The following is a 452,609-nucleotide window of genomic DNA, read 5'->3' as shown; positions in this document are numbered from 1 at the left end:
CGGCGGGCAGTTCGCGGACAATCTGTTCGGTATTGGGGCCGTGGCGGATGTTGAGCCGGGCAAAAAGCTCAAGCGGGTGTTCCAGTTGCACGATTGTATCCATGCGGATCACATGGCGGCGTTTCAGCCCGGTAACAGCATCATCGGGCAGATTGATCACCAGCGATAGGAATGACCCGTCGAATTTGAACACGTCGAGTTGCAGCCCATAGGGTGCGAGGTCAGCTTCGCGCCGGTTGCGCAATTGGCGCAGGGTCAGTTCCGACTGGTCGCAGTCGTGGAAAAGGGTCACTTCTCCGCCCAGCATCGACTTGGTTTCGACCGCCGAGATGCCCGGCGTGGGCAATGGCCCGCGCCAAAGTTCGGGCCGCCATGCCCAATCGGCGTTATGGGGTTTGGGAAAGCCAGTGGCGCCGATCACGGGCAGCGCCAATCGCCCGTCGGCGCGATGAATCAGCCGGTCCAGATGCGCGCGCAGTAGGCGCGCGCGGTTGCGTTGGCGGCGCAGTGTGGCAAGGTCAGCCGTCGCCGCTTTGCGCGCAACCTGTGCCCAACGGTGCAGCGCGCGGGCATAGAGCCTGCCTTCCAGATAGCCGCTGCGGAAGTTGATCATAGACCTGCGCCTCTCGTTTTCCCGCAGTCTATGCAAGGCAAAGGTTTCGTTCAAATAAATAGCCCGGCGATTGTTTCCGGGGGCGGGCAGTGTTGCCAAATTGGAAACAACAGGGCGGTCAGGAACCGGCGCTAAGGCCGTCGCTTTTGGCGCGGCTTTGCTGGATCAAATCAGCCACCAATTCGCGCCCCTCTTCCGAAACTGCGCGGCTTTTCGGCGCGCCGTAAAGGGTGACGCTGGCGATGTGGCCGCCGATCCGCGCTGTGCCGCGCCAGTGGCGGCCTGACATGCCTTCGGCGGGCACCGGCCCTTGCGCGACGAAAATCGTTGCCCCATCGGGGCTGCTAGTCTCTTGGACCTGCGTCAAACCAGCGGCTTTGGCCACTTGCTGCGGCGTCGGCAGGGGCGCGCCGGGTTCGGCTTTGAGCAACGCGAGGGTCAGTATGCCCAAAGGCGCGGCGGTCACGACATCGGGCAATCCAAGCGCGTCGCAGCGGGCCATCAGGGCGAAACGGCTTTTCAGGCTTTTGGGATCGATGCAATAACCTTGCGGGGGAACCACCTGCACCGCCCCATCGGCAAGGATGGCTTGGCGCAAAGGTTTCTCTTCCGCCACGGGGCTGCCGCCACGGGAAAAACCCTGACCGCCCTCACAGGCGGACAGGGTCAGCAACGCAAGCGCCGCAAAGGGGCTTTTAGAGGTCCATGTAATCATGGGTCTCGGCCTGAGCGCCCGGATGTGTCACGGCACCAAGGTAGGTAGGGCCGACAAGTTTGGCGTATTTCCACAGCGCGCCGCTTTGGTAGTTTGTGGCACGCGGGCCAGCCCAGCCCTTGCGGCGCTCGGCAAGCTCATCATCGCTCAGGTCGACGCTGATGGAACCTTTGATCGCATCAAGGGTGATCATGTCGCCGTTTTTCAGCAGCGCAATCGGTCCGCCATGCGCCGCTTCGGGGCCAACGTGACCCACACAGAAGCCACGTGTCGCACCCGAGAAGCGGCCATCGGTGATCAGCGCCACCTTCTTGCCCATGCCTTGACCCGAAAGCGCGGCGGTGGTGGCCAGCATCTCGCGCATGCCGGGGCCGCCTGCGGGGCCTTCGTTGCGGATGACGAAAACGTCGCCTTCGGAATAGGCGCGGTTTTGCACGGCTTCGAAAGCGTCTTGCTCACATTCGAACACCAGTGCCGGGCCGGTGAAGACGATGTCTTCGTCAGACATGCCCGCGATTTTCACGATGGCACCTTCGGGGGCGAGGTTGCCTTTGAGGCCCACGACACCGCCGGTCTTGCTGATCGGATTGGCGACCGAGTGGATCACCTTGCCGTCTGCTTCGCGGGTAACCTGATCGAGCACTTCGCCCATGGAGTAGCCGGTGGCAGTCATGCAGTCTTCGTGAATGAGGCCCGCTTTGCGCAACTCATTCATCACCACCGGCACGCCGCCCGCATCGTAAAGATCTTTGGCCACATAAGCGCCGCCCGGTTTCATATCGACGAAATAGGGTGTGTCGCGGAAGATTTCGCAAACGTCTTCGAGGTAGAACTCGATCCCGGCTTCATGCGCCATGGCGGGCAGGTGCAGGCCCGCGTTGGTCGAGCCGCCGGTGCAGGCCACGATGCGCGCTGCGTTTTCAAAGGCTTCGCGGGTGCAGATGTCGCGGGCGCGGATGTTCTTTTCGATCAGGTTCATCACCGCCGCGCCAGAGGCCTCGGCATAGGCGTCGCGGCTCTCATAGGGCGCGGGCATGCCGGACGAGTTGGGCAGCGCGAGGCCGATCGCCTCGGAGACGCAGGCCATTGTATTGGCGGTGAACTGGCCGCCACAAGCGCCCGCCGATGGGCAAGCCACGCGCTCAAGCACGTCGAGGGCTGCTTGCGACATGGTGCCGTTCTGGAACCGGCCCACCGCTTCGAACATGTCCTGCACGGTCAGATCGCGGCTGGCGAAATCCTCGGGCACATCGGCCCCGGCAGGTGCTTTGCCCGGCAGGATTGACCCGCCATAGAGGAAGACCGACGGCACGTTCAACCGCAGCATCGCCATCATCATCCCCGGCAGAGATTTGTCGCAGCCCGCGAGGCCCACGATGGCGTCATAGCAGTGGCCGCGCATGGTCAGCTCAACCGTGTCGGCAATCGCTTCGCGCGACGCGAGCGAGGAGCGCATGCCCTCGTGGCCCATCGCGATACCATCGGTGACGGTGATCGTGGTAAACTCGCGCGGCGTGCCCTGTTCGGAATGCACACCGATCTTCACGGCCTGCGCCTGACGGCTCAGCGCGATGTTGCAGGGCGCTGCTTCGTTCCAGCAGGTGGCGACGCCCACCAGCGGCTGGTGAATCTCTTGCTCGGTCATGCCCATGGCATAGTAGTAAGACCGATGCGGCGCGCGGGCCGGGCCTTCGGTCACGTGGCGGCTGGGCAGCCGGGATTTGTCGAAGCGTGGGGTGGTGGACATCGGTGGGCTCCTTGAAACGTCTTGAACGGAATAGAGGGGCAGGGGCGGTGCTGCAAGGCTTTGGCGCGTATGAGGCGGGGGAACTGTTGTATCGCAGCGTGTTAGGGCATAGGTTCTGACCTTCTGGCGCGGTCGTTTAGACCCGCACGCAAGCGTGAAAGCCCGGCATATGATGTGCAAGAACCATCCCCGATCCGACCTGCGCCGCTCATGAAGTGGCGGCCCGATTACAGCGCCCATGCGGCCTTTGTCGCGCCTGCGCGCCCGTCCTCGGCGCTTTGGCGGTTTTTCTTGGGGTTGTTCGTGGCGGTGGTGGCCTATGTCGCGCTGAACGAGTTTTACTTTCAGACGGTCTATGCCTTCGCGGGGCCGGGAGCCACGTCGCTGCATGGCAACCTGCTCAAAGGCGCCACGCCGCAGGCCATGTATCTGTTGCTGTTCAGCTTTGGGACCATGGCGATGGCCGTTGGTGTGACCGTGCGGGTGGTGCATCGGCGCAATGCGAGCCGCCTATTGGGCGTGCCGGGGCGGCTTTGGCCAAGTTTTCGCGCGGTGTCTATCGCCATGCTGGCCCTTGGGGCGGTGCTTCTGATCCTGCCGCCATGGGACATGGGCGGTGAACTGACGCCAAACCTTCCCCTGAACCGCTGGCTGCTGCTCTTGCCGCTGTCGTTGCTGGCCGTGCTGGTGCAAGTCAGCGCCGAAGAGATCGTTTTTCGCGGCTATGTGCAGCAACAACTGGCGGCGCGGTTTAAGTCTCCGCTCATTTGGATGGTGCTGCCCTCGGCGCTCTTCGCGCTTGGTCACTACCTGCCTGCCGAGGCGGGGGAGAATGCGCTGATGGTTGCGCTTTGGGCGGGGGTGTTTGGCATATTGATGGCGGACCTCACAGCGCGGTCCGGCTCGCTTGGCCCTGCCATCGCGGTGCATCTTTGGAACAATGTCTCGGCCATTCTCATTGTCTCTCTGCCGGATGACCTTTCGGGGCTGGCGCTTTATCTTACGCCCTTCTCGATGGATGACGCGGCAGCGTTGCGCACATGGTTGCCGGTGGATTTCGCGCTTATGCTGGTCTCGTGGTTGGCGGCGCGGCTGGCGATACGCCGCTGATTGCAATTTCCCCATGCGGGGATTATCTGGAACGGAACCACAGCAGAGGCCTGCCAATGAACTGGATCACAAACTACGTCCGTCCGCGTATCAACTCGATTTTCTCGCGCCGCGAGACACCGGACAACCTGTGGACCAAGTGCAATGAATGCGGCACCATGCTGTTTCACCGCGAACTGTCGGACAATCTGAATGTCTGCACCAACTGCGGCCACCACATGCACATCAGCCCGCGTGAGCGGTTCAAGGCGCTGTTTGACGGCGGTATCTTTACCGAGGTGAAGGTGCCTGCACCGACGCCCGATCCGCTGCATTTCAAAGACCAGAAGCGCTATCCCGACCGGATGAAAGCCGCGCAAAAGCAGACGGGCGAGCATGAAGCCATGCTGGTCGTCACAGGCGAGATGGGCCGCACGCCGATCGTTGCCTGTGCGCAGGATTTCTCCTTCATGGGCGGTTCCATGGGCATGTATGTCGGCAATGCGATCATCGCCGCTGCAGAAGAAGCCGTGAAGCTGAAACGTCCGCTGGTGCTTTTCTCCGCCGCCGGTGGCGCGCGAATGCAGGAGGGTATCCTCAGCCTGATGCAAATGCCGCGCACGACCGTGGCCGTGCAGATGCTGAAAGAGGCCGGGCTGCCCTATATCGTCGTACTGACCCACCCAACGACGGGCGGCGTCACCGCGTCCTATGCGATGCTGGGCGACGTGCATATCGCTGAGCCGAATGCGCTGATTTGTTTTGCCGGCCCGCGTGTCATCGAGCAAACGATCCGCGAAAAGCTGCCCGAGGGCTTCCAGCGTGCTGAATATCTGCTTGATCACGGCATGCTCGACCGCGTGACCAAGCGGACCGAGATGCGTGATGAGTTGATCACCATTACGCGGATGTTGCTGGGGCTGACCCCTGCTGTGCGTGGCGATCTGCCCGCGCCCGCAGAAGTGGAAGTGGCCGAGGCGGCTGCTGCCGTTCAGGCGGCCGCGGACCTTCCCGCCGACACGCCTAAAAAGAAATGAGCACGCCTTCATCGGACGTCATCCTTGAACGGATGATGGCGCTGCATCCAAAGATCATCGATCTGACGCTGGACCGGATGTGGCGGCTGCTAGAGGCGTTGGGCAATCCCCAAAACGACCTGCCGCCGGTGATCCATATTGCGGGCACCAATGGCAAGGGGTCGACCCAAGCGATGATCCGCGCGGGGCTAGAGGCAGCGGGCAAAACGGTCCACGCCTATACCTCGCCGCATTTGGCGCGCTTTCATGAGCGTATCCGAGTGGCCGGAGAGCTGATTTCCGAACCCGATCTGGCCGCCGTGCTGGACGAGTGCCACGCCGCCAACGGTGGCGAAGAGATCACCTATTTCGAGATCACCACCTGCGCCGCGATCCTCGCCTTTTCGCGCAGCAAAGCAGATTTCACGCTGCTGGAAGTGGGGCTCGGCGGGCGCTTGGATGCAACCAATGTGATTGATCCGGTGCTGACAGTCATCACCCCGGTTTCAGTCGATCACCAGCAGTATTTGGGCGAAACACTGGCGGAGATTGCGGGCGAGAAGGCCGGCATTATCAAACGCCTTGTGCCCTGTGTGGTTGGCCCACAAGAAGAGGCCGCGCTTGAGGTTATCGAAGACCGCGCCGCCAAACTCGGCGCGCCGCTTTTGGCCTATGGGCAGCAATGGCACGTCGGGCCAGAGGCCGGGCGGATGGTTTATCAAGATGAGACCGGTCTGCTCGATCTGCCGCGCCCCAACCTGCTGGGCGATCACCAAATCATGAACGCAGGCGCAGCACTGGCGGCGCTGCGGCAGCTTGGTATTGCGGCTGACGCTTGCGAGGCTGCCGTGACGCAGGCGCAATGGCCTGCGCGGATGCAGCGGCTGTCGGCTGGGCCGCTGGCACGCAAAGCGCCCGAGGGAGAGCTTTGGCTGGATGGCGGACACAATCCCGCAGCAGGGCAGGCCTTGGCTGCGGCGCTGGCTGCAATGCCCAAGCGCCCGACGCATCTGATCTGTGGGATGTTGAACACCAAAGACATCGCCGGATACCTGCGCCCCTTGGCCGCCGAGGCCGCAAGCCTCACCGCTGTTTCCATTCCCGGAGAGGCGGCAACTTTGCCCGCCCAAGCGACGGCGAAAGCGGCGCGAGAGGTGGGGTTTGAGGCCGCCGAAGCCGAGAGTGTTACTGCCGCTTTGGAGGCAATTATCGCCCGCGAACCCCATGCGCGTGTGTTGATCTGTGGCTCACTCTACCTTGCCGGTAGCGTGTTGCGGGAAAGCGTCTAATTAACCATATTTGGGTGCCCCGCTGCTGTGCGGTGCAGATGTGGTGTACCTTGGTCTGAGGAAGTCTTTCCTTTCGAATTTGACCGAGGTGTCCCATGCGCAATTTTATCCAACCGGCGCGTCACGATCAGGACGGTGCACGGAAATATCAATTTATCTTCATGGCCATAGGTGTCGCGATTATCGCTGGCGGCCTGTGGTGGCTTTATGAGGTCGAGCGGCCTTATCACCCTATTTTGCAGGGCAATGACTTGCATATGCAGTCGATCAGCGATTCTTGATCTGGTGATGGCGGGCGGTTAACGCCCCCAATCGTCACTTTGCATTTCGCGCAGTCGTGAGGCGGTACGCTCAAATTCAAAGGTGCCTTCGCCTTCGAGGTAAAGCATTTCAGGCGCGGCAGCCGCGGAACAGATCAGCCGGACCTTCGCCTCATAAAGCGCATCAATCAGGGTGACGAAGCGTTTTGCCTCGTTAAAGTTTGATCGGCCAAGGCTGGGAATGTTGTCCAGCAGCAGCACCCGCACGTTTTGCGCCAGCGCAAGGTAATCCGCAGCGCCCAAGGGTCTGCCGCAAAGCGCATGGAACCCCGCACGGGCCATGCCATTGTGAAACGCAGGAACCACCACTTCGCGGCCCTTTACATGCAGCGTCAGCGGCTCGCCTTCGGTGCCTGCCAGATCGTCCCAAACCGCATCCATCGCAGCGCGGCTTTCGGCGTTCACCGGGGTGAAATAAACCTGCGAGCCCGCAAGTCGGTCTTGGCGGTAGTCAGTCGGGCTGACCAATTCATGCACCACCATCCGCTCTTTGATCTGCTCAATGAAGGGTACAAAGACTTCGCGGTTGATGCCGTTTTTATACAAGTCATCAGGCAGGCGGTTCGATGTGGTCACGACCACGACGCCCGCAGCGAAGAGCGCCTCAAACAGGCGGCCCACGATCATCGCGTCCGTAATGTCGGTGATCTGCATTTCGTCGAAGGCCAGCAGGCGTACGTCGTCGGCCACATCGCGGGCCACCGGGGCAATGGCATCGTCCACGCCGGTCTTGCGGACTTCGTGCATGGCGTTGTGGATTTCCTGCATGAAAGCGTGGAAATGCACCCGCCGCGCCGGGATATCAGGCAGATGCGCCACGAACATATCCATCAGCATCGATTTGCCGCGCCCAACGCCACCCCAGAGGTACAGCCCCTTGGGCGGCTCGGGCGCTTTTCGAAATAGGCCCTTCTTGACGGGTTTGGCGAGCGCATCGCGGATGCGGTCAAACTCCTCCATCACCGCCTCTTGGGCCGGATCGGATTGCAGTTTGCCCTCGGCAACAAGCTGGGCGTAGGTGTCACGCATAGTATTCATGGCGGGACAGATAGCGCGCTGCCGCGGAATAGAAAAGCGGCCCTCGTGTGGGGGCCGCTTGTTCAGTGTGTTTTGTTTTGCCGCTTACCAGACGGTCGGACCTTTCTCGGCAAACTCATGCACCAAAAAGTCGATAAAGGCGCGGACCTTGGGCTGGGTGAAGCGCCCCGGCGGGTAGACGGCATAGATGCCTTGAGTTTCCAGCGGCAGTTCGGGGATCGCGTCTTCGACCAAGCCCTTTTCCATCGCATCGGCATAGAGAAAGCTGGGAAGGTAAGCGATGCCCAGCCCCGAGATGGCGGCATTGAGCAGGCTTTGCCCGTCATTCACCGACAGCCAACCGGCCGTGCGCACCTGACGCTTCTCACCCGAGGGGGCAGTCAGTTTCCAGACATTACCCGACGATTGGTTCGAGTAATGCAGCAGCTTGTGATTGTTCAGATCATCGATCTTTTCCGGCCGTCCGTATTGTTCGAAATACTTGGGGCTGGCGATCATCCGCTTGGTGGTCTCGGTCAACTTGCGGGCGCGCAGGGTGCTGTCTTCCAACTCTCCGATGCGCACGGCCATGTCGAAACCTTCTGAGATCAGTTCAACATAGCGGTTGTTAAGAACCATGTTCACCGTGATGTCGGGGAAGTCCGAAAGGAACTCTGACAGCGCAGGGGACAGATGATTAACACCAAAATCCGTCGCCACCGAGATGCGCAACAGGCCCGAGGGCGCCGATTGCATCGACGTTACCAGTGCATCGGCTTCGCCTGCATCATTCAAGACCCGGCGGGCACGGTCGTAGTAGGCAAGGCCAATTTCCGTCGGCGATACGCGCCGGGTGGTGCGGTTCAGCAGACGCGCGCCGAGGCGGGCTTCGAGTGACGACACATGTTTCGAGACAGCGGATTTCGAGATCCCCATCTTCTTGGCGGCATCGGTAAAACCGCCCTGATCTACTACTGTGGCAAACGCTTCCATTTCCGTAAGGCGGTCCATTGCCTGTCCCTTCGCATTAATCTTGTTGGGATCAGATATGGGCGGCAATTCGGGCAGGAACGGGGCAGAGGCAAGACAGTCTCATGGTCTTTGCAGGGATCGTTCATGGCATGGAAACGGCGGAACAGTCTGTTTCCGAGGGGACTATAGCCAGCGGAGCCACTTTAAGATCGCCAGCATGATCGCGGCAAGCCCCACCATAGCGAGACAAAGGATGGCAAAGGCGCGCGGATCATCCACGCCCGGCATCCCCCCAACGTTCACACCAAAAAGCCCGGTGAGAAACCCCAAGGGCAGAAAGACCGCCGCCGCGATGGACAGGACATAACCGTGCCGCGCTTGGCGTTGGGCGACCTGATTATCGTGTTCGTCCTGTACGGTGACGATGCGTTCTTGCAGCGCGTCAAGCTCCTCCACCACGATGGCGGTGCGGTTGGCCAACTCTCGCAGCTTCATCGAATCAACCTCTGGCACCAACGGCAAATCCAGTTCCGCCAGCCGCTCAAGCGCGCTGCGCTGCGGCGCGAGGTAGCGTTCTAGTTTGATCGTGCTGCGGCGGGTGACGGGCAGGTCCTTGGGCGGTAGGGTGCTGAGGTCTTCGAGGTCGGTCTCATAGAATGCGGTACGGTCGGCAAGCCGGGCGACCTCGGTCTGGACCCGCGCGGTCAGTCTTGAGACCAGCGCCTCAAGAAAGGCCGAGGGCTGGCGCGGGGCATTGTTCTCGGTGGCCAGTGTGCGCAGCTCATCAATGGCAAAGACCCGGCGCATCCGTACGGTGATGACCACAGCATCCGTCACCCACATGCGGATCGAGACCATCTGATCGGCTTGCTGTCCTTCGTTCAGGTTGATGCCGCGCAGGTTCAGGATCAGCCCGTCTTCGTACTCATCGCAGCGCGGGCGGGTCTCAGGTTGCAGCAACGCGCCCGCGGGGATCGCGGGCAGATGTGTGGCAAGCCACGGCTCCAGCGCCGGGTCGGACAGGTCATAATGCCACCAACGGTAGCGCCCCGGCCCGGTCAGGCCGTCGTCTTCGGGCACCTGCGCGGTGCCGTCGTTATATATGTCGAAGACGCAGATGGGCATAGTCACCTATGGGCAGGTCAAAGCAGTCCGGCGATTTAGCGGATTGCGCGAGCCGGGTGCAAGGGCGCGCGCAACAGGGGGTCAAAGCGCGGCAGCCAATCGCGTGCCTTGGTTGATCGCGCGTTTCGCGTCCAACTCTGCCGCCACATCCGCGCCGCCGATGACGTGGCAGGTGACACCGCGCGCTTCCAGCGTGTCGGCAAGACTGCGGTCAGAGAGTTGCCCGGCGCAGAGCACGATGGTGTCTGCTTCGATCAGCGTGGGCTTCTCTCGTGCCTCGCCAAAAGAGATGTGCAGCCCGGAATCGTCGATCTTTTCGTAATTCACCCCGGCGATCATCTGCACATTGCGCATGGTAAGCGAAGCACGGTGGATCCAGCCTGTCGTTTTGCCCAAGCCTTTGCCGGGTTTGCTGGTCTTGCGCTGCAGCATGGTGATCTGGCGCGCAGGGGCGGGCGGTTGCGGGCCTTCGGGCGCAAGGCCGCTGCGGTGTTCGCCGGGATCGGTCACACCCCATTCGCGCATCCACTCGGGCAGGTTCAGCGTGCTGCTTTCGCCGTCGTGGACAAGGTGTTCGGAGACGTCAAAGCCGATCCCACCCGCGCCGATCACAGCGACACGATGGCCGACCTTGGCGGTGCCGTTCAGCACGTCAATGTAGCTGACGACATTGCTGCCGTCTTGACCGGGAATTTGCGGGTCACGCGGCACAACGCCCGTGGCGATGATAACCTCATCAAAGCCGCTCAGCGCGTCGGCGGTGGCTTCGGTTTCCAGCTGCACGGTCACGCCCTGTGTCGCCAGCATGGTGCGATACCAATCGACCAAGCCCCAGAATTCTTCTTTGCCCGCGACTTGTTTGGCGAGGTTAAGCTGTCCGCCGATCTCGGAGGCGCGGTCCATCAGGGTGACCTTGTGGCCGCGCTCTGCGGCTGTGATTGCAGCGGACAGGCCCGCTGGTCCCGCGCCGACGACTGCGACGGTTTTCGCCGCCGCCACCGGTTCGATCCGCAGTTCCGTTTCATAGCAGGCGCGGGGGTTCACGAGGCAGGTAGAGATTTTGCCGCCAAAGGTGTGATCCAGACAGGCTTGGTTGCAAGCGATGCAGGGCGCGATCTGGTCGGCCTTGCCCGCCTTGGCTTTGGCGAGGAAGTCGGCGTCTGCCAACATCGGGCGGGCGAGGGACACCATATCGGCGCAGCCTGTCGCCAGCACCTCTTCGGCCACCTCAGGCGTGTTGATGCGGTTCGAGGTGATCAGCGGGATGCCGACCTTACCCATCAGCTTTTTCGTGACCCAAGCAAAGGCCGCGCGGGGGACGGAGGTGGCAATCGTCGGGATGCGCGCCTCGTGCCAGCCGATGCCGGTGTTGATGATCGTGGCCCCGGCTTTTTCGATTTCCTGTGCCAGTTGAACGACCTCCTCAAAGGTCGAGCCGTTTGGGATCAGGTCAATCATCGACAGACGGTAGATCAGGATGAAATCTTCGCCCACGGTCTCGCGCACGCGGCGCACCACTTCGATCGGCAGGCGCATGCGGTTTTCATATGATCCGCCCCAGCGGTCGGTGCGCTTGTTGGTCTGGGTGACGAGGAACTGGTTCAGGAAATACCCCTCTGACCCCATGATCTCGACTCCGTCATAGCCTGCCTCACGGGCGCGCAAGGCGCAGGCGGCGATGTCGGCGATCTGTTTCTCGATGCCTTCTTCGTCCAGTTCCTTGGGTGCGAACATCGAAATCGGGGATTTTATCGCGCTTGGGGCCACGCAATCAGGTGAGAAGGCATAGCGGCCCGCGTGCAGGATTTGCATCGCAATCTTGCCACCCGCCTCATGCACGCGCTGCGTGATGATGCTGTGGTTGTCCACGTCCTTTTGGCTGACCATCATTGCCGCGCCATGGGCGACGGAGCCTTCGGGGTTCGGCCCAATGCCGCCCGTCACCATCAGCCCCACATCGCCCCGTGCGCGGGTGGCGTAGAACTCTGCCACGCGGTTCCAGTCCTGTGTCTCTTCCAGCCCGGTGTGCATCGACCCCATCAGCAGCCGGTTTTTCAGGGTGGTGAAACCAAGGTCGAGCGGGGCAAGCAGGTGGGGATAATCGGACATGGCTTTACCTTTCTGGGTGGGCTGGGTCACTGTGACACCATCGGAAATGGTTCAGCAAGTCACGAGAAACGCCGCGTCAAGTGGGATGCTCACGGTGGGGCAAGGAAAAGGTGTCAGATGGAGCCGGCAAAGGTAGAGCTGCGCAGGGCGGTGGCGGCGGATCATGACGCATTGGGGCAGGTGATGTTCGATGCAATCCACCACGGCCCAAGCGTTTATAGCACGGCGGAACGGGCCGGATGGCTTCCTGCGCCCCCGCAGGGGCCGCTGTGGTCGGCCAAGTTAACCGAACAGCAGGTCATAGTGGCCGAACGGGCGGGGCGGGTCCTCGGCTTCATCGCGTATGCGGGAGGCTATATCGACTTGGCCTTTATCGCCGCCTCTGCGCAGGGTCAGGGTGTTTTTCGCGCGCTTTATGGGCAGGTTGAACGGACCTCTTACGAAACAGGCGAGCCCCGCCTCTACACCCACGCTAGCCTCATGGCGCGCCCTGTCTTTGAGGCGATGGGCTTTCGTGTTATCGCGGCAGAGCGCGTCGCGCGGTCGGGTGAATATCTGGACCGCTTTGAAATGGAGAAGATACTATCATGACCCCCGAAGAGATTGCCAAACTGCCCTACCGCCCTTGCGTCGGCGTCATGTTGGTGAACGCCGATGGCAAAGTCTTTGTCGGCCAGCGGCGCGACCGGAATCAGGATGCGTGGCAGATGCCCCAAGGCGGGGTGGATAAGGGAGAGGCTGCACGTGATGCGGCCCTGCGCGAGTTGGAGGAAGAGACCGGCATCCCCCGCGATCTGGTAGAGGTCGAGGCCGAGACCTCAAGCTGGCTGCCCTACGACCTGCCGCATGAACTGGTGCCCAACATCTGGAAGGGGCGGTATCGGGGGCAGGAACAGAAATGGTTCCTCATGCGTTTTCTTGGGCAGGACGCTCAGGTGAATATCGCCACCGCTGAGCCTGAGTTCTCGGAATGGTGCTGGATGCCCGCAGATCAACTGGTCGCGAACATCGTACCGTTCAAACGCGCGGTCTATGCGGCGGTTCTTAAAGAGTTTGAGGAGAAGTTATGATACGGACCATTGCCTGCGCTCTCGCCACCATGGCCCCGCTGCCCGCACTTGCGCTTAGTTGTCTGCCTCACTCGGTTGAGGCGACCTATCAGCGGGCGGCCAAGGCCGAAGAGAGCTACGTCGTGGTGCAGGGGCGTCTGACCTTTGATGCCAGCGTCTTGCCAAAAGGCGGCACCGTCGCGATCAACCCGCCCGAAGAGACGCCGATCTCGGCCAAAATCAGCGGCAAGGCGCTTTCCGAGGGGGGCTTTGACGTGCCCTTTGAACAGCCACTGATGCTGAACGTCCTGTGCTACGGCCCGTGGTGCGGCTCTGCCGAAGAGGGCGACGTTCTGGCCTTTCTCGAACGCGGTGCCGATGGCGCCTATATGCTTGAGAGCAACCCTTGCGGCGGCGACCTCTTTGGATCGCCCAAGCCCGCGATGGTCGACAAGGTGATCGCGTGTTTCCAAGGGGCGGACTGCACGCCGGTTCGCTGATCCGGCGGTAGCGGTTTAGCCCTCAATCAAAGGAACCTGCGGCGCGGCATTGCGCGGCAACAGGCCGGTCAGGCGGGGATCATCGTCAACCTCGACCTGACGGCGAAAGGGGGTGAACCCCGAGCGCACGTAGAAGCCGAGCGCCTGCGGGCTGTCATTGGTGCAGGTGTGCAGATGCAGCCGGGTAATCGGCTTTTCCCATGCCAGCGTAATCGCTTGGTTCATCAGATACCGGCCCGACCCACTGCCGATCAGCGCAGAGGTCAGCCCGAAATAGGCCAATTCGCAGCTGCCGTCTTTTGGGAAATTTAGCTCCAGCAAAGCCTCGTCTTTGCCATCGCGCATCAGCGTGTAGAAGTCCCGCGCAGGGTCTTGCAAGAGCGCGGTGAGGGCCGCGTCATCTAGCTTTAGTCGCCCGTACCACAGCCAATCTGTTCCCACCCGGCGAAAGATATCGCGGAACCAGTCGGGCGACGGGGTGACCTGCCGAAAGGTAACACCTTCGGGCAAGGGCACTTCGCTAAGGGCGGGTTTGGCGTGCATCTCAAGATGCGTCACCACCACGGCCAGTTTGCCGGGGGCGACATCGTGAAAGCCGCTTTCGATCATCAGACCAAGCCTTCGGCTTTGAACAGGGCCATGATGTCGGTCTGGGGGCGGGGGCCGATATGCCGGATGACTTCGCCCGCGCAGATGTTGCCCATGCGCCCACAGGTTTCCAGATCGCGGCCCGTGGCTAGGCCATAGAGGAACCCTGCCGCAAACTGATCGCCTGCGCCGGTGGCATCGACTGGCACGACTTTCTCAACCGGCACATCGACACGCTCTTCGCCGCGGATCAGCGTAACCCCGTCGCCAGAACGGGTGCAGACCACCAGCGGACAAATATCGGCGGTCTTGGCCAATGCCACTTCGGTATCGTCTGTTTCCCACAGGGCGCGGATTTCGGCTTCATTGCCGATGACATAGCCCAGATCATTTTCGATCAAATCAAGAAAGTCGTCCCGGTGGCGTTCGACGCAGAAGGGATCGGAAATAGCGATGCCCGCCATGCCGCCGCCAGCAGAGGCTGCGCGCGCGGCTTCGCGGAAGGCGGTTTTGCCGGCATCATGGTCAAAGAGATATCCTTCGAGGAACATCAGCTTGGCCTTTGAGGTCACCGATTGCGGCACATCGTCTGAGGTGAGCCCGGTGGAGATCCCAAGATAGGTATTCAGCGAGCGCTCCCCATCCGGCGTGACAAAGATCATGCAGCGCGAGGTTGGGTTTTCACCCTCTGCCACTGGGGCATTCACGAAATCGATGCCGATGTCGGTCATCGCCTTGGCATAGAACTGGCCCAACTCATCATCACGCACCCGGCCAATGAATGCAGTCTTCAGCCCCAGCGCGCCCGCGCCTGCAACAGTATTAGCGACCGATCCGCCGGGGGTCTGCAAACGGTCCTGCATCGCGGCATAAAGGTCTTCGGCGCGGTCACGTTCAATCAACTGCATGATGCCTTTTTCGATGCCGTTGCCGGTAAGGAATGCGTCATCAGCATGGGAGATCACGTCGACGACGGCGTTGCCGATGCCAACCACTTCGTATTGGGTCATTCTGTCTTGTCCTCGTATTGGCACAGGTCTCGGATGATACAGGTGCGGCACAGCGGTTTGCGTGCCTTGCAATGATAGCGGCCATGCAGGATCAGCCAGTGGTGGGCATGGCGCTGAAAATCAGCGGGGATGTTGTCCTCAACGGCGCGTTCCACCGCATCCACCGTCTTGCCCGGTGCGATGCCGGTGCGGTTGCCGACGCGAAAGATATGGGTGTCGACGGCCTGCGCGGGCTGTTCCCACCACATGTTGAGTACGACATTCGCCGTCTTGCGGCCCACCCCCGGCAGCGATTGCAACGCCGCGCGGGAATTGGGTACTTCGCCGTCATACTCATCGACGAGGATCTGGCTCAGCTTGATGACGTTCTTTGCCTTCTGGCGATAAAGGCCGATGGTCTTGATGTGGTCAATTACCCCGTCGACCCCCAGATCGAGCATCTTCTGCGGGGTGTCGGCGATTTGGAACAACTCGCGTGTAGCCTTGTTCACGCCTGCGTCGGTCGATTGCGCGCTCAGCGCCACGGCGACGACCAGTGTATAGACGTTTACATGCTCCAGCTCGCCCTTGGGCTCAGGCTCGGCCTGCTGGAAGCGTGCGAAAATCTCGCGGATGGTATGGTAATCTAGTTGGCGGGCCATGGGCGTGGGTATGCGATGAATGACGCGGCAGGGCAAGCAGGGGCGGGGCTTGCTTTACGTTGGCGCAAGAAACGGGTCGCGCGGGGGCAGGGGTGCGCGTATCTTCAAGCCATGACACAGATCACAGACATATCCCCCGCACCCGAAGATCAGGGCTACCACTATCAAGTGATGCGCCGCGCCATCGCCCTGATTGATGAGGCCGAAGACCCAAAGCAACTGGATTGGATCGCGGGCGAGATGGGCATGTCTGCGGCGCATTTCCAACGGCTGTTTTCGCGCTGGGTGGGCGTCTCGCCCAAGCGCTACCAGCAGTATTTGATGCTGGATCAAGCCAAGCTGATGCTGCGCGATCATTTCACGACGCTGGCGGCGGCGCATGAGTTGGGTCTGTCAGGCAGCGGACGTTTGCATGACCTCTTCCTGCGCTGGGAGGCGATGAGCCCCGGTGAGTTTGCCCGCAAAGGCGCAGGGCTCACGATCTATTGGGGGTGGTTCGACAGCCCCTTTGGCCCGACGCTGGTGATGGGCACCGACAAAGGCATCTGTGGATTGGCGTTGTCATCCGAAGTAGGAGAGGACGCGGCGATGGCTGATCTTTGCAGCCGCTGGCCCTTGGCCGATTTTGTCGAGGCGCCTGTGCGCCTGCGCCCTTGGGTCGACACTGCTTTTGGGATGCAAAAAGACGCAGATGCCAGAGCGCCGCTTTACCTTATTGGCGCTCCGTTTCAGATCAAGGTCTGGGAGGCGCTGCTGAGCATCCCCTCGGGGCAGGTAACCACCTATTCCGAAATCGCCGAGACGGTCGGCAGCCCGCGTGCGGTCCGCGCCGTGGGCACCGCCGTTGGGCGCAACCCGGTGAGTTGGCTCATCCCTTGTCACCGCGCGTTACGCAAGAGCGGCGGCTTGGGCGGCTACCATTGGGGGCTGCCGGTAAAGCGCGCCATGTTGGCGTTCGAAGCCGCGCGGGCAGAGGCGTAGATCAGCTAATCTGGGCGGGTTTCTGCCGAACAGCCGTTATATGTAATGTTCGCGGGAACCTTGAGCGACTATATAGCGTTCACGTTCAGATGCCCCGCCCGAACGGGGCCCGCAAACATGAAGGCAGTAGACATGATTTCTTCGAAGATGACTTTGGCCGCCGCTCTGGCCGGCGCGATGACACTGGGTGCGTGTACGCAGCCACTGCAGCCCGGCAATGGTGACCCCAACCAGCGGACTAAGAACGGCGCTTTGATCGGTGCGGGCGTCGGGGCCCTTGCTGGTGCGCTGTCAAAAGGCGATGGCAACCGTACCGAAGCGGCCGTGAAGGGCGCATTGGTCGGTGGCGCGATTGGTGCGGGCGTTGGTTACTCGCTCGACAAACAAGAGGCCGAGCTGCGCGCCGCGATGGACAGCCGTGTGGTGATCACCAACACCGGCGACCGTCTGATCGTGACCCTGCCGCAGGACATCCTGTTCGCGACAGACAGCACGAGCGTTGCCCCTGGTCTGCGTGACGATCTGGCCGCATTGGCGCAGAACGTGAACATCTACCAGAACTCCACTCTGCAGGTTGTTGGCCACACCGACAGCGATGGCGAAGCCGCTTACAACCAGCAGCTTTCCGAGCGTCGGGCGCAGGCCGTGGGTAATATCCTGCTGTCTAACGGCGTGCCGCAGCAGCGTTTGCAGACATTCGGTCGCGGCGAGAGCCAGCCGGTTGCGAGCAACCTGAGTGCTGCAGGTAAGTCTCAGAACCGTCGGGTCGAGATCGTGATCCTCCCCAACGCGCGCTAAGCTACGGCGCTTTGGAAATGACAGTGAACCCCGGCCAGTGGCCGGGGTTTTTCGTCGCCTCAAAGGTTATCGCTGACCCGGAACCCATTGGGGATCGTGTCGCGCCCTTCGAGAAGCAGATCGGCCATCACCTGCGCCACTTTGGGCGCCATGCCGAAACCGATCTTAAAGCCACCATTGGCGATATAATGCCCCGGATTGCCCGGCCATGCGCCCAGCATCGGAGCGCGGCTGCGGCTGCGGGGGCGCAGCCCGGCCCAGCGTTCGATCACCGGCGCGTCCTGCAAGGCAGGCACAGCCGCACGGGCCTTGGCGATCACCGCATCTAGCTGCGCATCGGTGCTGTCTGGACTGTCATAGTCTCGCTCGGTTGTGCCGCCTACGGCGACCGTGCCGTCAAGATGCGGGATGACATGGACCCCATCGGCAAAGAGTTGCGCCGCGCCGCCTTGGTCTAGTTGCAACAGCGCGGCTTGCCCCTTGATGCCTGCGCCGACCAGACGTGGGTGACCTGTGTTGAGCGCCTCCAGCCCAGCCACGCCCGTGGCCCAAAGGACTTTGCCTTGATCCGGGGCTTCGCTGATAATCTCGACGCCCTTTGCCGCCAATGCGGCGAGCAGTGCGTTGCAGCCGTGGCGCGGGTGGACGAGTGCACTCAGCGTGTCGCGGATCAGCCAGCCGGTGGGGCTTGCGGGGGCCCAATCGCTATCCTCGGCGCGGATAACCTCCCACCGCGCGCGGCCTTGCCAAAGCGCCGCCGCCGTGGCTTCCCGCTGTCGGGCGAGGGCCAGCGCCGCTTCATCCGCGACAGGCTGCAGACGCCCGCTGCGGATATACCCCGGCGCACCGCCACCTGTGGCCGCAACCTCGTCCCAAAACGCTTCAGCGCTGAGCAGGCTTTCGAGCTGAAACGCTTTCTTGGCGTTCCAATTCTCTGGCACATGCGGGGCAAGTGCGCCGACGATCCCGCCCGACGCGCCTGCTGCTGGCCCGGCAGGGTCTACCACTCGCACCGATGCACCGCGCAATACGCAGGCCCAAGCCACTGAAAGGCCGAAAATCCCGGCTCCTCTTACGGTTACATCCACCATTGCCATTCCCCGCCAGCTTGCGCAGTGTCTGCGCGACTTCACTCCCCCTCTAGCAGGACGTACCGTGCCAGACCAGAATGCCCAGATCAGCTGGCGAGAGGGCCACGTGCCGGTCTCGACCCAGTTTGATGACCCCTACTTCAGCCTCGAAGATGGCGCGGCGGAGACCGCCTATGTCTTTCTGGCGGGCAATGATCTGCCCGAGCGTTATCGCCCCGGTTTTCATATTGCAGAGCTGGGCTTCGGCACCGGGCTGAACCTGCTGTTGGCATGGGATGCTTGGATGCAGGCGGGCCATGAGGGGCCCCTGCATTTCACCAGTTTCGAAGCCTACCCGATGCGCCCCGAAGATATGGCACAGGCCCATGCGGCCTTCCCCGCGCTCGACGGGCGGCGCGATGGGCTGACAGCGGCGTGGAATGGGACGGGCGGCGTGTTTGAACTGCCGGGTTTGCGGGCAGAGATCATCATCGGCGATGCGCGAGAGACCCTTCCCACATGGCAGGGGCGGGCCGATGCGTGGTTTCTTGACGGATTTTCCCCGGCCAAGAACCCCGAACTGTGGGGCGATGATCTGATGGCCGAGGTTGCCCGCCACACCGCGCCCGGTGGCACCGCCGCGACCTATACCGCCGCTGGCTTCGTCCGCCGCGCGCTCAGCGCTGGCGGTTTCGAGGTCACCCGCATCCCCGGTTATGGCCGCAAGCGCCACATGACCCGGGCGCAAATGCCGCTATGAGCCAGTCCAACAACATCCCGCTCGGCATTATGCTGATGGTCGCCACGACGATGGTCTTTGCCGTCCAAGATGGGCTGTCACGTCATTTGGCTGAAAATTACAACGTGCTGATGGTGGTGATGATCCGCTATTGGTTCTTCGCCGCTTTCGTTATCGCGCTGGCGCTGCGCAAAGCGGGCGGCATCCGAAAAGCCGCCGCCACCACCCAGCCTGCGGTGCAAATCCTGCGCGGCGTGCTGTTGTCGGCGCAAATTTGCACAATGGTGCTTGGCTTCACGATCCTTGGGCTGGTCGAAAGCCATGCCGTCTTTACCTGCTATCCGCTGCTGGTGGCAGCGCTGTCGGGGCCGATCTTGGGCGAAAAGGTCGGCTGGCGGCGTTGGGCGGCGATTGGTGTGGGCTTCATCGGTGTGCTTGTGATCCTGCAACCGGGGCTTCGGGTTGTGGACCCTGCCGCCGCGATCCCGCTGGCAGGGGCGGGAATGTTTGCCGTCTACGGGTTGCTGACACGCTACGTCGCGCGGCGCGATAACACGGCGACGAGTTTCTTTTGGACCGGGGTGACCGGCGCGGTGGTGATGACTGCCGTGGGCGTCTGGTTCTGGGAGCCGATGACGCCGGGCAACTGGCTGCTGATGGGCACGCTGTGCATCACCGGGGTCACGGGCCATTGGCTGCTGATCCGGTGTTATGAGGTTGCCGAGGCGAGCGCTGTGCAACCCTTCGCCTATACCCAGCTGATCTTCACTGTGATCATCGGCCTGTCGGCCTTTAACGAGGTGCTGCGCCCAAGCGTTGTGCTGGGCGCAGGCATGATTGTGGCTGCGGGGCTTTTTACCCTATGGCGCGAACGCCTTCAGCGTCGACCCGGTTAATTCCTCGCTAAAGGGGATCGGCAACGGGTCTTTTCCCAGGCGCGCGCGATAGACGGGCAGGCTTTCGGTTACGCGCATCACGTAGTTCTGGGTTTCGCGGAACGGGATCATTTCTATCCAATCGACGATGTCGATCTCGCCTTTGCGCGGGTCGCCATAGGTCGCCATCCAGCGGCGCGGACGGCTTGGCCCGGCGTTATAGGCGGCTGACATCATCGCGACATTGCCATCAAACTGCCCCGCCATTTGCGACAGGTAAGTGGCCCCCAGACGTGCGTTGTAGACGGGATCGGCGGTCAGCCGATCTGTCGTATGCTGGCTTGAGATGCCCAGATCGCGCGCCACGTCTTTGGCCGTGGCAGGCATGATCTGCATCAACCCCCGCGCGCCAACGCCGCTTTGCACGTCCGGATCAAACTCGCTTTCGCGGCGGGCGATCGCGAGGGTCATCTCGGTCGCCATCGGCAGGTCTCTCTCGGCAAGGGCGTGCAGCGGGTAATAGGGCGCAGGCACTTCCAGCCCGCGCTGCGCCGCGCGTTTGCCGATCATCACGGCGAGATGCGGCCGGCCCACGTCGATGGCGGCTTGGCCCAACAGGGCGACGTCATCGGGCACGAGTTGTTCGGTCAAATGGGTCCAGAAACGCTCAGCCGTGGATAGCTCGCCAGAGGCCTGCAACAGCAGCCCCGCTTCGAACAAGGGCGCGCGCGCCAGCGGCGAGGTTCGCCAGTCTTGGGCGGGCGGGGTGCCCTTCAGCTTTTCGTCGAACGGTATGCCGCCGCGTTCAGCAGCCAGCAGGCCGTAAAAAGAGGTCTGGAATTTCGCCCCCATGGCATAGGCTTTGGCCGCCCCTTCGGCATCACCCATCGCCTCAAGCGCGCGGCCCTGCCAATATCCGGCGCGGCCTTGGCTGATGGGGGATTCCACAGCGCCGTCGTGCTTTTGGAAATGGCCCAGAGCGGTTACCGGGTCCTTCAAGAACCGCAGGGCGAGATAGCCCGAAAGCCATTCGAGGTCGGCAAAGTCCGACCCACTGGTCAGGAAATGTTGTGATGCGATTTTATAGGCGGTCTGCGGCTCGCCGTTGCGCATTTCATCGCGCGCCATGGCGCGGCGGCGGTTGGACCACGCTTGGGGCTGACCCAAAGCCGCAGCAGAGGTGGAACGCTGCAGCAGCAGGTCTTTGGCCTCGTCACGGAAGCCTTTGCGGATGCGCCACTCAAAGCGGTCATGCGCCAGCCCCGGCGCATCTGCCTTAGCCGCGGGCAGGGCGTCGATCTTAGTGTTCACATCACTTTCAAGCTTTTGCAGGGCGATGCGGGTCTCGGCCAGTGCCTTGTCGGCGCTTGAGACCAAATCGAACATCTGCCGCGCTTCGGAATGCTCGCGCTGCCAAAGCATCTCTTCGAGCCGCGCCGCATGATGCGGGGCCAGAAGGCTGCCATGGGCGTCTATAAACAGCGCCTGACTGGTGGCGTTCATTGGCATCGTGCGCCAAGCCAGAACGAGGTTCGCCTCGGCTTCACCGCGCTGGCCGCTGTCGATCAGGGCCTTGGCATGGGCGAGCACCCCACGCGGGGTCTGTGGTGCCATGGCCGAAAAGAACGCCAGTATGTCGCTGGCGGGCTGCTCGATCACGGCCTCTTCGGTTTGTTTGCGCAGGTACTCTTCGCCCGGCCAATCAGGCCTGCGGGCGAGAAAATCGCGCGCTTCGGCATAGGTGCCCCGCCCGGCGCGCAGCCGGTGCCATTCAATCACATCGGCGGCAACCTGCCCATCGCGGGCAGCAAGTATCGCGGCAGAGTCCCAATTGCCTGTCCGCATGGCGTCCATCGCCCACCCTAAGGGGCGCGGGCGCTGCGCTTCGGCAGGCACGGTCAGGACAAAAACACTTATGAGAATCGCCATCAGGCGCGTCATCGCTTGCATTTCCTACGTCTCCGGGGCTAGAGCCTTGCAACATATGGCTACGGCAACGTTTATCAAACCTTTGCGTTAGCGAAAGCCCTCATCCAGTCCGGTTTATCCCGGCCAGCACAACAAGGAGCGTGCACATGTTCAAAGGCTCTCTGCCTGCCCTCGTCACGCCGTTTCGCAACGGCGCGCTGGATCTGGATACGCTGAAAAAACTTATCGAATGGCACATCGGCGAAGGGTCGAGCGGGCTTGTCCCTGTCGGCACCACCGGCGAATCCCCGACGTTGAGCCATGCCGAGCATGAAACCGTCGTTGATGAAGTCGTCAAAGCTGTCGCGGGCCGCATTCCGGTTATTGCCGGGGCCGGGTCCAACAACACGGTCGAGAGCATCCGCCTTGCCCGCCACGCCGAGAAAGTCGGCGCAGACGCGCTGCTGTTGGTCACGCCCTACTACAACAAGCCGACCCAACGCGGGTTGATCGCCCATTTCACCGCCGTGCATGATTGCTGCGACCTGCCGATCATCATTTACAACATCCCCGGCCGTTCGGTCGTGGATATGACGCCCGAAACAATGGGCGAATTGGCTCAACTGCCGCGCATAGTCGGCGTGAAAGACGCGACTGGTGATCTCGCTCGGGTCAGCGACCAGCGCATCACCTGTGGCAAAGATTTCATCCAACTTTCCGGCGAAGACGCGACCGCGCATGGGTTCAACGCCCAAGGCGGTGTTGGCTGTATCTCGGTCACTGCCAATGTCGCACCGCGTCTTTCCGCGCAGATGCAGGCGGCCTGCCTAGAGGGCGATTACGCCAAGGCGTTGGAGCTTCAGGACCGTTTGATGCCGCTGCACAAAGCGATCTTTACCGAGCCGGGGCTGGTGGGCGTGAAATACGCCATGTCGCGGTTGGACCTCTGCTCGGACGAGGTGCGCTTGCCGCTGACAGAGTTGACGGACCCGACCAAAGAACTGGTCGATGCGGGTCTGCGCCACGCGGGTTTGATGAATTAAAACTGCTTTTTAAGCTGTGAATTGGAATGCAAGAGGGGGTGGAGACACCCCCTCTTTTGCATTCAGCGTTTGCCGTAGTAAATCCCGACCACATGCTCCGCCTGCGCGAAGAACAGCCAGCGCGAGGTCAGCACCCCCGCTGCATGGCTGAGCACCGCGAGGGCAGCGGCGAGGTGGTGGAACACGGGCGAGAGCAAGAGCAGCAGTGGCAGCAGCACCATCAGCGTGATCGCGATCACCCGCAGCTTCAGCGCGTGTTTGCGCCCGATCTGATAAACGAACTCTCGCAGCAGATAGTTGCTGCCAGTATGCGGCGGCTCAAAGGCGCGGACGCTGCCGATATTGCCGAGCCGCGTCGCCGTCGCGATATCGGTGCCCGAGGCCGCCAGCGCCTGATCCCCGCGCCACCATGTGACGATCTGCACCACGCCCGCCAGCGTGAGAAGCAGCATCGCCGCGGTCACTTGCCCGGCCAGCACCGCGCCCCCCGCAATGCTAAGTGACAAGAAGTTTAGCGGCGTCATGACACTATGCCAGTGGGGCACAGTCTTCATCTGCGTATAGATCATCGCCGTGGTCAGCACCGTCAGCAATGACAGCGCCGCGCCGATCAGCCCCAGCGGCCAAAGCCGCGTGTCGTAAAACACCAGCCCCGCGCCATAGGCCGCCATGGTCAGCAGGGCCGCGACCGAGGCCCAAGCCTCACGGCTGAGCCAACTGCTGCGCCACTGGGTAAACGCCTTGAGCGCGCGTTCCGGATGGCCCAAGTGGAATGTCGATGCGATCAGCCCGCCCACGGCCAAAAGGTAAGCCAGCGCGAGGAAAACGAAGGCCACCCAGCCGGTCACGGTAGGTAGGCCGATGCCGAGCCATGCAAGCAGGCCAAAGCCGAGCCCCGACAGGCTGCTGAACAGGATAACAGAAGGTGCCGGATGCATCAGAGCTTCTCCAGAGTGCGGTCAAGCCAGCCGAGGAAGCCCTTGGGGCCGCTGTCGATGGGGGCAAGGAAGGGCGCCAATATGTCAATCTTGCCGCTGTCCTCTGCGCTTTGCAATTGATCGCGCGGGCGGGGCGGCAGATATTTATTGACCGGCTTAGTGCCTTGCTCGGGCATGAGGTCCACACCGCCGCGCTCGGCCACCAATTGGCTTACCGCGCTTTCCGGATCGCCAAGATCGCCAAAGTGTCGCGCGCCAGCGGGGCAGGTGCGCACGCAGGCAGGTTGGCGGTCTTCTTCGGGCAGGTTCTCGTTATAGATACGGTCGACGCAGAGGGTGCATTTCTTCATCACACCTGCGGCCACGTCCATCTCACGCGCGCCGTAGGGGCAGGCCCAGGCGCAGAGACCACAACCGATACAGTCGCTTTCATTGACCAGAACGATCCCGTCTTCGACGCGCTTGTAGCTCGCTCCCGTGGGGCAGACGGTGACGCAGGGCGCGTCATCGCAGTGTAGGCAGGATTTCGGGAAATGCACGAGCTGCGCGGCACCCGCTTCGGGCTGAACCTCATAGCTGTGCACGCGGTTAAGAAAGGTGCCCGACGGGTCCGCGCCATAGGCGTCTTGGTCTGACAGTGGCGCGCCGTAGTTCTCGGTGTTCCAGCCTTTGCAGGAGATCACGCAGGCATGACAACCGACACAGGTATCAAGGTCGATCACAAGGCCGAGTTTGCGGTCGGTCTGTTGTGGGAGCGTGGTCATGGCTGGATGTCCTGAGGGGTCTTAAGCGGTGCGGAGCAGAGGGAGGCGGTCATTTGCCCACCTTCCACGCAATGTCCTGCGGCGCGGGCGGGACGGGAGAGCGCTGCGCCGGGATTTCTGGCTGCGACTCTGCTGGGGCGTCGGACTTCTCAATGTGCACCTTGAGGTCGAACCACGCGGCCTGACCGGTAATCGGGTCGGAATTGGCCCACCGCAACCCATCGCCCTTGGGTGGCAACAACTCGTGGATCAGGTGGTTCAGCAAGAAGCCTTTGGTCGCCTCGGGCGCGTCCTTGTCCAGCGCCCATGCGCCTTTGCGTTTGCCGATGGCGTTCCATGTCCAGACCGTTTTGGGGTTCAGGGCCGCCATCTCCATCACCGGCACCGTGATCCCGCCGTGCGGAGAGGTCACGCGCGCCCAGTCGCCGTCTTGCAGCCCCTTGGCGCGCATGATCGCGGTGGGCAGGTAGAGCGGATTGTGCCCGTGCAACTGGCGCAGCCATGCGTTTTGGCCGCCCCACGAATGGTACATCGCCATTGGGCGTTGGGTCAGCGCGTGGACGCCATAGCCCTCAGCGCCTTGCGGATCACTTTCATACCAGATCGGCAGGGGCGACATGGTCTGCTTGATCCGTTCACGCAGGTGGTCGGGGGGCTGGCGTTTGCCATGACCTTCGGCGGCCAATTGAAAACGCCGCAGCGGCTCGACGTAGAGCGAAAAGAGGTAGGGCTGCGGCGCGTCATAGATGCCCATGCCCACGGCCCAATCCTGATAGGCAGCGTTCCACGGCTTGTAGTAGTTCGCCCCCTCCGGGATATGATTGACGAAGAAGCCGCCGTTCTCAATGTAGCGGTCAATCTGCTCGGGGTTTGGCTCCCCCCGTCCGACATCCTTGCCGTCCTTGCCCCGGAACCCGGCCAACGGGCCGATGCCCGGACGGCGTTCGTGACGGGTTATGTAGTCGGCGTAGTCTTTGTATTTCTGGCTGCCATCGTCGTTCACGAAACCCGGCAGGCCGAGCTTCGCCCCGAGATCGCAGAGCGCTGACTGAAAGCCGCGCACGTCGCGGTTCGGCTCTACCACGGGCCAACGGATCGCATCGGCGGCGGCGTCGGCCTCGCTGATCGGGCGGTCGAGCAGTGAGATACAGTCGTGCCGTTCAAGGTACGTCGTGTCGGGCAGGATCAGGTCCGCATAGGCCACCATCTCCGAGGAATAGGCATCGGAGTAGATGATCCGAGGGATGACGTATTCGCCATTCTCGTCGGTGTCAGTCAGCATCTCCATCACCCCGCCGGGGTTCATCGACGAGTTCCACGACATATTCGCCATATACATGAACAGCGTGTCGATCTTGTAGGGATCGCCTGCATGGGCGTTTGAGATCACCATATGCATCAGCCCGTGGGCCGACATCGGGTTTTCCCATGTGAACGCCTTGTCGATCCGCGCCGGGCTGCCGTCGGCCTTTAGCGCTAGGTCATCCGGGCCATGCACGAAGCCCAGGTGCGGCCCATCCAGCGGCGCATCGGGGGTGGCTTTGCAATGTGGTTTGGGGTGCGCCGTGGCAGGCTTGGGGTAGGGCGGTTTGAAGCGGAAACCGCCTGGCACTTCGACGGTGCCGAGGATGATCTGCAGCACATGCAGCGCACGGCAGGTTTGAAACCCATTGGCATGGGCCGAGATGCCGCGCATGGCGTGGAAAGAGACCGGGCGGCCTGTCATCGTCTTGTGATGCTCGCCGCGGAAGTCGGTCCATTCGTGCTCAAGCTCAAAGGCTTCGTCAAAGGCGACGCGGGCCAGTTCGGCGGCAATGGCGCGGATGCGCGGCGCGGGGATGCCACAGCGCTCGGCTACGGCTTCGGGGGTGTAGTCCTCACCAAGGTATTGCTCGGCCATCTGGTGAAAGATCGGGCGGTGCGTAATGCCTGCTGTGCGGTAGGTGGCGGCAAGGTCAGGGCGCACGCCGGGCTGATCGAAGGGGGTCAGCTTGCCGGTCTTGCGGTCGACCACTAGCGCCTTGCCGTCCTCATCGCGCAGTTGCAGGCCATACTCCGGCGATTTCGGATCGCTGTTCAGCAGCACTGGGGCGTCGGTGTAACGGGCGAGGTAATCCACATCGATGCGCCCAGCCTTCATCAGACAGTGGATCAGCGACAGGATAAACAGCCCATCGGTGCCGGGCGTGATGCCGACCCATTCATCGGCGATGGCATTGTATCCGGTGCGGATCGGGTTCACCCCGATGACCCGCGCGCCGCGCTTCTTCAGCTTGCCCAGACCCATCTTGATCGGGTTGCTGTCATGGTCCTCGGCCACGCCGAACAGCATGAACAGCTTGGTGTGATCCCAATCGGGCTGGCCGAATTCCCAAAACGCACCGCCCATCGTGTAAATGCCAGCGGTGGCCATGTTGACCGAGCAGAAACCGCCGTGGGCCGCGTAGTTCGGCGTGCCGAAAGCCTGCGCCCAAAGCGAGGTGAAGCTCTGCGACTGATCGCGCCCGGTGAAGAACGCAAGCTTTTCGGGCGCTTCGCGGCGCAGCGGCTCCAGCCAGTCGGTGGCGATCTGCAGCGCCTCTTTCCAGCTGATGCTCTCAAACTCGCCGGAACCGCGCGGGCCCACACGTTTCATCGGGTTGCGCAGCCGCGCGGGAGAGTTGTGTTGCATGATCCCCGCAGAGCCTTTGGCGCAGAGCACGCCTTGGTTCACCGGGTGGTCGCGGTTGCCTTCGATATAGGCGACCTTCCCCTTTTTCATATGCACGTTGATGCCGCAGCGGCAGGCGCACATGTAGCAGGTGGTCTTGCGAACCTCGTCCGAGACCTTGGGCGACAGATCAAGCGGCGGCTGGGAATGCGTCATGGGTGGGCTGGGTCTTTCAGCAAGGCGAGCGCTTGGCGCGCGATATGTTTCTCTTCGGCGGCGGGGATGATCCAATTGGGAATATTTCCCGCCCAGCTAAGGTTTGCAAGAACCTTTTCCCTCACCTCGGAATCGTTTTCGCCGATACCTCCGGTGAAGGCGATGCCGTCGATCCCGTTCATGGCAGCGATCATCGACCCCGCCTGCCGAGTGATCCAGTAGCAGAAATGCTCACGGGCGAAGCGGGCGGCGGTTGTATCGGTCTCAGCCAGTTGCCGCATATCGGCGGTGACATTAGAGAGGCCCAGCAATCCGCTTTCGTGATGCAGCAGTGTTTGGGCCTCCTCCAGCCCGACATCGCGCACCAGATGCAGCACCGCGCCCGCGTCAATCTCACCCGCTCGGGTGCCCATGGTCAGCCCGCCGAGCGGCGAAAAACCCATGGTTGTGGCAACCGATTGCCTCTCAAGGATCGCGCAGAGCGATGCGCCATTGCCCAAATGCAGCGCCAGCAGGCGGCGGGGGAGGTCTGCGCCCGTGGTCTGAGGGAAATTCTGTACGAGGCTTTCATAGCTGATGCCGTGAAACCCATAGCGGCGCAGGGCGGCGGTCTCTGCCCGGTCGGGCAGAGCATAGCGGCGGGCGACATCGGGGTTGCTGCGGTGAAAGCCGGTATCAAAGGCGGCGACCTGCGGCAGGTCGGGCAGGAGCGCTGCCAGCGCGTCGATGGCGCCGAGGTGGTGCGGATTGTGCAGTGGGGCCAGCGGTTGAGCCTCGGCGATGGCGCTTCGGACGGCAGGCGTGATTGTCGTTGTCTCGGCCAGATTAGGGCCGCCATGCACGACACGGTGGGCGGCGGCCGTCAGGTCAGCGCCAGAAATCCCTTTTTGGCGCAGCCCGTCCAGAATGGCGCGGAAGGCGGTCTGGTGGTCAGGCAGATCAAGGCGCACCGGCGGAGCGTCTCCCAGAAGCAGCGCGCCGGTCTGGCCGATGCCCTGCGCCTCAATCCGCAGACGCTCGTTCAACCCACCGTCAAAGACCGCCGTCTTAATTGACGACGATCCCGCGTTGACGACGAGCACCAGCGCCATGGCTCAGACCCGTTGCGGGCGCATGTCATCCCGGCTGATCCCGGCGACAGAGACAGGCTTCTTCATCGCATCGCGGCGGAAGGGCTCGCCCAACTCTTGGTTCAGCAGCACTTCGATGAAGGTCGTCTTGCCCTCTTCCATCTGCGCCTTGACCGCGCGGTCCAAAGCGTCGGTCAGTTCGTCCATCGATGACACCTGCACGCCCTCGACGCCGCAGGCTTTGGCCACGCCAGCATAGCTCACGTCCTGCGCGAGTTCGGTGCCGACGAAGTTGTCATCGAACCACAGCGTCGTGTTCCGCTTTTCCGCGCCCCATTGGTAGTTGCGGAAGATCACCATGGTCACAGCGGGCCAGTCGTCGCGGCTGACGCTGACCATCTCGTTCATCGAAATGCCAAACGCACCGTCCCCGGCAAAGCCCACCACTGGCACGTCAGGGCAGGCGATCTTGGCCCCGCAGATCGCCGGAAAACCATAGCCGCAGGGGCCAAAGAGGCCCGGCGCGAGGTATTTGCGGCCCGCTTCAAATGTCGGATAGGCGTTGCCGATGGCGCAGTTGTTGCCGATGTCAGAGCTGATGATCGCCTCTTTCGGCAGCGCCTTCTGGATCGCGCGCCATGCCATGCGGGGGGACATCTTTTCCGGCTCGCGGTCGCGGGCGCGTTCGTTCCATGTGGTGCCGGGGTCGTCTTCCTCGTGATCCATCGAGGTGAGTTCCTGCGCCCACGCGGATTTGGTTTGCGCAATCAGGTTGCGCCTTTCTTCGCGGCCCGCGTCGCCGGCGCTGTCGCTCAGCCCGTCAAGGATCGTGCGGGCCACCTTGCCCGCGTCGCCGACAATGCCAACGCTGACCTTCTTGGTCAGGCCGATGCGGTCAGGGTTGATGTCGACCTGAATGATCTTGGCGTCCTTGGGCCAATAGTCGATGCCATAGCCCGGCAGGGTCGAGAAGGGGTTCAGCCGCGTGCCAAGCGCCAGCACGACATCGGCCTTGGCGATCAGTTCCATCGCCGCTTTGGAGCCATTGTAGCCCAGCGGCCCGACCGACAGCGGGTGCGAGCCGGGGAAGGCGTCATTGTGCTGGTAGCCGCAGCAGACAGGCGCATCGAGCCGTTCGGCCAGCTTGCGCGCGTCGTCAATTGCCCCGCCGATCACCACGCCCGCGCCGTTCAGGATCACCGGGAATTTGGCGTTCGAAAGGAGCTCTGCCGCTTCGGCAATGGCCGTCTCGCCGCCTGAGGGGCGTTCAAACTCGACTATGGCGGGCAAGTCGATGTCGATCACTTGGGTCCAGAAATCACGCGGGATGTTGATCTGCGCCGGGGCGGAGTGGCGTTTCGCCTGCAAGATCACCCGGTTCAGCGTCTCGGCGATGCGGGTGGGGTCACGCACTTCTTCTTGATAGGCGACCATATCGCGGAAGAGCGCCATCTGCTCGACCTCTTGAAAGCCGCCCTGACCAATGGTTTTGTTCGCCGCCTGCGGGGTGACCAACAGCAGCGGCGTGTGGTTCCAATAGGCGGTTTTGACCGGCGTCACGAAGTTGGTAATGCCCGGCCCGTTTTGTGCCACCATCATCGACATCCGCCCCGAGGCGCGGGTGAAGCCGTCGGCCATCATGCCAGAATTACACTCATGCGCACCGTCGTAGAAGGTGATCCCGGCGGCGGGGAACAGGTCAGAGATCGGCATCATGGCAGAGCCGATAATGCCAAAGGCCGTGTCGATCCCATGCATCTGAAGGGTTTTGACGAAGGCTTCTTCGGTGGTCATTTTCATGGGGCGATCCTTTGGGCGTGGGGGCAAGGCTGCGAGCAAATTACGGGCAGGCGCGGGCGGGGGTTAGGGCCAGAAGTGGCCCAGCCCTAGGGCCAGATCAGCGCAGGCGGTCAATCTCTTGGGCAATCAGACCAACCCCTTCCCCGATGCGCGCGGCGGGGATGGAGGAATAGGCCAGCCGGTAGTAATTCGTCGCCTTCTCTTCGCCCGCGAAAAAGGCGTGGCCCGGCTCAATCAGCACATCACGCGCGCGCAGGTTTTCGGCCAGTTGCGCCGTGTCCACACTCTCTGGTGCGCGCATCCAGAAGGACGATCCGCCATAAGCCCCACGGCCCGACACCCGCAAACCATGCGTCTCAAGCGCCTCTTCCATCACGCGGCGGCGTTCGTGTAGCGCCAGCCCCATGCGGCGAATGAGGGCGTCATAATGGCCGAGCGACAGGAAATAGGCCGCGGTACGCTGGATATGCCCCGGCGGGTGGCGCAGCACGGATGCGCGCAGCGCGCGGGCTTCGCGGATGAACGGCTCAGAGCCTACCAGATAGCCCAGCCGCAGCCCCGGGAAGAGCGATTTGGAAAAGCTGCCGACATAGATCACCCTTCCCTCATCATCGAGCGATTTGAGCGCGGGAGAGGCGGGTTTGAGGAAGGACATCTCAAACTCATAGTCGTCTTCGACGATCAGCGCCTCTAGCTCGCGGGCGCGGGACAAAAGCGCGCGGCGGCGGTCCATCGGCATGGTCGCATTCGTCGGGCATTGGTGGCTGGGCGTGGTAAAAATCACATCGGTATCGGGGGGGATCGCCTCGGGCGGGAGGCCATCTTGATCCACGCGCACCGGCGTGATGTGGCAACGCGATTGGCTGAGGATGCCGCTCAACGCCGGATAGCAAGGGTCTTCCAACACGGCGCGGCGGCGTTGGGTCAGCAGCACTTGGGCGGTTAGCCATAGGGCGTTCTGCGCGCCGAGGGTGATCAAGATTTGCTCGGGCCGGGCCGAGACACCGCGCCGGGGCAGGATGTGGCGGGCAATAAATTCGATCAGTTGCGGGTCGTCCTGATCGTAGTAGTCGGTCGTCATCGAGGTGAAGTCGCGCTGGCCCAAGGCTTGCAACGCACAAAGCCGCCAGTTCGCGTGGTCAAAAAGCGTCGGGTCGGCTTGGCCGTAGATGAAAGGGTATCGGTAGCTGGCCCAATCCTGCGGTTTGGCGGCCAGCCCATTGGCGCTGAACCGTTGACCGATGGCGCGGGTCCAGTCGATGGCGTCATCCGCCTCGGCGCGGGGGGCAAAGGCCGGGGGCGCGGGGGCGTTGTCTGAGACGAAATAGCCCGACCGCCCGGCTGAGGTGAGGTAGTCGTTGGCCAACAGTTCAGTATAGGCGATGGTCACCGTGATCCGGCTGACGCCGAGGTGAGCGGCGAGTTTGCGGGTCGAGGGCAGTTTCTCGCCCCGTTGAAACCGACCGGAAAGGATGCCCTGAGCGATCATCTGTTGGATCTGCTGCTGCAGGGTGCCTTGCGCATCGGGGCGCAGGAAAAAGGTTTCGACGGGCAGGGCCATGGGGGCGACGTTAGGCTGGCGCTAGGGGGAGTTCAATCTGGCATTATATTGCGGTGAATTAAATCGGCGCACGGCGCGCACTTCCGTTCGTCCGGCACCTCGCCTAGAAGTATCGCATGAGCATTTCCGCCCCCCTTTTGATCGCCGTGGACGGCGGTGGCACCGGTTGCCGCGCCGCCATTGGCACGCAGCGTGATGGCATTCTTGGCCGTGCATCCGGGGGGCGTGCGAATATCGGTAATGACCCTGACCATACCTTAGTGAATGTACGCGGCGCGGTTGAGGAGGCTGCAGCGGAGGCGGGGTTGCCCCTCTCGGCGCTTGAGAATGCCACTGCATTTGTCGGCCTTGCAGGGATGAATGTGGCGCGGGACGAGGCGCGTCTGCGCGCGGCACTGCCCTACGCCCGGATCATTGCTGATGATGACCGCCCGGCCTGCGTCGTTGGCGCGCTTGGCGAAGGCGTGGCGGGCTGGGTGCTGGCCATCGGCACGGGCACGATTGTGGCGGCAACGGATGGCGCAGGCTTTCGCTATGTCGGGAGTTGGGGGTTCCATCTGGCCGACCAGGGGTCGGGCGCATGGCTGGGGCGGGGGGCGCTAGACCGTGCGCTGCAATGCTATGACGGGTTGTTGCCGCATAGCGATCTGACCCGCGCTTTGATGGCGGATTTTGGCGATAATCCTGATGCCTTCGTGGCCTTCAGCCTGACGGCGCACCCCGGAGATTACGCGGCATTCGCGCCAAAAGTCATCGCGGCGGCAGAGGCCGGGGACCGCCATGCTGAGGCGTTAATGCACGAAGGCGCGGCCTATTACACCCGCGCGCTGAAAGCGCTGGAGTTCAAGCCCGGTGATCCGCTCTGTTTGCTGGGCGGGATCGGCCCGCATTACGCGCGGTTCCTGCCGAGAGATCATTTGACGGGTCAGATCGCAGCGCGGGGTTCGGCGCTCGATGGGGCGTTTCAACTGGTCTGCAAGGCCGCAGCGGGGGAGACTTTGCCATGCGCGAGTTCGTGAAGGTTTTTACCGGGGTCGACATCCACGACGGGAAGTACCTGCACCCCGGCAAGGTGCTGGCGCTGATGCAAGATGGTAGCCGCCGTATCCTCACCCCCGAGGAGGTGCCGGAAGGCACGGCGACGGAGCGGTTGGCAGCAGGCGTGCTTTGCCCCGGTTTTGTCGATCTTCAGGTCAATGGCGGCGGTGGGGTGATGTTCAACGACAGCCCCGATGTGGCCACCCTGCGCCGCATCGCTGAGGCGCATCGCCGTACAGGGGTGGCTGGCTTCCTGCCTACCTTGATCACCGACACGCCTGACAAAACCGAAGCGGCCATCGAGGCAGCCGTAGCGGCCATTGTCGAAGCGGTCCCGGGTATCATCGGGCTCCATCTGGAAGGCCCGCATCTGTCGATCGCGCGCAAGGGCGCGCATGACGGGGCGTTGATCCGCCCGATGACCAACGCTGACCTAGCCCTGATCCTGCGCGCGGCGGCGCGCTTGCCGAACCTCATGGTCACGGTCGCGCCCGAAAACACCAGCAACGCGCAGATCCGCGCGATGTCTAAGGCGGGGGTGATCGTCTCGCTCGGCCATAGTGACGCGGATTATGAGACCTGTATGGCTGCCTTCGATGCGGGTGCCTGCTGCGTCACGCATTTATTCAACGCGATGAGCCAGATGGGCAACCGCGCGCCGGGCTTGGTCGGGGCTGCGTTGGCCTGTGAGGGGGTCCACGCGGGGCTGATTGCCGACGGCATCCATGTGCATCCCGCCAGCATCCGCAATGCGCTGGCAGCCAAGGCGGAGGGGATTTTCCTCGTCAGCGACGCCATGGCGACGGCGGGATCGGATATCACAAGCTTTACGTTGAACGGGCGCGAGGTTTACCGGGCCAACGGGCAACTGACCTTGGCGGACGGCACTTTGGCAGGGGCGGATTTGGAGATGGGCCGCGCGGTCTATACGCTGACCCACGCGGTGGGGGAGCCGTTGGAGATGGCACTGGCGCGGGCGATCTCGGGGCCGCTGGCGCTGTTGCGCGATCACATGGGGTTGGGCCGGATCGAAAGCGCGGACCAGCCCTTGGTGCTTTTCGATCCCGAAAGCGGCGCGGTGCGTGTGCTCGGCTAGCCTGCGAAAAGCCGCCAGAAGAACACCGCGCTCATGCCAAAGCCGATGGCGGCGATCAGCCATCGCACCGCTTGTTTCGGCAGCGCCCGGGCCAGCGGTGCACCAGCATAGCCGCCCGCCGTGGCGGCCAGCATCATCAGCAGTGCTTGCTGCCATGCGACCAGCCCGGCCAGTGCAAAGACGGCAACGGAGATCGACGAGAGCACAAAGCTCAGCCCGTTTTTCAACCCGTTCATTCCGTGCAGATCGGTCATCCCCCAAAGCGCGAAGAGGGCCAGCAGCACGATGCCCAAACCGCCGTTGAAGTAGCCGCCATAGACGCTGACCGCAAAAAGCCCGAGCGCGCCTTGGGGCGTTACAGCGCGGGCATGGGCGGCGGCGAAAGCGCGGATGCGGTCGCCCAAAAGGAAGGCCAGCGTCGCGGCGAGCAAGAGGAAGGGCACGACAATGGAGAAGGCCTCGTTAGAGGAGACCAGCAGCAGGCCAGAGCCGACAGCCCCGCCCGAAAGTGTAATGAGGCTAAGCCGCAAAAGCCGCTTGCGGTCAAATCCGCCCAGCTCATTGCGAAAGCCGAATGCCCCGGCAAGGTAGCCCGGAAACACCGCCACGGCGCTTGTTGCATTGGCCGCCACGGGGGGCATTCCGGTGAAGACCAGTGCCGGAAAAGTTAGAAACGTGCCGCCCCCGGCGATGGTGTTTAGCACCCCCGCACCGAAGGCTGCGATCACTAGGATCGCGATATCAAATAACGTCATTTGCCCTCCCCAAGCGCTCAGGCGCTTTGATCCCTGTTAGGATCAAAACAAGGGGCTGCCAAGCGTTGCGTGGGCGGGCTGGAAATGAAAAAGGGCTCCGACCAACGGTCGAAGCCCCTTCATCGCGAAAACGCGCGATGTCAGACGTTTACGGGCACGCTGCGGTGTAGCGCTGGCCGTTGGAGTTCTGGTAAACGCATTTGCCGGACTGGGTCTGGCCGATGTAGTTACCAGCCGCTGCACCAGCGAGACCGCCAATGATTGCGCCTTGAACTTTGTCGTCGCCACCTGAAACGGCAGCACCTGTGGCCGCGCCAAGAGCAGCACCCGTCAGGGCACCTTGGCTGGGCGTGGTGCCGTTACAAGCGGCAAGTGTGGCGACCAGCGGAATGGCGATAAGGAATTTCTTCATGTCTTTCTCCCAAGTTACTCATTTGCCAACGCGGGGAGGTTGGAAGAGGTTCCCGCGAAAGCGATGGATATTAAGAAAAATTTTCGACGCAGCGATGCGCGGCAATTTTCCATCTGATGTCATGTTCGGGCAAGACAAAGGGGTAAATAGACGAAGGCAGCATCGGGTCAACCAATGCTGCCTAAGATCGCACTGCTTCTGCGGTTTTACGCCGAGGTAAAGACCCGATCCAATGCGCCGTCTACCGCCGTGATGATCTCATCAATGTCGTCGCGCGAGGCGATCAGCGCAGGTGAGAAACACAGCGTGTTGTTTTTACCCGGCAGCGAGCGGTTGGTCGCTCCGATGATAACGCCTTGGGCCATGCAGTCACCCACCACGGCTTGAATGCGCTTTTCCTCAACTGGGGCACGGCTGTCGCGGTCGGTGACCAGCTCCGCCCCCAGAAACAGCCCCTTGCCGCGCACATCGCCGATCACTGCGTGTTTGTCGGCCAGCGCGTGCAACTGCTCCAGCATGTAATTGCCCATATTGGTTGTGTTCTCCAACAGGTTCTCACGCTCGATGATGTTCATGTTCTCGATGCCCGCGGTCGGCCCGGCGGTGCAGCCGCCAAAGGTCGAGATGTCGCGGAAGTAGTTCAGCGGATCGCTGGCGTCGTCTTTGAACATGTCAAAGACCGCATCAGTGGTGACCAGACAGGCGATCGCGGCATAGCCCGAGGCGACGCCCTTGGCCATTGTCACCATATCGGGCTGAATGCCGTAGTGCTGATAGCCAAACCATGTGCCGGTCCGGCCCACGCCGCAAACGACCTCATCAATGTGCAGCAGGATGTCATACTTGCGGCAAATCTCTTGCACCCGCTCCCAATAGCCATCGGGAGGGCAGATCACGCCGCCGCCTGCTGTCACCGGCTCGAGGCAGAGCGCGCCGACAGTTTCCGGCCCTTCGGCCAAGATCACCTTTTCGATCTGGTCAGCGGCCCATGGGCCGTAGTTCTCTTGCGGCGCGCCGTCCTGCTCAAAGCTGCGGTATTCAAGGCAGTGTGGCACCCTCACGAACCCCGGCGCGAAGGGGCCGTATTGCGCGTTGCGCTCATCCTGACCGCCCGCCGAGAGGCAGCCGATGGTGGTGCCGTGGTAATCGCGGTCGCGGTAGAGAATCTTGTGCTTTTTGCCGCCGTAACGCTTGTGCGCAATCTGACGGACCATTTTAAAGGCTTTCTCATTCGCCTCGGAGCCGGAGTTGCAGTAGTAAACGCGGTCGAGGCCGGGCATCTTGTCGAGCAGCTTTTCGGCAAAATGCGAACCGGGGATCGACCCTGCGGAGCCTGCGAAATAGTTCAGCTTGATCAACTGGTCGCGCACGGCATTGGCGATGCTTTCGCGGCCATAGCCCACGTTGACTGTCCAGACACCGCCAGAGACGGCATCGAGGTGTTCTTTGCCCTTTTGATCCCAAACGCGCATGCCTTTGCCTTCGACAATAATGCGCGGATCGGTGGTTTCATAGGGTTTGTGCTGGCTCAAGTGATGCCAGATGTGCGCGCGGTCGGCTTCGACAACGCGGGAGATGTCGTTCTCGTTGAAATTGCCGTCCATGGGGCAAACCTTTCTGTGCGGGTGGGCGAACCCACGAATGAAGCCCGCGCTGAGGCGGGGAATGTGCGTATCACATCACCGCGAAAGACGCGCCGCAAGTAGTGCCAGATGGGTTTGTTCCTTAAGGCCAGCTAGAGGTGCCGATTTCTTTCAAAGAAATCTGGCCGGACTTTTTAAAAAGTCCGGGGCCTTATGCAAAAACGCCGGGGTGGTGCCCCGGCGTTTGATCTTACTTCGATTTTGGGCCGCCCTTGCCACCCTGCTTGCCGATCTTATTCGGCGGGGTGAAGCGTTTGGACGGATCAGACGCGCGTTTGTACGACTTCTCGCCGCCGGGCGTGGTGGCCGATGACGTTGGCTTACCCTTGCCTTTGCCCTTGAAACCTTCGCCTGCGGGCTTTTCCTTTTTCCACACAGCTTTCGCCTTGGGCTTGGCGGTGGTCTCGCCGCCAGACTTGGGCTTGGGCGCGGCGCCTGGCTTCATCGGGCTACGCTCGGTCTTGTGCGACTTTGGCGGGCGTTCGCCTTTAGGGGCGCGGGGTTTGTCAAACTTTGGCTTGTCGAACTTGGGCTTGTCGAAAGACGCCGCACCGGGGCCATCCGCCGCTTTGGCGCGTGGCTTGCGCGGGGCGGGGGCGGCATCAGGATCGTAGTTATCGCGCGGGGGGCGCGGACCACGGTCCGGACGGTCGCCTTTGTAGCCGCCGCCGGGCTTGGGGCCACGGTTGCCGGCAGGTTTCGGGCCACGGGCCAGATCAGGGGCTTTGTCGAGTTGCGTCAGCACCGCGCCTTCTTCCAGCTTCATGTCACCGCCAAGGGCGCTCAGCAGACCGGGGACAGAAGTTTCCAGGACTTCGACAAAGCTATGGCTGCCCTGCACGCGGATCGCGCCGATGTCGTCTTTGGTCAGGTCGCCGCGACGGCACAGCATCGGCAGCAGCGTGCGCGGCTCGGCCCCATCGTTGCGGCCGGTTGAGATCGAGAACCAGACCGATTTGCCAAAGGCCGGGCGCGGCTTGTCGTCGCCGGGCGCGCCGGGTTCTGCCAGTTCTTCCGGCGCGGATTGGCGCGCGCGGTAGAGGTTGACGAAGGCGGTGGCCAGTTGCTCAGCCGAGAACTGCTCAACCAGATTGGCGACAAAACCTTCGGCGTCTTCCGGGATCGGGTCGGACCATGCAGAATCGGCCAGCAAACGGGCCTCATCTGCGGCGTTAACCTCAGCAGCAGACGGCGGTGCCGCCCATTCCACTTTCAGCTTCGCGCCGCCAATCAGGCGGTTCGCTTTGCTGCGCAGTTTGGCAGGCACGATCAGTGCCGAAACACCTTTGCGCCCGGCGCGGCCAGTACGGCCCGAGCGGTGCAGCAGCGTGTCGGAGTTGCTGGGCAAGTCGGCGTGAATCACCAACTCAAGGTTCGGCAGGTCAATGCCGCGTGCAGCGACATCCGTTGCAATACAAACGCGCGCACGCCCGTCGCGCAGGGCTTGCAGCGCGTTGGTCCGCTCGGATTGCGTCAGCTCACCCGACAGCGCCACGACCGAGAAGCCCCGGTTCGTGAAGCGCGAGGTCAGACGCGCCACGGCGGCGCGGGTGTTGCAGAACACGATGGCGTTCTTGGCTTCATAGAAGCGCAACACGTTGATGATCGCGTTTTCAGTGTCACGCGGATGCACGTTCAGCGCGCGGTATTCGATATCGCTGTGCTGCTTGGCTTCGCCCACGGTGGTGATGCGTTGCGCATCACGCTGGTAGGATTTCGCCAGTTTGGCAATGGCGGCGGGCACGGTGGCCGAGAACAGCAGCGTGCGGCGGTCTTCGGGGGATTCGGACAGGATGAACTCAAGGTCTTCGCGAAAACCAAGGTCGAGCATCTCATCCGCTTCATCCAGCACCACGGCGCGGATCGCGTCGAGGTTGATGTTGTTGCGTTTGATGTGGTCACACAGACGGCCCGGCGTGGCGACAACGATATGCGCGCCCCGATCAAGCGCGCGGCGCTCGGTGCGGGTGTCCATGCCGCCGACGCAGGTGGTGACGATGGCACCGGCCTTGCCATAGAGCCATGTGAGCTCGCGGCTGACCTGCATGGCCAATTCACGGGTGGGGGCGATGATCAACGCCAGTGGCGCGCCCGCTTGGCCGAAATGGGTGTCGTCACCCAAAAGTGTCGGCGCGATGGCGAGGCCAAAGCCCACCGTCTTGCCCGACCCGGTTTGGGCCGAAACCAGAAGGTCGGCGTCATTCAGCGCGGGGTCTGTGACGGCTTCTTGTACGGCGGTAAGTGTTTCATAACCCTGTTGGGCAAGGGCGTCGGCAATAGTCTGGATCACGAAGGCTGTCCTGTCTTGAACGTTTGTGCGGGGGGCGGGCACGTGGGGTGCTACCAGCCACGGCAAAGGAATCCGACCGTCGGTAGAGGGTCAGGGATGGAATGTACATGGGGGTTTTCGGGTAGAATGTCACCCTTTTTAAAGGTTTGGGGCGTTTTCGGGTGCGAATGGGCGGGGAAATGCCGCTCGAACCCGTCCACGGCCCCCTCACAACTTGGTCATGGCGATGGCGCGCCCGCACGGGTTCGGTTAGCAATATCCAACGTTTAATATGAGAGAGCGAGGCAATCTGGTGCAAGGCGATCTGCCTCTAACGCGGGATTTGGTGCTGGTGGGGGGCGGTCATGCCCATGCGCTGGTGCTGCGCAAATGGGGGATGGACCCGCTGCCCGGCGCGCGGCTGACGGTTATCAATCCCGGCCCGACCGCGCCCTATACGGGCATGTTGCCCGGCCACATCGCCGGGCATTACGCCCGCGATGAGCTTGAGATCGACTTGATGCGTCTGTGCCGCCACGCTGGGGCACGGCTGATCCTTGGGGCGGCGACCGGGATCGACCGGGCCGCGCAGGAGATCACTGTGCCGGGGCATGGACCTGTGGCCTACGATGTGGCCTCAATCGACGTGGGCATCACGGCCAAGATGGACCTGCCGGGATTTGCCGAACACGCCGTGCCGGCAAAGCCGCTTGATGTTTATGCAGCGCGGTGGCGGGCGTTTTTGGCAGCGGTGAAAGCGAGTGATCTGCCGCCCGAAGTCGCCGTGATTGGCGGCGGTGTGGCGGGTTGCGAGTTGGCGATGGCGATGGCGTTTGCCCTGCGTCAGGCCGGGGCGCAGCCTGCTGTGACAGTGGTGGAACACGGGCCGCAGCTTTCCGGTATGGCGCCCCGAACCGAGACGATGGTGCGGCGGCGCATGGCCGATTTAGGGGTGAACCTTGCGCTCGGGGCGGAGGTGACGCAGGTCACGGGCACAGAGGTAATCGTGAAGGGGCGCGCCCCGATCCCGGCAGCACTTTGCGTCGGCGCGGCAGGGGCGGTGCCGCATGGCTGGCTCGCGCAGACTGACCTGCCGCTGCACAATGGGTTCATCCGAGTGGGCGCTGATTTGGGCGTGGTGGATGACGCGGCGCTCTTTGCCGTGGGTGACTGCGCGCATTTAGAGGCCACGCCGCGCCCCAAGGCCGGGGTCTTTGCCGTGCGGGCGGCGCCGGTTCTGCATGACAATTTGCGGGCCGCATTGAGCGCCGCTGAGCGGGGTGCGTTTAAACCGCAGAAACATTACCTAAAGCTTATCTCATTGGGCGGAAAGTCGGCGGTGGCCGAGCGGAACGGGCTCGCCCTTGGCGGTGCGTTGCTGTGGCAATGGAAGGACCGAATCGATCGGAAATTCATGGATCAGCTGGACGATCTGCCCGCAATGAAACGCGAAGCGCCGATTGGTCCGACGGCTTCGGGCGTGCAAGACGCGCTGGCCGGCAAGCCGCTTTGTGGTGGCTGCGGGGCCAAGGTGGGCGGCGCGATACTCGGCGATCTGTTGGTCAAGGCTCAACACCCGGTCACGGGAGATGTCGTCACCGGTGCGGGGGATGACGCGGCGATCCTGCAGCGACCCGGCGGCGGCTTTCAGGTGATCAGCACGGATCACCTGCGCGGTTTCATCGAAGACCCGGCGCTGATGACGCGGATCGCGGCGGTGCATGCATTGGGCGATGTCTGGGCGATGGGGGCCAAGCCGCAGGTGGCGCTGAGCACGGTCATCATGCCGCGCATGTCGCCTGAATTGCAGGCTCGGACGTTGCGAGAAATTGCGGCTGCTGCGCAAGATGTGATGGGGGCCGCAGGCGCGCAGATTGTCGGCGGCCACACCACCATGGGCGCGGAACTGACCATCGGGTTCACGGTCACCGGCACGCGGGAGGACATGCCGATTGGCGTGGGCGGTGCGCAGCCGGGGGATGTTCTGATGCTCACCCGGCCCATCGGCGCGGGCGTGATTCTAGCGGGGCATATGGCGGGCAGCGCACCGGGGCGGGTCGTGGCCGACGCGTTGCGCTTCATGGCGACGCCGCAGGCGCGGGAGGCGGAGATTTTGGCAAACGCTCATGCGATGACGGATGTGACAGGCTTTGGTTTGGCCGGGCATGTGCAGGCGATTTGCCGGGCGTCCGGGCTGGCGGCAGAGCTTCGGGGGGATGCCGTACCGATTTACCCCGGCGCGCAGGCGCTCTCGGATCAAGGGGTGGCGTCATCGCTTCTGGCAGTCAATCAGGCCGATGCACCGATCCGAACGGCGGGGTCGATAAATCCGCTTTTCCACGACCCGCAAACCGCCGGAGGGCTATTGGCCGCTTTGCCAGAAGCGGCAGCGAAGGTCGCGCAGGCGCGGTTGGCAGCGGCAGGGCTAAAGGGTCATATCATCGGACGGCTTGAGGCGGGCGCGCCCTCTATTCGCCTGCGCTGAAACGGCTGTGCAGCGCGGTGGCGGTCTCGGCCAATGTGGTTTCATCAAGGTCGTTCAGCGAAAGCCGCTTAACGGGCGCGGGGTTGCGGCTGGCTGTCTTTGCATAGCGCGGATCGTAGTGCTGGCCGATTAACCCTTCGGCAAGCGTGGCCCAATCGCCAACCCGGGCTTGGGTCTGCCATGCGGAGATTGTTTCACCGCTGTGATAGGGGCGCAGCTTGTCGATGCGGTCTTTGAGCAGGCTAGGGTCGGCGGTCAGATCGTCATAGGCGTGGCACAGGAAATGCGCCCGCGCGGCGAGCGGTGCGTCGATCTCAACCCGTGGTGCGGCGATCATCGCGGCCCAGAGCGCGGGGGGCAGGGTGATGTCCCCGATCTTGCTGCTTTCGGCCTCAACCCATGTGATCTGCGCTGGATCGAGCGGGGCGAGGGCTTGGGCCAGACGGCTTTCAAACATCTTCTGGTGCGGCTGGCCGCCGTCCACAGCGCCAAACAGCGAGCCGCGATGCTGCGCCAGCCCTTCAAGGTCAAGCACCTGCGCGCCCGTTTCGGCCAGATGATGCAGCAGTCGGGTTTTGGCGGTGCCAGTGCCGCCTTCGATCAGCATCAACCGATGCAGCAGGGGCGTGTCGTAAAGCGCCGCGACCACCAACCGGCGATAGCTGCGATAGCCGCCACGCAGGAGTTGCACACGCCAGCCGACCTGATCGAGGATCGTCGAGAACGCGCCCGAACGCTGCCCGCCGCGCCAGCAATAGACCAGGGGCTGCCAACTGCCGTCTTTACCCGCAAGGGCCGTTTGCAAGTGTCGCGCCGTGTTTTGCGCCACCAACGCGCCGCCGATCTTGCGGGCATCGAAGGGGCTGACTTGTTTGTAGATCGTGCCGACCTCGGCCCGCTCCGCGTCCGAGAGCACGGGCAGATTGATCGCGCCGGGCAGGTGATCTTCGGCAAACTCCGACGGGGCGCGCACGTCAATGATTGTGTCGACGTTAAGCTGGGCCAGATCGGACAAGGCGGTGAGGGTGCAGGGGGTCATGCGATGCTTTCGGCTCGGATGGGCCTGTCTAGCACGTCTGGGGGCGGGGGACAGTGCCCGCGCGCCCCACAACACCCCGCGCCGGGAAGGCACGGGGTGAAAGTGGCTTAGGCCTTGGCGGCGATCACAAGTACTTCGACCAGATATTCTGGCGTTGCGAGTTTGGATTCGCCGCAGGCGCGCGCGGGGGCGTGGCCCTCAGCCACCCAAGCATCCCAAACGGCATTCATCGCGGCGAAATCGGCCATATCCGCCATCCAGATGGTTGATTGCAGGATGCGGGTCTTGTCGCTGCCAACCTCGGCCAACAGGGCATCGACCTTATCAAGGCAATCTTGGGTCTGGGTGGCCACATCTGCGCCCGCCGTGCCGACTTGGCCAGCAAGGTAAATCACATCGCCATGCTCAACGATCTGGCTCATGCGGGTGTTAGTATGGTGGCGTTTGATCTCGGTCATTCTGTCTCTCCTATGACGTTGCACAGGTTGTGGCAGCTTTGCGAAAGGGAGGCCAGATCAAAGCCTGCGGGTCAGGGCTTCTCGACATTGCCGCCCTCAATTTGGCCGCCCGCCTTTTCCCATCCGCCGAAACCGTCCTTCAGGTGCGCCGCGTCAAAGCCCATGTCTTGCAGCGTCGCGACAGAGATGGCTGAGCGCCAGCCGGAGGCGCAGTGGAAGACGAACTTCTTGTCTTGGGCAAAGACCTCTTTGAAATAGGGGCTGTCGGGGTCGACCCAAAACTCCAACATGCCACGCGGGCAGTGGAACGCACCGGGGATGAACCCGGTACGCTCGCGTTCGCGGGGATCACGCAGGTCGACGAATTGCACGTTTTCGTCGTCCAGCATGGCGATGGCCTCGGCGCTGTCGATTTCTTCGATCCGGGCACGGGCCTCGGACACCATTTCGGCGGCGGTTTTCTTTAAGGCCATCAGGGGCTCTCCTTACAGTTGGTTCAGCAAGCTGGGCGTGGGCCAGCCATCGACGGGCATGCCAAGGCGTTCCTGTTCAGCCCGCACAGCGGCGCGGGTGCCGGAGCCGAGGATGCCGTCCACATCGCCCACATCATAGCCCATAGACTGGAGTTTGCGCTGAAGCGTCTTCATCGCCTCCCCGCTAAGCCCCGGTTGCGGATTGCCCGCGTCATAGACCTGCGCGCCTTCCAGCCGCGTGGCGAAATAGGCGGCGGTCATGACGTAGGTAAAGCTTTGGTTCCATTCGAAATAGACCCGAAAATTCGGATAGGCGATGAAAGCAGGCCCGCCGCGCCCTTGTGGCAGAAGGACCGACGCGGTCAGCCCTTCGGCCAGCGGTCCGCCCCGCGGGGACACGCCCATGGCCTGCCATTCGCTGACGGATTTGGAGGTTTCCAGCCCGGTTTGCGACCAGTCAAATTCCTGCGGCAGGGTCACTTCGGCCAGCCAAGGCTCTCCTGCGCGCCAGCCGAGGCTTTGAAGCATTTTGGCACCTGACAGCAGAGCGTCGGGGGCAGAGGTTTTCAAGGAGACTTCGCCATCGCCATCGCCATCCACACCGTTTTCGATGATGTCGCGGGGCAGCATTTGCACCATGCCGATCTCACCCGCCCAAGCGCCGGTGGTGGTGGCCGGGTCAAACTCGCCGCGCTCGAAAAGCTCCAAAGCCGCGAAAAGCTGTGGGCGGAACAGTTCGGGGCGGCGGCAGTCATGGGCCAGCGTGGCCAGCGCATTGGCGGTGTTGAAATCCCCTTGGATCGCGCCGTAGTCCGTCTCGAACGCCCAAAAGGCCAAGAGCACGCCACGGCTGACACCGTATTCGGATTCAACCCGGTCAAAGATCGCGTCGTATTTGTCGGCCATGGCGCGGCCCCGGTTGATCCGGTCGTTGGAGATCAAGTGGCGCGAAAACTCGATGAAGGGCTTTTGAAACACCCCTTGCGCCTGATCTGCGCGCAGCACGGCGGGGTCTTGGCGCAGACCTGCAAAAAACCCATCGGCGGTTGCAGGGTCGGCGCCCTTGGCCACGGCTTCGGCCTTGGCATCGGCGATGAATCCAGAGAAATCACCGCCGCAGGCCGATTGCGCATAGGCGGTGGCGGGGAGGGTGAACGCCGCAAGGGCGGCGGCTAGAAAGGTGGGGCGCATAAAAATCCTCATAGTCACAGACAGGCCAGAACTAGGGCGATTGCCCACATCACCAACCATGCCTGCCAGAGGCGGGTGATGGCCGCATCGATTGCCTGAGGTCCGATGACGCGCGCCCCCGCGCCGTGAACCCAAGCGAACTGCTGCAATTGCCCATCATAGGCGCGCGGGCCTGCAAGTGCCACACCCGTGGCCCGCGCCATGGCGGCTTCTGGCCAACCGGCATTGGGCGAGCGGTGCAGCGCCGCATCAGCGCGAATGTCGCGCCAGTGGTGCAAGACCCCGCCGGGCAGGGCGATAAGCAGCGCGGTCAGCCGAGCAGGGACGAGGTTCAACAGGTCATCCATCCGCGCCGCAGCCCAGCCAAAATCGGCATAGCGCGGGGTGCGGTAGCCGATCATACTGTCGGCGGTGTTGACGATTTTATAGACCAGCAGCCCCGGCAGACCGGCCAGCAGGAACCAGAAGGCAGGGGCGATGATCCCGTCGCTGAGATTTTCCGCGCCGCTTTCGATGGCAGAGCGTGCCACGGCGTCTTCGGTCATCTCGGCAGTGTCGCGGCTGACGATCATCGCCACAGCGCGGCGGCCAGCGGGCAATGACTGGCGCAGCCCATCAGCCACAGCGCGGAGGTGTTCGACGAGGGAGCGTTGCGCAAGTAGGATCGCTCCGACGATGATCTCAATGATTGGGCCGAAGAGGCTCAGTAGCCAACCTAATGCTGCGGCTCCGATCATCAGCGATAGCAGCAGCGCCACGCCCTTAGCGCGTCGCGCTTGGCCGTGGTTCAACCGCCGATCCCCCCAGCCAATCAAGCGCCCCATCAGCACCGCCGGGTGCGGCAAGCGCCGCCAGAGCCATTCCGGCTCTCCCAAAGCTGCGTCCAGCAGCATGGCCAGCGTAAGGATCGCCGCCGTGCTCATGCCAGCGCCTGCTCCAGCCGCGCCCAACCGTCGGGGACGGGCAGGCCGAGGCGCAGCCAGCGCGGATTGTAGGGGAAAACACGGGTCCAGATGTGCTGCTCGGCGAGGCGGACCTGCCAGGCTTGCGCATCGTCGACTTCATAGAGGCGGAAGAGCGGGGTTCCGCCGACAATCTCCGCGCCTGCGCCCGTTACCAGAGTATCGAGGCGGTCTGCCTCTGCGGCGAGCCGGGTTCGCGTGGCGTCGGCCCAATCTGTATCGCGCAACGCCGCTGCGCCGATATGCAGCGCCGGGCCGCTTACCGGCCAGGGGCCAAGCATCCGCCGAAGCTCAGCCACCAAGGCCGGATCGCCGATGACGAAGCCCAGCCGTAGTCCGGCGAGCCCCCAGAACTTGCCGAAACTTTTGAGGATCAACGTGCCGGGTGTCGTGGCCTGCGCGATGAGGGTGGCTTCGGGGATGATATCGCAAAAGCTTTCGTCGATGATGCTGAGGGGGGCGGTGGTCTGTGTCGCGTGCCAAAGCCGCCCGTCGGGGTTGTTGGGGTGCACATGGACGGCGGCATCTGTGTTACCTTCCTCAACGACTTCCCAACCGCTATCGGCGAAACTGGCGGCATGTTCATTATAGGTTGGTCCGGGGATGCGCACAGTGCCACGCGGGGCAAGCGCCGGGATGCGGGCAATTGCCGATGACGCACCCGGCACGGCGATGAGTGCTGTCCCGGCGGGCACCTGCCAGAACGCGCGGGCGGCGTCCTCAAGCGCGGTTTGCGCCGCAGCGTCGGGGAGCGCGTTCCACGCATCCGCTGGCAGGGCAGGGATCGGGTAGGGCTGCGGATTGATCCCGGTCGACAGGTCAATCCAATCCGCCCGCTGCCCGCCGAAACGCGCTGCTGCCGCATCGACACCGCCGCCGTGGTCGCGCTGGTCTGGCTGTTGCATGATGATCCCCCTGCCGTTGCTGCGGTGAAAGCGCAAAAGGGCTGCGCGATCAAGCGCCTTCCGCAAGGCAGGGGGTGTCGGTTAACCGCGCCCGTGCGGCGCGCTGAACTCGAGCACCGGATTGATCGGAATGATCCGGTTCGGGTTAATGGTATCGTGACTGTAATGGTAGTGCCGCACGATGTGGTCAAAGTTCACCGTCTCGGCCACGCCCGACACCTGATAAAGCTCGCGCGTATAGGCCCAGAGGTTTGGGTAATCCACGATCCGCTTGCGGTTACATTTGAAATGCAGGTGATAAACCTTGTCGAAGCGCACCAGCGTGGTGAAAAGCCGCCAATCGGCCTCTGTCATCTTATCGCCCGCGAGATAGCGGTTCTGCGATAGGATGTCTTCGATCCAATCCAGCGTGTCGAAGAGCGGATGCACGGCGGCGTCATAGGCCTCTTGCGTGGTGGCGAAACCGGCCTTGTAGACGCCATTGTTCAACGTGTCATAGACGCGGGCGTTCACCTCTTCGATGCGGTCGTGCAGCTCTGTGGGGTAGTAGTCATTGCTGTTACCGGTGATCTCATCAAAGGCGCTGTTGAACATGCGGATGATCTCGGCGGACTCATTGCTGACGATGGTTTCGCGCTCTTTGTCCCAAAGGATCGGCACGGTAACGCGGCCCGTGAACTTGGGATCGGCGCGAGTATAGATGTCGCGCGCATAGGGCAGGCCAAAGAGGGTGTCGCCGGTGGCGCCGGGGAAGTCTGCGTCAAAGGTCCAGCCCTCGCCCAACATCTCGGGATGCACGACCGAAACCCCAATATGATCTTCCAAGCCTTTCAACTGCCGAAAGATCAGCGCGCGGTGCGCCCATGGGCAGGCATAGCTGACATAGAGGTGATAGCGCCCCGATTCTGCTTTGAAACCGCCTTCGCCGCTGGGTCCGGCGCTGCCATCGGCGGTCACCCAGTTGCGAAACTTCGCTTCGCTGCGTTCAAATTTGCCACCTGAGGATTTGGTGTCATACCATTTGTCTTGCCATTTTCCGTCAACCAAAAGGCCCATCTTGTTCTCCTTTGCACGTTTGAGGGCATATCTAGAGCCGCGTGCCCGGGCTGCACATCTTCATGCGCGCGCAGCTGACCTGCGCTGGCGCAGGCTGCCGAAACGTCATCAAATCTTAACTTGAATTTCCTACGTTTTAGCCCAGCTTAGAAGGCATTAGCGGGGGGACGATCATGGAAGAATTTCTGACCAAAGAAATACAAGCGGGTCTTGATGCTGCGCGCATGGAAGGCCTGCGCAAAGGGTCACGCCTGCGGCTTGAGGTGGGCGGTAACGTCTACCGCGTGCTGCGTATGTGGAAGACCGGATTTTCCGTTGATGCCGAAGACGCGCCCAAGCTGCGCGGGCTGGTTGACCTGTATGATGGCAGCCTGCACCTGTTCCAATGTCTGATCGTGGCGAGCGAGGAAGACGCAGGCGAAATGCAGTATGAATTCAAGCGCGCGACTGCCGTGGCAGACCGCCCGGCGCTTGATTTCGAACGCCCCGCCGATGCGCCACTGGGCCTGATCGAAGACAGCCGGGCCTGAAGGATCAGCACGGCGGGTCACTCCCGCCGGGCCATTTTTCGATTACTGTAGATCGCTGAAAGCTTTGGCGAGCCTTTCGCAGGCCTCCTCGACCCGCGCGCGCGGCATGGCGAGGTTGAAGCGCATGAAGCTTTCGCCGCCGGTGCCGAATGTCGCGCCATGGTTCGCGGCGATGCGGGCGGATTTTTCCACCCGCTCGGTAAACTCCGTCCGATCCATGCCAGTGCCAGAAAAATCCACCCAAGCGAGATAGGTCGCCTCCAATGGCATAGAGCGCAGTCCCGGAATTGCGTTTACTGCTTCGTCAAAGTGCCTCCGGTTGCCGTCAAGATAATCCATCAGTTCGTCCACCCATGCCGCGCCGTCCGGTGAATAAGCGGCGGTGGCCATAAGCAGACCAAACGAATTGGGCGAGCTGCCCATTGCGGCCATGCGGGCGGCGAACTGCTGTCGCATCTTGGGGTCTGCAATAATCACATTTCCGACGTGGCTGCCGGCCATATTGAAGGTCTTGGTCGTGGCGGTCATCATCACCAGACGGTCTTCGATCCCGTCGATATGCGCCATGGGGATGTGCTTTTGGCCGGGCATCACCAGATCGTGGTGAATTTCATCCGAGACCAACACCAGATCATGCCGCTTGGCGAAGTCGGCGACACCTTGCAATTCTTCGCGGGACCAGACCCGGCCACCGGGGTTATGCGGAGAGCAGAGGATCAGCATCTTCTCATCCCCGGTCATCAGGGCGTCATAGGCGTCGAAATCCATCTCATAGCGGCCCGAGGTATTGGTCAGGGGGCATTCCACCACGCGGCGTTCGGCGGCTTTAATCACGCGGGCAAAGGCGTGATAGACCGGGGTGAAAAGCACAACGCCATCGCCGGGCTGGGTAAAGGCATCGACGCACATCGCAGTGCCGTTCACCAGTCCATGCGTGGTAAAGATTGCATCGGCATCGACCTTCCAACCGTGGCGGTTCTCCATCCACCACTGAATTGCCGCAAGGTATTCGCTGTCATCGCCGAAATACCCGTGTACGCCGTGGTTAATCTGAGCCTGCAGCGCATCCTGTACCACCTGCGGCGGGCGGAAATCCATGTCAGCCACCCACATCGCGATGCCGCTCTCGGCGGGCACGCCATAGACCGCTTCCATCTTATCCCATTTCGCGCAATGCGTCCCGCGCCGCTCGATGATCTCGTCAAAATTCACGTTGGTCACTTCGATCTCGTCAAAACTCATGCTGATCACTCCTGATGTTGAAGCCAAGCTAACCGCTGCCGCCGGGGCTGCAAGCCCCCGGTTGCGCGATGCCCGGGCATGGCCTAAATGAGCGGGATGAAACGCCCGATCCTTTTGCACCCCGACCCACGGCTCAAGAAAGCCGCAGCCCCTGTCGCCGATCTCAGCGACGAGTTGCGCGTGCTGGGCGATGATATGTTGGCCACCATGTATGACGCGCCGGGCATTGGCCTTGCTGCACCGCAGGTCGGCGTGTTGAGCCGGGTGATCGTGCTCGATTGCGTCAAGGAAGAGGGCGAAGCACCGCGCCCGCTGTTGATGTTCAACCCGGAGATCGTGGCCTCCTCGGATGACCTGAACACCTATGAGGAAGGCTGCCTGAGCATCCCTGAGCAATTCGCCGATGTGACCCGCCCGGCTGAGGTTGAGGTCCGCTGGCTGGACCGTGACGGCAAAGAACAGCGCGAAGGCTTTGACGGGCTCTGGGCGACCTGCGTACAGCATGAAATCGACCACCTCGATGGGAAGCTGTTCATCGACTACCTCAAGCCGCTGAAGCGCCAGATGATCACCCGCAAGATGGTCAAGCTTAAGCGTGAGCTGGCGCGCGGATGAGCATGCGAGAGGTTCTCCGCTGGCCCGACCCGCGTCTGGCCGAGATCTGTGCCCCGATCGAAGAGATCACGCCAGAGATCGAGCAGCTTGCTGCCGATATGTTGGAGACGATGTATGCCGCCCCCGGGCGCGGCTTGGCCGGGCCGCAAGTCGGCGCGATGCTGCGCCTGTTTGTAATGGATGCGGGCTGGAAAGAGAATAAATCGGACCCGCTGGTCTGCATTAACCCGATGTTTCAAGAGATCGGCGAAGAGCGTGTGACCAATACCGAAGGCTGCCTGAGCATACCCGGCATCAGCACCGACATCTCGCGCCCGTCGCAGGTGCAGATGGTTTGGACCGGGCTGAATGGGGGCCGCTATGTGCAGAGTTTTGAGGGCGCTGCCGCGTTGATCGCGCAGCATGAGATGGATCACCTTGATGGTGTGGTGACATTCGATCACCTCGATGCGGAAACCCGCGCCGCCAAAATTGCGGAGTTTAAAGCCCAATGACCCTACGCCGCTACGTCCTATGGCCCGACAAACGCCTGCGCAGCCCCGCTGAACCCATTGAGGCAGTGACGGATGAAATCCGCACCCTTTGGGACGATATGATTGAGACGATGGACGCCATGCCCGGCGTCGGCCTTGCCGCGCCGCAGATCGGGGTGATGTTGCAGGTCGCCGTCGTCGATGCCTCCGAGGCGCGCAACAAGCGTATCCGCTTGGCGAACCCGGTGATTATCGACGCCTCTGCCGTGCTGCACCCCTATGAGGAGGCCAGCCCGAACCTGCCCGGTTTCAGCGCCGTGATCCGCCGCCCGCGCGGCGTGAAGGTGCGCTTTCTAGATGAGACAGGTGCGGAGGTCGAACGCGATTTCGTTGGGCTGGAGGCCGTGAGCGTGCAGCACCAGATCGACCATCTGGCGGGCAAGATGTATTTTGACAATCTCAGCAAAACCAAGCGCGACATGCTGTTGCGCAAGGCGCGCAAACTGGGCGGCTGACGGCCCCGAGGCTGCCCGTCCTTCAGGAGTGAACAGATGCGACTGATCTTCATGGGCACGCCCGAGTTTTCGGTGCCGGTACTCGACGCGCTGGTGCAAGCGGGGCATGACATCTGCGCCGTCTATTGCCAGCCGCCACGCCCTGCGGGCCGGGGCAAGAAACCCCGCCCAAGCCCGGTGCAGCAGCGCGCTGAAGAGATTGGCCTTTTGGTGCGGCATCCGGCATCGCTCAAACATCCCGAGCCGCAAGAAGAATTCTCTGAACTCGACGCTGACGCGGCGGTGGTCGTGGCCTATGGTTTGATCCTCCCGCAGGTCATTCTGGACGCGCCGAAACAGGGCTGCCTGAACATCCACGCGAGCTTGCTGCCGCGCTGGCGTGGGGCAGCACCTATCCACCGTGCGATCATGGCGGGGGATGAAAAGACCGGCGTTTGCATCATGCAGATGGAAGCGGGGCTCGATACCGGGCCGGTGCTGCTCTGCGAAGAGACGGACATCGGCGCGGCAGAAACCACAGCGCAATTGCACGACCGGTTGAGCGCCATGGGCGCGGTGGCGATCAACAAAGCGCTGTCGCAATTGTTGACGCTGACCCCGCAGCCCCAACCCGAAGAAGGCGTCACCTATGCCGCCAAGATCGACAAGGCCGAGGCCCGCATTGACTGGGCGCGCCCGGCGGTTGAGGTAGATCGCCTGATCCGCGGGCTGTCGCCCTTTCCCGGCGCGTGGTTTGAGGTTGATGGTCAGCGGGTGAAGGTACTGGGATCGGTGCTTGACGAAGGCACAGGTGCGGCGGGTGAGGTGCTGTCAGACGACCTGCGCGTGGCTTGCGGAGACGGAGCAGTACGGCTGACGCGGTTGCAGCGTGCAGGCAAGGGCGTGCAGGATGTCGATGTGTTTCAACGCGGCGCGCAGATTGCGACGGGAACGAACCTTAGCGCTGTCTAAGCGCCTAGCTTTTTGGTGGGGTGCTTTTGTAGACCGGCAAGTGCCAGCCGAAATACAGCGACCCCGCCCGCAGCACCCATGTGGTGACCGCGCAGGCCAGCAGCGGATAGAGCGTGCCTTGGGTATAGGGCGCCAGCAGCACTGCCACGGCGGCACCTGATAGGGCGGCGGTGGCGTAAAGCTCGCCTTGGGTCAGCACAAGTGGCAGTTGCCCCACCACCACATCGCGCATCAGCCCGCCCATGCAGCCGGTGATCATACCCATGACAATGATAATGGCGGCTGACTGTTCTTGAGACATCGCCACCCCGACCCCCGCCGCGACGGCAACAGCCAGCGCCAGACTGTCGAGCCAGATCAACGTGCGAAAACGGCTTTCCAGAAAGTGCGCGGTGAAGAAGACCACCAGCGCCGCCACGATGGCCACGCCCAGCATGCTGGGCTTTTCGATCCAGAAGATTGGATTGCGGTCGAGCAGAAGGTCACGGATCGTGCCCCCGCCGACCGCCGTCAGGCAAGCGATGAAGGCAAAGCCGACGATATCAAGCTGCGCGCGGCTGGCAACCAGCGCGCCGGTGATGGCAAAGACCAGCACGGCGGCGTAGTCGAGCAGGGCCAGCAAGCTCACTTCTTGCCGCCCGGTTTGAAGGGGGCCATGCCAGCGCGGGCCAGCTCGTCAGCGCGTTCGTTTTCGGGGTGGCCGGCGTGGCCCTTGACCCATTTCCACGTCACATTGTGCCGCGCGTTCGCCGCATCAAGCCGTTGCCAAAGTTCGGCGTTTTTGACGGGTTTCTTGGCGGCATTTTTCCAGCCATTTTTCTTCCAGCCAAAGATCCAACCGGTGATGCCATTTTTGACGTAGTTGCTGTCCGTGACGATGGTGATCTCGGTCGTACGGCTAAGCGATTCCAAAGCCGAAATCGCGGCCATCAGTTCCATGCGGTTGTTGGTGGTCTGGCCTTCGCCGCCCTTCAGCTCGCGTTCTTTCACGATCTTGTCGCCGTCCATTGCGCGCATGAGCACGCCCCAGCCGCCGGGGCCGGGATTGCCTGAGCAGGCTCCGTCTGTGTAGGCATAGAGGTCTGGCATGGTCGTCTCCGGCAGTTTCCAACGCGGTTTATGCGCGCGGCGCGTGGCGGTCAATCAGGCGGGTTGGCGGAGGACGCGGGGAACCTTGAATTCGACGTTTTCCTGCGCGGTTTCGACCAGTTCGGTGGTCACGTCATAGCGCGCTTTGAAGGCGTCGATCACTTCGTTGATCAGCACCTCAGGGGCCGAGGCGCCTGCGGTGATGCCGATGCTGCCGATCCCATCCAGCGCGCGCCAGTCGATATCATCGGCCCGTTGCACCAGTTGCGCATAGGCGCAACCCGCGCGGGCACCGACTTCGACCAGACGTTTGGAGTTCGACGAATTGGGCGCGCCGACCACCAGCATCGCGTCGCATTTGGGGGCCATCGCTTTGACGGCTTCCTGACGGTTGGTCGTGGCGTAGCAGATGTCTTCCTTGTGCGGGCCGATAATGGCAGGGAAGCGCGCCTGAAGTGCGGCGACGATATCCGCGGTGTCATCGACGCTGAGCGTGGTCTGGGTGACATAAGCCAGACGGCCCTCATCGCGCACGGCGACTTGGGCCACATCGGCGGGGGTTTCAACGAGCAGCACGTCGCCATCGGGCAGTTGGCCCATGGTGCCCACCGTTTCGGGGTGGCCCGCGTGGCCGATCATGATGATTTGCAGCCCGGCGTCGGCATGGCGCTGTGCTTCGATGTGGACCTTGCTGACCAGCGGGCAGGTGGCATCGACGTAGATCATATTGCGCGCCTGCGCGGCCGAGGGCACGGATTTGGGCACACCATGGGCCGAGAAGATCACCGGGCGGTCATCGGGGCACTCCGACAGTTCCTCGACAAAGACCGCGCCCTTGTCGCGCAGCCCGTCGACGACGAATTTATTGTGCACGATCTCATGACGCACATAGACCGGCGCGCCCCATTTTTCGAGCGCCATCTCGACGATCTTGATCGCCCGATCCACGCCTGCACAGAATCCGCGCGGCGCGGCAAGGTAGAGGGTGAGAGGCAATTTGGTCATGCGAGGTCTCCGGACGGTTGGCGCAGAGGTAAGGGCTTGGGCGCGCTTCGTCCAGCCCGTCAGTCTTTGTTGGGCACGGGCTTGCCCGCGGTGCCGTGCACAAGCGCCGCGGCCTGTGCTCGGTTGCGGATGCCCAGCTTGCGGTAGCCGGACTTCGCGTAATCCGAAACAGTGTGGATCGACAGGTCGCAGCGATGCGCGGTTTGCTGGCGACTATAGCCATGAGCGAGAAGGTTCACCACCTCGGCTTCGCGCGGGCTGAGTTTTGCAAAGGTTTCCGGCGCCTCGGGCAGGGGCAAGGGGGTCGTACCGGTCAGGTCTTCGATGCGGCGGTGCATCAGCAGGCAGAACAGGCGGAGGTCTTCGGCGATGTCATTAAAGGTCCGCTTGAATTCGTCGGCCTCCATCCCATTGCCGATGATAAAGCCGCCAAACCGTTCAGATCCTTTTAGCCGCATCGGCACGGCGAAAGCGGCATAGAGACCTTCGCGTCCTGCGCGCGCGATCAGCGAATGCTCTGAAGGGGTGACATCGGGGTAAAGGTGCACGAAGGCCTGACCGATCGTCAGCACCTCGTAGCTGTTGCACGAATGGTGCAGAAAGGGGTCATCCTCGGGGGGGAGGTCATCGTAAAGGTCGGGAATGGTAGATAGAAACTGGGCGTCTTTGAAATCTGCACCAACGCTAATGTGAATGGCGTGGGTGAAACCGATCTGCCGAAGCGCCTCTACGATCCCATCCCAAAGCGCGCCCACTTCTTGCAGCTTTTCCAGCCGTACCGCGACATCGAAGAGCATCTTCCCTCACTTTACCCCCCTTTTTCGGGGGGTCGTCTACTCCTACGAGAACAGGTAGTATGGGATCAAGGGGAACGCATGGGTTCATGTGCTGTATTGTATCTTCCCTGGGGTATTTTAGAAATTTCACAGACCAGTGACGCCATAGTTACTGGTCTGTTATTCGTTTGCCTGCTGTCCCGATAAAAGACAAAGTTAACCCACTGCTGCACGGGGCAGCATGGTTTCGAGCGGGAATAAAGCGGTTTGCGCTTAGTCTTGCGGGGCGGAGATAGGGTCGCGCGGCGGGCGGCCAATGACATCACGCAAATCATCAAGCTCAATAAAGTTATCGGCTTGGCGGCGCAGGTCATCAGAGATCATCGGCGGCTGGCTGCGAATCGTCGACACAACGGAAACGCGCACGCCTTGGCGCTGCAGGCTTTCCACCAGCGGACGGAAATCACCATCGCCTGAGAAGATCACAATATGATCGACGCGGGGCGCCAGTTCCATCGCATCAACGGCCAGTTCGATGTCCATGTCGCCTTTGACTTTACGGCGGCCCATGCTGTCGGTGTATTCCTTGGCCGGTTTGGTGACCATGGAAAAACCGTTGTAGTTTAGCCAGTCAACAAGCGGGCGGATCGGTGAATACTCATCATTTTCCAGCAGCGCGGTGTAGTAGAAGGCGCGCAGCAGCTTGCCGCGGCGCATGAACTCTTGCCGCAGCAGTTTGTAGTCGATGTCGAAGCCTAGCGCCTTTGCCGCGGCGTATAGGTTGGAGCCATCTATAAATAGCGCCAACCGCTCATCTTTGTAGAACATTAATCTATCCTTTCGGCAGGCTTCGCCGTATTCCCGGTTTAATTTGTATTCGCCGCGGATTAAAAAATTCGTGACGTCAGGCGATGCCCCCACATCAGGGTGCATAACTAAGGTTTTTTAGCGATGCCGCAAGACCCCGAAGGGATGGAATTAAGCAGTAGAAAGCCTATACGAAAGTATAGCCTTCTGATTGCGCTCGGCGGTAATCTTGCATCTTCTGTGGGTAAACCGCAGGAAACTCTGAAATCGGCTTTAAAGCTATTGCAAACGTCTGGCGCGGTGATTCGCGCCACCAGCCCATTCTATCACACTCCGGCATTTCCCGCAGGCGCAGGGCCAGATTATGTGAACGCCGCTGTGCGTGTCGAAGCGCCGTGGGACCCGCAGAAAGCCTTGGGGGTGTTGCACCGCATCGAAGCGCAGATGGGCCGAGAGCGCGTGCAGCGATGGGGGCAGCGCACGCTGGATTTGGACCTGCTGGCCTGTGACGATATTGTGTTGCCAGACCGTAATACCCACAAGATGTGGCGCGACTTGCCGCTTGAGGCGCAGATTGGCCGCACGCCTGAGCAGTTGATTCTGCCGCATCCGCGGCTGCAAGACCGCGCGTTTGTCTTGGTGCCGCTGGCCGATGTCGCACCCGATTGGGTGCATCCGCTGCTTGGAAAGCCGGTGCGCGCCTTGCTTGAGGCCCTGCCGGAGCGGGACCGCGCCAGCGTGCGGCGTCTGTAATAACGGCTTGTAAATCTGCCTGAAGAGGCCTAAATAGCGCACTTCTGGCAGCAAATGAGATATTGGAGGCTTCATGGCCCGCGTCACCGTCGAAGATTGTGTTGATAAGGTTCCGAACCGTTTCGAGCTTGTTATGCTGGCCGCGCACCGCGCCCGTGAGATTGCTGCCGGATCGCCGCTGACTGTCGACCGCGACAACGACAAGAACCCGGTCGTGTCCCTGCGTGAGATTGCTGACGAAACGCAGTCTGCCGATGATCTGCGTGAGCGTCTGATCGAAAGCAATCAGAACCAGATCGAAGTCGACGAGCCCGAAGAAGACGCCATGGCGCTTTTGATGGGTGCCGAGCAGGACAAGCCCGAAGAAGACAGCATGTCCGAAGAAATGTTGCTGCGCCAGTTGATGGCCGCACAGGGGCAGGGGTAACCCCCGCGCCCCGGCCGGGGCTATGAGGCAGATGGCATGAACAGCGCCGACATTACTGCCGACGACCTGATCGCTCTTGTTCAAGGCTATAATCCCCGTACCAACGAGCCACTGATCCGCGCCGCCTTTGACTATGGCGCGCAGATGCATGAGGGCCAGTTTCGCCATTCCGGCGAGGCTTATTTTACCCATCCCGTCGCTGTCGCTGCGATCCTTACGGAACAGCAGCTTGATGATGCGACGATCATCACCGCCCTTCTGCATGACACGATCGAAGACACCAAAGCGTCTTACGCCGAGGTGCAAAGCCTCTTTGGTGGTGAAGTCGCGGAATTGGTCGATGGTGTCACCAAGCTGACCAACCTGCAGCTGAACTCGACCGAGACCAAGCAGGCCGAGAACTTTCGCAAGCTGTTCATGGCGATGTCCAAAGACCTGCGGGTCATCCTCGTCAAACTGGCCGACCGTCTGCACAACATGCGGACGATCAAATCCATGCGCCCTGACAAGCAGGTCAAAAAGGCGCGGGAGACGATGGACATCTATGCGCCGCTTGCGGGCCGTATGGGCATGCAGTGGATGCGCGAAGAGTTGGAAGACCTCGCGTTTCGCGTGCTCAACCCCGATGCGCGTGCGTCGATCATCCGGCGTTTCATTACGCTGCAACGCGACACCGGCGATGTGATCCAGCGGATCACTGGCGACATGCGCGTGGAGTTGGAAAAAGCGGATATTGAGGCCGAAGTCTTTGGCCGGGCCAAGAAGCCCTATTCGATCTGGCGCAAGATGGAGGAGAAGGAGCAGAGCTTCTCTCGCCTGTCTGACATCTACGGCTTTCGTGTGATCACTGCCTCCGAAGAGGATTGCTACCGCACCCTTGGCGCGATCCACCGGCGTTGGCGCGCGGTGCCGGGACGGTTCAAGGACTACATCAGCCAGCCCAAGACCAACGGTTACCGCTCAATCCATACCACCGTCTCGGGGCGTGATGGAAAGCGGGTCGAGGTGCAGATCCGCACGCGGCAGATGCATGACGTGGCCGAGACAGGCGTTGCTGCGCATTGGTCCTACCGGGACGGTGTGCGCAGCCGGAACCCCTTTGCCGTTGATCCCGCCAAATGGATCAGCCAACTGACCGAACAGTTCGACGCCGAGACCGACCACGAGGATTTCCTCGAGGCGGTGAAGCTTGAGATGTACGCTGACCAAGTCTTCTGCTTCACGCCCAAGGGCGATGTGGTGAAACTGCCGCGCGGCGCGACGCCGATTGATTTCGCCTATGCGATCCACACGCGGATCGGCAATGCCTGCGTGGGGGCCAAGATCGACGGGATGCGTGTGCCGCTGTGGACGCGGATCAAAAACGGTCAGTCGATTGAGATCACCACTGCCCAAGGTCAGACCCCGCAGGTCACATGGCTTGATATTGCAACCACCGGCAAGGCCAAGTCGGCGATCCGTCGGTCGCTGCGCGAGGTGGACCGCGAGCGGTTTATCAAGCTGGGCCGCGAATTGGCACGCTCGGCCTTTGCCCAGGTCGGCAAGAAGGTGACCGAGAAGGTACTGCATACCGTTGCCAAAAACCTGCGGCTGAACGGTTCAGATGAGGTGCTCGCTCGCCTTGGCAGTTCCGAGCTTACAGGGCGGGAGGTTGTACAATCTGTCTATCCTGACCTCGCCCCGCAAAAGGGCGAGCAGATCGATGTGCGCCGCGCCGTGGTCGGTCTGGAGCCGGGGCAGAGCTTTGACCGAGCACCCTGTTGCACGCCGCTGCCCGGCGAACGGATCGTCGGCATCACCTTTCGCGGCAAGGGCGTGACCGTCCACGCGATCGACTGTGATCGCCTGTCGGAATACGAAGACCAGCCCGAGCGTTGGCTTGATCTGCGCTGGCATGACGGCAGCCATCCAGCGGTCTATACCTGCGCGCTCGACATCACCATCGGCAACGGCGCGGGCGTGTTGGGGCGGGTCTGCACCTTGATCGGCGAAGCCTCGGCCAATATCTCAGATTTGGAATTTGTGGAGCGTAAGCCTGACTTTTACCGGCTGGTGGTCTATGTGGATCTTAGAGATGTAACACACCTGCATTCGCTGATGTCCACGCTTGAAGCCGAGAGTGAGGTCGCCGATGTCAGCAGGCACCGCAATATGAGCACGGGAAAGACTGTCGAAAAGACTGGCTGACCCGCGCCGAAGAAACGCCGATACTGGACCTGAGACTTGATTTTCAAACGCCGCGATCCGAAACCGACCCTGCGCGCGCTGGCCGAGTTTCTGTGGCCGCGCGGTGGATGGACGCGTGCGTTTCACTATGTCAAACACCGGATGCGCCGGTTGCCTGACAGCCCGGAACGCATTGCGCGGGGCATCTGGGCCGGGGTCTTTACCACCTTCACCCCGTTCTACGGGCTGCATTTTATCGTGGCGGCGCTGATCGGGCGGGTGATGCGCGCGAATATTCTCGCAGCACTTATGGCGACCTTCTTTGGCAATCCGCTGACCTATGTCCCCATCGGCATCGCGGCCCTGCAAACGGGGCATTGGATCCTCGGCGCGCCCGTGGCGGCGAGAGAGCATCGCTCTTTCGGTGGTAAGTTTCTGGATGCGGGGCACGACCTACAAGAAAACTTTTTTGCGATCTTTACCGATGCGACGATGGACTGGTCCGGCCTTGCGGTCTTTTTCCATCAGGTTTTCTACCCCTATTTGATCGGGGGCATCCTGCCGGGGATGATCTGTGCCACGATCGCCTATTACATCTCGGTTCCGGTTCTGCGTGCTTATCAAAAGCGGCGGCGGGGCATGATCAAGGCCAAGTTCGAGGCGCTGAAACATAAGGCCGCGCAAAAGGCCGAGGCCAAGCGCCACGCGGACTGAACCTCTGCCTGTATCAAATTTCTGGAAAAAGCGCTTCCCCCTATGGGGTTGCCGAAAATTCCAACCTATGGTCGCGGTAATGATGCGAGAGGAATCAACATGGCTGACCAACCAAAGCTGAGATTGGGCGTGAACATCGACCATGTGGCGACCGTGCGCAACGCACGGGGCGGGGCCTACCCTGACCCGCTGCGCGCTGCCAAAATCGCAGAGAAGGCCGGAGCCGATGGCATCACCGCGCATCTGCGCGAAGATCGGCGGCATATCTCAGACGCCGATATCGAAGGGTTGATGGAGGTCCTCTCCGTCCCGCTCAATTTTGAGATGGCCGCCACCGACGAGATGCAAAAGATCGCCCTGCGTCACAAGCCGCACGCGGTGTGCATCGTCCCCGAAAAACGCGAAGAACGCACCACCGAAGGCGGTTTGGAAGTCGCGCGTGAAGAAAACAAGCTCGCCCATTTCATCGCCCCGCTGCGCGAAGCGGGCAGCCGCGTGTCGATCTTCATCGCGGCTGAACCTGCCCAGATCGAGGCCGCCAACCGCATCGGAGCTGAGGTGATTGAGCTGCACACCGGTGCCTATTGCGATGCTTTCGCCGAAGGCCGCTGGGATGAGGCGGATGTTGAACTCAAGAAGCTGCGTGAGATGTCGACGTTTGCCGCGTCCCTTGGTCTTGAGGTTCATGCAGGCCACGGACTGACCTACGACACAGTGACCCCAGTCGCCGCTTTCCCTGAGGTGCGCGAGCTTAACATCGGACATTTTTTGATTGGGGAGGCGATTTTTCTTGGGTTAGAGCCTGCGATAACCGAGATGCGCCGCCTGATGGACGCCGCCCGCGAGGGTTAGTTCGCGGGCCGGGTGGCAAAAAATCTCTCACGTATTGCCTCGGAATGGACCTAAACCGCCTTTGCCGCGTTGGGCTGCCAGACTGGTTAACAAACCTTGGAGGCACCAATGAGCGACCATACTGATACACTGCAGAAACTGCACACCCGCCTGATCGACAGCCGCGATGGCTATCGTGAATCCCGCAAGCAAGTCTCGAACGAAGTGGCTTTTGTCGGCTTCTTCGATCAGCGCATCGCCGAGCGCGAGAAGTTCCACACCGAGCTGCACCGCCAGTTGGGCGCAGACGGTATCGACGTTTCCGAAGAGGGTTCTGTCGCCGCGTCGGCCCACCGGGGCTGGCTCAAGCTGCGCGATGCGGTCACAGGCGATGCGGAAGCGGTCTATGACGAGATCATCAACGGCGAATCCGCATTGGTCGAGAACTACGACGACGCGATCAAAGCGACTGCTGGCCGTCCGGGCTATGAGTTCCTGACCGAGCAGCGCGCGTCCGTGCAGCGCGCCATTGACGAGGCGAAAGCCGAGAAGGCCCGTCACGCCGTCGCCTAAACTGAACACCACTTAGACCCGGTTAACGCCGTCCCGCCCCCGCGGGGCGGCGTTTTCACGTGGCATTGCTGCTTTTCCTCAGCATCACCGCATGATTTATTGTCCGCAAAGGGCAAACCGCCCCCGTCACGCGACAAGAATGGCTTTCAATGATCCTTGGCATCGGCACTGATCTGGCGAATATAGACCGTATCCAAGGCACGCTCGACCGCTTTGGCGACCGTTTCCGCAATCGGGTCTTCACGGATATAGAGCAGCGCAAGGCCGAGCGTCGCCGTGATGTGGCGGGCACCTATGCCAAACGCTGGGCCGCAAAAGAGGCGTGCTCTAAGGCGCTTGGTACCGGGTTGCGTATGGGGATCGCTTGGCGCGACATGGCGGTCAGTAACCTCAAGACGGGCCAACCCGTAATGGAAGTGACAGGCTGGGCCGCTGACCGTCTTGCCGCGATGACCCCGCCGGGGCATGAGGCAATCATTCACGTGACCCTGACCGACGACCATCCATGGGCGCAGGCATTTGTGGTGATCGAGGCGCGCCCGCTTGGCGATTGAGCCTGCAAAGGCTGGGTCGCCGCGCCGTTTCGCGTCATATCCACGCGGGGCAGGCCGTTCGGCGCCCGCTTCACTTGACTTGGCCCGCAGCGGGGATCATGTAACCCCAAACCGATATGTCAGGAGCGCCGCATGGCCGCCAAAGAAAAAACCGGCAATGCCTTTGTCGAAACTATCAAGACAATCTTCTGGGCGCTGCTGATCGCCGGTGTCTTTCGGACCCTGTTCTTCCAGCCCTTCTGGATCCCCTCCGGCTCCATGAAAGAGACGCTGCTGATCGGCGATTTCCTTTTCGTGAACAAGATGGCCTACGGCTATTCCTACGCCTCCTGCCCCAGCGTGATGCTGCCCGGTCTTGGGGTCGAGATCGACGCCAAAGATGTCTGCGGCGTGTTCGACGGCGACAACGAGCGTCTCTTTGGATCAGAGCCAGAGCGCGGCGATGTCGTGGTCTTCCGCCACCCCGTGTCGGGCCGTGACTACATCAAGCGTCTGATCGGCATGCCGGGTGATAAAGTGCAGATCCAAAACGGGATCATCAGCCTGAACGGCACCCCGGTCAAAGTTGAAGACGCGGGTACATTCGAAGAAGCGATGGCCCCGCAAGGCCCGCAACAACTCCGCCCGCGTTGCGAAAATGGCCCCGTGGGTCAAGGCGGCACCTGCGTGAAAAGCCGCCAGATCGAGACCCTGCCCAATGGCGTGTCGCACCCTATCTTGAACATTACCAATCAGCAGTCGGACAACACCGGCGTCTATACCGTGCCTGAAGGGCATTACTTCTTCATGGGCGACAACCGCGACAACTCTGCTGACAGCCGGTTGGCACAGCGTGCAGGTGGTGTGGGTTTCGTCCCGTTCGAGAACCTGATTGGCCGTGCAGACCGCATTGTGTTCAGCTCTGCCGGGCGTTCAATGCTGTTCTTCTGGACATGGCGCAGCGATCGTTTCTTTGAAGCTGTCAGATGAAACTTAGCGGTGACCTAAAAGCCTTTGAGGCGCGGATCGGCCATAGTTTCGCCAAGCCGGAACTGCTGGTCCGTGCCGTGACACATGCCTCCATGTCCTCGGCCAACCGCGATGACAATCAGCGGTTGGAGTTTCTGGGCGACCGGGTGTTGGGGCTTGTGATGGCCGAGGCGCTGCTGGCGCTTGATCCCGGTGCCACCGAAGGCCAGTTGGCCCCGCGTTTCAACGCGCTGGTGCGCAAGGAAACCTGCGCTGACGTGGCGCGTGAGATTGATCTGGGCAAGGTGCTGAAGCTGGGGCGGTCAGAGATGATCTCGGGCGGGCGGCGCAAACAGGCACTTTTAGGCGATGCCATTGAGGCAGTGATCGCCGCTGTCTATCTCGATAGCGGTTTTGAGGCTGCAAAGGGGTTGGTTTTGCGGCTATGGGGTGACCGGCTCAAAACCGTTAAGGAAGACGCGCGTGACGCCAAAACCGCGTTGCAGGAATGGGCGCAGGCGCGCGGGCTAATGCCGCCGCGTTACGTGCAGACCGACCGAAGCGGCCCCGATCACGCACCTGTCTTTACGATTACCGCGCGGCTGGACAACGGGGCCGAAGCCGCCGCCACCGCCCCCTCAAAACGCGCCGCCGAACAGGCCGCCGCCACCACGCTGCTGCGGCAATTGGAGAAAAATACATGACCACCCGCGCCGGATTCGTCGCCCTGATCGGAGAGCCCAACGCGGGCAAATCCACGCTTTTGAACCGTATGGTGGGGGCCAAAGTCTCAATCGTGACACATAAGGTGCAAACCACCCGCGCCCGCATCCGTGGTGTCGCGATGGAGGGGCAGACGCAGCTTGTTTTCGTCGACACGCCCGGTCTGTTCCAGCCGCGCCGCCGTTTGGACCGTGCCATGGTCGCCGCTGCTTGGGGTGGGGCTGCGGATGCCGATGTGGTGGTGCTGCTGATCGAAGCGCACCGTGGCATGACCGAGGGCGTCGAGCGTATCCTTGAGGAACTGGGGAACATCGCCAAAGGCCGCCGGGTTGCGCTGGCGATCAACAAAATTGACCGCGTCGAGGCGCCGGTGCTGCTGGGCCTGACCGAGAAGATGAACGCGCGGTTTGATTTTATCGAAACCTTCATGATCTCCGCCGAGCGCGGGCATGGCATCGACACGCTGCGCCATTGGCTTGCGGGAGAGGTGCCGGAAGGCCCGTGGCTCTACCCCGAAGACCAGATCGCCGACCTGCCGATGCGCAATATCGCGGCAGAGATCACCCGCGAGAAGCTGACCCTGCGTCTGCATCAGGAACTGCCCTATCAGCTGACGGTCGAGACCGAGAACTGGGAAGAGCGTCCCGATGGCTCTGCCCGGATTGACCAGTTGGTCTATGTGATCCGCGATGGTCACAAGGGCATCGTGCTGGGCAACAAGGGCGAGACGATCAAGGCTGTGGGCAAAGCTGCCCGCGAGGAGTTGGAAGAGTTCCTTGGCCGCAAGGTGCATCTGTTCTTGCAGGTCAAAGTCCGCGCCAATTGGCTGGAAGAGGCCGAGCGCTATTCCGAGATGGGCTTGGATTTCAAAGATGGCAACGACTGAGCGTAAAGGCCCGCCATGCCGCGTTTGACCGCACGTTTCTGGGTCGATGCCTATCTCACTCGGCTGCGGTTGCAGGATATTCCCGCCTTCGTTGTGGCGCATGGGGATGACACCGGCGGCGCGGTGCTGGTCAAGCTGGCGACGCTGGATGGCCGCGCGATGCTGTTCCAACGCTCCTTTGATCTGATGACCGGGGATCGAAAGTGGGTCGAACTGGCGTCTGGCGACGAGGCGGAGGTCGATGCTACCGTCACTCGTCAGCGCGGCTTTGATCCCGACCTTTGGGTGATCGAAGTCGAAGACAGGCAAGGCCGCCACCTTTTGGACGAACCGGGGCTAAGCTGATGGAATGGCGCGATCAAGGCATATTGCTGAGCGCGCGTCGACATGGCGAAACCTCGGCCATCATTGAGGTTTTCACCCCCGAACAAGGCCGCCATGCCGGGATCGTGCGCGGCGGCACCAGCCGCAAGATTGCCCCCAGTCTTCAACCCGGTGCCCAGCTTGATCTGGCGTGGCGCGCGCGGCTGGAGGATCATATCGGCGCCTTCACCGTAGAGCCGTTGCGCAGCCGTGCAGCCGTGGCAATGCAAGACCGCTTGGCGTTGGCGGGGCTGAACGCGGTGACCGCGCTACTGTCCTTCTGCCTGCCCGAGCGCGAACCGCATCCCGCGCTCTACCGACGCACCGAGACGCTCTTGGATATGCTGGGACAGGGGGATGTCTGGCCGCTGGCCTACCTAAAATGGGAACTGCGGCTGCTGGAAGAAATGGGCTATGCGCTTGATCTGGAAAGTTGCGCGGTGACCGGGGTGAGTGAAGACCTGATCTACGTCTCGCCCAAATCGGGCCGCGCGGTCTCGGCCAAAGGCGCGGGGGAGTGGGCGGAACGGCTTTTGCCCCTGCCTGCGGTTCTGCGTGGCGGCGCGGGCAGTGACGCGGAGATTGCCCAAGGCTTGGTGACCACGGGCCATTTCTTGACCGCGCATCTGGCGCGTGATCTGGGAGGCAAACCGCTGCCCGAGTCGCGGGCGCGGTTTATCGACGCCTTTAGTCGGCGGCTTTGAACACCAGCCGCTCGCCGCTGTCATCCGACAGGATCAGCGTGTCGCCCAGCACGTCCGAGATCGTCGCATCCCCCAAGGCTTTCAGAAACGCCGCCTCTGCCGCGAGGTCTGGGCAGGCGCGGCGCGTGGCGGCGATATGGCCCGCGTCGAACCACGGGTAGGGCACCGTCATCGCGGCGCTATAGGCGTTGCAGGGGGCTTCTCCGGCGATCTTGCCGGTCTCGGGAAAGGTCAGTGTGGCGCGGACGTTGAAGGGGGTGCCGTCCAACTCTACCAAGGTCCACGTCTTGTCGCCCGCCCCGTAGGCGCGGACGGTTTCATCCCCTTGGCATTGCGGCAGGGCACTGAGGGCGGCGAGGATTGCAAAGCTGCGCATGGGCTGTCCTTTGGGTTGAAACGCCGCCTATGTCCTCGACATCGGCAGCGCTTGCAACCCCGGCGCGTTAGCCCAGCAGCCGCCGCGCGATAACCTGCGCTTGGATTTCCGCCGCACCCTCAAAGATGTTGAGAATCCGCGCGTCACAAAGCACTCGGCTGATCTTGTATTCCAGTGCGAACCCGTTGCCGCCGTGGATCTGCAAGCCGTTGTCCGCTGCCGCCCAAGCGACCCGCGCGCCGAGCAGTTTGGCCATGCCTGCCTCGACATCGCAGCGACGGCCAGCGTCCTTTTCGAAAGCGCTGTAATAGGTCAACTGCCGCGCGATCATCAGTTCTACCGCCATCATCGCCAGCTTGCCCGACACGCGGGGGAAGTCGATCAGCGATTTGCCGAATTGCTTGCGGTCTTGGGCGTATTGCATCGAGATATCGAGCGCCGATTGCGCTACACCAATGGCACGCGCAGCGGTTTGGATGCGAGCCGATTCAAAGGTTTCCATCAGTTGTTTGAATCCGCGCCCCTCTTCGCCGCCCAGAAGGTTCTCGCCCTTAACCTCAAAGCCATCGAACGCCAGTTCGTATTCCTTCATCCCGCGGTAGCCGAGCACCTCAATCTCCCCGCCAGTCATGCCGGGGGTGGGGAAGGGGTTGGCATCATCGCCGGGTGTCTTTTCGGCCAAAAACATCGACAGGCCGCGGTGGTCTGTGGTCTCGGAATCGGTGCGCGCCAGCAGGGTCATCACATGGGTGCGGGCGGCATGGGTGATCCATGTTTTGTTGCCGGTCACCTTATAGTCGTCGCCGTCCTTCACCGCGCGGGTGCGCAGGCTGCCAAGGTCGGACCCGGTGTTCGGTTCGGTAAAGACCGCCGTGGGCAGGGTTTCGGCGCTGGCGATCCGGGGCAGCCATTTCTCTTTCTGCGCGTCGGTGCCGCCGCAGAGGATCAGTTCCGCCGCGATTTCCGAGCGGGTGCCAAGCGAGCCAACACCGATATAGCCACGCGAAAGTTCCTCGCTGACCACGCACATCGACGCCTTGGTCAGGCCCAGCCCGCCGAATTCTTCGGGAATGGTAAGACCAAAGACACCCATTTCGGCGAGTTCTTCGATCACTTCAATAGGGATCAACTCATCCTTAAGGTGCCAGTCATGGGCGTAGGGTTCGACCTTTTCGACCGCGTAGCGGCGGAACTGGTCGCGGATCATCTCAAGCTCTTCGTCGAGGCCGCTAGCGCCAAAGGTTACATCGGCGCTGCGCTCCTGCATGAGTTCAACCAAGCGGCTGCGCGCGGCCTGCGTGTTGCCGCTGCGGGTCAGGGTTGTGATCGCTGGATCATTAAGCACGGTTTCATCTTCGGCGCTCAATCCCAAATCTTGCAGGCGCAGCATCTCGCCCTGGTTCATCTGGATCCCGCCCCGGATCTGGCAGAGGTATTCACCAAAGGCGATTTGATGCAGCAGCTCTTCGACCTCGCCAAAACGGCCGTCGCTTTGCAGGCGTTCGGCCCAAAGCTGCATCTGCCGCAGCGCCTGCACATAGGTGGCAAGCCACGCGAGCCCATGGGCTGCTGTTTGATTGGCCTCGATCAGCTTGGCCGAAACGCGGTCACCCTCGCTGACCTGCGTGCGGACGGCGGCGGTAGCCTGCTCTAGCAACCGGTCGAGCGGCGCCAGTGCTGCGCCGGTCAGCCCGGTCAGATTATCGAGAATTACGCTATGCATCGTCATATCCTGACCGTCATGTGCCATGGGCTGTCCTTTCGTGCTTGGAGAAGACATAGACCCTTCGCAGCTGCAGCACAACAAAGATACGTTTTTCTGCAGCATTTTGTTCTAATGTTGCGCGGCCATTTTCGGCGTGCGGTTGCCAAGCAGGCTGCTATGTAGCGGTATGAACAGTCTTTTCCCCTTTCTTACGCCGTTAGAATTTTATGCTGCACTTGCGATCGGCCTCTGCGGTGGCTTTGTCAAAGGGGTCGTCGGGTTCGCGCTGCCTCTGGTGCTGATTTCCGGTCTCACGACCTTCATGGCGCCGGAGTTGGCACTGGCCGGGCTGATTCTGCCGACGGTTCTGGCAAATGCCTTTCAAGCGCTCCGGCAGGGACCGCAAGCGGCGCTGCGGTCGATCCGTCTGTTCTGGGTATTTCTGATTTGTGGCGGCGTGATGTTGGTGTTGTCAGCGCAACTGGTACGGTTGGTGCCAGCGACCGTCATGTTGTTGATGATTGGGATCCCGGTGGTGCTGTTCGCGCTGCTGCAACTGTCGAAGTATAAATTTCGCCTCGCCCAGCAGTCGCTGAAGGTTGAGGCGCTGGTGGGTGGATTTGCCGGGGCTATCGGCGGCATTTCCGGCATCTGGGGGCCGCCTACAGTGGCCTACCTGACCGCCCTCGGGACCGAGAAACACGACCAGATGCGGATCCAAGGCGTTATCTACGGGCTGGGTGCGGTCGCGCTCTTGGCCGCGCATATCGGGTCGGGTGTGTTGAATGCCGAAACTTGGCCGTTTTCGGCGCTGTTGATCCTGCCAGTGCTCGTGGGTGTCTGGCTGGGCAGCAAGGTGATGGACCGAGTGGACCCCGTGCTGTTTCGCAAGATGACGCTGCTGGTGCTGATGGTGGCGGGGCTGAACCTGATCCGACGGGCGGTGTTCTGAGCGTGTCTGCTAGTGAGCGTGCGGCGCGCGGGGGCATCGCCTGCTCGCTCGGACGGGTTGGTGATCTAGTCAGGGTTGGTGTGCTCTAGGCGATGCACATCATGAGCGCGGCATAGTGGCAAGAGGCAGTGTCGGATAGCCGACGCGCAGGCAGGTAGTGGCCCTGAGGTTCCGATCGCAAAGCATTGTTTGCAGTTGCGAGATAACGTCGTATCGTTTGTATGGATTGTTGCGCTGCGCTCTCATCGCTTCTTCGAAGCGACTGCCGCGCGACGCCTTTTGCTTTGCAAAAGGCTTGGTGGAGCCTAGCGGGATCGAACCGCTGACCTCCTGCATGCCATGCAGGCGCTCTCCCAGCTGAGCTAAGGCCCCATCGTGGATCGTGTGATCCGGGTCGTTATGCGCCGCTAACTAGGCGCTGCCGAAGGCGGGATCAAGCAGAAAATTGACCCCGCCGTCGATTAATTAATCGTCGTCGTCTGACGCGACATCGGCGATATCGTCGAGGGGAACCGTATCCTCGTCATCATCGTCGTCGTCCAGCAGATCATCATCCAGATCCACATCAACTGTATCGTCGTCATCAACGAGGGAATCGTCGTCTGCCTTATCGCCTTTCTTGGCTTTGGCTGTGACCGCATCCTCGGCATCCGCCGCGATCATGCGCGACTTGGAATTGTCGACCGCGACCTCTTCGCCCGTGTAGGGGCTGATGATCGGATTCTTGTTGAGGTCATAGAAGCGCTTGCCCGTCGTGGGGCACAGGCGCTTGGTTCCCCATTCTTCATTGGGCATGAAACACCCCTTTATAATATTGCTGTTGCGTGTAGATGATTCCGGCCAAGTGCCATATGAGGGGGGCACTGTCAAAGGCTTTGGCCACTATCTAGGGACGTTGCTCCGGTAATGAAAGACCCTGTGCTGCCCGGCAACCCGCCGATTCCGTTGATCTTGCGCCGTTCGGCCCGTGCCCGGCGCATCTCTTTACGCATTTCGCAATTGGATGGACGGGTGACGCTGACCATGCCCAAACGCTTGGCCGAGCGTGAGGCGCTGGCCTTTGCCGAGGCCAAGCAAGACTGGATTCGCCAACACCTTGCCGCGCGGGGCGAAGACGTGATTGTCGCACCGGGGGCTGAGCTGCCTGTGGGCGGTAAGGTTCTTAAGGTGCGCGGCGGGCAGGGGCGCGGCGTGCGGATCGGTCCCGAAGAGATTCTCGTGCCCGGTCCGGACGACAGCATTGGCAAACGTCTTGCGGCGCATCTGCGCGAAGTGGCGCGGGATCGGTTGGCTGGCGCCTGTGACGACTATGCCGCCCTGCTGGGAAGGTCCTACAGCCGCATCACCCTGCGCGACACGCGGTCACGCTGGGGATCATGCACCAGTGACGGCGGGCTGATGTTTTCTTGGCGGCTGATTATGACGCCGCCTGAGGTGCTGGACTACGTTGCCGCCCACGAGGTCGCGCATTTGGCGCAGATGAACCACTCGCCGGCGTTCTGGGCCGAGGTCACGCGGATTTACGGGGACTATCAGGCCCCCCGGCAATGGCTGCGCGACAATGGCGGCGCGCTGCACCGCTATCGGTTCTAGGGCAGGGTCGCAAAGCGTGCTTTCAGCAGCGCTTCGGCATATTCATCCTCGGCTGTGCTGTCATGCACCACGCCGCCACCGACATTCAGCCGCAGCCGCCCATCGGCATGACAGGTCGCTGTGCGGATCGCTACGTTGAACTGCATCGCCCCTGAGGGCGCGACCCAGCCAACAGCGCCGCAATAGGCATCGCGTGGGGCGGGTTCTAACGCGCGCAAGATCTGCATGGCGCGAATTTTGGGCGCACCGGTGATGGAGCCGCAGGGGAAGAGGGCGTTGAAGATGTCCGTCAGGCGCGTCTCTGGCAAAACCTGTGCCGTAATGCGCGAGGTCATCTGATGCAGGGTCTCATAGGTCTCGATCTCGAACAGCTTCGGCACCTCGACGCTGCCCACTTCCGCAATCCGGCTGATGTCGTTGCGCAGCAGATCGACGATCATCAGGTTCTCGGCCATGTTCTTTTCCGAAGCGGCGAGGTCGGCGCGCAGCTTGGCGTCCTCAAAAGCGTCCCGCCCCCGCCGTGCGGTGCCCTTCATCGGACGCGCGGTCAGGTGGCCATCAGCAGTCAGCGCAAAGAATAACTCGGGCGAGCGTGACAGCAACACCGGCCCCCCAAGATCAACAAAGGCACCATGCTCAACCTGCTGGCGCTGGCGCAGCCGGGCATAAAGGGCGGTGGGCGTGCCGGTAAAACGCCCCTCCATCCCAAAGGTCAGATTGGCCTGATAGATATCCCCGGCAGTGATGAAATCCTGCACCTGCGCAAAAGCGGCCTCGTATTGGGCAAAGTCCCAATCCGGGGTCAGGGCAGACAGGCCGGCCGCGCCCACTTCATCCTGAAACACGTCATCCTGAAAGGTGTGCGGCTTCGGCCCATCAAACACCCCGAAGCGCAACAAGGGCATCCCGCGCTCCGCAGGCATCAAATCACGCAGTTTGACCGACCCGAGATAGCCCAACTCATAGCTTGCATAGCCCGCCAGCCACGCGCCCTCTGCCAGCGCCGTTTCGAGCGCGGCAAAGGCCGCTGGCACCTCTGCAGGGGTCTCGGCACTGATGATCCGCTGTGGCGCGCGAAAACCCGTGCCACCCCCCAGCGGGCCAGTGTCAAAGAGGACGCCAGGACCAGCCATGCCCGGCCCTAAAAGTCCGCAGGCACGCGCATGTCGCGTAGGGGCCGCACGATATCGATGGATTCTTGATAGATCGGATGGGCCTTATAGGCGGCCAAGGCCTCGGCATCGGGGAATTCGGCATAGACCACCACATCCACATCACCCGACAGCGCATCGACTCGGGTATTTTCGCAGATCTCGAAAGTCGTCGAATGGGGGATATCGGCCAGTTTCCAAAGCCCAGCCACGATCGTTGGAATGTCTTTGGGGTCTTTGGCTGAGAAAAAGACAACATGACGGATGAAGTTTCGTTTGGTCAAGGCGCGTCTCCTTTGGCGATTTGTTCTCCGATAAATTGCCACAGGGTCCGGGACAACGGGTGATCGTGTACTGGGCAGCAAAATGCCGCGCTTGACGGGTGGTGATTTTGTGATCACAAGCGCATCATGAACCTAAGCCCCCGCCCTGTCGAGGCCACCCCGCTGGCCCATGATCGTGTCTACCGCCGCCTGCGCGCCCAGATCATGCATGGCGATCTACCGCCCGGTCATGCACTGACCCTGCGCGGCATCGGTAAGGAGTATGAGGTCTCGATGACGCCCGCCCGCGAAGCGGTGCGTCGGTTGGCGGCAGAAGGCGCGCTGACGATGTCGGCCTCGGGGCGCATCTCGACGCCCGAACTCAGCAACGAGCGGATCGAGGAATTGGCAGCACTCAGGGCGCTGCTAGAGGTCGAACTGGCCTCGCGTGCCCTGCCGCGCGCCCATATGGCGCTGATCGAGCGGATGCAGACGATCAATACCAATATCGCCGAGGCCGTGGCCCACCGCGATGCGGTCAGCTACATCCGCACCAATCTGGAATTTCACCGCACGTTGTACCTGCGCGCCCAAGCGCCTGCCATGCTCGCCATGGCCGAAACCGTATGGCTGCAAATGGGCCCCACCATGCGCGCGCTCTATGGTCGCTTGCGGCGGACCGAGCCGCCGCATTTCCATCGGTTGATCATCGCCGCCCTGCGCGCCGGTGATGAGCCGGGGCTGCGATTGGCGGTGCGCTCAGATGTAACCCAAGGGCTGCGGATGCTGGCCAGCTGACAGCCAGCCCATGCTCAACTCGCCGCGCCCTTTTTCGGCGGCACGACAGGCTCGACCATCCAATGCGTACCGGTCGATAGAATGCAACTTATGCCATCGGGCCGGCTTATCAGCACGGTAAAGCTACCACTTTCCTGAGAGGCAAAGACCTCGAGCAACGCGTTCGGATTCTGAAGCCCCCGCGCCGAGAGGGTCTCGCCATAGTCGGCTTCCAATTTCGTGACGAGCCCCGCGCGCGGGGCGCAGGCCAGAGCCTGAGCCCAGGCCGGTGGCCCGGTGCAGGCCATGCCAAAGAGCAGGGCGGCGCTGAGAATACGTTTATACATGACAGACTCCCTTCTGATGTGACCAACAAGGGCATCTGGCGGCACAGGGGTGTCGCAGACGCCCTGTACTATAAATATCGGGTGCATTGGGGCCGCATGCAAATCACACCGGCTCACATATGCGGCGCTTGACAGCTGCGCGGCAGGGGGGCACCTAGGTTTCATGGAAAAGACCTGCCTCACAACAGTCTATTATCCCCGCTCCTAACCGGCGCGGCACCTATACCCATATCCACAAGCCGCCACAGCGCGGCTTTGCTTGTCTCCCTGTGGCAATCACAGAAAGAGACGACATGCCCCCAATTCGCCCCGTTCAAAAATCCGACCTGCCAATGGTGCTCGATCTGGCCCATGCGCTGGCCGCCTACCACGGTGACACCGCCACACTCACGCTGGCCGCGCTGGAACGTGACTGCCTTGACCCCACACCCTGGCTGACCCTCTTAGTAGCCGAAGGCGCGACCGGGCTGCGTGGCTATGCCGCGCTCTGCCCTCAAATGCAGTTGCAATTCGGCGCAAGGGGGATGGACCTGCACCATCTCTTTGTCTGCGACACTGCGCGTGGGCGCGGCATCGGCAAAGCACTGGTGGAGGCCGCGCTAGAGCACGCGAAAGCGCGGGGCTGCAGCTATATGACAGTCGCCACAGATACAAAGAACCGGCGCGCGCAGGGGTTCTACCGCGCCGCCGGTTTCGATCAAATCACGCCTGATCCGCGTTTTCGGCGGCGGCTGGCCTAGGCCGCCAGCCCTTTGCGCCCCATCTCAAGGAACTTGGTCCGGCGGTCTTTGATCAAGGTCTTGCCGTCTTTGCCGTCTAGTTCCTTGAGCATGGCTTCGATCGACTTGCCCACTGCCTTGATCGACTCTTCGGCATGACGATGCGCACCGCCCATGGGCTCTGGAATGATCCGGTCAATCACACCCAATGTCTTAAGCTCATCCGCCGTCAAACGCATCTGTTCAGCGGCCTCGCGCATCTTCTCGCTGTCTTTCCACAGGATCGACGCACAGCCCTCAGGCGTGATGACCGAATAAACCGAATGCTCCAACATCGCGACGCGGTTCGCCGTGGCAAAAGCCACCGCCCCGCCAGAGCCGCCTTCGCCGACGATCACGCTGATCAACGGCACACCGATTTGCAAGCATTTCTCGGTCGAGCGGGCAATCGCCTCAGACTGACCGCGTTCTTCTGCACCTTTGCCAGGATAAGCGCCCGGCGTGTCGACAATGGTGACAACGGGTAGGTTAAACTTATCCGCCAATTCCATCAAACGCACCGCTTTGCGATAACCCTCAGGCCGGGCCATGCCAAAGTTGCGTTCGATCCGGCTTTTGGTGTCATTGCCCTTCTCATGGCCGATGACCATGACCGGCGTGTCGTTGAACCGCGCAAGCCCGCCCATGACAGCGTGGTCATCAGCAAAGTTGCGGTCCCCGGCCAACGGCGTGAACTCGGTAAACAGCGCTTCGATGTAATCTCTGCAATGAGGCCGCTCAGGGTGACGCGCCACTTGGCATTTGCGCCAAGGCGTCAGCGACCCATAAAGGTCTTCGAGCATCCCCGCGGCTTTTTTGTCCAGCGCGCGGGCCTCGTCGGTGATGTCCATCTCTTCGTTGGACCGGGCCAGCGCCCGCAACTCTTCCGCCTTGCCTTCAATCTCGGCCAGCGGTTTTTCGAAATCCAGATATTGGGTCATTGCATGCTCCGGCTTGTTGCCCTGTTATATGGAGCGCAACGCGCCGGTTTGCAACGCGGGTTTGAAAGGCAGGCAGGCCCACGCCCTTACCTCTTCATCCTTTCTCAAATACCCGCGGGGGTCCGGGGGCAGCGCCCCCGGCGGTCTTCGACAAGCGCTTAGCTCCCGGCGATCATCTCCGACTGCCGCACCACAACCTCAGCCTGCTTGATGCTGGCGATATCCACCAAGCGCCCCTTATAGACAGTGGCCCCTTCGCCCTTCGCCTTGGCTTCTTCCATCGCAGCCAGAATCTCGCGCGCTTCGGCCACGGCTTCTTCCGAGGGTGTGAACACCTCGTTGCTCAATGCGATCTGCTTGGGATGAATCGCCCATTTTCCCACCATGCCCAGTGTCGCCGAACGCCGCGCTTGGGCGCGGAAACCTTCATCATCCGAGAAGTCGCCAAATGGGCCGTCGACGGGCAGCACGCCATGGGTGCGGCAAGCGGCAACAATAGCGGCCTGCGCCCAGTGCCACGGGTCAGACCAATGTTTTTGATCGCCGCGCTGCATATAGTAATTTTCTTGCGTGCCGCCGATGCCGGTGGTCTGCATGCCCATCGACGCCGCGAAATCGGCGGCCCCCAGCGACATCGCCTGCAAACGCGGCGAGGACGCGGCGATCTCTTCCACATGAGCAATGCCGGCGGCGGATTCGATGATCACCTCAAAGCTAATCTTCTTCTCGCGGCCCATGGCGGTTTCCACCGCAGTCGCGAGCGCGTCAACAGCATAGACATCCGCCGCGCAGCCAACTTTGGGGATCATGATCTGATCGAGGCGCGGCCCCGCCTGTTCCAGCAGATCAACCACATCACGATACCAATAGGGGGTATCCAGCCCATTGATCCGCACCGATAGCGTCTTGTTGCCCCAATCGATCTCCGAGATCGCCTTGATGATATTTTCCCGGGCGCTGTCTTTGTCCGACGGCGCGACGCTGTCCTCAAGGTCAAGGTTGATAACATCCGCATCTGAGGCTGCCATTTTCTCAAAGATCGCCGGGCGGGAACCGGGGCCAAACAATTGGCAGCGGTTCGGACGGGCAGGGGCGGCAGGCTGAATGCGAAAGCTCATGGGGCACCTATGGGTAATAATGTTTCATTAGGGTTCGCCATTCTGGTATGAAATTGCGCCGCCAATCGCAAGGGGATTTCGCACTTGCAGCATTTCGGCCGATTTGCAGCCGGTAAAGCGTGACGCACGATTTTTGCGCGGTGAACGGTAATTTGCCGGAATTGCAGCGCAAAATTGCGCTATCACGTCGACAACGCCACGCACTTGCGTATTCTCGCGCGCAATATGCGGACAAATCAATGCCGGAGGCTTGCCATGATCAAAACCCCTTATATGCTGTTTTTAGGCGACGCGCCTGATGCCCTGTCCGCCAAGGTTGCCCAAGGCATTAAAGATTGGCGCCCCGACAATGCCGTGGGTCAGTTCCGTATGGACGGCTGCAAAGCTGATCTCGGACTGCAAGACATGACCTTGGCCGAGGCGCGTGAGGCCGGGGCAGAGACTTTGGTCATTGGTGTCGCGAACCGGGGCGGCAAAATCAGCGCGGCATGGAAAGAGGTGCTGATCGAGGCGTTGAACATGGGTTTCGACATTGCGTCCGGCCTGCACAACCTTTTGCGCAACGAAGCTGATCTGGTCTCAGCTGCCGTAGCCAATGGCACCACCCTGCATGATGTGCGCGTGCCCAGCGTCGAGTATCCGATCGCAGACGGCAAAAAACGCAGCGGCAAGCGGGTCTTGGCCGTGGGCACCGATTGCTCGGTCGGCAAGATGTACACGGCCTTGGCATTGGATGAGGCGATGCGCGAAAAGGGCATGAAGAGCACTTTCCGCGCCACGGGCCAGACCGGCATTCTAATCACCGGCGAAGGCGTGCCGTTGGATGCGGTGATTGCCGATTTCATGGCCGGGTCGGTGGAATATCTCACGCCCGACAACGATGATGACCATTGGGACATCATCGAAGGGCAGGGCAGCCTGTTCCATGTTTCTTATTCTGGGGTGACCATGGCCCTGATCCACGGCGGCCAACCCGATGCGCTGATCCTCTGCCATGAGCCGACACGGACCCATATGCGCGGCCTGCCGGAATACAGCCTGCCGAGCATGGAAGCCGTGCGTGATGTGGCCCTGACGCTGGCGCAGGTGGCTAACCCCGCCTGCAAAGTCGTTGGCATCTCGGTCAACACTTACCACATGTCCGAAGCCGAGGCGGATGCCTATCTGGCAGAGGTCGAAGAGCGTCTGGGCCTGCCCGCCGTTGATCCGTTCCGCCAAGGGGCGGCACGGTTGGCGGATGCGCTGGCGGCGCTGTGACCATGCAGATCGACGTTATCGCAGATACATTCAAACTGGCGCAGGTCTTTACCATCAGTCGTGGCTCGCGGACCGAGGCTAAAGTGCTGACCGTCCGCATCACCGATGGCGGCGTGACCGGCTGGGGCGAATGCGTGCCCTACGCCCGCTATGACGAAACCCTCGAATCGGTCACTGCAGAGATTAATGGCCTGCCCGGCGATATCACGCGGCAAGCGCTCTATGATCTGCTGCCGGCGGGTGCTGCCCGTAATGCAGTGGACTGCGCGCTGTGGGATCTGGAGGCCAAACGTGCGGGCAAACGCGTGTGGGAGCTGGCCGGGTTGACCGCGCCGGGGCCGGAGGTCACGGCCTATACCCTGTCACTGGACGCGCCCGAGGCAATGCGCGCGCAGGCGGCGAAGCACAGCCACCGGCCCCTGCTCAAGATCAAACTCGGCACGCCCGATGACATGCCGCGCCTTGAAGCCGTACGCGCGGGTGCGCCGGAGGCCACGATCATCATCGACGCCAATGAGGGCTGGTCGGCCGAGGTCTACGCCGATCTTGCGCCGCATCTGGTGCGTCTTGGTGTGGCGCTGGTTGAACAACCTCTGCCCGCAGGTGAAGACGACGCGCTGTTGGGCATGGACCGGCCCGTGCCCGTCTGCGCCGACGAAAGCTGTCATGACCGCGCCAGCCTGCCGGGCCTCAAGGGCAAATACGATGTGGTGAACATCAAGCTCGACAAGACCGGCGGGTTGACCGAAGCGCTGGCGCTGCGTGATGCAGCACTTGCCGAAGGGTTCGACGTGATGGTCGGCTGTATGGTCGGATCGTCGCTGGCCATGGCCCCCGCGACGCTGGTGGCCCAAGGCGCAAAGGTGGTTGATCTTGACGGCCCGCTGCTTCTGGCCGAAGACCGCGAGAATGCATTGAAATTTGACGGCGCGGGCGTGCATCCCCCCGTGGCCGCGCTCTGGGGGTGACCATGAGAACTGTCTATGTAAACGGCGAATACCTACCCGAGGATCAGGCCAAGATCTCGATCTTTGACCGGGGGTTTCTGATGGCCGATGGGGTCTATGAGGTGACGAGCGTGCTGGATGGCAAGCTGATCGCTTTCGACGGCCATGCCGAACGCCTGACCCGTTCGATGAACGAGCTCGACATGCGCGCGCCTGCCACCACCGAAGAGCTGTTGGAAATCCACCGCGAATTGGTGCGCCTGAACGACATCAAAGACGGGCTGATCTATCTTCAGGTTACGCGCGGGTCGGATGGCGACCGCGATTTTGCCTTCCCTGATCCCGAAACCACCGCGCCTTCGCTGGTGCTGTTCACCCAGTCGAAGCCAGGGCTGGCCGACAATCCGGCCGCGCGTGACGGCATCCGCGTGATCAGCATTGAGGACATCCGCTGGGGCCGCCGTGACATTAAAACGGTGCAACTGCTTTACCCGTCGATGGGCAAGATGATGGCCAAGAAGGCCGGTGTTGAAGATGCTTGGATGGTTGAGGATGGTTTCGTCACCGAGGGCACATCGAACAACGCCTATATCGTGAAAGACGGCAAGATCGTCACGCGCGAAACCTCCAGCGATATCCTGCACGGCATCACCCGCAAGGCGGTGCTGGAACTGGCCCGTGAGGCGCAGATGCAGGTGGAAGAGCGTAACTTTACCATCGAAGAGGCGCAGCAGGCGGATGAGGCGTTTGTGACCTCGGCCAGCGCCTTCGTGACGCCTGTGGTTGAGATTGACGGCGCCAAGGTTGGCAGCGGCACGCCAGGTAAGCTTGCCCCGCGTCTGCGCGAAATCTATCTCGAAGAGATGCGCAAAACCGCGATCTGACGCTCAGAACCGCGATAAAACAAGCCCCGCCGCCACCAGCGCGGCGGCGGCGATGCGGGTGGGGGTGATGGCCTGCACCGTTAGGCCTAAAAGCCCCGTCGCATCAATGACCAGTGCTGCGCTGAGTTGGCCGAGGATCAGCGCCGAGATCACCGTAAGCGCCCCCAGCGTCGGGATCGCCCAGAGCACCGACCAGACGTAGAATGCCCCGAGCACCCCACCCAACAGCAAGACCGGCGGCGCGGAAAACGCACGTGGCAACGCACCCAGCTCGCCGCGTATCAGCAGCACCGCCAAGAGTATCGCAAAGCCCACGCCAAAAGATACCGCCGCCGCAGCCACACCGCTGCCGATGTTGCGGCCCAAGGCGGCGTTGATCGGCGTCTGCAAAGCCACGGCGGCCCCTGCGACGGCCACGATGATAAGGGCAAGGATTGGGGTGTTCATGATGTCTCCGCTTTGGTTTCATCCAGCATGTAAGTTGGCCCGCCGGACGCAAGGGCTTTCGCCGGGCGGGGGATCGTGGCTAGGGTGGCGCGGGCAGGAGGCAGTGATGCGCAACGAGATTGACCGGGCAGAGATGGAAGCCGCCGTGGGCCGTGAGCTGGGTGTTTCGCCGTGGTTTATGATGGATCAGGCGCGGATCGACGCTTTTGCCGATGTGACCGAGGATCATCAGTTCATCCATGTCGATCTCGTCCGCGCCGCAGAAACCGATTTCGGCGGCACCGTGGCGCATGGGATGCTGACCCTGTCGATGATGTCGGGCATGGCCTATGGCGCGCTGCCGGTGATGGCGGGGGCGAAGGCGTCGATCAACTATGGGTTCGACAGCGTGCGGTTCATAGCGCCTGTGCATTCAGGCAAGCGTATCCGCGGGCGGTTCACATTGGCCGAGGCACAGACGCGAGGGCGCGGCGATCTGATGGCCCGTTTCGCGGCCACGGTTGAGGTCGAGGGCGCGGAGCGGCCCGCACTGAAGGCGGATTGGCTCGTGCTCTACCTGTTTTAGCGGCCCCCTGTTTGCGGTTAGGCGGCGAATTCCACGAGGCTGATGTTCGGAATGTCCGCCTCGCTTAGCCCTTCCAATATGCCGAGGGTCACGCCCGTTCTTTGCACCAAAACGGCTGCGCGGTCTGGGTCGTGGATCAGCTCCACCGGATCGGTTGAATATGTATCGATGGAGAGTAGATCGTCATCGGTATTGAAATCAGTGATTATGATCGCTGGTTCTTCGGCATAGTCCGAATGATTGAGGCTAAAAAGGTCTTCGCCGTCGCCGCCCGTGCCTATGTCGCCATCATCGAGCAGCAGATGATCGTTGCCCGCGCCGCCATCGACCGTATCAGGGGAACTGGTGCCGTCCAGCGCGCGGATCACATCGTCACCCGCTTCGCCATAAAGCGCGTCATAGCCTCGGCCTTCGAGGATGACATCATCGCCCGTCCCACCGTAGACCGTATCATTGCCCCAATTCACTAAACCATAGGCCGCGCCGCTGTCGTCGCCCTCACCCATGTAGATCAGATCATCGCCATACCCCCCGGTGAGCGTGTCGTTGCCCGCGCCGCCGATCAGCGTGTCATCGTCGTTCTCGCCGCTTATATGGTCATCGCCCGCGCCGCCATTGATGTTATCATCGCCATTGCCGCCAATGCCGCGATCTGCGCCGTCGCCCAAAGTGATCGTGTCATCGCCGAAGTCACCCCAAACGCGGTCGTCGCCACCACGGGCGTCGATAACATCATTGCCGTCGTGGCCCGCGATATCATCAACGTTGTCACTTCCGGTAATCGTATCGTCGCCCTCACGCCCTGCTATAAATCCGCCATCATCCCGCGCGACGATGATGTCATCGCCATCGGAGCCACGAAAGGATTCGACGTCATCGGGCACAAACAAAGTATCCGGCGGCTCGGGCGGGTCTTCGGGGCGATCCTCTTCTGAATCGTCGTCGATGATATTGAAGATAAGGCCGAGGCCCAACAATGCAGGTAAAGCGAAAAGGGCAAGCATAGGGCAATCTCCTGAGAAGAACGCCTTGAATGCTTGCCTGGATATAGGTTTCAATCAAGTCGCATGTAAGCTTTTTTGTTTCTTCTATGGGGTCAATGCTGATCTATGATCGGGTATTGTTTCGATTTGATGGTCCAATTTAGCCCTTCCCGACATTCTCCTCGAAGGCGGTCTTGAACGCCTCTTTCTGGCTGTCCTTCGCTTCGGTCTGATAGTTGGCTTTCCAATCATCCATCGTCATCCCGTAGAACAGCTCGCGCGCCTCTTCCTTGCCCATGTCGATGCCACGCTCGTTTGCGGCTTCTTGGTACCAGCGCGACAGGCAGTTGCGGCAAAACCCGGCGAGGTTCATCATGTCGATGTTCTGTACATCGGTCCGGTCTTCCATCAGGTGCTTTTGCAAGCGGCGAAAAGCGGCGGCTTGCAGTTCGATTTCTTGTTGGCTGGGCATGGCAGCTTCCTTTTCATATGGCTGGACGGCAGAGCGATAGGCCGTCATTCTGATGAAACCTTTGACAGGCACACATAGGGGCGGTAGGCCATCAACAAGTCGATGTTACCGTTAACATTCCCCATGGGGCGACACAGGACACGAAGGAACAGATATGAGACGTTTGCGCAATGTAAAGATCGTGGCCACGCTTGGGCCGGCCTCTGAGACACGCGAGATGATCGGCGCATTGCACAAAGCGGGTGCAGATGTCTTTCGGCTGAACATGAGCCACGGCAGCCATGACGAGATCCGCGAGAAACACCGAATCATCCGCGAAATTGAAAAAGAGACCGGCGGCGCAATTGGCATTTTGGCTGACCTTCAGGGGCCAAAGCTGCGTGTGGGCGTGTTCCAAGGAGACGGCCCAACGTTGGAAGTGGGTGCCGCCTTCCGGCTGGACCTTGATGAGACGCCGGGCGATGTGAATCGTGTTTGCCTGCCGCATCCTGAAATTTTCGCGGCGTTAGAGCCGGGCGCGAGCCTGCTGGTCAATGACGGTAAAATCCGTCTGAAGGTGCGCGACTGTGGCCCTGATTTCGCCGATTGCGAGGTGGTGACAGGTGGTGTGATCTCGAACCGCAAAGGTGTGAACGTGCCCGACGTGCTGCTGCCCTTGGCGGCCCTGTCGGAGAAAGACCGGGCAGATCTGGAATTTGTCTGCGAATTGGGTGTCGACTGGCTCGCCCTCAGCTTTGTGCAGCGGCCTGAAGATGTGACCGAAGCGCGTGATCTGGTTAAAGGCCGGGCCGCAATCCTGTCGAAGATCGAAAAGCCATCGGCGGTAGAGCGTTTTGAAGCCATCCTTGAGGTCAGCGATGGCATTATGGTGGCGCGCGGCGATCTGGGCGTGGAACTGCCGGTGCAGAACGTGCCGCCGATCCAAAAGCGTCTGGTGCGCAAATGCCGCGCGGCGGCCAAGCCGGTGATCGTGGCCACGCAGATGCTGGAATCGATGATCGAAAGCCCGATGCCGACCCGCGCCGAAGTGTCGGACGTGGCCACTGCGATCTATGAAGGCGCGGATGCTGTGATGCTGAGCGCCGAGTCCGCCGCTGGGGACTACCCATTGGAAGCCGTGGCAACGATGGACAATGTCGCCCAAGAGGTTGAGGCCGATCCGACTTATACGCAGATCATCGAATCCTCGCGTACCGCCGTTCGGACCACCGTGGCCGATGGGATCGTTGCCGCCGCGCGTGAGATTGCGGAGACGACGGACATCAAGGCGATTTGCTGTTTCACCCAATCGGGGACCACAGCGCTGCTGACCGCACGCGAGCGGCCCCGTGTACCAATCATCGCGCTGTCGCCTTTGGTGAACACTGCCCGTCGTCTGGCGCTAAGCTGGGGGACGAATTGCATCATCACCGATGGGCATGATCGGTTTAAACTGGCTGTCATCAGCGCGGCGCGCGCTGCCTTGTCAGAGGGGTACGCCGGGCCGGAGGATCATATCGTGGTGACCGCAGGCGTGCCCTTCAACGTGCCGGGCAGCACCAACATCCTGCGGGTGGCCCCTTGCGACGAACGTTTGATTTACGCCTCTGATCCAGAGTAGCCTTTCCCCAGTAAGGGGAGGGCGTGCGTGAACTCTGATTTGACTATGGTCGTGGGCATCGTTCTGGCGGTGTTGTCGATCCCCTCAATACTCTCTGCGGTGACCGATCGTCGGTCGCCGCGCGTCTCGGCGATCACGGTCCTGATTGCCGGCGGCTTGATTGTTTACGCATTGCAGAAAAATCCGGGGCGCTATTCCTTTGAGAACCTGCCGGATGTCTTTGTCTCGGTTGTGGCAGACCTGCTGCCCTAGGGCTGTTTGCCGCGCCGCTCAAAACCTCTTGCATCCTTAGCCAAGCGCGCCTATACGGCGCATCTTAGCCTGCACGACCGGCCGAAAGTGGCATGCCGAGTCGTGTTTATACCGAACTCAAAAGACGGAGACGGAAATGCCCAAGATGAAGACGAAATCGAGCGCCAAAAAGCGCTTTAAGGTCTCGGCGACTGGTAAGGTCATCGGCAGCCAAGCTGGCAAACAGCACGGCATGATCAAACGGACCAACAAGTTCATCCGTAACGCACGCGGCACGACAACACTGTCCGAGCCCGATGCAAAGATCATCAAGGGCTTCATGCCCTACGCCCGCTGATATAGGAGTACCGAGATGTCCCGAGTAAAAGGTGGTACAGTCACCCACGCGCGTCACAAAAAGATCATCAAAGCCGCAAAAGGCTATTATGGTCGGCGCAAAAACGTCTTCAAGGTCGCCACGCAGGCGGTCGACAAGGCCAACCAATATGCAACGCGTGACCGTAAGAATCGCAAGCGCAACTTCCGCGCTCTGTGGATCCAGCGGATCAACGCCGCCGTGCGCAGCCACGACGAGGCGCTGACATACAGCCGCTTCATCAATGGTCTGTCGCTGGCCGGTATCGAAGTGGACCGTAAGGTTCTGGCCGATCTGGCCGTGCATGAGCCCGAAGCCTTTGGCGCGATCGTCAAGCAGGCACAGGACGCACTGGCAGCCTAAGCTGACTTTGCATTGAATTTTAGAAAGCCCCGCCCCACGGCGGGGCTTTTTGCATGTCTGGCCGGGTGCTGCGCAGAAGGTCGGACTTAATCTTGCCTCAATAAATCCTTGCCGTGGCCATGCCCTTTCCTCAGCCGTAAGACAATGTGCCTCAACGACTGGGCACTGTGCAAAGAATCTGCACAGGTGGCGTGGTAATTCATGTTGCTGGTTGGCAGGTTATTTATAAAAAGGTGGGGACGTTTATGCCCGCAATAGTGATTAATAGGTTAGATGAGGATCCGCATGAGACGGTCCACGGCATCCGCGACGATACCAGTTCGCGCGGCGTCGATCTGGAAGGCGCGCGGATCACGCTGACCTATGCGGATGGAACCACCGAAACGCTTACGTGGCACGCGACGGACGCGTATACAAACGGCGCGGCGGTCGGTGAGCATTCAAAAATGTCCTTCGGCTTTGATTGGCACCATCTGGAAACCACCAAGCCGCTGGCAACCATGGAGATTGACCTCCAGCCCGCGAGCTCTGTTTTTGATACAACCTATGCGCTGGATGACGATCCAAACGGCGGCTCAACCCCCGGTTCGCTTGATGGGTTTCCTTTCCGGCTGGGTGAGGGGTCTCAGGATTTAGCCGGTGACCTTGAGGTGACCTATTCCGGTATCGTCAATCTGGCGGGAAGCCCCCCTGCGGGCGATCTCTTTACCACGATGACCGTTGATTTCTCAGACCTGCCCAAAGGTGGGTTGCTGGGAGATCTGACATGGAACTCTGATATTGATACGATGAGCAAGGATGGCGACCTTGTTTCGACGGGCGTAGCTTGTTTCACACGGGGCACGTTGATCACCACCGACAGGGGCGATCTGCCAGTTGAGGCATTGTCACCCGGCATGCGCGTCTTAACCCAAGGCGGCTATCAAGAGCTGGTCACCGCGCTGCGGCGTTGTGTGGACGCGCCCGAGCTTGCCAGAAACCCCAAGCTTTACCCCATCCGTATCACTGCAGGCGCATTGGGCGCGGGGCTGCCCAAGCGCGACCTTATTGTGTCCCGCCAGCACCGCATGGTGGCGCGGTCCGGCATCGTCAAACGCATGTGCGGTGCGATGACGGTACTGGTCGCCGCCATCCGGCTTACCGAGCTGCCGGGGATCACTGTCGAGGATAAGGTCGAACGGGTCGAGTACTTTCATCTGATCTTTAAAGAGCATCAAATCATCTATGCAGAAGGCGCACCGACCGAGAGTTTCCTGCTTAACGCTGACACTGCAAAGACAATTGGTCATGCGCAGCGTGAAGAGTTCGCCCGACTATTTCCTGATCAGGTTGTCAGCAGCGATTTCGGCCCGTCTGCCCAGCCAATCCCTTCAGGAAACATGCAAAAGCGGCTGGTCGAAAGACACAAGAAGAACGGGCGCGAATTGCTATCGGTCTAGCGTGTCGGGGTCATAGGGGTTTCGGCTGACAGATGTCAGGCTGATGCCCTCAAGCGACGCTTGGTGCGAGATCGCCTTTTCTGTTCGGCCCAGCTGTACGCCGATCACGCTGGCCGAAGTGCCCTCAGCTGCGAGAATGCGCAGCTGGTCCAAGTCGTCCGCGCTCCAAGGTGCGCCGGTGGTGCGGTCATAGTTTGCCATGTCGGGGGCTCCTTCCAGAAAGAAAACACGGCACGGCCTTTGACGGTTCCCACAAAGAAAAAGGGGGCACAATGTTGCGCCCCCCCCCCCCTCATGCGTCGCTTACCAAACCGTTACTTCAACAGTGCCAGCATTTCTTTCGCCGCTTCTTCGGAAGAGGCGGGGTTCTGGCCGGTCACCAACTTGCCGTCGACCAGCACATATGATGCCCAATCGTCGCCTTTGCTGTACTCGCCACCGTTCTTCTTCAGCATGTCTTCGACCAAGAAAGGCACCACATCGGTAAGGCCAACGCCCTCTTCTTCGGTGTTGGTAAAGCCGGTGACGCGCTTGCCGGAAACCAGCGGCTTACCTTCATGTTCGGTGTCTCTGAACACGGCAGGCGCGTGGCAGACGGCACCAACAGGGCGGTCGGAAGCCCAGAAGGTTTCAATCAAGCGCTTGCTGTCGGCGTCATTGGCCAGATCCCACAGCGGGCCGTGGCCGCCGGGGTAGAAGATCGCGTCGAAACCGTCCGCATCCACATCGCCCAGCACTTTGGTCGAGCCGAGGGCTTTCTGAGCGGCTTCGTCGTCTTTGAAACGGCGGGTCGCATCGGTCTGCGCGTCGTCGCTGTCGCTGTTGGGGTCGAGCGGCGGCTGGCCGCCTTTGGGCGAGGCGAGGGTCACGTCGGCGCCAGCGTCTTTAAAGACGTAGTAGGGCGCGGCGAATTCTTCGAGCCAGAAGCCGGTTTTATTGCCGGTGTCGCCAAGCTCATCATGCGATGTCAGAACCATCAGGATTTTCATAGTCTCTCCTTTCGGGGGAGTTTGAGCGCGCCGCTGCCAAGAGGGCGCGCCGAGGGGATGCGGCCTAACGCTTGGCAGAGGTGGTGGTTCCCCCATGCCGTCACAACCCCTACGGCTTGCATTCGCAGGGCGGGAGGGCTAGCAGGACGGGGTATTATTCCAAGGGCCTGTCATGGACGATCTGAAGCAAAAGTACCTGAGCCAAATCGCCGATGCCGGTGACGAATCCGCATTGGAAGACATCCGGCTGGCTGCCGTGGGCAAGAAAGGCGAAGTGGCGCTGAAGATGCGCGAGCTTGGCAAGATGACCCCCGAAGAACGGCAGGTCGCTGGCCCCGCGCTGAACGCGCTGAAGGACGAAATCAACTCGGCGCTGTCCGCCAAGAAGGCAGCACTTGGCGATGCCGCGCTAGATGAGCGCCTGCGCAGCGAATGGCTCGACGTGACCCTGCCGACGCGGCACCAGCGTCAGGGCAGCATCCACCCGGTCAGCCAAGTCACCGAAGAGCTAACCGCGATCTTCGCCGAGATGGGTTTCTCGGTCGCCGAAGGCCCGCGCATTGACACCGATTGGTACAACTTCGACGCGCTGAACATCCCTGGCCACCACCCCGCGCGGGCCGAGATGGACACGTTCTATATGGCCCGTGCTGAGGGCGACGAGCGTGCCCCGCATGTGCTGCGCACCCACACCTCCCCGGTGCAGATCCGCACGATGGAGGCCGAAGGCGCGCCCCTGCGCATCATCTGCCCCGGCGGTGTCTACCGTGCCGATTACGACCAGACCCACACGCCGATGTTCCATCAGGTCGAAGGTCTGGCGATCGACAAGGACATCTCTATGGCGAACCTCAAGTGGACGCTTGAGGAATTCTTTGCCGCCTTCTTTGAGATTGACGGCATCAAAACCCGCTTCCGCGCCTCGCACTTCCCCTTCACCGAACCTTCGGCTGAAGTCGATATCCAGTGCTCTTGGGTCGACGGCCAGCTGCGCATTGGCGAAGGCGACGGCTGGATGGAAGTGCTGGGCTCCGGCATGGTGCACCCCAAGGTGCTGGCCGCGGGCGGGATCGACCCGAACGAATGGCAGGGCTTTGCCTTTGGCATGGGGATCGACCGGATCGCGATGCTGAAATACGGGATTCCGGATCTGCGGGCGTTCTTTGATTCAGACCTGCGCTGGCTGCGGCATTATGGGTTCGCGAGTTTGGATCAGCCGAATTTGCATGGTGGGTTGAGTAGGTGACGTGTGAATGACTGCCTTGGATAATATCAGGGAAGACTTTTTCTGGTTTCCAAGCGCAGTCGTTTGGATTGGTGAATTAGTAGCTAATCTTAGTCCTCTTATTGGATTGATGGGAGCGATTTACCTTTACTACAAGAAAGAAGAGGCATCTCGGTATGCTGAAAATAGACGAGAACGTATTACTCTTTATAGAGGCTTCATGGCGCAGGTTGAGAAATCTACTGCCGTCTTCCAACGCGATAAGACCGAAAACTGGCATCTTCATGAAGAAATCCGCAAGCTTTGGGCTTTGCAGTCCGAAATCGCACTAGTCGGTTCAGATGCAGCTATTGAAGCGAGTGCACATGTTGTGACTGCAATTAACGACCTGTTTCTATCAGAAGATGGGTGCGTAATTTCGCGTGATGGCGAGACCAGAACGACTTGGGGAAATGTGGTGTTTGCCGGGAAAGACGCTACACAAAAGTTAAGGGAAGACCTAGATAAATGAAATTCACTCTCTCCTGGCTCAAGGACCATCTCGACACCACGGCGTCGATTGATGAGATCACCTATGCCCTGACCGACCTCGGCCTCGAAGTCGAAGGCGTCGAGAACCCGGCAGCGAAGTTGGCCGACTTTACCCTCGGCTATGTGCAATCGGCCGAGAAACACCCCGATGCCGACCGGCTGAACGTCTGTCAGGTGGAAACCGACGAAGGCGTCATGCAGATCATCTGCGGCGCGCCGAATGCGCGGGCGGGCATCACCGTCGTTGTGGCCAAGCCGGGCGTCTATGTGCCGGGGATCGACACGACCATCGGCGTCGGCAAAATTCGCGGCGTTGAGAGCTTCGGCATGATGGCCTCTGAGCGCGAGATGGAGTTGAGCGAAGAGCACGACGGCATCATCGAGCTGCCCTCTGGTAAGCCCGGCGACCGTTTCATTGATTGGCTGGCCGAGAATGACTCGGCCAAGGTCGACCCGGTGATCGAGATCGCCATTACACCCAACCGCCCCGACGCGCTCGGCGTGCGCGGCATTGCGCGTGACCTCGCGGCGCGGGGCTTGGGCAAGTTGAAGCCGCGCGATTGCGATGCGGTTGAAGGTAGCTTTGCTGCGCCCATCAGCGTCAGCATTGACGACGACACGCTGGACGGCTGCCCGGTGTTCTATGGTCGCGTGATCAAGGGCGTGAAGAACGGCCCCAGCCCGGCGTGGCTGCAAGATTGCCTGCGCGCCATTGGGCTGCGTCCGATCTCTTTCCTCGTGGATGTGACCAACTTCTTCACCTTCGACCGCAACCGCCCGCTGCATGTTTTTGACGCCGATAAGGTCAAAGGCAACCTGCGCGTTCACCGCGCCAAGGGCGGCGAAGAGATCGTGGCGTTGGACGACAAGACCTACACCCTGCAAGCGGGGCAGATGGTTATCTCCGACGATAGCGGTGTGGAAAGCATCGCCGGCATCATGGGCGGTGAAGCGACAGGCGTGACCGAAGACACCGTGAACGTCTTTGTCGAGAGCGCCTATTGGGATCCGGTGCAGATCGCCTATGCGGGCCGCGCGCTCAAGATCAACTCCGACGCGCGCTACCGTTTCGAGCGGGGCGTGGACCCGGCATGGACGCCTTATGGCATCGAACATGCCACGCGGATGATCCTCGATCACGCGGGCGGCGAAGCGTCTGAGGTTGTGGTTGCGGGGCAGGTGCCGGACACCCGCCGCGCTTACAAGCTGGACGCGGCCAAAGTGCAGTCGCTGGTCGGTATGACGATCCCCGAGAGCGACCAGCGCCAGACGTTGACCGCGTTAGGCTTCCAGCTCGACGGTGACATGGCGCAGGTGCCAAGCTGGCGGCCCGATGTGCAGGGTGAGGCCGATCTGGTGGAAGAGGTCGCGCGGATTGCCTCGCTGACCAAGTTGGAGGGTAAACCCCTGCCGCGCCTCACGTCCGGCGTGCCGCGCCCCGTGCTCTCGCCGATGCAGCGCCGCGTGGTGACCGCACGGCGCACGGCGGCGGCGCTCGGGTACAATGAATGCGTGACCTACAGCTTCATCGATCAGGCCTCTGCCGCGCTCTTTGGTGGTGGCACGGATGAGACGCGCCTCGAAAACCCGATCTCCTCAGATATGAGCCACATGCGCCCCGATCTGCTGCCCGGCCTGTTGCAGGCTGCCGCCCGCAATCAGGCGCGTGGCTTTGCTGACATGGCGCTGTTTGAGGTTGGTCCGGCCTTCTCTGGCGGTGAGCCGGGCGAGGAGCAGATGATGGTCAGCGGCCTGTTGGTGGGCCGCACTGGCCCGCGTGACCTGCATGGCGCAGCGCGCGCGGTTGATGTGTTTGATGCTAAGGCCGATGCCGAGGCCGTGCTGGCCGCCATCGGTGCGCCCGCCAAGGTGCAAATCCTGCGGGGTGCTTCGGAGTGGTGGCATCCGGGCCGTCACGGCAAAATCTGCCTTGGCCCGAAAAAGGTGCTGGGCGTCTTTGGCGAAGTGCACCCCCGCGTTCTGGCTGCGATGGACGTCAAAGGCCCGGCAATGGCCTTCACCATCTGGCCTGCCGAAGTGCCGTTGCCGCGTAAATCCGGTGCCACGCGCCCAGCGTTGCAGATCAGCGATCTTCAGGCGGTCGAGCGTGACTTTGCCTTTGTCGTCGATGCCGATGTTGAGGCGCTGGCATTGGTGAATGCCGCCAAGGGTGCCGACAAGAACCTGATCGAAGACGTGCGCGTTTTTGACGAGTTCATTGGCGGCAGCCTTGGCGAAGGCAAGAAATCCCTCGCCATCACCGTGCGTTTGCAGCCGAGTGACAAGACGCTGAAAGATGCCGACATCGAAGCGGTTGGTGCCAAGGTTGTTGAAAAGGTGACCAAAGCCACGGGCGGCGTGCTGCGCGGCTGAACGAAAGGACGAGCGATGAAAGTCTATCTCTCCGGTGAAATCCACACCGACTGGCGCGAACAGATCATCACAGGGGCCGAAGGGCTCGACGTGACATTCTCAGCGCCGGTCACTGACCACGCCGCGAGCGATGATTGCGGCGTGGCGATCCTTGGGCCTGAGGCCGACAATTTCTGGCACGACCGCAAAGGCGCGCAGATCAACGCGATCCGAACCCGCAAGGCGATTGCTGACGCGGATGTGGTCGTGGTGCGCTTTGGCGAGCAGTATAAACAGTGGAACGCAGCCTTTGACGCGGGCTATGCCGCGGCTCTGGGCAAGTCGCTGATCATTCTGCACGGGGCGGATCACGCGCATGCGTTGAAAGAGGTCGATGCGGCCGCGTTGGCCGTGGCTTCGGACCCCGCTCAGGTGGTCGAGATTCTGCGCTATGTGCTGACCGGTGCGCTGCCAGAGTGACGCCGCAGCAGGGCTAGTCGCGGCAAAGTTTAACATTTATCAATGCTTAGTAGGCGAATCGATTCGGCAGCGTAGTGGACGCCGCTGCTTTTCGGGCTAAACCTTCACTAGCTGGAGGTTCATCAGCCTTGATCTGCCCCCGAATGGCAGGCCATATCCGACCCCACTGCTGCGCCAAAGCTGTGCAGCGGGTCAATTTTGGAAGGAGAAGGTCCATTTTAGCTGACACGCCCGCTGAACAGGACCAGCGTCTTGAAACGCTGCACTCCTATGATGTCCTTGATACCGAAGCCGAAGCTGATTTTGACGATATTGTAGAGCTTGCGTCCAAGATTTGCGAGACGCCTGTCTCTCTGATCAGCCTGGTCGATGAAAAGCGCCAGTGGTTCAAAGCGCGCGTCGGGTTTGAGCCCCAAGAGACAGCGCTGGATCAATCGGTCTGCTCTCACGCCATTCTTGACGGCGACTTCACCGAGATTTCGGACATGAGTGCTGATCCGCGTACCGCCGACAACCCGCTGCACATCGGTGACCCGCGGGTAAAATTCTATGCCGGGGCGAACCTTGTCGCGCCGAATGGTCAGGCCATTGGCACGCTTTGTGTGCTGGATATCAAGCCGCGGACCTTGACCGAATTTCAACGCCAAGCGCTGCAAACACTGTCGCGTCATGTGATGATGCAGCTGGAACTGCGCAAGAAAATTCGCATCGAAGCCGCCCTGCGTGCCGAGATGGACCACCGCGTTAAGAACTCGTTCCAGACCATTGCGTCGCTGTTGCGGATGGCGACGCGCAAGGTGCATGACCCTGACGCAAAGGATGTGCTTGCCCTTGTGGAACGGCGGTTTGGGGCTGTCGCCTCGTTGCATAGCGAATTGATGGGCCAGGGGGGGCAAAGCAAGGTGCAGACCGCCTCTTACCTTGAGCAGTTGAACAAGCTTCTCGCCGCAAGTGCGCCGGATCATGTCACCATCTCTTGTGCGGCCGAGCCGGGAGAGTTGCAAGCAACGCAAGCGTCGGCGCTTGGGATGATCGTTAGCGAATTCGTGGCTAATTCGATCAAGCACGCCTTTCCCGGGGACCAAGCTGGCGAGGTCAGCATTTCATTGCGCAGACAGAACAATGCGGGCGGCTGGCTGTTGGAGTGCCGGGACAACGGCTGTGGTCACGACGGAACCGTTTCGGGTGCGGACAGCAGCGGGTTGGGACGGATGTTGATGGCCACGGCAGCCGAGCAGCTTCACGGGCGACTTACGACTGATTTCAACCCAGACGGTGCGCTGATGCGGGTTTGTTTTCACGCCTAATGGTGTTCAGAGCAGCAATTCAGGCGACAACCATCAAAACGTTATTGACCGCCCTCTCTGTCAATCCTCACAATCGAACGATGGCGGCGGGACGGTCGGCAGGACATAGATAGGGACAGAACTATGATTCAAGAATTTAAGGATTTCATCGCCAAAGGCAATGTCATGGACATGGCGGTTGGTATCATCATTGGCGCGGCCTTTACGGCGATCGTGTCGTCGATGGTGGCTGATTTGATCAACCCGATCATCGGGCTTTTCACAGGCGGTGTTGATTTTACCAATAACTATGCTGTGCTGTCGGGGGATGTGCCCGCTAACGCATCGCTTGAACAGGCGCGGGAGGCAGGGGCGTCCATCTTTGCTTATGGGTCGTTCTTGATGGCGGTGATCAACTTTTTCATCATCGCTTTTGTCGTCTTCATCCTTGTCAAAATGGTGAACCGGGTGAAGGCCGCAGCCGAAAAACCAGACGACGTTGCGCCCGAGGTTAAAACCGGGCCGTCACAGGTGGATGTGTTGCTGGAAATTCGCGACGCGCTTAAAAACCGCTAAAGCCAGCGTGTTTACGAAAAGGCCCGCCAGATTGGCGGGCCTTTGTGGTTTCAAAGGGGTGTCAGCCCGCGATGGCTTGATCCGCAGTGATGCTGTCGATGCCAAGCGCTTCGCCCACGGCAGCGTAGGTCAGCTTGCCCGCATGGACGTTAAGCCCGGCCTTGAGGTGCGGATCATCCGCGCAGGCTTGTTTCCACCCCTTGTCGGCCAGCGCCAGCATGAAAGGCATGGTCGCATTGCCAAGCGCGATGGTCGAGGTGCGCGCCACGGCGCCCGGCATGTTGGCCACGCAATAGTGCATGATGCCGTCGACGTCATAGACCGGGTCTTGGTGTGTGGTCGCCTTGGAGGTTTCAAAGCAACCGCCTTGGTCGATGGCCACGTCCACCAGCGCCGCGCCGGGTTTGAGTTCGGACAGTTGCGCGCGGCTGATGAGTTTGGGGGCCGCCGCGCCGGGGATTAGCACTGCGCCGATGATCATATCTGCTTGGCGTGCCAGTTCGATGGTGTTGCCTGCGCTGGCATAGGTAGTCTTGAAAGTGCCGCCGTAGATATCATCGAGATAGCGCATCCGGGGGAGTGAACGGTCAAGAACGGTCACATCCGCGCCCATACCAGCGGCGATCCGTGCCGCATGGGTGCCAACAACGCCGCCGCCGATAACCATAACTTTGGCCGGGCCAACACCGGGCACGCCGCCCATCAGCACACCGCGTCCGCCGTTGGCCTTTTGCAGCGTCCAAGCGCCGACCTGCGGGGCCAAACGGCCTGCGACTTCGGACATCGGCGCCAGCAGGGGCAGCCCGCCGTTGCGGTCGGTCACGGTTTCATAAGCAATCGCGGTGCAGCCCGAGGCCAGCAGGTCGTGGGTCTGATCAGGGTCGGGTGCAAGGTGCAGGTAGGTGAAGAGCAACTGGCCTTCGCGCAGCATCTTGCGCTCGCTGGCCTGTGGTTCCTTCACTTTGACAATCATATCGGCGCTGGCAAAGATTTCCTCGGCCGTGTCGATGATGGTTGCGCCTGCGGCAGTGTAATCCGCGTCTTCGAATCCCGCGCCGACACCGGCCCCGGCCTGCACGATCACCTCATGCCCGTGGGCAATGGCTTCTTGTGCGGCATTGGGCGTCAGGCCGACGCGGAATTCCTGTGGCTTAATTTCTTTCGGGCATCCGATTTTCATGGGGGTCACTCCTCCTCCGTAGTGGGACAGGATTATCACAACTGCCGTGCATATCGCTGCGAATTTGGGGTCGCCATGGGGCGTATTATTCGAATATAATCGCGCCTGACTGCCACTTTACGCGAAAGTATTGCGCAAATGTCCTTAGATGAGATTGATCGACGTGTTCTGCGCGCTTTGCAGCGGAATGGGCGAATGTCCAATGCTGAACTGTCGGAGGTGGTGCATTTGTCGCCCTCGGCCTGCCACCGCCGTGTGCAGCGGTTGGAAAAGGAAGGATATATCCGCGATTACGTGGCGCTGCTGGACCCGCGCAAGCTGAATATGCCGACGACTGTGTTTGTTGAGATCACCCTGCAGGCGCAGGCCGAAGAGGTTTTGGAAGCTTTTGAGAAATCCGTGTCGCGTATTCCCGATGTGCTGGAATGTCACCTGATGGCAGGAACGGCGGATTATCTGCTGAAGATTGTGGCGGAGAACACTGAGGATTTCGCGCGGATCCACCGTCAGCATTTGGCGCGGCTGCCGGGTGTAGCGCAGATGCAGTCGAGTTTCGCATTGCGGACGGTGTGTAAGACCACGGCGCTGCCGGTGTAGTTGGATTGCACACGATCTGCGCCGCGCCGGAACCGATGCCGAAGGTCGCCGGGCAGCGCCAGACCGGCTCAAGGGCCGGCGCTCTAGCTAGGGTACTCAGGGTAATGACTGCTGCCATAAGCTGCCCAATCGCTAAAGTTCCGAGCACCAGCCTCCGGTTTTGCGCCGCCCGGCTCCAACCGCTCTCCCCTACAAAACAAAACCCCCGCTGCCATCAAGCACCGGGGGTCTCATATATCTGTCGCGTGTCGCGGGAGTGATTTACATCATACCTTCGCGTTGCGCTTTTTTCCGTGCCAGCTTACGGGCACGACGGATCGCTTCAGCTTTCTCGCGCGCTTTTTTCTCGGACGGTTTCTCGAAATGTTGCTTGAGCTTCATTTCACGGAAAACGCCTTCGCGCTGTAGCTTTTTCTTCAGAGCCCGAAGGGCCTGATCGACGTTGTTGTCGCGAACACTAACCTGCATGTGGTTGTCACCACCTTTCTAGGATAAAGTTGCAAGGAATTGCAGGAATTGGGCCTATAACAGCCTATATCAACTTTGTCCACCCCATCACGCCCCGATAGGAGCCCGCCATGACCCCGCCCAAGGCCGACCCAAAGGACCAATTGCTTGATGCCGCATTGATGCATGTGCCGTTCGACGGCTGGTCCCCCGCGACCTTCAATGCTGCGATCAAGGACAGTGGTCTGGACCCGGCGCTGGCCCGTGCGGTCTGCCCGCGTGGTTCGGTCGATCTGGCCGTGGCGTATCACCGACGCGGCGATGCAAAGATGCTGGAAGGGCTGGCCGAGGCTGATCTGGCAAACCTGCGCTTCCGAGATCGCATCGCCAAGGCCGTGCGCCTGCGGCTCGAAGCGGGCGACCGTGAGGCGATCCGCCGGGGCAGTACGCTTTTCGCCCTGCCGCATCACGCCCCCGAAGGGGCGGGCCTGCTGTGGGAGACCTGCGATAAAATCTGGACCGCGCTTGGCGATACCTCGGACGATGTGAATTGGTACAGCAAACGGGCCACGCTGTCGGGCGTCTATTCTGCCACGCTGCTCTATTGGCTGGGTGATACCAGTGAGGGGCATCAGGCGACGTGGTCTTTCCTTGATCGGCGGATCGATGATGTGATGCAGATCGAAAAGCTCAAGGCGCAGGTGCGCGAAAGCCCGACGCTGAGCCGTTTGATGGCCGGGCCGAATTGGCTGCTGAGCCATATCAAAGCGCCGCGCGGGCAGCGTGACCCAAATCTTCCGGGGCGTTGGACGCCGCCGCGCTGAGGCGCAGCGCGGAGCGACAGCGGGCTTCCCCGCCCGTGCACCAGATGGTAGGGCAGGGCATCAGGTTTTACACAGGCACCCGATGATCAATCCGACCCATCCGCTCATCGATATCGACAGGATCAGCTACACCCCCGGCGGCACGCCGGTGTTGCGCGACGTGAGCCTTAAGTCTGATGCCGCGCGGATTGGAGTTGTGGGGCGCAACGGCTCTGGCAAGACCTCTTTCGCGCGGGTGCTGTCGGGGTTGGTGGCGGCAGACACGGGGCAGGTGCGGATCAACGGGGTCGACGTGGCTCATGACCGCCGCCGCGCGATCGGCGCTGTGGGGATCCTGTTTCAGAACCCCGACCATCAAATCATCTTTCCCACCGTGGAAGAGGAAATCGCTTTTGGCCTCCTGCAGATGGGCCAGTCCAAAGCAGAGGCCGCACGCGGCGTGGCCGCGATTCTTGATCAGTTCAACAAGCGACACTGGGCGCAGGCGTCGATCCACCAACTCTCCCAAGGGCAGCGGCAGTTGGTTTGTCTGATGGCGGTTCTGGCGATGCAGCCTCGGGTGCTGGTGCTTGATGAACCCTTTGCCGGGCTCGACATTCCGACGCGGCTGCATCTTGAGCGTGTGTTGGCCGGGCTCGACCTAACGCTGGTGCATATCACCCACGATCCCGCTGCTGTGGCAGGATACGATCATATCCTCTGGCTAGAGGGCGGCGAAGTTGCCCAGCAGGGCAGCGCGCGCCCGGTGCTGCGTAATTTCGAGACGCGGATGAAGGAACTGGGGGCGAGCGATGATCTCTCTGACCTCGCCGGTTGAGACCCGCGCCCATGGCTGGCCCGCAGGGGTCAAGCTGGGGGCGCTTTGTCTTGCGACGCTGCTGCTTTTCAGGGTGGAAGAGCCGATCTGGCAGGCCGCCTTCTGTGCCGGGATGCTGCTGCTCTATGCCCTGCCGGGGCGGGCATTCATGCGGGTCGGTCTGGGGCGGCTGCGGATGCTTTGGCCCTTTGTTGCGATGATTTTGTTGTGGCATATCTTGACCCGTGATGCGCTGGCGGGCCTCGTTATCGTCTTGCGCATGATCACCGCCGTGGGGCTGGCCAACCTTGTGACCATGACCACGAAACTCAGCGATATGATGGCGGTTGTGCGCTGGCTCGCCACGCCGTTGCGCCGCTTTGGGGTCCGGACCCGTAGCTTGGAGCTGGCGGTGGCGCTCGTGGTACGTTTCACGCCGGTGCTAACTGCCAAAGGACAGATGCTGTCGTTGGCGTGGCGGGCGCGGTCACGCAAGCGGGCAGGATGGCGGATTGTGATGCCCTTCACTGTGTTGGCCATTGATGACGCTGAACATGTGGCCGAGGCGCTGCGCGCGCGGGGCGGGCTGTGATTGCTTGACCGGGGCAAAGGGCTGGCCTAGGCATTGAAAACTTCAATCCAAGGACCCTCCCAATGGAACGTAATCTGACAATGATCGCCCTTTTCGCCGCGCTGATTGCGGCACTGGGCCTGATCCCGAAATTCACGCTTGGCTTTGGTGTGCCGATTACGGCGCAGTCGCTGGGCGTCATGCTCTGCGGGACCGTGCTGGGCGCATGGCGCGGTGGTCTCGCGGCGTTGCTGTTTGTGGCGCTGGTGGCGCTTGGCCTGCCGCTTCTGGCTGGCGGCCGTGGCGGTCTGGGCGTTTTTGCCTCGCCAACCGTTGGCTTCCTCGTTGGTTTCCCGATCGGTGCCTTCGTGACCGGCTTTATCATGGACCAGTGGCGCAGTGCGCCGGTCGGTCTCGCTGCTGGGGTTTCCGCCGTCTTGGGCGGCATCCTTGTGGTCTATGCCTTCGGCATCTTCGGCATGATGATGACCCTGAACAAGACGCTGATCGAGGCGACCTTGCTGGTTCAAGCCTTCATCCCCGGTGACCTGATCAAAGCCGTGCTGGCGGGTTTCATCACCTCCGGTCTGGCCAAGGCGCGCCCCGCAAGCGTGCTGTCGCGCAGTTAAACGATTGGCCCGCTCTCCCAGGGGGGCGGGCCGCTACAGCCGCATTAGCGCGGCAGAGCCGATCCCCCCGGCCGCGGCAATCGCTGCCAATCCGGTGCCTGATCCCCGCGCCACCAATTCATGCCAGAGCCGCACTGCATTGATCGCGCCCGACGCGCCAATCGGATGCCCCCGTGCCAAAGCGCCTCCCCCAATGTTGACGATCTCAGGTGCGATCCTTGCGCCGGTAACACAGGCGATGGCCTGCACGGCATAGGCCTCCATGATCTCGGCGACGTTAAGGTCGGCGGCCGCCAAACCAGTTTGGCGAAACACCTCCTCAATCGCGACCAATGGGGCTAAACCGGGGTCTTCCGGCCTGCTGCCTTTTGTTGCTGCTGCGATTAACTCAACTTTGGGGCCCGTGAGGCCTGCCGCTATACGCTCTGACACGACGATGCAAAAGGCCGCGGCATCGGCAGCAACGGCGGCATTGGCAGCGGTGATGTCGCCGGTAAGCACCTTGGCACGACGGCAGAGCGCGGGGGTGAGGCGGCGGGTGAATGTATCACTCTCGGTACCCGCCAGCGGCACCAGTTCCGTCTCTGCGGGCCGATGCGCGCGGGCTTTTGCATGGCTCTCTACCGCCCAATCATCCTGTGCTTGCCGGGTGATGCCTTGTGATAGGCCGAGTGCGGCGGCGGCCTGCGCCATTTCGGGGTCGCGTTCTGGCCAAGGAGTGAAGGGCGCTTGGGTGTAAGCTGCAGGCGGGCGGCCATCAGGGAAGGTGCGATAGCGCAGCGGCTGGCGGGAATAGCTCTCAGCCCCGCCAGCCACGACCACTTCCGCGGCGCCGCTCAGGATCATTTGCCGCGCCAGCGCCAGTGCATCCAAACCGCCCGCGCACTGCCGATCAATGCTGAGGCCCGCCACATGCTCAGGCAATCCCGCTGCCAGCGCGATGCTGCGCGCCGGGTTGCCGCCGGGGCCGAGGGCCGTGCTGCAAATCACCTCTTCCACTAGGCTCGGTTCAAGTCCTGCGCGGGTCAAAGCGGCGATCAGAACCGGCGCGGCGAGGTCGGGCAACGACAGATGCGCCAGCGCCCCGCCACGTGGTGCGACCGGGCTGCGACAGGCAGAGACAACATAGGCGCGGGTCAAAGTTGGCCCTCCAGCCAATGGGAAAGGGCGGTTAGATCAATCTTACCCGAAGCAAGCAGCGGCAGTTCAGGGTTAAAATATACGCGCCGGGGGGCGGCCAAAGGGCCGAGTTCCGCGCGACAGGCCGCGATAATCCCCTCAGCTTGGGCACGGTTTTCCACCCCTTCAACCACCGCCACCAGAAGCTGCCCGCGCAGCGCGTCGTCGCGCGGCAGGACCGCACAAGGAAGGCTTGAGTGCGCGGCGATCACTGCCTCAACCGCTTCGGGGAACACCAATTGGTCGGCGATTTGCACCATGCGCTGCCGCCGTCCTTTGATCCACAGATGCCCGTCCTTATCCAATTCGCCCATTTCGCCTACGGTCACAAAGCCATCTTGCCAGCGCGTATCGGTACTGTCGCCTGAGGCGTATCCATCGAAGAGATAGGGGCTAGAAACCCAGATTTCGCCGACATCTGCTGTCGGTTGGCCCGCCGCGTTCAACAGGCGCAGATCGACACCGGGGTAGGGGCGTCCGACTGAACCTTCGGGAGTGCTGGCATCGGCCAGCGTAATAAAGCTTGTCTCTGCCGCGCCATAGAACACCTGCACGGCGGCGTTGGGGCAGAGCCGTTCAACCGCCGCGCGCGTGGCGGCGTCGAGCGCACCACCGCCGCAAAGCACCAGCCGTAGCGTTGGCAAGGGCGTGGCAGCGCCACGTGCCAGCAGGCGCAATTGGGTCGGCGTGGCGTAGAGGATCGTTGCGCCGACCTTGGCAATCTGTGCCGCCTGCCTGCGGGGGGAAAGATCGGCTAAGACATGCGCGTCGAGACCGAGGTGCAGCGCCTCCAGAACGGCATAAAGCGACAGCGAATGGCTGAGCAGACCCAAAACCGCGACCGCGTCAGAGCTGCGCAGAGCAAAACGATCAGCATTCACACCGAAGCTGGCAATCCAAGAAGCTTGGCTGCGGCGCACGGCCTTAGGCAGGCCAGACGCGCCGCCTGTCAAGGTCAGGAACGCACCCGGCGGGCAGGTGATTTCGTCTGCCCGCCTGGGCCGGTCGCTCAGGCAGAAAGGCGCTTGATCCGTGATCGCGGCAGCGAGTCCGGTAAGGGCGTCATTGGCCGGTGCTGCAGGCAGGACGCGAAAGTCATCACAGTCCCCGGCAGGCGCACGGGGCAGCTCTTGCGATCCCGCGAAAAGCCGCGCCTCGTCGTGCCATCTGAACCGATCCTGCGCGATCATCTGCCTCTCTCCCTTCCGCCGGGTTTCAAATTCCGGGTGCACGCCCCGAGGCCGCCCGCTAGGCTGCGGCAAAACCAGACCCGAGGATACTTCAGACATGACACAGACCATGCGTGCAATCGAAATCACCGAACCCGGCGGTCCGGACGTTCTGCAGGGCACCACCCGCCCCCGGCCCCAACCGAAACACGGGCAGGTCATCATTAAGGTCGCCTTTGCCGGGGTGAACCGCCCTGATGCGCTGCAACGCGCGGGCAAATATGCGCCCCCTGCAACCGCCAGCGATCTACCGGGGCTAGAGGCGTCGGGCGAGGTGGTTGAGGTCGGCCCCGGCGTGACGACACTGGCACCGGGCGATCTGGTCTGCGCGCTGCTGCCCGGCGGCGGCTATGCCGAATATGTCGCCACGCCCGCAGCGCATTGCTTGCCGATCCCCGACGGGATGGGGCTGAAAGAAGCCGCCTGCTTGCCTGAGACATTCTTCACCGTCTGGTCCAACCTCTTCATGCGGGGCGGGCTGAAAGCCGGGGAGAAGGTGCTGATCCATGGCGGCTCTTCCGGCATCGGCACGACCGCGATCCAACTGGCCCGCATCTTGGGCGCACGGGTTTTCGTGACCGCTGGAACCGACAGCAAATGCGCGGCCTGTATGAAGCTGGGCGCCGAGGTGGCGATCAACTACCGGGATACGGATTTTGTCGATGTGCTGCAGGCCGAAGGCGGCGCGGATGTGATCCTTGATATGGTTGGCGGCAGCTACATCAACCGCAACCTTAAAGCCTTGGCTGAAGACGGTAGGCTCGTACAAATCGCCTTCCTGCAAGGGGCCAAGGAGGAGGTGAACTTTGTCACGTTGATGACGCGTCGCCTCACCATGACTGGCTCGACCCTGCGGCCCCAAAGCGATCTGGCCAAGGCGCGTATCGCCGAGGAATTGATGCAGAATGTCTGGCCCCTGTTGGAGGCAGGCCGCGTGTCCCCGGTGATGGACAGCACCTATGATCTGTCAGAGGCGAATGACGCGCACCGCCGGATGGAGGCCAGTGGCCATATTGGCAAGATCGTCTTGACGGTGGGCGGAGATCTCACGTCTGACGAAGTTCAGTAAAATTTGAGACAGTAACGAATTGTTAAGACATAATTCGTTAACTTTAATCACGGAATGGGACGCCATCACCCGTGTTGGAGAGAGAGCCGAAAGGCAATTGATAGCGGGGGAGGAAATTGCGCCTCTCCCGCTTTCACATGAATAACGGCTTCATGCTCTATCGCACCGGTGTGAACACAGCGTTATCAAGGCTGCAATCGCGCCGTACATCTGGGCCGCAGGGGATGAACTCGAGATTGCGTGACAGGCAGATGCGCGCCTCTTGGATATGATTTTGCTTGCAGGTGATGGTGATCCCTTGGGCGGTCAAATCAGGGTTCGCCTTTAAAAACGCTTCTTCGACGACAGCAGCCGGCAGGGCGACAGTGCGGTCAAGTTTGCGAAAGACTTCGGGGCGGGTGATGCGGCCATAAGCTTCGCGGGACAGGGCGAAATAATCTGCGGGGGCGAGCCCGCTGCACGATCCGTGTTTCTTCCATTGATGCCAGGCCAGCCCGCCGGTGCCCATGATATCGGCCATGTCCCCGGTTTGCGTGCGGTTGGGCGGGCGCTGCCCGCTTTGGCAGTAGGAAGGGTAGCCGCGGGTGTACTGCGGCCAAAGCCCATGCAGGGTCCAACCGTGATCTTTATCTGCGTCGCACTGCGGGGAGCGGCGCGCATCGCCGGTCAATTCGCACCAATTGGGCGACCACGACAGCGCCATGACGTAGTAATCGAATTCGCCCGCACGTTCCCCCTCGGCCATAGCAGAGAGGGGCGAGAGCAGGGTGAGGATCAGCAGACAGGCGCGCAGTGGCCGCATTGGGTCTTTCCTTATGACGTTTGAGCCAGTATACAGCCCACAACTTCCCCGACAATGAAGACCGTTCTGCCAGACAGGACAGCCTTTCAGGCGACGGGAAAATTGCGTTTTTAGGAGAGTGACATGGCAAAACCGATTATGGCCAAAGCCACCGCCGTCTGGCTCGTGGACAACACCACCATCAGCTTTAAGCAGATCGCCGATTTTGTCGGGATGCATGAGCTGGAAGTGCAGGGCATCGCCGATGGCGACGTGGCGCAGGGCGTGAAGGGTTTTGATCCGATTGCCAACAACCAGCTGACCCAAGAAGAGATCGACGCGGCGCAGGACAATTCGCTGCACAAGCTGAAGCTCAAGTTCAACGCTGCTGCTGAAGGCGAAGAGAAACGCCGTGGCCCGCGTTACACGCCGCTCAGCAAACGTCAGGACCGTCCGGCGTCGATCCTGTGGCTGGTCAAGTTCCACCCCGAACTTAGCGATGGTCAGGTCAGCAAGCTGGTGGGCACCACCAAGCCGACAATCCAAGCGATTCGTGAGCGCACGCACTGGAACATCTCCAACATCCAGCCGATCGACCCGGTTGCCCTTGGCCTGTGCAAACAGTCCGAGCTTGACGCCGCCGTGCAAAAAGCTGCTGCCAAGAAAGCCGCTGCTGGCGAGGTGATGAACGACGACGAGCGCCGCAAGCTGGTGTCGACTGAGCAGAGCCTTGGCATGGACAACGAGCCCAAGATCCCCACAGCCATCGAAGGCCTGGAAACATTCACTCTCTCCGGCAGCAGCACGGATGACGAGGAAGATGAAGACCATTCGAAAGGCGATTACTCCGACGCCGACAGCTTCTTCTCGCTGCCCGACAGCACCGAAGAAGACGACGACGCAGAGGATAAAGCCAAGGGTTAAGCCCCCTCAGGGCGGTGTGGCGGAAGGAACTTTCGCCACGAGGATGTGTTAAAGTGACAGGGCGTCGGTTTCTCCGGTGCCCTGTTTTGCATTTAAAATTGGGCGCAACGCGCCCGGGGGATGGATTTGGAAACGGCGTTGAATTGGGTGATCTGGGGCTTGGCGGGACTGCTTGTATTGTGCAGCCTTCTGCCGCTGAGCAAACTGCCTTTCGGGGCGATCCGGGGGCTGGCCTTTCCGCGTGAGCAATTCCTCGGGCTGGCGCTGCTGCTGGCCGCCGTCTTTGGGCTGGTGCAGGGGCCGACCACGACCTCGGGCATGATTGGCATTGCGCTGATGCTGGGCGTCGCAGCGGTTCAGGCGCTTTATATCACCAAGTTCACGCCGATTTGGCGCAAGCAATCGCTGTCCGCCTCGCCGGAGCTGCGCAGAGAGACAGACCGACATTTCAGTCTGGTGGCCGCGAACGTCAAAAAATCCAACCGCGATTATGGCAAGCTTATCGCCCTTGTTGAGGCGCGTGTGCCGGATATCTTTATGGCCATTGAGGTGGATCAAGATTGGATTGATGCCTTGGGCGACGGTCTGGGCAAGAACTATGATCAGCGCATCGATGTGCCGCTTCAGAACGGCTATGGGCTGTGCGTGATGTCCAAACTGCCACTTTCGGAGGTTGAGGTGCGTGAGTTGGTCACCCGCGAGGTGCCCTCCATCCGCGTGCGCGTGCATTTGCCTGTGGGCGAAGACTTCCGCCTCTATGTGGTGCACCCCGAGCCGCCAGTGATCGAGCACGACACCAAAGGCCGCGACAGCGAAATTGCGATGGTCGGTATCGAAGCCGAGAAAGACGCGCTGCCTGCCGTTGTGACCGGTGATCTGAATGATGTGGCGTGGTCAACGACGACGCGGCGCTTCCAGCGTCTTTCGGGCCTGCTGGACCCACGCGTGGGGCGCGGCATGTACAATACGTTCAGCGCGACAATGCCGTGGATGCGCTGGCCGCTCGATCACCTGTTCCACGACCCGCAGTTCCGCCTGCTAGAAATGGACCGGCTGGATAAGATTGGGTCGGATCACTTCCCAATGTGGTTTGTTCTGGCCTTGGCCGAAACCGAAGCGGCTGAAAGCGACCCAGAAGAATCCGGCCCGGAAGAGGAGCAAGAGACCAAAGATATGATCAAAGAAGAACGCAAAAGAGACCGCGACCCCATCGGTAGTGACTGGGAAGACGAGGAAAACTAACAATTTGCATTGCGGGTAATTTTACCCCTTGTACGAATCCTAAAACGGCGTACATGGCGCAATATAGACGCCAACGCACGCGCCTCTGGCCGGTCAGTTCCTACTCTGACTGACCCGCGTTTATGTAGCGACGGTAACGTCTCTTGAAACGACACGCGGGGAACCAGCCCCACCTGCTCTTTGGAGATGACCATGAACGCTACAGTACCCGGTGCCCTGCGCGCCGCATCCAATTCATTTGCCGATCCGGCCGCTGCCTATATTGCCGCCAACAGCTTTGACAAGCCGACGCTTGTCATCAGCCGTGAGCGTGTGGCCGCGCAATATGATGCGCTGCATAGCGGTCTTGGCGACGCGCATATCCATTACGCGGTGAAAGCGAACCCAGCGGCGGAAATCATTCGTCTGTTGGTTAAAAAAGGCTCCGGCTTTGACGCGGCATCGCGTGCCGAGATTGAGCTTTGCCTCAGCCAAGGTGCGAAGCCCGAGAACATCTCTTTCGGCAACACCATCAAACGCGCCTCAGACATCGCCTTTGCCCATTCCGCCGGCGTGACCCTGTTCGCTGCTGACAGCGAAGCCGAGCTCGACAAGATCGCCGCCCATGCGCCGGGCGCGCGGGTCTACCTGCGCCTGATCGTCGAAAACTCCATGGCAGACTGGCCGCTCAGCCGCAAATTCGGCTGTGCCGGTTCGGCCCTGCCTGCGCTGCTCAACCATGCAGTTGCTGTGGGCCTTGTGCCCTTCGGCCTGTCGTTCCACGTCGGCTCGCAGACCCGCAAGGCAGAGTTCTGGAACCCAGTGCTGGATCAAGTGGCCCCGCTGTGGCACGCCGCCCGCGCCGATGGGCATGACCTGCAACTGCTGAACCTCGGCGGTGGTTTCCCGGCCTTCTACGGCGAAAGCATCGAAGCGCCGCGGGCCTATGCTGCTGCCGTGATCTCGGCTGTCAAAGCCCGCTTTGGCGACGTGCCGCAACTGATGGCAGAGCCGGGCCGTGGTCTGGTGGCTGAGGCCGGTCATATCGCTGCTGAAGTCATCTTGGTGAGCCGTAAATCTGCGGATGATCTACACCGCTGGGTCTATCTGGATATCGGCCGTTTCTCGGGTTTGGCGGAAACTGAAGGCGAAGCGATTCGTTATCAGATCGTCACCCCGCATGACGGCGAAGAGACCGGACCCTGCGTTTTGGCTGGCCCCTCCTGCGATTCGGCTGACATTCTTTACGAAAAACGACCCGTTCACCTGCCTTTGGCCCTGCGCGATGGCGATAAAGTGATGATTCGCGCTTGCGGAGCCTACACAAGTTCCTACAGTTCGGTTGGGTTCAACGGATTTCCGCCGCTTGATGTGATCGTGCTTTAACAGCACGGTCTGCGTCGCCACGGAATAGGGTCGTCTGCTTTGGGAGGAGCGGGCGGCCCGCTTTGATTCTGGGCTTTAATTCCGGGAGTGCACTTAAAGCGACTTACGCGCCTGCATCGCGGCGGTGATCGTTCCATCGTCGAGGTAATCAAGCTCCCCGCCAATCGGCACACCTTGGGCGAGGGAGGTGAGCCGCACACGGCCCTCTAGTTGATCGGCGATGTAATGCGCGGTGGTTTGGCCGTCGATCGTGGCGTTGAGCGCGAGGATCACTTCCGTCACCTCTTCGGTATCAATCCGGTCCACCAGCCGCGGGATGCGCAATTCTTGGGGGCCGATAGCGTCCAGCGCCGAAAGCGTGCCGCCCAGCACATGATAGCGCCCTTTGAACACGCCAGAGCGCTCCATCGCCCAAAGGTCGGCCACGTCTTCGACCACGCAAAGCTCCCCGTTTGCGCGTTTCTCGGACGTGCAAATATCACAGACATCGGTCGTGCCCACATTACCGCAGTTCAGGCATTCCCGTGCCGTGACGGCGACGGTCTGCATCAGGTCTGAAAGCGGGGTCAGCAGTAGCGCGCGTTTGCGGATCAGGTGCAGCACCGCGCGCCGGGCCGAGCGGGGGCCAAGGCCGGGCAGTTTCGCCATCAGCTCAATCAGGGCGTCAATGTCGCGGGTAGAGCTCAAGGATGGCACCTGTGAAAACTTAAGGGGTGAGGGGCGGAAACAACTCCGCCCCGTCAGATTAGAAGGGCAGTTTCATGCCCGCAGGAAGGCCCATGCCTTCGGTCAGCTTGCTCATCTCAGCCTGCGCACGCTCGGAAGCTTTGCTTTGGGCGTCTTTGATGGCGGCGAGAATCAGATCTTCGACGACCTCTTTCTCGTCTTTGTTAAAGATCGACGGGTCGATATCGAGGCCCTTCAACTCACCTTTGGCAGAACAGGTCGCTTTGACGAGGCCCGCACCGGATTCACCTTCAACGGTGATATTGTGCATCTCCTCTTGCAGTTCGGCCATTTTGCCCTGCATTTCCTGAGCTTTTTTCATCATCCCGGCCATATCGCCGAGGCCGCCTAATCCCTTGAGCATCTGGGTCTCCTTGTTGCGTTGTCGTTTATATGTGGCGTCAGGTGGGCTGTATCAACCGTCCTCGAACGGATCCCATTCGTCTTCGACCTCTGGCAGCGCTTCTGCCGTGGCGGCGGCGGCGATGTCTTCGGGGGTGCGGATCGCGGTGATCCGTGCCTTGGGGAACTGTGCCAGCACCGCCTGCATCATCGGGTGCTCTTGGGCTTGCTTCTTCAGCGCCAGTTCCCATGCATCGCGAATCTGCGCAATGGTTTCGGCGCCGCCTTCATTGACCAGCGACACCGCCCAGCGATTGCCGGTCCAAAGTTGCAGTTTTTGTCCCAGCCGCTGCGCAAGATCGCGGGGCGCGTCGTCGGTGGGGACGAATTCGATCCGGCCAGGTTGGTAGGCCGCAAGCTGCACGCAGGTTTCGACCTCAACCAGCAATTTCACATCGCGGTTCACGCGGATCAGTTCGATCACATGTTCGAATGTCGGGAAGCGGGCGAGGGCGGCATCAAGATCCTGTGCCAGCGCCGTGGTCTGCCCCTGCGGGCCGGGATTGGATGCCATGCGCTGTTGTGCGTGCTGCACAGCCTGCGCGCCAGTGCTGCCTTGGGCCGCACCCCCGCCGCCACCGCCACCGATTGGCGCAGGGGGCGGGTTGCTGTTTTGCAGCTTGCGGACCAGTTCCTCGGGCGAGGGCAGATCGGCCACATGGGTCAGGCGGATCACGGCCATTTCGGCGGCCATCATCGCATTGGGGGCAGCGGCCACCTCGTCCAGCGCCTTGAGCAACATCTGCCACAGCCGCGTGAGCACGCGCATCGGCAGGGTCTCGGCCATTTGCTGGCCACGGGTGCGTTCTTCGGGAGCGATTGTGGGGTCTTCGGCAGCGTCGGGCGTGATTTTGACGACCGACACCCAATGGGTGATCTCGGCTAGATCGCGCAGCACTGCCATTGGGTCTGCCCCATCGGCATATTGGCCGCTGAGTTCCGTCAGCGCCGCTGCCGCATCGCCGCGCAACACCATATCGAAAAGATCGAGCACCCGGCCACGGTCCGCCAGACCCAGCATCGCGCGCACCTGTTCGGCCCCCGTCTCGCCCGCGCCGTGGCTGATCGCCTGATCCAGCAGCGAGGTCGCGTCACGGGCGGACCCTTCGGCGGCGCGGGTAATCAGCGCCAGCGCGTCATCGGTGATCTCGGCTGTTTCCGCCGTTGCGATCTTGCGCAGCAGGGCGATCATTACTTCGGGTTCAATGCGGCGCAGGTCAAATCGCTGGCAGCGCGACAGAACCGTCACCGGAACCTTGCGGATCTCGGTGGTGGCAAAGATGAATTTGACGTGTTCGGGTGGCTCTTCCAACGTCTTCAGCAGCGCGTTAAACGCGCCAGTCGAGAGCATGTGCACTTCGTCGATGATGTAGACTTTGTAGCGGGCCGAGGCCGCGCGGTAGTGTACCGAATCGATGATCTCACGGATGTTAGCGACGCCGGTGTTCGAGGCCGCGTCCATCTCCATCACGTCGACGTGGCGGCCTTCCATGATCGCCGTGCAGTGTTCGCACACGCCGCAGGGATCGGTTGTCGGCCCGCCGTTGCCGTCCGGACCGATGCAGTTCATCCCCTTGGCGATAATCCGCGCCGTGGTCGTCTTGCCGGTGCCGCGGATGCCAGTCATTACAAAGGCCTGCGCGATCCGGTCGGCAGCAAACGCGTTCTTAAGCGTGCGCACCATGGCGTCTTGGCCAACAAGATCGGCAAAGGTTTCGGGCCGGTATTTGCGGGCCAGAACGCGGTAGGCGGATGTATCTGTCATGGTGCCCCAGATCGGATTCGGTCAAGGCCGTAAACTAGGCGCTCCGCGCCGTGGCGTCTACCGTGCTTGCGGGTTGCTCAGAGCATCCAAAGGATCGCCCCGACGCCCGCTGAGGCAAGCGCAAGGATCGCGGCCAATATTTTCATGCGACTGTTGGGCTGTGCATTCGCGTGATGGTCGCTGAGGCGTTTTTGGGTTTTAGCGGCCGATGCCTGCGCCGCCCAATAGACATAAAGCGCGGCAAGGATGAAAACCGAAGCGACCGCCTTGGCGACCCAAGTCGGCTGAAACTCTCCGAAAACAGCACGCAGACCAATCGCCACAGCAACACAGGCCATGCCGGTCCGCATCCAGCCCGCGAAGGTGCGTTCATTCGCGAGAATCGTGCGGTCTTCGGCCCAGTCGGTCCGGTTCTCGGCAAGTTCGTTTTTATCACTCATTGAACTAATCTGCTCCTTGCGCGTTCATGTGGCAATAATCTTTGACATAGCGGGGGACGGTAAATGCGTTTGCGGGGAATTGGGCGGAGCAAGAATGTCATTCGCCGCAGCGGCGGTGCCGGCAAAGCGGGCGGTCTTGGTTTGGTCGGCGTATTGGCGGTCATGGCCATCGGCTATTTCACTGGGATCGACGTGACCCCGCTATTGACAGGTCAAGGGGGCGGTCAGGTGCAACAGTCCCGGCCGCTGACCGACAGCGAAGACCCGCAAGTCGACTTCGCGGCCCGCGTCTTGACCACGACCGAGCAGGTATGGAGCCGCGTTTTCCAAGAGCAATTGGGCGAAACCTATACGCCGCCTCAACTCGTGGTTTTTGAGAATGTCACCCAAAGCGCGTGTGGCGGTGCCTCGGGCGCGACGGGGCCGTTCTACTGCCCTGCGGACAATATGGCCTATCTCGACACCGCGTTTTTCCGCACATTAGATCAAAGACTTGGCGCCGACGGGGATTTTGCTGCCGCATATGTGATCGCCCACGAAGTTGCCCACCACATTCAAAATGAGATCGGTGTTTTGCCACAGGTGGCGCGGATGCGTCAGCAATCCTCTGAGGTGGAGGCAAATGCGCTGACCGTGCGGTTGGAGTTGATGGCCGACTGCTTCTCGGGGATTTGGGCGTCGAATGTTCAAGGGCTGATGGAGAAGGGCGACCTTGAAGAGGCGCTGAACGCCGCGCGGATGATCGGGGATGACCATTTGCAGCGTCAGGCTGGTCAAGTGCCGCAGCCGCATACCTTCACCCATGGCACGTCAGAGCAGCGCGCGCGTTGGTTTGAGCGTGGGTATGAAAGCGGTCAGGTGGCGCAGTGTGATACGTTTGAGGCGGATCAGTTGTGAGGCAGGGGCAGCGCCGCAAGGGGCGAATATAGCAGTTTCCCGGGTGCTAGGTAGGCACATCGAGAGCTGACGAGGCAATCTTTCGAAGCGTTGCAAACTTCTCGGCTGGCAGGATGGCTAGTGCCCCTGGCGCCCACGAGAAGAGCGTTCAACAGGGTGTTATCCCTTAAGCGCGTTCATCGAAGGGAAGGGAGCTTACCCCTCTCATCGTTTCTGCGAAACGACTGCCGGGGTCGTCCTTTCGCTGCGCGTTAGGACGTTGGTGAGAGGCTGATAACGACCCAAGCGGGGCTCGTTACGGCTGCTTCCTTCCGGATCTGACCGGGTTGGCGAGGCGCCTGCCCGCACCAACCTCTCAATGCCCATATAGGGGGGAGCGGATCGAAGTGCAAGCCTCACAGGTGAAGCCGAATCTTGGCAAAGCCTGACGCAGTCATTCCGCAGGGCGCAGGTGACAGATGCGCGATGTCCTCAAGATAGGGAAGTGCGTCGGGAGTGGTTTGAAGGATCGCCGATGCACCCGAGGCGTTAAAGCGCCATGGCAGGGCGTCTGACCAAAGGTGCTCGCACGGGTCAGTGATGGCCGCGATTAACGCTTCTGCAAGGGGTAGGGGGCTACGCAGCGCGACGGCAGTCTTGGGGGCGCAATCAAATCCTCCGCCACCAGCGGCACGAAACTGATTTGTTGCTAATAAAAAGACCTGCTTAGGTTGCACTGGCGCCTCTTGCCACGTCAGGGCGGTGATGCGGTTTCCCCTTGGGCGGCGCGGGTCGATATTGTAGGTCACGCCGTGAATCGTATCAAAGTGAAACGGCGGGCGGGACGGATCAACAAGCGGTCCGATAGCGGCTCCAAGTGGCGCAAAAACCTCTGCCGCTGTCTCTAACCAACGCCGAAGGTCGGCGCCCGAGACGCGCAACGCCCAAACCTCGTTGCGATAGGGGATGAGCCCGGCAATATGGCGGCGTTGCACAGGGCCGGGCGGGATATGCAAAAAATGTCCCGGACCACCGAGCCCGCCTGCCGTATGAGCCGCTGTTGCTGACAGGATGGGGAGTTTGCTTTCGGGCGTTCCGCGCACACCCTCGCGTATCACTGTGGCCTGCGCGTGGGCGCTAAGTGCGTCGATGGCGGTGGGGGTGGCCAGCGAAAAGAAGTTATGCAGTGCCGTTTTTGTATGGCCGACGACCTCTTCCAGATGGCTGCGCACTTTCATGTGGCTTTCCCGCGCAGCACTAAGCACCACGGGATCGGCCAGCGTGTGCGCAGTGTTGCGGCGCAGACGGCTTTCGTGACGCGCTACCGTCCAGTGCCCGCGCGGGTCACGTTCAAGAGCGAGATCTAGAACCGCCAGATCAGAGCCGCCAAAGCCCGGCATGGCGGCGGGCCTTTGGGAAAGCGTTCCGGCTTGTGTGTCCACGCCACTGCGCGCGGGGTGATCCAGTCCGGGGAAACGACGGTGCGTGTGGCCTGTGATGACAGCGTCGATTCCGTCAACTTCAGCCATGGCACAGACATCATCTTCGGTTAGCGTCTCACCTTCATGTGCAATGCCCATATGGGCCAGCAGTACAACCAGATCAGCCCCCCCCCCGCGCGCAGCAGTGGCGCAGCAGATCGGAGACTTTCCAGCGGGCAGGTGACCCTGGCCCCATCTTCCAACACGTCGCGGTTCCAGATCGCCGTCTTGCTGGGCAGCACTGAAAGCAGGCCAATCTGGAGCGGTGGCATTGGTTGACCGTTCACCGCAGGTAAGGGGCAGGAGACGATGCTCCATCGACGCAAGGGGCCGGGTTCGGTCAGATGCAGGTTGGTTGAGATCAGCGGCATGTCGAGCGCGCCTGCAACGGCGCGCAGATACGGCAGCCCATGATCAAGGTCGTGATTGCCCAATCCAAGGGCGTCATAGCCCAAGTAATTTAAACAGGCGACAAGGGGATGCGCGGGGGTGACCGGCATCTGTGCCAATTGATTGCCCATCGCGCTGCCCTGCAACAGGTCGCCATTGTCAAGCAGGACACAAGCCGCGTTCTTGGCGGTGGCCTCTTGTCGGGCGGTGCGGATCAGCGTGGCGATCCCGGCCAGTCCGTGATGCCCGACAGAACGGTCTCTGACATAATCATGTCCAACGATCTGCATGTGCAAATCGGTGGTGGCTAGAATGCGCAGACGTGCCTCGGCCGGGGCGGCCGCTTTAGCGGGAGGCGCATCGGCGGATACATATGTGCGGAGTTCATTCGCCACTAAGGTAAGTGCCCACAATAATTTACAACTTAAAGATGTTTTACTATGGGCAGATTTCAACCCATGTGGCAAGTGCGCTTGGGATTGCCAATATCGCGTACGCCATGGCATGGCTTGGCCCAAAGCGGTAAACCCGCGTCAGGAGAGCGCCATGCGTCATGCGGAAACGGTAACTTTTGGGGGCTCGGCGCTTGATCGTGCGGGGGAGTTGCGCGGCAACGCTGCTGCGTTAGAGCAGCTTCGGGCCGACCCCAAAGCGCGGGCTATCGTTTTTTGGCGCGGGAAACCCTTGATTGCACCAGATCGCCCTGCCGCTTTGGTGCGGCTGGCGCTGGATCACCCGGCGTTGAAAGATGCCGAGGGTGCTGCGATTTTGCTGGGACGCGAAGACGGTGCGGCGCGGTTTGCGGTTGATATCTCCAGCTGGCAGCCTGCTGATCTGGATCAGTCGCAATTGGGTGCGTTCCTTGATCCCAGTGAGCAACGTCATCCGCTGTTGGGCGATGACATGGTATTTGCTGAATTGCGGCGGGTTATGACATGGCTTGATCCGCGCGATGCTGAACTGGCCGCCAGCGGCAAGGCGATCCTTGGCTGGCATGAAACGCACCGCCATTGCGCCCGCTGCGGCAGTGCCACCGACCTGGCGCAGGGCGGGTGGCAGCGCGTCTGCCCCGATTGCGGTGGGGCGCATTTTCCGCGTACCGATCCGGTTGTTATCATGCTGATCACCCATGGCAATTCCGTGCTCATGGGCCGCTCTCCCGGCTGGCCGGAGGGGATGTATTCGCTGCTCGCGGGCTTTGTTGAGCCGGGCGAAACGGTCGAGGCCGCCGTGCGCCGTGAGGTGTTTGAGGAGGCGGGCGTGCAGGTTGGCGCGGTAAGCTACCTCTCTAGCCAGCCGTGGCCCTTTCCGGCGTCACTGATGCTGGGCTGCGCGGGCGAAGCGCTGAGCCGTGAACTGACCATCGACCCGGTTGAGATCGAAGATGCGCTGTGGGTGACCCGCGAAGAGATGATGGATGTTTTCGCCGGAAGCCATCCACGCCTGCTGCCCGCCCGGCGCGGGGCCATCGCACATTTCTTGCTGGAAAACTGGCTTGCGGATACACTGCGCTGACAGGCCCCGCCGTAACAGCGGCTATGGTGAATAATACGAGCAGAAGAATTGGAACGGACGGAATGAAATTCTCGACCAAAGAAGACGTCGAAGCGCCGATTGAGGCGGTCTTTGACATGTTATGCGATTTTGAGAGCTTTGAGCGGTCCGCGATGCGGCGCGGGGCCGAGGTGCAGCGCGTTGATACCATGTCCAAGCCCGGCGTGGGCATGACATGGAACGCGGTTTTCCCCCTGCGTGGCAAACGGCGGGAGTTGACGATTGAAATGGTCACATTTGACCGCCCCAATGAAATGGTGATCGACAGCATGTCGCAGGGACTGGCCGGGCAGATGTCTTTTGAATTGATGCCCTTGTCGCGTAACACCACGCGGGTGCTGGTCGCGCTTGAGATCAAACCATTGAACCTGTCTGCCCGTCTTTGGGTGCAATCGCTCAAGCTGGCCAAGGCGACCCTGAGCAAAAAGTACAAAGAGCGTGTGGCCGAGTATGCCCGCAGCATGGAAGAGCGTCACGCCCGCTGCGTTAAAGTCTAGGCGCAGCTAGATTGCGGCTTACATCCCGGTCGGTTCACCCCGTCCGGGATGTGCAGGATAAGCCCCCAAAATCTCAAGCATATTGGTGAAGTAGCCCAATTCCTCCAGCGCGCGTTTGACGGCCGGGTCTTCGGGATGCCCCTCAATATCTGCATAGAACTGCGTCGCGGTGAAAGACCCGCCAACCATGTAGCTTTCCAGCTTGGTCATGTTCACCCCGTTGGTCGCGAAGCCGCCCATTGCTTTGTACAGGGCAGCGGGGATGTTGCGCACCTCAAAGACAAACGTCGTCAGCATCCGCTCTGCCCGGCGGCTCAGGTCGATCTTGGGCGCCATGAGTAAAAAGCGGGTGGTGTTGTGGTCCATATCCTCAATATCGCGCGCCAGCACGTTCAAGCCGTTGATCTCTGCCGCGACCTCGCCTGCCAACACCCCATCGGTGCTGCCCTCGGTGGCCGCCAGTTCGGCAGCGGCCCCGGCGGAATCAGCCGCAGGCTCAGAGGTAATTCCGTGCTTTTGCAGAAAGCTGCGGGCCTGTGGCAGCAACACAAGATGCGCGCGGACATGTTTGATGTCGTCCATCGTCACACCGGGGCGGGCCATCAGCGCGATGCGCACCCGTACAAACGCTTCGCCGATGATATGCAGCCCGCTTTCGGGCAGCAGGCGGTGAATATCGGCGACACGGCCATAGGTCGTGTTCTCAACCGGCAACATGGCCAGCTCGGCGCGGCCTTCGTTTACGGCGCGGATCACTCCTTCAAACGACTGGCAGGGCACCGGTTCCATATCGGGGCAAGCCTGAATGCAGGCCTCGTGGCTATAGGCGCCAAGGGCCCCCTGAAAGGCGATGCGCGGCGTGGTCTGGGCGGTCATGGATCGTATCCTGCTGCAAAAGGCGCGGGGAAGGGCAATTGGTCGCGGTAACTACACCTTGCCTGCGCCAAGGGAAAGCAATAGATACGCCTGCAACGACGCCAAAAACCATGGCCCGGCCATGGTGCCAATACCAAGTGATGGACCCTGACGCATGTTCGATACAATGACCCTGACCAAAATCGCAGCCGGCGTATTCGGCGCCTGGTTGGTACTTCTGCTGGGCAAATGGGCGGGTGAAGAGATTTACCACGCCGATGCACATGGGGAAGCGTCCTATGTCATCGAAGTGGCCGATGCCGGTGGTGACGAAGGGGGCGAAGAAATCGACTTTGCCGCCGTGATGGCCGAAGCAGATGCCGACAGCGGCTCCAAAGTGTTCCGCAAATGCGCCGCTTGCCACAAAGTCGATGGCTCAAACGCCGTCGGCCCGCATCTGGACGGCGTTGTTGGCCGTGACATCGCAGCGGTCGGTGATTTCGGCTACTCCGGTGCGCTGTCTTCGGTCGACGGCAGCTGGACCCCGGAAGAGCTGAGCGCTTTCCTCACCAGCCCCAAAGGCTACGCGCCCGGCACAACAATGGGTTTCGCGGGTTTGCGTAAGGTCGAAGACCGGGCGGACGTGATCGCCTATTTGCAAAGCGTTTCTAACTGATACGACGCAGCTTTGCGTGTGTGATGGCCGCCCTACGGGGCGGCTTTTGCGTTTGGGGGCTTTGGAGGTGCGGAGCCGCGCCGTGACCATCGCGCTGCTGGTATTTTCCTCTCCGGGCGATGGCGCGGTTTGCTGCCGTTCAAGGACAACCTAACATATTCGCAACTTGTATCTTGGCGCGTCACAGCGTTAGCCTACATGACGCTACGATCCGGACTATGCCACGCCAAGGAGTGCCCTATGCCCCGTGCCCAGACCCGCGCCGCGACCCGTCCATCGGTCTTTGCCCCCCTCCCGCTATGGCTAACGACGATGACGCTCTCGGTGCTTGTGCTGCTGGCCGGTGCCGCGACGGCACAGGAGCAGAAGATCATCAAAAGCCACGGGTATTCCTTTTATGGTGACCTGACCTATCCGGCGGATTTTGAGCATTTTGATTATGTGAACCCCGACGCCCCCAAGGGCGGGGAGATTTCGCTGCCCTTCGTCGGCACACTCGATTCGATGAATCCCTATTCCGGCAAGGGCAGGGCGCATCTGTTTTCGATTTTTGGGTTCGAAAGCCTGTTAGGTGAGGCGCCCAGCGGTGAGCCACTGCCTGCGGATGTCTATGGCGAGAGCTACTGTTTGCTGTGCGAAAGCCTTGAGTACCCTGAAGATAAATCCTGGGTGATCTTTAACATGCGTCCCGAAGCGCAGTTTTCTGATGGCACACCGGTCACCGCCCATGACATCGTATTTTCGCACAACCTGCTGCTGGACGAAGGGTTGAAATCCTACGCCGACGCCGTGCGCAAGCGCATCCCAAAGGTTGAGGCGCTGGACGACCACAGGGTAAAATTCACCTTCGCCGACGATATATCGCGCCGCAGCCTGATTGAGACCGTTGGCGGGGTGCCCGCTTGGCCGAAAAAATGGTTCGAAGAGACCGGCAATGGCCTCAAAGACAGCTGGATGGACCCGCCCCCCGGATCGGGCGCCTATATGGTGGAAAGCGTCGATCTGACCAAACGCATCGTGCTGAAGCGTAATCCTGACTATTGGGGGAAAGATCTGCCGATCAACCGGGGCCGGATGAATTTTGACCGCATCCGGCTTGAGATTATTAGCGATGACACCTCCGCTTTCGAGGCATTCAAAGCGGGTGAATACACGTTCCGTGCTGAGGGCGATTCCAAGAAATGGGCCACCGGCTATGACTTCTCCAAAGTGACCGACGGCGATATCGTGAAGGCAGAATTGCCTGACGGGTCGCCCCCGACGCCTTCGGGGATCATCTTCAACCTTGGCCGCGAGGCGCTGCAAGATCGCGCCGTGCGCGAGGCCGTTGCGCTGATGTTTAACTTTGAGTGGACGAACGAGTCGCTGCAATATGGGCTGTTCAATCACCGCGCCTCCTTTACCCAAGACACGCCGCTGATGGCGCAAGGTGCACCCGAAGGGGCGGAGCTGGCGCTGCTGAAAAGTCTCGGTGATCTGGTCCCTGAAGGGATGCTGAGCGAGCCTGCTGTGGTGCCGCATACCTCTGACGCCAGTCGCTTGCTTGATCGTAGAAATGCGCGGCAGGCATCCAAGCTGCTCGAAGAGGCCGGCTGGACCGTGCAGAACGGCATGCGGGTCAATGATGCGGGCGAACCGCTGCGGCTGAACTTCTTGATGAACTCCTCCGGCTCGCCGACGATCTCTGCTGTTATTGAGAATTTCGTAGGTAACTTGCAGTCCATCGGCATCGACGCCCGGCTGGAGAAAGTCGACAGTTCGCAATACACCGCCCGTGAACGCGACCGCGATTACGACATGATCTATGATGCCTATGCGGCGTTCCTCGGCACCGGCACCGGATTGGCGCAGCGCTATGGGTCCGAGGCGGCTGAGTTCTCGCTCTTCAACCCAGCCGGTCTGGCCAGCCCTCTGGTGGATGCGATCATCGACGCGTCACTCGATGCTGATACGGCAGAGGAAGAAGACGCGGCCCTCATGGCGCTCGACCGGGCGCTGCGGCATGAGTTCTTCATGATCCCAACATGGTATAACGACAGCTATTGGGTCGCCTATTACGACCAATACAACCACCCCGAAACGATCCCGCCCTATGCTTTGGGCTACCTTGATTTCTGGTGGTACGACAAAGAGGGCGCAGAGCAATTGCGTGCCTCAGGCGCCTTGCGGTAAAGCGACCTCATGGGTGCTTATATTCTCAGACGGCTGTTACTGGTGATTCCGACGTTGCTTGGGATCATGTTGGTTAACTTTGCCTTGGTGCAATTCGTCCCCGGTGGCCCGGTAGAGCAGGCCATCGCCCGTATTCAGGGCGGCGGGGATGTTTTTGGCGGCTTTGCCGGGGGCAATAATGACGCTGGCGTCGATACCATGGCGCGCGGGTCTGACAGCACCTATGTCGGTGCGCGCGGACTGCCGCCTGAATTGATCGAAGAGTTGGAGAAGGAATTTGGTTTCGACAAACCACCAGTCGAGCGCTTCTTTCACATGCTCTGGAACTATATGCGGCTGGATTTCGGAGAGAGTTACTTCCGCTCCATCGGCGTCATTGATCTGATCAAAGAAAAACTGCCTGTGTCGATTACGCTGGGGCTGTGGTCCACGCTCATCGCCCACCTCATCTCGATCCCGCTTGGCATTCGCAAGGCGGTGCGCGACGGCAGCCGGTTTGACACGTGGACATCGGGCGCGATCATCGCAGCCTATGCGATCCCGGGTTTTCTGTTCGCGATCCTGCTGTTGGTGCTTTTTGCTGGTGGGTCTTATTGGCAAGTCTTCCCGCTACGCGGTCTCACGTCGGATAATTTCGACAGCCTCAGCCCCTTGGGTAAGGTCGCCGATTACTTCTGGCACATCACGCTGCCGGTGCTGGCCTCGACCATCTCGGCCTTTGCCACGCTGACGCTGCTTACCAAAAACAGCTTTCTCGATGAAATAAAGAAACAGTATGTCATCACGGCCCGCGCCAAGGGACTGTCGGAGAGCAAAGTGCTTTACGGCCATGTCTTCCGCAACGCGATGCTGATTGTGATCGCCAGCTTTCCAGCGGTGTTCATCTCGGTTTTCTTTGGCGGGTCGATCATCATCGAAACGATCTTCAGCCTTGATGGGCTGGGCCGCTTGGGCTTTGAGGCCGCGGTGGCGCGGGATTATCCGATTGTCTTCGGCACGCTGTTCATCTTTGGCCTCATCGGCCTTGTCGTCGGCATCCTGTCGGACATGATGTATGTGCTCGTCGATCCGCGCATCGACTTTGAAAAGAGGGAAGGCTGATGGCGCTGTCCCCCCTGAACCAGCGCCGCTGGCGCAATTTCACCGCGAACCGCCGCGCCTATTGGTCGCTGTGGATATTCGCCATTCTGTTCGGCATTTCGCTGTTCGCCGAGTTCGTGGCGAACGACAAGCCGATCTTGGTCAGCTATCGCGGCGAATACTACACGCCGATCTTCAACTTCTACCCTGAGACGGCCTTTGGCGGTGACTTCCAGACCGAGGCCGCCTACCGCGATCCAGAGGTGCGCTGCCTCATCGCCACTGGTGGGCTGGATGCCTGTTTTGATGATCCTGAGGGTTACATCCTCGACGCCGAAGATGGTGAGGTTGAGGGCGAAGCGATCGACAAAGGCTGGGCGATCTGGCCGGTCATCCCCTATTCTTTCAACACCGCCGTGGACCGCCCCGGGGCCGCGCCGCTGCCGCCCAATGGGCAGAACTGGCTCGGCACCGATGGCACCAAACGCGACGTGATGGCGCGGGTCATCCATGGCTTCCGGCTGTCGGTCTTGTTCACGCTGATTGTCACCGGCGCGGCGTCGATCATCGGCATCCTCGCAGGCGCGGTGCAGGGGTTCTTTGGCGGCTGGCTCGATCTGATCTTTCAGCGGATCATCGAGATATGGTCCTCCACCCCGTCGCTCTACGTGATCATAATCATGTTCGCCATTCTGGGCCGAAGTTTCTGGCTCTTGGTGATCCTTCTCGTGCTGTTCTCATGGACCGCACTGGTGGGCGTTGTGCGCGCGGAGTTCCTGCGTGCGCGTAACCTTGAATACGTCCGCGCAGCGCGCGCACTTGGGGTGGGCAACGGCACGATCATGATGCGCCACATGCTGCCCAACGCAATGGTGGCCACGCTGACCATGCTGCCGTTTATCATCACCGGCACGATCTCCACACTGGCAACGCTGGATTTCCTCGGCTTCGGCCTGCCATCCTCGGCCCCCTCGCTGGGCGAGTTGACGCTGCAAGCCAAACAGAACCTGCAAGCGCCTTGGCTGGCCTTCTCGGCCTTCTTTACCTTTGCCATCATGCTGTCGCTGCTGGTCTTCATCTTTGAAGGCATCCGTGACGCATTCGACCCCAGAAAGACCTTTTCGTGACTGCGCTTTTGGACGTCAAAGACCTGCAAGTTTCCTTTCGGCAGGACGGGCAACTGATCCCCGCCGTGCGCGGTGTCAGCTTTGCCGTGAACCGCGGGGAGACAGTGGCGCTGGTGGGGGAAAGCGGCTCGGGCAAGTCTGTCTCAGCGCTCTCGACGGTCTCGCTCTTGGGCGACAGTGCACAGGTTAGTGGGTCGGTCACCTATGATGGGCAAGAGATGATCGGCGCGGATGCCAAGCTGCTGCATAAGGTGCGCGGCAATGACATCTCGTTCATTTTCCAAGAGCCGATGACATCGCTCAACCCGCTACACACGATCGAAAAGCAGTTGGCGGAATCGCTGGCGCTGCACCAAGGTCTGCAAGGGGCAGAGGCCCGTGCGCGGGTGTTGAGCCTGCTTGAGCAGGTTGGCATCAACGATGCGGAAAGCCGTATGGGGGCCTACCCGCACCAGTTGTCCGGTGGGCAGCGGCAGCGTGTCATGATCGCCATGGCGCTGGCCAACAAGCCCGACATCTTGATCGCGGACGAGCCGACGACGGCGCTTGACGTCACCATTCAGGCGCAAATTCTTGATTTGCTGAAAGACCTCAAGGACGAGATGGGGATGGGGCTGCTGTTCATCACACACGACCTTGGCATCGTGCGGCGCATCGCCGATCGGGTATTTGTGATGCAAAAGGGCGTGGTGGTCGAAGAGGGGCCGACGGCCGAAATTTTCGACAACCCCCAGCACCCCTATACCCGCAAGCTGTTGAGCGCTGAACCTACCGGCTCGCCAGAGCCTGTTGCCGATGATGCACCCGAGGTGTTGCGCACCGAGAACCTCAAGATGTGGTTTCCAATCCAGAAGGGGCTGTTGCGCCGCACCGTGGGCCATGTGCAGGCGGTCAATGACACCAGCCTGTCGGTTCGCGCCGGGGAGACTTTGGGCATCGTAGGCGAAAGTGGGTCTGGCAAGACCACGCTGGCGCTGGCGATCATGCGGCTCATCGGCTCGGAAGGGGAGGTGACCTTTCGCGGTGAGGATGTGCGCAAATGGTCCACTCGACAGCTGCGCCGCCTGCGCGCGGACATGCAGATCGTGTTTCAAGATCCCTTCGGCTCGCTCAGCCCGCGTATGACCTGCTTTCAGATCATCGCAGAAGGGCTCGCGATCCATAAGGTCGACAAGGGCCGCGATCGGCGTGAGGTGGTGGCGGAAGTGATGACCGAGGTCGGGCTAGACCCCGTCACCATGGACCGTTACCCGCATGAATTCTCGGGCGGCCAACGCCAGCGCATCGCCATTGCCCGCGCCATGGTGCTGCGGCCCAAACTGCTGGTACTGGACGAGCCGACCTCAGCGCTTGATATGACCGTGCAGGTGCAGATCGTCGATCTGCTGCGGCGTTTGCAGGTGAAGTACGGGCTGGCATATTTGTTCATCAGCCACGACCTCAAGGTCGTGCGTGCCATGTCGCACAAAGTGATGGTGATGAAGCGCGGGGATGTTGTGGAATATGGCGATGTCGATGCGCTTTATGACAATCCGCAGACCGAATACACGCGGACCCTGTTGCAAGCCGCAGGATAGACAGGCGTCGCTGATGGTCGCGAGGTGGCGGGGGCGCTGCCCCCATCGCGCCGGGGGCGCGATTCCCCCGCGGGTATTTTTAAAGGATGAAGATGGGTTGGGCGGCGCTTGGGGTCGGCGGTGTGGTTTGTAGGCCTCAGCCTTCGCTTGGGCCGATCATGAAGCAGCTGACATTGCGTGCAGCCAGTCGGCGGCATGCCAGATCAGCGCTTTCGCGCGACATGCCAAGGAAGTTTGCGTCATAGCCCTGTGGGCGCTGCACCACTTTGCGCAGGGTGCCGTCCAGCGTAGACATCTCGGCCAGGGCGGTTTTCAGCAGCACTTTCTCGGCTGCATAGCGGCTGGGGAAGCGGCCCACGTTCACCCCCCAATGGCGGCTGCCAGAGGTTGAGACACGGGTCACGATTTCCTGTTCAACTGCTTGTTGCACGGCCAATGTCACGTCCTTGGGGCGTGGTTCGGGGCGGGCAGACGCTTGGGCTGATGCAATAACGATTTCCGCGTCTTTGCTTTGCGGCGCAGCTGCAGGCGCGGCTGGTGGTGGTGGGGCGGTTTGGACCGCTTCGCGCAGCGCCGCCGTGATGTCGCTGCTTGAAACGACGCTGGTTGCTTCAGGCGCTGTGGCGGTTGCGACGACGACGACGTCGCTGCGGGGGCGGAGCTGGGGGCGTTTGGAGGTCGTGACGGCCCCCACAAGGCGGATCGTCTTGCCCGCGGCACCGGGGGCGGCGGGTGCGTCTTCAACATCAGCATAGACCGGCGGGACGGGCTTGCTCAGCGGGGCAGAGGAGGGCGCGCGGCGGAAGCCTAGGTCCATCAGCTCGGCCACTTTGGCATTGCGCGATGCGGTGGAATTACCGCCAAACACGGTGACGATGATCCGTTCATTGCCACGCTCTGCCGAGGCGGTCAGGTTGAAGCCCGCAGCACGGGTGTAGCCTGTTTTGATCCCGTCGGCCCCTTTGTACGACCCCAGAAACCGGCGGTTTGTGTGGGACACTTTGCGCACACCCGCATCGGCGGTGATGCGCGAGAAGAGGTTGTAGTACTGCGGGTAATCATAAAGCAGATGACGGCCCATGGCTGTCATATCGCGCGCGGTAGAAAGGTGGCCGTTCTCGGTAAGCCCGTGCATGTTCTTGAAGGTGGTCCGCGTCATGCCGAGCTGTTTGGCGGTGCGGTTCATCCGGCGGGCAAAAGCGGCCTCAGAGCCTTCGATGGCTTCGCCAATTGCAGTGGCGGCATCGTTGGCGGATTTTACGGCGGCGGCGCGGATCAGGTAGCGCAGGGCGATTTTCTGGCCCGGGCGCATCCCCAGTTTGCTGGGCGGTTCAGATGCAGCGTTCTGGGAGATGGTGACTTGAGTGTCGAGGGAAAGCTCCCCCCGCTCTACCGCCTGAAAAGCGATGTAAAGCGTCATCATCTTGGTCAGGGAGGCGGGGTGCAGGCGGGTGTCGGCATTCTCTGCATGGATTTCTTTGCCGGTGCGGGCATCGATAACATATGCGGCGTAAGGCGCAGCCATGGCGCTGAGCGGTAAAATGACCAAAACCCAGAACGCTGCGAATAGAAATAGCCCGTAACGGGCCGGCTGAATGCGCCGAGCCTTCATGTTAGCCTGCCTTTTTTACTGCCTCGAGTCGCCGATTTTCGACTGACCATTTTTTGATTGGTTTAAAGGTAGCACAGGAGGGTGCGTCGCGGAAGCCGTCGAATCTTAAGGACAGGTGAAAAAAAGACGGTTCTCTCCTCCAATATGTAGAGGATTGTTCACGATCACCCACTATAAGCGGGAATAAGGCGGGAATAAGGCCTGATTTGGGCGGTAACTGGGCGAATGCGGGGTGGACGTGTAATCGCCACCCAAGCGCTGACGACTCACCCCGAGGTGATCTGTTTCAACGCCTCTGGTAGCCCCGATAAATCGCTAATTTCAGCGTAACGGGGCGAATTGGTTGGCGGTTCGGCATGTTCCATTGCCCAGGTCAGATCATGCGGTACGTAAACGCCCCAGCCCCCTGCTTCGATCATCGGGCGCACGTCTGAGGCCAGAGAGTTGCCGACCATCAGCCCCTGCGCGGCCCCTTCGCCATGGTGCTCAAAAATGCGGCGATAGGCGGCTTCAGTCTTGTGAGAGACGATCTCGACCGCGTCGAACATCTCTCGCAGGCCTGATTGTGCCAGTTTGCGCTCTTGATCCAGCAGGTCGCCCTTTGTCACCACGATCAGCCGATATTGGCCCTGCAGGGCTTCCAACACGTCTTCTACATGGGGCAGCAGTTCGATCGGATGGGCCAGCATCTCGCGCCCGGCGGCGAGCAGATCGTTGATCACCTCAGCAGGAACCTTGCCGTCTGTCACCTCGATCGCGGTTTCGATCATCGACAGGGTGAAGCCTTTGATGCCGTAGCCGTAATGCGGCAAATTGCGCCGCTCGGCCTCCAGCAGACGGGCCATCAGGTGGTCGCGTTCACTATGTTCTGCCAGAAGGGCTGCAAAACGGTCATGGGAGAGTGCAAAGTAGCGCTCATTATGCCACAATGTGTCATCCGCATCGAAACCGATGGTGGTGAGTGCCCCGCTCATATGTGCTGCCTCTTTCCTAAATTGGTTCAGGGGTTATATAGACGGCTGCACGACGAACAAGCTTTACCCCCAGCCGCAGGAGCAGCAATGCACCGTGACGACGTGAAAGCAGATTGGACGATCCAGGTAGCAGACCGGCCCGCGCCGGGCTGGTTAATGATGGCCAACGGCCCGAAAGACAGCGACGACACCGAGCTGTTGACCAAGACGCGTCCCAAGACCAAACGCCCACCTCTCTATAAGGTGATGCTGCTGAATGATGATTTCACCCCGATGGAATTTGTTGTTCTGGTGCTGGAGCGGTTCTTTGGCCTGAACCACGCGCAGGCGTTTGAGATCATGCTGACCGTGCATAAAAAAGGGCTGGCCGTGGTTGGCGTCTTCAGTCACGAGATCGCGGAGACGAAAGTGGCGCAGGTGATGGATTTCGCCCGGCGTCACCAGCATCCGCTGCAATGCACTATGGAAAAAGAAGAATAACACGTGATTGATCCGCGACTGGAACTGGCCCTGAACGGCGGTGGGCTGGAACTGCCCGAAACAGGCACGATTGCCGTATTTCAGCCCCCCGTTGATGCTGACTTGGCCGATTTGCCAGTGGACCGCTGCAAGATTATCCACGATTTCAAGCCTGCCTATGACGCTTGGACCTCCCGCGGTTACGACGCCGCGCATTCGGTCGAGGGGCGCTATGCCGCCGCGATTGTCTGCCTGCCGCGCGCCAAACACGAGGCCCGCGCGCTGATCGCCCAAGCCTGCGCGGTGAGCGACGGGCCGGTGGTGGTTGATGGGCAAAAGACCGATGGCGCGGATTCGATCCTGCGTGAGATGCGCGCGCGGGTGACGGTTCAGGGGCCGATCTCAAAAGCGCATGGCAAGCTGTACTGGATCGACGCCAGCGGCAGCGATTTTTTCACCGATTGGGAAGCGGGCCCGGCCCAGACCGAAGCAGGCTTTTGGACCGCGCCGGGAGTCTTTTCGGCGGATGGGGTTGATCTGGCCTCGGCGCTCTTGGTGGATGTTCTGCCCGATAACCTTGGGGCCGAAGTGGCTGACTTGGGCGCGGGCTGGGGCTTTCTGTCGGCGCATATCTTGACGCGGCCCAAGGTGAAGACGGTGCATCTGGTCGAGGCGGGGCATCTGGCGCTGGAATGCGCACGCCATAATGTGACCGACGACCGCGCCGTGTTTCATTGGGAGGACGCCACCGAATGGCAGCCGCCGCACCGGATGGACACCGTCGTGATGAACCCGCCTTTCCACACCGGTCGCGCCGCCGAGCCGCAGATCGGTCAGGCCTTTGTCGCGGCTGCCGCTCGTATGCTGTCGGGACAGGGTGATCTGTGGATGGTTGCCAATCGGCATCTGCCCTATGAGGCGGAACTGAAAAAACGCTTTGCGCAGGTGGCGGAACTGGGGGGGGACGCGCGGTTCAAACTGTTCCACGCCACGCGCCCGCTGACCCGTCGCCGCTAAGCCTTTAGGGGGTATCCCGATGTCTTTCTCGATTTCCGGCAAAACAGCCATCATCACAGGCGCGGCGGACGGCATCGGCCTTGCCATTGCCCGGCATCTGGCCGACCGGGGCGCCAATGTGATGTGCGCCGACTCCAATGAGAAAAAGCTGATGGAGGAGTTGGGCGACACCCCGGACGAGGGCAACATCCGCGTTTTCGCTGGCGACCTGCGCCAGCGGCTGACCATTGCCAATCTCGTTTCAGCCACCATCGACGCATACGATCAGGTCGACATCCTCGTGAACGCCTCGCGGCAGGTGATGCCGACTGATCCATTGGATGTTGACGACACCTCAGTCGAGACGCTGTTGCAGCAGAACCTGATGACGGCGCTGCAACTGTCGCAGCAAGTCGCGCGGCGCATGATGAAACAGGCCGAAGGCCAGACCGAGGGGCAGGTGGGGTCGATCATCAACCTCAGCTCTATCGCGGCACAGCGGCACCAGCCGGATATGATGGGCTATGCCATCGCCTCGGCGGGTGTGCAGCAGATGACCCGCTCCTTGGCGCTGGTACTGGCGCAGCATCGGATACGGGTGAACGCGATTTCCTTCGGATCGGTGATGAGCGCGTCGCTGCGCGCAGCCGTGGCCGACAACCGCGATTGGCGCGAGGACATACGCGCACATACGCCACTGGGCCGCATTGCGGGGCCGAATGAGCTTTGTGAGGCGGTGCAGTTCCTCGCCGCCGAAAGCTCGGGCTTTATGACGGGCGAGATTATGACCATCGACGGCGGGCGTACGCTGTTAGATGTGGTCTCGGCGCCCGCGCACTGAGGGGAGCCTTCTTAAGCGGCACGCGGTGTTGCGGCATTTTTATAAGGCAAAATCACGATGATCCGGTTTTCGCCCTTGACCCCAATGCGAAGCTGTCTTATCCGACGCGCCACGGCGTTATAGCTCAGTTGGTTAGAGCGAACGACTCATAATCGTTAGGTCCCTGGTTCAAATCCAGGTAACGCCACCATCCTCTCCCTTTGTTTCATATGAACATTCGACTTTTGGTGTGCTGTTTGCCCTCGGGTTGCACGCCGTGCTGGAAGGGATAGAAGATAGCCAACGTCCCGCGCGGCACTGCGTAGGCCTGAGCAGATGAAGGCAGCCTTATGACCACGGAAAACTTCGTTCACGAGATCAACGTCACCTGGGGCGATTGTGACCCGGCGCAGATCGCCTATACCGCGCGGCTACCCTATTTCGCGCTCGATGCGATCAACGCGTGGTGGGAGGCGCATTTCGACGGCGACGGGTGGTTCCAGCTTCAGATCGACCGCAACATCGGCACGCCTTTCGTGAACCTGTCAATGGATTTCCGCAGCCCAGTTACCCCGCGCCACAAGCTAATGTGCGAGACCTACCCGACCCGACTGGGCAACAAGTCTATCACTTTCGGCATGAAGGCCCGCCAGAATGGGGTGCTGTGTTTCGAAGGGTCGTTCACCTGTGTCTTCACCATCGCGGATGTGTTCGAAAGCCAATCTGCGCCGGAAGAGTTGGCCCGTGTGATTGAGCCTTTGGTGCGCGCCGACCTCGCCTAAAACAAGCGCCTCGGGCGCAGTTGAAGTTCCCCCAAATGCAGCGTCTTATCGCGCTGTAAAATGAGGGAGATTCAGATGGCGATCAGGACTGCGGTAATCGGATTGGGGATCATGGGCCGGCGCATGGCCGAGAACATGGCGCTGCACCCTGAATTCACGGTCGCCACCATGTGGGATCCGAACCCTAACGCCTGCGAGGCTGCATGTGCCGTCGCGCCCGGTGCGGCATCGACGGCCACGGCCTCCGAGGCGATGGCCGATGTCGATCTTGTCTATCTCGCCTGCCCCCCGGTGCCACGCAAAGCCTATGCACTCGAAGCTGCCGCTGCAGGCAAGGCGATATTCCTTGAAAAACCTCTCGGCGTGGATATCGCCGAAAGCCGCGCGCTGGTGGCCGAGTTGGAAGCAGCAGGCGTGCCTGTGGCGGTCAACTTTACCCAAGCGGCAGGGGCGGCGCTAACAGACCTCTCGCGTGCGATCGACGAAGGCGCGCTTGGCGACCTCTGCGGCATCGATATCATTGTGACTTACCCGGCGTGGCCCCGCGCGTGGCAGCGCGATGCGGACTGGCTGCGCTTTGCCGAAGAGGGGGGGATGACCCGCGAGGTGATCTCGCATTTCCTGTTCCTCAGTGAACGTGTGCTGGGGCCGCTGACGCTGCAATGGGCTCATGCCGAATACCCAGATGACGAACTTTGCGAAACCCATGTGGCCGCGCGGTTGGTCAATGCCAAGGGGCTGCCGGTTTCGATCCTCGGCTCTGTCGGCGGTGCGCAGCCAGATCGGCAGGAAGTGACCGTGAAAGGGGCGACAGCCAGCCGCCGCATCTCTGAGTTTGCGATGGATACGGTCTCAACCGGTGAAGAGTTCGCCCCCACCAATTCCGCCCCCACCGATACCCGCGCGAGCAGCCTTAAGGCACAGCTTGATGACATGGCGTTGCTGATGGCGGGCAAGCCAAACCGTCTTGCCACGCCACAAGAGGCGCTGCGGGTTCAGGTGTTGATCGAAGGTATTCTAGCGAACGAAGGAGCGAATTCATGACCGCGACACTCAACGCAGCACCCGAGACTTGCCATTGGGGATATTTTGAAGCCAAGCGCCCCGCCGCGTTGACGATCAAAAGCGGGCAGGAAGTGATCATCAACACCGTCTCTGGCGCACCGAACTGCCTGCCGCCGGAAGGCTTCCATGTGCCGCCCGAACTTTACGACATTCACAACGCTGGCCCGCCGCCGCTGCCCGGTCACATCCTGACCGGCCCGGTGGCCGTCGAAGGCGCGATGCCCGGTGATGTGCTCAAAGTTGATATCCTTGATGTCGCGCTGCGGCAGGACTGGGGATATAACTTCATTCGCCCGCTTGCAGGCACGTTGCCGCAGGATTTCACTGAGAGCTATCACACCAATATCCCATTGGACGCAGAGCGGGGCATAGCACGGCTGCCTTGGGGGTTGGAACTGCCCTTGGCCCCGTTCTTTGGCGTCATGGCCGTGGCCCCGCCGCCCGAATGGGGCCGGATCGCCACCATTGAGCCGCGCAAGCATGGTGGTAACCTTGATAACAAAGAACTGGTCGCGGGCAGCACGCTGTACCTGCCGGTGTTCAACGAAGGGGCGCTGTTCTCTTGTGGGGACGGGCATGGCGCGCAGGGCGATGGTGAGGTCTGTGTCACCGCGATTGAGACCGCGCTGCAAGGCCGTTTTCGCCTGACGGTGCTGAAGGACCGCACGCTCTCCTATCCTCAGGCAGAGACGCCGACGCATGTCATCACCATGGGCATGGCCCCTGACCTTGACCGCTGCGCCGAGAAGGCATTGCGCCAGATGATCACGCTGGTGTCAGATCGCGCGGGGATCAGCCGGGAGGACGCCTATGTGCTGTGCTCTCTGGCCGGGGATCTGCGCATCACCCAGACGGTCAACCGCGAAAAGGGCGTGCATATGATGATGGCGAAAGACCTGATCGGCGGCTGAGGCTACGCTTCACAAAGAAAAAGGGCCGCATCGCTGCGGCCCTTTGTATTTCTATTTAGCGGATGATCACTCTTCTGCCCAAGCCATCCGCGCCGGGTGATATTCAAACCCGATGTGGTGACCTGCGCCAACCAGCCCTTCGCGGGTGTGGTTGTAAAGCGAGCGCCAGTAGGGCTGGATTGTAACGCCATCGTCTTGCAGCATCTTCTCACCCCGCGCCATGATCTCACGCCGTGCGTCGACATCAGCGGTGGCCAGCGCCTCAGAAAGCAGCGCGTCGAACTCTGGGTTGGCATAGCCAAACTCGTTCCATGCCTCACCCGAACGGTAGGCCAGCGCCCAGATTTGAACGCCCAAAGGCCGCGCGTTCCAGTTGGTGGAGGAGAAGGGGTATTTCACCCAATCGTTCCAGAAGGTCGAACCGGGCAGGATGGTCCGCTTTACCTTGATGCCCGCGTCGCGCAGCTGGGCCGCGACGGCATCGGTCGTGTCTTTGCGCCATGCATCATCGATCGAAAAGAGCTCATGCTCATAATCGGCCATGCCGGCTTCTTCCATCAGCGCGCGGGCGGCTTCGGGGTCGGTCTTGGGTGGCTCAATTTCCGCGTATTCGGGGTGCATTGGGCCAACATGGTGGTTTTCGGCCACGATCCCACGCCCGGCATAGCCCAGTTCCAGCAGAACGGCGTTATCGACCGCGAGTTGCAGCGCGTTGCGCACGCGCTTGTCTTCATAGGGCTTCTTGCCGTCCACTTCGGCCAATTGGTTGGGGCGGATCACGATCGTCGCCGCAGAAGCGATCTCGTTCTCGTTCCAGCCGTCGAGCGTGCTCATCACGTCGATATATTCGCCTTCCATGGAATAGAACGCGTCAACCTCTTCGGCTTCGGCTGCGGCAATCCATGCGGATGGATCGGTGCCGTAGTCGATATATTCCAGACGGTCGATGTAAGGCCCACCGAAGACTTCTGTGCCCCACCAAGTGTGATCGGGGTTCTTCACTAGCACGCTTTTCACGCCCACTTCGAGCGACTCGGGCAGGTAGGGGCCGGTGCCCTTGGGGTTTTCCAACATGGTGTCGGGGTCAAAACCCTCGGGCGTGATCGCGGCGGGATAGTCTGCCATGCCGGGGATCAGCGTGATGTCGGATTTGGGCAGCTTCAGCTTAACCGTGTGGTCATCGACCACCTCGATTGCGCCTTCGATGGCTTTGCCGGTCTCTTCGTCGACCAGCGTGGCGAAACGGCCCGCCATGGAGTTGCCTTCGAGCGACTTGTCGCACCAGCCTTCGATGTTGCGCGCCACGTCTTGAGCGGTGAAATCGCTGCCGTCGTTCCACTTTACGCCCTTGCGGACGTTCAACGTGTATTCGGTGGCGTCATCATTGATTTCCCAGCTTTCCAGCAGGCCGGGGGTGAAGGTGCCGTCATTTTCCCAAATCGCGAGATATTCCAGCCAGCCGCGGCTGAAGTTCGCGATCTGCGACCAGTCGTAGGTTCGCGGGTCTTTCAGAGCACGCACCTCCATCTGCATCCGCACAGTGCCGCCTTCCTTGAGGTTGGCATGGGCCGCAGCGCGCGCAGGCGCAGCCATGCCAAGCATCGCGTAGGCCGTGGCAGACGTGGCCCCGAAGGCGCTGGCAATCGCCAGAAATTCGCGCCTATTGACGGGATCTTTCTTGGCGTTCTCGGCTGAATTTAGCACGGATTGCGGCAGCGGTTTTCCGGTGCGTGTCAAAAATTTCATGATTTTCCTCTCTGTTGGCGCGGTGGCCGGGGGCGCCGCAAATCCCGAGTTTTGGTCGGGCCAGGTGATGCAGTTGACCTGCGTTTCTTGCGCCTCTTGAGATGGGCGCGGGGTGTTAGTCTGCCGATCAGACGTGTTGCGTCAAGTCTGTCGCCGGAAGTTGAACAGAAAGCTAGCGCAGGATGTCGGCCCGACAAGCGGGATTTTTATGGAAAATATTGAGCAGACGAGTGGCTCACGCCAAGCTGCGCGCTGCTTTGAAAAGCGCCTCAAGCCGTGCGGGATCGCCGACCTCATTTGCCAGCATCAGAACCAATCGTGCATTCAGGGAATGGCTTTCGGCTTCGCTCAGCCCTTCGTGCGCGGCCATTAAGGCTGCATAAACGCAATCGCCCTCGGGCCCGAGATTGTCATCAAGGATCATGCGGCGGCTCCTTTTGCGCGGTCAAAGGCACGGGCGATTGCGGCGCTGTCGGGCTGGTTAAAGACGGCACAGACATGGCCATCGGGGCGCAGCAGATAGAGAAACCCGCTGCCATAGCGTCGCTGCGCGTGGCCTTGGTGATCGTTAAAGCAGCGATAGCGGTCATGCGATTGGCCGACGCCGATGCGGTCAAGGCCGGGAACTTCGGGGGCCGCAATCTCTCCGACTGCCAGCAGGGTGAACTGTCCCTGCACTTCGCGCAGCAGCCAGCTTTCGCCCCGCGCCCCAATCAGCGGCGCGTCGATCAGGGCGCTGCCGGGGCGTAGCGGCGCGTCGCCAGCGGTTTGCAGCGGGCTGTGCGCCAGAGAGCAGGGTTGCGACAGGCGGCCTGAATTGATCAGCTTGCGCGCAAAGGGATGTTCTGAGGCAAGGGTCAGCACCTGATCGCGAAACAGCGCTTCGATGGGTGATTTTGGCGTCATGAAGTTCGTCGCACGGGCCGAGTTGCGCATGTTCTCATCCGCGCCATGGCCGCGCTCGATGTCATAGGTCTCAATCAGGCTGGGTCGCGCATCGCCATGAACCACGGCGGCAAGCTTCCACCCGAGGTTATCGACATCCTGCACCCCGCCATTGCCGCCGCGGGCGCCAAAGGGGCTGACCACATGCGCGCTGTCGCCAACAAAGACCACGCGGTCATGCACGAACTTCACCAACCGTGCGCAGCGGAATTTGTAGACGCTCATCCAGTCCAGCCGGAAAGGCGCATCGCCCAGCATCTGCTTAAGGCGCGGCACGACCTTCTCTTCGGTCGCCTCAGCCTTTGGATCGGTCTCTGGCCCCAGTTGCAGATCAATGCGGTAGATATTGTCAGGTTGTTTGTGCAGCAGGGCGGATTGGCCGTTGTGAAAAGGTGGGGCGAACCAAAACCAGCGCTCGGGCGTGTCATGATCGCCGAAGGGAGAGGTTTCCATCTCCACATCGGCGATCAGGAAGTGTTCGTCGAAGGTTTGCCCCTCAAAGGGCAGGTTCATGCGTTTGCGGGTGGCGGAGCCTGCGCCATCGCAGGCGATGTACCAGTCGGTTTCCAGCGTATATGGCCCGTCCGGCGTTTCAACCGTCAGTTCGACGTGATCGGTGTGGCCCTTGTGATCGGTGACCTTGTTGAGAAACCGCAGGTCGATCAGATCGGGGAAATCCTGCGCGCGTTCCACAAGATACTCTTCGACATAGTATTGCTGGAGGTTCACAAAGGCCGGGTATTTATGCCCCGGCTCTGGCAGAAGGTCGAAGTTGTACACCTCTCGGTCGCCGTGAAACTGGCGGCCCACTTTCCACGTCACGCCTTTTTCCAGCATCCGCTCACCAATGCCCAGACGGTCGAAAATCTCCAACGTCCGTTTCGCCCAACAGATCGCCCGAGAGCCGAGGGAGACGACGTTGTTGTCGTCGAGCACCACAGATTTCACGCCGCGCAGGGCCAGGTCCACCGCCATCGACAGGCCGATGGGGCCAGCGCCGACAATCACCACCGGATGCCGCGGCTCGGGCGCGGTCAGGCCGGGCGGGGGGCTGTAGGGGAAAGGGGTGTAGGCATAGGCCATGGCAGCTCCTTTGCTGTTAGGTCACGAGCGTCCGGGCGGCAATCACCGCCAGCAGGATCAGTGAAGCCCAGACCAACCTCCACCGTGCTCGGTGATGGTCAGACGAGCGCAGCCAATGCAGCCAAGACCGCCCTTCATCGCGCAGCACGACGGCGGCCTTGGTACCTGCGAGTTTTAGATGTAACCAGCGCGTACTCATTCCGACAGCGCCTCCCACATCTCCTTGTCGCGGGCGGCGGTCCAGATGCGCGGGGTGTCGATGTCGAGCGCTTCGTCATAGGCGCGGGCGACGTTGAAGGGCAGGCAGTGCTCATAGATCGCATAGTCGCCGAACTTGGGGTCACATTCGGCGCGCACAGCGTCCCATGCCTCTTTCAACGTGCCGCCGCGCAGAGCCACGCGTGCTGCCGGGCGGTACGTGGAGCGGACGAAGTCTGCGGTGCTGTCAATCGCGGCGTTGACCATATCGCGGCCAATCAGCGCGTCGCCTCGGCCCGGTGCAATTGCGTCTAGGTCAAAGGCGCGGATGCGTTCCAGCGTGCCGGGCCAGTCGTGGAAATGCCCATCGCCGCAATAGCAGGCAGAGTGGTATTCGACGATGTCGCCGGTGAACATGACGTTTTGATCGGGCACATAGATCACCGCATCACCCGCCGTATGGGCGCGGCCAAGCTGCATGATGTCGACCCGGCGTTTGCCGAGATAGACGCTCATCCGCCCGTTAAAGGTGGTGGTGGGATATGTCAGGCCGGGGATGCTTTCATGGCCTTCAAACAGACGCGGGAAACGCTCGAACTCGCTGTCCCAATCTTCTTGGCCGCGCTCAGCAACCATGGCGCGGGCCTTCTCGGACATGATGATTTGCTGCGCGCCAAAGGCCGATGCCCCCAACACGCGCACCGCGTGGTAGTGGGTCAGCACCACATGGCTGATCGGCTTGTCGGTAACCGAGCGGACGCATTCGATGACCTTGTTCGCCAGACGCGGGGTCGCCTGCGCCTCGATGATCATTACGCTGTCGTCGCCGATGATGACGCCAGAGTTCGGATCGCCCTCGGCGGTGAAGGCATAGAGACCTTCTCCGACCTCGGTGAAAGAGATTTCCTTTTCGGTCATGTCCCCTTGGGATGCGAATTGCTTGGCCATGTGATGTCCTTCTGTCTTGGTTTGCCTGGCGGTCAGGGCGCGTTCATGTGTTCAGGAAAAGTCGATTGCCGGGCGGATTTTGCCGGTGCAGCTGCCGAAACCGACGCGATAGCCGTTGCCTTGCGCGTGACCGGTGAGGGTCAGCGTGTCGCCGTCTTCGACAAAGCTGCGGCTGCTGCCGTCCTTCAGGGTGATAGGCTCTTTGCCACCCCACGACAGTTCCAGCAGCGATCCGCGTTGCGATTTCTCAGGGCCGGAGATCGTGCCGGAGCCTAGCAAATCGCCCGCGTTCATCGCACAGCCCGAAGAGGCATGATGCGTCAGTTGCTGGGCGGCGGAGTAGTACATCTCGCGGTAGTTGGTGCGGGCGATTTCCTCGGCCTCGCCGCCGTCGGGCTGGATCAGCACCGACAGGTCGATGTCATAGAGGCCCGGCTTCTCTTCGCGCAGGTAGGGCAGCAGGTCCTTCTCGCGCTCTGGCGTGGAGGTGCGGAACGGCTCAAGCGCGTCACGGCTCACGATCCATGGGGAGATCGACGTGGCGAAGGCTTTGGCCTGAAACGGGCCGAGCGGTTGGTATTCCCATGCTTGAATGTCCCGCGCCGACCAGTCGTTCAGCAGCACATAACCAAAGATCATCTCGTCCGCTTCTTCGATGCTGATCGGCTGGCCCATCTCGGTCGAGGTGCCGACGATCGCGCCCATTTCCAGTTCAATATCGAGCTTCTGGCAGGGGCCAAAATGCGGGGTATCGGCGTCGGGCGCTTTTAGCTGGCCATTGGGCCGCGTGATCGCAGTGCCCGAGACGACGACGGTCGAGGCGCGGCCATTGTACCCAATCGGAATGTGCAGCCAATTCGGCGGCAGGGCATTCTCGGCCCCGCGAAACATCGTGCCGACATTGGTCGCGTGGTGCTTGCCCGCGTAGAAATCGGTGTATTCCGAGACCATCATGGGCATGTGCAGACGGGCATCGGCCATCGGCACCAGATGCGGCGCGACGGTGGCCTGATCAGCGGCATCGGCGCTGAGCAGTTCAATCAGCCGCGCACGTAAAGATGCCCATGCCGCTGGGCCAAGGTCCATCACGTCGTTCCAATAGGGCACGTCAAACACCGGCTCTTCGGCGAGGGTGATAAGGCCCTCTTCCTCCAAAGCGGCCATGTCGAGGATCTGATCCCCAATCGCCACACCGCAGCGCGCCTCCAGCCGATTTGTCGTAAAAACGCCGTAAGGCAGGTTGTTGAGAGGGAAATCGGTATCAGCGCTGTTAGCGCTTTCCACCCAAGAGGTCATCAGGGTCATGTCGGTCCTTTCAAGGGGCAGGCGGGCTTACTTCTTGCCCGGTGTGCCATCGAATTTCTTTTCCAAGCTTTCCCAGCAGTCGATGTAGTTATCCTGCAAAGGCGCTTCTTTGGCAGCAAATTCGGTCAGATGCTGCGGAAAGCGGGTCTCGAACATGAACGACATCGTATTGTCGAGCTTATGCGGTGCAAGCTCAGCGTTAGACGCGCCCTCAAAGGCATTTCGGTCAGGCCCATGCGGCAGCATCATGTTGTGCAAACTCATCCCGCCAGGAACAAAACCCTTGGGCTTGGCGTCATACTGGCCGTGAATATTGCCCATCAGCTCAGACATGATGTTTTTATGATACCACGGCGGGCGGAAGGTATCCTCGGCCACCATCCAGCGGTCGCGGAACAGTACGAAGTCGATGTTGGCAGTGCCTTCGACGCCCGAAGGGGCAGTTAGGACGGTAAAGATCGATGGGTCGGGATGGTCAAAGAGCACCGCGCCGACGGGGCAATAGGTGTTCAGGTCGTATTTCACCGGGGCGTAATTGCCATGCCATGCCACCACGTCGAGCGGCGAATGCCCAATCTTGGTTTCATGGAACTGGCCACACCATTTGATCGTCACCGTCGAGGGCGCTTCGCGGTCCTCAAAGGCCGCCACGGGAGTTTTGAAGTCGCGCCGATTGGCCATGCAGTTTGCGCCAATCGGGCCACGCGAGGGCAGGTGGAACTTCTGGCCGTAATTCTCACACACAAACCCCCGCGCCGGACCGTCGAGCACTTCGACACGGTAGACCAACCCGCGCGGAATGATGGCAATCTCTTGCGGGGCGATGTCCATCACGCCGAGCTCGGTGCAAAACCGCAGGGTGCCTTCCTGCGGAACGATCAATAGCTCGCTGTCGGCGGAGTAAAAATAGCTATCAACCATGCTGTCGGTGACCAGATAGACGTGACTTGCCATGCCAACTTGGGTGTTCACATCGCCCGCCGTCGTCATGGTGCGCATGCCGGTCAGCCAGGTCAGCGGCACATCGGAATGGGGCACGGGATCCCAGCGGTATTGGCCAAGGCTGGTCACATCCTGCGGCACATGCGGGGCGGATTTCCAATAGGGCAGGTCGATCCGCTCATACCGCGACGAATGTTTGACCGACGGGCGGATGCGGTAGCACCATGTCCGCTCGTTCTGATGGGACGGCGCGGTAAAGGCGGTGCCGGAAAGCTGTTCGCCGTAGAGGCCGTAGTTGCATTTCTGCGGGGAGTTCATGCCTTGCGGCAACGCGCCGGGCAGGGCCTCTGTCTCAAAATCATTGCCGAAACCGGGCATGTAGCCCGGATGCGTGCCCGAGGTGGTGGCCGCGGTTGTCATCGTCGATGGCTTTGAATGGTCGGTCATCTGTGCCCCCTTGCAGAATCTGTTGCAACTGTAATAGTTGTATTTGTAACTAACAAGCGGCCTGATATGGAAACTGACGAATTTCAATTGCAGCAATTCCTGCCCTATCTTCTGAACCAAGCGGCAGAGGCGTCCTCGCTGGAGTTTCAGCAGATCTATAAGGATCGCTACGGCATGCTGCGCACAGAGTGGCGGGTGTTGTTTCATCTTGGCCTCTATGGCCGCCTCACGGCGAGCGACATCGGCCAGCGCGCGCGGATGCATAAAACCAAGATCAGCCGCGCCGTGCACCGTTTGACTGAGCGCCGCTTTGTTGACCGCACCCGCAACGAGGATGACCGCCGGGTTGAGTATCTGTCTCTGACCCGGCAAGGCCAAACGGCCTATGACGATCTGCGCGCCGTCGCACGGCGCTATGATGCGGCATTGATGGATGCACTTGATCCCGCCGAGGCCGAGGTTCTGCGGCGGGCGCTGCGCAAGCTGTCAGAAGCAGGCCCGGGGGGCTTTACTAAAGCGGCGGGAAGCGCCACCGATGGCGCATGACTGATCAAACCAAAGGCCTCTTGCTCACCTTTCTCGGGGTGATGTGCATCGTTCCCGAAGCGCTTTTCGTGCGGGTTATCGACGCGCCGATGCTGACGCTGGCGTTTTGGAAGGTGACATTGGTGGGGGTGGCGATTGGCACAGGCGTGCTTGTGGCGCAGGGCACCGCACCGTTTCGCGCTCTGCACCGGGCCGGATGGGCCAGCGCGATCTATGTCGGTGGCGTTGCCTGTGCCGGGGTGGGTTTTGTGCTGGCGGTGCGGCTGACGTCGGTGGCGAATGTCGTATTCATCCTCGCCTCGCTCCCAGTCTTTGCCGCGATCTATAGCCGGGTCTTTCTGGGTGAGCCGATCAGCCGCCGCATGTTCCTGACCATTGCCGCAGTGCTGGCGGGGCTGGCAGTAATTGCATTCGGGTCAGGCGAGACCGAGAATGCCTCGCGCGCGGGCGATCTCTTGGCGCTGGCAATCTCAGCCATTTTCGCAGGCGCACTGACAGCGGCGCGGCACGCGCGGGCGGTGTCCATGGTGCCGGCGGTTGCGCTGGCTTATCTGCTGGCGGGGCTGGTGCTGCTTCCCGTGGCGCAACCCTTGCAGATGCCCGGCTCAGAGTTGCCACAAATGCTGCTCTATGCCGTCTTTATGGCGGCCAGCGCAGGGCTGATCGCCCTTGGGCCGCGCTATATTTCAAGCGCCGAAGTGGGCCTGCTGGTGCTTTTGGAATCCGTGCTTGCACCGCTGCTTGTCTGGGCCGTGCTGGGCGAAGACCCGGGCATCTATGCGCTGATCGGCGGGGCGATTGTGCTGGGGGCGCTGTTCTTATCGAACCTCTTCGCCCTCGCTCGCCGCCGCCGCGTGGTGGCGCCGCTGCCCCACCACTAACTTTAAAAGTCGGCAGTCACGCCCGGCAGTTCCAGCGCCTTAATCAGATCGCGAAGCTCTTGCCGCGCGGCGATGTTTGAGATGTTCAATTGCTTCACCCCGATATCCTTGAGGTCAAGCAGCGTCAGACCGCGCGGGAACAGCTCGCGAAAGATCACCCGCTCATTAAATCCCGGTGCGGTGCGAAAGCCGATCCGCTTGCTAAGGTTGCCAATCGCGCGTTCCATCTTTTCCTTATTGACCATCCGCTGCGCACCCAAACGGTTGCGCACCACGACCCAGTCAATCGCCGAAAGCCCGGCCTGCGCCCGCAATTGCCGGGCGTTCCAGACCATTTCGGAATAGACGGACGGCCCGGTGATCTTTTCACCGTTGGCGTCGATATGGGCCAAAAGGTCAAAATCGATGAAACTGTCGTTCAACGGCGTGATCAGCGTATCCGCCAGCGAATGGGCAACTTGGCTCAACCGGGTGTGCGAGCCGGGGCAGTCGATCAAAATGAAATCATTGTCGGGCTCCAGCTCGGCCACGGCGGCACTGAGACGGTGATCATACATGTTCTCACCGGGGCGCAGGGTGCTGGCCTCGACGTCTGGTAGCTCACACAAAGTGGGGCTCGCCAGTGTCAGGCCAGCCTCGCGTATGAAATCGCGGCGGTTCTCAATATAGCGGCCAAAAGTCCGTTGCCGCAGGTCAAGGTCCAAGCCGCTGACCTTATGCCCTAGACGCGCCAAAGCCGTTGCCACATGCATGGAAACGGTCGATTTTCCCGCGCCGCCCTTTTCGTTACCGACGACGATGATATGCGCCATTCTGCTGTCCCTTCGCGCCCGCCGTTTCAGCAGGATATTGTTGAGCCACACTATATGTAGGGTTCTCAGCTTTGGAAAGTGGCGAGGGAGCTTGTAAAGCCAGACCGTGGCAGCTCTGCCGCTTTTTGGACATCAGAGAGATTTGCCCTATTTTCACTGTCAGAGGCGTAGTGTACCACCGCGTTTTGCTGCCCCAGAGGGGGTCAGAGTAACCGTTGAAGCAAGGCCCCCCTATGGCAGATCCTACCCCCGGCACATCACGCAATTTCAAGCCAAGGACCGCGCGCGGCGTGCTGCCGTCGCTGGGGGCGGTGATTGCTGAGTTCGCACTTGTGTGCCTGCTGGTGGCGCTGGTGCCGGTTACGGTTTATCTCGATACAACAGTCTTGGGTGACGGCGTCTCAGAAGAGTCGCTGACAGAGCACCTGCACAACGTGTTTCTGGCTGTCGCTGTCGCGATCTTTGTGCTTGGGGCGTACCGGCATGTGGGCATGCGGGGGTATCTGACGTTGGTGGCAACGCTTTTTGCCTGCATGTTTTTGCGCGAATATGACGTTGTGCTGGACCGTATCCAACACGGTTTTTGGATTTACCCCGCGCTGTTGACGCTGACGGTGGGCTGTCTGATCGCCTGGCGCAACCGGGGGACGACCCTTCTGCCAATGCTGCACCACCTACAAACGCGCTCGGCCACCTTTGTTTATATCGGCGTGGTGCTGCTGCTCTTCTTTTCGCGCACCTTCGGCACTGGCACCCTATGGGAGGCGGTCATGGCGGGCGCCTATGATCCACAAGTTAAAACCACCGTCCAAGAAGGCATAGAGCTTCTTGCCTATTTGCTGATCGTCTACGGCGCGGTTCTCTCCCATCTACACGGTTACGGTGCCCAAGCCGCCCTACAAGAGCGCCGCCTCTGACCCCGGCTGCCAGTTACGCGCTGCTCTAAACGGCACGTGACTGCCCCCCCCCACTTCATCCTTTTGCAAATACCGTGCACCTCGCCAGCCCGAAACGCCCGGTCTCGCTTTCATCCCGTCCTTAAACGCAAAAGGCGCGACCCGCAGGGGCCGCGCCATTGTTTTCGCAATGAGGAAAAAGGCTTAGAAGCCCAGACCTGCGTATTTGTTCTTGAACTTCGACACGCGGCCACCGGTATCCATGATCCGGCCTGTGCTGCCGGTCCATGCGGGGTGCACGGAGGGGTCGATGTCGAGCGACAGCTGGTCGCCCTCTTTGCCCCAAGTCGATTTCATTTCCACAACAGTGCCGTCGGTCATTTTGACGTTGATGATGTGGTATTCGGGATGTGTATCGGCTTTCATCGACCTGTCCTTTAAACTTTCGCGCCCGAGAGCGGCTTGTAGTGGGCGTTTTCGACAATACGTGCGGATTTACCGCGACGGCTGCGCAGGTAGTACAGCTTGGCGCGACGAACGCGGCCACGGCGCACTACTGTGATGCTGTCGATGTTGGTCGAATGCAGCGGGAACACACGCTCCACACCTTCGCCAAAGGAAATTTTACGCACGGTGAAAGACCCGGCAATGCCGCGGCCGTTTTTGCGCGAAATGCAGACGCCTTCGTAGTTCTGCACACGGGTGCGGGTGCCTTCGGTGACTTTAAAGCCAACACGAATGGTATCACCGGCACGGAAGTCGGGGATCTCTTTCCCCAGTTCGGCGACTTGTTCCGCCTCGATCTCTGCGATCAGGTTCATCTGACCTATCTCCTATGATGTTCGCGGTATTCCACGAAATTATGTCGCGACCCAGAGCTTCGGGTTCTTTCGGGCAGCGCCGTGATCATTTCGGATCGCAGGGCCCCCGCCGGAGGTATCGTCGTCATTGCTTTGGTCCCTTGCGCTTAAACGCAAAGCACCGGAGCCGCCAAAGCGATTCCGGATAAGCGGGGTATAGGCGGCGAAAGGCGCGGGATCAAGAGGGCTGTTGATGCCCTTGATCCCGCCAAACTCTAGGCCAGCGCAATCACGCCCAAGACGACAAGCAGGAACAGCACCAGCACGATCCCGATAAGTACCTTTGCTCCGGTCAGTGCTGCACCGGAAACCCGGCCAAAACCCAGAAGTGCCGCCACAGCCGCGACAATGAGCAGAATTAGAATAATCTCTAGCATGTGTTGTCTCCCTCCAATGTGAGAGATCAACGCCGCGCCGAGAGCGGCGGTTCCTTAAGGCACGGGCGCTTAGCCCTTATCTTGATGCTTGGCCCACATGTCAGGGCGGCGCGTGCGGGTAAGCTCCTCGGCCTGCGCTTGTCGCCATTTGGCGATCTCGCCGTGGTTACCTGACATGAGCACGGGAGGAATCTCGCACCCCTCCCATTCGGCAGGGCGGGTGTATTGCGGATGCTCCAGCAGTCCCGAAGCATGGCTTTCTTCTTCAATGCTTTCGGCATTGCCCAGTACGCCGGGCAGCAGACGTACCGTCGCGTCGAGCATCGCTTGCGCCGCCAGTTCCCCGCCGGTCATCACAAAATCGCCCAAGGAGACTTCTGTGATCCCGAATTGTTCAATCACCCGTTCATCGACACCCTCAAAGCGCCCACAAAGCATAGTAACGCCGGCGCAATCTGCCAGATCGCGCGCCATCGCTTGATCAAACCGCTGCCCACGCGGGGACATGTATAGGATCGGCCAGCGGCCATGCGCATGGCTCTGCGCTTCGGCCAGTGCGGGGCCAACCACATCGGCGCGCATCACCATGCCCGCGCCACCGCCCGCAGGCGTGTCATCGACGTTCCGGTGTTTGCCAATGCCGAATTCGCGCAGATCATGGGTGTGCAACTGCCAGCGCCCATCTTGCAACGCCTTGCCGGTCAGGCTGGCCCCCAGCACGCCGGGGAAAAGATCGGGAAACAGCGTCACGATCCGCGCCTGCCAAACGTCCGCATAATCGGGCGCGTCCTGCATCAGGGCGCGGGGCTTCAGGCTGGGCCGCGCGCTTTGGCGACCATGGGAGCGGGTGGGTTTCATACGGTGTCTGCCTGTTCGAGGATGGCGGTCTTGGCGCGGCGGCGCGCCTCAGGGTCATCGGCGTGTTGGCGGTTGGCGTCAAGCATAGCTTGCAGCACTTCGGTCGGGGGGCGAACATTGATGGGCGGCGATTGCACGAGCTTTGTCATGACATTTGTCGGCAGATCACAGAGATCAACTAGCGGGGTCGCAGGGCCGAGCGGCAGATCGCGGCAGTTTTCCAACCTGACGTGCTGCACGCTGCAAGGCAGGCGGGCGGCGATCTCGGACGCCATGGCATCTAATTGCGCTGCAGATGCGTAGCGGGCGGAGAAAGTCTTAAGGTCCAGCGTCATCGAAGAAGAGCTGACATGCTCCCAATAGGCAGAGCGTATCCAGCTCTCAGGTGCGCGGGTGGAAAGATGGACGATAATCTCGGCGTCTGGAAAACGGTGGTGCACGATCTGCCACATCGCAAAGATCAGCTCAGGTGCGGCGCTGTAATCGGCCAAATCGCCCCGGCCCGGCATGTGCCCTGCCAATTCTTCAGCCGACAAAATGAGCGTGCGGCGCGGCATCCGTGGCAGCGCCTCCAGCAGTGCGTCAAAGCGGTGCTCGACCTTCAAAAGGGTAATCGGATCCCGCCATGTCGAATAGCCGCGGGTGGCATGCAGCAGGTCTTTCATATGCCAGCGCAGGCGCAGGGCGACATGTGGTTTTAGCGCCGCTCGGTTGGCGCGCAGCGTGGCTTGGATGCTGCTGGTGCCGGTCTTGTGAAAGCCGGGATGCAAGATGATCCTGCGCGGCATTACCCAAGCCCGCGATCAGCCATCCGCCGCGTCCGGCAACACGCCGTGCGGCGGGTCGGCTACAATGCGGCCAGAGGCCAGATCGACGGTGGGCACAGCGGCTTTGGTGAAGGGCAGGAAGGTCGTGGCCGATGTGCCCTTTAGCTGCAGCTCCAGCAGATCATCTGCGCCATGGTTCTGCACGGTTTTCACCCGCCCCAGCAGCGTGCCACCAGTATCATAGACCTCAAGCCCGATCAGATCAGCGTGGTAGAATTCATCATCCGGCAAGCTTGGCAGTTGATCCCGTGCGGCGAACAGCGACAGGCCGCGCATCTCGTCGGCTTCTTCTTTCGTCGTGATCTCAGCGATGCGGGCGGCGAAACCGTTTTTGACCTGATGCAGTAGGGCAAGATTGAAGGTCCGGCTGCCGTCTTCGGTGTAAAGCGGGCGGTAAGTCTCGATATCTTCGGGCGCTGCGCAATAGCTTTTCACGCGCACTTCGCCGCGTACACCGTAGGCACCGGCGATGGCACCGACGCAGATCAGGTCTTGGTCACTCATTGCAACAACTCCGAATTCACACAGATCGTCCCGGTCCATTCCCCGGCACCGGTTTTGCATTCGTCCTGCATTAACTGCCGATCATAGCGGATGCCAAGGACAAAGCCGAGCACCAGCACGGCCAGAAGGAACAGTAATTTTCTCATTAACGGGTCTCGATCTTCAGGCTTGGGGCGCGTGTTTCCCAGCCCTTGGTTTCCAGTTCCGGCGTTAGGCTGTTGTCCTGCGGCCATCCCATGCAAAGATAGGCCACCAGCGACCAGTCTTTTGGCACGTCAAGATCACGGTTCAGCCGCACAGGGTCAAGCACCGAGACCCAGCCCAAGCCAAGCCCGTGGGCACGGGCAGTGAGCCACATCAGACTGATCGCGCCGACCACGGAATAGCGGCGCATTTCGGGCATGGTTCCGGCGCCAAGGCCGCTGCCCTTGTCGGTGCTGTCATCGCAGTAGATCGCCAATTGCTCCGGCGCGTCGCTCATGCCCGAAAGCTTGAGCCCGGCATAGAGCGCGGCCTTCTCACCGTTATATCCGGCGAGGGCGCGAGCATTGGCTGTTTGGAAATTTTCAAGCGCGGCTTGGCGCGCGGTGTCGGACGTTACGCGGATGATCCGCCACGGCTCCGACAGGCCCACAGAGGGGGCGAGGGTGAAGCTGTCGAGGCAGGTTTGCACCAGCGCCTCGTCCAGCGGGTCTGTGCGAAAGCGGCGCACGTCGCGCCGCCATCGCATCAAGTCGTGCAGCCCGGCACGGAAGTCTTCAGAGAATTCATCCATGCCGGGCGCTCGCAGTTTATTCTGCGGAAGCTTCTTCAGCAGGGGCGTTGGCGGCTTCAGCAGCGGCAGCGGCTTTGTCGGCCTTCTCCTGCACGCGCTCCTGAGCTTTCTTGCCCGGTGTACCCTTCTTGGGGTTGTTGCGCTCGGTCTTTTCGCGGACGCCAGCGGCTTCCAGCATGCGTGTCACACGCTCGGTCGGCTGGGCGCCTTTGGCGATCCATGCTTCGATCTTTTCAACGTCCATCTTCACGCGCTCTTCGCTGTCTTTCGGCAGCAGCGGGTTGTAAGTGCCCAGCTTCTCGATGAAGCGGCCGTCGCGTGGCATGCGGCTGTCGGCTGCAACGATACGGTAGAAGGGGCGCTTTTTGGAGCCGCCGCGGGCGAGACGAATTTTCATAGCCATGGTGAGTAGTCCTTTGAGTTGGTGTGTAAGAAGGGGGTGCGCCCCGCCTTACGTTTGGTGGCTTTTATGGTGCTGAATGACTTCAGCGATGATGAAGTTCAGGAACTTCTTGGCGAATGCGGGGTCGAGGTCGGCCGCCTCCGCCAAATCTTCGAGCCGTTCGATCTGTGCCGCTTCGCGGGCTGGATCGGACGGGGGAAGGTCGTGTGTGGCCTTGAGTTTCCCCACGGCCTGTGTGTGTTTGAACCGCTCGCCTAAGGTATAGACGAGGATCGCATCGAGCCGGTCGATCGAGGCGCGGTGCTCTTTCAACAGTTCGGCGGCCCGTGTGGCGGTATCTGTGGTGGTGTCGGTCATTTCTTCTTCCCGAAACCGCTGAGGCCGCCGGGTAGGCCCATGCCGCCGCCAAGACCGCCGGGCAGCTTGCCGCCCATCTGCTTGGCCGCAGCTTCGAGCGCCTTAGGGTCCATCTGGCTGGGGTCCATGCCGCCGGGCATGCCGCCTTTGCCCATCATGCCCTTCATGGCTTGCTTGAGCATGCCGCCTTTGCCCATTTTGCCCATCTTCTTCATCATGTCGGACATCTGGCGCTGCATTTTCATCAGCTTGTTGAGGTCAGAAACCTCCATGCCGGCACCTTTGGCAATGCGCTTTTTGCGGCTGGCTTGCAGCAGGGCAGGGTTGGCGCGCTCTTTCTTGGTCATCGACTGAATGAGGGCGATCTGCTGCTTGAGGATTTTGTCATCAAAACCGGCATCTTCGACCTGTTTCGCCATTTTGCCCATGCCGGGCATCATGCCCATCATGCCCTGCATGCCGCCCATCTTGATCATCTGTTCAAGCTGCATCTTCAGGTCGTTCATGTTGAACTGACCCTTCGCCATGCGCTTCATCATCTTCTCGGCCTGTTCGGCCTCGATGGTTTCTTGGGCTTTCTCAACCAGCGCGACGATGTCGCCCATGCCAAGGATGCGGCCCGCGATGCGCTCAGGCTCGAAAGTCTCAAGCGCGTCCATCTTTTCGCCAAGACCGACGAATTTGATCGGCTTGCCGGTCACGGCACGCATGGACAGGGCTGCACCACCACGGCCATCGCCGTCCATCCGGGTGAGGACGACGCCGGTGATGCCGATGCGCTCGTCAAAGTTTTCGGCAGTGTGCACGGCGTCTTGGCCCGTCAGGCCGTCGACCACCAACAATGTTTCACGTGGATTGGCCACGTCACGCACGGCTTTGACCTGTTGCATCAACTCTTCGTCGATGGACAGGCGGCCCGCGGTGTCTAGCATATAGACGTCATAGCCGCCCAGACCCGCCTGCGTTTTGGCGCGCTTGGCAATCTGCACGGGGCTTTCGCCTTTAACGATCGGCAGCGTGTCGACGCCGATTTGCACGCCGAGGATCGCCAGCTGTTCCATCGCCGCAGGGCGGTTCACGTCAAGCGAGGCCATCAGCACGCGCTTGCCGTCACGCTCTTTCAAGCGCTTGGCCAGTTTCGCGGTGGTGGTGGTTTTACCGCCACCCTGAAGGCCGACCATCAGGATCGGGGCGGGCGGGCTGTCGATCTTGAGTGCGCCGGGCTCGCCTTCGCCTTTCAGCGTGTCGATCAGCGCGTCATGAACGATTTTTACGACCTGCTGGCCGGGCGTGACCGATTTGGTCACCGCTTGGCCGGTCGCCTTGTCCTGCACCGCTTTGACAAAATCACGCGCCACCGGGAGCGAGACGTCGGCCTCCAGCAGGGCGACGCGCACTTCACGCAGGGCGGTTTTAACGTCTTCGTCGCTGAGCGCGCCTTGCTTGGTCAGGCGGTCAAAGACACCAGAGAGCCGTTCGCTGAGATTTTCAAACATGGGCACAGGGCCTTTCGGGTCGGTTGCACTTGCCCTTAATTAAGGACGCGCGCGAAAATGCACAAATGCCCCAGTGGGCGCAACGCGCTGACTGGGGGCGATCCCGACGTCATGCCGGGACCGGAAGGCAATGCTTCCGGAGATTGGGGGCCGTTTACGCGCTGGCGGGGTGTGAGTCAAGCCAGACAGGCTGGGCGGCAAAAGCTGGCCCAAGCCAAAGCCGCGCCACCGGCAAGGGGACGCGGCCGAGGTTAGATGCCGGTAGCGCTTAGGCCGCGTCGCGCAGCGCGTCGATCTGGGCGTTGGCGCGGGCGATGGTGCCTTCGGCGTCTACGGCCAATTGGTCCGCGGCCACGAAGGTGACATCGGTGATGCCCAAGAAGCCTAGCACAAAGCGCAAATAGCCGCTGGCGAAATCGGCGGCGGAATCGATGCCGGTGCCGCCGGAGGCGAAGGCGACGATGACGCGCTTGTTTTCCAGCAAGCCGACAGGGCCTTCTGCGGTGTAGTTGAAGGTCACGCCGACGCGGGCGATCAGGTCAATCCACGCTTTCAAAGACGCGGGGATGGTGAAGTTGTAGATCGGCGCGCTGATGACGATGGTGTCGGCGGCTTGGACTTCGGCAACCAATGTGTCGGAGAGGGCGAGGGCATCTTGATCCAAGGTGCTGCGCTCTTCGACGGGTTTCACGCGGGCGCTGGCCCATGCGGAATCGATCAGCGGCAGGGGTTCGGTGGCGATGTCGCGGGTAACAACGTCACTGTCGCCGAGGGTGGAGATGATGCGGTCTGTCAGTTTGCGGGTGACAGAGTTTTCGCGGTTCACGGAGGTTTCGATGCGCAGGGTGGCCATGATGCTGGTCCTTGTTCCAATGTAAATCTGATGACAATGAATTGGCCATTGTGCTCGCGAACACAACTGCCAGGATGAACGTGACCATGTTCGTAAATGCACAGGTCGGGAAGGCAGGGTGAGCGAATGGACAATTGGGACGAGATCAGAACCGCCTATCAAGTCGCGCAAATGGGGACGGTAAGCGGCGCGGCAGAGGTGCTGGGCGTGCACCATGCTACCGTTATCCGCCATATCGATGCTTTGGAGGGGCGGCTTGGCGTTAAGTTGTTTCAGCGCCACGCGCGCGGCTATACCGCGACCGAGGCGGGCGAAGATCTGTTGCGGGTGGCGCGGGCCACGGATGATCAGTTCAGCCAGTTGGCCGGGCGGATCAAAGGACGCGGCAGCGATGTCTCGGGCGAATTGGTTATCACGTCGCTTGATTTTCTGGCGCCACGGCTCGCACCGCTCTTGACCGAGTTCCAGCGTCAGAACCCTGAGTTGGTGGTGCGCTATCTTATCGGGGATCGTCTGTTCCGGTTGGAATATGGCGAGGCGCATGTGGCAGTCCGCGCAGGGGCCGCGCCAGACCAGCCTGACAATGTAGTACAACCCTATTCGCAGCTTTCGGTGGGGGCCTATGCCAGCCGAAACTACGTGGCGCAATACGGCATCCCGCAGGGGCCGGAGGATTATCCGAAGCACCGTTTCATCGCGGCAGACAACCGCGACAGCCGCGCGCCTTATCATCAATGGCTTTGGGCCAATGTGCCCGAAGAAAGCATCACTTGGCGCAGTTCCAGTGGTGCCGCGATGGAAGCAGCATTGCGGGCCGGGGCAGGGATCGGCGGTCTGCCTGCCGCGATGGGGCGCGCAGACCCTGAGCTTGTCGAAATCCACGCGCCGCGCGCCGATTGGGGTAGTGCGCTTTGGCTTGTGACCCATGTTGATTTGCACCGCACCAGCAAGGTGCAGGCGGTGCTGCGCTTTCTAAAGGAACATGCCGAGGAGGCTGTCTCATGCCCCGACTGAGCGCGTCTGCGCAGGGCCATTTGGCAATGCTATGTTTCTCGGCGCTGGTGGCTGGCTCATTCTCGCTCGGGGCGCAGGTCGCGAATGAGATTACCCCGACGGCGTTGAATACAGTGCGGTTTGCTTTAGCGACGCTGCTGGTTGGCGTGCTGGCGTGGGGGCGGGGCGATATCAGCCGCGCAGGATTTGCCGCGCCTTGGCGATACTTCGTGCTGGCGGCGCTCTTTACCCTGTACTTCGTGCTGATGTTCGAGGGGCTGAAAACCGCACCACCAGTCGCTGCGGCGGCGGTCTTTACGCTCGTCCCGGTGATGGCGGCGGGGTTTGCGTGGCTGCTGATGCGGCAGATCATGACCCCGCGCATGGCGCTGGCACTGGCGATTGGTGGGGCCGGGGCGCTTTGGGTGATCTTTCGCGGCGACCTCGCGGCGCTTTTGTCGTTCGATGTTGGGCGCGGGGAGGCGATCTATTTCGTCGGCTGCATCAGTCACGCAGTCTATACACCGATGGTGCGCAGGCTGAACCGAGGCGAAAGCGCGGTGATGTTCACTTTTGGCACGTTACTGGCGGGCACGGTGTTACTGGCGCTCTACGGGTGGCAAGATATCCGCGCGACGGACTGGAGCGCGCTGCGTCCCCTGGTTTGGATCACTATATTATACGTTGCGGTCTTTGCCACGGCGGCCACGGTGGTCTTGCTGCAATTCGCAGCGTTGCGGCTGCCGTCGGCCAAGGTGATGGCCTATACCTACCTCACGCCAAGCTGGGTAATCCTGTGGGAATTAGGCTTTGGCAATGCGCTTCCGGGCGGGATGGTTTGGGGAGGCGTCCTGATGACGATTCTGGCGCTTTACCTGCTGCTGCGCGAAGATAGAGCGGAAAAATCACAAAAATTCAAAAAGTTGTGGAATTAATGGAACCAGAGTGCTCAATCCTGCGTTGGGGCGTGAAATCATAGTGAAGGACACAACCATGCGTAGTATTATTTACCTGATCGGGTTGATCGTAGTGGTATTGGCTATTTTGCGTTTTGCATTCGGCGTCATCTGATCGTCGATTGATCCTCCCCTTGTCTTATTTACCTCGTGGCAAGGGGGGATCACTCTACTCTGACCCTGAGCGCGCTGCGCCTTCGCCCGCATCAGGCAATTCGATTTCTAGAAATCGCTCGAAGGCATCTAGGTTCACCGGCTCGAATTGCCCGAACCCCTGCATCCAAACCGACGCATTTCGCAGCGCATCCGGTTCCAGCTTGCACCATTTCACCCGCCCCCGTTTTTCCTGACTGATGAGCCTGGCTGCCGTCAGCACGCCCAGATGTTTTGAGATTGCCGCAAGCGACATCTCAAAAGGCTCGGCCACATCCGTCACGGCCATATCGTCCTCCAACAGCATCGCTAGGATGGCGCGGCGGGTTGGGTCGGCGAGGGCGGCAAATACCTGATCTAGGTCTTGGGTCATGCACCTGCATAGCGCGGAGAGCGGGCGTGGGAAAGCGAGCATGACGCTAACTTAACCGTTGGGTTGAATAAGGTCGGGGCGGGCTTTTGCTGGGATTTCGACGCGGTGTTTCAGCCCTTGAAGGCGCGGTATCAATTTAAGCTGATGAAATATAAGCATTATTCGCATGGCCGAACGCAGTTGACTCTAACCCGCCCTAACATTAGCACCGCAGCAGATATTCCGATGGGGATTTTGGTGTGACCAGCCCGGACCAACGGCAGCAGATGGAGCAGCTTGAGGCCAAACTGGCAGCTGCGAAACAACGCGGCGCACCCAAGCCCCGAGCGGATGAGCATTATTCTCAGGCCAATATGGCATGGCGGATGGTGATCGAACTTGTGGCCGGTCTTGGGATCGGTTTCGGCATCGGATACGGGCTTGATGTGCTGTTTGGCACGCTGCCCATCTTCATGGTGCTTTTTGTAATGCTGGGCCTTGCGGCGGGGGTGAAGACGATGCTCCGCACCGCTAAGGAAATCCAGGACAAACAACAGGCCGAATTGGCCGAACAGGATACGCCCCATTCGGGCAAGGACGAGGGAGCCTGAAATGGCAACAGAGATACAAGGCGCTGAAACAGGCGGTCTGGAATTCCACCCGATGGACCAGTTCATCGTATCGCCACTCTTTGGCGATGGCGCTTCCGTTGCTTGGTACACCATCACCAATGCCACCTTCTGGATGGCGCTGGCGGTTCTCGCGACTTTCGCTTTGCTGGTGCTGGGCAGCGCACGCCGCTCTGTCGTGCCGGGCCGGATGCAATCGGTTGCTGAGCTGGCTTACGGCTTCATCTACAAGATGGTCGAGGACATCTGCGGTAAAGAAGGGCTGAAGTTCTTCCCCTATATCATGACCCTGTTCATGTTCATCGTGATGGCCAACTTCCTCGGCCTGATCCCCACGGCCTTCACACCCACGGCGCATTTCTCGGTGACTGTGGTGCTGGCGCTGGCAGTGTTCATTACCGTAACCGTGGTTGGCTTTGTCAAAAATGGCGCTGCGTTCCTGAGCCTTTTCTGGGTGTCTTCCGCGCCGCTGGCCCTGCGCCCGGTGCTGGCGATCATCGAATTGATCAGCTACTTCGTACGCCCGGTTAGCCACTCCATTCGTCTGGCGGGTAACGTCATGGCGGGCCACGCGGTTATCAAAGTTTTCGCCGGTTTCGCAGCCATCGCTGTGATCTCTCCGGTGTCGGTGCTCGCGATTACCGCGATGTACGGTCTCGAAGTGCTGGTGGCCTTTATCCAGGCCTATGTCTTTACCATCCTGACATGCGTGTACCTTAAAGACGCGCTGCACCCCGCACACTAACAACCCCAACAACGGCGGAATATTTCGCCAACGTTTTAACTTCCAATCGTAAGGAGATACCCCCATGGAAGGTCAACTCGCACATATCGGCGCAGGCATTGCAGGTCTCGGCACGGGCATCGCAGCCCTGGGTGTCGGCAACGTTGCCGCCAACTTCCTGTCCGGCGCACTGCGCAACCCGTCGGCAGCCGCAAGCCAGACAGCGACCCTGTTCATCGGCATCGCTTTCGCAGAAGCTCTGGGGATCTTCTCGTTCCTCGTCGCTCTGCTGCTGATGTTCGCCGTCTAAGCTTCCGGAACTGCATTCCTTACGAGCGGGCAGGCGCGCATTGCCGTGTCTGCCCGACTGTAACGGCAAAGTTTCCAAGGAGAAGCCACGATGGCAACTGAAACAACCAGCGACGGGCTGGCCGACGCGACCGGCATTGTGACCCATGCCGCCGAAACGCCGGGCATGCCGCAGCTGAACTTTGATCACTGGGGCAACCAGATTTTCTGGCTGATCCTGGCACTGATCGCGACTTACTTCATCCTGTCGCGCGTGGCTCTGCCCCGTATCGGTGCGGTTTTGGCTGAACGCCAAGGGACCATCACCAATGACATCGCTGCCGCCGAAGACCTGAAGGTCAAGGCGCAGGAAGCCGAAGCCGCCTATGACCAAGCCCTGATCGACGCCCGTGCCGAGGCACAGCAGATCGTGGCCCAAGCCAAAGCGGACATGCAGGCTGATCTGGATATCGAAATGGCCAAGGCCGATGCCGAAATTGCCGCTCAGGTGGCAGAATCGGAAAAAGCCATCGCCGAAATTCGTGCGAGCGCCATGGTCAACGTACAAGCCGTTGCCAAGGATACCGCAGAAGCTCTCGTCGCCGCTCTGGGTGGCACGGCAGATGCAACCACTGTTGATGCCGCCGTTGATGCGCGGATGAAAGGATAAGCCATGACCAAATCCATGCGCCTAACACTTTCGACCCTGCTCGCCGGTCTTGCGGCATCGCCAGCGTTTGCCGCCACGGGGCCGTTCTTCTCGCTGCGCAACACCGACTTCATCGTGTTGCTGGCCTTCTTGCTGTTCATCGGTATCCTGATTTATTTCAAGGTACCAACGCTGCTGATCGGCATGCTCGACAAACGTGCCGATGGCATCAAGACCGAGCTGGAAGAAGCCCGCGCCTTGCGTGAAGAAGCGCAAACTCTGCTGGCCTCTTACGAGCGCAAGCATAAAGAGGTGCAGGACCAAGCGGACCGCATCGTGTCTTCCGCCAAGGAAGATGCCCGTCTTGCTGCCGAACAGGCGCGGGCGGATATGGCCAAGTCGCTTGATCGTCGCATGGCTGCGGCGAAAGACCAGATCAGCTCGGCCGAGGCCGCTGCTGTGAAGGAAGTTCGTGACCAAGCTGTGACCATCGCTGTGGCCGCTGCCCGCGACGTGATCGCCAAACAGATGACCGCCGCACAGGGTAACAAGCTGATCGACGACGGCATCGCCCAAGTCGAAGCCAAACTGCACTAAGCTGCGTTACTTTGAAATTTAGAAAGCCCCGGTTTCGCCGGGGCTTTTTCTTTTGCTTTAGGCTTTTGTTAATTCAGCCGCTGCAGGCTAAGGCCATGCGCTTGTTACTCATCCTCGCAATATCGGTCGGCCTTTCGGCCTGTACGGCCCCCAGTCGGGAATTTCGGGATTTACCGGCCCAGCGTATCACCGTGGATGGCTCGGTCTTTGACGTGCGAGTACGCGGGGAGCGTGCGGAGGCGGTGCGCGTGAACACCCAATACGCCCCCCGCTTTGGCCCAATCCGGGAGAGGGCGGGACGCGCGATGGCACAAGCGAGCGGCTGTCAGGTGAAAGAGGTGCTGGGCGATCAAGCGCTGGCGCTCGGTGTGTTGGACTGCGATTAGCACCTCCAGCGCAGGACTGGCCACCTCGGTTGGTTCGCTGAAAGATGATTCCACCATTGGCGACAATATATTGTGGATAACCGCTCATCGCCCCCCTTCCCTTGGGGCTTTTGATTGACTCGGACCCTCCCAAAACGGCAAGTTCGCCGCTCAGGTAAGAATCAATCACGGCAGGGCTAACTTGCGCTTTTCCAAACTCAGACTGACCGGCTTCAAAAGCTTCGTGGACCCCACAGACCTCGTCATTTCAGACGGGCTGACCGGGGTCGTGGGGCCAAACGGCTGCGGTAAATCCAACCTCCTCGAAGCGCTGCGGTGGGTCATGGGTGAAAACCGCCCAACTGCGATGCGCGGCGGGGGCATGGAAGATGTGATCTTTGCCGGGGCCGCCTCGCGCCCTGCGCGCAACTTTGCCGAAGTCTCGTTGCACCTTGATAACAGTGACCGGTTGGCGCCTGCGGGCTTTAACGAGCAGGACGCGCTAGAGATCGTGCGCCGCATCACCCGCGATGTGGGCAGCGCCTATAAGGTGAACGGCAAAGACGTGCGCGCCCGCGATGTGCAAATGCTTTTCGCCGATGCGTCGACGGGCGCCCATAGCCCGGCGTTGGTGCGGCAGGGGCAAATTGCTGAGCTGATTAACGCCAAGCCAAAGAGCCGTCGGCGCATTCTGGAAGAAGCTGCCGGGATTTCCGGGCTTTACCAGCGGCGTCATGAGGCGGAACTTAAGCTGAACGGCGCAGAGCAAAATCTCGCCCGCGTCGATGATGTGATCGAACAGTTGGCTTCGCAACTCGCGACGCTGGCCCGCCAAGCCCGTCACGCCGCGCGGTATCGCGAGATTGGCGAGGCGCTGCGCCACGCTGAGGGTCTGCTGCTGTATCGCCGCTGGCGCGAGGCGGATGAGGCCCGAGGCAAAGCAGAAGACGAACTGCGTGCCCGCGTTACGTCGGCAGCCGAGGCCGAGGCGCAGGTGCGCCGGATGGCCAAGGGGCGCGAGGAGGCGGAAGCCGTTTTGCCCGCGCTGCGCGAAGAAGAGGCGATCTCTGCCGCCGTACTGCAACGGCTCGCCACGCAACGCGACACACTGAGCGATCAAGAGGCGCGCGCTGCCGCGTTGATTGAGACCCTGACCGGCCGCATCACTCAGCTCGCGCGCGATATTGAACGCGAAGGTGGGTTGAACCGCGATGCCGAGGAAACGATCGAGCGCCTTGAGCGCGAGGCGCAGGAATTGGCCGCTGCGGGCGAGGGTCATGACAGCGCGCTTGATGCAGCCGCTGAGGCTGCGCGTGAAGCGGCTGAGGTGCTTCAGGCCCGCGAAGGGGATCTGAGCCAACATACAGAGGACGTCGCCCGTCTGGCCGCGCGTCATAGCTCGGCAGAGCGTCTGCTTCAGGACAGCCGCAAAACGCTGGAGAAGTCAGAGGCCGAAGCCCGCAAGGCCCGTGATGCCGTGGCGCAAAGCCAAGCGACGCTCGACAAAGCCGGTGTGGACTTTGCAGAGGCGCAGCAGGCCGAAGCCGCCGCTGTCACTGCCGCTGCCGCTGCCGATGCGGCCCTCTTGGCCGCCGAAGAAACGCGTGCTGATACCCAATCGCGCGAAGCCGACGCCCGCGCGGAGCGATCTGAGGCCGAAGGCGAAACCAATGCCCTGCGCGCCGAAGCCGCGGCGCTGGCGAAGCTGGTTGAGCGTGACACGGCTGAGGGCGGGCAAATCCTCGACCGGTTGCAGGTTGAACACGGGTTTGAAAAGGCACTTGGCGCAGCCTTGGCAGACGATCTGCGGGCCCCTGAGGTTGATGCAGATGGTCCGTCGGGCTGGTCGGTACTCCCGGGGTACCTGGAGGCGCAACCCCTGCCTGGGGGGGTGACGCCGCTGACGCAGCATGTCTCGGTCCCTGAGGTGCTTGAGCGCCGCATGAGCCAGATCGGGCTGGTCGATCCGGACGCGGGTACGCGGCTTCAGGCGCAGTTGTTGCCGGGGCAGCGGCTGGTCTCACCCGAGGGTGATCTGTGGCGTTGGGACGGCTTTCGCGCTTGGGCTGAGGACGCGCCTTCGGCTGCAGCGCTGCGTTTGCAACAGCTGAACCGGTTGGAAGTATTGAAGCAAGCGCTGGAGCAAGCAAGCCAGCGCGCCGATGGCGCACGGGCTGCGCATGAAACATTGCAACGCCAATTGGCCGAGCAGGCAGACGCGGATAAACGTGCCCGCGAAGCGCGGCGCGACGCGGACCGTCTGGTTGCGGATGCGGGCCGCGCGCTGAGCCGGGCGGAAGCTGATCGAAACCTTGCCGAGAGCCGATTGGAATCCCTTGGGCTTGCGGTAAAGCGCCACGAAGAGGCTGCGATAGCCGCCCGCGCGGAGGTGCAGGAGGCCGAGCGCACGCGCGAGGGGCTGGACGACCTTTCAGCGGCGCGCGCGCAGGTTGAGGACATTCGTATGACGGTCGAGGCGTCGCGGATCACCATGATGTCGCGTCGCTCGGCTCATGATGAACTGCGCCGCGAAGGCGAAGCGCGCACCCGCCGCGCGCAGGACGTGACGAAGGAAGTCAGCAATTGGCGGAATCGCTTGGAAACGGCGGGCAAACGGACTGCTGAACTGATCGAGCGCAAGACCGCGTCCGAGGTGGAGTTGGCCGATGCCAGCGCCGCGCCTGCAGAGATCGCGGCCAAACGTGAAGAATTGACTGGTGCGATCACCGCTGCCGAAGCGCGTCGGGCGCTTGCGACGGAAACGTTGTCTGCTGCAGAAACGGCACTGAAGGCAGCCACAGATGCCGAACGGGATGCCGAACGGCAGGCCTCTGACGCGCGCGAAGCCCGCGCGCGGGCCGAAGCCCGCAGTGACGCCGCCCGCGAGACCGTCTCGCACACCGCCGAGCGCATTCAGGACGAACGGCAAGTTACGGCTGATGCGCTGCGCGCTACGCTCAATATCGAAGCAGACGAGATACCGCGCGCCGAAACCTTGGAAGAGGACGTGAACCGCTACAAACGCCAGCGGGATTCCTTGGGAGCGGTGAACCTGCGCGCTGAGGATGACGCCAAGGAGGTCCGCGAGGAGCACGACGCGCTTCTGACCGAAAAGGCCGATTTGGAAGAGGCGATCAAGACACTGCGCAGTGGCATTGCCGGTCTTAACCGCGAAGGGCGGGAACGGCTGCTGACGGCCTTTGAGCAGGTGAACGCGAATTTCTCGATGCTGTTCACCCATCTCTTTGGCGGCGGCGAAGCGAACCTTGTGATGGTCGAAAGCGATGATCCGTTGGAAGCCGGGCTCGAGATCATGTGCCAGCCACCGGGCAAAAAGCTCAGCACGTTGAGCCTGCTTTCAGGCGGGGAGCAAACCCTGACCGCAATGGCACTGATCTTTGCCGTGTTCTTGGCCAACCCGGCACCGATTTGTGTGTTGGACGAGGTCGACGCGCCACTCGATGACGCAAATGTGACCAGGTTCTGCGACCTGCTGGATGAGATGTGCCGTCAGACCGATACGCGATTCCTAATCATCACACACCATGCGGTGACGATGGCGCGGATGGATCGGCTCTTTGGGGTCACCATGGGGGAGCAGGGCGTAAGCCAATTGGTCTCTGTTGACTTGAAGAAAGCGGAAACGCTGGTGGCGTGATGCCGCGATGCTGGCGCTTGATCGCTCTAGGCTTGCGGTGCGCACCGCGCGCCGCGAAACCTGTTCCCTCTCTTAATGCGCTCGCCGCTGATCTGGGGGCGGGTGGGCAGCTACAGTCAGCTTCGACGAGAGACAGTCACGCCCGCAACATCTTCAATAAACGTTAGAATACGGGCTCTTATCGCGTCATCTTTGATGGAGCCAATCGCGTTCACGATATCCAGCGCAGGGTCATTTTTAGTTTCCGGGGCGTCGTCGTTGAGCCCTTCAAAGAAATAGCCGGGGGTGACATCGAGTATCCGGGCCAGCTCATGAAGGCGGCTGGCAGCGATACGATTCGAGCCGATCTCATACTTCTGGATCTGTTGGAAAGAGAGTTTTAGTTCACGTGCCACATCGGTCTGGGACTGTTTGCGAAGGGTGCGGGCCTGCTTGAGTCGCCGACCAACGTGAATGTCTACAGGATGGGACATGGTATGATACCTCAGGTTGAGTTTCATATATTCGTTACCCGCAATGTGTTGAGGATCAATTGCCTAGATCTGGCCTATTTGCGTTAACCAATTAACCTAAGATGGATTCATTATGTTGCGTTATGGGGTGATACATGTACCATCCCTCGCCTATGAACCAGCATATGTCCGATATCGAGCCGGTCAACACCGTGCCCCAGACCCCGCAAAAGGAGCCCGCCCCGGCCCTTTTGTTTGAAATGATGCGATCATTCGTGACATTAGCGAGCACCTTGAACCTGAGCCACGCGGTCGCCCAGATGACAAGCACGCGGCAAACGGTTCGGCGGCATATCCAGCAATTGGAAGACACGATGGGCGCGCCGCTCTTCTCTATTGAGAACCGGCGCTATTCCCTGACCAAGGCGGGCGAAGAGGCGTTGCCAGAGGCGCGCGATATCCTTGACCGCGGTAAGCTGTGGCTGGGGGGGAAGACTCGCCATATCGATGGGATGCTGCGCCTGTCCTATGAAGAGCCGAACGGCTGGTGCTTCCACCAAAAACAACAGCCGCTATCGCTTATCTGGGACGGTGGATCACCGATGTTGCAGGCCGCGCTTGAGGCTTGGACGCAAAGCCGGGGAGAGTTGGAAAGCGAAGCCTTCCGCGCCATGCGCCCCTATGTGCTCGTCTACCGCGACTCGCCCAACGGATGGATTTGCACCGAGGTTGGCGAAAAATCGTTTTATACCCAGTGGTGGGGGTGGAGTAACGCGCGGAGCAGCATCGGGCGGCCGCTCAAGCTGTTTCCCGGCGGGCCTGAGTTCGAAAATATGCTGAACTTTCCCTTTCGCGAGGTAGAGGCCACCTATGGTGTGCGACTGGATGAGGTGGTCACGCAGATCCCACGTGAGGAGGGGGGGCACCCGGTGCCCCTGGCTTACAAACGTCTGCTGATGGCCGGGCGCTATCCAGACAAGAGCTTTGCGCTGATCGCTGCTGTTGATCGGTCGACAACAGTGAATATCGAAGGGGTCGACGAAACCTTCCTGCAGGAGATGCCGTTAGATGCGAAGGTGACGTTCACAGGATAGGTTGTGAAGAACGTCAGACGTGAAAAAGGGCCGCCCATCAAGGCGGCCCTTTCTGTGTCTGCGATGTCAAAGAGCCTTAGCTGATCGCTGCCGCTTTCACATCATCGTCGATGTAGGGCAGGTACTGCTCAAAGTTGTCCGAAAACATTTTGACCAGTTTGGCGGCCTGACGGTCATAGGATTCCGGATCATCCCATGTGCGGCGCGGGTCGAGCAGGATGTCGGCGACGCCGTTCACCTCGACAGGGACATCAAAGCCAAAGTTCGGATCCTTGCGGAACTCGGCATCTGCAAGACGCCCTTCAAGCGCAGCAGACAAGAGCGCGCGGGTCGCCTTGATCGGCATCCGCGAACCGGTGCCATAGGCGCCGCCGGTCCAGCCGGTGTTGACCAACCAGCAGGTAGCACCATGCTGGGCGATCTTTTCACGCAGCAGGTTGCCGTAAACTTCGGGCCGGCGCGGCATGAAGGGGGCGCCGAAACAGGTGGAAAACGTGGGCTCAGGCTCGGTCACGCCACGCTCGGTGCCTGCCACTTTGGAGGTGAAGCCTGAGAGGAAGTGGTACATCGCTTGTGCCGGGCTAAGCCGTGCGATCGGAGGGAGCACACCAAAGGCATCGCAGGTCAGCATGATGATGTTCTTGGGGTGGCCGCCGACGGCTTTTTCGCTAGCGTTAGAGATATAGTGCAGCGGGTAGGCTGCACGCATGTTGGCGGTGAGCGAGTCGTCGTCAAAATCCAGCTCGAACGTGTCAGGATCGAAGACCATATTCTCGATCACCGTGCCGAATTTGGACGTCGTGGCGTAAATTTCCGGCTCGGCTTCGGCGTTAAGGTTAATGGTCTTGGCATAGCAACCCCCTTCGAAATTGAAGGTGCCATTGTCGGACCAGCCGTGCTCATCATCGCCGATAAGCGTGCGTTCGGGATCGGCCGACAGGGTGGTCTTACCGGTACCCGACAGGCCGAAGAAAACAGCCGTATCAACCGGGTTGCCGTTGGCGTGGTTGGCCGAGCAGTGCATCGGCATGATGCCTTTTTCGGGCAGCAGATAGTTCAGCAGGGTAAAGACCGATTTCTTGTTCTCGCCCGCGTATTCGGTGCCGCCGATGAGGATCATCTTGCGGTCGAAATTCATCGCGATCACGGTCTCGCTGCGGCAATTGTGCTTGGCAGGGTCCGCCTGGAAACTTGGGCAGTTGATGACGGTGAAGTCTGCGGTGAACTCTTGCAGCGCTTCGGCATCAGGGCGGCGCAACATGGTGCGGATGAACAGCCCATGCCATGCCAGTTCAGTCACCATGCGCACATTGATCGCGTGTTTGGGGTCGGCACCGCCAACGAGGTCTTGGACGAAGTAATCCTTGCCCTGCATATGCGCGATCATGTCCTTATAGAGTGCATCAAAACCCTCGGGCGACATCTCGGCGTTGTTTTCCCACCAGATGCTATCGGCCACGCTGTCGGTTTTAACGACGTGTTTGTCCTTGGGCGACCGGCCTGTGAACTTGCCCGTGGTAACCAGGAACGCGCCGCCCTTGCCGAGCGTGCCTTCATCGCGTTTGAGCGCAGCTTCGACCAGCGCAGGCTCGGTCAGGTTGTAATAGACATCGCCAAGCCCGCTGATCTGTTGATCTTCGAGGCTGAACTGCGGGTTTACCCGTCCAAATGTCATATGATGTCTCCTGTGGTAGCGCGTGAGCAGCGCAGAACGTGTCCGAGCGGGCGCAATTGCCCTGGGCATCGGGGCCTTGAGAGCCTCTTAACACGGGCGTTTTCAGGTTGAACAGGCAGCTTTGTCACAGTTAGCGCCATCATCTGAAACTTTGTTTCTAAGCGCTCGAATCCTAGCAAAATGCGGTGGCTGCCGGGCGGGCTTTGGCTGATGCGACCGAAGTTAAAGTGCGGCAATTTAGTCATTCCTAACCAAATTATGACCCAATTGGTGCATCACGAAGGCACGATTCGCACTTAAGGATTGATTCGATCTGTTATATTGGGGATCACTGGCTCCAAAAATAAGAACGAATTGAGCAGCATAAGGAAGCAGGCAATGTCAAAGATTGCATTGGTAGACGATGACAGGAACATCCTGACATCCGTTTCGATGACTCTTGAAGCTGAAGGCTTCGAAGTAGAAACATACAACGACGGCCAGGCCGCGTTGGACGCATTCAACAAGAAACTGCCGGATATGGCCGTGCTGGACATCAAGATGCCCCGCATGGACGGCATGGACCTGCTGCAACGTCTGCGTCAGAAAACCGCGATGCCGGTCATTTTCTTGACCTCCAAGGATGACGAGATTGACGAGGTTCTGGGCCTGCGTATGGGCGCCGACGACTACGTCAAAAAACCCTTCAGCCAGCGCCTGCTGGTCGAACGTATCCGCGCCCTTCTGCGCCGCCAAGACGCGGTAGAAACGAATGAGGTTGGCGATACCGAAGAGACCAAGGTGATGGAACGCGGCGAATTGCGGATGGATCCGCTGCGCCACGCGGTCAGCTGGAAGGGGAAAGACGTATCCCTGACCGTGACCGAATTCCTGCTGCTGCAAGCGCTCGCGCAGCGCCCCGGATTTGTGAAGTCGCGCGACCAGCTGATGGACGTGGCCTATGACGATCAAGTCTATGTGGATGACCGCACGATCGACAGTCACATCAAACGTCTGCGCAAAAAGATGCGCAGCGCAGATGATGAATTTTCGGCGATCGAAACGCTTTATGGCATCGGCTATAGATATAACGAAGAGTAAACCCGCCAGTTAACGCGGGTCGAAAGGAAGCTTGTGCGCGACATGGCTGCTGGCAGGGATGGTGATGTAGTATTGGGGGACGATTGGGTCACCCCCGACAGTGCCGCGCCGGGTGAAATTCGGGTCAAGCGAGAACGCCGGGGGCTGTTCTCGCTCCGGGCCTCGCCGCTGACGCGCAAGATTATAACCTTCAACCTTATCGCGCTCAGCGTGTTGGTTGCGGGCATCCTGTACCTCAACTCCTCGCGCGACAGTCTGGCGCTGCAACGTGCGGCGGCGTTGGTTTCAGAAACTGAACTGATCGCTGATGTCATCGAAGCGCAGCTTCCCGTGGGCGCGCCGGTGAACCTGACCACTGGCGATGGTGTCGATGTGGTGGCCACACTTAACGGGCTGGACCTGCGCGGCGGCATCGAAGTCTTCGTCTACGACCCAGCGGAAACGCTTGTTGCGCGCACAGCGGGCAGCCTCACCGTGGCCGAAGCGCTTGCGGCTTCCGAAGCTGGGGAGCGGACGCTGCTCAATGACGGGTTGAACTGGCTCTGGGACCGCGTCTCGGCCCCCTTTAATACCGATGAAGTCGCCTCTGCCCCCCCGCTTGAAGAGCAGTTGCGCAGTATTGTCGGGGCCAGTGTCACAGGAGGCACCCGCTTTGAAGGTACCCTTGATATAGAAGGCGGCACATTGTTCAGTGTGGTCACGCCAATCATGCAGGGCGACACCCCAGTCGGCGTGGTCGCCGTGGCCAGCGCCGCGGGAGAGATTGACCGTCTGGTGCGCAGCGAACGTGAGCGCGTATTGCAGATGTTTGTCATCGCGACATTGGTTTCCATCGGGCTTAGCCTTGTGCTGGCGTCGACCATCGCCAACCCACTGGCTGACCTGTCCGCGGCTGCCGAATTGGGCCGCGACAAAGACGCGCGCAAGATGAACCCGGGCCGTATCCGCATCCCCGATCTGACTGCACGCCCTGATGAAATTGGCCGCCTCTCCGGTGCACTGCGCGGGATGGTATCGGCACTCTACAACCGCATTGATGGAAATGAACAATTCGCCGCCGACGTGGCACATGAGATCAAGAATCCGCTGGCATCACTGCGTTCCGCCGTGGGCACCCTGAGGTTGGTAAAACGCGATGATCAGCGGGAAAAACTGCTTGATGTCATCGAACATGACGTGCGCCGGCTTGACCGGCTGGTGAGCGATATTTCCAACGCCTCTCGGCTCGATTCAGAGCTGGTCAAAGAAGAGGAAGAACCCTTCGATCTGCTGCAAATGCTTGGCAACCTTGGCCAGTATCTGGGCGAAGATGCGAAATCCAAGGGCATCGATTTCATCACCGATCTGCCCGCCGCGCCGATCACCGTGCATGGGCTTGAGGCACGTTTGGCACAGGTTTTCGTGAACCTCATCACCAACGCGATTTCCTTTTGCGAAGACGGCGATGCGATCCGCGTTTGGGCACGTAAACGGGCCAACCGTGTGCTGATCGTGGTCGAAGACACCGGCCCCGGCATCCCCGAGCAAGCGCTTGGCAAAATCTTCAAACGGTTCTATTCGCAGCGCCCGGAAGAGCATTTCGGCAATAACTCCGGTCTTGGCCTCGCAATTTCCAAGCAGATTGTTGAGGCTCATGGCGGCGTAATTTGGGCCGAGAACATCCGCCCGACTGAGGCTGACATTACCTCTGAGCCTCTCGGCGCTCGTTTTGTTGTGGGTCTGCCGACCTAAGCGGCTTGAGGCCGAGAAATGACTATCAAACCCGACAATCTGCATGCCAGTTGTGTCGCCATCGACGGGCGGGGAGTGCTGATCCTTGGCCCTTCGGGGGCCGGTAAATCTGCGCTCGCGTTGCACCTGCTTGCTCTCGGCGCCAAGTTGGTGGCGGATGACCGCACCGATGTAGTCCGCAGTGGGGACGAGGTGATCGCGAGCGTTCCCGAAAATATTCGTGGGCTTATTGAGGCGCGGTATGTTGGAATTCTACGGCTTGAGGATCACGGTCCGGTGCCCCTGTCCCTTGTCGTTGATCTAGCCCACACCGAAATCCAGCGCCTTCCGGAGCGCCATTCACATCAGGTACAGGGTGTCACATTGCCCTGTTTTCACAAATGCGATAGCGCTCATTTTCCGGCAGCAATTCATCTGTATATATCAGGTGTGAAAGAACCGAATTGACCAGTCAAACATCATCAACAGACCGCGCGGCCCGGCGTTTGGTCCTTGTCACCGGCCCATCGGGCGCCGGGCGCTCATCTGCGCTCAACGTGTTGGAAGACGCAGGGTTTGAGGCGATCGACAACTTACCACTGCGACTGCTTCCAGCGCTGCTGGACCGACCCGGCGATGCGCAATCAATCGCCCTTGGTATCGACCCGCGAAACCGCGATTTCTCAACCGAGGGTGTGCTAGAGTTGATGGGTCGGCTTTCTGCGGAACCGGGGTGGAGTGCGGAACTGCTTTACCTAGACTGCGCGCCCGATGTGCTGCTGCAGCGCTTTTCAGAGACGCGTCGTCGCCACCCGTTGGCGCCCGCCGATCGCCCGGCCGACGGTATCGCCCGTGAGCAGGAGCTGCTGCATCCGATCCGCGCCCGTGCCGATGTGCTGATCGACACGACAACGCTCAACGTTCATGAACTGCGCGCCGAAGTCGAGCAATGGTTTGCCCCCGGCGGGCAGCGCCATCTCACAGTGTCGGTGCAAAGCTTTTCCTACAAACGCGGCCTGCCGCGTGGCGTCGACGTCGTGCATGACTGCCGCTTCCTACGAAACCCCTATTGGGTGCCCGAACTGCGCAGCGGCGACGGTCGGGATGCGGCCGTCGCGGCCCATGTGGCAGGCGATAAGCGCTACACGGACTTCGCCGGCAAAGTGCTCGATCTGAGCTTGCTGCTGCTCCCCGCCTACCGTGAAGAAGGCAAATCACATATTTCCATCGCCTTCGGCTGCACCGGCGGGCAACACCGCTCGGTCGCTATGGCGGAAGACCACGCTTTGCGCCTTGCAGAGCAGGGCTGGCAAGTGTCAATTAGGCACCGTGAGCTAGACCGCCAGCATCGTGAAGGAAGCAAGCTGTGATTGGGATCGTCATCGTCGCACATGGGGGGCTGGCGCAAGAATATCTTGCGGCGATCGAACATGTCGTGGGGTCCCAGTTCGGCGTTCGTGCTATCGCCATTGAGCCCGATCATGACCGCGCCGACAAAGAGCGTGAGATTTGCACCGCCGCCAATGAGGTGGACCAGGGCGCAGGTGTCGTGGTTGTTACCGACCTCTTCGGCGGATCGCCGTCAAATCTAAGCCTTTTGGCCTGCCGCCCGGAAAACCGTCGGATCATCTATGGCGCGAACCTGCCAATGTTGATCAAACTCGCTAAATCGCGGCAAATGGATGTGCCCGATGCCGTGCGTGCGGCGCTCGAAGCTGGTAAGAAGTACATCGACAGCCAGAATGTCAGCGCAGGTTAGAAGGCCCCCAGACGTCATGCCCGAATTTTCTCTTAAAATCGTAAATGAAAAAGGCTTGCACGCGCGCGCCTCCGCCAAATTGGTAGAGGTGGTGGAGGCATTCGACGCCCGCGCAGAGGTCAGCAAAGATGGCATGTCGGCCTCGGGTGACAGTATCATGGGGCTGCTGATGCTTGGCGCTTCGCGGGGCACTTCAATTGACGTTCAAACCTCTGGCCCCGATGCCGAGGCCTTGGCCGACGCTTTGACTGCCCTCGTGGCGGATAAGTTCGGCGAGGGATACTAGCTTCCTGAGGCGGGAAAAAGGATCCTCCAACTGCATGGACGACGCGCAAAAGATGGCGGCCCAAAAGGCCCAGACGGGCGACGGTACGGTGACATTCACCAAATACGACCGCCGCAGCCTCTCCTATGCCTCAACCTTTGATGATCCGTGGAAAGCGCGGGTCATTTCGGCAATGGAACTTTTCACCGGAAAGCTGAAAATTCTCCGGCTGATCCGTAAGTTCGAACAGCGTGGCACCCCCTCTGGCCAAGCGTTTTGGCGCGCCGCACTCGATACCATGGGAATCAATCTCACCACCCCTCAGCAACAACTTGACCGCATCCCCAAAGACGGGCCGGTGGTGGTGGTCGCGAACCACCCGCATGGCATGGTCGACGGTATGATTTTTGCCGATCTCATCGGACGTGTCCGCCCCGATTATCGGATTCTTACCCGGTCGCTGCTCACCTCGATCGACGAGGTGGCAGGCAGTTACATGATCCCGGTGCCGTTCCCTCATGATCCTGATGCGCAGCGCAAAGGCGTGGAGATGCGCGCCAAGGCCATGGCCCATCTTAAAGATGGCGGCGTGGTCGCGCTTTTTCCCTCAGGTGTTGTCGCCTCATCTGAGAGTTGGTGGGGCCCCGCGGTTGAGGCTGAATGGAACGTCTTTACCGCCAAAATGATCCGCCGCTCCGGCGCCCAGGTGGTGCCAATGCGCTTCCCCGGGCAGAACAGTCGTGCCTATCAGATCGCCAATCAGATCAGCCCAATGCTGCGCCAAGGCCTTTTGCTACATGAAATCGCGCATGCCTGCGATAAGCCCCAAGGGCCAATCGTTGGCCATCCTCTCAGCCAGCAAGAGATCGACCGCTGGGCGGATGACCCGCGCGGCTTCATGGCATGGCTGCGCGCTCACACTCTGGCGCTCACCGACTGATCTTCATCCTTTTATAAATACCCGCGGGGGAATCGCACCTTTGGTGCGATGGGGGCAGCGCCCCCAACGACGCTGCCATTTAGCGTGTCGGCACCGGCTTTTCCCCACGGTAATCATAGAACCCGCGCTGCGTTTTGCGGCCCAGCCAACCGGCTTCGACATATTTGGTCAACAGCGGGCAGGGGCGATACTTGGTATCCGCCAACCCATCATGCAGCACGTTCATAATCGCGAGGCAGGTGTCCAAACCGATGAAATCGGCCAGCTCCAGCGGTCCCATTGGATGGTTGGCCCCCAGCTTCATTGAGCTGTCGATCGACTCTACATTGCCGACCCCTTCATAGAGGGTATAGACCGCCTCGTTGATCATCGGCATGAGGATCCGGTTGACGATAAACGCGGGAAAATCTTCGGCTGAAGCGGCGGTTTTGCCCAGCCGGTCAACCACGGCCTTGCAGGCATCATAGGTCTCGCGGTCTGTGGCGATGCCACGGATCAATTCGACCAATTGCATCACGGGCACTGGGTTCATGAAATGGAAACCCATGAATTTTTCCGGCCGGTCGGTACGGCTGGCCAATCGAGTGATGGAAATTGACGACGTGTTGGAGGTGAGAATCGTTGTCGGCTTCAAATGTGGGATGAGGTCTTCAAAGATTGCCTGCTTCACGGTCTCCCGCTCGGTGGCCGCTTCGATGACTAGGTCGGTTTGCCCCAGATCGCTCAACGTCTGCGTCGTGGTGATCCGTGCGATCGCGGCATCACGGTCGGCAGCGGCGATTTTTTCGCGGCTCACTTGGCGGTCTAGATTGCCAGTGACAATTTTCATGGCCTTGGCCAGCGCATCGGCGCTGACATCGTTGAGCAGCACATCATAGCCTGCCAGCGCCATGACATGGGCAATCCCGTTGCCCATTTGCCCTGCGCCCACGATACCGATTGTCTGGATGTCCATGGCCTGTCCTTTGCTTATGTTCGGCGCACAATAGGGCGCGTGGCGGGGGTGCCGCAAGGGCAGCTGATTGCGAAATATATCGGTAAATTTGACCGTTAAGAGAATCGCAGGTCCTGCTGTGCAATCTGGCCGTGGGTGAACAATAAAGGTGGGTTTATGACCTATTATGCACTGGGGCCGAAGCCTCTCGATTATCTGCCATGTCGCTATGGCACCTCAAAGCTGATGTTTCGCGGCCCCCGCCGCAGGTTGGAAGAGCCCTATATTGCCTTTCTCGGCGGTACAGAAACCTATGGCAAATACATTGAGCAGCCTTTTCCGGCGCGGGTTGAGGCAGAGATTGGTAAGACTTGCGTAAACTTTGGCTTTCCCAACGCCGGGATTGATGCTTTTGCGCATGACCCCTTCGTCGCACAGGCCGCATCGCAGGCGGATGTAACGGTGGTACAGGTCATGGGCGCGCAGAATATGACCAATCGTTTCTATTCGGTTCATCGGCGCCGGAATGACCGCTTTGTCGGCGCTTCTGCTCTTTTGCAGACAATCTTCCGCGAAGTGGATTTTTCGGAGTTTCATTTTAATCGTCACATGCTGACCCATCTCATCCAGGTCTCGCCTGAGCGGTTTGAAGCGGTTCGCACTGAATTGCAGCAGGCATGGCTGGCGCGGATGCGGCTGATGTTGGGCCAGATACAGGGGCGGACACTGTTGCTTTGGTTGGCGGATCGACCGCCTGTGGCCGCAGCCGATCAGCCGGTGGGGGAGCTTGGCTATGACCCGCTCTTCGTGACCCGTGAAATGCTGGAATCGGTGGCGCTTCATGCGACCGTCAAGGTTGAAGTTGTGTCTCCCAAAGATCCTTCTGCCGGGCCAGTCGCCGGAATGGTGGTAAGCGATCTTGAGACGCAGGCCGCGTCTGAAATGCTGGGCCCTATGGCCCATGCCAATGCCGCTGCCGCATTATCTGATGCGCTTCAAAGCATGTGCTAAGCCGCGCGACGAAAAGACCATACACAATGAAAAAGGCCCGCCGAGATTGGCGGGCCTTTGGTGTTTCACGTGAAGAGCTTTACAGCTTTTCGATCAGTTCAGGCACCGCGTCAAAGAGATCGGCAACCAGCCCGTAATCGGCAACTTGGAAGATCGGCGATTCTTCGTCTTTGTTGATCGCGACGATGATCTTGGAGTCCTTCATCCCGGCGAGGTGCTGGATCGCACCAGAGATGCCAACCGCGATATAGAGATCGGGGGCGACAACTTTACCGGTCTGACCAACCTGCCAGTCGTTCGGCGCATAGCCCGAATCGACCGCTGCGCGCGAGGCACCGACGGCGGCACCCAGTTTGTCGGCCAGCTTCTCGATCAGCGCGAAGTCTTCTTCGGACCCGACACCGCGACCGCCGGAGACCACCACGCCTGCGCTTGTCAGCTCGGGGCGGTCGGATTCAGCAACCTTGTCTTCGACCCAAGTGGACAGGCCGGGGTTTTCGGCGGCCGAAATGGTCTCGACCGATGCAGAGCCACCGGTCCCCGCAGCATCAAAGGTCGATGTGCGGAAGGTGATGACTTTCTTAGAGTCGGTGGATTTCACAGTCTGTACCGCGTTGCCGGCGTAGATTGGGCGCTCGAACGTGTCCGCATCGACAACGCCGGAGGCATCCGAGATCACCATAACGTCGAGAAGTGCAGCCACGCGGGGCATCACGTTCTTCGCGTCGGTCGTAGCTGGGGCGACGATGTGGTCGTAGTCAGCAGCCAGCGACACGATCAGCGCGGCGGTGGCTTCGGCCAAACGGTGGCCGAGCATCGGGTCTTCGGCAACCAGCACCTTGGAAACGCCATCGATCTTGGAGGCCGCTTCGCCAGCCGCTGCAGCAGAGCTGCCTGCGGCCAGAACGGTGACTTCACCCAGTTCCTTGGCAGCGGTCACCGCCTTGGCAGTCGCGTCCATGGACAATTCGCCATCGGAAATTTCGGCAATCAGAAGAACAGCCATTACACAGCCCCCGCTTCTTTGAGTTTCGCCACAAGCTCGTCAACCGAACCGACCTTGATGCCAGCGGCACGCTCGGCAGGCTCAACGGTTTTGACGATTTCCAAGCGGTTAGAGACATCGACACCGTAGTCTTCGGCAGTCTTTTCATCCAACGGCTTTTTCTTAGCCTTCATGATGTTCGGCAGCGACGCATAGCGCGGCTCGTTGAGGCGCAGGTCCACAGTGACCACGGTCGGCATGGTGACCTCGATGGTCTGCAGGCCGCCGTCGACTTCGCGGGTGACTTTCGCCTTGTCGCCTTCAATGGTGACTTCAGAAGCGAAGGTCGCCTGAGACCAGCCCATCAGTGCCGAAAGCATCTGACCAGTGGCGTTCATATCGTTGTCGATCGCCTGTTTGCCGCAGAGCACAAGGCCCGGCTGCTCTTCGTCGACGATGGCTTTGAGGATTTTGGCAACGGCCAGCGGCTCGATGTCCTTGTGCACATCGTCCGAAGCAATCACGAGGATCGCGCGATCAGCACCCATGGCGAGCGCGGTGCGCAGGGTTTCCTGCGCTTGCTTAACACCGATGGAGACGGCGACGATTTCCTCGACCTGACCGGCTTCTTTCAGACGAATCGCCTGTTCGACGGCGATTTCGTCGAAGGGGTTCATCGACATTTTCACATTGGCGAGATCAACACCCGATCCGTCCGCTTTGACACGAACTTTCACGTTATAGTCGATCACGCGTTTGACAGGCACCAGTACCTTCATGAGCGGTCTCTCTCCTCAGTTTGTGACGCGGGCTGGTTGGCCCGGTCTCCCTAATTCTCTAGACGGGTGTAACGAAGCGGATCGGATCAAAACAGGCCAAAATCGGCAGTTCGACAGATTTGAACGCGGCGTTTTCCCGGTTTTTCTCCCGTTAGCGCTAATTTTTCAGCGGTTCGCACCCGGCACCCAGAGCACGTCTTCCTTGCCCGCGTTATTGGCCATACGCGCGGCGACAAAGAACCAGTCGCTGAGACGGTTCAAATAGGTAACGGTGGCGGGGTTGATCGTGGTCTGTTCGGACAGCAGCACCGCGAGCCGTTCGGCGCGGCGCGCCACGGTGCGGCAGACATGCAGGTGCGCGGCCAGCGCGCGGCCACCTGGCAGGATAAAGCTGCGCAGCGGGTCCAACTCGGCGTTCATCACGTCGATTTCACGCTCAAGGCGATCGACTTGTTCTTGGGTGACCCGCAAAGGCGGGTATTCAGCGTCGCGGTCTGCCTCCATATCAGGGCGGCAAAGATCGGCCCCGAGATCGAAGAGATCGTTCTGAATGCGTGCCAATGCGTCGTCCGTGTCTTTGGTCGCTTCAAGCCGTGCTACGCCGACAAAACAGTTCAATTCGTCCGAAGTGCCATAGGCCTCCACCCGCGCGTCATGTTTGGCGACACGGTCACCATTGCCAAGCGCGGTGGTGCCCTTGTCGCCGGTACGGGTGTAGATTTTGTTAAGCACAACCATCAGATCGTCCCCCCTCGGAAATAAACATAGGCCAAGATCAGCAGCACGGCGATAAACTGGGCGATGATCCGCCAGCGCATCAGCTTGTTGGCGTTGCGCTTGTTGAATTTGCCCCCTGTGGCAAATCCACCGAGGCCCATCATAAGCACAACGGCAACCGCCACGACGGAGATCAGGACGATCACGAAAAACGGATCATTTGGCATGGGCTGTCCTTTCGTTGCCCCGAGATGTAGCGGCGCGGCGCAGTCGCGCAACCAAAATCAACGGCTGGTGACCCAGTCCAACGCACGCGTCGGCAGGATACGCCGTAAAACACCGGCGATGTGAGTGGGTGTTGTGACGAAATAGCGCGGGCGAGGGCGGGGGGATTCGACGGCATGGGCCAGTTTTTCGACCACCGCTTCGGGGGAAAGCTCAAACCGGTCTTTCTTACCGCTGTCATCATAGAGCCGGGGGCGCATGGTGGCCTCATACTCCGCCGCGCGGGGGCTGTTTTTCCAGTCGATCCAACGCTCGAAGCGTGGGATTGCCTTGGTCCGCAGCTTGGAGGTGACGGGGCCGGGCTCAATCAAGATCAGTTCGACCCCGGTGCCGCGCATCTCAAGCCGGAGCGTGTCCGTCAGCCCTTCGAGCGCGAATTTCGTGGAGTTATAGGCGCCGCGCCATGGCATAGCGACCATGCCAAGAACCGAGGAACACTGCACAATCCGCCCGTGGCCCTGTGCACGCATCACCGGGATGACCGAGCGTGTCAGGCTGTGCCAACCGAAGAAATTGGCCTCAAAAATTTCGCGCAGTGCATCGGTGGGGAGGTCTTCGACCAAACCGGGCGTGGCATGAGCGCCGTTGTTGAACACCGCGTCCAATGTGCCGCCGGTCTGTTCCAGCACCTGGGCAAGCGCGGATTGGATGCTGGTTTCGTCCGTGTAATCCAGCCGCGGCGCGTCGAAGCCTTCGGCGGCCAGACGGTCGCAATCTTCCTGTTGGCGGCAGGCCGCAAAGACCCGCCAACCCCGCGCGCGCATGCCATGCGCGGCAGCATAGCCGATGCCGCTGGAGCAGCCGGTGATAAGGATGGAACGGGTCGCAGACATGCAAAGGGCCCTTCAATTGAAAGGCCCTTCATCGCGCGATGCTATAGGATTGGCAAGTTAGCCGTTGCTGAGCAGGAAGTCGGCCATCCAACCGGATTCTGCGCCGTCTACGCTGCGGAACCGTACCCAGCCTGCGCCATTGTCTTCAACAACTTCAACGGCGTCACCTTTGGCCAGCTTGCCGACGACACCGAAATCGGTACCGGGGCCACCGCGAACATTGACGCGTGTGCCGTTTACCTTGCGAATGTCGGCCTGCGTGGTGCTTACATAGGTTGCGCTGTTATCGTTGGAATTGATCAGGCTAGGAACAACGACAGGCGCATTTGCAGTTGTGACCGAATAGGATGCGTTTTGGATCATCGGCCTAGCGTTAACCACTTTGGCCTTTACAACTTTAGCACCGGCGCGGTCGTCTGACGTAGCAACGGCCTTTTGCACCATCGAGTTGTTGGCCTGAGGCAGGTCGCTTAAAGTGGTCAGGTTCAGCGCCACACGGGTTGCGACGGCCTCAGGCGCTTGCGCTTTTCGTGCAATGGGGGTTGCTGAGGTTTCCGACTTACGTGCTGCGTTGGCGACAGCAGCGGTGACCAAGCTGGAGGAAGATGTCGCGGCATTTGCGCTGGCGATTAGGCCCGAACCTGTGGCTTCAGCGCTCGCCATCTGTGGGCCTGCAGGTACAAAATCCGCCCCGCCGCTCATCTCATAGAAAGCCCAGCCCATGAAACCAAATGTCAAAAAGATGAAGCGTTTCATTGTGCTGTTCCTCGTCCTTGTCAAAACCATGTCTCTGTTGAGAGACCAACGCGGAACTTCGCGAATGGTTCAAATCCAATTGGCAAGAATTCGCATAGAGAAAAAGTATTGCTATTTTCTGACTTGAAACCGTGACAGCGGCGAATTCGTCTGGCTGATTCTGAACAATCTGTCGCTTGCCCGCCCTGCCGCGGTTGGCTAAAAGACCCGTCATGTCAGACACAACCACACCCCCAGAACTCGATCCGAATGACCTGTCCGAGCCGCTGCGCCGCGCCTTGGGTGAGCGGTATCTGACCTATGCGCTGTCCACGATCATGCACCGTGCCTTGCCGGATGCACGCGACGGGTTGAAGCCAGTCCACCGCCGCATTCTTTTTGCCATGCGCGAGCTGCGGCTGTCATCAACGGGTGGCTTTCGTAAATCGGCGAAGATTTCGGGCGATGTCATGGGGAACTATCACCCGCATGGCGATGCCGCGATTTATGATGCGATGGCGCGTTTGGCGCAGGACTTTAACGTCCGCTATCCGCTGGTCGACGGTCAGGGTAACTTCGGCAATATCGACGGCGATAATCCCGCTGCCTCGCGCTATACCGAAGCGCGGATGACAGCGGTCGCTGAGGCGATGTTGGAAGGGCTGAACGAGAACGCTGTCGATTATCGTGAAAATTATGATGGCACGCTGACCGAACCTGTTGTGCTGCCCGCGCAGTTCCCCAACCTTCTGGCCAACGGCTCGTCGGGGATTGCTGTCGGCATGGCCACCAACATCCCGCCGCATAACATTGCCGAACTGTGCGACGCTTGTATTCACCTGATCAAGACACCCGATGCGCGTGATGAGACGCTGCTGAATTACGTGCCCGGCCCTGACTTCCCCACCGGGGGCGTGATTGTCGAGCCGCCTGAGAATATAGCCAATGCCTACCGGACGGGTCGCGGCTCGTTCCGTTTGCGCTGCCGTTGGGAGGTCGAAGACCTTGGCCGCGGTGCGTGGCAGATTGTCGTGACCGAAATCCCCTATCAGGTTCAGAAATCCAAGCTGATCGAAAAGATCGCCGAACTGATTCAAGCCAAGAAGATACCGATCCTCGCCGATGTGCGCGACGAATCTGCCGAAGACGTGCGGATGATTATCGAGCCACGCTCGAAAAACGTCGATCCCGCTGTGCTGATGGGGATGTTGTTCCGCAACTCCGATCTTGAGGTCCGTTTCTCGCTCAACATGAACGTGTTGATCGACGGGCAGACGCCCAAGGTTTGTTCGTTGAAAGAAGTGCTGCGCGCCTTCCTCGACCACCGGCGCGAGGTGCTTCAGCGCCGTTCGCGGCACCGGATGGACAAGATCGACCATCGGCTTGAAGTGTTGCAGGGCCTGATTACGGCCTTCCTGAACCTCGACCGCGTGATCGAGATCATCCGCTATGATGACGACCCCAAAGCCGCCTTGATGTATGAGGACTGGAGCCGGGTGCATCAAGACACGCTGGCCCGCGCGATGGATGAAGCCGCCTATATTTCGCCGCTCGCGGGTGTCGATGTGTCCAAGCTGGCGGTGATCGCCGATGCCGAAGCGCAGGCGACGGGTGTGCTGACTGAAAGCGGTGACACCCGCGCCGTGCCGCACAGCTATGCGGGCCGGGAAAACGGTCTTTCGGATGTGCAGGCCGAAGCGATTCTCAACATGCGTCTGCGGTCTTTGCGGCGGTTGGAAGAAGATGCGCTGGTGAAAGAGCGTGACACATTGATGTCGGAACGCGCGGGGCTAGAAGACCTGCTCGACAATGAAGACCTGCAATGGACCACCATCGCCGACCAACTGCGCGCGACGAAAAAGCAGTTTGGCAAGGATTGGGTCATCGACGGGATCAAACGCGGCCAGCGTCTCAGTACCTTTGAGACGGCGGGCGAGGTTGAGGACGTGCCGATTGAGGCAATGATCGACCGCGAGCCAATTACAGTGGTCTGCTCGCAGATGGGCTGGATTCGCGCGATGACGGGCCATATCGACCTGAACCGCGAGTTGAAGTTCAAGGATGGCGACGGCCCGCGTTTCATCTTCCATGCGGAAACGACGGACCGCTTGCTGGTCTTTGGCTCGAACGGGCGTTTCTACACCGTTTCCGCCGCCAATCTGCCCGGCGGGCGCGGCATGGGCGAGCCGCTGCGATTGATGGTCGATCTGCCCAATGAGGTGCAGATCGTGTCCCTGTTTATTCATCAGCCGGGGCGCAAGTTGCTGGTGGCGTCCTCCGCTGGCGATGGTTTCGTCGTGCCCGAGGATGAGGTCGTGGCGCAGACCCGCAGCGGCAAGCAGGTGTTGAACGTGCGCGGCGACGGTGTCGCGGCGTTGGTCTGTCATCCTGTGTCGGGTGATAGTGTGGCGACCGTCGGCGAGAACCGCAAAGTGCTGGTCTTTGGTCTTGATGAGCTGCCCGAAATGGGGCGCGGCAAGGGTGTGCGGTTGCAGAAATACAAAGATGGCGGGCTGTCGGATGCCACCACCTTTACGCGCGACGCGGGCCTAAGCTGGCAAGACCCCGCAGGGCGCACGCGCACCGAGGCCGATCTGGCGGAATGGACCGGCAAACGCGCGAGTTCCGGTCGCATGGCGCCGCGTGGCTTCCCGCGCGACAATAAATTCAACTGATCCCGTTGGCCCCGCTTTGCAGTGGGGTCAGTTCAGCGGCTCTGCCGTCATCCACACGCCGCCTTCGGGCCGAAGGGTCAGGATCATCACTGGCTTTGGGTCTTTGCCGGGCACGGGGGTGAACTTGAACCGCCCGAGCAGCGTGGCCAAGATGATCACCGCCTCTTGCAGCGCGAAACTCGCCCCGATGCAAATACGCGGTCCATCGCCAAAGGGCAGATAGGCATAGCGGTCAATCGCCTTACGGTCTGCAAAACGTTCGGGGCGGAAGGCGTCGGGATCGTCCCAGAGCAATTCATTACGGCCAAGCGCGTAGATCGGGATCATCACGGTGTCGCCGGGTCGAATTTCGCGGTCGCAGAGCGTGTCGTGCTTTTGCGCGGTGCGCGAGATGATCCCGGCAGCGGGGTAGAGCCTCAGCGCCTCGTCGACGATCATTCGGATTAACGGCAGGTCATCCACGTCTTCGCCAGTGCAGGGGCGGTTGCCGAGAACCGATTGCACCTCAGCGCGGGCGCGGGCCTGCATGTCTTGATCGAACCCCATCAGATACATCGACCACGCCAGCGTCAGTGCCGTTGTCTCATGCCCCGCGACGATGAAGGTTAATAGATTGTCGCGCAACTCAGCGGTGTTCATCTGGCGCTTGGTCTTGGGGTCGACGCCTTCGAGGAGCAAATCCAGAAGGTCGGGCGTGCCCTCGTGACCACGCGCGACGCGGGCCTCGATGGCGCTGTCGGCCATGGCCTTCATCTGCTTCAGCGCTTGGCCCGACATCATCCGCCCCGGACGCGGCAGCCAATCGGGAAAGCCCAAAATGTCGAACAGGCTGATCTTGCCAGCTTCGGCGATATAATCGTCAATCGCCCCATGCACCTTGTCGCGGTCAAAGGTGCCATCGCCGGAAAAGGTCACATCGCCGATCACGTCGAAAGTGGTGGTGACCATCTCGTCGAGCATATTGACCGCGCGCGGCCCTGCGGCGGCAATCCGGTCAGCGGCGCGGGCGGCGGCATCTGTCATCACGGGGGCGAGGTTGCGCACATTGCGCTGCGAAAACACCGGGGCCGCCGCGCGGCGTTGCCAGCGCCAGTGCGCGCCTTCCGCAATAAAGAGAGAGTCGCCAATGGCCGGGCGCAGCAGGTTCTTAGTTACATCTGATTTGGGGTAGTCCTCTAGCCGATCCAATAAGACGTGCCGTATCGCACCCGGGTCCATCACCATATGCCAGCGTTTGCCGGTCTTGCCCGACACCATGGGCTGCGTTGTGGCGATCTTAGGGATAATGCTCAGCACATTGCGCCGGGCCATTTGAAGGCTACCAAGCAGACCGACAGGTTCGGTGACAAGGGGTACGCGCACGGGCAGGGGGCGGGGCGGTTGTGTTGGCTGAGCCATGATGATGTCCTCACTCTTAGCCAAGATAGGGCGGGACGGCAGGGGCGCAACTGCGGCAAATGATTGCGCCGCCTTTGGCCATCAGCTACCCCTTTGCCGATATTAACGCCCCGAGGGATGTGCCGATGATCCGTGTTCTTGCTGTGCTGATGACTGTTGCGACGCTGGCCGCCTGTAATGGCGCATCCGATTTGGGCGACGCGCCGACCCCGCTCGGCGATTTTAACCTGCACCACAATATTGTCGTGGCCCCCAAGGCCCAGAAAGGCCCGCTCAGCCGTGAGGTCAGCAAGGATGAACTGGCCGCTGCCGTTCAGGCCGCAACCGCCGAGCGGTTTGACCGCTATGACGGCGAGCGTTTCTATCACTTTGGCATCAGCGTCGAAGGCTATGTCTTGGCGCAGCCCGGTGTCCCGCTGTTCTTTGCGCCCAAATCCATTCTGATCCTTAATCTGACCGTTTGGGACGACGCCAAGAACAAAAAACTGAACTCCGAGCCACATCAGATCACCGTGTTCGAATCCTTCGATCAAGGGCCCGTCGTTGGGTCCGGCTATACAAAATCTGCCGAAGAGCAGCTAAAGAACCTTAGCCAGAATGCGGCCAAGTCTATTGAGAACTACCTTGTGAAGCAAAACCGCGAGCAGGGCTGGTTCAACGGCGGTGTGGCGGTGGCTTCGGCCTCTGCGCCAGAGGACAAATAACCTTAGCCTCGGCGTCGGAGATCGTTCGGGGATCAGGGAGGGCAAGCTTTAAGTGACCCCAAGGTGCAAGTCCCGCTTGATTTTACCGCCCAGACCCAATACATCGCCCGCCAGATAGGGTTCGGGTCCCCGTTGGGGCCCCTCAAATAAAAGGGCGCCACCATGGCAAAGGCAAAGTTTGAACGTAACAAGCCACACGTCAACATCGGCACAATCGGCCACGTTGACCACGGTAAAACCACGCTGACCGCGGCGATCACCAAATACTTCGGTGACTTCCAAGCGTATGACCAGATCGACGGCGCGCCCGAAGAAAAGGCACGTGGCATCACCATCTCGACCGCACACGTTGAGTATGAAACCGAAGCACGTCACTACGCACACGTCGACTGCCCCGGCCACGCTGACTATGTGAAAAACATGATCACCGGTGCCGCTCAGATGGACGGCGCGATCTTGGTTGTGAACGCCGCCGACGGCCCAATGCCCCAGACGCGTGAGCACATCCTGCTCGGCCGTCAGGTTGGCATCCCGACGATGGTTGTCTACATGAACAAAGTTGACCAGGTCGACGACGAAGAGCTGCTTGAGCTGGTTGAGATGGAAATCCGCGAGCTGCTGTCTTCCTATGAGTACCCCGGCGACGACATCCCCGTTGTGCCCGGCTCCGCTCTGGCAGCCATGGAAGGCCGCGACGAAGAGATCGGCGAGAACTCCATCCGCAAGCTGATGGAAGCCGTCGACACATGGATCCCGACACCTGAGCGTGCCGTTGACCAGCCGTTCCTGATGCCCGTCGAAGACGTGTTCTCGATCTCTGGCCGTGGTACCGTTGTGACGGGCCGTGTTGAGCGTGGCGTGATCAACGTTGGCGACGAAATCGAAATCGTCGGCATCCGCGACACCAAGAAAACCACCTGTACAGGTGTGGAAATGTTCCGCAAGCTGCTGGACCGTGGTGAAGCTGGCGACAACATCGGCGCGCTGCTGCGTGGCGTTGAGCGTGACGGCGTTGAGCGCGGTCAGGTTCTCTGCAAGCCCGGTTCCGTGAACCCGCACACCAAGTTCGAAGCCGAAGCCTACATCCTCACCAAAGAGGAAGGTGGCCGTCACACGCCGTTCTTCGCGAACTACCGTCCGCAGTTCTACTTCCGTACAACTGACGTGACCGGCACCGTTCAGCTGGCAGAAGGCACCGAGATGGTTATGCCCGGCGACAACGTGTCTTTCGGCGTTGAGCTGATCGCACCGATCGCCATGGAAAACGGTCTGCGCTTCGCGATCCGCGAAGGTGGCCGTACAGTTGGCGCTGGTGTTGTGTCGAAGATCACTGAGTGATTATTGGCCGGGCTTTTGGGCCTGACCTGTAAGACTTTCGAAAGGCCGCAGCATCTGCTGCGGCCTTTTGCGTTTTGTGGTGGGCGCCCCCGCCGACCAAAGCCCGAAAAATACAAAAGGCCGGCTCTCGATGAGCCGGCCTGCGTTCATTCTTGCCAATCGTGCTTATGCCGCGTCTGCGTTCACACCACCCTTTGTCGCAATCTCGGTCATGCGGCGGTCGCCATCGTAGGTATGATCAAGCTGCTGCTGCAGCTGCGCGCCGTCTTCATCCTCGCCAAGACGGTTGGCAAAGGCCACAACGCAGCCGTAACCGGCCAGTGCATAATGCACCATCCGCTGGTACTGAGTGATGATCATCGCATCGCGCGTATCGCTATCGCCAAAGTCTTCTTCCAGCACATGTTTATGAGCCTCTTTCACGAGGCCCTCCATGCCGTGGCAATGCTCGGCATCTGGGTCCAGGTCGTGTTTGGCACAGATGGACTTCAACACATCCATTCCCTTGGCGATTCCGTTGCTTCCGTCGATTAACGCTTCCGACAACTCTTTGTCTTCAGCAGCACGTCCCAGAGCATTGGTCGCTTCGAGGGATTGCTTGCAGGCAGAGTAGAGGTCTTGCAGTTGGTCGGTGTAGACATCTTTAAGGCTATTCATCGTCATCGGTCGTCCTCCAATTTCGGGCTGGGTTCGACGAGAAAACGTGAGCCGGGCGCTCAATGTTCCAATCAGTTATGAATATCGGCCCGAAAGGTCAGATCTGCTCTTGATCCGCCGGCCTTTTGCGACTACCCAAACCCCCGGCATAGGGGTTTAGCTCAGTTGGTAGAGCATCGGTCTCCAAAACCGAGGGTCGTGGGTTCGAGTCCCTCAGCCCCTGCCACACTCTCTCAGTAATATTGTAACGAACAAGCGCTCCTCAGGTGGATCGCTCGTTGTATTGTGGATGTAGTTCCGCTGGCCGCTGCTTTGACGGTCTGAGCCAGGTTGGCTCCTTATGTTTTGGGGCGGTCCGACACACTGGTAGCCACGCCGCCCGGATCGGATTCGCGCCAAAGCAGATAGCACTGCTACGCTTATGTCTCCGCGGAACGCTTGGCGGATGGCTTAAGGCGAGTCTCTCTAACGCGACTCGTAATCTTCGTTCGGTTCTGGTGAATCGCCACTGATTCACCCTTATTCGGCGCCTTCTTATAGCGATGTAGCGGGGGCAGGGGGCTAACGATAGCTTCTGAAATTCTCAAATCCGCTTTATAAACAGTGAGTTACGGATAAGTTCCCAGAAATATCGCCTTTTCTCAAATTTCTGCTTGCGGGTCTGGGCCACTAACCTTAGAACCCCCCATACCGGCGGCGCAGAGATGCACCAACGGGGCGCCAGACGGGGCGGACGGAAGCGGAGACGCGGAAGTTTGGTTCGGTAAGGCGGGAAAATTCGAGGTACTAGAGGCGGGGCGCGCCAAGAAGATAGGGCGCATCTCAGTTTCTTTTGTCTCAACGCTGTTTGAAAATTTGATATCTGAAGAGATATGTGGGCGGTTTGGTTCATTCGATGGATCAACGTCTGTATATCGCGCTCTTAGGCTTCGGCCGATGATAGAGTGTCAGCTTCACTGTTTGGACGGCTTTCGACTACTTTGTAGTCTCAAGCACAACAAGCAGAGAATGGCTTGTATCTTTCAGTAAGGGGTACAGGTCGATGTGCAGAGGTTCGACGTCAAGGATAAGCTAGCAATAGCTTTTCAACTTGAGAGTTTGATCCTGGCTCAGAACGAACGCTGGCGGCAGGCCTAACACATGCAAGTCGAGCGAGACCTCCGGGTCTAGCGGCGGACGGGTTAGTAACGCGTGGGAACGTACCCTTCTCTGCGGAATAGCCACTGGAAACGGTGAGTAATACCGCATACGCCCTTCGGGGGAAAGATTTATCGGAGAAGGATCGGCCCGCGTTAGATTAGATAGTTGGTGGGGTAATGGCCTACCAAGTCTACGATCTATAGCTGGTTTTAGAGGATGATCAGCAACACTGGGACTGAGACACGGCCCAGACTCCTACGGGAGGCAGCAGTGGGGAATCTTAGACAATGGGCGCAAGCCTGATCTAGCCATGCCGCGTGTGTGATGAAGGTCTTAGGATCGTAAAGCACTTTCGCCAGGGATGATAATGACAGTACCTGGTAAAGAAACCCCGGCTAACTCCGTGCCAGCAGCCGCGGTAATACGGAGGGGGTTAGCGTTGTTCGGAATTACTGGGCGTAAAGCGTACGTAGGCGGATCAGAAAGTAAGGGGTGAAATCCCAGGGCTCAACCCTGGAACTGCCTCTTAAACTCCTGGTCTTGAGTTCGAGAGAGGTGAGTGGAATTCCAAGTGTAGAGGTGAAATTCGTAGATATTTGGAGGAACACCAGTGGCGAAGGCGGCTCACTGGCTCGATACTGACGCTGAGGTACGAAAGTGTGGGGAGCAAACAGGATTAGATACCCTGGTAGTCCACACCGTAAACGATGAATGCCAGTCGTCGGGCAGTATACTGTTCGGTGACACACCTAACGGATTAAGCATTCCGCCTGGGGAGTACGGTCGCAAGATTAAAACTCAAAGGAATTGACGGGGGCCCGCACAAGCGGTGGAGCATGTGGTTTAATTCGAAGCAACGCGCAGAACCTTACCAACCCTTGACATCCTGTGCTAACCCGAGAGATCGGGCGTTCACTTCGGTGACGCAGTGACAGGTGCTGCATGGCTGTCGTCAGCTCGTGTCGTGAGATGTTCGGTTAAGTCCGGCAACGAGCGCAACCCACATCCTTAGTTGCCAGCAGTTCGGCTGGGCACTCTAAGGAAACTGCCCGTGATAAGCGGGAGGAAGGTGTGGATGACGTCAAGTCCTCATGGCCCTTACGGGTTGGGCTACACACGTGCTACAATGGCAGTGACAATGGGTTAATCCCCAAAAGCTGTCTCAGTTCGGATTGGGGTCTGCAACTCGACCCCATGAAGTCGGAATCGCTAGTAATCGTGGAACAGCATGCCACGGTGAATACGTTCCCGGGCCTTGTACACACCGCCCGTCACACCATGGGAGTTGGTTCTACCCGACGGCCGTGCGCCAACCTTTCGAGGAGGCAGCGGACCACGGTAGGATCAGCGACTGGGGTGAAGTCGTAACAAGGTAGCCGTAGGGGAACCTGCGGCTGGATCACCTCCTTTCTAAGGATGTTCCTAGCCAGATGAGCTTGCTCATCTCATGGAACACTTAGCAGGTCGGCATACAAAGCCGGCCATATTTAGAACCGAGCCGTCCTCATATCTCTTCAGAAAATAGGTCCTGCGCTGAACGCGTAGGTCTCAAAAGTTTGGGGCCTTAGCTCAGCTGGGAGAGCGCCTGATTTGCATTCAGGAGGTCAGGAGTTCGATCCTCCTAGGCTCCACCAAGCCTTTTGCAGAGCAAAAGGCGTCGCCCTGGCAGTCGTTGCGCAGCAACGATGAGAAGGGCAGGCCAGCCACAAACCAGGTCTTACTATCACACGCTGGCACAACTCGCACATTGCTTCGCAATATGCTGTTTGTGCGACGTGCGCGCCTCCGGCGCACACCGGGTCGGTAGCTCAGGTGGTTAGAGCGCACGCCTGATAAGCGTGAGGTCGGAGGTTCAAGTCCTCCTCGACCCACCATCCCCCATCGGATGGCACACGGAACATACCTTCAAGCACATACAGTGTGTTTGAACGTCTGTTTCGCAGACGAATTGACATCGTAAAGAGAGATACTAACAACATGTTTGATCGCCCCGCGTTAGGGGATGATCTCGGTTGCTGCCCTTCGGGGCCGGTGTTTGAATGGCTGTTTCCTCGGCCTATCAGGCATATCGCGACTGAAACGAATATGTTGTCCAAGTCAAGTACACTAACCAGAGCGATGACGCGGGCCTCCTGCACGGACGGTTCGCTATCTGCATCGCTCATTTGTCCAGACGCTAGTCTGGGCGGGTAAAAGTATGCTTTTGATACAGGATAAGAGGATCAGTTTCTTACCAGCTTCTGATCTTCGCGCGAGACGCTAAGTCTTGCTTTTTCTGGATCAAATCAAGCGCGAAAAGGGCGTTTGGTGAATGCCTTGGCAGTAAGAGGCGATGAAAGACGTGATACTCTGCGATAAGCCATGGGGAGCTGAGAATAAGCTTTGATCCATGGATTTCTGAATGGGGCAACCCACCTGATACTTTGTTATTACTGATCTTCGGATCAGCTAATAACTTGGTAAACCAGGTATTTTTAGGCTGAATATATAGGCTTAAAAAGGCAAACCCGGGGAACTGAAACATCTAAGTACCCGGAGGAAAGGAAATCAATATGATACTCCCCTAGTAGCGGCGAGCGAACGGGGACCAGCCGAGCCATGAGTGTGGTTAGAATGCGTTGGAATGCGCAACCAGAGTGGGTGATAGTCCCGTATAAGAAGCATGATTGGACGTATTAAGTAGGGCGGAACACGTGAAATTCTGTCTGAAGATCGGAGGACCACCTTCGAAGGCTAAGTACTCCTTACTGACCGATAGTGAACCAGTACCGTGAGGGAAAGGTGAAAAGCACCCCGACGAGGGGAGTGAAACAGTACCTGAAACCGAACGCCTACAATCAGTTGGAGGGACCTTGCGTCCTGACAGCGTACCTTTTGTATAATGGGTCATCGACTTGGTCTCACGAGCAAGCTTAAGCCGTTAGGTGTAGGCGTAGCGAAAGCGAGTCTTAATAGGGCGTTGAGTTCGTGGGATCAGACCCGAAACCGAGTGATCTAGGCATGGCCAGGTTGAAGATAAGGTAACACTTATTGGAGGACCGAACCCACATCTGTTGAAAAAGATCGGGATGAGCTGTGCCTAGGGGTGAAAGGCCAATCAAACTCGGAGATAGCTGGTTCTCTGCGAAATCTATTTAGGTAGAGCGTCGACCGAATACCACCGGGGGTAGAGCACTGGATGGGTAATGGGGCCCCACAGGCTTACTGATCCTAACCAAACTCCGAATACCGGTGAGTACTAGTCGGCAGACACACGGCGAATGCTAACGTCCGTCGTGAAGAGGGAAACAACCCTAACCTCCAGCTAAGGCCCCTAATTCATGGCTAAGTGGGAAAGCAGGTGAGACGACCAAAACAACCAGGAGGTTGGCTTAGAAGCAGCCATCCTTTAAAGATAGCGTAACAGCTCACTGGTCTAAATAAGTTGTCTTGCGGCGAAGATGTAACGGGGCTCAAGCCATGAGCCGAAGCTGAGGATGCATTTATTGCATGGTAGCAGAGCGTAGTGTGACATAGTTCCATGTGTCCTTATCATCCTTCGGGGTGAGTTGGACACAAGGAGCTTTCTGTGAAGCTGGCGCGTGAGCGATCCGGTGGAGAGATCACTAGTGAGAATGATGACATGAGTAGCGACAAAGAGTGTGAGAGACACTCTCGCCGAAAATCCAAGGGTTCCTGCTTAAAGCTAATCTGAGCAGGGTAAGCCGACCCCTAAGGCGAGGCCGAAAGGCGTAGTCGATGGGAACCAGGTTAATATTCCTGGGCCAGATGGAAGTGACGGATCTCGAGGGTAGTTCATCCTTATCGGATTGAATGGGCTGCTTAGAGGTCCCTGGAAATAGCTCCATCGCTAGATCGTACCCTAAACCGACACAGGTGGATAGGTAGAGAATACCAAGGCGCTTGAGAGAACTATGTTGAAGGAACTCGGCAAAATACCTCCGTAAGTTCGCGAGAAGGAGGCCCGGTTTCTAGGCAACTAGAGGCTGGGGGCACAAACCAGGGGGTGGCGACTGTTTATTAAAAACACAGGGCTCTGCGAAGTCGTAAGACGACGTATAGGGTCTGACGCCTGCCCGGTGCCTGAAGGTTAAAAGGAGGGGTGAGAGCTCTGAATTGAAGCCCAGGTAAACGGCGGCCGTAACTATAACGGTCCTAAGGTAGCGAAATTCCTTGTCGGGTAAGTTCCGACCTGCACGAATGGCGTAACGACTTCCCCGCTGTCTCCAACATAGACTCAGCGAAATTGAATTACCGGTCAAGATGCCGGTTACCCGCGGTTAGACGGAAAGACCCCGTGCACCTTTACTACAGCTTCACACTGGCATTAGGCCGAACATGTGCAGGATAGGTGGTGGGCTTTGAAACCGAGACGCCAGTCTCGGTGGAGCCTCCCTTGAGATACCACCCTTGTTCTGCTTGATGTCTAACCGCGGACCGTTATCCGGTTCCGGGACCCTGTGTGGCGGGTAGTTTGACTGGGGCGGTCGCCTCCTAAATCGTAACGGAGGCGCGCGAAGGTTGGCTCAGAGCGGTCGGAAATCGCTCGTTGAGTGCAATGGCAGAAGCCAGCCTGACTGCGAGACTGACAAGTCGAGCAGAGTCGAAAGACGGCCATAGTGATCCGGTGGTCCCAAGTGGGAGGGCCATCGCTCAACGGATAAAAGGTACGCCGGGGATAACAGGCTGATACTGCCCAAGAGTCCATATCGACGGCAGTGTTTGGCACCTCGATGTCGGCTCATCTCATCCTGGGGCTGGAGCAGGTCCCAAGGGTACGGCTGTTCGCCGTTTAAAGAGGTACGTGAGCTGGGTTTAGAACGTCGTGAGACAGTTCGGTCCCTATCTTCCGTGGGTGTAGGATACTTGAGAGGAGTTGCCCCTAGTACGAGAGGACCGGGGTGAACGATCCACTGGTGGACCAGTTGTTATGCCAATAGCAGTGCTGGGTAGCTATGATCGGACAGGATAACCGCTGAAGGCATCTAAGCGGGAAGCCCCCCTCAAAACAAGGTATCCCTGAGAGCCGAGGTAGACCACCTCGTCGATAGGCCAGAGATGTAAGCGTGGTAACACGTTCAGTTGACTGGTACTAATTGCTCGATAGGCTTGATTTGATCCAGTAGAAGCAAGACTTCAACTTATCAATCAAAAGCATACACATACAATCAGTTGTACTCGACTTGGAATTAACAACGCTTTGCGCATCAGCCCAAAGCGCGTGAGGAATTTATTTGGTTTGGTGATCATAGCGCGAGCAAAACACCTGGTCCCATCCCGAACCCAGCCGTTAAGTGCCGTAGCGCCGATGGTACTGCGTCTTAAGACGTGGGAGAGTAGGTCATCGCCAAACCTAATAAGTTCCTCACATCAGTATCTCTCAACGATGACACAAATATAAAACCGCCGCTGCAAAACACGCAGCGGCGGTTTTGCGTTTGGGGGGGGGTGGTCCTATCTCAAAGTTTTCGAGATGCGAAAGCTAAAGGCCCCGGGAAAAATCTCAAGAAAAATCTCAATCTTCTGCACGAATGTCCTTGCAGCCCATCTGCGATAAGGTTAAACGGAGGGCATTGACGCGGGATGGAGCAGCCCGGTAGCTCGTCAGGCTCATAACCTGAAGGTCGTAGGTTCAAATCCTACTCCCGCAACCAAAACAAAAAAGCGCCGCACCTGAATGGGTTGCGGCGCTTTTTTGTTTTGCCCAAGGCGGTCTTTGCGCGGCTTCGAATTGGATCTTGCCGCCTCACTTTACTACGATTCGCTGGCGCTCAATGCGCCGCTCAGTCCACCGTGAAGGCAAGGCAACTACCGTTTGATTAGACCTTATTGGAAGCAAACTCTTGACTTCCCGACCGTCAAACGGTGTACCTGCGCGAAACCTGAATTAGCCCTAGGAAGGGACCATCATGCACGCCTATCGTAGTCACACCTGTGCCGATCTGAGCCTTGAGAACAAGGGTGATAATGTGCGCCTGTCCGGCTGGGTACACCGGGTGCGGGATCACGGCGGTGTGCTGTTTCTCGACCTGCGCGACCACTATGGGATCACCCAGGTGATCTGCGACCCCGACAGCCCTGCTTTCGCCGAGATGGAGAAGGTTCGCGCAGAATGGTGCGTGCGTATCGATGGCACCGTAAAGGCGCGGGATGAAAGCTTGGTTAACCCCAAGCTGCCCACAGGCGCGATCGAAGTCTACGCGCGTGAAATCGAAGTTTTGGGTTCTGCCGCCGAACTGCCGCTGCAGGTTTTTGGCGATCAAGAATACCCCGAAGAAACGCGTCTACGGTATCGCTACCTCGACCTGCGCCGCGAGAAGATGCAGAAGAACATGACTCTGCGGTCTGATGTGGTGACATCCATCCGCAAGCGTATGTGGGATCAGAACTTCCGCGAGTTCCAGACACCGATCATCACGGCATCCTCCCCCGAAGGCGCGCGCGACTTCCTCGTGCCGTCGCGTCTGCATCCGGGCAAGTTCTACGCGCTGCCGCAGGCGCCGCAGCAGTTCAAACAGCTGCTGATGGTCTCGGGCTTTGACAAATACTTCCAGATCGCGCCGTGTTTCCGCGACGAAGACCCGCGCGCTGATCGCTCGCCGACCGATTTCTACCAGCTCGACATGGAGATGTCGTTTGTGACCCAGCAGGACGTGTTCGACACGATCCAGCCGGTGATCGCTGGCATCTTCGAAGAGTTCGGCGGCGGAAAGAAAGTTGACGAGACCTGGGAGCAGATCTCCTACAAGGACGCCGCGCTGTGGTATGGCTCGGATAAGCCTGACTTGCGCAACCCGATCAAGATGCAGGTGGTTTCTGAGCATTTCCGCGATTCCGGTTTCGCGATTTTTGCCAAACTGCTGGAGCAGGACGGCACCGAAATCCGCGCGATCCCCGCGCCCACCGGCGGCAGCCGCAAGTTCTGTGACCGCATGAACGCCTTTGCGCAAAAAGAAGGTCTGCCCGGCATGGGCTATATCTTCTGGCGCGATCAGGGCAATGGGATGGAAGCGGCCGGACCATTGGCCAAGAACATCGGCCCCGAGCGTACCGAGGCGATCCGTCAGCAATTGGGGCTCAACGTTGGCGACGCGGCCTTCTTCCTTGGCGGCAAGCCGAAGTCGTTTGAGGCTGTCGCTGGCCGCGCCCGCAACGTGATTGGCGAAGAGCTTAACCTCACCGACAAAAACCGTTTCGCCTTTGCGTGGATCGTCGATTTCCCAATCTACGAGAAGGACGAAGAGACCGGAAAGATCGACTTTGAGCACAATCCATTCTCCATGCCGCAAGGCGGGATGGACGCGCTGCTGGATGATCCGCTGAAGGTGCTCGGGTATCAGTATGACCTTGCGTGCAACGGCTACGAGTTGGTGTCGGGTGCTATCCGAAACCACAAGCCTGAGATCATGTTCAAAGCGTTTGAGATCGCCGGCTACGGCGAAGATGAGGTGCGCAAGCGCTTTGGCGGTATGGTTAACGCCTTCCAGTACGGCGCACCGCCCCACGGTGGTTGTGCTGCGGGCATTGACCGGATCGTTATGCTGCTGGCCGAAGAGGCGAACATCCGCGAGGTCATCCTCTTCCCGATGAACCAGCGCGCCGAAGACCTGATGATGAATGCGCCTAGCGAGCCCACAAGCGATCAGCTGATGGAATTGGGCCTGCGGGTTATCCCACAGGAGTGATCCCGTCTAAATAACACGTCACCCCCGCCTCAGTCGGGGGTGATATTGCCCGGTAGGATGCCCAGCACCAGAACCGGGCAACCGCCACTGCGACCGGCAGCTATGCGACTGATGAGCTTATGGGTGCCGGTGGTGCTGGCACCGAACTTCGCGCTCACGGTTTTGTCGGTCTCATTGCCGAACTTATCCAAGCAATTGCCGAGAGATTTGAAGAAATCGTTCGACAATTCGCGCGTCACGATCACGCCTACGTCGATTACGCCAGCCTCGAAAAAACTGCGAAAGGCATAGAGGTCGCGGTCGTAGGTCTGGTCTTTGCTGTTCCATTCATAGTCAAAGGCCACGCGCGCGCGCCAGAAATCGACCATGTGGTTGTGAATGAAATCCTCGCGGATGATGCGATCGACCTCGGGGGCGCTGTCGCCTTTTCCGGCGGTCAATTGCACCAGCAGGTCGGCCTTGATCCGCACCTCTTCGTGAAAATTCTCTGCCGCGGCATACTCCGCAAAACGGGTCGTCGCTGACATGCGGTTGCCGCCCGGCGCGCGGATTTCGCTGCGGCTGATGGTGAACTGACGCAGCACGCGGATGATCGCAGCCAGTTCTTCCGGCGCGCGCTGTTGCAATACGGCAGCGGCGCTGCGGTAGCTGGTGACAGAGTAGCGGTCGCGCAGATCGGCAGGCAGCAGGTCTTCGACGAGCCATTCGCTGTCGAATACTGCATCGTCGATGCGCCGCGCCAGATTACTCAGCCGCGACACTGGAATTGTAGCTGTAGGTCTTCCAATCGGGCTTGTAGTCCGCCTCGGCCTGATTGCCCCAAACGGTCCAACCGTCCCGCACACCGCGCCCGAACAGTTCGAGGTAGGGGCCCCAGGAGCAGCTTTCGATCAGATCATATTGCTCATCCGGTTTGCGCGAATGCTCACGTTTGCGGGTTTGCATCATATTCACTTGGCGACGTCCTGCATCCAATGTGCGCACGTTCTTGCCGCGCACGCCAAAAAGCAGAATTTCGGTCACGTTGCGGAAATAGAAACCCACACCGCGCCCGTCACTGCCGCCATCTTTGCGGATTTTGTGCCAGATGATGTTGGATTTATACTCAAATCCCCACGCCTTGAGCACCTGCAACCCTTCGGGCAGCAGCGCGTTTGGCACCCACATGTAGCAATGCGCGCGGTCTTCAAGGTGGTCGGCCACGGGCAGGGCGCAGATGTCATCCACCGTCATCGTGGGATAACGGGCCAAGCGCTTGTGCTCGGGTGCGACCTTGCCGGTGCGATTGGTGAAGCGCCACGGCGGGTCCGCCATGACGCAGCCAAACCGGTCTTTGCCCAGAAAGTCGCGTAGGTCTTGTGATGGATTATCGCTCATATCCAATATATTGCGTTTCCTCGGGCTTTCTTGCAACCGCAACCTGCCCATAGGGGCTGGATATCCACAAGAACGTTAAGGGAACACATCTAGCAGGCGCGACCGGCTTGGGTCAATCCTCAAGACTGTCTTCGCGCTTTTCTTCGATGAGCTGGGCTTCCTTTTCCTTCCGCATCAGGAACTTGTCGCCAAATTCATCATTCTGTTCCTCGCCGATTACCTTCTTGGCGCGGGTGAAAAGCTCGTCTTCTTCCTCGTCCATGTGGTGTTCGTAATCATGCTTAAGCTTCTTGAAGCGAGTCAGCCACGCTGAAGATGACATGTCAGTCTCGCGCAACTCTTCCATCAGGTCGTCAAGTTGCTGGTGCTCATGGACCGAGTGGCGCGCGTGATCTTGGCCCCAAGTTTCCGACATCAGCTTGGAATAAAAGGTCTCTTCCTCTGCCGCGGCATGAGATTTTACATCGTGATAAAAACGATCCCAAGCATCCCGTCGCTCGGCGCTGTCGCCTTCGGTATCGGCAATGGTGTTGAGCAGCGTGCGGTGTTCATCGTGATCTTCTTTGATCGCGTCATAAATTGAGGGCATGGGGAAATCCTTTTGTGTTACCTGTGGGTAACGCCGCAGGGACGGGCGGGTTCCCGGCTTAAAAGACTGTACCTATGGCCGATTGGCTGGCGACTTGTTGAAACAGCCCACCGGCTTGGGCGTTAAATGCCGCAAGAATGACGATTACCAACCCAAGAACATTTGCGCCCACGACAATCCAATCGATTGGCGTTTCAACCCCTGCGATGTCTTTGGCGTGGTTCTGGCTCATTTCACCCTCCCGGGGCACGGTTTGGTCTCAGCATGATGCTGAAGGTTGAATGTGGCATGAATGTGTAACTCGAATGCCGAGACTGGGATCAATGGCGATTAAATCAGGGATATTCACCTTGCGGGCCGCGGGGGGCGGTGCATAACTTTGCCTATGAGCAACAGATTAGCCGAACGCCCTGTCGGGCCCGTTATCAAGAATTGGGCGCAGCCCCCACGGCCCGACGGTGAGGTTTTCGCGGGGCGGTATGTGATGTTGGAGCCGCTCTCAGCAGAGCGCCACGCAGCATTGCTCTACCGTGCCTATGTTGGCGAAGATCACGTTTGGGATTATTTGCCCTATGGGCCATTCTCGTCGGCATCGCAGTATCACCGCTGGGTGCGTGACAGTGAGGGGAAAGCTGACCCTTATTTTCTTGCGGTCAAAGACCTTGCACAGGATCAATGGGTGGGCGTCGCAAGCTTCCTGCGGATTAATCCCGAGGCGGGCAGTATCGAGGTCGGCCATATCAATTTCAGTCCCGCCCTGCAGCGCACCCCAGCGGCGACAGAGGCGATATTTCTGATGATGAAATGGGCCTTTGAAGTAGGCTACCGGCGGTTTGAATGGAAGTGTGATGCGCTGAACCACCCTTCGCGTCGCGCGGCGCAGCGGTTGGGGTTGAGCTATGAGGGCGTCTTTCGGCAGGCCACGATCGTAAAGGGGCGCAACCGCGACACCGCTTGGTTCGCCGCGATTGATGCAGAGTGGCCTGCGTTGAAAGAGGCGTTTGAGGCGTGGCTGGCGCCCAGTAATTTTGACGGGCAGGGAAAACAGAAGGAACGGCTTGGCGACCTCACCCGCCTCGTCCGCGTGGCAAACGATCCGACCCTTTAGGTGGCCAGCCTGCTGGCCCTGTTAAATCGCAATTTTTTCAGAGAGCCGGATTTGGATCATTCCAGCAATGGTTGCGGCCTCTGGACCCGCCGGTTTACCCAATGCGCGTTTATGCGCCAAGGCCCTCGCCGCTTCCTCTAGCCGTAGGTCATTCGCTGATCGGGCAACACCGCAGAGAAATTGCGCGACATAATCGAGCGTGAGTTCATCAGGCTCTCCGCCGAGTACGCCGGCGATATGGGCGATGTCATCTTGAAACCCTATTTGGTCCGGGGTGACATCCTCATCCGGGAGGACGCGCAGCCCCACGGGGCGGCGTTCTTCGGGGAGGGTCTTGAGAATGGCCTGCTGAAAGGATGACAGCGACGTAATCGGTTTCGCGATAAATCCATCGACTCCGGCAGCGCGGGCATCAGGCTCCATATGGCTGTCGCCTGAGATGGCGATGATCGTTTCAACCCGCGGTATGCTTTGGGTAAGCTCGGCGATCAGGTCCAGCCCGCTGCCGTCCGGCAAGCCAAGGTCTACCAGTGCCACGGAGGGGCGGTAGACCTGCAAATGGCGCCGGGCAGAGCGCAAACTATCCGCGCGCCTGATCCGCGCACCGGAACGCAGGCAGAGCAGGCGCATCGCTTCACAGGCAAAGCGGCTATCCTCCACCACAAGAACAGTGAGCCCCAAGAGCGGTCGTTCCGCCGTGGGTGCAAGGGTCGTTTTCGCAAAGGGGTCGGTATCGTCCATGATCGCCTCCAACAGCATCTCCTGCACTATGGTTACGCCGCGTTGGCTAACGACGCGTTAACGTGACGCATTGTTGTTCATCCGATCGGCGGGCATAAAGCGGGCGAAACACGAGGAGCATTCAGGATGATCGGACGTCTTAACCATGTGGCCATCGCCGTGCCGGATCTCGACGCCGCGGCGGATCAGTACCGCAATGCGCTTGGCGCGAAGGTCGGCGCACCGCAGGCCGAACCAGACCACGGCGTGACCGTGATCTTCATCGAACTGCCGAACACCAAGATTGAATTGCTGCATCCCTTGGGCGACGACAGCCCGATCAACGGCTTTTTAGAGAAAAACCCGGCCGGTGGCATCCATCACATCTGCTATGAGGTTGATGACATTATCGCCGCGCGCGACCATTTGAAGTCCATCGGCGCGCGTGTGCTCGGCACGGGCGAGCCGAAGATCGGCGCGCATGGTAAGCCAGTGCTGTTCCTGCACCCCAAAGACTTCAACGGCGCGCTCGTCGAGCTTGAGGAGGTCTGAGCATGGGCATCGTTTCGGGCCTCGTGCTCTTTGCGGTCATTTGGTCGATGACCTTCATGGTTGCCCTGCCGATCCGGGTGCAAACCCAGGGCGATGCAGGCGAAGTTGTTCCCGGCACCCATGCAGGCGCTCCGGCGCAGCATCACCTAGGGCGCAAGGCGCTTTGGACCACGCTGGTCGCTGCAATCATCTGGGCGATCTGCGCCACGATCATTCTGTCGGGCTGGATCAGCGTGGCGGATATCGAAGGCTGGCTGCATCCGAATGCGGCACCAACACATGGTACAGGTGGGTAAAGGTCGCCGCCCCTAGGATCGGGATCAGCAGGTTCAGCAGCGGCACCGAGAGCGGGACCGCCATCAAGACCCCGGCCATCCAGATCGTGCCCGCGTGGCGGCGGCGCAGGCGTTTCGCCTCGTCCCGCCCATGCCGGCGCAGCGCGGCGAGGGTGAAATATTCGCGCCCCAGTAAAAAGCCATTCAGCCCCCAAAAGATGAACAGCGCTGCCGGGGCGAACAGCAAGTAAAGCACCAGCGCCAACAGGTTTGCCCCCACCAGCACGCCCATGAAGTTAACCGTGTCGCGGAACGCGTCGCCCATGCTGACGCGGTGGGCCGGGGGCAGATGTGGGTAGTGTACCTCTTCCACCGCATCGGCCACATCATCCAGAAATATCGACGTAATCGCCGAGGCGACGGGCACCATCAGGAAGACCGAGAGCACCATCAGTAAGATCAGGGCGCTCCAGCTGAGCAGATCGTCGAGCCAGTTTACCTCGCCTAGCACGGGCAGCCATACGTCGTCGGGCGTGACCCAGTCCACCAGATAGGCAAAGCCCGCTGTGGCCGCGATCAGCAGCGCCAGCGACAGGCCGACGCCCAGTAGAACCACCTTGCGAAAGCGCGAATCGCCCAGTTGGCTAAGCGCGCGGCTAAAGGACCGCAGGATTGCGCTTACAGCCATGTGGTGATCTCGTCGATATTCGGGCGCGGACGCTCGGGCGGGGCGGTGGTTTCGGTGCCGATGTGGATGATACCCGCGATGCGCTCATGCGGGGCGAGGGCAAAGCCTTCCTCCATGAAGCCCCGGTCGTGGCTTGGCCAACCGCTGAGCCAATTCGCGCCCCAGCCTGCGGCAAGCGCCGCGTTGAGCAGCGCAAGGCACACGGCCCCGGCGGAGTAGGTCTGCTCTAGTGGCGGGATTTTGGGTGAGGGTTTTTGCACCTCAATCACCACGACGGCAAGGTTGCCTTGGTCGAACTGGCCACGGCCCTTGGCGATGTCCTCTGGCGCGAGGCCAAGGGCCGCGCCGCGTTTCTCAGCCACCTCGGCCAATCGCGTCATTGCTGTGCGGTCGATGACCACAAAGCGCCATGGCTCCAACTTGCCATGATCCGGCGTGCGCGCGGCGGCGGTCAGAAGGGGGCGGAGGGCCTCGGCGTCCGGGACCGGCAGGCAGAGAGTCTTAGCAGGGCGCGAGCGGCGGTTTTGCAGAAAGGCGAGGGCGGTGGGATCAGGTGTCGGCATTTGGGTCTCTTACAGGTCCAGTTGCCGCGCCATATCGTCAATCGACTGGCGCAGGAAGGCGTCAAAGGCGGGCGAGGGTTGGCGGGCGTGCAGGGCACGGGCCATTGGATCGGGGGCATCGATCTTGCTGCCCGCCAAAGTGGCGATCGTGGCATGGCCGCAGAAGGGGACATAGGCTTCGGAATAACCGCCTTCGTGCACGAGGACCAGTTTGCCACCGCAGACCTTATCTGCGGTATCGCGGATGCGCTTGGTCATCTCGGCAAAGGTGGCGGCGGTGGCCTGCATTCGGGCCAGCGGGTCGACGATTGCCGCATCATAGCCGCAGGCAACGATGATCATGTCGGGGCCGAAAGCCTCGATCGCGGGGATCACCACGCGGTCCATCGCGTGCAGGTAGGCGGTATGGCCTGAGCCTGCGTGCATCGGCAGGTTGATGTTATAGCCTTCTCCCGCCCCGCGCCCGCGATCTGCGACGCTGCCGGTGTCTGTCGGGTAGTTCCCTTCTTGATGCAGAGAGATCGTCAGCACGTCGTCGCGGTCGTAATAGATCGCCTCTGTCCCATTGCCGTGGTGGACATCCCAATCCAGCACGACGACACGTTTGGCCAGCCCCTTGGCCCGTGCCGCCTCAATGGCGATGGCGATATTGGCCAAGAGGCAAAAGCCGTTGGGCAGGTCAGGCAGGCAGTGATGCCCCGGCGGGCGGCTGAGCGCATAGGCATTGTCGAGATCGCCGCGCGCCACGGCACCCACCGCCTCTATGGCCAGCCCGGCCGACAGCGTCGCAAGTTCATAGCCGCCACGGGCAAAGGGGACCGCATGGCCCATCTCTCCACCGCCCGCGTCTGAGAGGCGTTTGAATTCATCAAGGTAGGTTTCGGGGTGCACCCGTGCCAGCGCTTCACGGCCGGCCGGGGCAGCGCTGCGGGTGTCGAGTTCGGCGAAGAGGCCCGTCACCTCCATAAGGTTCTTCATCCGGCGCTTGGTCTCGGGATTTTCCGGCAGGCCGCCAGCGGCCAAAGGCTGCACCAGCCCGCCCACTGGCATGGTGAAAGCGTAGTTCCCGCCTGCATGCCAGAAGCAGCGTTCGTCCCAGAAAAAGCCCGTCGTCATCATGTTTCTCCCTTTTAAAGCGAACCTGTCGCAGCGAAGGGGAATTGTCCATCGCGGCAGGGATGAACGCGGGTGGTTCGTAAAGATGAGAAGGTGGGATTCGGTATTTTTAAAAGGATGAAGGGATGGGCTGTTAGTTTGCTTCGGCCAGCAGGGCGGCAACATTGAGCGGGCGGTTGACCATTTTTAAGCCGCCCTGTTCATCAACTGGCCAATCGGTTTGTGGCCGGTCGCGGTAGAGTTCGACCCCATTGCTGTCAGGGTCACGCAGGTAGACCGCTTCGCTGACGCCGTGATCGGCGGCGCCATCGAGTTTGATGCCTGCATCAAGTACTCGGCGCAGGGCGCGCGCCAATTGCTGTCGGTCGGGGTAGAGAAAGGCGCTGTGATAGAGCCCGGTATGGCCCGGCGGCGGCGGTGTGGCCCCCGCGCTTTCCCAGGTGTTCAGGCCGATGTGGTGATGATAGCCGCCCGCGCCGAGAAAGGCCGCCTGATCGCCGTAGCGTTGGGTCACGGCAAAGCCCAGAAGATCGCTGTAGAAGTGAATGGCGCGGTCAAGGTCGGCGACCTTGAGGTGCACATGGCCGATGGTGGGGTGGGTCATCGCTTTGTCCTTTCGCTTTGCGCCAAAATGGCCGCGAAAAGGGGCAGCGGCAACTGCGCAGAAAAGCAGGGGGGCTGTGCGGGTTTGCGCGCAGCCCCAAACGTTCAGCCGACCATGCCGATGATCTCATAGGTGCGTTTGAGGATCGGCGCGGTGATCTCACGCGCTTGCTCGGCCCCGCGGGCGAGGATGCGGTCGATCTCGCTCTCATCGGCCATCAGGCGCTGCATCTCGGCGGTGATCGGGCCCAGCTTGGAGACAGCCAGATCCGCCAGCGCGGGTTTGAAGGTGCCGAATTGCTGGCCACCGACGTCGGCCAAGACTTGATCGATAGATTGATCGCTGAGGGCGGCGTAGATGTTGACGAGGTTGCGCGCTTCGGGGCGATCTTTCAGGCCCTCGGCCTCGGACGGCAGGGCGTCGGGATCGGTTTTCGCCTTGCGGAATTTTTTGGCGATCGTGTCTGCGTCATCGGTCAGGTTGATGCGGCTGGCGGGAGAGGGGTCGGACTTTGACATTTTCTTGGACCCGTCGCGCAGAGACATAACGCGGGTTGCGGCGCCTTCGATGACCGGCTCGGTCAGGGGGAAGAAATCAACGCCGTAGTCGTGGTTGAACTTCGCCGCGATGTCGCGGGTGAGTTCGAGGTGCTGTTTCTGGTCTTCGCCCACCGGCACATGGGTCGCGTGGTAGATCAAGATGTCGGCGGCCATCAGCGCGGGATAGGCAAACAGGCCCAGTGAGGCGGCTTCGGCGTTTTTGCCGGCCTTGTCTTTCCACTGGGTCATACGGCCCATCCAGCCCATGCGCGCGACGCAGTTGAACACCCATGCGAGCTGCGCATGTTCGGGCACTTGGCTTTGGTTGATCAGGATGGATTTCTCGGGGTCGATGCCCGAGGCGATGAAGCCAGCGCAAAGTTCGCGGGTGCTTTTCTTGAGGTCTTCGGGTTTCTGCGGGACCGTGATCGCGTGCAGATCGACCATGCAGTAGATCGACTGAACGCCCTGTTCCTGTGCATCGGCAAAGCGTTTGAGCGCGCCCAGATAGTTGCCCAGATGCAGGTCACCCGAGGGCTGAATGCCGGAAAACACGCGCGGGGTGAATTGGGTCTCGGACATGGGACGCACCTCTGGGCTGGAAAGTCTTGCGCGGCAGGCTTACTTCTGGCCGCGAACCCCGTCAAGGAGCGCCCATGCAAGACCCTGATTTCCAACCCCCCGTGAACCCGCTGCCGCCTGCAGTTGTTGTGCTGTTTTTGGCCATCGCCGGGGTCGAGGTGGTGCTGTCACTGGCCGAGGCTGGGCTGGTTGGCGGCCCTGGTGCCGTGGGCTGGCGGCTAGGGCTGGTGCGCGACTATGGCTTTTCCGGGCTGATCTTTGACGCGATGATTGGCGCGGGGCAGTTCCCGGTTGAGCATATCTGGCGCTTCGTAACTTATCCGTTCATCCATCTGGGCTTTACCCATGCGATCTTTGCCGTGGTGCTGCTTTTGGCCTTGGGTAAGTTGGTGGCCGAGGCGATGGGGCAGTTGGCCTTTGTGGTGATCTTCGTGATGTCGGGCATTGGCGGCGCGCTGGTTTATGGGGCGCTGTTGAACGACCCGGTCTGGCTGGCTGGGTCTTATCCCAGTGTCTATGGGCTGATTGGCGGGTATAGTTTTGTAATGTGGCGGCGACTTTTGGGCTCGGGCGGGCCACAGTATCAGGCGTTCACGCTGATCGCCCTTCTGATGGGGCTACAGCTGTTTTGGGGTATCTTCTTTGAGACCGGATTTTTGTGGGTCGCAGAACTGGCTGGGTTCTTTTGTGGCTTTGGCCTCAGCTTTCTAGTCGCGCCCGGGGAATGGACGCGACTGAGGGCGCGGTTGCAGCAGCGTTAACCGCGCCGCATTGCGCCTTTGAACTCGGACAGGCGGAAGGCGCCGATCAATTGGCCGATGCCGAAGTAGCTGATCGCGGCAATTGCAAGAAGCATCACCAGCGCCAGCCCACGCCACCATGGCAGACCCAGCATCGGTTGCAGTGCCGCGTTGCCCAGCCAGAGTGCGACGCCCATCGCCGCAGAGGCGATAAGGATGCGCCAGATGCGTTTATGGAAGCGCGCGTCGAACTTGGCCGCACCGCCAAATCGGCGCGCACCGATGGCCAGGCAGGCAAACATCGTCCAGCCTGCCAGCGTGGTCGCAACGGCCGGGGCGATCCAGCCGATGAAGGGCGCAAGACCAACGGCGAGGGCTGCATTCACCACCATGGCGACCACGGCGTAGTAGAAGGGGCGGCGGGTGTCTTCGCGCGCGAAATAGACCGGTTGCAGGATCTTTTGCAGCACGAAGGACGGCAGGCCGAGGCCGTAAATCATCACCGCCGTTGCAATCGCTGCGGTGTCATCGACGCCAGAGGCGCCGCGCTCGAACAACACAGTGACCAGCGCGAAGGGTATGACCATCAGGGCCACTGCCGAAGGGATGGTCAGCGCGAGCGAAATCTCTGCCGCGCGGCTAAGCGCGGTCTGCGCGCCGTCGTTGTCCCCGGCGCGCAAACGACGCGACAGGTCGGGCAGCAGCACGATGCCCACTGCGATGCCCACAACGCCCAAGGGCAATTGGTACAGACGGTCTGCGGCAAAGAGCCATGAGACGGCTTTGTCATATTGACTGGCGACCAGTTGCCCGACCACGAGGTTAATCTGCATCACGCCAGAGGCAAGCGCGGCGGGCAGGGCGATGACGATCATCGCCCGCATATCTGGCGTCCAGCGTGGGCGTGTGGGCCGCAACGGATAACCCGCCTCGGCCGCCGCACGCCATGTTAGCGCCAGTTGGGCGACACCGGCTAGTGGGATCGACCAGATCAGCCAAAGCGCCACATCGCCCCCTGTGAGGGCGGCGAATGTCATGGCAGCGATGACAAAGATGTTCAGCAACACCGGCGCAGCCGCGGCCACGGCAAAGCGCCCGGTGGCATTCAGTATGCCCGAGAACAGCGCCGAAAGAGACATGCACAGGATATAGGGAAAGGCGATGCGGCCAAAGGCGACCGTCATGTCAAACCGGGGGTCTCCGACGAAACCTTCGGCGGTCAACCAGACCAGACCGGGCATAAAGATCATGCCCAAGGCTGTCAGCGCGAGCACCACCAGTGCCAACCCGTTGAAAGCGTCACGGGCAAATTTCCCGGCCCCTTCCTCGCCCTCTAACTTTTTCGCGAACATCGGCACGAAAGCCGCGTTGAATGCGCCTTCGGCAAAGAAACGGCGGAACATATTGGGCAAACGGAAGGCCGCGACAAAGGCGTCCATCACCGGGCCGGGGCCGATGAGCGACAGCAGCAGCACCTCGCGCAGGAAGCCAAGCACGCGGCTCAGCAGGGTCCAGACCCCAACGGTAAAGAAGCCGGACATAAGACGAATAGGTTTCATTGGGAGAGCCTTAGGTTGCGCTGGGTGATCCCTAGCGCGGCGGCTCATCCGGTGCAATGCGGGGTGATTGGCCTTGATGGGCCGCTTACCCCGCTTTGGCGGTACAACGCTTATCCGCCGGTCGGGTAGATAAAGCCGTTAACAGGATAGGTGCTGCCAAAGGCGCCGGGCTGGCTTTCGACCCGGACCGCGGACCAGTCGTTGCTGTCCGACACGTCGATGACGGCCATCTTCAGAGAGACTTGATTGCGCTTCCAATTGGCGTGATCCACCTTGATTTCGCGCGGCGAGACGACATCAGATACGACGGCGATATGCCCCATGGGCAGAGAGCTAGTTCCGCTAAACGCCATAACCGCGCCGACCACCGGCTCATCACCGCGCGGATAAAGCCCCTTGGCCTTGTCCCACCACGTTTCCGCGTTGCCGCGAATCTGAATGCCGCTGACATTGCGGGCAAAGGGCACGCACCAAACGCGTTGACCCTTGGCGCGCATGTCCTTGGCGGTTTGCACGGCCATGAAGTGACGCTGGGGGTTCAAGCCGCCAAAATCAAAGCTTTCGGGCACGTCAGGCGCTTTGGCGCAGGCCGCTGTCAATAGAAGTGTGGCGCAAAGAGCCATAAGGCTCCGGTTCGGCAGTGCTGCACGTGTAACGCTCATATGTCCCTCAAGTACGAAATCCCGCGCTGGTGCCGGGTTGCATGGGATTTTGAGGATCCGACATGAAAAGCAAAGCGCCGAGATTCCGGGCGGCGAAAATCTGCCGGTAAGGCTGGCTGCGTGGAACCTAACCCTCGGCCCGCTGTACCCCCGCGACAATCGCTTCGCGCAGACGTTTTTCCAAGGTCCGCTGTTTGGCTTCGGTATAATATTTCAGCCCGAACATGTCTTTGACGTAGAAGGTATCGACCACCTGTTCGCCAAAGGTCGCGATCACCGCATTGGCGATATAGACGTTTGAGGCGGCCAAGGTACGGGTCAGGTCATAAAGAAGGCCGGGCCGGTCGCGGGTATCGACTTCGATGATCGTATAAATCTCCGAGCCTTCATTGTCGAAAGTGATATGGGTCGGCACCTTGAACGCACGTTCGCGTTTCTTGACCTTGTCGCGGGATTTCAACGCATCGCGGGCGACGATCTCACCGCGCAGGGTCTTTTCGATCGTGTCACGCAGGCGGGGCAGGCGCGAGGCTTCATAGGCGTTGCCTTCGCTGTCTTGGATCCAGAAAGCATCGGTCACGAAGCCGTCTTTGGTAGTATAGCTGCGCGCGTCGACGACATTGGCCCCGACCAGCGCCAATGCCCCTGCCAGCCGGGCGAAGATGCCCGGGTGATCGGCCATGACAAAGCTGGCGCGCGTGGCGCCGCGATCTTCGTCAGGGTGCAAATCGATGCGGATGTCGTCATTGCCGATGTCGCGCAGCAGTTCCGCAAAGGCGACATGAGCGGTGACATGCAGGCCCTGCCAATAGGGCGGGTAGTGGCGGGCTGTCTCTTGCTGCAAAAGCTTGCGCGGCCAGTCGCAAAGCGCGGCGCGCAGGGCCTTTTTGGCCTCCGCCCCCCGGTTCTCTCGGTTGAGGTCTTCAAGCCCGGTTTCCAGCGCCCGTTCTGTCTGGCGATAGAGCGCCCGGATCAGCACCGCTTTCCAATTGTTCCACGTGTTTGGCCCAACGCCGCGGATGTCGCAGACCGTCAGCACGCACAGCAAGTCGAGCCGTTTGACCGTCTGCACCGCCTTGGCAAAATCGCGCACCGTGCGCGGATCGGCGATGTCGCGTTTCTGGGCCATATCGGACATCAACAGGTGATAGCGTACCAGCCATTCCACGGTATCGACCTCATCGCGTTTCAACCCTAACCGTGGGCCGATCCGACGGGCGAGCTTGGCCCCGATGATTGAGTGATCCTCAGGCCGCCCTTTGCCGATGTCATGCAGCAGCAGTGCGACGTAAAGCACCTTGCGATTGACCCCGCGTTTCAGGATCGACGAGGCGACGGGCAGTTCCTCTTCCAACTCGCCCTTTTCGATCCGGGCGAGGTTGGCAATGCATTGGATGATATGTTCGTCCACGGTGTAGGAGTGGTACATGTTGAACTGCATCATCGCCACGATGGGCTCAAACTCAGGGATGAAGGCGCCCAAGACGCCCAATTCATTCATCCGTCGCAGGGCGCGTTCGGGATTGCCGTGTTTGAGCAGCAGATCAAGGAAGATGCGCCGTGCTTCGGGGGTGCGGCGCATGTCGTCATCAATCAGCGCAAGATTGGCTTTGATTAACCGCATGGCGTCGGGGTGGATTAACATGCCGGTCCGCAGCGCCTCTTCGAATATGCGCAGCAAGTTCAGCTTGTCTTGCAGAAACTCTCGGTCGTCTTTCACGGCGATGCGGTTGTGCACCACCTGAAACCCTTCGCGCATCTTGGGACGGCGGCGAAAGATGCGCTCAAGCAGCGGTTCGGCCTTCATATGTGAGGCTTCCAAACCGCTGACGAAGATGCGGGTCAAATCGCCCACCGCCGTGGCATGGCGGAAATAGGCCTGCATGAAGATCTCGACGCCCCGGCGTCCGCCGATGTCCTGATAGCCCATCGTCTGTGCCACCTGCACCTGCATGTCAAAGGTCAGCTGTTCCGTCGCGCGACCGGCGAGCAGGTGAAGGTGCCCGCGCACCGACCAGAGGAACGCTTCGGCCTCGCGGAAGGTGTCATATTCATCGGCACGGAAAACGCCCAGATCAACCAGATCGGCGACCCGGTCGACATCGTGAATGAACTTGGCAATCCAGAACAGCGACTGCAGATCGCGTAGACCACCTTTGCCCTCTTTGACATTCGGCTCGACCACATAGCGCTCACCTTGCTTCAGGTGGCGGTTGTCGCGCTCCTCCAGTTTGGCTTCGATAAAGTCTTTTCCCGCCCCGGAGAAGAGATCGCTTTTCAGCCGCTGTGAAAGCTCTTGGGCCAGAGCGATGTCACCATCGATAAAACGGTTTTCCAATAGCGCGGTCTGAATTGTATAGTCATCGGCCCCAAGGCGTAGACAGTCCTCAATCGTGCGGGTGGCGTGGCCCACCTTCAGCTTCAGGTCCCACAGGATATAGAGCATCGATTCAATGACGCTCTCTGACCAAGCGGTTGCCTTATAGGGAATGAGGAAAAGCAGATCGACGTCCGAATGCGGCGCCATCTCGCCCCGACCGTAGCCTCCCACGCCAATCATCGCGAGCCGTTCGCCGTCGGTCGGGTTCGGATTGGGGTGCAGCACTTGCGTTGCGATCTGCAATACGCAGCGCAGCAATTGATCAGTGAGATAGGTATAGGAGGAGGTCATCGCCCGGGCGTCGAAAGGCGATTCAGCAAAACCCGCAGCAATGGCCTTGCGACCGGCCTGCTGCGCGTCTTGGATCAAGGGCACGATCTCGGCCCGCAGGGCGGCGCCTTCCAGCGTGCTGTCGAGTTGGGAAAGCGCCTTCCAGATGGCGGCATCGTCAAAGATTTGTTCGGGCGCGCAGATCAGGCGCGGGTGTCGACGCGCGCCTGATGTTGTTGTCGGTTTCGCTAGGTCCAACTCAGAAACCAGCCCCGCCAAAACCACGTGGCGCAGGGTCAAGCACGACGACGCGGCTGTTGCGGATGGTGGCCACGGACAGTGCGCGTTCATTGGTCCCGTCGCGGCGCAGGCGGAAGATGCCGCTGGCCCCTTGGAAACCTGCCCCTTGGGTCAGCGCCGCGCCAGTGAGCGCATTGGATTTGCCGCCCTTTACCAACGACCCAATCGCCGCGATCCCGTCAAACGCCAGTCCAGCCAGCGGATGTGGCTCGCTGCCATATGCGGCTTTGTAGCGGTTGGAGAACGCGCCGGTTGCTGTTGTATCAGGAAGGGCAAACCAGCCGCCCTGCACGCCGGGAAGGGCCAGTGTCTGTTGTGGAATATCCCATCGGGTCAGACCCAGATATTGCGTGGTTGCAGACTGAATGCCCGCCTCGGGAAGAAGCTCTGCAAAAAGCGGCAGGGCACTGGCCGAAGAGGTCGTGAGGAACAGCGCATTCGCACCGCTGCCTTCAATTGCTGCTTTGACACGCGGTACGGCTGCCACAACCGACTCTTGGCTTAGCGCATAGTCGACGGTGCCCGCCAGTGTCGCGCCATTGGCGCTGATCGCCTGCACGATCGCATCGCGGCCCAGCTGGCCGGCAAGGTCTTGGCCATGCAGCACAACCACTTTGTCTTTGCCATTGCGTTTGGCAAAGCTCACCAAACGGTTTGCGGTGTTGGCAAAGGTCGGGCCAAGCACGAAGACGTTGCCGCCTGCAATGGTCGGGTTATTCGAGAAAGAAATTACATTAACGCCTGAGGAGGCCACGGCCACACCAGCGGCATTGGCCGCCTCACCGTAGACCGGTCCGAGGATGATCTTGGCCCCTTCATTCACCGCCTGCGCGGCAACGGCGGCAGCTTTGCTGGCATTGCCCGCGGTGCCATAAACCCGCAGGTCAATCTGGACGCCACCCAGATCACGCATGGCAAGACGCGCTGCATTCTCAAGGTTTTTGGCCAGCAACTCATCACTGGCAGAGCCGCCACGCGGCACCAAAAGCGCCACAGGAACAGGCGCAGAGGGATCAATGCTCGGGCCGCCAGAATTGGCGCCGCCGATGGCAACGGGCTGACACGCCGCCAGAATGACCGCAAAGAGTGGCAGCAAGAGCAGCTGCATCTTCTTGCGGAAGGCTCGGAAACAGGCAATCATTTGTATTCACTCCCCGGTGGTGGCAAGACGACGATGGTCGCCGGAACATGGCCGCGATCATAGTCACTGCGAAAGGCGGGTCCAGCGTTGAAATTCCTTAAAACTGAGCTAGCCCCGGGACTTTACTTTGTGGGTGTCCCAATCGGCACGGCGCGCGATATTACGCTGCGCGCGCTTGACACACTTGCCGCGGCAGATGTGCTCGCGGCAGAAGATACCCGCAGCCTGCGTCGGCTTATGGAGATCCATGGTGTCCCCCTTGCCGGGCGCAAGGTGATCGCCTTGCACGACCACAGCGGCACATCCGTGCAAGAGCGGCTTATCGCGGCAATCCGAGAGGGCAAATCGGTCGCCTACGCGTCTGAGGCGGGGATGCCCCTGATCGCCGACCCGGGTTTTGAACTGAGCCGTGCGGCCGCCGCAGCCGGGGTGATGCAGACCTGCGCTCCGGGCCCGTCCGCCGTGTTGACTGCGCTGGCGCTGGGCGGTTTGCCCACAGACGCATTTTTCTTTGCGGGTTTCCTGCCCAATAGCAAATCCGCGCGTATTGCCGCGTTGGAAAAATTGCGCGATGTGCCGGGAACGCTGGTATTTTACGAATCGCCAAAACGGCTGGGGGCGATGCTGCGGGATGCTGCGACCGCGCTGGGCGCAGAGCGACAGGCGGCAATGTGCCGGGAATTGACCAAGAAGTTTGAAGAAGTTCAGCGCGATACGCTCGAAAATCTCGCAGAGGTCTATCAGGCGCAAGCGCCAAAGGGCGAAGTGGTCGTGCTTATTGATCGGGGGCGTTCAGAGTCTATTAAACAAGTTGACCTAGAAACTGATTTGCAACGGGCGCTAAAGGAACTGTCGATGCGCGACGCTGTCGATTTGGTGGCGCAGGCTCATGGTCTGCCCCGGCGACAGGTCTATCAAGCAGCACTGGCGCTCGGCAAAGAGTAGGCATTTGTCGGAGCAGTACATATGGCGCAGGGTGATACAGTTACGGCACGATCTGCGGCCAAACGCCAGCGGGGGCGCATGGCTTACCATGCCGGGATCGCTGCCGAGAATAGGATCGCGCAAGATTACGAAAGACGCGGATTCGCAATCGCGCGCCGCCGCTGGCGTGGCCGCGCTGGAGAGATCGATCTCATTCTTCGTGACGGGGCTGCCCTGATTTTTGTCGAAGTAAAGCAAAGCCGGAGCTTCGCGCGTGCAGCAGAAAGCCTGTCATCGCGACAGATGCAGCGTATCTACCGCTCTGCCGAAGAATTTCTTGCTGGCGAACCCGCAGGCAGCCTGACCGAAGTGCGGTTTGATGTGGCACTTGTCGACGGGCAGGGCGCGACGGAAATCATCGAAAACGCCTTTGGCCATGGCTGACCCATTGCGCATAGGCCCCTGCTACGCCATCTAGGAAACGATCCCTCAAGCCTGCACCGTCGGTCTGGGTCGGGTCACGACCAAGGTAAGCAGCAGGGAGACTCCGATGAAGATCGCCTTTCAAATGGACCCGATCGGGGACGTGAATATCAATGCCGACAGCAGCTTTCGGCTGGCTGAAGAAGCGCAGGCGCGCGGGCATGAACTGTTTTTCTACACGCCCGACCACTTAGCTTACCAAGAGGGTCGGATCACGGCGCGGGGGTATGACTTCACCGTAAAGCGCGTGCAGGGGGATCACGCCCAATTCGGGGAGGAACGAGAGGTCGATTTGGCAGATTTCGACGTGGTGTGGTTGCGCCAAGACCCGCCGTTCGACATGCATTACATCACGTCTACCCATTTGCTGGACCGGCTGAAAGAAACCACCTTGGTGGTCAACGATCCCTTTTGGGTGCGCAATTACCCTGAGAAACTCATGGTTCTCGATTTTCCAGATTTGACGCCGCCCACGACGATTGCGCGCGACCTCTCTACGATCAAGGCGTTCAAGGCCAAACATGGCGATGTTATTCTTAAACCGCTCTACGGCAATGGCGGCGCTGGTGTGTTTCGGCTTGACGCCAATGACCGCAATCTCACCTCACTGCATGAGTTGTTCACGGGGTTCTCGCGAGAGCCGTTGATCGTTCAAAAATTCTTGCCTGCCGTGTCAAAGGGCGACAAGAGGGTTATCCTTGTGGATGGTGAAGCCGTGGGCGCGATCAACCGCGTTCCGGCAGAAGGTGAAACACGGTCGAATATGCATGTGGGTGGGCGGCCCGAAAAGGTCGGTCTGACCGAGCGCGATCTTGAAATCTGCGCGGCCATTGGCCCATTGCTGAAAGAGAAAGGTCAGATTTTCGTCGGCATTGATGTGATCGGTGACTATCTGACTGAAATCAACGTGACCTCGCCTACCGGCATACAGGAATTGGAACGGTTTGATGGCGTGAACATCGCTGGCAAAATCTGGGAGGCAATCGAGGCCCGTCGCGGGTGAGCCTGCGTCAGCACCTCTTGAACCGCTGCCTCCGCCTGACGGAAAAACCGCTTTTGGCGTGGGGAAACCCGCAGCTTTTGAGGGCTACGATGGAGATGCAAGCGCGGCTCTTTTTCAGAGGGCCGCGCGGTGTGCGCTCAGATTGGTGTGATTTGCCAGGGGCGGGGGCTGCGCTTTGGCTTACGCCCAAGCACCATTCGAAAGCCCGCGTTATTCTTTACATCCATGGCGGCGGCTTTGTCTTTGGCAGTCCTGAGACCCACCGCGCTATGGTCGCGCGGTTGGCCCTATTGACCGGTGCGCGGGCGGTTTTGCCGCGTTATAACCGGGTGCCGGAGGCGGCGTTCCCTAAACCGGCGCAAGACGTTCGGGCCGCTTGGGACGCGCTGCGACAGATGGGCATCTCAGCACAGGATATCGTGATAGGCGGCGATAGCGCCGGAGGCGCCTTAGTCTTTGACCTATTGGCGCAGCTATGTCGTGAAGGGGCGGCATTGCCTGCAGGTGTGTTTGGGTTGTCGCCGCTGTTGGATATGACCTTTTCCGGTAGCAGTTTCGTTGAAAACACCAAATGCGATGTGCTTTTGCCCGCGGCACGCGCGGCTGAGATGGCGGATCTATATCTTCAAGGTCAGAGCGCGAGACATCCGCGCGCAAGCCCAATGTTCGCTGATTTTGAAGGTGCCCCGCCAATCTGGCTTACTGTGAGCGACAGCGAAATCCTCCGTGATGATAGCCGCCGCTTCGCCGCGCGGTTGCGCGATGCGGGCGTGGCCGTCACTTTTGAGGAAGCCCATGATCTGCCGCATGTTTGGCCGCTTTTCCAGAACCACCTGCCCGAAGCGCGGGCGACCCTTGGCGCCCTTGCCAACTGGATCAACGCCCTGCCGCCGGGTCAGGCAGGCGAAAGCTGATCGCTTCGGCCATATGCGGGCGGCGCACTTCGGCTGCGCCGTCCAAATCGGCGATGGTGCGCGCCACGCGCATAACCCGGTGATAGCCACGCGCAGAAAGACGAAAGCGTTCTGCCGCGCGGAGCAGCAGGTCGCGCGCCTCTGCGTCCGGGCTGACGACAGTTTCAAGCAGCTCACCCGCCGCATCCGCATTGGCCGACATCCCGTCGTGCCCTGCATAGCGTGTCAGCTGTACTGTTCGGGCAGCGGCGACCCTCGCGGCCACCTCGGCAGAGCCTTCGCTGCTGGGGGGCAGGTTGAGATCGGTATAGCTGACCGGAGGCACATCAACGCGCAGATCGAAACGGTCCATCAGCGGGCCGGAGATGCGACCCATGTAGTCTTCTCCGCAGGCCGGAACGCGGGCGCAGGCGCGGGCTGGATCAGGTAAATAGCCGCATTTGCACGGGTTTGCCGCAGCGACCAGCATAAAGCGGCAGGGGTATTTCACATGGGCATTCGCGCGCGCGATCATCACCTCGCCGGTCTCAATCGGCTGGCGCAGGGTTTCTAGGACTGTGCGGTTGAACTCAGGAAATTCATCCATGAAAAGCACGCCATTATGCGCAAGGGATGCTTCTCCGGGCCGCGCTTGGCGTCCGCCGCCGATGATCGCGGCCATGGAAGCCGTGTGATGCGGCTCGCGAAAGGGGCGGCTGCGGGAAATGCCGCCTTCGTCGAGCAGCCCGGCGAGGGAGTGGATCATCGAGGTCTCAAGCGCCTCGGTCGCGGTGAGCGGCGGCAGGATGCCGGGCAGCCGGGCGGCCAGCATGGATTTGCCTGAGCCGGGCGTGCCGACCAACATCAGGTGATGCCTGCCCGCTGCCGCGATTTCCAAGGCGCGTTTGGCGCGTTCTTGGCCTTTGACTTCGCGCAGATCGCGGCCCGCTGCGTTGAGTGGCACCTCGCCCGGCTCTGCCGGATTGATTGGTACTTGGCCTGTATAGTGGCGCACCACATCGCCTAAGGTGGCGGCGGCAATGACCTGCGTTTTGCCGACCCAAGCGGCCTCTGCCCCCGAGCCCGCGGGGCAAAGAAGGCTGCGGTCGTGGGTGGCGGCGGCCATGGCGGCGGGCAGGGCGCCGACCACCGGCATGAGCGTTCCATCGAGTGAAAGCTCCCCTAAGGCCACGACATTTTGCGTGATGTCCTCTGGCAGGATGTCGAGCGCCGACAGAAGTGCCAGTGCGATGGGCAGATCGAAATGGCTGCCTTCTTTTGGCAGGTCCGCCGGGGAAAGGTTTACGGTGATGCGTTTCGACGGCAGCGCAATGGCCATGGCGCTAAGGGCCGTGCGCACCCGGTCGCGTGCTTCGGACACGGCCTTGTCCGCCAGTCCGACGATGGAAAAGCCGGGCAAGCCTGCCGTGACCGCGCATTGCACCTCGACAATACGCGCCTCGACCCCCTGAAATGCGACCGTATAGGCCCGCGATATCATTGCCCATTCTCCCACCTTGCTATGGTTAATCGGTAGGCAAGGCGGGTTTAGGAATGGTTAACGTTGCCCTAGTTGGCCGGCCAATCGCGCTTGGGCAGGCCCAGCTCATAGGGGAAGGGATCATAGATCGTCTCAAGCCCTGTGGCGCGCCATGCCTTGAAGGCCGGATCATTGATGGTGGCCTCGCAATAGGCCCGCGCCTCGGTTGAAACAGGCAAGTCATAGCCAACAATTCGTGCAGCGACCGGTGCATAGAAAACATCGGCGAGGGAATAGGCCCCAAAAAGCCACGGCCCCGCACTGCGCGGCTGGCTGCGGGCATGACGCCACAGCTCTTCGATGCGTTCTAAATCTTTTCGGGTTTCAGCATCTGGATCGAACCCGTCCCACATATGCTGCAACTGCATTGGGCAGGCGCCGCGCAGCGCGCCGAAGCCGGAAGCCATCGCGGCGCATAACCAGCGGGCGGTTGCGCGGGCGGCAGGATCGGTGGGCCAGAGCCCGACCTCGGGGTGCCGTTCGGCCAATGTTTCTGCCATGGCGAGGCTTTCGCCCACCACTGTACCATCAGGCAGGCGCAGTGCCGGTACCAGCCGCGCCGGGGCGAGATGCGCAAGGTCTTCGGCCATGGTGCCGTTGTAGAGCCCCACGAGATGCGCACGGTAAGGCAGGTCGAATTTCTCTAGCATTAACCAGCCCCGGAGGGACCAGCTGGAGAAGGTACGATCGCCGATATAAAGATCATATGTCATAGGAGAAATTAGGCAGAAGAGGGCAGCCAAGCAAAGCCCTTTATGTGGCAGAGGGTGCTAGGGCGTGCGATTAATTTCGTTGATCTGCCAAGTGCCGCTTTCATGCGCCAAATGCGTAACTGATAGATTGTCGATCTTATAGGCCATTGCCTCCAACGGGCCGCTGCCTTGGGCCTGTTGGACTTGTGTCAGGATCACCCCGAAATGCGCCACGGCGATTACATGCGCTTGCGGGTGCGCTTCGTTGATCCGCGCCACCACCCTATCGACCCGCGCTTTGGTCTGGTTCCAACTTTCGCCGCCGGGCGCCACCACATCGCCGGGCGTTTCCCAATAGGCACGGCTAAGGTCTGGGTCGCGGGCGGCAACGTCGGAAAAATGCATCCCGTCCCATGCGCCGAAGTGCAATTCGCGCAAGTTAGGATCGTGGGGCAGGCGGCGGCGGGTTGGCAGGGCCAGAGCATCAGCAGTATGCACCGCGCGGATCAGATCAGAGGAGATCAGAAGCGCGTCATCAGGCAGGTGTAAGTTCAGCCGTGCCAAACGCGGCGCATCGGAGAGGTCGGCAGGCACATCGCGCCAGCCGACGAAGTTCTTTTCATGTGTGGGCCCATGGCGCACCCAATGCCATGTCGTCATGGCATTTCGCCTTTCAGCAGTTGCGGCAGGCCGACAACAACCTGCACCACGGTTTCCGCCTCGGCGGCCAGAGCGATGTTAAGCCGTCCCTGCGCCTCGCGGAATTGGCGCGCCATAGCGTTGTCGGGCACGATGCCCTGACCGACTTCGTTTGACACAATAATCCATTGCGCCGCACAGCCGCGCAGGGCGTCCAAAAGCGCCGCCTGCGCCTCGGCTAAATCGCTACCTTCCATCAAATGATTGCTCAGCCACATGGTCGCGCAATCGATCAGCACGATTTCGCCAGCGGGCAATTTTGCCAGAGGCTCGGATAGGTCAAGGGGGCATTCGACGGTGCGCCAGCCCGCATCGCGTCTCGCTTGATGTTTGTTCACACGTTCTTGAACTTCATCGTCCCAGATCCGCCCGGTGGCAAGGTAAGTCTTTGGCATCCCAGTGGAATTTACGAGTGTTTCCGCCCATTCCGACTTGCCTGAGGCCGCCCCGCCTAGGGCAAAGGTATTTCTTGGCAACATCTTCTCACCAAATATTTGAACCAAATGGCATAGCTCTGCGTATCTCTCTCAACGGCGCATAACAAGCCAAGCCACGCTCCTAGGGGGATATCCAGTATGTCATTGCAGACCGCACGCGAATTTTCACTCACCCGTACCGCTATGAAGGCTGAGTTGCTCGACGCCGACACCGAATTGAAACTGGCCTATGCGTGGCGAGATCAGCGAGACGAGGCAGCGCTGCACCGTTTGATCACCGCCTACATGCGTCTGGCGATTTCCATGGCCGGCAAGTTCAAGCGCTACGGCGCACCGATGAACGATCTGATCCAAGAGGCCGGTCTGGGCCTCATGAAAGCCGCCGATAAGTTTGACCCGGATCGTGGGGTACGGTTCTCGACCTATGCGGTTTGGTGGATCAAAGCGAGCATTCAGGACCATGTAATGCGCAACTGGTCGATGGTGCGTACCGGCTCGACCTCTTCGCAGAAATCTCTGTTTTTCAACATGCGCCGGGTGCAGGCCCGTCTGGAGCGCGAAGCCTCTGCAGTGGGTGAGACACTCGACAAGCACCAGCTACGCCAGATGATCTCGACCGAGATTGGTGTGCCGCTGCATGATGTTGAAATGATGGAGGGCCGTCTTTCCGGCTCTGATTATTCGCTTAACGCCACACAGTCCGCCGAAGACGAAGGCCGTGAGTGGATCGAAGCGCTGGCCGATGAAAGTGCGCAGGCCGCCGAGCGGGTGGAGGAGCAGCACGACACCGCTCAGCTGCGCAATTGGCTGCTGACGGCGATGCAGGGGCTTTCGGATCGTGAGCAGTTCATCGTTCGCGAACGCAAACTGCGTGATCCGTCGCGCACATTGGAAAGCCTTGGCGATGAGCTGAGCCTCAGCAAAGAGCGGGTCCGCCAGCTTGAGGCCGCAGCCTTCGGCAAGATGCGCAAGTCGCTCGAGATGCAATCGCGTGAGGTCTTTGCTTTCTTGGCCTAACCATCGGCACCAATACCCGCTGGGGCTGGCAGATTTCTGCGGCCCGGATTAAGGTCTCCCGAATGCAATCGGGGGGCCTTTATGCTGTCGGGCAAACATATTCTGCTGATCATCGGGGGCGGTATCGCCGCCTATAAATCCCTCGATCTGATCCGCCGCCTGCGAGAGCGCGGCGCGCGCGTGACCCCGGTGCTAACCCGCGCGGGCGAGGAGTTTGTGACCCCGCTTTCCGTATCCGCGCTGACCGGCGTGAAGGTGTTTCGCGATCTCTTTGACCTCGGAGATGAAGCTGAGATGGGTCATATCCAACTGAGCCGCGCCGCCGATCTGCTGGTCGTGGCCCCGGCCACTGCCGATCTGATGGCGAAGATGGCGCAGGGGGCAGCGAATGATCTGGCTTCCACGCTGCTTCTCGCCACCGACACGCCCGTTCTGCTTGCGCCTGCGATGAATGTACGCATGTGGCAGCACCCCGCGACACAGCGCAACATCGCCACGCTGCGCGGCGACGGCATTGTGATGGTCGGCCCCAACGACGGCGACATGGCCTGCGGTGAATTCGGACCGGGGCGCATGGCCGAACCGCTCGAGATTGTCGCCGCCGTTGAGGCGCAGCTTGGTGATGGGCCGCTTAAGGGCAAACGCATTCTGGTGACCTCTGGTCCGACCCATGAACCGATTGACCCGGTGCGCTACATCGCCAACCGCTCTTCCGGCGCGCAGGGCACAGCAATTGCACGGGCGCTGGCGGCGATGGGGGCCGAGGTGGTCTTTGTCACCGGGCCCGCCGACGTGCCTCCGCCGGACGGGGTCGAAGTGGTGGCAGTCCAGACCGCCAAGGAAATGCTGGCGGCGGTCGGGCAAGCGTTGCCTGCCGACGCCGGTGTCTTTGCGGCGGCAGTGGCCGATTGGCATGTTGAAGGGGCCGGGGACCGCAAGCTGAAGAAATCCAAGGACGGATTGCCGACACTGTCCTTCGCTGAAAATCCCGATATCCTCAAAACCATCAGTCAACGCAGCGAGGGCCGTCCCAGACTTGTGGTCGGCTTCGCCGCTGAGACCAACGACGTTCTGGCCCATGCTACCGCCAAACGCGCGCGCAAGGGCTGCGACTGGATCGTGGCCAATGATGTCTCTCCCGCCACTGGAATCATGGGCGGCAGCGAGAATGCAGTGACCCTGATCACCGAAGACGCCACCGAAGATTGGCCGCGCATGAGCAAAGACGCCGTGGCCACCCGGCTTGCGGCCCGCATCGCTGCCGCGCTGGCCTGAGGAGGCACAATGACCACAATCAAACTCCGCTGGGCCGAGAGCGCAGACCAAACCTTGCCGCTGCCCGCCTATGAAAGCGCGGGTGCCGCGGGGGCCGACCTGCGTGCCAATCTACCCGAGGGCGCGGTCACGCTAGCGCCCGGTGCGCGGGCGCTGATCTCCACCGGCTTGCATATGGCGATCCCGCATGGGTTTGAGGTACAGGTTCGCCCCCGCTCTGGGCTAGCGCTGAAACATGGGCTCACGCTGATCAACAGCCCCGGCACCATCGACAGCGATTATCGCGGCGTGGTGGGGGTGATCCTCGGCAATACGGGGCAAGAGGCGTTTACGGTAGAACACGGCATGCGCATCGCGCAGATGGTCGTGGCGCCCGTGGTACAGGCGGGGTTTGATCTGGTCGGTAACCTTGATGACACGTCGCGCGGGACTGGCGGTTTTGGCTCTACGGGGGCGATCTGATGCTGGCGGTTTTGATTATTGCTGCAGCGCTCTGGTTCGGCGGTGGGTTTCTCGGTCTGCCGCGCGGGCTGCGGGCGGGGCTGATTGCGGTGATGTATCTTGCACTTGTGGGGCTGCATCTTGTCTTTCCGGGAGATCATCCGCTGCGCCTTGCCACCGGCGGTAGCGCTGCCCCTTGGTTGCTTCTGGGGGGCTTTACGGTGCTGGTCGTGCTTTACCGGCAGGGGCTGAAAACCCTGCGCGCGCGGGCCACGCCCCGCGACGAGACCACGGCATCGGGCAGTTTCTCGGACAGTGAACTCAACCGCTACGCCCGCCACATCGTGCTGCGCGAAGTTGGCGGGGCCGGACAGAAGGCGCTTAAAAATGCCAAGGTGCTGGTTGTCGGTGCGGGCGGACTTGGTGCACCTGCGCTGCAATATCTTGCGGCGGCGGGGGTTGGCACCATCGGGGTGATCGATGATGACGAAGTGGAAAACGCCAACCTGCAACGGCAGGTGATCCACAAGGACGCGGCCATCGGCACGCCCAAAGTCTTCTCGGCTCAGGCCGAGATGCTGGCCCAAAACCCCCATATCACCGTGCGCCCCTATCACCGCCGCTTGACGGACGACATCGCCGCCGAACTGGTGGCCGGATATGACCTCGTCCTCGACGGCACTGACAATTTCGACACCCGCTACCGCGTCAACGCCGCTTGTGTCGCGGCAGGCGTGCCGTTGATCTCAGGCGCGCTGAGCCAATGGGAAGGACAGCTTAGCGTCTTTGATCCGGCGCGCGGCGCGCCCTGCTATCGCTGTATCTTCCCCGAAGCGCCGGCGGCGGGCCTTGCGCCATCCTGCGCCGAGGCAGGTGTCATCGGTCCGCTGCCGGGCGTGATCGGCACGATGATGGCATTAGAGGCGGTCAAGTTGATCGCCGGCGCGGGCAGCGTGCTGCGCGGTCAGATGATGATCTATGATGGGCTTTATAGTGAGAGCCGTCAGATCAAGATTACCCGGCGCGAGGGCTGCGAAACCTGCGGCGGGTGATTGCAAGTCTTCCTGCCGGGCCCCATCTTGGGGCAAAGGAGACTTTCATGACAAATCCGCTGCTCGCCGAGTGGGACACGCCCTTTGGCATCGCCCCCTTCGACCGTATTTCCGACGACGGTTTCGCCCCCGCCCTGCAAGAGGCGCTGGCCGCCCACCGCGCCGAGATCGACGCCATTGCCAGCAACTCCGACGCGCCCACCTTCGCCAATACGGTTGAGGCGCTAGAGGCCTCGGGCCAAGCGCTCGACAAGGTTTTGAGTGTGTTCTTCACCGTCGCAGGGGCCGATAGCAATCCGGCGCGCGAGGCTTTGCAGCGCGACTTCTCGCCCGAACTGGCAGCGCATCAATCTGCAATCTCCGGCAATGAGGCGCTGTTCGCGCGGATCGCGGCGGTCTGGGAGGCGCGAGACGCGCTGGACCTGACCGAAGAACAGGCGCGGGTCTTGATGCTGTCCCACCGTGGCTTTGTCCGCGCCGGTGCGGCACTGGCAGGCGGTGCGGCCAAACGGATGAAAGAGATTAAGGCACGACTTGCGGTATTGGGCACGCAGTTCACCCAGAACCTGCTGGCCGATGAGCGCGCATGGTTCATGCCGCTGGAGGAGGGCGACCTCACCGGCCTGCCGGACTTTGTGATCGACACCGCCCGCGCGGCGGGGGCGGAAAAGGGCGCAGACGGCCCGGTGGTGACGCTTTCGCGCTCGCTGATTGTGCCTTTCCTGCAGTTCTCTGACCGGCGTGATCTGCGCGAGAAGGCGTTTCGCGCATGGGAGGCGCGCGGGGCCAATGGGGGCGAGACCGACAACCGCGCCATTGCGGCTGAGACCTTGGCGCTGCGCGAAGAACGCGCGGCCTTGCTTGGCTATGACAGCTTCGCGGCCTATAAGCTGGAAACGGAAATGGCCAAGACCCCAGCGGCAGTGCGCGATCTGCTGATGTCGGTCTGGAAACCCGCCAAGGCGCAGGCAGACGCCGATGCGCAGGTCTTGACCGCGCTGATGCAAGACGACGGTGTGAACGGGCTGCTGAAGCCGTGGGACTGGCGCTACTACGCTGAAAAACGCCGCGCGGCGGAGCATGATCTCGATGAGGCGGCGCTGAAGCCCTATTTCCAGCTCGACCGGATGATCGATGCATCCTTCGACTGCGCCAACCGGCTCTTCGGTCTTGAGTTTGCACCGCTCGACGTGCCGCTCTACCACCCCGATTGCCGGGCGTGGGAGGTGACGCGCGAGGGCAAGCATGTGGCGGTTTTCATCGGAGACTATTTCGCGCGCGGCTCGAAACGCTCAGGCGCTTGGTGCTCGGCGATGCGGGCGCAGGCAAAGTTCCCGCAGGCGCAGGCCCCGGTGGTCATTAACGTCTGCAACTTCGCCAAAGGCGATCCGGCGCTTTTGTCCTATGACGACGCGCGGACGTTGTTTCACGAGTTCGGCCACGCGCTGCACCAGATGTTGTCGGACGTGACCTATGAAAGCGTCAGCGGTACCTCGGTCGCGCGCGACTTCGTGGAGCTGCCAAGCCAGCTTTACGAGCATTGGCTGGACCAGCCTGAAGTGCTGGAGAAATTCGCCACCCACGCCCGCACGGGCGAGGCGATGCCGCGTGAGATGTTGGAAAAGGTACTGGCCGCCGCGACATTCGACATGGGGTTCCAGACGGTGGAATATATCGCCTCGGCGCTGGTCGATCTGGAGTTTCACGACGGCGCGGCTCCGGCTGATCCGATGGCGCGACAGGCTGAGGTGCTCAGCAGCATCGGCATGCCTCAGGCGATCCGGATGCGCCACGCCACGCCGCAGTTCGCGCATGTCTTCGCCGGGGACGGCTATTCCAGCGCGTACTACAGCTACATGTGGTCTGAGGTGATGGACGCCGACGCTTTCGCCGCTTTCGAGGAAGCGGGCGGCGCCTTCGATGCCGAGCGGGCTGAGGCGTTGGAAACCCACATCCTCTCGACCGGCGGCAGCCGCGATCCGGCGGAGCTTTACACAGCGTTCCGGGGGCGTTTGCCGGGGGTCGAAGCGCTGCTCAAAGGGCGTGGGCTGGCCGCCTAGTGCGAAAACCGGGGCCGGGGGTCAGTACCCCCGGTCGCGATCCACGACATGCAGCAGAGGCTCATCAGCCTCGCTGCGGCGAATGTTCTCGGCAATCACCTCCGAGGCCGTGTCATTGCGTGTCGCGGCGGCAATATGCGGGGTCACGGTAACATGCGGATGCGCCCAATAGGGGTGATCCTCGGGGAGCGGCTCTACCCGGAAGACATCAAGCGTCGCATGGGCGATCTGGCCGCTATCAAGCGCTGCAAGCAGGGCGTCATCGTCAATCAGCGGCCCACGACCGGGGTTGATGATGAAAGCCCCCTTGGGCATCTGCGCCAGTGTCTCTGCGTTCAGCACGTCGTGGGTGGCGGGGGTGTCGGGCATCAGCAGCACGGCGATCTCGGCGCCCTTTAGTGCCTCGGTCAAACCATCCTCACCATGCAGGCAACGCACGCCTTCGATTGACTTTGCGCTTCGCGACCAGCCGCTGACGTCAAAGCCAAGCCCAACCAGCGCCTTGGCCACCGCCTGCCCAAGGGCACCAAGCCCAAGGATCGCCACACTGCGTTCGCGGGCGAGCGGTTGATCACGCGGCTCCCACTTGGCATCTTGGCGGGTGATGTCGATATCCAGCCCCAGATGATAGCGCAGCACATGGCCCGTGACCCATTCCACCATGCCATGTGTCAGGCCGAAATCGACCATGCGGGTCAGGGGGATCTTGAGCGTCTCATTGCCGGTGATGTTCTCCACCCCGGCCCAGAGGTTTAGCACCGCTTTGGCGCGGGTGTAGGGGGTGAAATCCTGTAGGTCGCTGTTCGGCGCATAGACGATGTAGTCGACATCTACTGGTGGAAACTCTGTGTCGAGTTTGAATTCCCGCCCCGCCAGCGCCTTCGATAGCGCCTTGTTCAGCGGCTTTTCATAGCCAGTCCAACGTTCGGCTTTGGCAGCGAAAAGAATATTGATCGTCATAAATTACCTCGGTCTATGAACATGCGCCGATTGAACAAAGCCGAAGGCCAAAAGCAGCACCAACATGGCCGAGCCACCGTAGCTGACCATTGGCAGCGGCACACCCACCACCGGGGCCAGCCCCATGACCATCGACATGTTCACAGCGAAAAAGAGAAAGAAGTTGAGCGCGATACCCAAAGTCAGCAGGCTGGAGAAACGATCCTTATTCTTCACCGCCGACACCACACAGAACAGGATGATCAGCGCATAAAGGCACAAGAGCGATAGGCCGCCAACAAAGCCGAATTCTTCGGCCAGCGTGGTAAAGATGAAGTCGGTGTGTTTCTCGGGCAAGAAGTTCAGCCGCGACTGCGTGCCCTGCATATAACCGCGCCCCGACCATCCCCCCGAGCCGAGCGCGATCTTGGATTGAGTGATGTGATAGCCTGCGCCCAAGGGATCCTGACTGGGGTCAAGGAAAGTATCAATGCGTCGGTACTGGTAATCCTTGAGCAACTGCCACGGCGTGCCGCGCGATTGGAAAACCGCAGTAACCAGCCCGATGGCAGCGGCGATGACGGCAGCAAAATAGGCCCAATGCACCCCGGCAAGGAACATCAGCCCGCCCCCCGCCGTAAGCAGCAGGATCGACGTGCCCAGATCGGGCTGTTTCAACACCAACGCGGTTGGCACGACGATGATCAAGATCGGCAACAGCACCCAGAATGGGCGCGAGACCTTTTTAACCGGCAGCCAGTCGTAATAGGCGGCCAGAAACACCACCAGCGTGATCTTCATCAACTCCGACGGTTGCAGCCGCATGAAGCCGATGTCGATCCAGCGCTGCGCGCCCATGCCGACCGACCCGAATAATTCCACCGCGACCAACAGCACCAGCGTCGCCCCATAGGCCACGCCCGATAGGTTGCGCCAGAGCCAGATCGGCACCATCGCCACGGTGAACATGATTGCCATGCCAATGCCAAACCGCTTCATCTGCGGCTCGGCCCAAGGGTTGAAAGAACCGCCCGCGACTGAGTAGAGCATCAAAAAACCAACGCCCGCGACACTGGCCAACAGGATCGCAAGCGGCCAGTTCATAAACAGTATTTTGCGCAGGCCAGTGGGGACGGATTTGACCGTATGTTCGAGATAGCTCATGCCTGATCGTCCCCCTCCGCGCTGGCGGCGGTTTCGGGGGCGGTATTGCGCAGTTCTTCTTGTTGGGTGGCAATGCGGCCCCGGTCAGACTTGGGGTAAGCTTCCAACGGCGGTTCCCCCCCGGCCATCGCCTGCAACATCACATCGCGGGCGATTGGCGCGGCAGCGGTCGAGCCGCCTCCGCCGTGTTCCACCAATACGCAGGCCGCGTACTTCGGCTTGTCGAAAGGGGCAAAACAGACAAAAAGCGCATGGTCGCGCCGTTCCCACGGCAGATCAGCGTTGCTGGTCACCCCACGCGCGCGTTCGGCAGCGGTGATGTTACGGACCTGACTGGTGCCCGTCTTGCCGGCCATACGCATCGTCTCGTCAATGATGCGGCTGCGATAGCCGGTGCCGCGCCGATCGTTGACAACGTCGTACATCGCCTTGCGCAACTGGCGCAGGTTGTTTTCGTTCAGGCCCATCGGCTCGCCCGCACCGCTGGGCTGCTCCACCCCATCGATGGATTTAATCAACCGTGGCGTCACCACGCGCCCAGTGGCGATCCGGGCGCTCATCACGGCCAGTTGCAGCGGGGAGGAGAGGGTGAAACCCTGCCCGATAGAGGCGTTGACCGTATCGCCCACGACCCATTCCTCACCTCGGGCCGAGCGTTTCCACTGTTTGGTCGGGGCGAGCCCGCCCGCAACCGAAGACAGTGCCAGATCATGTTTGATCCCAAGGCCAAAGCGGTTCGACATGGCGGTAATCTTCTCAATCCCCACCTTTACGGCGAGGTCGTAATAATACACGTCGCAAGATTGTTTGAGAGAATCTTGAAGGTTAACCCATCCGTGGCCCGCGCGCTTCCAGCAGTGGAACCGCCGCCCCGCGACTTCCAGATGGCCGGGGCAATATACCGTCTCTTCGGGGCTGACGATGCCCTCTTCGATAGCGGCGAGTGCGACGATCATCTTGAAGGTTGAGCCAGGCGGGTAGGTGCCCTGCACCGGCTTGTTCACCAAGGGTCGGTATTTGGAATTCAACAGCGGATTATAATCCGCCGAGGAGATGCCCCCGATAAAGAGGTTTGGATCATAGCTGGGTGAAGAGGCCAATGCGGCCAGATCGCCATTCTCGCAGTCAATTATGACCACGGCGGCGCTTTCGTCTCCCAGACGGGCCTGCACATAGCGTTGCAGATTGGCGTCGACGGTCAATTGCAGATCCGCCCCGGCCTGACCTTCGCGCCGCTCAAGTTCGCGCATCACCCGACCGGTGGCGTTCACCTCGACATGTTTGGTGCCAGCAGAGCCGCGCAGCAGGCTTTCGGCGCGGGCCTCAACGTTGATCTTGCCGATTTGGAAACGGGGAATGCGCAGCACCTGATCAGGGTCTTCCAGCGCATCGAGATCGGCTTGGCTTACCCGGCCCACGCGGCCCACCACATGCGCAAAATCTGCGCCGCGCGGGTAGACGCGGGTTAGACCCACTTCAGGTGTCACGCCCGGCAGGGCGGGGGCGTTGACGCTGACCTTGCTCACGACCTCCCAACTGACGTCATCGACGATGGTGACCGGCAAGAACGGGGCAGAGCGGGCCATCTCGGCCATTGCGCGCGCGCGGGTTTCCTCGTCAATCTCAATGACCTGCGCCAAACGCTCCATCACCGCGTCGACGTCGCCCGCATCTTCGCGCACCATGACGATCCGGTAAGAGGGCACGTTGTCGGCCAGCTGCACGCCGTTGCGGTCGAAAATTTCGCCACGGGACGGCGGGATCAGCCGGATGTTGATCCGGTTCTCTTCGGCCAGCAGGCGAAATTGATCGGCTTGATCGACTTGCAAATAGCGCATCCGCGCGGCCAGACCGCCCATGAACAGCAGTTGCGCCCCGCCCAAAAGGGCGGCACGGCGGGTCAGGCGCATGTGGTTGGCATCGTTGTCGGCGCGGCTACGTCTCATCTTATCGGTCCCCGATCATACCCGTTTACCAAGCGCATCCAGATCGCCCGGCGCGGTTTTGCGCACCCCCATGATACCATGGGTCACGGCCACAATCAGCGGATAAGCGAGCGTGGTCAGTGCCAATTCCGTGAGGTTCAGAGACATCGAGGGCGTGGGCACCAGCGCAAAGCTCAGCAGAATGCGGTTGGCAAAGATCACCATGGTCAGGATCACGGACACGGTCAGCCATTCGGCAGCAAAGCTCGCATCGCGCAGATGGCGCCCTCGGGATTTAAGGTTCTCGACCCCGAGCAGCGCCAGCACTGCCCAAAGCCCGGGAGGGCGTTGCAGCAACAAGTCCGAAAGCAAAAAGACCAGCGCTAGAAAAATGGCAGGCACATATTCCGGCCGCCGCAACCCCCATGCGCAGGCAAAGCCCAGCAGCAGATCGGGGCCTGCCCAGCTGCGCGGGGTCGTCTCAAGCGGCAACAGGTGAAAGAACAGGATCACCAGCGCCAGTGCGACAAAGCTCAGGCGCATGACCCACAACCGGCTGCGCGACAGATCGGTCATTGGTCCATCCCGACCGGGGCTGCCGGTTCGGCCAAGGGGCCATCTGAGGTGATGACATGCGCGGTGTCTGGTACCTTTTCGTTGCCGTGATTGCGCAACACGCGGAGGAACTCCAACCGTTCGTAATCCGCTGCCAAGCGTACCCGAAGGCGCCCACCCGGATCGGCGGCGACTTGGCCAATTAGGATGCCTGCCGGGAAAACCCCGCCATCGCCCGAGCTGATGACACGGTCACCGGGGCGAACCAACTCGCGGTTTTCGATGAAATCGAGCGGCGGCGCGGCGCTGTTGTCGCCTGCGACCATCGCGCGTTGGCCCGAGGGCTGGATCGTTGCCGGAATGCGGCTGGAAGCGTCGGTCAGCAGGATCACGCGCGCCGTGTTCTTGCCCACACCTGCAATGCGCCCGACCAGCCCGATGCCGTCCATCGTCGCCCAGCCTTCGACCAGCCCATCGCGTGCGCCGACGTTCAAGAGCACCGATTGGCGATAGGGGGAGCCGCTGTCGGCCAGCACCGTGCCGGTGATGAAGGTGAGGCGCGGATCGAGCCGGACATTGTTGAGGTCCAGCAGTCGGGCGTTCTCCTGCTCTAGCTGCAAGGCCGCTTCTTTCCACGCCTGCATCTGGCGCAATTCCGAGCGCAGCTCGCGGTTCTGTTCGCTGAGGCGTTGGTAGCTTTGGAAATCGCGCAGCAGGTTGATGGTGCCGGTCACCGGGGCCATGGCCCAATCGAGGTTGGGCACAAAACGGTCGGTGACCTGCGCGCGGAAACGCTCGACGCGGGGGCTGTCGATGCGCCACAGCAAGAAGACCCCGGTCAGGGCCAGCACCAGCACAGCCAGCAGCAACCGGCGCAAAGGGCCGGTGAAATCACTGGAGCTGGAACGGTCCTTGGGCATCTGTGCTGAAACTCCCGCCCGGTCAGGCGGGGCGTTGTCGCCGCGTGCCGGGTCTGGCTAACTTGCCAGTGTTAACTGTCGTAGTCGATCGCGTGGCGCAGCTGTTTCTCGTATTCCAGCGCCTTGCCAGTGCCGAGCGCCACACAGTTCAGCGGCTCATCCGCGACCGAGATCGCAAGGCCGGTCTGTTCACGCAGCGCCAGATCAAGATCGCCCAGCAGCGCACCGCCGCCTGTCAGCATCACGCCACGGTCGACGATGTCAGCGGCGAGATCCGGCGGCGTTGTTTCCAGCGCGGTCATGACGGCTTCGCAAATCTGCTGCACCGGTTCGGCCAGCGCTTCGGCGATCTGCGCTTGGGTCACTTCGATTTCCTTAGGCACGCCATTCAACAGGTCACGCCCCCGGATCTGCATCGAGGTGCCGCGCCCGTCATCAGGCATCCGCGCCGTACCGATAGAGGTTTTCACCCGCTCAGCAGTCGTTTCCCCGATCAGCAGGTTCTGCTGACGGCGCAGGTAGCTGATGATGCCCTCATCCATACGGTCACCACCCACGCGGACAGAGCGCGCATAGACGATATCGCCCAGAGACAGCACCGCGACTTCGGTGGTACCGCCGCCGATGTCGACGACCATGTTGCCCGTCGGATCGGTGATCGGCATGCCCGCACCAATGGCGGCTGCGATGGGTTCTGCAATCAGCCCGGCGCGGCGGGCACCAGCGCTCAACACCGACTGGCGGATCGCGCGTTTTTCCACCGGGGTCGCGCCATGGGGCACACAGACGATGATCTTGGGCTTGGAGAAGGTCGAGCGCTTGTGCACCTTGCGGATGAAGTGCTTGATCATTTCTTCAGCGGTGTCGAAGTCGGCAATGACCCCTTCGCGCATCGGGCGGATCGCCTCGATGCTGCCCGGCGTCCGGCCCAGCATCAGCTTGGCGTCTTCGCCAACTGCCAGCACTTTCTTAACACCATCCTTGACGTGATAGGCGACAACAGAAGGTTCGCTCAGCACGATGCCCTTACCCTTGACGTAAACCAGCGTATTCGCGGTGCCGAGGTCGATCGCCATATCGGAGGAGAACAGGCCGCGGAATTGATCGAGGATGGACATAACAGTAGCGGAGCCTTGCAAATATTCGGACAGGCCCGCCTGCATGGGACCACGCGCGGGCTACTGGCTCTTATAGGGCGCACAGGGGCAGGGCGAAAGGGGCAAGACCGCAAAGGTGGCGCGATATTGCCGCCGCGCTATCATAGAGCGGTATATTTATGGCGGAGGTCGGCGATACCATGCAAAAGATACAGACACTTGGGGTGCATCACATCACCCTCACCGGGGCAGATCGGCAAAGCTCCATCGACTTCTGGGAGGGGGTCTTGGGGATGCCTTTCATCTTTGATCAGCCAAATTTAGATGACCCGGACGAGGGGCACCTCTATTTTGATCCCGGCGACGGGCGGCTGATTACGATCTTTACCAATGAGACCCGCAAGCGGGTGCACAACCGCACGCCGATGGATCCGGGCTGCGTGCATCATTTGGCGTTCGAGGTGGACCGCGCGATGTTTGACCAAATCCCCGAGCGGTTAGAGGCGCGGGGCATCGGGCATTCGGGGGTGAAAGACCGAGGCTTCATGCATTCGATCTATTTCAAGGATCCGCTGGGGCAGTTGATTGAACTGGCCTGCTACACCTTCATCCCGCCGCGCGGATCGAGCCATGCCGAGGTGATGCTGGAAGCGCATAAGCTGCGCGTTGCGGCGGGGGATGATCATATCCAGCGGCAGCATCTGGCGGATGCGGTGGTGAAGATTATGGAGCAGGGGCAGGCGTCGCTGAGCGAAGATCGCGGGGCGAAGAACCCGTATTGAGAGTGCGCTTGGGTCCGCATGCGCTGGTTTTTGATTTGCGGTTGTCAGTCGGTCGGCCGGCCTGCCGGTGGCGATTTCCACCCCAGCCCGGAATCAAGCCGCAGGCGCCGGGCATCGCCTGCCCACCCGGACGGGGAGGCGATTTAGTGAGGCTGGGTATGCCACTTTGAGGGCGCGTCATGGCTGATCAATTAAGTGGTATAAACTAAGGTTTGGTTCGCCACCCCGCGGACAGGCGATGCCTTGCTTCCATACTGCACACGTAAAAAGGGCGAGGTTTTAACCCCCGCCCTCTAAATCAACCTACATCTTTGTAGTTGATCTCGCGCTTGTCCGTGCCGCCCTTCTCGCGCCGCACTAAAAGACGGTTCAGCGCGTGAATATAGGCCCGCACACTCGCCACCACGGTATCAGTATCCGCCGATTGGCCGGTCACGATGCGGCCCTCTTCTTCCATCCGCACGGAAACCGTCGCCTGCGCGTCGGTGCCTTCGGTCACGGCATGCACCTGATACAACTGCAAGCGCGCGGTATGCAGCACCAGCGCCTTGATGCAATTGAACGCAGCATCAACGGGGCCATCGCCGGTTTGATTGGTGGATTGCTCTGCACCGTCCACTTCAAGTACCATGTCAGCAGTCTGCGGGCCTTCGGTGCCACAAACCACTTTCAACGACTTAAGGCGAATGCGGTCTTCTTCGGGATCGGTCGCGGTGCGCATCAGCGCAATCAGATCGTCCTCGTAGATTTCCTTTTTACGGTCGGCCAATTCCTTGAACCGCACAAAGACATCCTTGAGCTGGTTGTCGCCCAGTTCAAACCCGAGGTCTTCGAGCTTGGACCGCAGCGCCGCGCGGCCCGAATGTTTGCCCATGACGATATTGGTCTCGGTCAGACCCACATCTTCGGGGCGCATGATCTCAAATGTCTCGGCGTTCTTGAGCATGCCGTCTTGGTGGATGCCGCTCTCATGCGCGAAGGCGTTTTTGCCGACGATCGCTTTGTTGAACTGAACTGCGAAGCCCGAAACGGCGGCGACCCGGCGCGAGATGTTCATGATCTTGGTGCTGTCGATGCGTGTCTCGTAGGGCATGATGTCATTGCGCACCTTCAGCGCCATGACGACCTCTTCGAGTGCCGTGTTGCCCGCGCGTTCGCCCAAACCGTTGATGGTGCATTCCACCTGCCGCGCCCCGGCCTCAACCGCGGCAAGGCTGTTGGCAGTCGCCATACCCAGATCGTTGTGGCAGTGCGTCGCAAAGATGATCTCATCCGCGCCCGGCACATTTTCGAGCAGTTTGGTGATCAGATCAGCGCTTTCACGCGGGGCGGTGTAGCCCACGGTGTCGGGGATGTTGATCGTGGTGGCCCCGGCCTTGATAGCGATCTCGACGACGCGGTAGAGGTAGTCCAGTTCCGTCCGCGTGGCGTCCATCGGCGACCATTGCACGTTGTCACAGAGGTTGCGCGCGTGGGTCACGGTTTCGTGGATGCGGTCGGCCATTTCGTCTTGGGTCAGGTTTGGAATGGCGCGGTGCAGGGGCGAGGTGCCGATAAATGTGTGAATGCGCGGCTGGCGGGCATGTTTCACGGCCTCCCAGCAGCGATCAATGTCACCCAACTGCGCGCGGGCAAGGCCGCAGATCACGGCGTTCTGGCTTTGTCGGGCAATCTCGCTGACCGCGTTAAAGTCGCCTTCCGAAGCGATGGGAAAACCCGCTTCGATGATGTCGACGCCCATCTCATCGAGAAGTTGCGCGATCTCCAGCTTTTCGGCATGGGTCATCGTGGCCCCGGGGGATTGTTCGCCATCCCGCAAGGTTGTGTCAAAGATCAGCACACGGTCCTGTTTCGTCATATCGGTCATCCTGGGTTCTTTCTTTGCTGGTATCCTTGGCGCGCGACACATCCCTCTGAGCGGGCGCGCCGAAGGGCACGCTCAGAGGCGAATTAGTAGCAGCAAGTTGGCACGCAGCAGGCCCGCGCAGCGGCGCGGCAGGGTCGGGATATGGACGGCCTGTGTCATAGGGGTAGTTATACGCACCCGTTTTCAAATGAAAAGGGGGTTGCGGGTTTTGTTTGCCCCTGCGTCAGCGCCGCCTACCTTCTCTGAAGCGGAGGGCGTCATGGAAGTGCATCAACCACAAAACAAAACGCAGGCGGGTCAGGGATGAGCGCGCGGGTGCTTGTCATCGGTGCGAGTGGTGGCATCGGTGCGGCGCTGGCGGCGGCCTGTCGGTCGCGGGGCGATGCGGTGACCACGCTGTCGCGCTCGGCTGATGGGTTTGACGTGACGGATGAAGCTTCGGTTCGCTCTGGATTGGGGAGGTTCACCAGCCCGTTCGATGCGGTGATTGTCGCCACTGGCGCTTTGGAGATCGAAGGCGCAACTCCAGAGAAAACAATCAAAGCGATTACCCAAAAGGCGATGATGGACCAGTTTGCCCTGAACGCTGTCGGCCCCGCATTGGTCTTGCGCCACGCAGAGCAGCTCCTGCCGCGCGACAAGCGTGCAGTCTTTGCCGTGCTGTCGGCGCGGGTCGGCTCTATCGGGGATAACCGATTGGGCGGCTGGATCAGCTACCGCAGCGCCAAGGCGGCGGTGAACCAAATTGTGCATACCGCTGCTATTGAGCTTAGGCGCAGCCATCTGCAAAGCATCTGCGTGGCGCTGCATCCCGGCACAGTGGAAACCGCCTTTACCAAGAAATATGTTGGCCGCCATCCAGCCGTTCCGGCCTCAGAAGCGGCGGACAATCTGCTCCATGTGATAGACGGGCTGACCCCTGCGGATAGCGGCGGGTTCTTCGACTGGGCCGGAAAGGCGGTGGCGTGGTGACCCGGCTGGTTCTGGTTTTGGGGGATCAACTTTCACTGAACCTGTCGTCGCTGCGCGCAGCCGACAAAGCGCGTGATGTGGTGGTCATGGCCGAAGTGGCGCAAGAGGCGGAATATGTGCGCCATCACCCCAAGAAGAGCGCGCTGGTCTTTGCGGCCATGCGCAAGTTCGCGCGTGCGTTGGAGGAGGGCGGCTGGACCCTGCGTTACACCCGGTTGGATGACCCTGAGAACGCCGGCTCACTCGTTGGCGAGTTGCTGCGGCGGGCGGAGGAGACCGGCGCGGGCGAGGTGGTCGTCACAGAGCCGGGGGAGTGGCGCCTAATCAATACGCTGACCCATGCGCCGACGCCGACACAGATTTTACCGGATGACCGCTTTATCGCCAGCCGCAAACGCTTTGAAGATTGGGCCGAAGGGCGCAAGGCGCTGCGGATGGAATACTTCTACCGCGAGATGCGCCGCGAGACCGGCCTGCTGATGGAGGGCGATGATCCCGCAGGCGGTAAGTGGAATTTTGATCATGACAACCGCAAACCGCCTAAAGAGGGGCTAGAGTTTCCCGCGCCGCTCACCTTTGCACCGGATGCCGAGACCCAAGCGGTGCTGGACCTTGTAGGCGCGCGCTACGGCGATAACTTCGGCGATCTGGAGCCGTTCGATCTAGCCACCACGCGCGAGGAAGCCTTGCAGGTCTTGGCATATTTCATCGCCCAGGCCCTGCCGCGTTTTGGCGATTACCAAGACGCGATGATGCAGGATCAGCCCTATCTCTTTCACGCGCTGATCTCTCCTTATCTTAACCTCGGACTGCTGGGGCCGATGGAGGTGTGCCGCGCGGCTGAAAAGGCGTGGCAGGAAGGTGCGGTCCCAATCAACGCCGCCGAAGGGTTTATCCGGCAAATCCTCGGCTGGCGGGAATACGTCCGGGGCATCTATTTCCTTGAGGGGCCAGAGTATGTTGAGCGCAACGTGCTACAACACGACCGCGATTTGCCTGCCTTTTACTGGGGCGCTGAAACGCAGATGAATTGCCTACGTCAGGCCATCGGGCAGACCCGCAAATACGCCTATGCGCATCACATCCAGCGGCTGATGGTAACGGGCAATTTTGCCCTGCTGGCCGGGATCGATCCGCATCAGGTGCATGAATGGTATTTGGAGGTCTACGCCGATGCCTATGAATGGGTCGAAGCGCCCAATACGGTCGGCATGAGCCAGTTTGCCGATGGCGGGGTGATTGCCTCAAAGCCCTATGTCTCGTCCGGCGCTTACATCAACCGCATGTCGGATTATTGCAAAGGGTGCAGCTATAGCGTCAGCGCCAAGATGGGGAAGAAGGCCTGCCCGTTTAACCTGCTTTACTGGCATTTCCTTGATCGGCACCGCGAGCGGTTTCAGGGCAATATGCGGATGAAGAACATGTACGCAACATGGGACCGGATGGACGCGGACCGCCGAGAGGCGGTGTTGCGCGATGCCGGGAACTGGTTGCAGCGGTTAGATGCGGGCGAGACGGTCTAGCCCCGATCAGCTCTCGGTCGCCAGCCGAGGCGGATGGATATCCTGACTGTCCTGCGGAGCCTCGGCGCGGTCGAACATGCCATAGTCGCGGATTACATGGGCAATGCGCAGGTGATAATCGGTAAAGATCCCCTCACGCCCCGCTACCTGCGCCCCGCGATGCGCGGTCAGCTTGCGCCAATTCTGCACCGCCTCTTCATCGCGAAAGAAGGAGAGCGACAGCAGCTTTTCGGGGTTGGTCAAACTCTGGAACCGTTCGACTGAAATGAAGCCGTCGATTTCATCCAGAAGCGGGCGCATTTTGGCTGCGATGTCGAGGTATTCCTCGCGGCGGTCGGGGTGGGGGAAGACTTCGAAGATGACGGCGATCATGGGGGCTCCGCGCGGTTACTGCCCTATGCTAGCCCTAGTTTTCGAATAAAGAAAAGGCCCGGAGATCACTCTCCGGGCCTTTCATGATCAAATCTATCGCGGCTTAGCGCACAACGTCGACGATCAAGTTTGTCTCATTGTCGACCAGCACAGTTGCGCCGTTGATGTTCACATAACGGTAGTCCGATTCCGGCACTTCGAATGTTGTTACTGTCTTTGGGATACCTGCGCCGACAACAACTTCGCCGTCAAGGTAGACGGTTTCAACTGGGTTCTCGCGGACATAGGTGATCGTTTTCTCTTCCGGCTCGGCTGCGGCGGAGCCCGCTGCGCCACCGATAATGCCACCGGCAATGATGCCACCGATCGGGCCGCCAACCGCATAGGCTGTCAGAGCACCCAGTGTGGCGCCAGCAGTCGCGCCTGCAGTCTCATTCTCGGCTGTGCCTTCGGGGTTTTCATAGGTCACGGTGCCGACTTCGACACTTGCAGGGCGGGTGGCCAAGGCCACGGCCTGCTCTTCGACGCCAACGGCAAGATAGTCAGAGGAGGACCAGCCCATTGCGTCGCCGAATTTTACCTGGCACCAAGATTGGCCGTCAAGGCAGCCTTCGACCATTGCGGCTTCGCCACCGGGGATGACACCCACAATGTCGAACTGCGGGCCGGGGCCCGAACGGATGTTAAGATCGGTTGCGGCATAGGCCTCTGCCGACTGTGCATAGACAGGTGCAGCAGCACTCAAAGCGATGGCAGATACCATTCCAAGTTTAACGATATTCATCTCATAACCCTTTCTGTTCGGCGGGGAGTGCCCTGCGGGAAATCCGGCGCCGTTGTTGGTCGTGTCTGGACAACTGTGGAGGGAAGAGTTCGTTCCATGCTATTCGGGGGGAGTGCAGATTTTTTAACATAACTTCAAATGTTTAGGCGACACTTCGCCTGCAGGTGGCGGAGTGGCGCTTGCCCGTACTACCCGTTTAAGTAGTCGGAAACCCAAGTGATGGGTTGTGAGTTATGAGGCATCGCGCCAGCGGGCGGCTGTGGGGTAAGGAGCGCGCATGGCGGTCAGTTGCGGGCCGGGAGCGGACCGGTGCGTTTGAGGTTGGCTGATCGAGATGTGTTCTGCTGCCTCTCGTGCGGACTGCTGGTTATAGCCAGCCGCGACACAATCCCCGACGGTGCCATTCTCGTTGAGCAGGATACGCAGGACGCCGTCTAGAGCGCTGTCTTCTGGAGAATATTGCGACGGGGCAGGCATCGCATCTACAGGCCCCAGCATCCAATCCCGGCGGGCATCGTTTCGCCAGCGGCAGAGATCGCCAACCTCAGTCTGATAAAGGTCTTTGATGGGATTGAAGTCACCCGGCATCGCCGCCTGCCCAATGGCAGCGGCGGATTTGTTCTGCGCAGTAAGCAACATCTCTCCCGCGGCATCTGCTGAGGCGCGCAGCATCAGGCCGCGCAGATGGGGGGCAAGGCTATCGTCACTCACCTTTGTGCCAAGCTCTGCCAGACTGTCGCGCAGTGCGGAATGTGCCGTGCCTTTCGCAGGGGGCGCAATCTGGCGGACATTCTCAGGCCCCAAGGCATCCAGCGCAAGCGCCGCTGTCAGCGCGGTATCATTTCCCTCGGCTTGTTCGACAAGCACCTGAGTGAACCCCATCTTGGTCACATAGTCCCGCAGCCCCACGACCAAAGCGCGGTAGTCCCGTTCAAGGGCGTCTGGTTGGGGCGCGAGGTCTCCGGCCACGATCTGCCAGCCCTCAGCCCCACGCGCCAAATCCACATGTGTGATGGCATCGTCGAAGGCAGGCAGATGCAGCGCCAGCTTGCCTCCGGGGTTCAGCGCGAAAGAGCCGCCGTCGTATACTAATTCATCCTGCCCACCGGTCATGTTGAGGTAAATCAGCGGCAGTTCCGTCTCAATCACCCGCGCGACCATATGGTTTAGCCGCCGATCCATCGCCCCTCGTTGGTGCGGCGCGGCATTGGGCACGAGCAGAAGTTCAGCCCCGGTCTCGGCCTGTGTTTCGGCCACATCGCCTGTCCAGCCATCGGTACCGATAGGCGCGCCGATGCGCAGCCCCGCGACCGCAAAGGGGCCGCTGATTGGGGCAGCATCAAAGTCAGAGCCCCGTTCAAGGCTGTGTTGAAGCACCCGATGGGCGATCTTGCCCCCGATAAGGACCAGATAGGCGTTATAAACCTGCGTGCCTTCGACCCATGGCGCACCGAGCGCCAGCGCCGGGCCATCGGCACAATGGGCGGCAAGCGCTTCCAGGTGGGTCAAGACATCGCGTTGGAATGCAGGCTTTCGCAGCAATGCTTTGGCATTATGACCGGTTAGGAACATCTCAGGTAGGGCGACCAACTGCGCCCCGGCGTCGCGCCCAGCTTCCCATGCCTTGCGCGCCTGTGCGGCATTGCCGGGCAGATCGCCGACCGTGGGGTTCAACTGCCCGAGGGTAAGGCGAAAACGGTCTGACATGGCTAGGCTCCGGGCTGGCTGGCGTTTGTTCGATGTAGCAGATCAAAGCCATAGCGAAACCCCCACATGCCTGCGGTCCGAAGTGCCGCGCTGCGCTGCATCGGCCGAAACCGGCGTGCGTTACCTGCAAACACGTTGCCTCTGCTGTCTATCGCCCTTAACCTCAGGCCGAATGACACTTAACGAGATCGGGAATTTCCGCCCATGTTGCACCGCAGCCTGCCCCTCTGTCTGATTGCCCTTCTTGCCACCCCGCTCGCGGCGCAAGACGGACAGGTGCTGACCAAGGAATACGACGACGGCGGCATCTATGAGGGCACCTTTCAAGGCGGGCTCCAGCATGGCACCGGCACCTATAAGTTGCCTAATGGTTATGAGTATTCCGGTGAATGGGTCGAGGGTGAGATCAAGGGCGAGGGTGTCGCGCGCTTCCCCAATGGCTCGGTCTATGAGGGCAATTTCGCCAAGGGCAAGCCCGAAGGTCTGGGCAAGATTACCTTTGCCGATGGCGGCACCTATGAGGGTGAGTGGGAAGCCGGCGCGATCATGGGCCAAGGCGTCGCGATCTATGCCAATGGCGTGCGGTATGAGGGCGCGTTTCGCAATGCCAAGCACCACGGCAAGGGCGTGATGCAAAGCCCCGGCGGTTATGAGTACAAAGGCGACTGGGTTGATGGCGTCAAACAGGGCGTTGGCACGATCACCTACCCCGATGGCGCGGTCTATGAGGGCGAGATCCAAGGCGGCAAGCGCAGCGGCCAAGGCACGCTGACCATGCCCGATGGGTTGGTCTATGTGGGGCTGTGGAAAGACGGCCAGATCGACGGCACCGGCACGCTGACCCAGCCCAATGGCGATGTTTACGAAGGCACGCTGGTGGCGGGCCGTCGTGAGGGCAAGGGCAAGGTCACCTATGAGAATGGCGATACCTATGAAGGCGACTTCAAGGACGACCGCCGCGACGGGCAGGGGACGTTCACCGGCACCGATGGCTATGTCTATACCGGGTCTTGGGTCGCGGGACAGATCGAGGGCGAAGGTCAGGTGACCTACCCCGATGGGTCGGTCTATGTCGGCACGTTCCGCAGCGATCTGGCTGACGGCACGGGCAAGATCACCTACCCCGATGGATCGACCTATGAGGGCGCGTGGGTCGCCGGCGTAATCGAAGGCGAAGGTGTCGCCACCTATACCAATGGCGTCGTCTATGAGGGCGAATTCAAGGACGCCCGCAACCACGGCCAAGGCGTGATGACCTATGCTGATGGCTACCGCTATGAAGGCGGCTGGCAAGACGGTCAGCGTCATGGACAGGGTAAGGCAACCTATCCCGACGGCACGGTTTACGAAGGCGAATTTGCCGGAGGCCAGCGCCACGGTCAGGGCAAGATCACCATGGCCAGCGGCTTTGTTTACGAGGGCGACTGGACCGATGGCGAGATTGAGGGGCAAGGCGTGGCAACCTACGCCAATGGCGATGTCTATGAAGGCACCTTCAAGGCGGGCAAACGTCAGGGCAACGGTACGATGCGCTATGCCAGCGGCGAAGAAGCTACGGGCGATTGGGCGAATGGCGCGTTGAACGACGGCACCACTGCGGCCACACCCGAAGCCGAAGCCGAAGCCCAAGCCGAAGCCGAGACCGAAGCGCCTGAGGGCGAGGCACTGCCTGCGGATCAGGCACCGCCAGCGGATGACGCAGAAGAGAATGCCGCCGAAGATGGCCCTGAAGAACAAAGCGTTGAAGAGGACACTTCAGAGGTTGTCCCAGCCCCGAGTGGCGCCACAGCAGACGGCGGCTGATCCCCCGCCATTACTGGACAACGCCCGCGCCCTGTGGCAAGCCCGCGCGCAACAGGAGTACGCCAGATGTCCAACCCTACGATCACCCGTTTCGCCCCGTCCCCCACTGGCTATATCCACGTGGGCAACCTGCGCACCGCGCTGATGAACTACCTCATCGCGCGCAAGGCAGGCGGCACTTTCATTCTGCGTATCGACGACACTGACCCCGAGCGCAGCCGCGAAGAATATGTCGACGGCATCAAGCAAGACCTCGAATGGTTGGGCTTGGAATGGGACCGGGTTGAACGCCAGTCCGAACGGTTGGACCGCTACCACGCCGCCGCCGAAGACCTGCGCGCCAAGGGCCGTTTCTATGAAGCGTTCGAGACGCCGACGGAGCTGGACCTCAAGCGTAAAAAGCAGCTCAACATGGGCAAGCCGCCGGTCTATGACCGCGCCGCGCTGAACCTCAGCGACGACGAGAAAGCCGCCTTGCGCGCGGAGCGTGGCGAGGGTGTCTGGCGTTTCAAGCTGGATCAGCAGCGGATCGAATGGGACGACGGTATTCTGGGCGACATCTCTATCGACGCGGCATCGGTCAGTGACCCGGTGTTGATCCGGGGCGATGGGCAAATCTTGTATACGCTGGCGAGTGTTGTCGACGACACTGACATGGGCGTGACCCATGTCGTGCGCGGCTCGGACCATGTGACCAATACCGCGACACAGATCCAGATCATGCAGGCGCTGGGCAACGGCGCTGTGCCGTCCTTTGCGCATCACTCGCTGTTGACCGGCCCGCAGGGCGAAGCACTGAGCAAACGCTTGGGCACATTGGCCCTGCGTGATCTGCGAGAGCAGGGGGTTCAGCCCTTTGCGCTTTTGAGCCTGATGGCGCGGTTGGGGTCGTCCGATCCGGTGGAACTGCGCACCGAGATGGCGCAGTTGATCGACGGCTTTGACATCAACCGCTTTGGGTCGGCCCCCACGAAGTTTGACGTTCAAGATCTTTTCCCACTGACAGGGCGCTATTTGCAGCAGCTGCCCCTTGAGGCGGTGAAGGACGACATCACAGCCATTGGCGTGCCTGAAGATCAGGCGGGGCAGTTCTGGGCCGTCACGCGAGAAAATATCTCGACGCTGAAAGACCTTGATGCGTGGTGGGTTATGTTCCGCGACGGTGCCGAGCCGATCATCGCCGAAGAAGACCGCGAGTTCGTAGCTCAGGCCATGCTGCTGCTGCCTGACATGCCGTTTGACGAGAGCACATGGTCAAGCTGGACCGCCGCGGTCAAGGAAGCCACGGGCCGCAAGGGGCGCGGGTTGTTCCGGCCTTTGCGTTTGGCGCTGACGGGGCAAGAGCATGGGCCAGAGATGGCGCAGGTTATGCCGCTGTTGCAGACCGTCAAAGCACGCGGCTGAGGCGGGCCGAGAGCAGGCGGGGGCGCTGCCCCCGGACCCCCGCGGGTATTTGAAAAAGGATGAATGAAGCGGTTAGAAGTTCTTCTTTGTGAAGGGGACTTCGTCGCGTGATTTCACCTGTAACGACAAGCGGTCGATGTGGTGATCGACCACCCCCGTTTCTTCAGGCATTAGCGTCTGGTGGCGCGGATAGAGGGGCGCTGCGCGGTCGTCCAAAATGGGCGTGTCCCAGCCTTCAGTGGTGTCAAAGAAGCGTGCGGCGCCATCGGTGCCGAACTCACGCAAGAAGCCTTGGACCACGACATCAAGATAGCTGAGCAGGATCACGTGATCGCCGTGGTCGACCGCGATTTCAAGCGGGATCGCGTAATGGGCGATGTCGGGCGCGGGGACGATATCATGGACCACGGCACCGCCTGACGCATGGCGTTCGTAGCTATACTCACGCCGGTCCAGCGCCGCCCAATCCGCGCCCGGCACGGCGGCGATAAGCCCGTCGATGCGGGTGCTTTGATCCTGAACAACGCTGAGATATACGATGTCGCGCCCTTCGGCGCGGACCCATTTGCGCCGCCAGCCGTCGAGGCGCGCGGGCCGGGCGTCGGGGTAGGTGTGGGTATTGCGGTTCACAAGGCTGCCGTAGCCGAAAAAATAGGGTGTCATGCGCGAAGAGTCCTGTATTTGTCGCGCGCACCAAAACATGTGTCGTATCCGGCTACAACCATGCTTGACGCAGAGGTATGCCGCAGCATACGAAAGGCGCAATCGTCACGGGAGAATCGGTTAATACCGATGCCGAAGGAGCAACCGCCCCGGAAACTCTCAGGCCCCAGGACCGCGACGTGACCAAAAACTCTGGAGAGATGCGCGGATGCGCACGCCGAAGGGATAACGATCTCAGGCGGAAGGACAGAGGGGGCATCATGCGCGGCAGACGCTGCGCAGAGGTGCCGGCATGGTCAAAAAGGTCATCCGGAAGCGACAGGAAAGGCGAACCGGATGAGCGATCTCAAGCAGACGGCATTGCATGATTTGCATGTGGAACTGGGGGCCAAGATGGTGCCCTTTGCGGGCTATGCGATGCCCGTGCAATACCCCCTTGGCGTGATGAAAGAGCACCTGCACACCCGCGCCGCCGCTGGGTTGTTTGATGTGAGCCATATGGGGCAGGTCGTGGTGCGTGCGAAGTCGGGCAGCTATGATGATGCGGCCTTGGCGATGGAGACGCTGGTGCCGGTTGATGTGCTGGGTCTGGGTGAAATGCGCCAGCGCTATGCGATGTTCACCGATCCCAACGGCGGTATTCTGGACGATTTGATGCTGGCCAATCTGGGCGATCATCTGTTTGTCGTCGTGAATGCTGGTTGTAAGGATGATGACATTGCCTTGATGAAAGAGGCGCTGTCGGAGACCTGTGAGATCGAGGTGCTGGACGACCGCGCATTGTTGGCACTGCAAGGGCCGCAGGCCGAAGCCGCACTGGCGCGGTTGCAGCCCTTGGTGGCGGATATGAAGTTTATGGACGTGGCCAAAGATGTCGACATCGACGGGATCACCGTCACGCTGTCGCGCTCGGGCTATACTGGCGAAGACGGCTATGAAATTTCGGTCGCAAATGCCGACGCCGAAGCGCTGGCGCGCAAGTTGCTGGCGCTGGAAGAAGTCGAGCCGATCGGCCTTGGCGCGCGCGACAGTCTGCGGCTTGAGGGCGGGCTTTGTCTGTATGGCCATGACATCGACACCACCACCACGCCTGTTGAGGCGGCGCTGAACTGGGCGATCCAGAAGGTGCGCCGCAATGATGGTGCGCGCGCGGGTGGTTTCCCCGGTGCCGGGGTGATTTTGCAACAACTGGCCGATGGTGCGCCGCGCAAACGCGTGGGGCTGCTGCCCGAAGGCCGTGCGCCGATGCGCGAAGGTGTGGCGATCTTTGATGCCGCTGAGGGCGGCAATGAAGTCGGCACCGTGACTTCTGGCGGCTTTGGCCCAACGGTTGGCGGCCCGGTTGCCATGGGCTATGTCACCGCCGAGCATGCGAAGGTCGATACGCCGCTTTGGGGCGAAGTACGCGGCAAGCGCTTGCCACTGACTGTCACGAAAATGCCGTTCGTTGCGGCGAACTTCAAACGCTGAATCTACACAGGGATAATTGAGATGAAATTTACCGAAGAACATGAATGGCTGCGCGTCGAGGGTGACGAAGTGGTTGTGGGCATCACCAGTCACGCGGCTGAGCAACTGGGCGACGTGGTCTTTGTCGAATTGCCCGATGAAGGCACCACCGTCAGCAAAGATGACGAAGTGGTTGTGATCGAATCCGTCAAGGCGGCGTCGGACATCCTTGCGCCCATCGACGGAGAAATCACCGAGGTGAACAGCACGCTGACCGACAATCCCAGCATGGTCAACGACGACCCGCAGGGCGAGGCGTGGTTCTTTAAGCTGAAGTTCACCGACGCCAGCCAGATGGACGACTTCATGGACGAAGCCGCTTACCAGAAATTCATCGGCTAAACCGCCGCGCGTGCCGGGGGACCGGCATGATGCTGATCATCTGCGTCGCCCGCTTTGGGCGGCGCGCCACAAACAGGGGGCGCCGCTGCTGCGCCGTGACGAGGAACCTGACATGAGCTTTAAGCCCACCGACTATTTGCCTTATGATTTCGCCAACCGGCGTCACATTGGCCCGTCCCCTTCCGAGATGTCGCAGATGCTTGAAACCGTGGGGGCCGGAAGCCTCGACGCGTTGATTGACGACACGATGCCGAAGGCGATCCGCGCCAAAGAGCCGCTCGATTTCGGCAAGGCGATGAGCGAGCGCGAAGTGCTGGAGCACATGCGCACCATCGCGGGCAAGAACAAGGTGCTTACCAGCCTAATCGGGCAGGGCTACCACGGAACGGTGACGCCCCCGGCGATCCAGCGCAACATTCTGGAGAACCCGGCGTGGTACACGGCCTATACGCCCTACCAGCCTGAGATTTCGCAGGGCCGTCTTGAGGCGCTGTTGAACTTCCAGACGATGGTGAGCGACCTGACGGGGCTGGAGATTGCCAATGCCTCGCTGCTGGATGAAGCCACCGCCTGTGCCGAGGCGATGACCATGGCGCTGCGTGGCTCAAAGTCCAAGGCGATGGCCTTCTTCGTGGACCGCGACTGTCACCCGCAGAACATCGCCGTGATGAAGACCCGCGCCGAGCCGCTGGGCATCGAAGTGATTGTTGGTGACCCCGACAAGATGGAGGCCGACAAGGTCTTTGGCGCGATTTTCCAATACCCCGGCACCTACGGCCATGTGCGCGACTTCACCGACCACATGACCGCGCTGCACGACGCCAAGGCCATCGGCATCGTCACCGCCGATCCGTTGGCGCTGACCCTCCTGAAAGAGCCGGGCGCGATGGGTGCTGACATTGCCGTGGGTTCGACACAGCGGTTCGGTGTGCCCGAGGGCTACGGCGGTCCGCATGCTGCTTATATGGCCTGCCGCGACGCGATGAAACGCGCCATGCCGGGGCGGATTGTCGGCGTGTCGATCGACACGCACGGCAACCGCGCCTACCGTCTGTCGCTCCAAACCCGCGAGCAGCACATCCGCCGTGAGAAGGCGACCTCGAACGTCTGTACCGCGCAGGCGCTGTTGGCTGTCATGGCCTCGATGTATGCTGTCTTCCACGGCCCCGAGGGGCTAAAAGCCATCGCGCAGCGTATCCATCGCAAGACCGTGCGTCTGGCCAAAGGGCTGGAAGCGGCGGGCTTCAAGGTCGATCCAAAAGCCTATTTCGACACGATCACCGTTGATGTTGGTCCGCTGCAGGCCGCAGTGATGAAATCCGCTGTGGACGAGGGCATCAACCTGCGCCGCGTCGGTGAAACCCGCGTCGGCATCTCGCTGGACGAGCGCACGCGCCCCGATACCATCGAAGCGGTCTGGCGCGCCTTTGGCATCCGTCAGGCCGATGACAACTTTAACCCCGAGTACCGCTTGCCCGACGCCATGGTCCGCACCAGCGCGTACCTCACGCACCCGATCTTCCACATGAACCGGGCGGAAACCGAGATGATGCGCTATATGCGCCGCCTTGCGGATCGTGATCTGGCGCTGGACCGTGCGATGATCCCGCTGGGGTCTTGCACCATGAAGCTGAACTCGGCGGCGGAAATGATGCCGGTGACATGGCGTGAATTCTCGCTCATTCACCCCTTCGTGCCCGCCGACCAGGCGCTCGGCTACAAGGAAATGATCGACGATCTGAGCGACAAATTGTGCGACATCACCGGCTATGACGCGATCTCCATGCAGCCGAACTCCGGCGCGCAGGGGGAATATGCGGGGCTGCTGACCATCGCCGCGTACCACCGCGAGCAGGGGCAGGGGCACCGCAACATTTGTCTGATCCCGATGAGCGCGCATGGCACCAACCCGGCGTCGGCGCAGATGGTGGGCTGGAAGGTTGTGGTCATCAAAACTGCCGCCAACGGTGACATCGACCTCGATGATTTCCGCGCCAAGGCCGAGCAGCACAGCGAAAACCTCGCCGGTTGCATGATCACCTACCCCTCGACCCACGGCGTGTTTGAGGAAACCGTGCATGAGGTCACCAAGATCACCCACGATCACGGCGGTCAGGTCTATATCGACGGCGCAAATATGAACGCCATGGTGGGCCTGTCGCGCCCCGGCGATCTGGGCGGCGACGTGAGCCACCTGAACCTGCACAAGACCTTCTGCATTCCGCATGGCGGCGGCGGCCCCGGCATGGGGCCAATTGGTGTCAAATCGCACTTGATCCCACATCTGCCGGGCCATCCGAATGAAGAAGGCACGGCGGTCTCGGCAGCCCCTTACGGTTCGCCCTCCCTGCTGCCGATTTCTTGGTCCTACTGCCTGATGATGGGCGGCGACGGGCTGACACAGGCCACACGGGTCGCGATCCTGAACGCCAACTACATCGCCAAGCGCCTCGAAGGGGCCTATGACGTGCTCTACAAAGGCCCCACAGGCCGGGTGGCGCATGAGTGCATCATCGACGTGCGCCCCTATGAAGAAACGGCGGGCGTCACCAACGAAGATGTGGCCAAACGTCTGGTCGACTGTGGCTTCCACGCGCCGACGATGTCTTGGCCGGTGGCGGGTACGCTGATGGTTGAGCCGACTGAGTCGGAGACTAAGGCCGAGCTCGACCGCTTCTGTGACGCGATGCTGGCGATCCGCGAAGAAATTCGCGAGATCGAAGAGGGCCGCATGGACCGCGCCAACAACCCGCTCAAGAATGCGCCACATACGGTGGAAGATCTGGTCGTGGAATGGGGCGATCGGCCCTACAGCCGCGAGCAGGGCTGCTTCCCTCCGGGTGCCTTCCGCGTCGACAAATACTGGCCGCCGGTCAACCGCGTCGACAACGTGCATGGCGACCGCAACCTGATCTGCACCTGCCCGCCGCTGGAAGACTACGCCGAAGCGGCTGAGTAATCAGACCGCCAAGACAGCCTAAGGGCGCGGGATCATTCCTGCGCCCTAAGCATATCCGCAGGCCGGGCGTTCAGCGCTTTCAGCGCAAAGCCCAAGCCCGCCAGCACGGTGGCCAGCACCCCGCCTGTGATGATCATCAGCGCATTCGGCCAGACCACGGCGAAATCGGTCTCCATGACGTAATGACTCACCGCCCAGCCCCCGGTGATGCCCGCCAGCAGCGCCACGGCTCCGGCAAAAAGGCCGAGCAAGGCGGCGCGCAGCACAAAGCTGGTGGCGATTGCTCGGCGGGATGCACCCATGGTTTTCAGCAGCGCTGCCTCATAGCTGCGCGCCCCGGTGCCCGCGGCGGCGGCACCGATCAGCACCATGAAGCCCGTTGCCAGCGTGGCTAATGCGCCGAACGAAATCGCCGAGGCCAACCCGGCCAGCACTGCCGCCACGCGGTCGATGGCGTCACGCACACGGATTGCGGTGATATTGGGGTACTCTCCGGCAAGGTCGCGCAGGATTGCCGCTTCGGCCTCGGGTTCGGCATAGACGGTCGAGATGAAACTATGCGGTGCGCCTGCAAGGGCCGCGGGGTTCATCGTCAGGACAAAACCGATCCCGGCGGTCGAAAAATCGACCTCGCGGAAACTGGTGATCGTACCGGTGATGTCCCGGCCAAGAATGTTGACGCTGAGCGTATCGCCCAGCTCAAGGCCGATCTCTTCGGCCTCTTCGGCGGCAAAGCTAATTTGCGGATCGCCGCTGTAATCTTCGGGCCACCATTCGCCTGCCGTGATCCGCGTATCTTCGCCTGGTAGAGCGGCATAGGTCACGCCCCGATCGCCGCGCACGACCCAGTGGTCGCCCGCAACTTCGCGGGCCGGGCGGCCATTGATCTCGGTTATTACGCCGCGCAGCATTGGGGCGCTTTCGATGCGCGACACGGCCGGATCACCTTCCAGCCGCGCGGTATAGCCCGGCATCTGATCTTTCTGAATATCGACGAAAAAGTAAGACGGTGCCACATCCGGCAGGTTGCCCGAGATCGCGCGGCGCAGATTGCCATCGATCTGGCCCACGGCGGCGAGCACCGACAGCCCCAGCCCAAGCGCCAGCACCACGGCTGTCGCCCCTTCGCCCGGTCCGCCAATCGCGGCCAGCGCCCACCGCAAGCGTGGATGCCCGCGGGCGCGTCGGGCCGCGGCGCGGGAAATGAGGCGCAACAGGGCAGCGGCGAACGCCAGAACGGCCAGCGTCGCGGCCAGCCCGCCAAGCGTCCAAAGTGTCAGCGACCATGACCCGTTGAACCAGCCCGCCAGCGCCAACAGCGCTGCCAAAAGGGCGGCAATGGCAATGAGGTAGGGCACAGCAGGCCACGGCGATTGGCGCTGCCAGTCGTCGCGAAACAAGGTCGCGGCACGCACATCTGCGCTGCGGGCAAGCGGCCAAAGGGTGAAGAGCGCGGCGGTTATGAGGCCATAGAGCGCGGCTTCGATTAAGGGCAGGGGGTAGATTGCAAAACGGGCGGGCAGGGGCAGGCTGGCCTCGATCAACGGCGACAGCAGCAGCGGCAACCCTGCGCCGATCAGCAGGCCAAGCGCCACACCCATGATGGCCAGAATGCCCACTTGGATGAAATAGGTTTGAAAGATCGTCGCCCGTGTTGCCCCCATTGCGCGGAAGGTGGCGATCACGGCGGTCTTGCGTTGCAGATAGGCGCGCACGGCAGCGGCCACACCGACCCCGCCAACTGCCAGCCCCGAAAGCCCCACCAGCACCAGAAACGCGCTGAGCCGTTCAACAAACCGCGCCACGCCAGGGGCGCCGTTGCGGGCATCCGTCCAGCGCATCCCGGCATCGGCAAACCGCTCTTTCGCCTCGGCTTCAAGCGGGTCAAGGGCGGTGCCCTCGAGCAATTCTAGTCGGTATTTGCTGTTGAACAGCGTGCCAGAGGCCAGCAGGCCTGAGCCTTCTAGCGCCTCGCGCAGCACCAGCGTACGCGGGCCGAGAGAAAAGCCGCTGGCGGCGGAATCCGGTTCGCGTTGGATCAGGGCAGAGAGGGTGAATTCGACCTCTCCAAGGGCAAAGGTATCACCGGGGGTGAGCGCGAGACGATCCGCCAGCGCCCGTTCCATCACCGCGCCGGGCTGGCCTTTGGTATGGGGCGCAAGGGCGTCGGCCAGCGGCATGGCAGGGTCCAGCACCATCTGACCGATTAGGGGATAGAGATCATCAACGGCTTTGACCTGCGTCAGCGCGCGCTCGGATGTGTCGCCTTGCCCTGTCACAGCCATAGAGCGGAATTCGACAATCTCGGACACATGCGTCGCGCGGGCGGCCATCCAGTCCCGCTCATCCGCGTTGGCGAATCGATAGGTGAAATCAAGCTCGGCATCGCCGCCCAAAAGCGCTGCACCTTCGGATTCCAACCCTGCCTCGATCGCCGCGCGGACAGAGCCGACAGCGGCCAAGGCCGCGACGCCAAGCGCGAGGCAGGCTAACAGCAAGCGAAAGCCACGCAGTCCACCGCGCATTTCCCGGCGGGCGAAGCGGGCCGCGAGGGTCAAGCTCATGCGAGACGTCCGTCGCGGAGTTCGACAACCCGGTCGCAGCGTTGGGCCAGATCATCAGCATGGGTCACTAGCACCAGCGTCGCACCATGGCGGTCGCGCAACTCAAACAGCAGGTCCATGATCGCGGCCCCATTGCGACTGTCGAGGCTGCCTGTCGGCTCATCCGCCAGCAGGATCGCCGGACGCGGTGCAGCGGCGCGGGCGAGGGCCACACGCTGCTGTTCTCCACCCGACATTTGCGCAGGGTATTGGTTAAGGCGATGGCCAAGGCCTACGGCCTCCAGCTCGGCCCGGGCGCGGTCAAAGGCGTCATCGGCCCCCGAAAGCTCCAGCGGCGTGGCGACATTTTCCAGCGCGGTCATGGTCGGGATGAGGTGAAAGGACTGAAAGACAATTCCCATCCGGCCCTGCCGGAACTGTGCCAATCCGTCCTCGCGCAGCGCGCTGAGATCATGTCCGAGCGCCATCACCGTGCCGCCCGTCGCACGCTCTAGCCCGCCCATGACCATCAGGAGAGACGATTTGCCCGATCCCGATGCCCCGGTCAGCGCGATGCTCTCCCCCTGCTGGACCTGCAGCGAAATGCCGCGCAGAATATCGACGGTTCCGGCATTGCCCTTGAGGCTTAGCGTAACATCTTGAAGGTCATAGACAGGGTCGCTCATCGGGCCGCCTTTGTTCAGGGTATCAGTTGGATATGGAGGTCCGTGAAGGATGCGCAAGGTATTGATCTGTTTTGCCTTTATTTTAGGCAGCACCGCACAGGCCGAAGAGGTGGTGATCGCGGCCTTGGGCGACAGCCTGACCCAAGGCTATGGGTTGCCCGCTGAAGAAGGGTTTGTACCGCAGTTGCAGGCATGGCTGGACGCCGAAGGCGTCGAAGCAACGGTCGTGAACGCGGGTGTCTCGGGCGACACGACAGCGGGTGGTTTGGCGCGGGTCGATTGGACGCTGACGCCTGAGGTGGACGCGATGATCGTGACGCTGGGCGGCAATGACATGCTGCGCGGGCTTGATCCGGCGCAGGCGCGGGGCAACATCGACGGGATCTTGGCGGCGGCAGAGCAGGCCAAGGTAGATGTACTGTTGGTTGGCATGTCTGCACCGGGCAATTACGGGGCAGGCTATAAGGCTGATTTTGAAGGGCTCTATCCTGCTTTGGCCGCGCAATATGAAACGCTTTTCTACCCCGACTTCTTCACCGGTCTGCTGGCTGAGGAAAAGGGGGCAGCCACCGCGCGGAGCGAAACGATACAGCGTTATTTTCAAGGCGATGGCATCCACCCGAATGCGGAAGGCGTGTCGTTGATTGTTGGGGATATCGGCCCCTCGGTGGCCGCATTGACGGCGCAGGTCATAGACCAAGACCGCTAAACGAAAACGGACGCCGCAGCGTCCGTTTCAAACCTATGAATTGGCCAGATCAGGCCAGTGCGATGTTGCTCGCGCTTTCGCGACCGTCGCGGCCTGCTTCGACATCGAAAGTCACTTTCTGATTGTCGGCAAGTCCGGTCAGGCCGGCGCGCTCTACCGCAGAAATATGAACAAAGATGTCCTTGCCGCCGGTGTCCGGCGCGATGAAGCCGAAGCCTTTAGTTGTGTTGAACCATTTTACAGTGCCAGTAGCCATGACCCCTGTCTCCCTTTTGTCAGATCTGCCCGCAACATGCGGCAGCGTGGCTCGGTCGAATTCGTGATCGCTGGAGCCTTGGGGCAGCCGGGTCGAAAAGTATTCGCGTCGCAGTTGCGATATTGGAATCTCCAGTTTTAAAATCAAGGATTTTTCCTGCCGCAGGGCCAGCAGGCAAGGATACGCCCATCGAATATCATCTACCTGTTACAAAACGGGCAGCGGTTCTTGGTTTTTCCTCAAGCGTGCATTTCTAAAAATTTACCAGTTGATAAAAAAATGATTCCGTGTGAGCATTTTCAAAACACCAAGAAAACGACAGGGAATTTGATATGGCACGTGATGTCTTTGAGCCGGGGATCGTACCGGGGCGGCTGGCGCCGCAGAACTACGATGAAGGGTTTTCGGATTTGCATCCGCCCTTGGATGAGCATGAGGCATTGGTCGCGGCCGACCGCTGCTACTTCTGCCATGATGCGCCTTGCATGACGGCCTGTCCGACCGACATCGACATTCCGCTGTTCATCCGGCAGATCGCCACCGGCACGCCGGATGCTGCGGCCAAGACGATCCTGAGCCAGAACATTCTGGGCGGCATGTGCGCCCGTGTTTGTCCGACAGAGACCCTTTGCGAAGAGGTCTGCGTGCGGGAGATCGCCGAGGGCAAGCCGGTGCTGATCGGTCAGTTGCAGCGTTATGCGACGGATCACTTGCAGGTGCAGGGTGTGCACCCTTTTGAGCGTGCTGCCGTGACCGGCAAGCGTGTTGCTGTCGTTGGTGCGGGCCCGGCGGGTCTGTCCTGTGCGCACCGTTTGGCGATGCTGGGCCATGACGTTGAAATCCTCGATGCGCGGCCCAAGCCGGGCGGGCTGAACGAATATGGCATTGCTGCCTATAAGACACCCAACGGCTTTGCGCAGGCTGAGGTGGATTGGCTGATGCAGATTGGCGGCATCACGTTCCGCCATGAAACAGCCGTGGGTCGCGATGTCACTTTGGCTGAGCTGAAGGACGACTATGATGCGGTCTTCCTTGGCATGGGGCTGGTGGGCGTGAACGCTCTGGGTGCCGATGGCGAGGACAAGGCCGGGGTCACCAATGCGGTCGATTTCATCTCGGAACTGCGCCAGTCGGGCGACATGTCCAGCGTGCCAATTGGCCGCGACGTGGTGGTGATCGGTGGTGGTATGACGGCGGTGGATGCCGCGGTTCAGGCCACGCTTTTGGGCGCGCTGAACGTGACGCTGGTTTATCGCCGCGGACGGGACCGGATGAACGCGAGTGTGTTTGAGCAGGACCTTGCTGCCTCCAAGGGCGTGCGGATCGTGACCCATGCGGTGCCGATTGCGGTGCATGGCAACGGGTCGGTGCGTGAGATTGAGTTTGAATATGTCGATGAGGCCATGAAAGGCACCGGGCAGACTCTGCGCTTGCAGGCCGATCAGGTGTTCAAGGCCATCGGTCAGACGCTGTTGGGCGACGGGCTACCGGAACTCGACGGGCGTAAGATCAAGGTCGATGGCACAGGACGCACCAGCCTTGACCGGGTCTGGGCGGGCGGCGACTGCGCCAGCGGCGGCGATGACCTGACCGTGACCGCTGTGGCCGAGGGCCGCGATGCGGCGATCGACATTCACACCACATTGATGGGGGCGGCGGGCTGAGGCCGCGCCGACAGGGAGACACAACATGGCTGATCTGAGAAGCGAATTCATCGGGATCAAATCCCCCAACCCGTTCTGGCTGGCCTCCGCACCGCCGACGGACAAGGAATATAACGTGCGCCGCGCCTATGAAGCGGGTTGGGGCGGGGTGGTCTGGAAGACTCTCGGCATGGAAGGCCCGCCTGTCGTCAACGTTAACGGTCCGCGGTATGGCGCGATCTATGGCGCGGACCGGCGGTTGCTGGGGCTGAACAACATCGAGTTGATTACCGACCGCCCGCTGGAGGTGAACCTGCGCGAGATGAAGGCGGTCAAACGCGACTACCCGGACCGGGCGCTGATCGCCTCGATCATGGTGCCCTGTGAGGAGGAAGCTTGGAAGGCGATCCTGCCGCATGTCGAGGAAACTGGTGCCGACGGGATCGAGCTGAACTTCGGCTGCCCGCATGGGATGGCTGAGCGCGGTATGGGCTCTGCCGTGGGGCAGGTGCCGGAATATATCGAAATGGTCACTCGCTGGTGCAAGATGTACACCCGCATGCCGGTGATCGTGAAACTGACGCCGAACATCACGAACGTGCTCTACCCCGCCGAAGCCGCCAAGCGCGGTGGCGCGGATGCGGTGAGCCTGATCAACACGATCAACTCGATCACATCGGTCGATCTGGACCTCTTCTCGCCAGAGCCGATGATCGACGGCAAAGGCACCCACGGCGGCTATTGCGGCCCGGCGGTGAAGCCGATTGCTCTCAATATGGTGGCGGAGATTGCGCGCAATCCAGAGACACATGGCCTGCCAATCAGCGGCATTGGCGGCGTCACCACATGGCGCGACGCGGCGGAGTTCTTGGCTCTCGGCGCGGGCAATGTGCAGGTTTGCACGGCGGCCATGACCTATGGCTTCAAGGTTGTGCAGGAAATGATCTCGGGCCTGTCGGAGTATATGGACGAGAAGGGCATGACCTCGGTCGATGAGCTTGTGGGCCGCGCGGTGCCGAACGTCACCGACTGGAACCAGTTGAACCTGAACTACGTCGCCAAGGCGAAGATTGATCAGGATCTCTGTATTTCCTGTGGCCGCTGCTTTGCCGCCTGCGAAGACACCAGCCACCAAGCGATTGCCATGTCGGAGGATCGTACATTCACGGTAATCGACGAAGAATGCGTGGCCTGTAATCTTTGCGTCAATGTCTGCCCGGTCGAGGATTGTATCTCGATGGAGCCACTGGCCGCGGGTGCCACCGACCTGCGCACCGGCAAGACAGTCACGCCGGACTATGCCAACTGGACCACGCATCCCAATAACCCATCTGCCAAGGCAGTTGAGCCAGCGGAGTAAGACACGCCCCGTCGCCCCGCGTTCAGGATTTCCTGAGCGTCGGGGCGGCGGAATGCGTGGCCGGTGGCAGGCTCATCTCTGCCATATTACGCCGCGCGGCAAGCAGCGCCATGGCCGCATCGAGTGCCATCTGGTCGTGCTTTCTGGTTCGGTCACCCGCCGCCTCATCAGACCCCGTAGTTTGTTGCGCAGCCTTTGCGCCGTTCAAAAAACCTACATTCATCACTGCCCCTTTTCATCTCAAGGAGCCCACACCCACGGGCAGACTGCGCGAAACGTGATAACAAGCCGTTAAGCGATGCCCGTTTCGGCGGTTAAGGTTAACGGCCCGTTTACTGCGCTGGAAGGTCCAAAAGCGCGCCAAACATCGCTTGAAGATGCGCCAGGGCGCGGGGGCTGGGATCGGTCTCAGGCCCGAGCAGGATTTGCGCCTGCGCCTCGAAATCCGCGTAGTGCTGCGTCGTGGCCCAGATGGAAAATATCAGATGCTGCGGGTCCAGCGGGGGCAGCTTCCCCTCGCTCACCCAGCCCGCGATCACGGCGCATTTTTCGTCGAATAGGGGTTTGAGGTGGCGGCGCAACTCTGGCTCAATCCGCGGCGCGCCCTGCAGGATTTCATTGGCGAAAAGGCGGCTTTCGCGCGGCAATTCGCGCGACATGGTCAGTTTGCGTTCGACATAGTCCAAAATCTCGCGCCGCGGGTCGCCATCGGGGTCGAGCTCCACCAGCGGGTCGAGCCATGTCTCCATAAGGTGCGACAACAAAGTGACGTGAATGTCTTCTTTGCCATTGAAGTAATAGAGAATATTCGGTTTGCTCAACCCAGCTTCGGCCGCGATTTGATCCAGCGTGGCACCCCGGTAGCCGTGCTTTGAGAAGACTTCGAGCGCGGCATCTAGAATCACCCGGCGGTTGCGCTGCTGGATGCGGCTGGGTTGTTTGGCGGTGCTTTCGGGCAAGGCAATGATCCTTGGTGCTGCTTAAAAAGGCGTTTGCCGGATCGGCGGCGGGTTGTTTCAAACCAGTTCTTGACAGAGCCTAACCTAATCGCAATCGTGGATTTACCAAATGGTAAAAAAACAACACGGCCAAAGCCGATGACAGAGGAGTGACCTATGCCCGCGCCCGGAGAGAACCTCAAGATTGATCCTGATCGCCTGTGGGATTCCTTGATGGAAATGGCCAAGATCGGCCCCGGCGTGGCGGGGGGGAATAATCGACAGACGCTGACCGACGAAGATGCCGAAGGCCGCGCGCTGTTCCAGAAATGGTGCGAAGAGGCGGGCTGCACCATGGGCCTTGATCAGATGGGCAACATGTTTGCCCAGCGTGACGGCACCGACCCTGAGGCGCTGCCGGTCTATGTGGGCAGCCACCTCGACACCCAGCCGACGGGCGGGAAATATGATGGCATCCTCGGCGTGCTGGGCGGGCTTGAGATCCTGCGGACCATGAATGATCTGGGTATCAAGACCAAACACCCGATCGTTGTGACCAATTTCACCAACGAAGAAGGCACCCGATACGCCCCCGCGATGCTGTCGTCGGGGGTTTTTGCGGGTATCCACACGCAAGACTGGGCTTACGAGCGCACCGATGCCGAGGGCAAAAGCTTTGGCGATGAGCTAAAGCGGATCGGCTGGCGCGGCGAAGAAGAGGTCGGCGCGCGCAAGATGCATGCTTTCTTTGAGCTGCACATCGAGCAGGGGCCGATTTTGGAGGCCGAGGGCAAGGATATCGGCGTGGTTACCCACGGGCAGGGCCTGAGCTGGACGCAGGTGACGATCACCGGCAAGGACAGCCACACCGGCTCAACCCCCATGCCAATGCGCCGCGATGCGGGGCTGGGCATGGCGCGGGTGCTGGAAAAGGTTAGTGAGATCGCCTGGAGCCATGCGCCGCATGCGGTGGGTGCTGCGGGCCATATCGAAGTCTATCCGAACAGCCGCAACGTGATTCCGGGCAAGACGGTCTTTACCGTGGATTTCCGTTCGCCAGACTTGTCGGTGATTGAAGATATGGAGAAGCGTCTGCGCGAAGATGGCCAGAAGATCGCCGATGATATGGAATTGCAGATCGAGTTTGAAAAGGTCGGCGGCTTTGATCCCGTGGCCTTTGACGAGGGCTGTGTTACGGCAGTGCGCAACGCAGCCGAACGGCTTGGCTATAGCCATATGAACCTGATCTCTGGTGCTGGGCATGACGCCTGTTGGATTAACGCCGTGGCGCCGACTGCAATGGTGATGTGCCCCTGTGTCGATGGGCTAAGCCATAACGAGGCGGAAGAAATCACCAAAGACTGGGCCAAAGCTGGGGCGGATGTGCTGCTGCATGCGGTGCTGGAAACGGCAGAAATCGAAAGCTGAGCGTTCGGGCGGCGGTGTGGGGCCAAGCCCCGGACCCCCGGATATGATCAGCCAAAGAAAGATGGGGAGAATAAGATGAGCAAGGTAATCAAAGGCGGCACGGTCGTAACCGCAGACCGCACATGGAAAGCCGATGTCTTGATTGAGGGAGAGAAGATCAAGCAGATTGGCGAAGACCTGAAAGGTGACGAATATATCGACGCGGAAGGCGCCTATGTGATCCCCGGCGGGATCGATCCGCATACGCACCTTGAGATGCCCTTTATGGGCACCACAGCGGCTGAAACCTTTGAGACGGGCACCTGGGCGGCGGCCTGTGGCGGCACCACGATGGTGGTGGATTTCTGTCTGCCGGGCGCGGATGGCTCGATCAAGAACGCGATCAACGAGTGGCACCGCAAATCCGCGCCGCAGATTTGCAGCGACATCGGCTATCACATGGCGATCACCGGCTGGGATGAGACCGTCTTTAACGAGATGAAAGACGCCGTCGACATGGGGGTGAACAGCTTTAAACACTTCATGGCCTACAAAGGGGCGTTGATGATTGAAGACGACGAGATGTTCGCGTCGTTCAAACGCTGTGCTGAGCTGGGCGCGCTGCCGATGGTCCATGCCGAGAATGGCGATCTGGTCGCCGAGTTGCAGCAGAAGTATTTCGATCAGGGGATCACCGGGCCTGAGGGGCACGCCTATTCGCGCCCGCCGGAGTTGGAAGGTGAGGCGGCAAACCGCGCGATCACCATCGCCGACACTGCCGGCGTGCCGCTTTATATCGTGCACGTTTCCTGCGAGCAGACCCATGAGGCGATTCGCCGGGCACGTCAAAAAGGGATGCGGGTTTATGGCGAGCCGTTGATCCAGTTCCTGACGCTGGATGAATCCGAGTATTTCAACAAGGATTGGGACCACGCCGCCCGCCGCGTGATGTCGCCGCCCTTCCGCAGCAAGGATCACCAAGACAGCCTTTGGGCGGGCTTGCAGGCGGGCAGCTTGCAGGTGGTGGCGACGGACCACGCGGCCTTCAGCACCGAACAAAAACGCGCGGGCCGCGATGATTTCCGCATCATCCCCAACGGCTCGAACGGGTTGGAGGAACGGCTTGCCGTGCTTTGGACTGAAGGGGTGGAGACCGGGAGGCTTACGCCGAATGAATTTGTCGCCGCGACCTCGACCAATATCGCTAAAATCCTCAACATCTACCCGCAGAAGGGCGCGATCGTCGAAGGGGCGGATGCGGATATCGTGGTTTGGGATCCCAAGATCACCAAGACAATTAGCACAGCAAACCACCATTCGATCCTTGATTACAACGTCTTTGAAGGGTTCGAAGTTAAGGCGCAGAGCCGTTATACTCTCAGCCGCGGTGAGGTGATCTGGGCTTGGGGCCAGAACAGCCAGCCGCAACCGGGACGTGGGCGTTTCGTGCCGCGGCCAGCCTTCCCCAGTGGCAATGTTGCGCTGAGCAAGTGGAAGGAACTCAACAGCCCCAAGATGATCAAGCGCGATCCGCTGAACATCCCGGCGGGGATCTAAGCGATGTAGGAGCACACCAACAATCAGGTAAAGTGCCGCGCTAAAAGCGGCCGACCAACAGGGAAGTTAAATTAGTGAATGACAGCCAGAGCGTGATCAGCGCCAGCAATCTAGATCTGACGTTTGAGACCAATGACGGGCCGGTTCATGCGTTGAAAGACGTGAACCTTGATATCCATAAGGGGGATTTCGTTAGCTTTATCGGCCCGTCGGGCTGTGGCAAGACGACCTTTCTGAGGGTCATGGCCGACCTTGAACAGCCCACCGGCGGGCAGGTCACCATCAACGGTGTCTCGCCCGAAGAAGCGCGCAAATCGCGGGCTTACGGGTATGTATTCCAAGCCGCGGGGCTTTACCCGTGGCGCACGATCGGCGGCAACATCCGTTTGCCGCTTGAGATCATGGGCATCCCCCGCGCCGAGCAGGCCGAGCGGGTGCAGCGGGTGCTGGAACTGGTCGAACTCAGCGGGTTTGAGAAGAAATTCCCATGGCAGCTTTCGGGCGGGATGCAGCAGCGTGCTTCTATCGCGCGGGCGCTGTCTTTTGATGCCGATATCCTGCTGATGGACGAACCCTTTGGCGCGCTGGACGAAATCGTCCGCGACCATTTGAATGAGCAACTGCTCAAGCTTTGGGCGCGGACGGAAAAGACCATCGCCTTCGTCACACACTCGATCCCTGAGGCGGTGTATCTGTCGACCAAGATCGTGGTGATGAGCCCGCGCCCCGGCAGGATCGCCGATGTGATCGAAAGCCCACTGCCGCGCGAACGGCCTTTGGAAATTCGCGAAAGCCCGGAGTTCCTTGAAATCGCGCATCGCGTCCGTGAGGGGCTCCGTGCGGGCCATGGGGATGATTGATGCGTAACATTCTCCCTATTCTAACGGTCGTAGTCTTGCTGATTGTCGTTTGGTATGGCGCGGCTGTCGGGCTGAACGCGCAATGGGCGCGGGATGTGGCGGCGCGGGCGGACAAGACGCTGACATTCTCGGAACTGGTGGCCGACACATGGTCGCAAGATAAGCCCAAACTGCCCGCACCGCATCAGGTGGGGGCCGAGTTGTGGGAGACCACGGTGATGAAGAAGGTCACGTCGAAACGCTCGCTGGTCTATCACACATGGGTCACGTTTAGCGCGACCTTCCTTGGCTTTGTCATGGGCACCGCGCTTGGCACGCTGTTGGCGGTCGGGATCGTGTTTAACCGCACGATGGACATGTCAGTGATGCCTTGGGTGATCGCCAGTCAGACCATCCCGATCTTGGCCATCGCGCCGATGATTATCGTGGTTTTGAATGCTGTGGGCCTGTCGGGCCTGCTGCCAAAGGCGATCATCAGCATGTATCTATCGTTTTTCCCGGTGGTTGTGGGCATGGTCAAAGGGCTGCGTAGCCCGGACCAGATGCAGCTAGACCAGATGCGGACATGGCACGCGAGCGGGTGGCAGACGTTTTGGAAGCTGCGGCTGCCCTCGTCGATGCCGTACTTCTTTACCTCGCTGAAAGTCGGGGTGGCCGCGTCGCTTGTTGGGGCCATTGTGGGTGAGATGCCGACAGGGGCCGTGGCCGGATTGGGCGCGCGTCTGTTGGCGGGCAGCTACTATGGTCAGACGGTGCAAATTTGGAGCGCGCTTCTCATGGCGGCAGCTTTGGCGGCGGCGATGGTGGGGCTGATCGGGTTGATCCAGCGTGTCACGCTGAAACGAATGGGGATGGCATGATGGGTTGGGTAGTTTTCGCCATCGCCGCTTGGCTGGTCGGGCTTTCGATAAACGTCTGGCTTGCGCGGCAAAAACCGTCCCGTTGGGCCGCTCTCGCTTCGCCGATTGTCTTCGGTCTGACGCTCATCGCGGTTTGGGAGGGCGTGGTGCGCGGTTTTGACATCAACCAAGTGTTGCTGCCCGCACCTTCGGTGATCGCTGCGCGTTTTGCGACATCGCTGGACATCCTCTGGGTCGACTTTGTGCAGACTGTCATCAAGGGCGCGCTGAGCGGCTATATTATCGGCTGTGGCGCGGCTTTCCTGACGGCGCTGGCGATTGATCGTTTTCCTTTCCTGCAACGGGGGCTGCTCCCGGTGGGCAACTTCGTGGCGGCGCTGCCGATCATCGGTATGGCACCGATCATGGTGATGTGGTTCGGCTTTGGCTGGCAGTCCAAGGCGGCGATTGTTGTGGTGATGGTGTTTTTCCCGATGCTGGTGAACACGGTGCAGGGGTTGCAAGCCAGTGATTCGATGCAACGTGACCTGATGCGCACCTATGCGGCGGGCTATTGGCGGACGCTGCTGAAGCTGCGCCTGCCTGCGGCGATGCCCTTTGTCTTCAACGGGTTGAAGATCGGCACCACCTTGGCCTTGATCGGCGCCATTGTTGCTGAATTCTTTGGCTCTCCGGTGCTTGGTATGGGGTTCCGCATCTCTACTTCGGTCGGACAGCTTGCCCTAGACCTCGTCTGGGCCGAAATTGTCGTGGCGGCGATCGCCGGATCGGCGTTCTATGGTATTATGGCCCTGGTCGAGGGCCGGGTGACCTTCTGGCACCCCAGTCAACGAAGCTGAATAACGACCAACCAACAGGGAGAACAATAATGAAAAATATCACGAAGATCACCGCAGGGGTCGCCTTGGGCCTTTGGGGCGGCATGGCGCAGGCGGCAGATGACCTGACCTTGCAGCTTAAATGGGTGACCCAAGCCCAGTTTGGCGGCTATTACGTCGCTAAGGATAAAGGGTTTTACGAAGAAGAAGGGCTGAACGTCACAATCAAGCCAGGCGGGCCCGATATCGCGCCGGTGCAGGTGCTGCTCGGCGGCGGTGCTGATGTCATGGTCGATTGGCTGCCCTCGGCGCTGGCTGCGCGGGAAAAGGGCGCACCGATTGTGAATATCGCGCAGCCCTTCGCGAAATCCGGCCTGATGCTGACCTGCCTTAAAGAGCACGGCATCGAGAGCCCCGAAGACTTCCCCGGCAACACGCTGGGTACATGGTTCTTCGGTAATGAAATTCCGCTGCTAAGCTGGATGGGCAAGTTGGGCTATTCGACTGACGGCTCAAACGGTGGTGTGACCATCCAGAAGATCAACTTCAACGTTGATCCGCTGCTGCAAAAGCAGGTCGAATGCGCGACCACCATGACCTACAATGAATACTGGCAGGTGATTGACGCCGGGCTGACGCCTGAAGACTTGGTGGTTTTCAAATATGAGGACGAGGGCATCTCGACCCTTGAAGACGGTCTTTATACCACCGAGGAAAACCTTGAAGACCCAGAGATGGTCGACAAGCTGGCACGTTTTGTGCGGGCCTCGATGAAGGGCTGGAAGTACGCCGAGGAAAATGTCGAGGAAGCCGCTGAGATCGTGCTGGAGAATGACCAGACCGGTGCGCAGACAGAAAAGCACCAGACCCGGATGATGGGCGAGATTGCCAAGCTGACGATGGGCAGCGATGGTCGTTTGGATGAGGCCGCGTTTGACCGGAGTGCGGATATCACCATGGAAGGTGGGATGATCACCAAAGCGCCCGAGGGCGCGTGGACCCACGACATCACGGATAAAGCGCTTCAGTAAGCTTTGCTGGCGATAAAAGGGAGAGGGGCTGGCGCAATGCGCTGGCCCCTTTTTGTTTGTGCTAGGTCGAGATAGTCGCTTGGCCCGGAATCAAGCCGCAGGCGCCGGGCCATCGCCTGCCCGTCCCGGCGGGTAGGCGATTTGATGAGGCTGGCTCTGCTTTTGCTAGCGCACAACAAAGCTGCGCCATAAAGTGGCAATGCACTCTGTTGTAATCGCCACCCCACGGGCAGGCGCTGCCCCTCTCATCTGGAGCTGATGTAGACGCTAAGTGGGTTGATCAAAGAAGGCCGGGTTTAAACCTCGCTTTTGCTCACCCTTAGATGGTTGCTTAAAGCACCGTAACATTCGTCCCAATCGGCACGCGTTGGTACAGATCGACCACATGTTCGTTCAACATGCGGATACAGCCGTTAGAGACCGAGCGCCCGATCGAATTCGGCTGGGTCGTGCCATGAATGCGGAAATAGGTATCGCGTCCGTTTTGGAACAGGTAAAGCGCCCGCGCGCCAAGTGGATTGCCGGGGCCGCCGGGCTGGGCGTCGGTATTGCCGATGAAACGTCGGTAGGCCTGCGGCTCACGTTCAATCATCTCATTGGTCGGGCGCCATGTGGGCCATTCTTTTTTGACATCGATGGTTGCGGTGCCGGTGAACTCCAGCCCCGCTTTGCCGACACCCACGCCATAGCGCATCGCTTGCCCGGGGGCGGTCACCAGATAGAGGTAGTGACTGCGCGGCAGGATGAGCAATTGACCGGGCGCATATTGCGCTTTCACCGGCACGGCCTGCGGTTTGGGATCATAGGCGGCGGTGCGGGCCTGCGCCATGAGGGGGAGGGCGGCGGCTGCCACGGTGCTGGTCAGAAAGGTACGGCGGCGCATGGCGGGCTCCATCTGGATGTCGGTGTTTTGCCGCACATTGTGCCACGGCGGCACATTTTAGCAAGGCTGGACATAAAAAAACCGACCTGCCGTTGCCAGCAGGTCGGTTAAAATTCTTGGGTCAGGGCCGAAGCCCCCGGCCATTAGGCCAGCGCGATGTTGGTCGCGGACTCGCGGCCGTCACGGCCTGCTTCGATGTCGAAGGTCACTTTCTGGTTGTCGGCCAGGCCGGTCAGGCCAGCGCGCTCAACAGCGGAAATGTGAACGAAAACGTCTTTGCTGCCGCCATCGGGAGCAATGAAGCCGAAGCCTTTAGTTGTGTTGAACCATTTTACGGTGCCAGTGGCCATATCCGTAGTCTCCATATTTATGCCATCCGCTTAAGTGCGATGGCCCGGCGTTGTTGGTCTGGATCGATAGACTGAGCGCCGTATGAGGGAGACAGTGGGTCGAAAAAGATAACGTCTGCAGCGCCTATATTGCATTGGGAGGGGATTCGTTCAAGGGGCAACGCATATTAGACCGCAACGACCGTGCCGCTACTCTGATTATCGGCAAATTACTGCCATAAATTCCCCGAAAACCTCTGATTCATAGGGAAAACCCTCAAATTGACTGTCTCAAGTTTGTCTAAAACCTGTCTCATTGCTGCCCGGCATAGGTGGTTTCTTGCCAGAAAGCCCCAAGTGCGCCTGCCAGCGCGCCCCTCATGCGGAGAAATGAGACATGATGCGTATCCTTGCTGTAGACGATGACCCGGTCATTCTCGACCTTCTTACCGGCTGTCTGACCGAAAATGACAATTACGAGCTGACCTGCTGCGAAAGTTCGGAGGAGGCGCTTGATATCATGCAAGAGTCGAACCAGCCTTTCGATTCATTCCTCCTCGATATCATGATGCCGGGCATCAACGGGATCAGCCTATGTGAGATGATCCGTGATGTGCCTTACTACCGGGCGGTGCCGATCATTATGATCACCGCCAGCAAAGAGCCTGCAATGATGCAGCGGGCCTTTGATGCGGGGGCAACTGATTTCTTGTGCAAGCCTTTGGACGGCGTCGAGCTCAGCGCGCGGATCAATTCGGCCAGCATGCTCAACGCCTCCCTCCTGCGGGAGCGTGAGGCGCAGCATACGCTGGCTGAGATGACGCAGATGATGCAAATCCGCTTTGATGAGGATTTCGACCTCGATGTGTCGGCCTGTAGCGACGTGTCAGCGTTGGAGAATTACCTGCTGCGCTTGCCGAGCGGTTGTTTCTCGATGAGCCTCTTTTCGATCTCGGTCGATGGTGCCCGCGGCATCTATCGCGCGGTCAAGGCACCCGCGTTCCGCCGTCAGATGGAGCAGGTCGCTCGCGCCTCCGTGCATTCGCTGGAGGGGATGCGCTTTCATCTGGCCTATGCAGGCAGTGGCCGTTTTATCGGTGTGGTCATGAGCCGCGCGCGGCTGAACACGGCGTCCATGGCCGAGAGAATGCGCGCGCACCTGCAAGAGAACTGGGACGGAAAAGGCATGAACGGTGGGCTCGCGCCGTCTTTGCAGGTGCATTCGGTGACCGAGCAGCGCCTCTGGTCGGGGCTTTCTGCCAGCAACAAGCTGCGCGAATATCTGCAGGGCTGGGATCCGCTGCACGGTTTGGCGCGGCATGACGAAGACAACCTGTTTGCCCAGTTGGAAACCGCTATCGACGACGATCGCTGAGGGCTCTGCTCGTTCTCAGGGGTGAAAGACGTCCCTCCTGCCGAAAGGTAGGGCGGGCGTTTTGATTTGCGGATTGCGACTGGCCGGAAGGGGGTACGAAAAAGGGCGACGGAAATCCGCCGCCCTCTGTTTACTGGGTACTAAGAAAGCTTACCGTGCAAATTTCTTATGCTTCAGGCGCTTTGGTTCCAGCGCATCGGCACCCAGACGGCGCTTCTTGTCTTCTTCGTAGTCTTCAAAGTTACCCTCGAACCATTCCACATGCGCTTCGCCTTCGAAGGCCATGATGTGGGTACAGATCCGGTCAAGGAAGAAGCGGTCGTGCGAGATGACCACGGCGCAGCCCGCGAAATCGACCAGCGCGTCTTCGAGTGCGCGGAGGGTTTCGACGTCCAGATCGTTGGTCGGTTCATCGAGCAGCAGCACGTTGCCGCCTTCTTTCAGAAGCCGCGCCATGTGCACGCGGTTGCGTTCACCGCCCGACAGCAGGCCGACCTTCTTCTGCTGGTCGCCGCCCTTGAAGTTAAACGATGAGCAATAGGCGCGGCTGTTCACCTCGGCATCACCCAGCTTGATGATCTCGGCACCGCCGGTGATCGCCTGCCAGACGGTGTCGTCATGGTTCAGATCATCGCGGGACTGATCGACATAAGACAGATCAACCGTGTCGCCGTATTCGATGGTGCCTTCGTCGGGTTGTTCATGCCCGGTGAGCATCTTGAACAGCGTCGACTTACCCGCGCCGTTGGGGCCGATCACACCGACGATACCGCCGGGCGGTAGGCTAAAGTTCAGCCCATCGATCAACTGCTTGTCGCCCATGTGCTTTTTCAGGCCTTCGACCTCGATCACCTTGTTGCCAAGGCGCGGGCCGTTGGGGATGACGATCTGGGCGCGGGCAAGTTTTTCGCGCTCGGAGGTTTCGGCCATCTCGTTATAGGCCGCGATCCGCGCTTTGGATTTCGCCTGACGGGCTTTCGCACCTTGGCGCATCCACTCAAGTTCGCGCTCAAGCGTCTTTTGCTTGGATTTGTCCTCGCGGGCCTCTTGGCTCAGGCGCTTGGCCTTCTGTTCCAGCCAATCCGAGTAGTTGCCCTCGTAAGGGATGCCGCGGCCGCGGTCCAACTCAAGGATCCAGCTGGTGATGTCATCAAGGAAGTAACGGTCGTGGGTGACGGCAAGGATCGTGCCTTTGTAGTCGATCAAGTGCTGTTGCAGCCACGCGATGGTTTCCGCGTCGAGGTGGTTGGTCGGTTCATCGAGCAGCAGCATGTCGGGCGCTTCGAGCAGCAGTTTACACAGCGCCACGCGGCGCGCTTCACCGCCCGAGAGGTTTTCCGGCATCGCGTCATCCGGCGGGCAGCGCAGCGCTTCCATGGAAACGTCGATCTGGCTGTCGAGATCCCAAAGGTCTTGGGCGTCGATGTCGTCTTGCAGCTTGGCCATCTCATCGGCGGTCTCGTCTGAGTAGTTCATCGCCAGTTCGTTGTAGCGATCAAGGATCGCCTTCTTCGCAGCCACACCTTCCATGACGTTTTCACGCACGGTCTTGGTCGGGTCGAGCTTGGGTTCCTGTGGCAGGTAGCCGACTTTGGCCCCCTCAGCGGCCCATGCTTCGCCGGTGAAATCCTTGTCGAGCCCGGCCATGATCTTGAGCAGGGTGGATTTACCCGCGCCGTTGACGCCGACGACACCGATCTTCACGCCGGGCAAAAAGTTCAGGTGGATGTTTTCGAATGTCTTCTTGCCCCCGGGGTAGGTCTTGGAGACGCCGGACATGTGATAGACGTATTGATAGGCAGCCATTTGGAGAATCCTCGAAACGCGATTTGGGGTTTGCAGTGCCATATCGCCCGGGCGGGGCAATATCAAACACTCTGTATATCCGGGGCCAGTCGCCCGGCGGAGCCTTGCGAAATCTGCCCAGTGGGTGCGCCCAAGGAGGAGGTCAGCGGGCGATTGTGCGGTTTTACAATGGTTTGGCAGGCGATCTACATAGCCAGCAGGCGAAATTCAGTCGACTTTTCTGCGGTTTTCGCGCTAGGATTCTTTCAATCTGCGATTGGGCGGCGATTTTCGGCCATCGTGGAGTAGGCAGGCTGAAAGCGGTGCTCACCCTTCGCGGTGCATCGGCTGGCAGTCATAAAAACAGGGAAATACTCATGTCAAAATCCACAATCGTTGTGGGTCTGGACGGATCAGAGGCCGGCGCGCGTGCTTTGGCCTTTGCTCAAGCTCAGGCCAAACAGATCGGGGACTGTTCGATCACGGTTTGCTTCGTGATCGAATGGTCGCCTTTCACCTTTCAGACCAAGGAAGAGAACGAGCAGCGCCATATGCGGCGCGAGCAGGAGTTGCAGCGCGCCCATGACGTGGTGCTTGATCCGGCGGTGGCAGAGGCCAAAGCCTCGGGCGTGGAGGTCGAGGGGATCGTGCGACACGGTGATGTGGCCGATATCCTTGAAGGTGTCGCCAAAAAGCGCGGTGCGATCCAGATCGTCGTCGGTCGGGTCGGTGAGCGCGGGCTCAAGCGGCTTTTTGGTGGGGTGACGGGCCGGTTGGTCGCGGGCTCCAGCGTGCCGGTCACGATTATTCCCTGAAAGGATAAGCCATGAATAAGCTATTTACCTTTGCGATGGCCATTTTTGCGTCATTGCTGCCGGGCCTTGCCTCTGCGCAAGAGGCTGTCGGCATCGACCAGCGTATCAACCAGATTTTTGCCGATTACACCGGCTGGTACGTTTCATTCATCTTCGCCCCGCTGCCGGGCACGAATTTCTCATGGATCGCGCTGTGGCTGGTCGTGGGTGCGGTGGTCTTCACCGTCTATTTCGGTGCCATTCAGGTCAAAGGGTTTTGGCATTCGATCCAACTGGTGCGGGGCGATTATTCTGATCCGGACGATGCGGGCGAAGTGAGCCACTTTCAGGCGCTGGCGACGGCGCTGTCGGGCACCGTGGGTCTGGGCAACATCGCGGGCGTGGCCGTGGCTGTCAGCATCGGCGGGCCGGGCGCGACATTCTGGATGGTGGTTGCGGGCCTGTTCGGCATGGCGACCAAGTTCACCGAATGTACGCTGGGCGTGAAATACCGCAATGAATTCCCCGACGGCCATGTCTCGGGCGGGCCGATGTATTACATCGTTAAGGGCTTCGCCGAACGCGGCCTGCCGCTGGGCGGGTTCATGGCGGTGCTGTTTTCGATCTTCACCATTCTGGGCGCACTTGGCGGCGGCAACATGTTCCAAGCCAACCAAGCGCACGCGCAGCTTGCGGGCGTGCTGGGGGATTATCCGGGCTGGATCACAGGCGTCGTTCTTGCTGGTGTGACCTTTGCGGTGATCGCGGGTGGCCTGAAATCCATTGCGCGGGTGACTGAAAAGGTCGTGCCGTTCATGGGTGTCTTCTATGTGCTGGTGTCGCTGCTGATCCTGATCATCAACTGGGATATGATCGGCTGGGCCTTTGGCCAAATCTTCATGGGGGCCTTCACTGGTCTCGGTGTCGTTGGCGGCTTTACCGGGGCGCTGATCCAGGGCTTCCGTCGGGCGGCATTCTCCAATGAGGCGGGCATCGGTTCGGCTGCGATTGCCCACTCTGCCGTGCGGACCAAAGAGCCGGTGACTGAAGGCTATGTCGCACTGCTGGAGCCGTTCATCGACACGGTGGTCATCTGCACGATGACCGCGCTTGTGATCGTCATCAGCGGTGTGTTGAACCAAGACCCAGAAACCGGTCTGTATATCTGGAACGCCGAGGCGGGCCGGATCGCGACCGAAGGTGGTGTGAGCGGCGTGGCGCTGACCTCGGCGGCCTACGCGCGGGCGTTCTCTTGGTTCCCGATCCTGCTGATGATCGCGGTGGTGCTCTTTGCCTTCTCGACGATGATCAGCTGGTCCTACTACGGCCTCAAGGCTTGGACCTATCTGTTCGGCGAAGGGGCGGTGAAAGAGTTGATCTTTAAGATCATCTTCTGCGTCTTCATCGTGATTGGTGCGGCCGCAAGCCTTGGGCCGGTGATCGACTTCAGCGATGCGATGCTGTTCTCGATGGCGATTGTGAACATCATTGCGCTCTACTTCCTGATGCCGATCGTGAAACGCGAGCTGAACAGCTATGTTGCACGGCTGCGCTCGGGCGAGATCGTGAAGCACAAGTAAGCGCCTTGCATTGACAAAGGGCCGCGATGCCCCTCCTTTGGCCCCTGATTTCTGATCGGGGGCCATTTTCTTGCGCAATACCATGCCATTCGCCACCAAGGGGCAGGTCATCGGCCTGTTGGGCGGGTCGTTTGACCCGGCGCATGAAGGGCATGCGCATATCACCCGCGAGGCAATAAAGCGGTTTGGGCTGGACCGCGTGTGGTGGCTGCTGAGCCCCGGCAACCCGCTGAAAGAGCACGGACCGGCGCCCATGGCGCAGCGCATGGCGCGGGCGCGGGCGGTGATGGATCACCCGCGGGTCGAGATCACGGATATCGAGGCGCAGCTTGGCACGCGCTATACGGCGCAGACACTCGGCGCCCTGCGGCGGCACTATCCCGGCGTGCGGTTTGTCTGGCTAATGGGGGCCGATAACCTTGCGCAGTTTCATCTGTGGCAAGACTGGCGGCAGATTATGGAGACGGTGCCGGTTGGCGTGCTCGCGCGGCCCGGACAGCGTATCTCGGCACGAATGAGCCGGGCGGCGGCGCTTTATGCGCCCTACCGGATTGCGGGGCGGAACAGTCAACTGCTGGCCCATGCCACAGCGCCCGCGTGGTGTTTTGTGAATGTGCCGATGGTTGATGTGTCGTCAACCGCGCTGCGGGCGGCGGGGGGCTGGCGCTCAGCGTAGCCGGGCCGAGGTGATGCCAGCGGCGATGATCACCGCAAGGCCCGCCCATGTAAGCGCGTCGGGCAGGGTACTGAACAGGAACAGCCCCAGCAGCACCGCCGCAATCAGTTGGAAGTAGACCAGCGGCGCCAGTCGTGTTGCGGGCGCACGGCGATAGGCATAGAGCAGTAGCAGATTGCCCAGCATGGAAAACAGCGCGCTGGTGGTGGCAAGCCCGGCCACAGCCAAGGTCGCGTATGGCAGGTTCATTAGGCCCAAGGGCAGCAGCATCACCGCGCTCATCGCCAGTTGGGTGAAGGTCAGCGCCAAGGGGGCAGCCACATCTGACAGCCAGCGTGACATGGTGAGAAACACGCCATAGAAGAGCCCCGCCGCTACAGCAAAGAGCAGACCCGGCCCGCCTGAGCCGCCGCCCATGCCAGGACGCACGACCAGCAACACGCCGCAGAACCCCAGCAGGATCAGCGCGCTGCGCAGCAGGGTGATCCGCTCTCGTAGGAAAAGCGCAGCCAACAGGTAGCTGATCATCGGCCCGATAAAGAAGGCGGCAAAGACATTGGCGATGGCTTCGGTCTGGAGCGCGGTTTGAATACATGTGATCCCCGACGCCAGCGTTGCTGCCCGCAACCAGAGCCGCCAGTCGCGCATCAACGCCCATGTCCCGCGCGGCAGGAACGGCAGGACCATCAGCGCGCCGATGGCAAATCGCGACCACGCAACGAAGACCGGCGCCACGCCCATTCCGGTGGTCAAAATCTTGCCCGCGCTGTCCCCGGCGGGGATCAGCGACATGGCGATAAACATGATGGGAATAGCGCGTTGCATGACGTGGGGTTAGCAGGTCGGCGGTTTTGTGCAACCGCGAAAGGGGGGAGGGCGTCAGACAGGTTGTGGCCGAACGCCGCATGCGGTTTATATCAGCCCTATGAGCCAGAGATTTACACGACGCATATTCCTTGGAACGGCTGCTGCTGCGATGGCAGCGGTCTCCGCTTGGGCCGAGGCACCGACAACTTCATTGCGCCCGATTGGGCGCGATGCCGATCTATATAAACAGGCCATTCCCAATGTGTCCGAGATCATCGCGGACAGCGGGATCACCGGCACGGTCGCCTTTGCCGTGATCGATGTCGAAAGCGGCATCTGGCTGGAGGCGTCCAACGCCACTGACGGCATTCCGCCTGCGAGTAGTATCAAGGCGATCACCGCGCTTTATGCGCTGGATCAACTAGGGCCGGATCATGTGTTTGAGACGCGGTTGCTGGCGACCGGCGGCGTGGTCAATGGAGAAGTGCAGGGCGATCTGATCCTTGTCGGTGGGGGCGACCCGACGCTCGACAGTGACAACCTAGGCAAGATGGCCGAAGAGTTGAAAGAGGCGGGCATCATTGGGGTGAAGGGCAAGTTCAAGGTCTATGAAGGGTCTTTGCCTTCGACTTTTGCCATTGATCCCGAACAGCCCGATCATGTGGGATATAACCCCGGCGTCTCAGGCATCGCGCTGAACTACAACCGGGTGCATTTCGAATGGAAGCGCGACGGCAACGGCTATGACGTGACGATGGAGGGCCGCGCGGCGCGTTATGCGCCAGCGGTGCGTGCGGCCTCGATGGAGGTCGTGGACCGCAGCGGGCCGGTCTACACTTACGAAAACAGGCCCGACCGCGATGTCTGGACCGTGGCGAAGTCTGCCTTGGGCTCGGGTGGCGCGCGTTGGCTGCCAATCCGCCGGCCCGGCGTTTACGCGGGCGATCTTTTCGCGACGATTGCCCGCAGCCACGGCATTAAACTGGGCGATGCAGAGCTGGCCGAAGCGCTGCCCGAAGGCGAGACCCTCGTCACCCATCGCAGCGCGAAACTGCAGCCGATCCTGAAAGATATGCTGGAATATTCTACGAACCTTACGGCAGAGATGGTCGGTATGGCGGCCAGCTCTAAGCGGCTAGGGACGGTGGCAAGCCTACGCGCTTCGGCGGCAGAAATGAACAAATGGGCAGTCGAAGAACTGGGCATGGAAAACCCGGCGATGGTTGACCACTCCGGCCTCGGCGATGACAGCAAGATGACTGTGCATGACATGGCCGGGGGGCTGGCGCGCATTCACGGGACGGGGCTGCGGCCAATTTTAAAGCCTGTGTATCTGCGTGATGACCGTGGCCGACCGCAGACCAACGGTCCGATAAAGATTGACGCAAAAACCGGGACGCTAAATTTCGTTTCTGCGCTGGCGGGGTTCCTCACCACACCTGAAGACCGTGTGCTTGCCTTTGCGATTTTGACTGCAAACATGGACCAGCGGGCCAAGATCCCCCGTGCAGAGCGTGAGCGTCCGCCGGGTGCCCGGACGTGGAATGGGCGGGCCAAACGTGTGCAGCGTGGCCTGTTGGAGCGTTGGGGGCTGCTTTATAATGCGGCGGTCGAACCAGAGCCAGAAGCTGCGGCAGCGCCTGAAGCTGACACCACGCCCGAAGTCCAGCCGGAAGCGGAAGCCGTTTTGGAAGACTCCTAAAGCCTATTTAGGTCAGATGCCGCGCCCGCGCGCCGCGCTCAATCGCGGCGGCGTGGAGCCGGTCGATGTTAAGCTCATAGCGGATTTCTTCGAGCAGGCGCAGCTCGGCTTCGTCGAGCGTGCCATCGGCGGCGGCCACGTCACAGGCCAGCGCATAGGCAGTCTCATTCAAGCGCTCGGGCAGGGCTTCGCGGATCAGGCCAAAGAGGGCATCAAGCCCGTCTTCTTGCTCAAACAGGTCAAAGACGGTTTTGCTGATTGTCGCGACGCGGTCGTTGTCATAGCCGGAAAATACCGGCAGCAGGTTCAGCGCGGATTCGATTTTCACCAGTTCGGCAGTACGAATGTCTTCGTCCGAGGCCGAGACCGCGATCATCAGCGCGACAAGGCAGTCTTGAGCGCTGAGCGAGAGAGAAGATGTGTCGGGCATCGGGAAATCCTTTGAACAGGTATGTTGCGGCGCAGAATATTGACCCTCAGGGTGCGAAGCAATAGGAACGGGCGACCCCGTGCGCATTGGGCGCAGGGGCGCCAAAAGATGGATGATCTGACATGTCCGAGACCCGAGACGCGGCACTTAGCAGCAAAGCATGGCCCTTTGAAGAAGCGCGCCGGGTGCTCAAACGTTATGCGAAGAAGCCGCCAGAGAAGGGCTATGTGCTGTTTGAGACGGGCTATGGCCCCTCTGGTCTGCCGCATATCGGCACTTTTGGCGAAGTGCTGCGCACTACGATGATCAAGCGCGCCTTTGAGGAGATCAGCGACATTCCGACCAAGCTGGTGTGCTTTTCGGATGATCTCGACGGCATGCGCAAAGTGCCGGGCAATGTGCCGCAGCAGGAGATGCTGGCTGAGCATATGCACCGCCCGCTGACTTCGGTGCCGGATCCTTTTGGCACGCATGAGAGCTTTGGCCACCACAACAACGCCATGCTGCGCCGCTTCCTTGATACTTTTGGTTTTGAGTATGAGTTTTACTCGGCCCGCGAATTCTACCGATCGGGCCAGTTTGACGAGGTGCTGCTGCGCGCCTGCGAAAAGTATGATGAGATCATGGCGGTGATGCTGAAATCGCTGCGCGAAGAGCGGGCGCAGACCTATTCGATCTTCCTGCCAATTCATCCTGAAACGGGCCGCGTGATGTATGTGCCGATGAAGGAGGTCAACGCCAAAGACGGCACGATCACCTTTGACGATGAAGACGGCACAGAGATGACGCTCCCGGTGACTGGCGGCAATGTAAAGCTACAGTGGAAGCCTGATTTCGGCGCGCGTTGGGCCGCGTTGGATGTCGATTTCGAGATGTACGGCAAGGAGCACGCGACGAACACGGCGATCTATGACCGGATTTGTGAGATTTTGGGCGGCAAGAAGCCCGAGCATTTCAGCTATGAACTGTTCCTTGATGAGAACGGGCAGAAGATCTCGAAATCCAGCGGCAACGGTATCTCGATTGACCAGTGGTTGACCTATGCCAGCACCGAGAGCCTGTCGTATTTCATGTTCCTTAAGCCCAAGACGGCCAAGCGCATGCATTTTGACGTGATCCCCAAGGCGGTTGATGAGTACCACCAGCAGCTGCGGGCTTATGAGACGCAGGATGCCAAGGGGCGGTTGAACAACCCGGTTTGGCATATTCACGGTGGTGATGTGCCCAAATCGGATATGGTTGTGCCGTTCTCGATGCTGCTGAACCTCGCGAGCGTGTCGAGTGCCGAGGACAAATCGCAGCTTTGGGGCTTTATCCAGCGCTATGCGCCAGAGGCCACGCCCGAGACCAACCCCGGGATGGATCAGGCCGCAGGCCATGCGGTGCATTATTTCAATGACTTCGTGAAACCGCAAAAGGTGTTCCGCGCGCCAACTGAGCTGGAGCGTGAAGCACTGGAAGACCTGCGCGATCGGTTGAAGGTGTGGGATGGAGGCTTGGACGCCGAAGCCTTGCAAAGCATGGTTTTTGCGGTCGGCAAAGAGCGTTTCGATCCGCTGCGCGACTGGTTTACCGCGCTTTACGAAGTGCTGCTGGGTGCCAGCCAAGGGCCGCGTTTCGGCGGGTTTATCGCGCTTTACGGCGTGGATGAGACCGTGGCGCTGATCGATGATGCGCTTGCGGGCAAGCTGACCGCCGCGTGAAACTTTTGCCTCTTGCCCTGCGTGACTTAGATCATTCAGCAAGGGCAAGGGGGAAAGGCAATGCGCAACGCGGTACTTACGTTTTTCGGAGGGCTGGTGCTTTCGGCCCTCCTGAGTTTTGGCGCAGCGGCGCAGCAGGCTGAGATCGAAGAGACGATCAACAGCCAGTTTGACGCCTTTCGCGCGGATGATTTCGCCGCTGCTTTGGAGTTCGCCACGCCGAACTTGCAGCGCTTTTTCCAGACCCCCGAAAATTTTCGCAGCATGGTCAGCAATGGCTACCCAATGGTGCAGAACCCCGCTGAGGTGCGGTTTCTGGATCGCCGCGCGGATGGTACGCGGTTCTTCCAAGTGGTGCAGGTCGTTGACCCCAAGGGCTTCACGCATCTGCTGGGCTATCTGATGGAGCAGACCGAGGAAGGCTGGCGCATTGGCGCGGTGCAAATCCTCGATGCGCCGGGCGCGAATGTGTGAGGTCTGTTGCGGCCCATACGCGCGGCGATCACAGTCATGATTAACACATCGTTGATATTTCCCTGACCTCGCGGTTCGGCATCTCCGAGCCAGAGCAGTTGAGCGGCGCGCCTTGGTGAGAGGTGCGGGCCGGGGAAAGGAAATGCGATGAACAAGGCGATTACCGACGGTTTGGTGTTGATGCCGACGCCCTTTGCGGCGGGGCTGGATGTCTGGTCTAGCGGCGATGGCACGCCGGGGTCCGACACCTACGAAAACGCGGCCAATGCGGCCTTTGTCCCGGCGGATCAGGATTTCGGCGGGGCGCTGGAGTTGCTCAAGACGCAGTCCACGCAGCGGCTGCGCTATATGGGGCAGACCACGCTGTTGCCGGGGTGTTACCTGCGCGTGACGGCGCGAGTGAAGGCCATAAGCGGCAATCTACCAACGGTGCGCATCGCGGGATATCCGGCGCAATCAGGCGGGGGCAGGGTGAGCGGCGTGCCGGAATTCGGTCCGTCTACCACGCTCGCCGCTTATGGCGACGTGGTCGAGGTCAGCGCGATCATCGGCAGTGGCGCCCGCGGCGGGGTCGATATGGTTTGGGGCGCGGGGGCGGCTTACGGGCATCTGGGGCTTGATCTGACTGGGCCGACGGGCGGCGTGGTGCGGATCGACGATATTGAGATCGAAGATGTCACGGCGGTGTTCCTGCGGGACATGCTGGCGCAGGTTGATGTGCGCGACTTTGGCGCGGTGGGCAATGGCGTGACCGACGACACCGCCGCGTTCGAGGCTGCAAATACTGCCGCCGATGGGCGCACGGTGCTGGTGCCTGCAGGGAACTACCTGTTGAACGGTGATGTCACGTTCGACACGCCAGTTAAGTTTGAGGGCCATGTGACCATGCCTGTGGCGGCGGTCCTGCTGCTGCGCCGTAATTTCGACCTGCCCAGCTATATTGAGGCGTTTGAAAATGAAGAGACCGCTTTCCTTAAGGCCTTTCAGGCGCTGCTGAACAACGCGGATCACGACTCGCTGGATATGGGTGGGCGCAAGGTGAATGTGACCGGACCGCTGGATATGCAAGCGGCGGTGCCGGATAAATCTAGCTATGCCACGCGCCGGGTGATCCGCAACGGCCAGCTTGAGGCGGCATCGAGCAGTAGCTGGGACACTGTGGTGGTGACTTCACAGGCGAGCTACGCCACCTCGGATAGTCGCAAGCTGACCAATGTGACCAATATCGCCAATGTGCCCGTGGGCGCGCTGGTTGAAGGCACTGGGGTGGGGCGCGAGATCTATGTCCGTTCCAAGAATGTTGCAACGCAAGAGATTACCCTGAATGCACCGCTGTATGACGCGGCGGGGACGCAGAATTTTACCTTCCGTAAGTTTCAGTACATGGTGGATTTCAGCGGTTTCGCCTCGCTGTCAAAATTCGTGATGGCGGATGTCGAATTCCAGTGCAACGACCGCTGCAGCGCTATCAATCTTGCGCCTGCGGGGCTGATCTTTCACCTGCGCGATTGTTTTGTCAGCCGCCCCAAGAACCGGGGCATCACCTCAATCGGTGGGGGCTGTCAGGGCATGTTGATTGACCGCTGTCAGTTCCTGTCGGCTGAAGATGCGCTGACCGTGCCGAACCGCAGCAGTATCGCGCTGAACACCAACGCCAACGACGTGAAGCTTCGCGATTGCCGTGCGACGAAGTTCCGCCACTTCGCGCTTCTGGCGGGCGGCAATAGCATCGTGACGGGCAATCACTTCTTCCAAGGGGATGAGGTCGACAACGGCGTGCGTTCGGCGGGTCTGATCCTTGCCTCGGCCCATACCAGCGCGGTGGTGACGGGCAATTACGTCGATAATTGCTTTATCGAATGGACGAATGAGCAAGACCCGACACCGGCTTTCACCTCAGGCTATTCGTTCAGCGCGCTCAGCATTAGCGACAATATCTTCCTGTCAGGAGAGGTCGCGCCATGGTTCAGCTATATCGTGGTGAAGCCGCATGGGGCGGGGCATTTCCTGAGCGGGGTAAGCATCACCAGCAACCGCTTCCGCAGTTTGAACGGCAGCATCGACCGGGCAGAGCGGGTGGACACGACTTTTGCTGACCTCGATATGTCGCGTTGCAAGAACGTGGTGATGAAAGGCAATTCTTTTCACGCTGTTACGACGCAAGTGGAGAATATGGCCGAGATTGAGTTCAATCAGTCCACGCCTTCGGAGACATGGGTCATTAATACTTCCGGGCACCTACCGTTTGAGGGGCAGGCGCTGAATACCGATGCCGTGATGGCCCATGGCGCGATCCGCAACAGCAACAATGTAGCGCAGTTTGACATGCCTTACGTCACACATGCTGAAGGGGCTGATCGGGATCAGATCCATTTGGTTTGGCCCACGCCGGTGAAGGGGAAAGTCTCGGTCATGGTGCGGATGGACAGCCGGTAGCCCCCACTCAATGATATAGCAATGAACGGCCCCGCCGATGATCCGGTGGGGCTGTTTGCATTAGAACTCCCGCCAAAGGCTAAGGGTAAGGGCAGTGTTTTCAGGCGCGTCGAAGGGAACTTCGCTGCCGAGCTGCACACGGTATTTACTGAAGCGGGGCGAGAGAACGATGGAGGGCGCAAAATTAGCGTAGGTTTCGCCCTCGGTGTAGGTGATGAAAATCTGCGCCATGCCGGTGGTTGCTTCGGTAAAGTCGAACCCGGCAGTGGCATCAAGTTTGATAACCTCCTGCGACACTCCAAACTCCCATTGCGCCGTGGCATCGACGGTCAGCCACCCGTTCCGCGCGCCAAGGGTAAAGCCACGGCCCCATGACAGCCCGGCCCTGACATGGGGGGAGATGAACGCATCTGTCCAGCTTGCCCCGGCGCCAAGGTCATAGGCCCAGCGTCCCCATTCGGTTGGATCTCCCAATGGAAAACGCAGAAACGCGGTTGCGCTGCCGCTTTGCAGGCCAAACCGGCTTTGCGCTGTGTTTAGGTCAAATCCTAAGGTGAGCTTCTCGCGCAGGCCATACTCAATATACGTGCTTTGGGTGAGGTCGTAGAAGTAGGTGGCAGAGAAGGATGAGGAGACGAAGCTGGTCCCTTTGTCACGCAGCCACGGCCCGGCTTGGCCAGTTGTGGCGCAGAGCTGGCAGGCTAGTAGGGTAAGAAAAAATACAGATCGCATGGCAGGCTCCTGCCGCGATCTTGGTTAATTTGGGTTAACAAATCGTTTCGTTGTAAGAGTGGTAAATGAAAACCCGGCACCAAGGGCACCGGGTTTTTGTCTTCGTCTAGGTCAGTCTGTTTACACGTGAGCTTTGTTGCCACGCGGGCCCGCGATCAGCCAGACGATGAAGCCCAAGACCGGCAGGATGATGATGCCTAAAATCCAAGCAATCTTGGCCGCGCCAGAGGCGCCGGAGGTGAAAACCTGATAGATGGCATAGATGTCGGCGATGAGGACGATAAGCCCGAGAAGTCCATATTCCATTGTGTGTCTCCTTTAAGGTGCGTGCATTTCCTATTGGATGCTCAACCCCACGACGATCCGTTTGGTTCCCGTGACCGTGTTGCGAAGTGGATAAGCCAGAACTTGCCATCCTGCCCGTCATACGGGAACCGGCAACCCTTGCCTCGGGTTCTACCGTCACAGCACTTACAAGAGGAACAGGCCATGACTGACCAGACAACACCGGCATCGCTGGTTTCTTCTGACAATGTGAACGGCACCGCCGTTTTCAGCGCGGATGGGACCGAAATCGGCCATATCGATCACCTGATGATCGACAAGAAATCCGGCAAAGTTGCCTATGCCGTTATGGGTTTCGGAGGCTTTTTGGGCATGGGTGAGGAACATTACCCCGTGCCGTGGAACGCGCTCGACTATGATCCGGCCCGCGATGGCTTCATGACAAACATTGATGAAGCCACGGTAAAAGGTGCACCGGAGCGGACCGACCGCTGGGACAGCGACCGCGCGTGGCAAGAGCGGACCTTCGACCACTACGGGGTGCCTTACTACTGGCTGTGATGCGTATTCTGAAAATTTGCGAGGGGTGGCGGCAGCGCCTCCCCCTTTTTCTCGCGGGCGATATCCTGCGCAGCCCATTGTTTTTGCGGCGCGGATCGGGTCTCTTAGAAGGCGCGGCGATTGGGCCGTGACTGGAAAGGGAACTTTCGATGTACCGTTTGATCGCTCTTGGCCTGCTGCTTACCCTTGCCGGTTGTGGCGTGCCGTTTGTGCCATTCATCTGATTAATCTAGGAGACCCGTTTGATGGAAGCCTTTCTTGATACGCTTGGCGCAGTAGCGCTGATTGCGCTTGTGGTGGTCGGGCTTGTGGCCGGGGCAATTGCCGGGGCCGTGGCAGGCCGAAACAAGCTGCTCTACCTCATTCTGGGGGTGGTCGGCGCTGTGGCCCTGCCGTTTATCCTAGCCGCGCTTGGTGTTACGGTTGTAGCCGCCGGAGGATTGCTTTTGCTGCTGGTTGTGGCCGCCATTGGTGCGGGGCTGGTACTGGCCCTTGTCGCCGCGCTGCGACGATAGTTTGGGTTAAATCCCTATACCGGATGCACGGGCCACCCCCTAAGGGGCGGCCCTTTTTCATTCAGCGCTTGCGGCGCTTTACATTGCCGCCGCGCATCCCGCCACGGCCAGAGGTGCTGCGCCCTGACGCTTTCTGTGCCGCATCCACCGCCCGATCCACGGCCTGCTGTCGGGCCATCGGGTCATCGGCCACTGCCAAGTCAACAGCTTCCAAACGCTTGACCTCATCTCGCAGCCTCGCGGCCTCCTCAAACTCGAGGTTTTCTGCCGCTTTGCGCATGTCCGTGCGAAGTCCGTCCAGCACGGTTTGAAGGTTGCCCCCGGCCAGCGGATTATCGACCTTGGCTGTCACGCGGTTCATATCGACATCGCCTTTGTAAAGTCCGGCCAGAATGTCATCGACGTTCTTCTTGACCGTTGCAGGCGTGATACCGTGTTCCTCGTTATAGGCCATCTGCTTGGCGCGGCGGCGGTCGGTTTCGCCCATCGCCCGTTCCATGCTGCCGGTGATGCGGTCGGCATACATGATGACGCGCCCATCGGCGTTACGCGCCGCACGACCGATGGTCTGGATCAGCGAGGTTTCCGAGCGCAGGAAGCCTTCTTTGTCCGCATCCAGAATGGCCACCAGTCCGCATTCAGGGATATCGAGCCCCTCGCGCAGCAGGTTAATCCCGATCAGCACGTCGAATGCACCCAGCCGGAGATCGCGCAGAATCTCGATCCGCTCGATCGTGTCAATGTCCGAGTGCATGTAGCGCACGCGGATGCCCTGTTCGTGCATGTATTCGGTCAGGTCTTCGGCCATGCGCTTGGTCAGTACGGTGCACAGCGTGCGGTAGCCATCGGCGGCGACTTTGCGCACCTCATCCAGCAGATCGTCGACCTGCATTTCCACGGGGCGGATCTCAATATATGGGTCGATCAGGCCGGTCGGGCGAATGATTTGTTCGGTGAAAACGCCGCCCGTTTGCTCGATCTCCCACGCTGCGGGCGTGGCCGACACAAAGACCGATTGCGGGCGCATGGCATCCCATTCCTCGAACTTCAGCGGGCGGTTGTCCATGCAGGACGGCAGGCGGAAGCCGTGTTCGGCCAGCGTGAATTTGCGTCGATAGTCGCCCTTGTACATGCCGCCAATCTGCGGGACCGAGACGTGGGATTCATCCGCGAAGACGATCGCATTGTCGGGGATGAACTCGAACAGGGTAGGGGGTGGCTCACCGGGCGCGCGGCCGGTGAGGTAGCGTGAATAGTTCTCGATCCCGTTGCAGACGCCGGTGGCCTCTAGCATCTCGATATCGAAGTTCGTCCGTTGCTCCAGCCGCTGCGCCTCCAGCAATTTGCCGTCTGCAACCAGTTGATCAAGCCGCGTGCGCAGCTCTTTCTTGATGCCGATGATCGCCTGCGACATCGTTGGTTTGGGCGTCACATAGTGGCTGTTCGCGTAGACGCGGATCTGGTCGAAGGTGTCGGTCTTCTCTCCGGTGAGCGGATCGAACTCGGTGATGCTTTCCAGCTCCTCGCCGAAGAAGCTGAGCCGCCAAGCGCGGTCATCAAGGTGAGCCGGGAAAATCTCAAGGCTGTCACCGCGCACCCGAAAGGAGCCGCGCTGGAAGGCCGCGTCATTGCGTTTGTACTGTTGGGCCACCAGATCGGCGATGACCTTACGCTGGTCATAGCTTTCGCCGGCCTTCAGGTCTTGGGTCATCGCGCCGTAGGTCTCAACACTACCGATGCCGTAGATGCACGACACAGAGGCCACGATAATCACATCATCCCGTTCCAGGAGCGCGCGTGTGGCGGAGTGGCGCATCCGGTCGATCTGCTCGTTGATTTGTGATTCCTTCTCGATGAAGGTGTCGGAGCGCGCGACATAGGCTTCGGGCTGGTAGTAATCGTAGTAGGAAACGAAATATTCCACGGCGTTGTCTGGGAAGAAGCCTTTGAACTCTCCGTAAAGCTGCGCCGCGAGCGTCTTGTTCGGCGCAAGGATGATCGCCGGGCGCTGCGTCTCTTCGATGACCTTGGCCATGGTAAAGGTCTTACCTGTACCGGTCGCCCCCAAAAGCACCTGATCGCGTTCGCCTGAGTTCACGCCCTCGGTCAGTTCCTTGATCGCTGTCGGCTGATCGCCTGCCGGGGCAAACTCAGTGACCAATTTAAAGCTATGCCCGCCCTCCAGCTTAGGGCGGGTGCGGACATCGGGGGCGGGGTTTGCCAAAAGCGGCATACCTTCCGATTTATCGGTCTGGGCATAGGGCATCGCGGGTATCCTTCGTCGGGCTCCCCATAGGTGCCCTCTTTCACGCTCGGTTCAAGGGGCAGGGGGCCGTGAAGGTCGCTTTTGCCTCTACTTCATCAGCCGTTTGCGGTTCTGACGTACTTTTCGGGCCAAGGGCGCAAGCGAGGCGTTCATGATTTGGTCAGGGCTTTTGCCCGACATCGCCGCCTGCGTACCAGCGTGGAAAGCCTTGGCCATGGCGGGGCCTTTTTCGGCAACCATGCGGTTATTCTCGCCGGGTCGCGCGGGGAGCGCACCGGCCATGGCCAGAATGCGCAATGACATGACAATCTGGGTTTCAACTGCCAGCGAGGCCAGTTGGCTTTGCATGGCGAATAGGGCGAAGGGGTTCATGTGGAGTGCTCCAATGGGGTTATCCTCATGTAGTCTCTGCACTGCAGCATGGTAGGGTTTATTTGCGCTGTCTTGCATTCCCTTGCCCCTTGGCGCGGAATATTAGATAAAGCGCGAGGTTCCTGAAGCGAGAGTCCCGAAATGCGCGCACGTATCTACCAACCCGCCCGTACAGCGATGTCCTCCGGCACGGCCAAGACCCGTGTCTGGCTGCTTGAGTTTTCGCCAGCGGAAGCACGCAGCGTTGATCCTCTGATGGGTTGGACCTCGTCGGACGATACGCAAAGCCAAGTGCGCTTGGAGTTCGACACCCGCGAAGCCGCCGAGGAATATGCCCGCGATCATGGCATCGATGCGCAGGTGCAACTGCCGAACAAGCGCAAGCCAAACATCCGCGCCGGCGGCTACGGTGAGAATTTTGCAACCGGGCGTCGTGGAGCTTGGACGCACTGAGGGTGTAAGACATATCTAGGATTTTCCCGTGGAAGGCTGAGTTTTTCCCGAGGTCTATGTTTAGCGTCGTGTCGCCGGATGGTGGCGATATTTTGTGTATGTCGTATTGGGGAGGGCTGCATGGTAAGGCGGCTCAATTCCGAGATAAACTCACTACCAAACAGTTATGACACCGGTGCAAGGAAGAAACCGGGCGTCATATGAACGCTAAAGTTCTGCCCAGCATTGACCCGAGATGCTTTATGGGGGCCAAAAAAACCAGGCCCGCCGGATAGGTATTGCTACATCGGCGCACACGGCCCTGACCTGCCGTTCGCCTCGTGGCTGAGCGCTGCGGTGCAGCTTCACCAGACCGGCCATTCGTCCATCTTGCAGAATTTTCAGCGGGTGCAGGTTTGCAGAGCGGACCCGTGCCTTGCATGGCATCCGAGCATTAGATAGCAGCATCAACTCATGAGGCTTAGTCGTCCTCCTTGAGCACTTTCTGTGGATTCTTTGAATCGAACTCTTCAGGACTGTGAGCGGCTCCCTCGTGATCGTCTTGTGCATTATGCCGCTTGCGGTGCGGCGGGCGCTTTTCTTTGGCGTAGTCTGGTTCGTTTGGCATCGGGTGCTCCATTATCTATTGGCGGGCAGAGCCCACGGCTGTTTGGCTTCAGGCGTCTTTTACCCATAACTCAAACTGTCTGATGAATGTTCCGGCTAAGCCCAGTGCGCCGTGCTTAGCTTTCAGACCTTCGGTTAAGAAGCGCATGCTTCAGCGAAAATCTGACGTGGAAAGGTAGGCCTCTTCCCGTGGCGCAACTTATCCGACCGGAACCATAGCGGCTATTCCGCGTTTCCAACACTAACCAAAGGAGAACGATGATGACGTCACAGCGCCAAGCGACTGCAAATTTGGTTCACAATGGAGAATATTCCGATCTACGGTTCGTCAATATGATGTCTGCACATCATGCGATGGCGGTATCAATGGCCGAGGTTGCGGTGGAAAAAGGCGAGCACAGCGAACTCGTCCAGTTCGCAAAGACCATGATCGAAGATCAGAAGAAAGAAATCAAAACGCTCGATGGCATAATCGAAGACCTTGATGGTCCTGATGAAGTCGCGACGGAAACCCATCCCCATGAGCGCAGCATGCTCGGGATGGACAGCCCAGAAGAACTCGCAAAAAAGACACCCTTCGACAAAGCATTCATCGATTCACAACTGCCGCACCATGCCTCTGCAATTGAAATGGCAGCGGTCGCTCTGAAACAGAGCTCCAACAGCGACATCAAGAAGCTTTCGAGGAGCATTATCGATGCTCAGGCCCAAGAGATCGGCAAAATGATCGACTGGCGCCATAGCTGGTACGGTGAAAAGGGCTGAATTTTGCCAGCAAGATAGCCTTCCTGTGATCTGGTCTACTGTTTGATGTCACAGCCACTGGACGCGCAGGCCTCAGAAAAAGTGCAAGGCTCCAGCAGGAAGAAGGCTTTTATAGTTCGCACCGATAGGTAACCTTGCTTGGGCATAAGGGATACCAAAATTCATGACGACATTGATCGCCATCATTTTGATCTTTGCATTCTCAATGCTGTTCACCGCAGCATTGCGGGCAGGCGGTACGGGTCCGAGCACCTATCCTCAGAAGCGCCCTATACTCGGTGGCAGTGATCCTGAGACCCATGCATGGCAACGTTTCCACGTCCGGTACTACACGATGACGCTGCTGTTCGTCGCCTTCGAGATGGAGATGATGTTCATGTATCCTTGGGCCGTGGTTTTCGTAGAGGAAGGCCCCAAGGCGCTGGCAGAGATGGGTATGTTCTTGGTCATTCTATCGGTCGGGATCGTCTATGGCTGGCGGGAGGGTATTTTTCGGTGGGAATGAGCTGGCTTGCAAAAATGGCAGGGCTGGCCGAAGTGCCGGTGTTTGTAGCCTTTGGTGAAGGTGCCCCTGCTGATGCTGCGAGCGTGCTGGCTAAATCCCCTGGATTGCGCGTTGTTGAGACGCCGCGAGCCGCAGCGGTTTTGTTGGTTGTAGGCACGATACCAGAGGCTCTTATTCCTCAACTACACCGCCTGCATGACCAGTTGCCGCACCCCCGCGCCAGCGCTCTCTGGCATTCACGGAATGAGTTGTCAGGCGCGACGAGAATAGAAGAAATAGCGAAAATCAGCGTTTTGCTGAGGGCAATTCACAGAGATCTGCTGGTTGGCAGTCTCAAGACCGAGCCCGATTTTTTGCCAGATGCCCCGCCAAACGAGTGGCGTGGGATTGGTCCACATGGTCAGGGCGGTAAAGGCATGATGGGCGGCACGCCTTATGGAAGGCCAATGGCGATGACAGCCGCCGATCTGCGGGATGGGCTGGAGCTTGATGCCTACACCGCAGATTTCGGTCCTTTTCTCCCCATGCTCCCGCCCGGGCTCGTCCTGACCCTCACTCTCCAAGGTGACATGATACAGAACGTTGCGGTTGCGCATCCGCCGTTCGAAACCCAGGAACAACGCGGTTGGGTTCTACTCAATCTTCTTGGACTGCCCGCACTGGCCGAACGGATGTTACGCGCCACCAACATCGGCAATGCGACCCTCAAACGGCTGATCCGCTTATCGGGCGCGCGGGCAGCAATCCCCGAAGGGTTGGGCCGCACCCATGACGGATCGGACGTACGCACGCGCTTTGACCTGCTGACCGGCACCTCAGAACCCATTTTTACCCTGCACGTCCAGCAAACAGGCCTTGATGATCTATTGATCGGTCTGGAATGGCACGAAGCCATGCTGGTTTTGAACAGCTTTGACAACGCATCGCTGCGCGCCATCTGCGCCAATACCTCTAATCCTGAGCCCGATGCCATGGCGGGCGGCATGGATCACGGCGTCCATGCAGGGCACATGTCATGAGCGTCGCCCTCACCCTGATGATAATGCTCGTATTCATGACCGTCGGCATACTTATCGCTGCGGTTCTGGACACGTTTTTCTACCGATGGCTGGCCGGACGCACTGGGGGCAGTTTGCTAACGCCGCTCTATGCCGCTGCGGCGGAAGTGTCTCGGCAACGCATTTCGACCGAGGCGCCAGACAGAATGAACTGGTTCCTGTCCATCTCGGGTTTTCTGACGCTCGGTGCGATTGGTCTCGCTGTCGTACCGCTTGGGCCACAGTCTGCGGTGATTGGCCTCGAAACCAGTGTGGTGCTGTGGGGGGCGTGCGAGTCCCTCGTGGTTGTGCTTGTGTTTTTGCACGGCTGGTCACCCAATTCCCCACTCGCCCTGATCGGGGCCTATCGCTACGTCGCTATTGGGCTGCCGATCATGCTGCTTAGCATGTTTGTCCTGATCGCCGCCGCACTGCCTGCAGAGTCGCTTGATCTGCGCGCTATCGTGACGTCGCAAGAAGACCTATGGAATGTGATCCGCCAACCGCTTGGGCTGCCCCTCTTCATACTGTTGGGATTGTCACTTACGCTGCGCGGACCACTCGACTACGCCGACAGTGCTGACCTTGCAGGCGGCACGTCCATCGAAGATTCAGGCGCTAATCGGGCTGGTTGGCAGGTGGCAAGAATGTCCATGTTAGTTGGCTTTTCTGCCGTGGCCGCCTCGGCATTTCTGGGCGGCTATCTCGGCCCGGTTCTTCCGGGTGTTGTCTGGCTCGCGTTCAAAACACTAACCATCATGGCTGTCATTATCGCCCAGTCTCATCTGCTGGCGCGTATGCCCGTAGCACGGATGCTCGGGCTGATCTGGAAGGTCCTGCTGCCAATTGCCTTCTTGGACTTGTTGCTGGCCGGACTGGTGGCGCTGGCATGACGGATATTGCTTTCTATATCCTCTCGGCGATCGCCATCTGGAGCGGCTGGCGGGTGTTTCGGGTCGACTCGATGATCCGTGCAACATTCGCGCTGATGGTATCGTTCATCTGTGTCGGTGCCATCGCGCTATTGATGTCTGCCGATTACATCGGCGTCGCCACGGTATTTATGATGGCGGTCGAGATGATGGTCATGGGTCTTTTCATGGTGATGTTCATGATGAACCCGGCAGGCCTGAACCCGATGCAGATGGTGCATCAATACCGCCTGTCGATAGGAGCGGGCATTGTAGCTTTCATCGGCCTCACAGTCGCGGTGCTGGCAACTGACCTACCGCATAATCCCCTGCCTGCGGGTCGGGATACCATGCGTGATCTGGGCATCAACCTGCTGGGCAGCTCGATGCTGATATTCGAGACCGCCGGGGTGACGCTATTGGCGACCATGCTCGGCGCTGTCATCTTATCGAGCCGCCGTGGCCGGTTTGGCGTGTCGGACGAGGGTGCTGTCCCCCCAGGGCTTCATCCGGGCGGAACACCTGCGGGGCGCAAGGTGGAGGAAGGCGGTGGCCACGGAGGCCACGGAGGCCACGGAGGGCATGGTGGTCATGGTGGTCATGACAAGATGACTAACAAGAAGGACGGCGCCCAAGGCACTGGCCATATGGGTCACGAGATGGCCGACGACGACCCGGCGTTGTCAGCAGGGCATACGGGTCACGTAGGACACACAACCGGCGCTGACCCCGAAGGCGCCGATCCAGAGAAGCCCAGACAAGAGCCAGCACCGGACCGGCATGAAGGTCACGGCACCAGGCCGATGAAGGAGCATTGATATGACGTTAACAGCCATATTGATTGTCGCGTCGGCGCTCTTTGGCATCGGTCTGTTCGGTGCGTTGTCACAGAAATCCTTTGTAATGCTGATGATGGGCTTGGAGTTGATGCTAAATGGCACCCTACTCGCGGCTGTCGGATTTTGGGCCTTTACCCTTGAAGGTGCGCCTGAGGGACAATTGCTTGCGATCCTGATCATGGCGGTGATGGCAGTCGAACTGGCAATCGGCTTTGCCTTGGTTGTTGCCGTCTATCGCAAGCGTCAAGCGGACGTGATTGAAGCGCTCGGGGCGCTGAAAGAATGACGCTTTGGCTACTCCCCCTTCTACCGATTTTGTCAGGCGTGTTCATTGCGGTGATGGGTGATCGGTCGCGCGGCTGGCTTGGAGGGTTGGCAGTGGCCGTGCTTGGCGGAACTTTCGTCTTGGCGTTAGCTGCCGTCGCACAAGAATGGACCGCGTACTTGATCTGGTCGGATGCACTCCGGCTTACCGCCTCTCTCACGCCGATCTCAGCGGCGGTGGCTCTCATGGTTCCCGCCATAGCACTTGCTGTTGTCTTTCATGCCACACAGCATGAACAAGCGCATGGGCTGGGGCGGCTAACTGGCATCATGATCCTGTTCACAGGCGGTATGGAATTGGTTGTCGTCGCCGATGATCTTTTGACGCTGCTTATCGGCTGGGAGCTAATTGGCGCCTGTTCCTGGGCGCTGATCTCGCACAAGTGGCGCGACATCGAAAATCCGCGTTCGGGCCTTTATGCTTTCGTGATGACGCGCTTCGGTGACCTTGGACTTTTTGCCGCTGCAATGGCGCTCTACTCCGCCACGGGGTCTTTCGATTATGCCGGCATCGCAACGCTCGAAGGCACGTTTCAGTGGATCGTAGCCTTTGGAATCCTTCTTTCGGCGGCCTCGAAAGCCGGACAGGTTCCCTTCTCGCCCTGGCTGTTTCGGGCGATGGCTGGCCCCAGTTCGGTCTCGGCGCTTCTCCATGCGGCGACGCTGGTGGCAGCCGGTGCCTATATCATCGCGCGTCTTGAGCCATCCTTGTCCCTCGCTCCCGGGTTTAGCGTCGCGGCGATCTTGATCGGCTTGATCACTGCTCTGGCGGGAGGGGTCACCGGGGTTTTGCAGAACCACGCCAAACGGCTGCTTGCGGCGTCCACCTCAGCCCATCTCGGATTTATGTTCGTTGCAGTCGGTGCGGGGTATCCGGGGATCGCGGTACTGCACTTGATTGTCCACGCCACATTCAAAGCGCCGCTTTTCCTTTCGGCGGGCCTCGCAGGGGATGCTGCGGGGAGCTACCGCCTGGATAAAATGATGCTGGGCCAAACGATGCCAATCGTCGGGGGGCTTACAGCTATAGCAGCCGTCGGGCTTGCCGGGATGCCACCCGCGGGCGGCGGTTGGAGTAAAGAAGAAATCATTAAAGCGGTTGAACATACTGGGTATTGGCTGCCAATCGCAGTGATGCTCGGCGGCGCACTGAGCGCGGCCTATACGACGCGCTTCTTGTTGCTGGCATTTAGCTGGCGCGGCGATGACGAGCGGTCAATCGAGGTGCCTGACAGGGTGGAAACCATCGGACTGGGTATCCTCGCTGCATTAACGCTGACAACAAGCCTTCTGTGGTATCCGCCCCTGGCTGAGGCACTTGCCGCCCTATTGGCCATGACGCTCCCCAAAGGCAGCCCTTTGATGCTTGGCCTTTCGCTGGCCTTTGTCGCCGCCGGTGTCTTGGGCGGCGTCTATCTGGTGCGGCGGCACCCTACGCTCGGAACAAGCGGTGCCACTGCTGCCGCCTCAGATTGGCTCGGGCTGCCCAAGTTGATCACCATCGACGTTGTGCGCCCCATAGATGCGCTTGCCCGAACAGCGGCTTGGATTGACGACACTCTCATTGACGCGGGGCCTCGTGGGGTCGCTTTCATGGGCCGCAAAGGGGCGGCTTTTATCGCGGAGGTGGACAACCGTGTTGTTGATCAGGGTATCCGGAACACTGCTGCATTTGGCGACTGGCTCGCTCAGGTCAGCGACCGTTTCGGGGAGACGATCTCTGATGGCATACCCGAAGGCAGTGCGCGCCTGACCGGTATGTTAGGCCGCGACATTCGCCGCCTGCAAACCGGGCTCTCTCACCACTATTACGCTTACATTATCGGCGGCGTCATCGCCGTGATCGCCATTCTCGCTGCAGGAGCATGACATGCTGACACTCACCATCCTAATCCCGATGCTGGGCGCCCTGGCTCTGACCGTTCTGCCCAGTCTCGGCCATGCCGCTGCCCGCATCATCGCGGTCGCAACCTCGACATTGTCGTTCTTGCTGCTTCTAATCGTCTGGTACCAGTTTGACACAAGCTCAGCGGCCCCTGCCTTTCAGGCCTATGCGGAGGCCCCTTGGATACCCGCGCTCGGTGTCTTCTGGCGCGTGGGCGTGGATGGCATGTCATTGGCGCTCTCGTTGATGAGCGGCGTCCTCTTTATCGCTTGCATTGCATGGCCGATGGAGAACCCTGAACGTCCCCGCGCCTACTATGCATGGTTTCTGTTTCTGGAGTCGGTGTCGCTGGGCCTGTTCATGGTCCTCGATTTGCTGATCTTCTATGTCTTCTTTGATCTCAGCCTCGTCGGGATGTTCTTCCTTATCGGACGGTGGGGCCATGGTGACGCCCAAGGTGCGGCGCTCAAGTTCTTTATCTACACGTTGGCGGGGTCCCTCGCGATTTTGCTGGCGATTATCGGGCTGGTGCTGACAGTTGACCCAATCACGTTTGACATGCGCGCTTTGATTGCTGCGCAGCCATTGGCAGAGATGGATTTGCGGGGCGGTTTGATCCTTTTGGGCTTCGTTCTGGGGTTTGCCGTCAAAGCCCCGCTGTTTCCGGTTCACACATGGTTGCCACCTGCGCACGTCATGGCACCGGGGCCGGTGTCGGCCATCCTCGCTGGCGTCTTGCTGAAGATGGGGACCTATGGGCTTGTGCGGATCCCCTTTCAGATGATGCGCGAAACCTTCGCCGATTATGCATTGCCACTGGCGATCGTGGCACTCGCTTCTATCCTGTGGGGGGCCATTGTCGCCTTGGGGCAAACCGACCTAAAACGGCGCATCGCCTACACGTCGGTCAATCATATGGGCTATACCGTCTTGGGCATCGCCGCCGCAGGAGCCTTGTTGAACGGCGCAGAAGGCGCGCGCGAAATGGCTTTGACCGGTGCGGTGGTCGAAATGGTCGCGCACGGGTTAATCACCGGCGCGCTCTTCTTGATTGCCGGTGGCTTCTGGGCGCGCAGTGGGACCTATGACATGGATGCTTACGGCGGGCTGGCTAAAGTGGCTCCTCGACTGACAGTCGCTGCCGTGATTGCGGCTTTTGCCAGCCTCGGGTTGCCGGGGTTGGCCGGTTTTGTAGCGGAAGTGCAGATTTTTGTCGGCACCTTTGCCGTCTTTCCGGTGATCGCTGCGATTGGTCTGCTGGGCATTCTCATTACTGCCGCACTCTTTCTGCGGCTGTTGCAACAGGTGTTCTTTGGTGACCTGCCAAAAGCGCGCGAGGGGTTTGCCGATGTCAGCTTGCGTGAAGGCAGCATTCTCGCAGCGATCTTGGCGCTGGTCATTCTGATCGGCATCTATCCGCGCTGGTTGCTTGATCTGATCGGCAGCGCCTCCTCTGCCATAATAGGGAGCTGACCGGTGCCAATCGGCGACGTATCCCCTGAGATCGCGATCATCGTGGCGGCAGTGTTGGCGCTGCTGTTTGCGGCCTTTGCGCCCCGCCGGATGCAGGCGGGGTCGGCACTCATCGCCCTCGCAGGCATTGCCGTCGCCATTGTTTTGGTTCTGGGGCAATTGGGGGAAACCCGGTTCACCTTTTCAGGAACTTGGGCGCTGGACGGAGCCAGCCTTTGGGCGCGATTGATGATCCTGTTGGGCACGGCCTTTTGTATTCTCCTGGCACCGGGCTGGTTCCGCACCGATCCACGCCATGGAGAATATTATACGATCCTCCTGCTTGGTGCGCTTGGGGCTATGGCAATGGCCGGTGCCGGAGACCTGTTACAACTCACTATCGCGGTGCTGCTGTCTTCTGTCACCGGCTACACGCTGGCCGCGTGGCACCGCGACTGGGCGCTGTCCGTCGAAGCTGGCATGAAATATTTCCTCATGGGCGCGCTGGCAAACGCATTGCTGATTACCGGGGTCACCTTAATGCTGGGACTCTTGGGGAGCACTGGATACGCAGATATTGCTGCTTCATTAAGGCTCGGCACTGGGCATTCCCCGCTGCTCTTCGTCGGATTTGCGCTAACCCTAACCGGCGTCGCGTTCAAACTGGGTGCAGTACCCGCGCATGCATGGTTGCCCGATGTGGCCGAAGGCGCACCGGTCCCTTCAGCCGCATTCCTGACGGTCGTGCCCAAGATCGGCGCGGCCATCGCATTGGCTCGCCTCGTACAGCTTGTGCCCCCGGAATTTCTTGGCCTGCGCCCGCTGATCGCGATTTTAGCCGCAGCGACAATGACCTTGGGCAATCTGGCCGCGTTTTGGCAGGATGATATCCGCCGGCTAATCGGCTGGTCCTCGGTGGCACAGGCAGGCTACGTATTGATGGCCGTCACCGTTCTGGGGCTTAGTCCAGATGCGCTGAGTGCCCTGCTGGCCTTCATAGCCAGCTATGCGATAGGCAATCTCGCTGCCTTCGCAGTCGTGGCATACCTACGCGGGCGCACGGCTATCGCCGACTACGACGGCTTGGCCAAGCGGCGCCCTATCGTGGCGACAGTACTGGTGGTCTCTTTCCTGTCTCTGGTGGGCATTCCGCCAACAGTCGGATTTCTGGGCAAACTGGCGCTGTTCATGACCACGATCGACGGCGGCTATAGTTGGCTCGCGGTGGTTGCAGCTGCCAATACCGTTGCGTCGCTGTTCTACTATGCGCGGGTGATGGGTCGCGCATATTTCAACGCGCCGCCTGAGGAGATCGCTGTGCTTGATCGCTCAAGTGGTGTGGCAGTGTTGATCGGGGGCATTTTCGTGATCGGCGGAGCCGTGTTGGCTGGAAGCGCGTTCACAGCCTTTCAACTCAGCCAGCTATTGCCGGGATAACTGCATCATGTGGCAAATTTAACAAGATTTCATAGGATAAACGAGATGAAGGACTGCCTCATCATCGGTGGCGGGCCAGCGGGTCTTACCGCCGCACTTTACCTTGCCCGCTTTCTGCGCGAGGTCATGGTCTTCGATGCGCGCGAAGGACGGGCGCTGAAAATACCCAAGACGCACAATCTCGCTCCCTTTCCTGACGGCATTTCGGGCGAGGACCTGCTTGGATGGATGCAATCCCATGCCGAAATTTATGGCGCAGAGATCATCAATGATGAGGTGCTGGAGATTCCCAAAAAAAGATGGCGCATTCCGTGTGACGACCGCAAATGGCACCACCACTGCACGGACCGTTATATTGGCCTCCGGCGTGATCAACCATGGCCCGCCACTTTCAAAACAGGATCATGACCTCGGTCTGTCGCGCGGGCTTATCCGCTATTGCCCGATATGTGACGCTTATGAAGTTCGCGGCAAACGGATCGGTGTGTTGGGCATGGCAGGCATGAACGACATGAACGAACCAGCAGCATGCTACTGGGCATGGCCGCATTGCCGACGGCACTGGCATACATTTCGTAATTTGCCATTCTTGTTCGAGTTGGGACAGCTAATCCATTGCTGGTCACCTTGCCTATTCCATCTTTCGCGATAGGTTTGGGGTGCAGTTCCGTGGCTAACCAATGGGGCCTGAAGCATGGATTAGCTCTGCCATTGTCTCATTGGGTTTTGCGGTAATGGACGGACGTTTTATTTCGAATCTCTCCAGAAAGCCGTCGGCCTAAGCGTTCGCTGGTGCGGATCGCAGCATCCGGTAAAGTGGGCTCAGAACTGCCTGCCGCACCGCAGAAGGGATCTTCAAGTCGTTACCGTTTGAATGTCGGCTGGTGCCTTCGGCCCAATCTTACCGCGCTCGTGCAGCGAATGGCTCCTTCCTGTCCATCCTGTGGAAACGCGATCGTTTGCGAACGCAAAATATCAGGTCAGTAACTCGCTGAGGCCCTTCGACCCGCAGTAAAGATCGGAACGTGCAAATGTCAGCAACTTTCAATGTCAGCGAGCGCTAAGTTTGTGATCTTTAATCGCCGCGCGTCTTGGAGGCGATATGTCCAGTAGCATCTCAGGCTACCTTGAACAAAGAATCACGCTGGAGTTTGTGTCCCGAAATGGCCAAACTTCGACTGGCTCAGGAATTCACTAATCCGATCAGCGATTAGCCGTCGGTCATAATCTAATGTTGCGACGTGATAAGATCGCTCTAACCAGAGGAGATGGATCTCGCTCGACCCCACCGATGTGGCAATGCGAGGCGCGTTTTTGGGGTCTACAACGTTATCGCGGCGCGATTGCTGTATTAAGATAGGCTGTCGTATCAATGGCAGCAGCGCACCGGTGGCATTGGTCAAGAGAAAGCGCTCTTTCAGCGTTATTTGGGGAATGCGGTCATAGCAGACCTCGGTCATACCCGGCTCGGCGATATCGGATCCGATCCCAGCGATAAAACTGGTCCCTTTCGTTTCGTATAGCGGCGCGACCACCTCAGGACGATAGAGGCCAGTTGAGCCATTGATGCTAACCACGCCGTGTATCTTTTCTGGGAACCGGGCCGCGAGGTTGAGCGACAGCGTCGCCCCCAACGAAAGGCCGCCAACGATCACCTGCGTGCAGCGGGACCACAGGGTTTCGAGAGCCGCTTCGGCGGAGGCCACCCAGTCGGCTTGTCCCGTCTTTGCCAAGACCGCAGGGGTCTCACCATGCCCCGCCAGCAGCGGGCAATATACGGTGGCACCGCTCGTCGCGTGAACCTGATGAGCGACCTCTCGTACGCTTTGCGGCGTGCTGGTGAACCCATGGAAGAAGAGGAAACCGGTTTTGCTCCCTTCGAGAAAAAAAGGCTGCGCTTCTGGCAGGTCGAAGGGTGCAATCGGTGTTTGTTCCATAGGCGCATAAAATCGCGCTATGGGGCGGAGACGCAAATAGACTTGCGGTATCGTGCGATAACCGAACGCGATCAGCCCAAGGGCGGGAAGTGATTGCGGAATTGGCGCAGCAGCCCGGTATCCGCCTTGAGGCTCCACGCCATGGAGATCGTTGCCTCTGCGTCGAGCCCGGCAACCGGCGCCAATGTTAAGGCGGCGGGCAGGCTGTCGGCCATGCTCATCGGAAAAAACGTCATACCGCGGCGCTCGGCCACGCGTTGCAAGATCACCTGCACGTCCCAAGCCTCATCTACCACTACAGGGGCGAGGTTGACCTGATCACATGCGCTGTCCAGAAGGGCGCGCCAAGAGCGCCAGTTTTCCCGCAGTCCCATGACAAAGGGCGTGCTCTCCAAATCCTTGACTTCTGAAGGCATCTCACCAGCGGGAGCGACCACACCGATGCGCGAGCGCCAGACCGGCATCTGGTCTATACCCGGCGCGCCGACGGTGGGATGAGAGAGCAGAAAACCGAGGTCGATCTGGCCAGACTTCAAGTTTTTCAGCATGTTATCAGTAGACATCACATGCATCTCAACCTGCACACCCGGCACACTACGATGAAATGCATCCAGCGCTTCAGAGATTTGCCGCGAGGTGGCAAGGGCTGAGTAACCGACGATGATATGCCCGCGCGCGCCAGCAGCATTTCTGCGCGAGGCGCGGATCGTGCGCTCGAACTGCGCGACCGTCTGGCGTGCATCTTCAAGGAAAACCGCGCCTTCGGGGGTGGGCACAACGCGCGGGCCACTGCGGTCAAAAATGCGAAAGCCCAGATCGGTTTCCGTGTCCTTTACAGCTTTCGAAATCGCGGGCTGCGCGATATTGAGCGTCTCTGCGGCGGCGCGGAACCCGCTGGCATCGGCCACGGCTAGCGCATAGCGCAGATGCCGAAGGTCGAGCCGCGTGGGCTTAATGCTGTCGTTCATGCGCCTCATCCTAGTTGATCGCGTTTCGTTATCACTCGATCAACCATCGCTATTTGTCAACTGACCCCCGAGCGGTGAGGTTGAATCGGAATAACGGGCCCAGATCCCGTCTTGGTATGGGGGAGGAGGCCCGATGCTGACGCTGTTTAACAGAATATGCTCATGGCTGATGTTCATCGGCGGCTTTGGCGTCATCGCAATGATGCTGAATATCGTGGCCGATGTCGTAGCAAAGCTTGTGTGGAACGCGCCTATTCAAGGCACGGTCGAGATGTCGTCCTATTACTATATGGTCGCGCTGGTCATGCTGCCGATGGCCTTTGTTGAAATGCAGGACCAGCAGATTTCGGTCGACCTTCTGTTCAATCACTTCCCGGACTGGCTTCAAAAACTCGCGCTGATCTTTAGCTGCCTTGCCGCTGCTGCCATTCTTGCCGTGATGACATGGCGCACGGGGCTTGATGCCATGCGGGCGCTGCGTGTGGGCGAAGTGGTGATGGGCGGGCGCGAGGTCATCGTTTGGCCGTCGCGCATGGTTCTACCGCTTGGCTTTGGCCTTGCCAGCTTTGCCGCTTTGCTGCGTGCCGGTTTGGTGCTGCGCGGACAGCCTGTCACCCAGTCCGACCTTGATGGGGGCATGTCATGAGCAATCTTGTCATTGGTTGGATCGGTGTTGGCGCTCTGTTTGGTCTGCTGGCCTTTCGCATGTCCATCGGCACAGCGCTGATGGCGGTGTCCTTTGTCGGCATCACCATCATGTTCAATCTGCAAGCCGCGCTTGGCATCGTCAGCGCCATGCCGTTCAACCTAATTGGGGACTGGTCGCTAACCGCGATCCCGATGTTCCTCTTTATGGGCTTTATCGCCGCCAACACCGGGCTGACAGCAGGCGCTTTCGATCTGCTGCGCGTGATGCTGGCGCGGGTGCCGGGCGGGCTGGCGTCGGCCAGCGTCGGGGCTTGTGGCCTGTTTGCTGCCGCCTCCGGCTCGTCCATCGCAACGACGGCGGCCATGTCGAAAATCGCCGTGCCAGAAATGTTGAAGGCGAAGTACCACCCGTCGCTGGCCACCGGCGTGGTCGCGGCCTCGGGCACGCTTGGCTCGCTCATTCCGCCGTCGATCCTGATGGTCCTTTATGGCATTTTCACCGAGCAATCGATTGGCCAGCTGTTCATTGCGGGTGTCATTCCCGGTGTGCTCTCTGCGCTCGTTTACATGGCGATGATCACCGTGCGGGCCACCATCACGCCGTCGTTGGCACCGCCCCTTGTTGAGCGGATCGACCGTGCGCAGCTGTTCCGTCTGATCTGGTCGGTCTGGCCGTTCCCGGTGCTTGTGCTGGGCGTCTTGGGTGGCATTTTCGGCGGATTCTTCACCCCGACCGAGGCCGGTGCCGTGGGCGCTTTCCTCGCCGCGACGGTCGCTTTGCTGCGCCGCTCGCTGACCCGCAAAGCACTGGCCGAGGCGATCCGCCAGACGACGCTGGCGACATCTTCAATCTTCTTTCTGTCAATTGGGGCAGTGATGTTCACCCGATTCATGGGCCTGTCGGGCGTACCGCGTGCGCTGACAGACGCGATGTTGGCGGTCTCTGACAATCAGATCGTGATCATTCTTATGATCGCAGCACTTTTCATAATCTTGGGCATGGTAATCGACTCAATTGGTCTGATCCTGCTGACCCTGCCGATCCTGCTCCCGGTGCTAGAAGCCGCAGACATCAACCTAATCTGGTTCGGTATCATCTGTATCAAGCTTTTGGAGATCGGTTTGGTAACACCGCCAGTTGGGCTGAACCTCTACGTCCTGCACAGCGCGCTCTCGGGCGAGGTAAAGCTGCGCGACATTATCTCGGGCACGACGTGGTTCATCGCCATGGACATCGTGACACTTTTTATCCTGATCGCCTTTCCCGCGATCAGCCTGTTCCTGCCCTCGCTCATGGCGCAGTGACGCAATTTCAACCGGAGGAGACGACACTATGAAACTGAACACATCCCTTTTGGCCCTCGCGGCCTGTGGCCTTGGCACCGTTGCCGCAGCCCAGAACGCGAACCATTTCTTTGCAGAGCGCCATTCGATGGTCCGCGGGCCCTATGTGGAATTCGCCGAGCGCGTGGCTGAAGAAACCAAGGGTGACGTGAACTTCACCGTCTTCGCCGGCGGCTCGCTGCTGCCGCCCGCCGCCTCTTTGCAGGGTGTGCGCGACGGCGTGGCGCAGGTGACCTATCACGCAGGCACCTACACCCCGTCCGAGCTTCCGGTCGCGAACCTGATCGGCAACTTTGCCTTCTACAATACTGACCCGATGGTCATGGCCTTTGCCTCGACCGAATTTGGCCTGACCAACGAGGCCGCGCTGGCCGAGTGGAAAGACAACGGTGTGGTCTTTGGCGGCGGCTATTCGACCTCGGAATATTACATGATGTGCAACACGCCCGTGGCCACCTATGAGGACATCCAAGGCAAGCGTTTGCGTATGGCGGGCGGCGCATGGTCGCGTTTTGCCGAGCATGTGGGCGCCGTGCCCGTGTCGATCCCCTCAAGCGAGATGTACACCGGCCTCGACACAGGGTCGCTCGACTGTGCCGTGGCGGCTGCCGATGCGCTGGATTCCTTCTCTCTTTCCGATGTGGTCACGCATCTGAACATGCTGGCCGTGGGAAACTACTACGCGGGTTTTGAATGGGGCTATAATCCGACGTTCTGGCAGGGTCTGTCGCGAGAGTCGCGCGACGTTTTGTTTGACCAGATGGCCTATTACTTGGCCCAGCACCGGGTTGAGTTCGACAAGGATGTCGAAAAAGCCGTCTCTGCTGCCAAAGAAGGCGGCCTAGAAGTCTTCGAGCCGGATCAGGCGCTCAAAGATGCGCTGGCGGAATTCGTGAAAGCGGATGAAGCTGTGCTGATTGAAAACGCCAAGGGCCGCGGTATCGAGAACCCCGAAGCGCTGCTGGAAGACTACAAGCGCATTGTGGACCGCTGGGCCGAGCTGCTGGCAGATGTGGATCACAGCGACACCGATGCGTTGGCCGCGCTGGCGAAGGCAGAGATCTACGACAAGCTGGACCGTGCAACCTACGGCATGAACTAAGCCTCAAGACTACGCAAAAGGGCAGGGGCGCTGCGAAGGCGCCCCTATCCGGCGCTCATCGGCTGCCAGCACCCACGAGGCGCTTCTGTCATAAGGGTCCGATTGCGCACCAGCATTTCCCCGCGTGAGAAGACATGGCGCGGAAGGCCTTTGACAGTGGTGCCCTTAAAGGGATTGTACCCTGTGTTGTCATGAAGATCATCGGCGCCATAGGTATATGACAGTTCCGGATCCCATACCGCCAGATCCGCGTCGAACCCTTCGACAATCGCACCTTTGCCGGCCAAACCAAAGGCCCGAGCAGGGGCGGTGGCGGTCAGCTGTGCGAAAGCCTCAACCCCCATGCGCCCCTCGCTCACCATAGCGTTGAACATCAGCGGCAAGCGCGTTTCCAACCCCGGCATCCCATTGGCGATTTGATTAAAGGGGGCGTCCTTGCCATGGGCGAACTTGCCGCTCGCATCCATGCGGTAGGGCGCATGGTCCGAGGTGATGAGCTCAATCGTGCCATCGGCCATGGCGTCCCAAAGCGCCTCTTGGTCGTCGAGGCTACGTTGCGGGGGGGAGCACATGAAGCGGGCCGGGTTCTCGCGCTCCAAAATGTCCTCGGTCATAAACAGGTAATGCGGGCAGGTCTCGGCCTGCACCTTTACGCCACGGGCACGGGCCGCGCGGATGATCTCGGCCCCTTCGCGGGTCGAGACGTGAAAGATCATTATCCGCGCCCCGGTGAATTCGGCAAAGCGGCACATCCGGTCGATGGCCTCAACCTCGGCCGCGCGGGGGTGGGAGGCAGCGTGGTATTTCGGCGCGATCTTGCCCTCGGCCAGTAGCTTTTCGGTCATATGGCCGATCAGCCCGTCATTCTCAGCGTGGAAGCAAACCAGCGCGCCCGCGTCGCGGGCCAAGGCGAGGATGTCGAGGATTGATTTGTCATCTTGGCGCACTTTTGCGTAGGTCGTGAAAATCTTGATTGAACGATGCCCCTCGGCGATCAATGTGGGAATGTCCTGTGCCAGGTTGCCGTTGCCGGTATCGGCGACAATCATGTGAAAGGCATGGTCGATTACCGCGCCCTTTTCAGCCAGCGCGGCATAGTCCCCGACCACCTGCCGCATTTTCTGGCCCGCATGTTGTGCCGCGAATGAGACGGTCGTCGTCGTCCCGCCCATCGCGGCGGAACGGGTGGCACTGCGGAATGTGTCGGCGTTCATCAGCCCGGCGCCGGACATCTGTTCGATATGGCAGTGGGTGTCGACGCCGCCCGGTAGGACAAGCAGCCCGCGGGCATCAATTTCAATAGGGGCCGAAGAGGCAATGGCCTCGCCCAGCTTTGCGATCTTGCCCTCCGAAATGGCGATGTCCCGAACCGCCTTACCAGATGGGGTCACAACAGTGCCGCCGCGAATGATGGTATCAATCTGTTTGCTTTGCATGGCGACCTCGACGATATGCTGTGTCAACGACGTTGAAAATAGTTATGCCGTGCGTATACCATTTGGTATACCGTTTAAAGACATATTGCGTGGGGCGGCGTATTAGACGCCAAAGGGAGGTGACATGGCCGATAAGACAGAGACGCTGGGGGATACCACCTTTAAGCGGCTGAAGGCGATGATCCTTGATGGAACGTTAGAGCCGGGCACCCGGTTGAGCGAGAAGAAATTTGCGGACCATCTGGGCGTGTCGCGCACACCAGTGCGCGAGGCGATCGGCCAATTGGTCAGCGAGGGCCTTGCCAAGCGCAGTGCGGGCAGCGCGCCGGTTGTTTCGAGCGTGTCTTTAAATGAGATTATGGAGATCCTCCACGTGCGTAGCTTGCTGGAATGTGAGGCGTCACGCAAAGCCGCGTCTTCGGGCAAGTCCACCGCCGAATTGAGCGATATTCGCAATAAAATGCAAGGGTTTATAGATGGCCCGCGCCCCACGGCGGCAGAGCATTCGGCCCTCGATATGCGGCTTCACTTCATCCTTGCCGAGATGGCTGGCTCCAATCTTTTGCTCGAGCTGATCGAAAGTCTTAAGGTCAAAACCGGTATGTATGATCAAGGTTCCATCCCCGATCGTCTGGTCCCGGGTTGCGAGGAACATATCGCTTTGATCGACGCGGTTATCGCCGGGGAACCCGAAGCAGCCAGCGCTGCGATGAAGCTGCATCTCAGTAATGTTCGAAAATCGATCATTTCGCACATTTATCACCCATTCTGATCCCGCTTGAAGCAGCGCCACCGCAAAGGTGGTTGACTCAGCATTCCGAGTGTATACCGTATGGATACCAATTAGGAACGCAGTGGGGACTCTATGCAGGCGCAACGACCTGAGGGCGGTATTGTTCTGGCGATCACCTTCCAGTACTACCGTGATCTGCCGACAGCGATGCGCTTTTACGAAGACGTGTTGGGTCTCACGCTCGCCATCGATCAGGGCTGGTCCAAGATCTACCGCATTGACGGTCAAGCCCATGTCGGCCTCGTGGATGAAACCCGCGGCATGCAGAAATGGCAGGACAAAAAGACCGTGCAGCTTTGCCTGCGGGTGCCGGATGTGGATGCTTGGTATGCTTGGGCCGAGGCCAATGCCGTCCCCGGTCTGACCCAGATGTTCGACAGCGACGAGCTGGGCATCCGCGCCTTCGCGATGAACGACCCCGAAGGTTACCAGATTGAGGTCCAGACCGCGCGCCCGGGGCACTGAACGGCGCTTTCATGAAATTCTCAAGACAACAATGAAAGAGGGCCGAAAAAGCGGCCCCGTCCCCCATCCAACAGTGGAGAAACCTGCGATGAAATACCTGAGTGAAACCGCGCTGCGTGTCGCTGCCCTCGGTCTGGCCTTGATGGCCACCACGGCGGGCGTGGCGCTGGCCGAAAAGGCCGTAACCATCGGCCTGACGTCCGACCCCAGCCACCTTTACCCGCTGGCGGGCGAAGAGCTGTCCTCGAACATCATGTATTACCACCTCTATGATCCGCTGGTGAAACGCAGCGCCGATCTGTCCTTTGGTCCCGGCCTCGCGGAAAGCTGGGAAAACGTCGATGACACGACTTGGCGGTTCAAGCTGCGCGCGGGGGTGAAATTCCACAACGGCAATGATTTCACTGCCGAAGACGTGGTTTTCACTGTCGAAAAAGCCCGAGAGTCGATCCGCCCCGATCTGGTCGCGAATATCGCCTCTATTACCGCCGTGGATGATCTGACAGTCGAAATCACAACGCCAAAGCCCTATGCGGTGCTGCCCAACGATTTGGCCGAATTGCTGATCCTCGACAGTGAATACACCGAAGCCACCGGCGACGAGAAGATGGACCTCGAGCCGATGGGCACCGGGCCTTACAAACTTGGTGAGTGGATCAAGGAAGAGAAACTGACCCTGAATGCCTTTGACGGCTACTGGGCCGGCGCGCCTAAGATCGACACGGTGACCTTCCGCCCGATCACCAATCCGGCGACCCGCACTGCCGCGCTGTTGACCGGCGAGGTGGACGTGATTCAAGACCTCGCCGTACGCGACGTGGACCGGGTCAAACGCGAAGAGGGTTTTGAGGTCGTCACCCGCCCGAGCCTCTTGAACGTCGTGCTTGCGATGGACACCCGTGCCAAATCGCCCACCATTGAGGGTGACAACCCGATGGTTGACCAGCGGGTGCGCGAAGCCATCGCCCGCGCGGTCGACACCGATGCGATCAACAAGATCGTCATGAACGGGCTCGCGACACCCAGTGACCAATTCGTTCCAGAAAGCCACATCGGCTATGCCGACGGCATGAGCTTCCGCGAGATGTACCCCGTGGACATCGAAAAGGCCAAGGAACTGATGGCCGAGGCGGGCTATGCCGACGGCTTCACCATGACGCTCGACGCCACCAACAACCGCTACGTCAACGACGCGCAGATCGCGCAGGCGCTGGCGTCGATGCTGGCCAAGATCAACATCGATCTGCAGCTGAACATCATGCCCAAATCGAATTTCTGGGGCTACATCCGCGTGCCGACGGAGCAATCGAGCTTTATCATGTCGGGCTGGGATGTGCCGGCGGGCGATGCGGGCTCGATGTATGGCGCGCTGTTCTACACCCGCGACAAGAAAGAAGGCTACGGGCAGGTCAACCGCGGCTCCTACTCCAACCCGGAACTGGATGCGCTGGTCGATAAGGCCGACGCCACGCCCAGCATCGAAGAACGGGACCAGTATCTACAGGAAGCCTCGAAAATCCTGCTGGCCGATATTCCGATGATCCCGGTCCACTACGAGCAGGACATCTATGCCAAACGCGATGGTGTCAGCCTTTCGCCGCGCGTGGATAAGTTCATCTGGGCCTACGACATGGACGTGGCCGAATAAGCCACGCCCCCGCGACCCCGGCGGCCAAGCGCTGCCGGGGTCTTCCTCCCCTTGCCGAAAGACTGTAGCCGCCGATGTTCGGATATCTGCTGAAACGCCTGATCCAGATGAGCCTCGTGCTCTGGGTCGTCTCTGTGATCGTCTTTTTGATGATGAGTTTCACCGGCGACCCGGTGTTCATGGTCGTGCCCATCGACGCCACCGATGCCGAGATCGCGCAGGCGCGGCGTATCCTCGGGCTCGATCAGTCGCTGCTGGTGCAATACTGGCGGTTTATCACCAGTCTGTTGCAGGGCGATTTTGGCAACTCCTATGTCTTCCGCCAGCCCGCGATGACGCTGATCCTCGAACGCCTTCCCGCAACCGTCGAGATGGTGCTGGTCGCCATGGCGTTGGCCCTCGCGGTGGCCATTCCGCTTGGCGTCTATGCCGGGGCGAACCCCGACAGCCGCATCAGCCGCACCATCATGGCAGGCTCGCTCTTGGGTATTTCGCTGCCGGGTTTCTGGGTCGGCATGGTGCTGATCTTTCTCTTTGCCGTGCATTGGGGCATTTTTCCCTCCTCGGGCAGGGGCGACACTGCCGAGATTTTCGGCCTGCGCATCAGTCTGCTGACCGCAGACGGCTGGCATCACATCATTCTGCCCGCTGTGACTCTTTCACTCGCCACCATGGCGATCCTGCTGCGCATGACCCGCGCAGGCATGATGGAGGTCGGGCGGCAGGACTTCATGAAGTTCGCTCGCGCCAAAGGGGCAACGCGCCGCGATGTGCTTTATAAACACGGGCTGAAAAACGCACTCATTCCGGTTATCACCATCTTTGGCCTGCAACTGGGCGACCTCATCGCCTTTGCCACCATCACCGAGACGATCTTTTCTTGGCCCGGTATGGGCAAGCTCTTGATCGACAGCATCTACCGCGCCGACCGCCCGGTGATCGTGGTCTACCTGATGCTGGTCGCACTGATCTTTGTGGTGATCAATTTCCTTGTCGACATCGTCTACACGCTGATCGACCCGCGCATCACGCTGAAATGAGGGCGGTGACATGACGGCATTCTTCCAATCCGAATTTTTCTACAACTACCGGCGCAGTTCCTCGGCAATGATCGGCAGCGCACTGATGGCGTTCTTTGCGCTGGCGGTGCTGGTCGGCCCCTTTGTTGTGAGCCAGAACCCTTATGACATTGCGGCGCTGAACCTGATGGACAGCTACAAGCCGCCCGTCTGGCTCGACGGTGGCGACCCGCAGTTCTGGCTCGGCACCGACGGGCAGGGGCGCGACGTTTGGGCGTCGATCCTCTATGGCGCGCGGATTTCGCTGTTCATCGGGTTGGTGGCGATGGTTGCGTCCTGTGTCATCGGCACGCTGCTGGGGCTGATCGCCGGGTTTTATGGTGGCTTGGTCGATAGCGTGATCATGCGGATTGCCGACATCCAATTGTCCTTCCCGTCGATCCTGATCGCTCTGTTTCTCATGTCCGCCGTGGGCACCGGCGTCGATAAGGTGCTGATCGCGCTGACGGCGGTGGGTTGGGTGGTCTATGCCCGCACCGTGCGCGGCTCGACCCTGTCGGAGATCGAAAAGGAATATGTGCAGGCGGCCAAGGTCGCGGGCCTGCCCAATGCCAAGATCATCCGCAAACATGTGCTGCCTAATGTGCTCACGCCGCTCATCGTTATCGCCACCATTCAGGTCGGTACCTTCGTGTTGATCGAAGCCTCGCTGTCCTTCCTCGGCGTGGGCGTGCCGATCACCCAGCCATCGCTGGGGCTGCTGATCAAAAACGGGTTTGACGTACTGTTTTCGGGCCTTTGGTGGACCAGCGTCTTCCCCGGCGTCGCAATCATGATGCTGGTCTTCGGCATCAACCTCTTTGGTGATTTCCTGCGCGACGAACTGAATCCAAGGTTGAAATAATGGCGGACACAGCACCGAAAAAACTGCTCGAAGTGCGCGATTTGCGGACCCATTTCCACACCTTCGCGGGCACCGTAAAGGCCGTGAACGGCGTCAGCTTTGACATCGCGGCGGGCGAGGTCATGGGACTGGTGGGCGAGAGCGGTGGCGGCAAGTCTGTCGTCGGTTTCTCGATCCTCGGGCTGATCGACTGCCCCGGCAAGATCGAAGGCGGGGAGATCCTGCTCGACGGCGAAGACCTCGTGAAAGCTGGCGAAGCGCGGCTGCGCGAGATCCGGGGGCGTGACATTTCGATGGTGTTCCAAGACCCGATGACTTCGCTTAACCCGCTGCACTCTGTCGGTCGGCAGATGGACGAAGTGCTGCGCCTGCACAGCGATCTTGACGTCAGAGCGCGTCATGCGGCTTGTGTTGAGATGTTGGAAAGCGTCGGCATCAGTCAGGCCGAAGAGCGGCTCAAGGCCTATCCGCATCAGTTCTCCGGCGGCATGCGCCAACGAGTCGTTATCGCCATCGCCCTTCTGGCGCGGCCCCGGCTCATCATCGCAGATGAGCCGACCACCGCGCTCGACGTAACCATTCAAAGTCAGATCCTCAAACTCATGCGCCGCCAGATCGCCGAGAAGGGCGCTTCGATGATCCTTGTCACTCACGACCTGGCCGTGGTCTCGGAAATGGCCGACCACATTACGGTGCTCTACTGCGGCAATGTGGTCGAACGTGGGCGCACCCGCGAGCTGATCGAAGCCCCCGCGCATCCCTATACCCGCGGGCTGATCGACAGCATCCCCGATCTGTCGAACCGCCACGAACGGCTGACCCAGATCCCCGGCACCGTGCCGGACATTCGCAACCTGCCCAAAGGCTGCAACTTCCGCGACCGCTGCCCTCGCGCGCAGGCGCTTTGCGCCGAGGTCGAGCCAAGCCTCTCCGCGCAGCGGGGATCGCTTTCCGCCGCCTGCCACTTCCCCTTGAGCCCCGGAGATTCCGCATGACCGACGCCACCGCACCGATGCTCGAGGTGCGCAATCTTGAGATGCATTTCTCCCTTGGCGGCTCGGTGCTTGACAGGCTGCGCTTTGGCAAAAAGGGGCCGCGACTTGATCGTCCGGTGGTGCGGGCGGTGAACGGTGTCAGCTTCAGCATCAACCGCGGAGAGATCATGGCGTTGGTCGGCGAAAGCGGCTGCGGGAAATCGACCGTCGCCAAGACCATTGCGCGGATTTACAAACCCACTGGCGGTGCGTTGCGGATCGACGGCGAAGATGTAGCCGACCATGGTTTCGCGCAGATGTTGCCAGTTCGCGCCAAGATGCAGATGATTTTTCAAGACCCCTATGCCTCGCTCAACCCGCGCCAAAAGGTGCGCGACATCGTGGCCGAACCTCTGCTTCAGCAGACCGCGACTGCCGCCGAGCGGCGCGAGGTTCCGGCGAAGATCGAAGCGCTTCTGGCCCGCGTTGGCCTGAACGCGGAACACGCCGGGCGCTATCCGCACCAGTTCTCGGGCGGGCAGCGTCAACGGATTGGCATCGCCCGCGCGCTGTCGGTCACGCCGGGGCTGATCATCGCGGATGAGCCGGTCTCGGCGCTGGATGTGTCGATTCAGGCGCAGATCCTCAACCTGATGAAAGACCTGCGCGATGAATTCGGCCTCGCCTACCTCTTCATCAGCCATGACCTCTCGGTGGTGCATCACATCGCCGATAAAATCGGCGTCATGTACTTGGGCTTCATGGTGGAGAACGCCCCGCGCGACGTGCTCTTCTCGCGTCCGCGCCACCCCTACACCCGCGCGCTGCTCTCTGCCGCGCCCAGCATCAAGGAAAAGCGCGACAAGGAGGAGATTGAGCTTTCAGGCGAGGTGCCCTCGGCACTGTCACTGCCTTCGGGCTGTTGTTTCCGCACCCGCTGCCCCTTTGCATGGGACCGCTGTGCCGCCGAGCGGCCTGCCTTGCGCGATGTGGGCGAAGGGCAAACCGTCGCCTGCCACTTGATTGATGAGCCGGAAAGGGATGTCGCATGACCATTATCGCACAGGCACGGCTGGGGTTGCATGACCCGCATGACTGCACCGATGCGACGGATGAGTTGACGGTGTTGCACGCGGTCTATGACACGCTGGTGAAACGCGAGGGGCAGGGCTTTGTCCCGGCGCTGGCGCGGTCTTGGGAGGTGTCGGAGGATGCGAAGGTTTGGACTTTCTCGCTAGAGCCGGACGTGCAGTTCCACGATGGAACGCCCTGCGATGCTGCTGCTGTGGCTGCCTCGCTTGAGCGCATGGCACGGGAGGACAAGGGCTATACCTTAGGCGCGCCCGCCGTCTGGCGGCAGTTTTTGGGCGAGGCAAAGCTAGAGGTGCTGGACCCAACGCGGCTTCGCGTCACGCTGACCGCGCCGATGGCCGATCTTCTGGATGTGCTGGAGCAGGGCTTTATCGTCGCGCCCTCGGGTCTTGCCGCGCTGGATACGGGCGATCACAGCGCGCAGATCGGCAGCGGCCCTTACCGGATCACGCAGATCTCGCCAGAACGCATTAGCGCCACCCGCGTCGCGGGGCATTTTTCCGGCACCCCCGCCAATGCCGAGATCACCTGGCTGTTGGAGCCAGATGCAGCGCGACGTCAGGCGATGCTGGCGGAGGGCGCGGTTCAGGTCGCCAATGGGTTGGACTTCGGCGCCTCACGCGCACTCGGCACCATGCGGCATGAGTTTCTCTCTCCCGTGGCGATCATCTATCTGCTCAACGCCGCGCGCGGGCCGCTGGCGGATGCCCGCGTTCGCCGCGCGCTAAGCCTTGCCGTCGACCGCGAGGCCCTTGTCGAGACGGTCATGCAGGGCGCGGCCCGGCCCCTGCGTGGCTTTGTCAGCCCGAACCATTTTGGCGCAGGCATGGGGCAGGGCGCGCAGATGGACCGTGAGACAGCGCGCGCGCTGCTGGCTGAGGCCGGGCATGGCGGTGGCGTGACGCTTGAGGTGGATTGCCCCACACGTCTGCCGGATGAGGCCGAACGGCTTACCGCGGCGCTGGCTGCGCAGCTTGCCGAGGTGGACATCGCGCTCGACGTCCATACCCACCCCGAACGCGAAGACTATGCCCATATGGTCCGCCGCAAAGAAATACGCGACCTATGTGTCTTTGATAGCAGCCCGATGAGCACCTACCGCGTGCTCTTTGAGAAGATCGACAGCCGTGTCGCCGGGTCTTGGTGGCAGGGCTATGCCAACCCGCAGATCGAGGCGCTGATCGACGAGGGCCGCGTCACGACCAACCGCGCCGCCCGGGCCGAGATCTGGCGGCAAGCCTATGCGCTGCTGCAAGACGACCCGGCCTGGCTCACGCTTTACAATCCGTTGCGGGTGATCGGGATCGCGGGGACGCATCCGGGTTTCGCCATGCCTGCCGATGGGGTGATTGATGTGACGCAACTGCCTTTGTTGGAGGAGACCACCCATGCAGGCTGATACGCTTCTGACCGGCGGCGCCGTCATCACGATGGACCCGGCGCGCCGGGTGATTGAGAACGGCGCAGTGGCCGTATCGGATGGCATCATCACCGCCATCGGCACTGCGGCGGAACTGGGCGAACAGGTGCAGGCGGCGGAGGTGATCGACGCCACCGGCCATGTTGTCTTTCCCGGGCTAATCGATGTCCACGCCCATGCGGGTCACGGGTTGATCAAAACGATGGGGATGCATGGCGGCGACCGGTGGGAGGCGATCTGCGGCGAGGTCTATACACAAGTCTCGCCCCCCGAATTTTGGCACGCCGAGGCGCGGCTGGCCGCGTTGGAGCGGTTGCGCTTTGGCGTGACCACAGGGGTTTCGCTGCTAGGCGGTGGCGATACGATCATGCGCAGCGACCATCCCGATTATGCCGCCGCGCATTGTCGCGGCGTGCTTGAGGTCGGCACCCGCTCGGTCGTCGCCATCGGCCCCACGCGCGCACCGCATCCGCTGACCTATGCAGATTGGGAGAGCGGCAACCGGCGGCCCTATTCGGTCAGCTTCGCGCAGCAGTTCGACACAAGCAAAGCCGTGGCCGACGATTGGCACAACACCCATGCGGGCCGGATCAACATCGCCATGCTCTACCCCGTGCTGCGCGATGAACATGAGCGCGATATGGCGGCCCAAGACTATGCCGACGCCTGCGACCAAAGCCGCGCCGTGCGCGCCTATGCGCGCGACAAGGGGCTGATCTTTACCCAGGACGGCCATTGGCGGGGCTCCATCCGCCGGGCGCAGGCGCTTGGGCTTTTGGGGCCCGACGCTCTGCTGTCACATTGCATTGATCTGCATGACGATGAGATCGCTCTGGCGGCAGAAACCGATACCAAAATCGCGCATAACCCCTCGGCCAATGCATCGATCGCAGGCCGCTGCCCGGCGACTGAAATGATGGAGATTGGCGTTTGTGTGGTGCTTGGGTCTGATGCCACGGCACCGGATCGCTCAGGCGATATGTTTCGGCACATGCAGCAGGCGATGCACTACCACCGTCGGCACTTCCGTGACGCCGATGTGCTGCCCATCGGCAGAGTGCTAGAGATGTGTACCATCGACGGGGCCAAAGCGCTCGGGATGGACGAGCGCATCGGGTCTTTGGAAGTCGGCAAGGCTGCGGATATCGTTACGCTTGACCTTGCGCGACCCCATCTACAGCCGGGCAATATGCCTGCGCATCGGCTGGTCTGCTTTGCCAATGGTAATGATGTGAGCAACGTCATGGTCGGCGGCGAAATGGTGCTGCGCGATGCCCGCGCCACCCGGCTGGATGAGGCTGAAGTGCTACGCGATGCCGCCGCAGAGGCCGCGTTGATGGTCGAGCGGATGGGCAGCGCGCAGGATCTTGCGCTGCCTTCTGATTTTTGGGGCCGGAAGGAAAGCCAGCTATGACGATCTACATCATCAACCCCAACAGCAGTCAACATGTGACACAAGGCATCGACCGCGCAATTGATCCGATGCGCGCCGCCAGCCCTGTGCCGATCACCGCCCGCACACTGGCCGAAGGCCCGCCGGGGATCGAAACGCAGGCGCATGTTGATGGCGTCGTGGGGCCCATGCTCGCGCATTGTGCCGCGTTGGAAAATCAGGCCAGCGCCTTTGTCGTCGCTTGTTTCTCTGACCCCGGGCTTGCCGCCCTTCGCGAGCAATCGAGCCGCCCTGTGCTTGGCATTGCCGAGGCCGCGGTGCTGACGGCCATGACCCTTGGCCAACGGTTCGGCATCCTGTCGATCCTGCGCCGCTCGATCCCCCGTCACATGCGGTATTTCGGTGCCATGGGCGTGATGGACCGGCTGGCGGGTGATGAACCGCTGGAACTGGGCGTGCTGGAATTGGCCGATGAGACCCGCACCTTCGAGCGGCTCAAGACTGTCGGCACCAGCCTGCGCGATGGGGCCGGTGCCGATGTTCTGATCCTCGGCTGCGCTGGCATGACCGCCTTTCGCAGCGACCTTGAAACACAGCTTGGCATTCCCGTGGTTGAACCCTGCCAAGCCGCGACGGCCATGGCCATTGGCCGGGTCGCCTTACAACAGACACGATAGGAGAGAACATGTCCGCACTCACAGCAGACGCTAAGGGCGTCTTTGTCATTGCCGTCACCCCCTTCCACCCCGATGGCCGGATCGACATGGAAAGCTGCGACCGGATGGTCGACTTCTATCTTGAGGCCGGAGCCACGGGGCTCACTGTTCTAGGCATGATGGGCGAAGCACCCAAGCTCACGGTCGAGGAATCCCGCGAGGTCGTGGCGCGTATATTGGCCCGCGTGGGGGGGCGTGTGCCGGTGGTTGTCGGCGTCTCCGCGCCCGGCTTCGCGCAGATCGATACGCTCACCCGCGCGGTAATGGAGCTGGGCGCGGCTGGCGTGATGGTCGCCCCGCCGGGCAGCCTGCGCACCGACGATCAGATTGTGAACTACTATACGCAAGTCGCCGAACTGCTTGGCGATGTGCCCTTTGTTCTTCAGGATTTCCCGCTGGTTACCGGCGTTCAGATCGCGCCCAAAGTGATTGCGCGGATCGTCAATGATCTGCCCACTTGTGTCTGCCTCAAACACGAAGATTGGCCCGGTCTGGAAAAGATCAGCGCCCTGCGCGCCGAGGGGGTACTCACCCGCCCGCTGTCGATCCTTTGTGGCAATGGAGGTCTGTTCCTGCCCGAAGAAATGGCCCGCGGGGCCGATGGGGCGATGACCGGCTTTGCCTATCCCGAGATGATGGCCGACGTGGTGGCTCTCTATACCAAGGGCGAGATCGACCGGATGCAGGACATCTTTGACGCCTATCTGCCGCTCGCGCGTTTCGAGCAGCAGCCCGGTCTGGGGCTGGCGATCCGCAAATACACGCTCGCGAAGCGGGGCATCATCGCCCACGACGCGCAGCGCCGCCCCGGCGCGCCGTTGACCGATGCCACCCGTGCCGAGGTCGACCGACTGATCGCACGGCAAGAAAAACGACTAAAGGAATTGAACTGATGGATCTGGAAATCACTGGCAAATGCGCACTTGTTCTGGGGGCCAGCCGTGGCCTTGGCATGGCGATTGCGAAATCGCTTGCCGCCGAGGGCGTCACCGTTTTCGCCGCGGCGCGCAGCCGTGACAAGATTGAAGCTTGGGCCAAAGGCATAGAAAATGTGCGCCCGGTTGAATGCGACCTGTCGGACCTCGCGCAGGTGGACGCCTTGGCCGACAGCCTGCTTTCCGAGGGTGGCGCGGATATCATCGTTAACAACGGCGGCGGCCCGCCTCCGGGATCAGCGCAGGCCGCAGAGCGCGGCCAATGGCTCGCGCATTTTGAGGCGATGGCTGCAAATCTATTCCACCTCAATACGCGGCTGTTGCCCGCTATGAAAGAGAAGGGCTGGGGCCGGATCATTTCGATCACCTCATCAGGTGTTGAGCAACCGATCCCGAATCTCGCACTCAGCAACGGTATCCGCTCGGCAGTGGTTGGCTGGTCAAAGACCTTGGCGAGCGAAGTTGCAGGTGATGGTATCACGGTCAATGTGGTGATGCCCGGGCGCATCCATACCCAACGTGTCGACGAACTCGATGCCGCAGCCGCCAAACGCACTGACAGCGATGTGGCCGAGGTCGCCGCAAAGTCCCGCGCCGCAATTCCCGCAGGGCGATATGGCAAGCCCGAGGAGTTCGCCGACGTGGTAACGTTCCTGGCCTCTACCCGCGCGAGTTATGTGACGGGGTCGCGTATTCGGATCGATGGGGGTGCGATTAAAGGGGTTTAGTTAAGCGAGGAATAAAGGCGGAGGGAATGAAATGGAACGTATCTTATACGTTCTATAGTCGATCTAATCATTCATGCCGTCAGTATTTGATTCAGAAAGATACTGTGCAGTATCGACAGTAAGGTCACAAACCACGAGATGATCGCGCGTGGCGGTTTTGTTGGGTTCGCCCTGAGTTGTGTCGTGCTTCTAATAAATTGAAATGACTCCCAGAGCGCCGTAAACGCGTCTGATCGTTATGCGCCCGCGTCTTCCAGAAAATTGAACTCCTGCCAGGGCGCACTTTCCGCTATGCCCTGACGCATACGGATATTGATGCTGTCGGTCATGCTGTAAAGGACGGTGGCAAAGGTGCTGGACCCTCCATGGGTTTTCGCACGCATACAGATCGGCGCGTCCGCGTCGTTAAATAGCGTTCTGACCTCCTCTGCGGTTGTCAGCCCGTCTTGCCGGGTCTTCAACCAACTCAGGCGATTGGCCGAGCTTTTTGTAAAGCCGGTCGCACCTAGGCGCGCCAGTGCGGTTGTGTCGATGTCCGAACTGATCAGGGGGTGATTGGTGTGCAATAGCCTGCCGTTGTCCGGTATGGGCAGCGCCGAGCAGGTTCTTGCGGAACATTCGAGCGATGTGATCCCCTCCCGCGTGGCGATTGCGTAATGCTGTCCGCTGGCGTGCCCCACCTCGGCCAAGCGTCTTTGTGCCGTTGCCCTGTTGCGTGCGCCGAGGGCATGTCGGACGGCAAAGGCAACCGGCAGGCCGTCAGCGACATGCGCCAACATCAGCAGGGTGTTCACGCCAATCGCCAACCCGGCGGAATTAACACCTGTCAGCCCGATCATCCCGGCGGCGCTTAACATCACGGTCTCCGGCATGTCTGGCCCGCCAAGGCGCAGGGCCACCTGTGAGCCCTCCATATGCGCAGGAAGGTCCATATTTTGAGCCAGCACATGCCCACCCGGCACGCGCTGCGCGATGAGGCTGCAGCCCGGCGGCGGTGCCTTCGGGGCGGCGTCATACCACCATTGCTCATCCATTAGGTTATAGACCGCCATCCGAGCAAAGCTTTGGCCCGCGCCGATCGCGATGCCGCGCAACTCAGCCATCAAATCGGGTGTCACCGCCTCAGCGCGTTGCAGCAAGGCGGTGCCGGAGAGGAAGTCGTCGCAGTAGCCATCAAAATCCGCAGGCGCGCGCGGCCCCAGCCCCGCCATTGTCGCAGCCTCCCAATTCTCCAGCGCCGTGGCGATCCGTTTGCGCAGCACCTCGCCATGAACTTCGCCGCGGGTGCGCGGACTGCCGATGCAATCGATGATATCCATGGAAGTTCCTTTCAGATGGCGCGCGCGGCGACCATGACAGCGCGCAGCCTCTCATGGTCGATAGCGCGTACAAGTTTGCCGGCAGGCTTCACCGCCACACGGTCCTCGGCGGCGACCATCGCGTTCAGCACGGCTTCCTCAGTCGCCTGCACTGCGGCGGTATAGAAGTAGTCAAGATGACTGTCCTTCAACGCCGCCAGCGTCATTACATCCGGCGTGTGCCAAGGGTTTGCTTGCGGATTGGCAGTGCTGAAGGCGAGAAAGATATCGCCTGAGTTATGCCCGCCCGTGGTCCCGTTGCGTCCAATCCCGATGCCACCGCGCCGGGCGAGCCGGTTCAGTTGATGCGGGAGTAACGGCGCGTCGGTGGCGATTACCACGATGATCGAGCCCATCTCGGACGGGTAGACCAAATCTTCGGTCATCTCCCGCCCCACTGGCACGCCCGCCACCTCAAAGGCCGCGCGCGTCCCGTGATTGGCCTGCACCATAACACCAAGCGTATATGCCGCCCCGGCCACTGTAATGCGGCGCGAGGCGGTGCCAGTCCCGCCCTTAAACTCATAGGCGATCATCCCGGCCCCGCCGCCGACATTGCCCTCGGCCACAGGCCCGGGCGCGGCATGATCAAGCGCAGCCCGCGCGTGAGCTTCGGTTACGCCCCGTGCGTTGATGTCATTCAGCACCCCGTCATAGGTCTCCCCCACCACGGGCAGACACCACATGTGATCGCGCTCAAACACATCGGCATAGCGGTCAATCATCCAGCCCACCGTGGCATGGCTGACCATGCCGACACTGTGGCTGTTGGTCAGCATCACCGGCCCCATGAACCACCCTAGATCGGCGATGTGGTGGCCGCCGGTCAATTCGCCGTTGCCGTTGAAGGAATGCACCCCCGCCCAGACCGGCGTGATCTCTCCGCTGGTCCCGCGCGGGAGGATCGCGCTGACCCCGGTGCAGAGCCCGCGATGCCGCCCCGGTACAGCCTCTTCAATCACAGTTGAGAAGCCCACGGTGACACCGGGCACATCCGTGATTGCGTTGTAAGTTCCGGACGTGCCGCTAACCGGCAGGCCAAGATCGCGGGCGCGAGGAGGGTGGGGCATCAGCTTTGATCCTTCCGATCACTGGGCAAGATCGGGCGCATTTGGCTGCCCGGCTCATAAGAAAATGGATCAAAATGCGCCGCCAATTCGCGCATTTCGCGCAGACGGTCCTGTGCTGGTGCGCCCACGCGGGCTGTGATGCCGCTTAGAAACAGGCCCAATAGCGCCGCGATCCCAGCGGTGCTGTCCAGAAAGGTCCGCGTCGAGGTGGCAACTGAAAGCACATGCGGCGTGTATTTGCGGGGCCAAGCGCTGTATTGATCTGTAACCATAATCAGCGGCACATCGCGGCGCAGACAAAGCTCGGCCACTTTTACTGCTTCATGTGCATAGGGTACCACTTCGACCATAATCACACAGGACGTCTGGGGCTCTTCAATGAACAGCTCAGACCAATTGCCACTGCGCCCATCGGCAAAGCGCACACCGGGGCGGGCGTATTTTAGTCGGGTGGCGAAATCCATGGCCGTGCCCTTCACCCCCTGAAAGCCAGTAATATTGACGTGCTGCGCCTTTTGCACCACGTCAAGCGCCGCGTCCCATTGCGGGGTGGCCGCCATGCGGTAGACTTCGACGATGGCATCAAGTTCCAACTGCAACTGGGCATCGAGTTCTGAGCCGGTGCCGTCGGGAATGGCGATGCGGCGCGAGCGCAGGCTGCCCTCATCACTGTCGCTTTTGCGGAACTCGGCGTTCACCGCCGCCTTGAAGGCCTTGAAATTTTCGTAGCCCAAGCGCCGCACAAAACGGCTCACTGTCATCTCGCTTACGCCTGCACCGACGGCGAGATCGGCGGCGGTTTCGAACGGCAGGTTGTCGAAGTTACGCTCGACCCAAAGCGCCACTTCGCTTTCCGCCTTGGACAGGTTGCGCGCATTCGTGACGCGCTCGCGGGCCGGACCGCTTGGGATTTTGTTCTGTTTTTTCATGCAGCCCCCGCGCGCAGATGCGGAATAGCGTCAATTAGCTGCCGGGTATAGGCCTCACTGGGGTTGTCAAAAACCGCCCCCGTCGGCCCGCTTTCGACGATCTGCCCGCGCCGCATCACGATCACCGAATTGCACAGCCGCCGGATCACGGCGAGGTCATGGCTGATAAAAATCATCGAAAGCCCCCGTTCCTTTTGTAGCTTTAGCAGCAGGTCCATGACTTGGGCTTGCAGGGTCACATCCAGTGCCGATGTCACCTCATCTGCAATCAATACACGCGGATCAAAGGCAAGCGCGCGGGCGATGGCGACCCTCTGGCATTCGCCCCCTGACAATTGCCGCGGATAGCGGCCGGCCAGCTTGTCGGGGATCCCGACCTGTTCCATCAGGTCCGCGACCTTGGCTTTGACCTCGCCCGGCGGGCAGAGCTTGTGTCGGCGTAGCGGCTCGGCAATGGCGCGTGCCACCGTCATCCGCGGGCTCAGCGCCTCATAGGGATGTTGGTAGATCAACTGAACCTCGCGCAGATAGGCCACCCGGTCCCGACCTGTGGGATCGACAGACATTCCGTCGAAATGCACCGAACCGCGCTGCGGTTTGACCAGCCCCACAAGGGACCGTGCCAGCGTGCTCTTGCCCGAGCCGCTTTCGCCGACGATGCCCAAAGTCTCCCCCAGCCGCACCGAAAGGTTGGCGTTCTGAACTGCAACAAACCCGCCCTCGCGCCGGGCGATCAGGTCAGCCAAACTGCGCCCGCCATAACGGATGCGCAGCCCTTTCCCTTCGATCAACGGCGCGCCAGCACTGGCTTCAGCGACCGGGCGCAGGGTCAGACGATCGGGGTGCGAGGCAATCAGCTTGCGCGTATAATCATGTTGCGGCGCGTCAATCACCCGCAATACCGGGCCGCTTTCTACCATTTTCGAGCGCCGCATCACCAGCAGATCATCACAGACCCGCGCCACCGCCCCAAGGTCGTGGCTGACAAAGATCATCGACAGGTTCTGCTCGCGTCTGAGCTGCGCCAACAGGTCCAGCACGCTCTTTTGCACTGTGGCATCCAACGCCGTGGTTGGTTCATCTGCCAGCAGCAGATCTGGCTGACAGGCCAGCGCGCCCGCGATCATCGCGCGCTGCTTCATCCCGCCCGAAAGTTGATGCGGATAGGCCCGCGCCCAGCGGGCTGGCTCGGGGATTTGCACCAAATCTAGCAGGCGCAACACCTCGTCGTGCACCGCTTGGCCACGCATCTGGGTGTGCTTGTGCAGCGTCTCTGCCACCTGATCGCCAATCCGCATCAGCGGATCAAGATGCGAGGCCGGGCTTTGAAAGATCATCGCGATGCGCTTGCCCCGGATCTGATTCAACGCGGGCAGGGGCATCTTTAGCAGGTCTTGCCCATCATATTGAGCTGTCCCGCTGATCTTGGCCGCCGGTGGCAGAAGCCGCATCAGCGCGCGGCAGGTCACAGATTTACCCGAACCGCTCTCGCCAACGATGCCGAGCGACGCGCCTTTCTCGAGGTCAAAAGAGATGCCATCCACCGCCGTGGTCTGGCCAAAGCGCACCGAAAGGTCGCGCACTGTCAGCAAAGCATTCATCGCTCAATCCTCAACATCCGGGCCAGCCCGTCGCCGATCAGCGCAAAGCCTACGCCGATCAACACCATCGCAAGGCCGGGAAAAAAGCTGATCCACCAAGCGCTAGAAACATGGGTCTGCCCCTCGGCGATCATCACGCCCCATTCGGCAGCGGGGGGCGACACCCCCATGCCCAGAAAGCCAAGCGCCGCACCAAAAAGGATCACCAGCGTCACATCCGTCATTAGGTAGACAACGACAGGCGACAGCGCATTCGGCAGCACATGTCGCAGCAGGATATAACCGTGGGAAAACCCCATGGTACGCGCCGCTAGCACGAACTCAGATTGCCGCAGCACCAGCGCCTCGGCCCGCGCCAGCCGCGCATAGCCCACCCAGCCCACCAGCGCCAAAGCGATAAAGTAATTCTCAATCCCGGGGCCCAGCACTGCCACGATCGACAGCACCAGCACGAAGAACGGAAATGGCACGGTGATGTCCACCATCCGCATGGCGATAGTATCGACCCAGCCACCGAAATAGCCCGCCACCAGCCCAATGGTCATGCCAATAACCAAAGGCGCAATCACCCCCAGCAGACCGATATAAAGCGCTAACCGTGCGCCGTAGACCACCCGGCTGTAGGTGTCGCGGCCGACATTATCGGTGCCGAACCAATGCGCCCCTCCCGGCGGTTTGAGGAGCGCGCCAAAATCGATGGCGTAGGGGTCATGGGTCGCCAGCAGCGGGGCAGCGGCGGCGATCAGCCCCCAAATCAGCACGAGCCCCACGCCAGTCACGAACATCGGAGAAAGTCTCATGGCGTCACCCGCGGATCGATCAGCGCCGACAGCAGATCAACCGCCAGCATTACAAGGATCGTGGTGAGGGCAAAAACGAGCGTTGCCCCCTGCACCACAAAGTAATCCCGTGCGAGGATACTATCGACCATCAGTTTGCCTATGCCCGGCACGGCATAGACCGTCTCCACAATGACCGAGCCGCCCAAGAGATAGGCGACGATCACGGCGAAAAGGTTCAGCGTTGGCAGTACGGAATTGGGAAAGACATGGGTGCGGAAGATCTGCCGATCCCCCAATCCCTTTGATTGGCCAGTCACCACATAATCGCGGTTCATCTCCTCAAGCAGCGCCGCGCGCAGGGTCCGCACGAGGATCGGCACCACCCAGATCGCCGTGGACAGTGCGGGTAGGAAGAGATGTCGGAAATGATCCGGGATGGTCTCGCCAAAGCCGCTCACGGGGAACCAGCCCAGCGTCACACCAAAGAAACGCGCGAAAATCAGCGCCAGCCAGAACACCGGCACCGCCAGCCCTAGCACCCCCAACATGCGGATCACCTGATCCGCCGGGCCGTTTTGGCGCTTGGCCGACCAGACCGCCAGCGCGATCACCGGCGGCAGGGTTAGCACGATGGTATAAATGACCAGAAAAAGCGTCACCGGGTAATGCTGCGTGATGAGTTGCGACACCGGCACGCGGTAGCGTAAGGACGCGCCCAGATCGCCGACGACGAGGTTCTTCAGATAGGTGAAATACTGCATCAAGATCGGTTCATCGAGCCCATAGCGGTCGCGGATCAGAGCAATGGTCTCGGGGCTAGCACGGTCGCCCACCAGCAAGCGTACCGGATCACCGGGGGTGGCGGCCATTAGCGTGAAGGTGATGATGCTGACGCCCAGCAGAACGGGGATCGCCTGCAGCAGTCGGAAAGCGATATAGCGCAGGGTGTTCACAGGCTATCCTAAGTCGAAAAATGAGGGTGTGGCGAAGGGGAGGCGATAGGTCCGGGCGGCCTGCATTATGCACGCCGCCTGGAATGGCCGCGCTTAGTTGGCGATCAGTTCTGCGTCTTCCAGCGTCCACTGCAGTGCCGGGGTCAGGGTCAGCCCCTTCACACGGTCCGCATAGGCGATGGAGAAAGGCGCATAGTAGAGCGGAATCTGCGCAAGTTCCTCAAGCGAGATCTGCTGGATTTTGCTGTAAAGCGCGGCGCGCTTGGTCTCATCGCGTTCGCGCAGCGCCTCATCGGTCAGTTTGTTTAGCTCTTCATTGTGGTAGTTGGTATAGTAGGATTGGCTGCCACAGGTGTCACAAAGCGCCCAACGTACTGCCAAGTCGGGGTCTTCGGTCTCATTGTAATACCAGTTCACCGTGACCTGATACTCCCCCTTAGCCATGTTCGACCACCACAGGCCGGCATCGACCCGCTCGACAGTGGTTTTGAATCCAACCGCATCCCACTGCGCTTTCAGCAAGGTGGCAAGCTGCTCAAAAGTAGGCGTGATCATCATGGTGATCTCTGCACCGACAAGGCCCTCTTCCTCGAGCAGTTTGCGGGCCGCAGCGGGGTCGTATGCGGGGGGCTGCAGCGAGGCATCGTGAAAGTTCAGCGCGTTGGAGAAGGTGCTGTTGGCCACTTCCGCATTGCCCAAAGTTACCGCATTGGTGATCGCGGCCCGGTCCAGCGCCATGGCGGCGGCCTTGCGCACGTTCAGATTGTCGAAGGGTGCCTTGTCGTGGTTTGGCAGCACCAGATAGAGCACGGTCGACGGCTCTAACGCGACAGAGACACCGTCGGAGTTGTTGACCTCTTCCACCTGCGCCCAAGGCACGGAGCGGTTCACGTCGATCTCTCCGGCCATTGCCATAGTGGCGCGAGCATTGTCGTCGCTGACCTCGATCAGATCAACGGTCTTAATCTTAGGCAGCCCCTCGCGCCAGTAATGCGGGTTGGCGGTCAGCGTCATGCGGTCGTTCGGCTTCCACTCTTTGACCATATAGGGGCCAGAGGCGACAGGATCAGAGGCAAAGGCCCCTTCTTCGCCGCGCTCTTCAACGTCATCCTTGCTGACGATGCCCGCGTTAAAGATCTCGAGGTTGGACAACATCGGCGCGCTGGCATGGTCCAGTGTGATCTGCAGCGTGTCTTCGTCAACGGCGGTAACTTCCTTGATCGGCGCGAAGCCCGCTGGATAGGCTGACTTCTCGTCCTTAGCGACGCGCGTCAGGCTAAAGGCTGCGTCCTCTGCGGTGATAGGGCTGCCGTCAGAGAATTTCGCATCGCGCATCTCGAAGGTGTAGGTCAGCCCGTCTTCAGAGACTTCCCAGCTTTCCGCCAGACCCGGCTCCAGCGCCCCATCCGCGCCCTTACGCAGCAGGCGCGCATAAAGCTGGCCATAAGCTTCGATATTGCCACCGGCAGCCGAAACGATCGGATCAAGCACAGTGACCTTGTTAGGCGAAGCAATTCGGATTGCGTCCTGAGCAGACAGGACCGTGGCCGAAAGCATCAGCGCCAAAGCGGCGGGGATGATCTTATCGGTTGTCATTTGTTCTCTCCTGTTGGGTTCCCTGTTGCTTTGGTAGCAAAATATCACCACACCTGTGAAGTGGTATTTTTATACCTACACATTTGGAATGCTCGATTTGTAGAAGTCACACGCTGCAGGATTTTTGCCTGAGCGGTCCATTCTACTGCCGGGCGGTAGATGTGGGCCTCAGCGATTTCTCAGCGGTGTGGGCAGAGGGATGGAGCGCATGTTCATCGTCGGACGTCTGGATGTTGGACAGACGATCTTGTCGCCAAGCGATGGCTTTGGCTGGACCCTGTCATGCCGTGGAAATAAGCGGCCTGTGCCGAGTTATCCGAAGCCGACTTGGCGTGACCGCTGGCGCGCGGACACGCCAAGGGCCACCTTTCTTCGCTACGCCCAGTCCATCCAAACACCCTCATAGCGCGGGGTTACGCATCCCAACACCACGCCGCAGAATGTGTAATCTCAGACCGTGTCTAGACATGATTTATGACGCTGGTCTCTTGTCCGTCCCGCAATCCCGACGCAGGCTGTGCAGAGACCTGCCTGGAGGGACCTAATGCCTGTCATAAACCGCTTCGCCGAAATGCTGCCGGAAATTTCCGCATGGCGGCGCGATATCCATGCCCATCCCGAATTGCGTTTTGAGGAGCATCGCACTGCTGCGTTTGTCGCGGCGAAACTGGAAGAATTTGGCTGTGACGAGGTCCTAACCGGGTTTGGCGGCACGGGCGTGGTTGGTGTTATCAACGGCAAGTCCGGGACCGCGGGCAAGACCATCGGATTTCGTGCAGATATGGATGCGCTGCCGATCCAAGAAGCGACTGGCCTGCCGCATGCCTCAACCATCCCCGGAAAAATGCATGCCTGCGGCCACGATGGACATACATCGATGCTTCTGGGCGCGGCGAAATACCTCGCTGAGACGCGCAATTTTGACGGCAGGATCGTGTTGGCCTTCCAGCCCGCCGAAGAGGGCGGTGGCGGCGCGCGTGCGATGATAGAGGCGGGTCTAATGGATCGCTGGGCCATTGAGGAAATCTATGGGATGCACAACATGCCGGGGATGGCAGTCGGGGAGTTCGCGGTGCGCACCGGGCCGCAGATGGCTTCGCCGGATAAGTTCGAGATCACCGTGCGCGGCACAGGGGGCCATGGCGCGATGCCACAGAAGGGGGTCGATACGACATTGGTCGCCGCACAGATCGTTGTCGCACTGCAATCCATCGTATCACGGAACATAGACCCAATGGACAACGTGGTCGTGTCGGTCTGCGGATTTCGCACCGAAACCGCCACCTACAATGTGATCCCTGACTCGGCAAAGTTGCTCGGCACAGTTCGGACGTTCGACCCGAAAGTTCAGCAACAGGTGCGTGCGCGGATCGACGCACTGGCAACCGCAACGGCCCTTGGTTACGGCGCGGTCGCAGAAGTCACCCACATTTCGGGGCCACCCCCGCTGGTCAACCACGCCCGGGAAGCAGACTTGGCGGCCGAGGTGGCCGAGGTGATCGCTGGCGTAGCGCACCGTGATCTCGATCCGATAATGGCCGGAGAGGATTTCGCAGAGATGTTGTTGGAGCGGCCTGGCGCATATCTTTTCATTGGCAACGGCGATAGCGCGGACCTTCATAATCCGCACTATGAGTTCAACGACGAGGTCATACCCGCAGGGTGCAGCTGGTTCGTGACAATGGCCGAACGGCGCTTGCCGCTCGGGTAAGTTCTGACAGACCGCCCGTTAATCTTCGTTTTCTGCGAGGTTACCCTCAGCAGGCGTCAAGGCTCGCCAAGGTTTGCAGCAGCCATCCACAGAGGCCATTCGTGTAATCCGCAGAAAACTTAACGGAGCCTTTGATCGGGTTGCAGACACAGCGTCATTTCGCAGCGACCGCACCAATTTCGACTTCAGGAAAGTCGTTCAACAATCGGTGGTTATCGGTAGGTTGCGCGGAGGCCGAGTAAGACTTGAACAGGCCCAAATTGACCAATCGCTGCGCGTTATTTATCAATCGGGGATACATGCGCGCATTGCAACGCGCCAGCGGGATCAACTGAACGGTTGATCTGGACGAAAGGACAACCTTTGCAGCCTCGTCAAGCAATAGATGAACAGTCGCATCACTGCGAGACCGGCGCGCAACGTGATCAAGGTCGCAGCGTCTGGCGCGCCTGTCTGCTCGTTGGGCTTGGTATATCCGCCAGCGTTGCCAGTCTTGGCCATGCCGAAGAGGCCTCTCCATTCAGCATCCGTGCGATTGACACCCCAGTCGGGCCGAACGCCCGAGAACCGTCGCTGGCCGCTCTTGGGGATGACCGTATCGTGATGAGTTGGACGGAAGTTGACGGAGCCGATGCGGCGGTGCGGATGGCGGTGCTGGAAAACTCGGAGTGGTCGCCTGCACGGACAGTTCACCAATCCGAGAAGATGTTCGTGAACTGGGCGGATTTCTTTTCTGTGGTGGCGCTCTCTGATGGCACTTTGGCGGCGCATTGGCTCGAACTTAATGGACCAGGCAGCTATCAATACGACGTCAATATTGCATTCTCGTCTGATGAAGGGCGAAGCTGGACCGCGCCAATCCTCCCTCACGATGACAGATCACAGCGCGAGCATGGTTTCGTATCTCTTATTCCTGATGCAATCGGTGGCCTGACAGCGCTTTGGCTTGATGGGCAGGCGTATGACAATCAGGCAGATGACGACAGTTTTGTGAACGCCATGCAGGTCCGTGCCCGTCGCATAACACCTGATGGAACAATGGGCCCCGAAAGCCTGCTTGATGAGCGCGCTTGTACCTGTTGCCAGACATCTGCGGTCCGCATCGATACCGATGATATCATTGCAGTCTACCGAGACCGAACAGCAGAAGAAATCCGTGATATCTCTGTCGTAAGGATGAACGGAGAGGTCTGGAGCAAGCCTGAAAATATCCATGCCGATGGTTGGGAATTAGCCGGTTGCCCGGTCAACGGTCCAGCAATCGATGCATTAGAAAAGGACGTGGCAGTTATTTGGTTTACCGCTGCCAAAGGCGACCCAAACGTAAAAATCTCCTTTTCCGATGATGGCGGTGTCCAGTTTGATGAACCACTGCCTCTTAATCTTGGCGCACCCGGTGGGCGCGTGGATGTCCTGCAAATGGTGGATGGAACCGCACTTGCACTGTGGATGGAATACGCACAGGTCGGTGAGGCGATCATCATGTGCCGCGTTTCACCTAAGACGGGATGCACATCTCCAACGACCTTACACATCAATTCAGGTCGGGAATCTATTGGATTTCCCCGGATGGTCCGAAAGGCTGGAGGGGCTTATGTTGCGTGGACCGGGTCAGCGGATAATCTAAACGGAAGCACGACTATCCGGTTGATTGAAGTGGCGATCGTACCGTAATCGCGCCAGCCCGTTTCTGGTGGCAATCTGGCGATCCGAAGAGCGGATCGGAGTGACGCGCCAAGCCTTTGAGCAAGGTGCCGAATTGAACCCATAGGCATCCGCATGCCCACGACAAGGCTATCATGGAAAAGCTACGGGTCGTTCCCGAAGAGACGGCTTCAACTCGGATATCTGGCCAAGATACGAACGCCGGGGTGCTGCGTCTCGCGCATCAAGACAGGCATTCGGACGGCCTGCGGCATCGCTCAAAGGGCGCGGCGACAGTCGGAGCCGCAGTTTGTTCGCCCGCAGCGTCATGTCACTGCGTCTTGCGGGCGACTTTATTCTGAGCTTCGGCTTTGCTAAGAACTTCGCGCAGTTCGGCCTCGTTGCGGTAACCAATTAGAATGCCCGCCTGGGCTTCGCCGAGGGTGGCATCCTGCGCGGCGATCCATTCATCCGACTTGGTGGTGCGCTGCGCCATGCGGCGGGTCCAGTCAAAGAACTGTCTTTCCAGCCGCACGATCTCATCGACATAGGCCGGATCGGCCCCCAGATCGGTCAGTTCGTTGGGGTCGGCTTTGAGATCATAGAGCATCGGGCGAAAACCCTCTGCAAAGATGTACTTCCAGCGCCCGTCGAACAGCATTGTGAGCCTCGCGTCCTTGACCCCAACTCCGAGCCGCCGCCGGACTTCGCGCATGGAATAATCATACTCAGAAATCGCCACTTCGCGAACCGCATCGGTTTTGCCGTGCAGGATTGGCTGCAAAGCACGGCCTTCGATAATATGCGGTACGGCTTGGCCGCCGAAATACTCGAGGATCGTGGGAACAACGTCGATCGCCTCAGCAAGAGCATCCGACCGCAGGCCCCGCGTTGCATCGGCTGCGGGGCTGGGGTCGACCACGATCAGCGGAACGCGGGCAGAGGCGTCATGGAACAACTCCTTCTCACCCATCCAGTGATCGCCCAGGTAATCACCGTGATCCGAGGTGAAGACGATCATCGTGTCGTCGGTTAGCCCCTCAGCATCAAGAAACGCCATCAGACGCCCAAGCTGGTCGTCGATCTGTTTGATGAGGCCCATGTAGGCGGTCAGAACCTTGCCCCTCATTGCGTCGTCACGGAAGGCTTTCGATACGCGTTCTTCCATGAAGGCGCCATAGACCGGATGCGGATCGGCGCGCTCGGCCTCGCTGCGGACTGGGTCAAGATGTGTCTCGGTGCCATACATGTCGTGGTAGGGTGCTGAGACGATATAGGGCCAATGCGGCTTGATATAGCTCAGGTGCAGGCACCACGGCGTGTCGCCAGCTTCGCGGATGAAATCCATTGCCCGGCTGGTGATATAGGGGGTCTCGCTTTCTTCGTCTGCGGCGCGGGCGGGCTTGTCGGCGTTCTCCATGAACCAGCCGCTTAGGATATTGCCATCGTCGTCTTCGGCGCTGTTGGCGACGCTCTGCCAAGGGTTTTCGTCCTGCCAGCCGCGGTCTTTCATAAAGCTGTCATAGGCGCTGTTGCGGGGATAGCGCGGCCCGTCGGGGTGCAGCCCGTCTTCACGCTCATAAGGTTCAAACCCACATTGAGAGACCAGCACGCCGATCTCGCTATCGGGGGCGAGGCCAAGCCTGCGCATGCCCTCGACATCGGCGGTCATATGGGTCTTGCCGCAGAGGGCCGTGCGCACGCCTAAGGGGCGCAGGTGATTGCCCAGGGTCATTTCCCCCACCTTGAGCGGGATATTGTTCCAGGTCGATCCATGCGCGCTGACATAGCGCCCGGTATAGAACGACATGCGTGACGGTCCGCAAATGGGCGACTGAACATAGGTGCGGTCAAACAACACGCCTCGTTTGGCAAGCTGATCAATGTGCGGGGTATCCAGATGCGGATGCCCGGTGCAGGACAGATAGTCCCAACGCAGTTGATCGCACATGATGAAAAGTACGTTCTTTGCCATGATCGAGACTACCTGCAAGTTGTGGCTGGGGCGATGGTGCCCCGGCCAGTTTTCGTTCAGCCGCGCCCGACGGCGGGTATCGTGACCCCCAGTTTTTCAAGCGCGCGCAAAGCGCAGGGGTGCAGCGCCATGTTAGGGTCAGCCACGGCGCCTTCGGGATTGACCGCTCTAAGCCAGGATGCGCTGGCCCGATATATTTCGAAAGCCAATCGAAACGCATCCCTTAAGTTAGAGAGACCGCGATATCTCGACGCGCAGCCGTCGAGCCAACTCGGAAGGGGCGGTGGGTTTGGTGCATACCAGCAATTCAGGATGGGCCTCACGCAGTGTTTCCGGCAGGCCCACTCCGGTATGCACGACAACCGGCACTCGTGGGCGAAGCACGGCAAGCACCGGGCCTATTTTTCCATCAGGCAGGTCCACATCGACGATCGCTGCATCCGGCAACTCGTTCTCAATCAGTCTCAAGGCCTGAGCAACAGAAGAGGCCGGTCCCAAGGGGACCCCGCCCGCTTCCTCAACGCCGAAGGCAAGATCTAGCGCGATGAAAGGTTCGTCCTCAACGATCAGAACCCTGAGGCCGGCGAGATACTGGTCAGTTCCGGGCATAACTTTGTTCCTCATTCTACTGTGCGAGGCGATCGCCCGCGGCGGTCAGGCGAACCTTGAGCCCGCTTTGATGCCAGACATGTTCAATCCCACCGCCCAATTGTCCGGTGGCACTCAGCCGTGCGAGCTGGCTTCCAAAGCCAGTTTGCTGCGGGGGGCCTGCTAACTCAGGGCCACCCGTTTCTGTCCAATTCATCGTCAACACGTCGTCCGCGAGGTTCCAAGCTACGCGCAGCTTCCCATTTGCAGCCGAAAGAGCGCCGTATTTCGCGGCGTTGGTCGCCATCTCATGCAAGATAAGCGCGAAACCTGTTGTAGATGTGGGCCCAAGCTCCACAGGGGGCCCCGTGAGGTCAAGCACCCCAGGGCGCCCCTCGATATACGGCTCCAAGACCACCTCAATCAGACTATGGAGACTGCTGGGGGCCTCGTGGTTCTGGCGTGAGGTGATTGAACTGCTGATCAGCTCATGCGCACGGGCGAGTGCCATCACGCGGCCAGTCAATGACGACGACATTTCTTCTACGTTGATCGCGTGCCGGGCTGTCATCTTGATCATGCCCGCCGTAATTGAGAACAGGTTCTTCACCCGGTGGTTGAGCTCGCGCATCAGCAGCTGCTGCGCCTCTTCGGCCTGCTTGCGTTCGCTGATATCAAGTATGTTGCAAACCGCGCCCTGCAGTTCCCCTTGCCAGATCACGGGGCGAACCCAGTATTCCACGGGGAAGGACGTGCCATCTGTCCGATAGAACACCTCGTCGTCGACATGGGCCATCTCACCGGTCGAGGCGACATGGTAGATCGGGCAATCTTTGTGCGGGTAGGGCGAGCCGTCTACGTGCGAGTGATGAATGATGTCGTGCAACTGTTTACCAATGACATCCTCTTCTTTGTCGAAACCCAGCATGCGGAGGAAGGCCGCGTTGCAGCGGGTCGTATACCCCCCCTTGTCGACCGCATAGAAGCCGTCGGCAGTGGCATCCAGCAAAAGCGCCAGATCGGCTTCGCGCCGCTTGAGATCGCTCTCAATCTGCCTGCGCTGTTGAATATCAATCAGCACGCCGGGGAACCGAATTGCCTGACCCGCGCTATCATGTTCGCAATGTCCACTGGCCTCTACCCAGCGATAACATCCATCCGCATGCTTTGAACGGTATTCAGCTCTGTAGGTGCCCCCCACTCGAACAGATTCCTCGATCTTGGTCTGCACCTGCTCCCAATCTTCGGGGTGGACGGAGGCCGCCACATCGGCGATGGGCATCCCCTCACGGCAGCGGTCAACTGATAGTCCAAAGGACTTTGCAAAACGTTCGTCAGCGGTGACGATATCCTCCGGGATATTCCATATCCAAGTGCCGATGATGGCACCGGCCTCCAAGGCCAAATCGATCCGTTCATGCGCCAGCTCCAAATCGCTCTTAATCTGGATCAGTTCTTCCTCAGCTCGGCGCCGCACTTCGAGCTCGTTATGCGCTGAGCTGTAGAGACGCGCGTTGTCCAGCGCGATAGATGCCTGACCCGCGAGCCCATCCATAAGCCTTTCATGATGAACCGAGAACTGTCTGGATTTTTCATGGCCGAAGAACAAGCCACCCAGCACCTCACCCGACCGCGATACCACCGGAACGGCTAAGTAGCTGCGGACGGGCAGATGCCCTTCTGGCATGCCCCGATGCGGCGCATTCTGGCCATAGCGCGGGTCGGCTGTAATGTCGTCAGACCGAACAACGCCGTCTCCGGCGAAAGTTGGTGCGAAAATCTTGGTATTGCGCGGCATCGGGAACTTGCTGAAGGCCGACCTGTCGACGCCGGACAGAGAATAGAGCATATAGCTTTCGCCCGACCCATCGGTGATATTGTAGAAGAACGCACCGAACTGTGCGCCTGTGAGGTCGACGCCAGCATCGGTGACCATCTGCACCAGTGCTTCTTGGTCCAATTCGGCCGCAACACCAGCGCCGGTGCGGTTCAAGGTTTCGAGCAGTCGGCTTTGATCGTTTAGCGCTTCTTGGGCTGCATAGCGTTCGAGGACCAGAGCAGTGATCTGAGCCACCAGATCAAGAAAATCGTCTTGGGGCGCAGTTGGCAGTCCGGGATCCCGTCTGTAAGTTGCAAATGTCCCCAGCAACTTGCCCCCGGTCCCGACAACGGGATGGGACCAGCAAGCGCGCAGGTCGTGGGCGAGCGCCAAGTCCCGAAAATCCACCCATAAACTGTCTTGGGCAATGTCGGCCACGGCGACCGACGACTTGCGATGTGCCGCCGTCCCGCAAGATCCGGCCGCCGGCCCAATCTCCAACCCGTCAATGGCGACGGTATAGTCCTCAGCCAGCCCGATCGCAGCGCCGTGGGAAAGCCTAGTGCCTTCCTTGTCAGTCAAAAGGATCGAACAAGGGGAGTCTTCGCCGATAAACGTTTGGACCGCGCGCATCAGCTCGTCGAGGATCACCTTTAGCGGCCGCTCCTGAAGGGTCAGCTCCAGCAGCCTGTGCTGCAATGTTTGCAGGTCGTCGGACCCATTCGCGTTGAAGGGCTCTGGTTGCACGTCGAGGACAGTGCAAAGCACCGCCCGCGGCCGACCCTGATCATCTGCTAACGGGCTGAGAGACAGCGCACCCCTGGCGGACTGGCGATCGGGAGAGCGGGCCGTCGCCGTCGCCAGGCGGAGTGCCTGACCCTGATCTACAACCTGTGCCAAGGCCGAAGGCAGGTCAGGCCACATGCCCTTCAGGCTCTGCATCGCAGGCTCCGCCAAAGCCTTTGGATGTGCCGCACCCAGTAGGGGGGCAAAGGCGTCGTTATAGAACAGGAACTGTTCAGGCCCCCAGCAAATAAAAGTAGGCGAGGGGGAGGCCAATATGATCTGAAGCGCTGTCTTGAGGCTCTGCGGCCAGTCCTGAGGTGCGCCCAGCGGATGCCCATGCCAAGCACGGGTCTCGATCAAAGATGCAACTCTGCCCCCGACCTTAAGAAACATCAGCCGTTCGTCCATATTTGAAAGCATTGATGCCCCTCCTCAGCGCGATATAACTTGCGAGCGGGCATAGGCAAGGTCGCGGCTCCTTGCAACGAGGTGCTTGCGAAGGCGGGATACCATCATTACTCCCACCAACCCTCAAATAATCAGACTTTCAAAGTTGTTCAAAAACTGCCTCTGCACCATGGAGCGTGCCGCGGGGGGCGCATCACACACAGGCCTGACGCACAAGCTCCTTCAGCATCTCCTTGATGCGTCCGAGTTTACTGGCGACCCCTGAAGTTCCATCAGCATGTTTCGTTCTCCTGCTTCCACAGCGGTAAGCAGCTCAGCCGCCTTTTCTGCTTCGGAGAGGATATTTGTTCAAAGAGAGACAGACGAAAATTCTGGGGCACCATTTTTCACAATGACGTCGCCCAGCGTCTTCGAAAGTAGAAAGCCCCGTTTTCGCGAACGAGATGAAGTTCCTACTTCCTTCGCGAGTCACTTGGCCTGCATCCCGGCCGATGTGAGCCAGTTTGTAAGCCACCACGATGTGGAGCCGGGAGGCTGGCCGCTTAATCAACGGCTATCCTATTAGGAGCTATGCGATTTTCGGGTGTGTTGGCTGGGATGGTAGGATTCGAACCTACGGTACACTGTACCAAAAACAGTTGCCTTACCACTTGGCTACATCCCAACACAGGGCGCTAATTAGAGTTCTCTGGCCCGGGGTGCAAGACCCGTTTTTGATAAATTGGCCTATTCTTCGGCTGCATCAACCGAGAGCAGGTCTTCACGGGGCAATTCAGCGCGTTCCTGCGCGACGATGCGGGTCAATTCACGGTCGGCCTGCGCTTCAACTGTCTGTACGGGGGCGGGGTTTGCGCTCTCCGTCGGTGCGTGGGGCGAATCTCTTTGCGCAGTGCCCGACGATTCGCTTTGCGTTATCAACCGGTAGGCCGGGGGCGGCGCGGTGAGGCCAGCGGCGTCAAACGCCGATAATGTCAGGCGAATCGCCTCGCCGCGTGCGGCGGCCAGATCGGTGGTCTCTTGGTTGATCCAACCGGCGAATTGCATGTTGATCCAGTGATCGGCCACCTCCTCCACCCAGGCGGCGGCTTCGGGGGAGGGGAGGACGAAATGCAGGTCGTTCAGCACCTCTAGCGCCAGATCCCGGGCGCGGGCCAAATCGGCATCGCTGGCCACCGATAGGGTAAAGGTGAACCGCCGCTCGGCATTGCGCGAGTAGTTGATGATGCGGCTTTTAAAGACCGTAGAGTTCGGGATGCGCACATGGTTGCCGTCATAGCTGAGCAAAATCGTGGCGCGGCTGGTCAGGCGGATCACCTTGCCGGTGTCGCCGTCAATCTCGACCGTGTCGTTGGGGCGAAAGGGCTGGCGGATCGACAGCATGACGGAGGCGATGAAATTCTCCACCGTGTCACGCACCGCGAAACCGATGGCGAGGCCGACGATCCCCGCCGCCCCAAGAATGCCTGACAGGAGCGCCGTCGCCCCGAGGATATCAAGCGCCACGACCAGTGCGGCGATGATAAAGGCCAGCCGGATGATCTGGCGGTAAATGTCAGCGATAAAGGCGTTGGGGGCGAGCCGCTCCCACGGGTTGCGCAGCCGCGCCAGCGCCAGCCCGGCCACGACGATCAGGGCAAAGACGCCAAGCGCCACTAAAGCCAGCGGCAGAAAGGCCACGGCCTGTTCCATCCGGTCGCGAAAGCGGTCCACTGCGGGGTTGAGCCGCTCAGACACATCGGTGCTCTCGCGGACCTCGTTGCGGATCGCCACCACCCCTTCGACACGTCCCGCCAATTCGCTCAGCCGCTCGCCGCTGGCGGCGTCGAGCGTGGTGCCGCGCAGGGTGACGATGCCGGAAGAGACGGAGACGCCGACCTTCTCAAAGCCCTCAAGCTCGCGCAGGATGGCGCGGATGCGGTTGGCGATGGCAGCATCTGCGGTGGCGTCCCCTTCGACGGCAATGGTCCCTTCGGGCTGGTCGCTTGTTTGCGCCACGGCGGGGGCGTGCGGCAGGGCGATGAGCAGTAGCAGGCACAGGATCAGGCGGGGCAGGGCAGCAATCAGGCGCATGGGGGTCTCCGTCGACGGAAAGGGCGACCGCCCCTCCGTGGGGGCGGTGGCTTGGTCAATTAGCGCGCTACCCCTGACAATCGAGCAGCACCGCCCCGCTGCGGTGTCCGGCCTCGACCAACTCATGCGCTTTCGCGGCGTCAGCGAGCGGCAGGACCGTGTCGACTGGGCAGCGTAGCGCACCGTCTTCCAGCGCATGATGCAGTCGGGTGATCGCCTGTTCGCGCGGGCCGGTGGGCAGCAGGTAGATCAGGATGATGTCGATGGTCACCGCTTTGAACAGCAGCGGGTAGAAGGGCAGCGTGGGCGACATTTCCCCCGCCGAGCCATAGGCGGCAATGCGGCCATTGGGGGCGATGACTTCGGTATCGGTGGTGAGGTTCAGGCCAAACTCTGTCTCGACGATGGTCTCGACAGGCTTGCCGCCGTTGGCGTCCTGAACGGCACGGGCGAGGTCGGGATCGGCGTAGTTCAGCACCGCATCGGCACCGGCGTCACGGACCAGATCATTGTCGCGCGGGCTGCAGGTGGCAATCACCTTGGCCCCGCCCCATTTCGCCAGTTGCACGGCGAGGTAGCCCACCGTGCCCGCCCCGCCTTGAATGAGCACCGTCTCCCCGGCCACACCGCCGCCGCCGAAAACGGCGTGGCAGGCGGTCAGCCCCGGAATGCCAAGCTGCGCCCCAACCTCGGTCGAAACACCTTTGGGAAGCGCTACAGCCTGATGCGCAGGCAGGGTGATCTGCTGGGCCGCAGTGCCAAAGGCGCGCTGCCATTGGCCATTCCAGACCCAGACCTTTTGACCCACACGGGCAGAATCGACGCCCGCGCCGACGGCGATGATCTCTCCCGCGCCGTCGCTGTGGGGGATGACCTGTGGAAAGGGTGGTTTGGTTACGCCCGGGCGCGTGCCTGCGCGGGCCTTGACGTCAGAGGGGTTCACGCCCGAATGGCTCAGCGCCACGCAGACCTCTCCGGGTTGCGGCGCGGGGCTTTCGATATCCGTCAGCTGCAGCACATCTGCGGCGGCTCCGAACTGGTCATAGGTGATGGCTTGCATGGCGCTCTCTCCGGCTTGAAATTTGCCGGCAGAGTGGCGCAAGCGCCGGGATCATGCAATTGGCGCGATAGGCAGACCTACTCGCGCAGTTCCTTGGGGCCGACACCCCAAAGCCGCACTTTCGGCGCCCAGCCGGTAAAGCCGCCCGAGCGCAATTCGCACCACTCCAACGTGCATTCGCCCAAACGGGCCACCACGCCCAGTTCCAACCGCGCCACGACGGCGGCCTTTGGGTCGGGGTTGACGTGAAGTTGCAGCATGTCTTGTTCAACCAGCACGGTGCGCGTGCCCGACAGAAGTGAATAATGCACCCAACCGCCCATACCGTCGCGGTCTTCGATCCGGCGCCAGTGGCCGTGTTCGGCGGTGATCCTGAGCGGCAGGTCGCGGCGTTTGTACACCCAGTCAATGCGATGCGACAGGGACGGGCCACGGCGCACGTTGCCCTCGGAAGCTTTGAGCGAAACGAAACGGGGGAGGGGAAGGTTCGTAACCTGTCCGCGCGCCTCTTCTGTAGCGCCGGGGGACATCTGTGCCAAAAGCAGCGCGCCCACCAAAAGGGTGCTGCGAAGAAAAGCGGTTATCATGGAGTTGCCTGCTATGCGGTTCACTGCTGTGGGTCGGTGCTGTGCAAATCTGCGGGTTATTGTTGCTCTTTTTCCGGCGCGAGTTCTTGTGCCTCGTCGCTGCATGAGACACCATGCCTGTGAAACGAGGCGACGCCAAGACCGGGAGAGCAGGCATGTCAAAGAAGCGGTTGAGTGTTGTAGTGACGCGACGGTTGCCAGAGGCGGTGGAAACACGGCTGTCAGAGCTGTTTGACGTGACCTTACGCGAAGATGACAGGCCCATGACCCGCGAGGAATTGGGCGCGGCGATGCGCCAAGCGGATGTGCTGGTGCCGACGATCACGGATGAGATCGACGCGCCGCTGATCACGCAGGCAGGCGAGCGGTTGAAACTGATCGCGAATTACGGTGCGGGGGTTGACCATATCGACGTGGCCACCGCGCGCCAGCGCGGCGTGCTGGTGTCCAATACCCCCGGCGTGCTGACCGACGATACCGCTGATATGACCATGGCGCTGATCTTGGCCGTGACCCGCCGCATGCCCGAAGGCATGGCGGTGATGCAGTCCGGCAATTGGGATGGCTGGGCGCCGACGGCCTTGATGGGCGGTCGGGTCGGCGGGCGGCGTCTGGGCATTCTGGGCATGGGCCGGATCGGTCAGGCCGTGGCGCGCCGGGCGCGGGCCTTTGGCATGCAGGTGCATTACCATAACCGCAAACGTCTGCGCGAAGAGGTCGAGAACGCGTTAGAGGCCACCTATTGGGACAGCCTTGATCAGATGGTCAGCCGGATGGACGTGATCAGCATCAACTGCCCGCATACGCCGAGCACCTTTCATCTGATGAACGCGCGCCGTTTGGGGCTGATGAAGCGTGACGCGGTGATCGTGAACACCTCCCGCGGCGAGGTGATCGACGAGAACGCCCTGACGCGGATGCTGCGCGCCGGTGACATCAAAGGCGCGGGGCTGGACGTCTACGAGCATGGCCGCGAGATCAATCCGCGCCTACGAGAGCTGAAGAACGTCGTGCTGTTGCCTCATATGGGGTCGGCCACGTTGGAAGGTCGGATCGAGATGGGTGAGAAGGTTTTGATTAACATCAAGACTTTCGATGATGGCCACCGTCCGCCGGATCAGGTTGTGCCCTCCATGCTGTAAGCCCGTGTAGGGCGACGGCGGTATGGCGGCTATTGAGTAAAAGTATTTTCGCAAGTTGCGCCCGCAGGGCTTCCTGCGGCGCACAGACGCTGTTTGGAGATGGAAATTGACGAAGATCGCAGAACTGCCGCGCAATGAGGCGGGCCTTGCAGCCGCGCTAGAGGAATTGAGCCAAGTCTTTGGGGATAATCTGCTGACCGGTCAAGCCATTCGCGAGCAGCACGGCCACACCACCACATGGATCAAAACGCAGGCACCTGACGGGGTGGTCATGGCGGCCTCCACCGAAGACGTGGCGCAGGCGGTGCGCATCTGTGCAGCGCATAAGGTGCCGGTGATTGCCTTCGGTACGGGAACCTCGCTGGAAGGTCATGTGAACGCCCCCGCTGGCGGCATCTGCATCGATGTGATGCAGATGGACCAAGTGCTAGAGGTCAACGCGGGTGATCTAGATTGTCGGGTGCAGCCCGGCGTGACCCGTGAAGCACTCAACACCCATCTGCGCGATCAGGGGCTGTTTTTCCCGATCGATCCCGGTGCCAATGCCTCGCTCGGTGGGATGACGGCGACACGGGCCAGCGGCACCAATGCGGTGCGCTATGGCACGATGAAAGACAATGTGCTGAGCCTTGAGGTGGTCATGGCCGATGGCCGGGTGATCCGCACCGGGGGCCGGGCGCGGAAATCCTCGGCAGGGTATGATTTGACCCGGCTGATGGTCGGCTCGGAAGGGACGTTGGGGATCATCACTGAGATCACGCTGCGTTTGCAGGGCGTTCCCGAGGCGATCTCCTCGGCGCGTTGTTCCTTCCCGACGGTGCAGGCGGCCTGCGAAACGGTAATGGCGGTCATCCAATATGGGCTCCCCGTGGCGCGGATTGAGCTTTTGGACGCCGATGTGGTGAAGGCCGTGAATGCCTATTCCAAGCTGACCTTGCCCGAAACCCCGCTTTTGTTGTTGGAATTCCACGGCTCTGACGCCGGGGTTGTCGAACAGGCCGAGACTTTTGGCATGCTGGCCGAAGAATTCGGCGGCACCGGCTATGCGGCGACCACCACGCCCGAAGAGCGCAAGAAGCTTTGGCAGGCGCGGCATGATGGCTATTGGGCGGTGCTGGCGCTGCGGCCGGGGTGTAAGGCGGTGGCTACAGATGTCTGCGTGCCAATCTCGCGCCTCGCTGACGCCGTGGTGGCCGCGCAAGTCCGGGCGGAGGAATTAAAGCTCATCGCGCCCATCGTGGGCCACGCGGGGGACGGGAACTTCCATGCATCACTGTTGATCGACATGGACGATGCCGACGAGGTGGCGCGGGGCGAGACCTTCGTGAGTTGGCTGGCGGAATTGGCGATCTCCATGGATGGCACATGCACCGGCGAACATGGGATCGGGCAGGGCAAGCGGGCCTATCTGAGCAAGGAATTGGGCGCTGCGGTGGATGTCATGGCGACCCTCAAGGCGGCGCTGGATCCGGACAATATTTTGAATCCGGGGAAGATCCTGCCGGGGTGATGTAGGGTGGCCTGCCCTGATGCCGTGCGGCGGGAAATGGGGTGCACGGTATTTGGAAAAGGATGAAGTTGGGGGAGGGGCGCCCCAACGCGGGATTGGCGGGTTTGGTGAGGTGAGGTCGGTTTCTGGCGATGTTCGGTCGGCTGGTGCCTGCGGCTTCTTGCCTTGCTGCGTACAACGGGGATGAGCCTAGCGCAGAGGGATTGGCACATGAAAACGCAAGTCAAAGCATTGGTTGTCGGTGGCGGCGCGGTTGGCACCTCGATTGCCTATCATCTGGCGAAGGCCGGGTGGGATGATGTGATGCTCTTGGAGCGCGATGAGTTGACCTCGGGCTCGACGTGGCATGCGGCGGGGCTTTTGCCTTTGTTCAACATGTCTTTTGCCACCACGCATATCCATCAGTACTCGGTCGAGTTTTATAAGACGTTGGAGGCTGAGACCGGGCTGAATGCAGGGTTTGCCGTGGTGGGGAATCTGCGGATGGCCCAGACGGATGCGCGGATGGATGAGTATATGCTCTATGCCTCGACCGCGGAGACCTGTGGCGTGCCGTATGAATGGCTCACCCCCGATGAGATCAAGGCAAAATGGCCGTTGATTGAGACGGCGGACCTGAAGGGCGCGCTTTATCACCAGACGGACGGCTATATTAACCCCGCCGATGTGACGATGGCGATGGCCAAGGGCGCGCGGCAGCGCGGTGTGGCGATTGAGCGTAAGTGGCAGGCGGATGCGTTTGAATGGAATGGCACCCATTGGGAGGTGACCTGCACGAAGATGGTGGAGAAGGGCGGTAACCTTGTACCGTCGGAGGAGCAGATCGTTATCACTGCCGAGCATGTGGTTACCGCGAGCGGCAACCATGCGCAGCGCACCGCGCGGATGCTGGGGATCAAGATGCCTGCGATTCCCGTGGAACATCAGTTCATTGTCATGGACCGCGATCCGGCGCTGGTGGATTACCGCGCGGCGGGGAATGTTGAGCATCCGGTGATCCGTGACGCGGATGCGCAAAGCTATGTGCGCGAGGAGCGCGGCGGCTGGATTCTAGGGGTCTATGAGAAGAACGCGCCGGCGCGGTTTGAATATGGGGTGCCGGATAGTTTCCGGGCGGATCTGTTTCAGTTGGATTTGGAGCGGATCGAAGATCAGTATATGGCGATGAACCACCGCATCCCCTCGGCTGAGAATTGCGGGTTGAAGGACGATTTCAACGGGCCGATTTGTTACACGCCCGATGGTAATCCGCTGGTGGGGCCAGCGCCGGGGCTGCGGAATATGTGGCTGGCTGAAGGGTTTTCGTTCGGGATCACTGCGGCGGGGGGCACAGGGTATTATCTGGCCCAGATGATGGTTGAGGGCGAAGCCGAGATCGACATGGCGAGCCTTGATCCCAAGCGCTACGGCGATTGGATGACCACGGAATATGCCGCGCGGAAGAACGAAGAAGCTTACGACCACGTTTATATCTTGCACCACCCGGATGAGGAGCGCCCGGCTTGCCGTCCGCTGCGGACCTCTCCGGCCTATGATCGGCAGGCGGCGCGGGGGGCGCAGTTTGGGCAGGTGAATGGTTGGGAACGGCCGAATTACTACGCGCCCGAGGGGTTTAGCGATCATGACAGCCGCTCGTTCCGGCGCGGGGGCTGGTGGCAGCACGCGGTGGAGGAAGCGCGGGCTATTCGTGAGGGGGTGGGGCTGATTGATGCCACGGCCTTTACTAAGCATCTGGTGCGCGGGCCGGGCGCGACGGCGTTTTTGGATTGGTTTACCTGTAACAAGCTGCCCTCGGTGGGGCGGATCAATCTGACATATGCGCTGACCGGGGCGGGCACGACGCGAACGGAATATACCATCGTGAGGTTGGCGCAGGATGAATATTATCTTGTCTCAGCCGGGGCTTGGACCGCTTATGACAGTGATTATCTGCGCAAGGCGATTGCCGATAAGATGCCTGAGGTGGGCTATATTGAGTGCCATGACGTGACAACGCAGTGGGGCGTTTTTGCGATTGCAGGGCCAAAATCGCGCGATGTGCTGCGGGACTTGGTACGCGATGCGGAGCCGGAAACGGTGCTCAGCAACAAGCGTTTTCCGTGGCTGACCATGCGCAACATTGAGCTGGGCATGGTGCCGGTGCGGGCCATCCGGGTGGCCTATACGGGCGAGTTGGGCTGGGAGCTGCACCACCCGATTGAGATGCAGAACCATCTGTTTGATGCGCTGGAGAAGGCAGGCGCGCCGCATGGCATGAAGCTGGTTGGTGCGCGGGCGCAGAACTGGCTCAGGCAGGAGAAAAGCTACCGCGCCTTTGGCAACGAGTTGGGCCGTGATGCGACACCGTTGGAGGCCGATCTGCCGCGTTTTGTGGACCTCAGTAAAGAGTTTCACGGGAAGCAGGCGATGGTCGATCATGGCATCCGCGTGAAATGTGTGACGCTGCTGATTGATGGGCCGGAGGATGCGGATCCCTGGGGGCGTGAGGTATTGTATAACGGCGAGCGTCGGACCGGGCGGCTGACTTCGGGTGGCTATTCCGTCGCATTCGGCAAGAGCATTGGCATGGGCTATGTGCAAGTTGAAGATGCGGTGGTAGGCCAGAAGCTGAAGGTAAAGATGCTTGATCAACTGTGGGAGGCCGAGGTGGTTCAAGACAGCCCCTATGATCCGAAGAACCAGCGCATCCGGGCGGATATTTGATCCGCCGGGGGCTGCTTGCTTTTTTCTGTGTGCTGGCGCTGACGGCAGCGCTGCTGCGGGACAATCCGGTTGTCAGCGCCGCACAGGGCTATGCGGCGGATGTGGCGACGACGGCGGCGGCGAGTTATGTCACGCTGCGCACGTTGAACGCCTTTTTGTCGACCGCGCAGGAGATCGAGGTGGGGCTCTCGTTCATTGCCTCCGGCTCGGCGCGGCCTTTGAAGGTATTGGAGCCGATTGACGACACTGTAGAGCGGATCGCGGGGCTGGTTTTTGGCGTGATGGTGGCCACGGGGGTGATCGCGGTGGCCTTGGGGCCGGTGAGTGCGATTGGTTTGGGATTGCTGGCGGTTGCATTGGCTGTCTGGGCAGTCAGTAAACGCGGCCATGCGGGGCTGCCGCGGCGGTTGGCGTGGTATGGTGGATTTTTAGGGTTGGCTTTGCCTCTTGCGTTGGTGGTGTCGGAGCCGCTGGCAGGCCAGCTTACCGAGGTGGTCTATCTGCGCAATATGGAGGTGATCGAGGAGATCACCGCCCGCGTCGGTGGCAGTGGGGCTTTGGGTGAGGAAGAGCCGGGTCTGACCGAGTACCGGCAGCTTGCCAGCAATCTTTGGAGCCGGGCGGATGAGCTGATCGGCGCCTTGTTGGCCGTGTTGGGCGTGCATGTGTTTCGGATATTTTTGCTGCCGCTGTTGCTGGTGGGCGGGCTTTTCGTCGTGGCGCGGCATTACGCGCGAGATTGAGGCCCGCCGCCAGCGTTATGTGCGGGGCCGATGTGGTGCAGCGGTATTTAAGAAAGGATGAATGAGGGGGGATGCGTTCCCCCCTTTGGCGTTAGCGCAGGGCGCGGGTGGCGACCCAGTTTTGCCACTCGGCGCGGCTGCCGGAGAAGGCGTTGATGTCTACGTCACCGCCGATGCCGGGAACGATGCCGGTGGCGCTATATTGCCAGAAGCGCCAGGTTTGGCCGGGATAGGCTTCGGCAGGGGCTTTGGCGGTGGTGCGCAGCCAGAAGTCATAGCCGTTGAAGCCGTCGAGGTCATTTTCGCGGTAGAATTTGGGTGTGGTGTAGATGATGGGGCGTTGGCCGTAGTGACGCTCGACCACATTGAGCCAGCGGCGCATCTGGTCGCGGACTTCGGCTGCCGGGGGGCGGATGTGGGCGCAGGTGGGAGAGAAGGGGTTCCATTCCATGTCGAGCACCGGGGGCAGCATGCCGGGGGTGCGCGGCACGTTGCGGATGAACCAGCGGGCCTGATCCTCGGGTGAGGTGCAGAAGTAGTAGAAGTGGTAGGCGCCGCGCTTTACGGCCGCTTGACCCGCGCCTTGCCAGTGGGTGTCGAAGTTGATGTCTTTCAGGTCGCCACCTTCGGTTGCTTTGATGAAGGCGAAGTTCACGCCGTTTTGCCGGGCGGTATTCCAATTAATGTTGTTTTGAAAACGGGCCACGTCGATGCCGTGGACGGGATAGGATTGCGGGTTGCGACCGTTGAAATCCACCGGATCGCTGTCGCTGAATTTTGCTGTGAAGAGCACGCCGGGGGCCGCCGGGGGTGGGGCGCTTGGGGCGCCGCAAGCGGCGAGGGTCAGAAGCGACAGGATCAAAGCACGGCGGAGCATCATGGGCTGGGGTTTCCTGCGATAAAGGCGAGATTGTTGGCGGGCATGTCCACCTCATCGATGGGGCTGAGCCCAGCATCGCTGAGCCAGCGGGCCATGTCGAGGTTGTCTTTGTAGCCGATCATTGGGTCGGCTGCGCGCAGTTCAGCGTCAAAGCGGGTGTCGCCGGGAGAGGTGAGTTCGCCTGCGCGCTTGAAGGGGCCGTAGAGGATTAGCTTGCCGCCGGGGGCGAGGGCTGCGGCGGCTTCGGTGATGAGGCATTGCGTGGCGGGCGTTGAGATCAGGTGGAGTAGATTGGCGAGCATGATGAGGTCGAAGGGGCCATGCTCGGCAGCCCAGCCGGGTAGAGTCGCATCGAGCGGTAGGGCAGGCGCGATGTTGAGCAGGTCTGCGTCGGCGGCATGGGCGTTGATGCTGGCGCGGCGGGCGGTGTCGATGTCGCTGGGGTGCCAAGTGAGGCGGGGCAAGCGTTTGGCGAAACCGACCACATGTTGGCCGGTGCCGCTGGCGATTTCCAACGCGCGGCCTGTTGGTGGGGCGTGAACTGCGAGCAGATTGCAGAGCGCGTCGAGGTTGCGTGCGGCGGCGGGGGCAAAGAGCCGGTCGCCGCCGGCGTTCTCGGCGACGCTGGCACTGGGCGGAAGACGTGTCATGTCTGTTCTTCCAGCCGGTCTGTCGCGGGCGGGGGCGTGGGCGAGAGGGCCGCAATCGCGGCGTAGGTCTGCGGTGTCATCTGGTAGGTCAGCGCGGCCAGCGAGGGTTCAAGCTGTGCCAGAGAGCGGGCGGAGATGATCGGTGTTGGTGCCGTTGGATGTGCCGCGGCCCAAGCCACGGCGAGGGTCGCAGGGTGGGTGCCGAGATCGCGGGCGAGGGCGGCAAGACCGGCAGCAGCTCCGTGCATCGCTTCTTGGCCGTAGCGGGCGGCATAGCGGTCATCTTCGCTGAGGCGACCTGTGCCCCCGGTGGCGTATTTCCCGGTCAGCAGCCCACCGCCCAGGGGGGAGTAGGGCGCGACGAGGATGTCGAGGTCATGGGCCATGGGCAGGATTTCCACCTCGGCCTGACGTTTGACGAGGTTGTACATCGGCTGGATCACCGTGATCTCTAGGCCGAAGTCGGCGGCGATATGGGCCGCTTTGACGACCTGCCATGCGGCGAAGTTTGACAGGCCTACTTTGCGAATGTGGCCCTGCTGTTTTACCTCGGCCAGCGCGGCGAAGCTTTCGGTCAGCGGTGTGTCTGGGTCGAAGCGGTGCAGGTAGAGCACATCAAGCGTATCAAGCTGCATCCGCTGGCGCGACGTTTCGGCAGAGGCGAGGATATTGGCGCGACCTGCACCGCCGGTATAGGCGGCTTTGGTGGCCACGATCAGGCTGTCGCGGCGGTCTTGCACGAACTGGCCCAGCAGCGTTTCAGAGGCGCCATCGGTATAGACATGCGCCGTGTCGAAATGGGTGATCCCCGCCGCGATACAGGCGTCGAACATCGCGCGGGAGGCCGCCGCATCGGCGCGGCCACCGAATTGCATCGTGCCGAAGGCGAGGCGGCTGGCGGGGGTGCCGTCAAGGCTGGTGAGCATCCGGTTCATGCACGATTGGTGGCATGGGTGCCGCCCGCGCGCAATGGGTTTGGCGCGGGGCAGGCGGTGGGGCGCTAGGCGTCTTGCGGCTCGCCTTTCTCGAGCGCGCGTTGATAGGCGGGGCGGTTGTGGATCATCTCTACAAAGCCCTTGAGGGCCGGATAATCTGCGCCGCGGCCTTGGCGCATGGCGACTTCGGCAGGAAAGCTGAGCATGATGTCCGCCGCCGAAAGCGTATCTTGTACGAAGTGGCCGGAGGGGCGCACGAGGCTGTTCATATAGCTGTAGTGGTTGTCCAACTCGGAACTGATACGCGGATGTAGGGGCGCGGCGGCATCGCCCAAGCGCGAGACATAGAGGTTCAGCAGGATCGGCGTCATGGCAGAGCCTTCGGCGAAATGCATCAACTCCGTATGGCGCAGGAAAGCGGGCGTGTCGCGCTCGGGGATCATCTCTGGCGCAAAGCGGGTGCAGAGCAGATCAACGATCGCGGCGCTTTCGACAACCAACTGGCCGTCAATCTCGATCATCGGGGATTTGCCCAGAGGGTGCACCAGTTTCAATTCGGGCGGGGCGAGGTTGGTTTTGGCATCCCGTTGGTAGCGGATGACGTCGTAGGGCTGATCCAACTCCTCAAGCAGCCAAAGGATGCGCTGTGAGCGGGAGCGGTTGAGGTGGTGCACGGTGATCATGGCAAGGCCTTTCACGGAGTGGGAAGGCCGAGCCTAGCAACACCGACACGGGCCGCAATGAAAAAGGGGCGCGCGGTTGCCCGTGCGCCCCTGTCATCTGTCAGCCCGTTCGACTTATTGCGGAATCGTGCCTTCGATGCCTTCGACATAGAAGTTCATGCCCGCGAGCGTGCCGTCATCGGCGGTCTCGCCTTCGGCCAGCCACGCGGAGCCGTCCTGCTTGTTGATCGGCCCGGTGAAGGGGTGGTAGTCGCCCGATGCGATCTTGTCTTTCAGTTCCAGCGCTTCGGCTTTCACGTCCGCAGGCACAGCGTCAGAGATCTCGCCGATGCCGACCATGCCCGGCCCAATGCCGTCCCATGTGTCTTTGGATTCCCATGTGCCATCCATGACCGCTTTGACGCGGTCGATGTAGTAGGGCGCCCAGTCGTCGATGATCGAGGAGACGCGCGGCTTGGGGCCGTATTGCGCCATGTCGGAGGCTTGACCGAAGGTGATCACATTGCCCGCTTCCTGTGCCGCTGCTTGGGGAGCTGTGGAATCGGTGTGCTGCAGCACCACGTCGGCACCCTGTTCGATCAGCACCTTGGCGGCGTCGGCTTCTTTGGCCGGATCAAACCATGTGTAGGCCCAGACGATTTTAAACTGAACGTCGGGGTTCACTTTCTTGGCGTGGATATAGGCGGAGTTGATGCCGCGGATCACTTCGGGGATCGGGAAGGAGCCGATGTAGCCGATGATGTTGCTTTCGGTCATCGAGCCCGCGATGTGGCCCTGAATGGCGCGGCCTTCGTAGAAGCGCGCGGAATAGGTCGAGACGTTGTCGGCGCGTTTGTAGCCGGTGGCGTGCTCGAACTTCACATCGGGGAATTTCTTGGCGACGTTGATCGTGGGGTCCATGTAGCCAAAGGACGTGGTGAAGATCAGGTCCGCGCCGTCGAGCGCCATCTGGGTCATCACACGCTCACTGTCGGGGCCTTCGGCAACGCTTTCAACAAAGACGGTCTCGACCTTGTCGCCGAATTCTTCTTCGACGGCCAAGCGGCCTTCGTTATGCTCGTAAGTCCAGCCGCCGTCGCCCACGGGGCCAACAAAGACAAAACCGACCTTGGTCTTGTCTTGGGCCATCGCACCGGTCGCGAGGCCAAGCGCCATGGCGGCGCTGGTCATAAGGGTGGTTAGTTTCATGAGGTTTCCCCTGTTTACGTGCCCCTTGCCGGGGCTTGATGTGCGGCCGAGACCGCGAGATGTGATGCCCCTAGTTTGAGGCGTGGAAGGTGCGGCCCAGCGAGGCCGGCGCGGCGCTTTTGTCTGCCGACAGCACCACCAGAACGATGATGGTGATGATATACGGCGACATTGCCAGATACTCCACAGGAATGGCAACGCCCGCGCCTTGCAAGTTCAACTGCAACTGGGTGATGCCGCCGAAAAGATAGGCACCCAGCAGCGCGCGCCAAGGCTTCCAGCTGGCGAAGACGACGAGGGCGAGGGCGATCCAGCCGATCCCGGCGGTCATGCCTTCGGTCCATTGCGGCACACGGATCAGGCTGATGTAGGCGCCGCCAAGACCTGCGCAGGCGCCACCGAAGAGAATTGCTGCCGTACGGATGCGCTTGACCTTATAGCCAAGCGCATGGGCCGCATCGTGGCTTTCGCCCACGGCGCGTAGGATCAGCCCGGCGCGGGTGAATTTCAGCACCGCCCAGACACCTGCCACCAGAGCGATGCCGAGATAGAGGATGATGTCATGGGTGAACAGGATCGGCCCAATGACGGGGATGTCGGCCAGCGGGCCGAAATCGATATCGCCCAAACGTGGCGGTTTGATCCCGACGTAGCTTTGCCCGATGAGAGCTGACAGGCCGAGGCCGAAGAGGGTGAGCGAGAGGCCAGAGGCGACTTGGTTCGCCAGAGTGACTTGGGTCAGGAAGGCAAAGAGCAGGCTCAGCGCCGCGCCCCCGACAGCAGCGGCGGCGAATCCTAAGAGCGGCGAGCCGGTCTCGACCGCCGTGGCAAAGCCGCAGATCGCGCCGGTGATCATCATGCCTTCGACACCGAGGTTCAGCACGCCGGATTTCTCGACCACCAGTTCACCGATGGCGGCAAAGATCAGCGGCGTGGCCGCGACCAGAAAGCCTGCGACGAACAAGAGCGGGTTGATTGCGGAAAGATCCATCAGACAGCCTCCGCCGCGCCAATGCGCAGCCGGTAATGGGTGAGAACGTCCAGAGCGAGCAGGAAGAACAGAAGCATCCCCTGAAACACTTGGATCGCGGCGGCGGGCAGGCCGAGGTTGGATTGCGCGATGTCACCGCCGATATAGGTCAGCGCCATCAACCCACCTGCGAGCAGGATGCCGATGGGGTGCAAACGGCCAAGGAAAGCCACGATGATCGCAGTGAAGCCGTAGCCCACATTGAAGTCGATGGTGATCTGACCAGACGGCCCGGAGACTTCGAACATCCCCGCAAGCCCGGCGAGCAGGCCCGAAGTGCCAAGGCAAAACAGCACCAGCCGTGCCGGGTTCACGCCCGAAAAGCGCGCGGCGCGGGGCGCTTCGCCGGTGACGCGGATGGCAAAGCCGAGACGGTGTTTGGTTAACAGCACATAGGCAAAGATCACCGCGATGAGCGCCGCGACCACGCCCCAATGCATGCCCGAGCCGGCGAACAGTTCGGCGTTATGCGCAGGCGCATATTGTTGCAGGTTGCGCGAGCCGGGAAAGCCGTAGCCCTCTGGGTTTTTTAGCAATCCCAATGACATAGAGGCAAGGAACTGCTCGGCCACATAGACCAGCATCAGCGAGACGAGGATTTCATTGGTGCCAAAGCGCACTTTGAGAATGGCCGGGATCATCGCCCAAAGCCACCCGCCAAATGCGCCCGCGATCACCATCAGCGGGAAAACGTACCAGCCCTCTGCGGGGTAGAACGCCAGACCCGCAGCCGCGCCAAAGATGGCGCCCATGATGTACTGCCCTTCGGCCCCGATGTTCCAGATGCCAGCCTTGAACCCCAGGCTGAGGCCGATGGCGATCAGCACCAATGGTGCCCCTTTGATCAGCAGTTGCGGGCGGTAGTAGAAGGCATATTCGCCAAAGATCGGCTGCCAAAAGATCGTTTGCAGCGCCTCAACCGGGTCTTTGCCCAGCACGGCGAACAGCAGCCCGCCAAAAACGAATGTCGCCAACACCGCCATGATCGGTGTCGACAGCGAGAGGGCCCGGCTGGGCTGCGGGCGCTTTTCTAGGCGGATCACAGATCACCCCCAATGGTCAGAGTGAAAGTTGCGAGGTCTGCGTCAAACATGCGCCACCTCCATGCCATGCGCGCCGCCCATCATCAGGCCAATCTCGTCGACCGTCAGCCCCTGCGCGGGGCGCGTCGGGGATAGGCGGCCTTCGTTCAGCGCGGCAAAATTGTCGGAAATCTCCATCAGCTCATCAAGGTCTTGGCTGATGACGATCACGGCGGTCCCGCCCGAGGCGAGGTCCAAGAGCGCCTGCCGGATCGCGGCGGCAGCAGAGGCGTCCACGCCCCATGTTGGCTGGTTCACCACCAAAAGCTCAGGCCGTTGCAGCACCTCGCGTCCGATGACGAATTTCTGCAGGTTCCCACCCGACAGCGACCGCGCCGCATTGCCGGGGCCGGGGGTGCGCACGTCGAACGTCTTGATGATTTTCTCGGCAAAGCTGCGCGCCTTGGCCCAGTCGAGCATGCCACCGCGCTCCAGACCCTCGCGGGCGGCCCCGGTCAGCATGGCGTTTTCGGTGAGCGACATATCCGGCACAGCAGCATGGCCGAGGCGTTCTTCGGGGGCCGTCAATACGCCAAGCGCCCGGCGCGCGGTGGGGCCAAGAAGGCCAATATCGCGCCCGTCAAAGGTGACCATGCCCGCGCCGACCAGCGTCTCACCCGAGAGCGCGTTCAGAAGTTCGTCTTGCCCATTGCCGGCGACCCCGCCGATGCCCAACACCTCGCCGCGTCGCACCTCAACCGAGATTTCGCGCAGCGGCATGCCGAAAGCGTGGGGCGACCGCGCCGAGAGTTTGTTGAGCGTTAGCGTCACCTCGCCCGGCGCCTTGCTGTCGCGCGTGGGCGTTTTCAGCGCAGAGCCGACCATCATCTCGGCCATGTCGCGCGCCGAGGTCTCGCGCGGGGTGCAATGGCCGACGACCTTACCCAACCGCAGGATCGTGGCGCTGTCGCACAGGCTGCGGATTTCTTCGAGCTTGTGCGAGATATAGAGGATCGCGGTGCCTTCGGCGCTGAGCTTGCGCAGGGTTTTGAACAGGATTTCAACCTCTTGCGGGGTCAGGACCGAGGTCGGCTCGTCCATGATCAGCAGCTTGGGCTCTTGCAGCAGGCAGCGGATGATCTCAACGCGCTGACGCTCCCCAGCCGAAAGATCGCCGACGATGCGATCCGGCGCCAGCGGCAAGCCGTAGGTGTCTGAGACATCGCGGATCTGCTGGCTCAGCTCGCGCATACGCGGCGGGTTTTCCATGCCAAGTGCGATATTCTCGGCCACGCTCAGCGCGTCAAAAAGCGAGAAGTGCTGGAACACCATGCCCACGCCCGCTTGCCGCGCCGCATGGGGGTTTGCTGGGGCGAAAGTCTCGCCGCGCATCTGCATCTGGCCCGCGTCGGGTTTGACCAACCCATAGATCATTTTGACCAGCGTGGATTTGCCCGCGCCGTTCTCACCCAGCAGGGCGTGAACCTCACCCGGAGCGATCCGCAGGGAAACGTCATCGTTCGCGACGACGCCGGGGTAGGCCTTGGTCAACCCGGAGAGGTCGAGAAGTTTATCAGTCATGCGGAAACCTTTGTCTGGGTCCGGGCGATGAGAGCGATCAACGCACCATGTGCAATCTGGGCGGGCAGCTTGCCAAGCGATTTATCGCCAATAGGGCAGATGATGCCAGAGGGGTCCAGCCCCATGTCGCGCAAGCGGCGGGAAAAGCGTGATTTTTTTGTGTCAGAACCGATCAGGCCGACAGTTTCCGCCCCGCGTTTCAGCAAAGCCGCGCAAAGGGCGAGGTCGATGTCATGAGAATAGGTGAAGATCAGGTGGTGCGCGTTTTGCGGTGCGTGTGCGGCAAGGCGCGGCATGTCGGCGGCGGGGGTGGCGGTGACATGGGCGGGGATGGTGGCTGGGAAACGGTCTGGCGCGCTGTCGATCCATGTGATGGCAAAGGCGTTGGCTGGGCAGGCGGCCACCACCGCGCGGCCCACGTGCCCCGCCCCCCAAAGCCAGAGGGGCGTGTCGCTCCCGAATGTGGCGTCCAGCGGCAGCGGCGTGGGGTTGTCGAGCGGGCGGGGCGCGGCAGTGTAGCGCAGGTTCACCGCGCCGCCGCAGCATTGGCCAAGGCCGGGGCCGAGGGGCAGGGTTTGGCTGTCCTCGAAACGCCCTTCGGCCAGCAGGCGACGGGCATGGGCAATCGCCTGATGCTCCAACGCGCCGCCGCCGATGGTCCCGTCTATGGTGTCGGGCGTGACCTTCATCGCCGTGCCCGCATCCCGCGGGGCCGATCCGCGCGTGGCGGTGACCTCGACGTAGATCGCGGTCATTTCCGTGCCCTTCCAACGGCGGCAAGCACAGCCTCGGCGGTGGCGGGCGCTTGCAGGTCGCCGTAGCTGCTCCCGCAGGCCGCGACCGCATCCGACAGGGCCATGAAGGCCGAGATGCCCAACATAAACGGCGGCTCCCCCACGGCCTTGGAGCGGTAGACCGTCTGTACCGGGTTCGGCTGGTCCCAGAGCGCCACGTTGAATACCGGCGGGCGGTCGGAGCAGGCTGGGATTTTGTAGGTCGAAGGTGCGTGGGTCCGCAGGGTGCCGGTCTCGTCCCAGACCAGTTCCTCGGTCGTGAGCCAGCCCGCGCCTTGGACGTAGGCGCCCTCAATCTGGCCGATGTCCAGCGCCGGGTTCAACGAGGCACCAGCGTCATGCAAAAGGTCTGCGCGCAGAATGCGGTTTTCGCCGGTCAGCGTGTCGATCACCACCTCGGTGCAGGCAGCACCATAAGCGAAGTAGTAGAACGGCCGCCCACGCCCGGCGATGCGGTCCCATTCGATGTCGGGGGTTTTATAAAAGCCGGTGGCCGACAGGCTGACGCGGTTTTCATAGGCCGATGCGGCGGCCGCGGCGAAGGTGATCTGTTCGCCGCCGATGCGCACCATGCCGTCGGCAAATTGCACCTGATCCGGCGTCGTCTGGTAGCGTTCAGCCAGATGCTCGGCCATGCGCTCGCGGATCGTGTCGCAGGCGTTTTGTGCCGCCATGCCGTTAAGGTCAGACCCCGAAGACGCCGCCGTGGCCGAGGTGTTGGGCACTTTGGTGGTGTCTGTGGCGGTGATCTTGACCACCTCAGGTGAGACGCCGAAGCGCGAGGCGGCAACTTGCGCAACCTTCTGGAACAGCCCTTGCCCCATCTCGGTCCCGCCGTGGTTCAGGTGAATTGAGCCATCCTGATAGACATGCACCAGCGCCCCGGCTTGGTTGAGGTGCGTGAGCGTGAAGGAAATGCCGAATTTTACCGGCGTGATCGCGATGCCGCGTTTCAGCAGCGGGTTTTGCGCGTTCCATTCAGCGATTGCGGCGCGGCGGGCCTCGTAATCGCAGCTTTCGACCAGTCGGTCGGTCAGGGCGTTGATAATGCAATCGGTGACCGGCTGCTGGTAGGGCGTCGTTTGCACATCGGACGGCATGGCCGGGATCGGAGCTTTGTCGGTGGGCGCAGGGGGCGCGCCGCGTGACGATAGATCCGCCTCGGCCTCCGGCGGGGTGCGGTTGTCGATGGCGGTGCCGGTGGCCTCAACTTCGGTCGGGCGGTGGGCGTTGTCGGTGTAGTAGTTCGCGCGGCGCACGGTGAGCGGGTCGAGGCTCAGCTCATATGCGATATGATCCATGACGCGCTCGATCCCGACAATCCCCTGCGGGCCGCCGAAACCCCGAAACGCCGTGGCGCTGGCGGTGTTGGTGCGCAGCCGGTGCGAGGTGATGCGGATGTCGTTCAGATGGTAAGCGTTGTCAGCATGCAGCATGGCGCGGTCGGCGACCGGCAGGCTGAGGTCCATCGACCAGCCGCAGCGGGTGTAATGGGTCACGTCCAGTGCGGTGATGCGGCCCGTCTCGTCAAAGCCAACGTCATAACTGATGCGGAAATCATGCCGCTTGCCGGTGATGATCATATCGTCATCCCGGTCATAGCGCATCTTGCAGGGCTTCCCGGTCAGCGATGCTGCCACCGAACAGGCGATCGCTAGTGCGTTGCCTTGGCTTTCCTTGCCACCAAAACCGCCCCCCATGCGCCGGGTTTCCACCCGGACGGCGTGCATCGGGCGGCCAATGGCATGGGCCACCTTGTGTTGGATCTCGGTCGGGTGCTGGGTCGAGGAATGCACCAGCATGTCGCCATTGTCTTGCGGCAGAGCGAGGGCGGCCTGACCTTCGAGATAGAAGTGCTCCTGCCCGCCGAGCTCCATCTGACCAGATAGGCGGCGCGAGGCTTTGTCGAGCGCGGTGGCGGCGTCGCCCTTTTGATAGATGCGCGGTCCGTCTTCAAAGCGGCTGTTGGCGGCGAGCGCCTCTTCAACCGTCAAGATCGGGTCGCGCGGGGTGATCTGTGGCTTGCCCAGCTGCGCGGCACGGCGTGCGGCGAGGTGGCTGGTTGCGATAACCAGAAAGAGCGGCTGGCCTGCGAAGTGAACTTCGCCCGTCACCAAGAGCGGCTCATCATGGTTCGACGGCGAGGTGTCGCAATCATGTTCGAGGTCTGCCGCGGTCAGCACTTTGACCACGCCCGGTGCTGTGCGCACGGCATCAAGGTCAAGCCCGGTCAGATCGCCCGCTGCGACGGGGCTGAGACCAAATGCCAGATGCAGCGTGCCGCGCGGGGTGGGGATGTCATCGACGTAACGCGCGGCGCCGGTGACATGCAGTTTCGCGGCGTCATGGGGAAGGGATTTTGCAACGCTCATGCCGAGACCTCCTGTACATTAGTGGTCTGCCCGTTGGCGTCGTGGAAATAGCGCAGCAGCATGTTTTGGGCCGACTCCATTCGGTAGGCGGCAGAGGCGCGCATGTCCGACAGCGGGGTGAAGTCGTCCTGCATTGCCGTCATGGCGCGACGGATCGTCTCTTCGCTCCACGGCTGGCCGATCAGTGCGGCCTCAGCTGCAGCGGCACGTTTGGGGGTGGCGGCCATGCCACCAAAGGCGATGCGGGCGGTGAGGATTCCGGTGCCGTTGCCGGTAATCGAAATACAGCCGCAGACCGCCGAGATGTCTTGATCAAAGCGCTTCGACAGTTTGTAGCAGCGCAGTGTGTCATGCTGCCGCGGGATGGTGATGGCTTCGACAAATTCGCCCGGCGCACAGTCTTGTTTGCCATAGTCGAGGAAGAAATCTTCTAGCGCAATCTCACGCCGCGTATCACCACGCCGTAGGTGCAGCGTAGCCCCAAGGGCGATCAGTGCGGGCGGGCCGTCACCGATGGGCGAGCCATTGGCGATATTGCCGCCCAAGGTCGCGGCATTGCGGACCTGCGTGGAACCATAGCGCCGCAGCATTGTGCCGAGGCTGGGGTGCAGAGGGGAGAGCTTTGCTTCAACCTCGGTCAACGTGGTCATCGCGCCAATGCGCAGACCGGTCTCGTCCTCAGTGATCCCACGCAGATCGGCACAGCGGTTGAGGAAGGCCACAGCGCCGAGGTCGCGGAAGCCTTTGGTGACCCAAAGGCCCACATCGGTGGCCCCGGCGATCAGTGTGGCGTCTGGATTGTCGAGATACCAAGCGGCGAGGGCGTCGCTGCTTTCGGGCTGCACATGGGGTGCGCCTTCGGCCTTGGCGGGCGCGGGGATGTCTTTGGCCAGTTTGCCCGATAGGTTGCGCAGATGCTCCGGCACCGGCGTGCCTTCGGCAGCCTCGGCGGCGCGGATGATGGGGGCGTAGCCAGTACAACGGCAGAGGTTGCCCGCCAGTTGCACGTCATGATCCGTCGCCCCATTCAGATGTGCCGTGGCCATTGAGACGACAAAACCGGGCGAACAGAACCCGCATTGGCTGCCGTGATGTTCGATCATCGTTTCTTGCACCGGGTGCAGCGCGCCGTCGGTGCTTGCCATGCCTTCGACCGTGGTGACGGATTTGCCGTTCACCTGCGGTAAAAACAGGATGCAGCCGTTCAATGCGCGGCTGCCCTGCGCGTCCGTAATCATGACCGAGCAAGCCCCGCAGTCGCCCTCATTGCAGCCCTCTTTGGTCCCCGTCAGGCCACGGTCTTCGCGCAGCCAATCAAGCAGTGTCGTCGTCGGGGATACGTTGGAGAGCGACACGACTTCTCCGTTAAGAAGAAAAGTGATGTCCATCGGTTTTCATCCGCCGCGGTACTAAGTGGCCCTAAAGATGCGCGGGTTCGATGCGGCGTAGAACCGGGCGCGGGCGAGGTGGAGGTCAGGCTAGCGGGGCGGGGGGCGTCTTGGCAAGGAAAAATGTACCGGGGGAAAAATGCGCAACGGCCGATCCGGCGCTGGTGCCTCCGGGGTGGCTGGCGTAGTTTGCGCCCATGTCCAATGATCCCCGATTCATTCACCTGCGCAGCCACTCCGAGTATTCCTTGCTGGAGGGCGCGCTGCGGCTGAAAAAGCTGCCCGGCATGTGCCGCGATGCGGGTATGCCCGCGCTGGCGCTGACCGATAGCAACAACATGTTTGCCGCGCTTGAGTTTTCTGTCGCCATGGCCGGTGCCGGCGTGCAGCCAATCATCGGCTGTCAGGTCGATGTGGCCTATGTCGAGGTGCAGCCGGGTGAAAAGCCACGCCCGCCCGCGCCGGTGGTTCTGCTGGCGCAGAGCGAATTGGGCTATGAGAACCTGATGAAGCTGAACTCTTGCCTCTACCTCGACAAGGGCGGGGCGGTGGCCGAGGTGACACTGGACGAGTTGGAAGCGCTGAGCGCGGATATTATCTGCCTGACTGGGGGCCCGATGGGGCCGGTAGGGATGCTGCTGCAAGGTGGACAGCGCCCGGCGGCTGAGACGTTGATGGCGCGGTTGAAAGCTGCCTTTGGCGATCGCCTTTATGTCGAGTTGCAGCGCCACCCCGTTGACGGTGGCCAGCCTGAGCCTGAACGGCTGACCGAGCGTGGCTTTGTCGAGATGGCCTATGCGATGGATATTCCGCTGGTCGCGACGAATGATGTCTATTTCCCCAAGCCGGACATGTATGAGGCGCATGACGCGCTGATCTGTATCTCGGAAGGCGCGTATGTTGACCAGCAGCAGCCACGCCGCCGTCTGACCGCGCAGCATTACTTCAAATCGCAGGCCGAGATGGCCACGCTCTTCGCCGATCTGCCCGAAGCGCTGAGCAACACGGTCGAGATCGCCAAGCGCTGCGCCTTCATGGCCTACCGCCGGGACCCGATCCTGCCGAAGTTTGCGGATGATGAGGTTGCCGAATTGCGCCGTATGGCCAATGAGGGTCTAAAGGCGCGTCTTGCGGTGATCCCCCATGCAGTCAGCGTTGAGGACTATCAAAAACGCCTCGATTTTGAGCTGGGCATCATCGAAGGCATGGGGTTCCCCGGCTACTTCCTAATCGTTGCCGACTTTATCCAATGGGCTAAGGACAATAACATTCCGGTAGGGCCGGGGCGGGGCTCGGGTGCGGGCTCGCTGGTGGCCTATGCGCTGACGGTCACCGACCTCGATCCGCTGCGCTATTCGCTGCTGTTCGAGCGTTTCCTTAACCCCGAACGTGTTTCGATGCCCGACTTCGACATCGACTTCTGCATGGACCGCCGTGAAGAGGTGATCCGCTATGTGCAGGAGAAATATGGTCGCGATAAAGTGGGGCAGATCATCACCTTTGGTGCGCTGCTGTCCAAAGCCGCTGTGCGCGACATTGGGCGTGTGTTGCAGATGCCGTATGGGCAGGTGGACCGGCTGTCTAAGATGATCCCGGTCGAAGGCGTAAAGCCCGTCAGCATCGAAAAGGCGTTGGCGGATGAGCCGCGTCTGCGGGAAGAGGCGAAGAACGAAGAAGTTGTCGCACGGCTGCTGAACTACGGCCAGCAGGTCGAAGGGTTGCTGAGAAACGCATCGACCCACGCGGCGGGTGTTGTGATTGGGGATCGGCCGCTCGATCAACTGGTGCCGCTCTACCAAGATCCGCGCTCTGATATGCCGGCGACGCAGTTCAACATGAAATGGGTCGAACAGGCCGGGCTGGTGAAGTTCGACTTTCTGGGTCTGAAAACCCTGACCGTGATCCAAAACGCCGTTGATCAGATCAAAGCGGGCGGGCGGCATCTGCATATTGCTGCTGATGGCACCGAAATCTACCAGCCGCCCGAGGGTCATATCGACGATATCGCCACCATCCCGCTTGATGATAAGGCGACCTACAAGCTCTATTCCAGCGCCAAGACTGTCGCGGTCTTTCAGGTGGAATCCAGCGGCATGATGGATGCGCTCAAGCGCATGAAGCCGACCTGTATCGAAGACATCGTGGCTCTTGTGGCGCTCTACCGGCCCGGCCCGATGGAGAACATCCCGACCTATTGTGAGGTCAAAAACGGCCAGCGCGAATTGGAGTCGGTCCACCCATCAATCGACTACATCCTTGAAGAGACCCAAGGCATCATCGTTTATCAGGAACAGGTGATGCAGATCGCGCAGGTCATGGCGGGTTACAGCCTTGGCGGCGCCGACCTGCTGCGCCGTGCGATGGGTAAAAAGATCGCCGAGGAAATGGCCAAGGAACGCCCCAAGTTCGAAAAGGGCGCGATGGCCAATGGGGTCGATAAGAAGAAAGCGGCGGAGGTTTTCGACCTTCTCGAAAAATTCGCCAACTACGGTTTCAACAAGTCCCACGCGGCGGCCTATGCGGTGGTCAGCTACCAGACGGCTTGGCTAAAGGCGAACCACCCGGTCGAGTTCATGGCCGGGGTGATGAACTGCGATATTCACCTCACCGACAAGCTCGCGGTGTACTTCGAAGAGGTGCGCAAGCGGCTGGAACTGCCGTGGGTGCCGCCTTGTGTGAACCGCTCGGATGCCTCGTTCAAAGTGGTCGACGGCGCGCTCGTCTATGCGCTGGGCGCGCTCAAGAACGTCGGTTTGGAAGCGATGCGCTTGGTGACTGAGGGGCGCAAGGTGGAGGGGGTCGATAAGCCTTTTGCCACGCTTTATGACCTCGCGCGGCGGGTGGACTTGAAACGCGTCGGCAAGCGGCCCTTGGAGATGCTGGTGCGTTCGGGTGCTTTCGATCAGCTCGACAGCAACCGCCGCCGGGTGTTTCAATCGCTCGACGGGTTGGTGAGCTATTCGGCGGCGATCCACGAGCAGAAGGCCAGCAATCAGGTCTCGCTCTTTGGTGAGGCGGGCGATGATCTTCCCGAGCCGCGGATGCTGCCGTGCGATGACTGGCAATCGGCAGAGCGTTTGGCCGAGGAGTTCAAGGCGGTGGGCTTTTACCTCTCAGGTCACCCGCTGGACGACTATATGGTGCCTCTGCGCCGCAAATGGGCGCGGGAGACTGGGTTGCCTTTCCTCACGCTCGATGAGTTGACCGAGAAGGTCAGCACCCGTGGCGCGATGAACGCGCGGCTGGCGGGGGTCGTCGCCGGGCGGCAGGAGCGGAAATCGGCGCGGGGTAACCGCTTTGCCTTTGCGCAGCTGTCGGACACGACCGGCGGTTATGAAGTGACGCTGTTCTCGGACACGCTGGAACTGGCGCGGGAGCATCTCGAAGTCGGCTCGAAAATCGTCATCACCGTTGAGGCGACGATGGAAAGCGACCAGCTCAAGCTGCTGGGCCGGTCGGTTGCGCCGATCGACGCGGCGGTGGCGGATGCGGGCAGCATGGGGCTGCGGGTCTTTATTGACGGGCCGGGGGCGATTCAGGCGGTGGCCGATGTGCTGGACGGTGCGCGCCAAGCGGTCAAGGCGGCGGGCAAAGGGCCGGTGCAGTTCTGCCTGATGGACCCAAGCCTGCCCGGCGAGGTCGAGGTCGATCTGGGCCGCGAATTCCCCGTAACACCGCAGATCAAGGGGGCGATCCGCTCGCTTGACGGGGTGATGGAAGTCGAAGAAATCTAACCCCGGATCTTGCGGAGCTCCGGCTCTTTTTCCGCCCGTCGGTGGACGGCAAGCAATGGCTGCGCTAATTCCCTGACAACCAAAGGGGAGCAGACCATGTACCGACGCATCAGCCTTTTATTCATGGCAGCGCTTCTCTCCGCCTGCGGCATGGCGCCCCCCGCGCCATTGCCTCAGGTCGCAGAGGTCGGCTTTGGCACCGCCTTGCCATTTGGCGAGGTCGCCCGTGTCTGTGATGTGCGCGAGCAAAATTTGGGTAAGATGGTCGAAGAACCCGTGGCGCGGGGCTATCGGCTGTTCGATTCGCAACCCGGCAGCGCGGGGCCGCGCAGCTTCTACATCACCGGTTTTGCGGATGATTGCGCGCGGCAGTTGACGGCGGCCAATGTGTTGTTCGGCACGCCCTCGGTCTACGAACAGTTGCACTATGGCCCGGCCGGGGAAAACCTGCCCACCGCCGAGACCGACGCGGCCTATGAGGCGATCAAAGCCAACGTCTGCGGCGCGGGCAAGGGCAAACCCTGCGGCAAGCGGATTGGCACGCTCGATGATACGGCGTTTTTCGTCAGCGCCTATGAGCGTTTGGGCCAGACCGCGCGGTGGTCAGAGGTGCTGGTACATGACGGGGCCGTGGCCGCCGTGGCAATGAAATCAGCGAATTGAGCAGAACCGCCGCTTAGTAGTGCGGGGGCCGCTCATCGCCCATGACGACAGCGCCACCGCCCGAGGCATCCCGCTCCCCTTCGCGCTGCATCAACATATGCACGCGGCGGTTCAGAGTGACGATCTCATCCTCCTGACGGGTGACGATCTCTGACATATCGTCGACCGCGCGGGTCAGATGGGCGATCTGCTCTTCGAGTTGGTTGATCCGGTCTGCGGTTTGGTCTGGTGTCTGATCTGCGGCTTGATCTGTCATGGGGGCGCGTCCTTTTTGCGCGATTTAGCATGGGCGGGCGGCACAGGACAGGGGCAACACGCGGCGTTGCTTGCTCTTGCGGGGGGCTTGGGCTAGACGCGAGGCCAATTGATGCACCGAGGATCCTTGCTATGGCAAAGCCCAAGAAAACCCCACGTCCCAAGGCGCAGACCCCGAAGGGGTTCCGCGATTATTTCGGGACCGAGGTGACCCATCGGGCCGAGATGCTCAGCAAGATCGCCGCCGTTTATCACCGCTATGGGTTCGACGCGCTGGAAAGCTCGGGCGTTGAGACGGTTGAGGCGCTTGGCAAATTCCTCCCCGATGTGGACCGCCCGAATGAGGGTGTCTTTGCGTGGCAGGAAGATTCCGAAGGCGACAAGCCCGGCGATTGGCTGGCGCTGCGCTATGATCTGACGGCCCCCTTGGCGCGGGTCTATGCTCAGCACCGTAATGATCTGCCGATGCCCTACCGCCGTTATGCGATGGGGCCGGTTTGGCGCAATGAAAAGCCGGGGCCGGGGCGGTTTCGTCAGTTTTACCAGTGTGATGCGGATACCGTGGGCGCGCCATCTGTGGCGGCAGACGCCGAGATCTGCGCGATGCTGGCCGATTGCCTCGAAGAAGTGGGGATCGCGCGCGGCGACTATGTCGTGCGGGTCAACAACCGCAAGGTGTTGAACGGAGTGCTGGAGGTTGCGGGCCTTGCCGGTGACGACAAAGATACCGAGCGTGGCATCGTGCTGCGGGCCATCGACAAGTTGGACCGGCTGGGGCCAGAGGGCGTGCGCGCGCTGCTGGGCGAAGGCCGCAAAGACGACAGCGGCGATTTCACCAAGGGCGCCGGGCTGGAAGATGCGCAGGCCGATGTGGTCATGGGCTTCATGCAGGCCAAACGCGACAGCGGTGCCGAGACTGTCGCGCGGCTGCGTGAGTTGGTGGCAGGCTCCGATGTCGGTGTGCAGGGCGTGGATGAGCTTGAGCTGATCTCTGACCTTTTGGCAGCGGGCGGCTATGGCCCTGATCGGGTTGAGATCGACCCGTCGGTCGTACGCGGCCTTGGCTATTACACCGGGCCGGTGTTTGAGGCCGAACTCACCTTCGAGATCAAAGACGAAAAGGGCCGCGCGCGGAACTTCGGCTCGGTCGCGGGCGGCGGGCGCTATGATGATTTGGTCAAGCGTTTCACCGGGCAGGAAGTGCCTGCGACGGGCGTCTCGATCGGGGTGGACCGCTTGTTGGCCGCGCTGGCGGCCAAGGGGCGTTTGGCGTCGGAAGCCACTGGCCCCGTCGTCGTCACCGTGATGGACCGGGATCGCATGGCCGATTATCAGGCGATGGTCGCCGAGTTGCGGCAGGCGGGGATCCGGGCGGAGGTTTACCTCGGCAATCCGAAGAACTTCGGCAACCAGATGAAATACGCTGATAAACGGCAAAGCCCGGTCGTCGTTATTGAAGGCGGTGACGAGCAGGACCGCGGTGTGGTGCAGATCAAGGACATGGTGCTCGGCGCGCAGATGGCGCAGGACGCGAGCCATGATGAGTGGAAAGAGCGCAAGAACCAATACGAGGTGAAGCGTAGTGATCTAATCAAGGCGGTCCGCGATATTCTGGATCGGACAAGCTGATGCCCACACGTTCCGAAACGCTGGCGCGTGCCGCGTCCCTGCGCGCGATTTTCGACGCGCAGGGCGCCGTGCTGGTTGAACCGCCGATCCTACAACCGGCCGACACGCTGCTGGACCTCTACGGCGAGGACATCCGCGCGCGGGCCTATGTGACATCGGATGCCCTGCGCGGAGAGCAGATGCTGCGCCCCGACTTCACGGTGCCGGTGGTGCAGATGCATATGGCCCATGGGGCCGAGCCTGCACGCTACACCTATTCGGGAGAGGTCTTTCGGCGGCAAGAGCATGATCCGAACCGCGCCAACGAATATATCCAAGTGGGGTTTGAGGTCTTTGACCGTGTCGACCCGGCGGCGGCCGATGCCGAGGTTTTCGCCCTGATTGCCGAGGCGATGCACGGTCTGCCGGTGCGCCCCGTGACGGGCGATATCGGCGTGTTGATGGCGGCAGTGCAGGGGCTTGGCACCTCGCCCGCGCGTAAACAGGCGTTGATGCGGCACATCTGGCGCCCGCGTCGGTTCCGCGCATTGCTTGACCGCTATGCCGGGCGCACGCCGGTGCCTGCTGGGCGCAAGGCGCTGCTCGCCAATGCCGACGCGGTTTGCGATGCCCCCAAGGTCGGTCTGCGGTCGCAGGCAGAGATCGAAGCGCGTGTTGCGGCGCTGCGTGAAGATGCCACAACAGCCCCGATTTCCGCCCAGCAGGTCGACCTGTTTGAGGCGCTGCTAGAGATTAAAGAAACCCTGCCCAACGCACTCAGCCGTCTGCGTGATCTGGCCGTCGACATGCCTGCCATCGGCGATGCTGTGGCCCGCGTTGCCGCCCGCGCCGAAGCGATGCGCGCGCGCGGGATCGACACCGATGCGCTGTTGTTCGAGGCCAGCCATGGCCGGTCGTCAATGGAATATTACGACGGTTTTGTCTTTGCCTTTAAGGCCAATGCGCGCCCCGATCTGCCGAATATCGCCAGCGGCGGCCGCTATGACGCGCTGACCCGACGATTGGGGCAGGGCGATGAAATCCCGGCGGTGGGCGGTGTGATGCGCCCCGGTCTGATGCTGGAACTGGAGGCCGGGCAATGACGCTGAAACTTGGCGTGCCGTCCAAGGGGCGGCTGATGGAAAAGACCTTTGAATGGTTCGGCGCGCGGGGCGTGCGCCTGCAGCGCACCGGGTCTGACCGCGAATATGCGGGCAAGGTCGAAGGGATTGAGGATGTCTCTCTGGTGTTGCTCTCAGCCGGGGAAATCCCGCGCGAGCTTTCGGCGGGGCGCATCCACCTTGGCGTGACCGGCACCGATCTAGTGCAGGAGAAACTGGCGCTTTGGGATCAATTGGTTGAGCCGCTGGAAGAGTTGAACTTTGGCCATGCCGATCTGATCATCGCCGTGCCCCAGGCGTGGGTCGATGTCGATACGCTGGATGATCTGGATGCCGCGGCTGCTGCTTTCCGCGCCGAACATGGTTTCCGTCTGCGGATTGCGACCAAGTATCACCGGCTGGTGCGGGAATTCCTGCGCACCCATGGGGTTGCCGACTATGCGCTGGTCGACAGCCAAGGCGCGACCGAAGGCACGGTGCTGAATGAAACCGCCGAGGCGATTGCCGATATCACCTCCAGCGGTGAGACCCTGCGCGCCAATCACCTGAAGATCCTCAGCGACGGATTGATCTTGCAGTCGCAGGCGACGCTCTGGCGCTCACGCATGGCACCGTTGGAGGATCACAGCCGCAAAGCGCTGAAAACCCTGATCGCCCAACTGACCTGACGTAGCGTTACAACCGCCCGGTTTTCTCTTGTTTTCCAGATCATTGCACCCTCTGAGCCAGTTCGGCTCAGGGGCGCTTTGCTGTGCATATCATCAAGCCCCTTGCGGGATGGCGGGACTTGGATAGGGTGAAAGGGTCAACAGGCCCGATGCCGAAAGCGCCGCCAAAAGGAGCAGGGATCGGGACATAGGGAGGATCCGTCGATGATCGGATGTCACGCGCCCCTCGCGAGGGGCCGCAGCTGTCGCCGCATGGGAGTGGGCGATTGCTGAAGATTGAGGATTTGCATCTGTCCTTTGGCGGCATCAAGGCGCTGCAAGGGGTGAATTTCGAAGCCGGGGCCGGAGAGATCACCGGTGTCATTGGCCCCAACGGCGCGGGCAAGACCTCGCTTTTCAACGCGATTTCAGGGTTTTACAAACCTGACCGGGGGCGTGTTTCCTTCGAGGGAGAGGATATCACCACGCTCAGCCCCGACAAACGGGCGGGTCTTGGGCTGGCGCGGACTTTCCAGAATATCGCGCTGTTTCGTGGCATGACCGTGCTTGATAACATCAAGCTGGGCGGCCACACGCGGCTCAATACCAACGTCTGGCAAGCGCTCCGTTATTTCGGCGCCGCGCAGAAAGCCGAGTTAGAGCTGCGCCGCGAGATCGAAGAACAGGTGATCGACTTTCTTGAGATCGACCACATCCGCAAATACCCGATCACCATGCTGCCCTACGGCTTGCAAAAACGGGTTGAGCTGGGCCGGGCGCTGGCGATGCGGCCGAAGGTTTTGCTGCTGGATGAGCCTGTGGCGGGGATGAACCGCGAAGAAACAGCGGATATGGCGCGGTTTATCCTCGACGTGCAGGAGCAGTTCGGCACCACGATCCTACTGGTCGAACATGACATGCATATGGTGATGGATATCTGCTCACGCATCGTGGTGCTGAACTTCGGCCAGCAGATCGCCAGCGGCACGCCGGAAGAGGTTTCCAAAGACCCCGCAGTGATCGAAGCCTATCTGGGGGCCGCAGCATGACGATTTCTTTCAAAGAAATCGGGCCGGAATTTTTTGAAAATTCCGGGATCCGGCACGGGGAGGCGTTCTAATGGGGCAGTTTGTTCAATTTGCGATCAACGGGCTGATGGCAGGGGCGATATATGCGCTGATCGCCGTCGGGATCGTCAGCGTTTACAAGGCCACAAAGGTGGTCAACTTCGCCCACGGCTACCTAATCATGTTCGGGGCCTATTTCTATTTCACCTTCGCGGTGATTGTGCCGGGTCAACCTTGGGCGCCTGCTTGGCTGGCCTCCTGGCAACCGGGCTGGATGGTCGAGATGCGGGGCGAATTGCCGATGTTTTCGCCCGTGGCAGCGGTTCTGGACTGGGTGGCGAACCTGCCGCGTATCGTGTTGGGATTGTTGGGTGCGTTGATCTGCAACGCCATTCTGGGGCGGATCATTGAACGGGTGCTCATGCGACCGCTGATGGGCCAGTCGATCTTTGCGATGATTATGGTGACGGTGGGGCTGATCTCGATCCTCTCGGGTGCTGCACAGTTGATCTGGACGGCGGATGCGGCGAGCGTGCCCTATATCGCGCCCAATATGCCGATCCGGTTTGAACTTTTTGGGACGATGATCTTCCTCTTTGGGACCGACTTGGTGAACATGTTTGTGGCACTGCTGCTGTTCGGCGGCATTGTGGCTTTTGTGAAATTCACCAAGGGCGGCATCGCCATTCGCGCCACGGCAGAGGATCAGTCGACCGCCTATTCGATGGGCATTTCGGTGCCCAAAGTCTTCTCGCGGGCGTGGGTCTTGGCCAGTACGACAGGCGCTATCGCCGGGGCGATTTTGGCCACGCGCAACGGCATTTCCCCCAGCCTCGGGCTTTTCGGCTTCTCGGTGCTGGCGATCGTGTTGATGGGCGGGCTTGATAGCTATGTGGGCGTGCTGATCGCGGCGATGGTTGTCGGCGTGCTTGAGGCGATGACCCAGTGGAAGATGGGCGGCGGCTGGGCCGAGATCGTGCCTTATGTCACCGTGCTGGTGGTGCTGGTTTGGCGGCCACATGGGTTAATGGGCCAAAAAGAGGTTGAGCGGATATGATTAACGCGAACCTCAAATCAACCTACGCCGCCGATGAGCGGGTGCTGAACAACCGCTACAAGCAGGCGTTCGTCTATGCGACGATTGTGGCGCTGGCGCTGTTTACGGCCTTTGGCAACGATTACTTAATCCTGATCGCCAGTCAGATGGGCATCCTGCTGATCGCGGTGGTGGGGATTAATATTCTGACCGGATATACCGGGCTCGTGTCGCTGGGCCACGGCGCATTTGTGGCCATCGGCGCCTATGCGGTGACGATCTTTGGCAACCTCGGGGCCGGGGTGATCCCGGCGGGGCTGATGCCTTTCATCTCAGTACCACTGGCTGTGGCACTGGCCGCTGCGGTGGGGGTGTTGGTCGGGCTGCCGAGCTTGCGGGTCAAAGGGCTTTATCTTGCCGTGGCAACGCTGGCGGCGAACTTCATCGTGATATTCTTGATCGAAGAAGACCTCTTTGCGCCTTGGACCGGCGGCATGGTCGGGATCAATACCAATGTGCCGAACTTGCTGGGCTGGGAGTTGGACACCAAGCGCGAGATGTTCGGGCTGATTGCGGTGGTGGGCCTCGTCTCGCTTCTGGCCGCACAGAACCTGATCCGCACCCGCATTGGGCGCGCCTTCATCGCCATTCGTGACCGGGATTACTCTGCCGAAATCCTCGGCATTTCGCTGCTGCGCTACAAGTTGATGAGCTTTGCCCTTTCCGCCGCCTATTGCGGGCTGGCGGGGGCGCTGTTCGCTTATTTCTACGCGCGCATTCTGCCTGAGCAGTTTGAACTGGCGCTGTCGCTAAACCTCGTGGCGGCGCTGATTATCGGCGGCATGGGGCGCACGATGGGTCCGGTGTTTGGCGTTATCATCGTCGTGTTGGTGCCGGAGCTGATCAAGGTGCTCTTTGGTGCGCTGGCGGGCGACAGCGCCGGGGCCGGGCAACTGCGTGCGCCATTGCAGCAAATCGCCTTTGGCGTGCTGCTGGTGCTGTTCCTGCTGAAAGAACCGCTTGGCATTAACCAGATCGTAGACCGCATATTACGCGCAGCAAACAGATGGCCCTTTGCGCGCGGATAACAACAACAGGCCACTTTAGGGAGAAGACAGATGACAATGAACCGCCGATCCTTCCTCGCTACCACTGCTGCTGCCACAGCGGCCATTGGCATGCCGATGATCCTGCGTGCGCAGCCAAAAGAATATGTGTTGGGGGCGTCACTGCCGCTGACCGGCCCCTTTGCCACAGCAGGCCAGTTGGTTGCGCCCGCCTTTGCCATGGCCGCGAAACTCTTCAATGACGAGGGCGGCATCGCGGGGACGCCCATTCGTTTCGTGACCGAAGATTCCGGCTATGTGCCGCAGAACGCGCTGAACAACTACCAGCGTGCGCTGGCGTCCGAAGGTAAAAACATGATCGGCTATTTTGCCGACAGCACCGGCGCGATGAAGCTGATCGCGCCTGAGTTGAAGGGCGAGAACGCGCGGATCATGGGCTCCACTTCATTTGCTTCCGAGTTGGCCGATCCCGCGACGCATCCCTACCAGTATCTCAGCGGCCCGACCTATCAGAGCCAGTTCGATATCCTGCTGCAAAACATCAAGAACGAAGGCGGGCAAAAGGTCGCCTTCATCTTCTCCAACACCGAGTTTGGCCGCGACCCGATCGAGCATGGCCGCAAACGGGCCGAAGAGCTGGGGCTGGAAGTCGTGTTGGAGGAAAGCACCAAGGCCGAGGGGGCGGACATCCCCACGCACGTCACCAAACTGGCGCAATCGGGCGCGGATCACTGCATCTTGCAGGGCTATGTCACCGGCGTTTGGCCACAGCTTATCGGCGGCGCGCGGCAGTTTGGCCTGCCGGTCAAGTTCAAGGGCACCTTCTGGGGCATGGAAAAGCTGATCGCTGACCGGATCACCGCCGAGGCGGGGCCGTTCCTTGCCGGTTACGAGGGTGTCATGCCCTACCGCTACTTTTATGACCGCGAAGACGCGCCGCGCTACCAGCAGTACGCAGAGCTTAGCAAGACGATGTTCGCAGGCACGCCCTTGGAGAACTACATGTCGACATGGGCGATCCAGACCATGTGCGGGCTAGAGATTGCCATGAAGGCCTTCCGCGATACCGCCGAAGCCGGCCAAGAACTGACCGCCGACAACATCGCCGAGAACCTCGCGAATATCTCTGATTGGGATTCGGGCGGCTTCTTTGGTGGGCCGGTGAGCATGGAGAACAACGCGATCGGGACGGGCCGCGTTTATGGCTACAACCCCGAAGATGGGCTGTTCACGCCGAAATCGGATTGGTTCACCGTTTAAGCAAACGTCCGGGGGTATAGCCCCCGGATTCCCCCCCCCGTTTTGGCCGGAAAAGGAAGCGCCCGTGCTGACCATCGAGAACATCGAAGTGACCTATCATCACACGGTGCAAGCGCTGCGCGGGCTGTCTTTGGAAGTGCCGGACGGCAAGATCGTCACGCTTTTGGGCACCAATGGCGCGGGTAAGACGACGACGCTCAAGGCGGCCAGCAACCTGCTGGCACTTGAGAATGGCGAGGTGGGCGAGGGACGGATTTCATTTAAGGGCCAGTCGATCATGACGATCCAGCCTGACCGTCTGGTGCAGCAAGGGCTGTTCCATGTGCGCGAGGGGCGGCGGATTTTCAGCGAGATGACGGTGGAGGACAACCTGATCGCCGCGTCTTATGCGCTGGATCAGCGCAAGGCGAAGCCCGACTATGATAAGGTTTACGCGTTCTTTCCCCGGCTGAAAGAACGGCGCCGCCAGATTGCGGGCTACCTGTCGGGCGGGGAGCAACAGATGCTAGCCTTTGGCCGAGCGATGATTGCGCGGCCTGAATTGATCTTGATGGATGAGCCATCGCTGGGCCTTGCGCCCAAGGTGGTGGCCGAGATTTTTGACACGATCAAGCGGCTTAACCAAGAGGACGGCACGGCGATCCTGTTGGTCGAACAGAACGCGGGCGTGGCCTTTTCGGTCGCCGACTACGGCTACATCATGGAAAGCGGTCAGATCGTCATGGAAGGCGATGTGGCCAAGCTGCGTGGCGACAAGGATATCCAGTCCTTCTACCTCGGCATGGGGGAGGAGGGGGGCGAGCGGCAGTCCTTCCGCGATGTGAAGCATTACAAACGCCGCAAACGCTGGCTCAGCTAAGGAGACCGCAGATGGCATTTGATGAGTTCAAAGGCGATTTCGCACCGCTGGTGCGCATGGTGCACAACCATGCCAGCAACCGGCCCACGGGCGTGGCGATGCGGCAAAAAGAATTCGGCATCTGGAATGAGATCACCTGGGCGGGGCTGCAGGAGATCATGCAGGCCACAGCCGCCGGGCTGGTCGATCTGGGGCTGGCGCCGGGTGGCCATGTCGGCATCCTGAGCGAAAACCGCAGTGAGTGGGTGCAGGCGCAGTTCGGCATCAACGCGGCAGCAGGGGTTGTGGTGGGCATGTACCCCACAAGCCCCGCAGCGGAGTTGGAGCATCTGGTGAATGCCTCGGATACCACTGTGCTGTTTATCGAAGATCAGGAGCAGTTGGATAAAATCAAGGAGCTGGACGGGCGGGTGCCGCAGCTTAAACAATTGGTGATCTTCAACCCCAAAGGCACGCGGGGCGAAGACCTATTGGGGCTTATCAGCTTCGATGATCTGCTCGCACGGGGCCGGGCGCGGATTGCTGAACTCAATGACGACCTGCGGGCGCGTCAGGCGGGGATCAAGCCGGATGACACCGCGATGATGGTCTTTACCTCCGGCTCGACCGGGCTGCCAAAGGCGGCTGAGATTTCCTATGGCAACATTCACGCGGGCGTTGGCGTGGCGCGGGATGTCTTTGGAGAGTACCCGCCGGGGACGGACGTGTTGAGTTACCTGCCGCTGTGTCACATCGCCGAACAGGCAGTGACGGTGATTAACGGGTTGTCGCAGCAGTTCGTGATGAATTTTGGCGAGAGCCTCCGGACCATCACGTTGGATCTACGCGAAGTGGCGCCTCAGGTATTTTTCGGCGTGCCGCGCATTTGGGAAAAGATGCAGGCGGGCGTTTTGGTGCAGGCGCAGACGGCGGGGCGGCTCAAGGGGCCGATGACACTGATGGCGCTCAAGGGCGCGCAGCGGCGCGGGATGATCCGGCGCGACAAATGGAGCGCGGGGGACCGGATGGCCCATGCCTTTTGGGACACGCTCGTTTACCGCCATATCCGCAGTTATCTGGGGCTGGGGCGGACGACATTTGCGATCTCTGCCGCTGCGCCGATCAGTGCCGAGCTTTTGGGCTTTATGCGCGGCATTGGGGTCAATATCCGCGAAGCATGGGGCATGTCCGAGACCTCTGGCGTGGGGACGATCCAGCGCTCTTGGGGGCAATGTGACGGGCGCATTGGTTTCCCCGTGAGCGGTGTGCGCACAAAGATTGCCGAAGATGGTGAGGTGCTGTTCACGGGTGGGACGATCTTCAAAGGTTATTACAAAAACCCCAAAGCCACTGCCGAGACCATTCAGGATGGCTGGCTGCACACCGGCGACGTGGGGCGGGAGGAGGCCGACGGCTCAATCACCCTCATCGACCGCAAGAAAGACATCATGATCAACGCAGCGGGCAAGAACCTCGCACCTGCGCATATCGAGAATGTCATCAAGGCGAGCCCCTTTATCAAGGAAGTCATCGCGGTGGCTGACAAGCGGCCCTATGTCACGGCACTGGTGCAGATCGACATGGACACTGTGCGGCTATGGGCCGAAGGGCAGGGGATCGCTTATACCACCTTCCGCTCGTTGGCCGAGCATCCGAAGGTGCAGGAGCTGATCGACGCTGAAGTGGCCCGCCACAACCGCGATCTTGCGCGGGTCGAGCAGGTCAAGAAGGTCTGGCTGATGCGCAAGGAATTGGACCATGACGATGGCGAGGTGACGGCGACAATGAAGGTGCGCCGCGCCAAGGTCTATGAGGTCTATGCCGGGGAAATTGACGCGCTTTATACGTGATCGGTCTCAGAGCACGCCAATCTCGGCCAGCGCCCGGTTCAGTTCCACCGGCAGCTCAGTCTCGTCTTCGCGGCCTTCGGGCAGATCGGGCGGCGCGTCCTCTGGCGCAAGGTAGCGCCAGCCTTGGAACGCGCGGCGCTGGCTGCCTTGGGTGCGGATGATCTCGGGGTCGAGCACGATGGCGCAGCGGCGGATGCCATCGGCGCGGGTGATTTCCTCTAGCCGGACAATGCGCTGCCGGGCCTGAATCACCCCTTTGATGACCCAATAGATTGATCCGCCGTTGAGAATCTCGGCCTCGCGCTTGGGCCACATGCGGGTCACATGGCGCGGCAGACCGTCTTTCGTCCGCACGTCCTTGCGCGCCTGCCATTTGGCGAGGCTCTCGACGCACTCGGTGCCGACCGAAAGTTTGATTAGATTGATGTAGTTATCCAAAAGTTCCCCCGCACCGTTGCCCGAGAATGAGCCTTTATATAGTAGTTCTGCCCTCGGAGCTAGCAAGGTATTGTGGTACACTCAGGAATAATTTCTCACCAAAATGCGATTTGGCCGTTGAGAAATCTGCCCGCCATGTAGTATCGATGCCGCCTCTTAAGTCGCATTCGTGCTGCCTCACGACTCAAAGGAACCATTGTATGTCCCGCTTTACTGCCCCGATCGCCGAACAAATCTGGGATATGAAATACCGTTTTAAAGGGGCTGATGGCACCGCGAAAGACGTCACCGTGGAAGACACCTGGCGCCGCATCGCGCGTGACCTCGCGCAGGTCGAATCGGATGCCGACGGTTGGGAAGACAAATTCTTCGGCGCGCTGGAAGATTTCAAATACCTCCCCGCTGGCCGGATCACCGCAGGTGCTGGCACCGCGCGCCGTGTGACGCTGTTTAACTGCTTTGTCATGGGCACCGTGCCTGACAGCATGTCGGGCATTTTCGACATGCTGAAAGAGGCAGCACTTACCATGCAGCAGGGCGGGGGGATCGGTTATGACTTCTCCACCATCCGGCCCCGTGGCGCGGATGTGCTGGGCGTGTCGGCGGATGCCTCTGGCCCGCTGTCGTTCATGGATGTCTGGGACGCGATGTGCCGCACGATCATGTCCGCAGGCAGCCGCCGCGGCGCGATGATGGCGACAATGCGTTGCGATCACCCAGATGTCGAAGACTTCATCACCGCCAAGTCTGACCCGGCGCGCCTGCGCATGTTCAACATGTCCGTGCTGGTCACTGACCCCTTCATGGAGGCCGTGAAGGCCGACGGCTCGTGGGATCTGCTTTTCGGTGGCAAAGTCTACAAGACCGTGCAAGCGCGTGACCTGTGGAACAACATCATGCAGGCGACCTATTCCTATGCCGAGCCGGGTGTGATTTTCATCGATCGCATTAACGCTGCGAACAACCTGAACTATTGCGAGACGATCGCCGCCACGAACCCTTGCGGCGAGCAGCCGCTGCCGCCTTATGGTGCGTGCCTCTTGGGCTCGATCAACCTCGCGCGTCTTGTGGCACAGCCTTTCGATGAGGCCGCCCATCTTGATCAAGACGCGATGAGCGAGCTTGTCGCCACCGCTGTGCGGATGATGGACAACGTCGTCGACGTGTCGAATTTCCCGCTGCCCGAGCAGGCGAATGAGGCGCAGAACAAACGTCGCATCGGCCTTGGTGTCACCGGCTTGGCCGACGCCCTGCTGATGGTCGGCCTGCGCTATGGCAGCGATGAGGCTGCGGCCCAAACCGAAAGCTGGCTGAAGGCCATCGCCCGCGCTGCCTATCTGGCGTCGGTGGACCTCGCCAAAGAGAAGGGTGCCTTCCCGCTGTTTGACGCCGAGAAATTCCTCGCCTCTGGCACCATGCAGCAGATGGACGACGATGTGCGCGACGCGATCCGCGAGCACGGCATCCGCAATGCGCTGCTGACCTCCATCGCGCCCACCGGCACGATCAGCCTCTATGCGGGCAATGTGTCTTCGGGGATCGAGCCGGTCTTTGCCTATGCCTATACCCGCAAGGTGCTGCAAAAAGACGGTAGCCGGACCGAGGAAGAAGTTGTCGATTACGCCGTGCAGATGTGGCGCGAGTTGAAGGGCGACACACCGCTGCCCGACTACTTCGTCAACGCCCAGACCCTGCCGCCCGCCGACCACGTCAAGATGCAGGCCGCCGCGCAGAAATGGATCGACAGCTCGATCTCCAAGACCATCAACTGCCCCGAAGACATCTCCTTTGACGACTTCAAGGACGTCTACATGCAGGCGTGGGACATGGGCTGCAAAGGCTGCACCACCTACCGTCCAAACGACGTGACCGGCTCGGTGTTGAGCGTGTCCTCGGAAAAGACCGACAAGGCCCCCGCCGACAGCCCCGATCAGGTCAGCGAAGGTGGCGAGATCGTCTATATGTCCGACCCGCTCGACCGTCCGGCCGAGTTGGAGGGCAATACCTATAAGGTCAAATGGCCCGACAGCGAGCATGCGCTTTACATCACGATCAACGACATCGTGCTGAACGGACACCGCCGCCCGTTTGAGGTGTTCATCAACTCCAAGAACATGGAGCATTTCGCCTGGACCGTGGCACTCACGCGTATGGTCTCCGCCGTGTTCCGGCGCGGGGGTGACGTGTCCTTCGTGGTGGAAGAGCTGAAAGCCGTCTTCGACCCGCGCGGCGGGGCTTGGATGCAGGGCAAATACATCCCCTCCATCCTCGCAGCCATTGGCGGCGTGATCGAGCAACACATGATCGCCACCGGGTTTATCGCGGGCGAAGGCATGGGGTTGAAGACTGACCCGCAGGCGAAAGTTGTCGGCTTGGATGCCCCGCGCGGGAAGTCGTGCCCGTCCTGTGGGCAGTTCGATCTGCGGATGGTTGAAGGCTGCATGACCTGCGGGAGCTGCGGGCATAGTAAGTGTGGCTGATTGGGGTAGGGGGGGCATGAGGCAGAAACAGCAATAGCCTTCTCAAAAGCAAGCAATAGCGTGCGCAAGGCCTGTCAAGAGTTAATCCTCTTGACAGGTTCTTGTTTTCGAGGGCCCAATTTATCGTTTAAAGCCGCAGGCTTGTCGTGATCTAGTGTCTCCGGGAGTGTTGCGTCCCGCATTATGCGTAGCTGCTTTGGCTTTGGCTCTCCCGAAAGTTCAAGAGCGAGTTTGCGATGCAGAGAAGCGGTGGTGCCCTGTTTGCCTTCTAAATGAGAGCCATCTTGGGTGGTCGAGAAACAATGAAGCCCAACATTAATTCTCCTCACTGCATCAGATGACAGCTAAACCGGCAGAGAGTTGACACAGACTGCGGGTGTGGCCTATCCGTTGTTCACCATGACCTACAGTATTCGGCATATTCAGGGCGCAATACGCGCCATTTGAACCCCACCCCGGGGACCGGTCACTTCTGTCATTTTTTCAACAGCACTGACGCCATCATTGGCCGGGCATTTGTCCGCGGCTCCCCAGGTTACTCAACCAAAGGAGACAAAGTTATGCCCAACCATCACAAACTCTCGGCAGCCAACAAGATCATCAATAACAGGACCGCATTGCTCTGCGCCCATCGGTATCGTGTGGGGCGCGGTCATGGATAAGCGACAAGCCAACCGTTTTGCCGTTGTGTCGCCCGATCTCGTCACGCCGCGCCTTGCTGATATGGAGCAGGATTTCATCCGCGCCTGGATCCGTATGAAGGGAAACCTCAAGCTAGGGGGCGGCGTTCAAGAGCTTGGCTACCGTCAGGAAAAGAAGGCAAAGGACCTTGCGGCCGATGCCCATTCCCGTCGCTTGCGTCAGGCTGGCATGAGTGGGCTGTCAAAAGAAGCCAAAGCTCAAGTTACGGCCTTGGCCCGTGCCGGCGCAACATTCAATGGGCCCGCCTGCGAGGACGCCGTCTATCAATTCGCGGCTGACCTCCATGCCGAAAGCCCTTGGATGCGAGATGTTTCCGCATGGGTGATGAATCAAATGCTTGCACACGTCGAGAACGGCGGGTCCGGCCTTGCCCTGCCGCCTGTGATCCTCGCAGGGCCTCCAGGAATCGGAAAATCGCACTTTGCACGGCGTCTGGCAGAACTTGCTGGAACGCCATCTCGTTTGATCGATGTGGGCGGCGGCAGCGCCGGATTCCGGATCACAGGGACGGAGAAAGGTTGGAGCACGGCTCAGGCGGGTATTCCTGTTGAGACTATTTTGTCCTCGCATGCTGCAAATCCGGTAATGGTGGTTGATGAAGTTGATAAAGCTGGGGAAATGCGGAGCGAGAGTGGGCGGTCAACAAGTTTGACAACGGCATTGTTGCCTTTGCTTGAAGCAGGCACGGCGCAGCAATTTGAGTGCCCGTTCCACCGATTGCCTTTTGATATGTCTCGCGTAGTCTGGATCATGACAGCAAATGACGCTGTTCTCATTCCAGCACCGTTGCGCGACCGGGCGCGGGTCTTTCATCTTCAAGACTTGAATGCCGAAGATGCTGTCGATCATTTCGACCGGTTGACGAGCCATTGTTGCGACCAAGGCGAACTGGATCAATGTCGTGCTTTCATCGCGCGGATGACAGAGGCACCACGTGGGATTAGTCTGCGCCAGATCCGCCAACTCGTGGAGGCGCTGCAGGTATCGAGTGTGCCATTTGGTCACTAAGAATCCGCAGAATCCATGCGTGGGTCATGCCATGCCATATATGCCAACCGCATGACCGGCGATCAGAATGATTGAGGCCGGTGTGCGATATCATTCGCCTCCAAGACCACCCATTCATAGAGAAGTCCGTAATCCAAGCCGTCAGGGCTGAAAGGGGCAACATCGTATTCGCGGAGCGCGGCACGCAAGGATTGCCAACTTTGGCCCCGCAATATTGCCAGTTCTCGAAGCGTGACGAGTTTTCCTTTGAAGGCAACAATGTCTTTCTCTTGCATGTAATATTGCTGAGCACGGGTTTTCGGGTTCTGCGCCATAGTAGCCGGTGTATGGCCGTTTTTGATCAGGCGCCCGGCTTGTGGCGGCTTAAGGCCAACAGAACGAGCGAACGCCTCAATGGTCATCCCCGGTGCATCAGGCCATTTCAGAAGGCTTTTCAACTCTTCAAAATGAACCAGAATGCTCGCGTAATCGTTCTCGTTGTGCAGCTTCCCGATACGGGTAAGGCGCCCCTCGGTTATCATCTGAAGGATTTGCCCGGGCCGGATCTTCAGTCGCTGACTGGCTTTTGCCAAATCGACCCATTTCTCCCGGGGTATCAGCACCGTTTCAGCGCCTTGCAGGAGATCGTTGATGAACGCGCGCGCTTGCGCAACATCCCACAATGGCTTGTGCCCAACGCCTGAAAGCGAGGGAGGGAGATAACCGTCTTTCCGAAGGAGTTCAAATTGCGAACGGGATAGACTTAACTCGCTCTGAAGTTCTAACGCACTAACTTGACGGTTGAGGCTGTTGAGAAACGGGGCGGCAACTTCAGCGTCGAATACATCCCAACGGTCATCACCTTCGCTGCCTATTATTCCGGCCTCAGCCAATAGCTTGCGCAATCGACGAGGATCCATGCCCACCTCACGGGCTGCTGTGATGACAGAATGCTTGCGCCTTTTCAGCACGGGTTCGCCCAGCAACTCGTCTGTCGGCCCAAGTGGCCAGGTTTCCAAGATATGATCCCGCAAAGTCGCTCGGAACGGTGCGTAGTCGTCCCCTGTCAGGTCATATGAAAGGCGATCATAGAGCACTCCGTATTTCTTCTTGGGACCTTCCCAAGGCTCGCCAATTTCATATTTGAGTTGGTTCAACGCCTCAAAGATCGTGGGTTCTCCCTTGTGCGCAACCTCATAACCCATTTGATAAAGTGCCCATTGTGATCCTTGTTCGACTTTGGAGGTGGAAAACTCCAGGCGAACCAGCGCCCGCCCCAAGAGATCGCAAAAGACGCAAGCTGCGTAAAGTGGATGTTTATCGAGCCAGCCCGTGCTGGATCCATCCAGTAAACGGCGATCCAGATATTCATCAAAATCCGTGGCTTCCCGGGCTTCTCCGTCCAATTCGCCGGACAAGATTACGGGCGCTATTTCTTTGAACCGTTCAGATGTGTCAAAGCGGCGTGTCAGATTTGACTCTTTCCAAAGATCGACCAACGGCAGCTCATGCAGGTGGCAGTATGTCGAATGCCTGGGCAGCCAGTTCCCTTTGATCGACATAGATAGATGGGGAGGCAATTCGGATGCTACAGTGTCTTCGCGCAGGCAAGCGGTGCATCCACGCACGTTTGTTGCGCGGATTCCTGGTGCATGATACGCCTCACCTCGAAAAAGGTAACTTCTGGAAGCAACGTAACGTGGCGACCAAGCGCGGAGATCATTAACGTTGCTGCCTGACAAGTCCGCCAGCTTCTGTAATGCGGCGGGGTCACCATCTATAATTGTTTTGAATGGCAGCCCCATATCCCGTCCGAATTCGGACACTTCAATGCCGTTCCGTGCTGCAAGGCGCGACATCAAAGAGAAACCGGTTTCGTGTGAATTCAAAGAAACCGTGAGTGGTAAGCGATAGGTCAATTGGTGTTCCGAAGTATTCTGCGGTTGCATATAGCGAAAGCTCTAGCTTGTCTTGATATCCTTTTATCGCATCAATTGCAGTCGTTGAGTGGCCGCATGGAGTTAGACCAGCCATGCGGCATGGTTTAGTTATTGAATGCACGTTGGACAAAGAGCATTTTGTAAAAGCCATTCCGCTTCGGCTACCAGCCTTGTCTTTCCGATCTATCGCTTGATGTCCTGACGGGCGGAAAGCCGTCATTCGCTGCACCGGGAAAGAATATCCTCAAAGAAAGCGGCGCTCGCGAGGGTATCGTTTAAACATCTGGCCGAAGCCGTTGTCAGAGGAACTCGATCTGTTAGGCTAACAAGGGATCGATTAATAGTCCGTCGGCGCTCTAAAGGTTATTAACATTATGGTTCAATTGCCTTACCTCCTGTCGATGAGAAGGAGCAGGAAATGGCTGCTATCCAAGCTTCTTGCGACAGCAAGGTAGACGTCGTTGAGGAAATCACCAGTCGCAAACAGGGTCGAGTGTTAATTTTTCCTGCGATATCTCGCCGTTTTGAGCGAGGGTGCCGACTCGCTACTTACTGCGGCCTGATGGAAGGAAGCCTGTGCGTATCGAATCCGTAACCCTCTCCGGCTTCCGCTGTTTTGGTCCCGACCCTATAACCGTGCCGATCGCATCCGAGATCACGGCTGTCGTCGGTCCGAACGCAGCGGGCAAGACCGCGCTGCTTCATGCCCTGTCGAAGCTGTTCGGCGTGTCCCGTGCGCAGCGCACCGTTGAGCGATCTGATTTTCATCTTGGGGTAGATGACGATCCCGAAGACCGAGAGCCTAAGGATCTTTTCATCGACGTGATGATCGGATTGCCAGAGTTGGCCGACGGAACAGCGACGCCAGAAACGATAGCACCATCGTTTCGGCACATGCAGATTGCGAGGGCAGGTGATGCTCCGGTCTGCCGCCTACGTCTTGAAGCGCGATGGGAAGATGACGGCACGGTCGAAGGCGAGGTCTCCCAAGACTTATTCTGGGTGGATACGCTCGACGACGATCCGGGCGAGGACAAGTGCCACCCAGTCTCGGCTGCGGATCGTGGTTTGGTTCAACTTTATTATACGCCCGCCAGCCGGGATGCGGCTGCCCAAATCAAGGCGACTACAGGTGCGCTCGCTGCCCGTTTACTTCGGGCTATCGAATGGTCATCCGAAACCACTGAGGCGGTCGAGGAAGCTTCTGAGGATCTGGCGGCAGCCTTCGAGGAGGAGTCGGCAATCGCAGCTATCGTCGAAGCCCTGCAAAAGCGCTGGTCGAGCCTGCATGATGATATTGTCGATACGAAGCCGCGGCTCAGCTTGGTCAGCCGCCGCTTTGAAGAGGTGGTAAGCAAGATAGCCGTGATCTTCGAGCAGGGACCGGACGGCCAGGAACGCGGCCTAGATGCCCTCAGCGACGGGCAGCAATCACTCTTTTATTTTGCGCTGGCCGCAGCAGTGTTCGATCTGGAGCGCGAGGTGGTCGCCGGAACGGTCGAAGGCTTCCGAGACGACACGCTACGCATTCCTGCGCTTACGCTCTTTGCACTGGAAGAGCCGGAAAACCACCTCTCGCCCTATTTCCTCGCCCGGATCATTCGCCAAGTTCGCTCATTGACCGACACAAGTGGCGCACAGGCCATCGTCACAAGTCATTCGCCGGCGGTTCTAAGCCGCGTCGATCCGCGTGAGGTTCGCTACTGCCGCTGTGATCCGAAGACACGTGTTTCAACGGTCAAAAAGATCAAGATGCCAGCAGGAATCGATGAGACAGCCAAATTCGTCCGTGGCGCAATGCTGGCCTATCCCGAACTTTACTTCGCTCGGTTCGTCCTTCTGGTCGAAGGTGATTCCGAGCGGATCGTTTTGCCTCGCCTTGCCGAAGCGCTCGATCTCCTGATCGACCCCGCCTTCGTCGCGATTGTTCCCTTGGGCGGTCGGCATGTCCAACATTTCTGGCGGCTTTTGAAACATCTAGGTATTCCGCACGCAACGCTCTTGGATCTCGATCTGGGTCGCAAAGGCGGCGGCTTTGGGCGGGTCAAGACGGCAATCGAAAAGCTCGTCGAATTCGGCGCGCCAAAGGCCGAACTCTTGAGAATCGACAAAGGCGTCCTCCCTGATGCCGAACTCGCCCAGATGCATACTTGGCAAGACGCGGAGGACTGCAAGAACCTCGTGGCGTGGGTCAATAGTCTTAAGCCGCATGGCGTGTTTTTCTCGGCACCGCTTGATCTCGATCTCGCCATGCTCGGTGCATTCCCCGACGCATACAAGGCAATCATCCCCAAGAGTGGAGGGCCTAAAATGGCTGCCGATAAGGCGGCAGAGGTCGTGCTCGGGACGGCGGGGCCAGGAAACACGCTCTATACGGGGCCGTTTAAGGACTATCCGGCACTGCTGCCAGCCTATCGCTATCACTTCCTCACCAACAGCAAGCCGGCAACGCACCTCGCTGCCCTGACGCACATCAAGAAAAAGGACCTGGTCAAGAAAATGCCGACCGTATTGGCCGAGGTCCTCAGTCACGTCGCAAAATCATTGCGGCGGGACTAGCCATGGCGGTGCTCTCGCGACGGGCTCGGCCGGATGATTGGAAGCCCGTGGGGGTAGACGCACTCGAAGCGAATGCGCTCAAGGTCGTGCGCTCGACGGACAACCGGTCTGTCATAGCCGGCCCAGGCGCAGGCAAGACGGAGTTGTTGGCGCAGCGTGCCGCCTATCTGCTTCAGACGGGAACCGCACCCGCGCCAAGGCGCATACTCGCGATCAGTTTCAAGCGAGACGCTGCCACGAACCTAGCGGCGCGTGTCCGGCAGCGGTGTCACCGCCATCATGCCGGACGCTTTGACTCCTTAACGTTCGACGCGTTTGCCAAAGGACTAATTGACCGTCTTGGACAGGCGCTTCCTGATCGCTGGCGTCCACGCCCCGACTACGAAGTCATCTTCCCCAACGATCGGGATTACCGAGAATTCCTGTATCGGCAGGTCGGCACACCTCCAGCATCAGTGGGCACCTATGCTGACCTTCAAGGTATCGCAGTGAAAACATTTGAACGGCGTGATCTGGTCGGATCACCGCTACCGTTGGACGGTTGGTCAACCCCGACGGTCGGCCAGTGGGCGGCGGATCGATTTTGGCAAACATCACTCCATGAGGGGAAGAGAAGCGTCCTGTCATTCCCCATGATCGGCCGGCTCGCTGAACTCCTATTGCGCGTCAATCCGATGGCGCGCGACGCACTTCGCCTGACCTACTCGCATCTGTTTATGGATGAGTTTCAGGATACGACACAGATTCAATATGATCTGCTTCGCACGATCTTCTTCGGCACCGAAACGACCATAACTGCCGTCGGCGACAACAAGCAGCAGATCATGCGTTGGGCGATGGCGATGGACGATCCGTTCGTCGCCTTTGATGCCGATTTCGCTGGCAAACGGACACCGCTCTATAATAACTATCGCTCTTCGCCAGAGCTGGTGCGCATTCAGCATATCCTTGCACAAGCCATAGACGCTCGCGCTGTAGAACCAATCTCAAAGACCGCGGTTACGATTGCCGGAGATAGTTGCGCGATCTGGGATTTCTCTACACCGGAGGTCGAGGCGGCTCGCTTGGCTGCATTCGTTGCGTCCGAGATGAAGACACACGCCCTCGGCCCGCGTGATTTTGTTATGCTGGTTCGACAGAAGGCTGCGGACTATGCGGCCGTTCTTGAGCCGGCCTTCAATGCAGCTGGTATCCCGCTGCGTAACGAGGCCGGAGCCGTTGGGGCGGTAGTGCTGCAAGAGTTGCTGGCGGAAGAAGTGTCTGAACTGGCTGTCGTTATTTTGCGCCTCGCCATGACTAAGCGCGCTGGTAGGTATTGGACTGAATGCCAAGAGGCGCTTGCGACGCTGCACGGGATCACGCCAGATGACGAGGCCGCGGAGTCTAGACTTGCCCATGAGCTTGACGCCTACACGCTCAAGCTTTGCAAAGCACATCCGTCTCCGCCGAAGTCGAAGGCGGCGGCGCGAATTATTATTGACGACATTATGGCATTCGTGGGTAAAGATCGGCTGATTGCAGTTCACCCCGCTTATGGTCAGGGAGGCTGGCTGGAGAAAGTGTTGGATGCCGCTGCCGTGCATTTATCCTCGTGTTCAGACAGCGGCGGCGATTGGTCAATGGCACTCGACGCCTATGAGGGCGTTCACGCAATACCACTCATGACGATCCATAAGAGCAAAGGGCTGGAATACCACAGCGTCATCTTCGTCGGCCTTGACGATGGCGCATGGTGGAGTTTTGCCAACGATCAGATCGAGGCCACGGCTGGTTTCTTCGTCGCTTTCACTCGCGCGAAGCAACGAGTCGTCTTTACCTACTGCGCTCGCAGAGGCGCCCGAACCAAGATTGCGACGCTCTACAGTTTGCTGGAAAAGGCGGGCGTCAGGACAATCTCGGTGACTTGAGCTGTGTCGCCAATGTCCGGCGAATGAAGTGCGAACTCAACCCAAAACTGGAAGGGGAAACATAACCGGTTTGAGCAAGCTGCGTTGCAGCAATGCCGGACTTGGCGAATGTCGGCTCAGGGCCGGTAGTTACTCAAAATTATGGACCTTCCTGTGCCAAGCCATGTAGGCGGCTTGGTAGTGTGTCAGCTTGATTTTTTGTTTCCCGACGCCAAGCGCCTTACGGACCCCCCGCTTTAGGTCGTCTGAGATTATCATTTCGCCTTGGTCGGTGAAGCTGATGAAGCCTTGGTCAAAGAGCCTGTCCCATGTCGGCGAAAGTAGTAGGGCGTTCTCGGGATCGAGGCATTCTCGCGGGTCCTGCCGGCAATTTCTCCATGGCTTGATGTGGGAGGCAACCAGGAGTGCGGGTGCCTCGATCTGAGTGATTAGGCAGCAGCCGTATTTTTGGACGACGCGCCGACGGAACAGACCCTGGCCGATACGCGCCTTGACGATCGCCTCGCGGGTTGTTTCGGGAAGTGATCTGTCGGCTATTACCTCCTGCTCGAGCGAGGCGATCTCCTGGGCATCAATGCGGCCGGCGATATTTTTTCAAGCCAGTCTCCCACCTCAGGTGTAATCCAGAAGGTCTTCTTCGACTTCCAAGGCTCAATGCCGAGCCGGTCGCAAAATCCGAGGTAATACGCTTCGGCTACATCATCCTCGTGGTTCCAGATTGTGAAGCCGAACTGGCCACGCAAAATTCCCGGACCCGCTTATTCGTCTCTTTTCCATCCCGCTGCTCCAGCTTTTGATGTCCAAGCACGGTGTTTTCGGTATATCCGACGAAGCGCGACGGGGCGAAGGCGATGCCATCGCCGGTGAGATAGGCAAGGAAGACCGCCCCTCGACCGATCAGGTCGGCATAGAGACCCTTGACCTGACCACCCCCCCCTCCTTGCTTCCTCCAATTCCGCGCAATTGCGTAGTAAATCATCGTAGGTCTCTATTAGGCTCATACCCAGTCTCCTGAAGCACATTCGGTAAGAAATACACACGGCGTGGGGCTTCGCAACATATCGTCTGACCGTCCGCCCTGCCGACCTTCATCCTCCAAAATGCTGGGCAATGGACGAATGGTCGATCTGATGAAGCTGCACCGCGGCGTTCAGGCAGGGACTGAGCGGCAGGTCTGGGCCGGATGCGCTCACAGCATGGAGGGCGGTTTCCGGACATTCGCTGCGGATGCTAGCAACTTCGTCGACGGCGAAAAAGCTGACGTTGAGACGTGCTATTAAACGAAAAGCCATGACTAGCGGTGGGGCTTGTTGTCATCACTGGAAGCATACACACTACAGATATACCTCAAGGCAAAAACTGCTTTAAGCACATTGACTTTGGAGAAAACATGCCAATTTCTGAAACAGCAATACGCCATTGGGCTGACCGTCATGAGTGCCGTAGTAATTTGCCAATATTGGTTCGGCGATTAATCCGAGAAACGACCAATGGATTGGTTTCAATTCGGTTCCCCGGCAACGAAGCTGTCGATCTAGCTGGCCTAGACGGTCAGGTTGAGAATGAGCGGGCAACACCGAAAGTTCCTGGGGGAGTCAGTGTCTGGGAGCTAGGTTGCAACCAAAACCCTCGGGCGAAGGCGGAAGACGACTTTAGAAAACGAACTGATGAGACCTTGCCTGCTGAACGTGCAGAAAGCAGTTATGTCTTTGTTACTCCGAGACGATGGAATGGCAAAGGCGAATGGCTTGCCGAGAAGCTTCTTGAAAGCAACTGGTCCTCGGTTCACGCCTATGACGCAATCGACTTAGAAACATGGCTCGAAGAAGCACCGGCCACTTCTCGCTGGCTTGGCGAAAAATTTGGTATTGCGTCTCCTACATTAAAGACGCCGCACGAGTGGTGGCAGGGTTGGGCAACAGCGTCAAACCCTCCAATCACGATGAACTTAGTTTCGTCGAGGCGTCACAATGAAAGGGAAACGCTACTTTCCAAGCTCCGGGATGGAGATGCAGTCGTCCCGGTTCAGGCTGATGATCGGAGCGAAGCGGTCGCATTCGTAGTTGCCACACTGATTCAAGCAGATGCACTGGATATTCTTGACCGAACGTTGGTCGCAACGTCGGGCAACGCAAGGATTCCGGCAAGTTCTAACCGCTTGATCGTCGTTGCCGATCTGACCGAAGGAGAAGAGCTAGACTTCGGTGACAGAAGAAACGTCACGATTGTTCGTCCGTATCCCAAGGGACGCTTAGATGTTAGAGAGGCACTGCTGTTGTCTCATGTTCCTTCGAGCACTTTTCGTTCGGAACTGGAAGCCATGGGGCTTCCGCAAGACGAAGCCGAAAACATTGCCTTGAAGACGGGTCATTCTGTGCCAGTTTTGCGTCGGCAACTATCGAATGACCCCGATGTTAGACGTCCGATTTGGGCGCGAGATCGCCCGTCAGCGCGTCTGCTACTTCCATTTGCATTGGCAGGTTCTTGGGCGGAAGGCGGAAACACTGATGAAGCCGTAATCCAGCTTCTCGGCAATCTTGAAGACGGGGATATCAAGCAAGTTCGCGACGACTTGTTGGCCTTGGAAGACGCTCCAATTGCTCGCTACGGGAGCGTCAACATAGTTGTCTCACAACTCGACGCGCTTTTCGCTGTTGGGCAATATGTTGAACGAGCCGACTTGGACCGTTTCTTCGAACTGGTTCCAGAGCTTTTGGGAGATCGCGACCCTGCGCTCGACCTTCCCCAAGATCAATGGTGGATGGCCAACGTCCTAGGTCACGAACGCAGTTATTCGGGCGCGCTGTTATCGGGTATCGGCGACACACTTTGCATCTTGTCAATATACGGAAATGGACTTTGCGGCGACAGGTTAGGGATCAACGTTGCGCATCGCGCGGAACAAGTTGTTCGAGCGTTAATGCACAACGCCAACGAGGAACGCTGGCTTACCATTCGCGGTCAACTTCGCACGCTTGCCGAAGCCTCACCCACTGCATTCTTGGATTGCTTGGAACACGAACTTCGACGCCCCGTTCCAGCCATCAGCGCAATCATGGGAACTGTAGGAGGTGGCATCAGCGGCGAATGCCTTAGAACAGAATTACTTTGGGCATTGGAGTTGTTGGCATGGCAACCAGCTTTCTTCGCCCGTGTGGCAGAAATTGTGTTCGATCTGAGAGCACTTGAAGTTCAAGACAATTGGTCGAACTCCCCGCAATCGACTGCTCGATCATTGTTCTTGGCATGGCTTCCAGCCACCGCGCTTGGAGCCGCAGATAGAATGAGGGTTTTGCGCGATCTCTCTACCCGCTTTCGCGGCCCAGTAATCGATATTTGTATCTCTTTGCTACCAAGAGGTGGGCCGGGGTTTGCGTCCAGAACCGCGAGGCCACAATGGCTCGAAATCTTGGAGCAGGTTCCCGAACCAAACGATGCGGAGGTTCTTGAAGTTGCAATCGAGTCGAGCAACTTGATGCTGGATTTGGTGCCATGCGACAGAAACGAACTCGAGAGTTTTATTGAGGTTGCGACACGCCTTCACCCAGACGATCTGGAACGTCTAGTCAACGAGGTTGAGCGTTGGGCAGGTGATGCTTCCGACGATGACAAAGCAGAACTTCGACATATACTTCGAAGACGAGAAACCATGCGTGCATACGATGAAGAGGAAGGAGCAGAACAACTCATCGCGGCGCTTCGTCAAATGGAAGAAGCACTTGAACCTCAAGACCCGACTGCGCGTCACCGTTGGCTGTTCGAAAACGGCTATGTTGAATGGCGCGCATTGGAGGGAGAAGAGGCAGAGGGGCGTTTGACTTGGCAGCAGCGAGAAACGCTTGTCGAAGAGCACCGCAGGGCCGCACTTACGGAAATTCGAGATCAATTAGGAGATGACGCAGTCCTCCCTTTTGCTCTTAGTGTCAATCAACCGGATATTGTCGCGCGGCTTCTGGTTTCTCCTGACACGCCTCCGGACTCCGTAGCAAACTGGATTGAAACCATATTGGGCGAAGAAGCAAACGAGGCGTCCAACGCATTCCTGAGACAGCTTCTTTGGAATGCAGGCCTCATAGACTTACCCACAATTTGCAACGATCTCGAGGCAAGAGCGGTCCTCCAAGACGAAGGAACTAAGAAACGATTTGCAGAGCACCTGCCCTGTCGCACTTGTGGTTGGGAGGCCGCAGAGGCTTTGGGGGATGATGTGGCATCTGCCTACTGGAGTTCGGTCTCCATACACATCCGGGACGACACAGAACCGAACGACGCCGAATATGCAATTCGAAGGCTCCTCGAAGTCAATCGACCTCGCTCTGCGTTTTCTGCTGTTGCATACACTCCAGAACGCCTGCCTGTAGATCAGTGGACACACATCCTTCAGGCTGTCGCGTATGGTGAAGAACCGGACGGACCGTTTCCAGATTCATACAGACTGAACGGTGTTTTCCAGCGTCTCGATGCGGCAGGTCAAATGTCCGATGAGCAAATAGCAAATCTCGAGCTGCCTTTCGTTCCGATGCTTTGCAATCATGGACACCGCAATCACGAGCGCACTCTCGCAGTCCACCGAGAACTTGCACGTGATCCTGAGTTTTTTGTCCAATTGCTACAATGGCAATATGCACGAAGGGACGGTAGCGATGAACCGGCTCATGCTGAGTTCACTCAAGAACGACGAGAGCTTCTGGCGAGATTGGCATATCATGCCTTACGAGGCTGGAATGAAGTCCCCGGCTGCGATGCAGATGGGGCAATCGATGGAAATACATTTAACCAATGGGCTGATACCGCGTTGCGGCTCGCCGCTGAAGTCGACCGTAAAGAGGTCGCAGAGATACACTTTAGCGGGCTGATAGCACGCTTTGCGCGGCAAAGATCGTGGGGCGATTGGTTACCTGACAGCATCCTGGACTTCATGAATCGTCCGGAGAACACTGAATTGCGAAATCGGTTCAAGATGGGCGTAAGCAATGCACGCGGTGTAACTAGTCGCGGTCCTTACGATGGCGGAGAGCAGGAACGGCATCTCGCCTTACGCTATCGAGAACTTTCAACTCGTTACGGGAACTCACATCCAAGAGTATCTACTATGCTGATCTCGATTGCAGAGGACTACGAAAGGGATGCATCACGACATGATGACCAAGCCGCAGTAGGTGAGCGTTGGCGTCCATAAGCGAGTTCCGCAAGGTCCCGCAGGCAATGGAGCTCTCCAATCATCAAATTGTGCAAACGCAGCGAATGGCCGGAATGACGAGCCGCACCGCAGCATCCGGCGGCCATGGTCAATGGCCGCTGTGGGCCGAAAAAGTCGTTCCTTATGGCCGGTCAACGCTGCGCAGGCGTGGAGCACGGACCGGGCTTCTGAGCAGGAGAGCGGTCGCAACGCCCGCGAGGGCGCCGAACAGGTGGGCTTCCCAAGACACGCCAGGTTGCCCCGACAGCACGCCCCACAGGAGGAAGCCGTAGAGCGCCCCAATGACGACTGCGGCCCCCAGTGTCACGGGTGAGCGATCCACTAAACCTCGCGCGATCAGGAAGCCGAACCAGCCGAAGATCAACCCCGATGCGCCGACGTGTATTGCCGGGCTACCGAGTATCCAGACGAGGCCACCTCCGAGCACGATTACCATCATGTTCACAGCCAGCAAGGACCGTGTTGCGGTCGCCATCAGCAGTCCCCCCATTACGAGCAGAGGCAGCGTGTTCGCAACAAGGTGGGCGAAACTGCCATGCAGCAGGGACATCGCGACAATCCCGCCCATTCCACTGACGTGTCGCGGGATCAGGCCGAAGGCTGGGTTCAAGCCATAGCCACTGGTCCAATTGACGATTTGAGTCGCCCTCAGCAGAGCGACGAAGGCGGCAAGCGCCGCTGCTCTGCGCAGAAAGGCGTGCATCTGGTTCTGACGTCTCATGAAGCCGATGGTAATCGACGGCTTGGGGGCAACCGTTGTTAAAGACGCCCGGCAGGACAGCCCCACCCGGTCGTCCGGACAGGGGGCTGGATCACGCTAAGAGTTGCTGCTGGAAATAACGGTGCAGGCACACCTTTTCCCGGTATCACAGCCTTAGATTATATCAGTGCTGTTCCAGCGGCAGCCGAGGCGGTTACCGCTCCTCGATCTGCATTGTCAAAGGCGCACCGCCGCCTTGAATCTCGAACAGGCGGTCGATGTTCGGATGCGCACCGGGTCGGTTTTGCGCGTCCTCGGTATGTTCCGCAAAGACTGCTAGTCCGTGTGACGCAGCCTCGGCATTCAGAATCCCGAACGTCGTGAGCAGGTATTGGTAGACGGCCAGGGACCCTTGCTTGCCCGGTTGGTTCTCGATGGACGCGACCACATCCCCTGCGGCATCCAGCAACTCCAATCTTCCGATCCCGTCAATGGATGGCAGGCTCTGAAGGTTCTCCTCGAACGGAGAAACGGGCTGATTCATTGGGCTGTCCTTTCAAGTGTCATTCTGAACCGCCCATACCAAACCAAGGACCGCTAAGCGATGCTCAGAAGCCCGGTCTAGGCTCCACGCCTGCGCAGCATAGGCATCGTTCACGCAGCGAGAGAGGGAGGGCTCTGGCTCCTGCGAATGAATGTTGGGCAGGAAATTCGCCTTCATCGGGACCAGAGTTTGTGAAATTGTTTATTCAAAGGCACCCATCTACTTGCGCGGAAAATTCGGATTGAACGAGCCGCTATCGGAATTTGGGGATGCCAAGTCGGTCGCCAAGCTGAAAGATGTGCAATGAGCAAGATGGGTCAAAGAGAGCTTAAGCACATTCACTGGCTGACCATGGCCCTGTCACTGCCGGAAGAGGGTGTTGCAGGCTACTTTCCGGACGAGCAGTCGCGAATTGAACGCCTCCGCGAGGTTCGGTGGCCGCAAGGTCCGACCTGTGGCCGATGTCGAGGAACCAGCATCACCTGGATTGAAACACGCTCGCGCTTTCAATGCAGAAGTTGTCGGCACCAGTTTTCAGTTACATCAGACACCGCCTTGCACCGCACTCGGCTACCGCTCGGAATGTGGTTTCAGGCCGTCGAATCACTGATCCAATACTACGTGAGCAGTTCTCTACAATATCACATATCTGGGCATGCATTGGCTCAAGAGCTTGGCGTTCAATACGTGGCCGCGCGGCGGATTCGGAAAGTAGTGGTTGCCGATATTGACAGAGGCGGACGGAATTTTCTGGGTGCTGCTGTATGTATCCGGGCATCGAGTTTACCGCCAAGGATAGCTGCATACAGCTACGACCATTTGCGGTGGTTGGTTGAGTTGCAACTATCCGGTTCACAGCGCGACAGCTGAGTTAAGCATACACTTTGTCCACGTCTTTGCGCTGCGGCGGGCTATGCATACAAGATATGGTGCCTTATTCTCTCATCGAACGAAGAGCGTTTTTAGACGATGCGCAACCAGCGAAAGGGCTGAATAGGTAATTTCTGAAGTGGAATTCATTTCGTTGAAAAGAAATTTTTCTGCCCGGAAGAACTGATAACGATTTGAAAAATGAAGTGGCGTTTATTTATCTAAATATATGATTCTAAACGAAGATTGACTCCATATTCATGTTGTGAAAACTCGGCCTGCGTTCGGTTGAACCAGGCCCCCCGCCAAAAGGAGGTTGGCAAGAAACCAAAAATGAAAAAGCGCGCACCAATGGATGGCGCGCGCTGAAAGTTGGGGCCACGACTGCCCTCATATCTCTTGTCAACTTAGAGGTCGAAAACGACCCCGGCAAGTGCGGTCAATGCCTTGAATGAAACCATCAACCCCCGGAGCCATCGTTTCCGGGACTGGAACCGCTATGTCTTTGCCTGAAGGTCACGACCCAACACCGCGTAGAACAGCTAAATTGCCCGCGCTAGTGGTCGATCCAATCTATGGGGTCCTGCCGTTTGACGGGGCACTCAATCCTTTGACACGGAGCAATACCGCGCATCGTGTGTCGATGGCATTTGCCACACCAGCAACAGGCAGCCAGCGTAAAGTCTATCATTTTGCGAGTGAGGCAGAATCTGCTGTTGCTCTTGTGGCGCTTATGTCCCCTGGATTTCATGGCATAGAGGTTCAACTGCCAGCATTCCAATACCGGATCCCTGGGCAGAAGAAGGCAAGAAACCATTTCTTTGATATTCGGATTACATTCGAAGATGGTTTTAAGCGCGCGATTTACGTCAAAAACACCTCTCAATTGAAAACGCGTAAGATCCAAGACGAGATCAACGCCATCTTTGACTGGATTCCATGTGACTTTGCGGATGAGGCGTTCGCAGTGAACGGAGATGATTTCACACGTGCATATCGCGACAATTTGCGTCGGGCGTGGCACCTGTATCAACGTCCGGACCCTGAAGCAGACAACTATGTAGAAGCTGTCGCCAGGAACACTAGCTTTTGGCTTCTCCAAGATCTGATCGCCAGCAGCGATCTGCCTCCAGCGAAAAGCTGGCAGTGTGCCATGAGGCTCATCGCCCGTGGAGTGCTTGGGGCAAATTGGCACGCGGTCATCAACATCTATTCTCGGGTGTGGTTGAACGCATGACACACAAGCCCCTCTACAAAGTTTCTATCGGAGCTCGCCTTATTCTCGAGGGCCGCCGTTGGGAGGTCATGGGTGAGGAACCGGAAGGGTATGCTGTTGAGGGGCTCGACGATGGTGAATGCACAACGATAACTTCTAAACGAATTTCTGATGCTATTCGCGCGAGAGACTGTGAGATCATTTCGCCGTCTCAGTTGGAATCTGAGAAGCGGCTTTCCGACTTTACAGGTGGATATACGCGGGTGGCACAGCTCCCTGCCAAGGAGCAGGTCGATGTTAGGAAACGCCTGATCCTGGTTCTCGCAATCGAGCGTCTGGAGGCAGAAGGGCACAAGATTACACAGAGGTTTCTTGGTCGGGCAGACATAAGGAAGCGCCTAAAAAAGCTTGGGGATGAAATCGGCGGTAAAAAGGGGATGTTCACCGCACGCCGGACAGGAAAGACTGAGGCAAATTTTGAAATTCTGAGCGGGCGGACACTGCAGAAATACCTTAAGCTTTACCGGGAGTATGGTGAAAATCCGGTAGCTTTGATGCACCGGGAGAACCTCAAGGGGCCTCAGGGGGAAGCCCGTAAGAAATTGAATACGTTCCAAGAGCGTTTCATCGACTATGTTATAACCCACTTTCTTAATGAGACCAAAGTGAAGCTGGCTCCGTTGTTCGATTTGGCGAAAACCCAATTCCTTCCGGCTGTAGAGGGCATTGCACAAGGATTTGAATTTCCGTCCATCACAACAATCCGCACTCGCCTCAAAGCGGTCTCTGCCACCATCAAGACACTTGGTCGTGAGGGAAAACGGCAGGGGCCAAACCTTAGAGGAGCAGGATCCACTGATATTCGAGCTTTGATGTTCGGGGAGAGGACCGAGGTTGATCAGGTATTGTTGTCGATCTTTACTGATAAATCTGGTCAGCTGCGTTGTCGGACGATGAGCCGCTCGGAAGCTGCGAAGAAATCTGATGAGCTTGATCCAGACGAAATTCAAAGGTCGTGGCTCCACCTTACATCTGATGTTGCTTCAGGCATGCCACTCGGTTGGGTTCTTTCGGAAACAGCCGATGCCGACCACAGTATGGCTTTGTTTCGCATGGCAACGCGGGACAAAACTCCTGAGAAGGTTCGCTATGGGTGCGAACGCGAACCTGCTCCTGCAGTGGGATTGATGATCAGTTCGGCAGACAACGGGACGGCAACACGCAACGGGAAAATCAAGGCTGGGGAGCTTGGCGTCGATATGACCGCAATCGATGGACGCACCTATCACGCCACTGATAAACCGTATGTTGAGAGCAAGTTTGGCACATTGCAATGGCAGGTGTTGAACTTCCTGCCAGGCTACGCTGGAAGCAAGCCTGGTGAATTGCCAGGATATGATCCGAAAGGCAGCGCCAAACTGACCCATGAACAGCTTTTTGGCATCATCACGCGCTATTTCGTGGATGAGTATCCTTTTGCAGAAAGTCGAGGAACAGGGATGTTCAAGGCAACGCGTTATCAAAAGATGGAAGAGATTTTTGAAACTTACGGACCCATTGAACCGCCCAGTCAGGAAGATCGACGTGTTCACCTTGGTGTGAGCCGGACTGTCTCTGTGACGTCAGAAGGGGTGAAAGTCTTTAACCTCCCCTACAACTCCACGGAATTGCAGCAATATGCTGACAAGGCAGCGGATAAGAAGGTCACGGTCCATCTTGATCCTGATGATATTCGGAAAGTAACCATTACCATCGAGGGCACCACCAAGACTCTGCACGCAAGACTGACTATGACGGCGCTCAATGACCTGACGCTTAATGAGGCAATTGAGTTGATGACGGCCGCTATTGCAGCGAATCCTGTCAAGCGGCAGCTCCATGAGGATCATCTTTGGAAGGCAAGAGAGCGGCGGGCGAAGGAAGCGGGCTTCTTCTCGTCACCACTGGTGCCCGACAGCTATTTGGGCGTCGAGGCACTGCAAAAAGCAGCTGATGCTCTGTTGGCGGTGGAGTTCGTCCCATCAGGGCCGTCAGCGCCAACCGTTCCGCCCAGTGGCATCATGGACCGCAGGGAGCACCCGGCCATCCACAAAGTGACCGGTCCGCCATCCCCCGCTCAGCAGTCTGCACCTGCGGATGCAGCATCTGCCGCCAAGCCGGCAACATTCGCACCAATCAAGGTAAGCAAACTGTGAATCCGTTTATCATTCCCGAAATCAGAGATACTGCTGCGCATTTCTCCCGGCAACACTACCAATTTGAACGAAGCAATAAGCTCCAAACGGCTTTGGCCGAGATTTTCAGCCGCCATCTAGGCAACCTACAAGGCGGCGGGCGTTTTGAAGCAGAAGGCCTTCTTGTCACAGGCAAATCGGGTTCCGGGAAAAGCACCGAAGTTGGGCATCTCGTCACGAAGTTCAACGATAGTAAGGCCATGTTGCCTTCCGGTGTGCCGGCTCGCATCGCCAGTTGCCTTTTGGACGGCAAATCGGGGTGGAAGGGCCTCGGAAGAAAGACCGCCAAGGCCCTCGAATACCATATCGCCGATTCTTCCCGATCCACCCAGGATCGGATTTGGGAGAAAGTGATAATTCAGGCTAAATTTCAGGGTGTTGTGGGAATTCACTATGATGAGGTTCAGCATATCTTCCGCAAAAAACCTGAAGCAGATGTCATTGCGACCATAGACTCCTTTAAGAGCCTTATTAAAAATCAGGATTGGCCTTTGATGCTGATTTTCACAGGTGTCGACGAGCTCGGAGGCTATATCCAAAGTGAGCCGCAGTTATTTGATTTGATGACTAAGTTTCATTTTGATGACATCGCCCTTCCCGATGATCTTCAGACCATACATGAAATTGTCGGCAGCTATGCGATCAACGGAAAGGTCCCAGTCTCACCAGATTTGGCGGGGGAAGATTTCTATCAGCGGCTCTCATCCGCTGCAGCATTCCGTTGGGGGTTGCTGATTAGGATTACCTTGGATGCAATCGGATCAGCTTGTGTGAAGCGAGCGACTTCGCTTGACCGGGAACATTTCATTGATGCCTGGGTCAACAAAACCCAAATGCCTCGTTTCGTGACCCCGTTCACGCATGACAGTTATGAAACCATGTTTCGTCGCGACAACCCGTTCCTGAAGTCTATCGATAGCTATCAAAACGAGAGATAAAGGATTTGCGATAGGAACAGGTTCACATATTAGGGGTTACGAGATCACCGATATCAATTTTTTGATCCAATTAATTGGGTCCTAGTTTCAGCTGTTTGCGTTGACGCAGTGGAGTAATATGGAAAACTATAAGGGCATACCAGTTAATCGAGTGGGTTGATGACGCGGTGAAGGAAATCCTGAGTGCGTTCATGCTTTGGATTGCGGAGCAAATCTTTAGCCGGTCCTTCTTCGACGATAACGCCTGATTCTAGAAAGAGAACCCGGTCAGCAACCTCTCTTGCGAACCCCATTTCATGGGTTACGACGATCATAGTCATCCCTTCGTTTGCCAGATCGCGCATAACCGCGAGAACCTCACCTACAAGTTCAGGATCCAAGGCTGAAGTAGGTTCGTCGAACAAAATTGCGTCTGGTCGCATGGCCAAGGCGCGGGCAATGGCCACGCGTTGCTGTTGGCCACCAGACAAATTTTGTGGATAGGCATCTAACTTGTCTCCTAGTCCGACTTTTGTCAGGAGTTCAACTGCCAATTTGCGAGATTTTTCTTTGCTCTCTCGTTTAACTTGAACGGGGCCCTCAGTTACATTGGCTAGAACTGTCCGGTGCGGAAATAGGTTAAAACGTTGAAATACCATTGATAAGTGCGTTCGAATGCCCGCTATACTTCTGTCGGACGGATCTACCGTTACTCCATCAAACGAAATAACGCCGCTGTCATAACTTTCTAGCCCATTGATGCACCGCAAGATGGTGGATTTCCCTGATCCCGACGGTCCGATAATACAGACGACCTCGCCCTTTTTTACTTCGAAATTTACACCTTTGATGACCTCTAGGGCCCCATAGGACTTCCGGATATTGTCAACTAAAATCATATCTTTGAATATCTCTTTTCAAGGTTTCGGGTAAGGTATGTAAGGGGCAGGGCCATTCCCAAATACATTATGGCCACAAGTGTATACACGGTAATGTTGTCGAAAGTAGAAGAAGCAATAAGTTGTCCCTGTCGTGTCAATTCGGCAACCGTAATGGTAGAAACCAGAGATGAATCCTTCAAAAGCATGATTATTGTATTTCCGAAGGGTGGTAAAACTATCCGGATAGCTTGCGGAAGGATAACGCGACGCATAATCATGCGGTCCGTCATGCCGATTGAGTATGCTGCCTCTATCTGCCCTTTGTCGATGGCTTCGATTCCAGCGCGGAAGTTCTCCGCCTGATATGCTGAATAGGCTAGGCCGAGTCCTATTATACCAGCCTGCAATGCGGTGAGGTTTATGCCTAATTCGGGCAATACAAAGTAAATGTAGAACAGTTGCACGATAATCGGGATGCCGCGAATTATTGTAATAAAACTACGGCTGATCACCCTGAGTGTTCGGAACTTTGACCAGAGCATCATCGCCCAAATCAATCCGAGCATGGTGCTTAGAACCATAGCGGCCAACGTCGTCACCAGCGTGAGGGTAACGCCTTCTAGTAGCAGAGGGAAGTATTGCACCGATTTTTCTAGGAAGTGATTCATCTAGTTTTCTCCGATTTGGGCAGGCAAAAAAATACCTGCCCATTGCGTTATTATAGACCCCACTTGACCAAGATTTTGTCTAGCTCTCCGTTCTCGCGAATGCTCTTCAATCCATTATTTATCTTCCCCAGAAGTTCTGTGTCATCTTTGCGGACTGCGATGGCTACATTGCCTGGTGCTAGCGCTTCGTATTCCTGCACAAGGCGCACTTCTGAGGTTCCTTTCGCAAGTTGATAGGCCACAATTGGATAGTCACCGAAGCCTGCGTCAATGCGTCCCAAGGCTACATCCCGCATAATGTCTGCGATGCTGTCATACACTTTAATGTCGTCAAAACGACCGCTCGCCTCTAATGCGTCTTTATATGATGTGCCAACCTGCACACCGACAGTTAGGCCCTCCATATCCTTCACGGATGAGTAAGCAGTTTCATTGTCGGATTTAACGAATAGACCTTCGCCGTAAGAATAGACAGTTTCGCTGAAAGAGACGACTTCGGCACGTTCGGGTGTTGCATACATCGCAGCTGCGATTATGCTTATCTTCCCCCCTGTAAGTGACGGGATAAGCGCTGACCATTGTGTCGCGTTAATCTCTACGTCAAAGCCTTCCTCTTCAGCAATAGCCTTCATTATGTCGACCATGATGCCGTCAATCTGGTTTGTTTCAACGTTTAGGAAGGTAAACGGAACGCCTGTAGGTGTTGAGCCTACTTTAAGGTCTTGAGCCATGGCAGGTTCCATGGCGGCGGCTGATAGGCCCACGGCTAAGGCTATAACGCGCAAATTTTTCAGGCTGGTTATGAAGTTCATGTTACAATTCTCCCTGTTTTTCTCTTTATACTAGACATCTGAGGATCATCAGTAAATTAATATTGAAAATCTGGTCTAATTATTTCACTGTGAACGAAGTGCGATGAGATTGTCAATCATGTGTTAGGAAGTAAATTTTTCATGGAAAACGAACCCGCGAAGCCGGACCGCGCTGAGGCAGAGTCCGACAACACACTGGGTCGCCGACTCAGGCAGCGTCGCAAAGTGCGCAACATGTCACTTAAGGATATCGCGGCGAAAGCGCAGGTTTCAGTAGGCCTCATTAGCCAGGTGGAGCGTGGCATTTCGATGCCGTCCGTCAAAACGCTGAGTGCGATTTGTAACGCTTTAGAAATGCCCGTGTCATGGCTGTTCGATGGAGGTGGTAGGCAGCCTGGTCAAGTTGTTGTTCGTCGGCATCAGCGGCGCTTTCTGGACCTAGGTAGCAAGGGGATGATTAAGGAATTGATGACCCCTGACAGTTGTTCAGGAATTCAAATGATGCGCCTCGTAATACGGCCAGGCGGATCAAGTGGAGAAAAGCCCTACAATCATGGTTCTGGCGCAAAGTGCGGGACCGTTGTCTCCGGTTTATTGGCCCTCGAAGTTAACGGCGTTGTCCACAAAGTAGAAGCCGGCGATTCATTTGCTTTCGACGCAACAGAACATATCCGGTTTTGGGCTCTAGGGGATGTTGAGGCAGACCTCTTCTGGGTTGTGGCGCCAGCAGTTTATTAAGAGGAAGACTTTAGTATGATAAAAAATGACTTACCGAGTATCTCGAATTCTGTTTGGTCGGCCACTTCTAAGGAGCCGCCGGTTTGCAGTGTGTTTGCAGGGCAACATGAGGCCGACGTTGCTATCATTGGCGGCGGTTTTACGGGCTTAACTGCCGCACTGCACCTAGCGAAGTCCGGCAGTAATGTAGTGGTGCTTGAAGCAGAGACACCTGGTTGGGGAGCCTCTGGTCGCAATGGCGGGCAAATTAATCCTGGCTTGAAAGACGACCCAGATGCGGTCGAGGCATTCTTTGGCCCGGTCTTCGGTAAACGCGCAGTTGAGACATCGGCCTCCGCAGCTGACCTGGTAGCGAACTTGATACGGGAGAATGACATCGAGTGCGGGCTTTCTCGACCTGGCTGGATACAACCGATTCATAATGTTAGTGCCAAAGCGGGGGTAGAAGAACGGGTGCGCCAATGGGTGAAACGAGGAGCGCCGCTGCATATGCTCTCTAGAGCGGAAACTGCGGACCTGCTTGGCACCGATGCTTATATCGGTTCGATGATTGATGAACGTGGTGGACAATTGCACCCACTTAACTACGCGATTGGTCTAGCATCAGCTGCAATTAGGCATGGCGCTAGCATTCATGCGCAAAGCCGAGTGCTAAATGTGGAGAAAGATGGGAGGCGACATGTCCTGCATACTTCAGAGGGCAGCCTTCACGCCCGTCGTGTGCTGATTTGCACGAACGGATATACGGATCAAGTTTCTGCAAGGTTAAAGCGAACAATCGTTCCCATCCGCTCGATCCAAATTGCTACAGATCCGCTAAGCGAAGGTCTTCGCAGAGAGATTCTTCCCAAAGGTCATTCAGCGTCAGACAGCAGAAGGCTTTTGCTATATTTTCGGTTTGATGAAGATGGGCGTTTTTTGATGGGGGGAAGGGGCGATTACTCGGAGAAAGGACTGGCTCGACAGTTTGCCGCCCTGAAAAGTATCACCCGACAAATCTATCCTCAGCTTAGTGAAGCAGAATTCAGATACCACTGGGGTGGATTTGTTGCCATGACAGCGGACCATTATCCGCATTTAGCAAGTCACGGGGAGGGAGTCATGTCTGCGGTTGGCTACAACGGGCGAGGCGTAGCAATGGCCACTGCCCTGGGTAAAGTGCTGGCGGATTGGGCGTCTGGCACTAAAGAAAGAGATCTAGGATTTCCTGTCAGCAAATTAAAGCCGATCCCGTTTCATTTCTTACGCAAGCCGGCGGTTGCGGCCACAATTGCTTGGTCTCATTTGCGTGATAGGTGGAGCTAAATGCCGCGAGCGTGAGGTTTTCCTTCTAACTCACATGGAATGGTAGCAATCGTTTGTCTGGCGATCCTATTGGGCATGGGGGGGCGATGATGAACACGCTCCTGCCGCATGAACACTTCAGAACAGGGCGCGAGGGGCCAGCAGCGGCGTCGCTCCGCCGGGTTTGGCTTTTCATCATTGCGATCACGATCCACAATTTTCCGGAGGGATTGGCAGTGGGCGTCGGATTTGGCGCACATGGTTTGGAGGGAGATCTGCCACTGGCGCTTAGCATCGGCCTACAAAACGCGCCCGAAGGTCTGGCCGTCGCAGTTGCGCTTTTGGGTGAAGGCTATGCGAAGGGCCGAGCATGGGGAATTGCCGCACTTACAGGGCTGGTCGAGCCGGTCGGCGGATTGCTTGGCGCGGGCATTGTTGCACTGTCAGAGCCGTTGCTGCCCTGGGGGCTGGCATTTGCCGCCGGTGCCATGCTGTTCGTCATCAGCCACGAGATTATCCCCGAGACCTATCGTAATGGACATCAGAACAAAGCGACATTGGGCTTAGCGGTCGGGCCGGTCATCATGCTATTTTTGGATGTTTGGCTGGGATAAGGAAAACTTCAAAGCGCGCGTGGAGCTACAGTAGCTGTAGGTCTTATGTGCCTATTTGCCGGAAAACCAGAATGGGTGCGGAGATGGCAGACAGCAGTAGGGCACAGCAAGAGTAGAACGCCACAGGCACGGATTGCGCTGCCTGCGCCGCCAAGGTGCGCGGATATTGAGGTGGCACTGATGTCCGAACTGCGGCTCACGCTGGATGAGGGTGAGACGTCGCATAAGCGCATCAAGAAAGCCGTGCGCGGTATCAGTTTGTGCATTTCTCCGAAGGGAACGAAGGCAAAGAGGCCGAAGGATGGTATCACCATGCCGGGGGATGCGGTGATCGGTGGGACCATGACCGCACCTCAGTCCGTCCCCCCTATCTGTCAGCGGAAGTTTCCACGACCTCGGACAGCAGGTTACCCGACCCATCTTCCCAACCATCTTCCTCAATTAGGAAGTCCATATCCAATTGTTCCGCTGAAAGTGGAGTGTAAGACAGAAAAATTATTATGGCGGCAGCATACTTCATCATCTTGATATCCTCCTATGGAGATTGGGAGTATACTAGAGTTCCAACCCGTTCCCTACAGCAACGCTGGCAGACGGGGCTTGGTGGGGGGGGGAGGTCGCCCGCCCATTCCAAATGGGGGGCAGAGAGGGCGATAAGGGAGCGATAGTAATGAGAAAGGCCATATGGCTGATTGTAGGTGTCGTCGGATTGGGAGGCGCAATGGCCTCCTGCTCCAATAGCCAACGTCTCCTTTGCTTTAACCCAACCGGTTATTGTGGGGGCAGTAGCACGCCAGACCCCGATCGCATCGGAGGTCCTGCTTGGTTTCTCTGGCAGTCCAGCGCCGAGGAAAGATTGGCCTATTACCGTAAGGAATGCGCGACCGGTAGTTTGCCGATGGCATCCAATGATGTGACCACATGTGCCCTAGAGCGGATAAAATCTCAGGCTCATTCAAATTGCGTTCAGTATTATCTGCCTCCAACCAGACCTAAGGATGCAGCAGAGGAAGCGCAGCGAGACAGACATTTTGAAAGTTGTAAGTGGGAAGTTTTGAGGCAGCACGGATTGTAGAAAACAATTGTGAAACACTACCTCAATTGTCCAAACTGGCGTTTTGATTGCACGATGTGGGATCGGCTACCAAAAGAGCCGCTTGGCTTGGCTCCCTCGTCGTCATCTACGAGGGGGGATTAGGCGGCGAGGCGTCTCAAACAAAAATGAGATCATGTTCAGCGACAGCCTTGAAGCTATCGCTGTGCGTTCCGGAATCCAAGCTGCCGTTGCACCATGCATCAAGGTAGCGGCGCACAGACATGTGTCCCTCAAGCCCGCCCTCCAGCATGCTTCTCAGAGGGGAGTTTCCCGCAAAATGAGGGCCCCTGTGGATGCCTCTTAACCAACGCCTTCCTTGCGCTTCGTCCTCAAACAAGAAGGTAAGAGCTCTGTAGATTCCGATTATCGCTGCAATGCGTAAAAGGGTATCAGGTGAAAGCGCGATCGGCCGGTAGTGGTTCGCTTTCATCAACCATCTATAATAGGTGGACCTGCTCGGGTTGCCTAATACGATGATACGTTCCGCCAAACTTAAGCCAACTCGATCTGCGATTTTCTGAAAGACCCGGAGGCCCGGGCCGCTAGTTCTTGTGCGGTCATCCCGCGATATCGTGCGAACTTTAGACGGTAGTGAATCGGCATCTCTAGGGAATTCTATGCTTCGCACTTCGAACCTCCTTAAACTTAGCCTAACAGCGCCATGACCTTACTACGAGGCCATGGTTGAAGTGATTTATAGCACATGGGTGAGAGATACTGTGGAGAGAAATTGGGTTTCTGCATGTGAAGCAGGTTTATCTTGCTGAATTTCCTAGTCTCAAACGCTCTCCGGGACCTTGCTGTCCTTCGCCGCGATAGTTGAACAGTGTGCTTCGGCCGCGGCCTAATATCAATTTCAAGTCCACAAGCGGCGACTTTTGGCGTCGCCGGGGCTTGTCATGTTTGAGATTATGGACTTCATACCAACCGTATGGTATGCTTGAGTTATGCCAAGACCAACCAAACAATCCCCCGAGCGCGGCGATGCGCGCACGCGCCTTCTGGAAGCCGCGCGCGACTTGATCCGGCGCAAGGGGTTCGCCGCAACCTCAGTCGATGATCTCTGTCAGTCGGCCGGTGTCACGAAGGGCGCGTTCTTCCATCACTTCAAGACGAAGGACGCGCTCGGCGTGGCGGTAGCAAATTTCTGGGCCGAGACAACCAGCGCACTCTTTGCCAGCGCGCCTTACCATGAGCCGCACGATCCGCTGGACCGGGTTCTGGCGTATCTCGATTTCCGCAAAGGGATCATCGGCGGCGAGACGTTTGAATACACCTGCCTTGTCGGCACCATGACGCAGGAGGTGCATGATAGCGCGCCCGCGATCCGGGATGCCTGCGCCGCCAGCATCTTCGACCATGCCGCCACGCTGGAGGCCGACATCGAAGCGGCCCGCAAGCAGCGTAACATTGTCGCTGACTGGACTGCCAAGAGCCTTGCCCGCCACACGCAGGCGGTCCTTCAGGGTGGGTTCATCCTCGCCAAGGCCACCGGAGACCCGGACCTCGCCCGTGAAAGCGTTGATCATCTCATCCGGTATGTGCGCGGCCTTTTTGGGGTGGAGCCAGATACATCTGAAACCAGCTACAAGGAGAAATCAACATGACCAACCAGCGCATCACCGTGGAAACGACAGTTGCCGCCTCCGTTAAAGAGGTGTGGAGCGCCTACACCACCCCAGACGACATCATGCAGTGGAATTTCGCAAACGATGATTGGTGCTGCCCGCGCGCCGAAGTGGATCTTCGCCCCGGCGGCAAGCAGATCGCCCGTATGGAGGCGAAGGACGGAAGCATGGGTTTCGACTTCGAGGGCACTTACAAGGAGATCACGCCGCACAAGTCACTCCTGCTGGTTCTTGACGACGGCCGTAAGTCCCGCACGACATTTACCGGAAGCAGCGGAAAGACCCATGTCGTGACCACCTTCGACGCCGAGGCGCAAAACCCGATTGAGATGCAACGCGACGGGTGGCAGGCGATCTTAAACAATTTCACTACCTACGTTGAAAGCAAGCGTGGCTGAATATGGATGGGGCCACCCGGCTTAAATGCTGAGCCCCAAACCACAAAAACATTGGAGGAATTTTAGATGGAATATGCCTCGAAAGTGCGGACCTGCTTCTGGTTTGAGAAAGGCGGACATGATGCCGCGCAGGAATATGTAACGTTCTTGCCAGACAGTAGGATTGAGGCCGTGCGCGAAAACGGCCAACCAGACGACCCGATGATCGTTGAGTTCACGCTGGCAGGTGCGCCCATGATGATCTTGACCGCTGGGCCACATCACAAGCTGACACCCGCCGCATCGATCTCTGTGCTGACCGAGGATCAGAATGAGACGGACCGGCTCTGGGCCAAGCTGACCACAAAGGGCGGTGAGGCAGGGCGGTGTGGCTGGATCGTGGACCGCTTCGGCGTGTCTTGGCAGATCGTGCCGAAGCGAATGCCGGACCTGCTGGCCAGCGAAGATCCGGGCGTGGTGAGCCGCGTGAGCGAGGCGATGATGCAGATGGAGAAGATCGACATTGCCACCCTCGAAGCGGCCGCCGCGAAGGAGCCAACGCATGGGTGAGGCAACACAGATCGGTTGTGCCTGTGGTCAGACCCACCTTGAAGTCGAGGGGAGGCCTATTGCGAGCGTCGAATGCTGCTGCACCTCCTGCCGCGAGGCGGCGGGGAGGATGCAGGGTCTTGAGGGCGCACCCCGGACGTTGACCGATCACGGCACGACGCCCTTCGTCATGTATCGCAAGGATCGCGTGCGTTTTCTTGCGGGGGCCGCCAACCTGGCCGGGTTCCGCCTGTCGCCCGAGGCCCCCAGCACACGGGTGATCGCCACCTGCTGCAACACGCCCGTCGATCTGGAGTTCAAAGGCGGACACTGGCTGAGTCTCTACAGTGGACTCTGGTCGTCCGGCACAAAGCCTGAGCCCACGATGCGCACCATGGCCTCCGATCTCCCGGAGGGTGCCACGCTGCCAGACGACATTCCCAACGCAAAGAAGCAGAGTCTTGGCTTCTTCGCCAAGCTCTTCGGGGCTTGGGTCGCCATGGGTTTCCGCAACCCAAAGACGCCAAACACGGGAGAGGTCAATGTCTGACGCTGACCCGAAAATCGAAATTGAGAGTGTTACGTCACCGCATCACGTCCAACGAGTGGACAAGGCAAGATTCATTGCTATGCGCGATGCCTTGCTTCCGGTTCTGCCGTCCGAGGCCCCAGGTATATCCATAGCCGAGGCAAAGGCCGCGTTGTTGTCGGATCTGTCACAGGAATTGTTTCCGGGCGGTGAGAAGGCCGGATGGTGGCTGAAGGCAGTGCAACTCGACCTCGAAGCCAAAGGCGTGATCGAGCGCAGCGGCAAAGGACCGGTCCGGCTCTTCAAGACGGAGAAGCCGACATAAGAAGATTGCCCGATAAACCCGTTCGAAAGAGATGGCCGCGGCACCATAGCTGACATTGAAGCAACGCGCAGCATTAGTAGTTTAGGGCTCAAAGCCGCCGTTAGCTGCAACCAGCTCCGAGGTCCGCTGGGCGGGACCTTTCAGACCTTCGCTGCGTCTGCATGGTTTCCGCGGTGCTTTGTGGAGGAACGACGGATCGCCGACATTCGCGGCATGTTGTTCAAACGGCAGTTGTCAGTTTGTTCAGTATAAGGAACACTAAGTCCTCAACGGTCGACACTTGCAAGCATTGCGCCTTGAATTTTAGGCTAAGGCCCTGGACCTACATTAGCTGCTTTTGGCACTGGAAGCTGTAGTCATCCCTAAGTCCCGGCATTGTTCATCGCGCAAACGATATATCCGCCATCATACGGTCAGGGTTGTTGCGATCCGTCGCGCGCAGCCGCAATGCGTCGCCGGCAATGCGCCATTCGATGTTCTGCGCTACTTGGCGCCCCGTCTGCGGATCGAGTGCGCTGAAGTTAAATGCGACAATCTTGTCGCGCTGTATTCCTACGACTCGGGCGCGACCCACACCGTCTGGGTTTGTCCACTGGCCGGTGATCCGCGCAGACCCCTCAGTGCTGCTCAGGATTCCTGCGATGCTCAGACGGCGTCCCGGCACGATGCACTGACCGGCAAGCGTAAGCGTTCTCTCGGCCGGGTCGTAGTGGTTGCTCAACTGACAGCGCAGTGTTTCTTGGGGGCCCGTGACCGTTTCCCGCGCCCATCCTGATCCACTCCATGTGCCTGCCATATCGGCCAAAGGCTCTGCGCTAGCCGCTGCAGCACTGAGCAAAATGAATAGAGTCATTCTAAACAGAAACATGGCGTGATCCTTTCAAGATCAGTAGGGCGGGTAGTAGTAACAGATCCACCAGCAGCGCGGCCCAGAGCGTCAGGATCATCATACCGCCGAATAAGCGGATCGGGGTGAACTCACTCAGCAGCGTCACGCTGAGCCCAATAGTCAGCAAAAGCGTTGTGACCACCATGACCTGGCCCGCCGCGCGGGTTGCAGACTTGACGGCTTCCCTCTCAGACTGGCCGGCATTGCGCGCAGCAGCATAGCGGCTGAGGAAATGCACCGTATCGTCTATGGCGATGCCGAAGGCGATGGTCAGGGCCAGCACCGCTGTGGGGGTAAGTTGACCTTCGGCCCATAGGTGGAGAGAGGCACCGGTCAACATCAACGGCAAGGTGTTGGGAATGATCAAAGCAGGGACAAGATTGGCAGAGCGGAAGGCCAGAGCAACCAGAAGTGTGGCCCCAAGTGCGGCCGCGACCAAACCCATCGACAGCTGCGATACCAAATCGACGGCCTCTCGTCGCATGATTGTCGGCAGACCCAGAACTCGCTGCGCGCCTCTTGCGCGTGCTGTGTCATATAGCTTGTCAAAGGCGGCAAGGGTATCGGGGCTACGCATGGGTTCGGGGACTGACACAAAAATCCGCGAGGCCCCCGAGGTGGCGCGCAGTTGCCCGACAAGGGCTTCGGGCAATGCTGCCATATCCTTTGACGTCGGGCGCAGCGTCGGACGGCCAAGCCACCGCGCGACGTCGACTTCTGCGAGGATTGTGCCCGCCCCGGTCAGACCCTCCAACTCGGTGACCAGCGCGTGGGTTTGATCCCAATCTCCGTCCGTTTCGATGATCATCTGAAAGACACCGCCAAAATCCTGCGCTATTCGATCGTTGGTCTGCACCATGGCGCTGTCGTCGGGCAGGTTCTGATAGAGCGGGAACCACGCCGTGGTCTGGCTGAACCCCCACGCTGCGCCGGTCAGCAGGGCAAAGCAAAGTGCTACGGTCACGCCTGGACGGGCGGTGCCAAGACCAGCAAGGACCTGCGCCACAAGCGCTGGAGATTTGGGCAAGGGACTGTTTGAGAGCGGCAGGCATTTGGCCAACAGGGCAAAGCTCACCATTACGATGACAAAAGACAGCAACGTTCCAACCGCACCAAGAATGGCGAACTCAAACAGTTGCGCATTGCCGCTAAGGGTGATGCTGGCGAAGGCGACGGCTGTGGTAAGTGCGGTCAGCCCGCACGCCGGGCCGACTGCGCTGACGGCCTCCCGCGCCGTGCCGCCGCTCTTGATATGGCCAGCCAGATGCACCCCATCCGCAACGCCGAGCACCAAAAGCAAGACAGGGATCACGTTGCTGAGCACGGTGATCGGGTAGCCCAGCCAGACCGATAGCGCCAGCACACCCGCTGCCCCCGCAACCGCCGGGGCTGTGGCAAGAAGCACCATGCGCAGATCGCGCAGCAAAATGCAGGCGGCCAGCGCGATTGCCAAAACGCCCCAAATGTTAAGGGAGATTAGACTGTCCTTCAGGCCCGCAACGATCTCGGCGCTGATAACGTCCTCGCCTGTGATGCGCGCGGAGAGGGCCGGTTGCAGAACCCGGTCAAGGCGCGGGGCTATCTGATCCACCACCTGCGTCACCGTCGTTTGATTGGTATCGACCGAAAGTGCCAGTAAGACTGCCGTGGCGGAGGAAGTGACAAAGGTCGGCAGCCCCGTTTGCAAGGTGCGGAAGGCCGTGAGGTCCTGCGCGAAATTCTCAGCGATCTCGGGACCGAACACCGGGGTCCCAGACGGCGCGTCGCGGTCGGGGGGCCAGCGCAAAACGAAAGGTGAAGCAACGGCAGTGACCCCCTCAATGAATTCAAAGTCCAGCGACAGGTCGCGCAGGGCGCCCATCTGTTGGGCAGTCAAAGGTTCCGGTGATTCAACATGGACAAGGACAGTGCTGAGCGGTGGGTCTTGCTCTGCCGCATAGGCGCGTTGCGCCTGCGATAATGGGCTGTCAGATAGAAACGTCCGGTGGATGTCTTTGTCGAAGGTCACATGTGACAGGCTGAGCGCGATGAATGCCACGAGAGCCAGTAAGGCAGCCGTGGCGGCCTTCGGAAACCTCAGAGCCAGAAAGCCAATGCGCTCTGAGCCAAACCCGATGCCGAGGGGCACTCTATCTGGCACGCAGCGGGGCAAGCGCCTTGTGTTCAACCCCGATACGCACCCAGAGCATCGCTGCGTTGAGAAGAGTGAACACTAAAGCGACCCAGACGAGGCCAAGCACCATGGGGGCCACGATGATTTCGGCGACGACAAGCATGTAATTCGGGTGCGAAAGGTATTTGAACGGGCCACGCACCACCAGCGGTTCTTCAAGTATGATGATGCGGGTGGTCCAGCGGCTGCCAAGCGACCTCAATATCCACAGACGCATGAGCTGAAGCAGGTTGGCCACTCACCTGAGCCCAAAGCGAAACCAGGAGAACCGCTGCGGCGGGAAGCCCGGGCAAAGCATAGGCTGGCAATATGTTTGCGGCGGGCGTGAAGAGGATCAGCGGCGCAACGACCCAAAGTGCGAGATAGCTGTGCCAGCCCCGGTCATTGCCCGTCACCTCGTTGACGCAAGAACCCGCCCGGGGAAGTAATGCCAAGAAAAACAAGCTCCACGGCAGAAACGTAGCCGAAGCATAGAGCCAGATCAGGCCTTTGGGCTGCTGATGGCCGGACCCGTAGAGATCCCCCTGCCAGCCCGGCACGACAAAGCGCTGGAAGTGTTCTCCAACAAGAAAATAGCGCAGGAAACCCGGTGTCTTGATCTCGGCCAGGATATACCACGGAAGGGTCAGCGCTGCAGCGATCAACAGCCCGGACAACCAGGGAAACCCCTGTAATTCCCGCCAGCGTCCGGTCACCACGAGCCATGGCAGAAGCGCGATCATTGTGATTGCAAGCGCGACCGGTCCCTTCGCCAAAAGGCCGATCGCGATGCCGACAAAGAACCACCGTCCCCATGCACTGCGCGCGGGGCTGTCCATCAAGCAGTTGTAGAAGCCGATCATGCTTAACGTAGTGCCAAGCACCATGCCCATGTCCGTCATCACGAAAGCCGACGCGCCGAAAAACATTAAAGATGAGGCGAGCACCGTGGTCACGACAAGAGCCTGATCTGCGCCTCGATGCTGGCGCACCCAAGTGAAAATTAGGCTTAACACCCCCAACGACGCAGCAAATATGAATATCCGTGCGCCGAAGGCCCCAACGCCAAAGAGCTTCATCCCCAAGGCAGACAGCCAAGTATGTAAGGGAGGTTTGCCCCAAAACGGGACGCCATAGTCGAACTGAGGTGTGACCCAGTCCCCGGTCTCGACCATCTTACGCGCGATCTCGGCATAACGGGCTTCTGTTGAATCTGTGAAAGGCCACCAGAACATGGCAAGCAGGCGCACAGCGAACAATGCACCGAGTGCAAACAGCAGGAACCGTTGGTCACTGCGGGTTAAAGCGAAGCGCCTCTCATGCTCGTGCCGCACGGATATTGCGAATTTCGGATCTATTGCGACCATAATGCCCTGTCCTTTTTCTCAGGGCATAAGACGGTGGTGGTCTGCGAAAGATGGTCGGCACTATACCGATCCGTAATATTACGAAGATGGTGCAAAGCCGCAAAGCAGGCTATTTTCTCAATACCTTATGGAGCTTGAGCGCAGATGCGGGTGCTTGTTGTAGAAGATGATGGCGAGACGGCTGAGTATATCTGCACCAGCCTAAAGGCGCTTGGCCATGTGACGAAACATGCGTCTGATGGCAAACAAGGCTTCCTCGATGCGCTGGACAATGACTTTGATGTCATCGTAGTCGACCGGATGCTGCCCGGCTTGGATGGGTTGACCCTCGTCAAATCAGTGCGCGGTGCGAACGTTGATACGCCGATCCTGTTCTTGAGCGCGCTCGGCGGTTTGAACGACCGGGTGAATGGATTGGAAGCTGGGGCGGACGACTATCTTGTGAAACCTTTTGCGTTTTCAGAGCTTTCCGCGCGCCTAACTGCACTTGCACGCCGCCCCCCGATGCAGGCCGAAGAAACGCGACTTCAGGTCGCTGATCTGGAGATCGACCTGATCCGCCATACTGTGTGCCGATCCGGTCAGGAGATCGCTGTGCAGCCGCGCGAGTTTCGCTTGCTGTCTTATCTGATGAAGAACGCCGAGCGGGTGGTGACACGCACCATGTTGCTGGAAGCGGTCTGGGATTTTCACTTCGACCCGAACACCAATGTCGTCGAAACGCATATCAGCCGTCTGCGCAACAAGATCGACAAACCCTTCGACCAGCCGTTGATCCATACCGTTCGAGGCGCGGGATACAGTCTTCATGGATAAGCCTAAGCGCAAGGGCCCTTCAGCGTTGCGGACATCCATACGGCTGTCTTTGCAATACTCGTTTCTCTATTCGGTGCTCTCTGCGCTCGTTTTCGCATTGGCATATTGGTTTACGCAATACGAGGTCCAAGACTGGGTGCTCGACCAAATGCGCAGCGATGCGGCCACGCTCGTTGAAATCTTCGAGCTGGGCGGCGATGAGGTGCTGGTCGACCGCGTCGACGCCCTTGCCGAAGTCAGTTTTCAAAATGCCCGGGTCTACCAGCTTCTGAACGCCGACGGCGCTATTGTTTCCGGCAACTTGTCCTCGACCGTTGAAAGCCCTTTGCCCGACTATCTTCCGGCACAGGAATTGCCGCTCGGTGGAGAAATTCACGACGAAGTCACCGGCTATTGGCTGCGCGCAGATGACGTCGGCCCCTATCGCCTGATCCAAGGGGCAGGCGACCATATCGTCTTGGAGATACTGGAAGCACTTGGCATGGCTTTGGTGGCGGGCTATCTGGCGGTTGTGATCCTCGGCCTTATCGTCGGTGTCCAAATTGGCCGCATCACCGAGCGACGCATTTCAGCCATATCCAATACTTTAACAGAGGTCTCCTCTGGCAACCTCGCTTCCCGTATTCAAATTGCCCCAAACGCGCGCGATGATTTGTCGCGGGTGTCAACCGAAATCAACAACATGCTTGGCCAGATCAACCGCCTGCTCGAAAGCCAAGAGCAGATCTCGAATGACATTGCCCATGACATGCGCACGCCGCTTCAGCATCTTCGGCAGCGGTTGGAAAAACTACGAGACAGTCCGACTATCCGGCCGGACGACATTACTGCCAGTCTTGATCAAACTGAAGAAATCATAGCGACCTTTAACGCCCTTTTGCGCATTGCGCAGATTGAGGGAAGTGACCGTCGTGAAAGGTTCGCGTGGAACGACCTGCGTGAGGTCATAGGCAATGTTACGGAAGTCTTCGAGCCTACTGCCGAGGATGCTGGTATTGAGTTGACCATTAAGGTGCCGGACGAACAGCTTGAGGTTTTTGGGGATAGGAACCTGCTGACGCAACTGCTGTCAAATCTTGTCGAGAACGCGATCAAACATTGTCCGGCGGGGTCTAAAGTTCTGGTCTCGGGCGAGAATACCCCAGAAGGGCTGATCTTGCGGATAACTGACGATGGGCCGGGAATCGAATGCCGGGATCAAGAGCGGATTTTTCACCGGTTCTTCAGAGGCGAAAAAAGCCGAAATAGTCCAGGGAATGGCCTTGGCCTGGCATTAGCAAAAGCGATCTGCGACCTGCATGGTGCCGTAATAACTGTGTCGGACAATGATCCAGGAACTGTGTTCGAGATCATGTTCCTGACGTAAATCCGATCAGTGCCTGATCATACCTGGCTTTGCCGTATTCAAGAAATGCCGTTAATTCGCCTCATAGCAGAAAATGCATGAGAAAATGAGCAGTGACGCCAATGAACCGAACTGACACTCCCCCCTTCCAATCTTGTTTGAAGGCGATTCACGGCTCAACGGTAGAGTTCCGGATTTGGGCGCTCTGGTCGTAATCCCAATCCAATGATCCGGCCAGGCAGGTTTCGGAGCAACGGCACGCGTGTCATGATCCGCAATAGAAATGGTGAGCGAAAATCAGAGCCGCTGCGCAGTGCCTTCAGAAGAACGCGATTCTGGATCAGGACTTGCAGCCTTTGGGTTGCGCGCGTTGGCCATTCGCGACGGCGCTGGACTGCTGCGAGCTCGTCCCCTGACGGCGTGCCGCGCCGCAACGGGGTCGCGAGAACGTTGGCGGAGGCCACCGCGTCCTGCACCGCGAGGTTCACGCCGACGCCGCCCACCGGCGACATGGCATGAGCCGCATCGCCGATGCAAATCAGCCCTGGCCGCCACCAGGTCTCCAGCCGGTTCACCTGCACACTTAGGATTTTCACCTGCTCCCAGTTCTCCAATTCATGGACGCGATCGGCCTCGAAAGGAGCGACTTTTGCCAGCTCCGCGCAGAATGCTCCGATTCCCGCCGTCTTCTTCTTCTCGAAGCCACCCTTGGGAATGACGTAGGCGCATTGCCAATAGTCACCACGATTGATCATGATAAAAATCTGACCGGCGTCGAAGCGGCCCTGCGTTTCCTCCGTATCGGAGTCGAGGCGCGACAGCCGGAACCAGAGCACGTCGATCGGTGCGCCGAGTTCTTTAATCGTCAGGGCCGCGTCCGCCCGCAGGCGCGACCCACGCCCGTCGGCCGCGACCGTCAACGGCGCTTTGATATCGATCATGCCCTCGCGTGTTTCGGCACGGACGCCCGTTACGTTCCCGTCCTCGGTCAGCAAGGCGCGGCCCTCGGCGCCCATGCACAGGCGGAAGCAGGGATATTGCTTCGCCTTTTCCGCCAGAAAGCACAGGAAGTCCCATTGCGGCATCATCGCGATGAAAGGGGCATGAACCGGCAGGCCGGAGAAATCTGCAATCTGCACCCGGTCCGGTCCGACTTGCCCGAAGAGCCTCGACACCCGCTGATGAGGCAGGTCCAGAAACTCGGGTAGAAGGCCGAGATCGTGCATCAGCTCCATGGTTGATGGGTGAATCGTGTCGCCGCGAAAGTCGCGCAGGAAATCGGCGTGCTTTTCGAGGACGACAACGTCGATGCCGGCGCGGGCCAACAAGAATCCGAGCGTTAGTCCGGCCGGTCCGCCGCCCACGATGCAACACTGCGCTGAAATCTCTTCTGCCACGTGCCGTGCCTCCTCAGATTAAGATGGTGCGTAGAGTATCGCACGATCTGACCGTCCCGACCACGTTCGGCCGTTACAGCAGCGGCGTGACAGCGCAGGACGACAAGCTACGTCCTCCGGGTCGCACTGATTATCAATGCGCGATGGCGGCCGAGGTCTAACCCGCTAAGCACCCGTTTTCGCCAACACTGCGACTGATTGGTCTGTTGCAAGTGACATTGCGTTGAATGTCGGCTCTGGGCCGTCCCCTGCAAAGAACGCTATTCTGCGGCTGCGAATAGCCTCAAGCTCTGCACGGTCACTAAGGGCTCGTTCCTGCCGTTCGCTGCAGACAACACCAGGGTCGGCTAAAGGCCGATATGCCCTCCTTGACTGACCGGGATCCAGGTTCAAGTGCCGGGGCTTTGAAACAGTGACGTGCAAGCTTAAGCTTAGCAAAACGACGCAAGAAAATCATGCTGCACGGTCGCAACAGAGCGCGCGAATTTCTTTCCGCGCTCTACTAATTTTTTGATGCTCAATAGCGGGGGCGGCTGCAAATGCCCGCATCATCACAGAAAACGCCCGCAAGGCCGCCGATGATGGCGCCGTGGTCGGCGTTTTCATCCATAGCTTTCGCCGCGCCATAGCCGAGCGCTGCGCCTGCAAGCCCGCGCTCTACGTCACTATCGAGGGCGATATTGGGCGCGCAGGCAGAGATAAGCGCAGTGGCGGCGATGAGGGGGTAGAGTAATTTCATGTTAGTCTCCTGAGGGGCCGAGGATGCACCTTCGGCATTGTAGGGTATCGGGAGGATTGCGAAGAATTGTGCTCTCGCTGTCCCCGACCGATGCATTTCCCTTACGCCACAGGTCCGCTGATATCCGATTGCGAAAACAGATTTAGGACGTGCTATCCAATATCAATGTGACTAATCGCTTGCTTTAAGGCGGCGAGATCAAAACCACAGTCCAGAAAACACGACCGCCAGCCCGCCCGCGCAAAGCGCAACCGTTGACAAGGGCCGTCGCGCTCCGATTAAACCGAATGAAAGCATGGTCAGCCCCAACGCAACTCGACCAGCCGCCAATAGAGCTGCCAATGGAGCTTCCGAAAGTCTTAGCATATCTGGATTGGCGACCATGCCCAGCGGGATGACATAAAGTCCAATACCAAGCGCCATCGCGGTTAGAGCGACCTTTAACCAGTTCTCACCAATCATCCCCGCGGCGATAAAAACAGCGCCGCAAACCGGAGGCGTGATTGTCGATAGAAGCGCGAACCAAAAGACAAAGAGATGCGCTTGAAGCGGCGAAAGTCCCAGTTCGATGAGCGCAGGACCGGTCACCGAGACGCAGATCACATAAGCAGCTGTGGTCGGCACCTCCATGCCTAAGATGAGACAGGCGACCGCCGTCAACAGCAAGGACGGCCAAAGAAGCCCGCCCGACCCCTCCAGAATAAGCGAGGTGATTTTCACGCCGAGCCCGGTGATCGACAGCACGCCAATGATGATCGAAGCGCAAAGGATGATGGACGCGATCAATGAAACCTGTCGCGCAGCATTAAGAACTGCACTTGTCATCCTTATGGCAATCTGGCGCGCCCGGAAAGTGAGTTGGGCGTTGAAAAACAAGAGCAGCGCCGCTGAGAGGATCGCCATAGCCGCCGCGTATTCAGGCGTGAATTGCGCGATAAACATGCCCCAAAGAAGGACCGAGAAGGGGACAAGGAAGAAGAGTGAGGTAATCACTACGTCACGCATCACAGGGCGATCCGCTTCAGCTATTCCCTTCAGCGAGAAGCGCTGAGCGTAGGCGTTAATCCCCACCCAGACCGCAACGAAGTAGAGTAACGCTGGAAGCGCTGCGGCGGCCATAATGCCAATGTAGGGCACGCCGGTAAGCTCGACCATAACAAAGGCACCTGCGCCCATCAGTGGCGGCATAATCTGACCGCCCGAGGAGGCAACGGCCTCGACAGCTGCGGCGAGACGTTTGGGATAGCCGAGCTTGGTCATCGCGGGCAGTGTGATCGCGCCGGTGGACGCGACATTTGCGGACGCTGAGCCAGAGATCGAGCCGAACAGCGCGGACGACAAAACCGAAACCTTCGCCGCGCCGCCCTTCAGTTTGCCCGCTGCGGCCGCCGCGACATTCATGAACCCTTGTCCCGCTTCGCCAGCGTTCAAAACAGCGCCGAAGATGACGAAGATCGCCACGACAGAAACGGAGACACCGGTGAGCGTCCCCCAAATTCCGCCTTCGGCGATGGTCAGTGTTCCGAAAAAACTTTCTAGTGGCGTGCCAGAATGCCCGAACTCTCCGGGAATATACTGTCCAAAAAGTCCGTAGAGCAGCGCCAGTGCGGCAACCAGTGGCAACGGCAAACCGATCACCCGCCGCGCCGTTTCCAGCACCACCAAGAGCAGCGTCATCGCCACCGCGAGCTGAAAATTGCTCTCGATAAACCCGTATTGATCCCCGAGCGCATTGCTGTTGAAGGCCACCCAAAGCGCCGCGGCGATGCCCAATACCGCCAAAACGCCGCCGGTGGTCCGTCGCAGCGGTGTGCGTGCGTCAAAGACCAGAGCGAAGGGTAGGATGAAAGCCATGTGTAGCGGTCTGCTGATAAGGTTCGGCACCAGACCTGAAAACACCAGAACCAAGTGATAAGCGACCAGCGCGACGGCAAGCGCGATCCAGAAACTCGCCGCCAATCGGCTTTCGGGAAGGTTTGTCATGTATGGGGGTCCGGCTTTGGCTGGGGAAGCGCGGCGCGGAAAGCCCGCGCCGCTTACCTTGTTATTGCGAGGTCTCTGTCGCGATCCCGGCTTCTTCGTAATAGCGCAGCGCGCCGGAGTGCAACTCGGTGGTTATGTTGCTCATCAACTCTGGCGTGACATTGCCCCACCACGGCGAAGTGTCGGCCATCTTCGCCTTGTTTTCCCAATAGGTCTTGGTCAGTTGATAGGCCGTTTCATCGTCCATCTTTGTGGTCGTGAAGGCGACAACGGGCAGAGCGGTCGTGGTCACATCCTGCTCCTGGCCCGCATAGGTCCCCGCTGGAATGACAATTCGCGTCCGTTTGGATTGCGCAATTTGCTCGTCTGACAACGGAATCACAGTAACGGGGGTGGAAGCGGCGGCTTCAACGACATTTGGCGCAGGGAATGAACCGGCAGTGACAAAGCCATCAATCTGCCCGTTCTTCAAGGCGGCTACGGCGTTGCTTAATTCCGCATCCGCGATCTCGACACTGTCCGACAGCCCAAACATATCCAGATACTTTGCCCCTTCGGTGGCGCCGAAAGACCCTTTGCCCAGCAAGATGCTCTTGCCTTCCAAATCAGCAAGCGAGGTGGCTTCGCTGGCTTGAGACATCACGAAATGCATGGTCAGTGAAGGGATTGGGAAAAGCGCACGAATTTCGTCGAAAGCAGGCGCGGTTTTGCCCTCAAACATAGCCTTGCCGTTCTGGGCCAAACCAACAAGAGAAGGAGGGGTGGTAAAGACATAGTCGGCCCCACGCGCGCGCACTTCCATGACGTTCTGGACAGAGCCTTGGCTCTCTTCCACTGTAACCGAGATGTCCCCGCTGCTGCCCGCTTTCATAGCTTCGGCAAGCTCCACACCCATTTGATAGTAGGACGAGCCCGATTTGGCCGACTTATAGGTCACACGGGTCTCAGCACTCACGGCAGCGCCCACCAGCCCCACGGCCAATGCCGCGCAAATAGTTCGTCTTAATGCATTCATGGTTTTTCCTCCTCCAAACCCAAAGGCAAGCTTTCCCCCCTGGCAAAATAGCTGCGGGAATGCCTCCGAGTGACTTTGTGGCAGCACGCTACGGCATTGTCGAGAATGGGGTTTTGCTGTCGGGTCTGGCGTGAAGGTCATTTTGGCGGACCGCTACAGTCTTGTAGGTTTGAAGAAGCGCGCCGAGGGCGGAAAGCGGTCGTTCGTTATGGGCGCGAAGCGAACTGGGCCGACCATTGGAAGCAGAACTTCGAGGGGAATTCAGCCTGAGGTTCATGGCGCATCGCCGCAAATCAGCTATTCCAGCCCTTTTCACTGTCGCAATCTAAAGAATACATGGGTTCGAAAGCGGCTGTCCGAACAGCCGCTTTCCTCTGCATGCCTGACGGCACCTGCACCCTTGCGACATACCAATCATCTTTAGTCGTATTTGATCTCAGAAGAGATGGAGCCCCTCAAGATGCGTTCTGCTCTGAATGCTTCAGCTCGTGCAGAACTCGCAGATTGTTTCTTTGAAGAAGGCACCCCGCGCTTCCAAAGGCAGTGAGGATAGACCGGGTCCGGTCCAGTCGGCCTCAAGCCGGTAGAGGGCCTTGGCATCGATACCGTGGGCAAAGATGTAGGCTTCGGCACAGCCCTCGTCCTTCGCATTGATCAGTATGTAATGGGCACCGTTAATCTCAACGGCCTCGATCTCGCGGATATCCAACGTTTCAAGCAGGCCCGCGGATGCGCCGGACACAGGTTTGTTTGTCCGGATCGCGAATTGGTCTGCCGAAGCGGCGCAAGTCGTGACGAAGACGAGGATCATTGCACCTTGGGTCAATTTCATGAGTTGCATTTCGTGTCCTTTCAGGTTCGGGGTTAGTATTTTTCACCCGGCAGGGTATCTTCGTCGGAAAGACCAAATCCGACATGCGGGGCGGTGGTGGGCTTGATGGGAGGTTAAGGAGGTGCGTTTCGTCAAACGAAGAGACACGAAATCCTCTGAAATCAATCTTGGGATAGCGTTTCTCGATTGCTCAGTCGGACGGCTTTTTTGCCATGATGGCAAGGAACTGGACCTGCGGCACCAGTCGCGCGAGGTGCTCATGGAGCTTGCAAGGGTGCCGGGTGAGACGGTGAATCAAGATGCGTTGATCGAAGAGATTTGGCAGGGTCGCGCGGTAACCCCTGACAGCGTCGCGCAATGCATTGCAGAGATTCGGCGGGTCTTGGAGGACATCGACAAGCGCATCGTGGAAACGGTGCCGCGTAAGGTTTATCGGCTGGTCCCGCCCACCGCGGCCGTGCCGGATCGGTCGTCACGTAAGCAACAACTGGCCCTGCTTGCCGTTATGGTCCTTTGCATATGCGCGTTTGCATTCGCCTTGCTGAGACCCGGAGCGCCGCCAGGGCCCCCGGTGATCGCGGTCTTGCCGTTCGACGACTTCAGCCCGCTGGAATATCAAGGCTACCTGAGCGATGCGGTGAGCGACAATATCACCACCCTGCTGGCACGCTATCCGCAATTCCTGATCATCTCTCAGAGGTCCAGCTTTACCTTTCGTAACTCCGACCTTCCCGTGTCGGACATTGCTGACCGGCTCGGTGCCGATTTCGTGCTGGAAGGCAGCCAGCAATACGACGGCACACACGTGCGCACGACGGCCCGGCTGATAGACGGTGCGACAGAAGCGAGTCTCTGGGCCGATGAATTCGACGTGCCCCTGGACGAGCTCTTGCGCGCGAACAGCCGGATCAGCCGTAAGATTGCAAATGCGGTGGGGGAAAAGGTAGTCGACATGGCCGAGCCACAGATGTCGGACGGCGATGTCAGCGCCTTGCTGATCGCGAACGCGGCACAGAGCCGGATCATGCGAAATTTCTCACGGGACAGTTTGCTGGTCAATATCGCGGAGCAGGAGCAATCCATCAGGGACTATCCCAATTCCGCCTGGGGACCGCTGGGCCAGGCTCTGTCGCTTCGCATCGGGCTGCGCTATGGCTGGGTTGAGGGGGATGAAGATGCGATCCGCCAACGGATGGACGATCTTGCCCGCAGGGGGGTGGAGCTTGACCCCAACAATTTCCTTGCCTTTCATGCGTTGGGGCGCGTGCTGATGTTCAACCGTGATGTTGAAGGTGCAATCAGCGCCTTCCGCCGCGCAGTAGATCTGAATCCGTCGTCATCATTCGCCCGCAACGCTTTGGCGCAAGCGCTGGCCTTCGTCGGCAAAACCGAAGAAGCGCTTGAAGAGATTGCCGACATCGAGCTGATTGATCCACTTTACGGGCATGACACGAATTGGACCAAAGCGCGTATCCAGTGGCAAAGAGGTGCCTGCGACGAGGCGCTCGACACGTTCACAGCCGCGCCTTCCATACCCGTGGCCGCAAACAAGACGCTGGCCGCAATCTACCTTTGTCTTGGCAATGCGGATATGGCAAAGACCGCGATGACGGCTTTCCTCGACGAAAATTCCGAATGGACCGTGGCACGCGAACGAGCACTGATAACCGGCATGTGGACAGCGCCAGGGTTGGCAGATCGCTGGCTGGAATCGTTGGAGGCCGCGGGCATGCCTTCGTGAAACGCGTAAGGGCACTAACGTAAACCCGCTCTTAAGTTCTCATCAGCAGTGCCCATGAACACCAAGCGCAAGCTATACATCGGGGAAGAAGATACCCACTTCCTATTCATCGGACCCGCTAAATATTCATGTCATTGAAATAGCTGATCTTCTGTGAGTCTTCTGGTTAGGCTTCAGCTAAATGAATGACCAACCGCCTTGCATTTAGTTACAGCTATTTGAGCAACCGCTTATGGCCGACAATACGGCCCTCATTTCATGCCGAACGGAAGGCACGAATGGCTACTATCATGAGCGAGCCAAAACCCTTCAACTACTGCTGAGGTCTTGAACGGGATTTTTGGTAGCTTCAGACAACTTGTTTGATGGGCGTTCCAAAAACAAGCGGATATGCCTTGTTTCAAAAGAGCTTGGGCTTCTCATGAGTAACTGCATTAGCTAGCAAAACGTTTTCGCCAATATTGGGTGTCCAGTTTTCGCCGTGCTCTAGGACGCAAGCTACCTCGCCTCCCACATCGTCTTTGTATTGCACGAGCGTCCAGCTTCCACCTATGCCAGATGCCCAGACGTAAGTGTCTTCGCCTTGCTGAGAAGCGAGTGTTTCATTGTGCCAATCTACAAGGCCCGATTCAAGCTCAGCCGTGGGCATGCAGATCGAAAGATTCTGTGCTGAACCTGCCGTTGCGGCTGCCATAAACAAAAAGATTGTGATTAAAGAATTTTTCATTTTACGCCTCTCTCAAGCAAACCATTTAGCGGATGATAAGTTCCAGAGGATTGGAGAAATTAATCCGAGAGAGGTGGTCGCGGAAAGTCGGTCCAGTTGTCCCTGTGGTCAATGCTAGGTCATAACCCCTTTCCTAAGCCTCCCAAAAACTACCCTTTTAGCACCGGCATAAACCAAGGTTTTGGAGAACTGCCTGAAGGTCAGTCGTGCAGGCTTTTCCGACATTGTATTCTTGGGCCGTATAGGCTGTGTTGGAGTGCAAATTTCAAAGAGATGACGAATGACCGCTATCGAAATCCGCCGCATAAACGAGTCTGATAAATCCGAATGGCAGATGCTCTGGCCCGCTTACAATGAATTCTACGAACAGGAAGTCGAGAACAGAAAAACAGATCGGGTTTGGCAGTCTTTGCGAGGGGGATCTGGAGAACCTTTTGGCTTTGTGGCGGAGCAGAATGGCAGGCTCGTCGGCTTCACCCACTATTTCTTTCTGCCGTCAACTTCTGACTGGGGGCCTCGCTGCTAGTCCGGTTTCCGCCTTTCATCCAAGAGGTCTTCTCAACTGTAGCGGAAACTGTGCGTCCGCAGCGAATGGCAGCTTCGTCCCGCACAGAGGACAATCATGCGATGGGCAGCTAACGACCGCTTCGAGCCGGTTTGAAAGGTTTTGCGCTTTGCACGAAAGGCTGTGTCCTATCGGATTTTGTCGCTCTTACGCAGGCGGCTCATTGTGACGGGTGTGAAGCCCAAATAGGACGCAATCAACGTATGGGGAAAGATGTCTTCATAGCCGGGATATGCCTGGCGAAACCATGTAAGCCGCTCAGCGCCGCTAAGTGCGGCGAGACACCACTCTCGCTCCACCTTCCGGCTCAATGCTTCCCGCAGAATACCGTTGGCCCAATTGCGGACCGGTTCAGCCGAAATCATCCAATTTGAAAGCACTTCACTGTCAATCCGTGCCAGCGTGGAATCGGCCATAGCCACAATGGATACAAGCGACAATCCGTTGCGTGTTCGAGCAATATTTGGCGTTACAACGCTGGGACCGGCATAAAAACTGACGCAAATCTCTTTGCCGTCCTGGTCACATATACTACTCGACAGATACCCTTCCAAAAGTATGAATTCACCTGTTTCGGATTGTTCTTGGCGGGAAAGGTGCGCCCCTTTCTTTAAGTGCCGCCGTGTCCAACCTGATAAGAAATCATCCGAGTAAGCCATGTCTGACAGGTCAGATGACTGCATCAGGAAAGTCCGTAAATCCATCTTCGAGTGCCTTATCAAATGATAATGTGGGTGAAACTCTCTGCGGGCATGTGTGGCACAGATCAGGGAGTTTACAAAATGACGAACAAAATTCTGTCAAAGCACATTGGAAAATTTGCGGTTGGTTCAGGTTTGATAGCTGCGTCTATCTATGCGCTGATGACAAGTGTCACCCTTGCTCACATCGAAGCGGTTTCGGGGCAGGTCCCATTCGACATGCGTCCGTCAGGCTATGGCCCGAATGAGGCTGTGGCGCTTCTTGACACGCTGGGAGTGGACGGGCGCGGATATTACATCACTCGCCAGATTGCTTTGGACACCATTTATCCAGCTATGCTCGCGCTGACTATGGTTGCCGCGATCTACTGGCTTGGACAACGCACACCAAACAGGACGCTTGTCCGCTTTGGCATCGCCTTTTCGGTTGTTGGCGGCCTATTCGATTATGTCGAAAACCTTGGTATCGTAGCGATGATCTGGAGCTGGCCAGAGGTTTCTGTTCCCTTGGTCTGTGCCGCCAGCTCGGCCACGATAATCAAGTCAGTTTCAACAACCTTGGCTGTGATGCTCGTGCTTTTGATGGGATTGAACTGGATCCGGCTATCAAAAGCCGACCTTCATCCATAGTTGGGCACCGGCAGCTTCGTCCGCAATGCGAACGTTGGCGTGCCGGGTGGCGAACGTCCGGGGTGAGCCCACAACGGACCTGCTGATTTTGTGCAGCGTGCGCTCGCAGCGTGGAAATTACTGCGACAGCTAAAATTCTGTTGTTGCAACGCGGCGTGAAAACCAGTCATTCGAACAATTTGCAGCGAAGGAATGATAGCCAAAGGATCACAGTGCGGACCTTCCTGCCGTTCGCTGCGACCGCTCAGTTTTCGCTGCGGTTACGAAGGCTTTTGGAATGAAGGTCGGATACCGGACATTCTCTGCATGGGAGGACAAATAGGACCGACGCGCCAACAGCGGACATTCAGCTATCAACAATACTTGATCTTCCGTCGGCGTCAAAATTTTCTCAGTCCGAGTCTAACCCATGGCAATGGATTGACGGAGCTTGCCTTATGCGTCTGCGGAGACATCTGACGCGATGTAGGGTATAATAACCTTGTTAACCCAAGGTGCGTCCAATGAAGGATCGATACGGATACTCTATATCGACAAACTCTCCAACGGCGCGAGACGCTTATGTTCTGGGGCTTGATCGCTTCCTCGGCGCTGAGATCGGCGTTGTCGCGACATTGCAGCGAGCCGTTGAGGCGGACGCTGATTTTGCCCTCCCTCATGTAGTTCTTGCACGCTATCGCCAGCTGATTGGCGACCGAACGGGTGCCAAGCTGGCGCTTGAAACCGCGCGACAGTGCAAGCGCGTGCAGACCGACCGCGAGCGCCGGCAGATCAATATCATTGGTCTGTTACTTGCCGGCCAAAGTGCCGAAGGATACCGCGCCGCACGAGAGCAACTGAAAGACTACCCCCGCGACGTTCTGATCGCGCAGGCATGTCTTGGCGTCTTGAGCCTAATAGGGTTTAGCGGCCAGCCGGGCCGCGAAGCCGAAAACCTTGCATTGGCCGAGATCTTGGAACCTCACTACGGCGATGACTGGTGGCTGCAAGGTCTGCTTGGCTTTGCGCAGGTTGAGGTAGGCCAGTTTGACCGCGCAGAGCAAAGCATCGCAAAATCGCTGGCCGCCAACCCGCGCAATGCCCATGGCGCGCATTTTCAGTCGCATCTTTATTACGAGACTGGGCAGACCGACGCCGGATATGTCTTCATCACAGACTGGCAGAGCGCCTACGAAAAAGAAGGCCAGATGCACTGCCACATTGCTTGGCATATTGCGCTGTGGGCGCTGGCGCGGGGCGATATCGACGAGATGTGGCGGATCGTGGACAGCGATATCGACCCGAGGGGTGCTTGGGGGCCACCGTTGAACGTGATGGTTGATCTGGCGGCTGTGCTTTATCGCGCGGAACTGGCCGGGATCGCGGTGCCGCAAGCACGCTGGCAGGTGGTTTGTGACTATGCAGCTGAGCACTTCCCAAATCCGGGGCTTGGTTTTGCGGATGTGCATGCTTCGCTTGCCTATGCGATGGCGGGCAGGTCAGAGGCGTTGGAACGGATCATCACGGGTGCCAAAGGGCCAGTCGCGCAACTTGTCAGCTCACTGGCCGAAGCCTTTGGAGCCATTGCTGACCAGAACTGGACGCGAGCCAACGATTTGTTGACGCTTGCACTATGGGATCACGCGCGGCTTGGTGGCAGCCGCGCGCAACGGGATCTAATCGAATACGCGTCGGTCGGAGTGCTGCTACGACTGGGGCGCCATGATGAAGCGCACAGGCAAATCGCCATGCACCGACCCAAGGCCGCCATCAGCAACGCGGTGGCGGGATTCTGACCAGCGTCCAGTGAAGAGGTCATATTCTTATCACCCACGAAAAACTGCAACTCTTATATACCGGTCGATTACTTCTAAGATTATGCTCCTTTCCCGAGTTTGAGGCGAAGGGGCTTTCAGTTCAAAAGATGTTCCGCTCGAACGGATTGGCAACACCTACCTGAAGACGACCAAGTAGACCGTGTTAATATTCCACGAGTTCAATTAACTCGAGGATCATCTGCGTCTTGTAGATAAGTTATTTTTAATGGACCTATGCTATTTAGTTGAATAATCGTCTCTTCTTCTACCCATGCGAAATGAGCCATGCCTGACGGCAACACCACAAGGCTGCCTGCTGCCAACAGTGGTGCTGCAGATCGGTCAAGGATGTCACCAGCCGTTAGCCCCAGTTTTCCGGAGATAACTGTAACGATTTCATCTTTAGGGTGGGTATGCGGCGGGATCGTATAACCTGCAGGAAATTTCAGACGCAGGGCAAACGGGCCCTCTTCAGCAGGGTTTCCATACAGGACAGCGATTTGAGCGCCCTCCGGAAGGGACGGAGGGCCTTGCTGGAATTCTACCTCATCTGGAATGACGACCGTATGATGATGTTCTTGAGCACTTGCCGGCGGCATGAAAGCAGTCACTGCCAGCACCGCGGCAAAAGCACCCAGCCTATACGATGGGATTACTGAACTAAACATATCTCTCTCCTACGAATGGGTTGCGAGCAATGTTGCTCCTTAACGAACCCATAGTCGCAAACTACCGTGGAAGAGGACGTGGTTACCTTCATGGAAATCGGCGTGGAAAATAAAGGCTTAAACAATTAGCTAAGAAAGACCTTAGCTGCTGCTGATCGTAGGAGTTTGGCTTGGTCATGTTCAAAATGAAAAGCCGCCAGAAAGTTATCGATACCGTAGCCAGCCTGCATCGCATGGATGGTGCTGGTCAGCTCGCGCGCTTCGGTCACCCTGCCAGCGACCGAAAGACAGATCGCTGCCAACCCATAAATATTGACGTGCGCATTAGGTCGCGCAGCCGCGCGCTTGGCCCACATGGCAGCCTCTTCGAATTCCTGAAGCCGGAAATGAGCGATCGCACGACTGCCCAAGATGCCAAACATAAGCGGGTCATATGGACTGAGAGAACGCGACAGGTCTGACGATTGGATTGCCGCATGGGGGTCTCCGGTCTGAGATTCAACGAAAGCCAATGAATAATGGCCCAACGCGAAGTTGGGACTAAGGTCGACCGACTCGCGCAATGAAAAAACAGCCGCGTCGTTTTTCTTTCTCAGCCAAAGCGCACGTCCCATTGCCCAGTGCGCTGCGGGATCTTTCTCGTCAGCTAAAAGACTTTGTGCTGCAGCTGCATAGGCGAGATTGGCCTCCACGACAGGGTCGGACCAGTTCTGAAAGGCACTCTGCCAGTGTGTGAATGACAGCCCAGCAAACGCCCTGGAGAATGTAGGATCGAGGGTCTTAGCGCGTTCAAAATAGAGCTGAGCTTGTGCGTTGTCGTGCTTCGTAAAGCGATACATGTGCCAGAGCCCACGGTGATGAGAGCCCCAAGCGTCAAGAGAAGAGGGCGGGCGGAGAATGGCACGATTACGCTCGGATTGCTCGATTTCGCCCATCAGCGCCGACGCAATCCAGTTGCCCAGATCGTTTAACGCCTCCATGAGGTTTGCGCTGGTAACTTCGCAAACATCTGTCCAGACAATGCTGCCGCACGAGGTTTCGACGAGTTCGAGCTCGAACCGCAAGGTGGACGATTGCTGGCGTAAGGTCCCAGTTGCCACGTAGTCGACGCCAAGCCTAATACCAGCTTCAGCTGGATCAAGCCCGTGGTTCTCCAGTGCTTGAACCGATGCACGGGCAATAATCGAGATACATCTGAGCTTTGCCAAACGGACGATGACGTCATGCGTCAATCCGTCGGCAATCTCGATATATGGCTGATCACTCTGCACAGCGAAAAAAGGCATCACAGCCAGTGAAGACCGTCTGTTATTAAACTTAGAATTTAAGCCTTCATTGTCATTAGTTTGAATGACTTCCGCAGGATGGATAGTTTCCGCCATCACCACGCGGCCGATTGATCTGGCGTCTTTTGCAGCCTCACGCAGCCCAGTCAACGGCAGACCCTCGCCAAAGAATAATTCCTCTGTCGTCCTTAAATGCGTCTCAGCTTCGGCGAACCGACCATGGGTCAAAAGATGAGACAGCAGCAGGCGATGCCCCTCAATTTCAAACGGAGCGAGATCGAGCCATTGCTCGACAGTTCTTGGAAACGCTGGATCATCGAAAGGGGTCGCCTTCGCAAGCGCCTTTGCTAATGCGCTTGATGCAGAAGAAAAGCAGCGCCTTTGAGCCGACAGCCAAACCGAGGCAGCCGTGCCAGACAGCTCCATGTCGCCAAGAAATATCTCTCGATGCCGATCCGCAAAGACCGAAAGTTCTGGCAGCGTTGTCGGCAAGCCTTTTTCCAACTCTACCAATTCAAGCGCGTCAACGGTGCATCCTGCGAGATCAATGCCAATAGCATCTTCGTGAGTGACAATGCGCGGATGCTCCGGTGTGTCGATACACTTCCTCAATTTACTTAAATGCCAGCGTAGCTCGGCCCTGGGATCATTCGGCAAATCCCAGAGCAGGTCGCATAGACGTGAGCGCCCCATCGGTTGGCCTTCTGTAACAAGGATAGCGAGAAGAGCGCGCAGTTTTCGCGACTTAGGCAGGGGCACAGACATACCATTACGCGTCACGCGCACTGTTCCGAGCAGACGGATATCGAGCGCGTCTGTCCCGCTCGACCGCATGTTCAGATCAGATTCCACGGAAGTTTCCACGGTGCCTCCCACTCAGGAGTGATGCATCGGTGATACCATGAAAACCTGACAATCCATATTGGAAAAGGAGCGGGGCATGTCCCTCGATACGCAGATCAGGATGACAAAAGGACGAGGGCACCTATATAACTCGATCCTCGAAACGATCGGCGACACGCCGACTGTTCGGATTAACAACCTCGGTCCGTCCCATGTCACACTCTATGTCAAAGTGGAGGCCTTCAATCCGGGAGCTTCCGTCAAGGACAGGCTCGCGATCGGTATTATCGAAGCAGCGGAACGGTCCGGAGCACTCAAACCGGGTCAAACGGTTGTCGAGGCCTCCAGCGGCAATACGGGCATCGGCCTTGCCATGGTCTGTGCCCAGAAAGGATACCCTCTCGTCGTCACGATGGCCGACAGTTTTTCCATCGAACGACGCAAGCTGATGCGTATTTTTGGAGCCAAAGTCGTTCTGACGCCCCGCGCGGAGAAAGGTTTTGGCATGTATCGTAAGGCGGCGGAACTTGCAGAGGCGAACGGTTGGTTTCTTGCCAGCCAATTTGAGACGCCTGCTAATGCCGCCATTCACGAGGCGACGACAGCGCGCGAGATTGTTGCTGACTTCGCAGGGTCGCGGCTTGACGCTTTCGTCACCGGCTATGGAACGGGCGGCACCTTTGCTGGCGTTTCGGCACATTTGAGACGCGAGCGGCCCGACACTCGGATCATCCTCACCGAACCTGCCAATGCGCAACTCCTCGGCAGTGGTGGGCGACAAGAGCGGAAGGACGGTGGTGCTCCCGCCGCCAGTCACACAGCATTTGAGCCACATCCCATCCAAGGTTGGACACCGGATTTTATTCCGCAGGTGCTGCAAACGGCGCTCACCAACAATAGCTATGACGAACTGCTGCCGGTAACGGGTGCTGACGCGATAGCATGGACCCTTAAGCTGGCCAGCAAGGAAGGCATCCTGACGGGCATTTCCGGCGGGGGAACTTTTGCTGTAGCCGTCAAAGTGGCCGAAACTGCTCCGCAAGGTTCGGTCATCCTGTGCATGCTACCGGACACCGGCGAGCGCTATATGACGACTCCGCTTTTCGAAAGTATCGCCGACGAAATGAACGGCGAAGAATTGGCACTGTCGCAATCCACTCCCTGTGCTCAGTTCGCGGCGGAATGAAACAAAAGGCTTAGTCGCTTAGCCCCGGTTTCACTGCGCACGCCATTACAAATGCATCGTCCAAAAGGAACAGAAGAAAAGTTTAACGTTCAGATGATACCTCATTAGGAGAAACGACCATGACACATTGGGAAATCCACGGCTCTGAGCTGACCAATTGCAATTGCGCCTATGGCTGCCCTTGCCAGTTCAACGCGCTGCCAACTCACGGCACATGCGAAGCGGCACTGAGCTTTCATGTCGATAAAGGTCACTACGGGGAAGTCACACTCGACGGGCTGAACATGGCCATGGTCGTGAAATGGCCCGGCCCCATTCACAAGGGTGAAGGACGCATGCAAATGATCATCGACGAACGTGCCTCGCCCGAGCAGCGCGACGCCTTGGAAAAGATCATGCGCGGTGATGATACCGATGAAATGGCGACCATGTGGTGGGTCTTCTCAATGATGTCTCCGCACAAGGAGGAAACCCTCTACAAAAAGATCTCTTACACGTCCGACATCAAGGCCCGGACTGGAGAGGTCCATGTCGACGACGTTTTCGATCTGGAGGCGCGTCCGATCCTCAATCCCGTGACCGGTAATCCCCATCGGGTGCGGATCGACACAATCGGCGGCTTCGGCTACCGGGTCGCCGAGATGGGCAATGGGACAACACGCACCCACGGCCTGATCGACTTGCCCAACAACACCGACACCTACGCCCAATTCAATGAGCTTCATCTCTCGAATAGCGGCATCATCGAAGCAGTCCATTGAGATGGCCGGCGGGATTAGCCCGTTAGAACGGTTGCTGCACCGGGATCAGGTGTTGGTGGCGATCGGTCTTGCAACGGTAACCCTGCTTTCGTGGGGCTATCTGTTGACTGGCGCCGGCATGGAGATGCCCGCCATGTCGGCGCCCATGCAAACAGCGCAGGCGTCGGGGTGGTCGCCGGCACAGACAGGGCTGATGTTCATCATGTGGTGGGTGATGATGGTGGCGATGATGCTGCCTTCGGCCGCGCCGATGATCCTGCTGTTCTCATCGGTCGCGAAGCGGGCAAGCAGGCGGGCAAGCACGTCTTTTTTCGTCTCGGGGTATATACTCGTCTGGGGCGGTTTCAGCGTGGTGGCCACCCTCATGCAGTGGCAATTGACCCAGATCGGGCTTCTCGACGGCATGCGAGCCAATTCCCAGATGCTGGCGGGACTGCTCCTGTTGGTAGCCGGGATTTATCAGCTTACGCCGGCCAAGAGCGCCTGCCTCAAGCACTGCCAGTCGCCGCTTCAGTTCGTGACCGGTCATTGGCGGCCTGGGCCTCGCGGTGCCCTCTTGATGGGGCTCCAACACGGCGGATACTGCCTCGGGTGCTGCTGGGCGCTGATGGCGCTTCTGTTCGTGGGCGGGGTAATGAACCTTGCATGGATCGGCGCCCTCGCGGCCTATGTCCTGATCGAAAAGGCCATCCCTCAATGGCGATATACTGGAGCCGTGTCCGCCAGTCTGCTGATCACTGCCGGAGCAGTATTGCTTGCTCTCGCAGTCTCATAAGGGAGTTTCGCTAAGCCATGTCCAAATTACCGGAAACGCTTGATCCCGCTGACTGGGAAACGCACCGCGCCGTTGCGCATCAAATGGTCGACGACGCCATCGATTACATCCGAGATGTCCGATCCCGCCCCGTCTGGCAGGACATGCCGCCACAGGTGCGCGAGCAGTTTCGTAAGGGCTTGTCTCATGAAGGTATGCCGCTGCCAAACGTCTATCAGCAGGTGATGACAGAGGTTTTCCCCTTCCCGATGGGCAATATCCATCCGCGGTTCTGGATGTGGTATATGGGGGCCAGTAACTTCACCGGGGCGATGGGCGACTTCCTCGCGGCCATTCTCGGATCGAACCTTGGCGGCGGCGATCATGCAGCTGCTGAAATCGACAAGCAGGTTATCGGCTGGATGAAGGAAATGATCGGCTATCCGGCAGAGGCCAGCGGCACCTTGGTCTCGGGTGGCTCAATGGCGAACCTGATCGGACTGACTGTCGCGCGCAACGTCATGTCTGGTATCGACCTGAGGAACGAGGGCATCGGCGCCCTTTCTGCACCAATGCGCTTTTACGGCTCGGATCAGGTCCACTCCTGCCACCGCATCGCTGTTGAAGCGATGGGGCTTGGCAACAATGCTTTGCGGCGTATTCCGTCCGACGCGGACTGCCGAATGGATCTTGCAGCCCTCCGCACAGCTATCACAGAGGACCGCGCCTCCGGCCTGCACCCCGCCTGCGTGATTGCAACAGCGGGGACCGTGAACACCGGCGCCATTGACGACCTCGCGGCCATCGCCGACCTCTGCGCTGAGGAAGGTCTTTGGATGCACGTCGACGGCTGCATCGGCGGACTTCTGGCCATCGCACCGAAAGGGCGCGCAATGGTAAACGGGATCGCACGAGCCGACTCGATCGCTATTGATCCACACAAGTGGCTGCATGCCCCCTTTGAGGTCGGCTGCGCCTTGGTGAAAGATGCAGACGCGCATCTCCGCACATTCACTGTTACGCCCGAGTATCTTGAGGCAGCACCGCGAGGCATCGCCTCGGGCGCATGGCTGCACGACTTCGGGCTCCAGACGTCGCGCGGGTTCCGGGCGCTGAAGGTCTGGATGGCACTGAAGGAACACGGTCTGGCGAAATTCGGGCGGCTGATCGATCAAGACCTCGACCATGCCTGCTATCTCTCCGACCGGATCATCGCCACACCGAACTTGGAGCTATGCTTTCCGGGCGTCATAAATATCGTCTGCTTTCGATACGATCCCGGAGGACTGTCGGAAGAGGCCCTCAAGCGACTGAACACAGAGATAATGGTGCGCATGCAGGAGACTGGCATCGCCGCGGTCTCGGACACGACGGTAAGAGGACGACATTGCTTGAGAGCTGCAATAAATAATCATCGGACCCTCCCGTCCGACTTGGACATGTTGACTGGCGAGGTCGTCCGGCTGGGTGAGATACTGGCTCAAAACACCAGAATGAAAAAAGGTTAACGCCCGGATAAACTACCCGAAAAGCTGTCAATTCATCTGTCATCTCAACGATCATACGTTAGTCGTCGGCTTTCTGTATCTACGTTAATTCCGCGGTGATCTACTTTGCAAAGAATATACCGAAGACCTTTCCATACCGTGCGATCGCTCCTCATCATTTTTCGGTCGCATTGAATGGCCGGTTAGTCTCGCAGCATTGCAGCAACCAGGATTGCTTTCGAGTGTTTCCTTTGGGTCGCTCTTGCCGGCCCAGTTTACGCCGCAACTGCGAGGTTCTCGGCCCTCACGCGGTCATTTTGGGCTCGGACCGGACATTAGTCGCACAACTTACCAAGGTCAGCTGCGCGGGACATAGCGACGTTTATCTGCAACTGCTCCAATGGCCGCAATCAGCAGCTCTCCTTTGGCACGATTAGGACGGGATTACCTTTCAGCTTGATCCAGAAACCATGCCACCACCACATCAATCGCGGCGTTATGTTTGGAGTTTCTGGTGGCGAGCAGGTAGAAATCCTGTTCGCCGGAGAGGGATTGTGGCGTGATCTGGATCAGTCGCTTGGTCGCGATCTCCGCAGCTACAAGAAAACGGCTTACCAGAGCCACACCTTGACCAAAGAGCGCAGCATCCACAGCCAGAGACGTTTGATTGAGACGCAGCCCGCGCCCCCCTTTATCTTCAATATTGAGCAAGTCCAGAAATTTTGGCCAAAGATCATGCGCATCGTGGAGTTTGGGCATGGAGGATATGGCCTGTGGGCTTACAGGCAGGATGTGCTCGCCAACAAGGCCTGGTGCTGCCACTGCGACAACCTGCTGGCGAAATAAAAGGTGAGCGTTGAGGGCGGCCCCAAAGGGCGGCATGCCTTGCCTCACGGCAAGGTCAATTCCATCACTGTGAAAGCTTGAAACCTTTTCTGTTGCCAGAATGCGCAGGTCGATATCAGGGTGCTTGGCCGAAAAGTCGGGCAGATTAGGGATCAGCCACTTTGCGGCGAATGTCGGCGTGACACTGACAAGGACTTTGCCGGGTTCCGGCTTGAGTTGGTCCGTCGCATTGCGAAGAGCCTCGAATGCGGTGGCAACATTCACGTGATAACTCCGTCCCGCCGAAGTGAAGGCCAGCCCTTTGGGCAGCCTTTCAAACAAGGGCACCCCTAAATGCGCCTCAAGCTGGCGCACCTGCTGGGCCACGGCACCTTGAGTAACGCCCAATTCATCGGCAGCCGCGCGGAAATTTAGAAACCTGCCGGCCACGTCAAATGCACGTAACCCGTTGAGGGGAGGAAGTTGAGACATCTTACAATAGTAATCCTACAGGCAGGAGACATCAATTCTCAGGAGGGGTATCCGACAAAAACTTGGTATAGATACGCCAACGCAGAGTTGGAGAGAGAAATGCCAGTAGAAAAAGTAGCGCTTATCACCGCAGGCGGAAGTGGAATGGGTGCAGATGCTGCCCGTCAGTTGGCCGCAGACGGGTTCAAGGTGGGCATCCTTTCATCATCAGGCAAAGGCGAGGCGCTTGGCGTTGAGTTAGGCGGATTTGGTGTTACAGGCTCCAACACCAGCCCTGACGACCTGTCTGCCTTGGTTCAAGGCGCAGTTGAGCGTTGGGGCCGTGTAGACGCGCTGATCAACTCTGCTGGTCATGGCCCCAAAGGGCCGGTGCTGGAGATATCGGATGATGACTGGCACATGGGCATGGAAGTCTACCTGATGAACGTCGTCCGTCCGACTCGCCTTGTTACACCGGTCATGCAGGCACAGGGAGGCGGAGCCATCATCAACATCTCGACATTCGCGGCCTTCGAGCCTGATCCGCTCTTTCCGACTTCAGGCGTCTTCCGCGCAGGGCTTGCTGCGTTCACCAAGCTTTATTCCGATAAATACGCTGCCGACAATATTCGTATGAATAATGTCCTGCCCGGCTTCATTGACAGCTTGCCGGAAACCGAGGATCGCAGGGCGCGCATTCCCATGGGGCGCTACGGGCGCGCGCAGGAAGTGTCTTCGGTAATATCGCTTCTGGCCTCTGAAGGCGGTGGCTATATAACCGGTCAGAACCTGCGTATCGACGGCGGTTTGACCCGTGCTGTCTGACGCTGTCACCGAGGGCCCAAGATTTGACCGCTTGGTTTTTGTAGTCAAATGGGGTGCATCGATCATCCAGATCCTGGGCTACACCGCTACAGGGTTTGGATGGACGCCATGGAACCTTTATCTGTTTCTGATCGGCGTGTTGGGGTGGTTTGCTGTTGGCGCGTTGTGGAATGACAAAGCGTTGATGCTGGTCCATCTTGTCGCGCTCGGTGCGATGGTCGCGGGAATGACAAGTGGGTCGCCTTCATAGAGCAGACCGAGCAGGGTGCAGCATCAGGCCGAACGGGCTCTAAGTTCTTAGTAAGAAAGTGTTAAATGTCTGCGTAAGCTTTTCCTTTCTTGAGCAGACTATTAGTTTCCGCGCGTCGGTGTCTGAATAGTAAGTAGTTAAAAAGAATTTAATTTTCGAATCTTAGAATCAGGGTTTTTTGGGAGCTTGAGAAGCCTTCTCCTGTTTTTCCCTGCATGTTCTGACCACCAATAGCCATCGGCCGGGCTAAAACGCCCATTTTGCAAGCGAATAAGGTCAATCGGGCGGAAACGCCCGATTTTCGCGTTTTAGCGACCCAAGTCGTATGCCTAATGCGTGAGGACAAGAGACGCCGTTCGGCGGCTCACCACACTGCGACCCGTCCTATTCAAAAATGAGTGCTAGACGCGCCCGTGTTATCCGATACGTCAGCGGGCCAAACGCGCAGGGCTGCTATGATCCCGAGCGCGGCCAAACTACCCAGCAGTATCAGCGCTGGAACCGTTCCGAATGCGGTCATGGTCCAACCTGCCAAAGGATAGGTGATCAGCCAGCAAGCATGAGACAGCGCGAATTGCGCTGCAAATACAGCAGGCCGGTCTTCTGGCTGAGCCGATCGGCGCAAGAGACGGCCCGAGGGGGTCAGAACCGCAGAATTGCCCAGGCCGATGAGCAGCCAAATCGTCAGCAGGAGGGGCCAAGATAAGCCGAAAACCATGATGCCCGCTGCGATCCCAAACAGAGCCAGCATCATCAGCCAAGCCCCTGTCATCATGACGGGTCTGTCCGGGTACTTGTCCAGCACTCTGGGCAGAGCCAGCGCCGCGCTCATGCTGCCAGCCCCGTAGGCGAACATGGACCAAGCCAGCGCCGTATCATCAAGCCCCAGTTGCCCCCGCACCAGCACAACCGAGTTCACCAAAACCATCGCGCCCGCCGACGACACCGCGAGGTTTAGCCCCAGCAGCCCGCGCAACCGCGGTGTTGCGAGGTAGATCCGCAGCCCCCGCGTGGTGCGGTCATAAATCCCGCGCGGGACTGTCGCTTGGGGGCCGGGCAGAACGACCGTCAGCACCAGCAGCGCCGAGGCCCCGAAACCTGCGACCGTCCCAAGAAAAAGGGCGTTGTAGCTTATCACCGTCAGCAGCACAGCGGCCAGCGCGGGCGAGATGATGTTCTCCAGATCATAGGCCAAACGGGACAAGGACAGCGCTCTGGTATAGCGCGCCTCGTCGGGCAGCACGTCAGGGATGGTTGCCTGAAAGGTCGGCGTAAAGGCGGCTGAGGCTGATTGCAGGAAGAAGATCAGGATATAGATCTGCCAAACCTCGGTCACGAAGGGGAGAGCCAAGGCCACCGCCGCCCGCACCAGGTCCAACGTGACCAACAGAGCGCGGCGCGGCAGACGCTCGGCAAAGGCACCAGCAATCGGCGCGATGCCGACATAGGCCACCATCTTGATCGTAAAGACGGTGCCCAGCACCATGGCGGCCCGATCCCCGGCCAGATCATAGGCCAACAGGCCAAGCGCCATCGTTGCCAAGCCAGTGCCAAGAAGCGCGACAACTTGGGCGAGGAAGAGGTGTCTGTAGGTTCGATCCGATAAAACACCCAGCATAATACCCTCAGAGGTAACGGGTGATGGTCTTAAGCTCGGCGCGGTCACTCTCGGAGCCATCGACCTCAAGGCAATGGTCGATGTGGTCATGGATCAACACGCGTTTGGCGTTGGTCACGGCCTTCTCAACGGCCTGCAGCTGCTGCGCCACGTCAACGCAGGGTTTGCCTGCCTCTAACATCGTGATCACCGCACGCAGATGCCCATCGGCACGTTTCAGCCGGGCAATGAGGGCGGGATGACTTGCATGAATATGGGTGTCTGACATACTAAGACCGTATCCCCCTAGGGGGGATAGAGCAAGACGGCGAAAAGCGCCGCGTAATTGACGAGAGGGCAGACAGGACAGATGACTTTTCTACGGACAACTGGGCAAGCCGCTTTTGCGATGCTTCTCTGTGTGGCCGTGCTCGTCTGGTCCGTGGTGCCGACCTCTTCCCATGTTCCTGCGGTGTTGGATGTTCTTCAAGAACATGAACAGATGATCGCGGATCACGGGCACTCTCACGGGTTAGAAGAAGACCTTGTTTGGGCCATGCATGGGCACAGTCACGACAGTGCAGACCATGATCATAGCCAAGCCGTCGTGTTTGGCCGCGCCTTGGCCGCGCAACCTGTTGAGGTCTACCGGGCCGCTTGGCGGCTGAGTGCCGCTTCTGCAAATACTTCAAGGGTCTACCTGATCGAACGACCGCCGCGCGTGTGACTGGCCGCGCCACTGGCGCTCCCATTCCTCACAAATCACATACGCGGAGTTCAATCCATGAACACAGTCCCACGGGGCTGGACCGATTTTGGCGCACGCCGGATCGCGATCCTGTCCCTTGTCACAACTACCTTGCTCATTCAGAGCGCAAGCTATGCCTTGGCGCATAATGTCACGCCCGGGGATGCGGGCTATATTCAGGAAATCTGGGGGGTGAACATCATTCCCTTCATGTATCTCGGTGCCAAACACATGGTGACGGGTTACGACCACATCCTGTTTTTGTTCGGCGTCGTCTTCTTTCTCTACAAGATGAAAGACGTCGGCATCTATGTCAGCATCTTTGCCGTGGGGCATTCGACCACGATGCTGGCCGGTGTTTGGTTCGGCTGGGGCATCAACGCCTATATCGTTGACGCCATCATTGGCCTGTCGGTCGTCTACAAGGCGCTCGACAACCTCGCCGCCTATCAGCGCTGGTTCGGTGTGCAGCCCAATACCAAGGTTGCAACGCTGATCTTTGGCTTCTTCCACGGCACCGGTCTGGCCACCAAGCTTCTCGACTACGAGATCGCCTCGGACGGCCTTTTGGCCAACCTTCTGGCGTTTAACGTAGGCGTTGAGATGGGCCAGCTGATGGCGCTTGCCGTCATCCTTATCGTCATGGGCTTTTGGCGGAAATCACCCAACTTCTTCCGCCAAGCCTACACCGCAAACGTCATCATGATGGCTATGGGGTTCATCCTCATGGGCCTTCAAATCACCGGCTATTTCGTAGCCGCGTAAGCAAATAGGAGAACCACATGTTCAATGCAGAAAAACCAAGCCTCAACGAATTGCCCACCTCCGCGCAGCTCATCCGCTCCACCGCCATTGCAGCGGCCAGTGCTGTCGCGATCCTCGTGACCGTGGTGCTGCCCGCCGAATACGACATCGACCCTACGGGGATCGGCGGCGTGCTTGGGCTCGCTGAAATGGGCGAGATCAAAAGCCAGCTCGCCGCAGAGGCCGAAGCAGACCGCATCAAAGCGCTGGAAGAGCAGGGCGCGCTTGTGACCCAAGAGCAATCCAGCCTGATGAACGACATCTTCAGCGTCTTCGTCGGGGCCGCCCATGCCGAAGAGGTGCCGTCTGAACCCGTGCAAGAATGGCGCGATGAAATCACCTTTACGCTGGCGCCGGGCGAGTCTGCCGAGTGGAAGTTGGTGATGGAAGAAGGCCAAACCGCGCAATACGCTATGTTGGTCGACGGGGGGCGTGTGAACTTTGACCTGCACGGCCATGGGTCGGGCCAATCCGAGACCTATTACAAAGGCCGCGGCTCGACAGGTGAAGAGGGCGAAATCACCGCCGGTTTCGCAGGTGAACACGGCTGGTTCTGGCGCAACCGTGACAAGACAGCGGTCACCGTGACCGTTCAGGTGCGCGGCGAATACGACGAATTCAAAGACGCCAGCTAAACCACATGGCTGCCGGCCCTTTCAGAAGGGTCGGCAGCCTATCCGGCGCGGGGCGCGAGAATAATCACCGCTGCGCCAAGAATGCAGAGGCCCGCCCCGGCAGCATCCCAAAGATCAGGCCGCTGCCCTTCTACCGCCCACATCCATGTCAGCGAAGCCGCGATATAAACGCCGCCATAGGCCGCAAAAGCGCGCCCGGCGAACCCGGCTTCGACCAAGGCCAACAACCCCGCAAACAGCGCCAAGCTGATCATCCCCGGCACCAGCCACAGCGGCGATGCGCCGCGCCACCACGCCCAGACCGCAAAACACCCGACGATCTCAGCCAATGCCGCAAGCGGATAGAGCAGGGCGGCAGGCATCAGGCGGTGGCCCCGTGATCGGCGAGGCATTCCTCATGGTCGCGCAGCACCTCAAGGATGCGACAATCAGCCACCCGATCCGCATTGCAGGCACCGATCATGCGTTGCAATTCAACGCGGAGGGCCTCGAGCCGCACAAGCCGCGCCTCGACTTGGCGAAGTTGTTTTTGGGCGATGGCATCGACATCAGCGCAGGATCGGTCGGGCGTGTCAGAGAGGCCAAGCAACTCTCGGATCGCCTCCAGCGAAAAGCCGAGCTGGCGGGAATGGCGGATGAAGGAGAGACGGTCCAACTCGGCATCGCCATAGCGCCGCTGGCCGCCTTCGGTCCGGCCGGGTTCAGGCATTAGACCGATATGCTCGTAATAGCGGATCGTCTGCACTTTGGTGCCAGTGCGCTTTGCGAGTATGCCGATAGCAAGCATGTCTGATCCCTTCCATTCTACAGTCTCTGTAGGTTTTGGAAGGGTGTCGCGCAAGCTGGGGTTCGATGAAGGGGGTGACAGCGCGTCCTGTGAATTCTGCAACGCGCTGTATCATGGTCTACCGTAAGACCATTCGCGCAGCCTATCGCCATGGAACTTGACCGAGAGAGGAAAAGGTCGACAAATCGCTTGAAGCTACAGTCGCTGTAGGTCGTATCTCTACTTCTGACGGAACGCAGCGGTTATGACCCCAAACCGGTAGGAAGCACAGATGGCACATGATCACGCCCATATTGACCCCGAAAGCGGGGACCGCAGAGTATCTCTGGCCATCTGGGCGAATGCCCTTCTGACGGTGGCGCAGATCGTGGGCGGTGTCTTTGCAGGGTCGCTCGCCCTTATCGCGGACGCGCTGCACAACTTTTCGGACATGGCCTCACTGGTCATCGCCTTTGTCGCCCGAAAAATCGCACGGCGTCCGGCAGATGCGCGAATGACGTTTGGCTATGGCCGGATCGAAATCGTTGCGGCTTTGATTAACTACACCACGCTTATTCTTGTCGGGATATATCTGATCTACGAAGGCGGGATGCGCATGATTGATCCGCCTGCGGTGGCGGGTTGGACGGTGGTCATTCTGGGCGGGGTCGCGCTTGTCGTCGATACGTTGACGGCGCTGCTCACCTACTCGATGCAAAAGGGCAGCGTGAATATCAGGGCGCTGTTCTTGCACAACCTGTCAGATGCGCTGGCCTCGGTCGCGGTGATTTTCGGCGGCACGCTCATCATCCTTTACGATCTGCGTTGGGTTGATCCGGCGATCACCATCGGTATTGCGCTTTATATTCTCTATCTGGCCCTTACTGAAATTGGCGGTCCGATCCGTATGTTGATGCTGGGCAGCCCGCCTGACATGGATGCGGGCGCTGTGGTCGAGGCAATGACCAAGGTCGCTGGCGTCAGGGACGTGCATCATGTTCATCTTTGGCAGATGCAAGAGCATGAGGTGGCGCTCGATTGCCATGTGGTGTTGGAGGGGCAAGATTGGACGGACCTTGAAGCCGTGAAGCAGGCGGTCAAGAAAATGCTCGCGAATGACTTCGGCATCACCCATTCAAGCCTTGAGTTTGAAACTTCCGCGAATGCCCATCAGGATGCCGCGTTGTTTGGGCATGAGAGCGGCCCGACGCGCGCTGGCAAAGACGCTGAGCACAGCGTTGAGGCGTCGCACGACCGCTGAGGCTCATCGCAATGCGCTGTGTCTTGCCGATCTGCGGGCCTGCGACGGATCGCTCACCCTCACTTTCTGGTGAGGGGATCGACACCACCGCATCGGGTTCCTATATCTCTGCCATGCGCATCCTGCTTCGCCTTGCCACATTCTGCCTCTCGCTCGTACTTTTGACGGGCGTATTGGCGCATGATTTGGCGGCGGCGAACATGTCGATGCAGATGTCAGGTTTGACCGCATCCGCGACGATGGAAGAGGACGATACCTGCACAGCTTGCTTGCAGGAAGAGCAGGGTGAGGTGATGTGCGACATTGATTGCACGGCACCCCTCTTTGTAACCTCGCAGATGCTTCAGTCCCAACTCGAAAGCGTGCAGCGCTTCTTCGCGCCTGTGCCGGGGGATCTTGGCCTCGCCGGGATTGATCTCGGATCTGACCCTTTCCCACCGCGAACCACCTCCCTAAGTTGACCGGCCGCACCCAAGGGTGACGGCCCGGTCTCGCGACGTTTGCTGCCATTGTGCAGCGGCGCGCTCGACCTTCTTCGTCACTTTCGGGAACGACGTTTATGTCTATTCATCCATCGCGCGATATGTCGCGCAGGCGTGTGCTGTCCGGCGGGCTTGCCGCAATTGGGGCGACGCTGATCCTTCCTCATGCCTCCCTCGCGACGACAACGGGGGCGGCGGTCCGTGCGCTGCATTATGACGGCGATGCACTCGTCGCGGCTTCAAAGCGCAAGCTTTGGCGCGTGTCCGCCCCGAGCGGCATCCAGCACATTCCGCTGGAGCGATCACTCACCGCGATCACCAGCCACCCAGAGACTCCGGGCACTTTGTTCGCGGCGGTTGATCCTGTCGGCCTTATGCGCAGCCGGGATGGGGGACGCACATGGGCAGACGCCAGCGCGGGCTTGCCTGCGACCCGCGTCACCGCGCTCACCCAGGCCGCGCTTGAGCCAGACATGCTCTATGCCGCCCTTGCAAACGACGGGCTTTGGCGCAGCCAAGACGCAGGAGAAAGCTGGGAATTCGTCATGGACCGGCCTTATCTCGATGGGGCCGAACGCGAGGTGTTGACGCTTGTCTCGGTGGGCAATCCGACTGGCATGGGCGGCATCTGGCTCTATGCCGGGACCGACGCCGGGCTGACCCGCGTGCCGGATTGCTTTTGCCGCTGGCAGGATGTGACCGCGGACGATGCGATGGATGCGCTGGCTGCGGGCAAAACGCCGCCGCCTGCCAAACCTCTGCCCGAAGACCAGCCGATCACCCATCTGGCACTCTCCCCCAAAGCGCCTGAACGGCTCTACGCTGGGCTGGCGACTGGCCTTTGGACCTCGACAGACGCGGGCGTGAATTGGACGCGTGCGGCGGCGGGAAAGATCGACGCGCTGGCTGTCGACCCTGCCGACCCTGAACACCTTGTCGCCGTTCGCGACGGCACTCTTTCGGTCAGCCGCGATGGTGGCCTGACCTTTGATCCCCTCAATATCCCTCAAGGAGACCAGACATGAACAGCAAATTCACCCTCGGCGCGGCCGCGGCCCTCACCGCCGCCGGTATCATCGGTTTCGCCACCTTCGGCATGGCGGAAAACGACAACACGCCGCCCGCCGACACCGTGGCAAGCACTGTCCCTGCAGATCGCCAAATGACCATCTGGCGCGACCCGTCCTGTGGCTGCTGCGATGCCTATGCCGATTTTGCCGAAGAGAACGGCTATCACGTGACCCGCATCGACGACCGAGATTTTGACAAACGCTCGGTCGAGGTCGGCGTGCCGGAACAGGGGCTGGGGTGCCACCTTGCCGAGGTCGATGGCTATTACGTCAGCGGTCTGGTGCCTGTTGAGATTATCCAGCGCCTGACATCCGAGCGCCCCGAGGTCACCGGCATCACGCTGCCGGGTATGCCCCAGAACGCGCCCGGCATGGCAGGCAAGAGCGGCACGCTCAAGACCTACGCTTTCGGTGAGGACGGCGTGGCCGTGTATTCAAATGAATGAGGATAGAATGATGGACATGATGAACGGAACTATGATGAATGGGCCGATGTCGGTCGGAATGATGATCGCCTGTGGCGTGCTCTTCCTCTTGGTGCTGGCGGTGCTGGTGCTGGGCGCGCTGGCCTTGGTCAAATACCTACGGCGGCCCGTATGAACCGGTTGGGTCTGACCGCCGTGATCGGTATCGCAGGCGCGGCGGCGGTCGCTGTCTGGGCCGGGGGGAAGGAGGACAGCCCCCCGGCGCTCGCCGTGCTCGGCGTGCCGGTGGACGCAGAGATGATCGAGCGTGGCGCGGGGCTTTATGCCGAGAGCTGCGCCTCCTGCCACGGCGCCGATCTCGAAGGTCAGCCGGACTGGCGCAGGCGGCTCGACACTGGCCGCATGCCCGCGCCGCCGCATGATGAAACTGGCCATACGTGGCACCATGCCGATCAGCAGATTTTTGATATTACCAAGAACGGACTGGCTTCGGTCGTGCCGGGCTATGAAAGTGACATGCCGGTGTTCGACAGCATCCTGAGTGACGCAGAGATCACGGCGATCCTTGGCTATATCAAAAGCACCTGGCCCGAGCGGGAGCGCGGCTTTCAGGCTGAAGTCACCGCCAAGGATGAGGGCGGAGCATGAGCAAGGACAGACAGCCTGTCCGCAAGCCACGGTGGTTGCGGTTCATTGTGGCCCTGCCTGCGATGGTATTCGGGGCCATCGCGGCGGCGTTTCTCTGGGGGCTGTTCAACAACGACGATGGCCTGCCCAGCACGATGATCGGCCGGGACATTCCCGCGTTTGATCTGCCGCCCATCGAAGGGCGCGGGAAGGGGCTCACGACGGCTGATCTGCGCGGCGAAGTGTCTCTCGTGAACGTCTGGGCTTCGTGGTGCGTGCCGTGTCGGGTTGAGATGCCACTGTTGGTGGAGCTGGCCCAAACCGACAGCGTGCCGATCCACGGCATCAACCTCAAGGACAAGCCCGCCGCCGCCCGCAGGTTCCTTGCGGAGCTTGGCGATCCTTATGACCGGATCGGTGCCGACAGCTCGGGCCGAACTGCGATTGACTGGGGCGTTTACGGCGTGCCGGAAACCTTTGTGATCGATGCTAAAGGGCGCATCGCTTACAAACATGTCGGCCCGTTCAATCGACGCTCGCTGGAGGAAGATATTCTTCCCGTGGTGCGGCGTTTGCAGCAGGAGCAGAACGCATGAGGCGGCGTGGTTTTCTGGGCGGCGCGCTGGCGCTTGGGGCTTCGCCTGCCGCCGCGCGCACTGTCATGGCGGAACATCAAAAGCCCCTGCCGATGCTGTCGCCGCCCATTACGGATGGGGCAGGGCGGAGTCTGACTTTGGCGGACTTTCGTGGCCGGACGGTATTGCTCAATATCTGGGCAACATGGTGCCCGCCTTGTCGCCATGAAATGCCCACCCTTGACCGGCTTCAGGCGCGATTGGGCGGGGCGGAGTTTCACGTTCTTGCGCTCTCAATCGACAAGGGCGGGTTCGACGCCGTGCGCGCCTTTTATGCCGAGATCGCCATCACGCATCTCGACCTTTATCTGGCAGACCAGCTGCGGGGGATGATGGCCTTTGGCGTTGTCGGCCTGCCCACGACGCTGCTGGTCAACCCCCAAGGCCGCGAGGTTGCCCGCAAGGTCGGCCCCGCCGCGTGGGACAGCCCGGCGGCCATTTCCCAAATCCAACGCGTCATCACAAAGGGATGAACCCAACAGTGACCCAACTCTCAAAAGCAATCCGGCCCTCCTTCGCGATCCCTATGCCCGCGCGGCGCCAAACCCTCATGCTGACGGGCTTTGCCGCCATCGGCGGAGGGGCCGCGCTGAATTGAGACTGGCTGACCGCCGTGGGGGCCGCGCCTTTGCTTCTCAGCCTCGCCCCTTGTGCCGCCATGTGTGCTTTGGGGCTGTGCATGCGCGGCGGCTCAAGCTGCGCCAAAAACGATCCGGTGGCAAAGCCGGACGCCCCGACAGACTGAACCTCAATCAAAAGGAACTGACATGACTTATACAGTGAAACTTACCACCGCAGCCCTGACAGGCTTTATGTTTGCCGCCTCTCTCGCGCAGGCGCAGGAGGCAAAACCCGAGGCGGGCGATATGCCGATGGCCAAGGGCCACCATATGAAAGGCGACATGGCTGACATGAAGGGCATGGAAGGTATGGAAGGCATGGAAGGTATGATGCCCATGATGAAGATGATGGCCGAGATGGGACCGATGATGGAGAACTGCAACAAGATGATGCAGTCCATGAACGAGCATATGGAAACGCATCATTCCGAAGATCAAAAAGGCTGACGCTCTTGGTTCGCCCGTCCAAGCGGCGGGCGGATCACCCCATTGAAAGACAGACTATGACAAAGATCACCCCGACCCACCGTCGGCTTCGCATTGCCCTTTGGACCGCCGCAATTGCCGCCGCCGTTGCCCTTGCGGGTTTCGCCGTGATGCGCCCCGGCCATATCCCTTCGCATCAGCCCGTCTATCGCGGCGACGCGGATATTCGTTCCGATTTCACGTTAATTAACCACGACGGCCAGACTGTCACGCAGGACGATTACAAAGGTCGCTGGCAGCTTGTATTCTTCGGCTTCACCCATTGCCCCGACATCTGCCCAACCACTTTGGCCTATATGGGCAGCGTGCTTGATCAGCTTGGGTCTGACGCAAGCCAAGTTGCCCCGCTGTTTGTGACCGTGGACCCAGAGCGCGACACGCCTGAGGTTCTCAAAGGCTATATTGCGAACTTCCACCCCCAGTTGATCGGGCTGACGGGGAACAAAGCGCAGGTGGCTGCGACTGCGGAGGCCTTCAAGGTCTACCATGAGATGCTCTCGAACGAGGACGCGGCTGACGGCTACATCATGGCCCATGCGGGCCACATTTACCTGATGGCTCCGGATGGTCGGTTCGATGCTGTCTTTCTTGAAAGCGCGCAACCCGCCGAGGAAATGGCCGAACAAATTTCTATGCGCATCGCGAAAGAGAAGAGAAACCAGTGACACAGAAATTTCCATCGTCAGCCCGTCGCGCGTCGCAGGCCGCGCACATATGTGCCGTGGCCCTGCTGACTGTAACACCCGCTTTCGCGAACCACCCCGGGGAGAACCTGAGCCAAGCGATGGCCGATAAAGAAGCCGCGTTTGAACCCATCACCGCCCAAGAGGTGCGGGATGTGAAATGGGTGGCGCCAGATGGGGCCACGGGGTCTCTGGGCGCAATGAGGGGCAAGATCACGGTGCTTAGTTTTGCCCCTGGTGCTTGCGGTAGCCCCTGTGATGCGCAGCAGGAACAACTCGGCAAAACGCTCTCCGCGCTCAATGCCAGTGCCATGCGCGAGATGGTCGCCTTTGTCACCCTGCGCGATACGGGCTCTGCGGCCCCGGCAGAGCAGAACTGGACGTCTGCACAACTGTCCGACGCCGAGCGCTTTGGCGACACGGTGAATGCCTTCGCCTCGGCAAGTGGCCGGACAAACGAAGACCCCATGGTGCATTTGCTCAACCGTGAGGGCGCGCAGGTTGGCATATTTCACGGCGCAGACTTTAAGCCGACGAACCTCGTGCTCTACATCAACGGGCTGACGCATCAGCGGCCTCATGCCGAACCCGGTTTTTGGCAGCGCATAACGGGGTGGTTTCAATGACAAGCCAACGTTTGGACAGGCCACACTGGCTCACCGCCCTGCGCCGCTTTGCGTTGTTCACGCTGCTGGGGCACCTTCTTTGGGAGGTTGCCCATATTCCGCTCTACACAATTTGGGTTGAGGGGACATGGGGCGAGATCGTCTTTGCCGTGGTTCACTGCACCGGAGGCGACCTGCAGATCGCCATGAGCAGCCTTCTGCTCGCACTGTTTTTCTTTGGCACAGGCGCATGGCCGCAGGCGCGGGTCTATCCCGTTTTTGGCGCGATGCTTGCGATCGGATTTGGCTATACGATCTTTAGCGAATGGCTCAACATTGAGGTCCGCGAGGCTTGGGCCTACCGCGACATTATGCCAGTCATCCCGTTTATTGACGCAGGTCTCACGCCGATGTTGCAATGGCTCGTCGTCCCATTCGTAGCCTACTTTGGCGCACTAAAGCTCTCCTCTCCACACAGAGGGGGGCTTAATGTTTGATGTCTCCTCCCTCGGGGTGATCGCCGCCTTGCTGGCCGGGACGATCTCCTTTGTCTCGCCCTGCGTCTTGCCACTGGTGCCGGGCTACGTCTCCTATATCGCCGGGCGCACTGGACCCACGGGCGCGGCGCGCAGCCGTGGCCAAGCGGTGTGGCTGAGCTTTTGTTTCGTGTTGGGGTTCTCAACAATCTTCATGGCGCTCGGTGCATCGGCCACAGCATTGGGGCAGTCGCTCTTGCGCTGGCGGTTTGAGCTGAACCTTATCGGGGGCGCTGTTGTGATCCTTTTTGGGCTGTTCATGCTGGGGGCCGCGCGCATTCAATCAATGGAGCGTGACCTGCGGTTCAACCTCGATCTGCCCGGCGGGCAGCCGGTGGCGGCCTATGTGCTGGGCCTCGCTTTCGGCTTTGGTTGGACCCCCTGTATCGGACCGATCCTCGGCGCAATCCTGACGGCCAGTGCGGCAAGCGCCACGGTATCGGAAGGTGTTTGGCTATTGGCGATCTATTCGGCAGGGCTTGGGGTGCCGTTTCTGATCGTGGCCGCCTTTACCGATCAGGTCGCAGCGCGCCTGCGGGCGATTGGTGCGGTTGGGCGGCGTCTGCATCAAGTGGCAGGCGGGGTCATGGTCCTCATGGGGATCGCGATGATGACGGGCCAACTGAGCGCTTTTTCGTGGTGGTTATTGGAAACCTTCCCAGTGTTGGGGACAATTGGGTGAAATCTACGCCGGGAGCGTTTTGATGATAGGTCTGCTCTAAAACGAGAATGCCGAGGAGGGTTCGCGGGAGGGGCTCACCCCTCAGTCGCGGAAGCCTGACCGATTAGTAACCGGTTGAATTATGCGGGCTATCAATATCCATAGGTTATCAATAGATCACGCCTTTCTATTTGGCAGCGCGAGCCATCTCATCTAGCCATTTGTCCAGTAGGGGCTGCTCTAAATAATCGGCAAACCTGCACCTTGGAGGAGGAAAATCATGAAAAAAATTAGCTGCAGCTTGGCTGCGAGTCTGTTCATCACGACGTCCATGTTGGCCGCCAGTCCCGTTATGGCCGATACCTATATCGTGGCAGTTGGGGCCGCATCCAACAGTCTGCAAGGTCGGAGCGCCGAGAAGTTTGCAACAGATCTACAGGCGAAACTGGGCGACGCGCATAAGGTTGAGTTTTATGCCGACGGACAGTTGGGCGATGAAAAAGAGCTGCTTCAAAAGTTGCGCCTCGGCACCGTTCAGTTCACGCTGGTTTCGTCCATTATGACCAACGTGGCCCCTGAATTTGCTCTGTTCGACATGCCCTTTCTGGTCAAGGACCGGGCGCACCTCAAGGCGATTGACGCGGAAATCGTCATGACCGAACTTGCGCCAAAGGCCGAGGATCAAGGCCTGCATGTCCTGTCCACATGGGAAAACGGCTTTCGCCAGATTACCAACTCTGTACGCGCGATCAACACACCCGCCGATTTGGAAGGTCTGAAGATCAGAACGCCATCGTCCGAATGGCGCGTTGCGATGTTCAAGGAATGGGGGGCCAACCCGACGCCGATGTCTTTCTCGGAAGTCTTCGTAGCCTTGCAGACCGGCACGATGGACGGGCAGGAAAACCCGCTGACAAACATCGTCGGCGCGAATTTTCAGGAAGTACAGAAGCACCTCAGCCTGACAGGTCACGTCTATTCGCCGACCTACCTGACCACCGGCAGTGACACCTGGAGCGGGCTGCCAGCCGACGTGCAGGCCGCCGTCACCGACGTCGCTGCCACCGTGCAGGACTGGTCGCTTGCCGAAGGTGAAACCGCCGACAACGAGCTGGTTGAGAAAGTCCGTGCGGCGGGTGTGGAAGTGAACGAAGCCGATAAGGCATCTTTCGTAGCTGCTTCCGCTCCGGTTTATGAAGCCTTTGCCGCACAGGTTTCTGGCGGAGCTGAACTGGTCAGCCGCGCGCAGGCTCTGGCCGAGTAAACTGATCGACCCCAGTCGGCCAAGGCGTGCCTTGGCCGATACCAAATAGGAACCCCCAATGATCCAACTTGCGGAAAAGACGTTGCTACGTCTGATCGAGACCATTTGCTTGGTCTTGCTTCTGACGCTTACCTGCGCCGTCATCTACTCAACCACCATGCGCTATCTGGGGTCTTCGCCCAGTTGGTATGATGAAATTGCCAGCGTGCTGCTGGCATGGCTCACCTACTTTGGCGCGACCTATGCGGTGTTTTTGCGCCAGCATATGGGTTTTGCGGGTCTGGTTTCGGCCCTTCCGCGAAACCTAGCGCTTGCGGTGGCATTGTTCTCAGAATTGCTGGTGCTGGCCTATTTCGCGATTACGGGTTGGTTCGGCTATGCTGTCCTCCGCGTAGCTGCCTACGACTCGCTGCTTAGCTTGCGCTGGCTGACCTTGGACATCGTGCAATCGGTTATTCCGGTTACTGCCGTGCTGATGATCATTGGCACAATCATGACCATGCCTCGGGCCCTGCGCGAAGTTGCCTCCGGTATCGACCGTGAACATGCCGAGATCGAGCATGCTATCGCAGAAGCCGAGGCCGAAGCCGCGACGCTCTCACTCAAGAAAGAACAGAAATGACACTCCTGATTGCTGCAATTGTGCTGATCGGCCTGATCCTGATCAATGTGCCGATTGCCGTCGCTATTGGCCTGGTGTCGATTGGCGGCTTCGTCCTCACCACCGGCACCAACCAGCTTTATGACATGACGATCGCGCTTTATTCGGGTGCCACGTCTTTCCCTCTGATCGCGATCCCGCTGTTCATTCTGGCGGGCAACTTGATGAACACCTCTGGCATTTCGGTGCGGCTGATCAACTTCGTCTCAGCGCTGATCGGCTTTGTGCGTGGCGGGCTTGGCATGGTCAACATTGGTGTTTCGATGGTGTTTGCCGAAATCTCCGGCTCTGCCGTGGCCGACGTGGCCGCGACCGGGACTGTTCTGATCCCAGAGATGAAGCGGCGCGGCTATTCCCGCACTTTGGCGGCGGCGATCACGTCTTCTTCCGCCTCGCTTGCGATTATCATTCCACCGTCGATCCCAATGATCCTCTACGGCGCGATTGCGGAGACATCTGTGCTAAAGCTCTTTGTCGCGGGCATCATTCCGGGCGTTCTGGGGGGCGGATTGCTGATGCTGGTGACCTATTTCCTGGCCATCCGCTATGATCTGCCGCGCGGCGAAGGGTTTGACCTAAAGCACATCAAGCGCACGTTCCGTGAAGCGTTCTGGGCGTTGACCATGCCGGTCATCATCCTCGGCGGTATTTTCTCGGGCCTTGTGACGGCGACGGAAGGGGCAGGGCTTGCTGTTTTGGCTGCCCTTGTGATCGGGCTGTTCATCTACCGTGATCTCGACATCTGGCGTCTGCGGCGCACCATGTTGGAAGGCGTCAGCCAGACCGGCGTCGTGATGCTGCTCGTGGCCTCATCCGCTGCGCTAGGGCTGTTCCTGACGCAGGCGCAGGTGCCGCAGCAGCTTGCCGCGCAGATCACCGAAGTGACAACCAATCCGCTGATCGTACTGGCGCTGCTGAACGTGCTGCTGCTGGTGCTGGGCATGTTCCTACACGGTGCCGCCGCGATCATTCTGGTAGTGCCTGTTGTGATGCCTTTGGTCACCGCTGTTGGGATCGACCCCGTGCATTTCGGCATCATCGTGACGCTGAACCTCGCCATTGGTCAGCAGACACCCCCCGTCGCATCGGTGCTGATCACCTCGTGCTCCATCGCCAAGGCCGGCATCTGGGAAACTTCGCGGACCAATCTGCCTTTCATCGGCGTGCTCGCCTTCATCCTTTTGCTGGTGACCTATGTGCCATCGGTATCGCTCGTTTTGACGGAGTATATGCAATGAGTTCGGAAAAACCCCGCCTGATCCTGACCTTAGGCGACCCTGCGGGCATCGGCTCTGAGCTGGTGGCGCGACTGCTGAGCGACGCAGAAGCTTGCAAGGCGGCCGATGTACTGATCGTCGGCGACGAGGCTGAATTACAGGACGGCATGTCCATCGCCGGGACCAGCTTTGACTATAAGCGCGTTTCCGATGCTGCCGCGCTAAACGACGACCCCGACCTGCCATTGTTTTTAAGCATCGGTAAGGACGGGCGGGAGTGGGCACGCGCCGAAGCGACATCCGCCGGGGGGCAGCACTGCCTTGAGACACTGGGCTATGGTCTCGACATGGTGGCGAAGGGGGCTGCCGACGCGTTGGTCTTTGCTCCACTGAACAAGGCCTCGCTGCACGCGGCGGGCATGACCCAATCGGACGAATTGCACTGGTTCGCGGACCGGCTGGGCCACAACGGCTCGGTGTCAGAGATCAACGTGATGGAAGGGCTGTGGACCAGCCGCGTGACCAGTCATGTCGCCCTGCGCAACGTGGCCGATCTGATCACCGAGGACAAGATCATTGAGGCCACGCGCTTGATCCATGATGCATTGATCGCAGGCGGCAACGCGCAACCACGCATTGGTGTCTGCGGCTTGAACCCACACAACGGCGACAACGGCAATTTTGGCACCGAAGAGATCGACATTATCATTCCGGCGGTCGAACGGGCCAAGGCGCTTGGGCTGCCGGTCGAGGGGCCATACCCCTCGGACACGATCTTTCTCAAGGCCGTGGCCAAGGAGTTGGACGCGATCGTCACGCTTTACCACGATCAGGGGCAAATCGCGATCAAGCTGCTGGGCTTTTGGCAGGGGGTGACGGTGCAGGGCGGCTTGCCCGTGCCGATTACAACCCCAGCCCATGGCACCGCCTTTGACATCCGCGGCGCGGGTAAGGCCAACCCTGGCCCGATGCGCGCCGCGTGGAACATCGCCTGCGAAATGGGGATGCGCCGCCGCCAGACCCAAAACATTATAAAAGTGGATTGAACCCATGAAGATCAAATCTGTCCGTACCCGTGTCTGGAACTGGACCGGCCCGACCGTCCCGCCGCAGGGCAACTTCTGCACCAACGCCTCTGACGCGCTGTGGATGAAGGGTGATACGATGTCATCATTCCGTTTTCACCAGTGGTTGACCTGCGAGGTTGAAACCGAGGACGGCACCATCGGCATCGGCAACGCGGCCCTCGCACCCACCGTGGTAAAGAAAGCAATCGACGAACTGCTGGCCCCACTGGTGATCGGTGAAGACCCTTTTGATAACGCCTATATCTGGGAAAAAATGTACCGCCGCAGCCACGCCTGGGGCCGCAAAGGGATCGGGATGACGGCGATCTCAGCCATCGACATCGCGATCTGGGATCTGATGGGCAAGCTGGCCAACAAGCCCGTGTTTAAGCTGCTTGGTGGCCGCACCAAAGAAAAGATCCCGGTCTATTACTCGAAACTATACGCCGACAGTGTCGAGGCCATGCAGCGCGAGGCCGAAGAAGCGATGAAGGGCGGGTACTCCGCCTTCAAAACCCGCTTCGGCTTTGGCCCCAAGGACGGCATGCCGGGCATGCGCGAGAACCTCAAGCGCGTCGAAGCGCTGCGCGAGGTGGTTGGGTACGATAACGACCTCATGTTGGAATGCTACATGGGGTGGAACTTGGACTATGCCAAACGGATGCTGCCCAAGCTTGCGAAATATGAGCCGCGTTGGCTGGAAGAGCCGGTGATCGCAGATGATGTGAACGGCTACCGCGAGCTGAACGCCATGAACATCGTGCCGATCTCGGGCGGGGAGCATGAATATTCGGTAATTGGTTGTGCCGATCTGATCCGCTCCGGTGCAGTCAGCGTGCTGCAATATGACACCAACCGTGTTGGTGGCATCACGGCGGCGCAAAAGATCAACGCGATTGCCGAGGCCTTTCAGGTCCCGGTTATCCCCCATGCCGGACAGATGCATAACTATCACCTGACCATGGCAAACGTGAATTGCCCAATGTCAGAATACTTCCCCGTGTTCGACGTCGAGGTAGGTAACGAGCTGTTTTATTACATCTTTGAAGGCGATCCAGAGGCACAGGACGGGTTCTTGCAGCTGGACGATGATCTGCCCGGGCTCGGCATCTCCATCTCCGACAAGCATCTGAAAAATTTCGAGATAACGGAGTAATCCATGCAGAATTACGACAATCTGATCGGCGGCAAATGGGTCGCCGAAGCTGAAGCCATGCCGAACATCAACCCGTCCAACACGAATGACATCCTGGGCAACTATGCCCGGGGGGATGCCGCATCGGTCGATGCTGCTGTGGAGGCGGCCCGCGCCGCCTTGCCCGGCTGGGCCGGAGCGACGCCGCAGCTGCGCCACGATGTGCTCGAGGCGACTGGCGCTACCATCATGGCGCGCAAGGATGAACTGGGACGCCTGCTTAGCCGTGAAGAGGGCAAGACCCTTGCGGAAGGCATTGGTGAGGTCACCCGCGCCGCGCAACTTTTCAAGTTTTTCGCAGGCGAAGCGCTGCGGCTGGGGGGCGAAGTGTTGCCCTCTGTCCGCCCCGGCGTTGAGGTCATGATCGAGCGTGAGCCGGTGGGGGTGGTCGGGTTGATCACGCCGTGGAACTTCCCCATCGCCATTCCGGCGTGGAAGGCAGCACCAGCGCTGGCCTATGGCAACTGCGTCATTCTAAAACCTGCCGAACTCACCCCCGGCTGCGCTTGGGAGATCGCCAATATCCTCAAGGAAAGCGGGTGCCCTGACGGGGTGTTCAATCTGGTGATGGGAAGCGGGCGCACCGTGGGCGCGCAGATGGTGGCGCACCCGGGTATCGATGCGATCAGCTTTACTGGCTCAGTCGCGACAGGCCGCCAGATCGCTGTACAATGCGCCGAAAACGGCAAGAAAGTTCAGCTCGAAATGGGTGGCAAAAACCCCATGGTGGTGCTGGATGACGCTGACCTTGATGTGGCCGTGGGGGCCTCCCTGAACGGCGCTTTCTTTAGCACGGGCCAGCGTTGTACGGCGTCATCGCGATTGATTGTCACGGCTGGGATTCACGATGCGTTTGTGGAAAAGCTTTCGGCCGAAGTCGCCAAGCTAAAGGTCGGCGATGCGCTCGACCCGGAAACCCAGATCGGTCCCGTCGTCGACGAACGGCAATTGCAGCAAAACCTCTCCTACGTCGATCTTGCGCGCTCCGAAGGCTGTGAAGTGATCGGTGGCGAGGCCATGGACGGGCAGGGGTTCTTTCAACGCCCTGCGCTGTTCGTCCATGCGACAAACGACATGCGCAGCAGCCGAGAAGAAATCTTTGGTCCCTGCGCCAGCGTGATCCGGGTAGCCGACTATGATGAAGCTTTGGCCGTCGCCAATGACACCGAGTTTGGCCTGTCCGCAGGCATTTGCACAACCTCGCTGAAACACGCGAGCCATTTTCGCCGCCATATTCAGGCCGGCATGGTGATGGTCAACCTGCCCACGGCGGGTGTGGACTATCACGTGCCGTTTGGCGGGCGCAAAGGCTCCAGCTATGGCGCCAAGGAGCAGGGCACCTACGCCCGTGAATTTTATACACAAATCAAAACGAGTTATATCGCACCATGACCCAGTATTCCGGCATCTGGCCTGTCGCGCCGACCCCGTTTCACCCCGACGGCAGCCTCGACCTCGACGGGATGCGCCGCGTCCTTGATTGTTTGATCGATCAGGGTGCGGACGGCCTCTGTGTTCTGGCAAATTTTTCGGAACAGTTCCTGTTGTCGGACGCCGAGCGCGAGACCTTGACGCGCCTGTCGCTCGAGCATGTGGCGGGCCGCGTTCCAGTCATCGTTACCATCAGCCACTACGCGACAACCATCGCCGTTGAGCGGGCGCAATTTGCGAAAGACCTTGGCGCGGACATGGTCATGATGATGCCGCCCTATCACGGTGCAACGCTGAAAGGATCGCCGGACCAGACGTTTGAGCAATTCCGGGCGGTGGGCGAAGTCGGCATTCCGATCATGGTTCAGGATGCGCCGATGTCTGGGGTCGATCTGCCAGTGCCGCTGCTGGTCAAAATGGCGCAGCAGATCGAAATGGTGAAACTGTTCAAGATTGAATGTGCCCTTGTTGCGAACAAGATGCGCGCGCTGATTGAAGCGGGCGGGGATGCCATTGAGGGGCCGTTTGACGGCGAAGAGGGCATCACGCTACTGGCCGATCTGGACGCAGGCGCGCGCGGAGCGATGACCTCGGGCATGATCGTGGATCAGATTAAACCGGTCATAACGCATCATCTGGCAGGGCGGATAGACGAAGCGGTAGAGGCCTATACCCGAGTTCTGCCTGCCATTAACCACGAAAATCGCCTTTGTGGTTGGAGGTCGTGCAAAGCAGCGATGGTAGAGGGTGGCGTGATCGGCTCCGAATTCAGCCGTCATCCGATTGAACCGCTGCATCCCGCGATCCGCGCCCGCCTTATCGACCTTCTACGCAGACTGGACCCCATGGTCCTCCGTTGGGGGAAATCCTAACCGAAACCAGCCCGATCTCAATTCATTATTAGGCTCGATCAACACCTTATGCGAATGATAGACCAATCAACGAATGGCGCGCGACAGCCCCGTGCGGGGTCATCTTCGAAGAAGGCGGTTTCGGTGAGCGACAGATTTGATATGGCGACCCTCTCGCGGTTGCGTCTGAAACAGCTTGCCCTCGTGGTCAGCCTATCCGAGACACGCAACCTGCATGCCTCGGCCCGCGCGCTTAATCTGTCGCAACCGGGGGCCACCAAGCTGTTGCAGGAAGTTGAGCGGATACTTGGCGTTGAGCTATTTAGGCGTGGCTCGAAGGGGATGGAGCCTTCTGCCTTTGGCACGGAAGCCGCCCGCCATGCTCGCACCGTTCTTACCGAGATAGATCGTCTGACAAACCAGATGAGCGCAATGGCACGCGGAGAATTGGGCAGCGTCCGCATGGGCGCGGTGATGGAAGCGGTCCCCGGCGTCCTGACCGAGGTGTTCAACAACCTGCTCCAGTCGGGAAAGGGACCTTTGATCAACCTGACGATCTCAACATCGGATCACCTCGTCGAAGCATTGACGGAAGGCGAGCTTGATTTGGCCCTCGGTCGGCCAGTTGAGCATATTGATATGGGTAACATTCGCTTTGAGCCGCTATGGGCAGAAGAATTGTCCATCGTCGCCGCGGCAACTCATCCACTTGTTGAGGCGGCTTCGCTCTCTTTAGAGCACCTGCTTGACTACGACTGGATATTACAGCCGCGGCCCAGCCCGATGCGGACCTCGATCGAACTGACTTTTGCGCGTGCAGGGCTTGCCCTGCCAAACAATCGGCTCGAGACGTCTTCCATGCTTATGACGGTGAACTTGGTGAACCGCAGCAATCGGCTGGCCGTTCTGCCGCGTTCCGTTGCGCGGTTTTATATCAAGGCTGGATTGGTCACTGAACTGGGCGTGGAGCTTGACGGATATATGGGCCGCTATGGCCTATTGATCCCAAACATGGATGAACCCGATCCAAATGTGGAAGCGCTGGTAAGGTATATTCAAACCGTCGTCGGGTGATATCTGCGGTTATCCGATAAACCTAAATAATCTCTGAGATAATGCTATCCCGCGCGCTCCTAATGAGATCGGAACTGATCGCACCCGTCGGCAAGGGTAGGGGAGCGGATGTTCACCACGGGCAGCAGCAGGGTCCGCTTCGGGCCGGGTGCGTCGCACCTATTCGGCCAGCACTGTTGCACTGCCACAAGTCCGCTATGAGGCTGACGCGGTCTTAACCAGTATCCACCGCTTTCGCCTGACGCATCTCCGTCTTGGCGCAGGATAGGAAATCCATACCGCAACGCAGCAGAAATTGCGGACGTTGGTGCTAGCGGTAGCGAGCTCGACAGAGGCTATGACCGAGTTGCAAAACCGAGCCGATTATAAATGGAGCGTCGCCATTCGACTAGACGACGTCTGTACCGCCGACCAATACGCGAGTTTTTCACGAAGTCTTCGATCCGGGCGATGGGCCGTAAAAAACGCCCGCGCCGCAAAGCTGCATCGCAGGCCAACACGATGTCGGGTCGATCCGCGGTTTGAGCGCGATCACGAATTGCGAAAGCAAAGGTGGTGTCATTCTCGGTTCTCAAAAAGACACGAGCGAATGCGGCAGGTCTGTAGTTTGACCAGTCAAAGGCCGGAGCCGTTCGTCTCTCGTTCTTGCCAAACAGATCCAATGTGAGCATCGTGCGAAGACATTTTGGACAGACCGAACAGTTGACGTAGCCTTTTCCGTCAACGCGGGTATCGCAAACGTTAAGGTTCGCCAGGGCTTCTGGGTGCTGCGAGATCAATTCAGTCTTTTCTACTCTGTCATAGGCGGCATCGTCATGGATGACTTGCATGCGCCGACCCGACCACAGAGGGTCGGAAATGGGGCCGGAACCCCAAGGTACCAATGCCCCCCAAGTGTGGGTCGATCCGATTAGACCTTGCCGCAGCCCCCCAGACAAAAGATGCAACACGGTTGCAAGGCCGGCGCCATGCGCCAGGTCCGCCCAATGATCGTTGAGGCACCGATCCGCCGTCATGTAGTTTGATTGCAAAGGGATGAAACTCAGGCCAAGTGCATCGACGGCGCTTGCCAGCGGGGCGAGGGTCTCGAATGCCTCGATGCCAACGGGCTCTGGCGTGTGGTAGATATGAATTGCGTGCGTCGCGGGACCGATCCACTGGGCACCGTCGGCGTCGCCGCCTTTCCGGTGCCGGAGTACAGAAAAGAAACTGTCGATTCCTCCAGAAAAAAATACGCCCGTTTGCCCCGATGTGTTTGCCACAACAGGGGCTTCCGTCAAATTTACGATCTGGGGCACTCGAAATCCGGAATGAGCGCGCACCACCTCTTCCAGCGCACAACGCATGTTGCGCAGCAGAACTGAATCAGCGGTCATTCCGCCGCAATTCAGGTCTTCACCATGCACGAGAGCGAGCATTGCGGCATAAGGGAGAATTACGTACGGCGCAGTTGAAAGAAAGCTCGCGTTCGCCTCAGGCAGTGCGAAAAAGACTGAGAATTCAGCATCTCCAGCCGTCAACTGAAATGCACGTCCACATAAACCTGACGCCGGAGTGAAATCCTGTTCTTGGACGCAAGTCACGTAAATACTCCCCCCCAAACCATTTAAACTTCTATTTGCTTTGCGGGCAAACGTTATATGAAATCTTGTCGTCGAACTGCCGCTTTAGGAAATTGCATCGCGCTGTCCACGCCGTGCTGCCTGTGCATCATAAGGCTCCGTCCCGCATGTGCGACAACCGACACCAGCGCAGCGAATGACCGGTTTCGAACTGGGTTGATCTGGCAGAGTTCAAAGACTGCTTTCGGGAGATCGCGCTGAGTGCCGCGTATCGCTCCGTGATTTATAAGGCTCGCGGCCGCAAAGTTTGCAGCGTGGCATGGGGCGGCTTCGTCCGCAGAGACGACAATCACGCGATGCGCTGTTAATGACCGCTCCGAGCCAAGCTGTTAATAACGCACCCGCTTTTGTGAACAGAAAGGCGGCCGTCTTAGCTAAAGGGATTGGATTTTGATCAGCCGAGGGATCCGTGCGCTAACTACCGGGCGCAATCGTACCCCAATTCACGCTCGGCGCGCGCCCGATACCTTTCACTCACATCGCGGCCGAGTTGTTCGCGCCAACGCCCATTTGTCCCTTTGTAGATAAATGTCTTTGCGCCACCTTCCCAGAAGGCACCGCCCAGCGGCACCGAGGCAGAGGCATTCTCTTTCATATAGTTGAACGAACAGTGAAGCAGGATGGCCGCCATGGTGTTCGGTGCCACGTCGATGTCAAGAAAGGCAGCGATGCTGCGGATTTGGCCGGGAAGATCGCGTTTGAGATCGGCAAAGTGGATCAGTTTCACGTTGGCAAGGTCGCGCAACTCCTACCAGCCACGGACATTTTCCCAATAGGGCCATAACGGCGCGCCGCCATTGTCCAGCCAGCCGCGATATCAGCGCCCTTTCCAAACCGGGTCCCGTTTCTCTGTAAAGGCGCGCGCCCCTTCGGCGTTATCCTCGGACCCGTAAAGGACGTCGACAGTTTTTAGCTGGCGTTTGGTGATCCGGTTCATGGCATCCTGAAATTTGCTATCCTCTGAATCGCGCACAATTTCTTTGATCGCGGCGAAGACCAGCGGCGGACCCGACGCCAACTTGCGGGCCATATCCCACGCCTGTGCCATCAGATCATCCGCGGCATGGATGCGGTTCACAAACCCCCAGCGGTTGGCTTCTTCGGCGTCCAGCCAGCGGCCTGTAAACAGCATTTCCATTGCGATGTGGTATGGAATGCGCTTGGGCAATTTGATCGACGCGGCGTCGGCCACGGTGCCAGAGGTGATCTCGGGCAAGGCAAAACTTGCATGATCTGCCGCCAAGATGATGTCGGCTGACAGGGCCAATTCAAGTCCGCCGCCACAACAAATACCATTCACCGCAGCGATCACCGGTTTGTTCATGTCGCGCAATTCCTGAAGGCCACCGAAACCGCCCACGCCGTAATCGCCATCAACGTCGTCGCCATCAGCGGCGGCTTTCAAATCCCAACCCGGGCAGAAGAATTTCGAACCTTCCCCTGTGATAATCGCAACGCGCAAATCAGGGTCATCGCGAAAGGCAGCAAAGGTTTCGCCCAGAAGACGGCTGGTTTGCAGATCAATGGCATTGGCCTTTGGGCGGTCCAAAGTAATCTCAAGTACGGCACCCTCGCGGCGCGTTTTAACAGGACTTGTCATGTTGTTCCTTTCACCAAAAGCGCATCGGCGATGATCGCACGGTCTTTTGTACAGATGAGTGGATTGATTTCGATTTCGGCGACCTCGTCGGCGTGGTCAGTGACAAAGTTTTGCAGCCTTACAACCGCGTCGACAATGGCATCTATGTTAGCCGGCTCACCACCGCGAAAACCGATCAATAGGGGGTTTATTCTTAACTGCCTCAGGGCGTGGCGAATATCGGCATCCGTCGTGGGCAGCAGCAAGGATTGGCCGTCCTCCAGAATTTCCGTCAGCGTCCCCCCCGCGGCCAAGGTCAGGACAAACCCATGGGCGGGGTCCGCGACGACGCCAATCAAGAGTTCGGCGACGGTGCCGGTGATCATTTCTTCGACAAGGAAGGTTTCGGCCTGCATTTCCTGCGCTGCCGCCCTGACCTGCGCTGCGTTTGCGAGGTGCAGCTTTACTGCGCCGGCCTCCGTTTTATGGGCGACACCTTCGCCTTTTAGGACCACGGGAAAACCGATCTTTTCGGCGCAATCGACCACATCTGCTTGCGCTATGCCTGCACGGATTTTGGGGACGTCCATGCCGTATGCTGCAAGGGTCAGTTTGGCATCGCCTTCGGTGACGCTGGTGGTAGCCGCAAAGCTGGGCGCGCGCAGCAGGGGCTGATGATCTCGGTTAATCGGCATACACGCGGCGCTGATCGCTTCACAGGTCGTGCCAAAGTCGCACAGCGGCACAATGCCCGCGCCAAGCAAGCGTTTTGCAATCGCTTCGGGAAGGTTCTCGACAATGGACCCGACCACCCCAAACGGACGGCCCGTTTGAATGGCCGCGTCCTCGATCGCCTCGATCGCGATCATCCAGTCATCGGCGGTGCAACTGTCCAAGCGCGGGAAATCAAGCACCACAAGCGTCAGATCGATATCCTCGCCTGTCATGGCCGCGAACACCGCCGTCATGGCCGCCTTATCGCGCCAGATTTGCGTGTGGTAATCCAGAGGGTTTGCCAGATTGACCAGTGAACTGAGGTGCTGCGAAAGTGTATTCGTTGACTCGGATGTCAGCGGTGGAAACGTCAGGCCATATTGCGCGGCGGTATCCGCTATGACGCTCGCCTCGCCACCTGAACAGCTCAGCGACGCAATTCGCGCTCCGGAGAGGCGTTTATGGCAGTGAAACAGCTTCAACGTTTCAAGCAGTGCGGCGGGGGAGCCGACCCGCGCAATGCCGAGCCGCGCCAATACCGCGTCCGAACCGGCGCTGCTTCCTGCGAGTGAGGCCGTGTGCGAAATGGTCGCTAGTTGCGATTCCTCCGAACGGCCCACCTTCAACGCCACAATCGGTTTGCCTAACGCGCGCGAGAGCCGCGACAATTCCTCAAACGCCGCGAGGTCACCGAAGCTCTCGATATAAAGGCCAAGTGCGGTCACGCGGTCGTCGCGGATGACAGTTTGGGCGATACTGGCAAGCCCTTGTTGAGCCTGATTGCCCGCAGTGATGGTATAGGCAATCGGCAGTCCGCGTTGCTGCATCGTGAGATTAATCGCGATGTTAGACGACTGCGTCAGGATCGCCACGCCGGTTTCCACGGGAACCAACCCATGTTGATCAGGCCAAAGCGCGACCTGATCAACGGCATTTAGAACCCCGTAGCAATTTGGCCCAAGGATGGGCATGTCGCCCGCTGCGGCCAGCAGTTGGTCATTCAAAACCGCGCCGTCGGCCGTCTCTTTGAACCCGCTGGCAAAACACACCGCGCCCCCTGCACCCATCTGGTTCAGTTCGCCGACCAGTCCGATGGTAGCGGTGCGGTTCACACCGATAAATGTGGCATCCGGTGCCTCCGGCAAATCAGCAAGCGTCTTGAACGCTGGCAAACCACCGACAATGCCTTTCGTGGGATGAACGGGCCAAATATCGCCCTTAAACCCAATTTTCTGGTTCTGCTCGATCACGGAGTCACACCATGCCCCGCCGCCGACCACGGCAATGGATCGCGGTCGGAGGAGACGTTCGAGATCGCTCATACCCGCGGTCCTATGCGCCAAGGGGGCGCAATAGATCGCGGCTGATAATGTGGCGCTGGATTTCAGATGTCCCATCCCAAATCCGTTCAACCCGCGCATCACGCCAGAAGCGTTCGATGGGGAAATCATCCATCAAGCCCATGCCACCAAAGATTTGCAGCGTGGCATCCGTCACCCGCGCCAGCATTTCTGACGCATAAAGCTTTGCACTGGCGATTTCGCGGTTGGCAGGCAGACCCTGATCCAACCGCCACGCCGCCGCCATTGTTAGGTGCTCTGCCGCATCAATCTCGGTGATCATGTCGGCAAGTTGAAAGCTGATGCCCTGATATTTGCCGATCTGCTGACCAAACTGTTTGCGTTCAGCCGCGTAATTCAATGCCATGTCAAAACAACGACGTGCGCGCCCTACAGACATCGTGGCGACTGTGATCCGCGTGGCGTAAAGCCATTCGTTCATCACCGCAAAGCCACCATCGACCTCGCCTAGAACCTGCGCATCCGGCAGGCGGCAGTTGTCAAATTCGAGGATCATGTTCTTGTAGCCACGGTGCGAGACCGATTTGTAGCCATCGCGGATGGTGAAACCGGGCGTGCCGCGGTCTACCAGAAAGGTTGTGATGCGCTTTTTGGGGCCGTGCGGCGTGTCGTCTTCGCCTGTTGCCACAAAGACGATCACAAAATCCGCGTGATCCGCGCCAGAGATGAAATGCTTGGTTCCGTTCAAAACCCAATCACCGCCGTCGCGTTTCGCCGAACATTTCATGCCCCGAACATCAGACCCGGCATCGGGTTCGGTCATGGCCAACGCATCCATCTTTTCGCCGCGAATGGCGGGGGTGAGGTAGCGTTCGATCTGATCCTCTTTGCAGGCCATCAAGATATTCTGCGGCCGCCCGAAGAAGTGGTTCAGCGCCATCGAGCCACGCCCCAGCTCGCGTTCAACCAGCGCAAATTCAAGATGCGACAGACCGGCCCCCCCAACGCTTTCAGGGAAGTTGCAGGCATAAAACCCAAGATCGATCGTCTTTTGTTTGATCGCCTGCGCAACGTCAGGGGGGACTTCGCCTGTGCGCTCCACCACGGCCTCATGGGGGTAGATTTCGTTTTCGACGAAGGACCGCACGGTGGAGACGATCATCTCTTGTTCTTCGTTCAATCCAAAATGCATCAGCTAAGCTCCGGCTTTGGCAGGGCGGCTTGGGCCGCGATGATTGATGTGAGTTTGTCACTGACGTGCGGGGCAGGGTCGCAGGATTTGCGGGTTTCCAAACTGACGTGCAGCAGGAACTGGTTGCAGGTTGCTACCACATCGCCATCCGCATTTTTCAATTCATGGAACAGCCGCAGCTTTTTGCCCGCACCCTCAAGAATGGTGGTGACCACGGTGACGTTGTCGCCGGCATGGCATTCATTGCGAAACTTGGTGTGGGTGTCGGCGGTAAAGTAGCTGAAGCCCGATTTGACGTAGGCGGCATCGGCCCCGATCATGCGCATGAGTGCGTCGGCCGCATCTGACCACAGCTGCCCATAGCGGCTTTCGTTCATGTGCCCGTTGTAATCTGTCCAATCAATCGGAATGGCGCGGGCGACACTGATGATGGGTTTGGTAAAGTCGGGGTCGGCGTTGGCCTCAAGGCGGGCGTCATGCGAGTTCAACAATGCACCTGCGCCCCAATCACGGCCCTTTAGGGATCGCATCATCGACACCAGATTGTCGTCGCGAATGCGTTCAAGTTCGCGGATCGTATGTGCGCCTGATTGCGCGTCCGATTGGCTGGCGATCATTTGCACCAACTCGTCCGTAAGCTCAGGCACATCCATCAATTTGGTCCAAGGCCATTGCAGGCAGGGCCCGAACTGTTCGATGAAATGGGCCATCCCGGCCTCGCCGCCCGCAATGCGGTAGGTCTCAAACAGGCCCATCTGTCCCCACCGCAAGCCAAAGCCAAACCGGATCGCGTCATCAATTTCTTCGGTTGTGGCGATCCCGTCCTTGATCAGCCAAAGCGCCTCGCGCCAGACCGCTTCGAGAAAGCGATCGGCCACGTGTGCGTCGATTTCCTTGCGCACTTTCAGTGGTTTCATGCCGAGCTCAGCGAGCACCGCATGCGCGCGTGTGGTCGTGGCAACGTCACCGACCAGTTCGATGAGCGGCAGCAGGTAGACAGGGTTGAACGGGTGCGCGACGAAAATCTGGCTGGGGTGCCGCGCCCCTTGCTGAAGCTCGGAGGGTTTGAACCCTGACGTCGAAGACCCGATAAGCGCGTCTTTGTGGCAATGGGTCTGGATCTCGTTAAAGATCTTGTGCTTCATCTCAAGCCGTTCGGGCGCGCTTTCCTGGATCCAGTCTGCGCCTGCGACGGCATCGGCAATTGTGGGGACGATTTTAACCTGCCCCTCCGGCGGCAAAGCGACCTCGGACAAGGCGGGCAAGGATCGTCGCGCGTTCGCCATGACTTCGCTGATTTTGCGTTCGGCTTCAGGATCAGGGTCGAAAATCGCGACGTCCCAACCAGACAAGGCAAACCGCGCGGCCCAACCGCCGCCAATGACTCCACCACCGATGATTGCTGCTGTTTTGGTCATCGTGGTGCCTGCTTTGTCAGGCCAAGTTTTTGGCGCACGGCATCGGGGCCCATGATGGTTGCCCCCATGTTTTCGATGATCGACACGGCACGCGAAACAAGCGCCTCATTGGTGGCGAGCTCGCCTTTGCCAAGCCACAGGTTGTCCTCAAGCCCGACGCGCACATGCCCGCCTGCCAAAACAGATGCGGCAACATAAGGCATCTCATCCCGGCCAATCGAAAACGCAGACCAGTTCCAGTCGTGGGGGACATTGTTGACCATCGCCATGAAGGTGTTCAGGTCATTGGGTGCGCCCCACGGAATGCCCATGCACAGCTGTACCAGCGCAGGCGATGACAAAACGCCATCTTTAACCAGCTGTTTCGCATACCAAAGGTGCCCCGTATCAAAGGCCTCAATCTCCGGCTTCACGCCAAGCGCTTCCATACGCGCGCCCATCGTCGTCAGCATGCCAGGCGTGTTCGTCATCACATAATCAGCTTCGGCAAAGTTCATCGTGCCACAATCGAGAGTGCAAATTTCTGGAAGGCAGTCTTCGATATGCACCAGCCGTTCTTCGGCGCTGACCATATCAGTGGCCTCGCTCAGCGGCAGCGGCGCGGACGGCGGGCCAAATACTATGTCACCGCCCATGCCTGCGGTCAGGTTCAAGACCACATCGACATCTGCATCGCGGATGCGGTCTGTCACTTCGCGGTAGAGTTTCGGATCACGTGAGGGAACGCCGGTTTCGGGGTCGCGTACGTGACAATGCACAATCGCGGCTCCGGCCTTGGCGGCGGCGATGGCCGAATTGGCAATCTGCTCGGGGCTGCGGGGAACATGGGGTGAGCGATCTTGGCTGCTGCCTGATCCGGTCACGGCGCAGGTGATGAAAACATCACGGGTCATGTGCAGGGGCATCTGAGTTTCCTCTTAGGTGTGTTGAGAGACTACAGAGATTGATCCGTTGAGATGTGCGGTGTTAGACATAAACATGCACCAACAGACAAAATCGCCGTTCGAAACCTTAAAAATCGACGTGCTGCTTTTCGATGGATTTTCCAACCATTGCCTGGCCAACACGTTGGAACCGTTTCGCGCTGCAAACAGCATTACCGGGCAGGCGCGCTATGAATGGCGACTGCTTTCACTTGCAGGTGGCCTAGTACGCTCATCAAGTGGGATGCTGGTTCAAACCGAGATGGCCACAGCGACGAAGCCACCCTGTGATTACCTCATGGTGACAGCCAGCTATGGCCACCTCGCATTGTGTAGCAGTCAGGTGCTGTCTGCCCTGCGGTCCCTTTGCGCAAACGCAAAATGTCTGGTGGGGCTCGATACGGGGGCTTGGCTGTTGGCGGCGGCGGGGCAGTTGAACGACAGGCCCGCGACAATTCATGGGCATCTGTTCGAATGCTTTTCAGAGACGTTTACGCAGGTAGATGCCCGGCAAGAACGGTTTGTGATAGATGGCAATCGGATCACCTGCGGTGGTGCCATGGCGTCCTTTGACTTGGTGCTTTCTCTGATTGGGGAGCACTGCGGCGAGATCATACGCCTCGATGTCGCGGCGCTTTTTTTGCATCAGAGCAACCAGCCGTTTAGGACCGCCGATACCAAGCCTGTGCGCTCCAAACTGGTTTCTCGGGCGCTCGTCCTTATGGATGAGAATATTGAAGCGCCGGTGCCGATCCCGGTTATCGCGCAGCACCTTGGCTGTTCGCTGAAAAGCCTGCAAAGGCGGTTTGCACGCAGTTTGGATGCGACGCCGGGTCAAGTCTATCGGCATAGACGCCTGATCGCTGCGAGAAGCTTGGCCGAAAGCACCGATCTTTCCATCGCCGAGATTGCGGCGCGCTGCGGTTACGAAAACGCAAGTTCCATGACACGGGCCTTCAAGACCCAGTTCGGCAAGACGCCTATGGATATGAGAACCGACTGATTGGTAACTCTCGGTCTCTTATCCCGGCACCCGGTTTTCGAACCGTCGAAACATCAACGCAATGATACCGGCGATGATCATGTAAAATACCGCAAGCAGGATCAGTGGCTCGTACACAATAAACGTATCCGACCGGACGCGCGAAGACACGGCATAGAGCTCAACCACCGTGATGGTCGCGACCAGAGGTGTGGCCTTGAGCTGCAGAATGGTTTCACCGCCCAGTGTCGGCAGGACGTTGCGAATGGCCTGCGGCAGCCAGATGCGGCGGAACATGGTGAAACGTGGCATCCCGAATGCATTCGCAGCCTCAAGCTGTCCCTTATTCACACTCGAGAACGCGCCGCGCATGACTTCGCCTTCATAGCCCGCGTAAGACAGCGTCAGCGCCAGAACTGCGTAGGGCCATGCTTGGCGCAGGTAGGGCCAGAGTTCACTGCCGCGAATCCAAGGGATTTGCGGGAAAAGCGAGCCGAGGCCGTAGTAGAGCAGCCAGATCTGCAAGAGCAGCGGCGTGCCCCGGATGACGGTGCAGAATACCCGCGCAGGGACGGACAGGTACCAAGGCCCGATGGCCTGCGCGAGGCCCAGCGGGATGGCTAGAAGAAAGCCCAGCACACAGGTAACGACCAATATCCAGATCGTACGCCAGAGACCTTCAAGCGCTAGTGGGGCGTATTCTGGTATCCAATCCCACCGCAGCGCCACGGCGCACCAGACCACCGCGCCCAGCAAAAGCGCCAGCATGACAATGCGATGGGGCTGCATCAGAGCGCGAAAAGAGATCATCGGCTCGCTCCTTTCAGCGACGGCTGGCCGCGCCGCGCCCATTTTTCGATGCGGGCAAAGACCACACCCGAACAAAGCGTCACAATTAGATAGAGCGCGCCCGCTGCGAGGAAGAAGGTGAAATAGGCGCGGGTGCTGGCGGCGGCCTGTCGGGTCTCCAACGTCAATTCGCTAAAGCCGACGATGGCCAACAATGCGGTATCTTTCGTGGCAATAAGCCACAGGTTCGCAAGGCCCGGCGTGGCAAAAGACATCATCGCGGGGATCGTAACCCGGCGCATCAGCATCAGCGGCGGCATGCCATAAGCGCGCGCCGCCTCAATCTGGCCCGGTGGAATGGCTTGGATCGCGCCGCGCAACACCTCGGTGGCATAGGCGCCCTGTACCACGCCGAGCACCCAGATACCGGCGACAACACCACTGATCTCGACACGGCCATAGCCCATCGCCTGCGAGAGCTGATTGATAAGGTCGGTACCGACGTAATAGAGGATCAAGATTAGCACCAGTTCAGGCACCGCCCGGATCACAGTCGTGTAGACAGCGAGGAGGTCGCGCAGGACCACCCCGCCATAAAGCTTGCCGTATGCTCCAAAGAGCCCGATCAACAGACCAAAGCCGAAAGCGCCGAACGCGATCTGCAAAGAGTTCGCGAGCCCGCGCAGAAGGTTGCCTCCCCAGCCCGGCGGGCTGAGGGACAAGAGTTTCGCACTTTCGGTCAGACCGAGCGTTTCGAAGAAGAACTCCACGATACGGGCTTACTCAGCGTAGATGCTGGTATCGAAATAGCGCCCGGTGATCTCTTCGTGGGTGCCATCTTCGAGGATTTTCGCGATGCCTTTGTTAAGGCTCTCGCGCAGCGCATCATCGCCCTTGCGGACGCCAGCGCCGACACCTTTGCCCAAGATGGCCTCGTCATTCTTTACCGGCCCCTTGATTTCGCAGCAGGTGCCGATGTCGGAGTTGACGAAATCTGCCATCGCAATGCTGTCGGCCTGCGTGGCGTCGATCCGACCCGAGACGAGATCCTGATTGGCTTCGTCCTGCGTCTGATACACCCGGATTTCTGCCGCATCGCCGAAATATTCGTTGGCATAGGCTTGGTGAATTGTTGAGGCTTGGATGCCGATGATCTTACCGGCGAGGGACTCGGGCGTAGGTTCAATGTCCATCGACTTATCCGCCACGATCACTGCGGGCGTGTTGTAGTAGGGATCGGAGAAATCAATCGTCTGCTGACGCTCTTCGGTGATCGACATGGAGGCCATGATTGCATCGACCTGCTGGCCGGTCAGCGAGGGGATAATACCGTCCCAAGCGACGGGCGTGATCACGCAATCCAATTCGGCCGCGGCGCAAACCGCGTTGATAACCTCAACTTCCCACCCTTCCCATTCGCCAGAAGCGTTGAGCGAGGCAAAGGGGGGATAAGGCTCAGCAGCGATGCCGATCTTGACCTCTTCGGCGGCCACAGCACCTGCGCTTACAATTGCGGTCGCGAGTGCAGTCGTCATAAGTTTCTTGAGTGTCATGAGTAGTCTCCCTGTTTTGTTTTTGGTGGTTTAACCGACAGTCTGCAAAAACTGCTGAAGCCGGGCGGATTGAGGATTGCCGAAAAGCTCTTCCGGCGGTCCCTGTTCTTCGATGCGGCCCTCGAAAAGGTAGACGACATGGGTCGCGACCTCGCGGGCGAATTTCATCTCATGGGTCACAAGCAGCATGGTGCGCCCTTCGGCGGCCAGATCACGGATGACCGTCAGCACCTCGCCCACCAACTCGGGGTCGAGCGCGCTGGTCGGCTCGTCAAAGAGCATCACGCTGGGTTCCACCGCGAGGGCACGGGCAATGGCCGCGCGCTGCTGCTGGCCGCCGGATAGGAATGCTGGAAAGGTATCAGCCTTGTCGCCCAGACCGACCCGCTCAAGAAGTACCCGCGCGCGCTTGATCGCTTCACTCCGGGGCACCTTAAGCACATAGACCGGGACCTCGATGACGTTCTCCAGCAGGGTGCGGTGGGTCCAAAGGTTGAAGGCTTGAAAGACCATGCCAAGGCGGGTCCGGATGCGTTCGATCTGCCGCCGGTCGACGGGCGAGCCGTCTTGGCGCATCTTAATCTCTTCGCCGTTGACGACGATCTGACCCGCGCTTGGGGTTTCTAGAAAATTGATACACCGCAGGAAGGTCGATTTCCCCGAGCCGCTGCCGCCGATAATAGCAACAACATCGCCCTTTTGTGCGGTGAGAGAGACGCCTTTAAGAACCTCCAGCGTGCCGAAGGACTTGTGCAGGTCAGTAACCCTTATGGCCTCATGTTGCCCCGCGCTATCTGCATCTCCGGCCTGTTCCGTGGTTCCGATCGGCTCTTTCTTCAAAGCGTCCGCGCCCCCCGTTTGTGTGCCCCAAAATTGTGACTTGTAGTAAGGCCCGTATTTCGTAATCATGCAAGTGTATAATTACGAGATCTGGATATCGCCCGTGTCGGACAGCACTCCCAAATTCAAGCGTGAGCCGGCGGAGCACCGCAGGGAGGCGCTGATTAAGGCGACCCTGTCGCTGATCGCCGAAAAGGGCGTTCATGCAGCAACGGTCCGGGCAATTTCTGCCCGCGCCGATGTGTCACAAGGTATGATCCGGCATCACTTTTCGTCCAAAGAAGAGCTGATTACCGCTGCCTATGAATATCACATGGACCGGTTGACCGATTTGACATCGGCCTTTGCGGGCGCCGACTGTGGCGCACCAGCAGCGCGGCTCGCGGCCTTTGTTGTAGGGAGCCTGACACCGCCGGTTGTTGATGCCGGGTCGGTTAGTCTTTGGGCGGGCTTCTTCACCAAGGTCCATACTGACAAGCAGATGCGGGATACGCACGAACGAACCTATTACAAATTCCGCGACCGTCTCGAAGTGCTGATTGCAGCTGTCTTGAACGAAGCTGGCCAGCCACGAACGCCGCAGGAGCTGCGTCATCTTGCAATCGCCTGCAACGCCGTGATCGACGGATTGTGGATGGAAGGCGGTGTTCTTCCGAGCGCTTTCGCGCCGGGTGAGCTTCCGGAAATCGGGATTGGATCG

Annotated in this window: 440 protein-coding genes, 7 tRNA genes, 3 rRNA genes, 1 other RNA gene, 1 pseudogene and 1 riboswitch (2 of these 453 running past the window's edge); of the genes and pseudogenes, 245 read left to right on the top strand and 207 right to left on the bottom strand. The window is 59.8% G+C overall.

What is annotated here, in order from left to right; translation table 11 throughout:
• From DSM14862_RS15455 to ilvD, 3 genes are all read right to left on the bottom strand, one after another.
• Positions 1-613, bottom strand: the 5' portion of a protein-coding gene (locus DSM14862_RS15455) for a DUF6478 family protein (RefSeq protein ID WP_007118214.1). 161 nt of this gene lie to the left of the window's left edge; 613 of the gene's 774 nt are visible here — the first part of the coding sequence; its start codon is at positions 611-613; its stop codon lies off the left edge, out of view.
• Positions 614-731: 118 nt separating this feature from the next.
• On the bottom strand, positions 732-1,328 hold the full coding sequence (locus DSM14862_RS15450; protein WP_007118213.1) for a hypothetical protein: 597 nt from the start codon (positions 1,326-1,328) through the stop codon (positions 732-734).
• Positions 1,309-3,075 (bottom strand): dihydroxy-acid dehydratase, encoded by a 1,767-nt coding sequence (gene ilvD, locus DSM14862_RS15445; RefSeq protein WP_007118212.1) that lies wholly within the window; start codon positions 3,073-3,075, stop codon positions 1,309-1,311. Before ilvD ends, DSM14862_RS15450 begins: the two co-directional genes overlap by 20 nt.
• Positions 3,076-3,285: 210 nt before the next feature.
• Between ilvD and DSM14862_RS15440 the strand changes: the two genes are divergently transcribed.
• The 4 genes from DSM14862_RS15440 (at position 3,286) to DSM14862_RS15425 (ending at position 6,750) form a co-directional block, all read left to right on the top strand.
• Entirely contained in the window at positions 3,286-4,185 is a 900-nt protein-coding gene (locus tag DSM14862_RS15440; protein WP_007118211.1) for a CPBP family intramembrane glutamic endopeptidase, read from the top strand.
• 56 nt (positions 4,186-4,241) lie between these two features.
• Positions 4,242-5,201 (top strand): acetyl-CoA carboxylase, carboxyltransferase subunit beta, encoded by a 960-nt coding sequence (gene accD / locus DSM14862_RS15435; RefSeq protein WP_007118210.1) that lies wholly within the window; start codon positions 4,242-4,244, stop codon positions 5,199-5,201.
• A complete protein-coding gene (locus DSM14862_RS15430) occupies positions 5,198-6,469 on the top strand; it encodes a bifunctional folylpolyglutamate synthase/dihydrofolate synthase (protein ID WP_007118209.1) in 1,272 nt (423 codons plus the stop codon). The genes accD and DSM14862_RS15430 overlap by 4 nt, the downstream gene beginning before the upstream one ends.
• A gap of 95 nt (positions 6,470-6,564) precedes the next feature.
• Positions 6,565-6,750: a hypothetical protein gene (locus DSM14862_RS15425; protein WP_007118208.1), complete on the top strand. Its 186-nt coding sequence runs from the start codon at positions 6,565-6,567 to the stop codon at positions 6,748-6,750.
• An 18-nt stretch (positions 6,751-6,768) separates the two neighbouring features.
• Here DSM14862_RS15425 and zapE read toward each other — a convergent pair whose 3' ends face one another.
• The 4 genes from zapE to DSM14862_RS15405 form a co-directional block, all read right to left on the bottom strand.
• Positions 6,769-7,827, bottom strand: coding sequence for a cell division protein ZapE (zapE, locus tag DSM14862_RS15420; RefSeq protein WP_007118207.1), 1,059 nt, complete (start codon positions 7,825-7,827; stop codon positions 6,769-6,771).
• A gap of 84 nt (positions 7,828-7,911) precedes the next feature.
• Positions 7,912-8,817, bottom strand: a complete 906-nt coding sequence (locus DSM14862_RS15415; RefSeq protein ID WP_007118206.1) for a LysR family transcriptional regulator — start codon at positions 8,815-8,817, stop codon at positions 7,912-7,914.
• Positions 8,818-8,961: 144 nt separating this feature from the next.
• Positions 8,962-9,903: a zinc transporter ZntB gene (locus DSM14862_RS15410; protein WP_007118205.1), complete on the bottom strand. Its 942-nt coding sequence runs from the start codon at positions 9,901-9,903 to the stop codon at positions 8,962-8,964.
• A gap of 81 nt (positions 9,904-9,984) precedes the next feature.
• On the bottom strand, positions 9,985-12,012 hold the full coding sequence (locus tag DSM14862_RS15405; RefSeq protein ID WP_007118204.1) for an NADPH-dependent 2,4-dienoyl-CoA reductase: 2,028 nt from the start codon (positions 12,010-12,012) through the stop codon (positions 9,985-9,987).
• Positions 12,013-12,129: 117 nt separating this feature from the next.
• Here DSM14862_RS15405 and DSM14862_RS15400 point away from each other — a divergent pair, with 117 nt between their 5' ends.
• Genes DSM14862_RS15400 through DSM14862_RS15390 form a run of 3 tightly spaced genes read left to right on the top strand, consistent with a single transcriptional unit; the run spans position 12,130 to position 13,561 of the window.
• Positions 12,130-12,603, top strand: a complete 474-nt coding sequence (locus DSM14862_RS15400; protein ID WP_007118203.1) for a GNAT family N-acetyltransferase — start codon at positions 12,130-12,132, stop codon at positions 12,601-12,603.
• Positions 12,600-13,082 (top strand): RNA pyrophosphohydrolase, encoded by a 483-nt coding sequence (locus DSM14862_RS15395; RefSeq protein WP_007118202.1) that lies wholly within the window; start codon positions 12,600-12,602, stop codon positions 13,080-13,082. Before DSM14862_RS15400 ends, DSM14862_RS15395 begins: the two co-directional genes overlap by 4 nt.
• Positions 13,079-13,561 carry a hypothetical protein gene (locus DSM14862_RS15390; RefSeq protein WP_007118201.1) on the top strand — a complete coding sequence of 161 codons (483 nt, stop codon included), beginning with the start codon at positions 13,079-13,081 and terminating at the stop codon, positions 13,559-13,561. Before DSM14862_RS15395 ends, DSM14862_RS15390 begins: the two co-directional genes overlap by 4 nt.
• A 15-nt stretch (positions 13,562-13,576) precedes the next feature.
• Here DSM14862_RS15390 and DSM14862_RS15385 read toward each other — a convergent pair whose 3' ends face one another.
• Genes DSM14862_RS15385 through nth form a run of 3 tightly spaced genes read right to left on the bottom strand, consistent with a single transcriptional unit; the run spans position 13,577 to position 15,800 of the window.
• Positions 13,577-14,170 (bottom strand): GNAT family N-acetyltransferase, encoded by a 594-nt coding sequence (locus DSM14862_RS15385; RefSeq protein ID WP_007118200.1) that lies wholly within the window; start codon positions 14,168-14,170, stop codon positions 13,577-13,579.
• The gene (locus DSM14862_RS15380; RefSeq protein WP_007118199.1) at positions 14,170-15,159 is read right to left on the bottom strand and encodes an adenosine kinase; all 990 of its coding nucleotides are present in this window, start codon (positions 15,157-15,159) and stop codon (positions 14,170-14,172) included. Before DSM14862_RS15380 ends, DSM14862_RS15385 begins: the two co-directional genes overlap by 1 nt.
• Positions 15,156-15,800 carry an endonuclease III gene (gene nth, locus DSM14862_RS15375; RefSeq protein WP_007118198.1) on the bottom strand — a complete coding sequence of 215 codons (645 nt, stop codon included), beginning with the start codon at positions 15,798-15,800 and terminating at the stop codon, positions 15,156-15,158. Before nth ends, DSM14862_RS15380 begins: the two co-directional genes overlap by 4 nt.
• A 111-nt stretch (positions 15,801-15,911) precedes the next feature.
• Here nth and DSM14862_RS15370 point away from each other — a divergent pair, with 111 nt between their 5' ends.
• Both DSM14862_RS15370 and DSM14862_RS15365 read left to right on the top strand, forming a co-directional pair.
• Positions 15,912-16,781, top strand: a complete 870-nt coding sequence (locus DSM14862_RS15370; RefSeq protein ID WP_007118197.1) for a methylated-DNA--[protein]-cysteine S-methyltransferase — start codon at positions 15,912-15,914, stop codon at positions 16,779-16,781.
• 132 nt (positions 16,782-16,913) lie between these two features.
• Positions 16,914-17,579, top strand: coding sequence for an OmpA family protein (locus DSM14862_RS15365; RefSeq protein WP_007118196.1), 666 nt, complete (start codon positions 16,914-16,916; stop codon positions 17,577-17,579).
• A 59-nt stretch (positions 17,580-17,638) separates the two neighbouring features.
• Here DSM14862_RS15365 and DSM14862_RS15360 read toward each other — a convergent pair whose 3' ends face one another.
• Positions 17,639-18,676 carry an NAD(P)/FAD-dependent oxidoreductase gene (locus DSM14862_RS15360; RefSeq protein WP_007118195.1) on the bottom strand — a complete coding sequence of 346 codons (1,038 nt, stop codon included), beginning with the start codon at positions 18,674-18,676 and terminating at the stop codon, positions 17,639-17,641.
• Positions 18,677-18,734: 58 nt separating this feature from the next.
• Between DSM14862_RS15360 and mnmD the strand changes: the two genes are divergently transcribed.
• Both mnmD and DSM14862_RS15350 read left to right on the top strand, forming a co-directional pair.
• Complete coding sequence (gene mnmD / locus DSM14862_RS15355) at positions 18,735-19,409, top strand: tRNA (5-methylaminomethyl-2-thiouridine)(34)-methyltransferase MnmD (protein WP_007118194.1); 675 nt, start codon at positions 18,735-18,737, stop codon at positions 19,407-19,409.
• On the top strand, positions 19,406-20,284 hold the full coding sequence (locus DSM14862_RS15350; RefSeq protein ID WP_007118193.1) for a DMT family transporter: 879 nt from the start codon (positions 19,406-19,408) through the stop codon (positions 20,282-20,284). The genes mnmD and DSM14862_RS15350 overlap by 4 nt, the downstream gene beginning before the upstream one ends.
• Here the strand turns inward: DSM14862_RS15350 and DSM14862_RS15345 are convergent.
• The gene (locus tag DSM14862_RS15345; protein WP_007118192.1) at positions 20,249-22,213 is read right to left on the bottom strand and encodes a lytic transglycosylase domain-containing protein; all 1,965 of its coding nucleotides are present in this window, start codon (positions 22,211-22,213) and stop codon (positions 20,249-20,251) included. The two genes, DSM14862_RS15350 and DSM14862_RS15345, sit on opposite strands and share 36 nt — an antisense overlap.
• A 125-nt stretch (positions 22,214-22,338) precedes the next feature.
• On the opposite strand from DSM14862_RS15345, the gene dapA reads away from it, so the two are divergent.
• Positions 22,339-23,214 carry a 4-hydroxy-tetrahydrodipicolinate synthase gene (gene dapA / locus DSM14862_RS15340; protein ID WP_007118191.1) on the top strand — a complete coding sequence of 292 codons (876 nt, stop codon included), beginning with the start codon at positions 22,339-22,341 and terminating at the stop codon, positions 23,212-23,214.
• Positions 23,215-23,276: 62 nt separating this feature from the next.
• On the opposite strand, the gene DSM14862_RS15335 is transcribed toward dapA, so the two are convergent.
• The 6 genes from DSM14862_RS15335 to pdxR form a co-directional block, all read right to left on the bottom strand.
• Positions 23,277-24,152 (bottom strand): dimethyl sulfoxide reductase anchor subunit family protein, encoded by an 876-nt coding sequence (locus DSM14862_RS15335; RefSeq protein ID WP_007118190.1) that lies wholly within the window; start codon positions 24,150-24,152, stop codon positions 23,277-23,279.
• Positions 24,152-24,916 (bottom strand): 4Fe-4S dicluster domain-containing protein, encoded by a 765-nt coding sequence (locus DSM14862_RS15330; protein ID WP_007118189.1) that lies wholly within the window; start codon positions 24,914-24,916, stop codon positions 24,152-24,154. The genes DSM14862_RS15335 and DSM14862_RS15330 overlap by 1 nt, the downstream gene beginning before the upstream one ends.
• Positions 24,917-24,965: 49 nt before the next feature.
• A complete protein-coding gene (locus tag DSM14862_RS15325; protein WP_007118188.1) occupies positions 24,966-27,782 on the bottom strand; it encodes a molybdopterin oxidoreductase family protein in 2,817 nt (938 codons plus the stop codon).
• Entirely contained in the window at positions 27,779-28,873 is a 1,095-nt protein-coding gene (locus tag DSM14862_RS15320; RefSeq protein WP_007118187.1) for an acetate/propionate family kinase, read from the bottom strand. The genes DSM14862_RS15325 and DSM14862_RS15320 overlap by 4 nt, the downstream gene beginning before the upstream one ends.
• Positions 28,874-28,876: 3 nt before the next feature.
• Entirely contained in the window at positions 28,877-30,652 is a 1,776-nt protein-coding gene (xsc, locus tag DSM14862_RS15315) for a sulfoacetaldehyde acetyltransferase (protein WP_007118186.1), read from the bottom strand.
• 97 nt (positions 30,653-30,749) lie between these two features.
• Positions 30,750-32,213: a MocR-like pyridoxine biosynthesis transcription factor PdxR gene (gene pdxR / locus DSM14862_RS15310; RefSeq protein WP_007118185.1), complete on the bottom strand. Its 1,464-nt coding sequence runs from the start codon at positions 32,211-32,213 to the stop codon at positions 30,750-30,752.
• Positions 32,214-32,329: 116 nt separating this feature from the next.
• Here pdxR and DSM14862_RS15305 point away from each other — a divergent pair, with 116 nt between their 5' ends.
• Positions 32,330-33,232, top strand: a complete 903-nt coding sequence (locus DSM14862_RS15305) for a BadF/BadG/BcrA/BcrD ATPase family protein (RefSeq protein WP_007118184.1) — start codon at positions 32,330-32,332, stop codon at positions 33,230-33,232.
• Complete coding sequence (nagA, locus tag DSM14862_RS15300; RefSeq protein WP_007118183.1) at positions 33,217-34,347, top strand: N-acetylglucosamine-6-phosphate deacetylase; 1,131 nt, start codon at positions 33,217-33,219, stop codon at positions 34,345-34,347. The genes DSM14862_RS15305 and nagA overlap by 16 nt, the downstream gene beginning before the upstream one ends.
• Here nagA and DSM14862_RS15295 read toward each other — a convergent pair.
• The 4 genes from DSM14862_RS15295 to DSM14862_RS15280 all read right to left on the bottom strand — a co-directional run bounded on the left by DSM14862_RS15295 (position 34,344) and on the right by DSM14862_RS15280 (position 39,447).
• Positions 34,344-35,102 (bottom strand): sulfite exporter TauE/SafE family protein, encoded by a 759-nt coding sequence (locus DSM14862_RS15295; RefSeq protein ID WP_007118182.1) that lies wholly within the window; start codon positions 35,100-35,102, stop codon positions 34,344-34,346. The two genes, nagA and DSM14862_RS15295, sit on opposite strands and share 4 nt — an antisense overlap.
• Before the next feature lie 148 nt (positions 35,103-35,250).
• Positions 35,251-35,514 (bottom strand): glycine zipper 2TM domain-containing protein, encoded by a 264-nt coding sequence (locus tag DSM14862_RS15290; RefSeq protein WP_007118181.1) that lies wholly within the window; start codon positions 35,512-35,514, stop codon positions 35,251-35,253.
• 206 nt (positions 35,515-35,720) lie between these two features.
• Positions 35,721-37,118 carry an aminotransferase family protein gene (locus DSM14862_RS15285; RefSeq protein ID WP_007118180.1) on the bottom strand — a complete coding sequence of 466 codons (1,398 nt, stop codon included), beginning with the start codon at positions 37,116-37,118 and terminating at the stop codon, positions 35,721-35,723.
• Positions 37,119-37,347: 229 nt separating this feature from the next.
• Complete coding sequence (locus DSM14862_RS15280; RefSeq protein ID WP_007118179.1) at positions 37,348-39,447, bottom strand: DEAD/DEAH box helicase; 2,100 nt, start codon at positions 39,445-39,447, stop codon at positions 37,348-37,350.
• Positions 39,448-39,718: 271 nt separating this feature from the next.
• On the opposite strand from DSM14862_RS15280, the gene selD reads away from it, so the two are divergent.
• Entirely contained in the window at positions 39,719-41,911 is a 2,193-nt protein-coding gene (gene selD, locus DSM14862_RS15275) for a selenide, water dikinase SelD (protein WP_407705332.1), read from the top strand.
• On the opposite strand, the gene mnmH is transcribed toward selD, so the two are convergent.
• The 7 genes from mnmH to DSM14862_RS15240 form a co-directional block, all read right to left on the bottom strand.
• Positions 41,895-42,950, bottom strand: a complete 1,056-nt coding sequence (mnmH, locus tag DSM14862_RS15270; protein ID WP_007118177.1) for a tRNA 2-selenouridine(34) synthase MnmH — start codon at positions 42,948-42,950, stop codon at positions 41,895-41,897. The two genes, selD and mnmH, sit on opposite strands and share 17 nt — an antisense overlap.
• Positions 42,951-43,057: 107 nt before the next feature.
• Positions 43,058-43,408 (bottom strand): RidA family protein, encoded by a 351-nt coding sequence (locus DSM14862_RS15265; RefSeq protein ID WP_007118176.1) that lies wholly within the window; start codon positions 43,406-43,408, stop codon positions 43,058-43,060.
• A 71-nt stretch (positions 43,409-43,479) separates the two neighbouring features.
• A complete protein-coding gene (locus DSM14862_RS15260) occupies positions 43,480-43,881 on the bottom strand; it encodes a rhodanese-like domain-containing protein (protein ID WP_007118175.1) in 402 nt (133 codons plus the stop codon).
• Positions 43,882-43,893: 12 nt separating this feature from the next.
• Positions 43,894-45,072 (bottom strand): lytic murein transglycosylase, encoded by a 1,179-nt coding sequence (locus DSM14862_RS15255; RefSeq protein ID WP_007118174.1) that lies wholly within the window; start codon positions 45,070-45,072, stop codon positions 43,894-43,896.
• A gap of 14 nt (positions 45,073-45,086) precedes the next feature.
• Entirely contained in the window at positions 45,087-45,995 is a 909-nt protein-coding gene (gene cbiB / locus DSM14862_RS15250; protein ID WP_007118173.1) for an adenosylcobinamide-phosphate synthase CbiB, read from the bottom strand.
• Positions 45,992-46,939 carry a threonine-phosphate decarboxylase CobD gene (cobD, locus tag DSM14862_RS15245; RefSeq protein WP_040700304.1) on the bottom strand — a complete coding sequence of 316 codons (948 nt, stop codon included), beginning with the start codon at positions 46,937-46,939 and terminating at the stop codon, positions 45,992-45,994. The genes cbiB and cobD overlap by 4 nt, the downstream gene beginning before the upstream one ends.
• 81 nt (positions 46,940-47,020) lie before the next feature.
• Entirely contained in the window at positions 47,021-47,995 is a 975-nt protein-coding gene (locus DSM14862_RS15240) for a glutathione S-transferase family protein (RefSeq protein WP_007118171.1), read from the bottom strand.
• A gap of 173 nt (positions 47,996-48,168) precedes the next feature.
• Here DSM14862_RS15240 and DSM14862_RS15235 point away from each other — a divergent pair, with 173 nt between their 5' ends.
• Complete coding sequence (locus DSM14862_RS15235) at positions 48,169-48,525, top strand: hypothetical protein (protein WP_007118170.1); 357 nt, start codon at positions 48,169-48,171, stop codon at positions 48,523-48,525.
• Between the two features lie 42 nt (positions 48,526-48,567).
• Here DSM14862_RS15235 and DSM14862_RS15230 read toward each other — a convergent pair whose 3' ends face one another.
• The gene (locus DSM14862_RS15230; RefSeq protein ID WP_007118169.1) at positions 48,568-49,767 is read right to left on the bottom strand and encodes a MalY/PatB family protein; all 1,200 of its coding nucleotides are present in this window, start codon (positions 49,765-49,767) and stop codon (positions 48,568-48,570) included.
• Positions 49,768-49,863: 96 nt separating this feature from the next.
• Between DSM14862_RS15230 and def (DSM14862_RS15225) the strand changes: the two genes are divergently transcribed.
• Genes def (DSM14862_RS15225) through fmt form a run of 4 tightly spaced genes read left to right on the top strand, consistent with a single transcriptional unit; the run spans position 49,864 to position 52,321 of the window.
• Positions 49,864-50,382 (top strand): peptide deformylase, encoded by a 519-nt coding sequence (def, locus tag DSM14862_RS15225; protein ID WP_007118168.1) that lies wholly within the window; start codon positions 49,864-49,866, stop codon positions 50,380-50,382.
• 2 nt (positions 50,383-50,384) lie between these two features.
• The gene (gene def / locus DSM14862_RS15220; RefSeq protein ID WP_322790840.1) at positions 50,385-50,876 is read left to right on the top strand and encodes a peptide deformylase; all 492 of its coding nucleotides are present in this window, start codon (positions 50,385-50,387) and stop codon (positions 50,874-50,876) included.
• Positions 50,873-51,370 carry a peptide deformylase gene (gene def / locus DSM14862_RS15215; RefSeq protein WP_007118166.1) on the top strand — a complete coding sequence of 166 codons (498 nt, stop codon included), beginning with the start codon at positions 50,873-50,875 and terminating at the stop codon, positions 51,368-51,370. The genes def (DSM14862_RS15220) and def (DSM14862_RS15215) overlap by 4 nt, the downstream gene beginning before the upstream one ends.
• A 36-nt stretch (positions 51,371-51,406) precedes the next feature.
• Positions 51,407-52,321: a methionyl-tRNA formyltransferase gene (fmt, locus tag DSM14862_RS15210; protein ID WP_007118165.1), complete on the top strand. Its 915-nt coding sequence runs from the start codon at positions 51,407-51,409 to the stop codon at positions 52,319-52,321.
• A 4-nt stretch (positions 52,322-52,325) separates the two neighbouring features.
• On the opposite strand, the gene DSM14862_RS15205 is transcribed toward fmt, so the two are convergent.
• The 5 genes from DSM14862_RS15205 to DSM14862_RS15185 form a co-directional block, all read right to left on the bottom strand.
• A complete protein-coding gene (locus DSM14862_RS15205; protein ID WP_007118164.1) occupies positions 52,326-52,949 on the bottom strand; it encodes a trimeric intracellular cation channel family protein in 624 nt (207 codons plus the stop codon).
• The gene (gene rnhA, locus DSM14862_RS15200) at positions 52,946-53,410 is read right to left on the bottom strand and encodes a ribonuclease HI (protein ID WP_040700705.1); all 465 of its coding nucleotides are present in this window, start codon (positions 53,408-53,410) and stop codon (positions 52,946-52,948) included. The genes DSM14862_RS15205 and rnhA overlap by 4 nt, the downstream gene beginning before the upstream one ends.
• A gap of 54 nt (positions 53,411-53,464) precedes the next feature.
• Positions 53,465-54,415 (bottom strand): 4-hydroxy-3-methylbut-2-enyl diphosphate reductase, encoded by a 951-nt coding sequence (gene ispH, locus DSM14862_RS15195; protein ID WP_007118162.1) that lies wholly within the window; start codon positions 54,413-54,415, stop codon positions 53,465-53,467.
• Positions 54,416-54,474: 59 nt separating this feature from the next.
• Positions 54,475-55,212, bottom strand: coding sequence for a helix-turn-helix transcriptional regulator (locus DSM14862_RS15190; protein WP_007118161.1), 738 nt, complete (start codon positions 55,210-55,212; stop codon positions 54,475-54,477).
• A 252-nt stretch (positions 55,213-55,464) separates the two neighbouring features.
• A complete protein-coding gene (locus DSM14862_RS15185; protein ID WP_007118160.1) occupies positions 55,465-56,019 on the bottom strand; it encodes a LabA-like NYN domain-containing protein in 555 nt (184 codons plus the stop codon).
• A 219-nt stretch (positions 56,020-56,238) separates the two neighbouring features.
• Here DSM14862_RS15185 and folK point away from each other — a divergent pair, with 219 nt between their 5' ends.
• From folK to recO, 12 genes are all read left to right on the top strand, one after another.
• The gene (gene folK, locus DSM14862_RS15180) at positions 56,239-56,751 is read left to right on the top strand and encodes a 2-amino-4-hydroxy-6-hydroxymethyldihydropteridine diphosphokinase (RefSeq protein WP_007118159.1); all 513 of its coding nucleotides are present in this window, start codon (positions 56,239-56,241) and stop codon (positions 56,749-56,751) included.
• A gap of 73 nt (positions 56,752-56,824) precedes the next feature.
• Complete coding sequence (gene rpoZ, locus DSM14862_RS15175; RefSeq protein ID WP_007118158.1) at positions 56,825-57,178, top strand: DNA-directed RNA polymerase subunit omega; 354 nt, start codon at positions 56,825-56,827, stop codon at positions 57,176-57,178.
• 36 nt (positions 57,179-57,214) lie between these two features.
• On the top strand, positions 57,215-59,365 hold the full coding sequence (locus DSM14862_RS15170; RefSeq protein ID WP_007118157.1) for a RelA/SpoT family protein: 2,151 nt from the start codon (positions 57,215-57,217) through the stop codon (positions 59,363-59,365).
• Positions 59,366-59,401: 36 nt separating this feature from the next.
• Positions 59,402-60,058, top strand: coding sequence for a DUF2062 domain-containing protein (locus DSM14862_RS15165; RefSeq protein WP_007118156.1), 657 nt, complete (start codon positions 59,402-59,404; stop codon positions 60,056-60,058).
• A gap of 99 nt (positions 60,059-60,157) precedes the next feature.
• Positions 60,158-60,910: a pyridoxine 5'-phosphate synthase gene (locus DSM14862_RS15160; protein WP_007118155.1), complete on the top strand. Its 753-nt coding sequence runs from the start codon at positions 60,158-60,160 to the stop codon at positions 60,908-60,910.
• 108 nt (positions 60,911-61,018) lie between these two features.
• Positions 61,019-61,462 (top strand): PA2169 family four-helix-bundle protein, encoded by a 444-nt coding sequence (locus DSM14862_RS15155; protein ID WP_007118154.1) that lies wholly within the window; start codon positions 61,019-61,021, stop codon positions 61,460-61,462.
• 149 nt (positions 61,463-61,611) lie between these two features.
• Positions 61,612-62,016, top strand: coding sequence for a holo-ACP synthase (gene acpS / locus DSM14862_RS15150; protein WP_007118153.1), 405 nt, complete (start codon positions 61,612-61,614; stop codon positions 62,014-62,016).
• 132 nt (positions 62,017-62,148) lie between these two features.
• Positions 62,149-62,985: a signal peptidase I gene (lepB, locus tag DSM14862_RS15145; RefSeq protein WP_007118152.1), complete on the top strand. Its 837-nt coding sequence runs from the start codon at positions 62,149-62,151 to the stop codon at positions 62,983-62,985.
• Positions 62,982-63,668 (top strand): ribonuclease III, encoded by a 687-nt coding sequence (gene rnc / locus DSM14862_RS15140; RefSeq protein WP_007118151.1) that lies wholly within the window; start codon positions 62,982-62,984, stop codon positions 63,666-63,668. The genes lepB and rnc overlap by 4 nt, the downstream gene beginning before the upstream one ends.
• Entirely contained in the window at positions 63,665-64,573 is a 909-nt protein-coding gene (era, locus tag DSM14862_RS15135) for a GTPase Era (protein WP_007118150.1), read from the top strand. Before rnc ends, era begins: the two co-directional genes overlap by 4 nt.
• Positions 64,574-64,588: 15 nt before the next feature.
• Complete coding sequence (locus DSM14862_RS15130) at positions 64,589-64,918, top strand: DUF1491 family protein (protein ID WP_007118149.1); 330 nt, start codon at positions 64,589-64,591, stop codon at positions 64,916-64,918.
• A complete protein-coding gene (recO, locus tag DSM14862_RS15125; protein ID WP_007118148.1) occupies positions 64,918-65,640 on the top strand; it encodes a DNA repair protein RecO in 723 nt (240 codons plus the stop codon). Before DSM14862_RS15130 ends, recO begins: the two co-directional genes overlap by 1 nt.
• Here recO and DSM14862_RS15120 read toward each other — a convergent pair.
• Together DSM14862_RS15120 and DSM14862_RS15115 are read right to left on the bottom strand one after the other, a co-directional pair.
• Complete coding sequence (locus DSM14862_RS15120) at positions 65,624-66,016, bottom strand: META domain-containing protein (RefSeq protein ID WP_007118147.1); 393 nt, start codon at positions 66,014-66,016, stop codon at positions 65,624-65,626. The genes recO and DSM14862_RS15120 overlap by 17 nt on opposite strands.
• A gap of 67 nt (positions 66,017-66,083) precedes the next feature.
• The gene (locus DSM14862_RS15115) at positions 66,084-67,766 is read right to left on the bottom strand and encodes an acyl-CoA dehydrogenase family protein (protein ID WP_007118146.1); all 1,683 of its coding nucleotides are present in this window, start codon (positions 67,764-67,766) and stop codon (positions 66,084-66,086) included.
• Positions 67,767-67,908: 142 nt separating this feature from the next.
• Between DSM14862_RS15115 and DSM14862_RS15110 the strand changes: the two genes are divergently transcribed.
• Complete coding sequence (locus tag DSM14862_RS15110; protein WP_007118145.1) at positions 67,909-68,673, top strand: sulfite exporter TauE/SafE family protein; 765 nt, start codon at positions 67,909-67,911, stop codon at positions 68,671-68,673.
• Between the two features lie 296 nt (positions 68,674-68,969).
• Here DSM14862_RS15110 and DSM14862_RS15105 read toward each other — a convergent pair.
• Positions 68,970-69,045 (bottom strand) — tRNA-Ala (locus tag DSM14862_RS15105).
• A 93-nt stretch (positions 69,046-69,138) separates the two neighbouring features.
• Positions 69,139-69,468, bottom strand: coding sequence for a TIGR02300 family protein (locus DSM14862_RS15100; protein WP_007118144.1), 330 nt, complete (start codon positions 69,466-69,468; stop codon positions 69,139-69,141).
• 111 nt (positions 69,469-69,579) lie between these two features.
• Here DSM14862_RS15100 and DSM14862_RS15095 point away from each other — a divergent pair, with 111 nt between their 5' ends.
• Positions 69,580-70,266 (top strand): M48 family metallopeptidase, encoded by a 687-nt coding sequence (locus DSM14862_RS15095; protein ID WP_007118143.1) that lies wholly within the window; start codon positions 69,580-69,582, stop codon positions 70,264-70,266.
• On the opposite strand, the gene DSM14862_RS15090 is transcribed toward DSM14862_RS15095, so the two are convergent.
• Positions 70,263-71,399, bottom strand: coding sequence for an aminodeoxychorismate synthase component I (locus DSM14862_RS15090; protein WP_007118142.1), 1,137 nt, complete (start codon positions 71,397-71,399; stop codon positions 70,263-70,265). The two genes, DSM14862_RS15095 and DSM14862_RS15090, sit on opposite strands and share 4 nt — an antisense overlap.
• 8 nt (positions 71,400-71,407) lie before the next feature.
• Positions 71,408-71,701, bottom strand: coding sequence for a Dabb family protein (locus DSM14862_RS15085; protein WP_007118141.1), 294 nt, complete (start codon positions 71,699-71,701; stop codon positions 71,408-71,410).
• 126 nt (positions 71,702-71,827) lie between these two features.
• Between DSM14862_RS15085 and DSM14862_RS15080 the strand changes: the two genes are divergently transcribed.
• Positions 71,828-72,478, top strand: a complete 651-nt coding sequence (locus DSM14862_RS15080; protein ID WP_007118140.1) for a GntR family transcriptional regulator — start codon at positions 71,828-71,830, stop codon at positions 72,476-72,478.
• Positions 72,479-72,492: 14 nt separating this feature from the next.
• Here DSM14862_RS15080 and DSM14862_RS15075 read toward each other — a convergent pair whose 3' ends face one another.
• Complete coding sequence (locus tag DSM14862_RS15075) at positions 72,493-72,804, bottom strand: hypothetical protein (RefSeq protein ID WP_007118139.1); 312 nt, start codon at positions 72,802-72,804, stop codon at positions 72,493-72,495.
• A 293-nt stretch (positions 72,805-73,097) separates the two neighbouring features.
• Here DSM14862_RS15075 and DSM14862_RS15070 point away from each other — a divergent pair, with 293 nt between their 5' ends.
• Complete coding sequence (locus DSM14862_RS15070; RefSeq protein WP_050770319.1) at positions 73,098-73,544, top strand: GNAT family N-acetyltransferase; 447 nt, start codon at positions 73,098-73,100, stop codon at positions 73,542-73,544.
• On the opposite strand, the gene DSM14862_RS15065 is transcribed toward DSM14862_RS15070, so the two are convergent.
• Together DSM14862_RS15065 and DSM14862_RS15060 are read right to left on the bottom strand one after the other, a co-directional pair.
• Entirely contained in the window at positions 73,541-74,503 is a 963-nt protein-coding gene (locus DSM14862_RS15065; RefSeq protein ID WP_007118137.1) for an acetyl-CoA carboxylase carboxyltransferase subunit alpha, read from the bottom strand. The two genes, DSM14862_RS15070 and DSM14862_RS15065, sit on opposite strands and share 4 nt — an antisense overlap.
• A gap of 158 nt (positions 74,504-74,661) precedes the next feature.
• Positions 74,662-75,621, bottom strand: coding sequence for an L-malyl-CoA/beta-methylmalyl-CoA lyase (locus tag DSM14862_RS15060; RefSeq protein WP_007118136.1), 960 nt, complete (start codon positions 75,619-75,621; stop codon positions 74,662-74,664).
• A 255-nt stretch (positions 75,622-75,876) separates the two neighbouring features.
• Here DSM14862_RS15060 and dgcN point away from each other — a divergent pair, with 255 nt between their 5' ends.
• From dgcN to DSM14862_RS15045, 3 genes are read left to right on the top strand one after another with little or no spacing between them, the layout of a single operon-like run.
• Positions 75,877-76,878 carry an N-acetyltransferase DgcN gene (dgcN, locus tag DSM14862_RS15055; protein WP_007118134.1) on the top strand — a complete coding sequence of 334 codons (1,002 nt, stop codon included), beginning with the start codon at positions 75,877-75,879 and terminating at the stop codon, positions 76,876-76,878.
• A 2-nt stretch (positions 76,879-76,880) separates the two neighbouring features.
• Positions 76,881-77,846 (top strand): N-acetyl-D-Glu racemase DgcA, encoded by a 966-nt coding sequence (gene dgcA / locus DSM14862_RS15050; RefSeq protein WP_007118133.1) that lies wholly within the window; start codon positions 76,881-76,883, stop codon positions 77,844-77,846.
• A 2-nt stretch (positions 77,847-77,848) separates the two neighbouring features.
• Complete coding sequence (locus DSM14862_RS15045; protein ID WP_007118132.1) at positions 77,849-78,709, top strand: D-amino-acid transaminase; 861 nt, start codon at positions 77,849-77,851, stop codon at positions 78,707-78,709.
• Positions 78,710-78,712: 3 nt separating this feature from the next.
• On the opposite strand, the gene DSM14862_RS15040 is transcribed toward DSM14862_RS15045, so the two are convergent.
• Positions 78,713-79,156, bottom strand: coding sequence for a DMT family transporter (locus tag DSM14862_RS15040; protein WP_007118131.1), 444 nt, complete (start codon positions 79,154-79,156; stop codon positions 78,713-78,715).
• A 106-nt stretch (positions 79,157-79,262) separates the two neighbouring features.
• On the opposite strand from DSM14862_RS15040, the gene DSM14862_RS15035 reads away from it, so the two are divergent.
• Positions 79,263-79,721, top strand: coding sequence for a MaoC family dehydratase (locus DSM14862_RS15035; protein ID WP_007118130.1), 459 nt, complete (start codon positions 79,263-79,265; stop codon positions 79,719-79,721).
• Positions 79,722-79,738: 17 nt separating this feature from the next.
• On the opposite strand, the gene DSM14862_RS15030 is transcribed toward DSM14862_RS15035, so the two are convergent.
• Both DSM14862_RS15030 and DSM14862_RS15025 read right to left on the bottom strand, forming a co-directional pair.
• Positions 79,739-80,725, bottom strand: coding sequence for a calcium-binding protein (locus DSM14862_RS15030; RefSeq protein ID WP_007118129.1), 987 nt, complete (start codon positions 80,723-80,725; stop codon positions 79,739-79,741).
• 139 nt (positions 80,726-80,864) lie between these two features.
• Positions 80,865-81,176 carry a DUF1244 domain-containing protein gene (locus DSM14862_RS15025; protein WP_040700694.1) on the bottom strand — a complete coding sequence of 104 codons (312 nt, stop codon included), beginning with the start codon at positions 81,174-81,176 and terminating at the stop codon, positions 80,865-80,867.
• 154 nt (positions 81,177-81,330) lie between these two features.
• Between DSM14862_RS15025 and pyk the strand changes: the two genes are divergently transcribed.
• The 5 genes from pyk (at position 81,331) to DSM14862_RS15000 (ending at position 85,185) form a co-directional block, all read left to right on the top strand.
• On the top strand, positions 81,331-82,776 hold the full coding sequence (pyk, locus tag DSM14862_RS15020) for a pyruvate kinase (RefSeq protein WP_007118127.1): 1,446 nt from the start codon (positions 81,331-81,333) through the stop codon (positions 82,774-82,776).
• A gap of 27 nt (positions 82,777-82,803) precedes the next feature.
• Complete coding sequence (locus DSM14862_RS15015; RefSeq protein WP_040700298.1) at positions 82,804-83,028, top strand: hypothetical protein; 225 nt, start codon at positions 82,804-82,806, stop codon at positions 83,026-83,028.
• Positions 83,029-83,164: 136 nt separating this feature from the next.
• Entirely contained in the window at positions 83,165-83,365 is a 201-nt protein-coding gene (gene rpmI / locus DSM14862_RS15010) for a 50S ribosomal protein L35 (protein ID WP_007118125.1), read from the top strand.
• 15 nt (positions 83,366-83,380) lie between these two features.
• On the top strand, positions 83,381-83,746 hold the full coding sequence (rplT, locus tag DSM14862_RS15005) for a 50S ribosomal protein L20 (RefSeq protein ID WP_007118124.1): 366 nt from the start codon (positions 83,381-83,383) through the stop codon (positions 83,744-83,746).
• A gap of 245 nt (positions 83,747-83,991) precedes the next feature.
• The gene (locus DSM14862_RS15000; protein ID WP_007118123.1) at positions 83,992-85,185 is read left to right on the top strand and encodes a Hint domain-containing protein; all 1,194 of its coding nucleotides are present in this window, start codon (positions 83,992-83,994) and stop codon (positions 85,183-85,185) included.
• Here the strand turns inward: DSM14862_RS15000 and DSM14862_RS14995 are convergent.
• A complete protein-coding gene (locus DSM14862_RS14995; protein WP_007118122.1) occupies positions 85,174-85,386 on the bottom strand; it encodes a hypothetical protein in 213 nt (70 codons plus the stop codon). The genes DSM14862_RS15000 and DSM14862_RS14995 overlap by 12 nt on opposite strands.
• Positions 85,387-85,499: 113 nt before the next feature.
• Positions 85,500-86,174 carry a type 1 glutamine amidotransferase domain-containing protein gene (locus DSM14862_RS14990; RefSeq protein ID WP_007118121.1) on the bottom strand — a complete coding sequence of 225 codons (675 nt, stop codon included), beginning with the start codon at positions 86,172-86,174 and terminating at the stop codon, positions 85,500-85,502.
• A 172-nt stretch (positions 86,175-86,346) separates the two neighbouring features.
• Here DSM14862_RS14990 and pheS point away from each other — a divergent pair, with 172 nt between their 5' ends.
• From pheS to mscL, 6 genes are all read left to right on the top strand, one after another.
• A complete protein-coding gene (pheS, locus tag DSM14862_RS14985) occupies positions 86,347-87,420 on the top strand; it encodes a phenylalanine--tRNA ligase subunit alpha (protein WP_007118120.1) in 1,074 nt (357 codons plus the stop codon).
• A gap of 7 nt (positions 87,421-87,427) precedes the next feature.
• Positions 87,428-87,910, top strand: coding sequence for a hypothetical protein (locus tag DSM14862_RS14980; protein ID WP_007118119.1), 483 nt, complete (start codon positions 87,428-87,430; stop codon positions 87,908-87,910).
• Entirely contained in the window at positions 87,907-90,303 is a 2,397-nt protein-coding gene (gene pheT / locus DSM14862_RS14975) for a phenylalanine--tRNA ligase subunit beta (RefSeq protein ID WP_007118118.1), read from the top strand. Before DSM14862_RS14980 ends, pheT begins: the two co-directional genes overlap by 4 nt.
• A 15-nt stretch (positions 90,304-90,318) precedes the next feature.
• Positions 90,319-90,762 (top strand): YtoQ family protein, encoded by a 444-nt coding sequence (locus DSM14862_RS14970; RefSeq protein ID WP_007118117.1) that lies wholly within the window; start codon positions 90,319-90,321, stop codon positions 90,760-90,762.
• A gap of 128 nt (positions 90,763-90,890) precedes the next feature.
• Entirely contained in the window at positions 90,891-92,069 is a 1,179-nt protein-coding gene (locus tag DSM14862_RS14965; protein WP_243254291.1) for a histidine kinase dimerization/phosphoacceptor domain -containing protein, read from the top strand.
• Between the two features lie 123 nt (positions 92,070-92,192).
• Positions 92,193-92,624 (top strand): large conductance mechanosensitive channel protein MscL, encoded by a 432-nt coding sequence (gene mscL, locus DSM14862_RS14960; protein ID WP_007118115.1) that lies wholly within the window; start codon positions 92,193-92,195, stop codon positions 92,622-92,624.
• A gap of 61 nt (positions 92,625-92,685) precedes the next feature.
• Here the strand turns inward: mscL and ald are convergent, their stop codons facing one another.
• Positions 92,686-93,804 carry an alanine dehydrogenase gene (gene ald / locus DSM14862_RS14955; protein WP_007118114.1) on the bottom strand — a complete coding sequence of 373 codons (1,119 nt, stop codon included), beginning with the start codon at positions 93,802-93,804 and terminating at the stop codon, positions 92,686-92,688.
• 138 nt (positions 93,805-93,942) lie between these two features.
• Here ald and DSM14862_RS14950 point away from each other — a divergent pair, with 138 nt between their 5' ends.
• Complete coding sequence (locus DSM14862_RS14950; protein WP_007118113.1) at positions 93,943-94,401, top strand: Lrp/AsnC family transcriptional regulator; 459 nt, start codon at positions 93,943-93,945, stop codon at positions 94,399-94,401.
• Positions 94,402-94,662: 261 nt separating this feature from the next.
• On the opposite strand, the gene rpsU is transcribed toward DSM14862_RS14950, so the two are convergent.
• Positions 94,663-94,869 carry a 30S ribosomal protein S21 gene (gene rpsU, locus DSM14862_RS14945; RefSeq protein ID WP_007118112.1) on the bottom strand — a complete coding sequence of 69 codons (207 nt, stop codon included), beginning with the start codon at positions 94,867-94,869 and terminating at the stop codon, positions 94,663-94,665.
• 110 nt (positions 94,870-94,979) lie between these two features.
• Here rpsU and DSM14862_RS14940 point away from each other — a divergent pair, with 110 nt between their 5' ends.
• From DSM14862_RS14940 to DSM14862_RS14925, 4 genes are all read left to right on the top strand, one after another.
• Positions 94,980-95,672 carry a COQ9 family protein gene (locus DSM14862_RS14940; RefSeq protein ID WP_007118111.1) on the top strand — a complete coding sequence of 231 codons (693 nt, stop codon included), beginning with the start codon at positions 94,980-94,982 and terminating at the stop codon, positions 95,670-95,672.
• Positions 95,673-95,754: 82 nt separating this feature from the next.
• Positions 95,755-96,489, top strand: coding sequence for an energy-coupling factor ABC transporter ATP-binding protein (locus tag DSM14862_RS14935; protein ID WP_007118110.1), 735 nt, complete (start codon positions 95,755-95,757; stop codon positions 96,487-96,489).
• On the top strand, positions 96,464-97,060 hold the full coding sequence (locus DSM14862_RS14930; RefSeq protein ID WP_007118109.1) for an energy-coupling factor transporter transmembrane component T family protein: 597 nt from the start codon (positions 96,464-96,466) through the stop codon (positions 97,058-97,060). The genes DSM14862_RS14935 and DSM14862_RS14930 overlap by 26 nt, the downstream gene beginning before the upstream one ends.
• Before the next feature lie 62 nt (positions 97,061-97,122).
• A complete protein-coding gene (locus DSM14862_RS14925; protein WP_007118108.1) occupies positions 97,123-97,668 on the top strand; it encodes a biotin transporter BioY in 546 nt (181 codons plus the stop codon).
• Between the two features lie 33 nt (positions 97,669-97,701).
• Here DSM14862_RS14925 and DSM14862_RS14920 read toward each other — a convergent pair whose 3' ends face one another.
• Together DSM14862_RS14920 and DSM14862_RS14915 are read right to left on the bottom strand one after the other, a co-directional pair.
• Complete coding sequence (locus DSM14862_RS14920; protein WP_007118107.1) at positions 97,702-98,808, bottom strand: thiolase family protein; 1,107 nt, start codon at positions 98,806-98,808, stop codon at positions 97,702-97,704.
• Complete coding sequence (locus DSM14862_RS14915) at positions 98,805-100,037, bottom strand: AMP-binding protein (protein WP_007118106.1); 1,233 nt, start codon at positions 100,035-100,037, stop codon at positions 98,805-98,807. Before DSM14862_RS14915 ends, DSM14862_RS14920 begins: the two co-directional genes overlap by 4 nt.
• A 97-nt stretch (positions 100,038-100,134) precedes the next feature.
• On the opposite strand from DSM14862_RS14915, the gene DSM14862_RS14910 reads away from it, so the two are divergent.
• Complete coding sequence (locus tag DSM14862_RS14910; protein ID WP_007118105.1) at positions 100,135-101,145, top strand: NAD(P)H-quinone oxidoreductase; 1,011 nt, start codon at positions 100,135-100,137, stop codon at positions 101,143-101,145.
• A gap of 157 nt (positions 101,146-101,302) precedes the next feature.
• Here DSM14862_RS14910 and DSM14862_RS14905 read toward each other — a convergent pair whose 3' ends face one another.
• Entirely contained in the window at positions 101,303-101,947 is a 645-nt protein-coding gene (locus tag DSM14862_RS14905; protein WP_007118104.1) for a ribonuclease T2 family protein, read from the bottom strand.
• A gap of 123 nt (positions 101,948-102,070) precedes the next feature.
• On the opposite strand from DSM14862_RS14905, the gene DSM14862_RS14900 reads away from it, so the two are divergent.
• The 3 genes from DSM14862_RS14900 to DSM14862_RS14890 all read left to right on the top strand — a co-directional run bounded on the left by DSM14862_RS14900 (position 102,071) and on the right by DSM14862_RS14890 (position 105,457).
• A complete protein-coding gene (locus DSM14862_RS14900; protein ID WP_007118103.1) occupies positions 102,071-102,850 on the top strand; it encodes a DUF1013 domain-containing protein in 780 nt (259 codons plus the stop codon).
• Between the two features lie 120 nt (positions 102,851-102,970).
• Entirely contained in the window at positions 102,971-104,092 is a 1,122-nt protein-coding gene (locus DSM14862_RS14895) for an endonuclease/exonuclease/phosphatase family protein (RefSeq protein WP_007118102.1), read from the top strand.
• Between the two features lie 186 nt (positions 104,093-104,278).
• On the top strand, positions 104,279-105,457 hold the full coding sequence (locus tag DSM14862_RS14890; RefSeq protein WP_007118101.1) for a type III PLP-dependent enzyme: 1,179 nt from the start codon (positions 104,279-104,281) through the stop codon (positions 105,455-105,457).
• Positions 105,458-105,550: 93 nt separating this feature from the next.
• On the opposite strand, the gene recR is transcribed toward DSM14862_RS14890, so the two are convergent.
• The 4 genes from recR to DSM14862_RS14870 form a co-directional block, all read right to left on the bottom strand.
• Entirely contained in the window at positions 105,551-106,144 is a 594-nt protein-coding gene (gene recR, locus DSM14862_RS14885; protein ID WP_007118100.1) for a recombination mediator RecR, read from the bottom strand.
• A 58-nt stretch (positions 106,145-106,202) separates the two neighbouring features.
• The gene (locus DSM14862_RS14880) at positions 106,203-106,547 is read right to left on the bottom strand and encodes a YbaB/EbfC family nucleoid-associated protein (RefSeq protein WP_007118099.1); all 345 of its coding nucleotides are present in this window, start codon (positions 106,545-106,547) and stop codon (positions 106,203-106,205) included.
• Positions 106,548-106,598: 51 nt separating this feature from the next.
• Positions 106,599-108,350, bottom strand: coding sequence for a DNA polymerase III subunit gamma/tau (locus DSM14862_RS14875; protein ID WP_007118098.1), 1,752 nt, complete (start codon positions 108,348-108,350; stop codon positions 106,599-106,601).
• Between the two features lie 77 nt (positions 108,351-108,427).
• The gene (locus DSM14862_RS14870) at positions 108,428-108,790 is read right to left on the bottom strand and encodes a DUF202 domain-containing protein (RefSeq protein ID WP_007118097.1); all 363 of its coding nucleotides are present in this window, start codon (positions 108,788-108,790) and stop codon (positions 108,428-108,430) included.
• A 63-nt stretch (positions 108,791-108,853) separates the two neighbouring features.
• Between DSM14862_RS14870 and ypfJ the strand changes: the two genes are divergently transcribed.
• The gene (gene ypfJ / locus DSM14862_RS14865; protein WP_007118096.1) at positions 108,854-109,687 is read left to right on the top strand and encodes a KPN_02809 family neutral zinc metallopeptidase; all 834 of its coding nucleotides are present in this window, start codon (positions 108,854-108,856) and stop codon (positions 109,685-109,687) included.
• 260 nt (positions 109,688-109,947) lie between these two features.
• Here the strand turns inward: ypfJ and ffs are convergent.
• The 3 genes from ffs to DSM14862_RS14850 form a co-directional block, all read right to left on the bottom strand.
• Positions 109,948-110,045: signal recognition particle sRNA small type (gene ffs, locus DSM14862_RS14860), an RNA gene on the bottom strand.
• Between the two features lie 37 nt (positions 110,046-110,082).
• A complete protein-coding gene (locus DSM14862_RS14855) occupies positions 110,083-111,246 on the bottom strand; it encodes a 5'-nucleotidase C-terminal domain-containing protein (protein WP_165481267.1) in 1,164 nt (387 codons plus the stop codon).
• Complete coding sequence (locus DSM14862_RS14850; RefSeq protein ID WP_007118093.1) at positions 111,216-111,932, bottom strand: metallophosphoesterase family protein; 717 nt, start codon at positions 111,930-111,932, stop codon at positions 111,216-111,218. Before DSM14862_RS14850 ends, DSM14862_RS14855 begins: the two co-directional genes overlap by 31 nt.
• Before the next feature lie 151 nt (positions 111,933-112,083).
• Between DSM14862_RS14850 and nudC the strand changes: the two genes are divergently transcribed.
• Complete coding sequence (gene nudC / locus DSM14862_RS14845) at positions 112,084-113,052, top strand: NAD(+) diphosphatase (protein ID WP_040700282.1); 969 nt, start codon at positions 112,084-112,086, stop codon at positions 113,050-113,052.
• A gap of 62 nt (positions 113,053-113,114) precedes the next feature.
• Entirely contained in the window at positions 113,115-113,588 is a 474-nt protein-coding gene (locus tag DSM14862_RS14840) for an SRPBCC family protein (protein ID WP_007118091.1), read from the top strand.
• 18 nt (positions 113,589-113,606) lie between these two features.
• Here the strand turns inward: DSM14862_RS14840 and DSM14862_RS14835 are convergent, their stop codons facing one another.
• Complete coding sequence (locus tag DSM14862_RS14835) at positions 113,607-114,464, bottom strand: prephenate dehydratase (protein ID WP_007118090.1); 858 nt, start codon at positions 114,462-114,464, stop codon at positions 113,607-113,609.
• 154 nt (positions 114,465-114,618) lie between these two features.
• Here DSM14862_RS14835 and DSM14862_RS14830 point away from each other — a divergent pair, with 154 nt between their 5' ends.
• The 5 genes from DSM14862_RS14830 (at position 114,619) to DSM14862_RS14810 (ending at position 121,075) form a co-directional block, all read left to right on the top strand.
• Positions 114,619-115,119 (top strand): c-type cytochrome, encoded by a 501-nt coding sequence (locus DSM14862_RS14830; RefSeq protein WP_007118089.1) that lies wholly within the window; start codon positions 114,619-114,621, stop codon positions 115,117-115,119.
• Positions 115,120-115,359: 240 nt separating this feature from the next.
• Entirely contained in the window at positions 115,360-117,291 is a 1,932-nt protein-coding gene (locus tag DSM14862_RS14825) for an extracellular solute-binding protein (protein ID WP_007118088.1), read from the top strand.
• Between the two features lie 9 nt (positions 117,292-117,300).
• Complete coding sequence (locus tag DSM14862_RS14820) at positions 117,301-118,392, top strand: microcin C ABC transporter permease YejB (RefSeq protein ID WP_007118087.1); 1,092 nt, start codon at positions 117,301-117,303, stop codon at positions 118,390-118,392.
• Positions 118,392-119,498, top strand: coding sequence for an ABC transporter permease (locus DSM14862_RS14815; RefSeq protein WP_007118086.1), 1,107 nt, complete (start codon positions 118,392-118,394; stop codon positions 119,496-119,498). Before DSM14862_RS14820 ends, DSM14862_RS14815 begins: the two co-directional genes overlap by 1 nt.
• A complete protein-coding gene (locus DSM14862_RS14810) occupies positions 119,495-121,075 on the top strand; it encodes an ABC transporter ATP-binding protein (RefSeq protein WP_007118085.1) in 1,581 nt (526 codons plus the stop codon). The genes DSM14862_RS14815 and DSM14862_RS14810 overlap by 4 nt, the downstream gene beginning before the upstream one ends.
• Before the next feature lie 136 nt (positions 121,076-121,211).
• Here the strand turns inward: DSM14862_RS14810 and DSM14862_RS14805 are convergent, their stop codons facing one another.
• Complete coding sequence (locus DSM14862_RS14805) at positions 121,212-122,687, bottom strand: D-alanyl-D-alanine carboxypeptidase family protein (protein ID WP_007118084.1); 1,476 nt, start codon at positions 122,685-122,687, stop codon at positions 121,212-121,214.
• Between the two features lie 266 nt (positions 122,688-122,953).
• Positions 122,954-123,661, bottom strand: coding sequence for an HAD family hydrolase (locus DSM14862_RS14800; protein ID WP_007118083.1), 708 nt, complete (start codon positions 123,659-123,661; stop codon positions 122,954-122,956).
• Between the two features lie 156 nt (positions 123,662-123,817).
• On the opposite strand from DSM14862_RS14800, the gene clpS reads away from it, so the two are divergent.
• The 7 genes from clpS (at position 123,818) to DSM14862_RS14765 (ending at position 128,694) form a co-directional block, all read left to right on the top strand.
• Positions 123,818-124,141 (top strand): ATP-dependent Clp protease adapter ClpS, encoded by a 324-nt coding sequence (gene clpS, locus DSM14862_RS14795; protein ID WP_040700685.1) that lies wholly within the window; start codon positions 123,818-123,820, stop codon positions 124,139-124,141.
• A 3-nt stretch (positions 124,142-124,144) separates the two neighbouring features.
• On the top strand, positions 124,145-125,137 hold the full coding sequence (locus tag DSM14862_RS14790) for a class I SAM-dependent methyltransferase (protein ID WP_007118081.1): 993 nt from the start codon (positions 124,145-124,147) through the stop codon (positions 125,135-125,137).
• Between the two features lie 19 nt (positions 125,138-125,156).
• Complete coding sequence (locus DSM14862_RS14785; RefSeq protein WP_007118080.1) at positions 125,157-125,957, top strand: SDR family NAD(P)-dependent oxidoreductase; 801 nt, start codon at positions 125,157-125,159, stop codon at positions 125,955-125,957.
• Positions 125,958-126,070: 113 nt separating this feature from the next.
• A tRNA-Met gene (locus tag DSM14862_RS14780) sits at positions 126,071-126,147 on the top strand.
• A 139-nt stretch (positions 126,148-126,286) separates the two neighbouring features.
• Positions 126,287-126,718 (top strand): acyl-CoA thioesterase, encoded by a 432-nt coding sequence (locus DSM14862_RS14775; RefSeq protein WP_007118079.1) that lies wholly within the window; start codon positions 126,287-126,289, stop codon positions 126,716-126,718.
• A gap of 75 nt (positions 126,719-126,793) precedes the next feature.
• Complete coding sequence (locus DSM14862_RS14770; protein ID WP_007118078.1) at positions 126,794-127,762, top strand: Gfo/Idh/MocA family protein; 969 nt, start codon at positions 126,794-126,796, stop codon at positions 127,760-127,762.
• Positions 127,759-128,694 (top strand): acetamidase/formamidase family protein, encoded by a 936-nt coding sequence (locus DSM14862_RS14765; RefSeq protein ID WP_007118077.1) that lies wholly within the window; start codon positions 127,759-127,761, stop codon positions 128,692-128,694. Before DSM14862_RS14770 ends, DSM14862_RS14765 begins: the two co-directional genes overlap by 4 nt.
• Positions 128,695-128,760: 66 nt before the next feature.
• Here DSM14862_RS14765 and DSM14862_RS14760 read toward each other — a convergent pair whose 3' ends face one another.
• The 7 genes from DSM14862_RS14760 to hmgA all read right to left on the bottom strand — a co-directional run bounded on the left by DSM14862_RS14760 (position 128,761) and on the right by hmgA (position 136,308).
• Positions 128,761-130,440 carry an ABC transporter substrate-binding protein gene (locus tag DSM14862_RS14760; protein WP_007118076.1) on the bottom strand — a complete coding sequence of 560 codons (1,680 nt, stop codon included), beginning with the start codon at positions 130,438-130,440 and terminating at the stop codon, positions 128,761-128,763.
• 235 nt (positions 130,441-130,675) lie between these two features.
• Positions 130,676-130,864 (bottom strand): DUF2783 domain-containing protein, encoded by a 189-nt coding sequence (locus tag DSM14862_RS14755; RefSeq protein WP_007118074.1) that lies wholly within the window; start codon positions 130,862-130,864, stop codon positions 130,676-130,678.
• Positions 130,861-132,468: an FAD-dependent oxidoreductase gene (locus DSM14862_RS14750; protein ID WP_007118073.1), complete on the bottom strand. Its 1,608-nt coding sequence runs from the start codon at positions 132,466-132,468 to the stop codon at positions 130,861-130,863. Before DSM14862_RS14750 ends, DSM14862_RS14755 begins: the two co-directional genes overlap by 4 nt.
• A gap of 16 nt (positions 132,469-132,484) precedes the next feature.
• Positions 132,485-132,667, bottom strand: coding sequence for a hypothetical protein (locus tag DSM14862_RS14745; protein WP_007118072.1), 183 nt, complete (start codon positions 132,665-132,667; stop codon positions 132,485-132,487).
• A complete protein-coding gene (locus DSM14862_RS14740) occupies positions 132,664-133,614 on the bottom strand; it encodes an MBL fold metallo-hydrolase (RefSeq protein ID WP_007118071.1) in 951 nt (316 codons plus the stop codon). The genes DSM14862_RS14745 and DSM14862_RS14740 overlap by 4 nt, the downstream gene beginning before the upstream one ends.
• A gap of 51 nt (positions 133,615-133,665) precedes the next feature.
• Entirely contained in the window at positions 133,666-134,919 is a 1,254-nt protein-coding gene (gene fahA / locus DSM14862_RS14735) for a fumarylacetoacetase (protein WP_007118070.1), read from the bottom strand.
• Between the two features lie 27 nt (positions 134,920-134,946).
• Complete coding sequence (gene hmgA, locus DSM14862_RS14730) at positions 134,947-136,308, bottom strand: homogentisate 1,2-dioxygenase (RefSeq protein ID WP_007118069.1); 1,362 nt, start codon at positions 136,306-136,308, stop codon at positions 134,947-134,949.
• A 66-nt stretch (positions 136,309-136,374) separates the two neighbouring features.
• Between hmgA and DSM14862_RS14725 the strand changes: the two genes are divergently transcribed.
• Entirely contained in the window at positions 136,375-136,854 is a 480-nt protein-coding gene (locus DSM14862_RS14725; RefSeq protein ID WP_007118068.1) for a MarR family winged helix-turn-helix transcriptional regulator, read from the top strand.
• A complete protein-coding gene (locus DSM14862_RS14720) occupies positions 136,851-137,735 on the top strand; it encodes a DMT family transporter (RefSeq protein WP_007118067.1) in 885 nt (294 codons plus the stop codon). The genes DSM14862_RS14725 and DSM14862_RS14720 overlap by 4 nt, the downstream gene beginning before the upstream one ends.
• A gap of 2 nt (positions 137,736-137,737) precedes the next feature.
• Here the strand turns inward: DSM14862_RS14720 and DSM14862_RS14715 are convergent, their stop codons facing one another.
• Entirely contained in the window at positions 137,738-138,547 is an 810-nt protein-coding gene (locus tag DSM14862_RS14715; protein WP_007118066.1) for a division plane positioning ATPase MipZ, read from the bottom strand.
• A 233-nt stretch (positions 138,548-138,780) separates the two neighbouring features.
• Here DSM14862_RS14715 and DSM14862_RS14710 point away from each other — a divergent pair, with 233 nt between their 5' ends.
• Complete coding sequence (locus DSM14862_RS14710) at positions 138,781-139,464, top strand: hypothetical protein (RefSeq protein WP_007118065.1); 684 nt, start codon at positions 138,781-138,783, stop codon at positions 139,462-139,464.
• A 183-nt stretch (positions 139,465-139,647) separates the two neighbouring features.
• On the opposite strand, the gene rpmE is transcribed toward DSM14862_RS14710, so the two are convergent.
• From rpmE to DSM14862_RS14650, 12 genes are all read right to left on the bottom strand, one after another.
• The gene (gene rpmE, locus DSM14862_RS14705) at positions 139,648-139,869 is read right to left on the bottom strand and encodes a 50S ribosomal protein L31 (protein ID WP_007118064.1); all 222 of its coding nucleotides are present in this window, start codon (positions 139,867-139,869) and stop codon (positions 139,648-139,650) included.
• An 11-nt stretch (positions 139,870-139,880) separates the two neighbouring features.
• Complete coding sequence (gene rplS, locus DSM14862_RS14700) at positions 139,881-140,264, bottom strand: 50S ribosomal protein L19 (protein WP_007118063.1); 384 nt, start codon at positions 140,262-140,264, stop codon at positions 139,881-139,883.
• A 254-nt stretch (positions 140,265-140,518) separates the two neighbouring features.
• Complete coding sequence (locus tag DSM14862_RS14695) at positions 140,519-140,680, bottom strand: DUF1328 family protein (protein ID WP_007118062.1); 162 nt, start codon at positions 140,678-140,680, stop codon at positions 140,519-140,521.
• Between the two features lie 69 nt (positions 140,681-140,749).
• Complete coding sequence (gene trmD, locus DSM14862_RS14690; protein WP_007118061.1) at positions 140,750-141,538, bottom strand: tRNA (guanosine(37)-N1)-methyltransferase TrmD; 789 nt, start codon at positions 141,536-141,538, stop codon at positions 140,750-140,752.
• Positions 141,535-142,326, bottom strand: coding sequence for a hypothetical protein (locus tag DSM14862_RS14685; RefSeq protein WP_007118060.1), 792 nt, complete (start codon positions 142,324-142,326; stop codon positions 141,535-141,537). The genes trmD and DSM14862_RS14685 overlap by 4 nt, the downstream gene beginning before the upstream one ends.
• Positions 142,327-142,341: 15 nt before the next feature.
• Positions 142,342-142,869, bottom strand: a complete 528-nt coding sequence (gene rimM / locus DSM14862_RS14680; protein WP_007118059.1) for a ribosome maturation factor RimM — start codon at positions 142,867-142,869, stop codon at positions 142,342-142,344.
• A complete protein-coding gene (locus tag DSM14862_RS14675) occupies positions 142,866-143,015 on the bottom strand; it encodes a hypothetical protein (RefSeq protein WP_007118058.1) in 150 nt (49 codons plus the stop codon). Before DSM14862_RS14675 ends, rimM begins: the two co-directional genes overlap by 4 nt.
• Positions 143,015-143,644, bottom strand: coding sequence for a 5,6-dimethylbenzimidazole synthase (gene bluB, locus DSM14862_RS14670; protein ID WP_007118057.1), 630 nt, complete (start codon positions 143,642-143,644; stop codon positions 143,015-143,017). Before bluB ends, DSM14862_RS14675 begins: the two co-directional genes overlap by 1 nt.
• 16 nt (positions 143,645-143,660) lie before the next feature.
• The gene (gene rpsP / locus DSM14862_RS14665; protein WP_007118056.1) at positions 143,661-144,047 is read right to left on the bottom strand and encodes a 30S ribosomal protein S16; all 387 of its coding nucleotides are present in this window, start codon (positions 144,045-144,047) and stop codon (positions 143,661-143,663) included.
• Between the two features lie 48 nt (positions 144,048-144,095).
• The gene (locus DSM14862_RS14660; RefSeq protein ID WP_007118055.1) at positions 144,096-144,404 is read right to left on the bottom strand and encodes a chorismate mutase; all 309 of its coding nucleotides are present in this window, start codon (positions 144,402-144,404) and stop codon (positions 144,096-144,098) included.
• A complete protein-coding gene (ffh, locus tag DSM14862_RS14655; protein ID WP_007118054.1) occupies positions 144,401-145,900 on the bottom strand; it encodes a signal recognition particle protein in 1,500 nt (499 codons plus the stop codon). The genes DSM14862_RS14660 and ffh overlap by 4 nt, the downstream gene beginning before the upstream one ends.
• 268 nt (positions 145,901-146,168) lie before the next feature.
• Positions 146,169-146,753: an FMN-dependent NADH-azoreductase gene (locus DSM14862_RS14650; RefSeq protein ID WP_007118053.1), complete on the bottom strand. Its 585-nt coding sequence runs from the start codon at positions 146,751-146,753 to the stop codon at positions 146,169-146,171.
• A gap of 126 nt (positions 146,754-146,879) precedes the next feature.
• Between DSM14862_RS14650 and DSM14862_RS14645 the strand changes: the two genes are divergently transcribed.
• Entirely contained in the window at positions 146,880-147,767 is an 888-nt protein-coding gene (locus tag DSM14862_RS14645) for a LysR family transcriptional regulator (RefSeq protein WP_007118052.1), read from the top strand.
• Positions 147,755-148,681, top strand: a complete 927-nt coding sequence (locus DSM14862_RS14640; protein ID WP_007118051.1) for a DMT family transporter — start codon at positions 147,755-147,757, stop codon at positions 148,679-148,681. The genes DSM14862_RS14645 and DSM14862_RS14640 overlap by 13 nt, the downstream gene beginning before the upstream one ends.
• Positions 148,682-148,871: 190 nt before the next feature.
• Here DSM14862_RS14640 and DSM14862_RS14635 read toward each other — a convergent pair whose 3' ends face one another.
• A complete protein-coding gene (locus DSM14862_RS14635) occupies positions 148,872-149,228 on the bottom strand; it encodes an ArsR/SmtB family transcription factor (RefSeq protein WP_007118050.1) in 357 nt (118 codons plus the stop codon).
• Between the two features lie 239 nt (positions 149,229-149,467).
• On the opposite strand from DSM14862_RS14635, the gene DSM14862_RS14630 reads away from it, so the two are divergent.
• The 7 genes from DSM14862_RS14630 to DSM14862_RS14600 all read left to right on the top strand — a co-directional run bounded on the left by DSM14862_RS14630 (position 149,468) and on the right by DSM14862_RS14600 (position 156,117).
• On the top strand, positions 149,468-149,818 hold the full coding sequence (locus DSM14862_RS14630; protein ID WP_007118048.1) for an AtpZ/AtpI family protein: 351 nt from the start codon (positions 149,468-149,470) through the stop codon (positions 149,816-149,818).
• Position 149,819: 1 nt separating this feature from the next.
• The gene (locus tag DSM14862_RS14625) at positions 149,820-150,581 is read left to right on the top strand and encodes a F0F1 ATP synthase subunit A (RefSeq protein ID WP_007118047.1); all 762 of its coding nucleotides are present in this window, start codon (positions 149,820-149,822) and stop codon (positions 150,579-150,581) included.
• 64 nt (positions 150,582-150,645) lie between these two features.
• On the top strand, positions 150,646-150,870 hold the full coding sequence (locus DSM14862_RS14620) for a F0F1 ATP synthase subunit C (RefSeq protein WP_007118046.1): 225 nt from the start codon (positions 150,646-150,648) through the stop codon (positions 150,868-150,870).
• Positions 150,871-150,960: 90 nt separating this feature from the next.
• The gene (locus DSM14862_RS14615; RefSeq protein WP_007118045.1) at positions 150,961-151,518 is read left to right on the top strand and encodes a F0F1 ATP synthase subunit B'; all 558 of its coding nucleotides are present in this window, start codon (positions 150,961-150,963) and stop codon (positions 151,516-151,518) included.
• A gap of 15 nt (positions 151,519-151,533) precedes the next feature.
• Entirely contained in the window at positions 151,534-152,094 is a 561-nt protein-coding gene (locus tag DSM14862_RS14610; RefSeq protein WP_040700679.1) for a F0F1 ATP synthase subunit B, read from the top strand.
• Between the two features lie 95 nt (positions 152,095-152,189).
• Entirely contained in the window at positions 152,190-152,480 is a 291-nt protein-coding gene (locus tag DSM14862_RS14605) for a hypothetical protein (protein WP_040700677.1), read from the top strand.
• A 181-nt stretch (positions 152,481-152,661) separates the two neighbouring features.
• The gene (locus DSM14862_RS14600) at positions 152,662-156,117 is read left to right on the top strand and encodes a chromosome segregation SMC family protein (RefSeq protein ID WP_007118042.1); all 3,456 of its coding nucleotides are present in this window, start codon (positions 152,662-152,664) and stop codon (positions 156,115-156,117) included.
• 116 nt (positions 156,118-156,233) lie between these two features.
• Here DSM14862_RS14600 and DSM14862_RS14595 read toward each other — a convergent pair whose 3' ends face one another.
• The gene (locus DSM14862_RS14595) at positions 156,234-156,590 is read right to left on the bottom strand and encodes a helix-turn-helix domain-containing protein (RefSeq protein WP_040700675.1); all 357 of its coding nucleotides are present in this window, start codon (positions 156,588-156,590) and stop codon (positions 156,234-156,236) included.
• 164 nt (positions 156,591-156,754) lie between these two features.
• On the opposite strand from DSM14862_RS14595, the gene DSM14862_RS14590 reads away from it, so the two are divergent.
• Entirely contained in the window at positions 156,755-157,663 is a 909-nt protein-coding gene (locus DSM14862_RS14590; protein ID WP_243254289.1) for a LysR family transcriptional regulator, read from the top strand.
• A gap of 76 nt (positions 157,664-157,739) precedes the next feature.
• On the opposite strand, the gene DSM14862_RS14585 is transcribed toward DSM14862_RS14590, so the two are convergent.
• Positions 157,740-159,338: a phosphoenolpyruvate carboxykinase gene (locus DSM14862_RS14585; RefSeq protein WP_007118039.1), complete on the bottom strand. Its 1,599-nt coding sequence runs from the start codon at positions 159,336-159,338 to the stop codon at positions 157,740-157,742.
• 378 nt (positions 159,339-159,716) lie between these two features.
• Between DSM14862_RS14585 and DSM14862_RS14580 the strand changes: the two genes are divergently transcribed.
• Genes DSM14862_RS14580 through DSM14862_RS14550 form a run of 7 tightly spaced genes read left to right on the top strand, consistent with a single transcriptional unit; the run spans position 159,717 to position 165,092 of the window.
• A complete protein-coding gene (locus DSM14862_RS14580) occupies positions 159,717-160,418 on the top strand; it encodes a response regulator transcription factor (protein WP_007118038.1) in 702 nt (233 codons plus the stop codon).
• A gap of 42 nt (positions 160,419-160,460) precedes the next feature.
• Positions 160,461-162,149, top strand: coding sequence for a sensor histidine kinase (locus DSM14862_RS14575; RefSeq protein ID WP_007118037.1), 1,689 nt, complete (start codon positions 160,461-160,463; stop codon positions 162,147-162,149).
• 18 nt (positions 162,150-162,167) lie between these two features.
• Positions 162,168-162,596, top strand: coding sequence for an HPr kinase/phosphorylase (locus tag DSM14862_RS14570; protein ID WP_007118036.1), 429 nt, complete (start codon positions 162,168-162,170; stop codon positions 162,594-162,596).
• On the top strand, positions 162,593-163,498 hold the full coding sequence (rapZ, locus tag DSM14862_RS14565) for an RNase adapter RapZ (RefSeq protein WP_007118035.1): 906 nt from the start codon (positions 162,593-162,595) through the stop codon (positions 163,496-163,498). The genes DSM14862_RS14570 and rapZ overlap by 4 nt, the downstream gene beginning before the upstream one ends.
• Positions 163,495-163,887, top strand: coding sequence for a PTS sugar transporter subunit IIA (locus DSM14862_RS14560; protein WP_007118034.1), 393 nt, complete (start codon positions 163,495-163,497; stop codon positions 163,885-163,887). Before rapZ ends, DSM14862_RS14560 begins: the two co-directional genes overlap by 4 nt.
• A gap of 16 nt (positions 163,888-163,903) precedes the next feature.
• Positions 163,904-164,173, top strand: coding sequence for an HPr family phosphocarrier protein (locus DSM14862_RS14555; protein WP_007118033.1), 270 nt, complete (start codon positions 163,904-163,906; stop codon positions 164,171-164,173).
• 34 nt (positions 164,174-164,207) lie between these two features.
• The gene (locus DSM14862_RS14550) at positions 164,208-165,092 is read left to right on the top strand and encodes a lysophospholipid acyltransferase family protein (protein WP_007118032.1); all 885 of its coding nucleotides are present in this window, start codon (positions 164,208-164,210) and stop codon (positions 165,090-165,092) included.
• A gap of 79 nt (positions 165,093-165,171) precedes the next feature.
• Here DSM14862_RS14550 and DSM14862_RS14545 read toward each other — a convergent pair whose 3' ends face one another.
• Positions 165,172-166,047 (bottom strand): 3-hydroxybutyryl-CoA dehydrogenase, encoded by an 876-nt coding sequence (locus tag DSM14862_RS14545; protein ID WP_007118031.1) that lies wholly within the window; start codon positions 166,045-166,047, stop codon positions 165,172-165,174.
• A 156-nt stretch (positions 166,048-166,203) separates the two neighbouring features.
• Between DSM14862_RS14545 and DSM14862_RS14540 the strand changes: the two genes are divergently transcribed.
• Positions 166,204-167,037 carry a DUF6473 family protein gene (locus DSM14862_RS14540; RefSeq protein WP_007118030.1) on the top strand — a complete coding sequence of 278 codons (834 nt, stop codon included), beginning with the start codon at positions 166,204-166,206 and terminating at the stop codon, positions 167,035-167,037.
• A gap of 79 nt (positions 167,038-167,116) precedes the next feature.
• Here the strand turns inward: DSM14862_RS14540 and DSM14862_RS14535 are convergent, their stop codons facing one another.
• From DSM14862_RS14535 to DSM14862_RS14510, 6 genes are all read right to left on the bottom strand, one after another.
• Complete coding sequence (locus tag DSM14862_RS14535; RefSeq protein ID WP_007118029.1) at positions 167,117-168,043, bottom strand: electron transfer flavoprotein subunit alpha/FixB family protein; 927 nt, start codon at positions 168,041-168,043, stop codon at positions 167,117-167,119.
• Positions 168,043-168,801: an electron transfer flavoprotein subunit beta/FixA family protein gene (locus tag DSM14862_RS14530; RefSeq protein ID WP_007118028.1), complete on the bottom strand. Its 759-nt coding sequence runs from the start codon at positions 168,799-168,801 to the stop codon at positions 168,043-168,045. Before DSM14862_RS14530 ends, DSM14862_RS14535 begins: the two co-directional genes overlap by 1 nt.
• A 165-nt stretch (positions 168,802-168,966) precedes the next feature.
• Entirely contained in the window at positions 168,967-169,539 is a 573-nt protein-coding gene (locus tag DSM14862_RS14525) for a cob(I)yrinic acid a,c-diamide adenosyltransferase (protein ID WP_007118027.1), read from the bottom strand.
• The gene (locus DSM14862_RS14520; protein ID WP_007118026.1) at positions 169,539-169,745 is read right to left on the bottom strand and encodes a twin transmembrane helix small protein; all 207 of its coding nucleotides are present in this window, start codon (positions 169,743-169,745) and stop codon (positions 169,539-169,541) included. The genes DSM14862_RS14525 and DSM14862_RS14520 overlap by 1 nt, the downstream gene beginning before the upstream one ends.
• 57 nt (positions 169,746-169,802) lie before the next feature.
• The gene (locus DSM14862_RS14515) at positions 169,803-170,636 is read right to left on the bottom strand and encodes an SDR family NAD(P)-dependent oxidoreductase (RefSeq protein WP_007118025.1); all 834 of its coding nucleotides are present in this window, start codon (positions 170,634-170,636) and stop codon (positions 169,803-169,805) included.
• 57 nt (positions 170,637-170,693) lie between these two features.
• Positions 170,694-171,392, bottom strand: coding sequence for an SH3 domain-containing protein (locus tag DSM14862_RS14510; protein ID WP_007118024.1), 699 nt, complete (start codon positions 171,390-171,392; stop codon positions 170,694-170,696).
• Between the two features lie 212 nt (positions 171,393-171,604).
• Here DSM14862_RS14510 and DSM14862_RS14505 point away from each other — a divergent pair, with 212 nt between their 5' ends.
• Complete coding sequence (locus DSM14862_RS14505; RefSeq protein WP_007118023.1) at positions 171,605-174,046, top strand: DNA topoisomerase IV subunit A; 2,442 nt, start codon at positions 171,605-171,607, stop codon at positions 174,044-174,046.
• Positions 174,047-174,073: 27 nt separating this feature from the next.
• On the opposite strand, the gene DSM14862_RS14500 is transcribed toward DSM14862_RS14505, so the two are convergent.
• Positions 174,074-175,444, bottom strand: coding sequence for a cytochrome P450 (locus DSM14862_RS14500; RefSeq protein WP_007118022.1), 1,371 nt, complete (start codon positions 175,442-175,444; stop codon positions 174,074-174,076).
• A 125-nt stretch (positions 175,445-175,569) separates the two neighbouring features.
• Here DSM14862_RS14500 and DSM14862_RS14495 point away from each other — a divergent pair, with 125 nt between their 5' ends.
• A complete protein-coding gene (locus tag DSM14862_RS14495) occupies positions 175,570-176,148 on the top strand; it encodes a hypothetical protein (RefSeq protein ID WP_243254287.1) in 579 nt (192 codons plus the stop codon).
• Between the two features lie 162 nt (positions 176,149-176,310).
• Positions 176,311-177,486 carry an elongation factor Tu gene (tuf, locus tag DSM14862_RS14490; protein WP_007118020.1) on the top strand — a complete coding sequence of 392 codons (1,176 nt, stop codon included), beginning with the start codon at positions 176,311-176,313 and terminating at the stop codon, positions 177,484-177,486.
• Positions 177,487-177,651: 165 nt separating this feature from the next.
• Here the strand turns inward: tuf and DSM14862_RS14485 are convergent, their stop codons facing one another.
• Positions 177,652-178,149 carry a DUF892 family protein gene (locus DSM14862_RS14485; protein ID WP_007118018.1) on the bottom strand — a complete coding sequence of 166 codons (498 nt, stop codon included), beginning with the start codon at positions 178,147-178,149 and terminating at the stop codon, positions 177,652-177,654.
• Between the two features lie 144 nt (positions 178,150-178,293).
• Between DSM14862_RS14485 and DSM14862_RS14480 the strand changes: the two genes are divergently transcribed.
• From DSM14862_RS14480 to aspS, 8 genes are all read left to right on the top strand, one after another.
• Positions 178,294-178,369, top strand: a tRNA-Trp gene (locus DSM14862_RS14480).
• 860 nt (positions 178,370-179,229) lie between these two features.
• Positions 179,230-180,693, top strand: a 16S ribosomal RNA gene (locus tag DSM14862_RS14475).
• Positions 180,694-180,841: 148 nt separating this feature from the next.
• Positions 180,842-180,917: transfer RNA gene (locus DSM14862_RS14470), tRNA-Ala, on the top strand.
• A gap of 163 nt (positions 180,918-181,080) precedes the next feature.
• Positions 181,081-181,157: transfer RNA gene (locus DSM14862_RS14465), tRNA-Ile, on the top strand.
• A gap of 409 nt (positions 181,158-181,566) precedes the next feature.
• Positions 181,567-184,400, top strand: a 23S ribosomal RNA gene (locus tag DSM14862_RS14460).
• Positions 184,401-184,521: 121 nt separating this feature from the next.
• Positions 184,522-184,636 (top strand): 5S ribosomal RNA (gene rrf, locus DSM14862_RS14455).
• Together the 16S, 23S and 5S rRNA genes with 3 tRNA genes alongside form the textbook arrangement of a ribosomal RNA operon.
• Positions 184,637-184,860: 224 nt before the next feature.
• Positions 184,861-184,937, top strand: a tRNA-Met gene (locus tag DSM14862_RS14450).
• Positions 184,938-185,192: 255 nt separating this feature from the next.
• Positions 185,193-186,968 (top strand): aspartate--tRNA ligase, encoded by a 1,776-nt coding sequence (gene aspS / locus DSM14862_RS14445; RefSeq protein ID WP_007118016.1) that lies wholly within the window; start codon positions 185,193-185,195, stop codon positions 186,966-186,968.
• Positions 186,969-186,997: 29 nt separating this feature from the next.
• Here aspS and DSM14862_RS14440 read toward each other — a convergent pair whose 3' ends face one another.
• The 4 genes from DSM14862_RS14440 to DSM14862_RS14425 form a co-directional block, all read right to left on the bottom strand.
• The gene (locus DSM14862_RS14440; protein WP_243254285.1) at positions 186,998-187,729 is read right to left on the bottom strand and encodes a BglII/BstYI family type II restriction endonuclease; all 732 of its coding nucleotides are present in this window, start codon (positions 187,727-187,729) and stop codon (positions 186,998-187,000) included.
• A complete protein-coding gene (locus DSM14862_RS14435) occupies positions 187,713-188,345 on the bottom strand; it encodes an MT-A70 family methyltransferase (protein WP_007118014.1) in 633 nt (210 codons plus the stop codon). Before DSM14862_RS14435 ends, DSM14862_RS14440 begins: the two co-directional genes overlap by 17 nt.
• Positions 188,346-188,457: 112 nt before the next feature.
• Positions 188,458-188,934 carry a hemerythrin domain-containing protein gene (locus tag DSM14862_RS14430; RefSeq protein ID WP_007118013.1) on the bottom strand — a complete coding sequence of 159 codons (477 nt, stop codon included), beginning with the start codon at positions 188,932-188,934 and terminating at the stop codon, positions 188,458-188,460.
• Positions 188,935-188,992: 58 nt separating this feature from the next.
• Positions 188,993-189,166 (bottom strand): hypothetical protein, encoded by a 174-nt coding sequence (locus DSM14862_RS14425; RefSeq protein ID WP_007118012.1) that lies wholly within the window; start codon positions 189,164-189,166, stop codon positions 188,993-188,995.
• A 153-nt stretch (positions 189,167-189,319) separates the two neighbouring features.
• On the opposite strand from DSM14862_RS14425, the gene DSM14862_RS14420 reads away from it, so the two are divergent.
• Entirely contained in the window at positions 189,320-190,042 is a 723-nt protein-coding gene (locus DSM14862_RS14420; RefSeq protein ID WP_007118011.1) for a GNAT family N-acetyltransferase, read from the top strand.
• A gap of 21 nt (positions 190,043-190,063) precedes the next feature.
• Here DSM14862_RS14420 and DSM14862_RS14415 read toward each other — a convergent pair whose 3' ends face one another.
• Positions 190,064-190,783 carry a response regulator gene (locus tag DSM14862_RS14415; protein ID WP_040700667.1) on the bottom strand — a complete coding sequence of 240 codons (720 nt, stop codon included), beginning with the start codon at positions 190,781-190,783 and terminating at the stop codon, positions 190,064-190,066.
• A 126-nt stretch (positions 190,784-190,909) separates the two neighbouring features.
• Between DSM14862_RS14415 and mce the strand changes: the two genes are divergently transcribed.
• Positions 190,910-191,314, top strand: a complete 405-nt coding sequence (gene mce, locus DSM14862_RS14410; RefSeq protein ID WP_007118009.1) for a methylmalonyl-CoA epimerase — start codon at positions 190,910-190,912, stop codon at positions 191,312-191,314.
• A gap of 2 nt (positions 191,315-191,316) precedes the next feature.
• Entirely contained in the window at positions 191,317-191,610 is a 294-nt protein-coding gene (locus DSM14862_RS14405; protein ID WP_007118008.1) for a DUF1467 family protein, read from the top strand.
• Here DSM14862_RS14405 and DSM14862_RS14400 read toward each other — a convergent pair.
• The 5 genes from DSM14862_RS14400 to trpS all read right to left on the bottom strand — a co-directional run bounded on the left by DSM14862_RS14400 (position 191,543) and on the right by trpS (position 195,681).
• Positions 191,543-192,277 carry an EI24 domain-containing protein gene (locus DSM14862_RS14400; RefSeq protein ID WP_007118007.1) on the bottom strand — a complete coding sequence of 245 codons (735 nt, stop codon included), beginning with the start codon at positions 192,275-192,277 and terminating at the stop codon, positions 191,543-191,545. The genes DSM14862_RS14405 and DSM14862_RS14400 overlap by 68 nt on opposite strands.
• Positions 192,268-192,840: a nitroreductase family protein gene (locus DSM14862_RS14395; RefSeq protein ID WP_007118006.1), complete on the bottom strand. Its 573-nt coding sequence runs from the start codon at positions 192,838-192,840 to the stop codon at positions 192,268-192,270. The genes DSM14862_RS14400 and DSM14862_RS14395 overlap by 10 nt, the downstream gene beginning before the upstream one ends.
• 9 nt (positions 192,841-192,849) lie before the next feature.
• Positions 192,850-193,956: a class II histone deacetylase gene (locus DSM14862_RS14390; protein WP_040700664.1), complete on the bottom strand. Its 1,107-nt coding sequence runs from the start codon at positions 193,954-193,956 to the stop codon at positions 192,850-192,852.
• Positions 193,957-194,089: 133 nt separating this feature from the next.
• A complete protein-coding gene (locus DSM14862_RS14385; RefSeq protein WP_007118004.1) occupies positions 194,090-194,560 on the bottom strand; it encodes a VOC family protein in 471 nt (156 codons plus the stop codon).
• 104 nt (positions 194,561-194,664) lie between these two features.
• Entirely contained in the window at positions 194,665-195,681 is a 1,017-nt protein-coding gene (gene trpS / locus DSM14862_RS14380; protein ID WP_007118003.1) for a tryptophan--tRNA ligase, read from the bottom strand.
• 74 nt (positions 195,682-195,755) lie between these two features.
• On the opposite strand from trpS, the gene DSM14862_RS14375 reads away from it, so the two are divergent.
• Entirely contained in the window at positions 195,756-196,442 is a 687-nt protein-coding gene (locus tag DSM14862_RS14375) for a rhomboid family intramembrane serine protease (RefSeq protein WP_007118002.1), read from the top strand.
• On the opposite strand, the gene murJ is transcribed toward DSM14862_RS14375, so the two are convergent.
• The 4 genes from murJ to DSM14862_RS14355 form a co-directional block, all read right to left on the bottom strand.
• Entirely contained in the window at positions 196,439-197,980 is a 1,542-nt protein-coding gene (gene murJ / locus DSM14862_RS14370; RefSeq protein ID WP_040700279.1) for a murein biosynthesis integral membrane protein MurJ, read from the bottom strand. The two genes, DSM14862_RS14375 and murJ, sit on opposite strands and share 4 nt — an antisense overlap.
• Before the next feature lie 110 nt (positions 197,981-198,090).
• The gene (locus DSM14862_RS14365; protein ID WP_040700278.1) at positions 198,091-198,642 is read right to left on the bottom strand and encodes a CHAP domain-containing protein; all 552 of its coding nucleotides are present in this window, start codon (positions 198,640-198,642) and stop codon (positions 198,091-198,093) included.
• Positions 198,643-198,769: 127 nt separating this feature from the next.
• Positions 198,770-201,592: a [protein-PII] uridylyltransferase gene (locus DSM14862_RS14360; RefSeq protein ID WP_007117999.1), complete on the bottom strand. Its 2,823-nt coding sequence runs from the start codon at positions 201,590-201,592 to the stop codon at positions 198,770-198,772.
• Positions 201,552-202,733, bottom strand: a complete 1,182-nt coding sequence (locus DSM14862_RS14355; protein ID WP_007117998.1) for a penicillin-binding protein activator — start codon at positions 202,731-202,733, stop codon at positions 201,552-201,554. Before DSM14862_RS14355 ends, DSM14862_RS14360 begins: the two co-directional genes overlap by 41 nt.
• A gap of 87 nt (positions 202,734-202,820) precedes the next feature.
• Here DSM14862_RS14355 and rsmI point away from each other — a divergent pair, with 87 nt between their 5' ends.
• From rsmI to DSM14862_RS14335, 4 genes are all read left to right on the top strand, one after another.
• A complete protein-coding gene (gene rsmI / locus DSM14862_RS14350) occupies positions 202,821-203,678 on the top strand; it encodes a 16S rRNA (cytidine(1402)-2'-O)-methyltransferase (RefSeq protein WP_007117997.1) in 858 nt (285 codons plus the stop codon).
• Positions 203,679-203,756: 78 nt separating this feature from the next.
• Positions 203,757-204,101 carry a YraN family protein gene (locus DSM14862_RS14345; protein ID WP_243254282.1) on the top strand — a complete coding sequence of 115 codons (345 nt, stop codon included), beginning with the start codon at positions 203,757-203,759 and terminating at the stop codon, positions 204,099-204,101.
• Positions 204,102-204,207: 106 nt separating this feature from the next.
• On the top strand, positions 204,208-205,143 hold the full coding sequence (gene gshB, locus DSM14862_RS14340) for a glutathione synthase (RefSeq protein ID WP_007117995.1): 936 nt from the start codon (positions 204,208-204,210) through the stop codon (positions 205,141-205,143).
• Positions 205,140-206,057: an alpha/beta hydrolase gene (locus tag DSM14862_RS14335; RefSeq protein ID WP_040700276.1), complete on the top strand. Its 918-nt coding sequence runs from the start codon at positions 205,140-205,142 to the stop codon at positions 206,055-206,057. The genes gshB and DSM14862_RS14335 overlap by 4 nt, the downstream gene beginning before the upstream one ends.
• Here the strand turns inward: DSM14862_RS14335 and DSM14862_RS14330 are convergent.
• The 4 genes from DSM14862_RS14330 to cobU all read right to left on the bottom strand — a co-directional run bounded on the left by DSM14862_RS14330 (position 206,020) and on the right by cobU (position 209,446).
• The gene (locus DSM14862_RS14330) at positions 206,020-207,537 is read right to left on the bottom strand and encodes a YifB family Mg chelatase-like AAA ATPase (protein WP_007117993.1); all 1,518 of its coding nucleotides are present in this window, start codon (positions 207,535-207,537) and stop codon (positions 206,020-206,022) included. The genes DSM14862_RS14335 and DSM14862_RS14330 overlap by 38 nt on opposite strands.
• 68 nt (positions 207,538-207,605) lie before the next feature.
• Positions 207,606-208,226: a glutathione S-transferase gene (locus DSM14862_RS14325; protein WP_243254280.1), complete on the bottom strand. Its 621-nt coding sequence runs from the start codon at positions 208,224-208,226 to the stop codon at positions 207,606-207,608.
• 120 nt (positions 208,227-208,346) lie between these two features.
• Positions 208,347-208,928, bottom strand: coding sequence for a histidine phosphatase family protein (locus tag DSM14862_RS14320; RefSeq protein ID WP_007117991.1), 582 nt, complete (start codon positions 208,926-208,928; stop codon positions 208,347-208,349).
• Positions 208,925-209,446, bottom strand: a complete 522-nt coding sequence (gene cobU / locus DSM14862_RS14315) for a bifunctional adenosylcobinamide kinase/adenosylcobinamide-phosphate guanylyltransferase (RefSeq protein WP_040700274.1) — start codon at positions 209,444-209,446, stop codon at positions 208,925-208,927. Before cobU ends, DSM14862_RS14320 begins: the two co-directional genes overlap by 4 nt.
• A gap of 96 nt (positions 209,447-209,542) precedes the next feature.
• Here cobU and DSM14862_RS14310 point away from each other — a divergent pair, with 96 nt between their 5' ends.
• The 5 genes from DSM14862_RS14310 (at position 209,543) to DSM14862_RS14290 (ending at position 215,249) form a co-directional block, all read left to right on the top strand.
• Positions 209,543-210,421 (top strand): RNA polymerase factor sigma-32, encoded by an 879-nt coding sequence (locus tag DSM14862_RS14310; RefSeq protein WP_007117989.1) that lies wholly within the window; start codon positions 209,543-209,545, stop codon positions 210,419-210,421.
• A gap of 81 nt (positions 210,422-210,502) precedes the next feature.
• Entirely contained in the window at positions 210,503-211,696 is a 1,194-nt protein-coding gene (coaBC, locus tag DSM14862_RS14305; protein WP_007117988.1) for a bifunctional phosphopantothenoylcysteine decarboxylase/phosphopantothenate--cysteine ligase CoaBC, read from the top strand.
• A gap of 9 nt (positions 211,697-211,705) precedes the next feature.
• Positions 211,706-212,158, top strand: coding sequence for a dUTP diphosphatase (gene dut, locus DSM14862_RS14300; RefSeq protein WP_007117987.1), 453 nt, complete (start codon positions 211,706-211,708; stop codon positions 212,156-212,158).
• On the top strand, positions 212,158-213,189 hold the full coding sequence (locus tag DSM14862_RS14295) for a HesA/MoeB/ThiF family protein (protein WP_007117986.1): 1,032 nt from the start codon (positions 212,158-212,160) through the stop codon (positions 213,187-213,189). Before dut ends, DSM14862_RS14295 begins: the two co-directional genes overlap by 1 nt.
• 47 nt (positions 213,190-213,236) lie before the next feature.
• Complete coding sequence (locus DSM14862_RS14290; protein ID WP_007117985.1) at positions 213,237-215,249, top strand: M3 family metallopeptidase; 2,013 nt, start codon at positions 213,237-213,239, stop codon at positions 215,247-215,249.
• Between the two features lie 21 nt (positions 215,250-215,270).
• Here the strand turns inward: DSM14862_RS14290 and DSM14862_RS14285 are convergent, their stop codons facing one another.
• The 6 genes from DSM14862_RS14285 to DSM14862_RS14260 form a co-directional block, all read right to left on the bottom strand.
• Positions 215,271-216,209: a 2-hydroxyacid dehydrogenase gene (locus DSM14862_RS14285; RefSeq protein ID WP_007117984.1), complete on the bottom strand. Its 939-nt coding sequence runs from the start codon at positions 216,207-216,209 to the stop codon at positions 215,271-215,273.
• Between the two features lie 3 nt (positions 216,210-216,212).
• Positions 216,213-217,352 carry a rod shape-determining protein RodA gene (gene rodA / locus DSM14862_RS14280; RefSeq protein ID WP_007117983.1) on the bottom strand — a complete coding sequence of 380 codons (1,140 nt, stop codon included), beginning with the start codon at positions 217,350-217,352 and terminating at the stop codon, positions 216,213-216,215.
• Positions 217,349-219,298, bottom strand: a complete 1,950-nt coding sequence (gene mrdA, locus DSM14862_RS14275) for a penicillin-binding protein 2 (protein WP_040700271.1) — start codon at positions 219,296-219,298, stop codon at positions 217,349-217,351. The genes rodA and mrdA overlap by 4 nt, the downstream gene beginning before the upstream one ends.
• Positions 219,299-219,313: 15 nt before the next feature.
• Entirely contained in the window at positions 219,314-219,853 is a 540-nt protein-coding gene (locus DSM14862_RS14270; protein ID WP_007117981.1) for a hypothetical protein, read from the bottom strand.
• Positions 219,850-220,752: a rod shape-determining protein MreC gene (mreC, locus tag DSM14862_RS14265; RefSeq protein WP_007117980.1), complete on the bottom strand. Its 903-nt coding sequence runs from the start codon at positions 220,750-220,752 to the stop codon at positions 219,850-219,852. The genes DSM14862_RS14270 and mreC overlap by 4 nt, the downstream gene beginning before the upstream one ends.
• Positions 220,753-220,823: 71 nt before the next feature.
• Positions 220,824-221,870 (bottom strand): rod shape-determining protein, encoded by a 1,047-nt coding sequence (locus DSM14862_RS14260; protein WP_040700660.1) that lies wholly within the window; start codon positions 221,868-221,870, stop codon positions 220,824-220,826.
• A 179-nt stretch (positions 221,871-222,049) separates the two neighbouring features.
• Here DSM14862_RS14260 and DSM14862_RS14255 point away from each other — a divergent pair, with 179 nt between their 5' ends.
• Positions 222,050-222,631, top strand: coding sequence for a VOC family protein (locus DSM14862_RS14255; protein WP_040700658.1), 582 nt, complete (start codon positions 222,050-222,052; stop codon positions 222,629-222,631).
• A gap of 298 nt (positions 222,632-222,929) precedes the next feature.
• Here DSM14862_RS14255 and DSM14862_RS14250 read toward each other — a convergent pair whose 3' ends face one another.
• The gene (locus tag DSM14862_RS14250; protein WP_007117977.1) at positions 222,930-224,498 is read right to left on the bottom strand and encodes a 2-isopropylmalate synthase; all 1,569 of its coding nucleotides are present in this window, start codon (positions 224,496-224,498) and stop codon (positions 222,930-222,932) included.
• Between the two features lie 303 nt (positions 224,499-224,801).
• Here DSM14862_RS14250 and DSM14862_RS14245 point away from each other — a divergent pair, with 303 nt between their 5' ends.
• Together DSM14862_RS14245 and DSM14862_RS14240 are read left to right on the top strand one after the other, a co-directional pair.
• On the top strand, positions 224,802-225,470 hold the full coding sequence (locus DSM14862_RS14245) for an SDR family NAD(P)-dependent oxidoreductase (RefSeq protein ID WP_007117976.1): 669 nt from the start codon (positions 224,802-224,804) through the stop codon (positions 225,468-225,470).
• Complete coding sequence (locus DSM14862_RS14240; protein WP_040700268.1) at positions 225,464-226,993, top strand: cryptochrome/photolyase family protein; 1,530 nt, start codon at positions 225,464-225,466, stop codon at positions 226,991-226,993. Before DSM14862_RS14245 ends, DSM14862_RS14240 begins: the two co-directional genes overlap by 7 nt.
• 6 nt (positions 226,994-226,999) lie before the next feature.
• Here DSM14862_RS14240 and DSM14862_RS14235 read toward each other — a convergent pair whose 3' ends face one another.
• The 3 genes from DSM14862_RS14235 to DSM14862_RS14225 all read right to left on the bottom strand — a co-directional run bounded on the left by DSM14862_RS14235 (position 227,000) and on the right by DSM14862_RS14225 (position 229,856).
• Positions 227,000-227,365, bottom strand: a complete 366-nt coding sequence (locus DSM14862_RS14235; RefSeq protein WP_007117974.1) for an antibiotic biosynthesis monooxygenase family protein — start codon at positions 227,363-227,365, stop codon at positions 227,000-227,002.
• Between the two features lie 103 nt (positions 227,366-227,468).
• The gene (locus tag DSM14862_RS14230; protein ID WP_007117973.1) at positions 227,469-228,149 is read right to left on the bottom strand and encodes a DUF1236 domain-containing protein; all 681 of its coding nucleotides are present in this window, start codon (positions 228,147-228,149) and stop codon (positions 227,469-227,471) included.
• Positions 228,150-228,380: 231 nt separating this feature from the next.
• Entirely contained in the window at positions 228,381-229,856 is a 1,476-nt protein-coding gene (locus tag DSM14862_RS14225; protein ID WP_007117972.1) for a nitrilase-related carbon-nitrogen hydrolase, read from the bottom strand.
• Between the two features lie 204 nt (positions 229,857-230,060).
• Between DSM14862_RS14225 and DSM14862_RS14220 the strand changes: the two genes are divergently transcribed.
• Entirely contained in the window at positions 230,061-231,659 is a 1,599-nt protein-coding gene (locus DSM14862_RS14220; RefSeq protein WP_007117971.1) for an MORN repeat-containing protein, read from the top strand.
• 66 nt (positions 231,660-231,725) lie between these two features.
• Positions 231,726-233,063, top strand: coding sequence for a glutamate--tRNA ligase (gene gltX / locus DSM14862_RS14215; protein ID WP_007117970.1), 1,338 nt, complete (start codon positions 231,726-231,728; stop codon positions 233,061-233,063).
• A 72-nt stretch (positions 233,064-233,135) separates the two neighbouring features.
• Here gltX and DSM14862_RS14210 read toward each other — a convergent pair whose 3' ends face one another.
• Positions 233,136-233,726 (bottom strand): gamma-glutamylcyclotransferase family protein, encoded by a 591-nt coding sequence (locus DSM14862_RS14210; protein WP_007117969.1) that lies wholly within the window; start codon positions 233,724-233,726, stop codon positions 233,136-233,138.
• Positions 233,727-233,824: 98 nt separating this feature from the next.
• Positions 233,825-233,911, top strand: a riboswitch (glycine riboswitch).
• Between the two features lie 151 nt (positions 233,912-234,062).
• Between DSM14862_RS14210 and gcvT the strand changes: the two genes are divergently transcribed.
• The 3 genes from gcvT to gcvP all read left to right on the top strand — a co-directional run bounded on the left by gcvT (position 234,063) and on the right by gcvP (position 238,536).
• On the top strand, positions 234,063-235,196 hold the full coding sequence (gcvT, locus tag DSM14862_RS14205) for a glycine cleavage system aminomethyltransferase GcvT (RefSeq protein WP_007117968.1): 1,134 nt from the start codon (positions 234,063-234,065) through the stop codon (positions 235,194-235,196).
• Positions 235,197-235,217: 21 nt separating this feature from the next.
• Positions 235,218-235,577: a glycine cleavage system protein GcvH gene (gcvH, locus tag DSM14862_RS14200; RefSeq protein ID WP_007117967.1), complete on the top strand. Its 360-nt coding sequence runs from the start codon at positions 235,218-235,220 to the stop codon at positions 235,575-235,577.
• Positions 235,578-235,689: 112 nt separating this feature from the next.
• Entirely contained in the window at positions 235,690-238,536 is a 2,847-nt protein-coding gene (gene gcvP / locus DSM14862_RS14195; RefSeq protein WP_007117966.1) for an aminomethyl-transferring glycine dehydrogenase, read from the top strand.
• A gap of 32 nt (positions 238,537-238,568) precedes the next feature.
• On the opposite strand, the gene DSM14862_RS14190 is transcribed toward gcvP, so the two are convergent.
• Complete coding sequence (locus tag DSM14862_RS14190; protein ID WP_007117965.1) at positions 238,569-241,100, bottom strand: ABC transporter permease; 2,532 nt, start codon at positions 241,098-241,100, stop codon at positions 238,569-238,571.
• A complete protein-coding gene (locus tag DSM14862_RS14185; protein ID WP_007117964.1) occupies positions 241,097-241,765 on the bottom strand; it encodes an ABC transporter ATP-binding protein in 669 nt (222 codons plus the stop codon). The genes DSM14862_RS14190 and DSM14862_RS14185 overlap by 4 nt, the downstream gene beginning before the upstream one ends.
• 49 nt (positions 241,766-241,814) lie before the next feature.
• Between DSM14862_RS14185 and DSM14862_RS14180 the strand changes: the two genes are divergently transcribed.
• Positions 241,815-242,474, top strand: a complete 660-nt coding sequence (locus DSM14862_RS14180; protein ID WP_007117963.1) for an arylesterase — start codon at positions 241,815-241,817, stop codon at positions 242,472-242,474.
• A 49-nt stretch (positions 242,475-242,523) separates the two neighbouring features.
• Here DSM14862_RS14180 and DSM14862_RS14175 read toward each other — a convergent pair whose 3' ends face one another.
• A complete protein-coding gene (locus tag DSM14862_RS14175; RefSeq protein WP_007117962.1) occupies positions 242,524-242,730 on the bottom strand; it encodes a cold-shock protein in 207 nt (68 codons plus the stop codon).
• A gap of 332 nt (positions 242,731-243,062) precedes the next feature.
• Between DSM14862_RS14175 and DSM14862_RS14170 the strand changes: the two genes are divergently transcribed.
• The gene (locus tag DSM14862_RS14170; RefSeq protein ID WP_007117961.1) at positions 243,063-244,394 is read left to right on the top strand and encodes an NAD(P)-dependent oxidoreductase; all 1,332 of its coding nucleotides are present in this window, start codon (positions 243,063-243,065) and stop codon (positions 244,392-244,394) included.
• A 25-nt stretch (positions 244,395-244,419) separates the two neighbouring features.
• Positions 244,420-245,733 (top strand): NAD-dependent dihydropyrimidine dehydrogenase subunit PreA, encoded by a 1,314-nt coding sequence (gene preA, locus DSM14862_RS14165; RefSeq protein WP_007117960.1) that lies wholly within the window; start codon positions 244,420-244,422, stop codon positions 245,731-245,733.
• A gap of 332 nt (positions 245,734-246,065) precedes the next feature.
• On the opposite strand, the gene DSM14862_RS14160 is transcribed toward preA, so the two are convergent.
• A complete protein-coding gene (locus tag DSM14862_RS14160; RefSeq protein ID WP_007117958.1) occupies positions 246,066-246,692 on the bottom strand; it encodes a TetR family transcriptional regulator C-terminal domain-containing protein in 627 nt (208 codons plus the stop codon).
• Positions 246,693-246,848: 156 nt separating this feature from the next.
• Here DSM14862_RS14160 and DSM14862_RS14155 point away from each other — a divergent pair, with 156 nt between their 5' ends.
• The 6 genes from DSM14862_RS14155 (at position 246,849) to DSM14862_RS14130 (ending at position 253,204) form a co-directional block, all read left to right on the top strand.
• Positions 246,849-248,099, top strand: a complete 1,251-nt coding sequence (locus DSM14862_RS14155) for a Zn-dependent hydrolase (protein WP_007117957.1) — start codon at positions 246,849-246,851, stop codon at positions 248,097-248,099.
• A gap of 75 nt (positions 248,100-248,174) precedes the next feature.
• The gene (hydA, locus tag DSM14862_RS14150; RefSeq protein WP_007117956.1) at positions 248,175-249,635 is read left to right on the top strand and encodes a dihydropyrimidinase; all 1,461 of its coding nucleotides are present in this window, start codon (positions 248,175-248,177) and stop codon (positions 249,633-249,635) included.
• Between the two features lie 74 nt (positions 249,636-249,709).
• Positions 249,710-250,495: an ABC transporter ATP-binding protein gene (locus DSM14862_RS14145; protein ID WP_007117955.1), complete on the top strand. Its 786-nt coding sequence runs from the start codon at positions 249,710-249,712 to the stop codon at positions 250,493-250,495.
• On the top strand, positions 250,495-251,355 hold the full coding sequence (locus DSM14862_RS14140; RefSeq protein WP_407705331.1) for an ABC transporter permease: 861 nt from the start codon (positions 250,495-250,497) through the stop codon (positions 251,353-251,355). The genes DSM14862_RS14145 and DSM14862_RS14140 overlap by 1 nt, the downstream gene beginning before the upstream one ends.
• Complete coding sequence (locus tag DSM14862_RS14135; protein ID WP_040700652.1) at positions 251,355-252,194, top strand: ABC transporter permease; 840 nt, start codon at positions 251,355-251,357, stop codon at positions 252,192-252,194. Before DSM14862_RS14140 ends, DSM14862_RS14135 begins: the two co-directional genes overlap by 1 nt.
• 29 nt (positions 252,195-252,223) lie before the next feature.
• Positions 252,224-253,204 (top strand): ABC transporter substrate-binding protein, encoded by a 981-nt coding sequence (locus DSM14862_RS14130; protein ID WP_007117952.1) that lies wholly within the window; start codon positions 252,224-252,226, stop codon positions 253,202-253,204.
• A gap of 331 nt (positions 253,205-253,535) precedes the next feature.
• On the opposite strand, the gene DSM14862_RS14125 is transcribed toward DSM14862_RS14130, so the two are convergent.
• Both DSM14862_RS14125 and DSM14862_RS14120 read right to left on the bottom strand, forming a co-directional pair.
• Positions 253,536-254,087 carry a L,D-transpeptidase gene (locus tag DSM14862_RS14125; RefSeq protein ID WP_040700650.1) on the bottom strand — a complete coding sequence of 184 codons (552 nt, stop codon included), beginning with the start codon at positions 254,085-254,087 and terminating at the stop codon, positions 253,536-253,538.
• A 143-nt stretch (positions 254,088-254,230) separates the two neighbouring features.
• Positions 254,231-254,437, bottom strand: a complete 207-nt coding sequence (locus DSM14862_RS14120; RefSeq protein WP_007117950.1) for a cold-shock protein — start codon at positions 254,435-254,437, stop codon at positions 254,231-254,233.
• 376 nt (positions 254,438-254,813) lie between these two features.
• On the opposite strand from DSM14862_RS14120, the gene DSM14862_RS14115 reads away from it, so the two are divergent.
• Entirely contained in the window at positions 254,814-255,791 is a 978-nt protein-coding gene (locus DSM14862_RS14115; protein WP_243254279.1) for a response regulator, read from the top strand.
• 150 nt (positions 255,792-255,941) lie between these two features.
• On the opposite strand, the gene ettA is transcribed toward DSM14862_RS14115, so the two are convergent.
• Positions 255,942-257,597 (bottom strand): energy-dependent translational throttle protein EttA, encoded by a 1,656-nt coding sequence (ettA, locus tag DSM14862_RS14110; protein WP_007117948.1) that lies wholly within the window; start codon positions 257,595-257,597, stop codon positions 255,942-255,944.
• 356 nt (positions 257,598-257,953) lie between these two features.
• Here ettA and DSM14862_RS14105 point away from each other — a divergent pair, with 356 nt between their 5' ends.
• The 3 genes from DSM14862_RS14105 to DSM14862_RS14095 all read left to right on the top strand — a co-directional run bounded on the left by DSM14862_RS14105 (position 257,954) and on the right by DSM14862_RS14095 (position 260,626).
• Entirely contained in the window at positions 257,954-258,391 is a 438-nt protein-coding gene (locus DSM14862_RS14105) for a universal stress protein (protein ID WP_007117947.1), read from the top strand.
• A gap of 11 nt (positions 258,392-258,402) precedes the next feature.
• Positions 258,403-259,950 carry an alanine/glycine:cation symporter family protein gene (locus DSM14862_RS14100; RefSeq protein WP_007117946.1) on the top strand — a complete coding sequence of 516 codons (1,548 nt, stop codon included), beginning with the start codon at positions 258,403-258,405 and terminating at the stop codon, positions 259,948-259,950.
• Between the two features lie 82 nt (positions 259,951-260,032).
• Positions 260,033-260,626, top strand: coding sequence for a nicotinate-nucleotide adenylyltransferase (locus DSM14862_RS14095; protein ID WP_083804526.1), 594 nt, complete (start codon positions 260,033-260,035; stop codon positions 260,624-260,626).
• Here the strand turns inward: DSM14862_RS14095 and DSM14862_RS14090 are convergent.
• A complete protein-coding gene (locus DSM14862_RS14090; protein WP_007117944.1) occupies positions 260,618-261,451 on the bottom strand; it encodes a DMT family transporter in 834 nt (277 codons plus the stop codon). The two genes, DSM14862_RS14095 and DSM14862_RS14090, sit on opposite strands and share 9 nt — an antisense overlap.
• 151 nt (positions 261,452-261,602) lie before the next feature.
• Between DSM14862_RS14090 and dacB the strand changes: the two genes are divergently transcribed.
• Complete coding sequence (dacB, locus tag DSM14862_RS14085; RefSeq protein ID WP_007117943.1) at positions 261,603-263,135, top strand: D-alanyl-D-alanine carboxypeptidase/D-alanyl-D-alanine endopeptidase; 1,533 nt, start codon at positions 261,603-261,605, stop codon at positions 263,133-263,135.
• Positions 263,136-263,142: 7 nt separating this feature from the next.
• On the opposite strand, the gene DSM14862_RS14080 is transcribed toward dacB, so the two are convergent.
• Entirely contained in the window at positions 263,143-263,565 is a 423-nt protein-coding gene (locus DSM14862_RS14080) for a tellurite resistance TerB family protein (RefSeq protein ID WP_007117942.1), read from the bottom strand.
• A 122-nt stretch (positions 263,566-263,687) separates the two neighbouring features.
• On the opposite strand from DSM14862_RS14080, the gene DSM14862_RS14075 reads away from it, so the two are divergent.
• The 3 genes from DSM14862_RS14075 (at position 263,688) to DSM14862_RS14065 (ending at position 268,178) form a co-directional block, all read left to right on the top strand.
• Positions 263,688-265,268, top strand: a complete 1,581-nt coding sequence (locus DSM14862_RS14075) for a lysine--tRNA ligase (protein ID WP_007117941.1) — start codon at positions 263,688-263,690, stop codon at positions 265,266-265,268.
• Between the two features lie 60 nt (positions 265,269-265,328).
• A complete protein-coding gene (locus DSM14862_RS14070; protein WP_007117940.1) occupies positions 265,329-265,742 on the top strand; it encodes a DUF4864 domain-containing protein in 414 nt (137 codons plus the stop codon).
• Between the two features lie 147 nt (positions 265,743-265,889).
• The gene (locus DSM14862_RS14065) at positions 265,890-268,178 is read left to right on the top strand and encodes a glycosyl hydrolase family 28-related protein (protein WP_007117939.1); all 2,289 of its coding nucleotides are present in this window, start codon (positions 265,890-265,892) and stop codon (positions 268,176-268,178) included.
• A 60-nt stretch (positions 268,179-268,238) separates the two neighbouring features.
• On the opposite strand, the gene DSM14862_RS14060 is transcribed toward DSM14862_RS14065, so the two are convergent.
• Both DSM14862_RS14060 and DSM14862_RS14055 read right to left on the bottom strand, forming a co-directional pair.
• The gene (locus DSM14862_RS14060; RefSeq protein ID WP_007117938.1) at positions 268,239-268,910 is read right to left on the bottom strand and encodes a hypothetical protein; all 672 of its coding nucleotides are present in this window, start codon (positions 268,908-268,910) and stop codon (positions 268,239-268,241) included.
• Between the two features lie 120 nt (positions 268,911-269,030).
• A complete protein-coding gene (locus DSM14862_RS14055) occupies positions 269,031-269,216 on the bottom strand; it encodes a PLDc N-terminal domain-containing protein (protein WP_007117937.1) in 186 nt (61 codons plus the stop codon).
• Between the two features lie 183 nt (positions 269,217-269,399).
• On the opposite strand from DSM14862_RS14055, the gene DSM14862_RS14050 reads away from it, so the two are divergent.
• Both DSM14862_RS14050 and DSM14862_RS14045 read left to right on the top strand, forming a co-directional pair.
• Positions 269,400-269,756, top strand: a complete 357-nt coding sequence (locus DSM14862_RS14050; RefSeq protein WP_007117936.1) for a PRC-barrel domain-containing protein — start codon at positions 269,400-269,402, stop codon at positions 269,754-269,756.
• 245 nt (positions 269,757-270,001) lie between these two features.
• Positions 270,002-270,271, top strand: coding sequence for a hypothetical protein (locus DSM14862_RS14045; protein ID WP_007117934.1), 270 nt, complete (start codon positions 270,002-270,004; stop codon positions 270,269-270,271).
• A gap of 61 nt (positions 270,272-270,332) precedes the next feature.
• On the opposite strand, the gene uvrB is transcribed toward DSM14862_RS14045, so the two are convergent.
• Positions 270,333-272,537, bottom strand: a complete 2,205-nt coding sequence (gene uvrB, locus DSM14862_RS14040; RefSeq protein ID WP_007117933.1) for an excinuclease ABC subunit UvrB — start codon at positions 272,535-272,537, stop codon at positions 270,333-270,335.
• 87 nt (positions 272,538-272,624) lie between these two features.
• Positions 272,625-272,909, bottom strand: a complete 285-nt coding sequence (locus tag DSM14862_RS14035) for a hypothetical protein (protein WP_007117932.1) — start codon at positions 272,907-272,909, stop codon at positions 272,625-272,627.
• A 141-nt stretch (positions 272,910-273,050) separates the two neighbouring features.
• Between DSM14862_RS14035 and DSM14862_RS14030 the strand changes: the two genes are divergently transcribed.
• Positions 273,051-273,362 (top strand): ETC complex I subunit, encoded by a 312-nt coding sequence (locus tag DSM14862_RS14030; protein WP_007117931.1) that lies wholly within the window; start codon positions 273,051-273,053, stop codon positions 273,360-273,362.
• 460 nt (positions 273,363-273,822) lie between these two features.
• Here DSM14862_RS14030 and DSM14862_RS14025 read toward each other — a convergent pair whose 3' ends face one another.
• Positions 273,823-273,969 (bottom strand): hypothetical protein, encoded by a 147-nt coding sequence (locus DSM14862_RS14025; protein ID WP_165481266.1) that lies wholly within the window; start codon positions 273,967-273,969, stop codon positions 273,823-273,825.
• Between the two features lie 257 nt (positions 273,970-274,226).
• Here DSM14862_RS14025 and DSM14862_RS14020 point away from each other — a divergent pair, with 257 nt between their 5' ends.
• The 10 genes from DSM14862_RS14020 to DSM14862_RS13975 all read left to right on the top strand — a co-directional run bounded on the left by DSM14862_RS14020 (position 274,227) and on the right by DSM14862_RS13975 (position 283,531).
• A complete protein-coding gene (locus DSM14862_RS14020; RefSeq protein ID WP_083804524.1) occupies positions 274,227-274,733 on the top strand; it encodes a DUF305 domain-containing protein in 507 nt (168 codons plus the stop codon).
• 163 nt (positions 274,734-274,896) lie between these two features.
• The gene (locus tag DSM14862_RS14015; RefSeq protein WP_007117928.1) at positions 274,897-275,238 is read left to right on the top strand and encodes an NADH-quinone oxidoreductase subunit A; all 342 of its coding nucleotides are present in this window, start codon (positions 274,897-274,899) and stop codon (positions 275,236-275,238) included.
• Positions 275,235-276,257: a hypothetical protein gene (locus DSM14862_RS14010; RefSeq protein ID WP_007117927.1), complete on the top strand. Its 1,023-nt coding sequence runs from the start codon at positions 275,235-275,237 to the stop codon at positions 276,255-276,257. Before DSM14862_RS14015 ends, DSM14862_RS14010 begins: the two co-directional genes overlap by 4 nt.
• A complete protein-coding gene (locus tag DSM14862_RS14005; RefSeq protein WP_007117926.1) occupies positions 276,254-277,168 on the top strand; it encodes an NADH-quinone oxidoreductase subunit H in 915 nt (304 codons plus the stop codon). Before DSM14862_RS14010 ends, DSM14862_RS14005 begins: the two co-directional genes overlap by 4 nt.
• Positions 277,165-278,004 (top strand): NADH-quinone oxidoreductase subunit J family protein, encoded by an 840-nt coding sequence (locus DSM14862_RS14000; RefSeq protein WP_007117925.1) that lies wholly within the window; start codon positions 277,165-277,167, stop codon positions 278,002-278,004. The genes DSM14862_RS14005 and DSM14862_RS14000 overlap by 4 nt, the downstream gene beginning before the upstream one ends.
• 1 nt (position 278,005) lies before the next feature.
• Positions 278,006-278,311 carry an NADH-quinone oxidoreductase subunit NuoK gene (gene nuoK, locus DSM14862_RS13995; RefSeq protein WP_007117924.1) on the top strand — a complete coding sequence of 102 codons (306 nt, stop codon included), beginning with the start codon at positions 278,006-278,008 and terminating at the stop codon, positions 278,309-278,311.
• Positions 278,308-280,218 (top strand): NADH-quinone oxidoreductase subunit 5 family protein, encoded by a 1,911-nt coding sequence (locus tag DSM14862_RS13990; protein ID WP_040700261.1) that lies wholly within the window; start codon positions 278,308-278,310, stop codon positions 280,216-280,218. Before nuoK ends, DSM14862_RS13990 begins: the two co-directional genes overlap by 4 nt.
• A gap of 1 nt (position 280,219) precedes the next feature.
• Positions 280,220-281,707 (top strand): complex I subunit 4 family protein, encoded by a 1,488-nt coding sequence (locus DSM14862_RS13985; protein ID WP_007117922.1) that lies wholly within the window; start codon positions 280,220-280,222, stop codon positions 281,705-281,707.
• Positions 281,708-281,710: 3 nt separating this feature from the next.
• On the top strand, positions 281,711-283,123 hold the full coding sequence (locus tag DSM14862_RS13980) for an NADH-quinone oxidoreductase subunit N (protein ID WP_007117921.1): 1,413 nt from the start codon (positions 281,711-281,713) through the stop codon (positions 283,121-283,123).
• 45 nt (positions 283,124-283,168) lie between these two features.
• Positions 283,169-283,531, top strand: coding sequence for an NAD(P)/FAD-dependent oxidoreductase (locus DSM14862_RS13975; protein ID WP_007117920.1), 363 nt, complete (start codon positions 283,169-283,171; stop codon positions 283,529-283,531).
• 731 nt (positions 283,532-284,262) lie between these two features.
• Here DSM14862_RS13975 and DSM14862_RS13970 read toward each other — a convergent pair.
• Positions 284,263-285,198, bottom strand: coding sequence for an alpha/beta hydrolase (locus DSM14862_RS13970; RefSeq protein ID WP_131541659.1), 936 nt, complete (start codon positions 285,196-285,198; stop codon positions 284,263-284,265).
• A complete protein-coding gene (locus DSM14862_RS13965; RefSeq protein WP_007117918.1) occupies positions 285,132-286,028 on the bottom strand; it encodes a LysR family transcriptional regulator in 897 nt (298 codons plus the stop codon). Before DSM14862_RS13965 ends, DSM14862_RS13970 begins: the two co-directional genes overlap by 67 nt.
• Positions 286,029-286,161: 133 nt before the next feature.
• Here DSM14862_RS13965 and DSM14862_RS13960 point away from each other — a divergent pair, with 133 nt between their 5' ends.
• From DSM14862_RS13960 to DSM14862_RS13950, 3 genes are read left to right on the top strand one after another with little or no spacing between them, the layout of a single operon-like run.
• Entirely contained in the window at positions 286,162-286,674 is a 513-nt protein-coding gene (locus tag DSM14862_RS13960; protein WP_050770315.1) for a TRAP transporter small permease, read from the top strand.
• Complete coding sequence (locus DSM14862_RS13955) at positions 286,671-287,981, top strand: TRAP transporter large permease (RefSeq protein ID WP_007117916.1); 1,311 nt, start codon at positions 286,671-286,673, stop codon at positions 287,979-287,981. Before DSM14862_RS13960 ends, DSM14862_RS13955 begins: the two co-directional genes overlap by 4 nt.
• Before the next feature lie 28 nt (positions 287,982-288,009).
• Positions 288,010-289,122: a C4-dicarboxylate TRAP transporter substrate-binding protein gene (locus tag DSM14862_RS13950; RefSeq protein WP_007117915.1), complete on the top strand. Its 1,113-nt coding sequence runs from the start codon at positions 288,010-288,012 to the stop codon at positions 289,120-289,122.
• 44 nt (positions 289,123-289,166) lie between these two features.
• On the opposite strand, the gene hydA (DSM14862_RS13945) is transcribed toward DSM14862_RS13950, so the two are convergent.
• Positions 289,167-290,558: a dihydropyrimidinase gene (hydA, locus tag DSM14862_RS13945; protein ID WP_040700633.1), complete on the bottom strand. Its 1,392-nt coding sequence runs from the start codon at positions 290,556-290,558 to the stop codon at positions 289,167-289,169.
• A 124-nt stretch (positions 290,559-290,682) separates the two neighbouring features.
• Between hydA (DSM14862_RS13945) and DSM14862_RS13940 the strand changes: the two genes are divergently transcribed.
• The 12 genes from DSM14862_RS13940 (at position 290,683) to DSM14862_RS13885 (ending at position 302,645) form a co-directional block, all read left to right on the top strand.
• Positions 290,683-291,330, top strand: a complete 648-nt coding sequence (locus DSM14862_RS13940) for a GntR family transcriptional regulator (protein ID WP_007117913.1) — start codon at positions 290,683-290,685, stop codon at positions 291,328-291,330.
• Positions 291,331-291,423: 93 nt separating this feature from the next.
• Positions 291,424-291,816: a VOC family protein gene (locus tag DSM14862_RS13935; RefSeq protein ID WP_007117912.1), complete on the top strand. Its 393-nt coding sequence runs from the start codon at positions 291,424-291,426 to the stop codon at positions 291,814-291,816.
• A gap of 88 nt (positions 291,817-291,904) precedes the next feature.
• On the top strand, positions 291,905-293,464 hold the full coding sequence (locus tag DSM14862_RS13930) for an ABC transporter substrate-binding protein (RefSeq protein WP_007117911.1): 1,560 nt from the start codon (positions 291,905-291,907) through the stop codon (positions 293,462-293,464).
• A gap of 74 nt (positions 293,465-293,538) precedes the next feature.
• On the top strand, positions 293,539-294,504 hold the full coding sequence (locus tag DSM14862_RS13925; RefSeq protein ID WP_007117910.1) for an ABC transporter permease: 966 nt from the start codon (positions 293,539-293,541) through the stop codon (positions 294,502-294,504).
• A gap of 10 nt (positions 294,505-294,514) precedes the next feature.
• Entirely contained in the window at positions 294,515-295,387 is an 873-nt protein-coding gene (locus DSM14862_RS13920) for an ABC transporter permease (RefSeq protein WP_007117909.1), read from the top strand.
• Positions 295,387-296,382 carry an ABC transporter ATP-binding protein gene (locus DSM14862_RS13915; protein WP_007117908.1) on the top strand — a complete coding sequence of 332 codons (996 nt, stop codon included), beginning with the start codon at positions 295,387-295,389 and terminating at the stop codon, positions 296,380-296,382. The genes DSM14862_RS13920 and DSM14862_RS13915 overlap by 1 nt, the downstream gene beginning before the upstream one ends.
• The gene (locus tag DSM14862_RS13910) at positions 296,379-297,413 is read left to right on the top strand and encodes an ABC transporter ATP-binding protein (protein WP_007117907.1); all 1,035 of its coding nucleotides are present in this window, start codon (positions 296,379-296,381) and stop codon (positions 297,411-297,413) included. The genes DSM14862_RS13915 and DSM14862_RS13910 overlap by 4 nt, the downstream gene beginning before the upstream one ends.
• Positions 297,410-298,852: an ABC transporter substrate-binding protein gene (locus DSM14862_RS13905; protein ID WP_007117906.1), complete on the top strand. Its 1,443-nt coding sequence runs from the start codon at positions 297,410-297,412 to the stop codon at positions 298,850-298,852. Before DSM14862_RS13910 ends, DSM14862_RS13905 begins: the two co-directional genes overlap by 4 nt.
• Positions 298,842-300,287, top strand: a complete 1,446-nt coding sequence (locus DSM14862_RS13900) for an amidohydrolase family protein (RefSeq protein WP_007117905.1) — start codon at positions 298,842-298,844, stop codon at positions 300,285-300,287. Before DSM14862_RS13905 ends, DSM14862_RS13900 begins: the two co-directional genes overlap by 11 nt.
• Positions 300,284-300,943: an aspartate/glutamate racemase family protein gene (locus DSM14862_RS13895; RefSeq protein WP_007117904.1), complete on the top strand. Its 660-nt coding sequence runs from the start codon at positions 300,284-300,286 to the stop codon at positions 300,941-300,943. Before DSM14862_RS13900 ends, DSM14862_RS13895 begins: the two co-directional genes overlap by 4 nt.
• A gap of 8 nt (positions 300,944-300,951) precedes the next feature.
• Complete coding sequence (locus DSM14862_RS13890; RefSeq protein ID WP_007117903.1) at positions 300,952-301,875, top strand: dihydrodipicolinate synthase family protein; 924 nt, start codon at positions 300,952-300,954, stop codon at positions 301,873-301,875.
• Positions 301,875-302,645 carry an SDR family oxidoreductase gene (locus DSM14862_RS13885; RefSeq protein ID WP_007117902.1) on the top strand — a complete coding sequence of 257 codons (771 nt, stop codon included), beginning with the start codon at positions 301,875-301,877 and terminating at the stop codon, positions 302,643-302,645. The genes DSM14862_RS13890 and DSM14862_RS13885 overlap by 1 nt, the downstream gene beginning before the upstream one ends.
• A gap of 236 nt (positions 302,646-302,881) precedes the next feature.
• On the opposite strand, the gene DSM14862_RS13880 is transcribed toward DSM14862_RS13885, so the two are convergent.
• The 7 genes from DSM14862_RS13880 to DSM14862_RS13850 all read right to left on the bottom strand — a co-directional run bounded on the left by DSM14862_RS13880 (position 302,882) and on the right by DSM14862_RS13850 (position 310,934).
• Positions 302,882-303,964, bottom strand: a complete 1,083-nt coding sequence (locus DSM14862_RS13880) for a C45 family autoproteolytic acyltransferase/hydolase (RefSeq protein ID WP_007117901.1) — start codon at positions 303,962-303,964, stop codon at positions 302,882-302,884.
• A gap of 11 nt (positions 303,965-303,975) precedes the next feature.
• A complete protein-coding gene (locus DSM14862_RS13875) occupies positions 303,976-305,073 on the bottom strand; it encodes a DmpA family aminopeptidase (protein ID WP_007117900.1) in 1,098 nt (365 codons plus the stop codon).
• Complete coding sequence (locus tag DSM14862_RS13870) at positions 305,073-306,002, bottom strand: MurR/RpiR family transcriptional regulator (protein WP_007117899.1); 930 nt, start codon at positions 306,000-306,002, stop codon at positions 305,073-305,075. The genes DSM14862_RS13875 and DSM14862_RS13870 overlap by 1 nt, the downstream gene beginning before the upstream one ends.
• A complete protein-coding gene (locus DSM14862_RS13865; RefSeq protein WP_007117898.1) occupies positions 305,999-307,603 on the bottom strand; it encodes a dipeptide ABC transporter ATP-binding protein in 1,605 nt (534 codons plus the stop codon). Before DSM14862_RS13865 ends, DSM14862_RS13870 begins: the two co-directional genes overlap by 4 nt.
• Positions 307,600-308,403: an ABC transporter permease gene (locus DSM14862_RS13860; protein ID WP_040700255.1), complete on the bottom strand. Its 804-nt coding sequence runs from the start codon at positions 308,401-308,403 to the stop codon at positions 307,600-307,602. Before DSM14862_RS13860 ends, DSM14862_RS13865 begins: the two co-directional genes overlap by 4 nt.
• Positions 308,400-309,338 (bottom strand): ABC transporter permease, encoded by a 939-nt coding sequence (locus tag DSM14862_RS13855; protein WP_007117896.1) that lies wholly within the window; start codon positions 309,336-309,338, stop codon positions 308,400-308,402. The genes DSM14862_RS13860 and DSM14862_RS13855 overlap by 4 nt, the downstream gene beginning before the upstream one ends.
• A gap of 93 nt (positions 309,339-309,431) precedes the next feature.
• Complete coding sequence (locus DSM14862_RS13850; protein ID WP_007117895.1) at positions 309,432-310,934, bottom strand: ABC transporter substrate-binding protein; 1,503 nt, start codon at positions 310,932-310,934, stop codon at positions 309,432-309,434.
• A 544-nt stretch (positions 310,935-311,478) separates the two neighbouring features.
• Here DSM14862_RS13850 and DSM14862_RS13845 point away from each other — a divergent pair.
• Both DSM14862_RS13845 and DSM14862_RS13840 read left to right on the top strand, forming a co-directional pair.
• Positions 311,479-312,645, top strand: a complete 1,167-nt coding sequence (locus tag DSM14862_RS13845; protein WP_007117894.1) for a M20 aminoacylase family protein — start codon at positions 311,479-311,481, stop codon at positions 312,643-312,645.
• A gap of 339 nt (positions 312,646-312,984) precedes the next feature.
• Complete coding sequence (locus tag DSM14862_RS13840; RefSeq protein ID WP_243254277.1) at positions 312,985-314,319, top strand: sialidase family protein; 1,335 nt, start codon at positions 312,985-312,987, stop codon at positions 314,317-314,319.
• A 301-nt stretch (positions 314,320-314,620) separates the two neighbouring features.
• Here DSM14862_RS13840 and DSM14862_RS13835 read toward each other — a convergent pair whose 3' ends face one another.
• From DSM14862_RS13835 to DSM14862_RS13805, 7 genes are all read right to left on the bottom strand, one after another.
• A complete protein-coding gene (locus DSM14862_RS13835) occupies positions 314,621-316,264 on the bottom strand; it encodes a sulfatase-like hydrolase/transferase (protein WP_040700252.1) in 1,644 nt (547 codons plus the stop codon).
• Between the two features lie 228 nt (positions 316,265-316,492).
• On the bottom strand, positions 316,493-316,873 hold the full coding sequence (locus DSM14862_RS13830) for a response regulator (RefSeq protein ID WP_007117891.1): 381 nt from the start codon (positions 316,871-316,873) through the stop codon (positions 316,493-316,495).
• Between the two features lie 16 nt (positions 316,874-316,889).
• Complete coding sequence (locus DSM14862_RS13825; RefSeq protein ID WP_050770313.1) at positions 316,890-319,877, bottom strand: GAF domain-containing protein; 2,988 nt, start codon at positions 319,875-319,877, stop codon at positions 316,890-316,892.
• Between the two features lie 577 nt (positions 319,878-320,454).
• A tRNA-Gln gene (locus DSM14862_RS13820) sits at positions 320,455-320,529 on the bottom strand.
• 62 nt (positions 320,530-320,591) lie between these two features.
• The gene (locus tag DSM14862_RS13815; RefSeq protein WP_007117889.1) at positions 320,592-321,935 is read right to left on the bottom strand and encodes a mechanosensitive ion channel family protein; all 1,344 of its coding nucleotides are present in this window, start codon (positions 321,933-321,935) and stop codon (positions 320,592-320,594) included.
• Positions 321,936-322,002: 67 nt separating this feature from the next.
• Positions 322,003-322,995 (bottom strand): NADPH:quinone reductase, encoded by a 993-nt coding sequence (locus DSM14862_RS13810; RefSeq protein ID WP_040700625.1) that lies wholly within the window; start codon positions 322,993-322,995, stop codon positions 322,003-322,005.
• Positions 322,996-323,072: 77 nt separating this feature from the next.
• Positions 323,073-323,582, bottom strand: a complete 510-nt coding sequence (locus DSM14862_RS13805) for an SH3 domain-containing protein (RefSeq protein WP_007117887.1) — start codon at positions 323,580-323,582, stop codon at positions 323,073-323,075.
• A gap of 155 nt (positions 323,583-323,737) precedes the next feature.
• On the opposite strand from DSM14862_RS13805, the gene DSM14862_RS13800 reads away from it, so the two are divergent.
• The 4 genes from DSM14862_RS13800 to DSM14862_RS13785 all read left to right on the top strand — a co-directional run bounded on the left by DSM14862_RS13800 (position 323,738) and on the right by DSM14862_RS13785 (position 329,680).
• The gene (locus DSM14862_RS13800) at positions 323,738-324,724 is read left to right on the top strand and encodes a 2-hydroxyacid dehydrogenase (protein WP_007117886.1); all 987 of its coding nucleotides are present in this window, start codon (positions 323,738-323,740) and stop codon (positions 324,722-324,724) included.
• Positions 324,725-324,830: 106 nt separating this feature from the next.
• The gene (locus DSM14862_RS13795; RefSeq protein WP_040700623.1) at positions 324,831-326,234 is read left to right on the top strand and encodes an FAD-binding oxidoreductase; all 1,404 of its coding nucleotides are present in this window, start codon (positions 324,831-324,833) and stop codon (positions 326,232-326,234) included.
• A gap of 210 nt (positions 326,235-326,444) precedes the next feature.
• A complete protein-coding gene (locus DSM14862_RS13790) occupies positions 326,445-328,937 on the top strand; it encodes a GcvT family protein (protein WP_007117884.1) in 2,493 nt (830 codons plus the stop codon).
• Positions 328,934-329,680: a hypothetical protein gene (locus DSM14862_RS13785; protein ID WP_007117883.1), complete on the top strand. Its 747-nt coding sequence runs from the start codon at positions 328,934-328,936 to the stop codon at positions 329,678-329,680. The genes DSM14862_RS13790 and DSM14862_RS13785 overlap by 4 nt, the downstream gene beginning before the upstream one ends.
• Before the next feature lie 91 nt (positions 329,681-329,771).
• On the opposite strand, the gene DSM14862_RS13780 is transcribed toward DSM14862_RS13785, so the two are convergent.
• The 11 genes from DSM14862_RS13780 to xdhA form a co-directional block, all read right to left on the bottom strand.
• Complete coding sequence (locus DSM14862_RS13780; protein ID WP_007117882.1) at positions 329,772-330,560, bottom strand: glycoside hydrolase family 25 protein; 789 nt, start codon at positions 330,558-330,560, stop codon at positions 329,772-329,774.
• Positions 330,557-331,210: a DUF938 domain-containing protein gene (locus DSM14862_RS13775; protein ID WP_007117881.1), complete on the bottom strand. Its 654-nt coding sequence runs from the start codon at positions 331,208-331,210 to the stop codon at positions 330,557-330,559. Before DSM14862_RS13775 ends, DSM14862_RS13780 begins: the two co-directional genes overlap by 4 nt.
• On the bottom strand, positions 331,207-332,145 hold the full coding sequence (locus tag DSM14862_RS13770) for an aldo/keto reductase (RefSeq protein WP_007117880.1): 939 nt from the start codon (positions 332,143-332,145) through the stop codon (positions 331,207-331,209). The genes DSM14862_RS13775 and DSM14862_RS13770 overlap by 4 nt, the downstream gene beginning before the upstream one ends.
• A gap of 65 nt (positions 332,146-332,210) precedes the next feature.
• Positions 332,211-332,828, bottom strand: a complete 618-nt coding sequence (locus tag DSM14862_RS13765; RefSeq protein WP_007117879.1) for a glutathione S-transferase family protein — start codon at positions 332,826-332,828, stop codon at positions 332,211-332,213.
• A 114-nt stretch (positions 332,829-332,942) separates the two neighbouring features.
• Positions 332,943-334,016: a BMP family ABC transporter substrate-binding protein gene (locus DSM14862_RS13760; protein WP_007117878.1), complete on the bottom strand. Its 1,074-nt coding sequence runs from the start codon at positions 334,014-334,016 to the stop codon at positions 332,943-332,945.
• Between the two features lie 70 nt (positions 334,017-334,086).
• The gene (locus DSM14862_RS13755; protein ID WP_007117877.1) at positions 334,087-335,007 is read right to left on the bottom strand and encodes an ABC transporter permease; all 921 of its coding nucleotides are present in this window, start codon (positions 335,005-335,007) and stop codon (positions 334,087-334,089) included.
• Entirely contained in the window at positions 335,007-336,089 is a 1,083-nt protein-coding gene (locus tag DSM14862_RS13750; RefSeq protein WP_040700249.1) for an ABC transporter permease, read from the bottom strand. Before DSM14862_RS13750 ends, DSM14862_RS13755 begins: the two co-directional genes overlap by 1 nt.
• A 42-nt stretch (positions 336,090-336,131) precedes the next feature.
• Positions 336,132-337,649, bottom strand: coding sequence for an ABC transporter ATP-binding protein (locus tag DSM14862_RS13745; protein WP_007117875.1), 1,518 nt, complete (start codon positions 337,647-337,649; stop codon positions 336,132-336,134).
• Entirely contained in the window at positions 337,646-338,404 is a 759-nt protein-coding gene (xdhC, locus tag DSM14862_RS13740; protein ID WP_007117874.1) for a xanthine dehydrogenase accessory protein XdhC, read from the bottom strand. Before xdhC ends, DSM14862_RS13745 begins: the two co-directional genes overlap by 4 nt.
• Complete coding sequence (gene xdhB, locus DSM14862_RS13735) at positions 338,401-340,815, bottom strand: xanthine dehydrogenase molybdopterin binding subunit (protein WP_007117873.1); 2,415 nt, start codon at positions 340,813-340,815, stop codon at positions 338,401-338,403. Before xdhB ends, xdhC begins: the two co-directional genes overlap by 4 nt.
• Complete coding sequence (xdhA, locus tag DSM14862_RS13730) at positions 340,812-342,203, bottom strand: xanthine dehydrogenase small subunit (RefSeq protein WP_007117872.1); 1,392 nt, start codon at positions 342,201-342,203, stop codon at positions 340,812-340,814. Before xdhA ends, xdhB begins: the two co-directional genes overlap by 4 nt.
• A gap of 197 nt (positions 342,204-342,400) precedes the next feature.
• Between xdhA and dnaE the strand changes: the two genes are divergently transcribed.
• Together dnaE and DSM14862_RS13720 are read left to right on the top strand one after the other, a co-directional pair.
• Positions 342,401-345,937, top strand: coding sequence for a DNA polymerase III subunit alpha (gene dnaE / locus DSM14862_RS13725; protein ID WP_040700247.1), 3,537 nt, complete (start codon positions 342,401-342,403; stop codon positions 345,935-345,937).
• Positions 345,938-346,033: 96 nt separating this feature from the next.
• On the top strand, positions 346,034-346,600 hold the full coding sequence (locus DSM14862_RS13720; protein ID WP_007117870.1) for a hypothetical protein: 567 nt from the start codon (positions 346,034-346,036) through the stop codon (positions 346,598-346,600).
• Positions 346,601-346,613: 13 nt separating this feature from the next.
• Here DSM14862_RS13720 and DSM14862_RS13715 read toward each other — a convergent pair whose 3' ends face one another.
• Positions 346,614-346,808: a SlyX family protein gene (locus DSM14862_RS13715; protein ID WP_040700622.1), complete on the bottom strand. Its 195-nt coding sequence runs from the start codon at positions 346,806-346,808 to the stop codon at positions 346,614-346,616.
• 179 nt (positions 346,809-346,987) lie between these two features.
• On the opposite strand from DSM14862_RS13715, the gene hisS reads away from it, so the two are divergent.
• The 9 genes from hisS (at position 346,988) to DSM14862_RS13670 (ending at position 357,349) form a co-directional block, all read left to right on the top strand.
• Positions 346,988-348,484, top strand: a complete 1,497-nt coding sequence (gene hisS / locus DSM14862_RS13710) for a histidine--tRNA ligase (RefSeq protein ID WP_007117868.1) — start codon at positions 346,988-346,990, stop codon at positions 348,482-348,484.
• Entirely contained in the window at positions 348,484-349,566 is a 1,083-nt protein-coding gene (locus DSM14862_RS13705; protein WP_007117867.1) for an ATP phosphoribosyltransferase regulatory subunit, read from the top strand. The genes hisS and DSM14862_RS13705 overlap by 1 nt, the downstream gene beginning before the upstream one ends.
• Entirely contained in the window at positions 349,563-350,252 is a 690-nt protein-coding gene (gene hisG, locus DSM14862_RS13700) for an ATP phosphoribosyltransferase (protein ID WP_007117866.1), read from the top strand. The genes DSM14862_RS13705 and hisG overlap by 4 nt, the downstream gene beginning before the upstream one ends.
• Positions 350,253-350,464: 212 nt before the next feature.
• The gene (locus DSM14862_RS13695) at positions 350,465-351,280 is read left to right on the top strand and encodes an ABC transporter ATP-binding protein (protein ID WP_007117865.1); all 816 of its coding nucleotides are present in this window, start codon (positions 350,465-350,467) and stop codon (positions 351,278-351,280) included.
• A 70-nt stretch (positions 351,281-351,350) separates the two neighbouring features.
• Positions 351,351-352,355, top strand: coding sequence for a branched-chain amino acid ABC transporter permease (locus DSM14862_RS13690; RefSeq protein ID WP_007117863.1), 1,005 nt, complete (start codon positions 351,351-351,353; stop codon positions 352,353-352,355).
• The gene (locus tag DSM14862_RS13685; RefSeq protein WP_007117862.1) at positions 352,352-353,422 is read left to right on the top strand and encodes a branched-chain amino acid ABC transporter permease; all 1,071 of its coding nucleotides are present in this window, start codon (positions 352,352-352,354) and stop codon (positions 353,420-353,422) included. The genes DSM14862_RS13690 and DSM14862_RS13685 overlap by 4 nt, the downstream gene beginning before the upstream one ends.
• A 30-nt stretch (positions 353,423-353,452) precedes the next feature.
• Positions 353,453-354,661 (top strand): ABC transporter substrate-binding protein, encoded by a 1,209-nt coding sequence (locus tag DSM14862_RS13680; protein ID WP_113075653.1) that lies wholly within the window; start codon positions 353,453-353,455, stop codon positions 354,659-354,661.
• A 64-nt stretch (positions 354,662-354,725) separates the two neighbouring features.
• Positions 354,726-355,520 carry an ABC transporter ATP-binding protein gene (locus DSM14862_RS13675; RefSeq protein ID WP_007117860.1) on the top strand — a complete coding sequence of 265 codons (795 nt, stop codon included), beginning with the start codon at positions 354,726-354,728 and terminating at the stop codon, positions 355,518-355,520.
• 11 nt (positions 355,521-355,531) lie between these two features.
• The gene (locus tag DSM14862_RS13670; RefSeq protein ID WP_007117859.1) at positions 355,532-357,349 is read left to right on the top strand and encodes an AMP-dependent synthetase/ligase; all 1,818 of its coding nucleotides are present in this window, start codon (positions 355,532-355,534) and stop codon (positions 357,347-357,349) included.
• 6 nt (positions 357,350-357,355) lie between these two features.
• Here the strand turns inward: DSM14862_RS13670 and DSM14862_RS13665 are convergent, their stop codons facing one another.
• Complete coding sequence (locus tag DSM14862_RS13665) at positions 357,356-357,787, bottom strand: DUF1489 family protein (protein WP_007117858.1); 432 nt, start codon at positions 357,785-357,787, stop codon at positions 357,356-357,358.
• 200 nt (positions 357,788-357,987) lie between these two features.
• Here DSM14862_RS13665 and DSM14862_RS13660 point away from each other — a divergent pair, with 200 nt between their 5' ends.
• Positions 357,988-360,267, top strand: coding sequence for an adenosylcobalamin-dependent ribonucleoside-diphosphate reductase (locus tag DSM14862_RS13660; RefSeq protein WP_007117857.1), 2,280 nt, complete (start codon positions 357,988-357,990; stop codon positions 360,265-360,267).
• Between the two features lie 654 nt (positions 360,268-360,921).
• Positions 360,922-361,977, top strand: coding sequence for an AAA family ATPase (locus DSM14862_RS13655; protein WP_007117856.1), 1,056 nt, complete (start codon positions 360,922-360,924; stop codon positions 361,975-361,977).
• Between the two features lie 62 nt (positions 361,978-362,039).
• On the opposite strand, the gene DSM14862_RS13650 is transcribed toward DSM14862_RS13655, so the two are convergent.
• Complete coding sequence (locus DSM14862_RS13650; RefSeq protein ID WP_040700616.1) at positions 362,040-363,875, bottom strand: TniQ family protein; 1,836 nt, start codon at positions 363,873-363,875, stop codon at positions 362,040-362,042.
• Positions 363,876-364,472: 597 nt separating this feature from the next.
• Between DSM14862_RS13650 and DSM14862_RS13645 the strand changes: the two genes are divergently transcribed.
• Positions 364,473-366,455, top strand: a complete 1,983-nt coding sequence (locus DSM14862_RS13645; RefSeq protein WP_007117854.1) for an ATP-dependent nuclease — start codon at positions 364,473-364,475, stop codon at positions 366,453-366,455.
• 2 nt (positions 366,456-366,457) lie between these two features.
• The gene (locus DSM14862_RS13640) at positions 366,458-368,362 is read left to right on the top strand and encodes a UvrD-helicase domain-containing protein (protein WP_007117853.1); all 1,905 of its coding nucleotides are present in this window, start codon (positions 366,458-366,460) and stop codon (positions 368,360-368,362) included.
• A 129-nt stretch (positions 368,363-368,491) separates the two neighbouring features.
• Here DSM14862_RS13640 and DSM14862_RS21945 read toward each other — a convergent pair whose 3' ends face one another.
• Together DSM14862_RS21945 and DSM14862_RS13635 are read right to left on the bottom strand one after the other, a co-directional pair.
• On the bottom strand, positions 368,492-368,749 hold the full coding sequence (locus DSM14862_RS21945) for an HNH endonuclease (protein ID WP_407705373.1): 258 nt from the start codon (positions 368,747-368,749) through the stop codon (positions 368,492-368,494).
• A gap of 307 nt (positions 368,750-369,056) precedes the next feature.
• The gene (locus tag DSM14862_RS13635) at positions 369,057-369,341 is read right to left on the bottom strand and encodes a hypothetical protein (protein WP_007117851.1); all 285 of its coding nucleotides are present in this window, start codon (positions 369,339-369,341) and stop codon (positions 369,057-369,059) included.
• Positions 369,342-369,752: 411 nt separating this feature from the next.
• Between DSM14862_RS13635 and DSM14862_RS13630 the strand changes: the two genes are divergently transcribed.
• Positions 369,753-373,541 (top strand): hypothetical protein, encoded by a 3,789-nt coding sequence (locus tag DSM14862_RS13630; protein ID WP_131541658.1) that lies wholly within the window; start codon positions 369,753-369,755, stop codon positions 373,539-373,541.
• Between the two features lie 142 nt (positions 373,542-373,683).
• Here DSM14862_RS13630 and DSM14862_RS13625 read toward each other — a convergent pair whose 3' ends face one another.
• On the bottom strand, positions 373,684-374,283 hold the full coding sequence (locus DSM14862_RS13625; protein ID WP_243254275.1) for a rhomboid family intramembrane serine protease: 600 nt from the start codon (positions 374,281-374,283) through the stop codon (positions 373,684-373,686).
• A 193-nt stretch (positions 374,284-374,476) separates the two neighbouring features.
• On the bottom strand, positions 374,477-374,806 hold the full coding sequence (locus DSM14862_RS13620; protein WP_007117847.1) for a DUF2322 family protein: 330 nt from the start codon (positions 374,804-374,806) through the stop codon (positions 374,477-374,479).
• Between the two features lie 303 nt (positions 374,807-375,109).
• Here DSM14862_RS13620 and DSM14862_RS21940 point away from each other — a divergent pair, with 303 nt between their 5' ends.
• The 4 genes from DSM14862_RS21940 to DSM14862_RS13605 all read left to right on the top strand — a co-directional run bounded on the left by DSM14862_RS21940 (position 375,110) and on the right by DSM14862_RS13605 (position 380,064).
• Positions 375,110-375,676 carry a transposase gene (locus tag DSM14862_RS21940; RefSeq protein ID WP_040700243.1) on the top strand — a complete coding sequence of 189 codons (567 nt, stop codon included), beginning with the start codon at positions 375,110-375,112 and terminating at the stop codon, positions 375,674-375,676.
• 499 nt (positions 375,677-376,175) lie between these two features.
• A complete protein-coding gene (locus tag DSM14862_RS13615; RefSeq protein WP_040700241.1) occupies positions 376,176-376,913 on the top strand; it encodes a hypothetical protein in 738 nt (245 codons plus the stop codon).
• Positions 376,910-379,087: a Mu transposase C-terminal domain-containing protein gene (locus DSM14862_RS13610; protein WP_007117844.1), complete on the top strand. Its 2,178-nt coding sequence runs from the start codon at positions 376,910-376,912 to the stop codon at positions 379,085-379,087. Before DSM14862_RS13615 ends, DSM14862_RS13610 begins: the two co-directional genes overlap by 4 nt.
• Positions 379,084-380,064 (top strand): hypothetical protein, encoded by a 981-nt coding sequence (locus tag DSM14862_RS13605; protein ID WP_007117843.1) that lies wholly within the window; start codon positions 379,084-379,086, stop codon positions 380,062-380,064. Before DSM14862_RS13610 ends, DSM14862_RS13605 begins: the two co-directional genes overlap by 4 nt.
• Positions 380,065-380,207: 143 nt before the next feature.
• Here DSM14862_RS13605 and DSM14862_RS13600 read toward each other — a convergent pair whose 3' ends face one another.
• The 3 genes from DSM14862_RS13600 to DSM14862_RS13590 are packed head-to-tail and all read right to left on the bottom strand — an operon-like array spanning position 380,208 to position 382,404.
• Positions 380,208-380,942 carry an amino acid ABC transporter ATP-binding protein gene (locus DSM14862_RS13600; RefSeq protein ID WP_007117842.1) on the bottom strand — a complete coding sequence of 245 codons (735 nt, stop codon included), beginning with the start codon at positions 380,940-380,942 and terminating at the stop codon, positions 380,208-380,210.
• On the bottom strand, positions 380,939-381,592 hold the full coding sequence (locus tag DSM14862_RS13595) for an amino acid ABC transporter permease (RefSeq protein WP_007117841.1): 654 nt from the start codon (positions 381,590-381,592) through the stop codon (positions 380,939-380,941). Before DSM14862_RS13595 ends, DSM14862_RS13600 begins: the two co-directional genes overlap by 4 nt.
• 50 nt (positions 381,593-381,642) lie before the next feature.
• Positions 381,643-382,404 carry an ABC transporter substrate-binding protein gene (locus tag DSM14862_RS13590; protein WP_007117840.1) on the bottom strand — a complete coding sequence of 254 codons (762 nt, stop codon included), beginning with the start codon at positions 382,402-382,404 and terminating at the stop codon, positions 381,643-381,645.
• Between the two features lie 141 nt (positions 382,405-382,545).
• Here DSM14862_RS13590 and DSM14862_RS13585 point away from each other — a divergent pair, with 141 nt between their 5' ends.
• The 3 genes and pseudogenes from DSM14862_RS13585 to DSM14862_RS13575 form a co-directional block, all read left to right on the top strand.
• Positions 382,546-383,142: a helix-turn-helix domain-containing protein gene (locus tag DSM14862_RS13585; RefSeq protein WP_007117839.1), complete on the top strand. Its 597-nt coding sequence runs from the start codon at positions 382,546-382,548 to the stop codon at positions 383,140-383,142.
• Between the two features lie 15 nt (positions 383,143-383,157).
• Positions 383,158-384,447 carry an NAD(P)/FAD-dependent oxidoreductase gene (locus tag DSM14862_RS13580; protein WP_007117838.1) on the top strand — a complete coding sequence of 430 codons (1,290 nt, stop codon included), beginning with the start codon at positions 383,158-383,160 and terminating at the stop codon, positions 384,445-384,447.
• Between the two features lie 45 nt (positions 384,448-384,492).
• A pseudogene (locus DSM14862_RS13575) lies at positions 384,493-385,040 on the top strand (ZIP family metal transporter); the annotation flags it as partial.
• A gap of 1,211 nt (positions 385,041-386,251) precedes the next feature.
• Here the strand turns inward: DSM14862_RS13575 and DSM14862_RS21935 are convergent.
• On the bottom strand, positions 386,252-386,566 hold the full coding sequence (locus tag DSM14862_RS21935) for an antitoxin Xre/MbcA/ParS toxin-binding domain-containing protein (protein ID WP_113075652.1): 315 nt from the start codon (positions 386,564-386,566) through the stop codon (positions 386,252-386,254).
• Positions 386,567-387,083: 517 nt separating this feature from the next.
• Here DSM14862_RS21935 and DSM14862_RS13570 point away from each other — a divergent pair.
• The 5 genes from DSM14862_RS13570 (at position 387,084) to DSM14862_RS13550 (ending at position 389,544) form a co-directional block, all read left to right on the top strand.
• Positions 387,084-387,743, top strand: a complete 660-nt coding sequence (locus tag DSM14862_RS13570; protein ID WP_007117834.1) for a TetR/AcrR family transcriptional regulator — start codon at positions 387,084-387,086, stop codon at positions 387,741-387,743.
• On the top strand, positions 387,740-388,162 hold the full coding sequence (locus DSM14862_RS13565; RefSeq protein WP_007117833.1) for an SRPBCC family protein: 423 nt from the start codon (positions 387,740-387,742) through the stop codon (positions 388,160-388,162). Before DSM14862_RS13570 ends, DSM14862_RS13565 begins: the two co-directional genes overlap by 4 nt.
• A gap of 66 nt (positions 388,163-388,228) precedes the next feature.
• Complete coding sequence (locus DSM14862_RS13560) at positions 388,229-388,711, top strand: VOC family protein (RefSeq protein WP_007117832.1); 483 nt, start codon at positions 388,229-388,231, stop codon at positions 388,709-388,711.
• Positions 388,704-389,240, top strand: a complete 537-nt coding sequence (locus DSM14862_RS13555) for a GFA family protein (protein ID WP_007117831.1) — start codon at positions 388,704-388,706, stop codon at positions 389,238-389,240. Before DSM14862_RS13560 ends, DSM14862_RS13555 begins: the two co-directional genes overlap by 8 nt.
• Positions 389,233-389,544, top strand: a complete 312-nt coding sequence (locus tag DSM14862_RS13550; RefSeq protein WP_007117830.1) for a DUF6958 family protein — start codon at positions 389,233-389,235, stop codon at positions 389,542-389,544. The genes DSM14862_RS13555 and DSM14862_RS13550 overlap by 8 nt, the downstream gene beginning before the upstream one ends.
• A gap of 379 nt (positions 389,545-389,923) precedes the next feature.
• Here the strand turns inward: DSM14862_RS13550 and DSM14862_RS13545 are convergent, their stop codons facing one another.
• From DSM14862_RS13545 to DSM14862_RS13530, 4 genes are read right to left on the bottom strand one after another with little or no spacing between them, the layout of a single operon-like run.
• Positions 389,924-390,412, bottom strand: a complete 489-nt coding sequence (locus DSM14862_RS13545) for a hypothetical protein (RefSeq protein WP_007117829.1) — start codon at positions 390,410-390,412, stop codon at positions 389,924-389,926.
• Positions 390,399-392,573, bottom strand: a complete 2,175-nt coding sequence (locus DSM14862_RS13540; protein ID WP_243254273.1) for an efflux RND transporter permease subunit — start codon at positions 392,571-392,573, stop codon at positions 390,399-390,401. The genes DSM14862_RS13545 and DSM14862_RS13540 overlap by 14 nt, the downstream gene beginning before the upstream one ends.
• Positions 392,563-392,823: an isoprenylcysteine carboxylmethyltransferase family protein gene (locus tag DSM14862_RS13535; protein ID WP_243254272.1), complete on the bottom strand. Its 261-nt coding sequence runs from the start codon at positions 392,821-392,823 to the stop codon at positions 392,563-392,565. Before DSM14862_RS13535 ends, DSM14862_RS13540 begins: the two co-directional genes overlap by 11 nt.
• Positions 392,762-393,952: an ArnT family glycosyltransferase gene (locus DSM14862_RS13530; protein ID WP_007117826.1), complete on the bottom strand. Its 1,191-nt coding sequence runs from the start codon at positions 393,950-393,952 to the stop codon at positions 392,762-392,764. The genes DSM14862_RS13535 and DSM14862_RS13530 overlap by 62 nt, the downstream gene beginning before the upstream one ends.
• Positions 393,953-394,096: 144 nt before the next feature.
• Here DSM14862_RS13530 and DSM14862_RS13525 point away from each other — a divergent pair, with 144 nt between their 5' ends.
• Both DSM14862_RS13525 and DSM14862_RS13520 read left to right on the top strand, forming a co-directional pair.
• Positions 394,097-394,768: a winged helix-turn-helix domain-containing protein gene (locus DSM14862_RS13525; protein WP_007117825.1), complete on the top strand. Its 672-nt coding sequence runs from the start codon at positions 394,097-394,099 to the stop codon at positions 394,766-394,768.
• A complete protein-coding gene (locus DSM14862_RS13520; protein WP_083804520.1) occupies positions 394,761-396,134 on the top strand; it encodes a HAMP domain-containing sensor histidine kinase in 1,374 nt (457 codons plus the stop codon). Before DSM14862_RS13525 ends, DSM14862_RS13520 begins: the two co-directional genes overlap by 8 nt.
• Before the next feature lie 155 nt (positions 396,135-396,289).
• On the opposite strand, the gene DSM14862_RS13515 is transcribed toward DSM14862_RS13520, so the two are convergent.
• The 5 genes from DSM14862_RS13515 to DSM14862_RS13495 all read right to left on the bottom strand — a co-directional run bounded on the left by DSM14862_RS13515 (position 396,290) and on the right by DSM14862_RS13495 (position 402,088).
• The gene (locus DSM14862_RS13515; RefSeq protein ID WP_007117823.1) at positions 396,290-397,510 is read right to left on the bottom strand and encodes an FAD-dependent oxidoreductase; all 1,221 of its coding nucleotides are present in this window, start codon (positions 397,508-397,510) and stop codon (positions 396,290-396,292) included.
• 517 nt (positions 397,511-398,027) lie between these two features.
• The gene (locus DSM14862_RS13510; protein WP_007117822.1) at positions 398,028-398,249 is read right to left on the bottom strand and encodes a hypothetical protein; all 222 of its coding nucleotides are present in this window, start codon (positions 398,247-398,249) and stop codon (positions 398,028-398,030) included.
• 198 nt (positions 398,250-398,447) lie between these two features.
• A complete protein-coding gene (locus DSM14862_RS13505) occupies positions 398,448-400,232 on the bottom strand; it encodes a TRAP transporter permease (protein ID WP_007117821.1) in 1,785 nt (594 codons plus the stop codon).
• 61 nt (positions 400,233-400,293) lie between these two features.
• Entirely contained in the window at positions 400,294-401,247 is a 954-nt protein-coding gene (locus DSM14862_RS13500; protein WP_040700237.1) for a TAXI family TRAP transporter solute-binding subunit, read from the bottom strand.
• 481 nt (positions 401,248-401,728) lie between these two features.
• Positions 401,729-402,088 (bottom strand): hypothetical protein, encoded by a 360-nt coding sequence (locus DSM14862_RS13495; RefSeq protein ID WP_007117819.1) that lies wholly within the window; start codon positions 402,086-402,088, stop codon positions 401,729-401,731.
• Between the two features lie 112 nt (positions 402,089-402,200).
• Between DSM14862_RS13495 and DSM14862_RS13490 the strand changes: the two genes are divergently transcribed.
• Positions 402,201-403,820, top strand: a complete 1,620-nt coding sequence (locus DSM14862_RS13490) for a winged helix-turn-helix domain-containing protein (RefSeq protein ID WP_113075651.1) — start codon at positions 402,201-402,203, stop codon at positions 403,818-403,820.
• A gap of 400 nt (positions 403,821-404,220) precedes the next feature.
• Here the strand turns inward: DSM14862_RS13490 and DSM14862_RS13485 are convergent, their stop codons facing one another.
• Positions 404,221-404,547, bottom strand: a complete 327-nt coding sequence (locus tag DSM14862_RS13485) for a hypothetical protein (RefSeq protein WP_007117817.1) — start codon at positions 404,545-404,547, stop codon at positions 404,221-404,223.
• Positions 404,548-404,827: 280 nt separating this feature from the next.
• Between DSM14862_RS13485 and DSM14862_RS13480 the strand changes: the two genes are divergently transcribed.
• Positions 404,828-405,073 (top strand): hypothetical protein, encoded by a 246-nt coding sequence (locus tag DSM14862_RS13480; RefSeq protein WP_007117816.1) that lies wholly within the window; start codon positions 404,828-404,830, stop codon positions 405,071-405,073.
• A 167-nt stretch (positions 405,074-405,240) separates the two neighbouring features.
• On the opposite strand, the gene DSM14862_RS13475 is transcribed toward DSM14862_RS13480, so the two are convergent.
• Positions 405,241-405,816: a Crp/Fnr family transcriptional regulator gene (locus DSM14862_RS13475; RefSeq protein ID WP_131541657.1), complete on the bottom strand. Its 576-nt coding sequence runs from the start codon at positions 405,814-405,816 to the stop codon at positions 405,241-405,243.
• 78 nt (positions 405,817-405,894) lie between these two features.
• Between DSM14862_RS13475 and DSM14862_RS13470 the strand changes: the two genes are divergently transcribed.
• A complete protein-coding gene (locus DSM14862_RS13470) occupies positions 405,895-406,443 on the top strand; it encodes a hypothetical protein (RefSeq protein ID WP_131541656.1) in 549 nt (182 codons plus the stop codon).
• 503 nt (positions 406,444-406,946) lie between these two features.
• Positions 406,947-408,218, top strand: coding sequence for a tetratricopeptide repeat protein (locus DSM14862_RS13465; protein ID WP_007117813.1), 1,272 nt, complete (start codon positions 406,947-406,949; stop codon positions 408,216-408,218).
• A gap of 200 nt (positions 408,219-408,418) precedes the next feature.
• Here the strand turns inward: DSM14862_RS13465 and DSM14862_RS13460 are convergent, their stop codons facing one another.
• Positions 408,419-408,907, bottom strand: a complete 489-nt coding sequence (locus tag DSM14862_RS13460; protein WP_007117812.1) for a cupin domain-containing protein — start codon at positions 408,905-408,907, stop codon at positions 408,419-408,421.
• A gap of 125 nt (positions 408,908-409,032) precedes the next feature.
• Complete coding sequence (locus tag DSM14862_RS13455) at positions 409,033-411,045, bottom strand: transcriptional regulator (RefSeq protein WP_131541655.1); 2,013 nt, start codon at positions 411,043-411,045, stop codon at positions 409,033-409,035.
• A gap of 88 nt (positions 411,046-411,133) precedes the next feature.
• On the opposite strand from DSM14862_RS13455, the gene DSM14862_RS13450 reads away from it, so the two are divergent.
• The 4 genes from DSM14862_RS13450 to DSM14862_RS13435 all read left to right on the top strand — a co-directional run bounded on the left by DSM14862_RS13450 (position 411,134) and on the right by DSM14862_RS13435 (position 415,245).
• Positions 411,134-412,222, top strand: a complete 1,089-nt coding sequence (locus DSM14862_RS13450; RefSeq protein WP_007117810.1) for a PLP-dependent cysteine synthase family protein — start codon at positions 411,134-411,136, stop codon at positions 412,220-412,222.
• A 119-nt stretch (positions 412,223-412,341) separates the two neighbouring features.
• Positions 412,342-412,983, top strand: a complete 642-nt coding sequence (locus tag DSM14862_RS13445) for a DUF1326 domain-containing protein (protein ID WP_007117809.1) — start codon at positions 412,342-412,344, stop codon at positions 412,981-412,983.
• 1 nt (position 412,984) lies between these two features.
• Positions 412,985-413,758, top strand: coding sequence for a DUF2182 domain-containing protein (locus tag DSM14862_RS13440; protein ID WP_007117808.1), 774 nt, complete (start codon positions 412,985-412,987; stop codon positions 413,756-413,758).
• A gap of 17 nt (positions 413,759-413,775) precedes the next feature.
• Complete coding sequence (locus tag DSM14862_RS13435; RefSeq protein WP_007117807.1) at positions 413,776-415,245, top strand: pyridoxal phosphate-dependent decarboxylase family protein; 1,470 nt, start codon at positions 413,776-413,778, stop codon at positions 415,243-415,245.
• 423 nt (positions 415,246-415,668) lie between these two features.
• Here the strand turns inward: DSM14862_RS13435 and DSM14862_RS13430 are convergent, their stop codons facing one another.
• The gene (locus tag DSM14862_RS13430) at positions 415,669-416,541 is read right to left on the bottom strand and encodes a LysR substrate-binding domain-containing protein (RefSeq protein WP_040700233.1); all 873 of its coding nucleotides are present in this window, start codon (positions 416,539-416,541) and stop codon (positions 415,669-415,671) included.
• A 99-nt stretch (positions 416,542-416,640) separates the two neighbouring features.
• On the opposite strand from DSM14862_RS13430, the gene DSM14862_RS13425 reads away from it, so the two are divergent.
• Positions 416,641-417,345: an SDR family oxidoreductase gene (locus DSM14862_RS13425; RefSeq protein WP_007117805.1), complete on the top strand. Its 705-nt coding sequence runs from the start codon at positions 416,641-416,643 to the stop codon at positions 417,343-417,345.
• Positions 417,335-417,595 (top strand): DUF6552 family protein, encoded by a 261-nt coding sequence (locus DSM14862_RS13420; RefSeq protein WP_007117804.1) that lies wholly within the window; start codon positions 417,335-417,337, stop codon positions 417,593-417,595. The genes DSM14862_RS13425 and DSM14862_RS13420 overlap by 11 nt, the downstream gene beginning before the upstream one ends.
• Before the next feature lie 388 nt (positions 417,596-417,983).
• Here the strand turns inward: DSM14862_RS13420 and DSM14862_RS13415 are convergent, their stop codons facing one another.
• Both DSM14862_RS13415 and DSM14862_RS13410 read right to left on the bottom strand, forming a co-directional pair.
• Positions 417,984-419,213, bottom strand: coding sequence for an MFS transporter (locus DSM14862_RS13415; protein ID WP_007117803.1), 1,230 nt, complete (start codon positions 419,211-419,213; stop codon positions 417,984-417,986).
• Positions 419,214-419,220: 7 nt separating this feature from the next.
• Positions 419,221-419,481 (bottom strand): metal-sensing transcriptional repressor, encoded by a 261-nt coding sequence (locus tag DSM14862_RS13410; protein ID WP_007117802.1) that lies wholly within the window; start codon positions 419,479-419,481, stop codon positions 419,221-419,223.
• Positions 419,482-419,562: 81 nt separating this feature from the next.
• Between DSM14862_RS13410 and DSM14862_RS13405 the strand changes: the two genes are divergently transcribed.
• Genes DSM14862_RS13405 through DSM14862_RS13395 form a run of 3 tightly spaced genes read left to right on the top strand, consistent with a single transcriptional unit; the run spans position 419,563 to position 421,379 of the window.
• Positions 419,563-419,919 (top strand): hypothetical protein, encoded by a 357-nt coding sequence (locus DSM14862_RS13405; protein WP_007117801.1) that lies wholly within the window; start codon positions 419,563-419,565, stop codon positions 419,917-419,919.
• A gap of 57 nt (positions 419,920-419,976) precedes the next feature.
• Positions 419,977-420,705, top strand: a complete 729-nt coding sequence (locus DSM14862_RS13400) for a HupE/UreJ family protein (protein ID WP_007117800.1) — start codon at positions 419,977-419,979, stop codon at positions 420,703-420,705.
• A 17-nt stretch (positions 420,706-420,722) separates the two neighbouring features.
• Positions 420,723-421,379 carry a hypothetical protein gene (locus tag DSM14862_RS13395; protein ID WP_007117799.1) on the top strand — a complete coding sequence of 219 codons (657 nt, stop codon included), beginning with the start codon at positions 420,723-420,725 and terminating at the stop codon, positions 421,377-421,379.
• A gap of 38 nt (positions 421,380-421,417) precedes the next feature.
• On the opposite strand, the gene DSM14862_RS13390 is transcribed toward DSM14862_RS13395, so the two are convergent.
• Positions 421,418-421,741: a YnfA family protein gene (locus tag DSM14862_RS13390; protein WP_007117798.1), complete on the bottom strand. Its 324-nt coding sequence runs from the start codon at positions 421,739-421,741 to the stop codon at positions 421,418-421,420.
• The gene (locus DSM14862_RS13385; RefSeq protein ID WP_007117797.1) at positions 421,741-422,166 is read right to left on the bottom strand and encodes a MerR family transcriptional regulator; all 426 of its coding nucleotides are present in this window, start codon (positions 422,164-422,166) and stop codon (positions 421,741-421,743) included. Before DSM14862_RS13385 ends, DSM14862_RS13390 begins: the two co-directional genes overlap by 1 nt.
• Before the next feature lie 271 nt (positions 422,167-422,437).
• Between DSM14862_RS13385 and DSM14862_RS13380 the strand changes: the two genes are divergently transcribed.
• The 21 genes from DSM14862_RS13380 to DSM14862_RS13280 all read left to right on the top strand — a co-directional run bounded on the left by DSM14862_RS13380 (position 422,438) and on the right by DSM14862_RS13280 (position 438,996).
• A complete protein-coding gene (locus DSM14862_RS13380) occupies positions 422,438-423,406 on the top strand; it encodes a cation diffusion facilitator family transporter (RefSeq protein WP_007117796.1) in 969 nt (322 codons plus the stop codon).
• A gap of 11 nt (positions 423,407-423,417) precedes the next feature.
• Positions 423,418-423,867 carry a hypothetical protein gene (locus DSM14862_RS13375; RefSeq protein WP_007117795.1) on the top strand — a complete coding sequence of 150 codons (450 nt, stop codon included), beginning with the start codon at positions 423,418-423,420 and terminating at the stop codon, positions 423,865-423,867.
• Positions 423,868-423,965: 98 nt separating this feature from the next.
• Complete coding sequence (locus DSM14862_RS13370; RefSeq protein WP_243254271.1) at positions 423,966-424,913, top strand: WD40/YVTN/BNR-like repeat-containing protein; 948 nt, start codon at positions 423,966-423,968, stop codon at positions 424,911-424,913.
• Positions 424,910-425,404: a DUF411 domain-containing protein gene (locus tag DSM14862_RS13365; protein ID WP_007117793.1), complete on the top strand. Its 495-nt coding sequence runs from the start codon at positions 424,910-424,912 to the stop codon at positions 425,402-425,404. The genes DSM14862_RS13370 and DSM14862_RS13365 overlap by 4 nt, the downstream gene beginning before the upstream one ends.
• A 7-nt stretch (positions 425,405-425,411) precedes the next feature.
• Positions 425,412-425,558 carry a hypothetical protein gene (locus DSM14862_RS13360; RefSeq protein WP_007117792.1) on the top strand — a complete coding sequence of 49 codons (147 nt, stop codon included), beginning with the start codon at positions 425,412-425,414 and terminating at the stop codon, positions 425,556-425,558.
• The gene (locus DSM14862_RS13355) at positions 425,555-426,031 is read left to right on the top strand and encodes a c-type cytochrome (protein ID WP_007117791.1); all 477 of its coding nucleotides are present in this window, start codon (positions 425,555-425,557) and stop codon (positions 426,029-426,031) included. The genes DSM14862_RS13360 and DSM14862_RS13355 overlap by 4 nt, the downstream gene beginning before the upstream one ends.
• On the top strand, positions 426,028-426,606 hold the full coding sequence (locus DSM14862_RS13350) for a DsbE family thiol:disulfide interchange protein (protein ID WP_007117790.1): 579 nt from the start codon (positions 426,028-426,030) through the stop codon (positions 426,604-426,606). The genes DSM14862_RS13355 and DSM14862_RS13350 overlap by 4 nt, the downstream gene beginning before the upstream one ends.
• Positions 426,603-427,118: a TlpA family protein disulfide reductase gene (locus DSM14862_RS13345; protein ID WP_007117789.1), complete on the top strand. Its 516-nt coding sequence runs from the start codon at positions 426,603-426,605 to the stop codon at positions 427,116-427,118. Before DSM14862_RS13350 ends, DSM14862_RS13345 begins: the two co-directional genes overlap by 4 nt.
• Positions 427,119-427,412: 294 nt before the next feature.
• On the top strand, positions 427,413-427,712 hold the full coding sequence (locus DSM14862_RS13340; RefSeq protein WP_007117787.1) for a hypothetical protein: 300 nt from the start codon (positions 427,413-427,415) through the stop codon (positions 427,710-427,712).
• Positions 427,713-427,768: 56 nt separating this feature from the next.
• Positions 427,769-428,416 (top strand): SCO family protein, encoded by a 648-nt coding sequence (locus DSM14862_RS13335; RefSeq protein ID WP_007117786.1) that lies wholly within the window; start codon positions 427,769-427,771, stop codon positions 428,414-428,416.
• The gene (locus DSM14862_RS13330) at positions 428,413-429,060 is read left to right on the top strand and encodes a hypothetical protein (RefSeq protein WP_007117785.1); all 648 of its coding nucleotides are present in this window, start codon (positions 428,413-428,415) and stop codon (positions 429,058-429,060) included. The genes DSM14862_RS13335 and DSM14862_RS13330 overlap by 4 nt, the downstream gene beginning before the upstream one ends.
• Complete coding sequence (locus tag DSM14862_RS13325; protein ID WP_007117784.1) at positions 429,057-429,536, top strand: hypothetical protein; 480 nt, start codon at positions 429,057-429,059, stop codon at positions 429,534-429,536. Before DSM14862_RS13330 ends, DSM14862_RS13325 begins: the two co-directional genes overlap by 4 nt.
• A complete protein-coding gene (locus DSM14862_RS13320; RefSeq protein WP_007117783.1) occupies positions 429,529-430,257 on the top strand; it encodes a cytochrome c biogenesis CcdA family protein in 729 nt (242 codons plus the stop codon). The genes DSM14862_RS13325 and DSM14862_RS13320 overlap by 8 nt, the downstream gene beginning before the upstream one ends.
• A 259-nt stretch (positions 430,258-430,516) precedes the next feature.
• Positions 430,517-431,500, top strand: coding sequence for a TRAP transporter substrate-binding protein (locus DSM14862_RS13315; RefSeq protein ID WP_040700230.1), 984 nt, complete (start codon positions 430,517-430,519; stop codon positions 431,498-431,500).
• A gap of 58 nt (positions 431,501-431,558) precedes the next feature.
• Complete coding sequence (locus DSM14862_RS13310; protein WP_007117780.1) at positions 431,559-432,122, top strand: TRAP transporter small permease; 564 nt, start codon at positions 431,559-431,561, stop codon at positions 432,120-432,122.
• Complete coding sequence (locus DSM14862_RS13305; protein ID WP_007117779.1) at positions 432,119-433,399, top strand: TRAP transporter large permease; 1,281 nt, start codon at positions 432,119-432,121, stop codon at positions 433,397-433,399. The genes DSM14862_RS13310 and DSM14862_RS13305 overlap by 4 nt, the downstream gene beginning before the upstream one ends.
• Positions 433,396-434,424: a 4-hydroxythreonine-4-phosphate dehydrogenase PdxA gene (locus DSM14862_RS13300; protein WP_007117778.1), complete on the top strand. Its 1,029-nt coding sequence runs from the start codon at positions 433,396-433,398 to the stop codon at positions 434,422-434,424. The genes DSM14862_RS13305 and DSM14862_RS13300 overlap by 4 nt, the downstream gene beginning before the upstream one ends.
• Before the next feature lie 4 nt (positions 434,425-434,428).
• Positions 434,429-435,601 carry an L-rhamnonate dehydratase gene (locus DSM14862_RS13295; protein ID WP_007117777.1) on the top strand — a complete coding sequence of 391 codons (1,173 nt, stop codon included), beginning with the start codon at positions 434,429-434,431 and terminating at the stop codon, positions 435,599-435,601.
• Between the two features lie 3 nt (positions 435,602-435,604).
• Entirely contained in the window at positions 435,605-437,032 is a 1,428-nt protein-coding gene (locus DSM14862_RS13290) for an aldehyde dehydrogenase family protein (protein ID WP_007117776.1), read from the top strand.
• Positions 437,029-437,943: a dihydrodipicolinate synthase family protein gene (locus DSM14862_RS13285; protein WP_007117775.1), complete on the top strand. Its 915-nt coding sequence runs from the start codon at positions 437,029-437,031 to the stop codon at positions 437,941-437,943. The genes DSM14862_RS13290 and DSM14862_RS13285 overlap by 4 nt, the downstream gene beginning before the upstream one ends.
• A gap of 123 nt (positions 437,944-438,066) precedes the next feature.
• The gene (locus tag DSM14862_RS13280; protein WP_243254269.1) at positions 438,067-438,996 is read left to right on the top strand and encodes a LysR family transcriptional regulator; all 930 of its coding nucleotides are present in this window, start codon (positions 438,067-438,069) and stop codon (positions 438,994-438,996) included.
• A 335-nt stretch (positions 438,997-439,331) separates the two neighbouring features.
• On the opposite strand, the gene DSM14862_RS13275 is transcribed toward DSM14862_RS13280, so the two are convergent.
• From DSM14862_RS13275 to DSM14862_RS13245, 7 genes are all read right to left on the bottom strand, one after another.
• Positions 439,332-440,579: a hypothetical protein gene (locus DSM14862_RS13275; protein ID WP_131541654.1), complete on the bottom strand. Its 1,248-nt coding sequence runs from the start codon at positions 440,577-440,579 to the stop codon at positions 439,332-439,334.
• A 457-nt stretch (positions 440,580-441,036) separates the two neighbouring features.
• Positions 441,037-441,363, bottom strand: coding sequence for a sulfotransferase domain-containing protein (locus tag DSM14862_RS13270; protein ID WP_007117772.1), 327 nt, complete (start codon positions 441,361-441,363; stop codon positions 441,037-441,039).
• A gap of 72 nt (positions 441,364-441,435) precedes the next feature.
• Positions 441,436-442,218: a carnitinyl-CoA dehydratase gene (locus tag DSM14862_RS13265; RefSeq protein WP_007117771.1), complete on the bottom strand. Its 783-nt coding sequence runs from the start codon at positions 442,216-442,218 to the stop codon at positions 441,436-441,438.
• Positions 442,215-444,233: an acetate--CoA ligase family protein gene (locus tag DSM14862_RS13260; RefSeq protein ID WP_007117770.1), complete on the bottom strand. Its 2,019-nt coding sequence runs from the start codon at positions 444,231-444,233 to the stop codon at positions 442,215-442,217. Before DSM14862_RS13260 ends, DSM14862_RS13265 begins: the two co-directional genes overlap by 4 nt.
• Before the next feature lie 10 nt (positions 444,234-444,243).
• The gene (locus tag DSM14862_RS13255; protein ID WP_007117769.1) at positions 444,244-445,404 is read right to left on the bottom strand and encodes an acyl-CoA dehydrogenase family protein; all 1,161 of its coding nucleotides are present in this window, start codon (positions 445,402-445,404) and stop codon (positions 444,244-444,246) included.
• A complete protein-coding gene (locus DSM14862_RS13250) occupies positions 445,404-446,822 on the bottom strand; it encodes a carnitine 3-dehydrogenase (RefSeq protein ID WP_007117768.1) in 1,419 nt (472 codons plus the stop codon). The genes DSM14862_RS13255 and DSM14862_RS13250 overlap by 1 nt, the downstream gene beginning before the upstream one ends.
• Entirely contained in the window at positions 446,819-447,727 is a 909-nt protein-coding gene (locus DSM14862_RS13245) for a BKACE family enzyme (RefSeq protein WP_007117767.1), read from the bottom strand. Before DSM14862_RS13245 ends, DSM14862_RS13250 begins: the two co-directional genes overlap by 4 nt.
• Before the next feature lie 73 nt (positions 447,728-447,800).
• Here DSM14862_RS13245 and DSM14862_RS13240 point away from each other — a divergent pair, with 73 nt between their 5' ends.
• On the top strand, positions 447,801-448,748 hold the full coding sequence (locus DSM14862_RS13240; RefSeq protein WP_007117766.1) for a GlxA family transcriptional regulator: 948 nt from the start codon (positions 447,801-447,803) through the stop codon (positions 448,746-448,748).
• Positions 448,749-448,766: 18 nt separating this feature from the next.
• Here the strand turns inward: DSM14862_RS13240 and DSM14862_RS13235 are convergent, their stop codons facing one another.
• The 4 genes from DSM14862_RS13235 to DSM14862_RS13220 are packed head-to-tail and all read right to left on the bottom strand — an operon-like array spanning position 448,767 to position 451,978.
• Positions 448,767-449,537, bottom strand: coding sequence for an ABC transporter permease (locus DSM14862_RS13235; protein WP_007117765.1), 771 nt, complete (start codon positions 449,535-449,537; stop codon positions 448,767-448,769).
• Positions 449,534-450,286: an ABC transporter permease gene (locus DSM14862_RS13230; RefSeq protein WP_007117764.1), complete on the bottom strand. Its 753-nt coding sequence runs from the start codon at positions 450,284-450,286 to the stop codon at positions 449,534-449,536. The genes DSM14862_RS13235 and DSM14862_RS13230 overlap by 4 nt, the downstream gene beginning before the upstream one ends.
• 9 nt (positions 450,287-450,295) lie before the next feature.
• Positions 450,296-451,069: a transporter substrate-binding domain-containing protein gene (locus DSM14862_RS13225; RefSeq protein ID WP_007117763.1), complete on the bottom strand. Its 774-nt coding sequence runs from the start codon at positions 451,067-451,069 to the stop codon at positions 450,296-450,298.
• A 30-nt stretch (positions 451,070-451,099) separates the two neighbouring features.
• Positions 451,100-451,978: an ABC transporter ATP-binding protein gene (locus DSM14862_RS13220; RefSeq protein WP_007117762.1), complete on the bottom strand. Its 879-nt coding sequence runs from the start codon at positions 451,976-451,978 to the stop codon at positions 451,100-451,102.
• Here DSM14862_RS13220 and DSM14862_RS13215 point away from each other — a divergent pair.
• Positions 451,977-452,609 carry the 5' portion of a TetR/AcrR family transcriptional regulator gene (locus tag DSM14862_RS13215; protein ID WP_007117761.1) on the top strand. The gene runs 51 nt beyond the window's last position, so 633 of the gene's 684 nt are visible here — the first part of the coding sequence; it begins with the start codon at positions 451,977-451,979; the stop codon falls past the right edge of the window. The two genes, DSM14862_RS13220 and DSM14862_RS13215, sit on opposite strands and share 2 nt — an antisense overlap.

Origin of the sequence: Sulfitobacter indolifex (genome assembly GCF_022788655.1) — a bacterium.
Lineage (GTDB): Bacteria > Pseudomonadota > Alphaproteobacteria > Rhodobacterales > Rhodobacteraceae > Sulfitobacter > Sulfitobacter indolifex.
The sequence above is the reverse complement of the archived record's forward strand: the minus strand, read 5'-3'. Positions and strand labels throughout refer to the sequence as shown.

Coding starts and splice junctions, on each gene's coding strand:
- recO (WP_007118148.1), top strand. CDS start 64,918: ATGGAATGGCGCGATCAAGGCATATTGCTGAGCGCGCGTCGACATGGC.
- DSM14862_RS13600 (WP_007117842.1), bottom strand. CDS start 380,942: ATGATTTTAGTTGACAATATCCGGAAGTCCTATGGGGCCCTAGAGGTC.
- DSM14862_RS13375 (WP_007117795.1), top strand. CDS start 423,418: ATGCGCTGTGTCTTGCCGATCTGCGGGCCTGCGACGGATCGCTCACCC.
- DSM14862_RS15045 (WP_007118132.1), top strand. CDS start 77,849: ATGAGAACTGTCTATGTAAACGGCGAATACCTACCCGAGGATCAGGCC.
- DSM14862_RS14525 (WP_007118027.1), bottom strand. CDS start 169,539: ATGGTTGTGCTTAACAAAATCTACACCCGTACCGGCGACAAGGGCACC.
- DSM14862_RS14815 (WP_007118086.1), top strand. CDS start 118,392: ATGGCGCTGTCCCCCCTGAACCAGCGCCGCTGGCGCAATTTCACCGCG.
- DSM14862_RS15405 (WP_007118204.1), bottom strand. CDS start 12,012: ATGTCCGATTATCCCCACCTGCTTGCCCCGCTCGACCTTGGTTTCACC.
- DSM14862_RS14610 (WP_040700679.1), top strand. CDS start 151,534: ATGCGCCTAACACTTTCGACCCTGCTCGCCGGTCTTGCGGCATCGCCA.
- DSM14862_RS13475 (WP_131541657.1), bottom strand. CDS start 405,816: ATGGATTTACGGACTTTCCTGATGCAGTCATCTGACCTGTCAGACATG.
- DSM14862_RS15025 (WP_040700694.1), bottom strand. CDS start 81,176: ATGCCCAGCCAACAAGAAATCGAACTGCAAGCCGCCGCTTTTCGCCGC.
- DSM14862_RS14545 (WP_007118031.1), bottom strand. CDS start 166,047: ATGGACATCCAGACAATCGGTATCGTGGGCGCAGGGCAAATGGGCAAC.
- DSM14862_RS14535 (WP_007118029.1), bottom strand. CDS start 168,043: ATGGCTGTTCTTCTGATTGCCGAAATTTCCGATGGCGAATTGTCCATG.
- DSM14862_RS13545 (WP_007117829.1), bottom strand. CDS start 390,412: ATGTTTCTGTTTAGAATGACTCTATTCATTTTGCTCAGTGCTGCAGCG.
- hisG (WP_007117866.1), top strand. CDS start 349,563: ATGACGCTGAAACTTGGCGTGCCGTCCAAGGGGCGGCTGATGGAAAAG.
- DSM14862_RS13935 (WP_007117912.1), top strand. CDS start 291,424: ATGCAGGCGCAACGACCTGAGGGCGGTATTGTTCTGGCGATCACCTTC.
- DSM14862_RS14640 (WP_007118051.1), top strand. CDS start 147,755: ATGCCCCGACTGAGCGCGTCTGCGCAGGGCCATTTGGCAATGCTATGT.
- trmD (WP_007118061.1), bottom strand. CDS start 141,538: ATGAAACCCACCCGCTCCCATGGTCGCCAAAGCGCGCGGCCCAGCCTG.
- DSM14862_RS13965 (WP_007117918.1), bottom strand. CDS start 286,028: ATGAACGACAGCATTAAGCCCACGCGGCTCGACCTTCGGCATCTGCGC.
- DSM14862_RS13755 (WP_007117877.1), bottom strand. CDS start 335,007: ATGGATCTTTCCGCAATCAACCCGCTCTTGTTCGTCGCAGGCTTTCTG.
- dgcA (WP_007118133.1), top strand. CDS start 76,881: ATGCAGATCGACGTTATCGCAGATACATTCAAACTGGCGCAGGTCTTT.
- nuoK (WP_007117924.1), top strand. CDS start 278,006: ATGACGTTAACAGCCATATTGATTGTCGCGTCGGCGCTCTTTGGCATC.
- DSM14862_RS15065 (WP_007118137.1), bottom strand. CDS start 74,503: ATGACCCAATATCTGGATTTCGAAAAACCGCTGGCCGAGATTGAAGGC.
- DSM14862_RS14770 (WP_007118078.1), top strand. CDS start 126,794: ATGGCGATCAGGACTGCGGTAATCGGATTGGGGATCATGGGCCGGCGC.
- DSM14862_RS13560 (WP_007117832.1), top strand. CDS start 388,229: ATGGAATATGCCTCGAAAGTGCGGACCTGCTTCTGGTTTGAGAAAGGC.
- DSM14862_RS13525 (WP_007117825.1), top strand. CDS start 394,097: ATGCGGGTGCTTGTTGTAGAAGATGATGGCGAGACGGCTGAGTATATC.
- DSM14862_RS14420 (WP_007118011.1), top strand. CDS start 189,320: ATGAGCAACAGATTAGCCGAACGCCCTGTCGGGCCCGTTATCAAGAAT.
- DSM14862_RS14220 (WP_007117971.1), top strand. CDS start 230,061: ATGTTGCACCGCAGCCTGCCCCTCTGTCTGATTGCCCTTCTTGCCACC.
- DSM14862_RS15305 (WP_007118184.1), top strand. CDS start 32,330: ATGAGCATTTCCGCCCCCCTTTTGATCGCCGTGGACGGCGGTGGCACC.
- DSM14862_RS15400 (WP_007118203.1), top strand. CDS start 12,130: ATGGAGCCGGCAAAGGTAGAGCTGCGCAGGGCGGTGGCGGCGGATCAT.
- dnaE (WP_040700247.1), top strand. CDS start 342,401: ATGTCCAATGATCCCCGATTCATTCACCTGCGCAGCCACTCCGAGTAT.
- DSM14862_RS14190 (WP_007117965.1), bottom strand. CDS start 241,100: ATGAGCTTGACCCTCGCGGCCCGCTTCGCCCGCCGGGAAATGCGCGGT.
- ilvD (WP_007118212.1), bottom strand. CDS start 3,075: ATGTCCACCACCCCACGCTTCGACAAATCCCGGCTGCCCAGCCGCCAC.
- DSM14862_RS13350 (WP_007117790.1), top strand. CDS start 426,028: ATGAGCAAGGACAGACAGCCTGTCCGCAAGCCACGGTGGTTGCGGTTC.
- DSM14862_RS14030 (WP_007117931.1), top strand. CDS start 273,051: ATGCGCGCACGTATCTACCAACCCGCCCGTACAGCGATGTCCTCCGGC.
- ald (WP_007118114.1), bottom strand. CDS start 93,804: ATGAAAATCGGATGCCCGAAAGAAATTAAGCCACAGGAATTCCGCGTC.
- DSM14862_RS13775 (WP_007117881.1), bottom strand. CDS start 331,210: ATGACACGTCTTCCGCCCAGTGCCAGCGTCGCCGAGAACGCCGGCGGC.
- DSM14862_RS14050 (WP_007117936.1), top strand. CDS start 269,400: ATGACTGACCAGACAACACCGGCATCGCTGGTTTCTTCTGACAATGTG.
- DSM14862_RS14045 (WP_007117934.1), top strand. CDS start 270,002: ATGGAAGCCTTTCTTGATACGCTTGGCGCAGTAGCGCTGATTGCGCTT.
- DSM14862_RS13220 (WP_007117762.1), bottom strand. CDS start 451,978: ATGATTACGAAATACGGGCCTTACTACAAGTCACAATTTTGGGGCACA.
- DSM14862_RS13530 (WP_007117826.1), bottom strand. CDS start 393,952: ATGGTCGCAATAGATCCGAAATTCGCAATATCCGTGCGGCACGAGCAT.
- DSM14862_RS15255 (WP_007118174.1), bottom strand. CDS start 45,072: ATGCGCCCCACCTTTCTAGCCGCCGCCCTTGCGGCGTTCACCCTCCCC.
- DSM14862_RS13975 (WP_007117920.1), top strand. CDS start 283,169: ATGAAGGACTGCCTCATCATCGGTGGCGGGCCAGCGGGTCTTACCGCC.
- DSM14862_RS13290 (WP_007117776.1), top strand. CDS start 435,605: ATGCAGAATTACGACAATCTGATCGGCGGCAAATGGGTCGCCGAAGCT.
- DSM14862_RS13860 (WP_040700255.1), bottom strand. CDS start 308,403: ATGAGACTTTCTCCGATGTTCGTGACTGGCGTGGGGCTCGTGCTGATT.
- DSM14862_RS14320 (WP_007117991.1), bottom strand. CDS start 208,928: ATGACGACATGGCATTGGGTGCGCCATGGGCCCACACATGAAAAGAAC.
- DSM14862_RS13570 (WP_007117834.1), top strand. CDS start 387,084: ATGCCAAGACCAACCAAACAATCCCCCGAGCGCGGCGATGCGCGCACG.
- DSM14862_RS14620 (WP_007118046.1), top strand. CDS start 150,646: ATGGAAGGTCAACTCGCACATATCGGCGCAGGCATTGCAGGTCTCGGC.
- DSM14862_RS14925 (WP_007118108.1), top strand. CDS start 97,123: ATGGAACGTAATCTGACAATGATCGCCCTTTTCGCCGCGCTGATTGCG.
- DSM14862_RS14130 (WP_007117952.1), top strand. CDS start 252,224: ATGAAAAATATCACGAAGATCACCGCAGGGGTCGCCTTGGGCCTTTGG.
- DSM14862_RS13890 (WP_007117903.1), top strand. CDS start 300,952: ATGTCCGCACTCACAGCAGACGCTAAGGGCGTCTTTGTCATTGCCGTC.
- lepB (WP_007118152.1), top strand. CDS start 62,149: ATGGCCGCCAAAGAAAAAACCGGCAATGCCTTTGTCGAAACTATCAAG.
- DSM14862_RS14650 (WP_007118053.1), bottom strand. CDS start 146,753: ATGGCCACCCTGCGCATCGAAACCTCCGTGAACCGCGAAAACTCTGTC.
- DSM14862_RS15440 (WP_007118211.1), top strand. CDS start 3,286: ATGAAGTGGCGGCCCGATTACAGCGCCCATGCGGCCTTTGTCGCGCCT.
- DSM14862_RS14775 (WP_007118079.1), top strand. CDS start 126,287: ATGACCACGGAAAACTTCGTTCACGAGATCAACGTCACCTGGGGCGAT.
- DSM14862_RS14615 (WP_007118045.1), top strand. CDS start 150,961: ATGGCAACTGAAACAACCAGCGACGGGCTGGCCGACGCGACCGGCATT.
- DSM14862_RS13615 (WP_040700241.1), top strand. CDS start 376,176: ATGTCTTTGCCTGAAGGTCACGACCCAACACCGCGTAGAACAGCTAAA.
- DSM14862_RS14970 (WP_007118117.1), top strand. CDS start 90,319: ATGAAAGTCTATCTCTCCGGTGAAATCCACACCGACTGGCGCGAACAG.
- murJ (WP_040700279.1), bottom strand. CDS start 197,980: ATGAAACCTATTCGTCTTATGTCCGGCTTCTTTACCGTTGGGGTCTGG.
- DSM14862_RS14125 (WP_040700650.1), bottom strand. CDS start 254,087: ATGCGCCGCCGTACCTTTCTGACCAGCACCGTGGCAGCCGCCGCCCTC.
- DSM14862_RS13690 (WP_007117863.1), top strand. CDS start 351,351: ATGGGGCAGTTTGTTCAATTTGCGATCAACGGGCTGATGGCAGGGGCG.
- DSM14862_RS21940 (WP_040700243.1), top strand. CDS start 375,110: ATGAGCAAGATGGGTCAAAGAGAGCTTAAGCACATTCACTGGCTGACC.
- DSM14862_RS14715 (WP_007118066.1), bottom strand. CDS start 138,547: ATGGCGCATATCATCGTCGTCGGTAACGAAAAGGGCGGCGCGGGAAAA.
- DSM14862_RS15155 (WP_007118154.1), top strand. CDS start 61,019: ATGAGCGACCATACTGATACACTGCAGAAACTGCACACCCGCCTGATC.
- DSM14862_RS14365 (WP_040700278.1), bottom strand. CDS start 198,642: ATGAGCGTTACACGTGCAGCACTGCCGAACCGGAGCCTTATGGCTCTT.
- DSM14862_RS14005 (WP_007117926.1), top strand. CDS start 276,254: ATGAGCGTCGCCCTCACCCTGATGATAATGCTCGTATTCATGACCGTC.
- DSM14862_RS13505 (WP_007117821.1), bottom strand. CDS start 400,232: ATGACAAACCTTCCCGAAAGCCGATTGGCGGCGAGTTTCTGGATCGCG.
- DSM14862_RS13670 (WP_007117859.1), top strand. CDS start 355,532: ATGGCATTTGATGAGTTCAAAGGCGATTTCGCACCGCTGGTGCGCATG.
- DSM14862_RS13990 (WP_040700261.1), top strand. CDS start 278,308: ATGACGCTTTGGCTACTCCCCCTTCTACCGATTTTGTCAGGCGTGTTC.
- DSM14862_RS13500 (WP_040700237.1), bottom strand. CDS start 401,247: ATGAATGCATTAAGACGAACTATTTGCGCGGCATTGGCCGTGGGGCTG.
- dgcN (WP_007118134.1), top strand. CDS start 75,877: ATGATCAAAACCCCTTATATGCTGTTTTTAGGCGACGCGCCTGATGCC.
- DSM14862_RS13885 (WP_007117902.1), top strand. CDS start 301,875: ATGGATCTGGAAATCACTGGCAAATGCGCACTTGTTCTGGGGGCCAGC.
- ettA (WP_007117948.1), bottom strand. CDS start 257,597: ATGGCTGCCTATCAATACGTCTATCACATGTCCGGCGTCTCCAAGACC.
- DSM14862_RS15075 (WP_007118139.1), bottom strand. CDS start 72,804: ATGTATAAACGTATTCTCAGCGCCGCCCTGCTCTTTGGCATGGCCTGC.
- DSM14862_RS15160 (WP_007118155.1), top strand. CDS start 60,158: ATGGCTGACCAACCAAAGCTGAGATTGGGCGTGAACATCGACCATGTG.
- DSM14862_RS14055 (WP_007117937.1), bottom strand. CDS start 269,216: ATGGAATATGGACTTCTCGGGCTTATCGTCCTCATCGCCGACATCTAT.
- DSM14862_RS15170 (WP_007118157.1), top strand. CDS start 57,215: ATGAACAGCGCCGACATTACTGCCGACGACCTGATCGCTCTTGTTCAA.
- rpsP (WP_007118056.1), bottom strand. CDS start 144,047: ATGGCTATGAAAATTCGTCTCGCCCGCGGCGGCTCCAAAAAGCGCCCC.
- DSM14862_RS13865 (WP_007117898.1), bottom strand. CDS start 307,603: ATGAATGCTTTGCTGACAGTGCGCGACCTTTCGGTGCGCTTTGGCCAG.
- DSM14862_RS14230 (WP_007117973.1), bottom strand. CDS start 228,149: ATGAATATCGTTAAACTTGGAATGGTATCTGCCATCGCTTTGAGTGCT.
- DSM14862_RS14870 (WP_007118097.1), bottom strand. CDS start 108,790: ATGAGTGATAAAAACGAACTTGCCGAGAACCGGACCGACTGGGCCGAA.
- DSM14862_RS13900 (WP_007117905.1), top strand. CDS start 298,842: ATGCAGGCTGATACGCTTCTGACCGGCGGCGCCGTCATCACGATGGAC.
- DSM14862_RS13470 (WP_131541656.1), top strand. CDS start 405,895: ATGACGAACAAAATTCTGTCAAAGCACATTGGAAAATTTGCGGTTGGT.
- DSM14862_RS15260 (WP_007118175.1), bottom strand. CDS start 43,881: ATGGCCTTAAAGAAAACCGCCGCCGAAATGGTGTCCGAGGCCCGTGCC.
- DSM14862_RS13340 (WP_007117787.1), top strand. CDS start 427,413: ATGACTTATACAGTGAAACTTACCACCGCAGCCCTGACAGGCTTTATG.
- mce (WP_007118009.1), top strand. CDS start 190,910: ATGATCGGACGTCTTAACCATGTGGCCATCGCCGTGCCGGATCTCGAC.
- xdhA (WP_007117872.1), bottom strand. CDS start 342,203: ATGGACATCACTTTTCTTCTTAACGGAGAAGTCGTGTCGCTCTCCAAC.
- DSM14862_RS13955 (WP_007117916.1), top strand. CDS start 286,671: ATGAGCAATCTTGTCATTGGTTGGATCGGTGTTGGCGCTCTGTTTGGT.
- DSM14862_RS15330 (WP_007118189.1), bottom strand. CDS start 24,916: ATGACCACGCTCCCACAACAGACCGACCGCAAACTCGGCCTTGTGATC.
- DSM14862_RS14035 (WP_007117932.1), bottom strand. CDS start 272,909: ATGAACCCCTTCGCCCTATTCGCCATGCAAAGCCAACTGGCCTCGCTG.
- DSM14862_RS14010 (WP_007117927.1), top strand. CDS start 275,235: ATGAGCTGGCTTGCAAAAATGGCAGGGCTGGCCGAAGTGCCGGTGTTT.
- gshB (WP_007117995.1), top strand. CDS start 204,208: ATGAAGATCGCCTTTCAAATGGACCCGATCGGGGACGTGAATATCAAT.
- mreC (WP_007117980.1), bottom strand. CDS start 220,752: ATGCCCAAGGACCGTTCCAGCTCCAGTGATTTCACCGGCCCTTTGCGC.
- DSM14862_RS13720 (WP_007117870.1), top strand. CDS start 346,034: ATGTACCGACGCATCAGCCTTTTATTCATGGCAGCGCTTCTCTCCGCC.
- mscL (WP_007118115.1), top strand. CDS start 92,193: ATGATTCAAGAATTTAAGGATTTCATCGCCAAAGGCAATGTCATGGAC.
- DSM14862_RS13985 (WP_007117922.1), top strand. CDS start 280,220: ATGCTGACACTCACCATCCTAATCCCGATGCTGGGCGCCCTGGCTCTG.
- uvrB (WP_007117933.1), bottom strand. CDS start 272,537: ATGCCCTATGCCCAGACCGATAAATCGGAAGGTATGCCGCTTTTGGCA.
- DSM14862_RS13260 (WP_007117770.1), bottom strand. CDS start 444,233: ATGAGCGATCTCGAACGTCTCCTCCGACCGCGATCCATTGCCGTGGTC.
- DSM14862_RS15380 (WP_007118199.1), bottom strand. CDS start 15,159: ATGACCCAATACGAAGTGGTTGGCATCGGCAACGCCGTCGTCGACGTG.
- DSM14862_RS14760 (WP_007118076.1), bottom strand. CDS start 130,440: ATGAAATTTTTGACACGCACCGGAAAACCGCTGCCGCAATCCGTGCTA.
- DSM14862_RS14180 (WP_007117963.1), top strand. CDS start 241,815: ATGCGCAAGGTATTGATCTGTTTTGCCTTTATTTTAGGCAGCACCGCA.
- DSM14862_RS14500 (WP_007118022.1), bottom strand. CDS start 175,444: ATGGCTCAGCCAACACAACCGCCCCGCCCCCTGCCCGTGCGCGTACCC.
- DSM14862_RS14550 (WP_007118032.1), top strand. CDS start 164,208: ATGGACGACGCGCAAAAGATGGCGGCCCAAAAGGCCCAGACGGGCGAC.
- DSM14862_RS13315 (WP_040700230.1), top strand. CDS start 430,517: ATGAAAAAAATTAGCTGCAGCTTGGCTGCGAGTCTGTTCATCACGACG.
- DSM14862_RS15425 (WP_007118208.1), top strand. CDS start 6,565: ATGCGCAATTTTATCCAACCGGCGCGTCACGATCAGGACGGTGCACGG.
- dut (WP_007117987.1), top strand. CDS start 211,706: ATGACCACAATCAAACTCCGCTGGGCCGAGAGCGCAGACCAAACCTTG.
- DSM14862_RS15450 (WP_007118213.1), bottom strand. CDS start 1,328: ATGATTACATGGACCTCTAAAAGCCCCTTTGCGGCGCTTGCGTTGCTG.
- DSM14862_RS13940 (WP_007117913.1), top strand. CDS start 290,683: ATGGCCGATAAGACAGAGACGCTGGGGGATACCACCTTTAAGCGGCTG.
- tuf (WP_007118020.1), top strand. CDS start 176,311: ATGGCAAAGGCAAAGTTTGAACGTAACAAGCCACACGTCAACATCGGC.
- DSM14862_RS14895 (WP_007118102.1), top strand. CDS start 102,971: ATGGATTTGGAAACGGCGTTGAATTGGGTGATCTGGGGCTTGGCGGGA.
- def (WP_007118168.1), top strand. CDS start 49,864: ATGAAACGCCCGATCCTTTTGCACCCCGACCCACGGCTCAAGAAAGCC.
- DSM14862_RS13405 (WP_007117801.1), top strand. CDS start 419,563: ATGACTTTTCTACGGACAACTGGGCAAGCCGCTTTTGCGATGCTTCTC.
- DSM14862_RS13360 (WP_007117792.1), top strand. CDS start 425,412: ATGATGGACATGATGAACGGAACTATGATGAATGGGCCGATGTCGGTC.
- DSM14862_RS14605 (WP_040700677.1), top strand. CDS start 152,190: ATGCGCTTGTTACTCATCCTCGCAATATCGGTCGGCCTTTCGGCCTGT.
- ispH (WP_007118162.1), bottom strand. CDS start 54,415: ATGACCAAATTGCCTCTCACCCTCTACCTTGCCGCGCCGCGCGGATTC.
- DSM14862_RS13640 (WP_007117853.1), top strand. CDS start 366,458: ATGGCGGTGCTCTCGCGACGGGCTCGGCCGGATGATTGGAAGCCCGTG.
- DSM14862_RS14530 (WP_007118028.1), bottom strand. CDS start 168,801: ATGAAGGTACTGGTGCCTGTCAAACGCGTGATCGACTATAACGTGAAA.
- DSM14862_RS13915 (WP_007117908.1), top strand. CDS start 295,387: ATGGCGGACACAGCACCGAAAAAACTGCTCGAAGTGCGCGATTTGCGG.
- hmgA (WP_007118069.1), bottom strand. CDS start 136,308: ATGACCGACCATTCAAAGCCATCGACGATGACAACCGCGGCCACCACC.
- selD (WP_407705332.1), top strand. CDS start 39,719: ATGAGAGAGCGAGGCAATCTGGTGCAAGGCGATCTGCCTCTAACGCGG.
- DSM14862_RS15290 (WP_007118181.1), bottom strand. CDS start 35,514: ATGAAGAAATTCCTTATCGCCATTCCGCTGGTCGCCACACTTGCCGCT.
- DSM14862_RS13960 (WP_050770315.1), top strand. CDS start 286,162: ATGCTGACGCTGTTTAACAGAATATGCTCATGGCTGATGTTCATCGGC.
- coaBC (WP_007117988.1), top strand. CDS start 210,503: ATGCTGTCGGGCAAACATATTCTGCTGATCATCGGGGGCGGTATCGCC.
- def (WP_322790840.1), top strand. CDS start 50,385: ATGCGAGAGGTTCTCCGCTGGCCCGACCCGCGTCTGGCCGAGATCTGT.
- DSM14862_RS14000 (WP_007117925.1), top strand. CDS start 277,165: ATGACGGATATTGCTTTCTATATCCTCTCGGCGATCGCCATCTGGAGC.
- preA (WP_007117960.1), top strand. CDS start 244,420: ATGGCTGATCTGAGAAGCGAATTCATCGGGATCAAATCCCCCAACCCG.
- DSM14862_RS15360 (WP_007118195.1), bottom strand. CDS start 18,676: ATGGCAATGGTGGATGTAACCGTAAGAGGAGCCGGGATTTTCGGCCTT.
- DSM14862_RS15190 (WP_007118161.1), bottom strand. CDS start 55,212: ATGCTCTTCGATGTCGCGGTACGGCTGGAAAAGCTGCAAGAAGTGGGC.
- DSM14862_RS13400 (WP_007117800.1), top strand. CDS start 419,977: ATGAACACAGTCCCACGGGGCTGGACCGATTTTGGCGCACGCCGGATC.
- DSM14862_RS15370 (WP_007118197.1), top strand. CDS start 15,912: ATGACACAGATCACAGACATATCCCCCGCACCCGAAGATCAGGGCTAC.
- DSM14862_RS14980 (WP_007118119.1), top strand. CDS start 87,428: ATGACTGCCTTGGATAATATCAGGGAAGACTTTTTCTGGTTTCCAAGC.
- DSM14862_RS13835 (WP_040700252.1), bottom strand. CDS start 316,264: ATGGCAAAGAACGTACTTTTCATCATGTGCGATCAACTGCGTTGGGAC.
- DSM14862_RS13585 (WP_007117839.1), top strand. CDS start 382,546: ATGGAAAACGAACCCGCGAAGCCGGACCGCGCTGAGGCAGAGTCCGAC.
- DSM14862_RS13925 (WP_007117910.1), top strand. CDS start 293,539: ATGTTCGGATATCTGCTGAAACGCCTGATCCAGATGAGCCTCGTGCTC.
- pheS (WP_007118120.1), top strand. CDS start 86,347: ATGGACGATCTGAAGCAAAAGTACCTGAGCCAAATCGCCGATGCCGGT.
- DSM14862_RS13920 (WP_007117909.1), top strand. CDS start 294,515: ATGACGGCATTCTTCCAATCCGAATTTTTCTACAACTACCGGCGCAGT.
- DSM14862_RS13380 (WP_007117796.1), top strand. CDS start 422,438: ATGGCACATGATCACGCCCATATTGACCCCGAAAGCGGGGACCGCAGA.
- fahA (WP_007118070.1), bottom strand. CDS start 134,919: ATGACCCTGATGACCTCTTGGGTGGAAAGCGCTAACAGCGCTGATACC.
- DSM14862_RS13255 (WP_007117769.1), bottom strand. CDS start 445,404: ATGCATTTTGGATTGAACGAAGAACAAGAGATGATCGTCTCCACCGTG.
- DSM14862_RS14405 (WP_007118008.1), top strand. CDS start 191,317: ATGGGCATCGTTTCGGGCCTCGTGCTCTTTGCGGTCATTTGGTCGATG.
- DSM14862_RS14065 (WP_007117939.1), top strand. CDS start 265,890: ATGAACAAGGCGATTACCGACGGTTTGGTGTTGATGCCGACGCCCTTT.
- DSM14862_RS15090 (WP_007118142.1), bottom strand. CDS start 71,399: ATGGCTGGTCCTGGCGTCCTCTTTGACACTGGCCCGCTGGGGGGTGGC.
- DSM14862_RS13310 (WP_007117780.1), top strand. CDS start 431,559: ATGATCCAACTTGCGGAAAAGACGTTGCTACGTCTGATCGAGACCATT.
- DSM14862_RS14685 (WP_007118060.1), bottom strand. CDS start 142,326: ATGCCGCGCAGGATCATCTTGCATCCCGGCTTTCACAAGACCGGCACC.
- DSM14862_RS14330 (WP_007117993.1), bottom strand. CDS start 207,537: ATGATATCGCGGGCCTATACGGTCGCATTTCAGGGGGTCGAGGCGCGT.
- ffh (WP_007118054.1), bottom strand. CDS start 145,900: ATGTTTGAAAATCTCAGCGAACGGCTCTCTGGTGTCTTTGACCGCCTG.
- DSM14862_RS13335 (WP_007117786.1), top strand. CDS start 427,769: ATGACAAAGATCACCCCGACCCACCGTCGGCTTCGCATTGCCCTTTGG.
- DSM14862_RS13415 (WP_007117803.1), bottom strand. CDS start 419,213: ATGCTGGGTGTTTTATCGGATCGAACCTACAGACACCTCTTCCTCGCC.
- DSM14862_RS13555 (WP_007117831.1), top strand. CDS start 388,704: ATGGGTGAGGCAACACAGATCGGTTGTGCCTGTGGTCAGACCCACCTT.
- DSM14862_RS14090 (WP_007117944.1), bottom strand. CDS start 261,451: ATGCAACGCGCTATTCCCATCATGTTTATCGCCATGTCGCTGATCCCC.
- cobD (WP_040700304.1), bottom strand. CDS start 46,939: ATGCAACAGCCAGACCAGCGCGACCACGGCGGCGGTGTCGATGCGGCA.
- DSM14862_RS14140 (WP_407705331.1), top strand. CDS start 250,495: ATGCGTAACATTCTCCCTATTCTAACGGTCGTAGTCTTGCTGATTGTC.
- DSM14862_RS14755 (WP_007118074.1), bottom strand. CDS start 130,864: ATGATCCTTGATGACAATCTCGGGCCCGAGGGCGATTGCGTTTATGCA.
- DSM14862_RS15100 (WP_007118144.1), bottom strand. CDS start 69,468: ATGCCCAATGAAGAATGGGGAACCAAGCGCCTGTGCCCCACGACGGGC.
- DSM14862_RS13790 (WP_007117884.1), top strand. CDS start 326,445: ATGAAAACGCAAGTCAAAGCATTGGTTGTCGGTGGCGGCGCGGTTGGC.
- DSM14862_RS13630 (WP_131541658.1), top strand. CDS start 369,753: ATGCCAATTTCTGAAACAGCAATACGCCATTGGGCTGACCGTCATGAG.
- DSM14862_RS13565 (WP_007117833.1), top strand. CDS start 387,740: ATGACCAACCAGCGCATCACCGTGGAAACGACAGTTGCCGCCTCCGTT.
- nagA (WP_007118183.1), top strand. CDS start 33,217: ATGCGCGAGTTCGTGAAGGTTTTTACCGGGGTCGACATCCACGACGGG.
- DSM14862_RS14625 (WP_007118047.1), top strand. CDS start 149,820: ATGGCAACAGAGATACAAGGCGCTGAAACAGGCGGTCTGGAATTCCAC.
- DSM14862_RS15295 (WP_007118182.1), bottom strand. CDS start 35,102: ATGACGTTATTTGATATCGCGATCCTAGTGATCGCAGCCTTCGGTGCG.
- DSM14862_RS14740 (WP_007118071.1), bottom strand. CDS start 133,614: ATGGCCAAGCAATTCGCATCCCAAGGGGACATGACCGAAAAGGAAATC.
- DSM14862_RS14675 (WP_007118058.1), bottom strand. CDS start 143,015: ATGAGAAAATTACTGTTCCTTCTGGCCGTGCTGGTGCTCGGCTTTGTC.
- DSM14862_RS13395 (WP_007117799.1), top strand. CDS start 420,723: ATGTTCAATGCAGAAAAACCAAGCCTCAACGAATTGCCCACCTCCGCG.
- DSM14862_RS14635 (WP_007118050.1), bottom strand. CDS start 149,228: ATGACCCAAGACCTAGATCAGGTATTTGCCGCCCTCGCCGACCCAACC.
- DSM14862_RS14725 (WP_007118068.1), top strand. CDS start 136,375: ATGGAAACTGACGAATTTCAATTGCAGCAATTCCTGCCCTATCTTCTG.
- gcvP (WP_007117966.1), top strand. CDS start 235,690: ATGAGCTTTAAGCCCACCGACTATTTGCCTTATGATTTCGCCAACCGG.
- DSM14862_RS13320 (WP_007117783.1), top strand. CDS start 429,529: ATGTTTGATGTCTCCTCCCTCGGGGTGATCGCCGCCTTGCTGGCCGGG.
- DSM14862_RS15265 (WP_007118176.1), bottom strand. CDS start 43,408: ATGACCGAGATCAAACGCCACCATACTAACACCCGCATGAGCCAGATC.
- DSM14862_RS14175 (WP_007117962.1), bottom strand. CDS start 242,730: ATGGCTACTGGCACTGTAAAATGGTTCAACACAACTAAAGGCTTCGGC.
- DSM14862_RS14115 (WP_243254279.1), top strand. CDS start 254,814: ATGATGCGTATCCTTGCTGTAGACGATGACCCGGTCATTCTCGACCTT.
- DSM14862_RS13590 (WP_007117840.1), bottom strand. CDS start 382,404: ATGAACTTCATAACCAGCCTGAAAAATTTGCGCGTTATAGCCTTAGCC.
- DSM14862_RS14185 (WP_007117964.1), bottom strand. CDS start 241,765: ATGAGCGACCCTGTCTATGACCTTCAAGATGTTACGCTAAGCCTCAAG.
- DSM14862_RS14745 (WP_007118072.1), bottom strand. CDS start 132,667: ATGAGTACGCGCTGGTTACATCTAAAACTCGCAGGTACCAAGGCCGCC.
- DSM14862_RS13830 (WP_007117891.1), bottom strand. CDS start 316,873: ATGCCCGGAACTGACCAGTATCTCGCCGGCCTCAGGGTTCTGATCGTT.
- DSM14862_RS14015 (WP_007117928.1), top strand. CDS start 274,897: ATGACGACATTGATCGCCATCATTTTGATCTTTGCATTCTCAATGCTG.
- DSM14862_RS14235 (WP_007117974.1), bottom strand. CDS start 227,365: ATGATCGCCGTCATCTTCGAAGTCTTCCCCCACCCCGACCGCCGCGAG.
- rpsU (WP_007118112.1), bottom strand. CDS start 94,869: ATGCAGGTTAGTGTTCGCGACAACAACGTCGATCAGGCCCTTCGGGCT.
- xsc (WP_007118186.1), bottom strand. CDS start 30,652: ATGAAAATGACCACCGAAGAAGCCTTCGTCAAAACCCTTCAGATGCAT.
- DSM14862_RS14375 (WP_007118002.1), top strand. CDS start 195,756: ATGCAAGACCCTGATTTCCAACCCCCCGTGAACCCGCTGCCGCCTGCA.
- DSM14862_RS15415 (WP_007118206.1), bottom strand. CDS start 8,817: ATGGACCGCCTTACGGAAATGGAAGCGTTTGCCACAGTAGTAGATCAG.
- DSM14862_RS14580 (WP_007118038.1), top strand. CDS start 159,717: ATGTCAAAGATTGCATTGGTAGACGATGACAGGAACATCCTGACATCC.
- DSM14862_RS13655 (WP_007117856.1), top strand. CDS start 360,922: ATGGATAAGCGACAAGCCAACCGTTTTGCCGTTGTGTCGCCCGATCTC.
- DSM14862_RS13660 (WP_007117857.1), top strand. CDS start 357,988: ATGTCCCGCTTTACTGCCCCGATCGCCGAACAAATCTGGGATATGAAA.
- DSM14862_RS13610 (WP_007117844.1), top strand. CDS start 376,910: ATGACACACAAGCCCCTCTACAAAGTTTCTATCGGAGCTCGCCTTATT.
- DSM14862_RS13880 (WP_007117901.1), bottom strand. CDS start 303,964: ATGGATATCATCGATTGCATCGGCAGTCCGCGCACCCGCGGCGAAGTT.
- DSM14862_RS14540 (WP_007118030.1), top strand. CDS start 166,204: ATGACCTATTATGCACTGGGGCCGAAGCCTCTCGATTATCTGCCATGT.
- DSM14862_RS14390 (WP_040700664.1), bottom strand. CDS start 193,956: ATGACGACGGGCTTTTTCTGGGACGAACGCTGCTTCTGGCATGCAGGC.
- DSM14862_RS14875 (WP_007118098.1), bottom strand. CDS start 108,350: ATGACAGATACATCCGCCTACCGCGTTCTGGCCCGCAAATACCGGCCC.
- DSM14862_RS13770 (WP_007117880.1), bottom strand. CDS start 332,145: ATGAACCGGATGCTCACCAGCCTTGACGGCACCCCCGCCAGCCGCCTC.
- DSM14862_RS14245 (WP_007117976.1), top strand. CDS start 224,802: ATGAGCGCGCGGGTGCTTGTCATCGGTGCGAGTGGTGGCATCGGTGCG.
- DSM14862_RS15230 (WP_007118169.1), bottom strand. CDS start 49,767: ATGAGTTTTGACGAGATCGAAGTGACCAACGTGAATTTTGACGAGATC.
- DSM14862_RS14940 (WP_007118111.1), top strand. CDS start 94,980: ATGACCCCGCCCAAGGCCGACCCAAAGGACCAATTGCTTGATGCCGCA.
- DSM14862_RS15350 (WP_007118193.1), top strand. CDS start 19,406: ATGAGCCAGTCCAACAACATCCCGCTCGGCATTATGCTGATGGTCGCC.
- DSM14862_RS14170 (WP_007117961.1), top strand. CDS start 243,063: ATGGCACGTGATGTCTTTGAGCCGGGGATCGTACCGGGGCGGCTGGCG.
- DSM14862_RS13685 (WP_007117862.1), top strand. CDS start 352,352: ATGATTAACGCGAACCTCAAATCAACCTACGCCGCCGATGAGCGGGTG.
- DSM14862_RS13250 (WP_007117768.1), bottom strand. CDS start 446,822: ATGACCAAAACAGCAGCAATCATCGGTGGTGGAGTCATTGGCGGCGGT.
- DSM14862_RS14135 (WP_040700652.1), top strand. CDS start 251,355: ATGGGTTGGGTAGTTTTCGCCATCGCCGCTTGGCTGGTCGGGCTTTCG.
- DSM14862_RS14585 (WP_007118039.1), bottom strand. CDS start 159,338: ATGACATTTGGACGGGTAAACCCGCAGTTCAGCCTCGAAGATCAACAG.
- DSM14862_RS14290 (WP_007117985.1), top strand. CDS start 213,237: ATGACAAATCCGCTGCTCGCCGAGTGGGACACGCCCTTTGGCATCGCC.
- DSM14862_RS13910 (WP_007117907.1), top strand. CDS start 296,379: ATGACCGACGCCACCGCACCGATGCTCGAGGTGCGCAATCTTGAGATG.
- DSM14862_RS14270 (WP_007117981.1), bottom strand. CDS start 219,853: ATGACCGATCTGTCGCGCAGCCGGTTGTGGGTCATGCGCCTGAGCTTT.
- DSM14862_RS13810 (WP_040700625.1), bottom strand. CDS start 322,995: ATGCAAGCCATCACCTATGACCAGTTCGGAGCCGCCGCAGATGTGCTG.
- DSM14862_RS14950 (WP_007118113.1), top strand. CDS start 93,943: ATGTCCTTAGATGAGATTGATCGACGTGTTCTGCGCGCTTTGCAGCGG.
- gcvH (WP_007117967.1), top strand. CDS start 235,218: ATGAAATTTACCGAAGAACATGAATGGCTGCGCGTCGAGGGTGACGAA.
- DSM14862_RS14020 (WP_083804524.1), top strand. CDS start 274,227: ATGATGACGTCACAGCGCCAAGCGACTGCAAATTTGGTTCACAATGGA.
- DSM14862_RS13845 (WP_007117894.1), top strand. CDS start 311,479: ATGCCTGTCATAAACCGCTTCGCCGAAATGCTGCCGGAAATTTCCGCA.
- DSM14862_RS13930 (WP_007117911.1), top strand. CDS start 291,905: ATGAAATACCTGAGTGAAACCGCGCTGCGTGTCGCTGCCCTCGGTCTG.
- DSM14862_RS13370 (WP_243254271.1), top strand. CDS start 423,966: ATGTCTATTCATCCATCGCGCGATATGTCGCGCAGGCGTGTGCTGTCC.
- DSM14862_RS14060 (WP_007117938.1), bottom strand. CDS start 268,910: ATGCGATCTGTATTTTTTCTTACCCTACTAGCCTGCCAGCTCTGCGCC.
- rpmE (WP_007118064.1), bottom strand. CDS start 139,869: ATGAAAGCCGATACACATCCCGAATACCACATCATCAACGTCAAAATG.
- dapA (WP_007118191.1), top strand. CDS start 22,339: ATGTTCAAAGGCTCTCTGCCTGCCCTCGTCACGCCGTTTCGCAACGGC.
- DSM14862_RS13705 (WP_007117867.1), top strand. CDS start 348,484: ATGCCCACACGTTCCGAAACGCTGGCGCGTGCCGCGTCCCTGCGCGCG.
- DSM14862_RS14255 (WP_040700658.1), top strand. CDS start 222,050: ATGCAAAAGATACAGACACTTGGGGTGCATCACATCACCCTCACCGGG.
- DSM14862_RS15235 (WP_007118170.1), top strand. CDS start 48,169: ATGGAAGAATTTCTGACCAAAGAAATACAAGCGGGTCTTGATGCTGCG.
- DSM14862_RS14355 (WP_007117998.1), bottom strand. CDS start 202,733: ATGATTGCCTGTTTCCGAGCCTTCCGCAAGAAGATGCAGCTGCTCTTG.
- pheT (WP_007118118.1), top strand. CDS start 87,907: ATGAAATTCACTCTCTCCTGGCTCAAGGACCATCTCGACACCACGGCG.
- DSM14862_RS14765 (WP_007118077.1), top strand. CDS start 127,759: ATGACCGCGACACTCAACGCAGCACCCGAGACTTGCCATTGGGGATAT.
- DSM14862_RS14260 (WP_040700660.1), bottom strand. CDS start 221,870: ATGTCCATCCTCGATCAATTCCGCGGCCTGTTCTCCTCCGATATGGCG.
- DSM14862_RS14510 (WP_007118024.1), bottom strand. CDS start 171,392: ATGAAACGCTTCATCTTTTTGACATTTGGTTTCATGGGCTGGGCTTTC.
- DSM14862_RS14880 (WP_007118099.1), bottom strand. CDS start 106,547: ATGCTCAAGGGATTAGGCGGCCTCGGCGATATGGCCGGGATGATGAAA.
- DSM14862_RS14425 (WP_007118012.1), bottom strand. CDS start 189,166: ATGAGCCAGAACCACGCCAAAGACATCGCAGGGGTTGAAACGCCAATC.
- DSM14862_RS13325 (WP_007117784.1), top strand. CDS start 429,057: ATGACAAGCCAACGTTTGGACAGGCCACACTGGCTCACCGCCCTGCGC.
- DSM14862_RS13295 (WP_007117777.1), top strand. CDS start 434,429: ATGAAGATCAAATCTGTCCGTACCCGTGTCTGGAACTGGACCGGCCCG.
- DSM14862_RS14520 (WP_007118026.1), bottom strand. CDS start 169,745: ATGCCAAATGATCCGTTTTTCGTGATCGTCCTGATCTCCGTCGTGGCG.
- DSM14862_RS14325 (WP_243254280.1), bottom strand. CDS start 208,226: ATGCTAGAGAAATTCGACCTGCCTTACCGTGCGCATCTCGTGGGGCTC.
- DSM14862_RS13485 (WP_007117817.1), bottom strand. CDS start 404,547: ATGAAAAATTCTTTAATCACAATCTTTTTGTTTATGGCAGCCGCAACG.
- DSM14862_RS14840 (WP_007118091.1), top strand. CDS start 113,115: ATGAAATTCTCGACCAAAGAAGACGTCGAAGCGCCGATTGAGGCGGTC.
- DSM14862_RS14915 (WP_007118106.1), bottom strand. CDS start 100,037: ATGATCGCGCAGGATCGGTTCAGATGGCACGACGAGGCGCGGCTTTTC.
- DSM14862_RS14590 (WP_243254289.1), top strand. CDS start 156,755: ATGTCCGATATCGAGCCGGTCAACACCGTGCCCCAGACCCCGCAAAAG.
- DSM14862_RS13805 (WP_007117887.1), bottom strand. CDS start 323,582: ATGATAACCGCTTTTCTTCGCAGCACCCTTTTGGTGGGCGCGCTGCTT.
- DSM14862_RS14395 (WP_007118006.1), bottom strand. CDS start 192,840: ATGCCGACACCTGATCCCACCGCCCTCGCCTTTCTGCAAAACCGCCGC.
- DSM14862_RS13430 (WP_040700233.1), bottom strand. CDS start 416,541: ATGTCTCAACTTCCTCCCCTCAACGGGTTACGTGCATTTGACGTGGCC.
- DSM14862_RS13235 (WP_007117765.1), bottom strand. CDS start 449,537: ATGATCTCTTTTCGCGCTCTGATGCAGCCCCATCGCATTGTCATGCTG.
- DSM14862_RS13520 (WP_083804520.1), top strand. CDS start 394,761: ATGGATAAGCCTAAGCGCAAGGGCCCTTCAGCGTTGCGGACATCCATA.
- gcvT (WP_007117968.1), top strand. CDS start 234,063: ATGAGCGATCTCAAGCAGACGGCATTGCATGATTTGCATGTGGAACTG.
- DSM14862_RS14645 (WP_007118052.1), top strand. CDS start 146,880: ATGGACAATTGGGACGAGATCAGAACCGCCTATCAAGTCGCGCAAATG.
- DSM14862_RS13445 (WP_007117809.1), top strand. CDS start 412,342: ATGACACATTGGGAAATCCACGGCTCTGAGCTGACCAATTGCAATTGC.
- rplT (WP_007118124.1), top strand. CDS start 83,381: ATGTCCCGAGTAAAAGGTGGTACAGTCACCCACGCGCGTCACAAAAAG.
- hisS (WP_007117868.1), top strand. CDS start 346,988: ATGGCAAAGCCCAAGAAAACCCCACGTCCCAAGGCGCAGACCCCGAAG.
- DSM14862_RS15060 (WP_007118136.1), bottom strand. CDS start 75,621: ATGAGCTTTCGCATTCAGCCTGCCGCCCCTGCCCGTCCGAACCGCTGC.
- DSM14862_RS13695 (WP_007117865.1), top strand. CDS start 350,465: ATGTCACGCGCCCCTCGCGAGGGGCCGCAGCTGTCGCCGCATGGGAGT.
- DSM14862_RS13745 (WP_007117875.1), bottom strand. CDS start 337,649: ATGACTGATAAACTTCTCGACCTCTCCGGGTTGACCAAGGCCTACCCC.
- DSM14862_RS14385 (WP_007118004.1), bottom strand. CDS start 194,560: ATGACCCACCCCACCATCGGCCATGTGCACCTCAAGGTCGCCGACCTT.
- DSM14862_RS14415 (WP_040700667.1), bottom strand. CDS start 190,783: ATGGACGATACCGACCCCTTTGCGAAAACGACCCTTGCACCCACGGCG.
- DSM14862_RS15110 (WP_007118145.1), top strand. CDS start 67,909: ATGAACAGTCTTTTCCCCTTTCTTACGCCGTTAGAATTTTATGCTGCA.
- DSM14862_RS14250 (WP_007117977.1), bottom strand. CDS start 224,498: ATGACCGATATGACGAAACAGGACCGTGTGCTGATCTTTGACACAACC.
- DSM14862_RS13580 (WP_007117838.1), top strand. CDS start 383,158: ATGATAAAAAATGACTTACCGAGTATCTCGAATTCTGTTTGGTCGGCC.
- DSM14862_RS14285 (WP_007117984.1), bottom strand. CDS start 216,209: ATGACGATCAATATTCTTTTCGCTGCCAAAGCCGAACGTTGGACTGGC.
- rnhA (WP_040700705.1), bottom strand. CDS start 53,410: ATGCCAGACCTCTATGCCTACACAGACGGAGCCTGCTCAGGCAATCCC.
- DSM14862_RS14995 (WP_007118122.1), bottom strand. CDS start 85,386: ATGGCAAACTATGACCGCACCACCGGCGCACCTTGGAGCGCGGACGAC.
- DSM14862_RS13870 (WP_007117899.1), bottom strand. CDS start 306,002: ATGAAAAAACAGAACAAAATCCCAAGCGGTCCGGCCCGCGAGCGCGTC.
- DSM14862_RS14695 (WP_007118062.1), bottom strand. CDS start 140,680: ATGCTAGAGATTATTCTAATTCTGCTCATTGTCGCGGCTGTGGCGGCA.
- DSM14862_RS13780 (WP_007117882.1), bottom strand. CDS start 330,560: ATGATGCTCCGCCGTGCTTTGATCCTGTCGCTTCTGACCCTCGCCGCT.
- DSM14862_RS14345 (WP_243254282.1), top strand. CDS start 203,757: ATGGCTTACCATGCCGGGATCGCTGCCGAGAATAGGATCGCGCAAGAT.
- bluB (WP_007118057.1), bottom strand. CDS start 143,644: ATGGATGAATTCTCTGAAGACTTCCGTGCCGGGCTGCACGACTTGATG.
- DSM14862_RS14225 (WP_007117972.1), bottom strand. CDS start 229,856: ATGTCAGACCGTTTTCGCCTTACCCTCGGGCAGTTGAACCCCACGGTC.
- DSM14862_RS13240 (WP_007117766.1), top strand. CDS start 447,801: ATGCACCAACAGACAAAATCGCCGTTCGAAACCTTAAAAATCGACGTG.
- DSM14862_RS14495 (WP_243254287.1), top strand. CDS start 175,570: ATGATCCGTGTTCTTGCTGTGCTGATGACTGTTGCGACGCTGGCCGCC.
- DSM14862_RS14120 (WP_007117950.1), bottom strand. CDS start 254,437: ATGGCCACTGGCACCGTAAAATGGTTCAACACAACTAAAGGCTTCGGC.
- DSM14862_RS21935 (WP_113075652.1), bottom strand. CDS start 386,566: ATGAAAGCGAACCACTACCGGCCGATCGCGCTTTCACCTGATACCCTT.
- DSM14862_RS14805 (WP_007118084.1), bottom strand. CDS start 122,687: ATGAAGGCTCGGCGCATTCAGCCGGCCCGTTACGGGCTATTTCTATTC.
- DSM14862_RS13950 (WP_007117915.1), top strand. CDS start 288,010: ATGAAACTGAACACATCCCTTTTGGCCCTCGCGGCCTGTGGCCTTGGC.
- DSM14862_RS14515 (WP_007118025.1), bottom strand. CDS start 170,636: ATGTCTGCGACCCGTTCCATCCTTATCACCGGCTGCTCCAGCGGCATC.
- DSM14862_RS14095 (WP_083804526.1), top strand. CDS start 260,033: ATGCCATTCGCCACCAAGGGGCAGGTCATCGGCCTGTTGGGCGGGTCG.
- DSM14862_RS14555 (WP_007118033.1), top strand. CDS start 163,904: ATGCCCGAATTTTCTCTTAAAATCGTAAATGAAAAAGGCTTGCACGCG.
- DSM14862_RS13850 (WP_007117895.1), bottom strand. CDS start 310,934: ATGACAACCGATAAGATCATCCCCGCCGCTTTGGCGCTGATGCTTTCG.
- DSM14862_RS14800 (WP_007118083.1), bottom strand. CDS start 123,661: ATGAGCGGGGCACTCACCACCATCGGTTTCGATGCGGATGACACATTG.
- DSM14862_RS14900 (WP_007118103.1), top strand. CDS start 102,071: ATGGCAAAACCGATTATGGCCAAAGCCACCGCCGTCTGGCTCGTGGAC.
- DSM14862_RS14310 (WP_007117989.1), top strand. CDS start 209,543: ATGTCATTGCAGACCGCACGCGAATTTTCACTCACCCGTACCGCTATG.
- DSM14862_RS14835 (WP_007118090.1), bottom strand. CDS start 114,464: ATGACCGCCCAGACCACGCCGCGCATCGCCTTTCAGGGGGCCCTTGGC.
- pyk (WP_007118127.1), top strand. CDS start 81,331: ATGAGACGTTTGCGCAATGTAAAGATCGTGGCCACGCTTGGGCCGGCC.
- DSM14862_RS13365 (WP_007117793.1), top strand. CDS start 424,910: ATGAACAGCAAATTCACCCTCGGCGCGGCCGCGGCCCTCACCGCCGCC.
- rnc (WP_007118151.1), top strand. CDS start 62,982: ATGAAACTTAGCGGTGACCTAAAAGCCTTTGAGGCGCGGATCGGCCAT.
- DSM14862_RS13390 (WP_007117798.1), bottom strand. CDS start 421,741: ATGCCTGCCGCCCTGCTCTATCCGCTTGCGGCATTGGCTGAGATCGTC.
- DSM14862_RS13385 (WP_007117797.1), bottom strand. CDS start 422,166: ATGCTTGCTATCGGCATACTCGCAAAGCGCACTGGCACCAAAGTGCAG.
- DSM14862_RS13800 (WP_007117886.1), top strand. CDS start 323,738: ATGTCAAAGAAGCGGTTGAGTGTTGTAGTGACGCGACGGTTGCCAGAG.
- DSM14862_RS14660 (WP_007118055.1), bottom strand. CDS start 144,404: ATGACCGACACCACCACAGATACCGCCACACGGGCCGCCGAACTGTTG.
- DSM14862_RS15130 (WP_007118149.1), top strand. CDS start 64,589: ATGCCGCGTTTGACCGCACGTTTCTGGGTCGATGCCTATCTCACTCGG.
- DSM14862_RS13635 (WP_007117851.1), bottom strand. CDS start 369,341: ATGATTTACTACGCAATTGCGCGGAATTGGAGGAAGCAAGGAGGGGGG.
- DSM14862_RS14485 (WP_007118018.1), bottom strand. CDS start 178,149: ATGACGATGAATAGCCTTAAAGATGTCTACACCGACCAACTGCAAGAC.
- DSM14862_RS13460 (WP_007117812.1), bottom strand. CDS start 408,907: ATGTTTAGTTCAGTAATCCCATCGTATAGGCTGGGTGCTTTTGCCGCG.
- acpS (WP_007118153.1), top strand. CDS start 61,612: ATGATCCTTGGCATCGGCACTGATCTGGCGAATATAGACCGTATCCAA.
- DSM14862_RS13895 (WP_007117904.1), top strand. CDS start 300,284: ATGACGATCTACATCATCAACCCCAACAGCAGTCAACATGTGACACAA.
- DSM14862_RS14855 (WP_165481267.1), bottom strand. CDS start 111,246: ATGGGCATTGCACATGAAGGTGAGACGCTAACCGAAGATGATGTCTGT.
- DSM14862_RS13595 (WP_007117841.1), bottom strand. CDS start 381,592: ATGAATCACTTCCTAGAAAAATCGGTGCAATACTTCCCTCTGCTACTA.
- rplS (WP_007118063.1), bottom strand. CDS start 140,264: ATGAACCTGATCGCAGAGATCGAGGCGGAACAAGTCGCCGAACTGGGG.
- DSM14862_RS15285 (WP_007118180.1), bottom strand. CDS start 37,118: ATGGACGGCAATTTCAACGAGAACGACATCTCCCGCGTTGTCGAAGCC.
- DSM14862_RS13345 (WP_007117789.1), top strand. CDS start 426,603: ATGAGGCGGCGTGGTTTTCTGGGCGGCGCGCTGGCGCTTGGGGCTTCG.
- DSM14862_RS14295 (WP_007117986.1), top strand. CDS start 212,158: ATGCTGGCGGTTTTGATTATTGCTGCAGCGCTCTGGTTCGGCGGTGGG.
- zapE (WP_007118207.1), bottom strand. CDS start 7,827: ATGAATACTATGCGTGACACCTACGCCCAGCTTGTTGCCGAGGGCAAA.
- DSM14862_RS14825 (WP_007118088.1), top strand. CDS start 115,360: ATGCCCCGTGCCCAGACCCGCGCCGCGACCCGTCCATCGGTCTTTGCC.
- nudC (WP_040700282.1), top strand. CDS start 112,084: ATGCGTCATGCGGAAACGGTAACTTTTGGGGGCTCGGCGCTTGATCGT.
- DSM14862_RS13815 (WP_007117889.1), bottom strand. CDS start 321,935: ATGCGCCTGATTGCTGCCCTGCCCCGCCTGATCCTGTGCCTGCTACTG.
- aspS (WP_007118016.1), top strand. CDS start 185,193: ATGCACGCCTATCGTAGTCACACCTGTGCCGATCTGAGCCTTGAGAAC.
- DSM14862_RS14155 (WP_007117957.1), top strand. CDS start 246,849: ATGCCCGCGCCCGGAGAGAACCTCAAGATTGATCCTGATCGCCTGTGG.
- accD (WP_007118210.1), top strand. CDS start 4,242: ATGAACTGGATCACAAACTACGTCCGTCCGCGTATCAACTCGATTTTC.
- DSM14862_RS13760 (WP_007117878.1), bottom strand. CDS start 334,016: ATGAAACTAACCACCCTTATGACCAGCGCCGCCATGGCGCTTGGCCTC.
- DSM14862_RS15385 (WP_007118200.1), bottom strand. CDS start 14,170: ATGATCGAAAGCGGCTTTCACGATGTCGCCCCCGGCAAACTGGCCGTG.
- DSM14862_RS14785 (WP_007118080.1), top strand. CDS start 125,157: ATGTCTTTCTCGATTTCCGGCAAAACAGCCATCATCACAGGCGCGGCG.
- DSM14862_RS13765 (WP_007117879.1), bottom strand. CDS start 332,828: ATGATCACCGTGCACCACCTCAACCGCTCCCGCTCACAGCGCATCCTT.
- hydA (WP_007117956.1), top strand. CDS start 248,175: ATGAGCAAGGTAATCAAAGGCGGCACGGTCGTAACCGCAGACCGCACA.
- xdhB (WP_007117873.1), bottom strand. CDS start 340,815: ATGAGCGTTGCAAAATCCCTTCCCCATGACGCCGCGAAACTGCATGTC.
- DSM14862_RS14830 (WP_007118089.1), top strand. CDS start 114,619: ATGTTCGATACAATGACCCTGACCAAAATCGCAGCCGGCGTATTCGGC.
- DSM14862_RS13875 (WP_007117900.1), bottom strand. CDS start 305,073: ATGCCCCACCCTCCTCGCGCCCGCGATCTTGGCCTGCCGGTTAGCGGC.
- DSM14862_RS13510 (WP_007117822.1), bottom strand. CDS start 398,249: ATGAAATTACTCTACCCCCTCATCGCCGCCACTGCGCTTATCTCTGCC.
- DSM14862_RS13680 (WP_113075653.1), top strand. CDS start 353,453: ATGACAATGAACCGCCGATCCTTCCTCGCTACCACTGCTGCTGCCACA.
- DSM14862_RS14080 (WP_007117942.1), bottom strand. CDS start 263,565: ATGCCCGACACATCTTCTCTCTCGCTCAGCGCTCAAGACTGCCTTGTC.
- DSM14862_RS13480 (WP_007117816.1), top strand. CDS start 404,828: ATGACCGCTATCGAAATCCGCCGCATAAACGAGTCTGATAAATCCGAA.
- DSM14862_RS15070 (WP_050770319.1), top strand. CDS start 73,098: ATGCCCCCAATTCGCCCCGTTCAAAAATCCGACCTGCCAATGGTGCTC.
- DSM14862_RS14210 (WP_007117969.1), bottom strand. CDS start 233,726: ATGACACCCTATTTTTTCGGCTACGGCAGCCTTGTGAACCGCAATACC.
- DSM14862_RS15240 (WP_007118171.1), bottom strand. CDS start 47,995: ATGGGCCTTTTGGTTGACGGAAAATGGCAAGACAAATGGTATGACACC.
- dacB (WP_007117943.1), top strand. CDS start 261,603: ATGGCAGCGGTCTCCGCTTGGGCCGAGGCACCGACAACTTCATTGCGC.
- DSM14862_RS14105 (WP_007117947.1), top strand. CDS start 257,954: ATGTCAAAATCCACAATCGTTGTGGGTCTGGACGGATCAGAGGCCGGC.
- DSM14862_RS13495 (WP_007117819.1), bottom strand. CDS start 402,088: ATGCAACTCATGAAATTGACCCAAGGTGCAATGATCCTCGTCTTCGTC.
- DSM14862_RS15030 (WP_007118129.1), bottom strand. CDS start 80,725: ATGCTTGCCCTTTTCGCTTTACCTGCATTGTTGGGCCTCGGCCTTATC.
- DSM14862_RS15365 (WP_007118196.1), top strand. CDS start 16,914: ATGATTTCTTCGAAGATGACTTTGGCCGCCGCTCTGGCCGGCGCGATG.
- DSM14862_RS15080 (WP_007118140.1), top strand. CDS start 71,828: ATGAACCTAAGCCCCCGCCCTGTCGAGGCCACCCCGCTGGCCCATGAT.
- pdxR (WP_007118185.1), bottom strand. CDS start 32,213: ATGGCCCTGCCCGTCGAAACCTTTTTCCTGCGCCCCGATGCGCAAGGC.
- DSM14862_RS15395 (WP_007118202.1), top strand. CDS start 12,600: ATGACCCCCGAAGAGATTGCCAAACTGCCCTACCGCCCTTGCGTCGGC.
- DSM14862_RS13440 (WP_007117808.1), top strand. CDS start 412,985: ATGGCCGGCGGGATTAGCCCGTTAGAACGGTTGCTGCACCGGGATCAG.
- DSM14862_RS13625 (WP_243254275.1), bottom strand. CDS start 374,283: ATGAGACGTCAGAACCAGATGCACGCCTTTCTGCGCAGAGCAGCGGCG.
- DSM14862_RS13425 (WP_007117805.1), top strand. CDS start 416,641: ATGCCAGTAGAAAAAGTAGCGCTTATCACCGCAGGCGGAAGTGGAATG.
- DSM14862_RS14820 (WP_007118087.1), top strand. CDS start 117,301: ATGGGTGCTTATATTCTCAGACGGCTGTTACTGGTGATTCCGACGTTG.
- DSM14862_RS13285 (WP_007117775.1), top strand. CDS start 437,029: ATGACCCAGTATTCCGGCATCTGGCCTGTCGCGCCGACCCCGTTTCAC.
- cobU (WP_040700274.1), bottom strand. CDS start 209,446: ATGTTGCCAAGAAATACCTTTGCCCTAGGCGGGGCGGCCTCAGGCAAG.
- DSM14862_RS13225 (WP_007117763.1), bottom strand. CDS start 451,069: ATGACACTCAAGAAACTTATGACGACTGCACTCGCGACCGCAATTGTA.
- DSM14862_RS15000 (WP_007118123.1), top strand. CDS start 83,992: ATGCCCGCAATAGTGATTAATAGGTTAGATGAGGATCCGCATGAGACG.
- DSM14862_RS14910 (WP_007118105.1), top strand. CDS start 100,135: ATGACACAGACCATGCGTGCAATCGAAATCACCGAACCCGGCGGTCCG.
- DSM14862_RS15390 (WP_007118201.1), top strand. CDS start 13,079: ATGATACGGACCATTGCCTGCGCTCTCGCCACCATGGCCCCGCTGCCC.
- DSM14862_RS14890 (WP_007118101.1), top strand. CDS start 104,279: ATGACCATGAACGCTACAGTACCCGGTGCCCTGCGCGCCGCATCCAAT.
- ypfJ (WP_007118096.1), top strand. CDS start 108,854: ATGCGTTTGCGGGGAATTGGGCGGAGCAAGAATGTCATTCGCCGCAGC.
- DSM14862_RS14070 (WP_007117940.1), top strand. CDS start 265,329: ATGCGCAACGCGGTACTTACGTTTTTCGGAGGGCTGGTGCTTTCGGCC.
- DSM14862_RS15185 (WP_007118160.1), bottom strand. CDS start 56,019: ATGTTCTACAAAGATGAGCGGTTGGCGCTATTTATAGATGGCTCCAAC.
- DSM14862_RS15320 (WP_007118187.1), bottom strand. CDS start 28,873: ATGGCGCTGGTGCTCGTCGTCAACGCGGGATCGTCGTCAATTAAGACG.
- DSM14862_RS13905 (WP_007117906.1), top strand. CDS start 297,410: ATGACCATTATCGCACAGGCACGGCTGGGGTTGCATGACCCGCATGAC.
- DSM14862_RS13620 (WP_007117847.1), bottom strand. CDS start 374,806: ATGAATCAGCCCGTTTCTCCGTTCGAGGAGAACCTTCAGAGCCTGCCA.
- fmt (WP_007118165.1), top strand. CDS start 51,407: ATGCGACTGATCTTCATGGGCACGCCCGAGTTTTCGGTGCCGGTACTC.
- DSM14862_RS13825 (WP_050770313.1), bottom strand. CDS start 319,877: ATGCTTTCAAATATGGACGAACGGCTGATGTTTCTTAAGGTCGGGGGC.
- DSM14862_RS14570 (WP_007118036.1), top strand. CDS start 162,168: ATGACTATCAAACCCGACAATCTGCATGCCAGTTGTGTCGCCATCGAC.
- DSM14862_RS15345 (WP_007118192.1), bottom strand. CDS start 22,213: ATGCAAGCGATGACGCGCCTGATGGCGATTCTCATAAGTGTTTTTGTC.
- DSM14862_RS13245 (WP_007117767.1), bottom strand. CDS start 447,727: ATGCCCCTGCACATGACCCGTGATGTTTTCATCACCTGCGCCGTGACC.
- DSM14862_RS14100 (WP_007117946.1), top strand. CDS start 258,403: ATGAATAAGCTATTTACCTTTGCGATGGCCATTTTTGCGTCATTGCTG.
- DSM14862_RS13305 (WP_007117779.1), top strand. CDS start 432,119: ATGACACTCCTGATTGCTGCAATTGTGCTGATCGGCCTGATCCTGATC.
- DSM14862_RS13465 (WP_007117813.1), top strand. CDS start 406,947: ATGAAGGATCGATACGGATACTCTATATCGACAAACTCTCCAACGGCG.
- DSM14862_RS13435 (WP_007117807.1), top strand. CDS start 413,776: ATGTCCAAATTACCGGAAACGCTTGATCCCGCTGACTGGGAAACGCAC.
- DSM14862_RS15040 (WP_007118131.1), bottom strand. CDS start 79,156: ATGAACACCCCAATCCTTGCCCTTATCATCGTGGCCGTCGCAGGGGCC.
- DSM14862_RS15430 (WP_007118209.1), top strand. CDS start 5,198: ATGAGCACGCCTTCATCGGACGTCATCCTTGAACGGATGATGGCGCTG.
- gltX (WP_007117970.1), top strand. CDS start 231,726: ATGTCCAACCCTACGATCACCCGTTTCGCCCCGTCCCCCACTGGCTAT.
- rpoZ (WP_007118158.1), top strand. CDS start 56,825: ATGGCCCGCGTCACCGTCGAAGATTGTGTTGATAAGGTTCCGAACCGT.
- DSM14862_RS14025 (WP_165481266.1), bottom strand. CDS start 273,969: ATGCCAAACGAACCAGACTACGCCAAAGAAAAGCGCCCGCCGCACCGC.
- DSM14862_RS14435 (WP_007118014.1), bottom strand. CDS start 188,345: ATGAGCGATAATCCATCACAAGACCTACGCGACTTTCTGGGCAAAGAC.
- rpmI (WP_007118125.1), top strand. CDS start 83,165: ATGCCCAAGATGAAGACGAAATCGAGCGCCAAAAAGCGCTTTAAGGTC.
- DSM14862_RS15335 (WP_007118190.1), bottom strand. CDS start 24,152: ATGCATCCGGCACCTTCTGTTATCCTGTTCAGCAGCCTGTCGGGGCTC.
- clpS (WP_040700685.1), top strand. CDS start 123,818: ATGATGGCCAACGGCCCGAAAGACAGCGACGACACCGAGCTGTTGACC.
- DSM14862_RS15115 (WP_007118146.1), bottom strand. CDS start 67,766: ATGGCACATGACGGTCAGGATATGACGATGCATAGCGTAATTCTCGAT.
- DSM14862_RS14930 (WP_007118109.1), top strand. CDS start 96,464: ATGATCTCTCTGACCTCGCCGGTTGAGACCCGCGCCCATGGCTGGCCC.
- DSM14862_RS13550 (WP_007117830.1), top strand. CDS start 389,233: ATGTCTGACGCTGACCCGAAAATCGAAATTGAGAGTGTTACGTCACCG.
- DSM14862_RS14720 (WP_007118067.1), top strand. CDS start 136,851: ATGACTGATCAAACCAAAGGCCTCTTGCTCACCTTTCTCGGGGTGATG.
- def (WP_007118166.1), top strand. CDS start 50,873: ATGACCCTACGCCGCTACGTCCTATGGCCCGACAAACGCCTGCGCAGC.
- rodA (WP_007117983.1), bottom strand. CDS start 217,352: ATGAGCTATCTCGAACATACGGTCAAATCCGTCCCCACTGGCCTGCGC.
- trpS (WP_007118003.1), bottom strand. CDS start 195,681: ATGTCCGAGACCCAATTCACCCCGCGCGTGTTTTCCGGCATTCAGCCC.
- nth (WP_007118198.1), bottom strand. CDS start 15,800: ATGGCCCGCCAACTAGATTACCATACCATCCGCGAGATTTTCGCACGC.
- DSM14862_RS13265 (WP_007117771.1), bottom strand. CDS start 442,218: ATGACAAGTCCTGTTAAAACGCGCCGCGAGGGTGCCGTACTTGAGATT.
- DSM14862_RS14505 (WP_007118023.1), top strand. CDS start 171,605: ATGTCAGACACAACCACACCCCCAGAACTCGATCCGAATGACCTGTCC.
- DSM14862_RS14905 (WP_007118104.1), bottom strand. CDS start 101,947: ATGCGGCCACTGCGCGCCTGTCTGCTGATCCTCACCCTGCTCTCGCCC.
- DSM14862_RS13355 (WP_007117791.1), top strand. CDS start 425,555: ATGAACCGGTTGGGTCTGACCGCCGTGATCGGTATCGCAGGCGCGGCG.
- cbiB (WP_007118173.1), bottom strand. CDS start 45,995: ATGAGCACGGCGGCGATCCTTACGCTGGCCATGCTGCTGGACGCAGCT.
- DSM14862_RS14935 (WP_007118110.1), top strand. CDS start 95,755: ATGATCAATCCGACCCATCCGCTCATCGATATCGACAGGATCAGCTAC.
- DSM14862_RS15095 (WP_007118143.1), top strand. CDS start 69,580: ATGAAAGACCCTGTGCTGCCCGGCAACCCGCCGATTCCGTTGATCTTG.
- DSM14862_RS14400 (WP_007118007.1), bottom strand. CDS start 192,277: ATGGCTGTAAGCGCAATCCTGCGGTCCTTTAGCCGCGCGCTTAGCCAA.
- rimM (WP_007118059.1), bottom strand. CDS start 142,869: ATGAGTGACCAAGACCTGATCTGCGTCGGTGCCATCGCCGGTGCCTAC.
- DSM14862_RS14075 (WP_007117941.1), top strand. CDS start 263,688: ATGTCCGAGACCCGAGACGCGGCACTTAGCAGCAAAGCATGGCCCTTT.
- DSM14862_RS14750 (WP_007118073.1), bottom strand. CDS start 132,468: ATGGCCTATGCCTACACCCCTTTCCCCTACAGCCCCCCGCCCGGCCTG.
- DSM14862_RS15120 (WP_007118147.1), bottom strand. CDS start 66,016: ATGCGCAGCTTTGCAATCCTCGCCGCCCTCAGTGCCCTGCCGCAATGC.
- xdhC (WP_007117874.1), bottom strand. CDS start 338,404: ATGACCGCGATCTACGTCGAGGTCACCGCCACGCGCGGATCGGCCCCG.
- DSM14862_RS15410 (WP_007118205.1), bottom strand. CDS start 9,903: ATGCCCATCTGCGTCTTCGACATATATAACGACGGCACCGCGCAGGTG.
- DSM14862_RS14430 (WP_007118013.1), bottom strand. CDS start 188,934: ATGCCCTCAATTTATGACGCGATCAAAGAAGATCACGATGAACACCGC.
- DSM14862_RS14595 (WP_040700675.1), bottom strand. CDS start 156,590: ATGTCCCATCCTGTAGACATTCACGTTGGTCGGCGACTCAAGCAGGCC.
- mnmH (WP_007118177.1), bottom strand. CDS start 42,950: ATGACCCCCTGCACCCTCACCGCCTTGTCCGATCTGGCCCAGCTTAAC.
- DSM14862_RS13535 (WP_243254272.1), bottom strand. CDS start 392,823: ATGCGTCTGTGGATATTGAGGTCGCTTGGCAGCCGCTGGACCACCCGC.
- mrdA (WP_040700271.1), bottom strand. CDS start 219,298: ATGAGACGTAGCCGCGCCGACAACGATGCCAACCACATGCGCCTGACC.
- DSM14862_RS13300 (WP_007117778.1), top strand. CDS start 433,396: ATGAGTTCGGAAAAACCCCGCCTGATCCTGACCTTAGGCGACCCTGCG.
- hydA (WP_040700633.1), bottom strand. CDS start 290,558: ATGCAAAGCAAACAGATTGATACCATCATTCGCGGCGGCACTGTTGTG.
- DSM14862_RS14710 (WP_007118065.1), top strand. CDS start 138,781: ATGGCAGATCCTACCCCCGGCACATCACGCAATTTCAAGCCAAGGACC.
- DSM14862_RS14575 (WP_007118037.1), top strand. CDS start 160,461: ATGGCTGCTGGCAGGGATGGTGATGTAGTATTGGGGGACGATTGGGTC.
- DSM14862_RS13450 (WP_007117810.1), top strand. CDS start 411,134: ATGTCCCTCGATACGCAGATCAGGATGACAAAAGGACGAGGGCACCTA.
- DSM14862_RS15325 (WP_007118188.1), bottom strand. CDS start 27,782: ATGACGCATTCCCAGCCGCCGCTTGATCTGTCGCCCAAGGTCTCGGAC.
- DSM14862_RS15035 (WP_007118130.1), top strand. CDS start 79,263: ATGCGCAACGAGATTGACCGGGCAGAGATGGAAGCCGCCGTGGGCCGT.
- DSM14862_RS14990 (WP_007118121.1), bottom strand. CDS start 86,174: ATGAAAATCCTGATGGTTCTGACATCGCATGATGAGCTTGGCGACACC.
- DSM14862_RS13410 (WP_007117802.1), bottom strand. CDS start 419,481: ATGTCAGACACCCATATTCATGCAAGTCATCCCGCCCTCATTGCCCGG.
- era (WP_007118150.1), top strand. CDS start 63,665: ATGACCACCCGCGCCGGATTCGTCGCCCTGATCGGAGAGCCCAACGCG.